Genomic DNA, 439,976 nt, shown 5'->3' with positions numbered 1-439,976 from the left:
GCGGCGCGCAGGAGGAGGTCCTCGAAGCGCTCCGTGACGGGCGCGAGGGTGGGGTCGGTCCGGTCGGCCTCGGGCACGCCGAGGGCGTCGAACGACCGCGCGAAGTAGTCGCTCTCGTCGGTCGTGACCGCCCGGAGGAACGAGGCGAACTCGGCCTTCGCCTCGAGCGCGGGGGCCTGGGCCGCCGCGTAGCCGATCACGCTCGCCAGCGTGTTCACGAACGCGAAGTCCTGCACGAGGTAGCGCCGGAAGACCGCGTCGTCTAGCGTGCCGGCCGCGAGTTCGCGCGTGAAGCGGTGCTCCGTGGCGGCCTCCCAGTCGTCCGCGACGCCCGCGCGCAGGCGGTCGGTGAACCGCTCTCCGTCGGTCGGTCGCCCTCCGTCGCTCATACGGGCCACCCCTCCCGCCGGTAGGCGGCGTCCCAGAACATGTACTCGTAGCGCGAGGAGGTGAGGAACAGCTCCCGGTAGCGCTCGCGGTCCGGCTCGGGCGCGTCGGCCGCCACGTCGTCCATCAGCTCCCGGCACCACGCGGTCAGCTCGGTGAATTCCTCCCCCGAGTACGTCTCGATCCACTCCGCGTACCGCTCGTGGTCGGGCACGCCCGCCTCCGCGAGCCGGAGTCCGGTCTCGTTGAACCCCCACATGCACGGGAGGAGTGCGGCGACGGTCTCCTCGAAGCCCTCGTGACCCGCGCGCACGAGGAAGTCGGTGTACGCCCGCGTGGTGGGGTTGGGTTCGGTCGCCTCCAGTTCCGCCTCGGAGACGCCGAACTCCGCGGCGTACGCGCGGTGGAGGTCCATCTCGGTGTCGAGCGTCTCGTGCAGCAGGGTGGCGAAGCGCCCCATCCGATCGAGGTCCGGCGCGTGCGCCGCGCCGAGCGCGAACACCCGACCGTACTCGATCAGGTAGACGTAGTCCTGGCGGACCCACTCGCGGAACGGCTCCTCGTCGAGCGTCCCGTCGCCGATGCCCCGCACCATCGGGTGCTCCATCGTCGCGTCCCAGATCGGCGCGGCGACCTCCCGCAACTCGTCGGTGAAGGTCATGGCGGAGGGACGGGCGGCGGGGCGTAAAACCTTACCACCTGATTGTACCATGCGGTTCGAACGGGTCGGTACTGCGCACCGACGGGAGACGCCGCGTCCCGAATCACCACCGCTAAACGCCTCCCCGACCACGATCCGTCGATGACCGACGCGGACGCCGAGGCGGGGCCGGACGCCGATGCCGCCCTCCCCGAGGACGTCGACGCGGTGCGCGCGGCGCTCGTCGAGTGGTACGAGGCCGACCACCGCTCGTTCCCGTGGCGCGAGACGACCGACCCCTACCGCATCCTCGTCTGCGAGGTGATGAGCCAGCAGACGCAACTGGAGCGGGTCGAGGCGGCGTACCGCGCGTTCCTGGAGGCGTGGCCGACGGTCGAGGACCTCGCCGCGGCCGACCGCGCCGACGTGGTCGGCTTCTGGACCGACCACCGACTGGGGTACAACAACCGCGCGACGTACCTCCACACGGCGGCCGGACAGGTCGTCGAGGACTACGACGGCGCGTTCCCCGAGACGCCAGACGAGTTACAGGAGCTGCACGGCGTGGGACCCTACACCGCCAACGCGGTGGCGAGCTTCGCGTTCAACGGCGGCAACGCCGTCGTGGACACGAACGTGAAGCGCGTGCTCCACCGGGCGTTCGACGTCGAGGATTCGGATTCGGCGTTCGAGGAGGCGGCGCAGAGACTCATGCCCGACGGCGAGTCCCGGACCTGGAACAACGCGATCATGGAACTCGGCGGGGTGGCCTGCGGGAAGGTGCCGCGGTGCGACGAGGCGGGCTGTCCGTGGCGGGGGTCGTGTCGCGCCTACGAGACGGGGGACTTCACCGCGCCGGACGTACCGACCCAGCCCAGTTTCGAGGGGAGTCGACGACAGATGCGGGGCCGGGTGGTCCGAACGCTCCGCGAGTACGACGACCTCGCGCTGGACGCACTCGGGCCGCGCGTTCGCGTGGATTACGCCCCCGGCGGGACGTTCGGCCGGGCGTGGCTCCGCGACCTCCTCTCGGACCTGGCGGACGACGGGCTCGTGGAACTGGACGAGCGCGACGGCGACACGGTCGCCCGGCTGCGGCGGTGAGGCGCGCCGCGCGCCGACCGTCCATTCGACGGAACCATTTACCACTCGTGGATACCTAGAGACGGACATCGGAGCATGAGCGCCACAGTCGAGATTTCCGAGGAGAACGGCGAGTACACGGCCGTCGACTCCGAGACGGGGGCGACCGGCATCGGAAAGACTAGAGCGATGGCGTTGGCTGCACTCGCCGTCCGCCTCGGGGCCGAAGAGAACCGGGGGAGCACCGACGAGCGGGCGGAACTCCGGGCGCTCGCAGAGCGGACGCGCCGACGGTTCGAGAGGGAGGAGGTCAGCGAGGACGACGTCGAGGATGCGATTTCATGGGCACGCTCGGAGTAGTGCTCGATACGAACGTCCTCGTGTCCGCACTCGGGTTCGGTGGACCGCCACTCGACGCACTTCTCCGGACGTTCGACGACGACGTTCGACTGCTCGTGTCCGACGAGACGATGGCCGAACTGGAACGGGTCATGAGGTACGACCGCCTCCCGTTCACCGACGCCGATCGGATACAGTATCCGGCGATCCTCCGACGGGTAGCCGACGTCATCGAACCGGACGAAGGTGCCGAACTCGTACGTGATCCCGACGACGACAAGTTCTTGGAGGTCGCTCTCGCGGGGGACGCGGACTACGTCGTCTCCGGGGACCGAGATTTGCTCGATCTCGAATCGTACAGAGGTATCGAGATCGTCACCCCTGACGAGTTCGTCGAACTCGCCGACTGATGCTCGTTACGCTCCGACGGTGGCTTCACCGAGGAGCGCGGCTCCGTTGACGAACGCAGGCCAGTTCACCGCGGTCTACTCTCACAACTCGTCGACGGCAGACTGTTCAGCCGACAGAACGAGACGGCACCACGACTAATCAGCTGCGGCGGTGAGGCGCGCCGTGCGCCGACCATCCGATCAGCGCACGCTAGCTCCGATCCCACCGCCGCCTCCGCCGGACGAGACATACACGAAAGAGCGTTATAATTTATCTCGGATGCCGTCGTCTATTCGCGTGATCATGACTGCAAACATCGAATCGCCGACTGACGAGAACGTACCGTGCGCCGACGACTGGGTCGACGTTCGAATGACCGATCCGGAGGCGGGCGAGTGGGACGTCGACGTCGTCGTACTCGACGGTGCGGTCACGTACGTCGACCTTCGCATCCGGCCGTCGCTCCTCGGATCGTTCGTCAGGTGCCTGCTGGAGGACGCGGACGCGGCGACCGCGCGGGAGGTGGTCGAGGGGCTGTTCGAGGAGTTCGCCCGCGAGGAGACGGAGGAGTAGCCCCCCGGCCCGAAGTACCGTGACGCGACGGGGATCCGCAGTTGTTTTGCGCGGCAGGCCGTTCGGTTCGGTATGAACGACACCCACGTCGTCGCCGTCTGCGGGAGTCTCCGCGACGCCAGCTTCACCCGCATCGCGCTGGACCGCGCGCTGTCGGCCGCCGAGGAGTTCGGCGCGAGCACCGACCACGTCGACCTGCGCGGACTCGACCTCCCCGTCTTCGATCCGGACGAGAGGGACGCGGGCGACGCGGACGAACTCCGCCGCCGCGTCGACGCCGCCGACAGCCTCATCCTCGGCTCGCCGGTCTACCACGGCTCCTACAGCTCCGCGCTGAAGAACGCGCTCGACTACTGCGGCTTCGACGAGTTCGAACACACGACCGTCGGCCTGCTCGCCGTGAGCGGCGGCGCGTTCCCGGTGACGACGCTCGATCACCTCCGGTCGGTCTGCCGCGCGCTGAACGCGTGGGTCGTTCCCCACCAGGCGGCCATCCCCGGTTCCCGGTCGCAGTTCGACGGGACGGAGTTCCTCGACGCCAGCATCGAGAAGCGCGTCGAGACGCTCGGCCGCCGGGTCGTCGAGTACGCGCACATCGAACCCGACCCGCGGACCGTCGAGAGCATCGAGAACGTCGGCGGGGACGACTGACGGCCGGCTCCCGGAACCCTCATACCCCGCCCGCGCGACCGTGGGAGCGTGACGAAGTGGGTCGAATCCACCGAGGGTGGACGCGAGCGCGGGCCGGTCGGGCTCGTCCGCGCGTGGGTCGCGGTGCTGATCGCCCCTCGGCGCTTCTTCGAGCGGGGGGTCGTCCCCGGCGATCAAGCGCCGGGGCTCGTCTTCGCCGTCGCCGTGGCGCTCTGTCACCTCGCCGTCCGCTTCGCCCTCGACCCGGCGGCGGTACCGACCATCGCCGGGCGGCCGACCGCCTCGCTCGTCTTCTTCCTCCTCGTCGCGGCGCTGATCGGCGCGCCGCTGGCCCTGCACCTCACCGCGGCCGTCCAGACGCTCCTGCTCGCCGCGTTCGTCCCGGCGCGCGCGGGGATCAGCCAGACCGTGCAGGTGATCGCGTACGCGACCGCTCCGTGCGCGCTCTCGGGCGCGCCGATCCCCGCGCTCCGCCTCGCGGCCGCCGCCTACGGCGTCGTCCTGCTCGTTCGCGGGATGGCTGTCGTCCACGACATCTCCGTTCCGCGCTCGGCGCTCGTGACTGCGCTCCCGGCGCTGCTCGTCTTCGGGTTCGGCTACCAGGGCGTCGCGGCGATCGAGGCGCTCGCGGGGGTCGACCTCGTCGGACCCGCCGAGCCCGTCACGAACGCGACGAACGCGACGAACGTGACTGATGGGACGAACGTCGCGAACGGTATCGAGGGGTGACCCGGGCGGCGAGCGCGTGGGGCGTGTTCACAGTCCGACGAGCGGTCGATTCCGACAACCGTTTCAACCCCGACAGATAGCTTCGACTAATGGGTACCTGTATCATCTGCGGCACCTCCACCGACGGCCGCATCTGTGAGAGCCACGAGGAGGACGTCGTCTTCGAGTTTCGCGGGAACCACCCCAACCAGCTGACGCCCGGGCGCTTCTACCGCGGCGAAGTCGACGGCTACGCCGACTTCGGCGTGTTCGTGAACCTGAGCGACAACGTGACCGGCCTGCTCCACCGGAGCGAGCTGAACCGCCGCCTGGAGAGCCTCACGTGGGAGGTCGGCGATCCGGTCTACGTGCAGGTCAAGAACGTCCGCGACAACGGAAACGTCGACCTCGGCTGGTCCATCCGACAGGCGGACCGCGAGTTCCGCGGCGCGCTCGTCGACGACCCGAGCGCGAGTCCCTCGACGTACCTCCCCGACGAGGCGGGCGAGGAGGACGAGGAACCGTCGACGCCCCGAGTCCGGACGCCCGAGGCGGACTCGGCGTCGCGATCAGAACCGGAACCCGCGTCCGACGCGGGTGCGGACGTAGACGCCGCATCGGCGTCCGACGCCGGGTCGCAGCCCGACGCCGCGACGGGCACCGACGAGACAGAGACTGACGTGTCGTCGGCCGACGCGGAGCCGGCCGTCGCGTCGGCCGACGCGGCGGTCGTGGCCGAACGGCCGCGCGCCGCCGTCGCCGAGCTCGACGAGCGCGTCGGCGACACCGTTCGCCTCGAGGGACGCGTTGCCGGCATCCGACAGACGAGCGGCCCGACGGTCTTCGAACTCCAGGACGAGTCCGGTACGGTCGACTGCGCCGCGTTCGAGGAGGCGGGCGTCCGCGCCTACCCCGCCGTCGACCTCGGCGACCTCGTGCGCCTCGACGGCGAGGTGCGCCGCCGCCGCGGTGAACTGCAGATCGAGACGGAGGCGCTCGCCGTCCTCGACGAGGAGGACGCTGACGCGGTCACCGACCGCATGGCGGCCGCCCTCGACGAGCGCGCCAGACCGGCGGACGTCGAGCCGCTCGCGTCCGATCCGGCCGTCGAGGCCGCCCTCGACGACGTGCGCGAGGCCGCCACCGCCATTCGGCGCGCGATCATCGCGGGGCGTCCCGTCGTCGTTCGTCACGACGCGAACGTCGACGGCTACCTCGCCGGAGCGGCCCTCGAGCGCGCCATTCTCCCGCTCGTCCGCGACGAGTACACGAACGCCGACGCCGCCTACCACTACTTCGACCGTCGGCCCCTCGAGGACGGCGTCTACGACATGGACGACGCGACGAAGGACACGACGATGATGCTCTCGAACCGGGATCGCCACGACGAGAAGATCCCCCTGGTCGTCTTCGCCGCCGCCGGGTCGACGCGCGACTCGCTCGACGGGTTCGAGCTCCTCTCGATCTACGACGCCGAGCGGGTCGTCGTGGACGGCGCGCCCGCCGACGAGGAGGTGGCCGACGCCGTCGACGTCCTCGTCAACCCGGCGCGCGCGAGCGCCGACGCGAGCACGACGGCGACCGCGCTCGCCGTCGCCGTGGCCCAGCACGTGAACGAGGCCGTCGCCGACGACCTCCGGCACCTCCCCGCGGCGAGCTTCTGGGAGGACACCCCCGATGCGTACCTCGACCTGGCGGGTGACGCCGGTTACGGCGCGGCCGACGTAGAGCGCCTCCGCGAGGCCATCGCGCTCGAGGCGTACTACCAGTCCTACGAGGACAAGCGCGAACTCGTGATCGACCTGCTCTTCGCCGACGAGTCGGGGTCGACCGGCCCGAGCAAGCGGCTGGTCGAGCAGGTGAGCGAGCAGTTCCGCGAGAAGCTGGACGCGGAGGTCGCCACCGCGGAGGCGAACCTCGAGCGCCGCGCCGAGGGCGGCGTGGCGTTCGCCGTCCTCGACGTGGACGCCTACACCCACCGCTTCGACTTCCCGTCGACCGACGTCCTGCTCGACGCCGTCCACCGGCGCAACCGCGACGGGTCGTTCGTCACGATCGGCGTGAACACGGACGAACTGCACGTCCGGAGCACCTTCGACCTCGACGTGCGCGCCGTCGCCGAGACGGCCGCCGAGACCGTCGGGAACGCGGGCGTCGCCGCCCGCGGCGGTCGCAATCGGATCGAGTTCGTCGCCGGCGAGCGCGAGCGCGTCGTCGACGCCGTGATCGACGCCATCGCCGAGCAGGCGTAACGACGAGATCTGTCGCGGGGGTGAGCGCGGGGCGACGGCGACCGCGGAACCGCACACTCTTATCGCTCGCCTCCCTCTCACCGGTCGACGAATGAGCACCCAGCCGACCGAGACGGACGCGTTCGAGCGCACCTGCGAGGCGCTGATCGAGCGCATCCTCGACGGCGAGGTCGACCGGGACGGGCTGGAGCGGGCGAAGCTGGAGGCGTGCGCCGAGTTCTCCGCGCCCAAGGTGCCGAAGAACTCGGAGCTGCTCGACTTCGCGGGCGAGGAGCGCCGGAGCGAACTCGAGCCCGTCCTGCGGCGCAAGCCGGTCCGCACCGCCTCGGGCGTCTCGCCGATCGCCGTCATGACCAGCCCGCACACCTGCCCCCACGGGAAGTGCCTCTACTGCCCCGGTGGGCCGGCGAGCGAGTTCTCCTCCGCCCAGAGCTACACCGGCCACGAGCCGGCCGCCGCCCGCGGCGTGCAGAACGACTACGACCCCTACGGGCAGGTGACGCTGCGGCTCGAACAGCTCCGGGAGATCGGCCACCCCGTGGACAAGGCCGAACTCATCCTGATGGGCGGGACGCTCACGGCGAGGAGCCACGACTACCAGGAGTGGTTCGTGAAGCGCGCGCTCCAGGCCATGAACGACTACGACGTGACGAAGGAGCCGGAACCCGCCGAGGGCGAGAGCTTCGCGCAGGACCCCGAGGACGCGGCGTTCCGCTACCTGGAGGACGTGATCGCCGAGAACGAGACGGCCGACGTGCGCAACGTCGGCACCACCTTCGAGACGAAGCCGGACTGGTGCGATCCCGAGCAGATCGACCGCATGCTGGCGCTCGGCGGGACGAAGGTCGAACTCGGCGTGCAGACGACCTACGAGCGGATCAACCGGGAGATGCACCGCGGTCACGGCATCCAGGAATCGATCGACGCCAACCGTCGCCTGCGCGACTCGGGGTTCAAGGTCGGCTTCCACATGATGCCCGGTCAACCGGGGATGTCCCGCGACATGTGCCTGGAGGACTTCCGCGAGTTGTTCGAGAACCCCGAGTGGCGGCCCGACTACCTGAAGATCTACCCGACGCTCGTCGTCCGCGGGACGCGCACCTACGACATGTGGCGTCGGGGCGACTACGACCCCCTCACGAACGAGGCGGCCGCCGAGCTCGTCGCGGAGATCAAGTCGATCATCCCGAAGTACACGCGCCTCCAGCGCGTCCAGCGGGACATCCCCGCCGACTTCATCGACGCCGGGGTGTGGAAGTCGAACCTCCGGCAGCTAGCGAGAGAGCGCATGGAGGAGCACGGCTGGACCTGCGACTGCATCCGGTGTCGCGAGGTCGGCATGAACGACGAGACCCCGGAGTCGGTCGAACTCGACGCCCTCACCTACGAGGTCTGCGGCGGCACGGAGCACTTCGTCTCCTTCGAGGATCCCGACAACGACCTGCTCGTCGGGTTCTGTCGGCTCCGCTTCCCGAACGACCCCGTCCGACGGGAGCTGACCGACGCCGCGATCGTGCGCGAACTCCACGTCTACGGCAACGAGGTCGGCGTCGGTCTGGAGGACGAGACGGGCTCGGGCTTCCAGCACCAGGGCTACGGCCGGCGACTCCTCGCGGAGGCCGAGCGGCTGGCCGCCGACGCGGGCTACGGGAAGCTCTCGGTCATCTCGGGCATCGGCGTCCGCGAGTACTACCGCGAGAAGCTCGGCTACTTCCAGGACGGCCCGTACGTGAGCAAGCGACTGTGATCGCGAGCGATAGCGAGCGGGCGCGAACGCGCGTCCTAAATCCTCGGATGCCCTATCGAGGGCCGTGCAACGACTCTCCGCCGACACCGCCCTCCTCCACCTCGGGTGGCCCGCGCCGCTCGACGCGAACGGCTACGTCCACGACGACGGCGAGGTGACGCTGGTCGACACCGGACTTCGCTACCCCCGGCGGTCGCTCCGCGAGGAGCTCGCGGACGCCGGCTATTCCCCCGCCGAGGTGGACCGCGTCCTGCTCACCCACTACGACCTCGACCACACCGGCGGGCTCGACTACGCCGACCTCGACGCGCCGGTCTACCTCGGCCGCCTCGACGCCGACCTCGTCGCCGGGCGCTGGGACCCGCCGCTCGCGCACCCGAAGGGCTGGGTCCACCGCGTCGCCCGCGAGCTGTTCCCGCTCCCCGAGGACGCCGACCTCCGGATCGTCGACGACGGCGACCGGATCGGCGGGTTCACCGCCCACCACACGCCGGGACACAACCCCGGACACACGACCTACGTCCACGAGGACGGCGTCGCCTTCGTCGGGGACTTGCTCTGGGAGACCGACGGCGAACTCGAACTCCCCTTCTGGGGGGACTCCTACGACCGGCGACGGATGCGCGAGAGCGTCCGCGATCTCGTCGCGCGCGCGGAGCCGTTCGACGCGATCTACATGGGCCACGGGATCCCCTTCACCAGCGGCGGCGCGGCCCGCCTCCGGGACTTCGCGGCCCGGCTCACCTGAACCGCGAGGGACGATCCACGCGCTCCCGGCGGACCCACGCTTTTGCCCGACCCGTCCGTACTCCCCGCATGGAGGTAGCCATCGTCGGCGCGGGGGCGGCCGGGGCGGGCGCGGCCTACGCCCTGCGCGGGGCGGACGCCGACGTGACCGTCTTCGAGCGATCGAGCGACGTCTCCGGCCGGGCCGCGACTCGGCGGAGGAACGGCTGTCGCTACGACTACGGCGCGAACTACGTCAAGGGGGACGACCCGCGGGTCTCACGGCTCGTCACGGAGACCCTCGCCGCACCGGCCCTCGTCGACGTCGAGACGCCCGTCTGGACGTTCGACGCGGCGGGGGCTATCGAGGAGGGGCGCGACGACGACGACCACAAGTGGACCTACGAGGCGGGAATCGCGGGGCTGGGGAGGCGGCTGCTCGACCGGACCGACGCGACCGTCGAACTGGAGACGCGTGTCGGCGGGATCGAGCGCGACGGGGGCGGCTGGACGCTCGCCGACGCCGACGGCGGGAACCTCGGGACGTACGACGCCCTCCTGCTCACCCCGCCCGCGCCGCTGACGGCGGCCCTGCTCGACGGGACGGCGTGGGACGACGGCCTCCGTGAGGAGGTGCGCGACGCCGTCGCCGCCGTGGACTACCGGAGCGTCTACTCGGCCGTCCTGCACTACGGCTTCGAACTCGACCGGCCGTGGTACGCGCTCGTCAACACCGACCGCGAGCACCCGGTCGGGTGGGTCTCCCGCGAGGAGGAGAAGCGCGGGCACGTCCCGGACGGCGAGAGCCTGCTGATCGCGCAGATGGCCCCCGACTGGTCGGCCGAGCGCCTCGGGGACGACCCCGACGCGGTGACGGCCGACGCGGCCCGCCTCGTCGCCGACCTGCTCGACGACGGGCGGATCGCCGACCCGGACTGGACCGACGGCCGGGGCTGGCGCTACGCGCTACCGAATGCGGGTATCGAGGGCGACGCCCACCGCCGCTGCGAGGGCCACGGGCTCTACGTCGCGGGCGACTGGGTCGTCGGCGAGGGGCGCGTCCACCGGGCGCTGCGGTGCGGGCTCGACGCGGGCGCGCGGATCGCGGCGCGCTGACCCGCAGTTCCCCGTCAGGCGAGGTGCTCGGCGAACCAGCCCGCGGCCGCGGCCGCGACCTCCTCGAGTTCGCCCGGCCCCTCGAAGAGGTGGCCCGCCCCCTCGACGACGTGGAGTTCGCGCTCGCAGGCGAGGTGGTCGTACGCCTCCCGGTTGAGGTCGAGCACCTGCGCGTCCGCGCCGCCCACGACGAACAGCGTCGGCGCGGTGATCCGGTCGAGGACGGCGGCGGCGAGGTCCACCCGCCCGCCGCGCGAGACGACCGCCCCGACGTCCTCCCGGCGCGCCGCGGCGCGCAGCGCCGACGCCGCGCCCGTGCTCGACCCGAAATAGCCGTACCGGAGGTCCGCCGTCCCCCTCCGGCCGTCGAGCCACTCGGTCACGGCGACGAGGCGGTCGGTCAGCAGCGGGACGTCGAACCGGTTCTCGTAGACCCGATCCTCCTCCTCGGTGAGCAGGTCGAAGAGGAGCGTCCCGAGGCCGCGCTCGCGGAGCGTCTCCGCGACGAAGTTGTTGCGCGGGCTCTTGCGGCTGCTCCCGCTGCCGTGGGAGAAGACGACGAGTCCAGTGGCCTCCTGCGGGACGGCGAGTTCCCCCTCCAGCTCCGCGCCGTCGACGGGAATATCGACGAGCGAATCGTTCCCGGTCATGGCGCGTGATCCTTGTCCCCAGACGTCGGTAAGCGTTCGCCCGGCGGTTCGAGACGGCTGGGGGAGGGTGGGGGTCGACGGCGGCGCGTCAGGGCCGTCCGGCGAACTCGACGAACGCGCGCAGCCGCTCGCTCGCGTCCTCGGTGACCGACGCGCCGTGGTAGAGCAGGGCCGCGTCGAAGTCGTAATCGAGGAGGCGCTCCAGGGACGCCTCCGCCCGGTGGAGGTCGTCGGTGTAGACCGCGGGCGGGAGGAGGAAGTAGCCCGCCGGGAGGCCGCGCTGGTCCGACCCGCTCGCCGCGTCGCCCAGCACGGCCAGCGATCGTCCCTCGTCGACGAGCGCGTGGTGGTCGTCGCGGTGGCCGGGCGTGTAGACGGCGACGAAGTCGCCGACGCGGTCGCCGTCGGCGTAGCGGTGATCCGGATCGTACGCCGCGCCCGTGTCGCTCTGCTCGGGGAGGTAGGTCTCGACGCCGTAGCGCTCGACCACCGCGTCGAAGCCGCCGACGTGGTCGCCGTCGGCGTGAGTGACGACGAGCCGCTCGGGCGTCACGCCGGTCGCCTCGATCTCCGCGAACAGGGCGTCCGTCGTGTCGGGGAAGCCGCAGTCGAAGAGGGTGGGCGTCTCGCCGTCGACGAGGAACGCGCGGTAGCGCGCGCCGTTTCGCTCGTCGACCGTGAGGTCGTACACGGCCGGGAGGAGTTCCGTGGGCATGGCCCGTCGTTCGCGCGGGGGGCGCTAAACTCTATGCGCCGCTCGTCGGTCGGCGTCGAAAGAATAGGGTGATCGTAGTTGCTCTCGCCGAGTTACAGCCGCTGGAGGTTCTTCGCGCGCGGGCCCTTGTCGGCCTGCACGATGTCGAACTCCACTTCCTGTCCCTCTTCGAGGTCCGGACCGCCAACATCTTCCATGTGGAAGAAAACGTCGTCGTCCGCGTCGTCGCTCTCGATGAAACCGTAGCCGCCCGTGTCGTTGAAGAAGGCGACCTTACCTTTAGCCATTACCTGTGGTCGTCGTTCGCGCACACGCATAACAGTTGCGAACCGCTCTCGAGGGTGGTGAACCGATCGCGAGCGGCGACGAATCGCCCCCACGGGCCGTATCGCCTCCCGAGAGCGGGGTGATCGCCACCGCGGAGAACGACACGCCTTTTCGCCTTCCCCGTTCACGACACCGTATGGATCGAAAGCGGGAACTCACGAGCGTCGACTGCGCGGCCCTCGTCACGGAGCTCGGGGCGTACGAGGGCGCGAAGGTCGACAAGGCCTACCTCTACGGCGAGGACCTCCTGCGGCTCAAGCTCCGGGACTACGACGAGGGACGGCTGGAGCTGCTCGTCGAGGTGGGCGACGTGAAGCGCGCCCACCTCGTCGCCCCCGAGCGCGTCCCCGACGCGCCGGGCCGGCCCCCGAACTTCGCGATGATGCTGCGCAATCGTATCTCCGGCGCGGACTTCGCGGGCGTCGAGCAGTTCGGCTTCGACCGCATCCTCACGTTCCACTTCGAGCGCCCCGACGGCGACAGCTACGTCGTCGCGGAGCTGTTCGGGGAGGGTAACATCGCCGTCCTCGACGAGAACCGCGAGGTGATGGGCTGTCTGGAGACGATCCGCCTGAAGTCCCGCACCGTCGCCCCCGGCGCGCTCTACGAGTACCCATCCGCCCGACTCGATCCCTTCGCCCTCGACGAGGAGGGGTTCGCCGCGCGGATGGAGGAGTCGGACACCGACGTGGTGCGGACGCTCGCCACCCTGCTCAACTTCGGCGGGCTCTGGGCCGAGGAGCTCTGCACCCGTGCGGGCGTCGAGAAGACGAAGGACATCGCGGACGCCGCCGAGGAGGACTACGCGCGCCTGTTCGACGCCGTCGAGCGCCTGGAGACGACCCTCCGGACGGGCGCGTTCGATCCGCGTGTCTACTACGCCGACCCGGAGAGTGGCGGTGACGGGAGCGAGGGCGGCGCGGAGGGTGCCGGTGACGCGGGCGACGCGGGCGAGGAGGAGCGGGAGCCGATCCGCGTGGACGCGACGCCGCTCCCCCTGGAGGAGCGGGAGGGCCAGCGCGCCGAGACCTTCCCGAACTTCAACGCCGCCCTGGACGACTACTTCTATCACTACGAGGAGGAGGACGGCGCGGGCGGCGGGGGGGCGAGCGGGCGGCCCGACTTCGAGGAGGAGATCGCGAAGTACGAGCGCATCGTCGCCCAGCAGGAAGGGGCCATCGAGGGGTTCGACGAGCAGGCACAGGAGGAGCGCGAGAGGGCGGAGCTGCTCTACGCGCGCTACGACCTCGTCGACGAGGTGCTCTCCGCGATCCGGTCGGCCCGCGAGGAGGACGTGCCGTGGGACGACATCGCCGCCCGCTTCGAGGAGGGCAGGGAGCGCGGCATCGCCGCCGCCGAGGCCGTCGAGGACGTCGACGGGTCGAACGCTCGCGTCACGCTCGACCTCGACGGGACGCGGGTCACGCTCGACGCGACGACGGGCGTCGAGAAGAACGCCGACCGGCTGTACCGCGAGGCGAAGCGCGTCGAGGAGAAGAAGGAGGGCGCGCTCGAGGCCATCGAGGACACCCGGGAGCAACTCGCGGCCGTGAGGGAGCGACGCGACGAGTGGGAGGCCGGCGACGCGGGCGACGGGGACGGAGACGGCGAGGCAGACGAGGGCGGGGACGAGCCGGTCGACTGGCTCTCGCGGGCGTCGATCCCCGTCCGTCGCGACGAGCAGTGGTACGAGCGCTTCCGCTGGTTCCGGACGAGCGACGGCTTCCTCGTGCTCGGCGGGCGCAACGCCGATCAGAACGAGGAGCTCGTGAAGAAGTACACCGAGCGCGGCGACCTGTTCTTCCACACCCAGGCCCCCGGCGCGCCGGTGACGATCCTCAAGGCGACCGAGCCGAGCGAGGCGGCCCGCGACGTGGACGTCCCCGAGCGGAGCCGCGAGGAGGCCGCCCAGTTCGCCGTCTCCTACTCCTCGGTCTGGAAGGACGGCCACTTCGCCGGGGACGTCTACATGGTCCACCCGGATCAGGTGTCGAAGACCCCCGAGAGCGGCGAGTACGTCGAGAAGGGGTCGTTCGTGGTCCGCGGCGACCGCACCTACTACGAGGACACGCCGGTCGGGGTGAGCGTCGGTATCGCGTGCGAGCCACAGACCCGGGTGATCGGCGGACCGCCGAGCGCGATCGAGCCGCGCGCGGCGACGAGCGTCCGGGTCGAACCCGGACGCTACGCCCAGAACGACGCCGCGAAGCTCCTCTACCGCGAGTTCCGCGAGCGCTTCGCCGACACCTCGTTCGTGCGGAAGGTGGCGAGCCCCGACCTGATCCAGGAGTTCCTCCCGCCGGGCGGTAGTCGGATCGTCGAGAGGTGAGCGGGAACCGGGCGTTCGCCCGACGGAACCGTACAGCGGGGGAGAACCTCCCGCTAGCTATCAACACAGTTTATATTCTCGTACGACAATCAGTACTCGTTGATTATGACCCCGGAGTGACGGGTCTACCTCCCCGCGAGGGGAGCCCCACTGCTCGGGTCGTACAACGGTGAATCCAATGATAACCGAAGCACTCACCTACCTGCGCCGGAGCGACAGCGCGGTCCGGACCGTTCTGATCGGGACCGTCCTGTCGTTCCTCAGTTTCCTCGTCATTCCGGCGTTCCTCGTCGCGGGGTACACCGTTCGGGTCGTCCGAGCGGCGCTCACTGACGACGAACCGCCCGTGTTCGACGAGTGGCGGAACCTCTTCACCGACGGCCTGAAGGCGTTCCTCATCGGCGTCGGCTACTTCGCCATCCCCGTCGTGTTCGTCGTCGTCGCGGTGGGTGCCGATCTCGTCGTCGCCAACGTCAGCGGCCTCGCGGGTGGGATCCTCGGTGCGATCCTCGCGGTCGTCGGCATCGTCCTGGTGCTCGCGCTCTGGTACGTGTTCCCCGTCGGCCTGGCGCGCTTCGCGCGGACGGGCAGGATGGGCAGCGCGTTCCAGTTCAGCGAGATCCGGCCCGTCGCCCTGACGAGCACCTACGCGGTCGCGTGGCTGCTCGCGCTCGTCGTGGGCGTCGCCGCCGGGAGCGTCTCGAACCTCCTGTTCGACCTCTCGCTGCTCGGCGTGCAGGTGCTCCTCGGGCTCGCCATCACGTTCTACGCCGGCGTCGTGACGGCGTACCTCTACGGACGCGGCGTGGGCGAGGCGACCCCCATCGAACCCGCCCCCGAGGAACCGACCGGCCGACCCGCGGCCTGAAGCAGGGTTTATCACCCCCCTGACTCACTTTTCAGTCGTGTTTCGCGACGCCCTGCTGTATCCGCTCTCCGGCACCGCAGCCGCAGGGTCGTATCTGCTCGGTTGCGTCCTCCGACTGGTACTGACGGTCTCCGACCTCGTCGTCCTCTTCGCCGCGATCACCCTCGCCGCCGAAACGGTCGACGCCGTGCCCGCGGACGCGACCTCCCCCTCCGTGCTGACGCTCGCCGCCGCGCTCGCGCTCTCGGTCGTCCTCTCGCTGGTCGTGCGGACGATGTTTCGCGGACACGCGGTCGGCGTCGCCCGCGAGGTGGCGGGCGAACCGCGCCCGGTCGCCCCCTCCGTTCGCGCGTTCGTCCGCGCCGACGCCGTCCGGTCGCTCGGCGTCGTCGTCGCCTACCTGCTCCCCGCGCTCGCCCTCGTGGGGCTCGCCGCGCTCACGGTGGCGATCGACGCGGGCGAGGGACTCGGCGCGGTCGTCGACACCGTGGGGGCGCTCTCGCTGCTCTTCGGTCTGCTCGCCGGCCTCCTCGCGACGTACCTCGTCCCGGTGGCGACGGTCAGGTTCGCCCAGGAGGGTGACGTTCGCGCGGCGTTCGACCTCTCGGCCGTCCGCGCGGCCGCGTTCACCGAGGACTACGTCGTCGGCTGGGCGATGGCCGCGGGCGTCGTCGTCGTGCTCGTCCCGATCGCGCTGTTGCTCTACGCGCTGCTGCTCGTCGGCGTCGTCGTCCACTTCCACCTGAACGTGGTCACCCGCTACCTCCTGGCGCGGGCGGCGAGCGCCGCGCTCGCCGACGACCCGGACGAGGCGGGCGAGGGGGACGACGCGGACGGCGACCGCGAGTCGGCCACGGAGGTGTCGCTCGACCACACGGCCTCCGCCCGCGCCGCGGCCGAGGCCGACTGGCGCGGGAGTCGCCCCGAGCCGACGGAGCTCGATCCGACGGTCGCCGACGACGACCCGGCCGCCGACGAGTTCCGCAGGCGACGGTGACGCACCCACGTCGCTCGTATCCGCTCCCGACCGGTGATCGGCGCGACGAAAAACGGAACCGGCGAGGCGCGGACGACCGACCGTCAGAACCGCTCGATGACGGGGATGCCGACGGTCTCGAAGTCGGTCATCGCCGCGAGCTTGTCGGAGACGTCCTCCAGGCCGACCGTCTCACTGACGACGGCGCTCGGGTCGAGCTTGCCCGTGGCGACCATGCGGAAGATCTCGTCGTAGCGCGTGGGCGGCATGCCCAGCGAGCCGATGAACTCGATCTCCTGCATGACCATCGCGTCGGTCGGGAGGGAGACCATCCCCTGCTCGTCCTCGGTCGTGAGGCCGATCTGGAGGTGCTGCCCCCGGCGGCCGAGGCTCAGCACGGAGTTCTGGCAGGTGGTGGCGATGCCCAGCGCGTCGACGGAGACGTTCGCGCCGCGGTCGGTGATGGCCTGCACCTCGCCGGGGACGTCCTCGACGTCGCCCGCGTTGACGGTCTCGGTCGCGCCGAGCGTCTTCGCCCTCTCGAGCTTCTCGTCGATGAGGTCGACGGCGACGACGTTCGCGCCCAGCGCGTCCGCGATGTGGACCGCGGAGAGGCCGACGCCGCCGCAGCCGTGGACCGCCACCCAGTCGCCCGCGCCCACGTCGGCGCGGTGGGCCAGCCCGTGGAACGCGGTCATGAACCGGCAACCGAGGCCGGCCATGTCGACCGACGAGACGCCGTCGGGGAGTGCGACGAGGTTCTGGTCCGCAGCCGGGACGTGTACCTCCTCGGCGAACGCTCCCTGCACCTCCTTTACGAAGCCGAGCGGCATGAGGTTCTCACAGGTGTTGCCGTGGCCCGTGCGACACTCGATGCAGGTGCCGTCGCCGAGGTTGAACGGGATGGCGACGTGATCGCCCTCCGCGAAGCGCGTGACGTTCTCCCCGACCGCTATCACGTGACCGGCCGGTTCGTGGCCGAGGATCTGCCCCTCCTCGGACTGGATGCCGAGCCAGTCCCAGTCGCCCTGCCACCCGTGCCAGTCGGAGCGACAGATGCCACAGGCCTCCATCTCGACTATCGCCCCGTCCGGGGTGACCTGCGGGTCGTCTACCTCCTCGATCTCGAGCGGTTCGCCGTGCTCCTTGAGGACTGCTGCTCGCATAGCACACGGTAATCGGTAACGAGCGTGATAAGCGTATCCTCGAACGCCGTGACGATCCCCACGTCGTGGGATAGAGACGGCCGTAGCGGTCGCTCGAACCGACGGTTCGAACGCCGGATAGCAGGGCACTTACCGGGGGACCGCCCAGTACCCGCCATGCGAATCGCCGACCGTCAGCGCGTCGAGGGGGGACGAGAGCGGATAACGGTCGTCCCGGAGACGCTCGACGACCTCTGGCACCTCAGCTACGTGCTCGAACCGGGCGACCTCGTCGGTGGCGACACGACCCGCCGGGTGCGCCGCGACGACGAGAACCTCCGCGACACGGGCGGCGAGCGCGAGTACATGTACGTCACCGTCGCAGTCGAGGAGACGGAGTTCGCGCGCTTCGCGAACCGCCTGCGCGTCTCCGGCGTCATCGAGGACTGCTCGCGCGAGGACCAGCTCGGCTTCCACCACACCCTCAACGTCGAGCAGAACGAGGAGCTCGAGATCACGAAGCGCTGGAAGCCCGATCAGCTGGAACGGCTCCGGGAGGCCGAGGAGGCGACCGACAACCCCGACGTCGCCATCGCCACCGTCGAGGAGGGCGCGGCGCACGTCCACACCGTCGCGCAGTACGGCGCGGAGGAGCGCACCTCGCTCTCGGGCGCGACGGGCAAGGGCGAGTACGCCCAGTCGCGCACGCAGCTGTTCGCCGAACTGACCGAGGTGCTCCGGCGGATGGACGCCGACGCGATCATCCTCGCCGGGCCGGGCTTCACGAAGCAGGACGCCTACAAGTACGTGGAGGAGAACGCCCCCGAGGTCGCGGAGCGGGTGACGATGGTGGACACGAGCGCCGTCGGCGACCGCGGCGTCCACGAGGTGCTCAAGCGCGGCGCGGTCGAGGACGTGCAGGCCGAGACGCGCATCGCCCGCGAGGCGGAGCTCATCGACCGGCTGATGGCGGAGATCGCGGGCGGGGCGAAGGCCGCCTACGGCGTCGAGAGCGTCGCCGAGGCCGCCGAATACGGCGCGGTCGAGACGCTGCTCGTGGTGGACGAGCGCCTCCGCGAGGAGCGCGGCGGCGAGGGCGAGTGGGACGTCGACGCGAACGACCTGCTGGAGACGGTCGACCGGAAGGGCGGCGACGTGGTCGTCTTCTCCTCCGAATTCGCGCCGGGGGAACAGCTGTCGAACCTCGGCGGGATCGCCGCGATCCTGCGGTACCGACTCGAGTAATCCGAGTCACCCGTTCGTCGTCCGTCCCGGTCCCCGTCGGCCGGCCCCTCCACGGCACCGTCACCGGCCCGTCGAACCTCCCCGCGACGGTCTCGATCGACGGCGGCTCGACCGTTACGGGGCCGTCACTCCACCGTCACGGTGAGGCCGTCGCGCGCGAAGCGCACGTCGCCGTCGTAGTGTTCGCGGAGGGATTCGAGCATGGCCTCGTGGCGGCCCTCCGTGTGCGGGTAGAGGTGGGTCAGGAAGACCCGTCCGTAGCGGTGGCCCGCGAGCGCCGCGCCGAGCTGCGAGGGCGTGGGGTGATTGTCGACGTCCACCTCGTCGGGGAACGAGCAGTCGTGGGCGAGCACGTCCGAGCCGTCGGCGAAGGCGGCCAGGTCCTCGGTCGCCTCCGAGTCGCCGCTGAAGGTGAACGTCGCCCCGTCGGCCTCGAAGCGGTAGGCCAGACACGGCATCGAGTGGACCGTCTCGGCGGCCGCGACCTGGTACCCCGCGGCCTCGAACTCCCCCGGTTCGACTTCCCGGATGACGAGGTCCAGGCGACCCTGCATGTACTCATGGACGTCGAACAGCCCTCTCACGAGGTCGGCGGTGCCGGGCGGCCCGATCAGTTCGACGTCCGTCGCGCCCGCGAGCCACCGCGCCTTGAACAGCGGCATGAGATCGCTGACGTGGTCGAGGTGGTGGTGCGTGAGGAGGACCGTCCGGACGCCCTCGTAGCCTGCGTCGGTCCCCGCGAGGGCGGAGAGGACGCCGCTCCCGCAGTCGACGAGCAGCGGGTCCGCCGCCTCCGATTCGAGCAGGAGGCCCGTCTGCGCGCGGTCGCCGGCGGGCATGGCGCTGCCGGTGCCGAGGAACGTGACGTGCATGTCGCGGCAATCGACGCGGAGGCCTAAATGTCCGCGGGCGTCGCTCGCAGGGAGACGGCCGCCCCGCACCGCGACCACCGTTCCGCGTCCCGACCGCCGTCGTCCCGTCGGATTCACTTTCACTCCGGTTACCCAACCCACTTCCGTCCTCGAAGCCTACCGGCTCGCGACGATGGAACGGGGGACGTCCGGAGGGGGGAGAGCGCTCCTCGCGTCGTACGACTTCGACTTCGCGTCGGAGGCGGTGTCGATCGACGACGCGGACGTGCTCGACCTGCTCGAACCCGCCGTCGCGCGGTGGTGGGTCCGGGAGTTCGGGGCGTACGTCCCCGAGAACGGGGGCTTCTTCACGCCCCCGCAGAAGGAGGCCATCCCCCTGATCCACGACCGGACGAACGCGCTCATCTGCGCGCCGACCGGCTCCGGCAAGACGCTCGCGAGCTTCTGCGCCATCATCAACGAGCTCTACCGCCGGGACCGCCAGTCGGGGCTCGGAAACTCCGTCTACTGCCTCTACGTCTCGCCGCTCAAGTCGCTCGCCAACGACATCCACCGCAACCTGGAGGTCCCCCTGTCGGGGATCGCGGACCTCGCGGACGACGAGATCGAGATCCGCCACGCGATCCGCCACGGCGACACCGACGACGCGGTGCGCCGGCGGATGCTGACGGAGACGCCCCACGTCCTGAACACGACGCCGGAGACGCTCGCCATCCTGCTCAACTCGCCGAAGTTCTCGGAGAAGCTGCGGACGGTCGAGTACGTCGTCGTCGACGAGATCCACAGCGTGGCGGAGAACAAGCGCGGGACCCACCTCGCGGTGTCGCTCGAACGCCTCGAGGCGCTCTGTGACCGCTCGCCGACCCGCATCGGCTGTTCGGCCACCGTCGAACCGCTCTCGACGATGGCCGAGTTCCTCGTCGGGCGCGACGACGACGGCGACGTGCGCGAGTACGAGATCGTCGACACGCGCTTCGTCCGTGAGTTCGACCTCCGGCTCACCTGCCCGACCGACGACCTCGTCAACACGCCGCCCGAGGTCGTGACCGACCGCTTCTACGAACAGCTCCACGAACTGATCGGGGCGCACACGAACACGCTCGTGTTCACCAACACGCGCTCGGGGGCCGAGCGCGTCCTGCACAACCTTCGTGAGCGGTACGACGACTACACGGAGGAGAACTCCGGCTGCCACCACGGCTCGCTCTCGGCGGACCGCAGGCGGCGCGCCGAGCGGCGGCTGAAGGCGGGCGAACTCGACGTCGTCACCACGTCCACGAGCCTCGAACTCGGCATCGACATGCCCCACGTCGATCTCGTGGTGCAGGTCGGCTCGCCGAAGTCCGTCGCGGCGCTCCTCCAGCGCGTCGGCCGGGCGGGCCATCGCCTCGGCGAGACGGTGACCGGGCGGGTGGTCGCGCTCGACCGCGACGAACTCGTCGAGTGCGCGGTGATGCTGAAGCGGGCGGAGGAGGGGTTCGTCGACCGGGTGTTCGTCCCCGAGAACGCCCACGACGTGGCCGCCCAGCACGTCTACGGGATGGCGATCGACGCCGTCCGTCCGGAGGCGGAGGCGAAGCGGATTCTCAAACGTGCCTACCCCTACCGGAACTACTCGGACGCCGACTGGGAGACGCTGCTTCGCTACCTGACGGCCGACTACGAGGGGCTCGCGGATCGCAACGTCTACCCGAAGGTGTGGCGTGACGAGAACGACCCGCCCGACGGCGAGTACCACTACCCCGACTTCCCCGCGGGCGAACCGCTGCTCGGCAAGCGCGGCCGTCTCGCCCGCGTCATCTACCTGACGAACGTCGGCACCATCCCCGACTCGTTCTCCTGCGACGTGTTCACCCGGGGGGAGCGCGAGTGGGTGGGGCAACTGGACGAGGCGTACCTCGACACGCTCGAGGCGGGCGACGTGTTCGTCCTCGGCGGCTCGCACTTCGAGTACCGCTACCGGCGCGGATCGAAGGTGTACGTCGATCCGACGAGCGCCCGACCGACGGTCCCCTCGTGGTTCTCCGAGCGGCTCCCCCTCTCGTACGACCTCGGGCGTGAGGTGCTCACCTTCCAGCGCGAGTTGCTAGATCGGCTCGAATCGGGCGGCCCGCCGGCCGTCCGGTCGTGGCTCCGCGGGTTCCCGATCGACGAGAACGCCGTCCGCGCGACGACGCGCACGTACGACCAGCAGGTGCGCTACGCCGGGGCTGGGAGCGTGAGCACGCACGACCGCCTGGCGATCGAGGTGGAACTCGACCGCACCGAGTACCGCCGGCGCTACTACGTCCACTCGAACTACGGCCGGCGGTTCAACGACGGCCTCTCGCGGCTGCTCGCCCACCGCTGCGCGCGGGCCGCCGACGCGAACGTCACCGTCGCCGTCGCCGACCACGGGTTCACCCTCTCCATGCCGCTCAACCGGAAGGTCGACCTCGTCGGAGTCCTCGAGGACGTCGCCCCGGCGGAGGTCCGGACGGACCTCCGCGACGCGCTCTCCGGGACGGACCTCCTCAAGCGCTACTTCCGGATCAACGCGACGCGCTCGCTGATGATCCTCAAGCGGTACAAGGGCTACGAGAAGTCCGCGAGTCAACAGCAGGTCTCGAGCGAGATGCTGCTCGGCTTCGCCGACGACCTGGAGGACTTCGCCGTCGTCGAGGAGACCTACCGCGAGATTCTGGAGGACAAGTTGCACGTCGAGGCCATCGAGGACGTGCTCTCGGCCGTCCGGCGCGGCGACCTCGTCGTCGAGAGCCGACAGGTGACCTCGCCCTCGCCGCGCGCGTTCGGCCTCGCGACGCTCGCCGCGAGCGACGTGGTCCTCGCCGAGGACGAGAGCGCCGTCCTCCGCGAGTTCCACCGGCGCGTCCTGCGGGAGATCGGCGACGGGACGGCCGCCGGGGCGCTCGGGGAGACCGACTGACGACCGGCGGGGGGCGGCCGGTCGTCCTACCGTCGCTCGCGTCAGTAGGGTGATTTATGTCGGACCCACCGCCCGTTTCGATCGATGGGTTCCCCGCAGCCGATCGACGTCGGTACTCTCTCGCCGCTGGCCTGGCGCCTCCTCCGCGTCGCGGCGGGGTACGACCAGCGCGCCGTCGAGCGGGAGGTCGACGGCGTCCTCCAGGCGCACGTCTCGATGCTGGAACGGGGGACGCGGGCGCTCTCCCTGTCGCGTCGACGCACCCTCTTCGAACTCTACGCGGCCGACCTCACCCCCGAACAGATCGAAGCCATCGCGAAGAACTTTTGACCGCCGTCGACGGTTCGTTGCGGTAAGTCACTCCGTCTCGTTCGAAAGTATTAATCGCGCGGTAGCCGACGGATCGCAGTGTATCAATGATACACGGGAAGACAGGGGGGTACGGACGGTTGCTCGTCTTCGCCGTCGCGCTGCTCGGGGTGGCGGGCATCGCCGCCGCGCCGACGCCGGACGGACTCCCTCTCAGGGGACAGTACGCGCTCGCGACCATGTTCTTCGCCGGAGTGCTCTGGGTGACCGGGGCGCTCCCGCTCGCCGTCACCGCGCTATCGATCCCGGTCCTGCTGACCGGGTTCGGCGTCTACGCCGGCATGGACGACGCGCTCAGGGGGTTCGCGGACCACATCATCTTCCTGTTTATCGCGGGGTTCATGCTCGCGAACGCGCTCCAGAAGTACGAGATCGATCGCCGCATCGCGCTCTACATGATGGCGTGGATGGGGACGTCGCCGCGCCGGCTCGTCCTCGCCGTGATGCTGGCCACGGCGTTCCTCTCGATGTGGGTGTCGAACACCGCGACCGCCGCGATGATGACGCCCATCGCCCTCGGCGTGCTCGCGCAGGTCGTCGGCCGGGAGGGGATCGAGGCGGCGGCGAGCGATCCGAGCGCGAACGTCGATTCGGACGTCGCGGCCGACGGCGGCCTCGCGTCGGCGGACCTCGACGTCGACGGGTTCACGAACATCCAGGTGTCGATGCTCCTCGGGACGGCCTACGCCGCCAGCGTCGGCGGCGTCGGCACGCTCATCGGGACGCCGCCGAACGCGATCCTCGCCGGACAGCTCAACTCCATTCTCGGCTACGAGATCGGGTTCGCGCAGTGGCTCCTCATCGGCGTCCCCGTCGTCGTCGTCACGCTGCCGCTGGTCTGGTACGTCCTCACCTATCGCCTCTACCCGCCGCAGGTCGAGAGCGTCGACGAGGCACAGGAGCAGGCCCGCGAGTACCTCCGCGAGGAGGGCGAACTGAGCGTGAGAGGGCGGCGCGTCGCCTACATCTTCACCGCCACGGCGGCGCTGTGGGTCCTCGGCGGCCTCGGCGAGTTCATCGGCCCGTGGCTGCCGGCGGCGTGGGCGACGACGATCTTCGGCGGCGAGGGCATGACCGTCTTCGGCGTCGAGGGCCACCAGGGCCTGCTCTACTACGTCATGGTCGGGATGTTCGCCATCCCCGCGCTCGTGCTCTCCGACACGATGGACTGGGACGACCTCGTGGACATCGACTGGGGGACCATCCTGCTGTTCGGCGGTGGCATCGCGCTGGCCGACGCGCTCGCGGACACCGGCGCGACGGAGTGGATCGCGGACACCGTGTTCTCCTCGCTCACGGGCGCGCCGATCGTGCTCGTCGTCGCCGTCGTCGTCCTGCTCGTCATCTTTCTCACCGAGATGACCTCGAACACCGCGACGGCGACCATCATCGTCCCCATCCTCATCGGCATCGGCGGCGTCTTCGCCACGACCCTCGGCCTCTCGGAGGTCGCCGCGGCGGTCTTCCTCGCCGTCTCCGGTGCCATCGCGGCCAGCTTCGCGTTCGCGCTCCCCGTCGCCACGCCGCCGAACGCCATCGTCTTCGGCAGCGGTTACATCGAACAGTCACAGATGATGCGGGCCGGCGTCGTCCTCAACGTCCTGATGACGCTCGTGCTGACGGGACTCATCTGGCTGCTGTTCCAGTTCGTCTGGCCGGTCGTGCTGTGGTGAGGGACCCTCGACCGCCGTTCCGAGACCGCTCTCGCGTCCGCCGCGAACAGATCGCCGACGACGCGACCGCCCGCCGATCCGTCACGCGCCGATCCGGGACGCCGGTCCTCGGACCGTCCGCCCTTCGCCCTCGACGCGCGTGCGGTGCTCCCCGCTCTCCTCCACCGACTCCTCTCACTTCGGCCGGTCCCGGAATTCCCTCGCGCTCCGCAACCGGGGCGTCCTGTAGATCGACCGTCATCCCAAGCGGAACATTTACAACTAAAGTTTCAGTACCTAAAGCCGAGTTGTATGACGTCCACGAACGAAACCGTGCACGACCGCTTCGAAACCGTACAGATCGAACTCACGGCGGGCGAGATCGCGGCCGGACTCGCGCTGCTAGCCGCACTGACCTTCGCCCTGATGTTCCTGCAGGATCCGCTCGCCCACGACTCGCTGCACACCTTCCGACACGCCGCCGGCATCACCTGCCACTGATGCTCGTCGCGTATCTCAAGCGCGGCGTCGCGGCGGGAGCCCTCGCGGGGATCGCCTACGGGGTCTTCGTGGCTGTCGTCGCGGGCCCGCTCGTCGGATACGTAGAGGAGGTGAGTCGGCACGGCCACGGAGGGGGTCACGATCACGCCCACGCGGTCTCGGAACTGACGACCGCCGCAGCCGGCGTCGGCGGCGGCGTCCTCTGGGGCGTGCTGCTGGGTGCCGCGTTCGGCGTCGCGTTCTACTTCCTCGAGCCGGCGCTTCCCGGACGCGGACGTGCGAAGGCGTACGTGCTCGCGGGGGCCGGGTTCCTGACCGTCTCCGCGACCCCGTGGCTCGTCCTCCCCCCCGTCGTTCCCGGGGCGGAGCAGTCCCTCTCGACCGACCTCCGAGTGCCGATCTACGCCGGGCTGATGCTCCTCGGCGCGCTCACCGCGGGCGCGTCGCTGCTGCTCTACCGCCGGGCGGCGGCGCGAACGACGACCCGACGCGCGATCGCGCTCGGCCTCTCGCCGCTCGCGCTGCCCGTCGCGATCCTACCGCTCGTCAGCCCGTCGGCCGTCGCGCACGGCGGGGTCCCCCCGGCGCTGGCGACGGCGTTTCGGGGACTGGTCGTCCTGAGCCAGGCGGGACTGTGGCTCCTCCTGGCCTCCTGTTACGGCTGGCTCCATCGCCGCGCGGGAGACGGCTCCCCCCTGGAACGGTCGGGGGACGGCGAACCCCTCGGGGCCTGACCGCTCCCGACCGCGTTACTCCCGGACGGGGTCACCGACCTCCGTCCCCACCGTCCCTTCGAGCAGCGCGGGGACGTCCGCGGCGCGCACGTCGGAGTACCACTCGTCGTGGGGCTGGACCGTGAGCGCCGCGCCGTCCTCGCTGCAGAGTCCGAGACACGACGTGGTGCTCACCGACACGTCGGACCAGAAGGCGTCGCGGTACCGGAGCCAGTCCGTCACCGCCTCGAGGACCGCGTCGCCGCCCACCGCCCCGCAGCACGCGTGTTCCGAATCACGACGGGTGGTGCAGACGAACACGTGAGCGACCTGTCCGTGAGCCTCCCGGTCGGGCGTGCGACGCTTCACCGGGATCGCCCCTCCCCGGCGGCGTCGAGGGCCGCCTCGACGACCTCGGGCGTCAGCGCCGACAGCGGTACCGTCTCGCCGTCGGTCTCTTCGGCGACGACGCCGGAGAGTCCCGCGCCCCGATCCGACGCGGCGTCAACCACGACGACGTGCGCGCCGGCGGCGGCGAGCCTCCGCGCCGCGCGCCGCGTCGCCGCCGTCGGACTCCCGTCGGAGACGTTCGCCCGTCCGTCGGTCACGAGCACGACCACGCTCGCGTCCGAGTCCGCGCGGTCGATCACCCGGCGGGCGGTATCGAGACCCGCCGGCAGGGGCGTCCGGTCGCCCGTCGGTAGCTCCTTGAGGTGCCGGGCCGCGAGAGAGACGCTCCGGGTCGGCGGGAGCAGGACGTCGGCGTCCTCGCCCGCGAAGGCGACGAAGGCGACCTCGTCGCGCCGCCGGTACGCGCCCCGGAGGAAGTCGAGGACGACGCCCTTGGCGGCCCGCATCGCCGGACGCATTGACGCGCTGGCGTCGACCGCGAAGACGACGACCGACGACGCCTCGCTTGTCCGCACCGTGCGCCTTAGGTCGCGGGACTCGACGCGAGCGCTTCCCCGCGAGACCGCCGCCCGCACGGAAGCGGCGGCGTCGACCGGATCGTCGCCCGTCGCGGGTTCGGTTCGGACCCGGAGGCCCCGATCGCCGACCGTCGGCGGCGCGCCGACCCGCGTTCCGCGTCCGCCGTCCGCGCCCTCGGCGTCGGGTGCCGCGACCTCCGGCGATCGCCCCTCGCCGATCTCGGCTCGCCGCTGCCCGGGAACGACGGGCGCGGCCTCCTCGGCACCGTCGCTGGAATCGCCGGCGTCCCCGTCGGCGTCGCGGTCGCCGGCGCTCCCGCCCGACGATCCGTCGCCGGGTGCTTCGGTCTCGGCCTCGGGCGGGGGGTCGGAGGCCGACTCCGGTCGATCGGTCGGGCCGTCCCCGTCGCCGTCGGACTGGTCCGGTGCGCCGTCGGCGTCACCGTCCGCGTCCGCATCGCCATCACCGTCCGCGTCGGCGTTCCCGTTCTCCCCGTCGCCGTCGTCTGCCGGATCGGCGTCGCCGTCGCTCGCGTCCCCCCGCTCGTCGAAGTGCTCGTCCAGCAACTCGTCGGGATCCGGCGGCTCCTCGAACGGCGTGCTCCGCAGACGGTGGGGGAGCGCGTAGGACGCCGCCTCGCGCACGTCCGACTCGATCACCGTCGTCCGGCCGTCGAGGGCCGCGAGCGCGATCGCCGCGCGGGCGGTCGCGATGTCGGCGCGGTGGCCGTCCACGCCCGCGTCCAGACACAGCTCCGCGATCGTCCGCTTCAGCTCCGCGGGCAACGTGACGGACGGGAGCGCCCCGCGAGCGGCGCTCACCGTCTCGCCGAGCGCCGCCACGCTCTCGTCGTACTCCGCGGCGAAGGCGCGCCCGTCGTCGGTCCGGGTCAGCGCCCGCTCGATGATCTCGACGCGGTCGGCCACGTCGCGACACCCCTCGACGGTCGCCCGGAGGTCGAACCGATCGCGCAGTTGGGGGCGGAGGTCCCCCTCCTCGGGGTTCATCGTGCCGATCAGCGCGAAGCGGGACGGGTGGCTGACGCTGACCCCGTCGCGTTCGACGACGTTGACGCCGCTCGCGGCCGCGTCGAGCAACACGTCGACCAGGTGGTCGTCGAGCAGGTTGATCTCGTCGACGTAGAGGAACCCCCGGTTGGCGCGCGCCAGCAGTCCGGGATCGAAGTCGGCCTCGCCCGCGAGCGCGTCCTCGATCGACAGCGTCCCGACCACGCGATCCCGCGTCGCGCCGAGCGGCAGCGTCACGAGCGGCACCGATCGCGTCTCGACCGGCGGATCGTCCCGATCCCGACAGTCCGCACACTGCGCCGCGGGGTCGTCCGGCGAGCAGCCGTAGGCGCAGTCGGCCACCGCGCGCTGGCGCGGGAGGAGATCGACGAACGACCGCACCGCGGTCGACTTCGCCGTTCCCTTCTCCCCCGAGAGCAGGACGCCGCCGAGGTCGTCGTTCGCGCCGGCGATCAACAGCACCCGCTTGAGCGACTCCTGCCCGACGATCGCCGGGAAGGGGACGGTCGATATCTTTTTGCGCGGGGGGTCAGCAACCATACTTGCGTTAATACAACACCAGTTTAAATAACTATGACACGACTCGGCATCTACACCGCGACGGAGAACGAACTCGGCTCCGTTCAGCGAGCGGCGGACCGACTCGACGGGATCGAACTGGTCGTCCGCTCGGAGAGCGACCTGGAGGAGGACTCGGACGTGGAGGCGTTCGTCGACGAACTGTCGGCCGCCTCGGCCGCGATCCTCTGGCTCCACGGGGCCGAGGACAGCATGCCGGGGTACGAGTACGCCGTCGGCCGGTTGGACGAGGCGGGCGTCCCGCTTGTCGTCAAGTCCACCGGCGACGCCTTCGCGGTCGAGGACACGACCGTCTCCGAGGAAGGGCGCGAGCGCGTCTACGAGTACCTGGAGCGCGGCGGGACGATCAACCTCGAGAACCTCTGTCGCTACCTCGCCGTCGAGTACGGCGGTCGTGACGACGAGTACGACGACCCCGCGGCGCTCCCCACCGAGGGCGTCTACCACCCCGATCACCCCGGGATCGAGTACGAGGAACTGCTCTCGGAGCTGGACCCCGCCGCGCCGACGGTCGGGATCTGGTTCTACGAGTCCCACTGGACCCACGAGAACACCAGGTACGTGGACGCCCAGGTTCGCGCGGTGGAGGCGCTCGGGGCGAACGCGCTCCCAGTGTTCTGCAACCCGGCGACCGACGCCGACGGGCAGCGCGACGCCGAGTGGATCGCGGACAACTGGCTGCTCCGCGACGGCGAACCGATCGTCGACGCGGTCCTGTCCTCGTTCATGTTCTCGCTGTCCATGGACGAGCGCGGGCGCTCGGCGAGCGACGAGGGGAAGAACGCCGAACGCGTCTTCCTCGACCGGCTCGGCGTCCCGGTGATCCAGACGATCACGACGATGCGCTCCCGGGCCCGCTACGAGGCGAGCGACGCGGGCGTCATGGGCTTCGAACTCGCGCTGTCGGTGGCGCTCCCGGAGTTCGACGGCAACGTCATCACTCACCCCATCAGCGGGAAGGAGCGGATGGACGACGAGGCGGGGATCGGCAGCGCGCCGAAGCAGCACTTCCCGATCGACGACCGGGTGGCACACGCCGCGCGGCTCGCGGTCAACTGGGCGACGCTTCGGCACACGCCGAACGACGAGAAGCGCGTCGCGGTCGTGCTGCACAACTACCCGCCGAGCGACGACGGCATCGGCACCGCGTTCGGGCTCGACTCCCCCGAGAGCACGGTCAACCTGCTCGAGGAACTCGCGGCTCGCGGCTACGACCTGGGCGGGGAGCGCCCGGAGAGCGGGCGGGCGCTCGTCGACCGCCTGACGTCGCAGCTCACCCTCGACGACCGCTGGGTCGCCCCCGAGGACGTCCGCGAGCGGTCCGTGGACGTGGTGTCCCCGGAGCGGTACGCGGCGTGGTTCGAGGCCCGCGACGAGCGGTTCAGAGAGCACGTGGTGGCGGAGTGGGGCGACCCTCCCGACCGACCGTTCGCCGTCCCGGGCGTCGAGTTCGGGAACGTCCTCGTGACGGTCCAGCCCCCGCGCGGGTTCGGGATGGACCCCTCGAAGGTGTACCACGACTCGGACCTGCAGCCGCCCCACGACTACGTCGCGTTCTACGCCTGGCTCCGGAACGCGTTCGAGGCCGACGCGGTCGTCCACCTCGGTACCCACGGATCGCTTGAGTGGCTGCCCGGGAAGACCGTGGGACTGAACGGCGAGAGCGCCCCCGACGCGCTGATCGCCGACCTCCCGAACGTCTACCCGTACATCGTGAACAACCCCGGGGAGGGAACGCAGGCGAAGCGCCGGTCGTACGCCGCCGTCGTCGACTACCTGACGCCGGTGATGCGAAACGCCGGCACGTACGACGAGCTGGCGGCGCTCGAAGAGCTGGCCGACCAGTACCGCGAGGCCGGGATGACGGCCGCCCGAGCCGACGAGGGCGAGCACCTCGCGGCGCACATCCGCGAGGCCGTCGACGACCTCGACCTCGCGGTCGAGCTCGGCGTCGCGGGGACCGTGGACGAGACGGTCGACGTCCGCGGCCCCGAGGAGGCCGGCTCGACGCTCGCCGAGGGCGCGATCGAGGGCGACGAGGTCGAGATCGACGAGCTCGTCGAGCGGATCCACGAGTACCTGACGGACGTCAAGACGACGCAGATCCGGCTGGGGCTGCACACCATGTCCGAACCGCCCGCGGGCGATCGGCTGGTGGAGTACCTCGTGGCGCTGACACGGCTGGAGAACGCGGGCGCGCCCTCGCTGCGCGAGAGCGTCGCCGGCGCGCTCGGCGTCGACTACGAGGCGATGCTCGACTCGCCGGGGGCCTACGACGACGCCCTCGGCATGACCTACGCACGGGCGGCCGACGCGGTCTACGACACCTGCGTGGACCTCGTCTCGACGCTCGCCGAGCACGACTTCGACCTGCCGGCCTCCGAGCGGGTGGCCGGACCGGACGACGAGGTGAACGTCAACCTGCTCGTCGTCGACGTCGACACGATCGGCGACGCGAGGGCGACCCCCGGCGCGCACGACGACCTCCGGGAGGTGCTCGCGTTCATCTGTGAGGAGGCCGCCCCCCGCGTTCGCGGCGCGGCGGACGAAGTCCCCCGTACCGCGGACGCGCTCTCCGGCGAGTACGTCCCGCCGGGCGGGTCGGGCGCGCCCACCCGCGGCGGCGTCGACCTGCTGCCCACGGCCCGGAACTTCTACACGCTCGACCCCCGGAAGGTACCCGCCAGGCACGCCTGGGAGGTCGGGCGGGACGTCGCCGAGGGCGTCCTCGAACGGCACCGCGAGGAGCGCGGCGAGTATCCCGAGGAGATCGGGGTCGTCGCGTGGGGGACGCCCACCGTCCGCACCCGCGGCGAGACGATCGCGCAGGTGCTCGCGCTCATGGGCGTCGAGCCGCGGTGGACCGACGCGGGTCGAATCGACGACGTGGTGCCGATCCCGCTCGACGAACTGGGTCGGCCGCGGATCGACGTGACCACGCGCGTCTCGGGGCTGTTCCGCGACGCCTTCCCGGCGGCGGCCGACGTGATCCACGACGCCGTCGAGGCGGTGGTCGCGCTCGACGAACCCCACGAGCGGAACTACGTCAAGAAGCACGTCGAGGAGGAGGCCGAGGAGCTGGCGGCGGAGGGGCTCGACGCGGACGAGGCCGAGCGCGCCGCGACCCACCGCGTCTTCACGACCACGCCCGGCGGCTACGGGGCCGGCACGAACAAGGCCGTGGACGAGGGCAACTGGGAGGACCGCGCGGACCTCGCGTCGGTGTACGTCCGGTGGGGCGGCTACGCGATGGGCAAGCGCGGACGGGTCACGGCGGCGCACGACGCCTTCGAGCGCCGCCTCTCGAACGTCGACGCGACCGTGAAGATCGAGGACACGATGGAGCAGGACGAGTTCGACTCCTCGGACTGGTACGCCTTCCACGGCGGGTTCATCTCCGCGGTCGCGGAGGTCGCCGGCGCGGAGCCCGCCTCGTACGTCGGCGACTCCTCGGATCCGGACAACGTCTCGGTGTACACGAACGAGGAGAAGGTCCGAAAGGCGATGCGCGCCCGCGTGCTGAACCCCGACTGGCTCGACTCGATGGAGGAACACGGCTACAAGGGCGCGGGCGACCTCTCGACGACGGTCGACGTGGTGCTCGGCTGGGACGCGACGACGGGCGTCGTCTCCGACCGCCTGTGGGAGGGCGTCGCAGAGCGGTTCGCCCTCGACGAGGAGCGGCGGGCGTGGATGCGCGAGGTCAACCCCTGGGCGCTCGAGTCGATCACCGGGACGCTGCTGGAGGCGATCGACCGCGACCTCTGGGACGCCGACCGGGAGACGTCGGATCGCCTGCGGGACCTCAACCTGGCCGTCGAGGGCGACCTCGAGGCGCGGACCGCGGACGACCGCGCGGAGGTGACGACCGATGACTGATCGCCCCGAAACCGGAGCGAGGGCCGAGCCGGATTTCGACGAGGAGTACGCCGACCTCGGGGCGACTACCCGGAACGCGATGGAGATCGCCGAGACGAGCATGGACATCGTCCGGGAGTTCGTCCCCGACGAGACGCTCGCCGATCGGCTCCGCCAGAAGTCGGTCCACTCGATGGGCGACATCGAGTTCCAGCACCTGCTTCGCTTCACCGGGACCGGTCCCGACGGCGATCCCGACGAGGACGCCCCCGTCCGAGCGGGCGCGCGGGCGGTCCTCGACGCGGCGACCGTCGTGACCGACATCACGATGGTGAAAGCCGGGATCACCGGCCGGGGTCACGACTGCGAGGTGATCAAGGCGATCGGCCGGGGGACGGAGCTCGCGGAGCGAACCGGGATGACCCGCACCGCGGCGTCGATGCTCGAACTCGACGGCGAGGGCGCGCTCGACGGCTCGGTCGTGACCGTCGGCAACGCGCCGACGGCGGCGCTCGCCCTCGCCGACTGCATCGAACAGGGGACGCGCCCCGCGGTGGTCCTCGCGCACCCCGTCGGCTTCGTCAAGGCCGAGGAGAGCCGGGCGAGGATCCGCGAGGCGTGTGAAGCCCGCGGCGTGCCGGCGATCACGCACGTCGGTCGGCGCGGCGGCAGCGGGCTGGCGGCGGCGCTGACGAACGAGCTGATCCACGTGGCGACGGACGTTCGGACCGGGGAACTCGAGCTACCCCCCGGCTCCGGGGACGACGGGGGGGCCGCGTGAGCGGAACGTCCGACCCGGAGGCCGGCTCCGCACCGGCCGATCCCGCGGACGTGGCCGCTGCCGAGCCCGAGCCGATCGAGGACCCCGCCGGTTCCGGCGCGGACGGGGTCGGCCCCGTCCGCGCCGTCGGGATCGGTCCGGGGAACCCCGAGTACCTCACGCCCCGCGGCGAGCGGGCGATCCGGGAGGCCGACGTCGTGGTCGGCTTCTCGACCGTGGTCGAGTTCGTCGCCGGGGTGACCGATGCCGACCTGCTCGCCTGCGGCTATCGCGACGAGGCCGAGACGCTCGCCGCGTTCGCGGAGCGCGTGGCCGGCGGCGAGCGCGGGGTGGCGGTCCTCATGGGCGATCCGAACCACTCGGGCTACCAGTTCGTCGGGAAGGTTCAGCGGGCCGTGGACGCGCCGGTGCGCGTGATACCGGGCATCTCGTCGCTACAGGTGGCGGCCAGCCGCGCGCGCACCCCGATGGAGGGGACGACGTTCGTCACGCTGCACAAGAGCGGGCCGATCGAGGCCGACCTGGAGCGGCTGGCGGCCGCCGTCGGCGACCGTCACCTGCTCGTCCTGCCGCGGCCGTTCGACTGGATGCCGGGCGACGTCGCGGCCTTCCTGCTCGACCGCGGCGCAGACGCCGATCTCGACGCGCTGGTCTGCGAGCGACTGACCCACGAGGACGAGGCGATCCGCCGATACACCCTCGAGGGGCTCGCCGAGCACGCCGGCGGCGACGGCCGCGACGACACGCCGTTCTCGGACCTCTCGGTGCTCGCGGTCCGGAGGACGGCCAGATGACGCCGGCTCCCGGCGCGACGACGGCCGCGGGCGGGTCGGCGGTGAACGGAGCACGACCCCCGACGGGGGGATTCAGGTGAGGGGGTTCGTCCTCGGCGGCGTCAGCTCCGGCGTGGGGAAGACGGTCGCCACGCTCGCGACGCTGCGCGCGCTCTCGGCCGCCGGGTACGAGGTTCAGCCCGCGAAGGCCGGCCCGGACTTCATCGATCCGAGCCACCACGCCGCGGTCGCCGGCCGCCCCTCGCGGACGCTCGATCCGTGGCTCGAGGGCGAGGAGGGGACGCGTCGCAACTACCACCGCGGGGAGGGCGACGTGTGCGTCGTCGAGGGCGTGATGGGGCTGTACGACGGCTCCGGGTCGAGCACCGCGATGGTGGCCGAGGCGCTCGACCTGCCGGTCGTGCTCGTCGCGGACGCGAAGGCGGGCATGGAGAGCGTGGCCGCGACGGCGCTCGGCTTCCGCGAGTACGCCGAGGTCATCGGGCGGGACGTGGACGTGGTGGGGTTGATCGCCCAGCGCGCGCACGGCGGCCGCCACGAGCGGGGGATCCGCGAGGCGCTGCCCGCCGACATCGCGTACCTCGGGCGGCTCCCGCCGCGCGAGGACCTCGAGATCCCCGACCGCCACCTCGGCCTCCACATGGGCGACGAGGCGCCGCTCCCGTCGGCCGCGCTCGACGCGGCGGCCGAGCATCTCGACGTCGAGGGGCTGGCGGAGATCGCGCGCGAGCCCCCCGGGCCGAAGGCCGAAACCGCTCGATCAGCCGCGCCGGTCGCCGCGCGCGTCGCCGTCGCCGCGGACGCCGCCTTCGCCTTTCGATACCCGGCGACGGTCGAGCGCCTGCGCGAGCGAGCGGTCGTCGAGACGTTCTCGCCGGTGGCGGGCGACCCGATCCCGGAGTGCGACGGGGTGTACCTCCCCGGCGGCTACCCCGAACTCCACGGCCGCGAACTGGCGGCCGGCGGAACGCTCGCCGAACTCGGACGGCGCGCGAGCGACGGGCTCCCGGTCCTCGGGGAGTGCGGCGGCCTGATGGCGATGGCGGAGTCGCTCACCACGGCCGACGGCGAGACCCACGAGATGGCCGGCGTCCTCCCGGCGGACGTGCGGATGCGCGACCGCTATCAGGCGCTCGACCACGTCGAACTCGAGGCGACGACGGACGCGCTCACGGCCCGTCGCGGCGACCGTCTCCGCGGTCACGAGTTCCACTACTCGACGGCGGACGTGGGTTCGGATGCGCGGTTCGCGTTCGACGTGGCGCGCGGCCGGGGGGTCGACGGCGAGCGCGACGGCCTCCTCGAGTACCGGACGCTCGGCACGTACGCGCACGTCCACGCCGAGAGCGGCGCGTTCGACCGCTTCGTCGAGTCGCTGTCGACGTAGCCCGATACCCCCGGACCGACTCCCCTGTGGAGTCGACCAACTCAGCTTTCGTTATTACAACCCAAGGTTGCCAAGTTCGCTTTTCTTACAACAACCAAAATTGTTTTACGGGTGGCGTAAGTCACCACGCTCGATGCCCGACACCGCGCTCCCGTACGACGCGAGGGCCGGCCCCACCAAACCGGAGGTGCGGGCGGTCCTCCTGAGCAAGCTCTCTCTGTCCCCCGGGGACCACTTCGCGGAGGTGGGTTCCTGCACCGGGGCCGTCACCATCGAGGCGGCCCGGCGCGCGGGGCGGGTCACCGCCCTCGAGCGGAAGGCGGACCGCCTCTCGGTGACCGAGCGGAACCTCGCCGCGAACGACACCACGGCCGCGGTCGACCTCCGACACGCCGAGGCGCCGGACGGACTCCCGGACGACGCGGACGCGCTGTTCCTCGGTGGCAGCCGAAACTTCGATGCCGTCCTCGACCACGCCGCGGCGACCGGCGTGGGTCGGATCGTGATGAACGTCTCGCGCCTCGAGGTCGCCGCCGAGGCCGTCGAGGCCTTCCGCGAGCGCGACCTCCTCTCGGAGGTCGTCCAGTTCCAGGTGAGCCACGGGTACGAACTCGCGGGGGCGACGAGCTTCGAGTCGGACAACCCGGTCTACATGCTCGTCGGTGGCGCGAACGCGGACGACGAAGCGGTCGCCGCCGACGGGGGCGTGGAGCCGGACGCCGACCGCGTGGGTGGGGTCGACAGCCCCGCGGAGGACCCGCGATGACGCTCTACGGCGTCGGACTGGGTCCCGGCGAGGCCGACCTGGTGACGGTCCGCGGCAAGCGGATCCTCGAATCCGCGGACGTGGTCTACTCGCCGGGGCGGCTCTCGCGGTCGGTCGCGCTGGAGCACGTAGAGGAGGACGCGATCGGCGACCTCGACTTCCCGATGACGCGCGACGAGGACGAACTCCGGCGGGCTTGGCGGGCGGCCGCCGAGGAGGTCGCCCCGCGGGCGGTCGCGGACGACGTCGCGTTCGTCACGCTCGGCGATCCGAACGTCTACTCGACGTTCGGCCACCTGCGACGCACCGTCGAGGCGTTCCACCCCGAGGTGGACCTGGAGATCGTTCCGGGCGTGAGCGCCGTGACGGCGTTCGCGACCGCCCTGGGCGTGGAGATCGAGGCCGGCGCGGGGCTCTCGCTGCGGGAGGCCGCTGGTGGGGCCAGCCCGACGGGACCCGACCGGATGATCCTGTTCAAGGTCACCGACGCGCCGGCCACCCACCAGGGGCTGATTGCGGCCGGTTACGACGTGCTGTACGGACGGCGGCTCTTCATGGAGCAGGGCGAGACGGTCGTGACGGACGACCCGGGGGAGATCGCCGACCGCGACTACTACACGCTCGCGTACGCCGAGCGGCGCGACCTCGAGGTCGAGTCCGCCACCGCGGCGTTTCTGGACGAGATCGACGACGGGAGCGAGCGGGCGACCGACGTGGGGAGTGGTCACGAAGCCGACGCGGAGCGGGGACGAGGATCCCCCGGAGCAGCTCCGGACGCCGGCGACGCGGCCGAGCGGCGGCGGGCCAACGGCGGCGCCGACCCCGAGACGATCGAACTCGAACGAGCCGAGGGTTGCGAGGCCGGCGACTGCGGGGGACACGAGTGACCGACCCGAACCCGAACGAGGGCGGCGGCGCGGAGACCGGGAGCGACCCGCAGGCCGCCATCGACGCGCGGGGCGAGCGCCGCAGGGAGGCGCTCGACGATCGGATCACCGAGCTGAGCGCTGGCGACGAGCAGGAGGGGATCCCCTTCGTCGGGGCCGGTCCCGGCGATCCGGGCCTCCTGACCGTGACGGGCCGGCGGCTGCTCGAGGGTGCCGACCTCGTCGTCCACGCCGGGTCGCTGGTCAACAGCGAGGTGCTCGACGCCTACTGCGCGGACGCGGACCTCGTGAACTCGATCGGCAAGGACCTGGAGGAGCTCGTCCCGCTGATGTGCGACGCCTACGAGGGCGGCGAGGCCGTCGTCCGCCTGCACAGCGGCGACCCCGCCGTCTACGGCGCGGCGCTCGAGCAGATGGACGCGCTCGAACACGAGGGCGTCCCCGCCTACTTCGTGCCGGGCGTGACGTCCGCGTTCGCCGCGAGCGCCACCCTCCGGACGCAGTTGACGCTCAACGAGGTGGCGAACCACGTGGCGTTCACCCGGCCGCGGGGGAAGACCCTGAGCGAGGAGGCGGACCACGTGAGCGACTTCGTCGGGATGGGCGACGTGACGACGTGCATCTACCTCGGCACCCACGCGGTGCGCGAGACGATGGAGCGACTGCTCGAGGACGGCCACGACCCGGAGATCCCGGTGGCGGTCGTCTACCACGCCTCCTGGCCCGACGAGGACGTCCTCGTCGGGACGATCGGCACGATCGCCGACCGCGTCGAGGAGGCGGGCTACCGCGCCTCGGCGCTCGTGATCGTCGGCGAGGCCGTCACCGGCGCGGGGTACGAGCGCTCGTACCTCTACGGCGACTGGGCGAATCGCGGTTCGGACGCGGACGGGAGAGCGGGGAGCGACTGATACATGAGTACTGACGACACGAAATCTGACGGACACTGCGCGACGCCCGACAGCGACGGCGAGGTAGCCGAGGAGATCGCGATCGTCTCCTTCGAGCGGAAACTGGAGACGGCCGAGGAGATCCGGTCGGGGCTCGCAGGTCGCTACGAACGCATCGACGTCATCGAGTACCACACGGACGTGTTCGCGGAGCACTGGGGGGCGTACGACTGCTTCGTCGGCCTCATGGCGAGCGGGATCGCCATGCGAAAGACGGCACCCCTGCTCGACGACAAGTGGGACGACCCCGCCGTCGTCGTGATCGACGAGGAGCTGACGTGGGCGATCCCGATCACCGGCGGCCACCACGGCGCGAACCAGGTGGCGAAGGACCTGGCGTCGCTGGGGGCCATCCCGGCGATGACGACCGCCTCGGAGGCGGCCGGCAAACGGGGCGTCGAGGCCCGCGCGAGGGCGATGGACGCCCACGTCGTCAACGGCGACTCGACCGTGGCGACGAACCTCGCGGTCCTCGACGACGAACTCGGCCCGGTGGCCCGCCTGGACGGCCCCCGGGCGGTCCTCGTCGGCGACGACGTGACCGTCCTCAAGCGGAACGAGGCAGAGGGCGTCGTCGTCGGCACCGGGAGCGTCTCCGGCGCGTCGAGGGAGTCGTTCCTCGCCGCGTGGGAGCGCGCTCTCGCGGCGGCCGGCTACGGGTTCGACGACGTGGAGTTCGTCGCCACGGCCACGCGGAAGGCCGACGAGGAGGGGCTGCTCGCCGCGGCGGACGAACTCGGCCTCGGCGTGGTCACCTTCGACAGGGAGACGCTGCTCGAGTACGAGGGACCGACGCCCTCGAAGTCGAAGCGGCTCATCGGGTGGCCCGGCGTCTCGGAGGCGTCGGCGATCGCCGGCGGCCGCGAACACGAACTGGTGGTGGAGAAGATCGGGTACGAGAACGAGGTCACGGTGGCGATCGGCCGATGACGGGGAGAGACGCCGCGGACGACGGGCGCGCGGTCGAACCCCCCGACGGGGTCGGCACGCTCTACGTCGTCGGCATCGGCCCCGGCCTGCCCGCACACACGACCCGGCGGGCCCGTGAGGTCATCGAGTCGGCCGACTGCGTGATCGCCTCGAACCTCTACCAGGCGTTCCTGCGCGAGGACGGCGTCCTACCGCCCGCGGACGCGGTGACCGACGGCGGCGTGGCGGTCCGCGAGGACGGCCGCGAGCAGGAGATCGTCCGGTCGACGATGGGACGGCAGGTCGAGCTCGCCCGCGAGGCGTTCGAGCGCGTCCGCGACGGTCAGGACGTGGCGCACGTCTCCGGCGGCGATCCGAGCGTCTACGGGAAGTCGGACCTCGTGTTCACGATGGCCGAACGTGAGGGCGCGACGGACGTGCCGATCGAGGTCGTCCCCGGCCTGACCGCGGCGCTGGGCGTCGCGGCGAACGTCGGCGCGCCGCTGTGTAACGACTTCTGCACCGTCTCGCTGTCGGACAAGTGGCGCGGCTGGGACGAGATCGAGGAGAAGCTGCGGGCGGCGGCGATCAGCGGCTTCGTCGTCGTCCTGTACAATTGCTGGCGCAACTACGAGCGGGCGATCGAGATCGTCCGCGAGGAGCGGACCGACGACGCGCTCGTGGCCATCGTCAACGACGCGGGACGCGCCGACGCCGGCCGAAACGGCGAGCGTTACACCGTCACGACGCTCGGCGAGGCGACCGCCCACGACGACGAGGTGTCGGGGATGGGGACCTCGCTCGTGATCGGCAACCACGAGACGACGACCTGGCGCAACGACTTCCGAGAGTACCTGGTCACCCCGCGCGGCGGGCGTGACGTGGAGGACTTCTGAACATGAGTACGGATCCGAACACCGAGACGACAGAACCGACGTCCGAGTGCGGCGCGAAGGGTAGCACCGAGGACGAATCGAGCGCCGGGACGTGCGGCGGGGCCGCGAGCGGATCGACGGGTGAATCGAAGTGCGGCGCGTCGAGAAAGCGGGCCGAGACGAGAGAGCGAGTCGCCTCGACGGTCGAGGACTTCGACGCCGACCCGGGGACGCTCACGGCGGTCGGCCTCGGCCCCGGCCACCCGGAGGGGATGACCCAGCGCGCCAGGGCGGCGCTCCTCGAGGCCGATCACGTCGTCGGCTACACGACCTACATCGAGCTGTTGCCGGACGAGATCACCGAGGCCGCGGACGAACTCTACGACACCCCGATGTGCGGGGAGGTCTCCCGCACGGAGGAGGCCGTAGACCGGACGCTCGCGGGCAACGACGTCGCCATCGTCGGCAGCGGCGACCCGAACGTCTACGCGCTCGCCGGGCTGGCGCTCGAGATCCTCGAGTCGAAGGGCGCGACCGCCTCGATGGTCGATTTCGAGGTCGTCCCCGGCGTTCCGGCGGCCCAGTCGTGCGCGGCGCGACTGGGCGCGCCGCTGGTGAACGACACCGTCTCGATCTCGCTGTCGGACCACCTCGTGCCGATGCCGGAGATCGAGTCGCGGCTGCACGCCGCGGCGAAGGAGCGCTTCACGATCGTCATCTACAACCCGTGGAGCCGAAAGCGCCGGTCGAACTTCGAGAAGTGCTGCGAGATCCTGCTCGCGCATCGCGGTCCGGACACGCCGGTCGGGATCGTCCACGGGGCCGGCCGGGACGACGAGGAGGTCCTCGTCACCGAACTCGGCGAGCTCGAAGACCTCGGCGAGACCGATCTCGTCGACATGACGACGACCGTCCTCGTCGGGAACGACGAGACCTACGTCTGGGACGACCGCATGGTCACGCCACGCGGATACGAGACGAAGTACGACTACTGACTACGATCCGGAGACACAACTCATGACGCGCTACGAAGTCATCCTGGAGAAAGCCCCCTGCGACGGCATCTTCGCCTGTCTCACCCGCGACCCGCGGTTCGTGGAGGCGGCGGACGGACTGGCGACGATCGATCCCGACGCGGACCCGGTCTACGACTGCGAGGGCGAGGTCGTCGAATCGCGGGGGCGCATCGTCGCCGCGTTCGACGACGATCGCATCGGCGAGGCCGAGCAGGCCGCCCGCGCCTGCCCGACGAACGCGATCACCGTTCGGGAGGTGTCCGAGTGAGCCGACCGACCGCCCGCGGGGACCTCCTCGCCGGCCGCCCGGCGACCGCATACTTCTGGGGTCGCGTCGCCGGCGACGGCGAGGTGACCGACGACCGACTCGAGGTGAGGGCGAACGACGAGCACGCCGCCGAGCGGCTCGCGACGATCGCCGGAGGCGCGCTCGCGCGCGGGACGGCCAGTCGCGAGTACGCCCACGACGCCTCGATCACGCGCACCGAGGACGAGTACACCGTCACCGTCTCGCGGGACGACCTCTTCGGTCGGAGCGGCTCCCTGGGCCTGCCGGTCGACGGACGGGGTCGGTACCGCTTCACCGCGTTCGGGGCGTACGACCGGGAACTCCTCCGCGGGCTCCTCGAGGGGTGTGGCACGGTCTGTTTCAAGTCCTCGAGCGGGACGGTCGGGATCTCGTTCGTCCACGACGACCGGAACCTGCTCGACCTCGTGCGCGAACTCGTCGCCGACTGTCCGGCGGACGCGCCGACGGGTGATCTGTCGGAGACGTCCTCCGGCGGATACTGGTTCGGCGTCGACGACGGGGCCGCACCCGAGTTCGGTTCCTGGATCTACGGGGACTGCGAGGGGACCGATCTGTACGCGCCGAGCCGACGGCGGAAGCTCGAGCGTAGCATCGAACGGGCCGAGGCGTACCGCTGAGTGAGATGAGCAGACCCGACGAGGCCCCGGCGTTCGACGACGAGGCGATCCTGCTCGTCGGTCACGGTTCCCGCCGCGAGAAGTCGAACGAACAGGTCCGCGATCTCGCGGCGGGCCTGGAATCCCGTCTCGGGATCCCGACCGACGCCGCCTTCCTCGAACTCGCGGAGCCGACGATCGGGGAGGCGGTCGCCGGGCTCGCGCCGGCCGTCTCCGCACTGACCGTCGTCCACTGTTCGCTGTTCGCGGCGAGTCACGTCAAGAACGACGTTCCGCTGGCCGTCGAGCGGGCCCGAGCGAGACACGACGTCGCGATCGACAACGGCGCGCACCTGGGCATCCACCCCGCGATCCTCGACCTGCTCGACGCTCGAGCCGCGGCTGTAGAGCGCGATCTCGACGTCGACCGCGGGACCGACGACGTCGCACTCGTGCTCTGCGCCCGCGGGTCGAGCGACCCCGACGCCAACGGCGACGTCCACAAACTCGCGCGGCTCTGCTACGAGGGGCGGTCCTTCTCCCGCGTCGAGTCGTCGTTCGTCGGCGTCACCGACCCCCGACTCGAGGAGACCCTGCACGGCCTCGCCAAACACCGGCCGGACGCGATCGTCGTACTGCCGTACATGCTCGGCGACGGCGTTCTCACGGAGCGGGTGCGCGACCGGACCGCCGAGTTCGACGGGGAGTATCCGTACGTCGCCGCGGCGGCGGGCGATCCCCTCGGGACGGACTCGCGGCTGCTCGACGTGTTCGCCGATCGCTGGCAGGAGGCGCGGACGGACAGCGTCGAGATGTCCTGTGACACCTGCAAGTACAAGGTCGACCTGACGGGCTACGAGGAGGACGTCGGGGGGGCCCGGGCGATGCTCCGCGCCCTCGCCCACCGGGAGGCCCACGCCGACCGGGACGACGTCGACGACGAGCCGCACGCTCACGACGCGCCGGAGCGGCACGTCGCGGTCTGCACGAATCGGACGTGCGCGGCGGACGGCGCGCCGGCGGTTCTGGAGCGACTGCGGCAGGCCGCCCGCGACTCCGAGCACTGCGAGGCGCGAATCACGCGCACCTCGTGTCTCGGACGCTGCGGCGACGGTCCGATGGTCGCCGTCTACCCGGACGGCGTCTGGTACGGCGGCGTCGGACCCCCCGACGCCGAGCGCATCGCCTCGTCGCACCTCGACCGCGACCGAATCGTCAGCGACCTCGTCGATCAGGTACTGTGAGACGCGAGCGGTACCGACCCTCGAACGAACGCACAACACTCACCCAACGACCATGAGCTGTTACGAACTCGAAGCACTCCGACTCGGACTGATGAACGTCCTCGGCACCGGGGATCGATCCGCCCGCGAACACGCGGAGCGGGAACTCGATGGACACCTCGACGGGCCGATCGAAGCGCTGGCGAACGCGGAGGACCTATCCGCGATCGAACGCCACCTCGACGCGGCGCTCGTCGACCTCGAAGGCGAGGTCGCGACGACCGACGAGGACGACCCCGAATACGACTACCTCCGCGGACGGCTGCTCGCCATGCGGGACGCCGAACGCTCCGTGCGCCGATTGGCCTCCCAGGGGGAGAGCGTCTGCGCCGGCCTGGCGGACGCCCACGATCTGCTCCACGAGACATTCCCGGTGGACTGACTATGGCGCACGCGGTGCCCTCGTTCGAGACCGTCCGTCTCGGCGAGATAGACAGCGCGCGGAGCCGTCACCTGTGGACCCGGTCGGGCGTCCTCGTCGGCGACGATCTCGTCGTCGTCGGGCGATGGAACGGTGGAGTCACCGCCCTCGATCGGGAATCGATCGACATCGAGTGGGAGTTCGATCACGTCGACAGCGCGGTGACGCTGGCCGCCACCGACGGATCGATAGTCGTCGGCGGACGCGGCCCGTCGGGACGGATCGCGTCCTACGACCCCGATACCGGCGACGAGCGGTGGTCCTACGCGACTGCGACCGACGTCGGCGAACCGTCCGCCGAGAGCGTCTTCTGTCGTCCGTACGTCGTCGACGTCGTCGCGGACGGCGACCGGTCGTTCGCCGCCGCCAGACGATACGAGCGCGATCGCGACGCACGTCGCTGGGACAGCGCTGTCTACGCGTTCGATCGCGACGGGACCGTCCGGTGGCGCTATTCGACGGACGCCTCGCCGATCAGCGTCGACCTCGACGACCGAGGGGACAGACTCGCGGTCGGTTACAACCGGTGCGCGGGCGACCACGACGACGGACTGGTGATCCTCGACGCCGAGTCCGGTCGCGTCGAGTGGACGTGGGACCCCGGGACGGCGGGTGATCGACGCGTCGGCGACGTTTCGTTCGGCGAGGAGTGTCTGGCGGTTTCGAGTCACGGCGACAAGCGAGGATACCTGCTCGGAGCCGACGGTTCCGAGCTGTGGCGCGCGGATCTCGCGACCGAAACCGAAGTCGGCGCGGAGACGCTGTACGCGTATCCGAACCACGCGCACGCCACCGAGGGACGCGTGACGTTCGTGACGGGCAATACGTACGCCGAGGAGGGTCGAGAGACCGACGGCCGCCACCCGAACGAACACCGGATCGTCACGTTCGATACCGAGGGGAGGACGCTGTGGAGCGCGATCCTCGGTGGGTTCGCCCACGAACTGGCGGCCGACGGCGACCGTCTCGTCGTGCCCGTCGCGCAGAACTTCCGGACCCGCGATCCGGCGACCCACGCGCTGCGGTGGTTCGACCTCGCGAGCGGCGACGGCGGCGTCGAGCACCTCGACGGGATCGCCACCGCGGCCGACGTCGACGGTGACCTCGTCGCGGCGATCCAGGAACCGGTCGAGTACCACGACGAGGGGACGGTCCGGGGCGAGTACGCCCTCCTCGCGGGGGCGCTCCAGGGCTAGCCGCGGCGATCGCCGTTGCGCCGGGGGCGAGCCGAGGCGTCGACCCCCGTCTGACGGCCTGCCGTCCGGGGCGCTCTCACGGCGCGTGCCGGCGGTCGACCGTCGACGATCAACCGTCGACGATCAACGGGCGGGATCGGACAGCCTCAGACCGGCGAGCGCCATCACCGCCCCCGCGACGGCGAGGCCGGCCACGCCGGGGCCGAACCCGCCGGTCAGATCGCGGGCCACGCCGACCGACAGGGGACCGAGGAACCCGCCCACCTCCCCGACGGCGAACACCAGGCCGACGGCGGTGGCGGTCAGGCGCGGCCCGATCCCCTCCATCTCCGTCGGGAGCGCGCGTATCAGCGGCGCGACGCCGCCGATACCCAGGCCACACGCCGCCACGGCGAGCGACGCGGCCGGCACGCCCGCGTCAGCCGCCAGGAGTCCCGCCGCGCCGACGGCGGCGAGCACCCCACAGCCGACGACAGGGGCGCGTCGTCGACCGAGCGCGTCGGAGAGCGGCGGCACGGTCAGCGTGCCGGCCACGCGGGCGAGGACGAACCCCGACGCGACCGCCGCCGCGACGGCCGGCGCGATCCCCCGGGACTCGAGGACCGCCGGGAGCCACCCCTGGAGACCGTGCGTGACGAACAGGTACGCCGAGCCGACGACGACCAGCAGGCGGAGTTCGCGGTGGGCGAACACCCGCCGCAGGTCCCGGCGAACGGACGACGGCGGCTCGTCGTCCCCGTACCGGGGCGCGGAGAACGCCCGCGAGACGGCCACCCAGCAGAGCGCGAACGCGAGGACGGCGACGCCGCTCGCGACGAACAGCGGTCGCCACCCCCCGAGCGCCGGTCCCAGCACGGGCCGGCCGATCCCGTACGCGGCGGCGGTTCCGGCGTACGAACCGAGCAGGTACACGGTCGAGAGCGTCCCCACGCGCTCTGCCGGAAACAGCTCCGAGACGAGCTTCGGCAGGCCGAAGGTGATCGCGGTCGCGCCCACGCCCAGCAGTACGGTGAGCGCGAGCATCGACGGGAATCCCTGCGCGATCCCCCGGAGGATCTGTGCGATGCCGAACAGGACCGTCCCCGCGCCGATGGCGCGAAACGGCCCGATCCGATCGACGACGAGCCCGCTCGCGAGCGACAGGGGGACGTACGTGAGCGGTATCGCACCGACGAGCACCCCCGCCTCGGTGCCGGACAACCCCAGCGCGTCGCTCACGGGCGCGAGGAAGGCCGGCAACGAGAACCAGACGAACGTGAGACAGCAGTAGGCGAACCCGCCCAGTGCGACCAGCAGGTACGATCGGAGCGGGACGTCCTCGCGCATACCGGACGGGTCGTTCGAGTCGCCTCGGGTCTTTCGGTTCGTCCACGCGGGGAACTGGTCTCGGAACCACGGCCCACCCGCACACGGGCGGACGGGTCGTCGCACTCCTCGACGCGCGGGGTCGCTCCGCCGGCCGCGATCAGCCCTCCTCCGGCGACCAATCGTCTCCGACGCGATCCACTCCCATCATCTCCTCGCCGGCGTGCTCGGTGAAGACCACCTTCACGTTCGCCTCCGGGATCGAGAGGCGCTCGGCGGCCAGTTCCATGACCGACAGCGCGAACTCGCGGCGCTGCTCGGGGGAGCGCCCCTCGCGCACGTCCGCGCTCAGGAAGAGGAGGGGGCCGCCCTCGCTCCGCCCCAGCGAGAGGTTCGCCGGGGGGTGCTCGCGGATCACGACGGCGACGTGGCCCGTCGTCGTCTCCATCCGATCGGCGTAGCGGTCAGTCACCGCCGCGGCGAACGCCGACCGCTCGTCGTCGGTCGCCGCGACGGTCGTATCAAACTGTAACAGCGGCATGGATCCGCGTACGGACCGCGCGCCCGTCAATACGGGTGGTCGGGGTGTCGAGCGGGCGCCAGCTCACGCCCGTGCCGGCGCGTCGACGAACCGCGACGCGTCAACCGAGACGCGGACGCGGCCGGTCCCCAGGGGGAGATCGAAGTCCGTCACACGAGGGTGTCGGGGCGGGTGCTGAAGTAGGTGAACACCAGGCCGAGGCCGAAGCCGTACGCCCAGTGGGCGACGAGCGTGAGCCCCGCGTAGAGGTAGAGCGCGTCCCCGGTCTGGCCCGTGTAGAACGCGAGGACGAACCCGGTCCACAGCACCGTGCCGAACGAGACGCCGCGGCGCGCCATCGTCTTCCCGGGGAGGTACCGCTCGACCGAGGCGTACAGCAGCGGCCACGCCGTCATCCCCCCGGCGAGGAAGATGAGGTAGCCCACGGCCACCAGCAGCCCTGGGTCGAGGACCGCCTGCAGGTTGATCAGGCGGGCAATGTCGGCGAAGGACGCCGTGTCGAAGGCACCCACTCCCTGGGCGACGAGCAGGACGACGGTCATGAGCGCCGTACCGACGAACCCCCCCGCGGCCCCGATGATCCCGTCGACGATAGCGCCCACCAGTTCGTCCGTCGGCTCGCTCGTATCGGCGAGCGTCGTCTCCTCGGTGTCGTCGAGCGCCATGGTAGCACGTACGGCGCGGCGCGACAAAAGTCCGCGCCACGCGTTAACACGACCGGCCGCGCGCCCAGTCGAGCATGTCGGCGTAGAAGGGATCGCTCTCGAGCGCTGCGGCGTCGCCGACGAGGCAGAGCGCGCGCTTCGCCCGCGTGAGCGCGACGTTCACCCGCCGGTGATCCTCGAAGATGGGCCCGTCGAGGCTCCCCGTGGCGACGAACGAGACGACGACGACCTCCTTCGCCGACCCCTGGAACCGGTCTACGGTGTCCACCGCGACGCCCGCCGGCACGCGCCTCCCGATCTCGGCCACCTGCGCCCGGAAGGGGGCGATGACGCCCACGTCCCCCGGCGCGACGCCCGCCGCCAGGTAGGCCTCGACCACCTCCCGCACGCGCGCTGCCTCCGCGGCGTTCGTGTTCCCGGCCGCGCGCCCGTCCGGATCGACGAACGTCACGGCGTCGCGCAGTTCGGTCGGGAGGGCGTCCGCGTCCACGCCGTCGAGGTCGTCGAGGCGTCGGCCCGCCACCTCGGGCGTCGCCGGCCTGAGCCTCCCGTCGTAGAACGCGGTCGAGGAGAAGTACTGGATGCGCTGGCTCATGCGGTACTGCCGGTCGAGCAGCACCGACGCCTCGGGGTAGCGCTCGACGAGGCGCTCGAACAGCGATCGGCGCAGCGCGTTCTCGCTGCGCACCACCGGCGGTAGCTGCTGGTGGTCCCCGACGAGGACGAACCGGTCGGCGAGGTTCACGGCCGCGAGCGTCGCGGGCTCGGTGAGCTGTCCCGCCTCGTCGATCACGGCCGCGTCGAACGAACACTCCCGGAGGATCCGGGAGCCACAGGAGGCGGTGGTGGCGGCGACGACCGGCGCGGAGCGAAGTTCGCGCACCCGCTCGCCGGGGTCGCCGCGCGGGTCGAGCCGGTGGTCGAGCACGTCCTCGCGGATCCCCGTCTCGGTGCCGATCCGGACGAAGTCGTCGAAGCCCTGTTCTCGTAACGCCTCGAGCGCGTTGTCCACCGCGCGGTTCGTGAACGCCGACAGCAGGACGCGCTCGCCCCGCTCGACCAGCGCCCGGACCGTCCGTGCGAGCGTGTAGGTCTTCCCCGTCCCCGGCGGCCCCTGGATCAGCGCGCAGTCCTCGGCGGTGACCGCGAGTCGAACCGCCCGGTCCTGGGCGTCGTTGTTGTCGATGAACGTCCCGTCCGTCTCCGAGAACCGGGGTGCGCGCCGTCCGAACAGTACGTCCTTGCGCTCGGTCGACCCCTTCAGGACGGCGTCGTGCAGCGCGGTGAGCATCCGGTCGACGGAGAGCTCGGAGGGGTAGACGTCGAGGCGGCGAAGCTCCACGGGCTCGTCGGTCGTGACGACCACCTCCGGCGAGAGCCGCTCGACGCGGGCGAGTTCGGCCGTCCCCCGGGTGGGGTGGCCGTCGCTCGCGAGCACCACGTCGCCCTCGCGGATCTTGGAGACGGCGTCGGTCCCCGCCGCGCGCAGCTCCCACCGGCCGTCGTCTCGCTGCCGATTTCCGACGGGTTCGAGGTCCACGAGCGCCCGGTCGTCGTCGGCGCGCTCCGCCGCCGTCTGCTCCCACAGCTTCGCGTACTCGCGGTGGACCTCCCGTCGCTCCTCCTCGATGGCCCGGTAGAGGCGATCGAAGTACTCGCGCTCCTCCTCGGGGACGGCGCGGCCGACGCTCCCCGCCTTCGACTCCTGGTCGAGCCGTCCGGAGACGACCATGCAGGTGTCCCGCTCGAAGCAGTACTCGCACTTCGCGTCGGCCTCGTAGCCCGTCGGCACGTCCCCCCGCGCCTCCGTCGCGGCGATGGCGTTGCGCTGGCGGAGGACGTAGTTCACGAGGCCGGAGCCGATGGAGAAGTCCTTCGCCGGCGTCAGGTCGCCGGTCTCCTCGTTGCGGTCGAGTGCGCTGTTCTTCGTGTAGAGGAGGGTGCCGGTGTCGGGCAGCGCGCGCCCGCCGTCGGACGCGGTCGCGGTTCCCGCCGCGCGGTCCCGCTCGGCCAGCAGGAGGGCGTAGCAGGCCGCCTGCACCTTGTCCTGGAAGCGCGGCTCCTTCCGGAGGTTCTTTCCGGTCTTCAGCTCGACGGGGACGCCGCGGCGGACCGCGTCGGCGCGGCCCTTGATGCCCACCCGCTCGCCGACGAGCGTCTGCTCGGAGCGCCACTCGCTCCGCTCGGGACCGAAGTCCCGATTCGAGTCGTCGCCGGATGGGTCGTCGATCGAGGCCCCGTCGTCTCCGCCGTCGCCGCCGAGCCGCCCCTGGCTGAGCCACCCCTCGATGGCGCGGGCGTTGCGGCGCACGTCGTCGGTCACCTCCTCGCGGTCGCGTCCGAGCAGGCCGAGTTCGAGCCCCGCGTCGGCCACGTGGTCGTCGATGGCCGCCTCGAGGTCCCGCCCGCGGAGCAGGTCGCCGAACACCTCGTGGACGAGCGTCCCCATCACCACGGGGTAGTTCAGCGGGACCCCCGAGAGCTTGTTCAGGTAGTACATCCGCGGGCACTGCACCCACGAGCGGACGTCGGTCACGTCCACTAGGAAGTCCGGCTCGACGACGACGAGCGACCCCTTCGACGTGCCGTACGTCGTCTCGCCGTTCCACTCGCGTTCCTCGGGATCGGTCACGAGCAGCTCCATCCCCGGGTCGAGCACCTCGGCGGTCTCGGCCCACTTGCCCCACAGCGTCACCGTCGCGGGGGCGGCGGCTCCCCCGTCGGGGCGGAGGCGCACCTCGGCCAGTTCGCGCTCGCCGTAGCGCGTCTCGACGGTTCGCGGGTCGTTCACCTCGACGACGGGGCCACGCAGCGTCACGACCGGAACCGATACCTCCGGGAGAAAGAGGTTGTCGGTCGGCTACGTTCCCGGCGCGCAGAACCCGTCGCTACCGAGTCACGTCACCGACTCGTCAATTATTTCGCGAAAGTTAATCACGAATGGAATAGGCAATCGTTGTCGGGAGGCGTCCGTTTACGAGTACGTCATGGCATGGTGGGGGTATCCATGGCTCAGGGAGAACAGCGGCAGTCAGGGGAAGCCGTCGAGACGGCGGGATCGGGGTTCGGACTCGATCTCTTCGCGGCGCGGACCTCGGGACGGGAGCGGACGCGGTACCTGCTCCACGCGCTGGTGTACGTCGTCGGCCTCTCGCTCGTCGTCTGGCCGGGCGTCGTCCCGTTCAACACCGTCGAGCCGTACGTCCTCGGGATGCCGTTCGTCCTCTTCTGGACGGCCTTCTCGCTGCTCGTCGTCTTCGCGAACACCGTGCTGCTGTACCGCTTCGAGTACGGCAGCTTCCTGAACTGAGATGGCGACGACCGGGCAACTGATCGTCCTCGGCGTGCCGATCGCGTACCTGGTCGTCGCGCTCGTCGTCGGTCTCGCCGGCCGCGGATCGGCCGAGCAGACGACCACCGAGGGGTTCATCGCGGGCAACCGCGGCATCGGTCTCGTGGTGCTCTACTTCATCATGGGCGCGTCGATCATGAGCGCGTTCGCGTTCCTCGGCGGACCGGGTGAGGCCTACAGCCAAGGGGCCGCCGCCTACTACGTGCTCGCCTACACCGGCTTCGGGATGGTCCTCTGGTACCTGTTCGGCCCGAAGGCCGCCAGGCTGGGCCGGAAGTTCGGGTACGTCACGCAGGCGGAGCTCGTCGCCGACCGGTACCGGAGTCCGACCCTCTCGGCGCTGATGGCCGTCGCCAGCATCGGGGCGTTCATCCCCTACACCGTCCTCCAGATGAAGGGCGTGGGGTACATCCTGAGCGAGGCCAGCGGCGGGATGCTTCCCTTCTGGGCGGCGGCGCTCATCCCGTTTCTCGTCATCGTCGCCTACGTCCTCGCGAGCGGGATGATGGGCGTCGGCTGGTCGAACGTCCTCCAGGGCGTGATGATGCTCGTGCTCGCGTGGGGGCTCGGCCTCTATCTCCCCTTCGAGCTCTACGGCGGCATCGGCCCGATGTTCGAGTCGATCGCGGCCCGGAAGTCCGAGTTCCTCGTCATCGGCGGCGAGGCGACCGGCATGCCGATGCTCACCTACTCGAGTACGGTCGTCGTGTCGGTGCTCGGGTTCGTCATGTGGCCCCACCTGTTCATGCGGGCGTACACCGCCGACTCCGAGCGCACGCTGAAGAAGACCATCGCGTTCTACCCGACGTTCGGGCTCATCATGGTGCCCATCCTGCTCATCGGGTTCGCGGGCGTCCTCTACGCACCGGGCGTCGAGCCGGCGGACAACATCCTCCCCTACATGGTGACGAACCTCGGGCTGAACCCGTGGATCGTCGGCTTCCTGTTCGCGGGCGGCCTCGCCGCCGCGATGAGCAGCGCCGACTCGATCGTCCACGCCGCCGCGAGCGTCTTCACGCGCGACTTCTATCGCCGCGTCGTCGACCCCGACGTGAGCGACCGTCGGCAGACGCAACTCACGCAGGTGGCGGTCGTCGGCGTCGTCGCCGTCTCCTACTACTTCGCGGTCGTCAGCACGATGGACATCGTGGACCTGCTCGCCGGCGCGTACGGCGCTGTCATCCAGTTCCTCCCGCTGATCTTCGGCGTGTTCTTCTGGCCGCGCGCCACGAGGGAGGGAGCGATCGCGGGGCTCGTCGCCGGGAGCGCCGTCACCGTCCTCTACACGTTCGTCCTCCCGTCGCCGTACGGCGTCCACGCGGGGCTGTGGGGGCTGTTCGTCACGACCGCGCTGTTCGTCGCCGTCAGCCTCGTCACGACCGTCGACGACCCGGAGCACGCCCGGAAGTTCGTCGTCGAGTCCCGTCCCGACCACGCGCGGCGGGACGCGCCGACCCCCTCGTCGGGCGACGCGGTTCCGGGCGACGACTGAGTCGGCGGGCGACGCGCGGGCGATGCCCCGACCGCCGAAGACACGGGCGGAACGGACGGGAGCCGCCGGGGGTGCATTTTTACGTGGGGACGGTGGAGGGTCGGACATGAGCGACACGGACGTCTCCCCGGGCGACACCTACACCTACTCCCGGACGTTCACGCGCGACGACGTCGAGCAGTTCACCGAGATCTCGAAGGACGAGGGGGAACACCACCTCGAGACGGACGAGCAGGGGCGGGTCGTCGTCCACGGCCTGCTGACGGCGACGCTCCCGACGAAGCTCGGCGGCGACCTGGATTACCTCGCTCGCGACATGGTCTTCGAGTTTCGCAAGCCGGTCTACACCGACGAGGAGATCAGCTGCGAACTGACCGTCCTCGACGTGGCGGATCGGAACGGCGGCGTCGACCTCTCGGCCGAGGCCATCTGCACCAACGAGGACGACGAGGTGGTGCTGACCGGCGAGTTCGAGGGCGTCATCTTCGAGTGAGATGAGCGCGCCCGTCGCACCGACCGGCTCCGGAGATCGGCTCGGCGCGGCTCGGCGCGCTTCGACGCGAGACGACGAAGGGAGAGCGGTCAGGGATCGGTCAGTCCTGTTGCTGCTCCTGCTCCCGGTCGAACTGCTCGCTGATCCGTGAGAGCCTGTCGAGCGCCTCCTGCTCCTCGCGCATGTTCCGTTCGAGTCTGTCGGCGGCGTCGTCCATCCCGAGGTCGGCGGCCAGGGGAGTGAGGTTGCCGTAGGTGGCGATCTCGTAGTGCTCGGTCTTCTGTCCGGCGGCGATGTCGAACCGTTCGAGGACCCTCTCGTCGGAGTTCTGCTCCACGAACTCCTGGTGCTCCTGAATCATCGCGTCGACGACCCGGTCCTGTTTCGTCTCGGGCGACGCGTCCATGCTCTCGAAGACCTCCTCCAGACGGTCGACGTGTCCCCGGGTCTCCTCACGGTGTTCCGAGAACGCCTGCTTCACCCTCTCGTCGGACACCTCCTCCTCCTCCATCTGCTGGAGCGCGTCGACGAGTTGTTGTTCGGTGTAGTACACCTTCTGTAGCCCCTCTTCGAACAGCTGCTCGAGCGCGTCGGAATCAGCGGACATGATGCGGTCGGACGTTAGTCCACGACCTCAATGAGCGGCCTCGTTGCGCCTGAGAGGAGTATAAACCCCGGTCGGGTAACCGCCCTCGTCGGGCCACAGTCCGGCGTCTCGGACGGTGTGACGCGGGGGCTATCGCGGCGGGCAGTCCGGGCGGCGGATCACTCGAAGTCCGGGTCCCGCTTCTCGACGAACGCCTCCATCCCCTCACGCTGGTCGTGCGTGCCGAACAGCCCGCTCCAGAGGCGGCGCTCGTAGGTGAGCCCGGCCGAGAGGTCGGACTCGTGGACGTAGTTGAGCGCCTCCTTCGCCGCCTGCAGGGCGAAGGCGGGCTTCGCGGCGAGGTCGGCGGCCATGTCCGCGACGTAGTCGTCGAGTTCGCCCTGCGCGACCACCTCGTCGACGAGTCCCATCTGCTGGGCGTCCTGGCCGTCGACGCGCTCGGCGAAGAAGACGAGGCGACGGGCCATCGAGTCGCCGACCAGCCGCGAGAGGCGCTGGGTGCCGCCCCAGCCGGGGACGATGCCGAGGTCGATCTCGGTCTGCCCGATGACGGCGTTCTCGCTCGCCACGCGGAGGTCGGAGGCGAGCGCGAGTTCGCAGCCGCCGCCGAAGGCGTAGCCGTTCACGGCGGCGATGACGGGCGCGGGGAACCCCTCGATGGCGTCGGTGGCCCGGTGGCCCAGCTCGGCGTAGCGCTGGGCCTCGTCCACCGACAGCTGCGACATGTACTCGATGTCCGCGCCGGCGACGAACGCCTTCTCGCCCGCCCCGGTGAGGACGAGCGCGCGCACGTCCTCCTCGCGCAGTCCCTCGAGCGCGTCGAGCAACGCCCGGAGCACCTCCGTGTCGAGGGCGTTCAGTCGGTCGGGGCGGTTGACGGTGAGCGTCGCGACGGCACCGTCGCGGTCGAGCAGGACGGGTTCTGTCTCGGACATGTGCGAGGGAATGGCCAGCGGCGGTATAGTTCTGCCCCCGCGCCGGGCCTGCGCGTTCGCGCGGAGCCGACACGTTCATTGGAGGCGGCGACGAACCGACGCCGTATGCGTGTGCGGGACTGGCAGGACATCCTGCGCGAGGTGGTCGACGCGAGGGCCGATCCGGCCGAGTGGCGGGCCGTCGCGGGCGACCGGAGCCGGGGGATCGGCGAGGACATGTTCCTCGCCCACCCGCGGGTGGGCGTCTTCCAGCTCAAGACGTACGCGAAGAACCCGTTCGAGGTGCGCGGCGTCGGCGCGGAGGTCGCCCGACGGATCGACGACGACATCGACCCGTTCCTCCCGACCGACGGAACGGGACGGTTCGGCGTCCGTTCGCCCCCGACCGACGAGGACGAGGCCGAGACCGCCGCGAAGCGCCTGGCGACCGTCGTCGAGACGCACGCCGACGCGCCGACGACCCCCGACGCCTTCTTCGAGGACGTGATGGACGCCGTCGACAGTCCCGCCTACGGACCGATGACCTACGAGGGATTCGGGCGGGGACGGCCCGACGACCTCGACGCGCTCGCCGACGAGTTCGAGGAGGCCGAGCGCCTCCTCGAGGCCGAGTTCGGCGACCTCGTCGAGGAGGCCGACCGGGGATTCCAGTAGGGTTAGGTCCCGTCGGGCGCACGATCACGTATGGACGCCGAGACGACAGTCCGCGAGTACTACGCGGCGCTCCGGAACGGAGATCCGCTCGCCCCCTTCTTTCTCGACGCCCCCTCGGTGGTGAAGTTCGGCCTCTCGGAGCGACTGGCCGGGTACGACGAGATCGCGGCGGGGTTGCGCGAGCAGACCCGGACGACGACCGACTGGGTCGTCGGGAGTTCGAACCTGGCGGTCGAGCGGCGCGACGACGCGGGGTGGTTCTCGGACGACGTGTTCCTGGCGTGGACGGACGTCGACCGGGGGGTCAGGTTCGAGTTCGACACGCGCTGGAGCGGCACGCTCGTCCGCGACGGCGGGTGGCGCTTCGCGGGGATGCACGTCAGCACCGCCCGGGAGGGGCTCTGATGGTCGGTCCGATGCCCGACGAGGACCGGGAGTCGCTCACGCGACGACTGAAGGCCTTCTTCGCGCTCCTCATCGGCGCCTCCGCCGGTCTCATCACCTCGCAGGGGAACGCGACGCCCCTCGAGGTCGCCCTGATCGCGCTCCTCGGCACCGTCTTCGGCGCGCTCGTCGTCTGGCTCGTCTTTCCCGGTTCCGGCGGCGACGAACCCGCGGGTCGCTGACGAGCGCGTCGTCTGCCCGCGCGGCGTGTCACACGAACTGCGTCGCATCGCACCGCGTCGTCGCCGCGTAAAATGGGTGACCCCTCCACCGCATCGCCTGGTCCGTGCCTCTGACAGCACCTTCTCCGCCGAGAAGGCGACCGGTTTCGCGCGCCATCCGCGGTTCGGCCCGCGCCGGTTCGCTCCTGCTTCCGTCGGGACGGTCGATACGTGCTGGGGTGCGTGGGGATGTTGCACCGTGGGGAAGTTCGCGTGCCGCCGACCGATCCGCCCTCGACGTTCACGCCCTCGTGGGCGCTCCTCGGGAGAGGTCACTCGACACCATGCGGATCGTTCTGTTCACCGTTTCCCCTGATAGTGGAGGGTCTTTTTGTGGGGCCGTCGTACTCGGCCGCCTGCGCCATATCGCGGTACACCTTAGTGCGCGTACGTCCCACACAGGCACGATGACACGAGCAAGCGTCGTCGGCGCCGGAATGACCACGTTCGGCGTCCACGATTCGACCCTTGCGGAGCTGTTCGCCGCCGCGGCGCTCGACGCATACGACGACGCGGGCGTCTCCCCCGACGAGGTGGACGCGTTCTACTTCGGGAACGCGATGGGCGGGCTGACCGAGAACGACACACACCTCGCGCCGAAGCTCGCCTCGGAGGTGGGCATCGCGGGCGTCCCCGCCCAGCGCTTCGAGGACGCCTGCGCCACGTCGTCTAACGCGTTCAAGAACGCCGTCCAGGCCGTCGAGGCGGGGATCCACGACACCGTCCTCGTCGGCGGCGTCGAGCGGTGCACCCCCGAGACGGGGCTCGGGACGGGCGAGATGACGCGGATCTTCGCCAGCGCCTCCCACCGGCAGTACGAGCAGCCGACGGGCCTCACCTTCCCCGGCGTCTTCGCCCTGCTGACGAAGCGCCACATGCACGAGTACGGCACCACCGAGGAGCAGCTCGCGCACGTCGCCGTCAAGAACCACGCCAACGGGACGCGAAACCCGCGCGCGCACTTCGGCAAGGAGATCACCGTCGAGGACGTGCTCGAGTCGCCGCTGGTCGCCGATCCGTTTCGCCTGATGGACTGCTGTCCGTTCTCCGACGGCGCGAGCGCGGTGATCGTCACCGGCGACGACCGCGCCGACTCCTACGACGCCCCGGTCGACGTGGCCGGCGTCGGGCACGCGACCGACGTCGTCCCGCTCTCGGCGAAGCCCGTCCCGCACGCCACGCGGGCCGCGCGCGACGCCGCCGCGCAGGCGTACGAGCAGGCGGAAGCGAGCGCCGACGGGATGGCCTTCGCCGAGGTCCACGACTGCTTCACCGGCGCGGAGGTGATGGCGAGCGAGGCCATCGGCTTCTTCGAGGACGGCGAGGGCGGCCCCGCCGCCGAGGAGGGACGGACCGCCCTCGACGGCGACCGGCCGATCAACCCCTCCGGCGGCCTGAAGGCGAAGGGCCACCCGATCGGTGCGACCGGGACCGGCCAGATCGTCGAACTGACCGAACAGCTCCGGGGCGACGCCGGGAAACGGCAGATCGACGGGGCGGAGCGCGCCGTGGCACACAACCTGGGCGGCGACGCCGGTACGACCGTCGTGACGGTCATGGAGGTGCGCCGATGAGCCTCGCGCACGGGGAGTGGGCGGCCGCGCTGCGCGAGGGCGACCTCCTCGGCGTCGAGTGCGCCGACTGCGGGACGACCTACGGCACGCCCTTCTCCGTCTGTAACGCCTGCGGCGGGCGCGACCTGGAGGCCGTCGACCTCCCCGAGGAGGGGGAGGTCTACACGGAGACGACGGTCACCGTCCCGCCCGTCGGCTTCGAGGGGCCCTACCGCGTCGGCATCGTTCAGGTCGGTCCGGCGCGCGTGACGGCGCGCATCGAGGGCGAGGCGGCCATCGGCGACCGCGTCGTCTTCGACGGCGCGATGGAGGCCGACGACGGCCATCCCGCGCCGATCTTCCGCGCCGAGGACTGAGCGGCGCTCGGAATAGAAGGGACGCTTCAAAACGCCCCGGCGAACACCTTCGGCGCGGTCTTCCGGAGGATGTTCACCCCGATGACGAACAGCATCCCCACGACCGCGCGGTTGAACCAGGTCTCGTCGACGCCGAGGCGGCGCAGGTAGGTGCCGAGAAAGAGGCCGACGAGCGTGACGACCGAGATCGCACAGCCGAGCCACAGCAGCGGCGGCGTCAGCAGGCCGACGGCGATCGACTGGGCGATCTTCACGGTGAACACGAACGCGAACACCATCGACAGCCCGCCGACGTAGCGCTCGCGGTCCCGCTCGAAGGTGTGGAGGTAGGCGGGCAAGAGCGGCCCGAGGTTCGCCGCGCCGAGGAGAAAGCCCTCCAGCAGGCCGACGCCGCCGAGCGCGACCGGGTGGTGGGCCTCCTCGACCACGACGAAGTTCCGGAGCACCTGGTAGGCCACGTAGGCGAGGATCAGGAGCGCGATGAGCAGGGGGACGAGCGGGCCGGTCCGGAACTCGGCGAGGAACGTGACGCCGGCGACGGTGCCGACGACCGCGAGCGCGATCAGCGGCCACTCGCGGCGCACGTAGTCGAGGCCGGTGTTCGTCTCGCCCACCTGAAAGACGTTGATCATCCACGGTGGGACGGCGAGGACGACGACCGCCACGACGGGGTCCACGTCGATGACGGAGGCGAGCACCGGCGTCGCGATGAGCGCGTAGCCGAAGCCGATAGCGCCCTTTACCACTCCTGCGACGACGGCGACGAGGAAGACGAGGGCGAGCGTTCCGGTCGTCACCTCCGCCGAGAGCGTCGACGTGACGCGGTCCGCGCCGGGGTAGAGGACGACCGTCCCCGCGAGGACGGCCGCGGTCGCGAGCGACATCAGGACCTCGCGGTAGCGCAACGAGCGGAGGTTCTCGACGAACGATCCCGGGTCGACGATAGCGGAGTGGTTAGCCATTGGTCTCGAAGATAGCCGAGTACCGCCGCTAGAAGGCTCTCGTAGATATACCCGTCAACAGCGGTAACGATGGCCGAGAGCTGTGACGCGGCGTCAGGCGACGCGGGTGAGCCAGCGGGTCGGGTTGCGCAGTTCGTCGTCGGTCGGGAGGTTCTCGGGGCGCTCCCAGACGAGGTTCGCGGTTCGGAGATCGCGGGCGTTGACGACGGCCTCGAAGAAGTCCTTGCCGCGCTCGTACTGGCGGCGCTTGCGTCCTAGACCGAGCAGTCGGCGGATCAGCTGTGCGATCGGTCCGCCGCCCCGGCGGCGCGCGTCGAGCTTTCGCCTGAGGTCCTCGTACTCCTCGTCGAACGTCTGGTCCATCAGGAGTTCGGCGTAGCCCTCGACGGCGGTCATCGTGGTGTCGATGGCGAGGAAGTCGTCGCGGTTGAAGCGCGCGGCGGAGAGGTCCCGGAGCGTCGTCTCGATGAGGTCCTCGAGGTGGTCGGTGAGCCACGGCGCGGCCCCGAACTCGGCGGCGTGGGAGACCTCGTGGAAGGCGATCCACCGTCGGAAGCGGTCCTCGTCGGCGTCGAGCTGGCGGGAGACGCGCCGGATGTTCGGGTGGACGAAGTAGAGCGAGTGGTCGTCCCCCGCACCCGGGGAGAGCAGCCGCGGGTCGTACTGGCCCAGGACGTTGTTCGCGAGGAAGCCGACGGCGAAGGCCATCGACCCGGTGTTGAGCGACCGCGCGATCCCCGGCATGAGCCCCGCCTCGGGTTCGAGCAGGTCGAGGATGCGCTCGAAGGTGACGACGTTCGCGTCGATCCAGTGGTGGCGGTTCTGGATCTCGACCGTCTCGGGGAGGTCGAAGTCGACGCCCGCGACCGACCTGATTTGATCGCGCGCCGCTCGGACGTCGGCGGCGTACGCCCGCTCGTCGGCCGGCGCGAGGTCGAGCGTCCCTGGCGCGGTGACCGCCTTCGCCGCGTCGCCGACCGCGACCCAGTCGACGGGCCCCTCGCCGGACGCGTCCGTGACGGCCCGCACCGCGCGATAGAAGTTCATAACGGAGGGAGGCGGGTGCGGGGCAAAGGCCTTCCGACTACTCGGGTTCCCCGACGAGGTTCTCGGACGGCCCCTCAACGTCGACCCGGTAGTCCTCGTACTCCTCGCCCTCCTCGTCGCCGCCGCGGAGCTTCACGACCGCCGCCGTCCCGACGAGGAAGGCGAGGCCGACGACGGCCGCGACGGCGCGCTTACGGTTCGACCGGTCCTCCTCCGTCTCGAACGTGTCGGGGTCGAACTCGGCCGGTTCGCCGCCGGCCTCCTCGTCCTCCTCTCCGCCCCGCCCGCGGAACCTCCTGACGGCGAGGAACCCGCCGACGGCCGTCAGGAGCGCGACGACGAGACCGACGACCGCGAGGAGCTTTCCGCGTCCGCCGCCGCTCTCGCCCTCGCTCTCCTCCCGCTCGCCGCCCTCGTACTGCCGCGAGAAGGGCGCGTTGAACCTCGAACCGCTCAGGTCGACCTTGAAGACGGTGATGTCGGGCATGGGTTCACAATCGGGACGCGGGGATTTAGCGTTTGGCAGGCAGCGAGAATCGGGCGTCGCCACCCCCGACCATCGAGACGTTGATACGTCCGGCAGTAGACAGTAACGCGCATGGACGGACCGCAGCGCGAGTTCCTCGACGACCTCCTCTCGACGCACAGCCCCTCGGGGTTCGAGTCACCCGCGCTCCGCGCGTGGGTGGACTACGTCTCCGAGTTCGCCGACGACGTGAGCGTCGACGCCTACGGGAACGCCGTCGCCACCCGCGAGGGCGGCGGTAGCGAGAGCGACCGCTCCATCGCCTTCGGCGGCCACGCCGACGAGATCGGCCTGATGATACGGGATATCGACGACGACGGCTTCCTCGCGCTGACGCGCGTCGGCGGGGCCGACCGGACCGTCGTGCGCGGCCAGCACGTCGTCGTCCACGCCGACGAGCCGGTGTCGGGCGTCGTGGGGCAGACGGCGGTCCACCTGCGCGACCGCGACGACGACGCAGTCCCCGAGATCCGCGAGATCTACGTCGACATCGGCGTCGGCTCGCGGGAGGAAGCGGAGGAACTCGTCGAGGTGGGCGATCCCGTCACCATCGTCGGGCGCGTCGAGGCGTTACGGGGGACGCGCCTCGCGGCGCGCGGGATGGACAACCGCGTCGGGATCTGGGCGGCGGCCGAGGGGTTGCGCCGGGCCGCAGCGCGCGACGCCGAGGTCACCGTCCACGCCGTCGCCACGGTGCAGGAGGAACTCGGCGCGAACGGTGCGCGCATGGTCGGCTTCGACCTCGCGCCGGACGCGTTCGTCGCCGTGGACGTCACCCACGCGACGGACGCGCCGAAGACGCCCTCGGAGCGGGCGACGACGGTGAAACTCGGCGGCGGGCCGGTCGTCGCCCGCGGGAGCGCGAACCACCGCGGCCTGGTCGCGGGCATTCGCTCGGTCGCCGAGTCCGAAGGAATCGACGTGCAACTGGAGGCGACGGGGAGTTCCACCGGCACGGACGCCGACGCCGTCTTCGCCTCCCGCGGGGCCATCCCCTCGGCGAACGTCGGGCTACCCAACCGCTACATGCACACGCCGGTCGAGGTGATCGACACCGAGGACCTCGACGCGCTCGCGACGCTGCTCGGCGCGGTCGGCGCGAGCGCGTCGGCGTTCGACCTGACGGCCGGGCTCTGAGCTACGCGCCCAGTTCCGCGAGCACCTCGTCGGTCGTCACCACGTCGCCGTACTTCGCGGCGATGTCGAAGAGGTTCGCGCGGTGGGGTTCCGCCGCCCGGTCGCCGACCGCGTCGCGGGGGACGATCGTCCGGTAGCCGTGCTGGAGGCTGTCGACGGCCGTCGCCCGGACGCAGCCGCTGGTCGTGACGCCCGCGACGACCAGCGTGTCCGCGCCCGCGGTCGTCAGCTCCGTCGAGAGGTCGGTGCCGAAGAAGGCGCTCGCGTACTTCTTCAGGATCACGCGCTCGCCCTCCCGCGGCGCGATGCGCTCGTCCACGCGGACGGCGTCGGTGCCGAGCCGGAGCTCGCGCAGCGCGGGGACCTTCTCGACGAACACCCCCGCGTCGCCGTAGGACTCCTCGTAGGCGACCGTCGTGAAGTACCGCGGCAGGTCGCGCTCGCGGAACGCCGCGAGGAGGCGACCGGTCGACTCGACCACCGAATCGACGTTCGATCCGAGGTTCGTCTCGGGGTCCGTGAACGCCTCGATGAGGTCGACGACGACGAGCGCGGGGCGCTCGCCGAAGCCCACGTCGCGGCCGAACGCCCGGCGGTCGTAGACGTCCCGGGTCTCGGCGTCCGGTGCGTCCTCCATCGTCTCACTCGCGGCGGGCGTCGAACGCCCGTCGCTCCTCCGCGATCTGTTCGGCCAGCGTCTCCTCGTCGGGGAGCGGTCCGAAGTCGAACCCCGGGAGCTCCTCGCGCTCGCCGCGCAGTCGGGCGCGGAGCGATTCGGTCTCGTCGGCGACGGCCGCGCCGTCGCCCACCGCGACGCCGTACTCCTCGCGGGCGGCGTCCGCGCTGATCAGCCCGCGCTCGACCTCCCGGGCGACGAGGTCGGGGTCGCGCTCCAAGGGGTCTCTGAGACCGCCGCCGCCCGCCGTCTCGAAGACGAGCCTGTCGCCCGCTCGCACGGGGACGTTCTCGACCTTGGAGGGGAGTTCCTCCTCGGTCCCGTCGGTGCGAAGCAGCCGCTTTCGCGACGGCTGGGCGTGGCTCCCCCCGTCGACGCCGTAGGGATAGGTGACCGCGCGGTCGTCCTGGAACGTGATCGCGCCGTCCTCCTCGAAGGTGTACACCTTCCTGACGCCGTGGCCCCCGCGGAACTGACCCGCCCCGCCGGTGTCCGCGCGGGCGCTGTACTCCTCGACGGTGAGGGGGTAGTACGCCTCCTGGTACTCGACGGGGACGGTCTTGAACAGCGGCCACCAGGAGTGGCCGTCGAGGCCGTCGCCGCCGGGACGGGCCGGGATGCCGCCGTAGAGGATCTCGAGCAGCTGGAAGTCGTTGCCCTCGGAGTCGGTCCCCGCGTAGACGAGGTTCGGGCTGGTGCCGTAGCTCCCCGCGACGGAGAACTGCTCGCCGAGCGCGTCGGAGAACACCGCCTGGAGGATGTCGAAGTGCCGCGCCATGAGCGTGAGGCGGTTGCCGAGCGCCGCCGGGAACTCCGGCTTCAGCACCGTGCCCTCGGGGATCTCCACGTTGATCCGGTCGTAGAACCCGTCGTTGAACGTCAACTGCGGGTCGAACGCCATGATGAGGAACACCCCGACGAACATCTTGAACATGTTCTCGTTCAGGAGGAAGTTCACCGTCCCCGGCACCTGCTCGTCCGTGCCGGTCCAGTCGATGAACAGCTCGTCGCCCTCCCGGTACAGCTCCATGTGGAGCTTGATCGGGCCGTTACCCCGCCCGTCGTCGTCCGCGAAGTCCTCGAAGACGAACGTCTCGCCCTCCGGGAGCAGGTCGCGGATGAGCCGGGTGACGCCCTCGCGCGTGCGATTCAGGATGGCGTCGCAGGCCTCGAGGTAGGTGTCCTTCCCGAAGCGCGCACAGAGCTCCTGGATGCGCGCCTCGGCGGTCGCGGTGCCCGCGGCGAGCGCCTTGATGTCCGCCTCGGCGTGGGCGGGCAGGCGGGTGTTGTGCTTGAACGTCTCCAACAGCCCCTCGTCGAAGACGCCCCCCCTGTAGAGCTTCGTCGGCGGGAGGCGGACGCCCTCCTCGAAGATCGTCGAGGCGTCGATGGGGATGCTCCCCGGCGTCTTCCCGCCGACGTCCATCAGGTTCCCCCACTGGCTCGAGAACCCGACGAGGTCCCCCTCGTAGAAGATCGGCCGCAGGAGCAGCACGTCCGGCGTGTGTGAGATCGCCCCCTCGCACATGTAGGGGTCGTTCGTGGCGATCACGTCGCCGTCGTTCAGGTCGTCCCAGTCGAACGGCGCGTTGGCGATGATGTCCTCGATGGCGCTGCCGAACTGCCCCATGATCATGCGTCCCTTCCGGTCGGCCATCATGGGGAACTGGTCCGACTGCTCGCGGATCACCGGCGAGATGGCCGTCGTCTCGACGACGCGGTCCATCTCGTAGCGGGTGTTCGCGAGCGTGCTCTCGACGATGTCGAGCGTGGTCTGGTCGATGTCGTGCTCCCCGACGAAGTCCGGTTCGGTACTCATTGTCCCTCACCTCGGGTGATCTCCAGCGATTCGAAGCGATCCACCGTCGCCGCGTGGTCCGGCTGTAGCACCACCGTCGCGTCGTCCTCGACGACGATCGCCGGGCCGTCGATCACGTTCCCCGGCGCGAGCGCCCCCCGCTCGTAGACCGGCGTGTCGTGGTACTCGTCATTGAAGTACACCTCGTGGGTGGCGACCCGCGCCCGGGAGGGATCCTCGCCGCCGATCTCGCGGGCCTCGAGGTCCACTCCCTCGATCGTACCGCGGCCGATGACCCGGAGGGTGGCGATCTCGAGCGGCGCGTCGAGCGAGAAGTCGAACTGCCGCTCGTGGCGAGCCTCGAACGCCGCCTTCAACCCCTCGATCCCCGGGCCGTTCACGAGGTCGTCGGTGTCGACGGGGATGGACATCTGGATGTCCTGGCGGAAGTACCGGCAGTCGGCGAAGTAGTCGAAGCGGTGATCCGCCTCCTCGACGCCCTCCGAGCGGAGCCAGTCCGCGGCCTCAGTCTCGAGGGTGTCGAGCGCGTCCCGCAGGTCTCGCCCGCCCACGTCGCGTTCGGTCCTGAGGTACGTCTCCGAGAACTCGTTCTGGATGTCGCTGGTGAGGAAGCCGAACGCGGACATGACCCCCGGGGCGGGCGGGACGATCAGCGGGTAGGAGCCGATGAGGTCCGCGAGCGCGTTGGCGTGCATCGGTCCCGCGCCGCCGAAGGCGACGAGGCCGAACTCGCGGGGGTCGTACCCGCGCTCGACGCTCACCACGCGCAGCGCGCCGTACATGTTCTCGTTGACGAGGTCGAGGACGGCCTGCGCTGCCTCCTCGACGGTCGAGCCGCGCTCCTCGGCGACGCTCTCGATGGCAGTCCGGGCCGCCTCGCGGTCGAGTTCGAGGTCGCCGCCGAGCTTCACCGACGGCGGGATGCGCCCGAGGACGACGTTCGCGTCCGTGACGGTCGGATCGGTGCCGCCGCGTCCGTAGCAGGCGGGGCCGGGATCCGCCCCGGCGCTGTCGGGGCCGACGACGAGCGAGCCGTTGATCTGGACGCGCGCGATGGAGCCGCCTCCCGCGCCGACCGTGTTGACGTCGACGGCCCGCGACTTGAACTCGCGGTAGCCGACCCTGGTCTGTCTCGTCGTCGAGGGCTGACCGTCCTCGACGAGGCTCACGTCGGTCGAGGTGCCGCCCATGTCGAGCGTGAGGACGTTCGGGACGCCCTTGCGCTCCGCGATCGTCGCGGCCCCGACGACGCCCCCGCTCGGCCCGGAGAGCGCGAGTTCCACGGGGCGGCGCTTGGCCGCGTCGGTGGACATGATCCCGCCGTCCGAGCGGACCACGTTCAGCGCGGCCGAGGACCCGGACTCCCGGAGTTCCGCGTCGAGGTCGTCGAGGTAGCGGATCACCTGCGGGCGGGCGTAGTCGTTGATGACGGTCGTGAGGGTGCGCTCGTACTCGCCGTACTCCGTGACAATCTCGGAGGAGACCGAGACGGGGAGGTCGGGGTACTCCGCCTCGACGACCTCCCGTACCCGGCGCTCCTGCTCGGGGTTGAGATATGAGTTGAGCAGGGCGACGGTGAGCGCCTCGACGCCCGAGTCGACGAGGTCGGCCGCGGCCGCCCGCACCTGGTCCGGGTCGACCGGGGTCGCGACCTCGCCGTCGGGCGCACTCACCCGGGCGTCGAGGCCGCGCGTGTCGACGAGGTCGGCGAGCGGTTCCGGCTTCTCCATCGCCATCCAGCCGTAGAGCGGGCCGGGCGTCCAGGCGCGCGCGAGGTGGAGGATCTGTTCGTGCCCCCTCGTCGTGAGCAGGCCGACGCGCGCGCCGGTCTCCTCCAGGAGCATGTTCGTGACGACGGTCGTCCCGTGGAAGACGAGGCCGAGTTCGTCCATGCGGGCGTCCGCCTTCCCCATCGCCGCCTCGACGCCACTGAGAACCCCTCGCGAGGGATTCTCGGGCGTCGAGAGTACCTTGTCGATGGTGAGCGCGTTCGTGACCTCGTCGAAGACGAGCACGTCAGTGAAGGTGCCGCCCACGTCGACACCGAGATTGTAAGTCATTGTCTCACTCTCGGGTGGACCTCCGTCCGACCGGGGCTAAGGGTTCACCCTTCGCAGGTTGGCTGTTTATGTCACTACCACCGCGTGCGGCCGTCCGTCTCGTCGAGAAGCTGGGTGAGGAGCGTCCCCTCGGCCTTCCGCAGGTGTTCGAGGAACGTCGGGCGGCTGATGCCGAGGTCGGCGGCGAGTTCCTCGCTCGTGACCTCCCGGGGCCACTGGAAGTAGCCCGCCTCGAGCGCCGTCTCGATCACCTCGCGCTGGCGCGTCGTGAGCGCCGAGGTCGCGCCGCCGAACTCCGTCAGCTGTCCCAGCGTGACGAGCCCGATGGAGCGGAACTCCTCGATGATCGCCTTCAGGTCCTCCCGCTGGAAGACGAGGACGTGGTAGACGCGCTGTCGCGGACCGATGCGGTTCACGCGACGGAGGACGCCGTGGTTCTTCGAGACGGCGGCGTACGCGCCGCAGGAGTGCTTGGTGACCAGCAGCGCCTCGCCGTCGAGGCGCTGGACGTGGTGGACGGCGTCGGCGTCGGAGAGGCGGTCGTACCACGATCCGGCGCGCTCCCCGGCGTGCAGGACGAACGTGACGTTGTGGTCGTGTAGCTCCTCGATCTCGATGTCGAGCGGCGCGTCCACCTCGCGCGCGAGGTCGGTGAGCACGCACTCCTTCTCCTGCTGTAAGTGTAGTTCGGCTTGATACACGGCCGGCCCCCTCGTTGGAGGGCATAGGGGAGTCCGTCAGTATAAGTATACTGTCGGCCGTGCCCGCTTCCGAAGCTCGGCGCACGGCGTATCGAGGTTCGGCAGGGACGTACAGCCGGCAGTATACACTGTCGTCCGAGGGGCCGGCCGTCAGGCGAACTCGCGGCGCGCCAGTTCGACCGCCTCCTCCGTGTCGAGCGGTCCCTCGGCGGCGAGGCGGTCGAGGTAGACGGCGACCGTCTCGTCGTCCGTCGGCGCGCCGGCCCGACCGAGTAGCTGGCGCGCGCCCGACCGCCCCGTCCCGGCTCCGAAGACGAGCCGGCGCTCGCCGCCGAAGTCGCCGGGGTCGAACGGTTCGAACGCGCGCGGCTCGCGCAGCATCGCGGCGGTGTGGATGCCGGACTCGTGCTCCGTCACCTCGGAGCCGAGGATCGCCTTCCGCGGCGGGATCGACTCGCCAAGCGCGTCGAGCACCTCGCGGCAGGCGGGGACGAGTTCCGAGGCGGTGACGCCGAACGACTCCCCGTGCTCGACGACGCCCGCGACGACGACCTCCTCCAGCGCGGGGTTGCCCGCGCGCTCGCCCAGCGAGGCGACCGACACGTCGGCCTTGCCGACGCCGGCCTCGTGGGCCGCGAGCGCGTTCGCCGTCGCGCAGCCGAGGTCGTCGTGGAGGTGGACGCCCGCACGCGAGAGGTCGACGTCGGCCGCGAGCGCGTCGAGGTCGCCGCGGAGCGAGGCGGGCGTCCGCGCGCCGACCGTGTCCGCGAGGGTGATCATCGGCACGTCGGCGTAGCGGTCGAACGCCTCGAGCAGGTGCTCGCGCTCCGTGCGGAAGGCGTCGACGAGCGTGAGGTGGGGCGTCGCGCCGCCGTCACGCACCCGGTCTATGGCGGCGTCGAACTGCTCGAACATCGACCCGCGGGAGGTCCCGAGGGCGTACTCCAGTTGGAGGTCGGAGACGGGACCGAACACCTCGATCACGTCGGCCTCGGCGTCGAGCGCGGCGTCCACGTCGCCCGACACGGCCCGCGCCAGGGCGACGACGTCCGCCTCGCACTCGGCGGCGAGTTCCCCGATCACCTGCACGTCCTTCTCGCCGGTGACCGGGAAGCCGGCCTGGATCGCGTCCACGCCGAGGCGGTCGAGCGCGCGTCCGGCCCGCACCTTCGCCTCGGCGGCGTACTCGCGGCCGGGCATCTGGTCGCCCTCGCGCAGCGTGACGTCGGCGAGGTACATCAGACGATCCCCCGGTCGCGGAGGTCCGCGTACGTCGCCTCGTCGAGTCCAAGCTCCCCCAGGAACACCTCCTCGTTGTGTTCGCCGTGGCCCGCCCCGGCGTGTTCGACCGCGCCCGGCGTGCGCGAGAACTTCGGGACCGTCGCGGCGGTCTTCAGGGGGCCGACGTCCGGGTCGTCCACCTCCACGATGTCCCCGCGGGCGGCGTACTGCTCGTCCTCGAAGATGTCGGCGATGTCGTAGACGGGGCCGACGATGGCGTCCGCGGCCTCCATGCGCTCTATGGCCGCCGCCGTGGTGCGCTCGCGCGTCCACGACTCGATGATCGCGTCGAGCGCTTCGGCGTTCTCGACGCGCCGGTCGTTGGTGGCGAAGCGCTCGTCCTCGACGATGTCCGGGCGGTCGATGGCCTCGGCGACGCGCTCGAAGGTCCGCTGGTTCGAGGCCGAGAGCGTCATGTAGCCGTCCTCCGTCTCGTAGACGTTCCGCGGGGCGGCGTTCGGGTGGCGGTTGCCGGTGCGCTCGGCGACGAGCCCCTGCCTGTCGTACGCCTCGACGTCGCCGACGAACAGCCGGAAGAGCGGTTCGTAGAGGCTCACGTCCACCACCTGCCCCTCGCCGCTGCCGCCCCGGCCGATCTCGCGCTCGAACAGCGCGAACATCGTCGCCTGCACGGCGAAGGTGGCCGCCGTGAGGTCGGCGAGCGAGATCGGCGGGAGTAGCGGCTCGCGGTCGGGAAAGCCGTTGGCGTGGGCGAACCCGGAGATGCCCTCCGCGACCGTCCCGAACCCCGGTTTCTCCGAGCGCGGGCCGGTCTGACCGTACCCCGACAGCCGGACGATCACCAGCTCGGGGTTGTGCTCGTGAAGCGTCTCGGGGCCGAGATCCCACCGCTCGATGGTGCCCGGCCTGAAGTTCTCGAAGAACACGTCGGCGTCGGCGATCATGTCGAGCAGGAGCTCGCGGCCCTCCCCGGTGTTCAGGTCGAGCGTGACGCAGCGCTTGTTGCGGCCGATCGACTTCCACCAGAGGGAGGTCTCGCCCTCGAACGGCGGCCACTCGCGCAGCGGGTCGCGATACTCGGGGTGTTCGACGAACACCACGTCCGCACCGAAGTCCGCCAGCTGCGTCGTCGCGAACCCGCCGCTTATCATCCCGGAACAGTCGACGATTCGGAGCCCGTCGAGCGGACCCGCTCGTGTGCGCGCCTCGACCATTGTGAATCACCCCGCCCGACCCGGACGGGATACGGTAACAGGACGGAGGGGTTGAAAGTAGCTTGCTCCGTCGCTGGTAGGCCGTTTAAGTCGCCCGCGCGACGCCGACGGCGTGCCGGTGGTATTAATACCTCGGCGTGTGCGGTTCACGTCATGACCGGACGACCCCTCGACGTGCTCGAAGAGTCCCTGGGGAACGACGTCACCGTCCACCTGAAGGGCGGTGAGGTCTTCAGCGGCGAGCTCACGGGCTATGACCAGCACATGAACCTCGTCATCGAGGAGGAGGAAGACATAACGATTATACGCGGCGATAACGTCGTCTCGATCACTCCATGACTGGCGCAGGAACCCCCTCGCAAGGGAAGAAGAACAAGACGACGCACGTGAAGTGCCGGCGCTGCGGGAAGAAGTCCTACCACGTGAAGAAGAAGGTCTGCTCGTCGTGCGGCTTCGGCAAGTCCGCCAAGCGCCGCGAGTACGCATGGCAGTCGAAGGCCGGCGAGTGACTTCTCCCACGACTGAAGTCGTAGGCTTTCTCCTCGATTTCGTGTAATCGATCCGTTCTGCGACTCGAGGTCCCTCGCGTAGCGGTCGCACCGGCACGCGTTCGCCGAGTCCGCTCCGTCCGCCCCGACGCCGATGGACACGTCACGCCCCGCGAGCGTCGACTCGGGGGAGACGGGACCGTCGCCCCGGACGACGCGCGATCGTCACCCCAATTGATGCACATTTGTGTATATTTTCCGCGCGAGGGACCCGTCCGAACACCAAGACGGTGGAGTTTTTATCCTCCGCCGTCCGAGCAACGACCATGACCGCAGGGTGGACGGAGGGGCCGACGGAGAAGTGCGGGGTCGTCGGCGTCTCCCTCGCCGACCGCGACGCCGCCCGACCGCTCTACTACGCGCTCTACGCGCTCCAGCACCGCGGCCAGGAGTCGGCGGGGATCGTCACCCACGACGGCTTCCAGCAGTACGACCACGTCGGCATGGGGCTCGTCGGCGACGCCTTCGCGGAGGCCGACCTCGACGGCCTCCGCGGTCGGGTGGGCATCGGCCACGTGCGCTACCCGACGGCGGGGAGCGTCGACAGCTCCTGCGCCCAGCCGTTCTCCGTCTCGTTCAAGAGCGGATCGCTCGGCCTCTCGCACAACGGCAACCTCGTCAACGCCGAGGAGGTCCGCGACGACCTCGAGGGGCTGGGCCACGCGTTCACCTCCGACGGCGACACCGAGGTGATCGCCCACGACCTCGCGCGGAACCTGCTCGACGGCGACCTCATCCGCGCCGTCAGGCGCACCATGGACCGCGTCCACGGCTCGTACGCGCTGACCATCATGCACGACGACACCGTCGTCGGCCTGCGCGACCCGGAGGGGAACCGCCCGCTCTGTCTCGGGAGGCTGGACGACGGCTACGTGCTGGCCTCCGAGTCGGCCGCCATCGACGTGCTCGACGGCGAACTGATCCGCGACGTGCGCCCCGGCGAGCTCGTCGTCCTCGAACCCGACGGCTCGGGCTATGAGACCTACCGGCTCGTCGAGCGCGAGCGCACGGCCCACTGCTTCTTCGAGCACGTCTACTTCGCCAGGCCGGACTCGGTCATCGACGGCGAGCTCGTCTACGAGGTGCGCCGCGAACTCGGCCGCCTGCTCTGGGAGGAGTCCGGCATCGAGACGGACGTGGTGATGCCCGTCCCCGACTCCGGGCGGGCGTTCGCCTCGGGATACGCGGAGGCCGCGAGCGAGGCGCGAGGCGACGCGGACGACGCCGACGGGGACGGAGCGGACATCGAGTTCGCGGAAGGGCTGATGAAGAACCGCTACGTCGGCCGGACGTTCATCATGCCGACGCAGGACGCCCGGGAGCGCGCCGTCAAGCTCAAGCTGAACCCCATCCGCTCGACCGTCGAGGGGCGGACGGTGACGCTCGTCGACGACAGCATCGTCCGCGGGACCACCTCCGATCAGCTGGTCGAACTCCTCTACGAGGCGGGCGCGGAGGAGGTCCACATGCGTATCGGCGCGCCGCCCATCGTCGCGCCCTGCTACATGGGCATCAACATGGCCACGCGGGAGGAACTCATCGCCTCGGAACGGACCGTCGAGGAGATCCGCGAGCGCATCGACGCCGACAGCCTCGCCTACCTCTCGATCGACGCCGTCGCGGAGGCGCTCTCCCGCTCGCGCGCCGACCTCTGTCTCGGCTGCGTCACCGGCGAGTACCCCTACGACATCGACGGCGAGGCGACCGACCGCGACGTGAACCGTCCGGTCGTCGGGGACGAGGCCGCCGGCGCGGACGACTGATCACCGGTCGGCGCGCTCGACCGGGAGGAACCGCACCGACCACCCCCTATCGGCGTCGTCGTACTCCACCGCGTACTCGCCCTCCGGGATCGCCTCGCCGTCGAAGACGGCCAGCGTCCGGCCGCCGAGTCGGGCCACGACGGCGCGGTCGCCCTCCTCGCCCTCCTCAGATCCCTCTCCGACCTCCAGCGATCCGGAGCGGACCGCCTCCAGCGCGCCCCGGTAGTCCGCGAGCCCCGCGCCGTCTCGCGGCTGATCCGGGATGTCGCGCGCGCTCGCCTCGAAGGCGCGCATCACGGTGACGGGCGGCGTCTCGCCGCACAGCGAGAGGAGCTTCGCCACCATCCCGGCCACCTCCGGCGACGCGAACGACGTGCCGGAGGCCTTCACCCACCGTCCGGGGAGGTCGGTCCCGAGGGCCGTGCCCGTCGCCTGCGCGAGGCGGTTGTCCTTCCCGATGGCCGTGACGTCCGGATTGTCGCCCTCCGGGTTGTACGAGGAGAACTCGGCCATGCGGCCGTCGACGGTGCAGGCCCCCACGCTGAACGCGCGATCGGCGGTCGCCGGGCTCCCGGACCGCTCGCCCGTGTTCCCCGCGGCGACGACGTCGCGCACGCCCTTCTCGACGAGCGCGTCGTGGACGCGGTCGAGGTTCGGCGAGCGCCTCCGGCCCCCCCACGACATGTTCACCACGTCGTAGCGCCCCACGTTCGCGTGGAGCCACTCGTAGGCCCGGAGGACGACGTTCGTCGCCGTCTGCCCCTCCCCGCCGAAGATTCGGAGCGAGACGATGTCGGCCTCGGGCGCGAGGAGGGCGACCTGCCCCGCGACGGCCGTCCCGTGTCCCACGGCGTCGCCCGACCCGTCGCCCGTCACGTCCACCTCGCGGATCGTGACGTCGTCGAAGACCGGGTGGCTCGCGTCGATCCCGGAGTCCATCACGACGACGGTGACGCCCGCGCCGGTCCCCTCGCCCGCCGGGACGCGGTGCAACCGGCGCACGTCCTCGATCGTCGCCACGTCGTCGGGCTCCTCGCTCACGAACGCCGGCTCGTAGAGCGGTTCGACGGTCATCGGCTCCTCGACGCCGACGACCCGCGCGTCGTCGAGCAGGTCGGCGTCGTCGGGGACGTCGACGTACGCCGCCGCCTCCACCCCGTCGCCGAAGCAGTACGTTTCGAGCACGGTGCAGTCCTGCCGGTAGAGGAACTCCGGCCGGTTCGAGAGGTATACGAGCACTTTCGCCATGGGTCTCTCCGCGCGACCGCCGAATCGGGTGACCGGCGGTGACGCCGTTAATAATTACTTGGACGCCTAGATGTAAAATACGAACGGTCGCTATCGCCGGTCCGAGAACCGTCGGCTCGCCCCCGTTCGGTCTACCGCTTCACACCGTCCCTAGCGATCGCGGCCGTTCGGCGGCGACTCCCGCGCCTCGCGTTCCCCGTCGGAGGCTATCCCCCGATCGTCCGTCCGATCCGGGTCGTCCGCCGCCTCCGGGAGACGCCGCTCGACCGACAGCAGCGTCAGCCGGTAGAGGAGGTAGGCCGCGCCGACGAACAGCGCCAGATCGAGGAGGTAGAGTTCGAGTATCTCGAGCAGCGAGAGTTCGCTGAGCACGAGTCCCTCGGCGACCAGCAGGAAGCCGAGCGTGATCGAGAGGATGACGACCGGGGCGAAGATCACCAGGAGCAGGATCGCGATGGTCTTGCCCCGACGGACGGCCTCGGGTTGTCGCATGTCCGACCCTTCGGCACCCGACCTAAAGGGTTGTTCCCATTCGCGTTCGCGCCCCCCGATTCGCGGCGATCTCGCGCGATCCCGCAGCCCGGACGATCCGAACAGCGGGTATTCTCCTGTTCACGGTGGAGACGGGATTCGAACTCCTCTCGCCCGCTGCGCTCGCTCGAACGTTCGAATCCGATCGTTCCACGAAAACCTCGCGATACGATCCCGGTTCGGACGAGCCGAACCGCGGGTGTCGACCCTATCACCGTGGGGATGGGGTTCGAACCGCGCCGAGACGTGCTCTCTTCGGTGCGCGCGCCTCGTCCGATTCGAACCCATCGTGTACAGTCTACCGCCGTTCGCCCAGCGCCACGCACGAAGCCTCGTGCGTGCCATGGCCGACGTTCCGTAGGACGGTGGGGATGGGATTCGAACCCATGAGGCCGTAGGCCACCTGTTTTCAAGACAGGCGCGTTAGTCCACTCCGCCACCCCACCTCGATGGGAAGTTCGATCGCTCCGTCCTAAGACCTATCGATCATCTCTCCAGTCGGGGTTCGTCGTCCGCGACCACGGTCAGCCCGGTCTCGTCCAGGGCGGCGGTCGTCCGCTCGGGGACGATCCGGCCGGCGCGCTGGCGGGCGCGGAGCAGCGTCAGGGCGTCCGCGAGGTCCTCGCCGGTCTCGATCACGGGCAGCATCGGGAGGTAGTCCACCTCGTGGCCGACGTCGAGCGCGCGGTCGGTGAGCGTCTCTATCGCCGGGCTGGCGTACGCGTCGGCGTAGTCGATGGTCCCGGCGAACCCGGCGTAGTACACCCGGCCGCGCGTCGTAGGGCCGAGGACGACCTCGCTCCGCCGGAGTTTCATCGCCGCGTTGTCGACGTGCGATCGCGCGAGGAAGGCGGCGCTCGGTTCGACCACGGCGACGGTGGTGACGCCCTCCCGGTCGAGCAGGTGCGTCGCCGTGTTCCCCGCTCGCCCCGCGAACGTCTGCCCGACCTGCACTTCGAAGCGCGCCTCGTCGGGGCGCTTCAACGCGCCGCGGACGACGGCCCGCACCTCCGCCTCGGCGCTCGCCTCACCGTCGGCGAACGACCCGGGCAGCGACTCGTCGGGACGGTAGTTGACGAGCAACTCCCCGCCGCTCGACTCGACCGCCCGGACGACGTCGCCCAGCATCGCGGCGTAGAGGTCGCTGACCTCCTCGGCGGTCAGCGGCGACGTCTCGACGAGCGACGACAGCACGAGACCGGGGCGCGGCGGGTCACAGAGGACGGCGACGGTGGTCATACCTAGGGGTGCGGAATCGGATGGCTTTATGCCCGCGGATCCGAACCGACCGGTATGAACTGGTCACGTCCGGTCGGTGCGCTCGCCGTCGTCGTCGTCATCGGCGCGGCCGTCGGCTCGCTCCTGTCGCTCGGAGCGCTCTTCGCCGGCGAGTACGTCACTTCGGCGGTCGCCGTCCTCGTCCTCGTCGCGGTCGCCGTCGTCCTGATGAGCGCGCTCGGCGCGCGGTCCTCGCGCCTGCTCCGGAACCCCTACTGGTAACCCGGTCACCGAAGGACCCGACAGCCCGGTAGTCACCGGCGTCATCGCCATCGTGGGTCGCACCGTTCCCGAAATCCGATAACCGGGTCTCGGTATTATGCCGCTACCAGTCCATCTCACGGTCGGTGATACCAGTGTACGACACGATACTCGTCCCGACCGACGGGAGCAATGGGGCGCGGGTCGCCGTCGAGGAGGCGTTCGACCTCGCCGAGATCCACGACGCGACGGTCCACGTCCTCTACGTGGTCGAACTCGTCTACACCTACGACTTCGACCCCGGCCGCCTGCTCGAGCAACTCCGGGCCCAGGGGGAACGCTCGACGCGGGAGATCGCCGACGCGGGCGAGGAGCGCGGCCTCGACGTCGTCACGGCCGTCGAGCGGGGGACGCCCCACGAGGTCATCGTGAACTACGCCGACGAGCACGGCGTCGACCTCGTCGTGATGGGCACCCACGGCCGCCGGGGCGTCCGGCGGGCGCTGCTCGGAAGCGTCACGGAGCGCGTGCTCCGGACGGCGGACGTCTCCGTGCTCGTGACGCGGCGGGCGGACGACGAGGCGGCGGTGGACGCCGCCTAGGTCGCGTCGGTCCCCTCCCCGCGTTCCCCTCGTTCGCGCTCGCGGAGCTTCCGTCGCTGGATCTTCCCGGTCGTCGTCTGTGGGAGTTCGCTCACGAACTCGATCTCGCGGGGGTACTCGTACTTCGCCAGGCGGTCGCGCACAAGGGCCTGCAGCTCCGCCCGGAGGTCGTCGTCGGGCGTCGCGCCGGCCGCCGGCTGGACGAACGCCTTGATCACCTCGCCGCGCGTCTCGTCGGGGACGCCGACGACGCCGACCTGTCCGACCGCCTCGTGGTCGAGCAACGCGCTCTCGACCTCCCCCGGGCCGACGCGGTACCCGGCGGTGATGATGACGTCGTCGTCGCGCGCCTTGAACCAGACGTAGCCGTCCTCGTCGCGGGAGCCGAGGTCGCCCGTCAGGTGCCACTCGCCCGCCCGCGCGGCGGCGGTCCGTTCCGGCAGGTTCCAGTACTCCCGGAACACCACCGGGTCGCCCTCCCGCCGCACGGCGATCTCGCCGACCTCCCCGGTCGGGACCTCCTCGCCCGTCTCGGGATCGACGATCGCCACGTCGTGGCCGGGGACGGGCTTCCCCATGCTCCCCGGACGGGCCTCGAACCAGCCGCGGCAGTTGCAGACGAGCAGGTTCGCCTCGGTCTGCCCGTAGAGTTCGTTCACCACCACGCCGTCCGACTCGCCCGACGAGGGGGGCGAACCGCCCGCTCCCCCGCCCCCGCCGAGTGCCGCGTCGGCCCAGTCGAGGATCTCCGGGGTGAGCGGCTCGCCGCCGGAGCAGATCGCGCGCAGCGAGAGGTCATAGCGGTCGGCCGGGTCGTCCACGTCCATCATCATCCGGATGGCGGTCGGCGGGACGAACGCCCCGGTCACGTCGAACTCCTCCAGGATCGAGAACGCCTCCTCGGGGTCGAACTTCCCCATCGGAGAGCCGACGACGGCCTGGCCGTAGTGCCAGGCCGGAAAGACGAGGTCCCCGAGCGCGCCGATCCACGCCCAGTCGGCGGGCGTCCAGTACGTCCCCGCGAGGTCGCGCTCGAAGTACATCGCGAACGCGGGGCAGTGGCCGACCCAGACGCCGTGGCCGTGGAGGACGCCCTTCGGCGGGCCGGTCGATCCGCTCGTGTACATCACGATGGCCGGCGTGTCGATGTCGGTCTCCGCCAGGGCGAAGTCGTCCGGCTGGCCGTCGCGGACGGCGTCGAACGCGAGCGCTCCCTCCGTCGCGTCCGTCCCGCCCCCGCCCTTCCCGCCGTCGACGGCCTCGACGACGTGTTCGAGCGCGTCGCAGTCGGCCGCCGCGGCGAGCACCGTCCCGGTCCGGTCGGGATCGGCCACGACCGCCTTCGCGCCGCTGTCGTCGAGGCGGTAGCGCAGGGCGTCCTCGCCGAACAGGACGGAGAGCGGCAGCGACACCGCCCCGATCTTCCAGCAGGCGAGGTGCGTGAGGACGTTCTCCGGGCGCTGGGAGAGGACGACCGCGACGCGGTCGTCCCGCTCGACGCCGAGGTCGGAGAGCCCGTGGGCCAACCGGTTCGACAGCCGATCGAGGTCGTCGAAGGTGTACGTCTCGCGGCGGCCGTCGGGGTACCCCTGGTAGAGCGCCGGCGCGTCCGCGTCGTCGTGCTTTCTGAGCAGGTCGTGCGCGAGGTTGTAGTCGTCCGGGAGGTCCCAGGCGAACGCCTCCCGCGCCGCTTCGTACGTGTCGTAGTCGAGTGATACGTGCCAGGCCATGTGTGGATTCGCGGTCAGTGTCGGTTCGCGGTCGAGTCGAGGCCCGCCTCAGATGAAGGCGAACCGTGGCGTTTCGACCTCGCACTCGACGTGTGATAACCCTTCGCACGCGTCGAGGCGTTCGAGGAGGTCGGTCTGTCCGTCGCCGTCCGCGGTGTTCGAGAGCGTCCACGACTCCCGCCCGCCCTCTCCTTCCCACTCCAGGGTGAGCCGGGCGCGACGGGTCGGCGTGCCGGCCCGGAGGCGGATCGTTCGGAGGTCGGCGAGCGGGACGGCGACGTTCCGGTCCGCGAGTTCGAGCGCCTCCGCGGGCGTGCAGTCGTCGAGGAGGCGGCGGGTTCGCTCGCCCACGTCCGCGCGGAGGAGCATCGACCGGAACGACTCGCCGGCGAAGCACAGGACGAGTCGTTCGTCGGTCACCAGCACCTCCCAGAACTCGAGGGAGTTCGGCCGCTGGCGGAGCCAGCGGGTGAAGCGACCGAGGCGTCGTTCTCCGGTAGAACCGGTCGTCATCGTCACCGCTCCATGAGCGCGGCGATGTCCGCCGGCACGCGGCTCCCGCTCTGCGTCGCGAGCGATCCGACGACGAACAGGACGATCGCGACGAGCAGCGCCACCACCCCGACCGGGAGGCCGACGAACAGCGAGCCGTAGAGGCCGCGGATCGCCTCCGACAGCCAGCTCAGACCGATCTCGTCGGCGATCCGCGGGACGGCGCTGAACAGCAGGTTCACGGCCATGCCGCCGACGGCGGCGAGGATCGCGCCCCACTTCGTCGCGCCCTTCCAGTTCATGCCGAGCGCCGCGACGGGGAAGATGGCGGCGGCGAAGAAGCCCCAGCCGATCGTCCCGAGGATGCCGACGAGTTCGCTCGAGTAGAACACCACCAGCGTGGAGGTGACGGTGAGGAAGACGAGCGCCGCCTGCGTGACGCGCAGTTCGACGCGGTCGTCCTCGATGGCCGATCCGAACGCGCGCGGGAGGTCCCGCGAGATGGCCGCCGCGCCGATGTTGAGAAACGAGTCACTCGTCGACATGATGGCCGCGAGCAGCGCCGCGAGGATGAGCCCCGCGACGACGCCGGGGGTGTACTCCAGCACGAACAGCGGGCCGACTATCGACGCGCTCGCGGGTTCGGCGACGGTTCCCGCCTCGACCATCGAGCGCATCGACAGGCCCGTCGAGAACGCGAGCAGGCTCGAGACGGCGTAGGAGACGGCCGCGATCGGCGCGCCCCACCGGAGGATCTTCAGGTTGCGGCTCATGTAGAACTTCGTGATGAGGTGGGGCTGGCCGGCCGACCCGACCGAGAAGAGGATCCACCAGCCGAGTGCGGTGAAGATGACGGCCGCGCTCGACGCCTCGGGCGCGCCGAGCGCCCCGAACGGGGAGATGAGCGCCGGGTCGGCGCTGGCGAGGTTGCGGGAGATGTTCTCCATCCCGCCGCCGAAGGAGACGGCGAAGAAGAACACGAGCACCGCGCCGACGATCATCGTGATCGCCTGCACGAAGTCCGTCCAGACGCCGGCGATCATCCCGCCGAGCATGCTGTAGAGCAGGAGGATGAGCGCGCCGACGAACAGCCCGACGGTCACGTCGATGCCGAAGATGGCGCGCATGACGTACTGGAGCGCCGCGAGGTTGGTCGCGAGGTAGGCGATGACGCCCACGATCACCGCGAGCCCGGTCAGCCCGCGAACCGCGTCGCTCTCGTAGCGGACGTACATCCCGTCCGCGAGCGTCAGCACGTTACGGAGGTCGGCGAGGATGCGCATGCGCTTCGCGAGGACGACCCACGTCAGCAGGAACCCGATGGGGGCGGTGAAGAAGATCCACAGCGCGGTCGAGCCGCCCGCGTAGATCAGCTCCGGTCCGCCGACGAACCCGAACCCCGACTGGATGACGGAGAAGGCGGTGAGCGCGAGCACCCACGTCCCGATGGACTTGCCGGTGATGAGGAAGTCGCTCGTGCTGTCGGTCTGCAGGTACCCCCAGACGCCGATGGCGAGCACGATCAGCATGTACGCCGTCCCGAAGATGAGGACGTAGGGGCTGTCCGCGATCGGGATCTCCTGCAGTGGCAGCGAGGACGCGCCGGGCGTCGGCGTCACTCCTCCTCACCCCCGCTCTCGCCCCCGTCGGTGTGACGCGCGCCGCTCCCCACCGCGGGCTGTTCGGGGGAGAGCGGGAACGCCTCGCGCGACTGAGCCGTCCGCGCCTCGGCCATGATCTCGTCGACCACGTCGTCGCCCCCGATCCGCGGGAACAGCACGGAGTAGTACACCGCGCCGACGAGCGGGAGGAGCCAGATGAAGACGACGTACGCGAGCGTCGACTGCGGCAGGCCGAGCGCGTACGCGTACTCCGTCTGTCCGGGCGTCCAGAGCAACCAGATGGCGCTTAACCCGACGACGAACGTCCCGAGCACCCAGCCGAGCAGGAGCGTGTAGGGACCGAGGTCGAACTCCCGACCCGCGCGCTCTATCGACGACGCGCCGACGACGCCGACGATGAGCAGCGCGGCGAGATACGAGAAGAGCCGGTACTCCCCGATCACGGCCGTGCCGAGCAGGCCGAGCGCGACGAGGCACAGGCCGATCATGTACGCGTTCCGTGGCATACCCTAACAGCCTGTACGGAGCGCAATAATGGGCGAGGTTAACATGTGAACCGACCCCGGCCGCGTACCCGGTTACCGCCCGCGCCGCCCCTTCGTCTGTCGGTAGTCGCGTCCCAGTAGTTCGCCGAGGTGTGCGACGAACTCGTCGCGCCGGTCGTCGTCCGGGTCGGGGTGGAGGGGGACGAGTTCGAACCCCCGCCCTCGAACCGTAGTCGCGTGCTCGGCCTCGACGTCGAAGTCGCCGGGATCGCGCGTCGTGTACTCCGTCGCCAGCGCCTCGCAGACGCGCTGGCCGACGGGGACGATGATCTCCGGGTTGATCATCCGGATCTCGGCGGTGAGGTAGCCGTCGCAGGCGAGCACCTCGGCGTCGGTCGGGCCGCGCTCGGGGTGACGACAACGAGTGAGGTAGGTGAGATAGGCGTTCTCGACGCGCACGTCGCCGTCGGATCGCTCCACGAACCCGACCCGTTCGAGCACGTCGAGGACGGGCGTGCCGTCGAACGGGACCCCCGACGCGTCCGCCTCGGGACCGGGCATCTCGCCGACGACCAGGAACTCCGCGTCCACCGGGCCGTAGCCGTGGACCACTCGCTCGCGCGTCCCGCACAGTTCCGGACAGTTCGTGCACGTCTCGTCCATCCCGAAGGGGTTCACGAGGGTGTCCTGCTCCGCGTCCATTGGCGGGTGGTGGGCGCGGAGACAGGTAAAAGCATCAAACGACGATTTGACCGCAGACAAAGCACTTATCCGACAAGTATGACGTGGCGGTATGAAGCGGAGACGGGTCCTCGCGCTCCTCGGCGGTAGCGTCGCGGCGTTGTCCGGGTGTTCGGGGGACGAATCGGAGACGCCGCCGGTGACCCCGGCCGACGTGCCGGGCGGGAACGGGACGAACGACGGCGACGGCCCGAACGGCGAGGTGACGCCTCCCCCCGGCGACTGGACCGTCGTCGACCTCCGGACGGTTCGACGGACGCTCGCGCTCCCGACGCCGTGGTACGCGGCCGACGACGCCGAGGTTCGCGTCTGGTTCGCAGGGACGGCGACCGCGGACCACCCCGCGACGATCCGCGCGACGCTGACGAACCGGATGCAGGGACCGAACACGATCGCCCTGCGCGACCTCCCGCCCTTCGGCGACCCCTACAGCGCGCCGCCCGACGCCGGCATCGATCGTCCATACCGGGACGCGCTGGCGTTCGCCCCGACCGAGCGTACCGACCTCGCCGAGGCGATCCCGGGGGTTGAACGTACCGCCGAGGGCTACTGGCGGCTCCCGGAGACGGGCACGTGGCTCCCGGAGACGCTCGAACTGGGTTCCGGGGAGACCGTCGCCGGCGAGTTCGTCCTCGTCCGTCACCCGGAGGCGAGGGGGTACCCGACGGGCTGCTACGAGTGGCGGTCCGGCGAGACGCGCTTCACCGTCGCCGCGTGGGACACCGGCGCGCCCGGTCCGGACGAGACCTCGCGGTTCGCGGGCGAGTCCGTCCCATCCCTCCCCGACGCGTCGTCCGTCGCGTGGTTCCACGAGGCCGGCGGGACGACGCCGGCGTTCCTCGAACCGAGCGCCGAGCGCGTCGAAGCGCCCGCTCGCGTCGGCTTCACGCTGTACAATCACAGCGGCGACGAGATGGGCGGTAACCGCCACGACTGGCGGTTATTCAAACTCGTGGACGGGGAGTGGTTCCACGTGGTCCCCTGGGCGATCCCGGTACCGTACACGACGCTTCCCCCTGGCGGCACCGAGGAGTGGACGATCCGCGCGTTCTCGGGGCGCGCCGCACCCTGTGACGACGGTATCGACGTCGGCTACCTCGGCGGCGGTCGCTACGCCTTCCGGGTCGCCCTCTCTCGGGAGAGCGACGGCGAGAGCGATGACGATGGCGAGGGCGTCCACGCCGCGCTGTTCGACCTCGACGCGCCCGCGATCGAGGTGACGCCGACCGACGACGTGCGCGCGGCGCGCGACGGCGAGCGCGTCGTCGTCACGTCACCGCGGCATCGCGCGGAGGGCGAGCACCGGCGCCCCGCGACGCTGACACTGACGCGAACGGACGCCGACGCCGACGAGCGCCTCGTCCCCGAGCAGGTGATGCGCCGTCGGCTGCGCGGTCTGCGGAACGCGCTGGCGGGCGTCGAGGCGGGCGTCGAGACGGTCGTCCTGCGGACCGACGAGCGGACGGCGGAGCGAGCCGTCGACTACGACGCGGATTCGCGGACCGTCGAGTTCGAGGGGGACACGTACCGGGTGACCGTCTCGCGGGGGCAGTGAACGAGTGGACGGCGCGGGGAGCGTCGCCCGAACGACCGGCGGTCGACGACCGATCGATCGTCCCGGAGCGGACGGTTCGACGACCCGACTACTCCTCGCGCTCCTCGTTCAGGGGGCTGCTCGGGTGGTAGTCGGTGTCGTACTCTCCGGGGCGGTCGTCGAGTCGGTCGGGGTTGATCCGCCCGCCGAGCAGCATGAAGTCGAGGATCGTGAGGTTGAGCATCGCCTCCACGACCGGGACCCCGCGCGGCGGGAGGACGGGGTCGTGGCGGCCGATGACCTGCACCCGCTTCTCCTCGCCGGTCTCCCAGTCGACCGTGGTCTGCTCCTTCGGGATGGAGGTGGGCGCGTGGAGCGTCACCTCGCCGTAGATCGGCTCGCCGGTGGTGATGCCGCCCTGGATGCCGCCGTGGTCGTTGCCGACGGGGACGGGGTCGCCGTCGGTATCCAGTGTCCAGTCCTCGTTGCGCTCGTGACCGGAGACCGAGCGCGCCCCGCGCCCGAGGCCGAACTCGAAGGCCGTGGCGGCCGGGACGGCCATCATCGCCGCCCCGAGGCGGGCGGGGACGGAGTCGAACCGCGGCGCGCCCAGCCCCCGGGGGACGCCGCGGGCCTCGAAGTAGATCGACCCGCCGATGGAGTCGCCCTCCCCCTGGTAGCGCTCGATGACCTCGAGCATCTCCTCGGCCGTCTCGGGGTCGGCACAGCGCACGGGGTTCTCCTCGGTGTGTTCGAGCATCCCCTCGAAGGATACCTCGGGGGCGCGCACGTCGCCGATCTGGTTGACGTGGGCCTTCACCCGCACGCCGAAGCGATCGAGCACCTTCCCCGCGATCGCGCCGGCGGCGACCCAGTTGACGGTCTCCCGCGCGCTGGAGCGACCGCCGCCGCCCCAGTTGCGCGTGCCGAACTTCGCCGAGTAGGTGAAGTCGCCGTGGCTGGGTCGCGGCGCGGTGACGAAGGGCTCGTACTTGCCCGAGCGGGCGTCCTTGTTCTGGATGACCATCCCGATCGGCGTGCCGGTGGTGTACCCGTCCTGGATACCCGACTGGATCTCGACGGCGTCGGGTTCGTCCCGCGAGGTGGTGATCATCGACTGGCCGGGCTTGCGTCGGTCGAGTTCGCGCTGGACGTCCTCCGCCGAGAGCTCGAGGCCCGCCGGACAGCCGGAGACGGTGACGCCCATGGCGGGGCCGTGGCTCTCCCCGTAGGTCGTGACCCGGAAGAGCCGCCCGAACTGGTTCCCGTTCATGTCCCCGGGTTGGGACGCTCGCATTTAGCTTTTGATAGCGACCCCGCGAACGGAGCCTACGCGTCCGAAGATGGGACGAGTTCGGGGGGCTGCTCCGCGACGTCGGCCGCCCTCCGTGCGGCTACCGCTCCCCGAACTCACTCCTCCGGACAGCTCTCGACGAACTGCCCGGCGACGGCGAGGATCTCCTCGGCGGACTTCGCGTCGTCGAACGCCGCCGGGAAGGGGACGTCGCCGTTGAGGAAGTTGAGGAACGACGCGTGGCGCGCCTCGACGGTCGCGATGGTCGCGCTGGCCGTCGTGAGGTCGGGGCTCTCGATCAGCGCGAGCGCCCCGTCGTACGCCGCGACGCCGGTGTTCTCGAGCGCCTGGGCGACCGTCAGGTACTCGCCGACGCTCTCGACGCCGAAGTCGTAGGTGCACTCGGGCACCGGCTCGCCGCCAAGCGCCCGGATTATCTTCGTCAGCGCCTCGACGTGCGTCGACTCGTGCTCTCCGACCTTCCTCACGAAGTCGTATGACGCGCGCTTCTCCCAGGCGTTGAAGTTCTGCAGCGCCTCGGAGTTGACGAACTCCTCCTTGCTGACGTCGTTCAGGAACTCCCGGTAGAACACGTCCTCCAGGTGCTCCAGCGTGAGGGCGTAGTTGAGCACGTCCACGTCCGTTCCCATCTCGTGGACGGTCGGCGTTCCGTTCCGCTTCCCGGCGGTTCCGGTACCGTTTGCCGTCCCGTTCCCGCTCGCGTTACCGTCGCCGCTCGCCTGCGTGAGCGGGCTGAGTCCCAGCGCGCCGGCACCGACCACCGCCGTGCCGGCGAGGAAGGTCCGGCGCGACGGACCCCGCCCCCGGACCTCGTCGATCACTCGCCTGACGTCCGCACTCGAACGCTCGCTGTCTGAACCGTTGGTTTTTTCGTTCATTTCGAACACGTTCCGGCAGCACACGCCGTGGTGTGGTACCGTTCTAACCGAGGTACGACCCTCGTCATGAACGTTTTTCGAGATTACACCGAATTCCGGCCTAAGTAGCTCGAAACGTCGCGACGGTGCCGTCTGACTGTCGTCCCGATCTCGATGCGGGTACGCGGGGCCGAACAGTCCCGCCGGCAATCCTCCGGAGGGAGACCGTACCGCTGTCTCCACTGAACGTATAAAAAACAATACCCAGAATCATGACATTCAATAAACACTTTTGTCGCGTCACGTTGGCGATTGAATGTATCATGTCGAACGACATTACCGACGGAAGCGATGGAAGCACAGATCGGCGAGGGTTCCTCTCGACGGCGGCGAAGATCGGCGGCGGGGCGACGCTGCTCTCGCTCGGCGGGACCGGCCTGGCCGCCGCGACAGACGGCGACGGCGACGCGAACGGCGGGCCGAGCGACGTGGAGATCCTGAACTTCGCGCTGACGCTCGAGAAACTCGAGTTCACGTTCTACCGCGACGGCCTCCAGACGTTCACCGAGGAGGACTTCGAGGGGCCGGGGAGTCCGGGGGACATGGTGTTCAACAGCCCGCGGCCCCGGTACGGGACCTACCAGCGCTTCGAGAGGATCCGTGACCACGAGAAGGCGCACGTCGACGCCATCACGGCGACGATCGAGGACCTCGGCGGTACGCCGGTCAGCGGGCTGAAATTCCGCTTCCCCTACGAGACCCTCGACGAGTTCATCGGGCTCGCGGCGACCTTCGAGAACCTCGGGGTGGCGGCGTACGCCGGTGCCGCCCCCCTGATCGACGACGAAGACATCCTCTCGGCGGCGCTCAGCATCCACAGCGTCGAGGCGCGCCACGCCGGCTACCTCAACCTCCACGAGTTCCGCCTGCCCTATCCGAACGCCTTCGATCCGGCGAAGACGATGGACGAGGTCCTCGCCGCCGCCGGCCAGTTCATCGTCAGCGACGAGTAACGGCAGGGACGTCACCGGCCGCGTTCCGAGGGCGTCCCGCTATGCGCCCTCGTGTTCTAACAGTTGCGAGCGGGCGGTACGTGGCGGAGACTCTGGACGAATTTCGGTCCGAGTTCGATCGCAATTCTGGAAACGGCCTTATACGAACCGATCGACGGTCTATCCGTGCGATAGCTCGCACAGGTCGGCTCGCGACGGACGACCGCTCCGGACCCCCGGCGCGGACGCACGCCGCCGGTGGATGTCACGAAGGGGCGCATCCACTCTCGGCAGGCGCCTCCGCGAGGACGGAAGCCGTTCTCGGGGTCCGCGTCGCGATTCGCGTCCGACGGCCGGCCGAAGCGCGCCGGCGAACCGACGACGACGACCGTCCGTCCCCGGCTGACAGCTTGCCCTCCACCCCACCTGAACCCATGTTTCGCACGAACCGTCGATCGGTGTGGACGTCCACCTCGACTAGCTCTCGTCGGCACGCCGTTTCGTCGACCGATCTTTCGTCGACCGATCTTTCGTCGACCGATCGAGCGACGCGACGGGGGTCGGTGGATTCACGAAGACATGTTAGATAGACGTATACGATGGAGCCCGTTCGGAGGTACGTGCTCACGCGAACGCACGGCGGCGAGAACCGCGCGCGCATCCTCCGGGCGCTCGTCGAGCGGCCGCGGAACGCCGATCGACTCGCCGAGGAACTCGACCGCCACTACGAGACGGTTCGACACCACCTCGACGTCCTCGTCGACGACAGCATCTTCGAGAACAGCGGCGAGGAACGCGGGGCGACCTACCTCCCGACCGGCGAGGCGCGACACTGCTGGGAACTCATAGAGGGGATCATCGAGAGCGTCGAATGACGATGGAAGGACCGACAACTACCGACGAACGCGCCGCTCGCGAGGGGGAACGGAGATGACGCTGTGGGTCGACGTCGCCCGGATCGCGATCCTCGCGAACGTCCTGCTCACGCTCGTACTGGGGTACGTCTGGGGTCGGAATTACCTCCAGTTCCGGTCGAAACAGACCCTCGGACTCGTCCTCTTCACGGGCTTCCTGCTCCTGGAGAACCTTCTGGCGCTCTACTTCTACATGTTCGAACCCACGCTGCGGGTGTGGGTGACCTCCGTCCCTCCTATCGCGCAGGGTGCCATGACGGCACTCCGCCTCTGTGAGTTCGGCGGGCTGTTCTTCCTCACCTGGGTCACGTGGGACTGACCCGCGAGGGGCGCGGACGGGCGATCACCCCGTCCAGCAGACGAGCCGACGTGGCAGACCGGCTACTCCTCGCTCCTCGCCGGCCGGCCGAGGTGCTCCTCCACGGCCTCGACCTTCTCGCGGGCGGATTCGTCGCTCGCGCGCTTGTCGTCGATCTTCAGGAACGTGCTCACGCGGTCGGCCTCGACGGCGGTGTGGGCCGCGCGCACCGCGTCGAGCAGGTCGTCGATCGAGTCGGCCTCGATCACGGTCCCCATCGGGTTCGTCTCGTAGCTCACGTCGAAGTCGTCGAGGGCGGCGACGGCCTTCGCGACCTCCTCGCTCATGCTCCCCTCGCGGACGGGCGCGACGCTGAGTAGTGCGATGACGGTCATGGTCCCCTCCTACTACACCCGTGAGCGGGTAAAGCGTGCCGGTGACTGATAGCGAGCATCGTACCCGCAGCCGGATCCGCGGCCGATCGTCGGCTGGAATTCGTCGCGACGAACGATACTCGCTATGATATGCCCGGGCGACGTCCACGGGATCATGGACGTAGATCGCGGACGAACCACCGCCAACGGCGTCGCGTTCGAGTACCTCCGCGCGGGCGATCGCTCCGGCCCGCTCGCGCTCTGTCTCCACGGCTTTCCCGACGACGCCGGATCGATGACGCCGCTTCTGGAGCAGTTCGCCGCGACGGGGTACCACGCCGTCGCGCCGTACATGCGCGGCTACGCCCCCACCGGGCTCGCGCCGGACGGGGACTACTCGGCGGGCGCGCTCGGCCGCGACGCGCTCGCGCTCGTCGACGCACTCGACGGCGACCCGGCGGTGCTCGTCGGCCACGACTGGGGGGCGGCGGCGAGTTACGTCGCCGCGCGCATCGACCCCGCCGCGTTCGAGACCGTCGTCGGGATGGCCCTCCCACCCCGGTTCGTGGCGGCGGCCCGCGAGCGGCCGCGACAGTGGCTCAGGAGCTGGTACATGGCGGCGTTTCAGCTCCCCGGCGCGGAGCGCCTCCTCCGGGCGGGTGACTTCGCGCTCGTGGAGTTCCTCTGGTCGACCTGGAGTCCGGGATGGGACTACTCCGAGGCGCGCATCGAGTCGGTGAAGAACACGCTCAACGCCCCGGGGACGACGGCGGCGGCGCTCGAGTACTACCGCCAGTTCGCCCGCGACGTGCTCGAGCGGGGGGCGCTTCGGCGCGACACGCGCTCCGGGCCGCCGCTCGACGTCGACGCGCTCGTGCTCGCCGGGACGGACGACGGCTGCGTCGGGGTCGAACTGTTCGACGACGCGGCCGCGGCGTTCGCGGGCGACTGTCGCGTCCTCCGGGTCCGCGACGCGGGGCACTTCATCCACCGGGAACGGCCGGACGTGGTCGCGAGCGCGGTGCTCGACTGGTGCGAGGCGCGGGTATAATCCGGTGGGGGCGAGACGGTCACGCTCGAACACCCATGAACGATGCCGAGCGAGCGGGACGAGTAGTAACCGACGGGGGAACGCCTCACTCGTCGAGGTAGCCGAGCGAGCGCAGGCGGCTCTGTACCTCCGCCTCGTCGACCTCGGCGCTCCCCAACTCCGCGCCGTCCCGTTCGACGCGGCTGAGTACCTCCTCCAGAACGTACTTGACGTACGCGTCCGGCGTCGAGAAGTCGGTCCGTCGCGTCCGATCGTCGACCCGCGAGTAGAGGTCCGGCGGGAGCGAGACGGTGACGGCTTCGTCCGACTTCACGGTCGTCCGTTCTGTGGTATCGTGCGAGGGGCTCATCGTTCACCCGACGGTTCCGACGTGACGGGCATTGTTATGTGTCAGTTATCGTTAGGGATTCCGTGAGTGTCACGTCGTAGAGGGCGGTTATCGGACCGAACGCACGCGCGGCGCGCGCTCGGTCCGCCGCGGTTCGCTCGGCACCCGTCGGGGGGCGTCTCGGTTTACGACGCGCATAACGATACGGACGAGCGGCGACGACCCGGTATGAGCGATCCGCGTAACGTGATCCTGGTGACCGTCGACAGCCTCCGCGCCGACCGGTGCGGGCTCGACGGGGACGACGGTCGACGAACGCCGGCGCTCGCCGCCCTCGCCGAGGAGGGACTGACGTTCGAGAACGCCATCGCCCCCGCGGCGGCGACGAACGGTTCCGCGTACTCCTTTCTGACCGGCGAGTACCCCATCGAGCGGCCGGCGACCGACTCGACGAAGGCGGCCCTGCGCGAGCACATGCTCTCCCGGGACACGCTCGCGGACCGCCTCTCCCGCCGTGGGTACACCACGGCGGCGTTCACGGCGAACCCCTGGACGTCGCGTTACTTCGACTTCGACGTGGGGTTCGACTACTTCGAGGACTTCATGGACGAGGACGCGACGGAGTCGTTCATCAGCGAGGGGACGCCCGACAGCAAGGCGACGTTCCTGCTCGTCCAGGCGCTCAACTGGTGGCAGGGACAGGACATGTTCATGTCCTGGGAGGCGTTCTACGACGACATCCTCGACTGGCTGACGGACGCACCTGAACCGTACTTCCTGTGGGTGTTCCTCGTCGATTCCCACATGCCGTACCTGCCGCCGAAGGGCTACCGCAGCCAGTCGCTCGCGCGCACCTACGCCGCCAACGCCTGGCTCTACTCCGGGCGCGACATCACGCCCGGCTCGTGGGTCCACGACGCCCTCGTCACCGCCTACGACGACACGGTCCGCTACACGGACGCCTTCCTCGACCGCCTCACGCGCGACGTCGGCGACGATCCGCTCGTGATGGTCCACGCCGACCACGGGGAGGCCTTCGGCGAGCGCGGGCGCTACGGCCACGGCTACGAACTCGAGGAGCCGATCGCCCACGTACCGCTCGTCGTCGCCAACGGCCCTACCGGTCGCGTCGAGACGCCGTTCTCGCTGTTCGATCTCCCGGAGCTCGTCCTCGGCCTCGCCACCGACCCCGAGTTCGACCCGGAACGCGCCTTCGACGCCCCGTTCGCCCGCGGCCGGACGGGCCACCCCCAGCGCATCCTCCGGGCGCGCGACTGGAAGTACGCCACCAGTCCGGTCGAGGAGCGCCTCGTCCGCCTCGACGAGGACCGCACCCCCATCGAGAACGAGGAACTCCTGGCGCTCTGTCGCGCCGTCACGGACCAGTGGGCCGCCGGCGACGAGGAGCGGGGGCGCATCACCGCCGCCGCGACCGAGGTGGCCGAGGAACTGCCGGTCTGACCCCCGCGTTCAATCGACGAACACGCCCCACGAGACGTGGTCCCACGCCCGCTCGTAGCAGTAGTACGTCACCGTCTTCACGAGGTTCGTCGCGACGCCAATGCTGAGCGCGTCGCTCACGTCGCCCACGACCAGCCACGCGACGGCGATCGAGACCACGACCATCACGACGCGGTAGAGCGCCGTCTTCACCAGCGCGCTCCCGGGCCAGGAGCGCGCCGCGAGAGCGGACCGCCGACTCGAACCATGCGATCACTTCGCTCGGGGAGCGGCATAAGAGATCAGTAACGGTTACTATTTCGACGCTACGTAACCGGTATTTATCCCGTGCCGCCGCAGAGACGGAGCGTTCGAAACGTGGATCGATACCGCCGTCAGCGGCGGTCGTGTCGATTCGTCCGAGGGGTTCCGCGCTCTCTCAGCCGTTCGGGTGGTGCGTCTCCGTTCTGGTAGGACGGTCAGTCACCCCGTTCGCCTGCGCGGGTTGGTGCTCCCTGATTCAAATCCCATCGTTTCGCTCACAGTGATTCCCAAGCGTAGCGCGGAGATGGAACTCCGCGCTGGTGGAAATCACGGAAGTGCGCTGACTGGGATTTGAACCCAGGTTGTGACCATGGCAAGGTCACGTGATACCACTACACTATCAGCGCGTGGTGCACCGGTTTGCGTGCGTATTCTGTTCCGCCGTGCGACCATAAAAACGTACCGGAGTCGGTCGGTCCGTGGGACTCACGTCCGCGGGACACTCAACCATCGAAAACCGTCATGCGAAGCCGTCTCAGTGCCGTGGGGGAAACGCTACCCTTTTAGGACTCGACCGGGTACGACCGTCACAGTCTAGTGCACAGCGGGGAAGCGTACCGGCATGACACGTACCGTACTCGTGCCGTCGTCCCTCGCGCGCGAGTCCCGCGACAAGCGGGAAGCGACACGCAAGCTGGGATACGTCGCCCGCGCGGCGACGATATTCCGCGCCGATCGCCTCGTCGTCTACCCCGACCGATCGGGGGAACGGCGATGGGGCGGCGGGTTCGTTCGCACCGTGCTGGCCTACGCGGCCACGCCCCCCTACCTCCGAAAGGAGGCCTGGGAACGGCGCGACGAACTGGAGTACGTCGGCGTCCTGCCGCCGCTCCGCGCTGTGGCACAGACCGGCTCCGGATCGGACGATTCGGGGTCGTTAAGACAGGGAATCGTGACCGAGGTCGGATCTGACGGGCGCGTTCGGGTCAATTGCGGCCTGCAACACCCGGTCTCCCTCCCCGTTCCGCCGGAGATGGCGGTCGAGGAGGGGGAGCGCGTTACCATCAGGGTCTCTTCGCGACGGCCACTCCGCGCTCGAATCGTCGACGTCCCACCACCGGGACTAGCGGTCGAGGAGTCGGAGCTCGATACGACGCTCTCGCGTCCCGACGCCGGCGTCCGCATCGCCGCGTCGCGCCACGGCGAGGAACTCACAGTCGCGCGCCTGGGCGAACTCGCCCCGCGCGTGCGCGATGGGTTCACCGTGGCGTTCGGGGCACCGGAACGTGGCCTCCCGGAGATACTGGGGGTCGACCCCCCGAGGATCGACCCCCGCGACGACACCGACGCCGTCACCGACGGCGACTCGCGGTCTCACACCGAACCGGACGCCCAAACCCGGTTCGACCTCTGGCTGAATACGGTTCCGAACCAGGGCAGCGACGTCGTCAGAACGGAGGAAGCGATGTTCGCGACGCTCGCCTGCCTCAACCTCGAATAACAATGCCACAACCAAGCAGACCACGAAAAGGCTCGATGGGCTTCAGCCCGCGCGTCCGCGCGTCGAGCGAGGTGCCCCGTATCAGCACCTGGCCCGACGACGACGGCCAGCCGCGGCTCCAGGGCTTCGCCGGCTACAAGGCCGGCATGTCGCACGTCGTGATGGTCAACGACGAGCCCAACTCGCCGCGCGAGGGGATGGAGGAGACCGTCCCCGTCACGGTCGTCGAGACGCCGTCCATGCGGGCGGTCGCCCTGCGAGCCTACGAGGACACCGCGTACGGCCTCCGTCCGCTCACCGAGGTCTGGACCGACGAGTTCCACGAGGACCTCGAACGGGCCATCGACCTCCCCGAGGGGAGCGGCGGCCAGGAACAGCTGATCCGGGACGCGCTTGAGTCCGGCGACCTCGGCGACGTGCGCCTCATCACGCACACGCTGCCGAGCGCCCTCCCCGGCGTCCCGAAGAAGAAACCCGACGTGATGGAGACGCGCGTCGGCGGCGGCAGCCTGGAGGACCGCGTCGAGTACGCGCTCGACCTCGTCGACGAGGGCGGCGAACACGCCGCCTCGGACGTGTTCCGGGCGGGCGAGTTCGTCGACGTCGCCGGCATCACCCAGGGCAAGGGGACGCAGGGTCCCGTAAAGCGCTGGGGCGTCCAGAAGCGCAAGGGCAAGCACGCCCGGCAGGGATGGCGGCGCCGCATCGGCAACCTCGGCCCGTGGAACCCCTCGCGCGTGCGCTCTACGGTCCCCCAGCAGGGACAGACCGGCTACCACCAGCGCACCGAACTGAACAAGCGCGTCCTCGCCATCGGCGACGAGGCGGTGACCCCCGACGGCGGCTTCGTCAACTACGGCGAGGTCGACGGCGACTACATGCTCGTGAAGGGGTCGCTCCCCGGTCCGAAGAAGCGTCTGCTGCGCTTCCGACCCGCCGTTCGGCCGAGCGAAACGCCCCGCCTCGACCCCGAGGTGCGGTACGTCTCTACGGAGTCTAACCAAGGATGAATGCGACAGTACGCGACCTGGACGGCGGGGAAGGGGAGGAACTCGACCTTCCGGAGGTCTTCGAGACCCCCTACCGCCCCGACCTCATCGGTCGGGCCGTTCGCGCCGCCCAGGCCAACCGCAAACAGGACTACGGTGCCGACGAGTACGCCGGGATGCGAACCCCGGCCGAGTCGTTCGGCTCCGGTCGCGGCATGGCGCACGTGCCGCGACAGAACGGCGTCGGTCGCCGCGTCCCCCAGACGGTCGGTGGGCGACGCGCGCACCCGCCGAAGACCGAGAAGGATCGAGGCGAGAAGATCAACAAAAAGGAGCGCCGGCTCGCCGTCCGCTCGGCCATCGCGGCCACGGCGGACGCGGAGCTGGTGCGCGAGCGCGGTCACCGCTTCGACGACGACGTCGAACTCCCCCTCGTAGTCTCGGACGACTTCGAGGACCTCGTGAAGACGAGGGAGGTCGTCGAGGCGCTCGACGCGCTCGGCGTCGCGGCCGACATCGAGCGCGCCGACGCGGGCAAGAGGGTCCGCGCGGGCCGCGGGACGACCCGCGGGCGCAAGTACAAGCGCCCGAAGTCGATCCTCTTCGTGACCGCCGGCGAGCCCTCGAAGGCCGCCCGGAACCTCGCGGGAGCCGACGTGGCGACCGCCCGGGAGGTCAACGCCGAGGACCTCGCGCCCGGCGCGCACGCCGGTCGGCTGACGCTCTTCACGGAGAGCGCCATCCAGGAGGTGGCAGACAGATGAGCGTGATCAGGTACCCCAACGTCACGGAGAAGGCGATGAACGAGATGGACTTCGAGAACAAACTCGAGTTCGTCGTCGACGCGAACGCCTCGAAGCCCGAGATCAAGGAGGCCCTCGAGGAGCAGTTCGACATCGCCATCGTGAGCGTCAACACGCAGGTAACGCCCGAGGGAACGAAGAAGGCCACCGTGCGCCTGTCGGAGGACGACGACGCACAGGAGGTCGCCTCCCGAATCGGGGTGTTCTGACCGTGGGACGACGAATCCAGGGTCAGCGACGCGGGCGCGGCACGCCGACGTTCCGCGCGCCGTCGCACCGCTACAAGGCGCAGCTCGATCACCGAAAGGTGGAGGACGGCGACGTCGTCCGCGGCACGGTCGTGGACATCGAACACGACCCGGCCCGCTCGGCCCCCGTCGCGGCCGTCGAGTTCGAGGACGGCGACCAGCGCCTCGTGCTCGCGCCCGAGGGGATCGCCGTCGGCGACGAGATCCAGGTCGGCGTCAGCGCCGAGATCGCCCCCGGCAACACCCTCCCGCTGCGGGAGATCCCGGAGGGAGTCCCGGTGTGCAACGTCGAGCGCCAGCCCGGCGACGGTGGCAAGTTCGCCCGCTCGTCGGGCGTGAGCGCGACGCTGCTCACCCACGACCGGAAGGCGGCCGTCGTACAGCTCCCGAGCGGCGAGATCCGCCGGCTCTCGCCGGACTGCCGCGCCACCATCGGCGTGGTCGCCGGCGGCGGCCGGACGGAGAAGCCGTTCGTGAAGGCCGGGAAGAAGTACCACAAGATGCGCGCGCGCGGCACGAAGTGGCCGCGCGTGCGCGGCGTGGCGATGAACGCCGTCGACCACCCGTTCGGGGGCGGCGGCCGACAGCACCCCGGCCGACCGAAGAGCGTCTCCCGCCACGCGCCCCCGGGGCGCAAGGTGGGCGACATCGCCAGCCGGAAGACCGGCCGCGGCGGTAACCGAGGGAACAAATGAGCACGGACTACCAGATCGGCCGCGACAAGGACGAGGAGTTCACGTACCGCGGCTACACGGTCGACGAACTCCGCGAGATGGACCTCGAGGAGTTCGCGGAACTGCTCCCCGCGCGAATGCGGCGAAGTATCGAACGCGGCCTGACCGCGGAGCAGGAGAAGCTGCTCGCGAAGGCCGACAAGCGCTCCGCCGAGGAGTCGGCGAACAACCCGCTTCGGACGCACCTGCGCGACATGCCGATCGTGCCCGCGTTCGTCGGCAAGACGTTCGCCGTCTACAGCGGCCAGGAGTTCGAGCGCGTCGAGGTCAAGCCCGAGATGCTCGGGCACTACCTCGGCGAGTTCGTCCTCACGCGCACGTCGGTCGAACACGGCCAGGCCGGCATCGGGGCGACGCGCTCGTCGAAGTTCGTCCCCCTGAAGTGATCGAACTATGGGAATCAGCTACAGTGTCGACGCGGACCCGGAAACCACCGCGAAAGCGATGCTTCGGGAGCGTCACATGAGCCACAAGCACAGCAAGGAGATCGCCCGCGCGATCAAGGGTATGACCGCCGGCGACGCGCAGGCGTACCTGCAGGACGTGCTCGACGGCGAGCGATCGGTCCCGTTCAAGTCCCACAACACCGGCGTCGGCCACCGAAAGGACGTCTCCGGCTGGGACGCGGGGCGGTACCCCGAGAAGGCAACGAAGGCGTTCCTCGACCTCCTCGAGAACGCCGTCGGCAACGCCGACCACCAGGGCTTCGACGGCGAGCGCATGACGATCATGCACGTCGCGGCCCACAAGGTCGGCGAGTCGCCCGGGCGCAAGCCGCGGGCGTTCGGCCGCGCGACCTCGTGGAACACGCCGCAGGTCGACGTCGAACTCGTCCTCGAGGAGGATAGCGAGGCGCAGAGCGCCTCGGGGAACACGAGCGGTGGTAACCGCGAGGTAGACGAATAATGGCAGACGAACACGAGTTCATCGAGAACGGCCTTCAGCGCACGCAGATCGACGAGTTCTTCGGTTCCGAACTCGCCCGCGCCGGCTACGGCGGCATGGAGGTCGCGAAGACGCCGATGGGCACGCAGATCATCCTGCGCGCCGAGAAGCCCGGAATGGTCATCGGCAAGGGCGGGAAGAACATCCGGAAGATCACCGCGGAACTCGAGCGTCGCTTCGACCTCGACGACCCGCAGATCGACGTCCAGGAGGTGGACGAACCGGACCTGAACGCCCAGATCGTCGCCGATCGCCTGGCCAACGCGCTCGAACGCGGGTGGTACTTCCGCAAGGCGGGCCACACCACGATCGACCGCATCATGGACGCGGGCGCGCTCGGCGCGGAGATCGTCCTCTCCGGGAAGGTTACCGGCGCGCGCTCGCGCGTGGAGAAGTTCAACCGGGGCTACATCAAGCACAACGGCGAGCCCGCCGAGTCCATCGTGGACCGCGGCGACGGCGTCGCCGTCATGAAGCTCGGCACGATCGGCGTGACGGTGAAGATCATCCCGCCGAACGCCGAGCTCCCCGACGACTTCCGGATCCGCGAGGACGTGGACGTCTCCGAGTACGTCATCGAGCCCGAGGAGGTCGAGGGCGACGTCGAGGAACTGCTCGAGGCCGACCCCGCGGAGACCAACGAACCCGAGTTCGAGGAGGGCGAGGACGAGGTCGACAGCGAGGCCCCGCCGACCGCCGAGGAGGAGGTCCTCGAGGAGGAGGTCCTCGACGAGGACCAGGAGATCGCGCCGCCCGAGGAGGGTGACGTCGAGGACGAACTCGACGAACTCGACGAGGACGTCGAGGCGGAGGCCGAGGACCTCCTCCAGGAGATGGAGGAGCAGGAGACCGCCGAGGCCGACGTCGAGGAGACCGTCGAGGGTGCAGACGAGTCCGCGGGCGGCGCGGACGAGTCCGCGGACGCCCCGACGACGGAAGACGACGTCGAGCTCGACGAGGACGGCGAGGCGCAGAGCGGCGACGAGCCGCGAGACGAGGAGGTGGAGGAGTAGATGGCGATCCTCTACACCGACGAGATCCGCGACATGACGCCGGCCGAGCGCCGGGTCGAACTCGAGGAACTCGAGACGGAACTGCTCAACGCCCGCGCCGTCGAGGCGGCGGGCGGCGCGCCGGACGATCCGGGGCGCATCAGGGAGCTTCGCCGCACCATCGCCCGGATCAAGACGATCCAGCGCGAGGAAGGCGACGACGGGGCGCAGAGCGCCTCGGAACGATCGAGCGGCGACGAGCCGCGAGACGAGGACGAATAGATGTTGACCGCCGAGACCCTGCCGCGACACGAACTCATCGGCCTGCGAGTGCGGGTCGTCGAGTCGACGGATCCCACGCTCGTGGGCGTCGAGGGCGAGGTCGTCATGGAGACGACCAACACGCTCACCGTGGCCGGGGCTCGGACCGTGCAGGTGCCGAAGGCGGTCGCGACGTTCGAGTTCGAACTCGATAGCGCGGAGCGACGCTCCGCGGACCAGTCGAGCGACGGGACGTCACGAGACGACACCGAGTACGTCGTCGTCGAGGGCGAGCGACTCGTCGCGCGACCCGCCCGGCGCACCGAGCGCACACGAGGATCACAATGGCAATAGGACTGAACGTTCCGGAACCGGAGGAGACCTGCTCCGACGCGAACTGTCCGTTTCACGGCACCCTTTCGGTGCACGGACAGACCGTCGAGGGGCGCGTCGCCTCCACGGACATGGACAAGACCGTCGTCGTCGAGCGGGAGTACGACGTGTTCGTACCGAAGTACGACCGCTACATGAAGCGACGCTCGCGCATCCCGGCCCACGCGCCGGCGTGCCTCGGGCTGTCGGAGGGCGACACGGTCCGCATCGCAGAGACGCGACCGCTCTCGAAGACGAAATCCCACGTCGTCGTGGAGATCGTAGAGCGGTTCGAGACCGCCGCGGACACCATCAGCGCCCCGGCCGGAGAGTCGGGGGAGGGTGAGTGACCATGCAGGCGCTGACCGCCGACGTGACGCCCGGCCTGGAGAAGGGCTCGCTCATCACGTGCGCCGACAACACCGGCGCGCGCGAGCTGCGGGTCATCTCCGTCTCGGGCTACCACGGCACGAAGAACCGCCACCCGAAGGCGGGCCTCGGTGACAAGGTCACCGTCTCGGTCACGAAGGGGACCCCGGAGATGCGCCGGCAGGTCCTCGAGGCCGTCGTCATCCGCCAGCGCAAGCCGATCCGCCGACCGGACGGCACGCGGGTGAAGTTCGAGGACAACGCGGGCGTCATCGTCGACGAGAACGAGGACCCCCGCGGGACCGAGATCAAGGGCCCCATCGCGCAGGAAGTGGCCGAACGATTCGGCAGCATCGCCAGCACGGCGACGATGATCGTATGACCCGACAACCACGCAAACAACGCAACCGACGCGCCAACGCACCGCTCCACGAGCGGCACAAGCAGGTCAGGGCGACGCTCTCGCCCGACCTCCGCGACGAGTACGGCCGGCGCAGCGTCCGCGTCAACGCCGGGGACACCGTCGAGGTGCTCCGCGGCGACTTCGCGGGCGAGGAGGGCGAGGTCACGAAGGTGGACCTCCGGCGCGCGGAGATCCACGTCGAGGGCGTCACCCTCGAGAAGGCCGACGGCGAGGACGTGCCGCGGCCGCTCGACGCGAGCAACGTTCGCGTGACCGACCTCGACCTCGACGACGAGGTGCGCGAGGGGCGTCTGACGGAGGACGAATAACATGAGCAAACACCAGAAACGACTCTCGGTACCGAAGTCGTGGCCGGTCGAGCGCAAGACGGCGACGTTCACCGTGAAGGCGGGCGCGGGCCCGCACGGTGAGGCGGGGGTTCCCCTGCTCGTGCTGCTGCGCGACGTACTCGGCTACGTCGATTCGAAGAAGGAAGCGCGCTACGCGCTCGAACAGGGCAGCGTGCTCGTCAACGGGCAGCGGCCGGGCGACGAACGCCGGCCCATCGGGATGTTCGACATCCTGGCGTTCCCCGAGCGCGACGAGTACTACCGCGTCTTCCCCGGCGAGGGCGGTCGGCTCGCGCTGACGGCCATCGCGGCGGACGCGGCCGACTCCAAGCTCGGCAAGGTCATCGGCAAGCAGCACGTCGGCGGCGGCGACGTCCAACTGTCGCTGCACGACGGATCGACGCTGCTGACCGACGACGAGTCCGTCGCGTGCAAGGACTCGGTCGTCGTCGACAACGAGTCGACGGAGATCGTCGCGCACTTCCCCTACGAGGAGGGCGCGCTCGTCACCGCGGTCGACGGGACGCACGCCGGCGAGATCGGCGAAATCGACGAGATCACCGTCACGGCCGGCAGCGGCGCGAATACCGTCACCGTCACCCAGGAGGACGGCGAGGGCTTCGAGACCGTCGAGGAGTACGTCGTCGTAATCGACGAGAAGTTCACCGGTGGGGTGAGTGACGAATGAGCGAGACCGACGCCGGGTTCCACGAGATGCGCCACCCGACGGTCGAGAAGGTCGTCGTCCACATGGGCGTGGGCGAGGGCGGGCAGACGCTCGCGAACGCGCAGGACATCCTCGAGGAGATCACCGGACAGGAGTCCGTTCGGACGCTCGCGAAGCGCACCGTTCAGGAGTTCAACGTCCGCGAGGGCGACCCCATCGGTGCGAAGGTCACGCTCCGCGGCGAACCCGCGCGGGAGTTCCTCGAGACGGCGCTGCCGCTGGTCGAGATCCGACGCCGGCAGTTCGACGAGACCGGGAACTTCAGCTTCGGCGTGGACGACCACACCGACTTCCCCGGCCAGGAGTACAACCCGAACATCGGGATCTACGGGCTCGACGTGACGGTCAACCTCGTCCGCCCGGGCTACCGCGTCCGCAAGCGCGACGCGGCCACCCGACAGATCCCGTCGAGACACCGGCTGACCGTCGGGGACGCCATCGAGTTCCTCGAAGCCGAGTTCGACGTGGAGGTCAACTGAGATGAGCGAGAGCGAAACCGAACAGGAGACGGGCGAGCACGCCGCGAAGCGCACCGGCCAGCTCGAGGCGTGCCAGCGCTGCGGGCGCAAGCAGGGCCTCGTCGGCAAGTACGACATCTGGCTGTGCCGACAGTGCTTCCGCGAGATCGCCCGCGGTATGGGATTCAAGAAGTACAGCTAACCATGGCGGACAACGATCCACTGTCCAGCGCGCTCTCCGGCCTCGACAACGCCGAGAGCGTCGGGCATCTGAAACAGACGATACAGCCCGCCTCGAACATCATCGGCTCCGTCCTCGAGGTCTTCTACGACCGCGGGTACATCGACGGCTTCCAGTTCGTCGACGACGGCAAGGCCGGTCGCTTCGAGGTCGAACTGAAGGGTGCCATCAACGAGTGTGGCCCCGTCAAACCGCGCTACTCCGCGAAGGCGGACGAGTTCGAGCGGTGGGAGAAGCGATACCTCCCCGCGCGCGACTACGGGGCCCTCATCGTGAGCACGAGCAAGGGCATCATGAGCCACTACGAGGCCCGCGAGCAGGGCGTCGGTGGCCAAGTCATCGCGTACGTGTACTAATGAGCCGAACAGAGATCGAACTACCGGACGAAGTCAGCGCGTCGATGGACCACCTCGACCTCACCGTCGAGGGGCCCAACGGCTCGGTCACCCGGAGGCTGTGGTACCCCGACGTGGCGGTCACGGTCGACGACGGCTCGGTGGTCATCGAGACCGAGACGGAGAACCGAAAGACGAACGCGACCGTCGGCACCTTCGAGAGCCACGTTCGCAACATGGTCCACGGCGTGACCGAGGGCTGGGAGTACGAGATGAAAGTGCTCTACTCTCACTTCCCGATGCAGGTCAGCGTCGAGGGGAACGACGTCGTGATCAACAACTTCCTCGGGGAGAAGGCCCCGCGGCGGACGACGATCCACGGCGACACCGAGGTTCGGGTCGACGGCGAGGAGATCACCCTCACCGGCTCGGACAAGGAGTCCGTGGGACAGACCGCGGCCGACATCGAACAGCTGACGCGCATCAACGACAAGGACACCCGCGTCTTTCAGGACGGGGTCTACATCACGTCGAAACCCACCCGAGGTGACGCCTGATGGCAGACGACGATAACAACGGAAACGGCGAGGAGATCACGGAACTCACCGACATCTCCGGCGTCGGCGAGGCGAAGGCCGAGGCGCTCCGCGAGGCGGGGTTCGAGACCGTCGACGACGTTCGACGGGCGAGCCAGGAGGACCTCGCGCGGGCCGATGGCGTCGGTAACGCGCTCGCCGCGCGCATCAAGGCCGACGTCGGCGGGCTCGAGATCCGCGAGGAGGAGGAGACCGAGGCGGAGGTCGAGGACGAGACGCCCGAGGAGGAGGCGGCGGTCGAGGCCGAGGAGGTCGAGACCGAACTCCGCCCCCGCGGGCTCGACGACAAGACGCCCGAGCTCGACGACGAGACCGACCGCCTGCTAGCTCAGCGCAAGCGCGAGGGCAAGCCCGCCTTCCGCCGGCAGGACTACCACAAGAAGAAGCGCACGCCCGAGTCGTGGCGTCGCCCCCGCGGCGGTCTGTCCAAGCAGCGCCGCGGATTCAAGGGCAAGGGCCCGAAGGTCCACTCCGGCTACCGCACGCCGACGGACGTTCGAGGCCTGCACCCGAGCGGCTTCGAGGAGGTCCGCGTCCACAACGTCGCGGACCTCGAGGGCGTCGACGGCGACACGCAGGCCGTCCGCATCGCCTCCTCGGTCGGCGCGCGCAAGCGCGAACGCATCGAGGAAGAGGCCGAGGACGCGGGGGTTCGCGTCCTCAACCCGACCTACGTGGAAGTCGAGGTGAACGAGTAATGAGCGACCTCAGCGCACAGAAGCGGCTGGCCGCTGACGTGCTCGACGTCGGCAAGAACCGCGTCTGGTTCGACCCCGACGCGCAGAGCGAGATCGCGGACGCGATCACCCGCGAGGACATTCGCGGGCTCGTCGACGACGGCACGATCGCCGTGAAGGACGAGCGGCGTTCGAACTCGCGCGGTCGCGCCCGCGAGCGCAACCGCAAGCGCGCCTACGGCCACCGCAAGGGCCCCGGTTCCCGCAAGGGGAAGGCCGGAGCCCGACAGAAGGAGAAGGACAGTTGGATGAGTCGCATCCGCGCCCAGCGCGCGACGCTGCGCGACCTCCGCGATTCGGGCGAACTGACTCGCTCGGAGTACCGCGACCTGTACGGTAAGGCCAGCGGCGGGGAGTTCGACAGCGTGAGCGACCTGGAACGATACATCGAGAACAACTACTAACAATGGCAACCGGACCACGATACAAGGTACCGATGCGGCGTCGCCGCGAGGTACGAACGGATTACCATCAGCGGTTGCGCCTGTTGAAATCCGGCAAGTCACGCCTGGTTGCTCGCACGAGCAACAAACACGCCAGGACGCAGCTGGTGACGACTGGTGATCAGGGGGACCGCACGCTGGCTAGCGCTCACTCGAGCGAACTCGCCGACTTCGGCTGGGAGGCTCCGACGGGGAACCTCCCGGCGGCGTACCTGACCGGCTATCTCGCCGGCCTGCGCGCCGTCGACGCGGGGATCGAGGAGGCGGTGCTCGACATCGGCCTCAACACCGCGACGCCCGGCAGCAAGGTGTTCGCGGTGCAGGAGGGGGCCATCGACGCCGGCCTCGACATCCCGCACAACGATTCGGTGTTCGCGGAGTGGGAGCGCACCCGCGGCGAGCACATCGCCGACTACGCGGAACAGCGCGACGAGCCGCTCTACAGCGGCGACTTCGACGCGACCGCGCTACCCGAGCACTTCGATGACGTACGCGAACGACTTCAGGAGGAACGATGAGTAACGGAAACGGCTGGGAACCCAAGACCCGACTGGGTCGGAAGGTCCTCGACGGCGACATCACGGAGATGGGGCAGGCGCTCGAATCCGGCCTCCCGCTCAAGGAGCCGGAGGTCGTAGACCGCCTCCTCCCGGACCTGGAGGACAACGTGCTCGACATCAACATGGTCCAGCGCATGACCGACTCCGGCCGCCGCGTGAAGTTCCGCTGCGCGGTCGTCGTCGGTAACCGGAACGGCTTCGTCGGCTACGCCGAGGCGCGCGACGACCAGGTCGGCGGCGCGATCCAGAAGGCCATCGGCGTCGCGAAGCTGAACATCATCAAGGTGTCCCGCGGCTGCGGGTCCTGGGAGTGCGGCTGCGGCCAGCCCCACACGGTCGCGCTGCGCACGACGGGGAAGGCCGGCAGCGTCGAGGTCGAACTCCAGCCCGCGCCCCGCGGCCTGGGGCTCGCGGGCGGGGAGACCGTCCGCTCGGTGCTCGAACTCGCGGGCATCGAGGACATCTGGACGCGCTCGTCGGGCAACACCCGCACGACGGTCAACTTCGCGAAGGCGACGTTCAACGCGCTCCGCAACACGACCGAGGCCCGCGTGCCCCAGCACGCGGCCGAGGCGCGCGAGGTGATCGAGTGATGCGGGCACTCGTCCAGCTCCGCGGCGCGGTCGACACGAGCGCGGGCGTCCGTGACACCATGTCGATGCTCAACCTCGGGCGCGTCAACCACTGCACGTTCGTACCCGACACCGACGCCTACCGCGGCATGGTCACGAAGGTGAACGACTGGGTCGCCCACGGCGAGCCCTCCGAGGGGACCGTCGCGACGCTCATCCGCCGTCGCGGCGAGCCCGCCGAGGGCGAGGGCCCCGTCGACGACGAGTGGGTCGCGGAGCACACCGACTACGACGGTATCGACGCGCTGGCCGCTGCCATCGTGAACGAGGAGACCACCCTGCGCGAGCAGGGGCTCTCGCCGACGCTGCGGCTTCACCCGCCGCGCGGCGGTCACGACGGCATCAAGCACCCCACGAAGGAGGGCGGCCAGCTGGGCAAGCACACGACCGAGGGGATCGACGAACTCCTCACCTCGATGCGATAATGACCAGCAAGAAACGCAGACAGCGGGGCTCGCGCACGCACGGCGGCGGGACGCACAAGAACCGCCGCGGGGCCGGTAACCGCGGCGGTCGCGGCCGCGCCGGGCGCGACAAGCACGAGTTCCACAACTACGAACCGCTCGGTAAACACGGCTTCACCCGACCGCAGAAGGCCCAGGAGACGGTCGCCACCGTCGACGTCCAGAAGCTCGACGAGGACATCGCGCTGTACGTCGCGGAGGGGCTCGTCGAGGAGACCGACGACGGCTACGCGATCGACGCGCGCGACGTCGTCGACGCCGGTCACGACGTCGACGTCGTGAAGGTGCTCGGCGGCGGCCAGGTGTTCAACGCGCTCACCGTGACCGCCGACGACTTCTCCGAGAGCGCCGTCGACCTCCTCGAGAGCGAGGGGGGAAGCGCCGCGCTCACCGAGCGCGGCGAGGAGCGGTCGTCCGAAAAAGATTCACCTGAAGACGGCGGAAACGAGTAGTAATGAGTTGGAAGGAGACCGCCGCGCCAGTACTCACGCGAATGCCCACGGTGTCCCGACCCGAGGGACACGTGCCGTTCCGCCGGAAGCTCGGCTGGACGGCGGGCGTTCTCGTGTTGTACTTCTTCCTGACTAACGTGCTCATCTGGGGCCTGCAGGGCACCGGAGAGGACGCGTTCGGTCAGTTCAGAACCATCCTCGCCGGAGGACAGGGGAGTATCTTGCAGTTGGGCATCGGGCCCATCGTGACAGCGAGCATCGTGCTGCAACTCCTCGGCGGCGCGGACCTGCTCGGTCTCGACACCAACGATCCCCGCGACCAGGCGATCTATCAGGGCCTGCAGAAGGTGCTCGTCGTGGTGATGGTCTTCCTGACGGGCATCCCGCTCGTGTTCCTCGGCAATTTCCTGCCGGCGAACTCGCAGCTCGCCGCGTCGCTCGGCATCCCCGTCTGGGGGATGTCGTGGATCATCTTCGCGCAGATCGCCGTCGGCGGGATCCTCATCCTGTTCATGGACGAGGTCATCAGCAAGTGGGGCGTCGGGAGCGGCATCGGACTGTTCATCGTCGCCGGCGTGAGCCAGGCGCTCATCGGCGGGTTCCTGGCGTGGGAGGGGCTCGCGGGCTCGAACCCCGGTTTCTTCGCCACCTGGTTCGGCATCATCACCGGACAGGTCAACACCGGGCCGCTCACGCAGGCGAGCGGCCTCGAGTTCCTGGTGTTCGGGCAGGGACAGCTGCTGGCGCTGCTCACGACGCTGCTCATCTTCGGCATCGTCGTGTACGCCGAGTCCGTCCGCGTCGAGATTCCCCTCAGCCACTCGCAGGTGCGCGGGGCCCGCGGGCGCTTCCCGGTGAAGCTCATCTACGCGAGCGTCCTGCCGATGATCCTCGTCCGCGCGCTGCAGGCGAACATCCAGTTCCTCGGGCGCATCCTCGCCTCGCAACTCGGCGACGGTATGCCCGCCTGGCTGGGCGTCTACCAGACGACGGAGACGGGGCTACAGCCCACCGCCGGGCTGTTCTACTACTTCGCGCCGATCTACTCGCCCCAGCAGTGGATCCCGGCGCTCAGTACCCAGCCGCTGGACATCCTCGCCCGCATCGCCGTGGACCTCACGTTCATGGTGGTCGGCGGGGCCATCTTCGCGATCTTCTGGGTCGAAACCACCGGCATGGGGCCGGAGGCGACCGCCCAGCAGATACAGCGCTCGGGGATGCAGATCCCGGGCTTCCGCAAGAGCCCCGGCGTCATGGAGAAGGTGCTCGAACGCTACATCCCGCAGGTCACCGTCATCGGCGGTGCCCTCGTCGGACTGCTCGCCGTCGCGGCGAACATGCTCGGCACCATCGGGACCGTCTCCGGGACGGGCCTGCTGCTCACGGTCTCCATCACGTACAAGCTGTACGAGGAGATCGCCGAGGAGCAGCTCATGGAGATGCACCCAATGATGCGCCAGATGTTCTCCTCGGGCGACTGAACAGGTTGACCAGTGCAGTCTTCCCATCGGCGTCGTGAATCCGGCCAGAACTGGCCCACACTCACCCCAGGAGGAAAATTCTCCTGTGGTACAATAGTGTTATGATTATCCTCAAACAATCCTCACCGGGGGTCGCTATGGCCAAAGTGCTTGCTCAATGTGATGAGTGTGAGAAAGTGCTCGTCGCGACAGTTGACGGTGGAGGGGAGATCCGACCGATAGGGGTCACCGAATGCCCGGTGTGTGGTGGAGCCGCATTCATCGAATTGAGGTTCAACTCGGATGGGTACACGGAACGAGACGAGTCGAATCCGTAGCCGCTCGGGGCGCGCTGAGATGTCCTCTCGTTTTCAAGGCGTGTAGTCGCTATAGAATGTCCGTGTTCCCCCTCAAATTCGCTACGTCACCACCACGAAACTAACCTATCCGTCCCTGGCCTACGTTTACGCTCTTGGTCGCTGTAGTGATACGGGGACCGTACGCGAGGAAGGCGACGAGTGCTCGGTCACGCTGCGTGTTTCGTCCACGACCCGCGGCTTCTTTCAACGCCTCAATCTCGCCCTTCGTGAGCAGGTCGTCGGGGGCCCTCGGCCTGACTTTCCGACGCGGTGTTTCAATGTCTTCCCAGAACGGATACTCGTCGTAGTCGTCGCGGTCGTCCAGCCACCACTATTTCGAAGAACAGCCCCAGGACGCGCTTGTAGTTGTACACCCCACCTCCGTCAGCAGTGAGTCCGTACCCACCGTCACTCCTCGCGGTGGTAAGCAGCGTGAAGAGATCGAACACGTCGCTCTTTCGCATCTCCAACAGCGGAACGGAAGCACGCTCGCTTGTGCATCGGAGCGTGCTCAAATCCGTGGTGAGAGTCGTCGTCTCTTTTCCTTCCGACCGTCGGGAGTCGTGGAATTCGACGATAGCCTCGCGGTCGCCTTCGGTACTCTCGGCTTCGAGAACCTGCTTAAGCCGCCACGCGTGTTTTTCGGAGAGGTCTCCGGTATCGGCCACGTCTCCCACGTAAGTGATTCGCACCCACAGATGTTCAGTCAGTCGAGCGACTGACGGTTACGGCCGAGCATTCCACGGTCCGTTCCCCCCTCGACGCGCGGTCGCGGACGCTCGAAGAGCCGTAGAAGGAGGGCGGCGAGCCGCGTAGACGCGTATCCAACCCCACCTGCGATCGCCGCGGTCCGAACCGAAGCAGGAGCGCTCGTGAGTTCGAGCCGCGATCGGGCCGCACGCTCGACCGCCGCCCTCGAGGAATCCTACGCCCGAAGCATCGAATACTTTCCGGTTTTCGCACATATCTTCGAGGCTTAATAAAGACCGGTTGCGAGAGGAGCGATGCGACCGGCGTCTCGGGCGGGATGGGCGGGGGCGACCGTTCACTCGTAGTCCGGATGCCTCGGGTAGTTCTCCAGGGTGTAGAACTCGCGGTTGCCGCAGACCGCGCACTCCTCCGGCGGTCTGAACGTGTGCTCCTCGGTGTGGATCCCGGCGTGGACGACATGACACTCGCCACAGACGTACAACTGCGGCCGCTGGGGTACGTGAGCCATGCCACATCAAATGACAGTCGAGAGCAAATAGCTTCGTTCCGTCGGGGATCGAGTCAGTCAGGGGGCGAGGGGTCGGGGCGTCCCCGGCCTTCGGTGGGAACGCGTGACGTTTTCGACACCCTCAATGACCCCGCGAGCGAACCCCCGGCGATGGACGCAGCCGGACGGACGCGCGCTCGGCTCCTCGGGCGATTTCTGCTCGCCTCACTCGCCGGGACGCTCCTCCTCGCGGTGATCGACACCGCCGCGGCGAGCAACGCCGCGGTGAGCCTCTCGAACGCCGCCTCGGGGAACGACCTCGACGTCCCGCGGTGGCTCTACGTCATGACCGGCGGGGCGACCATCGGCGCGTCGGCGGTCCTCGCGAGCTTCGTCACCGACAGGAGGTTCATCGAGCGCGCCCACGAGAGCCGCGTGGTCCTCCCGTCACGGGGGGTGGTCCGTCGGTGGGCGGTACGGGCGGCGCGCGGATTCGGGCTAGTCGCCCTCGCCTACGTCGTCTGGCAGGGGTTCGCCGGGCCGCAGGTGCCGACGGTCAACGCCGCGGTCATCCTGGTGTTCGCCGGAGTGCGGGCGGGGCTGACGATGTTCGCCTACCTCGTCGCCGACCCCTGGCCCGCGCTCAACCCGTGGCGGACCCTCGCGCAGCGCCTCCCGTCGCTCGACCGGCCGTACCCCGAGCGCCTCGGACGGTGGCCCGCCGTCGTCGGGTTCCTGGCACTCATCTGGATCGAGACGACGACGGCCGTCAACGCCGTCCCCGCGATGCTCTCGTGGGCGCTCGTGGGCTACACGGCCGTGACGCTCGCCGGGACGGTCGTCTTCTCGCCGGCGACGTGGTTCCGGTATGGGGACCCCGTCGCCGTCGCCTTCCGGTTCTACGGCGCGGTCGCACCGCTCCGGTGGACCGACGGTGGGCTGTCGCTGCGGCCGCCGGGCTTTCGGCTCCCGGACTCCGATCTCGTCGACGGACGGGACGACGTGGCGTTCGTCGTCGCGCTGGTCTGGGAGCTGACGTTCACCGGATTCGTCACGACGTCCGCCGGCGCGGTCGTCGTCCGGTCGATCGTCGGCGGCGGCGTCCCGCCGCTCGCGGTGTACGCGCTGCTGTTCGTCGGGGGGTACGCCGCCTTCCTCGCGGCGTACCGGTACGCCGCGAGGCGCTCGCGGCGCGTCTCGGAGACGTACCTCCCGACGCGGACGCTGCTCGTGCGCTTCGCGCCGCCGCTGCTCGCCATCGCCGCGGGCTACCACCTCGCGCACTACTTCACCTTCTTCGTCACGCTGACCCCGCGGCTGGCGGACGTACTCGCGAGTCCGCTCTCCCCCGCGGCGAACCCCGTCGTCCTCACGGTGCCGTGGTGGTTCGGCGCGCTCCCGATGACGTTCGTCCTCATCGGCCACCTCCTTTCGATCTGGCTCGCCCACACCACCGCCTACGGGACGTTTCCGGCCCGCATGCAGGCCATCCGCAGCCAGTTCCCGTTCGTGGCGGTCATGATCGGGTACACGGTCGTGAGCCTCTGGCTGCTGTCGCTGCCGACGACGGCCCCGCCGTTCCTCGGCGGGGGATGACGCGTCGTAGCGCGACACCCTCTGATCCCACCGTCCCTCTGGGTCGGAGAGCGTCCGAACGGCGGGCAACCGAACGGACGGTTCGCTAGCGTCGACGCCCGTGAACCACCGGATAAGGGCGAGGGTCCTACCGCTCGACGGTGATCGTCCGGTCGGGCATCTCGAAGAAGGCGGTCTCGTAGCCGTCGTGTCGGGCGACCTGCGGGGGGACGTCGACGCTGACGCGGAGTTCGTCGCCCGGTTCGAGCGACTCGACGCCCGCGCCGTAGTGCGCCCCGAGTTCGGGGTCGAGCGTCTCGGTCAGCGCACCCTCGTAGATCGTCTCCCCGCCGCGCGCGAGCGTCGCCGAGAGGGCCATCATCGGGATCACGATGCGGTTGTACGGCGTCCGGGCCACGACGGCGAGGTAGGCCCCCCCGTCCGCGTCGAAGCGCGCGGGGTCGTCGACCGCGAGCACCTCGAGGACCGCGTCGCCGGTCCTCGTCCGGCCGACGGGCGTTCCCGGGAGCGAGTCGACGGGCGGGACGATCCCCATCGGCACGTCCATGTCCATCGTCGGGACGGCCCCGCGCTCGCCCGAGCGCTCGCCGAGGCGTCGCAGTTCGAGGCCGTACACGTCGTCCGTGTCGAACGTGAAGGCGAACGTCGCGGAGCGAGCGTCCTCGAACCGTCCCGCGAACGCCCCGGTGGCCCTGACGGTGGGCCGGCCGACGGTCACGGTCGCCTCGTAGTCGCCCTCGCCGTCGAGCGGGTAGTTCGCGCCGTAGTGAAAGCCCATCTGCTGGGAGAGCATGGGGTAGGCGACCTCCTGGGTGACGACGTCGCCGTCGCGTTCGATCCGAAGCGAGACGTCCGACCCCGCGGGTACCACCTGGCGCGTCTCGCGATCCCAGAGGGCGACCATCAGGTGGACGGCGTCGTCGTCGGTCACGACGACCTTCTCCCGCTCGCGGTTGGTCACGTTCCAGAAGCGGTGGGGGTAGGAGTAGAGGAGTGCGAGACCGTACGGTCCCGTCGTCTCGCGCCCGTACACCCCCATCGCCTCGGTGACGGCGGGGACGTAGACTGCCTTCGGGCGGTCCTCGACGAGCGGCGGGTCGCGCCACGCCGACTGCGTTCCGAACCCGTCGAGACAGCCAGCGAGCGCGACGGCGATCCCGCCGGAGAGCGCGCGTAGAACCTCACGACGACGCATTGAGGGAGCGTAGTCGGCGGCGACCAATACCCCTGTTGGTCCGGTTCTCGAACGCGCGACGGTGACCTACTCGTCCGGCCGGGGCCCCTCACCCCGCGTCGAGCGCCGGACGCGCGCCTGCCGACGCGTGTACGCCCGCCAGAGAACCAGCCCGACGGCCGCGTAGACGGCGACGAGACCCCCCATCAGCCCGCCGATGCCGACCGTCGAGGTGACGAGCCCCGGCGCGGCGAGCAGGGCACCGCCGGCGGCACAGAGGAGGACGGCGGGCAGACCGACAGTCATGTAGACGACCGCCGTCCCAAACGTGAGCTGTCGCTGGCCGCACTCCGGACAGTTGTCCCGCTGCGGGGGGATGGGAGCACCGCAGGCGACGCAGGGGATCCGAGCCACGCTCTCACGATCGGTTATCGACATTATTGAACGTTCGGATTGGTTAGGGAAGGCGGAGACTCGTCCCGCCGTGACTTCCACGGACGGGGAAGTGTCGCGGACGGGGGAGACCGCCGGACTCGGGAGGGGCGGCCGATTACGGTCCTTCGGCGTCGGCGACGGTCGGGTCAGCTACGGCTGACTCGCTTCCCCAGTTTCCGGACCAGTCGTCCGACGAGTCGAAGCGTCGTGACGACGCTCGTGACGTTGTACACGAGTTTGAGCGCGCGCTTCAGGTTCGATGCCATACTCGATCTACCGGGAGCGCGAGTCAAGAATGATCTGCCTGCTACTGCGCTCCGAGAGCGGTCCGGTGGGGACGACCGCCGTCGCCGACCGTCAGCCCGCGGTCGTCAGCCGCGCCGGCGCGCGACCACGGCCCCCGCGATGACGAGGAGTACCACGAACACGGGGACGTGCCACTCGTCCGTGACGAGCGGCGGAGCGACGAACGACCCCCCGAGCGCGACGAGGATACCGACGACCGCGGCACCCGAGACGGGCCTCAGATCCCGATCGCCGTCGTGCAGAACCGCCGCCACGAGCGCGACGAGGCCGATCGCGAACGCGATCCGCTCGTCCGGCGAGGAGAGGATGCCGTGGGGGATGCCGAAGATCCCTCGTGGAGCTAGCATCCCCGGTCGTAGACGGTCGGCGTACTTAACGGCTCACCACGGACGCGCCCGCCGTTCAGAGTTTCCGGGACGTCGATCAGTCCGGTTTCGTACTTGATCGCCAACACTTATACGAGCGAACGTTGACACGATTCCGCATGGCTCCTGACGTTCGAACGAACGCGGTCATCGGCGCGGCGCTCACGCTCCTCACGGCGTTCGTTCCCCTCTCCCCGCTGCTCGGCGGCGGGGTGGCGGGGTACTTACACCGGGAGACGCGCGAGGTCGGCGCGCGCGTCGGCGCGCTCTCGGGGGTGCTCGCGGCGGTTCCGCTGTTCCTCGTCGCCTCCCGGCTCTGGCCGATCACCGCGGCGGGGTTCAGCGCCGCGTTCGTCGGCGCGTTCGCCGTCGGCCTCGTCGCGCTCGTGGCGGCGTACGCCGTCGGACTGGGGGCGCTCGGGGGATACGTCGGTAGTCACGTCGCCGAGCGTCGCCGGGGCGTCTCGGCGTCCGAGCGGGGGGATCCGCGGTGATACCGCCGGTCGCACGTCGATAACGGACACCCGGCACTCCGGGGTACCGCGTAGCGTAACACGGGTACAGCCGACGGTACGAGGCGACCGCGAACGGGCGCGGTGGGGCGGCGGCGATCGACTCGACTAGCCGAACAGGCGCTCGCGGAGGCTCCGTTCGCGCCTGCGCTCCGCGAGTATCACCGAGCACTCCACGTCGTCGACCACGTCCATCACGAGCGACCCGCCCACGAGTCGGCGCAGGAGGCCGCGCTCGGTCGCGCCGACGACGAGCAGTGTCGCGTCCCGGGCGGCCCGTTCGATGGACGCCTCCACGTCGCCCGTCTCGACGCGGAGGGCGGCGTCCGCCAGGTCGTGCTCGGCGCCCCACGATTCGAGGAACGCCCGCCCCTTCGCCTCGTCGTCGGCGACGTTGAGCAGGGTCACCTCGCTCCCGTACTCCCGAGCGAGGAGCGCTGCGACGGTGGCCGAGAGGTCGGAGTCCGGCCCGCCCGCCGTCGGGACGAGGATGCGCGAGGGATCGAACCCGCGGTCCTTCAGGACGAGGAAGTCACAGGGGACGGTCTCGACGAGTTCGTCCACGGCGCTCTCCGCGCGCCCGGGAGACCCGTGAGCGTCGGGGCCCCACCCCATCACGACCAGGTCGGCGGCGTGCGTCCGCGCCGCGTCGAACACCTCCTCGAACGTCCGGTGAGAGAGGATGGTGTGCGTCTCGACGGGGACGCCGAACGTCTCCGCGTCGCGCCGGGCGTTGCCGAGGAGCGTCCCCGACTCGGCGTCGAGTTCCTCGACGTGCTCCGCCCCGGCGGCGAGCGCCGTCTGATCGGGGACCGTGACGATGTGCGTCGCGAGCACCGTTCCGCCGCGCTGCCTGGCGATGGCGCTCGCGAGCGTGATGAGGTCGGTCTCGGACTCGGGGTTCGCGAGGGGGACCATCACGCGGTAGGAACCGCCGTCGGGCTTGACGCTGGCGGCGGCCGAGACCGCCGGATCGGGGAACGCGCCGGGGCGCGAGAGGACGTACCGCGAGAGGACGCCCTGCTTGCTCGTCCGGCCGCGGGCGTAGAGGACGTACCAACCGGCCGCGAACAGCACGAACGCGAGACAGAGCGCGACGATGACAGTCGAGAAGAACGCGATGAGCGCGAACGAGATGACCGCACCCAGGACCGGGACGACCGGGTACAGCGGCACCCGGTAGTCGGGCGCGTAGTCCTCGGGGGCGACCTGCCGCATGACGACCAGCGCGACGTTCAGCAGCCCGTAGATGACGAGGTGGAGGACGCTCCCCGCGGTCGAGAGGGTCGTCAGGTCGCCGAACGCGATGAACGCGAGGATGAAGCCGCCGGTCACCGCGATCGAGCGGTACGGCGTCCCGTACCGCGGGTGGACGTCGTTCAGCTCCGGGCTGATGATGCCGTCGCGACCCATGGCGAAGTTGATGCGCGAGGAGGCGAGGATCGACGCGTTCGCGCTGGAGGCGGTCGCGAGCAACCCGCCGAACAGCATCGCCGCCGCGCCCAGGGGACCGATGAGCAACCGCGCGACGTCGACGACCGCCGTGTCGTTACCCGCGACGAGGCTGTTGTCCACGGCCGCGAGGACCGTCACCAGCACGAGCGCGTAGACGATCGTGACGATGACCACGCTCCCGATCACCGCGCGGGGGAGGTTCCGGCCAGGGTCCTTGATCTCCTCTCCCACCGAGGTGATCTGGACGAACCCGAGATAGGAGACGAAGATGAGACCCGTCACGGGTAGCAGGGGACCGTACCCGTCGGGTGCGATCGGCGTCAGCTTCGCCACGTCGGCCTGCATCGCGCCGAAGACGGTGAACACGGCGAGGATGCCCACCAGCGTGACGACGATCACGTTCTGCAGGCGACCGGTCTCCTTCGCGCCGACGTAGTTCACGAGGATGAACACGCCCGCGCCGGCGAGCGCGACTAGCTTCGGGCCGGACAGCGACAGCACGACGAGGTCGAGCGTCGGGAGCGCGACGCCGAGATAGGCGTCGAACATGGTCGCGATGTACTGGCCGAACCCGTACATGTAGAAGGCGCTCGCGAACGCCAGCCCCATCCAGTTGCCCCACCCGGCGATCGAGCCGAACAGCGGACCGAGCGCGTGGTTGATGTAGTAGTACGCCCCGCCGGACCGGGGCATGGCCGTCCCGAGTTCGCTCGCCGAGAAGGCAGTCAGTATGGCGATGCCGCCGCCGAGCAGGAAGGCGACCGCCGCGAGCGGTCCGGCCCGCTGGACGGCCGTGCCCGGAAGGATGAAGATGCCCGCGCCGATCATCGTCCCCACGCCGATCGTCAGCGCGGCGAGCGGACCGAGGTCCTTCGCGAGTTCCTGCTCGCCGTCGGTCATCCCGCGTCACCGCCGGCGAACCGCGGCTCACCCACCCCCGTCACCCCCCGGCAGAACGACGACCGGCAGATCACCCGCCGTGACCAGTTTGAGCGTACGGTTGCCGGTGATCAGGCGCGTCAGGAAGCCGCCCTCGCGTGGCTGGAACGCGACGGCGCTGGCGTCGAGGTCGGCCGCCGCCTCGAACACCGCGGCGACGACGTCGCGGGCGTAGCGCGTCTCGGTCGCCGCGTCGGGGAACTCCTCCTCGAAGGCCGCGTAGGCCGCTTCGGCGAGTTCCTCGCTCTGTTCCACGGGTATCTTGTCCGGAACGCCCTCCCCCTTCTCGACGACGTGGAGCACGGTCACGGCCGTCGGCGCGTAGGGCGCGAGCGCCCGCGCGGTCGCCCGGGCGTCGTCCTCGTTCGCGACGGGGACCAGCACGTGCGAGAGGAGGTCGGTCATCGTCGATCCCCCACCGTCGAGTCGTCGGTTCCGGTTCGTGCGTCCATGGACGAACGCACGGCCAGGCGGTGAATAATCCTTCGCCCTCGATGAAAACCGATTTGAGCGGCCGGGCGTTGGTTCGACCATGCGAGAGGGGTCCGAATGCGCGTAGTCGTCGTCGGCGCGGGCGAGGTCGGTTCGAGCATCGCCGAGAGCCTCAGCGTCACCCACGAGGTCGTCGTCGTCGACATCGATTCGGAGCGGGCGGACGCCCTCGCCTACGACATGGACGTGCTCTCGCTCGCGGGCGACGGAACCGACCTCGACGTCCTGGAGGAGGCGGGCATCGAGGAGGCGGACATCATCATCGCCAGCACGGACGACGACGAGACGAACATCGTCACCTGCGGGACGGCGAAGGCCGTCGGCGAGGCGTTCACCATCGCCCGGGTGAAGCGCCCGCAGTACCTCCGGACGTGGCAGCGCTCCGAGTACGCCTTCGGCATCGACTTCATGATCTGTACGGACCTGCTGACCGCGAACGCCATCGTCGGCATCATCGGCCTCCCGACGGCACAGGACGTGGACATGTTCTCGGGCGGGACCGTCCAGATGACCGAGTTCAAGGTGCCACCGAACAGCCCGGTCGCGGGGCGGACCGTCGCGGAGGCCGACGAGTTCGAACAGCTCACCTTCGCCGCCATCATCCGCGACGACGACATCCTCATCCCGAACGGTCAGACCCGCATCGAGAGCGAGGACGAGATCGTCGTGATCGGCCACCCGGAGAGCGCCCGCGCGTTCGGCGCGGCGATCGCCCCGAGTCAGAACGGACCGAACGACGTCGTCATCGTCGGCGGGAGCGAGATCGGCTACCAGGTCGCACAGCTCCTCGAGGAGCGCGAGTTCAACCCCCGCCTGATCGAGCGCGACGAGGAGCGCGCGCGCTGGCTCGCCGAACGGCTCCCGAAGACGCTCGTCCTCGGGAGCGACGCGACCGACCAGGACTTCCTCGAACGCGAGCGGATCGGCGACGCCGACGTGCTCGTGGCGACCCTGGAGAACGACCAGCAGAACCTCCTCGCGACGCTCCTCGCGAAGCGACTCGGCACCGAGCGCGCCGTCGCCGTGGTCGACACCGGCGACTTCGCCGACCTGTTCGAGGCCGTCGGGGTGGACGTCGCGGTCAGCCCGCGCGAGGTCACCGCCGAGGAGATCATCCGGTTCACCCGCTCGCGCCGCATGGAGAACATCTCCATGATCGAGGGCGACCGGGCGGAGGTCATCGAGGTCGAGGTCGCTCCCGACAGCGAACTCGCCGGGCGACCGATCCGCGAGGTCGTCACCCGCCTCCCGAACGTCGTCTTCGGGGCGATCACCCGCGACGGGGTGTTCATCACTCCGCGCGGCGACACGGTCATCGAGGTCGGTGACCACGTCGTCATGTTCGCCGAGACCGACTCGGTCGACGAGGTAACGAACGTGATATGATGCGGGTCCGCTGGCGCACGAGCGCCAGCTACCTCGGGACCGTCCTGACGGCGCTGACCGCCCCGCTCGCCCTCACCGCCGGCGTCTCGCTCGCCTACGGCGAGTCTCCGGTGCCGCTCCTCGCGCCGGCGGGCCTCTCGCTCGCGCTCGGCCTCGCGCTCGGGCGGTTCGAGCGCGGGTCGCTCGGCCCGCGGGAGACGTATCTGATGGTGTCGGCCGCGTGGTTCGCCGTGGCCGCCGTCGGCGCGCTCCCCTTCCTCCTCGCCGGGACGGGCGTCTTCGCCGATCCGGTGAACGCGCTGTTCGAGTCGATGAGCGGCATCACGACGACCGGCGCGACGGTCCTCGAGTCCTTCGACGTTCACGACCGCGGCGTCATGATGTGGCGGCAGGTCCTCCAGTGGCTCGGCGGCCTCGGCATCCTCATCCTCGTCGTCGCGCTCTTCTCCCAGCTCTCGGTCGGCGGCGCGAAGCTGATGGAGACGGAGACGCAGACGACGGACGTGGCGAAGCTCGCCCCGCGCATGACCCAGACCGCGCGGCTCATCGGCGGGCTGTACGCCGTACTGACCGTCGCGTTGACGCTCCTGTTGTTCGCCATGAACGTCGTCGGCATCGCCCCCGCGATGACGCCGTACAACGCCGTCGCTCACGCCCTGACGACCGTCTCGACCGCCGGGTTCTCTCCCGAACCCGACAGCGTGGGGGCGTTCACGCCCGCGGTGCAGTGGGTCATCGCCGCGTTCATGCTCATCGGCGCGACGAACTTCGTGCTCCTGTATCACCTGCTGCGGGGCGACGTCGACCGGCTCCTCCGGAGCGAGGAGCTCCGGGCCTACCTCGGCGTCCTCGCCGTCGGTACCGTCCTCGTCGCCGCCTTCCTCGCGCTCGACGGGACGTACGACGGGGACTGGGAGACGGTGCGACACGCCGCGTTCCAGGTCGTCTCCATCGTGACGACGACCGGCTACGCCTCCAGCGACTTCGACGCGTGGTCGGTCGGCGCGCGCCACCTGCTCTTTCTCGGCATGTTCATCGGCGGGATGGCCGGGAGCACCACCTGCTCGATCAAGACGTTCCGGTGGCTCGTCGCGGCGAAGGCGTTCCGGCGGAACCTGCTGCTCGCCGTCCACCCCGACGCGGTTCGTCCCGTCCGCCTCGGATCGGCGATCGTCGACGAGCGGGCGATCCGCGACGTCATCGCGTACGTCCTGCTCAGTCTCGTGATCTTCGGCCTGCTGACGGTGTTCATGGTCGTCGACGTCTCGCGGGCGTCGGTCGCCCTCGGGGAGTTCGAGGTCATGGGGGCGGCCGCGTCGACGTTCCTCAACATCGGTCCGGCGTTCGGCCCGGCCGGACCCTACGGGACCTACAACGTCTTCCCGAGAACGACGAAGGTGGCGATGATCCTCATGATGTGGATCGGACGCATCGAGATCATCCCCGTGTTACTGCTGCTCACGCCATCGTTCTGGCGTTCGTAGAGCGGTGGATTGATACTCGCGCCCCGGACAGGCTTTCGTGTGAATTTCACGCGACGCGTCTCGACCGGGAGCCGGATCCGCGTCGAGTGGCGTGCGAGCGTCAGCCTCGTCGGGACGGTCCTCCGCTATCTCTCTGCGGCGCTCCTCTTCCCGCTGGCCGTCGCCGTCTACTACGGGGAGGACGTCTGGGTGTTCGTCGCCACCCTCATCATCACCGTCGTCGCGGGTACGCTCCTCGAACGGCTCGACCCCGCCCCGGACCTCGGTCCCCGCGAGGGGTTCCTGATGGTGGCGCTGACGTGGCTCGCGGTGGCGGGCGTCGGCACGCTCCCGTACCTGCTCGCGGGCGCGGGAAGCGAGTCGACGCTTCGCTTCCCGACGAACGCGCTCTTCGAGTCGATGAGCGGCTTCACGACCACCGGCGCGACGGTGATGGGGGACATCTCCTTCGACACCCACTCGCGGGCGCTCATGATGTGGCGACAGCTCACCCAGTGGCTCGGCGGGATGGGCATCGTCGTCCTCGCGGTCGCCATCCTGCCGGAACTCTCCGTCGGCGGCGCGCAGTTGATCGACGCCGAGGCACCCGGCCCCGGCATCGAGAAGCTCACCCCGCGGATCGCGGAGACGGCGCGCGTGCTCTGGCTCGCGTACCTCGGACTGACGGCGCTCGAGGTCCTCCTGCTCTACGCGCTCCACCTCGGCGGGTTCGCGCCGAACATGACGTTCTACAACGCGGTCGCCCACGGACTGACGACGATGCCGACCGGCGGGTTCTCGCCCGAGGCGCGCTCCATCGAGGCGTTCTCGGCGGCCGTCCAGTGGGTGATAATCCCGTTCATGATCGCCGCGGGGGTGAACTTCGCGCTCGTCTGGCAGGTCGTCGACGGCAAGCCGCGACGGCTGTTCCGCGACAGCGAGTTCCGCTTCTACCTCGGGCTCCTCGGCGCACTGAGCGCCCTCGGTGCCGTCCTGCTGTTCGCCGGCACCGGGCTCGCGACCGGCGGCGTCACCGTCGGGGCGGAGTACCTCGCGGTCGCGCGCGATACCATACCCGGGGACGTCGAGCGGTCGCTCCGGGAGTCGACCTTCCAGTTCGTCTCGATCATGACGACGACCGGCTACGCGAGCATGGACTTCAACGCGTGGAGCGACTCGACGAAGTACCTCCTGCTCGTGGCGATGCTCATCGGCGGCTCGGCGGGATCGACCGGCGGCGCGATCAAGGTCGTCCGCTGGCTGGTGATCCTGAAGACCGTCCGACGCGAACTGTTCACGACGGTCCACCCCGAGGCCGTCCGGCCCGTCCGCCTCGGCGGGAACGTCCTCGACGAGCGCACCATCCGGGGCATCTTCGCCTTCACGCTGCTCTACGTCACGCTCTTCTTCGTGAGCGTCGTCGTCCTGCTCGTTGACGCACAGCGGATCGGCTACGCGCTGTCGGCGTTCGAGGCGATGAGCGCCGTCGGCGCGACGCTCGGCAACGTCGGGCCGGGATTCGGTAGCCTCGGTCCCATGCAGAGCTACCTCGAGTTCTCCGGCTTCTCGAAGCTCTACATGGTCTTTCTGATGTGGGTCGGTCGCCTCGAGATCATCCCCGTGCTGGTGCTGCTGACCCGCGCGTACTGGCGGTCCTGAGATCCGCCGCCGACGCACCGCCCGCCGGAACGGTGGGCAACGAGATTATGCCGGCCGCCGTCCCTGAGACACGGCGGGGAGGACGGCGAGATGAGCGACGACGAGCGGTCGACGGGGGGGAGGCCGGACCGGAGAGGTGCCGGGATCGCCCTCGAGGAGCACCGACGGCAGATCGAGTACCAGGTGGACCGCTCCGATAGTCTCGTCCGGACCGCGCTCACCCTCGCACAGCTGACCGGGGTGTTGCTCGGCGGCGTCGTCGCGTTCTCCCGCGTCCCCGGTATCGTCGTGACCTCGCGGTTGTACGCCGGACTGGGCCTCTCGCTTCTGTTCTCCTCGTTCTTCATCTTCATCTTCACGAGCAACAGCGGCGGGTTCCTGGCGCTGCGAACGCTCAAGACGGTGCGGGCGGTGCCGAACGAGACGCCCGGTCGGCCGAGAAGCGCCCGGGTGGAGCGGACGCTCCTGTCGTCGTACCGCGAGGCGGTCGACCGCAACGAGATCACCATCCGACAGATGTACGGGCTCGTGATGATCGCCCAGACGTTCCTGTTCTCCGGACTGGTGTTTCTCTACCTCAGCGTCATCCTCGACGGGACGGACGGCTTCGTCGAGGCGCTCGTCCTCACGGGCGCGCTGTCCGTGGCGTTCTTCGCCGCGGGGTCGCGGATGTGGCGGTGAGCGGGCGTCATACGGACTGCTGTAACTGTTTACCGCTTCGGCCGCCCGAAAGCGGGCGGTCGCTGCGTACATGACTTACAGCGGTCCGTATCAGGGGTTGAGCCCCTTGATCGCCGACCGCAGGAACACGAGCACCGGGATGATCTCCAGCCGGCCGATCCACATGTTGAGGACGAACATCGCCTCGGCGAACGGGTTCATCGACGGGCCGGTGATGCCCGTCGAGAGGCCGACGTTGCCCTGCGCGCTCGCCACCTCGAACAGCGCGTCGGCGTAGCCGAACCCCGGGCCGACGGCGTTGACGAGCACGAGGCTCGAGGCGATGAGCAGGATGACCCACAGCAGGCTGACGATGGCCGCCTCGGAGAACTCCCGCTCCATCTCGGTGCGGGAGAGCGTCCGGTCGCCGATCCGCGCCGTCACGACGGCGTTGGCGGGGAGGAACACCCGCGAGAACTGCCACACGATGCCCCGCGAGACGGTGTACCCGCGGATGATCTTGATGCCGCCGACGGTCGACCCCGCCGCGCCGCCGAGGACCATCGCCGTCGAGAGGATGAGCTTCCCGCCCGCGTTCCAGTCCCCGATGGGCGAGGACTGAAACCCCGTGCAGCTGAGCGCCGAGACGAACTGGAAGGCGGCGTCGCGGACGGCGTCGAGTTGCGCGGTCGAGAGACCGCCCGCCTGCAGCGGGAGGACGCCGAGCGCGGGGGCGACCGCGCCGTACCCCCCGCCGGGGAGACCGACCAGCAGCAACTGCGCGGAGAGGCCGACGACGCCGAGGGCGTAGAGGATGAACAGCCAGCGCGTCTGGAGGTCCGCGAACAGCTCCCCGGGGTCGCGGTCGCGCAGCACGAGGTAGTGGATCGGAAACGCGATCGCACCCAGCGTCATGATCGGCAGGAGGACGAACTCGATCAGCGGCGAGTTGTACGTCTCGATGGAGTTGTCCGTCACGGAGAACCCCCCGGTCGAGAGCCCCGTCATGGCGTGGTTGAGCGCCTGCCAGAACGCCTCGAACGTCGAGAGTTCCCGGGCGTACGGGCTCGTGCTCGTCAGGATGGCGACGAACAGCAGCGCGACCGCGATCACCGTGTAGAGCAGGAAGATCTTCCAGACGGTCCGCACGGTCGAGATGACGCTCGGGTGGATCTTCTCCTCTCGCGCCTCGCTCCGGTAGAGCGTGTAGCTCCCGCTCCCGGGGCGGGCGAGGATCGAGACGGTGAGGACGATGACCCCCACGCCGCCGACCCACTGCATGAGCGAGCGCCACCACTGGACGGCGCGTGGAAGCGACGGCTCGTGGACGGCCATCGTCAGCCCGCTCCCGGTCCACCCGCTCATCGACTCGAAGAGCGCGTGCAGCGGGTTCCGGAAGACGAACAGGCTCGACCGGCCGTAGTCCGCCCCCGCGGGAACGTACCGCGCGGCGAGATCGGGGGGGACGAGGTGCGCGCTGAACAGGAGCGGGAGCGCGCCGAAGACGGCGACGGAGAACCAGCCGGCGGCGGCGATGACCATCCCGTGTTTCGTCCGCGGGGCGGGGGCGTCGGCGAACCGGGTGCGGGCGGCGTAGCCGACGCCGGCGGTCAGGCCACCCGCCGCGAGGAACGCGAGCGCGACGTACCACTCGCGGAAGGCGAGCGCGACGAGCGTGGTGACGGTCATGAGCGCCGCCTCCATGAGCAACAGCGCGCCGACGTCGCGGAGGATGACGGCGAGGTCCGCGGGCGTGCCGCGAACGGACTGGCGACTCGGCATCGGTCACTCCGTGTCCGGCGTCGTCGCGTCCGCGTGATCCTCGTAGTGGCCGAAGATGTCGGTCACCTCCGGGGTCGCCCCCTCGCCGGAGTAGACCGTCAGCAGGTCGCCGGGTTCGATGACGGTGTTCCCGCGGGGGGTGATGGGGTTTTCCTCCCCGTTGCGCTCGACGGCGACGACGAGCATGTCCTCGTGGAGGAGACCGCCCTCGTCGGCCTCCAGGAGCGTCTTTCCGGCGATGTCCGCGTTCTCGCCGACGCGGATCTCGAACACCTCGGCCGTCTCCCCGACGTGCATGTAGTCGACGATGGTGGGGCGTTTCACCGCCCGGTAGAGGTACTCCGCGATGAGGCGCTGGGGGTTCTCCATCGTGTTGACGCCGATCTGCTCGAAGATCCCCATGTGATTCGGGTTGTGGACCACGGAGACGATGTCCGGCACGTCGAGTTCCTGGGCGAGCAGGCAGACCATGATGTTGGTGGCGTCCTGGTCGGTCGTGGAGATGAGCGCGTCCGCGCGGTCGGTGCCCGCGTCGAGGAGCGTCTCCTTCACCGTCGCGTCGTCGTTGATGACGAGGCAGTCGAAGTCGGCGGCCGTGCGCTCTGCCTTGCGCGAGTCGATCTCGATGACGACCACCTCGTTACCGCCGCTGGTGGCGATCTCGATGAGCGGGGTGCCGATGTCTCCCGCCCCGACGATGACGATGTACATCTGCCCCGGACTTCACCCGACGGTCTTGAAACGTTGTCGTTACGACGTCAGACGCGGACGACGCGCAGTTCGTACCCCTCGCCGTGGCCGTAGACCCGCCGGAAGAGCCCCTCGACGAAGTCCGCGGCGTGTTTCGGGTCGGCGATCGCCGAGAGGTAGACGACGCCCTCCGGGGCCTTCCGCGTCTCGGGCTGGGCGACCTTGAAGACGTGGAAGTCCGCGAGCAGCGCGTTCAGGCGCTCGCGCTCGTCGGGATCGCACTCGATGCGGAGGGTTCGGTCGGCGTACCGGACGGTCGCGCGGTCGGTCTCGAGGACCGCCCCCTCGCTGTCGCGGGTTCGGTGGGCGGCGATGGCGTCGACGACGAGCCCGAGGCGCTCCCGGGGTTCGTCCGCCTCGAATCGGGTCATGACGGAGGTACGGACGAGGGGGACTTAAGCGGCCCCCGAGGACGCCGCCGGCGCGGAGGACGCGCCGGCACCCGGCGAGCATCCCGTCTGCGTCCGCGGGACGTGGAGGAACGACGCGAGCGCGAACGCGCCGTCGTAGGTGGCGACCGTCCGGGGATCGGTCATCGGCGGAAACGCGGCCGGTTCCTACAAACCTTTTATGCCGGGCCGTGAGGGGCCGGTATGAGCAACCCGCGCATCCTGTTGCTCGGTCCGCCGGGCGCAGGCAAGGGAACGCAGAGCAAGAACGTCGTCGAGGAGTACGGCGTCGAACACATCACGACGGGCGACGCCCTCCGCGCGAACAAGGACATGGAGACCGACTACGGAAAGCCCCGTGAGTACATGGACAGGGGCGACCTCGTGCCGGACCCCGTCGTCAACGAGATCGTCGTCACCGCCCTGGAGGACGCGGACGAGGGGTTCGTCCTCGACGGCTACCCGCGCAACCTGTCGCAGGCGGAGTTCCTCGACGAGCACGCGACGATCGACGTCGTCCCGCTGCTCGACGTGGGCCGCGAGGAGCTGATCAGGCGGCTCACCGGCCGCCGCGTCTGCCCGGAGTGCGGCGCGACCTACCACGTCGAGTTCAACCCGCCGGAGACGGAGGGCGTCTGCGACGAGTGCGGGAGCGACTTGGTCCAGCGCGACGACGACACCGAGGAGACGGTGCGCGAGCGACTCACCGTCTACGAGGAGAACACGAAGCCGCTCGTCGAGTTCTACGAGGAGCGCGGCCTGCTGGCGCGCGTCGACGGCGAGGGGACGCCGGACGAGGTCTGGCAGGACCTCCGGCAGACCGTCGAGGAGGCGACGTCGAGCGACGAGTAGCCGGGAAACGGGGGCGAGGCGATCGACCGACGACCGGACGGACCGCGGACGGCCGCCCCCTCCCCGCGACCCGCACCGCGGGTCCACAGGGTTGATATTCCGGCCTCGCTAACCCCCCGATAATGGCACGGGTAGCTACGAAGGTCGAGGACCTCGTCCGCGAGGACCCCGCGATGGACGAGGCCCTCCGGGTCGTGCTCGACCGCGCCGAGGGCGGCACAGTCGAGTGGGCCGACGTGAACGACGAACTCACCAGCGGCCAGTGGGGTCGGCTCATCGAGAAGGGAGTCCTGAAGAGCGCGAGCGGCGACGGCTTCGCCATCCAGGACCGCGACGCGATCGAGGTGGCGCTCGACGACGACGACGTGAAGCAGGCGAAGACCGCGGCCGACGACGAGGAGACCGGCTGGACCGCCTACGACAAGGCCGCCGCCGTGGGCGCGCTCGGCATGTTCCTCGGGTACTCCATCGGGTCGGTCCGCAACGCGATCGGCCAGACGCTCGACCTCGTCCTCGGACCGCTCAACGAGGCGCTCCCGTTCTACGCCGTCGTGCTCGTCCTCGCGATGGTGACGGGGCTGTACTCGACGCTCCTGCAGGCGAACCTGATGAACACCGAGAAGATGGGCGAGTACCAGGCCAAGGCGAAGGACATCCAGAAGCGGCTCAAGGACGCGAAGGCGCGCGACGACGACGCGGCCGTCGAGCGTATCCAGAAGGAGCAGATGGAGGCGATGGGCGACCAGATGGGCATGATGAAGGAGCAGTTCCGCCCGATGGTGTGGATCATGCTGCTCACCATCCCCGTCTTCCTCTGGCTCTACTGGATGATCCTGGAGAACGGGGGGACCCTCGGCACGGTGACCATGCCCCTCTTCGGCGAGGTAGCGTGGAACAGGACCGCGTTCGTCATGCCGGCGTGGATCGTCTGGTACTTCGTCTGCTCGCTCGGGTTCACGCAGGTAATCCGCAAGGCGTTAAACATCAGCACGACGCCGTCGACGTCGTAAGACAACCTCTTTTACCCCGTGCCCCGGAGAGGGGACATGTTGATCACCGTCTCCGGACCGGCCGGCAGCGGCAAGAGCACGGCGGCCGCCGCCCTCGCCGAGGTGCTCGGTTACGAGCACGTGAGCGGCGGCGACATCTTCCGATCGGTGGCTGCAGAGCGCGACCTCACCCCCCTCGAACTGAACCGGCTCGCGGAGGAGGACGACGCCATCGACCGCGACCTCGACCGTCGCCAGCGGGAGATCGCCCGCGAGCGCGACGGCCTCGTGCTCGAATCGCGCCTCGCCGGGTGGATGGCGGGGGACTACGCCGACCTCCGCCTCTGGCTCGACGCGCCGCCCGCCGTGCGCGCCGCCCGAATCGCCGAGCGCGAGGAGAAGTCGATCGACCTCGCTCGGCGGGAGACGGAGGCCCGCGCCGAGAGCGAGGCGCTCCGCTACCGCGAGTACTACGGCATCGACATCCGGGACCGCTCCATCTACGACCTCGCGCTCAACACCGCCCGACTCGACCCCGACGGCGTCGTGGGGGTCATCGCGGCGTTCGTCGAGGTCTACGACCCCGAGCACGACGAGGGGAAGGCCCCGATCGAGGGCGTCCGCTACCAGTTCTGAGGTGACGTGACCGTGCGCGGATCCCCCGACGACCGCTCGCTCGACGACCTCCTGACTTTCGGCGTGGTCAACCTCGACAAGCCCCCCGGCCCGTCCTCCCACCAGGTCGCGGGCTGGCTCCGCGACCTCGTCGGCGTCGACCGCGCCGCCCACGCGGGGACGCTCGACCCCAAGGTGACCGGCTGTCTCCCCGTCATGCTCGGCGACGCGACGCGGATGGCGCAGGTCTTCGACGACAGCGTGAAGGGATACGTCGCGGTGCTCGAACTCCACCGCACCGCGCCGGCCGACTTCGAGGCCGTCGTCGCCGAGTTCGAGGGGGAGATCTACCAGAAGCCGCCGCGGAAGAGCGCCGTCCGCAGGCGGCTGCGCACCCGGACCGTCCACGAGCTTACGGTCCTCGAACGCGAGGACCGCCGCGCGCTCCTGCGCGTCGAGTGCGCGTCCGGGACCTACGTCAGGAAGCTCTGTCACGACATCGGCCTCGCGCTCGGGACGGGCGCGCACATGGGCGACCTGCGTCGCGTCCGGACCGGCCCGTTCGACGACACCGACCTCGCGACGATGCACGACGTGACCGACGCACTCGCGTTCGCCGACGACGGCGACGAGTCGCTCCTGCGCGAGTGCGTCCGACCCGCGGAGCGCGCGCTCGTCCACCTCCCCCGCGTCACCGTCGCCGAGAGCGCCGCGGAGCAGGTCGCCCACGGCGCACCGGTGTACGCGCCGGGCGTTCTCAACGCCGAGGACGCCGACGAGGATGCCCTCGTCGCCTGCTACACGCCCGACGCCGCGGCGGTCTGTCTGGGACGGCTCGTCGGCGACCCCGCGTCGGACGCGGGGACCGTCGTCGAACTGGAGCGCGTGCTGGTCTAGCCGTCCCGCCACGGGACGCGCTCGGACCGCTCCACGACCGCGACCTCCCCGTCGACGTACTGGGGGTACGGGAGTTCCACGTCCTCCTCGTCGCACCGTTCCTTCACCGCCTGCGCGAACGCGGAGCGGATGTCGAGGTACCGCCGGCGCGAGGGGCTTCGGATCCAGACGAACGTCTCCAGTCCGACGTACCGGTCGGCGAGTTCGTCCACGTAGACTGCCGGTTCGGGTACGTCGAGGATCTCGTCCATCCGCTCGGCCTCCTCCAGGACGATCCGCCGCGCGGTGTCGATGTCGTCGTCGTACCCGATGGTGATCGGGAGGTCGATGCGCAGTCGCGGCTTCGTGACGTAGTTGGTGACCTCGGCGTTGATCAGCGTGGAGTTGGGGACCGTGACCACCTGGTTGTCGAACGTCCGGATGCGCGTCATCCGGAAGCTGATGTCCTCGATGACGCCCTCGCGCTCGTTCCACGCGATCCAGTCGCCGATGTTGAACTTCGGATCCGAGATCATGAACAGGCCACCCACGATGTTCGAGATGATGTCGCGAGAGGCAAACCCGACCGCGAGGGTGAGCGCCGCCGCCATCGTGGCCGTCGCGGACACGAGGTTCCCGAAGCCCGCGACCGCGAACGCCACCCCGACGGCGACGACGAGGACGCTACCCCGGACCGCCTTCATCGTCGGCCGGGCGATCGTCGGCTCGGCGTGACGGGCGTCGACCACTCGCTGTGCGAGCGGGACGACCAGCCATCGGCCGACGAGTGCCAGCGCGACGAACACGACCGTGAACACCACGAGCTGCGCGAGAAATTCGAGCAACTGCGCGGCCGACTCCGCGGCGAGGTTCTCCAACCGACCGAGTTCGCCGGAGAGTTGCACGGAGGTCATACGCATGACGACCCCACTCGGCCGCGGGCGATAAGACCGCGGAACGAACCGATCTCGTGACCGTCATCGTCGGCGACGGGCCGCGTTCGGGATCGCTCGCCCCGGTCGCCGCTCGGCCGATCGCGCCGCGAGTGCGACCGTCCCGCGACGGGAGGGAAACGAAGTGCTTAACCCGGGGACTGCCATCTCTCGAAACGCGGACGCGGGACCGTGGGGTAGCCTGGTATCCTCGGCGCATGGGGTGCGTCGGACCTGAGTTCGAATCTCAGCGGTCCCACTGATTCTCTCGGCGCTGCCTGCCAGCGCCGAGTGTAGCGGTTACGAGCGCGCGGATTCGAGCAGACGAGTCGCAGCCCGCGCAGCGAGCGAGCAGGACCGTCTCGACGAGTTCGAATCTCAGCGGTCCCATGAGAAATTATATGCGCCGGCAACATCGGGCGGGAGAGCCCTCTGAAACCGCCGGGGTCGGTAGTCGAGGGTGGGCCTGATGGCGGGTCGTCTGTCGTTCGTCAGAGCCTCGGCGCTCTACGGTCCGGTGATGGGCGTCCGGACGCTCCATCCGGCGTCCGGCGCGACTGACGCGGAGGTCCGACGGGCCGTCGAGGGCGTCGGCGCAGGGCCTCGGGCTGGCCCCCGGTGACGAGCTGGTGATCGGCCACCACGCCGAGACGGGGGGCCCTTCTGCTCATCCCGGGCGAGATGTTCAGCGGGTGGTGACGCTGCTGGCTGGCTCGGTCGCTAGTCCGGCGGCGCTCACGCCTTCTCGTACGTTTCGACGGTCAGACCGGGAATCCGCTCGAAGTGTTTGACGTTGGCCGTGAGCACGGGTTCGCTCCGGACGACGCCCATCGCCCCGATGATCGCGTCCATCGGGCCGATCTCTCCTCCGCCGGCCGCGAGATCGCCGTGGATGCGCCCGGCTTTCCGCATCACCGTCGCGTCCGCCGGGACCGTCGGATAGGACTCGATCACGGCCTCGATGGCGGCCCGTCGTCCATCGGGGTCGTTGACCCGACTGATGCTGTGATAGAGTTCGAACAGCGCTGGAGTCGGGACGAACAGTACCCGCTCGTCGGCCTCGAGCGCGTCGAGTGTCGCGGTCGCCCCCGCGTGATCGAGCATCACGTCGATGATGAAATCCGTGTCGAGGAGCATCCCTCGACGGTCACTCCGTCTCCGTGGCCGACTCTCGCGCCTGCTCGATACGCTCGACGAGGTCGTCGAGATCGCGGTTACCCCGCTGCTCGGCTGCCGCGATTGCCTCGCGCATCGTCTCGCCCTCCGCCTCGGTGAGAATGCCCGACAGCTCTCGAAGCGAGCGCCCCCCGACGAGGCGGTCGAGGGTCTCCCCGACGCTCTCGTGCTCCTGCTGGTGAGCCTTGATACGCTCGTACACCCGGTTCGGGACGCGGATCGTCTTGCTCATACCTCGCCCTTCGCATCACACCTGTAACAGGCTTTCGGCGCGGTGATAGAAGTGGTCAGTCGCGGCCTAGCGGTGTCAGCGTCGTCCGCTCCTCGGCGACCTGGAGACGGCGCGCCCGTTGTTCGGCGACGCGGCGCATCTCCTCGGGATTCCGGTGGTAGTACGCCAGCGCCGCGTACACGTCCGCAAGGTCGAGATTGTGCCGGTCGGCGACCGTCTCCGGGCGGAGGCCGCGCTCCTCGACGCGGCTGTGGACGTACTGCACCGTGATGCGACTCCCCTCGATGTGGGGTTTGTCGTGGATGTCGGACTCCTCGCCCGGCACGATGCCGCCCACCTCGACGGTGCTCATACGTGTGATACGGGCAGTACGGGAGATAACGGTTGGGCCAGTCCGCGCTCGACGGTTCGTCCGGGAGTAACTTCCGGTCGACTCGCGGAAGTACTTGTAGACGAAGTAGAGCAGGTTCGCGAGGCCGGAGTTCCATAGCCACTGATGAGTTCCCGACTTCGACCTGTGCGTCCTGAATCTGCTGCTGTAGGTCAGTCGAACTCACGAGTCTGCCCGTCACGACAGCCGTAGCGTCTAGAGAAACCCCCTAGGTTAGGTGTTTTCTGAACGCAGATCAAGTGGGAGCCACCGCGATACGTGATGACTGTTATCCCGGTGGAGGACTAACCGCGGGCATGTCGCGATACGAGGCTTCCTTCGAGATAGACTCGAAAACGGATTCGTACGCCGCTCGGCGCATCCTGGAGCGAGCCTACGACACGATTCGAGAGGAGTCACGAAGCGTCCGGGAGGGCTCGGACGACGCGAGCGAACTGCTTCAGGGGTTCAGAACGCTTCGAGACGCAGCGAAGCATCCGACGACGGGCAGACTGACGATCATCTACGAGCAACATGACGACGAATTCGACGACTGAGGTCGCGAAACGCCCGTCGGGGATTCCGGCGAACGCGGGGGAGGAGACGCGGGGGAGAGATCCGGTGCCAGTTCGTCACGCGATCGCGTTTCCGTCCCTACAAGTGTCTACACGGGAATGAGCTACCATGGTAGACCTGATCTCCGTCGGCGGACTGCTCCTCGCGTTCTTCCTCGTCTTCATGAACGGGGTGTTCGTGGCTGCGGAGTTCGCGTTCGTCAAGGTCCGGCCGACCCAGGTGAACGCGCTCGTCGAGCGGGGCAAGCCCGGTGCGACCCTGGTGCAGGACGCCCTCCGGAACCTGGACGACTATCTCGCGGTCAGCCAACTGGGGATCACGCTCTCCTCGCTGGGCCTCGGATGGATCGGCGAACCGGCCGTGGCGGCGATCATCGAACCCGTCCTCGGTCAGGTACTTCCCGGCGGGGCGATTCACCTCGTCGCGTTCGCGCTCGGGTTCGGCTTCATCACGTTCCTCCACGTCGTGTTCGGCGAACTCGCGCCGAAGACGTTCGCCATCCAGGAGGCCGAGCGGATCGCGCTCCTCGTGGCCCCGCTCATGAAGTTCTTCTACTACGCGTTCATGCCCGGCATCATCGTCTTCAACGGTACCGCCAACTACTTCACTCGCCTCGTCGGCGTCTCGCCGGCGTCCGAGAGCGAGGAGACCCACACCGAAGAGGAGATCCGGATGATCCTCACCCGCTCGGAGGAGACGGGACACATCGACCTCGACGAGGTCGAGATGATCGAGAGCGTCTTCGAACTCGGGGATACGGTCGCCCGCGAGGTCATGGTCCCGCGCCCGGACGTGGAGACCGTGCCCGCCTCGATGCCGCTCTCGGAGCTGCGGTCCGTCGCCGCCGACGGGACCTACACGCGCTACCTCGTGCTCGAGGAAGACGGGGAGCGACCGGTCGGGTTCGTCCACGCCAAGGACGTCCTGCGAGCGATCGAGACGGCGGCGGATCGCGACGACTCGCTCACCGCTGGCGAACTCGCCCGAGAGGTGCTCGTCGTCCCGGAGACGCGACGGATCGACGAGATCCTCGCCGAGTTTCAGACGTACGGAGGGGGACAGATGGCCGTCGTGATCGACGAGTGGGGAGTCTTCGAGGGGATCGTGACCATCGAGGACATCCTGGAGGAGATCGTCGGCGACATCCAGGACGAGTTCGACACGGCGGCCCAGGAACCCTCCATCGAGGAGCGGAACGACGGGACGTACGTCGTCGACGGTGGCGTTCCGATCCAGAAGGTGAACGATCGACTGGACGCCGGATTCGAGAGCGAGGACGTCGAGACGATCGGAGGGTTCGTGTTCAGTCACCTCGGGAGAGTCCCTGAAGTCGGCGATCAGATCGAACAGAAGGGGTACACCCTCGAAGTCGAGGCCGTCGAAGACGCTCGAATCGAACGCCTCGTGATCCGACAGGCGCAGTCAGTGCGGGAGACGAGCGACGAGTAGGTCGAACAGCGATGCGGCGAACCGCAGCTACTCCGGAGCTTACCTCCTCCGCCTCCCTGGACACGTCGAGTGCTGACGGTCCACCGGTACGGATACGAGCCTTTTTTCCCCCGCTGTAACGTCTGTTCTGTGTGTCCTTCTGTCTGCCCGCTCTACTCGCCCAGAGTGCCGCTCCGTCCACGGTGACGGGGGATATGCTCGTCGTATTCGCGCTCATCCTCCTCGCGCTCGTTCTCTTCGCGACCGAGCGGTTCCCGATCGACGTCACCGCCATCCTGGTGATGGTCCTGTTGATGGTGCTCGAACCGTGGACGCAGATCTCCGCGCGCGAGGGCATCTCCGGCTTCGCCAGCCCTGCGACCATCACCGTGCTGGCGATGCTCATCCTGAGTACCGGCGTCAATCGGACCGGTATCGTCCAACTGCTCGGTCGGAAGATGGCCGCGTTCGCGGGGAACGACCGGCGCAAGCAACTCGCCGCGACGATCGGCGTCACCGGTCCGGTCTCGGGGGTCATCAACAACACGCCGGTCGTGGCGATACTGGTCCCCGTCATCGCCGATCTCGCACACGAGGGGAGGACCTCGCCGTCGAAGCTGCTCATGCCGCTGTCGTTCGCCTCGATGCTCGGCGGGACGCTGACGCTCATCGGCACGTCGACGAACATTCTCGCGAGCGATATCACGGCCCGGCTCGGTGCGGAGTCCCCCGGTCTCGGGCTGCACGCGTTCGGGATGTTCGAGTTCACCAAGCTCGGCGTCGTCGTCTTCGCGGTCGGGTCAGTCTATCTCGTGACGGTCGGCGTTCGGTTGCTCCCCGAGCGGGTTCCCGCCGAGGAGGACCTCGTCGAGGAGTACGCCCTCCAGGAGTACCTCACGGACGTCGTCGTTCCCGCGAACTCGTCGCTGATCGGGCAGACCGTCGGAGAGGCGCTCGGAGGGGACGAACTCGACATCGACGTGTTACAACTGATCCGATACGGGGAGCGGTTCGACGAGCCGCTCGCTCGCAAGGAGATCCACGAGCGCGACACGCTCCGGCTCCGGACGAACCGGGGGACGCTCGAGCGCATCATGGACGCGGAGGGCCTCGCGCTGGCCGGCGGACCTCGGACCGAGGACGACCTGCATCCCGACGATGGCGACCCCGTCCTCGTCGAGGTGGTCGTTCCGTCGGGATCGTTCCTCGTCGGCGAAACCCTGGCGAGTTCGACGTTCCGACAGCGCTACTCCGCGAACGTCCTCGCCTTTCGAACCCGCGGTGACGTGGTCCGCGACCGATTCGAGGACATCCGTATTCGCGTCGGCGACACCCTTCTCGTGCAGGCACCGCCGGACAGCCTCACCCGTCTCGTCCGGAACGAGGACTTCATCGTCGCCCACGAGTTCGACGAGGTGACCTACCGGACCGAGAAGATCCCGTTCGCGGTCGCTATCATCGCCGGCGTCGTCGCACTGCCGGCGCTGAACGTCCTCCCGATCGTCGTCTCGGCGCTAGCGGGGGTGGTAGCGATGGTCTTCACCGGCGTCCTCAGACCGACCGAACTCTACTCGTCCGTCGAGTGGAACGTGATCTTCCTCCTGGCGGGGGTGATTCCGCTCGGGATCGCCCTGCAGCAGACGGGGGCGGCCGCGCTTCTGGGGGACGCCGTCGCGTCGACGGCGACGTTCCTGCCGGCGATCGGCGTCCTGTGGGTGTTCTACCTCGCGACCGGCCTGTTGACGAGCGTCATCAGCAACAACGCGAGCGTCGTCCTCATGATCCCCGTCGCCGCCAGCGCCGCTCAGTCGATCGGAGCGAACGCGTTCGCGTTCGTGTTGGCCGTGACGTTCGCGGCCTCGACGGCGTTCATGACCCCCGTGGGGTACCAGACGAACCTGTTCGTCTACGGCCCCGGCGGCTACCGGTTCTCCGACTTCCTCCGCGTCGGAGCGCCGTTGCAGTTGCTCCTGTCGGTCGTCACCGTCCTCGGGATCGCGTTCTTCTGGGGCGTCCGCGCGTAACTCGCGGCGCTCACGCTCGGCGTGGCCCTCGCTCGGAGGTGAGTCCAAAAAACGAAGCGAACCGCCGTCACCGCGCGGTGACCGGTCGCGTCTCAGGCGCGGACGACGTTCGTCGCGCGCGGGCCCTTGGGGGCCTGTTCGATGTCGAACTCGATGTCCGTTCCCTCTTCGAGGTCAGCGCCGCCAACGTCCTCCATGTGGAAGAACACGTCGTCGTCCGCATCCTCGGTGGAAATGAAACCGTAACCGCCTGTGTGATTGAAGAAATCAACCGTACCGTTTGCCATTACGAACAGACGTAGCCCCCGCCGACGGATAACGGTTCTGCGGCTCGCGGTACCACGACCCACCGCTGTCGATATCTCCCCGCCACGACCGGCAGGGCGTCTCCCGGGCGAAGCCCGCCCGGCGTGGGAAGGTGCGTTTCGTGGCCGACGCGTGGAGTGCACGCCCCCCTTATGACCCCGCTACCGCTAACCCCTACCACGTGGAGGAGTCAGCGTCTGGTGGGCCACCGGGCTTACGTTTCGGTGAGACGGATGTCCGATCGACCGCCGGGGCTCGGCCCTATCGGAGGGCTCCGACGACGGGTGACTGTCGCGTTTCGACGGAACGGGAGACGTGCGTACCACACTCGGTTCACCACGTTCGTACGGTTGTCGCTTCGAGATGGCACTCTACCCTCCCCAAGACGATGTTTAGAGTCCGCCAATCCGGATCGGCCGAACGCACGACCCTCCGATCGGTCGTCATCAGAGTGCCGAACAGTCGTGGATTGCGATAGTCGACGACAGGGTGAAACGTCTGGTCGGGCTATAGTGGGTAAGGGAGAACAGGGCAGGGATCGCTGGCGAAGCCGGTAGGTGCGATCGATCCGCGAACCGAGCCACGTCAGTTATCGCTCGAACTCCGGGGACGGTCCATACACTGTCCCACGTTCGATGCCCGACACCACACAACGGCCAACAATGGATAGAGAAAATTCCAAGCAAACGGTAGAACTTCGAACGATCGACGGAATCGACGTGCTAGTCAACACGGATCCGAGAGAGATCTTCATCGACCTTTCGACGTCGAACCCTCGCTACATTCGTGTTCAGGAAGGTGACCGTATTCAAGAGGGTGACGTCAGCACGCGAACGCCCGCTGAGATGGCCGGACCGCTGCTCACGAACTGGCGTATCGAGTCGGTCGCGACCGAGACGGTAACGGGAGCAGATGTCGACACGGGTGAGACGCGGGAATGGGATCGAGAACAGCTGGTACAACGCCTCGTGGCCGGCGAATTCAGCGCGGAGCTGACGACGTTTGATCGGGTAAGCGTGACCGAGATCGAGGAGTGGCGAGCGGGCCATCCGGTCGACAGCACCGAAGAGGCAAGACCGTACGTGATCGCAGTTGCGTACGGGAACAACGGAGAGAAGTTCACGCAGCTGTACGCCGCGACCGAAGCTGGAGACTGGGACTCGCTAGAGGTGGTACAGCAGGATCCCCGCATCCGAACCTTCAGCGAAGAGCTCCGGGAACGCTTCGACGACGCTGTGGACAAGACGCTCGAGGTCGAACAGCGATTTCACTAGATCAGGCCTCGATTCGCGGCCGGCAGGTGTTTCGACGCTCGCACTACCCGTCTCGTCGAAGTAGATCCGGGATCCCCTAAGAGAGGTCGCCGATGTTACCTCCGAGCCACTATCCGTAGAGTTGCCCCGCTCTTCGGCGGTGGGTGCTTTTCGAGCGGTCGTCTGCACGAGTGATACTCCGCCGGTGGTCGATCGAACGGTCGGTATTATCCGGGAGCCACTCCGGCTTCGGACGCCTCGCTCTGACGCTCCCAGAGGTAGCGACTGGGGACGATCCACGCGAGCCCGTAGAACAGACAGCGGCGGGCCGGTCCACGGATCCGCGCCCCGCACCGTCACGTAGGTGGTGACGCCGAGCGCGAACGGGAGACCGACCGGTAGTGCGGTGACGGGAAGCCAGTCACCGGGTCGCGGGGGCGTCTCGGCGTCGGCGCGGAGCGTCGCGACGCCGAACGCGAGTGCGCCGAGCAACCTGAGGAGGATCATCGCGGCCGCGCCGAGTGGATCGACGACCGCGGCCGCTGCCTCGTTCGGGACGGTAAGGAGGGTGAGCCCCGTGATCGTCAGTAACGCTCCTCCGAGGAGGCCGCTGAGAACACTCATCCGCATCCATAGCCGGGGCGTCGGCTGTTCTGTCCGTTGTCGTTCGTAGTGCGCCGTCGCGACCTCCTGATCCGCTAGCGTCCGGACTCGGGCTCTCGGTACGTGCGTCGCGGCTTAACCGCATATTTACGAAAGGACGGACGCTCGTGGTTTCCGGCCGACGACACCCCGCGAGGTCCCGTCGACCGATCCCCGTTCCGGCACCCGAATCCCGAGCCGAACGCCGAACCTGCGCCCGATCGTGACAGTAACGCAAACGGGGGCCTCACGCCAATCTCCTTTACGATGGCCGTCGTAGGGCCGATCGAGGTGTACCACAATGCCAGTTAGAACCTCAGAAGCGACGTGGCGAGGCGACCTGCGCGACGGTGACGGCGACTTCGTCGTCGGCGACGACGTATTCGAGGGCGAGTTCACGTTCGTCTCGCGTTTCCAGGAGGGAGAGGAGGGAAAGACGAACCCGGAGGAACTCATCGGAGCCGCCCACGCTAGCTGTTTCTCGATGGCCCTCGCGAACGGCCTCGCACAGGACGAGTACGACCCCGAGCGCATCCACACCACGGCGAGCGTCCACCTGGAGGACGGCGCGATCACCCGCATCGAACTCGACGTGGAGGCCGAGATTCCCGAGATCGACGACGAGACGTTCCAGGAGTACGTCTCGGAGGCCAAGTCGGGGTGTCCCGTCTCGCAGGCGCTCTCCGCCGTCGAGATCGAGGCGAACGCGACGCTAGCGTAGATCGGATCCGTCGCGGAACCGGGGACCGAAGACCGCGACTCGAGAACGTGCCCTCTTTATTCGCCGCCTCGATCCCGACCCGAACCGCGTCGATCGGGACGCGGTGGGTCCCTTCGACGAGAGTGCAGTGAGCGACTACCTCCGACGGAGCGCCACCAGCGCAGCGACGGCGACGGCGACGAGCGCGGCGGCGACGCCGAAGCCGGGACCGACCTCGTTGGAACCGTCGGACGCGCTCGCGTTCGTCTCGTCGGTCTCGTTCGTCCCGTCGCTCTCGCCGGTCTCGTTCGTCCGGTTCGTCCCGTCGGCGGTCCGTGTCGGCGTCGCGGTCTGGTTGAGTTCCTCACCGTCGGGCGTACCGTCGTCGTCAGAGTCGACTTCGGTCGGCGAGAGCCCCTCCTCGACCTCGGTGCCGTCGGGGACGCCGTCACCGTCGGTGTCGTTGTTGGTAGCGTTCGTCCCGCGCCTGACCTCCTCGCCGTCGGGGAGGCCGTCGCCGTCCGTGTCGCGCTTCGTGGGGTCGGTCCCGAACTTGTTCACCTCGATGCTGTCGGAGAGGCCGTCGCCGTCCGTGTCGCTGTAGGTCGGATCCGTGCCGTACTCGTTGACCTCCTCGCCGTCGGAGAGGCCGTCGCCGTCCGTGTCGGCGGCGTTCGGATCGGTGTTGTACCGCCCCGTCTCGTTCTCGTCGGTGAGGCCGTCGCCGTCAGAGTCCGGCGGTGCGCTCGCGTTCGTCTCGTTCGTCCCGTTCGCCTGCGCCACGGCCGTCAGATCCGCCCACGCGCTACCCGCGGCGTCGGGATGTGCGCCGTCCGAGGTACGCCCCGCCAGCGCCACCCCTGAGAGCGACGTACACACGACGGCGAGGACGACCGCGACGACGAGCGTTACTCTGAGACGTGTAAACGACATGGATTCACCACAACGTCACGGGGTTAGTATCTTCCCCCGGGCGGACCTGACCGACCGATCGACGTCCCGCCATCGGTCGGTTGCGCCGACCCCCCGACCGGCCTATCCGTCGACAGTCGGGACCCACTGACCGTATGGAACTCGAGCCCGTCTCGGTGAGCCCTACGGTGTGATCCTCGGTACGTTCACCGTTTCGTTACTCTATTAATCGTCGGATAACGCCGCTCCGTACGTCGGTAGTACTCTACCGGTTCGAAGACGGTACCCACGACCTTATATTCTCTATCTCTGGGCATAACTAATATCTCCGGTAAGGAGATGTGAAAATATGGCAACGAGTGAAGGTTCGCCCTGCGGCGGTGGCCGACCGGCGGCGCGGGCGAGGCGACACCGCGAGTCGAGCACGAGGGGGACACCGCGAGGAGATCCGGTCCGCGACGGTCCTTCGCCGTCGCGGAGAGATCGCCCCGCTACCCGTTCGAATAGTGACAGTGTATCTGACATCTACGCACGTAGCCACGAGCCACATTCCACTGGCCGTGAGAGTCAATCGACAGGAGGCAACTGATGGCGACGACACACGAAACCGAGACCCCCACGGGCGGTGAACTGCGCGATCCGACGACGCTCCCCCCGCAGCGCGAGTGCGTGCGCTGCGGCGGCGACCGGTTCCACGTCTTCGGGCGCGACGGCGAACGACCGCAGTTCGTCTGTCCGGCCTGCGGCGTCCGTCTCGACACGAACCAGTCCGAGACGGACGCGACGGAACGGACGACGTCGAACGATCGAACGCTACTCGCGGACGTGCTCCCGGCGTTCGCGCTGCTGCGCAAGTGGCGCGAGTGAAGCGGGCCATCCCGCACAGGACGGCCCGTACGCCGGCCGTCCTCCGAGTGCGGGGAAGAACCCCGGGGGGAGCGTAGCGCTCGGCCGACGCGGTGGATCACCACCGTTAATGCGGCCCCCGCCCCCCGTCGGGTATGGATGCCGCCGTCGTCGTGCCCGCGTACAACGAGCGCACCGCCGTCGTTCGGGCGCTGGACGCGCTCGCCGATCAGGGCGCGGCGGTCGTCGTCGTCGTCGGGGGCGACGACGGCACCGAGGCGGCCGCCCGGGACCACCCGGCGACCGACCGCGTCGTTCGCGACGCGGCCGAGGACGGCCCCGCCGCCGCCCGCAACCGGGGGGCTCGCGCCGCGAGCGCCGAGGTCGTCTGCTTCACCGACGCCGACACCGTCGTCCCGCCCGGCTGGGTCGCCCGGCACCTGAGCCACTACCACGACGACCGCGTCGTGGGCGTCGGCGGTCCGCTGCGGCCGCTCGATGGGAGCCGAACGGACGAGGTGCTGTTCAAACTCCTCTCGGACTACTGGTACCGCGTCTCCTGGCCCGTCGGCTTCGTCCAGGCGAGCGGTAACAACTGTAGCTACCGCCGGGAGGCCTTCCTCGCGGCCGGCGGGTTCGACGAGTCGCTCCCGTTCATGGAGGACACCGACTGCTCGCTCCGGATGCGCGCCCGCGGGAGACTGGTGTACGATCCCCACGCGTGGGTCCACACCTCCGTCCGCCGGCAGCGCGAGGAGGGCTACGGCGGCCTCTTCCTGCGCTACGCGGTCGGGTACGCCCGGTACGCGCTCGGCCGGGACCCCGGCGAGGGTTACTTCAGGGACTGGTGAAGCGCGGACGCGGGAGGAACACGAGAGCGGAAGGCGGAAACGGACTCGGGACAGGTGGTAGGCGTTTCCGGTGACGCAACCGGGATACGACCCCGCCGTGATGGGGCACCATGGTCCGAGTCGAGACGGGCGCGCGCCTCCACTTCGGGTTCCAGAACCTCTCGCTCGCCCACGAGCGCCTCTACGGCGGCGTGGGCGTGGCGCTCGACGAACCGCGCGCGACCGTCGAGGCTACCCCCGCCCCGACGCTCGACGCCGATCCGATCGTCGAGCGCGCCGCCCGCCGCGCCTGCGGGGTGCTCGGCGTCCCCGGGGCGCGCGTCCGCCTCGTCGAGCCCCTCCCCCGGCACGTCGGTCTCGGGAGCGGCACGCAGCACGCCCTCGCGACGCTCGCCGCCGTCGCGAGGGCGCACGATCGACCCGTCCGCGTCCGCGAGCGCGCCCCCGCCCTCGACCGCGGCGGGCGCAGCGGCGTCGGCGTCGCGGCGTTCGAGGCGGGCGGGTTCGTCGTGGACGCGGGCCACCCCGCCGAGCGGTTCACCACCGCCCCGCCGCCGCCGGGCGAGTGGACCGTCCCCGCGGTCGCCGCGCGCCACGACGTGCCCGACGACTGGCGCTTTCTCCTCGTACTCCCGGTGGCCGAGAGCGGAAAGCACGGCCCGGACGAGGACGAGAGCATGCGCTCGGTGATCGAGCGCGCGGACGCGACGATCGCGGACGACCTGGCGGCCGTCCTCACCCGGCGGATCCTCCCCGCGGTCGCGGAGGGCGACCCCGACCGGTTCGGTGCGGCTGTCGCCGCCTTCGGCCGCCTCAACGGCGCGTGGTACGCCGACGAACAGGGCGGCGTGTATCGCCCGCCCGCGGGCGACGTCGTCGCCGCCCTCCGGGGATCGCCCGCCGTCTCGGGCGTCGGCCAGTCCTCGTGGGGACCGACCGTCTACGGCGTGACGACCGCGACGCGCGCCGAGGCGGCCGAGGAGGCCGCCCGCGCGACCCTCGAGGAACTGGGCATCGAGGGCGAGGTGCGCGTCGTCGCCGCGCGCAACGAGGGCGCGCTCGCGAGCGACGACAGCGACGCGTGACTTTTGCACCTCGGGCGACTACGTGAACTCATGCAGTTCTGCGACGACTGCGGTTCGCTGATGCACGCCGACGTTACCGAGCGAAGCTCGGCAGGCAACCGGACGAAGTCCGGTGACGGGGACGAGATGGTCTGCTCGTCCTGCGGCGCGCGCGTCGCCAAGGACGCGGAGCGCGCCGCACAGTTCGTCAGCACCGAGCGACAGACGTTCGACGACGTGATCGAATCGTCCGAGGAGGCGGCCGACGAGGGCCTCCCGAGCACCGAGGCGACCTGCGATGAGTGCGGACACGACCGGGCGTGGTACACGATCAAGCAGACCGCGAGCGCCGACGAACCCCCGACGCGCTTCTTCAAGTGCCAGGAGTGCGGCCACCGCTGGCGCGGCTACAACTAGACTACCCCTCGAACCGGAACGTGCCGTCCCGCTGGACGACCTCGCCGTCCACCTCGATGCGCGAGTCCCGACGCACGTCCACGAGCATGTCGACGTGGGTCGCGCTCGCGTTGAACTCGTCGCCGTCCCAAAGACCTCCGTCAAAGTCGGTGAAAGCGGAGTTGAAGCTAGCGACGGCCGTCGCTCCGCCTTACCCCTTTCGACCGTCGCCGAACTCATCCTCGATGACGACCTTCGCCCGGCGGAGGTCGTCGTCGGTTCCCCGCCTGTGGGCCGCCCACTCGTCGTCCAAGAGGCGGGGCCGGCGGACGGCGAGGTGGACGAGGACGCACGCGCCCTCGCCGACCGGGAACAGCCGCGAGCGGGAGAACTCCGACGCCCCCGTCTCGTCGACCACCTCGACGTCGGCGATCCCGAACTCGCGGTCGAGGTGCGGGTAGACCGTGAACTCGTCGCCGGCCGGTCCGGTCGCGCGGAACGCGCCCCGCCCGGTCCGCTCGATCGCGCTGGCCCGGTTCGGATACAGCGTCGGGAACGCCTCCGGGTCGGTCACGCGCGGCCAGACCGCGTCGAACGGCACGGCGAAGAACACGCTCGACACGTGGGTGTCCGCCGCCGTGAGCGTCGGGTCCATGCGCTCCCGGAGGCGTCGCGGAGATATACGCTGTCGGCCGTGGACCGCGACGTTATCCGGGGCGGGCGTCGAGTACCCGCTCGCCGTCGCGGCGGTACGCTCGACGGGACGCCGCGCGTATCGCCCGCCGAAGGACGTATGCCTCCGTGGGACCCAGTAGAGGGCGTGACCGCGCCCCGCCGCGTCGAGGTCCACCCGGGCCGTGAGGCGATCGTCGAGTTCGATCCCGAGTTGACCTTCGAGTGCGTCCCCGAGTGCACGTGGTGCTGCCACCACGGCGTGTTGCTGTACGAGGAGGACTTCGCGGAGCTCGCGAAGCGCGAGAACCTGAACCGCTCGACGAAGCAGCTCCGGGGGCGCGACTTCGTCAAGCGCGAGGACAAGGACCGCGAGGAGCACGTCGACGTGGACGGCCGCGCGTGCCACTTCCTGCGCGACGACGGCCTCTGCGCGCTTCACGCCGAACACGACTGGAAACCCACCCGCTGTTCGGTCTTCCCGCTCTCGGTGAGCGTCGTGGACGGCGAGATACACGTCGACGTACGCGACTCCGCGCGCACCTACTGCGAGGGGCTCGGCGTGAGCGACCGGCGGATCGTGGACCATCTGGACGCCTTCCTCCCACCCCTGCTGTGGGATCTCGACGACCCGACGAGCGACGTCGTCATCGAGTAGCGCCCGCTCTACGGTAGCGATGCCGCCGATCCCGCGCCGGTCAGCTCAGGGCGATCCACGCGAGGAAGACGGCGAACGCGCCGAGGGACGTGCTCGCGACCGCGTGGGTGCGCAGGCGGTCGAGCAGGCGGTGGTCGCCCGCCGAGATCTGGGCCACCTCCGTCACTTCGCTGCCGACCTCGCAGCGCGGCAGGAAGTCCATCGCCACGTGGAGGAACACCCCGGCGGCGAAGCCGAAGACCGCGGCGTTCGTCGCGGACGCGCTGGGCAGGCCGACCGCCGCCGCCGGGATGGCGGTGAGACCGACCCCGGCCGCCGGGAGCAGGAGGACCGTCGCGGTCCGTCCCTCTCGAACGAGACGACGCGCGGCGGCGTACCCCGCCGGCCCCTTGTGCGAGACGATGGCGAGCCCCAGCAGGAGGCCGAGCTCGGGCATCGCCCCGTAGATCAGCCCGATGATCGCCCCCGCGGAGAGGGCGTGGGCGGCCAGCTGCGCGGCAGTCGCGTCGAACGGGAGGTCGAGGTGGGCGGCGCGGTGGCCGAGCGCGTGCGACCCGAACCCGACGAGCAGGCCGGCGGCGACGCCGAAGCCGCCGATCTTCGGGTCGAGGCCGATCGCCTGCGGGAGCAGGAAGGCCCCGGCGCTCGCCACCATCGCGCCGCTGGCGAGGCCGTAGCCCCACACCAGGCGGCGGGCGTTCACCCCGTCGGCCGCCCGGACGCCGAGCGGTATCGCCCCCGCCATCGCCGCGAACGCCACCCAGCTGATCGCCGTCACCTTCCACAGGTCGACCGTCAGCGCGAACGCCGACAGCGCGACCAGCGCGACGACCGCGGACAGACCGATCGGGGAGTACGCACCCGCCGCCGTCCGGGTGACGGTGTTCGTGATACCCATCTAGTTAACAACTCGTTGCCTCACGTTACTAAAACGCTCGGTTCGTCGTCAGCGCGTCGCCCGCCTCCACGCCGAGAGATCGACGACCCGACCGTCCACCTCCTCGGCGGGGGCGTCGGTCGCCGCCCAGGCGAACATCGGCGCGACGTCGTCGGGGTCGCGTCCCGTCCCCCCGGTGAGGTCCGTCGAGACCGTCCCCGGGTCGATCACCCCCACCGCGGCGTCGAGTTCGGCGGCGAACTGCCGGACGAGCGCCTCCGCGAGCGCCTTCGAGACGGCGTAGGAGCCGTACCCGGGCCTCGCGTCGCGCGCGACGCCCCCGGAGGGGACGAGCACGCGCGCGCCGTCGTTCAGGTGCGGGACCGCCTCGCGGACGGCGGCGTAGACGCCCCGGCCGTTGGTGCGGAGGTGGTCGTCGACGGCGGCGTAGGACTCCTCGGCGAGCGGCGTCTCCCCCGGCGCGCCGTGGTAGACGCCCGCGCAGGGGACCAGGAGGTCGATACCGCCCCCCTCGCGCGCGGCGACCGCCATCAGCCGTTCGAGGTCGAACTCGTCGCGGGCGTCCGCCCGGAGCGCCGTCGCGCTCCCGCCGCCGGCCTCGACGTCCGCGACGACCGGTTGGAGCGCGTCCTCCCCCCGCGCGCACAGCACGACGTGCGCCCCCCGTTCGGCGAACAGTCGGGCGACGCTCGCCCCGATACCCCGGCTCGCGCCAGTCACCACCGCCGTCGACTCTTCCATGCGGGGTCCCACTCGCGCCGGGCGCTTCGTCGTTTCGCAGGCCGTCGGAGGTCGAGCTACGGCGTCCGGCGCTCGAACGACAGCCCCGAGCGCACGCCGTAGGCGTCGTCGAGCCGGCGCAATCCCTCGAAGAGACAGAGCGCGCCGTGGGGGACGATCCCTCGCGGGGCGCTCAGTTCCGCCAGCCGATCGCCGTCGGTCAGCGACACCCACTCCGCGTCCGACCCCTCCCAGTTCATCGACAGCCCGTCGCGGACGTCGCGGTAGTACGCAGGCGACTCGACGAACAGCAGGGCGCAGAGGAGCACGTTCCCGCCGACGGCGTTGCAGGCCGCCGCCGCGAAGTCGAGGTGCGCCTCGCCGCGCTCTGCGAGCCGCTCGAGGCGGGTCACCGACTCGTGGGCGAGCGGGTCTCTAGCCCCACCCTCCGCGTCGAACAGCTCCTCCGCGAACTCGGTGAGGAGGGCGCGGCGGACGCTCGGCGGCTCGCCCGCCGAATCCGGAGCGACGATCCCCGACGCGCCGATTCCGACCCGCCCGGGGTAGTGGGCGACGTCGGCCGAGCGTCGGTAGCAGAGGGTCGCGTGGCCGTCGCCGGTGTCGAACACCGGGAGGAGGCCCGCCCCGAGGACGTTCGGCGGCAGGTCCGCCCGGAAGAACGACGCGGCGTCCGGGAACCGTCGCTCCCGGCGGGGGAGGGAGAGCGCGTCGACGATCCCGCCGAGCGCGTCGTCGGGGGCGTCGGGCGACGCGCCGGCGTCGTAGAGCGCGCGCGTCAGTTCCTCGCCCAGCCCGACCGCCGTCGAGCAGCCCGAGAAGTAGTCCGAGCGCGTGACGGGGAAGGGCGGGCCGTCCGCGTCCATCGCGCTCACGGCGTACGTCTCGCCGTTCCAGAGTTCTGCGTCGCCGCCGCTGCGGTCGGCGTGGCGGGCGCGGAGGGCGGCGACCACCGACTCGTCGATCGCGGTGCGTTTCGCGTCCCGGTACGGGCCGAGGACGCCCGACACGCCCGACCGCCCGGCGAGCCACCCCCGGCGCGCGACGAGCGGGTAGGTCCGCTCCGCGCCGTCGACCGCGACGGCGTAGAGGCGGCCGTCGCCCTCCGGGCGGTAGTACCGGACCGCCGCGCGCTCGGCGAGGTTCGTCGCGGCCGCGGCGCGCCGCCACCGGCGGTAGCCTTCCGTCATCGCTCTCGGCGAACGGTTCGCCCGCCGCCGGTATAGCACTTCGCGCTCGGCAGTGACCGCGGTCGGCGGAAGGGGAGTCGCGTCGGGCCGACCGCACCGTGGGCGTCGCGCGCTACCGCCTGCGGGCGCGGCGGAGGAACGCCACCGCCGCGCCGAGTATCGCCACGTTCTTGACGAAGTGGTTCCGCTCGTTGGCCCGCTGCTCGTCGGGCGCGTTCCAGAAGTCGTGCATCGTCGGCGTTATCGCCGCGAGGAACGTCGCGACGGCCGCCGTCGCCAACCTGGGCAGTCGCCAGAGCGCGACGCCCAGACTACCGAACGCGAGCAACCCCGTCGCCAGCGGGACGAGGCGGTCGGGGGCGGGGACGCCGTTCGCCTCCGCGTACGCGATCTGTCCGTCCATGTTCCGGAAGCCGTCTATCGCCGTGTACGCGAGCACGCCCCCGAACAGGAGGCGGCCGAGCAACGAGGGCGGATCTCGCCCCCCGTCGGCTCCCTCGCGGGCGTCCGTCCCCGTCATCGACCGTCACCCGCCGCAGTGGGCGTCGCTACGTCGTTCATGCACGCTACTGGACGCGCGGGCGGGAGTTAAGCCCCGAGATCGTCCGGAGGCTTGCCGCTATCCGCGTCGGCTCCCGCGGAGGCCGGGGCGCGGCGAGATCGACGAGCGCTCCCCTCCTTCGTCGCGAGCGATAGGTCTGAACGAGCGGGTTTTAGTTCGCTCCGACTAACAGTTGCCCATGGTCCTACGACGGGACGCGGACGGGACGCCCCTCGCCGGACGGTCGGTCGCCGTCGTCGGTGGCGGGTTCGGCGGCCTCTCCGCGGCCTGCTACCTCGCGCGCGACGGCGCGGACGTGACGCTGCTGGAGAAGAACGGGCAGGTCGGCGGGCGCGCTTCGCGGCTGGAGGCGGAGGGGTTTCGCTTCGACATGGGGCCGTCGTGGTACCTCATGCCCGACGTCTTCGAGCGCTTCTTCTCGCACTTCGGCGAGCGCCCCGCCGACTACTACGAGCTGGAGCGCCTCGACCCCCACTACCGTATCTTCTACAAGGACGGCGACCGGATCGACGTGACCGACGACCGCGAGGAGATGGTGGCGCTGTTCGAGTCGATCGAACCCGGCGCGGGCGAGGCGCTCGAGTCCTACCTCGAGACGAGCGAGACGCACTACGAGGTGGCGATGGAGCACTTCGTCTACGAGGACCGCCCCCGCCTGCGCGACTGGGTCGACCTCGACGTGCTGCGCGCCGCGCCGATCGGCCTGCAGCTAATCGGAACGATGGACGACTACGTGGCCGACTACTTCGAGAACCCGAAACTCCGGCAGATCATGCAGTACACGCTCGTGTTCCTCGGTGGGTCGCCGAAGAACACCCCGGCGCTCTACAGCATGATGGCGCACGTGGACTTCAACATGGGCGTGTTCTACCCCGACGGCGGGATCGGCGCGGTCGTGGACGGCCTCGCCGACCTCGCGTCTGGGCTGGGCGTCTCGGTCGAGACGGACGCCGAGGTGGTCGAGATCACGAAGCGCCGCGAGGGATTCCACGTCGAGACTGTAGACGGAGCGGTCCACCGTCCCGACTTCGTCGTCAGCGACGCCGACTACGCCCACACCGAGCAGGACCTCCTCCCGGAACACGAGCGCCAGTACGACGCCGACTACTGGGCGTCGCGCACCTACGCGCCGAGCGCCTTCCTGCTCTACCTGGGCGTGGAGGGGAGCGTCGATCCGCTCGCGCACCACACGCTCGTCCTCCCGACCGACTGGGACGGGCACTTCGCGGACATCTTCGACGACCCCGCCTGGCCCGACGACCCCGCGTACTACGTCTGCGCCCCGAGCGTGACCGACGACTCGGTCGCCCCCGAGGGCCACGGCAACCTGTTCGTCCTCGTCCCGATCGCCCCCGGACTGGAGGACACCCCCGAACTGCGCGAGGCGTACCGCGAGTTCGTCCTCGCCGACCTCGCGGAGAACGCCGGCGTCGACCTCCGCGACCGGATCGTCTTCGAGAAGTCGTTCTGCGTCGAGGACTTCGCCGACCGCTACAACGCGACCCGGGGCACCGCGCTGGGGCTCGCGCACACCCTGCGCCAGACGGCGCTCCTCCGCCCGCCCCACCGCTCGAGAGCCGTCGACGGCCTCTACTTCACCGGCGGGTTCACCACCCCGGGCATCGGCGTCCCGATGTGCCTCATCAGCGGTGAGCATACGGCGTCCGCGCTCGTAGACGACCTGTGATGAACGGAAGCGACGAGCGCCACCTGCGCGTCGGCCTCGACGACCTCCTCCCCCCGGAGTCGACGCGCCTGGGACACCTGCTCCGGCTGTCGCGCCCCCGCTTCTGGTTCTACCTCGCGGGACCCGTGATCGTCGGGGCCGCCTACGCCGCCGGGAGCGTTCCGGAACTCCTCTCGCCGATCGCGCTCGCGCTGTTCGCGTACTTCCTCGTCCCGGCGAACGTCTACCTCTACGGGGTCAACGACGTCTTCGACGCCGAGATCGACGCCCACAACGAGAAGAAGGAGGGGCGCGAGGTGCGCTTCGAGGGGGGCCGTCTCGTCCTCGGAGTCGTCGCCGCCAGCGGCCTGCTCGGGGTCGCGCTCGTCCCGTTCCTCCCGGTCCCGGCGCTCGTCGCGCTCGCCGCCTTCGCGTTCCTCGCCACGGAGTACAGCGCGCCGCCGCTGCGGTTCAAGACGACGCCCCTCCTCGACTCGGCGTCGAACGGGCTGTACGTCCTCCCCGGCGTCGTCGCCTACGCCGCCGTCGCGGGCGAGTACCCCCCGGTCGCCGCCGTGGCGGGCGCGTGGCTCTGGACCATGGGGATGCACACGTTCTCCGCGATCCCGGACGTCGAACCGGACCGCGCCGCCGGCATCCGCACGACCGCGACGGTCCTCGGGGAGCGCCGCGCGTACGCCTACTGCGCGGCCTGCTGGCTCGCCGCGGCGGCCGTCTTCGGCCTCGTCCACCCGTTCTTCGCCGCGGTGCTGCTCGCCTACCCGCTTCTCGTGTTCGCCATCGCGCGCTCCGGAGTGTCGGTCGAGCGGGCGTACTGGTGGTACCCGGCGATCAACACGCTCGTCGGCGCGGTGATCACGCTCGGGGGGCTCTGGGTGCTCGTCCATGGCTGAGGTCGGCGCGACGGCCGCCCGGGCGCGCGTCGAGGCGCGCCTCGACGATCTCGTCCGCGGGAACCGGTTCGTCATCGCGGTCGTCTTCCCGGTCGTCGGGGCGGTGCTGCTGGTCGCGAGCGCGGAGTCGTTGCTCGGCCCGCTCAACTACAACCCGTATCTCATCCTCGCCGGGGTCGTCGTGATGCGCCTCCCGCTGATCGCGGGCGTCGCGCCGCTGCTCGACCGCCGGGCGACGGCGGCGCTCCTCGCTCTGACACTCTACGCCTACGGCGTCGAGTACCTCGGTGTGACGACCGGGTGGCCCTACGGGCAGTTCGAGTACGCGGTCGACCTCGGGCCGATGCTGTTCGGGGCGATCCCGGTCGGCCTGCCCGTGTTCTTCTTCCCCCTCGTGCTGAACAGCTACCTGCTCTGCCTGCTCCTGCTCGGCGGGCGCGCGGACCGGGCGCGGGTGCGCCTGCCGGCCGTCGTCCTCGCGGTCCTCGGGATGGACCTCGTGCTCGATCCCGCCGCGGTCTCCGTCGGCTTCTGGACGTACGCGAACGGCGGGGCCTACTACGGCGTCCCCGTCTCGAACTACCTCGGCTGGGTCCTCTCGGCCGCGGTCGCCGTCCTCGCCCTCGACCTCGGCTTCGAGCGGGCGGGCCTCCTCTCCCGCCTCCGGGAGTGCGAGTTCATGCTCGACGACCTCGTGAGCTTCGTGCTGCTCTGGGGACCGATCAACGCCTACTTCGGCAACTGGGTGCCCGTGGGCGTCGCCGCGCTGTTCGGCCTCGGACTGCTCTACACCGACCGCTTCGACTTCGACGTGCGCGGCTCGGTTCCGGGAGTCGGGGCGCGCTGACGCAGCAATGCTATCCTGGTCAGAGACCGGAACGGATAGACCCGCGCCGGACGTAGCCCCTCCCATGCTCCGCGCCCGAGACGTGATGACGACCGACGTGGAGACCGTCGCGCCCGACGCCGAGGTGAGCGAGGTGCTCTCGCGGCTCGCGAAGGCCGACTTCAACGGCTTTCCCGTCGTCGAGGGGGACCGCCTGGTCGGCATCGTGACGCAGGGGGACCTCGTTCGGCTCTTCCAGACGGAGGACCGCGTCCTCTGGATCCCGATCGGCCTCCCGCCGTTCACCGAGACGCTCACCTACGCGGTGAACGTGTCGTGGGACGACCTCGACCTGGGGATCGACCTCGCGAAGAACGCGAGCAGGCCGATCCGGGAGGTGATGACGGCCGACGTGGTGACGGTCGAACCGGACGACGACATCGACCGACTGCTCGACCTGCTGTCCGGCGAGATCAACCGCCTGCCGGTCGTGGAGCGGCCGGATCGGGACCCCGCCGCGGATCGGACGGACGTCGACGGGACCGGTCGGCTGGTCGGCATCGTCACGCGGGAGGACGTCATCCGGGCGCTCCGGGACGAACGGGCGGGGACGACGGAGGGGAAAGGGAGGAGGCAGGCGGACTGAGGTCGGACGCGGGGCGGGTCAGCGCACGGGGTGGGGTTCGCCCGCGCCGGGTTCGGCGTGCCGGTCTCCCGTCATGGGGATCGCGCTCACCTTCGCGAAGACGGCCTCCGGGTCCTTCGACAGCGCCCAGTAGGCGCGGGTCTTGACGGCGAGCCACGTCTTCCGGGGCGTGCTCAGTTGCGGCGTCGCGGCGAGGACGTCGTAGTCGCGGTCCCGGATGAGGCGGTGGTGTTCGGCGTAGAGGACCGCGGCGAGCAGGACGGCGAACTGGCAGTCCGCGGGGAGCAACTTGATCCCGGCGACCCCCTCGCGGTAGCGTCCCTCCGCGCGGCGCAGCTCCGCGCGCATCGCCTCGCGGAACGACTCGTCGGCCTCGAACCGCTCGATCTGCTCGTCGGTGACGCCGTGCCGGTCGAGCGTCTCCCGGGGGAGGTAGATGCGCCCGTGTTTCGCTATGTCCTCGCGGACGTCCCGGAGGAAGTTCGTGAGCTGGAACGCCTCGCCGAGCGCCCGGGCGTGGGGGCGCGCCTCCTCGGGCCGGTCGGGACCCATCACCGTCGTCATCATCTCGCCGACGGCGGCGGCCGATCCGCGCACGTACGCCGCGAGTTCGTCGTACGTCTCGTACCGGGTCTGCTCGATGTCCGCGAGCATCGCGTCGACGAACAGCTCGATCTCGTCGTCGGCGATGCCGACCTCCTCGCGGAGTTCGCTGAACGCGGCCAGCACCGGGTCGTTCGCGGGCGCCCGACCCAGCGCCTGTTCGCGGACGGAGAGTAAGCGTTCGTGCTGTTCGGCGGACGACAGGTGGGTGTCCTCCTCGTCGACCACCTCGTCCGCGATGCGGAAGAAGGCATAGAGGACGTACGTCGCTCGCCTGACGCGCTCGGGGAGCACGCGCGTCGCGAAGTAGAACGTCGGGCCCGTCCGCCGGTGGATCGACTTACTCCTGGCGAGCTGCGTTTTATCGACCATGAGCTGTGGACCGACCTTATATTCGGACGGATACGGCTTATGCCTTTGTACGTCGGCAGCATAACGCCATAATATGTAATGATTTCACTCTCCGAGTGACAATCCGCCTTTCGAACTGTCACCTTTCAACCACCACCTTTTGCCGCGCTCGCCTGCCAGCGACCGCGAAGCGGGTCGCTGGCGGCTCGCTGGCAAAAGCAGGATCAAAACCCTCCTTCACCCCCTCAGTCGCTACGCTCCTTCGGGGGTTCCGTCGGTCCGCTCGCTCACTACGTTCGCTCGCGGGTGCTGCGCCGATGCAGACGATACCGCTCGGGCTTGTTTCCCCCGTACCTTTATATCCGAGAGCGGGACCAGAGGCTCCCGTGACGTGAGAGTCGTCGTGGGGCGCTCCGCGGTTGCGCGACGCCACGCCCCGCGAGCAGCCCGCGGCGTCGCCTGCACGCCCACGTTTTACTGCGCTCCCTCGCGCTCGCTCGCTGGCGAAACCTGGACTAAAACCGCGCCTCACTCCCACCGCCGGACTCGCGGTGCTCGTCTGGCGTGCTCCCGCTCGCCGCCGGCTCGCGGGAACTGCGGTCGGGGATTCGGCGCGTCCGCTCGCTCGGCCGTCGGCCTCACTCACGGCCGGCGCTGCCGGCCGTTCGCCACTGCGGTCCTCGTGGACGGTACGCACGGCTCAGATAGCGCCGGAAGAGCCGTCCGTAGCGGTCCGGGAGTACTCGCCCACGGAGGGTACGTCTCGGGCGTCCGTCACGCCCGTGTGGGGCGAAGACGTATATCATAGCAGCGGGTGTTCATCGGACATGGCACGATTCGTTGTCGGAACGAACGGCGTGGAGACGAGCGAGCGCCTGCTCTCGTACCTCCGGGATCGGGTCGCGACCACCGACGAGGTGTACGTGGTCAACTCGCAGAAGGGGGGTGACGACACGAGCGGCGACGACGTTCGCGAGGGAACCGAGGCGCTCGGCCCCTTCGAGGAGGGACTCGACTGCTCGGTCGCGACCCACCAGTTCGTCCGCGGGAACAGCCCCGCCGAGGACCTGCTGGCCGCGGCCGAGGAGTACGACGCCGACGAACTGGTCATCGGCGTCAGAAAGCGCAACCCGACGGGGAAGATCATCTTCGGGAGCACCGCCCAGGACCTCCTGTTGAGCACCGAGCGACCGGTCGTCGCCGTCCCGCTGACCGACGGCCGGTAGCGCGTCGCCCGGCCCCCCCTCCGGAACCCGCCGAAACCCGTCGTAACCCGTCGAACACGCCGGACCTGCGGGCTACTCGCGGCCGCCGTAGATGACGTGTTCGGCGAGGATCGGGACGAACGTCCCGATGTCGGTCACCATCCCGACGGCCTGCGCGCTCCCCCTGTCGAGCAGTTGCGTCACCGTCGCCGGGTTGATGTCCACGCAGACCACCCGCGTCGTCGAGGGGAGGCAGTTGCCCACCGCCACCGAGTGGAGCAGCGTCGAGAGCAGCAGCACCATGTCGGCCTCGTGGGCCTGCTCGCGGATGGCGTTCTGCGCCTCGATCGCGTCCGTGATGGTGTCCGGCAGCGGACCGTCGTCGCGGATCGACCCCGCGAGGACGAAGGGGACGTCGTTTCTGACGCACTCGTACATCACGCCCGACTCGACGAGCCCCGACTCCACCGCCTCGCGGATGGATCCCACCCGGATGATCTCGCTGATGGTGTAGATGTGGTGCTTGTGGCCCTTCCGCGGGTGGTCGAGCGTCTCCGTGTCCATCCCCAGCGAGGTGCCGTAGAGGTCGTGTTCGAGATCGTGGACCGCGAAGCCGTTGCCCGCCGAGAGCATGTCGACGTAGCCCTCGCGGACGAGTCGCGCGAGCGCCTCCCGCGCGCCGGAGTGAATGAGCGCGGGACCGCAGACGGCGAGCACCGTCCCGCCCTCCTCCTTGACCTCGCGGATGGACTCGGCGATCTTCGCGATCGTGGACTCGGAGGGGCGCTCGGCGGAGACGCCCCCCTGCATGAACCCGAAGGGGCTGCCGTCGCCCCGTGGGCGCTCGGGCGGCCGGACGCGGACGCCCGCCTCCGCGGTCACCACGAGGTCGCCCGCCTCGACGGCGTTGAGCACCTTCGTGTACGCCCGCGGCCCGCCCTCGGCCTCGGGGTCGACCACGATCGCGCAGTCCATCTCGACGCGCTCGACGGGGAGCCACTCGCCCTCGTAGCGGACGTCGGTCGGGTGGTTCGTCGTCGAGTAGAACCCCTTCGGGACGACCCTGTCGGCCGGGGCGGGCGCGAGCGTGGCGTCCCTGGGATCGGCGGGGTTCGCGCCGATCCCGTGGAGTTCGTGGACGATGGGCTGGAGGTCGTCCTCGGTGTCCGCGAAGACGGTGAGCCGCGCGTAGGACCCCTCGGTCTTCGAGCGACCGATCTCGAACTCGTCCACCTCGAACGACCCGCCCATGTCCATGACGATCCCGAAGGCGGCACCCATCATCCCCGAGTCGATGATGTGCCCCTCCAGTTCGACGACGCGGGAGACTGTCATGCCTCTCGGTCGGCGGGGACGGCTCAAATCGGTTGTGACTCCGTCACGCGTCGACGCGACACTCGACGGCCCACTCGCAGTCGGTCGCGCTCACGAGTCGGTCGTACAGCGCGCGCAACCCGGCCGACTCCGTCTCGGGGAGGACGTGGAGTTCGACCGCCCGTCCCCGGACGACCACCCGGAAGGTGTCGCCCGTCCCGTCGTCGTGGACGAGGTAGAGCGGGAGGGGGAGGTCGAACCAGTCGCCGTAGCGGTACGGCCCGTCGTCGAGCACCCGCGTGACGAGCGCGTCGAGCGCGTCGTCGTCGTGGTCCCCGTCGGGGACGAGCGCGAAGACCACCCCGCCGTCGTGCTCGACGGTCGTCGAGGAGAACCGCCGCTGGGGACGGGCCGGGATGCGAAACGACGGGTCGTCGGACGCGTCTGCCACACGACTCCATTCTCCGTCATCCGATTTATAATCGAGGGCGTGAACGTCCGACGTGCCGTGCGAAGCGAGGAGGAAGTCGCGTCGCGGTCGCCCGCGCGTCCCGAGGTAGACAACTCGCGCTAGAGTTCCACGGGACAGCCGTTCACCTCGCCGCCGCGCATCCCGTCCGCGAGCCAGTACGTCGAGAGCGCGAGCGCGACGAGCGCGAGCAGGGCGAACTCCAGTCCCTCCAGCGGGAGGAACGTGAGCGCCGCCGGGAGGCCGAACAGCGAGAGGACGCCCGCGAGGATCGCCGTCCCGCAGGCCGCACAGCCCGCGCCGAGCGTCCCGAGGATCAGGCCGACGGCGCTCGCGCCGCCCTCCCGCGCCGAGAGGTCGTGCTCCCGCAGGTGGTAGACGAGCGTGGCGACGTTCGCGCCGAACAGGAGCGACACGCCGACGAGCAGGCCGCCGGCCACCGGCCCGAACTCCGTCCCGACGAACGGGTAGAGCGAGAGCAGTATCGCGAGGCGGTCGCCGAGCGGCAGCGCCCCGCCCGCGAGGAACCCGAAGAGCCCCGGGCTGAGCGAGAGGACGAACAGCGTCAACCCGAACGCCGCGACGACCAGTGCCAGCAGGGCGTAGCTAGGGACGGTGAGGACGAGACGGACCGTCCGGGCCGTCAGCCGCCAGTCGCGGGCGCGCGTGGGCAGCCGGACCATCTCACCCACCGAGCGCGCGCTCGAACACCGCGTAGTCCTTCGCGCCCACCGCCCGCGTCAGGAACTCCCCCTCGCGAAAGAGGTAGAACGTCGGCGTCGCGCTCGCGCCCGCCTCCTCGGCGGCGCGCACGTCCTCCCGCACGCGGTCGTCGAAGCGCTCCTCGCGGGCGTCCGCGACGACGCCCGCCGCGTCCACGTCGGTCTCCCGCGCGAGGAACGCCCCGGTCCGGTCGAGGACGGTGTCGGAGCCGAAGGCGTCCTGCTCCGCGTAGTAGTGCGCCTTGAGCGCCCAGAACGCCTCGGCGCTCCGATCGTAGGTGGCCTCGAGCGCCTGCGCGGCCGGCTCCCCCCACGGGAAGACGATCGGGAGGAGCCGATAGACGAACGCGACCTCGCCCGAGCCGACGAGGTCGGACTCGATCCGCGGGAACGTGGTCGTCTCGAAGCGACGGCAGGTCGTGCACGAGGGGTCCTCGAACGCGACGATGACCGCGCGCGCCTCCTCGAGCGGCGGGCCGAGCCGCGGTTCGTCGGTCGCGCCCGCCGCCGCCGGGTGCGCGTCGAGATCGGTCTCCGAGCGCCCGCCTCCCAGTCCGAGACATCCGGCGAGCGCGCCGCTCGCGGCGAGGCCGACGCCCGCGAGGAACGCGCGTCTGTTCTCCATGACTGGAGAGAGGCGACAGTCGCGTATAGCGATGGGTCCGGGTGGGCGGATACGACGCACAACCGACCGCGATCCTCCGCTCCCGCGTTCCTCGATCCGCCGTTCCGCTCGTCCGCAAACCGGTTCGTCTGCTGATCAACTCGCCGGATCAGTACCAGGTCGCCCCCGAGTCCACGTTGATGTCCTGGGCGGTGACGTGCCGGGCGTGCGGTCCGGCGAGGTGGGCGACCAGTTCGGCCACCTCCGCCGGGGGGACGAGTTCCTCGATCGGCTGGTCGTCGAGGATCGTCGATCGCTTGGCCTCCTCGACGCTCACGCCCATTTCGCGGGCCCGATCCTCGAAGACGCGCTCGATGCGGTCGCCCTCGACGGCCCCGGGGCAGACCGCGTTGACGGTGACGTCGTCCGAGCCGAGTTCGAACGCGAGCGCCCGCGTGAGACCGATGACGGCCATCTTCGAGGCGGCGTAGGGCGACCTGAGGGGGTAGGGCTTCTTCCCGGCGATCGAGGAGATCGTGACGAGGCTCCCCCGGTCGCTCGCCCGGAGGTGCGGCGCGGCGTGCTTCGCACTCGGAAAGCACGACCGCCGTTCGGCCAGCGGTGTGTTAGCTGTTCTGTCGCATGCCCCGTCCGTCGGGGCGGCACCCGTACGGTCATCACCCCTCCGTCCCTCCTCCGGGTATGTGCGGTCGCTACAGCATCTTCGCCCCGCCAGAGGAACTGGAGGAGCGCTTCGACGCCGCGTTCGTCGCCGACCCCCGCCCGCGCTACAACGCCGCGCCGGGCCAGTCCCTCCCCGTGATCCGTGATGCCTCGCGCGACGCGATCACCGGGGCGCGCTGGGGGCTGGTCCCGTCGTGGGCCGACGACCCGTCGGGCGGGTTCATCAACGCCCGCGCGGAGACGCTCGGCGAGAAGCCGGCGTTCCGCGACGCCTACGCCGAGCGGCGCTGTCTCGTGCTCGCGGACGGCTTCTACGAGTGGGTCGAGACCGACGCCGGCAAGCGCCCCCACCGCATCACCCGCCGCGACGGGGAACCCTTCGCGCTCGCTGGCCTGTGGGAGACGTGGACGCCGGAGGTGACACAGACGGGACTCGACGCGTTCGCGGGCGGCGCGGACGACGTGAGGACCGGACCGGCCCGGAGCGTCGAACCGCTGGAGACGTTCACGATCGTGACGCGCGAGCCGACGCCCCTCCTCGCGGACTACCACCACCGGATGGCGCTGCTCCTCCGCCGCGACGACGAGGCTGCGTGGCTCGACGGCGAGCGGGTCGAGGCGTTCGACCCGCCCGCGGACGACGAACTGCGCGCCTATCCGGTCTCGACGCTGGTGAACGACCCCACGAACGACTCGCCCGCAGTCGTCGAGGAGGTCAGCCCGTAGCGTTCCGGTCGGCTTCGTTCGTCGGCGCGTTCGCGCCGTCCCCCGTGCGGGCGAGCGCGGCCCGGACGTCGCCGTCGCGTTCGACGACGAAGACGACCTCGAACCCACCGTCGGCGGCCGTCCGGTCCGTCGGGTCGAACTCGACGACCGCCTGCGCGCCGCTGGCGTTCGAGCGTCCGACGATCGTGAACGTCCCGGGGGCGTCGGGGGCGGCAGGCGCGTCGAGCGCCCCGGCCGCGCCGAGCGCATCGGGGACGTCGGGCGCGTCGGGCGCGTCGGGCGCGTCGGGGGGTCGCACCTCGACGAACCGCACGCCGCGCGGCGGTATCCGGTAGGTCTCCCACCCGTGACGCTCGTCGTCGCCGTACCTGAGCATCACGCCGAAGCGCTCCTCCCGGCTCCGTCTGTTCCGCAGGACGATGCGTTCGATCGGGGCGCGGGCGTCGTCCGGCACGGTCGGGCCGGCCGCCCGCGGGTCCGACAGCCCGGCGCAACCGGCCAACGGGAGGCCGACGAGGACGGCGAGGGCGGCGCTGACGACGTCTCGCCGGCGGCGGGGTGGACCCGACGCTCCCGTTCCGCGGGCGCGATCGCCGTGCGCGGAACGGAAGACGGTCGCTCCGCGGAGACCGTCGTCGGCCTCCCGCGCGTCCTCGCGGCGTCTCACTCGAACAGCTCTTCGTGACGGGCGGCGAGGTTCGCGTACTTGCCCGTCGAGTACGCCTCGAACAGCCCCTCCGCGTTCAGCCCCGTCTCCTCGAGCGGCGTCGTCAGCGCCGGGACGCCGTGGACGAAGCTGTGTGGCGGGACGTCGGTGTTCTGGAGGACGACGGCTCCCGCGGCGACGATGCTCCCCGCCCCGATCGCGACCTCGTTGACGGTGGCGTTGAACCCGACGAGTACGTTGTCGCCCACCTCCGCGTCGTTGAGCACCGCCCCGGCGGCGATCATCGACCGCTGACCGACGGTGGAGGCGTGGATCGTCGCGTTCTCCCCGACGTGGGACTCGGGACCGACGCGGACGGGGCCGATGTCACCCCGGAGCACCGCGTTCGGCCAGACGTTGGCGTTCGATTCGATCGCGACGTCGCCGACGAGCGTGGACTCGTTGCTGACGTGCGCGTTTCCGTGAATTTCGGGTTCGGTGCCCTCGAAGGCGTAGTGGCGGCGGTCCATACCCCCACACTCACCGCCACGTGTCAAATGAGTATCCCGACACTCCGGTTCACTCATACGTCTCGGCGTCCGACCCGTCGCGCGTGAAACTCGCACGCATCGAGACCGACGACGGCACCGTCACCGGCGAGTGCGACCCGGAGACCGGGATCGTGGACGCCGACGGGGCGCGCTACGCCCCCGACGAGTACGACCTGCTCGCACCCTGCGAGCCGACGGCGCTCTACTGCGTCGGGCGCAACTACGCCGCGACGCTCGACCAGATGGACTACGACCGCCCGGCGGAGCCGGACTTCTTCATCAAACCGCCCGTCTCCGTGCTCGCGCCGGGGGCGACCATCGAGTACCCCGCCTTCACCGACGAACTCACCTACGCGGGGGAGCTCGCGGCGGTCGTCGACCGCCGGTGTCACGATCTGCGCGAGGAGGAGGTCGACGACGCGGTGCGCGGCTACACGATCATGAACGACCTCGACGCGCTCGACCAGCCCGGGCGGACGGCGCGCAAGGCCTTCGACGGCTCCGCGCCGCTCGGCCCGTACGTCGAGACGGACGTCGATCCGACCGACGTCGAGATGCGGACGCTCGTCGCCGGCGAGGAGCGCCAGTCGGCGACGACCGCGCAGATGCTCTTCTCGCCGCGCGAGGTGATCGCGTTCCTCTCAGAGCGGTTCACCCTCCTGCCCGGCGACGTGATCGCCTTCGGCAGCCCCGCGAACCCCGGGCTCCTCGAACGCGGGGACGACGTCGTCATCACCTACGAGGGCGTGGGAACGCTTCGCAACGTAGTCGGGTGATTCCGGGGCGAGCCGATAACCCTTTTGGGCTGACCTCGGGACTCACTCGCATGACCACGCGACTCCCCGAACGCGAGTACGACGCGCGCCTGGCCGCCGTGCGCGACCGCCTCGCGAGGACCCCCGCGGACGCGGCGGTGTGGTTCGACGCGACCAGCATCGCCTACCTGACGGGGTTCCACCACGTGCAGACCGAGCGCCCGGTGATCCTCGCCGTGACCGAGGAGCGCGCCGAGATCACGGTGCCGCGCCTCGAGGTCGAGCGCGTGGACGGGAACCCCCGCATCGACGCCGTCCACCGCTACTTCGACTACCCCGGCGGGATGCCGATCCCGACGGCCGTCTCGATGCTCCGGGATCTCGACGTCGAGTCCGTGGCTGCGGACGCCGACGGCGCTCCGGGGACGATGGGTTACCGGGGGGCGGATCTCTCCACGTACCTCGACGTGACCCGGCAGGACTGGGTGTGGCGGATGCGCTGGGCGAAGTCGGAGGCGGAGGTGGCGCTCATCCGTGAGTCGGCGCGCTGGGCGAACCTCGGCCACCGCTACCTCGCGGACTACGCAGAACCCGGTGCCCACCCCGCGACGGTGAGCCAGCGCGCCGCGACGGACGCCTCGCGGGCCATGCTCGACGCGCTGGGCGACCGCTACGTCGAGCGCGTCCGGGGGACCGGTCCGGTCCGCGCCGGGTTCGTCAGCGCCCGCGAGACCGCCCTCCCGCACGGCCACACCCCGAACCGCCGGCTGCGCGAGGGCGACGTCATCATCACCGGCGCGTCGGCGAACGTCGACGGCTACCGCTCGGAGCTCGAACGGACGATGTTCGTCGGCGAGCCGACCGACGAGCAGGTCCACTACTTCGAACTGATGCTCGAAGCCCAGACGATCGCCATCGAGGCGCTCGGACCGGGCGTCCCCGTGGCCGACGTCGATCAGGCGGTGTGGGACTACTTCCGGGAGCAGGGGGTGACCGACCTCGCGCGCCACCACGTCGGGCACAACATCGGGATGGACGGCCACGAACCCCCGTACCTCGACAGGGGCTGGGGGGAAGCGCAGGCGGACCCCGGAAACCGCCTGATCGAACCCGGCCACGTCTACACGATCGAACCCGGCCTCTACACCGGCACCGAGGGCTACCGCCACTCCGACACGGTCGCGATCACCGAGGACGGGACCGAGCGGATCACCTACTTCCCCCGCGAACTGGAGGGGAACGTCATCCGATACGGGTAACTCGTCGCGACCGGCACACCGGTAGATGCGCTACGACGCGGCGGGCTTCGACGGCGGCGTCCTCGCGGAGCCGACCCGCGAGATCGAGACGTTGGAGGCGCTGGCGGACCTACTGTGACCGATGACCTCGTCCGAGCACTCGCCCGTCGAACTGCGGGCGCTCGTCCTGCCCGCCCTCTCGTTCGACTGGGGCGACGCGCCGAGCGAACTCCGGCCCTGGCTCGACCGCTACGACTTCGCCCGCGAGATCGCCGTCACCGGCGCTGTCGACGCGGTGCGCTGCACCGACGACGGGATCGGCGTCGCGACGACCGGGATGGGGAAGGCGCAGGCGGCGGCGACGGTGACGGCGCTCCACCGCACCCCCCGCCTCGACCTCTCGCGGGCGTACGTCGTGACCGCGGGCGTCGCCGGCGGCTCGCCGGCGGTCGGCACGCTCGGTTCCGTGTTCCTGGCGGACGCCGTCGTCGACTGGGACCGCAAGTTCCGCTGGGATCCGGACGGCGACGGCGAGGGCCCGACGATCGGCCCGCTGCCGTTCGATCCCGAGCCGGGCGTCTACCGGCTTAACGGGGACCTCGTCGCGGCGGCGCGGCGCGCGACGGCGAACGTCCCCCTGCGCGACCTCCCCGAGGCGCGGGCGTACCGGGAGCGCTACCCCCAGGAGGCCGCCCGCGGCTCCCCGACCGTCGGGGTCGGAACTACGCTCTGCGGCGACGAGTTCTGGCACGGGGAGCGCCTCGCCGCGGCGGCCGAGGAACTGGTCGAGGGGTACGGCGTCGGACCACACGCCACGACCGAGATGGAGGACTACGGGACGGCGCTCGCGCTCGACCGCGCCGGCCGACTCGACCGCTACCTGAACGTCCGCGCGGTCGCCAACTTCGACCGGCCCGCGCCCGGCCGGTCCGCCCGCGAGAGCATAGACGAGGACGTCGAGGCGTTCGTCGGGCTGGCCGTCGAGAACGCGTTCCGGGTGGCCTCGGCGTTCGTCGAGCGCGTCACGGAGCGCTGGGAGTCGTACCGCGACGGCGTCCCGTCGCACCCCGAGTAGCGTCGGGGTCCGCTGGTTTCGCGGCTCCCCTGCTCGACCCCCCGGGACCCGCGGGACCGTGTGATCGAAACGTGCGACCCGTGCGAGCACGACCCGAAGGGCGGTCGAGTCGCAACCGTTTCGGGGGTCGCTCGCGGAGCGGTCCCAATGAGTTACCGGATCGGCCTCGTTGGCAAGCCCTCGGTGGGCAAGTCCTCCCTCTTCAACGCGGCGACGATGAACGACGTGCCCGAGGGCGCGTACCCGTTCACGACCATCGACCCGAGCGTCGGCGAGGCGTACGTCCGCGTCGAGTGCGCCGCCCCCGAGTTCGGCGATACGTGCACGCCCGAGACGGGCTTCTGCCGGCACGGGACGCGCTTCGTCCCGACCAAGCTGGTGGACGTGGCGGGGCTCATCCCCGGCGCGCACGAGGGCAAGGGGCTCGGCAACCAGTTTCTCACCGATCTGAACGAGACCGACGTGCTGATCCACGTCGTCGACTTCTCCGGGACGACCGACGTCGAGGGCGAGGCCACGGAGGGCCACGATCCGCGCGAGGACATCGCCTTCCTGGAGGAGGAACTCGACATGTGGTACCTCGAGATCCTGGAGAAGGGGATCGAACGATACGAGAACGCTTACCGGGGGGCCGAGGCGGAGATCGAGGAGTCGCTCGCCGAGCAGATGAACGCCTTCCGGACGAACGCGGAGGAGATCACGCAGGTCGTCCTGTCGCTCGGCCTCGAACTCGACCCCGAGACGTGGGACGCGGCCGACCGCCTCGAACTCGCACGGGAGATCCGGCGGCGCACGAAGCCGATGGTGATCGCCGCGAACAAGATGGACACCCCGGAGGCGCAGGCGAACTACGAGGGGATCGCGTCGGACCCCGAGTACGACCACCTCTCGTTCGTCCCCGTCAGCGCGCACGCCGAGAAGGCGCTCAAGACCGCCGCGGAGCGGGGCGTCGTCGAGTACACCCCCGGCGACGACGACTTCGAGGTGACGGGCGACCTCTCGATGGAGCAGCGGCGCGGTCTCGAACGGATCCGCGACTTCGCGAGCGAGTACGGCGGGACGGGCGTCCAGCGCGCGCTCGAGGCCGCGCTCTTCGACGAACTCGGCGTCGTCGCGGTCTTCCCCGGGAGCGCCAGGGGCGTGAAGACCTCCGAGGGGAAGGTGCTGCGAGACTGTTTCCTCCTCCCGTCGAACGCCACGACCGAGGACTTCGCGTACTTCCTGCACACGGACATCGGCGACGGCCTGCTGTACGGCGTCGACTGCCGGACGAAGCGCCAGATCGGGTCTGGCCACGAGCTCTCCCATCGCGACGTCGTCGAGATCGTCACGACGAACTGACCCGGGCGACGCTCGGTTCCGATCGCGCCGAGGTCGCGGGTGCGGCCCGGCGATCGCCCGCAGGGCACTTTTGGGGCGCGGGGCCGTACGCCTCGTCATGTCTCCCGACCCCGACCGAGCGGAGGACCGGATGGGCGAGCGCCAGCGCGAACGCACCGAGAGCGTCGAGGCCATCCTCGACGACGTTCGACAGGACCTCGGCGACCGGAAGTACCCGGTCACGAGCGAGGAGCTAGCGATGGAGTACGCCGATCAGCCCCTCGACATGCCGAACGAGACGGAGACGCTGGGGAGCGTCTTCGATCGCCTGGTCGACGAGGAGTACGACTCGCCGGAGGAGGTTCGCGAGGCCGTCTACCGGGAGCTCACGGGTGAAGCGGGCGGTCCCGAGGAGTACAACGAACAGCGCGACCTCGAACAGATCGACGAGGTCGACGGGAAGACCGAGACGAACTGGCAGTAGGGTCGAGCCTCAGTCGTCCCCGTCGGGGCGCGGGTCGAGTGTCACCGCGTCCTCGGTGATCGTCACGCGGTAGCCGTCGACGGGGACCGTCACCCGGAACGAGCCGGCGGCGGTCGTCGCGTCCTCGTCGCGATCGAACACGCCCGCGAACTCCGCGGCGTCCGCGAGTTCGAGGTCGGTCAGGGACTCCAGCGCGTCGAGCGCGTCGCGGACGCTGATTCGCTCGTCGCCGTCCGTTCGTCGGACGCGGTACCGGTTCGTCTTCGGGTCGTACTCCGGCCCCGCCCAGTCTGGTAACTCCGTGTCCTTCATAACGTCCCCCTCCGCTCGACGAGCGAATCCCCCGCTCACGGTCACCTTGTCTGCCATCTCGTATATCTGTTCGGCCCCCGTGCGTCGCGGGCGCCGATCGGCCGCGAGCGGCGTTCCGTCGTCGCTCCGCGGCCGTCGACGATCGCGGTCGACGGCGGCTGACGATCGTCCCTCGCAGGTGCGTGTGCCGCGGACGATCGCGTCTCCGCCCTCACTCGCGTCGGCCCCGGTGCGATGAACGACGCCCCGGGCGCGATACGACCGCTCGCGTCCCGCGACGGCGTCGTCAGCGCGGCGATCGAGGGCCGCCGCTCAGCGGCGGACGCGACGTCCCGCCGGGTCGTCCCCCGATTCCCTCGGTTCGTGTGCCATCCGCGTCAGGTAGTGGGGACACGACGGCGAAGTGGATTGTAGCTAGATTCGTTCCGCCGGCGCTATGGATATAGCCCCCCGACCCCGGTAGCACGGACGCGAACGTCGCGGGCGCTCGATTCCGGGGCTCGGTACCTCGCCGCGGCGCGCTCACCCCGCCCCGGCTCACCCCTCGATCATCAACTCCCTCGCGGTGACCTCGGCGAGCCGTTTCGCCATCCCGAGGACGACCGGTCCGAAGAACAGCCCCATGACGCCGACGAGCGCGAGGCCGCCGAAGATGCCGAGCAAGAACACGCCGGGGTTGAGATCGGCCTCGTGTCCGCCGACGACGGGTCGGATGTAGTTGTCGGAGAGGCTGACGACGAGGGCCCCGTACGCGAACAGGGCGATCGCCGGGACGGGCCGTCCCACCAGGGCGAGGTAGCCCGCGGCGGGTGCCCAGACGACCGACGCGCCGATGAGCGGCAGCAGCGAGAGCGCGATAGTCAGGACGGTCCAGAAGACGACCTGCGAGAAGCCGACGAAGAAGAAGCCGATACCGGTCAGCAGCCCCTGTACCACCGCGACGACCACGTTGCCGACGATGGCCGCCCACATGAGGCGGTCGCACTCCTCGACGAGGTCGCGCTGGACGCGGGGGCGAAGCGGCAGGACCCGCTCGATCCACGCCACGACCCGCGCGCCGTCGACGAGGAGGTAGTAGAACAGAAACAGCGTGACGAAGATCCCGATACTGAGATCGACGACCGTACCGACGAGCGCGAACACCCCGGAGAGCACCTGTTGGGTCCCCTGGGACCCGTTCTGCTGGATCGATTCGGCGATCCTGTCCGGAACTGTGGAGAGGAGCACGTCGACCTCGACCGAGACCCCGACGGTCGTCCTGAGGACCCGCTCGACGACCTCGAACCCCATCGTGCCCGTCCGAAGCATCTCGACGATGCCGATCGCCTGCTGGAGGGCGACCCCCAGCAGCACGGCGACGGGGAGCAGCAGGAGGAGGACGCTGACCGCGACGAGGGCGGCCGCGGCGGGGCGTCGTCCGACCCTCGGCGCCAGGCGGCGCTGCAGCGGATAGAGGAGGTACGCGAGGAGGATCGCGAGGAGAACGTACTGGAGAAAGGGGAGGATCAACGCGACGGCGACGAGGGCGACGACGAGCAGGAGCGCGACCAGCACCGCCCGGTGTCTGTTCATGCGATCGAGACGTGGCGGAGTGCAAAAAGTTGCGTGTCGGCGCGCTAACGGTCACGCGGCGGGAAGTAACGGGTGGCCGTCGCCGAACTCGTACCAGCGGTAGCCGCGCGCGATCGCCCCCCGTCGCCGTCCCGCGCCGTTTCGAGCGGTCGAGGGCGCTGGGTCGAAATCCCGCCGGGCGGAATCGCGTACGGAAGTCCGACAGTACGTTTTCGGATGTTAACAGCAAAAATTATCAGTCGTAAACTCGATCGAATCTGCGTCATGCGTCGACGCACCTACCTGAAGGCGACGGGCACAGCGCTCCTCGGACTGGCGGCGGCCGGGACGGCGGCGGCGGACTCGGACGAGCGCCGCGGCGTCTACCGGCCGGGCGGTCCGTGGCCGGGCAGCGAGCAGGCGTACAACCTCGACGCGTTCCACACGAACGAGGAGCTCGCCGCCGAACTCCGGAGGATCGACCGGCGGAGCGACCGGATCTCGCTCCAGGAGATCGGCGAGTCGGCGGGGCTCGGCGAGCCCATCTGGGAGGTCACCGTCGGCGACGGCGACACGAGCGTCCACCTCATCAACCAGATCCACGGCGACGAGCCGATCGGGACGGAGGTGACGCTCGAGCTGATCCGCGACCTCGCGCTCGGTAACTCCGGGCGGGTCGAGACGCTGCTCGACGGCCTCTCGTTCACTATCGTCCCGCGGGTGAACCCCGACGGCGCGATGTTCGAGTACGACGTCGACGACGACGGGAGCGCGGAGTGGATCGGGCGGCGGACGAACACGCAGGCGTGGCGGCCGGGGGACTCGAAGTACGAGCCGTACTACCACTACGCCGTTCCCGACGACGCGCCGCCGGGCTACGACATGAACCGCGACTTCAACGTCGCGCTCGACGCCGACGCGATCGGCAGCCAGGACGGGACGTGGACCGACGGGCGGTACTACGACGTCGAGTACGAGGGCTACACCCTCCGGAGCAGCGGGCTCATGCTCGCGCCGGAGGTCCGCGCCGTCGCCGCGTCCGCGCTGCGCGCCGCTCCGGACTACGCGATCACCCACCACCACCAGGGTCGGTACCTCTACCCCGACTCCGGCGACGGCAACAGACCCCCGAAGCAGACGATCATGAGCGTGATGCCCGCCTACGGGCCGGTCTACCGCGAGCGGTCGCCGTTCGACGACCCCGAGGCCCCGGTCGAGGACGTCGTCGACCCGTTCATCGACGCGGAGACGAGCGAGCGGTCGCTCCAGCTCAACGTACTCGTCGAGCGGGCGCTCGGCGAACGCGGCGAGAGCGTCTTCGACAGCGTCACCCGCTACGGCTACTACCCCCTCTGGGGGTCGTACCTCGACACCGTCTGTCCGCGGACGGGCGCGGCGGGGCTGCTCTACGAGGTGACCGGACAGACCGACGACCGCGGTCAGCAGGGCTTCGGACAGATGGTCCAGGCCACGAAGGAGGGGTTCGCGGCGACCTTCGAGGCGATGGCCGACGGCTCCATCGCGGACGTGAACGCCGAGGAGTACTGGGACATCCCGCTCACCGGGGACCCGCTCTCGAACCCCCACGGCGTCGACGTGCCGACGCGCTGAGCGCGGAGTCGGCGGCTCGATCGCGCTCGCGTCTCACACGCGTAGCCTGATCGTGTCCTCGTCGACGTTCGCCACGTACCGACCGGGGAGGTGGTGGGCGTCCTGTTCGACCGTGCCGTCCCACCCCAGTTCGTCGAGGAGGTCGGCGTCCACGTCGCCCTCGACGGTCACGTGGAGGTCGCCGCCGCGAACGTCGCGCACGGTGCCGATCTCCTCGCCGGTCTGGGAGACGACGCGCTTTCCGACCTGCTCCTCCGAGAAGTCGTCGGGCATGGGTCGCGGTTCACGGCGGAGCGAGTTGAACGTTTTCCCCGCGCTCGCCGGCCGTCGTCGAGACGGCGGCCCCTTTCAGTCCCGCCCAGCAGTGGTGTTCCGACCGGCCAGAGCGTATCTGAACAGTACCGCGCTCGCCGACCCTTACCCCAGGAAGTCCGTCGCCGCCGCGACGACGACCTCCGCCACCTCGACCACCTCGTCCGTGTAGACGAACTCGCCCGCGGCGTGTACGTTCTCGCCGTCGGGTCCGAGGATGACCGTCGGCAGGTCCGCGCGGTCGCCGAGGTAGTTGAAGTCCCCGACGCTTTCGAAGTAACCGATCGCCGGGTCGACGCCGGCCACCGAGCGGGTCGCGGACCGGAGCGCCGTCACGAGCGGGTGGTCCTCGTCGGTGACGTACGGCCCGTAGCGGACGTCGGGGCTCGGCGCTTCGCGGAAGCCGACCTCGACCTCGCTGTCCAGATCGAGCGCCGCGATCGCCTCCTCCGCGTCGGCGCGCGCGTCGGCTTCGGTCTCCCCGACGACGACGTGGCGGTCCACCATGAGACGGGCACGCTCCGGGACCGAGAGCGTCTGGCTCCCCCCTTCGAGCAGCAGCGGGCAGACCGACCCCTCCCCGAGTTTCGGGTGCGAGCCGACGTCGATCCCGGCGAGCGCGTCGGCCACCCTCCCGGCGTCCACGACCGCGTTGACCCCCCGCTCCGGTTGCGAGCCGTGGGCGGCCTCGCCCCTCACGGTGACGTCGTAGAGGAACCGCCCGCGAGCGCCGAGGACGAGCGCCGGGTTCTCGATCTCCCCCCGCGCGAGGACCGGCCCCGGTTCCGTGACGATCGCCGCGTCGCAGTCGTCCGCGTAGCCGTCGCGGACGAGGCGGTCGGTGCCGAGCCCGTACGGTCCCTCCTCGTCCACGACGGCGGCGAGCAGCACGTCGCCGGCCAGGTCGCGCTCCGCGAGCGCCTCGAAGGCGACCATGACGGCCGCGAGGCCGCCCTTCATGTCGCAGGCCCCCTGTCCGTAGAGCCTCCCGTCCTCGATCCGCCCCGAGCAGGGGTCCTCCTCCCAGTCCTCGACCGGCCGGACCGTGTCCACGTGGGCGTCGAGCAGGAGCGTCGGCGCGTCCGGGTCGCTCCCCTCGAGGCGGGCGAGCACGTTGTCGCCCTCGTAGCCCGTGATCTCCGGCTCGCTCACGTGGTGATACGCCGGGTTCAGACCGCGCTCGTCGAGCCAGTCGTGGACGAACGCGGCGATCTCGCGCTCCTCGAAGTACGGGCTCGGGATCCGGACGAGTTCCTGGAGGAGGTCGACGGTCTCGTCGGGGTCGATAGGAGGACGGTCAGTCATCGCCCGTTCCCCGCGCGAGGTCGCGGTCGTCGGAGGCGACGCCCGGCAGCGTGTCGAGCAGCGCCCCGACGTCGGTGTCGCGCCGACGGCCGCGGTACCAGTAGCCCCCGAAGACGACCAGCCCGACGGCGAGCCAGGGGACGTACACCCGGAGCGATCCCCGGTACGCCTGCGTCAGCAGCGCGAACGAGCCGAGCGCGGCGACGACGCCGGTGAGGACGAGTCCGACGCCGATGTCGAAGTCGGCCCGCGCGGCGAGGTCCGGTCTGGAGAGGTACGCGTAGAGCGTCGTCACCGAGACGGCGAAGTACGCGACGAGGTAGCTGAACGTGGCGATGACGATGACCTGGGTGAGCCCCGAACTCCAGAAGGTGAGCGCCGAGGCGACGAGGTACAGCGTGAGCAGCGACCAGTGGGGCGTTCCGAAGCGGTCGCTCACGCTCGAGAAGGCCCCGGGGAACACCCCGTCCCACGCCCAGGAGTAGGGCATCTTGATCCCCGCGGCCATGACCGCGTGGACGCTGGAGGCGGTCGCGAGCAGCCCCCCGATCGCGACGATCGCGGTCGCGTTCGTCCCGAGGAACGCCTCGGCCGCCGTGGCGAGCGGCCGAGCCGAGTTCGCGAGAGTGGTGTACTCGGCGACCCCGTAGATGACGACGGCCGTCCAGACGTACAGCAGGATGAGGACGAACGTCCCGCCCACCATCGCGAGCGGGAGGTTCCGGCCGGGGTCCTTCACCTCCGCACCCATCTGCCCGGCGACCGCGATCCCGATGTAGGCGTAGAAGAGGGGGACCGCGGCGGCGAGAAAGCCGTCGGGACCGCCGGTGAAGAACGGGCGATAGTTCGCCGCGCTCACGTTGAACGTCCCCGGGATCACGAGCACGAGGATCGAGAGCATCAGGAACGCGAAGATGGCGTTCTGCGAGACGCTGTAGCCCTTCGTGCCGACGAGGTTGACGAGGAAGAGCACCGTGAGCAACCCGAAGCCGGCCAGCGCGGGGTCGATACCGGGGTAGAACACCTGGAGGTAGCTGCCGAAGCCGAGCGCGAGGACGGCGTCGGCCGCCATGTACCCGAGCCACTTCGACCACGTGACGAGAAAGCCCGGCAGGCGGCTCCCGAACGTCCGCGAGACGTAGGCGTACGACCCCGCGGCCGCCGGGAAGATGGTGGCCATCCAGCTGTAGTTGACGGCGATGCTCATCGCGAGGAGCCCCGAGAGGACGACCACGAGGATGACGCTCGGCCCCGTCGTGCTGCTGGCCGTGCCGAGCGTGACGAACAGCCCCGCGCCGAGCGTCCCCGCGACGACCGTGCTGACCGCGCCGAACAGCCCGATGTCGCGGGAGAGACTGTTCCCGTCGTTCGCTCCTGTTTCCGCCATGCGTACACACGGCACGGTACGGGGGTATATGTCCCCTCCCTAGCATGGTCGGGTCGGCCGTCACTCCGACCCGAGGAGCTTCGACTCGGCCTTCCGGAGGTGTTCGAGCAGCGTCGCCCTCGACACGCCCGCGATCTCCGCGAGCTCGCCCGCGCTCACCTCCCGCGGCCACGTGTAGTAGTCGCGTCGACGCGCGAGATCGAACACCTCGCGCTGGCGCTCCGAGAGGTCGTCGGTCTGAAAGATGCCCGTACCGCTCGCCGGGGCGGTGATGAGTTCGACGCGGATCTCGGCGTCCATCTCCTCGCGCACCTCCTCCAGCCTGTCGTGGACCGTCCGGCGCGTCTCGTGGACGAGGACTGTCCAGTACTCGCGACCGCCGACCATCCGCACGGGCTCGTCCGGGATGAACCCGCGCGAGACGAGCGCCCCGTTGATGCTGTTCGCGAGGTCGTACCGGACGACGATCCCCCGCGCGGCGCTGCCCGGGACGGCGTCGTCGTTCCCCGCCGCCGCGGATCCGCCGGTCTCCCAGACGGATTCCGTGAGGTCAGAGGCGTCGATGGCCGCGACGAGGTCGTCGACGGCGGCCGTCGTGTCGCCGTAGGCGGTGAACCGCCCCGTCGCTAACCCGTCGATGCGGTGAACGCCGTGGCCGAGCAGCCCCGCGTCCACCGCCTCGGTGACCTCGAGCGTCCAGCAGTCCGGGTGCCAGATGTCGAGCGAGACGCGGACCCCCGGTTCGTCGGTCGGCATCGCTTCACGCGCTCAACGACGCCGACGACGAAAAGCTACCCCATCCCCGCCGGCCCGTCGACGGGCGCCACTCGCGGCTCGGACCTGGTGAGCCAGAGGACGTAGTCCCGGCCCTCGTCGCTCGGGGTCACGTCGCGGTGGACGACGCCCGCCGGGACGGGGCCGCCCGGCGCGCCGAGGCCTGCGCGCAGGGCGGCCGTCGGTGTCGCTCCCGCGTAAGCGCCGACGTGATCCGACACCCCGCGAACCGGTCGGTACTTCAACGGCGCGGATTCGCAGGGTCGGTGACGATACGTGTGCGCGCGGAAGTGACGGGAGTGGCGTTCGATTCGAGACTCTCGCGGGTCGTAGCGGTCGTGGTCGTCGTACTCCTGCTCGCCGGGACCGCCTACGGCCTCGTCGCCGTCGACCGCCCGCGGGTCGAGGCGGTCGACAACGACTGGGGAACCGTCACGCAGGAGTGGACGGAGGTCGAGACGCGGATCCAGGTCGCCAACCCCGCGCTCCTCCGGGTGGGCGACGCCGTGGCCGACGTCGAGTACACGCTCTCGCTCAACGGCATCGGGATGGCCCACGAGCGAACGCGGTCGGTCGACCTCTCCGGCGAGCGGGACGTCGTCCACCTCTCGACGCGCGTCGACAACGACGACATCCCGGAGTGGTGGGCCTCGCACGTCGAACGGAACGAGACGACGACCGTGCGGGTGGATCCGACCGTCGCCGTCGAGTACGCCGGCGTGCGGGTGCCCGCCGAGTCGTGGACGCGGACGCGGACCGTCGAAACGGACCTGCTCGAACCGCTCCGGACGGGGGAGAACCGACGGATCACCGCGTCGAACCGGACGCTGCTCATCGTCAACGATACCGACGCCCGCTGGGGGAACGCGACCGTCGAGCGGACGCCCATCCACGCGTCGGCGACCGTCACCAACCCCACCCCGGTTGCCGTCCCCGTCACCGACATCGAGTACACGATCCGGATGAACGGGATCGTGGTCGGCAACGGCACGGCGGCCGAGCCGACGGTCGTACCGCCGGGCGAGACGCGGACGCTCGAAACCCGCGCGGTCATCGACAACTCGAGGCTCGATGAGTGGTGGGTCACGCACCTCCGGAACGACGAGACGACGCGCATGACCGTCGACTTCTACGCCACGGTGGAGCTGTTCGGGAACCGCTACCGGCTACCGCTCGAGTCGCTCTCCTACGAGCGGACGTTCCACACGGACATCCTCGGGTCCGACGGGTCCACGACGAACGACGCGGGGGCCGACCGCCGTGTGCAGGCGGCGCAGACGACGGCGAGAGGGCGATAACGGACGATGGTCGACGTGCTCGGTCACCTCGCGCTCGCCCTGCTCCTCGCGCTCCCGGCGTGGATCGTCTGGGACGGGCGCGTGAGCCTCGCGTTCGTCGGAACCGTCCTCGCGACGGCGATGCTCCCCGACGTCGACCTCGTGCTCAGGCACGTCGTCCCGACCGTCGAGCACCACGGCGTCACGCACACCGTCCTCTTCGTGGTGATCGTCTCGGCGGTCGCCGGTGTCCTCGCCGAGACCGTCGACACGTCGGTGCTCGAACGGTGGTGGCGCGAGAGCGAGGGGCACGCGGTCTCCGACGGCGCGATCTTCCCGTTCGTGACTGGCGGGTTCCTCCTCGGCGGGCTCAGCCACCTGTTCGGAGACGTGCTCTCCGCGCCGGACGTCTCCGAGCCGGTCGAGCCGCTGTGGCCCTTCCTCGACAAGCCCATCTCGATCGACGTGCTCTACTACACCTCGCCGTGGTGGAACCTCGGCCTGCTGGTCGTGGCCCTCTCGCTCCACCTCGCGCTCGGCTACCGCGACGGCTTCCTCGCCGATCGGCCCTCGCGTACGGGGGGTCGGTGAACTCGCGCCTGCGAACCGACGCGAATCGACGACCGGAGCGTGCGCCCGGTTCGTCCACACCGTTATGCGCGCGGCGGACGAACCCCGCGTCATGTCGGAGGTCGTCCCCCCCGAGGCGGCGGAGTTGCTCACGAGCGAACCGCTGATGGCCCACCTCGCGACCTGTCGCGACGGCCGGCCGCACGTCGCGCCCGTCTGGTACCGCTACGCCGACGACCGCGTCGAGATCGTCACGACCGGACGGAAGCTGGCGAACGTCCGCGCGAACCCCCGCGTCGCGTTGTCGGTACAGAGGGACGACGGGGGACGGGCGCAGTGGATGGTCTCGCTGCTCGGCACGGCGGCCGTCGTCGAGGACGACGACGAGATCGCGGCCGCGACCGCGCGCATCAACCGGAAGTACGGTGCCGACGAGGACGCGTGGTCCGAGAACGCGCTCGTCCGTATCGACGTCGGAACGGCGAGCTACCGGCTATACTGATACCGCCGGCCGTCCGCGATCGGCCGGCCGAGCTGCGCCGTCGGAGCACGTCGTCGAGCCAGTCGTAGATCACCCCGTGGGCGAGCGAGAGGGTCCCGACCTGGCAGTGCTCGCCCGCTCCCTCCTCGGTCGTGAAGGTCCGGAGCGTCGTCGGCCCGCTCACCGCGTCGACGAACTCGTAGGCGAACGGGAGCGGCGTCAGGCGGTCGTCCTCGCCGGCGAGCGCGAGCGTCGGGCAGGTGACGCGCTCCGGAACGAGGCCCTGCTCCGCTCGTGCGTCGGCCCGCGCCGCGGGTCGTCGCCGTCGAGGAAAACTCCGCCGTCCGGTAGTAGTTGTGCGCTCTGAGGAACGCCCCCCTCGCGGTCTCGTCGCGGCCGCGCTCGCTCGCCGCCTCGGCGACGCCCGCGAGGAACCGGTGAGGCGGGCGACGAGTTAACCCCGTCGCGTCCGAACGGTCGACGATGCTCGTACTCGGAGACGCACACGCGTCCGATTCCGACAAGTGGGAGGCCCTCCTCGCCGCCTACCGGGCGGCGGACGAGGCGGTCGCGCTCCAGGTCGGCGACCTCGAGCGGTACGACCTCCCCCGTCCGACGTGGTTCGTCGCGGGGAACAACGAGGACCTCGACGTGATCGACGCACTCCGGGCGGGCGAGACGCCGCCCGGCGTGCGCAACGCCCGCCTGCTCGCCGGGACGGCCGCCGAGGTCGGCGGCCTCCGCGTCGCCGGTCTCTCGGGCAACTACGCGCCGACGCAGTACGACCTGCCGAGGAGCGAACTGGACGGGGACCGCCGCCGGCACTTCACCCGCGAGGACGTAGAGCGGGTCGTCGACCTCGGGGACGTGGACGTACTCCTGACCCACGAAGCGCCGCGGGGACTCCTCTCCTACGGCTACGACCCCGGTTGCGAACACGTCGACCGTCTGCTCGAGGCGACCGCCCCCGACCTCTGTCTCGTCGGCCACCACCACCGCCACCGGGAGGCGGAGATCCGGGGGGCGCGCGTCGTCAGCCTCGCGCCCGTCTGGGAGCGCTACTACGTCCTCGACCCCGACGACCTGACGCTCGACGCGCGCGAGACGCCCGCGTGAAGCTCGCGTGAGGCTCACGTCGGAGTACGTCCGACGGTCGGCCGAAGGATCGCGCGACGGACGCGACCGACAGTATAACCGGCTCCGCCGGCTATCGTCGTCGATGGTCAACGCGTTCTGGCTCGACCGCGACCTCGACCGGGCGGCCGCGTGGCTCGTCGACGCGCACGTGACCAGCAGCGTCTTCGAGTGCTCCATGGCGCTCACCACCGCGGTTCAGCTGAACGGGTACCCCCGCGACGACGACCTGTACTTCACGCACGCGAGCCACCCGCTCGTGCGCTGGGCGGCCGACGCGCGCGGGAACTGGCGCTACCTCCGCGCGTACGTCGCGGCGGCCCACGAGGAGTGGCGGTACCGCTGGGATCACGAACCCGAGGAGCGCCACGCCTGCTGGGCCACCGTCGAATCGCTCGACTCCGGGGCCGTTCGCGCGCTCGACTGGCCGAGCGCGGACGCGAGCGACCCGCCGCAACTCACCGGGCGGTGGACGGCGGACGACTACGTGGACGCCTACCGGTACTACTACGCGAACGAGAAGCGCCACCTGTTCGGGTGGTCGAAGGGGCGATCGAAGCCGCCGTGGATCGCCGATTACACCGTCGATTCGCCGGACGGCGGGCGTGCCTCGACGGCCGACGGGCCCGGAAATCCCGAACGGGACCCGGACTGAGTCGGCTCCGACCGTCCGCGTTCAGTCGCCCGAGTCGTCCTCGTCGCCCTCCTCGGCGTCGTCCTCGTCGCCCCCGACGCGTTCGGTCTGTTCGACCGCGTCGACGTCCTGCGTTCCGCCGCCGTACTGGTTCTGTTCCTCCTCCTCCTCCTCCTCCCGCTCGGCCTCGTCGTCCCGATCGGTGTCGGTCATGCGTCGTTCCCTTGCGTCGACACCCGCTTAACGGACCGACCTGCAATTGCCGACGCGGTCCGAACGCTCCGCTACTCCCCGTCGGAACCGCTCGCGCTCGTGACGTACACCGCGGTCCGTCGGACGACGAACTCGTCGACGAACGCGGCGACCACCGCGCCGGCCTGCAGGAGGAAGTACGGCCAGAGGAGGAGCGGCGCGACGTACTCCGATCGCTCGTGCCGGCGGCCGTCGCGAGCGTCGACGGCGAGCACGAGGTACGACGCGACGAGCGGACCGGCGACGACGCCCGCGACGAGCGCGGCGAGGCCGAACGGCCGGCCGCCGGGGGTGAGACCCCACGCGATCGCCGCGAGCGGCGAGGCGAGCGTCAGAATCGGGAGCGCGAGGAGCGCGCCGAGCGTCGCGGCGAAGTCGGCGCGAGCGAGGGACGAGGGCGGCCCGGAGAGGAGGTTCGCCCCGAGATACCGCCGGGCGACCTGCATGCCGCCGCGAGCCCACCGCTTGCGCTGGTGCCACCACGCCGCGATCGCGGCGGGGTTGGTCTCGCGGGTGACGATCCCCGGGTCGACGCGGATCTCGCCGCCGGCGCGCTGGAGCCGGTAGGCCATGTCGAGGTCCTCGAGGAGTACCGACTCGTCGAACGCCCCCTCGCGCGTCAGGGCGTCGGCGCGGAAGAACGCCTGGCCGCCGGTGAAGAGGGCGAACCCGCCGAGGAGGTCGCGGGCGTAGAACTCCGCCCGCTCCGCGACGGCGCGCTCGACGGTGGCACAGAGCGCCACCGGCGACGCGTCGGGGTTCGTCCCGAAGCACCGACCCTTGACGCAGGCGACGTCGTCGTCCCGGAACCACCGGACCGCCCGGCGGAGCGCGCCCGGTTCTGGGCGCTGGTCCGCGTCGAGGACGGCCACGATCTCCCCCGACGCGCTCGCGAGCGCGTGGTTGGTCGCGCTCGCCTTCCCGCCCGGCGATCCGTCTCGCTCGGTGGCCACGATCCGCGGGTCGCGGTCGGCCGCCGCCTCGGCGACGGCGGCCGTCCCGTCGGTCGAGGCCGACTCGTAGCCGACGACGATCTCGAGCCTGTCGTCGGGATAGTCGAGGGCGGCGCAGGCGTCGACGGTCGCGGGGAGGACCTCGGCCTCGTTGTACGCGGTCACGACGACGGTCGCCGCGGGCAGCGGCGACTCCGGGGCGGTCGGCGGCGAGCGAGGGGCGAAGGCGACGACCGCCGACGCCGTCGCCCGCACGGCCAGCGCGACGCCGAACGCGACGAGGGCGGCCGACGCGATCCGGGCGTACGCGGGAACGACGAGTCCGGGAGCGACGAGCGCACAGGAGAGCGCCGCCGCGACGAGGGCGGAGCCGACGCTCCGCCGAGAGAGCGACGACTCGTCGGGCAGTCGCACGTCCACCCGTGAGGGGACGGTCGCCGGCGGGAAAAACGGTGCGTCGGCGTACTCGACGGCCGGCCATCGTGCGACGAGACTCACACCCACTCGGGGTCGCCCGCGCCTCGTTTCGCCACGATCCCGCGGCGAAGCCAGACCTTTACGCGTTCGTATCGAAACCGCCCGCGTGCGAGTCGTCGTCGCCGGAACGTTCGGTCCGCTCCACGACGGGCACAGGGCGCTCCTTCGAGCGGCGCTCGAACGGGGCGACGAGGGAGTCGTCGTCGGCATCACGAGCGACGCGTTCGCCGCCTCGTCGCGCCGCGACGACCCGCGTCCGATCCCGCCGTACGAGGAGCGCGAGCGGCGGGTACTGGCGGAGATCGACGCCCTCGACGAGTGGAACCGCGAGGTGGAGGTCAGGACGGTGAGCGACGAGTACGGGTTCGCCGACGACGATCCCTCGCTCGACGCGCTGGTCGTCTCGCCCGAGACCGACGACGAGGTGGCGGAACTCAACCGCCGCCGGGCCGAGCGGGGGATGGACCCGCTCCGCCCGATCGTCGTTCCATACGTGCTCGCGGAGGACGGCGAGCGGATCTCCTCGACCCGCATCGCGCGCGGCGAGATCGACGAGCACGGGAACCTGCTCGGATGACGGGGACGCAGACGGGGGCGCTCGCCGGCGTCGCCCGGGCGTCACTCGGAGTCGACCGTCCCGGTGCCCGTCGGCGCGTCGGGTAACTCGTGCCGGTCGGCGTCGATACCGAGTTCGTCCAGCGCGGCCTCCAGGTGTTCCTCCTCCGCGTACGCCGCGCCGTCCGCCTCGCGGAGTCGCTGGGCGGTCGCGAGCACCTCGCCGCGGCGGTCGTCGGGGATGGCGTACTTGTCGGTCGCCAGTTCGATCACCAGCCCGTTGTGATCGCGCGTGTACAGCGAGTGGAAGACGCCCCGATCGAACTCGTTGAAACCGCGCCCCTCCTCGCGGAGCGCCTCGCGCACGTCGGCGAACCGCTCGGGGGCGACGCCGAACGAGAGGTGGTGGACCGCGCCGACCGGCGGTCGCTGCGGATCGGGGTTCGACGGCCGGTCGTCGCGCACGAAGAACGTGAGTATCCGCCCGTCGCCGGTGTCGAAGAACAGGTGCGTCGACTCCGGATCGTCGAGGTTGGGCTGTCTGAGGACGAGCGGCATACCGAGCAGGTCGCGGTGGAACGCGATCGTGTCTTCGGCGTTGCTCCCGACGAGGATGACGTGGTCGGTCCCCGTCACGCCCACCGGGCCGTCCGGGCGCTCCGCAGTCACCTCGAAGTCGTCCGCGGGTCGGCGGTCGGTTGTCATCGTCGTTATCGTTGGGTCGCCACCGGATACGACCTAACTCACCGGACCGCCCGTCTCCGGCGCGCCTCGAACGATCGCGAGGTGTGAGTGACCGCCGTACCGTCATCCGCCCCCGCGCTTATCGTAATCCGGACGGAAGGAACCGTATGGAACTCCGCAAGCCGACCCCGGACGACGCGGATCGTGTGCGGGAGGTCGTTCGGAGCGCGATGATGACGTCGTACGCGCTCAGCCCGGAACAGATAGCGACGATCGTCGAGGCGCAGTTCGGCGACGCTCGTCCGACGCGGGGCTTCGACGGCTCCGACGCGTCCGTGCTCGTCGCGGAGAGCGAGGTGAACGGCGGCCCGAGCACGATCGCGGGCGTCGTCGTCGGCGAACTCGACGAGGGCGACGGCGAGGTCCGCTGGCTGTTCGTCGACCCGGAACACCGCGGCGCGGGGGTCGGCACGGAGCTGTTCGAGGCGATGGTCGGGGCGCTGCGCGATCAGGGCGTGGAGCGGGTGCGGGCGAGCACGCTCGAGGCGAACATGGAGGGCCACGGGTTCTTCGAGCGGTTCGAGTACGAGCGGATCGGCGTCCGACAGGCGGAGTTCGGCGACGAGTCCCTCGAGGAGTACGTGTACGTCGAACCGTCGGCCGCCGGGGCTGCCGACGAGGAGACGGAGGCGGACGCGGGGATAGACAGGAAGACGAAGGCGGAGACTGACGGTGATACGGAGACGGACGCGGACGGAACCGAGGTCGACCTCCCGGAGACCGAACGCGAAGACGGCGTCCCGACCGCGATGACCGACGACGGGAGACGGGTGTACGTCGACCGCGACGACCAGCTATCGGGCGAGGAGGCCCCGTTCTTCGCGGCGTACCTCGACGAGGAGTTCACGGAGCGGTACGGCTACTACTGCGCGTACTGCGGCTCGCTCGACGTCACGGAGGACACGATGGGACGCGTCGAGTGCGACGAGTGTGGCAACACTCACGCCTCCCGCTCCGACGAGGCGTACGACGATTCGTACCTCTAGGCCGGCGGTTCGCTACTTCGTGGGCGGCGTCGGCAGATCCAGGAGGCCGGCCTCGATCTCCGCCCGCCGGTCCTCCAGCCACTCGGGCAGCACCAGCCGCTCACCCAGTTCGTCGACGTCCTCGTCGACCGTGTACCCCGGCGACTCCGTGGCGAACTCGAAGAGCACGCCGCCGTGCTCGCGGACGTAGACCGACTCGAACCACTTCCGGTCGATCACCTCCGTCGGCCTGAGCCCCCGCTCGAACAGGGCGTCGCGCCACGCCGGCTGGTCGGCCGCCGTCGTTCGGAACGCCACGTGGTGGACGGTGCCCGCGCCGGGCTGCCCGCGGGGGGCCTGCGGGTCCTCGAGGAGGTCAACGACGTACCCCAGGTCGCCCGCGGCCTCGTAGCGCTGGCGATCGCGCTCGACCGCCGTCTCCCGATAGCCCATCGTCCGCAGCAGGTCCGCGGTCGGCCCGGCGCTCTCGAGCGAGAGCGTCACGCCGAAGAAGCCGCGGATGGCGTGCTCGTGGGGGACGGGGCCGTCCGGCGGATCGCCGGCGGGCGCGTCCGGGCGAGCCACCAGTTCCATCGGGACCCCGTCGGGGTCGCGGAAGGCGAGCACGGTGTCGCCGAAGCGCTCGTGGGGGTCGTCAGCGTCGACGCCGCGCTCCGCGAACCTGTCCGCCCAGAAGTCGACCGATCCCGCCGGGATCAGGAACGCAACCGCGCCCACCTGCCCGGTGCCGACGCGGCCGGGGCGCGCGTTCGGGTACGGAAAGAACGTCATGCTCGTGCCGGGGGTCCCGCTCCGGTCGCCGTAGAACAGGTGGTACACCGACACGTCGTCCTGGTTCACGCTTCGCTTGACCAGGCGAAGCCCCAGCGTCCCCGTGTAGAATTCGAGATTTCGTCCGGGATCGCTTCCGACGGCCGTAACGTGGTGGATTCCGGGTACGTCTGCCGGCATGTGCGGCCGTAGGGGGTCGCACGGCATACCGCTGTTGCCTGTCCGTGGACGGTACACCGACGCGATCGACGGCAGCCGCGCTCGGAGGTGTCCCCGGAACGCTCCGTGTTCCGGTGTACGGGCGAGGCGATTCGCGTCTCGTCGACGCGGTCCACGCTCTCGGACTTCCGTCCCGACCGTCCAGCGGATCGACGCCACGCCCGACACGGCGGCCCGGGCCCGCCAGACGGTGAACCGCTCGCGTGGGCGACACCGCCCGGCCCCTGTCACGCCAGGTGGAGCGGGGCTGTCCGCTCGATCCCCGTCACAGATACCCAGCGCCGGGGCCTGGGGCTCACCCACGAGCATCCACTGCTCAGTGAATTAGTCATAAATCCTGACAGTGTCCATTACTTATTAATCAGTCTGGTTTATTAGATGTAACGGGGCGACAACAATGAAGGTAGAACGAAGCACGACAACGCACGTCAGGAACGTCCTGGGTCGGCTACTGTACGCGCTGTACGCGCGGTACGTGGGAGAACCCAGGTCGAGGAAGGACGTCTACGGTTACTGGGTGTTCATTTCGGGATCGATCGTCTCGCTCCTCGGCGTGGTGACCTATCTACTCGGTCCGCTCTGGTGGAGCGGGTACTTCGTCAGGAAAGTATCGATCACGCTCGCGGCGTTCGGATTGCCCGTCCTGTTCCTCGGGATACTCCTCCTCCTGCCGATCAAGCGACGGAGTATCCACGTCGCGGGGGTCGGCGCGACGATGTCGATACTCGCGGACGCGTGGTTCGTCGCCATCTATCCGGGGAACTGGATCTCAGGGACGCCTAACTACAGCACGGAGATCATCGCCCTGTACACCGCGGGCATGGGCATCCTCGTGGGGGTTGCCGCTCTCGTCCCGGTCGTGACCGGGGAGAAGAGCCTGCTCTTCGAGAAGGAGTTCAGCTACGCGGGCGAATACCCGGCCAGCCTGGTCGGCGAACGCCTCCGTGACGGCCTCTTCACCGTGTACAGGGACGGCAAGGAGTGGCGGTGGCGGCTCATCGAGCAGGACGCGATCGCGGGGAGTCCGGACCGCTATCCGTCACACCTCGAGACCGAGGAGATCGTCGAGAGCGTGAAGACGAAGATCGGCGGAGCCGGTCTGCTGGAGATCAAGAACGCCGCGTTCAGGCTGTACGAAAGCCGTCAGGGGCAGTGGCGGTGGCTGTTCATCCGCGAGGACGGCACCGTCCTCGCGGCCAGTGGCAGTGGATTCGAAAACAGAGACGCGGCGGCCGAGTCGGTACACGACCTCAAGGAGTTCGGTCCCGACGCGACCGTACTCGACATCGACGGTGCGGCGTTCGATTGCTACGCCGACGGCGGACAGTGGCGCTGGCGGCTCGTCGACGAACACCGATCCACGGTCGCGCAGACGAGTACCGCGTTCGAAACGCGCGGAGCCGCCGAAGCGGCGACGGAGCACGTCCGGTCGCGGATCGACGACGCGGGTAAACTCGTCCTCGATGCCTTCGGCGTCGAACTCTTCGAGGACGACGCCGAGTGGCGGTGGCGGCTCGTCGACGCGAACGAGACCGAACTCGCGATCAGTACGACCGGGTTCACCTCCCGTCGGAGGGTCGAATCGGCCGTCTACGACCTGCTGAAGCACGTCGGTAACGCACCCATCCTCGAACCGGAGCAGCCCGCGTACCTCGTCTCCCCGTCCGATGAGGGTGCGTGGCGGTGGCACCTCGTCACCGACGACGATCGCGTCATCGCTCGGAACCACGATGCCGCCTCCGACGAGTCGGGGTGCGTCAGGGCTGCCGAATGGATGACCGAGCACGCGGCGGAGGCGGACACCGTCGTCGTCGAGAACGCCGAGTTCGAGTACTACCGGGCGCCCGCGGGCTGGAACTGGCGACTCGTTACCGAGGCCCGCGAGACGATCGCCGAGGGCGTCACGCCCTACGAGGGACGGACGGAGGTCGCTGCGGGGATCGAGCAGGTCAAGACGCAAGCGCTGGAGGCCGAACTCATCGAGTTCGAGACCGCGGCGTTCCAGCTCTATCAGACGGGAGACGAGTGGCGGTGGCGGCTCATCGACGAGGACGGTAACGTGATGGCCGACAGCGGCGAGGAGCACACTTCGCGGGCGGAGGCGGCGGCGTCGATGACGACGCTAAAGGAGAACGCACCGAACGCCGAGCTGCTCGAGATCGAGACCGCCGCGTTCGAACTGTTCAACGACGACGACGGGAACTGGAACTGGCGGCTCGTCAACGAGGGGGGACGAACGACCGCGAGGGGCGTCGATCGACATCCGTCGAAGGAGGCGGCCCGCGCGGCCATGGACCGGCTCGTGGCCCGCGCTGGCGACACGCGGAGTCGAGAGGTGAACGACGCCACCTTCCAGGTCTACGCGACCGAAGACGACGAGTGGCGCTGGCGGTTCGTACGGCCCGACGGAGTGATCCTCGCGGACAGCGCCACCAGCTTCAACACGCGCGACGAGGCCGAGACCGCGATCGAGGAGGAGGTCTACGACACGGCGACGTCGGCGTCCATCCACACCGTCGAGAACGTCGCAGTCAAGCTGGTCGAGCGTACCGGGAACTGGTCATGGCGAATACTCGACCGGAACCGCGTAACGATCGCGGAGAGCGTTCCCGTCTACGCGAACCGCGAGGAGAGCAGTGAGGCCGTCACGGCGATCCAGCGACGTGCGGACGACGTGCCGGTGTTCGAGATAGACCGCCCCGTCTTCCACGTGACGCTCCGCGATGACGCCTGGTACTGGCAGCTCATCGAGGCCGACTGGACGCCGCTGATGCAGGGAGAGGGTGCGTACGACGGCCGGGAGGAGGTCGAGTCGGCGATCGACCGGATCAGAACCCTGCTCCCCGACGCGGGCACCCTCGAGTACGACGACGCCGCGTTCGAACTGTACGAGGAACGCGATCGCTGGTACTGGCGACTCATCGACGGGGACGAGGAAGTCATCGCCGCCGCCGAGGAGGGGTACCCGTCCCGCGAGGACGTCACAGCGGCGCTCGAGGTCATCAGAACGGAGGTCGGTGAGGCCAGCATTCTCGAGATAGAGACGACCGTGTTCGAACTTCACGAGGACCAGGGCGAGTGGCGCTGGCGGTTGATCGGCGAGGACGGAGACGAGATCGCCGAGAGCCTCACCACCTTCCCGACCCGGCGTGAGGCGCGCGAAGCGATGGACGCGGTCAAGGAGTTCGCGCCGACGGCGATGACGCAGGTCGCGGAATGACCCTCGCGTAATCGGGACACCTCGTCCGGTCGTCGCCGTGAACCGTTCGACCGCGACGCCGACCTCCGTCTTCCGAGGCGTGTCCGCTCGTCGAACCGCGTGCGCGTCGTCAGTCCTCTCCGGGCTGAGAGCGGCCCCGACCGTCGGCGGGCGTCTCGGCGGACGGGACGTCGAAGAGCGGGCTCTGCTCGCCGGGGGCGAACGTGTTGAGGAGCAGTGCCGTCAGCGCGGTCACGATGACCGGTTCCCCGAAGAAGGTCCGGGCGGCCCGCGGCAGCTCCTGGAGCGCCTCCGGCCGCATGGTGACGCCGAGGCCGAGACCGAGGGAGACGGCGACGACGACCATGTTCCGGCGGTCGAGGTCGACGTGCAGGAAGAGCAGGCGCGCGCCGCTCGCGGCCACCATACCGGCCATCAGTACGACCGCGCCGCCGAAGACGGCACTCGGGATCGTCGCGACCGCCGCGCCCACCTTCGGGCTGAGCCCGAGCACCGCGAGGACGACGCCGGCGACGCCGACGACGTGACGGCTCATCACGCCCGTGAAGTTGACGATACCCACGTTCTGGGAGAACGACGTGACGGGGAAGGCGGCGAACGCCGCACCGAGCGAACTCAGGAGGCCGTCGGTGAACAGCCCGCCGCGGAACTCCTCGTCGGTCGGGTTTCTCCCCTCGGCGGCCGTGACGCCCGACATGTCGCCGACGGTCTCCATCGCGGACACCAGAAATAGGAACGCGAACGTGACGACGGCGATCGGTTCGAACGCGAAGCCGAACGCGCCCGGCCGCGGGACGGCGAACGGGGCGGCCGACGCCACCGGACCGAAGTCGACGAGGCCGAGCGCGACGGCGACCGCGTAGCCGACCCCGATGCCGACGAGCACGCTCAAGAGCCGCGTGACGCCGGTAGTGAACACGTTGAGGACGACCGCGACGGACAGGACCAGCAGGGCGAGGCCGATGTTGTGTACCGCGCCGTAGTCCGCCGCGCCGACGCCGCCGGCCGCGTAGTCGACGCCGACCGGGACGAGGTAGAGCCCGATCACGATCACGACCAGCCCCGTCACGAGCGGCGGAAAGAACGGCTGAATGCGGTCGAACTGCCAGCCGATCAGCCCCTCGACGGCGAACCCGGTGACGAGTATCGCGCCGAAGACGGCCCCCAGCCCGTAGTCGACGCCGATGCTCGTGGCCGCCCCGACGAACGTGAAGCTGGTCCCCATCACGATCGGGAGCCGCGCCCCGACCGGGCCGACGGTGTACGCCTGGACGATCGTCGCCAGCCCGGAGAACAGGAGCACCATCTGGACGACGTACGCCGTGTCCGCCGCGCCGAGGCCGACCGCGCCCGCGACGATGAACGCCACCGCCGTCGCCGGAACGATCATCACAGCCACGTGCTGCACCCCGAGCAGGATCGACTTCGGCCACGGCGGTCTGTCGTCGAGTTCGTACTCGAGTTCGATCTTCCCGTCAGCGTCAGTCGACATGCGTTGGCGGTACGTGCGACCCCCCGTCAATAACTGTTCCGTGATCGAGCGCATATCGGAGTCGGTACGAGTGAATATATGCACGTGCGTGTAACGGTCGTCGCGAAGAGGAGGGGGACGCTTCGTCGGTATCGACGAGGAGGGGAGGGGGAGGGGATGTCGTGTGCGGGCGTCAGCGACCGTCCGCGGCCGGCGGAGTCGGTCAGTGGATCGTGACCTCGCCGTCCTCGACGGTGATGTCGACCAGGCTCGTCGCCTCGCGGTCGGTGTCGTCGAGGGCCGACTTGCCCACCTTCCGGATCACGACCACGATGTCGACGATCTGCGCGCCGATGCCGTCGAGCGCGTCGCAGATGGCCGCCAGCGTGCCGCCCGTCGACAGCAGGTCGTCGACGATCAGCACGCGGTCGCCCGCCTCGACGTCGTTGATGTACATCTCCGACTCCGAGTAGCCCGTCGTCTGGTGGAGCGCCACCTCGCCGTCGAGGCCGTAGGACCGCTTGCGGATGACCACCAGCGGGATGTCGGTCTGCAGCGAGAGCGCCGTCGCGATGTGGATGCCCATCGCCTCCGGCGCGACGATCTTGTCCACGTCGAGCTCCGCCGCCCGCGTGACGCCGACCACCACCTCCCGCAGCAGTCCGGGATCGAGCATCGGCACGCCGTTGCTTATCGGGTGGACGAGGTACTCGTACCCGTCCTTGTCGACGATCGGCGCGTCGTGCAGCGACTCGCGGAGTCGGTTCATGCCGCCCGTTTTCCGAAACAGGGGAAAAGCGGTTCGTTCTCCGACGGCACCTCCCGCTCCCCGCGCCCGACGCTCGACGCGTCGAGCGTCGAGAGGTGTGCCGGCGAGAGGTGTGTCGGCGGACCGCGGATCACCGTCGTCCGGTTCACCGGTTTCTAGCGACCGCGCGCCGATCGAACGTCCGCACCGCGTCCGCGTACGCTCGCGGCCGGTGGAGGTTGCAGACGTGTCCGACGCCGTCGATCACCTCGACGCGCGCGTCGCGGGCGGCCGCCGCGTGCTTCCGCTCTCCCCGCCGCATGAGGCGGTCTCGCTCCCCGTTGAGCAGGAGCGACGGCCCGGGGTACTCGGCGAGCGCCGCCCGGAAGTCCCGCCCGGCCAGGTACGGCCCCGCCTCCCCGAACGGCCGGGGGTAGAACCCGGCGTCGATGATCTCCGCCTCGACGTCCGGGGGCAGGTTCCGCTCTCTGACCCACCGTTCCGCGAGTCGAACGACGCCTCGCTCGACGAGGTCGCTCCTGGTCGCCAGGCGCGACACGCCGCCGACGGCCCGCGTGACGAGTTCCAGCCCGTCGATCGGGTTGGCGCTGCTCCCCGTGAGCACCAGCCCGTCGACCCGTTCGGGGCGACGGCGTGCGTACTCCGTCGAGACATAGCCCCCGAGCGAGAGGCCGACGACGAGGGCGCTCCCATCCGCGTGCGTCTCGATCACCTCGTTGAGCAACGCCAGGGTCGGCTCGAACCGAAACGGCTCGTCGGCGCGCGCACCGTGTCCCGGGACGTCCGGCGCGAGTATCCGAAACTCCCCCGACAGCGCTCTGCGCTGTGGGGCCCACATGTGCCGCGTGAACACTGACCCGTGAACGAACACGATCGGCGGGGCGTCGGACGGTCCGGCGACGTCGATGCCGTCGAGCCCCCAACCCCCCTCTCCGCCAGTTCGATCCATTGCCCTCGAACGTACGACCGGGACCCGCTTAGTTCCGGGTGCAACGGTGCGATCCGCGACACTCTCGCCCTCGCGGGAACGATCGGCCTCGGCGCTCGACGGGACTCGCGTCCGCTCGCCGCCACCGGCCTATCGGTGGGCCAGGTGGCGCGGCCGAATCCAAGTGTCGCCGTCCCAACCGCGAATCCATCGGGGCACGGACCCGGTTATCGAGAGTTCGTCGCTGTAGCGGACCCGGGGCTCGCCCTCCGGCGTCGGGAGGCCGCCCGCCTCGAACATCGTGTTCTCGCGAACGGTCACGTCGGCGGGCCGGAGCGGCCACGGGTCGTGGGCGATGTCGGCGTACAGGACCCTCTCGCCCACCGGGTCGTACATCCGCCGACGTTCGGCCAACCAGTAGTCGAGCGTCCCCGGTTCGGCGCGGAAGATCCCGCCGTCGGGTCCGTACGTCGCGTCGACGCGTGCGGTGACGCCCCGTCGACCGTCGGACGGTTCGCTCGTACGCCTGCGGACGCTCCGGAAGTCGACACGGTCGCCGCGCGTGCGAACGTCCATGTCCGCGTGGTAGCACGGCAACCGGGTGCCGCGCCCCACGACCGCCGGGACGACCGGGTGCGCGACGTCGACGCTGAAGAAGTACAACCCCGGCGCGCCGTCGAAGCGGACGTACGTGCGGAAGTTGAGTTCGGGGAAGGTCAACCGGGTGAACGAGGGGGAGAACCGGACGCCGGCGCGTGACAGGACGAACGGGAGGAGGCTGACCCACGCGCGGCCGTCGTAGGTGTCGAGTTCGAGGGGGGCGGGGACGTGCGGGCGAAGCTGCTCCGGGTCGAACGGCCAGTGGATGAACAGGCCGTCCGTCCACGTCATCGAGAACGCGTGAGGCGCGACGGGCCGGGGCACGCGCGGCGGTACGACACCGGCGGTTTTGTAACTGGCGCCGGCGAGTTCCCTCGACAGGGCGGGGACGCACCACTACTTTTCTCGGTCAGGCGTGTACGGAACGCATGGCTCGCTCTCGGACGGCCACCGCGGCGGTCGGACTCGTCGGAAGCCTCCTCGTCAGCGCGCTCCTCTGGTGGTACTTCGACAGCTTCGTCTTCTTCCTGTTCGTACCGTTCGTCCCGTTCCTGTTCCGACGACCCCGTCGGGAGGAGGAAGCGCCGCCCCGGCGGTGTCCGTCCTGCGGGTTTCGGACGAGGAACGACGCGTACGAGTACTGTCCCCAGGACGGAACGAGGCTGGAGTAGCCGGCCTTCCGAGCCCGCGACGCGCTCCTTCGAACCCCCCGTTCGGTACATCGCTCGATGAGCGCCCATCAGTCCGCGCTCCCCAACGCCGAGTAAATAGCGTCCGCCCGCTTCGGTCCGATCCCCTCGATGGTCATCAACTCCGCCGGCGACGCCGCGAGTAGCTCCGTCACGGCGGGATACGCCTCGTAGAGCCGATCGGCGGTATCGGGCTCGATCCCGTCGATGCAGCCGTACATCCGCTTCGGCGTCGGCGCGTCGAGCACCGCGACCGAACTGCGGGGAAGCGCGGGCGTCGACGGCTCCTCGACGTGCTTTCGGCCGAGCCGGACGGCCATGTCCACGAGACGTTCGAGGTCGGAACACGGGACGACCGGTCGCGTCGAACCGTAACGGCGTACACGCCACCGCCGACGAGCGCGAGGTCGACGAGGTAAGCGAGCACCCGAGATCGAATCGCCGCGGGTTCCGGTTCGTCGCTCGACGTTGCCGATTCCATGCGCGGACGGAGGGCGCGCTCCGCGTATAGTCGAGTGGTGTCGTGCGAACGTAACGAGTCGTTCGTCACTCACCACGGTCGGAGACCCCTTTCGGGTACACCGGCCCTCGGACCCGCGGCGCGATCGGGTCGCCGTCGAAGTCGGCGGAGAGGCGGGTGCGCGAGGGGACGCGCGAGCCACGCGTCGAGCGTCGACGACCCGTCTCGCATACGTACGGACCGACGCGGCTGGGCGCGCTCGCGCGGGTTCCCGGCCGTCAGGACGACCCGACGACCACGACGGGACAGGCGGTCTCCTGAAGGATGTGTCCCACGCGGTGGCCGAAGAACGCCCGCTGGGTGACGTTTCGGACGCTGCTGCCGAGGAAGACGAGGTCGGCCTCGGTTTCGGTCGCGAGCGAGACGATCTCCGCTTCGGGTTCGGCGTCGGCGATCAGTACGCGCGTCTCCACCCGAGCGCCCATCCGACGGCCGACCGCCGCCTCGTTCTCGACGAGCTGTTCGCCGAGTTCCATCGCCGGGGACATGTCCGGCCGGGCGACGAACAGGTCGTTCTCCCGCGGCGGATCGACGACGTGAACCACCTCGACGACCGCCTCCCGCGCCCGCGCGATGGCGAAGGCCGCCTCGGCCGCGCGGCGGTTGTGCACCGTACCCGTCGTCGGCAACAGGATGCGCTCGATCGGATAGTCGGAGACGCTCCCGGGATCGTCTCCGAACCGGTCGCGGTTCGAACGGACGACGACGAACGGACAGGGGGAGTCGCGGATGATGGTGTCGACGGTGCTCGTGAACAGGGGCTCGTCGGGACGTCTCCCGGGCGTTCCGGTCCCGAGTACGAGGAGGTCGTAACCGCGTTCCGCCTCGTCGAGGACGACTCGCGTCGCGTCGTCGCCGCCGCGGACGACACCTCGGGTCTTCGGCCCGTCCGCGGCGGCGATGCGTTCGCGCATGAGATCCAGACAGCGGGTCGCGGCCCCCCCTCCGTCGGACCCGTCACGGGACTGCGCCTCGTCTCCGACGGCGTCCCCTCGCTCCTCGGACTGGCCGGACATCACGGGCGACCTCGGTCGCCGCTCGATCCGTCCGAGGAGGGAGCCGAGCGTCGAGGTCGACGTCGGTCCCTCATCGACGTCGACCTCCCGGACGTACATCGTCGTTATCTCGACGTCGCGGTCGGCCACGAGGTCGCCGAGCAGGCGGGCAGCGAACTGCGATTCGGGGCTGCAGCGCGTCGGGAGGAGGACGCGAGAGACGCCGCCGACGAAACTGTGTCGGCGCTCGTCTTCCGCTTCGAGGCGCGACCGTTCGGCCTCGTCCATCTCGATCCGGGGAACCGCCCACCGGATGATGGCCGGCGCCATGAGCGAGGTGACGAGCGCGACCATGACGATGATGCTGTACATCTCCGTCGTGAGGATGCCCAGTCCGAGGCCGATGGTCGCGACGATGATCTCCATCGCGCCACGGGCGTTCATGCCGCCGCCGATGCCGATCGCCTCCCACTTCGACAGGCCGACCGCCTTCGCGGCGACGAAGACGCCCCCGAACTTACCGACGCACGCCACCGCGAGGACGAGCAGACCGACCGCGAACACGGTCGGGTCGAGCAGCGCGGCCACGTTCATCCGCAGCCCCGCGATGGCGAAGAACACGGGGGCGAAGAGCCCGAGCGTGACGACCTCGAAGATGTGCCGCAGGTGGTAGTCGAACCGGTTCACCTGACCGACGAGGATGCCGACGACGAACGCGCCGAGGATGGCCTCGAGGCCGAGGTACTGGGTAACCGCGCCGGCCGCGAGCGCCAACACGACGAGCAGCGTTATCATCGCCGTCTCGCCGCCGACCGCGTCGTCGACCCAGCGAACGAGGCCGGCGACCGCACGCCGGCCGAGCGTGAAGGAGACGCCGAGAAAGACGACGACGGAGAGGACGGTCTGCGCCGCGGAACTCGCGTCAACGACGCCGCTCTGGGCGAGGCCGGCGACCGTCGCGAGCAGGATCCAGCCGATGGTGTCGTCGACCATCCCCGCCGCGAGGATGAGTTGTCCGAAGTCCCGACGGATGATGTCGAGGTCGATGAGGATCTTGGCGATGACCGGGATCGCGGAGATGCTCATCGCCGTCGCGATGAAGAGGCTGAACACCAGTCGCTGGTCGGACGACGCGATGAACTCGCCCGGGAGATACCAGCCGAGCGCGAACCCGGTGGCGAACGGCAACAGGATGCCGCCCAGCGAGAGCACGACGGCGATCCGCCCCTTTCGCAGAATCAGGTCGAAGTCCGTCTCCAGGCCGGTCACGATGAGGAGCATGATGAGCCCGAGCCACGATATTATCTCGAGGAGGTGGAACTGGCTCTCCGGCACGGCGAAGACGGCCTCGTACACGCCTGGGAGGACGGTACCGAGGAGTGACGGGCCGAGCAACACGCCGGCCAGTAGCTCCCCGATGACCGCCGGTTGTCCGTAGCGCCTGAACACCTCCCCGAGGCTTCGCGCCACGAACAGGAGGAGCGTCAACTGGACGATGACGACGAACAGTTCGTGGTGACCGATGGGTTCGATGACCGTCTGGAGGACGGTACCGTGGACGCCGGTTCGGGGCGGCCGCGCGGCGATCGTGTCGAGCGGTGAGGGGAACATTTGTGATCGAGGCACCGTGGCGTCACTGGGGGCGAGTCGTCCGTTCCGGACGCGGTCGACCGAGCGTGCGTTCCGCGTCGTGCGTTACGTTCTCCGTCCGCACGGGAACCACGGCCGGAGGCGACTCCCCGACCGGCGTTCGCGTCGTCGAGGATCCGACCCCGCCGCGGCGCCCCGTCGAGCGGTTCGATCGGCTCGCCCGCCTCCACGGTGACTTCTATACGGTTACTAACGACCCGTAACTACCTTAACGCAGTGGAACTGCGCAGAACCTACCGCGGATGCCCGAGGGCGTGATCGCCATCGCTCGTCGAGAGCGCGGCGCGAGCGGTCTCGGGTCTCTAACCGGGCCGTTCACCGCCGCAGTCGAGACCGAAGGTGGGTGGCCGTTCGAAACGAACGGCGTGCCGACGCGAAACCGGTACGCAGAGAGGCCACCCCGGCGCGGACGACCGGTCGTCCGCGCTCGAACTAGAGGACGCGGATCGGATCGCCCACCCGGATCGTTCCCGACGAGACGATCCGCGCGTTCAACCCCCCGCGATGAACGAGCGCGCCGAGTACCCCCTTCTCGGTGAGCGACTCCAGATACGCGCAGGGCTCACAGAGGTCCACGCCCTCACAGACCGCCTCGCCGATCCGAAACCGTTCGTCGACCAGATGGCTGACGGCCACGTCTTCGGTCGTGACGTTCCGCCGGTGATCGGCGGGTTCGAGCGAGATGCCGGCGTCCCGTTCGACGAGCGCGAGCGTCTCGACCTCGAACAGCGTCAGCGCCCGATCCGCGTGGGGGAGGTCCCGACCCCGCTCGCCCGACCACGTACCCCTCCGCTCGAAGTACCGGTCCCCCTCGAGGCCGCGCCCCTCGACCGCCGACGCCTCAGTTCTCGACTCCATTTCCGCGCCGGCCTCCGGCGCGGTGTGGATCGCCGCCACCCGGCCGTCTCGATTCCCGCTCATCGTCGCTACTGTCGGGGGAGGTACTATAAAACGATACCCCGGAGTCGGTCGGTGCGGACTCCCCGGAGGCCACCCCACCGACTTCGAACGACGACTGTCCTCTCTCGGAGGGTAGCAGACGCGATTCTCTGACGTTCGTTCACTTCTTCTCGCAAATGTATGGATAGAGAGTCGGCCTCGGCACTCATAGGGCTCCTCATCACCGGGTGCCTACCCCGGTTCGGCCCGCACGCCTCGTCATCGGCCGGTCGAGAGGAGACGCCGACGCGGTAAATCGGTTACCTCACAGCGTCAGACCGCCTCCACCCACCAGCCGAGCAGGCGTTCGATCTCCTCGCGCTTCTCCGGCGTGTCCTTCCGGGTGTGCGTATTCAGCTCGCGGCCCTTCTCCTCCAGTACGTTCTCCTCGAGCACCTCGCTGGCCTCGCGGAAGGACTGCTCCGCGCCGTAGGCCTCGGCGGAGCCGGCGAACCGGCCCCGGTCGGTGAACAGCCGGACGGTGGTCAGGACCAGCGGGAGGCCGCGGAGGCGCTCCTCGTGCTCGTGGAAGGCCACGTTCGCCTCCTGGACGGTCAAGTCATCGTGTTTCTCGTCGATCGCCTCGATGCGCTCGGCGATCTCCTCGCGCGTGAGCGTCACCAGCAGGTCGACGTTTCGGAGCTGGACGGGGATCCGCTCCTCCTGGGTCCAGGTGAGCGACCGGAGCGCGTCGGTCTCGGTCACGATGCCGGTCGCGTACCCGTCGTCAGTGACCACGACGAGCGAGGAGACGCCGTTGTCGAGCATCCGGCCGACGGCCTCGGCGAGCGATTCGTCGGGCGCGGCGGTCAGGACCTTCGGCGTCATCACGTCCCGCGCGGGCAGGTCGAGCATGCGGGCCGCGAAGCCCGACCGATCGCCGTAGCCGCCGGTGGTGCGACGGTACCCCTCGCGTGAGCCCGCGCCGCCGTGGGCGTCGAACCCCTCCGCGCTCCCGCCCTGCTGGCGATCCATCTGTCTGACGGTGAAGTCGATCAGGTCGTAGACGCTGATCAGCCCCGCCGGCGTTCGGTCGTCGATCACCGGCACCCGCGTGAACCGGTGTTCGCGCAGGGTGTGGATCACCTCCCCCACGGACGTCTCCGGCGTGACGGTGACGGGGTCGCGGGTGTAGACGTCGGAGACCGAGAGTACGTCCAGGTTCTCGCGGACCGCCCGGAGGAGGTCCTCCGCGCTCACGACGCCGTCGAACCGGTCGCCCTCGAAGACGGGCAGCAGCTTCAGCTCGTTTTCGACCATGAGCCGCGCCACCTCGCGGACGTCCTCGGTCCGCGCGACGGTCGGCGGGCTCGTCGCGAGGTTCATCGCGGTCTCGTTCGGCGGGTGGTGGGAGGCGAGCAGTTGTTTGCGCGTCACCAATCCCTCGAACGCCCCGCCGTTGGTGACGACGACGGCGTCCACGTCCGCCTCCTCGAACGCTCCGCGCAGCTTCGAGGCGGTCGTCTTCACGTCCCGTTCGACGAAATCGGTCGTGACCACGTCGGCGATGTCCATTGTGTCTTCCCGGATAGGGGTCGGGGTCTCAGTGCTATGAGGGTTGGCCCGGAACGTGCAGCCTCCCCGGGTGGTGGCGGTGTCGTCGAGACGGACGCGCCGACTCGGGAATCGAATCGAATCGAAGAGGGGGGCAGACGGCGCTCGTCTCACCCCTCGATCCGCTCGATCCGCTCGCGCGCTCCGGCGACGAGCAGCGGGAGGTAGACCGTCGCGTCGCCGAGGACGGTGACGTTGCGGGCGTCCCGCTCCAGTTTGCCCCACGAGCGCGCCTCGTCGAGCGTCGCGCCCGAGAGCCCGCCCGTCGCGGCGGGGTCCATCGTGATCTGGACGGCGTAGTCGTACGCGCCGGGCGTCACGAGCATCGTCTGGAGGGTGAAGTTCTTCGGGACGCCCCCGCCGACGAGGAGGCAGCCCGCCCGCTCGGCCTCGTAGGCGAGGTCGGTCAGGGGCGTCATGTCGCGGAGCGCGTCGAGCGAGAGGGCGGAGGTCTGGGAGTACATCCACGCCTGCAATCCCAGCACGGAGTCCTGGATCGCCGGACAGTAGATCGGCACGTCGGACTCGTAGGCGGCGGCCGCGACGCCCGCGTCCTCCTCGATCGCCTCGCGCCCGTTCACCTCGGCGTTCGCCCGCCCCAGTTCGCGGCAGAACCGCTCGATGCTCACGGTCCCCTCCTCGGCGAGCGGCGGGAAGACCTCCTCGCGGAGGTGCGACTCGAAGAGCGCGAAGTGCTCCTGGGGGAGGTAGACGTTGTAGATGCGGTCGACCTCCTCCTCGCGGAGCCGCTCGTCGAACTCGCGTTCGGTCATCTCGGGATCGCCCGTCCCCTCGTGGGGCCCGGTGCGACCGTGGTGGTGCTTGCCGCCGATCGCCTCGATGGCGTCGTGCGTGAGGTTCGCGCCGGTCGTCACCAGCGCGTCCACGTAGCCGTCGCGGAGCAGATCGGAGACGACTCGGCGCATCCCGGCCGGGACCATCGCGCCCGCGAGCGAGAGGAAGACGGTACACCCCTCGTCCGCGAACATCTCGCCCGTCACGTCCACCGCCTCGTGGACGGTCGCCGCGCCGATGCCCGCCCTGCCGTACTGCTCGATGAGGTCGCCGACGGACATGCCCGCCGCGACCCGCGCGTGACCCAGCGGGTCGTGGCGGAACTCCTCGCGGTCGGAATCGGAGTGATCGCTCATTGCCGCCACTCGGCGGGGCGACGATTTGAATACTGGGAAACGAGGCGACCGCGCTACAGCCCCGTCGGGTGCGGGAGGTAGGTCGTCTCCAGACCCCACTCCGCACACAGCGCCCGCAACGCTCGCACGCCGACCGTCTCGGTCGCGTAGTGGCCCGCGAGGAGGACGGTCACCCCCGCCTCGCGCGCCTCGTGGTACACCTGCTGTTTCCCCTCGCCGGTCACGAACGCGTCCGCGCCCGTCGCGCGCGCCTCCTCGAGCCAGTCCGCGCCGCTCCCGGTGACGATCGCCACCGACTCGATCGCGTCGGGACCGAAGTCGAACACCCGCGTTCCGGCGCTCCCCTCGAGCGCGTCGAGCGAGTCGCGGAGCGACTCGACCGAGCGCGGTTCCTCGAACCGTCCGCGCCGGCCGATCGTGACCGACCCCAGCGCGCCGAACGGTTCCCGGTCGACGAGGCCGAGGTGATCCGCGAGGCCCGCCGCGTTGCCCAGTTCCGGGTGGCCGTCGAGCGGGAGGTGCGAGACGTAGAGCGCCGCGTCCCCCGCGATCAGCGGCGCGATGCGTCGGTACTCGCGTCCCGTCACGCGGTCGATCCCGCCCCAGATCAGCCCGTGGTGGGTGACGAGCAGGTCCGCGTCGGCCGCGACGGCGTCCTCGACGGTCGCCTCGGCGGCGTCTACCGCGAACGCGACGCGCTCGACCTCGGCCTCCTCGGGGCCGACCTGCAGCCCGTTCGGGCTGGCGTCCGCGTCGGCGTACTCGTCGGTCCGCAGGCGGTCGTCGAGGCGCTCGACGAGCGCAGAGAGCTTCATGGCGGGAGGTCGGCCGCCACCCCTAAGAACCCTCCCGCCGACTGTCGACAGTACCTGTCGTCGAGACAGGGTCGAGACGCGAAGGAGGTGATTCCGATGGGTAAGTTCAGGAAGGCGCTCTTCGCGTGGCGACGACTGCCGCGCAGCACGAAACGGCGCATCACGCGCACAGCACGGCGAGTCGTCCGGCGGGTCAAGCCGTAGCGGCTCGACGCCGCCGACTCGGTTTTGAGCGTTCGATCCGCGACGTACGACGCCGACGAGCTACGCGTCCGTCCCGTGGTCGCCCGTCCCCGCCCTCCCGGCCGCGCTCGCGTGCGCGAAGACGAACGCCCGGAGGAGCTTTCCGGCGAGCGTCGCGGCCTGCCCGTCGTCGCGGTCGTTCACCTCGACGATGTCGAACCCGACGCAGTCGGGCGCGAGCGCCCTGACGATCCGGTGCATCTCGCGGGGCGTCAACCCGAACGGCTCCATCGTGCCCGTCCCCGGCGCGTAGGCGGGGTCGGCGGCGTCGACGTCGACGCTCAGGTAGACCGGCCCCTCGACCGCCGGTTCCCACTCGCCGGCCGCCTCCGGCGGGACGACCGTCACGTCGTCCGCCCCGGCCCGCTCCCACTCGGCCTCGCTGCCGGTCCGCGCGCCGACGATCGCGGCGCGGTCCGCGACCTCGAGCGCGTGGCGGACGACCGTCGAGTGGCTGAGCGGGTTGCCGTCGTACTCGCGGCGCAGGTCGAGGTGGGCGTCGAGGACGACGACCGTCGCGGGGTCGCAGGCCCGGACGCCCGCGATCGAGACGGTGTGCTCGCCGCCGAGCAGGAGGGGGACCGCGCCGTCGGCGCACACGTCGGAGAGCGACCCTTCGAGGAAGTCGAGGTACTCCGCGGCGTCGTCCCAGGCGCGGAGGTCGCCCGCGTCGTGAACGCCCAGGTCGGTGAAGTGCGCCGCTGTCAGGTGGTCGAAGTCGTCGAACGTGCGGGAGAAGGTCCGCACGCGGTCGGGACCGAACCGGGTCCCGGGTTGAAACGACGTGGAGACGTCGAGGGGCGCACCGAGGACGACGTAGTCGGCTCCGTCACGATCGGCGCGCGCCCCGGGAAACATCTATACGATCTTTCGCTGGCCCTCGTACTGGAGGTACTCGATCTCGTCGTTCGAGGACGGATCGACGCCGTCGGGGACGCGCATGGTGATCGTCTCGTAGGTCTCCAGGTCCATCACCTGCATGTCGTTCCCGTCGACGTTGATCACCTGCCCCTGCTTGCGATCGATGATGGGGACCCACACCTTGGCGTCGACGGGCTGGGTGAAGTTGCGCTTCTTGCTGTCGAAGACGCCCTTCCCCTCGACGCGAGCCTTGGCGCTCCCGTGCTTGCCGGGCTTGGCCGTGCTGTAGGAGTTGATGACGCAGGGGGTGTCCTCGATCATGACGTAACTGCCCTCCTGCAGGTCGCGCACCTCTGTCTGCTGTTTCGCCATGCGTGCGGCTATCCGGGCTGGCAGTATAAACGGTGCGAAACCACTTTTTTCTTCGTCGGGTGCGCTCCTTTCGGTCGCGCACCCCTCCTCGAAAAACCTGGACTAAAAACGCCGGGCGCTCACTCCGTTCGCGCCCGGTGAACCGCTCGCTTCGCTCGCGGACGCTCGCGTCAGAACTCCGCGCGGGATGTCGGGGAACGCATCTGTCCGGGCGAACCGCTCCGCGACGGGGGCGGTCGTCCGGTCACCCGGTGGACGTGACGGTCCCGATTTCAGCCCTCTTCGGGGGTCGCGTCCTGCACCTCGACGATCTCGGCCTGCGGGATGAACGTCTCGCCGCCGCCCGTGCGGACCTGGAGCGTCCGTCCGGGGAGGTCGGGGTCGTCGTCCTCCGCCGGTTCCCGCGGGACCGAGATGGCGGCGACCTCGTCGAGGGTGACCGTCCGACGCTGTATCGGATCGCCCTCGTACTCGACGGTCTCCCACGTCTCGACGTCGAGATCGGCCATACTCTCGCCGAAGTACTCCTCGGCGTCCTTGTTCACCGAGTCCTCGGTCTGGGACTCGCCGGCCGTCCGGCGTCCCTCCTGGACCTGTTCGTGCTGGTACTGGTGTAGGTGGACGAGCATCGATACGGGTACGACGGCGACCCGCTAAAGGGTTCACCATGATTATTCCTGCAACACCGACCACGAACCCGGGCGTGGACGCGACCATTCCGGGGAGTATCCGACCCGGAGATGTCGGGGCGGCGTGTCGGAGAGGGACCGAGAGGGGAACGTTATGCGTGTCTCTGCATAAAGTCGTCGAGCCTGGCGAGGCCCTCCTCCAGTTCGTCGGTCGGGAGGCCGAAGCCGAGGCGGAAGTAGTCGGGTTGGCCGAAGGCGTCCCCCGGCGCAAGCACGACGGATTCCTCGCGGACGACGCGCTCGCAGAACGACCGGCCCGCGGCGAACCCGTCGGGGACGGTGATGAAGCCGTTGACGCCCACCGGGTCGTACCAGTCGAGGCCGTGGCGCTCGACGAACGCGCGGGTCAGTTCGCGGTGCTCGCGGGCGAGCGCCCGGTTCTCCGCGAGGATTGAATCCCTCGCGTCGAACGCCTGCCGGGCGACGTGCTGGCCGACGGCGGACGGCGAGATGGTCGTGTAGTCCTTCCAGTTCCACGCCGCGCCCACCACCTCGGGCGGGCCGCAGAGCCAGCCGAAGCGCAGCCCCGCCAGCCCGTAGGCCTTCGTGACGCTCGTCGTGCTGACGCCGCGCTCGCCCATGCTCGCGACGGGCGGAAGGGGGTCGTCGGCCAGCAGCCGGTACACCTCGTCGCAGAGGAGGTACGCGCTGGCGTCGGCCGCGAGGTCGTAGAGCGCCCGGACCGTTTCTGCGGAGAGGTAGCGGCCGGTCGGGTTGTTCGGGTTGTTGAGTACGAGGAGCGTCGTCTCCGGGCGGATCGCGTCCGCCACGGCGTCGAGGTCGAGGTCCCAAGCGGGCGGTTCGAGGTCGACCGTCGTCGTCTCGCCAACCGCGTCGGGGAGCGAGCGCAGCGACTGGTAGGTCGGCGTGACGACGACGGCGTGCTCGCCCTCGTTCAGCAGCGAGAGGAAGGCGAGCAGGTTCGCCTCCTGCGCGCCGCAGGTGAAGAGCACGTCGTCCGCCTCGCGGCCGTACTCGGCGGCCACGTCGGCGCGGAACGCGGGCTCGCCGTTCGTCGGGATGACGTACCCCAACTCGCCCGGATCGGTGTCGAAGCGCGAGGCGGGGAGGCTTCGGACGCCGCTCTCCGCGAGCATGACGTCGGCCTCGTGTTCGACGCGCGCGAACCACCGCTCCAGCGCGAACGGTTCGATGTCCATGCGCGGCGTTCGCCGAGGGGCCTAATGGCTGTGGCCCATCTCGCTCGTCTACTCCTCGACCCCGGTCCGATCGGCGACGCGTCCGTCCCGGCCGGCGTCACGAGCGCCGCCGGCGTCGCCCCACCCGGACGCTTCGTCCGATTCGGCCGGCCCGACGGTCGTGCTCCCCTCGCGCGATCCGTCCGTCCGACTGCTCCCTCCGGCCGACGGCTCGCCCGTCCCGTCGAGACCGCTCACCCCGCGCTGGCGGAGGTTCTGCCTGGTGAACTGCGGTTGCGCGCGGATCCCCCTGGGCGTCCGGAACGACCGGTAGAGGAGGAAGGCGGTGAGGAGCGCGAGCGCGCCGCCGACCGCGGCGGCCTCGTCGGCCGCCTGCGTGTACGCGAGCGTCGTCGAGAGCGTGAGCGCGGCGAGGAGGAGACCGAGGACGAGCCGCCTCGCCAGCCGATCGACGACCTGATTCGAGTCCTCGATCCGGGCGCGGACGGCGACGTTGTTCCGCTCCAGTCGGTCGAGCGTCCGCTCCAGTTTCGGGGGCACGCGAACGATCGACTGGGTCGCCTCGTTGACCTCCTCGACCCGGTCCTCGACGAACTGCTGGATCCCCGCTTCCATGTAGCCCCGCTCGCGGAGGTAGCTCGTCGCCACCTCGATGAAGTCGAACCGCGGATCGAGGGTGACGCACACCCCCTCGACCACCGTGGCGACGCGCAGCACGAGCGCGAGGTTCGGCGGGAGTCGCAGGGGGAACTCGTAGATGGTGTCCTCGACCTGGCTCACGATCTGCTGGACGCGGTACTGCTCGATCTGCTCGCCGCGCACGTCCGCGATGGCGAGTTCCATCACGCTCCCCATCGTGTCGCGGTCCGCCTCGGGCGACAGCGTCCCCATCTCGATGAGCGCGTCGAGGATGGCGTCGATGTCCTGGTTCGCGATGCCGACGTAGAACTCGACGATCCTGTCCTGGACGTACGGCGGGACGCGCCCGCTCATCCCGAAGTCGTAGAAGACGAGCGTACCGTCGTCCTGCACCGCGAGGTTACCGGGGTGAGGGTCGGCGTGGAAGACGCCGTCGTCGATGATCATCTGGAGGTAGATGCGCTGGAGGTTCTCGGCGAGGCCCGTCCGATCGACCCCGAGCGCGTCGATGTCGTCGACCTCCGAGATCTTCGTCCCCCCGAGGAACTCCATGGTGAGCACGCGGTCGGTCGACCGCTCCTCGATCACCGCCGGGATGCGGATCGTCGGGTTGTCGGTGAAGTTCGACCGGATCTCCTCGAGCATCCGCGCCTCGCGGTCGTAGTCCATCTCCTCGCGGATGACGGCGGCGAACTCGTCGGCGAGCGTCTCCAGCGAGAACGACTGCGCCTCGCCGACGAACCGCATCAGGAGGGGGAGCGAGAACTTGATGACGCGGAGGTCGGCCTCGACGAGCGCCTCGATGTTCGGCCGCCGGACCTTCACCGCGACCCGCTCGCCCTCGCAGCGCGCCACGTACACCTGCCCGAGGCTCGCGCCGCTGATGGCGTCGGTGTCGAAGTCGTCGAAGACCTCCTCCGGGGGGCCGAGTTCCTCCTCGATCACCCGCCGCGCCTCGAGCCACGGCGCGGGCGGGACCTCGTCCTGGAGCGTGGCGAACTCCTCGACGTACTCCGGCGGGAGGATGTCCGGCCGCGTGGAGAGCAGCTGGCCGAGCTTGATGAACGTCGGTCCGAGCGTGAGCATCGACTCGAGCAGCGCCCGCGCGCGGCGTCGCCGGGTCGCCGGCGAGACCTGCCTGGAGGGACCGAACAGCAGGAAGCGCCGGCGGTCGCGGGCGTACGCGAGGAGGACGGGCAGGAACTGCCACGCGACGACGAAGAAGCGCCGGTAGGCGCGTACCGTCACGTCACCCTACCCATCCGTCACGGGGATCGACTCGTCCGGCGCGGTCGACGTCTTCGGCAGCGTGAGTTCGAGCACCCCGCGTTTGATGGTGGCCTCGGCCCCCTTCCCGGTCGCGTCGGGCGGGAGGCGGAGTTCCGCGTCGAGAAAGAGCGAGCGGTTCTCCCGCAGGTAGCGGAACTCGGCCGGCAGGTCCTTCTCGCGCTGGACTTCGAGTCGCAGCGTTCCGTCGTCGACGCGCGCGTCGACCGTGTCGGCGGTCGCGCCCGGAAGGTCGACGACCACGAGGTAGGCGTCCTCGGACTCCAACAGGTCCGCGAACACCGCGTCCGGGAGGTCCCGCAACGCGTCTCGCAGGGCAGACATACCCGGAGATACTCACGCGAGCGCGAAAAACCCCCCGGTCACGGTCGGCGAGGGGCGGTGGCGCACCGCGCGGCGACCGCGCGATGGCCGACGCTTTTACCGCGGGGGACGAACGTGAGCGTATGACAGACGTAAGCGAGTCCGGGTTCAAGTCGGTGACCCGGGTGGCAGCGGCGCGCGAGCGGCTGCTCGCCGCGGCGACGCCGCACGACCGCACGGATCGGGTTCCCATCGAACGGGCGACCAGCCGGGCGCTCGCCGCGCCGGTCGCCGCCGAGCGCGACGTTCCCCACTACGCCCGCGCCGCGATGGACGGCTACGCCGTGCGCGCCTCGGACACCTTCGGCGCGAGCGATCGCTCGCCCGCCGTCCTCCGGGAGGCGGGAGACGAGGTGGGCCCCGGCGAGGCCGCCCGCGTCCACACGGGCAGCGCCCTCCCGCCGGGCGCTGACGCGGTGGTGATGGTCGAGCACACCGAGCGCGTCCCGGGAAGCGGAACCGAGCGGAAGGACGACGACATAGAGGTCGACGGCGAGGTCGAGGTCTTCGACGCCCTCGCGGAGGGCGAGAACGTCGGTCCGGTCGGCGAGGACGTGGCGTCGGGGCAGCGGCTCTACGAGCCGGGCCACCGGCTCCGGCCCTCGGATCTCGGCCTCCTCAAATCCACCGGCGTCCGGGCGGTCGAGGTGTACGACCGGCCCACGGTCGGCGTGCTTCCGACCGGCGAGGAACTCGTCCAGCGCGACCCCGCCCCCGGCGAGGTGGTCGAGACGAACGGCCTCACCGTCTCGCGATACGTCGAGGCGTGGGGCGGCCGGGCGACCTACCGCGAGGTCGTCACCGACGACCCCGAGGCGCTCCGGGCGGCGATCGAGCGCGACCTCACGAAGGACGTGATCGTGACGACCGGCGGCTCCTCCGTCGGCGCGCGCGACCACCTCCCGGAGGTGGTAGACGGGCTGGGCGAGGTGCTCGTCCACGGCGTCGCGCTGAAGCCCGGCCACCCCTGCGCGCTCGGGGTCGTCCACGACACGCCGATCGTCATGCTGCCGGGCTACCCCGTCGCCTGCATCGTCAACGCCGTGCAGTTCCTCCGCCCGCTCCTGAAGTACGTCGGACACCTCCCCGAGTCGCCCCTCCCGACCCGCGAGGCCCGTCTGACGCGCAAGATCAGGAGCGAGCCCGGCGTCCGGACCTTCGTTCGGGTGCGGACGGAGGAGACCGGCGACGGACTCGAGGCGACCCCGACGCGCGCGAGCGGGTCGGGCGTCCTCTCGTCGGTCGCGCTGGCCGACGGCTGGGTGGTCGTCCCCGAGTCGCGCGAGGGGATCCCCGAGGGGGAAACGGTATCCGTCGAGGACTGGGAGTACCAGCCATGAGAAAGGAGTTCCGCGACCTCGCGCCGCCCGAGGCGGCCCACGAGGCCATCGCGTCGCTCGACCTCGCGGCCGGAACGGAAGAGATTCCGCTCCGCGACGCCCGCGGGCGCGTCCTCGCCGAGCGCGTGGACGCAGCGCTCGACGTGCCCGGGTTCGACCGCGCCACGGTCGACGGCTACGCGGTCCGCGCCCGCGACACCTTCGGCGCCGACGAGGCCGACCCCGCCGTCCTCGACCTCGCCGGCGTCGTCCACGCCGGGACCGAGCCCGACGTGGTCGTCGGCGAGGGCGAGTGCGCCGAGATCTCGACCGGCGCGGTCCTCCCCGAGGGGGCCAACGCGGTCGTGATGGTCGAGCGGACGAGCGAGCGCGACGGGGCGATCGAGATCCGCACCGGCGTCGCGCCGGGCGACCGCGTCATGTTCGCCGGGGCGGACGTGGCGGCGGGCGAGCGTGCGCTCGGCCCCGGGACGCGGCTCACCCCGCGCGAGATCGGCCTCCTGTCGGCGCTCGGCGTCGAGGAGGTGCCCGTCCGCGCGACGCCCACGGTGGGGATCGTCTCGACCGGCGACGAACTCGTGCGCCCGGGGGAACCGCTCTCCAGCGCCGCCGGGGAGATCTACGACGTCAACAGCTACACGATCGCCACGGGCGTCGAGGAGGCCGGCGGCGAGGCCGTCCTCTACCCGCACGCCGGGGACGACTACGACCAGATGGAGCGGCTGCTCGTGCGGGCCGCCGAGGAGTGCGACCTCGTGCTCTCCTCCGGGTCGACGAGCGCGAGCGCCGTGGACGTCATCTACCGGGTGGTAGAAGAGCAGGGCGAACTCCTGCTGCACGGCGTCGCCGTCAAGCCGGGCAAGCCGATGCTCGTCGGCCGCCTCGAACGGTCGGCGTACGTCGGCCTCCCCGGCTACCCCGTCTCGGCGCTCACCATCTTCTCGACGTTCGTCGCGCCCGCGATCCGGCGCGCCGCGGGCGTCCCCGAACCGGCGGCGGCGACCGTCGAGGGGCGGATGGCGACCCGGGAGCGCTACGCCGAGGGACGGCTGCGGCTGATGCCCGTCGGGCTGGTCGAGAGCGGGCCGACGCGGTCGGTCCGAGACGGGGACGACGGGGACGACGGAGCCGACGGCGCGGGCGAGACGCTCGTCTATCCCGTCGACAAGGGGAGCGGCGCGACCACGAGCCTCGTGGAGGCCGACGGCATCGTCGAGATGCACCCCGACACGGGCTACCTCGACGCCGGCGAGCGCGTCGAGGTGCGCCTGTTCTCGCCGGACGTGCGCACCCCCGCGCTCTTCGCCGTCGGCGAGGACGACCCCGCCCTATCGCGCATGCTCGATCGGGTCGACCGCCCCCGGTTCATCGCGTTCGGGAGCCGCGAGGGGCTGCGTCGCCTTCGCAACGGCGTCCCCGACGTGGCGGTGACGACCACCGGCGGTGCGCCCGGGTTCGAGACGGTCGAACTCGGGTCGTGGACCCGCGAGTGGGGGCTCGTCGTCCCGGCCGGGAACCCCGACGGCGTGACCGACCTCGCCGACCTCGTCGACCGGGACCTGCGCTTCGTCAACCGCACGTCGGCGTCCGGGCTGCGGACGAGTCTGACGGCGGCGCTGGCCGACCTGGCCGAGGAGCGCGGCGCGAGCCGCCACGACCTCGTCGACGGTATCGACGGGTTCGAGGCGGGCGTCCGCGCTCACGAGAGCCCGGCGCGGAAGGTGCTGGCGGGGGACGCCGACGTCGGCCTCGGCCTGCGGGCGACGGCGGCGCGCCTCGACGTGGACTTCGTCCCGGTCGGAACCGAGACGGTCCGGGCGTTCTCGACTCCCGACCGCGCCGAGAAGCCGGCGGTGCGGGCGCTCGCCGCCGCCATCGACGACGGCGACGCGTTCGACGACCTCCCCGGTTACGAGGGCTAAGCGGGCGCTCGCCGGGGGTCGGGTTCAGTCGCTCGCGGGCGGCTCGTCGATCAGTTCGTCGAGTCGCGTCACCCGGCGGTCGCCGAGGACGCACAGCCCGCGGCGGTCGTGGCCGTGGCGCTCGACGTGGATCCCGTCGAGCCCCGCGTTCCACGCCGCGCCGACGTCCTGCGGGCCGTCGCCGACGAGGACGCCGCGCTCGCCCGCGGCGGTATCGACGCCGAGGCTCGCCATGGCCGTCCTGACGGGCGCGGGATCGGGTTTCCAGCCGAGTTCGTCCGTACAGCAGACGACGGCGTCGAACCAGTCCTCGATCCCGAGGTGGGAGAGCGCCGCGTCCGTGAGCCACTGCTGGGAGTGGGTGACGAGGCCGGTCGGTCGGGTGAGTTCGCCGACGAAGGCGGCGTCGTCGTAGAGGTAGGAGTGCTCGGCGCGCGCGAGCGGATCCTCGACCTCGTGAAAGACCGTCCAGAAGTGCGTCGGGTCCAGACCGAGCGCGGCGAGGAACTCGTTGCGCGTGCCGCCGAGCCCGTACCAGACCGCCTCGGCTTCGACGTCGGAGAACCCGTACCCGACGCGGTCGCCGACCTCGCGCATCACCTCGTGGAGGTAGCCGCGCTCGACGTCGATGAGCGTCCCGTCGAGGTCGAGCAACCAGAAGTCGTACGATTGAGCCGACATTGAGGACCGTCATCTAAGGCATCGAACACTATGAGCCTTCCGGGCGCACGTGGACGGAGCTCCCGAGGTAATTCCTGATCACCGCCTCGGGCGTGTCGGCGTTGCCGAACGTCCCGCGCGGGAGTTCCTCGGCGATGGCCTCCTTCAACGCCGCGAGGTGCTCCGCGGTGGTCCGCAGTTCGCGGAACTCGACCGACTCGACGGGCACGCCGAGCGCCTCCTCGGCGAGCTCGCGGAGGTACCCCGGGTCGTTCGCCGCGCCGCGCCAGAGGTTGTCCCGGAAGAAGAGCCAGCCCTCCTCGCCGGGGGGATCGGCGGCCCGCTCCATCGTCGTCTCGAACGTCCGCGGGGCGAGCGAGACGTTCTCTGCGTCCGGATCGAGGCGGAACCGCACGCGGAAGACGTACGCGGCGTCGGGCATCGCTAGGCGAGGTCGTCGAACCGGGCGGCGAGGTCGACGTCCTTCTCGGTGATGCCGCCCTCCTCGTGGCTCGTGAGGCGAACCTCGACCTCCCGCCACCCGATGGTGATCTCGGGGTGGTGGAACGCCTCCTCGGCGATGCCCGCGATGCCCGCGGCGAAGCCGACCCCCTCGAGGTAGGCGTCGAACTCGAACGTGCGGACGAGTTCGTCGCCCTCGCGTTCCCAGTCGTCCGGCGCGCGCTCCTGGATCTCCTCGTCGCTCAGCAGGTCTGCCATGTGCGGGGGTACGGTCGCGGGCCCGATAAGCGTGGGTGGCCGGGGGAGTTGCGGACAGGCGGCGCGCTCGGGCGGTCGGCGGACTCGACCGGCCCGACGCCGCGGGCGAGCGCGCCGCGCTCCCGCTGACCGCCCGCGGCCGGGGTCAGGTCACACGGACGCTGGTCCCGCCCTCGGATAAAAAGGTTCGCCGCGAAGCGGGAGCAGTGTTCCTGTACGCGGCCGCCGGACGAGCGTCCACGAGGGGGGACTGAACGGAGCCGACCGCTCGGCGAGCGAGAACCCGGAAGCACGCCGGAGGCGCGCGCAGCGCGGTTCGCAACCGGCGAGCGGGAAGGGGCGTTCGAGACGGTCACGTCGGCAAGTCCGAGTCGGTTACCCGTATCTGAACAGTACGGAAACGAGGCGTCAGTCGGCCCGCAGCCCCTCGAAGTAGACGGCCCGCCGCTCCGTCTCCGCGGGCGTCGTCGCGAGCGAGACGCCGACGGTGAGCAGGAGGCCGAGGCCCATCCCGACGAGCGACCCGCTCCAGCCCGCGTAGCTGGCCGGTACGTGCGCGAGGAAGACGCTCGCGAGGTAGAACGCCTGGCTGCCGACGATCCCGGCGGTGATGCCGGCGCGCGTGGTGCGCGCCCAGTAGAGCGCGAGCCCCACCGGGAGCGCGAGCTGCGCGAACCCGCCGAAGGCGGTGTCGCCGATCTGCAGGAGCGTCGCGTTGGTGTTCAGGCTGAGGACGAACGCGCCGAGCGCGAAGACCGCGACGCCGACGCGGGCGATCAGCGCCTCGCGGTCGGACGCGCCGAACAGCGGCCGGTAGACGTCCCGCGTGAGGTACGACGACCCCGACAGGAGCATCGAGTCCGAGGAGGACATCATCGCGGCGAGCGCCCCCGCGATGACCACGGCGGCGAACCACGGGGCGGTGTACTCCCCGAGGAGGATCGGGAGGACGTTGCTCCCCTCGGGCACCTGCACGCCGAGGCCCCTCGCCCACGCGCCGAGCATGAACGCGGGGACGAACAGCAGGAGGACGAGCACGGGCCACAGGCTGAAGGTGCGCTTCAGCGTCTCCTTCGACCCGGCCGCGAAGAAGCGCTGGTTGATCTGGGGGAACATCGTGACGCCGAAGGCGATGCTCACCGCCGTCGAGATGACGTACTGGGGCGTGTACGCGCCGCCGCCGAGCGCGAGGAACTCGGGGGCCGCCTCGCCCATGCGGGCGGTGGCGACGCCGGGGCCGCCGACCTCGGCGAGCACCCAGACGACGGCGATCCAGACCACGGACAGCATGAACGCCCCCTGAAGCGTGTCGGTCCACGCGACGCCGCGCATCCCCGAAATGGCGACGTAGAGGATCATGAACAGCGTGATGACGAGCGCGCCAGCCCAGTAGGGGACCGCGCCGTTCGTGAGCGCCTCGAGCGCAATGCCTGCGCCGCGCTGCTGGAGCATCACGTAGGGGAGCAACCAGAAGAGACTGATCCCGGCCACGAGTCCCCGGAGGAGTGTCGAGCCGAAGCGGTCGCCGAGCATCTCGCCGAGGGTGACGTAGCCCTGCGCGCGCCCGACGAGCCACTGCTTGTAGCCGATGACGTACCAGAGGACGGCGAAGAGGAGGCCGTCCATCACCCCCATGACGAGGATCCACTCCGGACCGATCGAGTAGGCGATGTTCGGCCCGGCGAAGAAGGTGAACGCGGAGAGGAGCGTCGCGAACGTCGTGAACAGCAGCACGACGGTGCCGAGCGTCCGACTGGCGAGATAGTAGTCCTCGGCGGTGGCCTCGGTGAGGCGGTAGGCGACGACGCCCACGCCGAGGGCGATCAGGAGATACGCCCCGACGATGGCGAGCTGTAGCTGCAGTTCGAGGATCACGCGCGATCACCGCCCGGTCGCTCGGTCTCGATGCCGACGCCCCACGCCCGGCGGGCGAACGTTCGGAAGACGAGCGCCGCGAGCACCATCCAGCCCACGTGCCACCAGAGCCACACCGGCAGGCCGAACGCGACGGTGCTGTCCCCCCAGAGGAACCACGGCACGCCGAGGGCGACGAGCGTCGCGAGTATCACCGCCCAGAGTAGTACGCCTCGTCGGATCATCGGTGACACCGGTTGCGGACAGACCGACGTAAGTATTACTATTCCACTAACGATGGCCACGGTTGAAGAGGAAATCTCTTCGAACCGGCGACGCGATGACGATTCCTTCAGTAGATGCGGGTGCCGTTCGGCACCCGCCGCTCGGATCGGAGGTGGCTGACGCCGTCTTCCCCGTCCACGCCGGTGACGAGACACTGGCTCTCGAAGCCCGCGACGGTCACGGCCCCGAGGTTCACCATGGCGAGACCTAGCGGCCCACGAGGTCCTTCGGTTCGTAGTAGTCGGTGAGCCCCGCGGCCGACTGTCGCCGCTCCCCGCCGAAGTCCACGACGAGCCTGTAGACGTCCTCTCGCGCCTCCGGGAACGGCTCGGCACTCGCGATCTCGCCGACGCGCGCATCTCCACGCCCTCGAGGAATCGTTCCGGCGCGATGTCGGGATCGTCGATACCCAACGGGGGAACGCGACGCGAGGGAGTAAGTCCCACCGATACCGCCCCCGCCTGATTAATAACCTATTCCGCTATAGTTATCAATGATGAGCGTTAAAAGGCCGTTTTATAACAGTTGAGTTAATAATACCGGGCCGACTAGGCTGGTACATGAACGATCGATCGGGCCGAGAGCGCCCGCCGGAGGACGCGAGCGGGGGGGACGGTCAATCCGATACCCGCGTCCTCCGGCTCTCGGTTCCGGGGATGGACTGTCCGTCGTGTGCCGGGAAGGTGCGCGCGAGCGTCGAGCGACTCGACGGGGTCCGCGACCTCGACCCGCGCCCCACGGCGGGCACGCTCACCGTCGGGTACGACCCGGGGCGAACCGACGAGTCGGCCATCAGGGAGCGCGTCGAGCGGGCGGGGTACGAGGTCGCGGGCGGCGACGGCGTCGAGGGCGACGCGGACGCCGACACGACCGGCGTCTGGCGTAGCCCTCGCGCCGTCAAGACGTGGCTCAGCGGCGTCTTCGTCGCGCTCGGCCTCGCGTTCGAGTTCCTCCTCACGGGACAGGACGCCGCGGTCGCGTCCGTCCTCGGGAACCCCGTCCACGTCGCCGACGCGCTGTTCCTGCTGGCGGTCGTCGCCGGGGGCCAGGAGATCGTCCGCAACGGTTACTACTCCGCGCGCAACCGGAGCCTCGACATCGACCTCCTGATGAGCGTCGCCATCCTCGGGGCGCTCGTCGCGAGCGTCGGGTTCGGCGAGGCGCTGTACTTCGAGGCCGCGACGCTCGCGTTCCTGTTCAGCGTCGCCGAACTCCTGGAGCGCTACTCGATGGACCGTGCCCGCCACTCCGTCCGGGAACTCCTCGACCTGTCGCCGGCCGAGGCGACCGTCCGCCGCGACACCGGGTCGTCGGAGACGCCCCGAGCGGACGGCGAAGCCGTCGACGGCGAGGAAGTCACCGTTCCAGTCGAGGCGGTCGCGGTCGGCGAGACGGTGATCGTGCGCCCGGGCGAGAAGATCCCCCTCGACGGGGAGGTGATCGAGGGCGCGAGTGCAGTGAATCAGGCACCGATCACTGGCGAATCGGTGCCCGTCGACAAGGCCGTCGGCGACGCGGTGTACGCCGGCACGATCAACCGCGAGGGCTATCTCGAGGTGCGGACCACGGCGGCGGCCGACGACACCACCCTCGCGCGCATCGTCGAGATGGTCGAGGACGCGCGGGCCGACAAGACCGAGCGCGAGCAGTTCGTCGAGCGGTTCGCGGACTGGTACACCCCGCTGATCGTCTCGTTCGCGATCCTCGTCGCGGTCGTCCCGCCGCTGGCGTTCGGCGCGTCCTGGATGACGTACCTCGTCTACGGCCTCACCCTCCTCGTGCTGGCGTGTCCGTGCGCGTTCGTCATCTCGACGCCCGTCACCGTCGTCTCGGGGATCACGAGCGCGGCGCGCAACGGCGTGCTCGTCAAGGGGGGCAACCACCTGGAGGCGATGGGGGCGGTCGACGTCGTCGCCTTCGACAAGACCGGCACGCTCACCGCCGGCGAACTCGCCGTCACCGACGTCGTCCCCCTCAACGGTAACTCGGAGGAGGACGTCCTCCGGTGCGCGCGCGGTCTGGAGGCGCGCAGCGAGCACCCCATCGGCGAGGCGATCGTCGCGCACGCCGACGGCGCGTCGGGGACGCGAGAGGTCACGGAGTTCGAGAGCCTCACGGGCAAGGGCGTGCGGGCCGAACTCGACGGGACGACCCACTACGCCGGCAAGCCCGACCTCTTCGAGGACCTCGGCTTCGACCTCTCGCACGTCCACGCCACCACCGACGGCGGCGTGGTCACGCGCACCGCCACGCGCCTCTGCGAGCGGAACAACTGCCTCGACCTGCTCGAGGACACCGTCCCGACGCTCCAGTCCGAGGGGAAGACCGTCGTCCTCGTCGGCACCGAGGACGAACTGGAGGGCGTCATCGCGGTGGCGGACGAGGTGCGACCCGAGGCGCGGCGGGCCGTAGAGCGGCTGAACGAACTCGGCGTCTCGCGGACGGTGATGCTGACGGGGGACAACGAACGGACCGCCCGGGCCATCGCCGAGCGCGTCGGCGTCGACGAGGTCCGCGCCGGCCTCCTTCCCGACGGGAAGGTCGAGGCCGTTCGGGAGTTACGGGCCGCGTACGGTACGGTCGCGATGGTGGGCGACGGGATCAACGACGCGCCCGCGCTCGCGACCGCCGACGTCGGCATCGCGATGGGCGCGGCGGGCACCGACACCGCGCTCGAGACCGCCGATATCGCCCTCATGAGCGACGACCTCGCCAAACTCCCCTACCTCTATCGCCTCGCGCACACCGCAAACGGCGTCATCCGGCAGAACGTCTGGACGAGCCTCGGTGCCAAGGCCGCCCTCGCCATCGGCGTTCCGTTCGGACTCGTCCCCATCTGGGCCGCCGTGCTCCTGGGCGACGCGGGGATGACCGTGGGCGTCACCGGCAACGCGATGCGGCTCTCGCGGATCAGACAGGAGCGCGAGGCCCGCTGACCCACGGACCGTATCGGCGGTTCGCGGGTCGGCGGCTCAGCGATCAGAAGTACGCCGGAAGGCGCTCGCTCGGCGGTCGCCCGCGGCTTCCGCCGATCGGCGCGGTACGACGCGGAGAGACGCCTGGATCGGTCCGTCTCCACCGAGAAACCCCTCCACGGGGGTGGGCGGTACACGACGCGAGCCCCATGACAGGTCGTGTGAGACGAGGTGACGGTACGATCCGCCGACCCTCGCGGCTTCGCCGTGCGCTGTCCGGCGAGGCGATACCAGACCTCGCCCTCTCTCGACAGCCTCCCACGACGCCCACATCGTCCTACCGGTAGTTTGGTATACACCGTCTACCGAGCGAATAGGTGAACGTTATCTGACACTCGCCGGCGGGACGACGTGCGGTAGTGCGCCGTCACCAGCGTTCCGCCCTCACCGCGCGGGCGCGGCGGTGTCGCATCCTTTATACAGGTATCGGCGACAATTTATATGTGTACCATGCTCGTGGGCATGGACAACCGTGCGGGACCTCCCGTCCCGCGAGCGCGACCGTCGGGTCGCGCGTCATCACCATCACACCCATCACATGCACGACACCGCGAAATACCTCATTCACACGAACATCACTGCGGACGGGGTGGTCGAGCGCAGTGACGTCGTGGGGGCCATCTTCGGGCAGACCGAAGGGCTCCTCGGCGACGAACTCGACCTCCGCGACCTGCAGGACTCCTCGAAGGTCGGTCGGATAGACGTCCAGATCGACTCCCGAAACGGCCAGTCGTTCGGCACCGTCACCATCGCCAGCGGCCTCGATCAGGTGGAGACGGCCATCCTCGCCGCCTCCCTCGAGACCATCGAGCGCGTCGGCCCCTGTCGCGCCTCCCTGGAGGTCGAGCGCATCGAGGACGTCCGCGCCGCGAAGCGCCGGACCATCGTCGACCGCGCCAAGGAACTACTCGGGGAGGCCTTCGACGGCTCGATGCTCACCAGCGAGGAGCTCGTCGAGGAGGTCCGCCGCTCCATCCGCGTCGAGGACATCACCACCTACGACGGGCTTCCCGCCGGTCCGCGCGTCGCCGACAGCGACGCCATCATCGTCGTCGAGGGGCGCGCTGACGTCCTGACGCTGCTCCGCTACGGCATCAAGAACGCCGTCGCCGTCGAGGGGACCAACGTCCCGGACGCCGTCGCTGAACTGACGACGGGCCGCACCGTCACCGCCTTCCTCGACGGCGACCGCGGGGGCGACCTCATCCTGAAGGAACTCGCGCAGGTCGGGGACGTCGACTACGTCGCCATCGCGCCCGCCGGACGGAGCGTCGAGGACCTGGACCGGAGCGAGGTGATGCGCGCGCTCCGCGAGAAGGTCCCCTACGACGCCGTCAAGGACGCGAGCACGCCGCGCGACGCCGTCGCCGCGACCGACGGGAGCGCCCGGCCGGCACCGCCGGAGGCGACGCCCGCCCCCGCCCCGACCGTCGACGAACTCGCCGACGACGAACCCGCCGACGAGGGCGAGGCGACCGCGGACGCGGAGCCCGTCCCCGCGACGGAACCCGTCGACGGAAGCGACGCTGGGTCCGATGCCGCCGGCGCGCGAGCCGAAGCGGTCGAGGAACCGGTCGAGGAGCCGACACCCGAGGTCGAGCGCGCGTCGGCGGAGCCGGAGACCCTCCGGGGACACGCGAGAGAGGTCATCGGGGGGGAGACGGGCGCGGTCCGCCTGCTCACCGCGGAGTTCGAGACGCTCGACGAGGGGCCCGCCGAGGAGGCGTTCGACCGCGTGAAGGACGCCGAGACGGTCCCTGAGGCCGTCGTCCTCGACGCCGAACTGACCCAGCGCGTGCTCGACGTCTGCGCCCAGCGCGGCGTCGACCAGGTGGTCTGTCGCGGGACCGCGCAGTTCGTGAAACAGCCGACCGGCGTCCGCGTTCGGACCGCAGATCAACTCGAACCGCGCGAGTAGCGGCCGGGCGTCAGTCGGAGGTCCTACCGCTCCCCCGGTCCCCGGAGCGGACGAACCGGAGTCCGTCGCGCGGTCCGTCGGCGTCGGGCGCGTCGTAGTAGTCGGGGAGGCGCTCCTCGACGACGAACCCGGCCGCCTCGTAGAAGGCCCGCGCGCGCTCGTCGTCGACGCGGGCCGTGAGGGTGACCGCCGCGCCAGCCTCGTCCGCGCGGGTACGGACCGCCTCGAGCAGGCGCGCTCCGATCCCCTCGCGGCGATGGGCGGACGCGACCGCGAGCTCCGCGACGTACCACCGCTCGCCCGGGACGACCAGCGCGTAGCCCGCGGGACCGGCCCCGGGCACCTCGGCTACGAGACAGGTGGCGATCCCCTCCAGGCCGAGGTCGAGCAGTTCCGGCTGCGGTTCGGCGAGCGAGGCGCGCTGGATGGCCCGGAGGCGGTCGCGGTCGGCCGGCGTCGCCCCGCGTACGGTGACGTCAGTCATGATTGGTCGTGGTTGGTCGTGGTTGTCGTGGCTTCGGATCAGAGGACGACGGGGCCGACGGCGAGGGCGAGTCCGCCCGAGACGAGCGCGCCGGCGAGCGTCGCGAGGAAGTTGACCCCCTGGTTGTCGATGACGCCCGCGTCGCTCTCGACGGTCGCGCCGAGGATGCTGTCGACGGTCATCCCGGCGAACCCGGCGATCACGATGACGAGCGCGGGGATCGGCCCGAGGCCGAAGAAGGCGGCGGCGATCCCCGCGACGACGCACGCGCCGGCGAGTCCGGCCGCGACGCCCTGCCAGGTGACGCCGCCGTCGGTACCCGGCCGGACGGGTTCGAGGGTCGTGATGAGCCGCGGGTCGTCGTAGAGGCCGCCGATCTCGCTCGACAGCGTGTCGCCCATCGCGGCGGCGACGGCCCCCGAGAAGGCGAAGAAGAAGACGTACTCCGGGAGGCCGACCATCGAACTCATCGCCGCCCCGAGGACCGCCGCGAGCGCCACCGCGGAGTTCGCGAGGACGTTCCCGCTCCCGCGAGCGCCGTCGTCCCCCTCGGCGAGGCCGCGCTCGCGCTTCTCCTCGTAGCGGAACTTCGTCGAGAGCCCGCCGATGCCGAAGAAGGAGACGAGCACCGCGAGCCAGCCGTAACTGCCGAGGATGACCGTGAGGAAGGCGAGGAAGACGCCCGCGAGCATCCCCGTGATGGAGGCGGTCTCCAGCGCGTAGGAGACGTACCCCAGGACGACGGTGATCGCGAGGCCGACGAGGACCTGCGTCGGGTCGAGCGCGAGCGAGAGGTCGGCGAACAGCCACAGCACGAGCCCCACGGTGAGCATCACGAGCGGGTCGTCGCGCTCGAAGAGCATCGACCGCAGCAGCGCCGCGAGCAGCGCGCCCGTCGCGGCGAGGAACAGCGCCGTGGGGGGATCGAACGACGTCGAGGCGTCGAGCATCGCGACGGCGAGCTGGCCGAGGACGCCCGCCCCGAACGCGCCCGCGGCGAACGCGCTGGTGGCGACGAAGGCGTCCGCCGTCACCTCACGTGTGCCCGCCTCGGCGAGCACGCCGACGACCAGCAGGAGGACGGTCGCGACGTACACCGCGACGGGCATGCCGAAGCGGAGCGCGAGCAGCGCGAGGCCGGCCGCGGCGAGCGAGAACCCGGCGAGTCCGTAGAGGCGTCCCTCCTCGTAGTCGCCCGGGCGGGCGAACAGTTCGAACAGCGCGCTGTCCTGGTCGATCGCCCTGAGCGCCAGGAGCGCGACGAGTACGAACGGCAGCGTCGCCGCGACCATCGCGACCCGGGCGTCGATGCGCCCGGCGAGCACGGGCGCGACGAACGAGAGCGTCCCGACGACCGCGAACGCCCCTGCGCGCCGGACGGTAGGAACCACGCCCTCCGATTCCCCCGACTCGCACTTAATCCTCTCGGGTAGCGATGAATATCATCGTCCGGCGAAGGGCCGTGACGTCCCGTGAGGCTTAGGTCCGTCGGCCCTCGACGGGGTGTCGTGGGACTCTACGACCGGTACCTCGCCGCGCGCACCCGTCGGAGCGCCGCCGACCCGCCGCGAACCATCGCCCTCGTCATCACCGAGCGCGACCTGCTCGAGCCGGGGGCCTACGCGACGCTCGAATCGGTTCTCGAGTGGGCGTTCGACTACGGCGCGGAGCGAGTGATGGTGTACGTCTCGGTGCTCGACGAGGCGGCCGTCCCGACGCTCCGCGGGTCGCTCGAGCGCCTCGACGCGCCCCGCCCGCTGGCCGTGCGCGGCCCCGACGACGGCGAGCGCGCCGACGCCCCGATCCAGGTGAGCATCGGCCTCGGCGGGCGCGCGGAGTTCACGAACGCCGTCCGCGACGTCTCCCGGGCGGTCGAGCGCGGCGAGCTGTCGAGCGAGGACGTCGCGGAGGAGCACATCGAGGCCGGCCTCGTCTTCCCGACCGCGCCCGACCTGGTCATCAAGACGGGCGCGGAGCGCCTCTCGGACTTCATGATCTGGCAGTCGGTCTACTCCGAGCTCTACTTCACCGACGTCAATTGGCGGGACTTCCGGAAGCGGGACTTCCTCCGCGCGGTGCGCGATTACCAGGACAGACAGCGGCGGTTTGGCCGGTAAGCCAAACTCCGGCACGAGCGGAGCGAGCGACGGAAGTTCGGTCGATGGGCGCCAGCGAAGCGTCCGAACGTCGGGAAATGTCAACTCGGAAGGGCGAGCAGAAGGATCATGATCATTCGTCGCAGACTGTGAGCCATGGACGCCCACGTCGACGTACCCCTCGGCCGCATCGCCCCGCAGCTACTCGCACTGCTGACGTTTCCGCTCGTCTTCTACATCGCCGTGACCTCCAGCCTCGATCAGTACGCCGCCGTCCCGCTGGCCCTGCTCGCCTCGTGGCTCGTGTACTACGCCGTCTCGAACCGCGAGGAACTCGTCGGGAGGGTGAGCGATCGCGGACGGAGGTGAGAGCCGAGTCGTCACCCCACCGGCCCCGACGTCCGGCGAACGACGGTTCCACCCCCGGATCGGTTCTCGGCTCCTACCCCGGCCCGGTTCTCGGCCCCTAGTGACATGACGAGCGGCGCGGATGGAGTAAGTATGACGCACGAGACGGAGCGCCCCGCGATACGAGTTCCCGGCCAGTTCCTCCGATTCGGAGCGGTGCCGGACGCCGGCGAAGGGAGTGGAGGCCGGAACTGATGAGCGACGACGATCCGACGAAGGTCGCGATCGCGTGTCAGGGCGGCGGGAGCCACACCGCGTTTACCGCGGGCGTCCTCCGGCGACTCCTCCGCGAGCGGCCGTCGGACGTGGAGATCGTCGGGCTGAGCGGGACGTCCGGCGGCGCGATCTGCGCGCTCGCGGCGTGGTACGGCCTGCTGACGGGCGGCGAGGGGCGGGCGGCCGAACTGCTCGAATCGATCTGGGACGACCTCGCCGCCGACGGCGTCCCGGAACGGACGGCGAACGCGCTGCTCGTCTGGACCTCGCGCGCGCTCGAGAGCGGGCTCCCGATCCCGCAGTTCAGCCCCTACCACGCCCCGACCGCGGCGATCGGCCGGGGCCGGCTCCGCGACGTGCTCGAGGCGCACGTTCGGTTCGACCGACTCCCGGCGCTCGTCGACGCGACGTCCCCGACCCTGCTGATCGGGACGGTCGACGTCAACGACGGCGAGTTCAAGACGATCGTCAACGAGGGGATCACGGCCGACGCGGTGCTCGCCTCCGCCGCGGTGCCGAGCCTGTTCGAGGCGGTTCGACTCGAGCGGACGGCCCCGCACCTCGATCCGGACGTGTACGACGGCGACCTCCACTGGGACGGCCTCTTCTCGCAGAACCCGCCGATCAGGGAGTTCCTCGACGTTCCGAACGTCGCCGAGGAGAAGCCCGACGAGATCTGGATCGTCCGGATCAACCCGAAGGAGCGGCGGGGTGAACCGACCTCGCTCGAGGAGATCGCCGACCGCAGGAACGAGCTCGCCGGGAACCTCTCGCTGGAACAGGAGGTAGCCTTCATCGAGCAGGTGAACGAGTGGCTCCGGGCCGATCCGCCGAAGCTCCGCGGGGAGTACAAGCCGATCGAGATCCGGTGGATCGCGCTCGAAGAGCGCCTCCCGACGGCGTCGAAACTCGACCGGAGGCCGTCGTTCCTCCGCGACCTGATGGAGGGAGGGGACGCACAGGCGAGGCGATTCCTGAGTCGACGGTAGGCCGGCTCAGTCCGCCGCGAGTTCGATCTCGACCTCCTCGACGCGCTCGTCGGAGAGGTCGATGTCGGCGTTCTGGCTCCGCAGTCGGCCGAGGAGGCGCTGGCGCTCGTCCGCGCCGACGGCCTTGAGCAGGGCGACGGCGCGCTCCGCGCGCGTGCGCTGCCAGGACTCGCGGCGCGACTGGTAGGTGCGGACCGCCCGGAGGAAGTCGACGCGGGAGAACTCGGGCCAGTAGGGCGCACAGAAGAACACCGCGGCCTCGTTGCCGTTCGCGTGCCAGGGGAGGAAGTTGCTGGTACGCTCGTCGCCGCCGGTGCGAATGATGAGATCGACGGCCCGTGCGGGCCGCTCGGAGAGGCGCTCCTCGACCGTCGCGACGTCGATCGCGTCGCTCGACACGTCGCCGCGCTCCACGTCCGCCGCGATGTCCCGGGCGGCGGCGAGCAGCTCGGCGCGACCGCCGTAGCCGAGCGCCACGTTGAGATACTGGCTGTCGTAGCCCTCCGTCTGCGCCTCGGCGTAGTCGATGGCGGTGCGGACGCGCTCTGGCAGCCGGTGGAGCTGTCCGATGGCGCGGATGCGCACCCGCTCCTCGTGGACCTTCTCGTCGTCGGCGAACTGGTAGAGCTTCTCCTCGATGAGGTCGAACAGTTCGGCTCGTTCGGCGGGCGGGCGGTCGAAGTTCTCCGTCGAGAAGGCGTAGAGCGTGAGCTCCTCGATGCCGAGTTCGGCACACCAGTCGAGCATCGCCTCGGTCGTCTCGGCCCCGGCGCGGTGGCCCGCGGCGGTTCCCTGCCCGCGGCGGTCCGCGTAGCGGCGGTTGCCGTCCTGGATGACGGCGACGTGCGTCGGCACCCCCGAGAGTTCGCGTTCGAGGAGTCGCTCGTAGAGCCCGTGTATCGCTCGCCTGACCCGCCGAATCATGCGTGTGATGATTCTCTGGGGGAGGTATGAGTCTTTTGACGTCGAACGACGGGCCGTAGCCTTTTACTACGGTGGCGATAAGGGGGAAGTGCAATGGCGACCGGTACGGTTGACTTCTTCAACGAAACGGGCGGCTACGGCTTCATCACGACCGACGAATCCGACGAGGACGTGTTCTTCCACATGGAGGACGTCGGCGGACCGGACCTCGAAGAGGGTCAGGAGGTGGAATTCGACATCGTGCAAGCCGACAAGGGCCCGCGCGCGAAGAACCTGAAGCGGCTGTAGACGAAACGACCCACGGTGAAACGACGGGAAGCGACGGCGTTTTACACTCGGGCCGGGGGATAACGGCGTCCCCCGGCCGAAGACCGTTCGGTTCGAGCGGGCGCGACCGTGACGCGTAAGCCCCTCGGCGGCGAGCGTCCCAGCATGGACGCTCTCGACGACGACCTCTACAGGCGGACCAAGGCGCTCCTCGAACCGGGCGACATCGAGCTCAACGGGCTCGTCCTCCACACGGACCTGACGAGCGAGGACGAGTCGCGGCTCCACGAGACCACGCTGGAGGTCGGGGAGGTCATCGCCGGGCACGCCGACAAGGGCGACTGGTACGTCTACTCCGGCAACGACGACTCCCGCTTCGGGCTGAACCAGCACCAGGGGCTCACGATCGCCGAGGACGAGTTCGTCTGGGAGTGCCAGCAGCTCCTCCGCGAGGGAACCTTCGACGTGGTGTTCTACTACGAGGCGAACGCGGACCAGGACGCCATCGTCGGCGACGTCGAGGCCCTCGGATACCGCGTGACGGGCGTCGAAGGCGAGTGATCGCCGGGGTGCGTTCCCCGGACATACACGTGTCGATGAGTTGGCAATAAGACTGATAGTGGTCGGTCTGGATAGGTCAGATACACCGAAGGTGACGACACGTGAACAATATCGGACGCGGACAATGTAACGGTGGACGGCTCGCGGAACAGTACCCGAACCTCGGCCCCGACGGATCGCGCCGCGATCGGTGCCTCTCGCTCCTCGGCGACGCCCAGCGGCGCGCCGTCGTCGCTGCGCTCGGCGAGAGAGAGCACGGAGAGGGAATGACGCTCGACGACCTGGCCGCCGCCGTCGGCGGGAGCGACTCGACAGACCGGCGACGGATCCGACTCCACCACGTCCACCTCCCGAAACTGGCGGACGCGGGCGCGATCGAGTACGATCCGGTGGCGCGGATCGCCCGTCCGACCGAGCGACTGGACGAGTTCGCGGCGCTCCTGGCCGCCACCGCCGACCGCTAGGCGCAGTCGGGACAGCGACCGCTCCACTCCGACTGGTTCGCCGGGCCGACGACGCCGTCGATGCGCAGTTTCACCCACCCCTCGGCCCGCGCCTCGTGTTCGTCGGCGAACGCCTCGCCACGTCCACAGTTCTCACAGACGACGAAGACACTCATGGTGATTGTTACCCCACACCGACGTAAAAAGCTGTCACTTTCGTCGCGCGACGGTCCGAACCGATACCCGGGCTTCGGCGGTGGTATCGAAGGCTCCCGGGGGCGAATACCGTTGTATCGAAGGGGTAACGGGGTTAAGCTGTGCGCACCACTAGCTAGGTGTGTCGGCGGTCGGACGCCATCGACATCCCGGCCGACCGCCAACGGAGGTGAGAGACCGTGACAACGACGTACGACACCGAGAGGATCGCCACGCTCGCACTCCTCGCGCTAGGGGCGCTGATCCTGCTTCCCGCCCTGGTCATGGGATTTGGAATGATGGGCTTCGGCATGCCGATGATCGGGTGGGGAGCCGGACGCGCGCCCGGCTGGATGGTCGCCGTCTCGGCCGTCATGCAGATCGCGTTCGTCCTGCTCCTGGTCGGCCTCGGCTACCTGTTCTACCGCACGGCGACGGGGGGCGGCGACGGTGCCATGGAGGAACTCCGCCGGGCCTACGCGCGCGGCGAACTGACCGACGAGGAGTACGAGCAGCGCCGGGAGCGGCTCTCCGGAGAGGAGTGACCGCGACGACCGCCGGGCCGACGAGCGGGCTTCCGTCCGCCGTCGACGGCCGCGACCGTCGGGCTCATGTCCGCCGGACGCCGAGGAACGGGGAGTGATGTCGCCCGCCGCTCCGAACCTCGCGTGGACCGCCTTCGGCGTGCTCGGAACGCTGGTCGTGACCGCGGCGTCGTGGGAACTGCTGCGTCAGATCGCGCCGACCGTCGCCGACCGGGCGGGGTACGTCGGTCTCTTCGCGGTCTTCGGGCAGGTGCTCGACGGCGTCTCGACGCTCATCGGCGTCGACGCCCTGTCGCTCGCGGAGCGGGTCCCCCTCTCGCGGGCGATCCTGGGGGTCGCGGCGGAGCTACCGACCGCGCCGCTGTTCGGCACCGGCTGGCTGTTCGTGCTGGTGAAACTCGGCCTCGCGCTGGCCGTGGTGGTCGCCGTCGCCGACCTCCGGGGCGCGGACGACGACTACCGTCGGGGCGTACTGCTCGCGGCGGGGCTCGTGGGGCTCATCCCCGGCCTGAGCAACCTCTGGCTCTACGCGACCGTGTAGGGGAGACCGCGGCCGCGCGGAAGCGCCGCGGGCGTCCGAGCGAGGCGCTTATACGACGGTGGCCCGGAGGATCGAGTATGACTACGGCCGAGCGGTTGGGTCGCGTCGACCGGGCGATCCTCAACGCCTTCCAGGGCGGTTTCCCGGTCGTCGAGTGGCCCTTCGAGCCGGCGGCGGCGGCCCTCCGCGATCGCGGCGTCAGCGTCTCGGCGGACGACCTCCTCGCGCGGGTTCGGCGACTCGACGAGGAGGGCGTCCTGACGCGGTTCGGCGCGCTCGTCAACGCCGAGGCGATCGGCGGGACGGCGACGCTCGTGGCGATGCACGCCCCCGAGGAGCGCTTCGACGAGGTGGTGGAACTGGTGAACGCCCACCGCGAGGTGGCGCACAACTACGAGCGCGAACACCCGCACCTCAACGTGTGGTTCGTCGTGAGCGTGGCGGGCGGGGACGGCGACGCGCGGAGCGACGCGGACGGGGGCGGCGAAACCGCCCCCGACCGGGTCGAGGCGGTCCTCGCGGACATCGAGGCCGAGACGGGGCAGCCGACGTACAACATGCCGAAGCGCCGCGAGTTCCGCGTCGAGGCGAAGTTCCTCCTCGACGGCCCGATCCCGGACGGGGACGTGGACCTCTCGCACCTCGGGCCGTCGGTGGAGCCGTCGGGGCGGGCGACCCTCACGCCCGCGGAGCGCGACCTCGTCCTCGAGATCCAGGGCGGACTCCCGCTCACCGCGACGCCGTACGCCGACGTCGCCGACGCCATCGGCCGCGACGCCGAGTGGGTCGTCCGGACGATCAAGCGGTTCGACGCGGAGGGGAAGGTTCGGCGCGTCGGCGTCATCCCCAACCACTACGCGCTCGGCTACACCGAGAACGGCATGACGGTCTGGAACGTCCCCGACGACGTCGTCGAGACTGTCGGTCCCGCCGTCGCCTCGCTCGACTTCGTCACGCACTGCTACCAGCGCCCGCGCCACGAACCCGTCTGGCCGTACAACTTCTTCGCGATGACCCACGGGCGCTCCGAGGCCGAGAGCCGCGAGCGGATCGAGCGCGTGCGCGGGGTGATGAGCGAGCACTGGGACGTGGGCGAGGACGACTGGGACACGCTGTTCTCGACGCGCATCCTGAAGAAGACCGGCATCCGGATGGCCGAACGGGCGGAGGCGAACACGCAGCCGTGATCCCGCTGCTGCACGACTTCACCGGTCGGCGCGTGCTCGTCTTCGGCGGGGGGAGCGTGGGGGCGCGACGGGCGCGCACCTTCGCCCGCGAGGCGGAGGTGATCGTCGTCAGCCCCGTCTTCGTCGGCGACGGGGACGGGGATGGGGATGGAGACGGGCAGGGGGAGAGAGGAGAGGGGGAGGGGGACGCCTACGGCGGCGCGGAACTGATCCGCGCCGCCCCCGCTCCCGAGGACGTCCCGGCCTGGTTCGACCGCGCGTCGCCCGCGCTGGTCGTGGCGGCGACCGACGATCCGAGCCTCAACGGGGCGCTCGCCGCCGAGGCCCGCGACCGGGGCGTGCTCGTCAACCGGGCTGACCACGCCGGGAGACGCGACCCCGGCGACGTGGCGGTCCCCGCGACGGTGCGCGACGGTCCCGTCGTGGTCGCCGTCTCGACCGGCGGGCGGAGTCCCGCGCTGAGCCGCGTCCTCCGCGAGCGGATCGGGCGCGAGATCGACGGCGCGGGCGAACTCGCCCGCATCACGGGGAACCTGCGCGAGCGGCTGCGGGACGACTACCCGCCCGACGAGCGGCGGGCCGCCGTGCGGGCGGTCGTTCGGTCGGACCGCGTTTGGAAGACTTTAGGTGGAGGAGCGGATAAGACCGAAGCGATAGTGGACGAAATCGTCTCCGCGCAACTGGGTGAGTCAGCATGACGATCGGACGCGGCGTGATCTCCGGCGTGAGCGTCTCCCATCAGCGCGCCGACCTCGACACGATCGAAGCGGCGAGCGCGTCCGGACAGGCCGCCGTCGTGCGCTCACTGCTCGCCGCGCCCGGCGTGACGGAGGCGTTCGCCATCCAGACCTGTAACCGCGCCGAGGCGTACGTCGTCACCGACGCCCCCGAGACGGGTCGGGCCGCGCTGGGGGACGTCGCGACCGACATCTCCGCGGACGCGGTGCGCGATCTCACCCACGAGGAGAGCCTGCGACACCTCATGCGCGTCGCCTGCGGCCTCGAATCGCTCGTGGTCGGCGAGGACCAGATCCTCGGCCAGCTGCGCGACGCCTACCTGGAGGCGCGGGAGCTCGGGGCCGTCGGTCCCATGCTGGAGGACGCCCTGATGAAGGCCGTCCACGTCGGCGAACGAGCGCGCGCCGAGACGGCCATCAACGAGGGCGCGGTCTCGCTCGGGAGCGCCGCGGTCCGCGTCGCCCGCGAGAGGCTCGCCCCGGACCTGGCCGACGCGACGGCGCTCGTCGTGGGGGCGGGCGAGATGGGGACGCTCGCCGCCCGCGCGCTCGCCGGGGAGGCGGACCGCCTGCTCATCGCCAACCGGACGGTCGGCCGGGCCGAGTACGTCGCCCGCACGCTCGACGTCGAGGCGGCCGCGCTCGGGCTGAAGGCGCTACCGATCGCCGCAAGCGAGGCCGACGTCGTCGTGACGGCGACGGGGGCCGACCGCCACGTCCTCGACGCGGACGCGCTCTCGAACGCGGGCGAGACGCTCGTCATCGACATCGCACAGCCCCGCGACGTGGACCCGCTGGTCGACGACCTCCCGCACGTGACCGTCTACGACCTCGACGCCCTCCAGTCGGTCACCGACCGGACGACGTCCCGGCGCGAGGACGCCGCCCGCGAGGTCGAGACCATGATCGACCGCGAGTTCGAACACCTCCTCTCCCAGTACAAGCGCAAGCGCGCCGACGAGGTCATCGCCGCCATGTACGAGGGCGCGGAGGCGATAAAGCGCCGCGAGGTCGACCGGGCGCTCTCCCGGCTGGAGGCGACCGACGACGGGGTCACCGGCGAGCAGCGCGAGGTCGTCGAGTCGCTCGCGGACGCGCTCGTCGGGCAGATCCTCGCCTCGCCGACCAAGAGCCTGCGCGACGCCGCCGAGAAGGACGACTGGAGCACGATCAACACGGCCCTCCAGCTGTTCGACCCGCACAACGAGAAGCCGGTCGGCGCGCCGGACGACGGGACCGCAGGGACGGTCCCCGACGCCGTCTCGGCCGACGACATCCCCCAGCACCTCCGCGAGGAGATGCCCACGGCCGTCCTCGAACAGTTGAGCGACGACTGACGGAACTCGCTACCGCCGTTCCGCGGGCACGTCGAACGCGTAGGTGTCGCCGCGGCCCAGGTACGCGACGCGGTCGTCGAGTCCCGCTTCTGCGACCGCTTCACGAAAATCGGAGAGCGGCGAGCGGGAGAAGAACGGTGAAGCCGTTCGGGGGGAGAGAGTCTACCCGGATTCGTACACCTGGATCCAGCCGTCGCTCCGAATCCTGACGAGGTAGTCGCGGTAGCGGAACTCCACGTTGCCGAGTCCGGCGCGGGACGCGCCGGCCACGTCCGGCCCGAAGAAGGCGTCCTCGATCGCCACCACGTCCACGCACTCGTACAGGGACGGGGAGTGCACCTCGACCGGAGGGACGCCCTCGGCCGCCGCGACGGCGTAGACGATCTCGACGGTGAGTTCGGCGTCGCCGTCCGGGTCGTAGGGCCGTTGGTGGACGAGCGTCCGGTCGGCGGGTCCCTCGTCGCCCGCTCCGCCGCCGTCGGTCCGATCGTCACTCGCTTCCGGCATCGAAGTCCCTCCGTGCGTGGGATTCCTGATCGGCGTCGAGACTCGCGCCGACTCCTTCGAGGGCGGCCAGCACCTGCGTGGCGTGTTTCCCTCGATCGATCGTTCCGGTCTCCCCGTCGAACGTGACGATCCCGTCCTCGACCAGCTTCGGGACGTGCGCGTGGTAGAGCGAGATGTACACCCGATCGCGCGCCTCCACCGTAACCGCCTCCTCGGCTATCTCGTTCTCCCAGGCCGCGATCTTGGTCGCGAGGTCGGTGAGCGTCCAGCGCGATCGTTCCTTCAGCGTGTAGAGGAGATACCGCCGACGCGAGTGAGCGAGCGCCCGAAACACGTAGTCCAACTGTAGGACACCCGGGGGAACGTCCCGTTCGCCGGTATCCTCGACGGATCGCTCCGTCCGTGCTCCCTCCCCCTCCGGATCTCTGTCCTCCATATCGTCCGATCTGGAGGAAGGGGGAAATCAGTTCGCACTAGGGGGTCCGAACGATGTATGTACGGATCGTAGTACCGACGGGGGCACCGACCGTTCCCGATCACCGAAACGGACACCGTATCGGACTCGGAGCGGACGGTCGTCCGGACGCCGACCCGTGAGCGTTTTACGCCCCTCGTGGGACGGACAGGTATGCCCGGACCGGTCTTCCTGGAGGGCGAGTCGGTCACCCTCCGGCCGATCGAGGAGGCGGACGTCGAGTTCCTCCAGCGCTGCATGAACGACCCCCGCGTCTGGCGCTACGCGCTCGACGTGAACCCCACGAACCGCGTACAGATCAGGGAGTTCTTCGAGGACGTGCTCTCCGGCGACGACGGCGTCCACTGCCTCGCCTGCGACGGCGAGGAGCCGCTGGGCGTCGTCTCGCTGACCGGCTCTCGCTACGGCCCGGACGAGACGTCCCGGTCGCGCGCCGCGGAACTCGCCTACTGGTTCGCGCCCGAACGCCACGGGCAGGGGTACGGCTCCGACGCCGCCGCGACGATGGTCCGGTACGCCTTCGAGGACCGGAACCTCCGGCGCGTGAGCGCGCGACTCGGGAGCTTCAACGACGCCTCGGCCGGCCTGCTGGAGTCGCTCGGCTTCGAGCACGAGGGCACCCTGCGGCGGGCGGCGTGGTTCCGCGGCGAGTACCACGACGTGCTCTGGTACGGCCTCCTCCGCGAGGAGTGGCAGGCGCGGGAGTAGAGAACCAGCGCTAGAACTGCGGACGCCACACGAAGATCCCCGATACTGGCAGGCGAGCCGGGGAAAACAGATATAGTCGGAGGCCGATTCCGAAGTGAAACGAACAATGAGCGAGTATCCGATGTCGGCGGCCGATCCCCGGGGAAACGAGCCGTTCTACGTCGACCCGGACTGTTCGACCTGCGGGACGCGACTCGTCCTGCTCGACGTGCACCGGCAGAGTGACGTTCCGGTCGAGCCGGGGGAGATCTGGCACGACGAGTGGTGGTGTCCGGCGTGCGAGGACGGGATTCACATGGACTGGCCCGAGTCCGCGTTCGAGCGACTGACGGAGCGCTCGGAGTCGGAGGCGAGACCGTTCGAGGAACTGTGAGTCGCTAGAGCTCCCGGAGAACAGGGGGTGAGTTCAGTTGCTGAGAGCGCTACCTCGCCCGTTCCCCGACTACTATCGGAACGGACCTCCCGCGGACGCGATGGACTGTTGTATCGCCGTGCGGCCCCTCCTCGCATTAGACCGCGGCGATCGGTGGCTACGTTCGATAGCCCAGGTAGCAGGATTCGGCACTGTACAGCCCGACTCGTGTCTCCGGAAGCCCGCGACCGCGGAGCGACGAACGCACACGGCGTTCCGTTCGGCGGCCGCGACCCAGTGGGTATTTGGGCATATGGCGACGCAGTACGGCGTATGCAGACCCACATCGTCCCGGTCGGGTTCGACTACGACCGGCTCATCGCGCCGCTCGTCCGGGATCGGCTCGACGTGGACCGCGTCATCCTGCTGGAGGGCGCGGTCGGCAGCGAGGCCAACGTCGAGTACTCCCGGAACCTCGCGAGAAAGCTGGAGAAGGACTTCTCGAACCTCATGGGTGCCGACACCGAGCGCTTCCTCATCGAGGACGTGTACGACTACGACGCCGCCTTCGAGCAGGCGTACGACCTCATCAACGCCGAACTCGACCGGGGGAGCGAGTCGGGCGACGGCGCGAGCGAGGAGGGGGAGGGCGGCGAGGACGCCGAGGACGAGATCTGGGTGAACATCGCGTCGATGCCCCGCACCGTCTCGTTCGCGTTCGCCACCGCCGCCCACTCCATCGGCGTCGAGCGCGAGGCCGACCGCGACCGGATCCACACCTACTACACCGCCCCCGAGAAGTACCTCGAGACCGAACTCGCGGAGGAACTGCGCGCCTGCGTCGACCTCCTCGCGGATCTCGACGGGCGGGTGGGGGTCGACCGGGACCGGGGTTCGACCGAACGAGCGAGCGGGGAGGAGCGCCGCGACGACCCGCGGACCGACGACCTCGCGGCCCGCGTCGCGGCGCACTTAGAGAGCGGCCGGGACCTCCTCTCGGAGTTCGACGAGCGGGGGACCACCATCGGCGCGAAGCGCATCGGCGCGGGGCACGTCGTCGAGTTGCCGGTCGCCTCCTTCTCGTCGGTGAAGCCGTTCGAGGAGCTCATCCTGTTCACGCTGGGCGAGCACGGCGAGTTCGAGTCGGTGAGCGAACTCGCCGGGACGCTGGCGCGCGAACTGGGCGAGGAGTACACCGACAGCTTCCGCTCGAAGGTCATCTACAACGTCGACCGACTGGGTCCGGGCGGGAAGGGCTACGTCGAGCAAGACGAGCGGGGGAAGTCCTACCGGACCAGGTTGTCGCGGATCGGCGAACTGTGGGTGCGGGCGCACTCCGACTCCGGGAGCGCCCGCGCGGAATGAGGGCGACCGGGGTCAGCGTCCGTCGAGCCGGAGCTGTAGCTTCTCCACCCGCGTCGCCAGCGCGAGGAAGACCGGGAGGATCGTGAACAGCACCGCGCCGAGCGCGGCGACCTGGAGGGCGGTCACGCCGAGCCACGGGGCCGCGTCGGGAAGCGGCAGGAGCGTGTGGTGGGGGTCGCCGACGACCGGGTAGAAGTAGTCGACGACGAGGTCGACCACGTACCAGAGCGTGGCGACGGCGACCGCCCACACCGGGAACGCGGCGTAGCGGTGGACGACGAACGCCTGGACGACCATCGCGAGGTGGCTCCAGAACAGGAAGTTGTACATCGGGTCCCACGGCGCGTAGCCCCACTCGGGGAAGAACGCGACGAGGACGTACGGCGTCCAGAGGCCGAGCTTGATGCACCCGAAGAAGGCGAGCGCGTTCAACACCTCGTTGTTCCGCCCGAGCTTCCAGGCGGCGATCGAGAGGGCGATCAGCAGCGTGGCGAGCGGGCTGTCGGGGACGAACGGCCACATCTCCACCGGCGTCAGGGAGAACTGCGGCGCGTAGTACCAGAACCCGAAGGCGGTCCCGACGAGGTTGATCCCCACGACGAGCCACGCCAGCCGCAGGCCGAGGTCCTCGAGCAGCGCCGGGAGGGGGGCGACGTAGCGGGGCAGCGGCTCGCGCTCGGGGACGTCCCCCTCGCGGACGAACGCGCGCAGGCGCTCCGCGACGCTCTCGGCGCGCGAACCGAGCGCTCCGGGGATCGACATGGAGGGGAGTGCGGAGGCGGGGAGAAAAACGCTACCGATCGGCGGGAGGTACCGTCCGAGACGCGCCGCGAGCGCCGGTCACTCGGGTGCCATCCCCTTCTCGGAGAGTTCGGCGAGGGCCGACTCGGACTTCTCCAGTTCGGAGAGCCCCATCGCGCGGAGGACGTGTTCTGCCTTCGTGAACTGGACCGCCTCGTAGGCGACGACCTGCACGCGATTGCCCCACGGATCCCGGAAATCGAGGTCCCGACCGGAGAGGCGCTCGACGCCGAGCGCCGCGAGTCGGTCCTCGACGGCGCTCGGATCGTCGACGACGAGACCGAAGTGGCGGTGGGCGTCGCGTCCGTCGGCGGGGCCGTTGGCTTCGGTCAGCGCGAGGAACTGATCGCCCGCGTCGAGGAAGGCCGCCGACGCCGTCCGCCCGCGGAGCTCGAACTCGAAGATCGACCCGTAGAAGTCGAGGGCGGCCTCGACGTCCCCGACTTCGAGCGCGACGTGGTTGATACCGACGAGGCGAGCGCGGGACGCGTCGGGTTCGGTCATCCCCGTACGTTCGCGCTCCCGGCTTAACGCGTTTTCGCGCGGCGAGCCGCGGCGGTGGGTACCTCCTCCGGGGCAGGGGCGAACACCCCTCCGTACGCGGGTTCCCGCTCGCCTGAGACGGGAAGCGTCGTCGAACGAGGGCCGGAAGTCGCGGCCGAGCGCCGTCGGGTTCGAACGGTCGAAGGGCACGCGTTAAGTGCACTCCGTCCTCAGGATCGGACATGAGCGACGCGACGAACCTGGAGGACTTGAAGCGCGGGACGGACCTCGTGAAGCGCGGGTTCGCGAAGATGCAGAAGGGGGGCGTCATCATGGACGTCGTCACCCGCGAGCAGGCGCGCATCGCGGAGGACGCGGGCGCGGTGGCCGTGATGAGCCTCGAGGCCGTCCCGGCGGACATCAGGAAGCGCGGCGGCGTCGCCCGGATGGCCGATCCCGCCGCGCTCCGCGAGATCATCGACGAGGTCTCGATCCCCGTGATGGGCAAGTGTCGCATCGGGCACGTCACGGAGGCCCAGATCCTCGAGGCGACGGGCGCGGACATGCTCGACGAGTCGGAGGTCCTGACCCCCGCCGACAACGAGTACCACATCGAGAAGCGGGCGTTCACCGCGCCGTTCGTCTGTGGCGCGCGGAACCTCCCCGAGGCGCTCCGGCGGATCGACGAGGGCGCGGCCATGATCCGCACGAAGGGCGAGGCCGGCACCGGCGACGTCAACCAGGCGGTCACCCACCAGCGCGCGATCAAGAGCGCCGTCCGGGAACTCGAGGGGAAGACCGAGGAGGAGCGCGAGAGGTGGGCCCGCGAGCACGAAGCCCCGGCCGACCTCGTTCACGAGACGGCCGAGATGGGCCGCCTGCCCGTGGTGAACTTCGCCGCCGGGGGCATCGCCACGCCCGCCGACGCCGCGCTCATGATGCACCACGGCTGCGACGGCATCTTCGTCGGGTCGGGCATCTTCGGCGCGGAGGACCCCGAGGCCATGGGCCGCGCCATCGTCGAGGCCGTCAACGAGTGGGACGACCCGGAGCGGCTCGCCGAGATCGCCACGGGCATCGGCCGCGGCATGAAGGGCCAGTCGAACGTCGGCATGCGCGAGGAGGAGAAGCTGCAGGGCCGCGGCGTCTGACCGCGGGCGATCGGGTGGACGGACGGATCCCCCCGACGCCGGGAGCGGAGCGGCGGCGCTCTCCGACGCTGCCGGTCTGCGGTCCCCGCCGCTCACTCCGACCCGGCCGTCCGGACGGTCAACACCGGGACGGGGCAGGTCCGAACCGTCTTCTCGGTGACGCTCCCGAGGAGGTAGCGGTCGAGGCCGCTGCGCCCGCGGGTTCCCATCACCACGAGGTCGATGTCGTTCTCGTCGACCGCGTCGAGGATCGCTCCGTGGGGCGGCCCCCGTTCGACGGCCGTCTCCACCGTGACGCCGTCGTCGCGGAGGGTCGCCGCGAGGTCCGCGACCGCCTCCTCGGCCGACGTCTCGACGGTTTCGAGGAGGAGCTCCGACCGCACGTCGAACCCGACCGCCGACGTGTCCGCGGCCGCGAGGACGTGGACCGTCGCGTCGTAGGCCCGGGCGAGCGCCGACGCCCACTCTGCTGCCGCGGCGGCCCGCTCGCTCCCGTCGGTCGGCACGAGGATGCGATCGTAGGGGACGTGCGGGTCGGCGTCGTCGGACCGGACGGTGAGCACCGGGACGTCGGAGAGGCGGACCGTCTTCTCGGTGACGCTCCCGAGGAGGTATCGCCGAACGCCGGTGTTGCCGTAGGTACCCATCACCACGAGGTCGACGCCGTTGGCCGCCGCGTACTCGCGGATGCGCCGGTCCGGGATCCCCACGTCGACCTCGCCGGCCGCGGTGACGCCCTCGTCGACGGCGCGCTCCACGACCGACGCGACGACGTCCTCGGCCCGGTCGCGCAACTCGCCCTCGCCGAGCCCCAGGTCGAGCGAGCGCGCGTCCACCACCGAGAGGACCACGAGGGTCGAGTCGAACCGATCGGCGACGGCGATCGCGTGGTCCATGGCGACTGCTGCCCCGCTGCTGCCGTCGGTCGGGAAGAGGACGCGTTCGAACATGGGGAAACGTGATGTGGTACTTGGGCGCGCGCGGTAATCAGTGTTCGTCGGGGACGGTGGGTCGGTCGTCGCGGGCGGCGACTCGGGACCGTCGAGACGCGCCGACGGTGGTGATCGGCGCGATCGCGGGACTGGGGCGCGAACGTCCCGATCGAGTCGACGGCGAGTGACGGAGTTCTGAGCGAGAGCAGGCGTCGAAGGGTCGGGCGGTACGCCGCCCGCCTCGCGGTTCGGGTCGGACGGACGCTACTGCTCTGTGGCCGGCGTCTCGGCCGCGTCCTCGCTCGCGTCGCCCCCGTCGGCGTCGGACGCGCTCCCGTTCTCGCCCTCGATGAGCGCTTCGAGCGGGTTGTCCTCGATGTCCAGCGGGAGGTCGACGCGCCCGCGTCGGCGCGAGGACTCCCACGCGGCGAAGGCCAGTTCGGTCCCGGCGAGGGCGTTCCGCCCCGAGATCTCGGGCTCGCGTTCCTCGCGGAGCGCGCTCACGACCTCCTCGATGGCCCGTTCGTAGAAGGTCGTCTCCTTGAACCGTCGGGCGGAGACGCCGGGGAGGCGCTCGGCGAGGGCGATCACCCCGGCGCGGGCCTTGCCGTAGCTGGGCGCGTGGATGCTGTCGTCCGTGCTCACGGCCCTCCACTTGCCGCCGTCCTTCCGGTAGCGGAGCGCGGGGCCGCCGTCGACGCCCATCTCGACGACGCCGTCGGTCCCGACGAGGCGGTGGTAGCAGCCGATCATGTCTTTGCCGTCGCCGGTGGCGGCGACGCCGTAGACGCCGTCCTCGTACTTCCACTGGACGAAGCCGTGGTTCTCGTTGTGCGCGCCGAACCAGACGTTCTCCTCGCGGAAGTCGATGCCCCCGAGCACCCACTCCGCCTCGGCGTCGTCGGTGTAGTACCTGCAGAGGTCGAACTGGTGGACGCCCGCGTCGAAGAGGTTGTCCTCGGCCCACTCGATCCGAACGAGGTCGCCGATCGTCCCGTCTTCCAGAAGGGACTTCGCCTCGCGGAACGGCTCGCCGAAGCGGCGCTGGTTGTCGATGGTGAGCTGGATGCCCTCGTCGTCGCAGGCCTCGAGCATGCGCTTGCAGTCGCCCCAGGTGGTCGCCATGGGCTTCTCGCAGTGGATCGCCCGCGGGATGCCACTCTTCGCGCAGCCGACGACGATCTCGGCGTGGATCGCGGGCGGCACGCAGACGCTCACGACGTCGGGCTCCGTCGCCCGGAGCATCTCCTCGTAGTCCTCGAAGACGTTACCGGGGGGGATGTCGAAGTGATCCGCGAACGCCTCCGCGTTCTCCCGGACGATGTCGGCGCACGCGACGAGTTCGCAGTCGTCGAGGCGCCGGTAGCCGGGCGCGTGGCGGTACGCCATCGCGTAGCCGGTTCGGCCCTTCCTCTCCGGGTTCGCTCCCGTTCCGATGATCGCGACGCGGTATCCCATTGTAGGGCACCGCTAGATTCCCACGGACATGACTATGACGAGACTAACCGGAGTAGGTGACGACTATCGGTCCGCCGCGCCGCGCCGGTACGCGCGGGCCGTCTTCCGCGCGATGGTGCCCCAGTCGAACTGACTCACCTTCTCGTAGTTGTACGCCCCCATCCCGTCGAGGTCGGCGTCCAGGGCGGCCAGGAGCGCGTCGCGCAGCCCGTTCGGTTCGTCGGGGTCGTACGCGAAGCCGCCCTCCTCGTCCAGCAGGGCGGCGACGCACCCGCGCTGGGGGGCGATGACCGGGCGCGCGAACGACATCGCGAGGAGCGCCGTCCCGGAGGTGAGCACCTCCTCGAACGGGAAGACGGCCACGTCCGCGGCGTTCATGTAGAGCTGGATGTCCTCGTCCGGCACGAAGGTGAGGACGGGCCGCACGCGCTCGTCGATCGCGGCGAGGTCGAGGATCTCGTCCCGGAGGGCGTCGTTCCACGGGCTCCCGACGACCAGCAGTCGGGCGTCCTCGTCCTCGACGGCCCGAAACGTCCGGATCAGTTTGCGGACGTTCTTGTACGGTCGGATGAGCCCGAAGTAGAGGAAGACGCGCGCGTCCTCGTCCAGGTCGAGCGCCTCGCGGGCGGTCGCCCGGTCGACCTCGTTCCGGTAGCTCCCGATGTAGTTGCCGTGCGGGACGACCTCGATGCGCTCCACGACGCTATCGGGGAGGCGATACTCCTCGACGACGAGGTCGCGCGCGTTATCGCAGTGGACGATGACGCGGTCGCAGAGCCGCGCCGTGAGGTGACGGACCGCCATCTCGATGCGCGGCGAGCGCCGTTCGTGGTCGGCGAGGTTGTGCACCGTCCAGACGATCTCGATACCCAGCACGCGCAAGACGAGGAGTTCGACCAGCAGTCGGACCCCCAGGATCGCGGTCACCACCGGCCGCTCGGTCACGAAGTACCGGTGGAGCCAGTGGACGTGAAAGACGTCGGGGCGACCCTGCCGGTACACCGCCTCGAGCAGCGGGAAGGGCCGATCGCACTGGCTCAGGTGAACGTCGTAGCCGTTGTCGACCAACTCGTCTCGAAGCTGTCGCTGGTAGGAGTTGCTGCTCGTGTAATCCGGATACATCAGCACCGACTGCTGCTCCGGTGAACTCTCCCCCAACACGCTCGTATAAGCCCTCGATTAGCGCCGATAATAAGTTTTTATTGGTGGGAATCTCACACCCCGTGGGCTGTTACCGCGCCGCCGACGCCGCTGAGGGGAGGCGGCGGCGTCGGGGGCGGACGCGCAGTCGAGTTCGCCCGCCTTACCGGGCCTGTCGGGCGGTCCGTCGTCGGGTTCCAGCCTGCCGTATCCGTGTAATTCATGAGGGATCGATTCGAGTGAAGAATCATGACACTCACCGAACGGTACGAGTTCGCGATCCTCGAACGGGACGAGTACGTCGCGGCGCTCCTGAGCGGCACCCTCGCGGGGTTGATCTTCGCCAGCGTCCTGCTGGCGCTCGCGCCGGCGCGGGTGCGGACGGTCGGCGCGCTGCTCGCCCCCGGTGCACCGACGCTCCTCGGGCTCCTCGCCTGGCTCTTCCTCGGGACGGCGCTCGGGATCGGGTTCGCCCCCGTCGCCGCCCTGACGCTCGACGCGTACCTCGCGCGGACGATGCAACTGACGGCGAAGTCCGCCGCGCTCCGGCGCGTCCTCCAGCCGCTGATGGAGCGCTCCGCGTTCGCCACCGCGGGCGCGGGACTCGGATCGCTCTACGGCGTCGTGGCCATCGCGCTGTACCTCGTCCTCCCGCCGCTGGCGGCCGCCGTGACGGGCCTCGCCGTCCCCCTGATCGACGCGGGCGTCCTCGGCGCGCTCCTCTACGGACCGATGCTCGGCGCGGGGTACGGCCACGTGCGCTCGGCCTACCGGTAGATCGTCGCTCCGTCCCCGACGCCGGTCCGGTAGGCCTGCGCCTCGACGCCCCGCTCCTCGAACGCCTCGATCATCGAGACGGCGACCGCGCGCTGGGTACCCGATCGGCAGACGGCGAGGATCGTCGGCCCCGCGCCGCTGATCGTGGCCCCCGTCGCGCCCGCGTCGCGCGCCGCCGCGCACACCTCGTCGTAGCCGTCGATGAGGTCGGCGCGGGCGGGCGTGACCACCCCGTCCGCCATCCCCCGCCCGACGAGGTCCGGGTCGCTGCGGGCCATCCCGGCGACCAGCGTCGCCGCGTGGCCGACCGTCTCGACGAGGTCGGTCAGCGCCACGCGGTCGGGAACGACGCTGCGGGCGTCGCGCGTCGAGACGACGATGTCCGGGAGGCAGGCCACGAGCGAGAGGTCGGCGTCGACGCGCGTGACGCCCTCCTCGGTGACGACGGTGAACCCGCCGAGGATGGCGGGGGCGACGTTGTCGGCGTGGGCCGCACCGGAGACGACCGCCTCGCCCTCGGCCGCGACGGGGACCAGTTCCTCGCGCGAGCGGCCGCGGTCGTAGAGTTCGTTGAGGGCGACCGCGGCGGCGGCGGCCGAGGCCGCGGACGAACCGAGCCCCGACGCCGGGCGCACGCCCTTGTCGATCCGGATGCGGGCGGGCGCGGAGAGCGCCTCGGCGACGGCCCCGACGGTGTTGCGCTTCGGGTCCTCGGGGATGTACCGGGATCCGACGCCCGTCACCTCGATCGTCGTCCGCTCCGCCTTCTCGACTCGGACGACGTCCGCCGGGCGGTCGAGCGCGACGCCGAAGACGTCGAACCCGCTCCCGAGGTTGGCGCTCGTCGCGGGGGCCCGGACGATCAGCATGACTTCCGCTTCCAACAGCGGAGAGAAAAACCTAGCGGAGTGCGAGGCGGCGGCGACGGCGATTACGACGACGTCACCGACGTTCCGGTCGAACGCTTTCGGGACGGATCGGCCTGATCTGGGAGTATTCATGGTGCTCCGCTACGAGGACGAGCACGCATGACAGATAGACACACGATAGACGACTCGTCGGTCGTCTACGCCTTCTCGCCCGACCTCGAGCCGTCCGTCACCGTCGAGCCGAGGGCCGCGCTCACCGTCGAGACGCGCGACAGCCTCGAGGGGGCCGTCCAGCGCGACGGGGACCTGATGGAGTCGGTGCCCGAGGAGGTCAACGCCGCGACCGGACCGATCGCCGTCGAGGGGGCCGAACCGGGGGACGCCCTCCGGGTCGAGATCGAGGCGATCCGTCCGACCGAGGACCGCGGCCGCGCCGTCACGATCCCCGGCTTCGGACTCCTGCGGGACGACCCCGAGGTGGCCCACCCCCACACCCGCGTCACGCCGGTCGAGGACGGCGCGCTCCGGTTCGGCGACCTCTCGGTGCCGCTCGACCCCTGCATCGGGACGATCGGCGTCGCTACCGCCGACGAGGAGTACACGACGCTCGTGCCCCACGACCACGGCGGGAACCTCGACACGACCGACCTCCGGGCGGGGGCGACGGTCTACTTCCCCGTCTTCCAGCCGGGAGGCCTGCTGGCGATGGGTGACTGCAAGGCCGCGATGGCCGACGGCGAGCACTGCGGCACCGGCGCGGAGATCGCCACCGAGATCGACGTCACCCTCGGCGTCGTCGGCGACGCCCCGCTCTCGCGCCCGCTGATCGAGACGGACGACGCCTGGACGTTCCTCGCCAGCGCGGAGACGCTCCAGACGGCCTGCGAACTGGCCGTCCGCGACGCGAGCGAGGCGCTCGCCCGGGCCCACGGCGGCGAGTTCACCGACGCCTACCTGCTCGCCAGCCTGATTGCCGACCTCGAGATCAGCCAGGTCGTCGACCCGCTGAAGACCGTCCGCTGTGCCGTCCCCAAGGGGTACCTCGCGGACCCGCTGGACTGAAGAGAAAGGCACATACGGCGGACCTCGAAACCCCCCGTCATGATCGGCATCGTCGGCGGCGGCCTCGCCGGGCTGTCGGCCGCCTACCGGTTGCGTCGGGCGGGCTACGACGCGCGCGTCTTCGAGGCGGCCCCCGAGGTCGGCGGCCTCGCCGCGACGTACCCGACCGCCGGCGACCCCGTCGAGCGCTTCTACCACCACCTCTCGAAGTCGGAGACGGCAGTCGTCGACCTCGCCGAGGAGGTGGGCGTCGGCGACCGGATCGAGTGGCGCGTCGGGAAGAACGCCTACTACGCGGGCGGGACCATCCACCCGCTCGATGCGCCCTGGGAGCTCCTCGCCTACCCCGACCTGACCCTCTACGACACGTTCCGATTGGGGTTGCTCGCGCTCGGCGTCGACGTGCGCGGCGGCCGCCCCCGGCGGCACGCCTACGACGACCTCGCGGCCTTCGACGACGTTCCCGTTCGGGAGTTCCTGCTCGAACACGCCACCGAGGGCGTCTACGAGCACTTCTTCGAGCCGCTGCTCGAGGCGAAGTTCGGCTCGCGGAGGGAGGACGTGAGCGCCGCGTGGCTCCTCGGCCGGATCCGGTTCCGCGGCGAGCGCGACCCCCTCCGCGGGGAGATCCTCGGCTACGTCGAGGGGGGATTCGGCGTCCTGCTCGACGCGCTCGTCGAGGCCGTCGGCCGCGAGAACGTCGTCACGGGCGCACGCGTGACGGGACTCGACTACGGCGACCGCGTCGAGTCGCTGACCGTCGAGACCGACGCGGGGACGGAGACCCACGACGCGGAGGCGGTGATCGTGGCGACGATGCCCGACGTGCTGACGGCGCTCGCCGACTACCGCTGCGGGATCGACTTCCAGGGCTCGGTCTGCGCGCTCCTCACGATGGAGGAGGCGCTGACCGACACCTACTGGCTCAACGTCGCCGACGACGCGCCCTTCGGCGCGCTCGTCGAGCACACGAACTTCGTCCCGCCGGAGCGCTACGGCGGCGAGCACCTCCTCTACGTGGCGAGCTACGTGCAGGATCGGACCGAGGAGATCTGGACCCTCGACGACGACGCCCTTCGCGAGCGCTGGCTCGCGGGGATCGAGGACCTCTTCCACCGCTTCGACCGCGGGACGGTGACCGACTTCCGCGTGGCGCGGCACCCGCGCACCGCGCCGATCTACGAGCGGGGCTACCTCGACGCGGTCGTGCCGTGCGACCTCGCGGACGAGGTGGCGGAGGGACTCTACTACGCAGGGATGGCGAGTCGCGCGCAGTACCCCGAGCGGTCGCTCGACGGCGCGGTACGGGCCGGCTACGAGTGCGCGAACAGGATTGCGGGGGGACGCGACGCGACGGTCGAAACGGTTCGACGCGCGGACTGAGATCGGGGCGGTCGTCGGCCCCCTCGCTCGTCAGGGAGCCCTCGCTCAGTCCTGGTCCGCGTCGTCCGCGTCGCCCACCCCCGGCGCGTCTCGAGCGCTCACGCCCGCCGGTTCCTCGCCCCCGCCGACGGTCACTTCGCCCGTCTCGTCCTCGACGTACACGTCGTCGGAGAAGCCCGCGACCGCGTTCTCGTAGGCGGGGTCGTCGAGCTTTCCGGGCGTCGCCGGGGCCTCGGGGACGCCGTCGGCGGGGCGGAACTCGCCGAGCGGATCGTCGATGGTGATCCCGTGGCGCTGGAAGAACGCCTCGTAGCGGCGGTAGTGCTCCTCGAACTCCTCGGCCGGGATCTCCATCATCTCGGTCCAGCCGTGGTTGAAGAAGTCGAAGTTCGCCTGGAGGTGGGTGATCTCACGCGCCTCGGCCTCCGAGTAGTCCGCGGAGAGCGCCGCGACGTAGGCGTCCATCGTGGCGTCGAAGAACCCGTCGAGGTGGTCCCGGCGCTCCTCCCGGTGGGCCTCGTCGGCCTTCCGGAGGAAGATGCCGGTGTGGAGTTTCACCAGGCCGTAGGTGGCGACCGCGCCGACGCCGGGGGTCGTCAGGGCCTTCTTCGCGGCCCAGTGACGGGGGTTCTGTCGGAGTTTCATCGACGTTCGGTACGAACGGGGAGCTAATGAACGTTGGGCGAGCGCCCGGAAGGCGTCGCCGTGTGCCGGTCGTGCGCACGAACTGGACGGATAGCAACCCACATTAAGGGGGCAGACTTAGCGACCGCCATGGGTACGTCGCACGTAATTATCGGTGACGGGATCGCGGGGAGTTCCGCCGCGGAGACCGTCCGCGAGGCGGATCCGGACGCCGACATCACCGTCATCACCGACGAGGGCGAACCCCTCTACAACCGTATTCTCATCAAGGAGTTCGCGAAGGGGAAGATGCCCCCCGGCCCGATCTCGATCCACGACGAGGACTGGTACACCGACCGGGACGTCGACCTCCAGCTCAACACCCACGTAACCCGCATCGACACCGACGCCCACGAGATCCACACGCACCGAGGCGACACGATCGAGTACGACACGCTCCTCATCGCGACCGGCGGCACCCCGACCCAGCTTCCCGTCCCCGGCAGCGACGCGAGGGGGATCCACCACTTCTGGACGTTCGAGGACGCTCGCGCGATCAAGGAGCACGCCGAGCGCGCCGAGACGGGCGCGGTCATCGGCGCGGGGCTGCTGGGCATCGACCTCGCGGCGATCTGTGGCGCGCAGGACGTGCGCGCGCACTACCTCATGCGCGGCAACGCGTGGTGGCGCTACGCGCTCAGCGAGGAGGGCGCGGGGATCATCCACGAGGCGCTCCGCGAGAACGACGTCACCCCGGTCTTCGGCAGCGGCGTCGACCGCTTCGAGGTGGACGACCGCGGCCGCGTTACGGGCGTCGTCGACCCGAACGGCGAGCGCTTCGACGCGGACTTCGTCGGGGTCGCCATCGGCCTGAACTACAACACCGAGTTCCTCCAGGGCAGCGGCATCGAGCGCACCGAGAACGGCTCGGTCGTCACGGATGAACACATGCGCACGAACGTGGCGGACGTCTACGCGGCGGGCGATCTCACCTACTTCTACGACGTACTCATCGAGGAGATGGCCCAGAACGGCGCGTGGGGCAGCGCCAAGGAGCAGGGCTCCATCGCGGGCGCGAACATGGTCCACGATCAGCGCGGCGACGGCGAGGAGGCGACCTTCGAGTGGGTCTCCTCGTACTCCATCACCCACTTCGACTTCCCCTTCCTCTCCTTCGGGCACCCGACCATCGGCGACGACAGCGTCGAGCGGAAGTACTCCGACACCGAGTGGCGCCGCGTCGCCATCAAGGACGGCAGGGTCGTCGGCGGCGTCCTCATCGGCGACCTCGCGCCGCAGTCGAAGCTGAAGCGACTCGCGCGCGACCGCGTCGACGTGAGCGACACGAAGGAGCTACTCCTGGAGGAGACGATCGACCTCGAGAACTTCGAGGCCCCCGAAGCCTCGAGCTGAACCACATCCGGGGACGTCACCTGTCCGACCTCCCACCCTGCCGGACGGTCGAGTACCGTACCGAAGTGGTTTTGCGCGGGGCGAGCAAGGGATATATATGAACGGCGGTGGCTCCGCAGACATGACGCTCGCCTTCGAACTGGAGGCGCTCCAGCGACTCGCCGACCCCGAGGCGGTGTTCACGGACGCGCGAACGTGGACGAAGTACCTCGGGGTCGTGAGCGAGAAACCGACCTACGTGGTGACGAACTTCACCCGGAAGAACCGCATCCGCCAGGACTTCTTCTCGGGGCCGCGCGGCAAGCGCGAGAGCCTGGAGAACGTGAAGCGACAGTTCGACACCGACCGCCACGTCTTCGTCGGAACGACAGACGAGGACGAGGCGCTCGCCGAGGAGGTCGGCTGGGAGTTCCTCCCCCTCGAAACGGCCGCCGAGGCCGCCGGGTGGACCGTCGGGGATCAGGACCCCCCGACGACCGCGAGCGGGGAGCAGCGCGACGACTGGCCGTAGGTCGGCCGGAATATAACTGAATCTTTATAGGTTTTCCCGATCCGAGTTCGGTATGGCCCTGGATATCGGTTCGGCGCTCTCCGACGGAGCGAGCCGGGCGTTCGAGCGCAACGGCCTGCTCCTCCTCGCGCTCTTCGCGGCGCTGGGAATCGTCTCGGGACTCGCGGGCGACGTCGTCGCGAGCGAGGTCTCGCGGCAGGTCAGCGAGATCGCGATCGAGGCGGCTCGCGAGCAGGGCGACCCGGCGGCCGCCCGGGAGATCCGGCAGAGCGTCCCGAGCGTGGATCCGGTCGTTCCGATGCCGATCGGGGCGGCAGTCGCCCTGGCGCTCGCGGGGTTCGTCCTGAGCGAGGCGGCCCGCGTCGTCGCCGATCGGACGTTCGTCAGCGACGCGACCGAGACGCTGTACGAGCCGACGCGGAACCTCCCACTCGCGGTCGTCAACGGCGTCGTCGCGCTCGTCGTCGTCGCGCTCGTCGTCGCCGTCGGGTTCGTCGTCGGGCTCGTCGGCCTCCTCGTGGGGGGCCCCGTCCTCGCGGCGTTCCTCGCCGTGAGCCTCTTCTTCGTCCGCCAGGAGATCGCCGTCGAGGACAAGAACTTCGTCGACGCGCTCGTGGGGAGCTGGTCGCTCGCGCGGGGCGACCGTCTGGCGCTGTTCGTGCTGGCGCTCGCGTTGTTCATCGTCGGCGTCCTCGTCAGTTCGGGCCTCGGGATCGTCCTCGTCTTCCTCCCGCCGGTCCTCGCGTACGTCGCGAACGCGGTCGTCAGCGCCGGGGTCGGGGTGTTCGCCAGCGCCGTCGCGGCCGACGCCTACCGGCAGCTCGTCGCCCAGAAGCGCGGCGACGCCGGGCGGGCGAACGACGACCGCCTCGCCGACGCCGACGAGTGGGACGACCCGGTCCGGTAGGCGGAACGACTTACTTCCGCGGCGACGTATCGGCGGCGCATGGGAGACCGAACGAACGTCGACGTCGAGGTCGAAGTCGAAGTGGACGAGCAGGAACTCGAGATCGAAGTCGGCGAGACCCGAACGGCGGAGGCCGAACTCGAGGTCGACGGCCTCTCGATCGAGGTGGAGGTCGAGATTACGGTCGAGGAGGACGAGGACGAAGACGACGAAGACGACGAAGAGGAGAAGAGCAACGGGGATGAGGAAGACCAGGTGGAAGACGAGGACGAAGACGAAGAGGAGGAAGACGACGAGGGCTGATCCGCGGCGCAAGCGCGGTACTTAACAGCGAGTCCCCGTTACGTTCGGCTATGTCTGAGCCCCGCGTGCCGGGCGGCCGTGGCGCCGAACTGTCGTTGCCCTGCGGCGAGTCCGTCGCCGTGCACGACCTCGACATGGGGATGCGGGAGTTCGCCTGTTCCTGCGGCGCGACGCACGCCGTCGTGATGGACATGCACCCGCTCAGTCGGTGGGTTCCCGAGGACCTCGTCGCGGTGCTGTGCGAGACGGTCGAGACCTCCACCGGCGACGACTTCGACACCATGCACGTCATGGGGATCGTCCTGGAGGAGTTCCCCGAGGCCGTCGTCAGTCGGGACACGAGCGAGGACGGCCACGTCGGCTTCGCGCTGGTGTGGGTGACCGACTTCGACGCCCGTCGCCTGCACGAGATCGTCGTGGAGTTGCTCGTCGAACTGATGGAGCACGCGGTCAGCCACGCCAGCGACGAGAGGGCCGTAACCGAGTTCGAGGAGCAGATGCTCCAGTTCGACGTGAGCGCGTTCGTCGAGGAGTACCGCGCCCAGCGCGACTTCGCGGACGAGTTCGACCGGCCGGCGTGACGCGGGTCGGACGAGACCGCCGAAACCGACCGCGTCCCGCCCGGGCGAACTATTATCACTCCATGGGAAGTGTACCCGTCTATGCACTCGCGCCGAGGCGAGTTCGAACGCATTCGATCCGTCCTCGCGGAGGCCGACCACGAAGAGCCGCTGACCGCGCGCGAGATCCTCGCGCTCCTCGACACTCACGGCGAGTCGTTCGAGAGCGCACACCGCGTCGCGACGGTGCTCGGCCGACGCGAGGGGGACGAAGTCGAGGTCGTCCGGGACCGACCGTACCGCTACCGCGTCGTCGATCGCGACTGACCGGCGACGTCGAAACCGCGCCGCGGAGCGCCCTCGCCCGCGCGCGGCCGACGGCTCCTCTGCACTTCACGATCGAGAGGTTTCGCGCCGAGCGGCGTCGATCCCTCGGCCGTATCCCCGAATCGGTGGACGTACGGCGACGCGCGACGCCGTCTCGTCCGGCTTCCGAAATTCGTAACTCCATTTCGTTATTCGTAGCTTTTCGCCGGGTTTATTACGATGTACCGAGTTCGACGGGATAATGAGCGACGAGGACACCTCGAACGGCTCCCCGGCGGAGTCCGAGAACCGGACGATACTGCTCATCGGTAGCGGCCCGATCCAGATCGGGCAGGCGGCGGAATTCGACTACTCCGGCGCGCAGGCCTGCCGCGCCCTCGAGGAGGAGGGTGCCCGAGTCGTCCTCGTCAACTCGAACCCGGCGACGATCATGACCGACCCGGAGATGGCCGACAAGGTCTACATCGAGCCCATCACGACCGAGGCCATCGCGGAGATCATCCGCGAGGAGCGTCCCGACGGCGTCATCGCGGGGCTGGGCGGTCAGACCGGGCTGAACGTCACCGCCGAACTCGCCGAGGAGGGCATCCTCGAGGAGTACGACGTCGAGATCATGGGGACGCCGCTCGACACCATCTACGCGACCGAGGACCGCGACCTCTTCCGCCAGCGGATGGAGGCCATCGGCCAGCCCGTCCCGCGCTCGACGACGATCACGCTCGACGAGGGCGAGTCGGTGACGAACCTCGACGAGGTGGCGCTCCGCGAGCGCGTCGACGAGGCCGTCGAGTCGGTCGGCGGGCTGCCGGTCATCTCGCGGACCACCTACACGCTCGGGGGGAGCGGGTCGGGCGTCGTCGAGGACATCGACGAGCTGTACGAGCGCGTCCGGAGGGGCCTCCGCCTCTCGCGCAACAACGAGGTCCTCATCACCGAGTCGATCGCGGGCTGGATCGAGCTGGAGTACGAGGTGATGCGCGACGCGGACGACTCCTGCATCATCATCTGTAACATGGAGAACCTCGACCCGATGGGCATCCACACGGGCGAGTCGATGGTCGTGACCCCCTCGCAGGTCATCCCCGACGACGGCCACCAGGAGATGCGCACCGCGGCGCTCGACGTGATCCGCGACCTGGGGATCCAGGGCGGGTGTAACATCCAGTTCGCCTGGCGAGACGACGGCACGCCGGGCGGGGAGTACCGCGTCGTCGAGGTGAACCCGCGGGTGTCCCGCTCCTCCGCGCTCGCCTCGAAGGCGACCGGCTACCCCATCGCCCGCGTGACGGCGAAGGTCGCGCTCGGGAAGCGCCTCCACGAGATCGAAAACGAGATCACCGGCGAGACGACCGCCGCCTTCGAGCCGGCCATCGACTACGTCGTCACGAAGGTCCCCCGCTGGCCCAAGGACAAGTTCGGCGACGTGGACTTCACGCTCGGCACGGCGATGAAGTCCACCGGCGAGGCGATGGCGATCGGACGGACCTTCGAGGAGTCGCTGCTCAAGGCCCTCCGGTCGAGCGAGTACGAGCCGAACGTCGACTTGTCGACGGTGGAGGACGAGGAACTCGAGGCCGACTACCTGGTGACGCCGACGCCAGACCGCCCGTACGCCGTGTTCGAGGCGTTCGAGCGCGGGTACACCGTCGAGGAGGTCGTCGAGATGACGGGCATCCACACGTGGTACGTCGAGCGCTTCGCGCGGGTCGTCGAGGTCGCCGAGGCCGCCTCGCGGGGCGACTTCGCGCCCGCCGCGAGCGCCGGCTTCACCAACCACGAGGTCGCGGCGCTGGCCGGCGGCGAGTTCGTCGATACGCACGCCTCCTGGCTCCCGACGGTCGCCCCGGACGACGCGGAGCCCGAGGCGCGCCCCGACGGCGCGGGGGTGACGGTCGACGAGGTGGAGGCCGACGTTCCCGGGCGCACGTACAAGCAGGTCGACACCTGCGCCGGCGAGTTCGCCGCCTCGACCCCGTACTACTACTCCTCGCGCCAGCCCGAGTGGTTCCGGGGTCCGTACGAGGGCGAGGCGGCCGCCGGCGAACTTCGGGTCGACCGCGACGTGGAGAGCGTCGTCGTGGTCGGCGGCGGCCCGATCCGGATCGGCCAGGGCGTCGAGTTCGACTACTGCGCCGTCCACGCGGTGCGCGCGCTCCGCGAGATGGGCATCGACGCCCACGTCGTGAACAACAACCCCGAGACGGTCTCGACTGACTACGACACCTCCGACGGCCTGTTCTTCGAGCCGATCACCGCCGAGGAGGTCGCCGACGTGGTCGAGGCGACCGGGGCCGACGGCGTGATGGTCCAGTTCGGCGGGCAGACCTCCGTGAACATCGGCGCGCCGCTGGAGACGGAACTCCGGCGTCGGGGCCTCGACTGCGAGGTCCTCGGGACGAGCGTCGACGCGATGGACCTCGCGGAGGACCGCGACCGGTTCAACCGCCTGATGGACGGCCTCGGCGTCAGCCAGCCCCGCGGCGGCACGGCGACCAGCGAGGCCGAGGCGCTCGAACTCGCCCACGAGATCGGCTATCCGGTGCTCGTCAGGCCGTCGTACGTCCTCGGCGGCCGCGCGATGGACGTCGTCTACGACGACGAGGAGCTCTCGACCTACATCGAGGAGGCCGTCCGCGTCAGCCCCGAGAAGCCCATCCTGATCGACGAGTTCCTCGAGGACGCGGTCGAACTCGACGTGGACGCCGTGAGCGACGGGGAGGACGTCCTCGTCGGGGGGATCATGGAGCACGTCGAGAGCGCCGGGGTCCACTCCGGCGACTCCGCGTGCGCCATCCCGCCGCGGTCGCTCGGCCGCGAGGTGAACCGTAGCGTGCGCGAGGTGACCGAGAAGATCGCCCGCGCGCTCGAGACCGTCGGCCTGCTGAACGTCCAGCTCGCCGTGAAGGGCGACGAGGTGTACGTGCTGGAGGCGAACCCCCGCGCCTCGCGGACCGTTCCGTTCGTCTCGAAGGCGACGGGCGTCCCCATCGGAAAGCTCGCGGCGAAGGTGATGGCGGGCGCGTCGCTCGCCGACCTCGACGCCGAGGAGCGGGTGCCCGTCCACACCAGCGTCAAGGAGGTCGTCCTCCCGTTCGACCGCCTGCCCGGCTCCGACCCGCGCCTCGGCCCGGAGATGAAGTCCACCGGCGAGGTGATGGGGACCGCGCGGTCCTTCGGTAAGGCCTACGGCAAGGCGCAGGACGCGACGGACCGGCCGGTCCCGACGGAGGGAACGGCGATCGTCGACCTCGACGTGGAGGGGTTCGAGGAGTTCTTCGACGTCCGCGAGATCGAGGGCGAGGAGGCCCGCCGCGAGGCCGTCCGCGGGGGCGAGATCGACCTCGTCGTCTCGCGCGACCGGCCGACGCTCGAGTCGTGCGTCGAGGAGGCGGTCACGTACTTCTCCACGGCCGCGAGCGCGGCCGCCGCGCTCGACGCGATCCGCGCCCGTGACGACCCGCTCGACGTACAGAGCGTGGACGAGCGGCCGACGCGGGCCGAGCGCTGGGGACAGCCGAAGGAGGAGTAGGCGGGACAGACGGGGCGGAGACGGGGACGACCGCGGCGACGTCCGGAAGCCCTCCGTCGAGCGAACCGTAACGGGTCGATGGGCAGACACGAACGGCAAAAATCGTTATCCGTTACTTCGACCAATCTCAGGACAATGAGTTCCGACAAATCGCGCCGACCGCCGGGGCGCACCTCTCGATCGTCGCGCTCGCCGTCGCGTGGAGGCGGTGGAGGTGGTGGCAGAGGTGGAGGCGGAGGAAGAGGCGGAGACGACGACGAGTCGATCCTAGAGGACATCGGCGGTATCACCGTCATCCTGGTCGCCGTCGTCGTGCTCCTCATCGCGATCGCCGCCATCGGCCTCTGGGTGCTCCCGTCGTTCTTCGGTGGGGCGGGCAACGCCACCAACGCGACCAACGCGACGAACGCCACCAACGCTACCAACGACACCAACGCGACCAACGACACGACGGCGAACGGGACGACTCCGACCGAGGAACCGACCGAAGAACCGACCGAGGAACCGACCGAAGAACCGACCGAGGAGCCGACCGAGGAGCCGACCGAGGAACCCACGCCAGAGCCGACACCGGAGCCGACGCCCGAACCGACCCCCGAACCCACGCCGCCGGAGAACGATACGAACGACACCGACGGGACGAACGGGGATGGCGGATCGAACGGCTCCGACGGGACGAACAATACGACTGCCGGCGGGACGAACAGCACCGACGGGACGAACAATACGACCGACTCGCTGCTGGACTCAGTCGTCGCCCGCGGCTTCGACGGCTGGCGCGCCGTCGAACGACTCGGTGAGATCCGCGTCGCGCCAGGTCCCTCGTAGGAACCAGAGGTACGCGGCGACGCCGCCGGCCACGTTCGAGACGGCGAACGCGACCCAGAGGCCGAACTCGCCGAGCGCGTTCGCCGCGATCCACGCGAGGGGCAGCCGAATGACCCCGAGCATGACGATGGCGACGGCGGCCGCGATGAGCGTCTTCCCGGCCCCGCGGAACCCGCCGCTGTACGAGCGCATGACGCCGATGAAGCCGAACGTCGGCGCGGTGATGCGGAGGAACTCCGTGCTCACGGCGACGACCTCGGGGTTCGTGGTGAACGCGGCCGAGATGGGGGCGGCCGCGAGGAAGATGACGACCCCGAGGGCCGTGAGCGTCACGAGCATCACCTTCGCGCCGTAGTGGTTCGTCCGCTCGGCGCGGTCGAGGTTCCGAGCGCCGATGTTCTGGCCGGTCATCGTCTCGACGCCCTGCGAGAAGGCGATGGCGGGGAGGAAGATGACCGAGAAGACCCGCGTCCCGATGCCGAAGGCGGCGACCGTCGTCGTCGGGAACGCGGCGATGATGAACAGCATGAGGTTCACCGAGAGCGCGCGGCCGGTCCCCTCGACGCTCGCGGGCACCCCGAGGTCGAGGAGCCTCCGGGCGTACCGCCGCTCCGGCAGGAGCTGGCCGGGGCGGATCCGCACGCCGCGCGCTCCCCGGAACATGATCGCGAGGCCGACGGCGAACGCAAGCGCGCGGCTGAGCACCGTCGCGACGGCGGCCCCCTCGATGCCCGCACCGGTGAACCCGGTCCGGGCGAGGAGGGTCGCTTCGAGGCCGCGCGCTCCCAGGTAGCCGAACAGGGGGTTGTCCTCGAAGCCGAAGATGAAGATCGGGTCGAGCGCGATGTTGAGCACGACCGACCCGAACATGACGAGCATGGGGGTGACGGTGTCGCCGTAGCCCCGCATCAGCGAGACGAACACGGCGAAGCCGAAGACGAACAGCAGGCCGAGCGAGTACACCTGCATGTAGCCCGTCGCCAGCGGAACGACCTCGGGTGCCGCCCCGAGGATCCGGAGGAAGTCCTCGACGGCGAGGTAGCCGAGCGCGCCCAGCGCCAGCGAGACGACGACCGTGAACCCGACGGTCTGTGAGGCGGCGTACTCGGCCCGCAGCGGCTGTTCCGCGCCGGTGTGCTGGGCGACGAGGACACTCCCAGCCACCGACAGCCCGAGCGCGAGCGCGATGAGCAGAAAGACCATCGGGAAGGCGAACGTGATCGCCGCGAGCGCGTTCGTGCTGTACTGGCCGAGCCAGAACGTGTCCGCGAGGTTGTACGCCGTCTGCAGGAGGTTCGTGATGACGATGGGGACCGAGAGGTAGAGCAGCGGCTTCGCGATGCTCCCCGACGTGAGGTCGAGTTCCTCGCGGTCCTTGAACAGCGACCCGAGCCGATCGCGGGCGCTCACTCGGCGACGACCTCCCGCCCGCTCCCGTCGGCGAGTAGCGACGACTCGACGTACCGCCGCAGCATGGTGCGCGTGCCGTCCAGGGGGTACTCGACGGCGACGTAGCGGCTCCGCGCACCGTTGAGGATGGTCACCAGGAACTCGGCGGTGCCGTCGGGGTCGACGTCGGCCGCGAAGTGGCCCGACTCGACACCCTCGCGGAGCACGCCCTCGATGCGATCGTGCATCAGGCGGTCGAACCGCGTGAGCTTCTCGCGGAACGTCTCGTCGTACGGTCCCTGCGCCTTGATCTCGAGGATCGCCGTCTGGAACTGCTGGTGGGTGTTCTCGTCTCTCGGCGTGAGCAGGCAGTCGAGCAGCGCCGTCAGCTCCTCGACCGGGTCCTCGCCCGTCGGCTCCGCGATCCGCTCGGCGAAGGAGTCGTAGAGGTACTCGAGGAAGGCACAGAGCAGATCGTGCTTGCTGTCGTAGTAGTAGTGCAGCGTCGCCTTGCTCTTCGTCGACTCGTCCGCGATGTCCTGCATCCGCAGGGACGCGTAGCCGTGCTTGCAGAGCGCGCGGTAGGTCGCGCCCATGATCTCGTCTATCGTCTCGTCGGTCATGGTGGAGGGGGCCGGTCGTCACCCTAACTGACTGGCCGGTCAGTTAAATATGTTCGGATCGTGATAGGCGAGCGGTACGTCAGTCCGACGCACGATCACGGACCGCGGCCGGACCGTGGTCTGGTGGCGTTCGCGATCGGCGGTCGGTCGTCGGTCGTCGGTCGTCGGTCGCGGTCGCGGTCGGCCGGATCGGCCGCGATCACTCGTCCGGCGGTCGGAAACGTTCGACGAGCGCGATGAGGGGTTCGCGCACGCCGGGACAGCCGTCGCGGACCCGGAGGCCGGCGGCGGCGAACAGCCCGAGTTCGAGCAGGAACGCCGGCGTCGGCTCGATCGCCGAGGGGTGGGCCGCGAACGACGGATCCGCGGCGTACCCGACGGGCGGGAGCAGGGACCACGCGAGGAACGCCTGTTCGTCGGACACTTCCACGATCAGCGGGCCGACGGCTTTCGGTCGGTTCACGGTAGTGTCAGTGTCGAGCGAGCGAAGGGAAATGTGGCTGGGCGCTCAATTCCCGGCAGAGACGCAGAGATGGTGGAAGCACTGCTGGTCGTCGGCCTGTTCGTCGCCGCGTTCGTCGGATACAACATCGGCGGGTCCTCGACGGGGGTCGCCTTCGGTCCCGCCGTCGGAAGCCGCCTCGTCGGGAAGGCCGGCGCGGCGGCGCTGTTCACCGCCTTCGCGTTCTGGGGCGGCTGGACCGTGGGACGGAACGTCGTAGAGACGATGAGCGGCGAGATCGTCCCGGCGAGCCAGTTCACCCTGGAGGCGAGCATCGCCGTGCTGTTTTTCACCGGGGTCGCGCTGCTGATCTCGAACCTCTTCGGCGTCCCCTCGTCGACCTCGATGACCGCCGTCGGCGCGATCGCCGGGCTCGGCCTCGCGACCGGCACGCTCAACGAGGCCGAGATGTTCGTCATCGTCTCGGCGTGGATCGTCGCTCCCCTCACCGCGTTCTGGGTCGGCGTGATCGTCGGGCGGTACGTCTACCCGCACCTCGACGCCCGCTTCTCGTTCGGCCGCATCGAGAGCGGCCTGTTCAGGCTCGACCGCTCGGGGCGCGTGCCGCGCCCGGCGCTCGGCGAGGACGTCACGGGTCGCAACGTCGTCGGCGCGTCGCTCGTGCTCGTCATCGCCTGCTACATGGCGTTCTCGGCGGGCGCGTCGAACGTGGCGAACGTCATCGCGCCGCTGGTCGGGAACGGGGCCGTCACGATCGACCAGGGCGTCGTCCTCGCGATCGTCGCCATCGGTCTCGGCGGGTTCACCATCGCCCGTCGGACGCTCGCGACGATCGGCGAGGGGATCACCGACCTGCCGATCCTGGCCGCGCTCGTCGTCTCGGCCATCGGCGCGACCATCATCACGGTGCTCTCGCGGTTCGGCGTCCCGGCGAGCCTCGCGGTCAGCACCACGTCGTGCATCATCGGCCTCGGCTGGGGGCGCGCCAGCCGGGCGGTCACGGTGGCGGAAGCCGCGAGCACCGCGCTCCACGGCGAGGGCGGGCCGGACCTCTCGGCGGGCGCGCTCGTCGCCGACGCCGACGCGGACGTGCCGCCCGGACCGACGGTCGGCGACCTCGCCGCGGGGGAGGCGAACCCCGTCCCGCCCGTCGCGCGCGAAGAGGCCCCGTCGAGCGTCGCCCCGATCGGCGAGGAGAACGTCGAGGACCTCGTCGGCGCGGACCTGTTCGACGCGGCCGCGACGGGCCGCATCGTCCTGCTGTGGATCCTGTCGCCGACCCTCTCGACCGGCGGGTCGTACCTCCTGTTCGCGTTCGTGCTGTGAGCCCGTGCGAGGACCGCCGGCGCTCGGGTTCCGCGGGCCGGAGGCGCGATCGGGGAGGCCACGGGTCCGTGACGAAGCGTTTAGCGCGGCGGGATCGTAGTGCCCCCATGGGCGAGCACATCCTCGTCCCGACCGACGGGTCGGAGCAGGCGGCGGCGGCGTTCGAGTACGCGCTGACCCTCCCCCACGACGAGATCACGCTCATCACCGTCATCAACCCGTTCGACGTCGACCCCGAGAAGCCGGGGTACCAGTCGCCGCTCGGGAAGGCGGGGATGCCCGCGTTCTCCGGGGAGTGGTACGAGAACGTGCGCGAGGAGGCGAGGGAGTCCCACGAGGAACTCCGCGGGCGAGCGGACGACCCGGACGCGGTGTCGAGCGTCGTCGGGTTCGGCCAGCCCTCCCGGGGGATACTGCGGTACGTCGAGGAGGGCGACGTCGACCACGTCGTGATCGCCAGCCGGGGGAAGCGCGACCTCTCGAAGCTGCTGCTCGGCGACGTCGCCGAGACGGTCGTCCGGCGCTCGCCGGTTCCGGTGACGGTCGTCAGGTGACGACCGTCGCGGGCGCTACTCGTCGAGCAGGCCGTCCACGAGGCGGGCGAAGCGGCTGACCATCCGCTCGGGGAGCGACGGCGAGACGAGCGAGAACAGGCGTGCCGTCGCCTCCGGGCGGGTGACGACGAGCGTGACCCGGCCGTCGTCGCGGACCTTCCGGACGATGTCGCGCTCCGCGAGGCGATCGAGGTGCCACTCGAGCGTGCTCCGGGCGATGCCGAGCGCGTCCGCGACCGCGGCGGGGGCCACGGGACCGTGCTCGAGGACGTGGAGGACGACGTCCCTGGCCGTCTCGCGCCGCAGGAGCGCGAGCGCCGCACGCTCCCACGGTTCGTACCCCGGCGGGTAGTAGTGCGTCTGGCCGTAGAGGCGCGCCTCGACGACCGCCCCCTGGCCGAGCAGCCGTCTGAGGTGGTACTGGACCTGCCCCGGCGCGAGGTCGAGGTTTCGGACGACCTCGTTGAAGTGGACGCCGGGGTTGGACCGCACGTGCGTTCTGATCCGCGTTCGCTGGCGTGTCATGGATCGTGATCGAACCGTCGGGCGACCGTCCGCGCGTGGTAGACCGCGCCGACGACGAGGCCGACCATCACCGCGTCGAGCGCGTGTTCGAGCAGGTGATGCTCCGACGCCGAGACGTGGCCGGTGATCGCGAACCCCGCGACGACCGACCGCGAGAGCAGCGCGGCGAGCGCGAGGGCGACGAGCAGGTACGACCGCGACTGCCGCCTGAGAAACGCCGCGACGCCGAGGCCAAACAGCGCCGCCGAACCGAGGGTGGCGAGCGTCAGCACCGCCGCGAACGCGAGATCCGCGTCCGCCGACGGACCGGCGTGCAGCCACGCCTGCGATCTCATCGGTCCACCTCGAGGCTCCGAACGTACATGCGCGTCGATCCGGCCGCGCTCTGTCGCGGTCGGACTGGCCGTCGCCGACCTACCGGCGGCCGACGACGGTCACCTCGTCCGTGCCCGAGTAGCCGTGCTCGCCCTCGGCGTGCTCCGCCCAGCGGAGTTCGGCCACGTCGTCGTCGGGCTCGAACCCGGCCTCGTCCGCGCGGAAGAGCAGGAGGAGGCTGTCGTCGCCGTCGCCGTCGAGGTCGACGGGTCGGCCCGCCCGGACCGGGCGCGCGCCGCCGCCGTCCGCGAGGACGTCGGGCGCGCCGAACCGGTAGTGTTCGGGCCGCGTCGTCGGATCGAAGACGACGCGCTCGCCGTCCCGCTCGAACGTCGTGCGGTGGGCGGCGACGGGGACGACGCCGCGGCCGCGCGCGGGAACGACGTTCCGATCGCTCCGCGGGCGAACGTCGACGTCGAGTCGGTCGGGGAAGTGGGCGGCGGCGACGCCGCTCGTCGCCGGGACCGCGACGGCCGCGGCGAGCGTTCCGGCCCCGACGCCGAGCAGTCGCCGTCGGGTGAACCGTGGGCGCGATTCGCGCGTTTCGGGATCGGGCGGGTCGGACATTCGCTCTCCAGTGCCGACGGTTCGACAATGGGCGTTCTGGTCCGATCGTCGAACGGCGGCGACCCGACCGCGCGACCTCAGAACGGACCGACCGCGGCGACCTGCTCCGCGAGCAGCAGGAGGCCGACGCCGACGCCGAGCGCGCCCGCCGCGAGGCGGAGGGCGGAGGCGAACGCCGTGTCGAGCGTCCGGTTCCAGACGACCGAGACGATCCCCATCGTGACGACCGAGAGCGCGGAGAAGGCGAGGAGGAACGCGAGCGCCGCCCCGACCGTCGGCGCGGTCGACGCGAGGACGACCACGAGCGCCCCGCTCCCCGCGAGGCCGTGGAGGACGCCGACGAGAAAGGAGTCGCCGTGCAGGTGACGGTGGGACAGACCGAGCGACGCGCCCCCGATCCGCAGGTGGGCGTGGACCGCGCGCAGGCCGTGGGAGTGCCGGTAGGCGTCGAGTGCGCCGAGCGCGCCGAGGAGCATCCGCGCGCCGAGGACGACGAGGACGACGCCGACGACGGCCTCGAAGACGCTACCGACGGCGTCGGGCACCCGGAGGCCGAGCCAGGCGAACGCCAGCCCGACGGCGAGGATCGGGAGGGCGTGTCCGACCCCCCACGAGACGCCGATCGCACCCGGGGTTCGCTCCGCCCGCCCGTCGCGAACGAGCGTCGCGACGGCGGCGAGGTGGTCGGTTTCGAGCGCGTGGCGGACGCCGAGGACGCTCCCCGCGACGAGCGCGGCCCCGACCGACGTGACGACGGACATGCGTGTCCACCTCCGCGTGTCGGCGGTTTCAACCTGCCGGAGGCCGGGGGGACCGAGGTCGTCGCACCGCTCGGCGGTCGAACGAGTCAGTTCGGATCGAAATCGCCCCGCCCCGCGGGACTGAGACCGTCTCCGCGCGGACGAGCCGCAGATCAGGGGCGGTTACGCCCAGGGGGTACCGCGCGGCGCGGGGCGATTGCACACGAAGTCGAATCGTCCGGTGTGCGAAACGTCACCCATTGTCTCCTCTCCACCGGACGTGTGTCACCGAGTGATACCATCACATAAACGTTGTGGATGTGGACGGTCGACGCCGCGGCGCTCGTTCCGGCGGGGCGCTCGTCGGATCGCTCGGCGAATCGGACCGACCGCGGAGCGCGAGCGCCGATCACGTCACGGGAAGCGCCCGCGCGCCCGCGCCGCGCCGTCGACGGTTCCCCGCGACCGGAGCTTGTGCTGGACGGTTCGAACCATCGCGTACCCCTGTACGAGGAAGAACGCGAGCCAGAGGAGGTAGCCGCCGGGGGCGCTCCCGATCACGGCGACGTCCGCCTGGAACGCGTCTACGCCGAGCGTCGCCGCGATCGCCCCGTCGAGGAGCAGGACCGAAAAGTAGCCGAAGAAGGCGGCCGCCCACCACATCGCGATCAGGCGGGCCCAGCCGGGCTGGACGGGTTCGGGGAGGCGCGTGACGTTGATCAGTTGCGTCAGGACGATGTACGGCCACATCATCATCCCGGACATCGCCCCGCCGACGACGAGGAGGCTGAACGGGTCCTCGACCGGTATCGGTAGGAGGAGGATCAGGACGCCCCACCCCGCGAAGACGGTCAGCAGGAGCCAGAAGATCCGCGAGAGGCTCCACCCCGCGGTTCGGCCGTAGGTCTCGTAGACGATGTCGGCGCTGTTTCGGACGAACGACTCGACGATGGCGAACTCGGTGGTGAACAGCGCGAGAAAGAGCACCACGTAGACGAGCGCCCCGCCCGCGCCGCCGACGGCGGGGACGATCTCGAGCAGCCACATGTCGACGGCGCTCGCCCGCGTGCCCGCCGCGAACGCCCGCGCGACGGCCATGAGCGCCGTCGCGCCGACGAGGAGGCCGAGCACGAACGTCAGGAGGTGTTCGAGCTGGGCGACGCGCCACCACTCGCGCCACCGGGCGAAGTTCGTCGGCGTCGGTCGGAAGAAGAACCCGTCGCGCTGGACGGGCTCCGGGTCGTCGCCGATGAGCGGGTTCTTCACGCGACCCTGATATCGCCCCATCCCGTAGCCCTTCTCCCGCACCCAGAGGCTCTGTGAGAGGTTGAGGTAGCCGCCCGCCCCGGCGTACGCCAGCCCGCCGAGGAAGACCGCGAGGTCACGGTCGGGCGGCAGCGCCCCGACGCTGACCGCTCCGGCCGGCACCGCGGCGAGTTCGCCGAACGGGGCGACGACGGCGAACAGGAGTAGCGCGAACGCGATCGCGAGCCCGACGAGGACGAGCTGGAACCGCTCGACGACGTTGTAGACGAGCGGCGTGAGCTGGTACGTCGACCAGATGAGGACCATCAGGACGATCCCGAAGGTGCGCCAGCCGACGAGCGTGACGCCGACGCCGGGAAGCTGGTAGCGACCGAGGCCGAGGCCGGCGGCCCCGATCTTCGCTGCGCTCGCGGCCCACCCGGGCCAGCCGAGGCTGACGAACCCCGCGATCAGGAAGAACCACGGCCAGTACCGGTGGACGCGGTCGTACGCGCGGAAGACGCTCTCGCCCGTCGCGAGCGTCCAGCGCTGGATCTCGGTGTTGACGACGAACTGGGTCAGCACCCCGACGAAGAACGCCCAGTAGAGCGCCCACCCATGCTGGGCCACGAGCAGCGGCCAGAACAGCGTTTCGCCGCTGCCGAGCGACGCGCCGAGCATGATCGCGCTCGGCCCGACGACGTGACTCACCTTCGGGACCTTCGGGAGGTCGAGCAGCCGAAACCGACCCCCGGTCCCGTCGTCGGGATACTCGTCAGTGTCGGGGGCCGCCGCCAGGTTGTCGTAGGCGACGGGGATGTACACCGACCCGCGGTACTCGCGGCCGTCGGCGTCCGAGGCGTAGCGGTCGGACTCGGCGTCCCCGTCCGTCGTCCGGTCGGAGCTCATCCGTCGACCCCGCGCTCCGGACGAGTCCGCGGCGGACGCCGGTCGACGCCCCGACCTCGCGCGGACCGCCGGGAGGGACTCGCGTCCATATACATCGCACACGCGTCTCCGCGTTAGGTACTGTCCGGGAGGCGGTACGGTTATACTTACTGAGTCGGCGCTACCCGCCGAGGAAGTGCCAGATGTGGCCCCGCTCCTTCGGCGGGTCGACCCCGGGAAGGTCCTTGAGGGCCGGCTGGATCGCGTTCCACCAGCCCTCCGCCGTCTCGTATCCGGCGGGGTTCTCGGGGAACACGTCCCGGAGGAAGTCCGATTTCTTCGCGCTCGGGTGGGCCCTGAGGTAGTCGTAGGCGGCGCGGAGGGCCTCCCGCCTGTCGGCGAGCGTCTCGCCGGAGCCGGGCAGGTCCACCCGCTCGATGGCGACCTCCCGCTCCGCGGTCGCGGAGCGCGACGGCCGGGCCGCGTCGCCGGGACGTTCCATCGGGACCCACCACACGCGCCCCCGGGCGCTCACCTTGCGCGTCGCGAGGAGGTCGCGCTCGACGAGCTCGTCGAGCTTGTTGTGCGCCGTCCGCCGCGAGCAGTCGAGCGCCTCCATGACGTCGGTGGCCGTCAGGGGGCGAGCACGATCCTCCCGCGCCTCGAAGACTTCGAGCGCGGCCAGCGCGGGGATCCGATCCGCGTACTGACCGAACTCGTTTCTGACCCGCTCGTCCGACGGTCGGTCCGCCATGCGCTACCCCACCACACTCGACTGCATAAGCCTTTACACACGACTGTACTTCCTGTACACACGTGTGTAAAGGCCGTCGCGATCGTGCGACTCGCACCCGCGGCCGGGAGAGTCGCGGACGGATCGGCCGAGAAACCGCCGGACTACGCCGCCACATACGAATGTAACCGCGGTCGATACGCCCGGATCACGGGTGAGAGGTGACGGTACGCGAACCGACGGCGCGGCGGGCGCTCGTCGGTTCGAAGGGACGGCGACGACGGGTCGGCCGGGCGAACGACGGGACCGCCGCTCGACGGACCGGCGTCGCAGTGCCCCGTTTCGCTCCGATTAACGTATCAGACGCCGTTCAATAAACGATAATTATAAATCGGGGTGCTGCTATGCCAGTTCCATGCCAGAAAGAGTCGAGAACGGTCGCGTGACGGTCGGGTCCGAGGTGGCCCTCCGTGGCTAGCGTCGTCGAGATCGCGATGGCGGTCCTCCCGCTCGCCGTCATCGCGTACCTGATGGTCGTCCGGTACTGGCCCGCGACGCGGGCGATGCCCGTCGCCTGGCTCTCCGCGGTCGTCGTCGGCTTCGTGGGCTGGGGGATGACGCCGGCGTGGGTCGCGGCCGCGACGATCAACGGCTTCATCACCGCGGCGAACATCCTCTGGATCGTCTTCGGGGCGATCCTCCTCCTGTACTCGCTGAAGCGGACCGGCGCGTTCGACGCCATCAACGCCGGCTTCGCCTCCATCAGCGAGGACCGCCGCGTGCAGGTCGTGCTGCTCGTGTTCCTGATGGGCTCGTTCATCGAGGCCGCCGCCGGGTTCGGCACGCCCGCGGCGGTCGTCGGTCCGCTACTGGTTGGGCTCGGCTTCCCGCCGCTCGCGGCCGTCGTCGTGGCCCTCACGGGGAACCTGATGGCGATCACGTTCGGCGCGGTGGGCACGCCGCTCATCATCGGACTCATCGACGTGTTCGAGACCGCGAACGTCGCCACGCCCGGCGGCGCGCCCGTCCCCGAGTGGGTGGCGACGATCGGCGTCTGGGCCGCCACGTTCCACGTCGTCGTCGGAGTGTTCCTGCCCTTCATCGGCGTGGCGATGATGACGCGCTTCTTCGGCGAGGAGCGCTCCGTCCGTCCGGCGCTCGAAGTGCTCCCGCTGACGCTGTTCGCGTGGGCGTCGTTCGCCGTCCCCTACTGGCTCACGGCGTACCTCATCGGCCCGGTCTTCCCGGGCCTCATCGGCGCGATGGTCGGCCTCGCCGTCACCGTCGGCGCGCTGAAGGCGGGTTTCTTCCACCCCGACGAGGAGTGGGACTTCGCCCCCCGGAGCGTCTGGCCCGACCACTGGGTCGGCGACATCGAACCCGGCGAGTCGAGCGACAGGGACGGCGCGATCGCCGCCGACGGTGGGTTCGTCGCCGACTCGTCCGGGCAGTCGGCGGCGATGCCCCTCTGGAAGGCGTGGACGCCCTACGCGCTGCTCGCGCTGCTGCTCGTGATCACGCGGGTCGTCGACCCCGTCACGGAGTTCCTGACGAGCAACCTGGTGTTCGTCTGGAGCGACATCCTCGGCACGGGACTCGAGAACGACTTCGCCCTCCTGTACCTCCCCGGCGCGGTGTTCGTGTTCGTCCACTTCGTGACCATCCCGCTCCAGGGGATGAGCGGCGGGGAGATCAGGGACGCGTGGGTCGAGACGGCGGAGAAGGTCGCGCCCGCCGTCGTCGCGCTGCTGTTCGCCGTCGGGACGGTGCAGATCATGATCCAGTCGGGCGAGGCGGCGAGCACCGAGAGCATGCTGCGCGTGCTCTCGAACGCGACCGCGAACGCCGCCGGTGGGATCTACCCGCTGTTCGCCCCCTTCGTGGGCGCGTTCGGCGCGTTCCTCGCCGGGTCGAACACCGTGAGCGACATCCTGTTTGGGACGTTCCAGTACAACGTCGCCGAGAACCTCGGCGTCTCGCGGACCATCGTCGTCGCCTCGCAGGCGGTCGGCGGTGCCATCGGGAACCTCATCGCCGTCCACAACGTGGTCGCCGCGCTCGCGGTGGTCGGGCTGGTCGGCGAGGAGGGTCGCGTCATCCGCTACGAGCTCATCCCGCTCGCCTACTACGGACTGATGACCGGCGCGCTCACGCTACTGTTCGTCTACGTCCTCTTCCCGGGGACGTTCTGACCCGCGTCCGGCTCTCCGCCTTCGGTGCCGGTGCCGGTGCCGTCGCGGGGACGTTCGACGGTGCGGTCGCCGTCAGCGCTTCGCGTCGAGGTCGTACCACTTGTCGGAGATGATCCACGCGTCGTCGTCCGTCGTCAGCTTGATGCGGAAGTCCGACAGCTGCAGGAACTCGATCTCCGGTCCATCGGCGTCGCGTTGTTCGGTGCTCATTGTCTGGGCCTCGTGCCGCCAGCCGCCGCGGCTGTTAGCGATCGCCGATTCACCGCCAACCCCCTTTGTTACGTCTCGGTTATCCGTCCGGTCGGGTATCGGCCGAGCGACTCCCGAGGCCGCGCCCGCCGCGCCGGACGGCTACCGGGCGGTTACCGTCGGTGTAACCGCCCAGTACGTCTCCTCTCGCGAGACGCGACGGATCGACTCGCGCATCCAGCCCGCGGGCGACCGAGGCGGTACGCTCGGTTCGCGCCGCGGACGACGAACCCCCTTGAGGAGCGTGCCGTCCGAGTAGTACGTACCTACGACTATCGTACCTCGGATAAGGTCACGCGAACAACAAACTTATTACAACGCATTTCCGGTTCCTCAATATGCTTGACGTGAGTACCCGTGTCGTCGAAGCGATCTCGGCCGAGTTAGCCGTCGACCCCGTCGATCTACCGCCGCTCTACGAATCGGTCGATCCGGACGCGCTCGACGCGCTGGCGAGGGAGGGAACCGTCATCGAGTTCACCCACGCTGGCTACGACGTCCGGATCGTCGACGGGGCCGTCGTGACGGCCGTTCGAACGCCGACACCCGCCGGGGTCACCCACTCAGCCGTCGATTGGTGACGGCGGAACGAAGGGGAGCGACCGACGGCCGCGGAGCGTCGCGCTCGACCCCGATCTGCCCCACGACGGGTCCAAAACGTCACCGGAGTGACCGAACTGCGACGCCGTCCGCCGAGGAGGCGACGGTATGTCTAGAACGGGAGAGATAGCGCCGTTTAACACTCCTTCACACGCTGTAAATGACGCCATACGGTTTCGTACCCGGTGGGTAACACTGTTGCATCCGTTGCACTGACTATCCACCTCGCTGAATAACCGATTACGTCGTCCGGTTCGCCGGCGTGACGGCGTCAAATCGTTGCACGTGTTATCGTCGGAATATTTGTTCGAACCTGTTCGATGTGATTTATATCGGTGCGCCTAGTGCCGACGCGCGGCGTGTAAGCCCGGTGAAACAGCGAGTGGGCGTCGAGGAGGACCCGACTAACAATGGTACCAGCAGAAGAACGGTCAGTGGACAATGACGCTCTTCGAGCTAACAGGATTCCAGCGCGACCTGCTCTACGTCATCGCCGGCGAAGGTCGACCGTCCGGACAGCAGATCAAGGACCGGATCGAGGCGGACACCGGGGCCGAAGTGACACACGGCCGACTCTATCCGAACCTCGATACGCTCGTGAACAACGACTACGTGGAGAAGGGACAGATCGATCGGCGGACGAACTACTACACGCTCTCCGACAAGGGGCGCGATGCCATCCAGTCCCGACGGCAGTGGGAGGACTCCTACCTCCCCGACGACCTCTGATCGGGCGCTCCGGCGGCGCGTCGCTCGCCCGACCCGAGAGCGATCAGTCGAGCGCCGTCGAGCGACGCGCCCGGACGCGCCCGGCTCCCGCGCCCCCTCGATACCGTCATCCGGGCCGGTGAGATCGCCGCCGGAAAGCGTCCGCGTCGCCCGACCGTCACGGGGATCGCCCCGGCCCGTCGATGCTCACGGGGCTGTACGTGATCTACGCGGCGAAGCGACATGACGCCGAGGGGGAGGGACCGGTCGAGGATCCGCCGTCGGCTGTCCCGCCGCTCGTAGCCCGCGGTCGGCCGGATCGCAATCCCGCGATTCCGGCGAGAGGTGGGGAGAGGGGAAGATCGTCGGGGAGAGGAGACGCACATCCTGCGACGCCCACCCGGAGCGGAGCGCCAGTCGCGTGCCCGATACCTGAACCGGGTTCCGCGGTCAGCCACCGGGCGGAGGCGAGTACGCGCTATCGCGGAATAAACGCCTCGAAGGGTCAAATCGCGGTTTTACCGACGGTTCGCGCCCGCCCCCGGAGGACGGTGCGACGGCGGGTCGGATCGATCTCGGGACCGTTCATCCCACGAGGTCGTTGACGTTCATGGCGATGAAGAACAGGATCACGACCTCGCTCACGAGCCACGAGTTCGCGTTCATCCAGTCGCGAGCCCTCGGGAGGACCTCCTCCCCCCGCTCCCCGAACGCGAGCGCGCGAGCGACGGGAGCCAGGAACAGCAGCGTGAGCGCGACGAACCCGAGAGAGTGGGTTCACGGCTCGCCGTGGGCCGCGAGGTAGGAACCGACGGCGATCGAGGTCAGGAGATCGCTGGGGAACAGTCCGAGCAGCAGGAAGCCGAGCGCGAACGAGAGCCTCGGCGTCGCCGTCTCAAGCCTGCCCATCCACCGCGGCGGCTTCGACTGCGTCCGCCTCAGGTAGACGTACACCGCGGCGACGCGGCGGAGCGCGAGCGCCGGACGACCCCCTCCCGCACCGATCCTCTTTCCTCGACCGTACCTGCTCGAAGATACGACATTCAGCAACTAAATATAGTTTTCGTTGGCCGTTCTTCCGATTTTTCGCCGAGGGACCGATACACTCAACTGGCCGCGTCCGAACGCACCCAGTGGAAGCGTGCGGGGTGCCGGTTCGTCCATGCTACGCGAACGCCCCCGCCTCGCTTCCGCGATCTACGCGCCGCTCGTTTCGCGGGTTCAGTCGTCGTCCCCGAGCGCGGCCGCCGTCCCCCCGGGCAGTCGCGGCAGGTAGACGACCAGCCCCGCGGCGGCGAGACAGACGACGACCGAGACGGCGAAGACGGCCGTCAGTCCCTCCGTCATCGCCGCCGCGAGGCCGTCTGGCGGGCTGTCGGAGGCGAGCAGGGCCCGCTGGAGGTCGCCGATGCTCGACACGCCGGGGAGCGACGCGAACCGCTCGCGGAGGACGACGTTGAGCGCGACCCCGAGGACGGCGACGCCGATCGTCCCGCCGAGGTTGCGAAAGAACTGCTGGGAGGAGGTCGCAAGTCCCATGCGCTCGGTTCCGAGGTGGTTCTGGATGGCCGTCAGCAGCGGCGGCGTGAGCGCCCCCATGCCGACCCCCATCACGAACACGTTCGCGACGATGATCGAGAGCGGCGTCACGACGGTCCACAGCGTCGCCGCGCCGAAGCCGAGCGTCAGGAGCGCCGTCCCGGTCGCGATGAGCGCGCGCTCGCCGAACCGGTTGACGAGGCGACCGGAGACGAAGCTCGTCCCGGACCACCCGATGGAGATCGGGAAGACGGCGAGCGCGGCCGCCCCGGCCCCGCCGCGCAGCGCCTGTACGAACAGCGGCACGTAGGTGATCGCCCCGAAGACGACGAAGCTGGAGAGGAAGCCGACGGCGTTGGTCACCACGAACACGCGGTCGTCGAACAGCGAGAGCGGGAGGATGGGCACGCGCGCCGACCGCTCGACGCGGACGAACGCGACCAGGGCGGCGACGCCGCCGACCGCCAGCGCGCCCGCCGCCGTCCCCGCCGTCTCGAACAACTGGAGCGCGAGGAGGAGCGCGCCGACGCCGACCGAGAGCGCGAGCGCGCCCGCGTAATCGACGTGCGGGTCCGCCGCGCCGGTCGTCTCCTCCAGTGACCGGGCGATGAGCGCCACCGCGCCGATCCCGACCGGAACGCTGAGGTAGAACACCCAGCGCCAGCCGAGCGTCGTCACGATGAGGTAGCCGAGCAGCGGGCCGATCACGCTCGAGATCCCCCAGACCGCGCTCCCGTAGCCGATGGCCCTGCCGCGCTGTTCGGGCGGGTAGATGACCCCGAGGATGGTGTAGGGGATGGCGAACATCGCGCCCGCGCCGACGCCCTGCACCGCGCGGAAGGCGATGAGCTGGGGCATGGTCCGGGAGAGCCCCGCGAGCGCGCTCCCGAGGACGAAGGCGGCGACGCCGACGTAGAACAGCCGCTTCCGGCCGTAAATGTCGGACAGCCGCCCGAACAGCGGCATCGAGATGGCGGCGAACAGCATGTACGCCGCGAAGACCCACGAGTAGAGGCGCAGGCCGCCCAGGTCGGCGACGACGGTGGGCATCACGGTGCTCACGACGGTACCGTCGATGCCCGCGAGGAAGATGCCCAGCATGACGCCGAGCGTCACGAGGCGGCGATCCGACGTCGGAGCGTCCATGTCGGGGCGACGGCCGCCGCGAGTAAAACTCCGACCGACGCTCCCCGCCGACCGTCGCGTCCCGGCGGGTGGTCGTCGGACGGATCACGCGGGCACATAGGGAGTATCGTAGCCGGCCGGAGACACGGCGAGTCTCGACCGGGTACGGTGTTCGAGCCTCTCGGAGAGACTCGATGGACGCCCGCGATACTCCCGATCAGCGCCCGGGGGCGAGGTCAGCCCAGACGAGGCGGTGGTCCGACGCCGCCTCCGCGGCGGCACCGAGTCCGCGACGCGACGACGACCTCGCCGGCCAGACCACGCCCGCCCCTCGGCGGTCGAGGTCGGGCGAGGGGAGAGCGTAGTCGATGGTGACGTTCGAGTCGAACGTCGCGCGCGGGTTCCCCCGGCGCGCGCCGCCGGGGCTCGTCGGCAGGGGTCGCGCGTCGAAGTCGGGGTTGTCGAGGAGGAACTCCGTGGCGGCGTCGAAGTTGTCCGCCTGACCGGGGTAGGCGTTCATGTCGCCCAGGAGCGCGTAGGAGGCGTCCGGATCGAGCCCGCCTCGGACGCCGTCGTCGTCGTAGAGGTAGTCCGCCCCGGCGACGTAGTCCGCGAACAGGCGCACCTCGTCGTGACAGCGCCGGCCGTTGAAGTTCTCCGGGCCGTCGAACCCCGACGGCGTGGGGTGCGCGAGCAGCGCGTGGACGGTGCGGTCGCCCACCTCGACGGGCACGTCGACGTGCGTCTTCGAGGACAGCCGGAACCGCTCCGCCTCCTCCTCGGTCAGGTAGACGTCGTAGTCGTCGTCCCGGACGATCAGGTTCCCGGGCATGTCCGCCCAGACGAACGTCCGGAACGACCGGACGGCCGCCTCGTCGAGCGGGTACCGGCTGAGGAGCGCGAGCGCGTACTGGCCGGGGTACTCGCCGTAGCCGAAGGCGTCGTTGCCGTAGGTCCGGTCGCCGGGCGTGTCGTCGACGACCCCGTCGTCGTCGAGGTCCATGCCGCTGTGGACGCCCGTGTTGCTCCTCGGGACGTAGACGTGCTCGTAGTCGATCCCCCGGAGGAAGTCCCGCTGCGGGACCGAGAGGTAGTTCTCGACGAACGCGCGGGCGTTCGTGCGGTCGGTGCGGACGCCCTCCTGTCGGTTGTTGACGACCTCGTTGAGCGCCAGCACGTCCGGCCGGGCCTCCTGGACGACCCGCGCGGCCGCCTCCGCCTGCGGGTCGCCCGGCGTCTGGACCTGCCCGGTCGTGAGGTCCCTGATGTTGTACGTGGCGAATCGAACGGGATCGGGCGCCGCGCTCGCCGTCCCCGCGAGCGCGAGCGACGCGCCGGTCGCGGCCAGAAATCCCCGTCGCGTGAATCGGATAGACATCCGGTCGAGAGTTTCACTCGATCGTCTTAAGAGTTAGCTCAGAGACAGTAGTGTGGGAAAGTAGGTCGATGGAGGACGGTCGGGTGACGGTTGGAGGACGAGCCGGCGTCGGACCCGGGGCGCTCCACGGGATTCCGAAGCCGCTTCGGTCCGGCGGTGCGAGGCGGTGGTATGAGCGACCCGGACATCGACCGCGCGTTTCCCAAACTCGCCGCCATCCGAGACGACGACCTGCGATCGGGCGTCCGCGAGGCGTGGACGACCGCGATCGCGGACAACGAGATCGACGACCTCGACGCGGTCCCGTGGTTCCCGCCCGCCCAGCGGCGGCTCGACCTCCCCGACGCGACGCTCGTCGAGCACGTCCGCGACGTGACCGCCGCCGCCGTCGCGCTGGCGGAGGCGCTGGTCGAACGCGGATACGATCCCGCGATCGACGCGGTGCTCGCGGGGGCGCTGGTCCACGACGTGTCGAAGCTGTACGAGTTCGACGGCATGGAGGAGACCGCCGTCGGTCGGCTGCTCGGCCACCCCCATTACGGCGCGGCGGTGGTCGACCGCGCCGGTCTGCCGGTCGAGGTGGCGCACGTCGTCCTCTCGCACACGCGACGGACGGCGGTCGAACCGGCGACGCTGGAGGCCGAGATCGTCCGACGGGCCGACGAGGTGGCGGCGAGCGCGCTCCGCCTCCGCGCGGTTGACGACCTCCGCGACGCGTAGCCGCGCGCGAAAGGACGAAGGAGCCGGGACACCTCCGCCGACGTATGACCGAGATGACAGTACTGGTCGCCGGGGCGAGCGGCCGAACCGGCCGCGACGTGCTCGACGCGCTCCTCGACGCGGGGATCCGCGTCCGGGCGCTCACCAGTTCGCCGGAGACGGTCGAGACCCTCGAGTTACAGGGCGCGGACGAGGTCGTCGTCGGCGACCTCCTCGCCATCTCGACCGCCCGCGAGGCGGTCGAGGGCGCGGACGCCGTGATCTGCGCGGTCGGCTCGACGCCGGGGGCGAACCTCCTCCGCGGCCCGCTCGTCGACCGCGAGGGGGTCGTCAACCTCGTCGACGCCGCCGCCGACGAGGGCGTCGATCGGTTCGTGCTCGTCTCCGCTATCGGGGTCGGCGACTCGAAGGAGGGCATGCCCGGACCGTTCCGCGCGCTGCTCGACCTCTTCGGCATCCTCGACGCGAAGGAGGCGAGCGAGGAGCACCTCCGCCGGTCGGGCCTCGACTACACGATCGTCCGCCCCGGCGGCCTGACGAACGACCCCGCCGCCGGCGACGTGCTCGTGGGGGAGGGCGGGGACACCGTCTCGGGGTCGATCCCGCGCGCGGACGTGGCGCGCCTGCTCGTGGCGGCGCTGTTCACCCCCGAGAGCGAGAACCGCACGTTCGAGGTGGTGAGCCGGGAGGGTCGCCGCGGGAGCGTGACAGGCGTCGTGGACGTCGACTGGCGGCACCCCGAACCGGTCGTCAGGCGGTAGCACAGCAGCGCCCGGCGTCGATCGCAGCGCGGGGGTCGGCGAGCGCCGACGAGGCGGTGGCCGGGGAACCGACCGAACTGAATCGGAGAATGTCACTAGATAGATAACGTTTTCCGCTCCTCGGACCGAGGCGCGAGCGTGCACCGAGTTACCAGACGATCCGTGCTCGAGGCGGGGGCAGCGGCGGGGGTGAGCGCGCTCGCCGGCTGTCAGCGCGGCCCCTCGATCGCGGTCGAGCGGGTCGAGGTGAACCCGAGGCGACTCTACGCCGGCGAGTCGGTCCGCGTCGAGGCGGTCGTCGTCAACGACGGGGAGGAGGACGGGACGGCCACCGTCGCGTTCGCCGTCGACGGAGCGGTCGTCTCCTCGACGACCGTGCGCGTTCCGGCCGGCGAGCGCGTCACCGCGTCCGTCTCGCGCACGTTCGAGGCGGCCGGGACGTACGCCCTCTCGGTCGACGGCGTCGACGCCGGAACCATCCGCGTCGAGCCGGCGATCGTCGTCCGCGACGCGCGATCCGACGCTCGAACGTGCCCGGCGGGGAGCGCGGTCGCGCTCGCCGTTACGGTCGAGAACCGGGCGACGGTGCGACGAACGGCGACGCTGACCGCGACGGTCGACGGGCGCGACCGCCGGAGCGTCGCGGTCGACCTGGCCGGGGGCGAGCGGCGGACGGAGACCCTGCGACAGGACCTCGGACGTCCCGGCGAGCGGACCGTCGCGGTCGCGGGCGTGCCGGTCGCCACCGTAACCGTCACCGACGCGTGGCGGCAGTTCGGCTACGACGCCGCCAACACCGGCCGCGACGACCGGACGATGGGGCCGACGGAGGCGGTCGAGCAGGCGTGGACCTACACGGGGCGCGCGTCGCGCGCCTCGCCGGTCGTCGCGGACGGCACCGTCTACGTGGGCTTCGGAAACGTGTACGTCGAGTCCGACCGCGGCGGGATGGTCGCGCTCGACGCCGCGACCGGCGCGCCCCGGTGGCGGGTCGAGACGGACGGACGCGTCGTCGAGGCTGCCGCCGTGGCCGACGGCGCAGTCGTCTTCGGGACCGTGGCGGGAAACATCCGCGACGGCGATACGAGCGGTGAGGTCGTCGCGGTCGAAGCGGACACGGGAGAAGAGCGCTGGCGCGTCGACGCGGGCGGCGCGGTGTTCGGGTCACCCGCCGTCGACGCCGGCGTCGCCTACGTGGGGACGGCCGGGGGCGGCCTCCTCGCGCTCGACGTGCGCGACGGGAGCGAGGTCTGGCGACGGGAGGCCGACGACCCCGTCATCGCGTCTGTCGCCGTCGACGGGAGCGCGGTGTACGTCGGGGGTCGAGGGGCGCGCCTGAGGGCGCTGTCGCGGGAGGACGGCTCCGAGCGATGGGCGTTCGAGACCGCCGGTCCCGTGTTCGGTGCCCCCTCGGTCGCAGACGGAGTGGTCTACGCCACCGGGAGTTCTCAGGACCCCGAGACGTACGCGGTGAGCGGGGCACTCGTCGCGCTCGACGCCGAGACGGGCGAGCGGCGCTGGCGGGCGGCGACGAACGAGTGGACGGGAACGGGCGCGTCGGTCGGCGAGGAGACGCTGATCGCGGGCGTCGGCCTGTCGGTACGCGGGTACGACCGCGAGACGGGCGTGGAGCGGTGGACCGTCGAAGCCAGCGAGTACGGGACCGCCGTCGCCTCCAGGCCCGCCGTCGTCGACGGGACGGCGTACGTCGGCACCAGCGGCGTCAACGGCGGATCGATCTACGCCCTGTCGGTCGCGGACGGGAGCGTGCGCTGGACGCATCCGGGCGACTCGGCGCTCTCCTCTCCGGCGGTCCTCGACGGAGCCGTCTACGTCGGTACCGGGTTCTCGTCGCTTCGGGCGCTACGGGAGCGGTAAGTGATGCGCGAACGCAGGAGAGAGGGGTCAGTCCGCCGCGACCTGCGTCCGTGAACCCGTCATCGCCAGCACGTCGTCGAAGAAGCTGAGGGTGTCGTGCGGGCCGGGGTTGGCCTCGGGGTGGTACTGGCGCGTGATGACGCGCAGATCGTCGCTCTCCAGGCCCTCGGGGGTGTCGTCGTTGACGTTCACCTGCGTCACGTCGAGCGGGCCGGGGTCCGCGACGGTGTAGCCGTGGTTCTGCGTCGTCATCACCACTCGCCCGGTGCGCAGGTCGCGCACGGGCTGGTTGACGCCGCGGTGGCCGAAGGCCATCTTCTCCGTCTCCCCGCCGAGCGCGCCCGCGATGACCTGCTGGCCCAGGCAGATGCCCGCCATCGGGATCTCGCCGGCGAGTTCCCGGACGAGGTCCTGCGTCGCTTCGAAGTTCTCCGGGTCGCCGGGGCCGTTCGAGATGAACAGCACGTCCGGGGCGAACGCCTCGATCTCCGCGGGCGTCGCGTCGTAGGGCAGGCGGTGGACCGTCGCGCCGCGCTCGACGAGCGAGGAGACGATCGAGCCCTTCGCGCCGCAGTCGATCAGGGCGACGTCCGGGCCGGAGCCGTCGGGGTTGTACGTCGCCGGCTCGCGGACCGAGACCTGCTCGCCGATGTCGACGTGCTCGCTCATTCCCTTGCACTGCGCGAGCTGGTCGAGCGCGTCCTCCGGGGTGACGTCCTCGCCCGCGACGATGCCGCACTTCATCGCCCCCTCCTCGCGGATGCGGGTGACGAGGTCGCGCGTGTCGAGGCGGTCCACGGCCGGGACGCCCTCGCGTTCGAGCCACGCCGCGACGTCGTCGGTCAGTTCGTGCGCGACGACGGCGCGGGGGTGGACGCCGTCGGACTCGAATCGCTCGGATCGGACGCCGTAGTTACCGATCAGGGGGTAGGAGAACGTGAGGACCTGCTCCTCGTAGGAGGGATCGGTGAGGCTCTCCTCGTAACCCGTGTAGGCGGTCGTGAACACCAGTTCTCCACGCGTCTGACCGGGAGCGCGAGCGCGCGCTTCGACCACGCGCCCGCCCTCCAGTGCCACGTAGGCGTCCATCGTTACGAAGAACATAGGAATCGACCCCTATAACCGTTGTGTTCGAAGCTGAATTACGAAATTCGTAATCGTCAAGTGCAAGAGGGGTGTATCGACGCCCCTCGATGGACAACCTCGACCGGGACATCCTCGACATCCTCCGACGCGACGCGCGGACGCCCTACACGGAGATCGCCGCCGAGGTGGGGACGAGCGAGGGCACGGTCAGGAACCGCGTCGATCGCCTCGTCACGGACGGCGTCATCGAGCGGTTCACCGTCGCCACGCGCACCGGGAACGTGAAGGCGATGATCGAGATCGGCGTCGACGTGAGCGTCGACACGAGCGAGATATCCGAACGGATGGCCGAGTGGCAGGACGTCGACTTCGTCTGGCAGGTCTCCGGGGAGGAGGACCTCGTGCTCATCGTCGACGCGGCCGACACCCGGGGCATCAACGACCTCATCACCCGCGCGCGAGAACAGGACGAGGTCGTGAGCACGAAGACGCGCCTGATCCTCGACGAGCAACTCGGGTAGCCGCACCCGGCTTCGCCGACCCCGAACCGCCTCACGCCGAGACAGCGTTATGCCCTCGAACGGCCAATGCTCCCGTAGCATGGGTCGGGCGTCGGGGGTGGGCGGGCGTCGGTTCGACGAGGGGGACCGCGTCCTCGTCCTCAATCCGGAGAGCGGCGGCGGGCGCGACACCGACGACGTTCGGGCGCTGGCCGCGGGTCGCGGCTTCGCCGTCCGCGAGGCCGAGGGCGCGGCGGTGGTCGACGCCGCGCGGGCGGCCGCCGAGGACGGAGCGTCCCTGGTGGTCGCCTGCGGGGGCGACGGGACGGCGAGCGGCGTCGTGAACGGCATCGCCGCCGCCGACGCGTTCGACGAGGTCGCCTTCGCCGTCGTCCCCGGCGGGACCGGGAACAACTTCGCGGGGAACGTCGGGATCGAGGGCGTCGAACACGCGTTCGAGGTGATCGAGGCGGGCGAGGAGCGCCGGATCGACCTCGGGCGCGCGACCTTCACCGACGCGGACGGGACGGCCGACGAGCGGTTGTTCCTCAACTCCTGCGTCGCGGGGCTGACCGCCGACGCGAGCGAACGCACCTCGGCGGACCTGAAGCGGCGCTACGGGCCGTTCGCGTACGTCGCCACCACGCTCGGCGCGGTGCCGACCTACGAGTCGCTCCCCCTGAAGGTCGAGGGACCGGGCGACGGCGACCCGTGGCGCGGCGACGCGCTCTGCGTCTTCATCGGGAACGCCCGGGGGTTCCCGCGTGGCGGGAGCGTCCGGCTGACGCAGGCGAACGTCGAGGACGGCCTCCTCGAGGTGGCGCTCGTGAGCGACGCGTCGGCGCTCGAACTCGCCGGCGAGGAGCTGCTCCGACGGCTGTTCCGGGGGGAGACGGCCAACATCGAGCTGCGGTCGCTCCCGTCGGTGACCGTGACGACGGAGGGCGAACCGATCCGCTTCAGCCTCGACGGGGAGATGGTCGGCGCGGAGCGCCTCGACGTCGGGGCGCTCCCCCGGACGCTGCGGGTCCGCGTCGGGGAGCGCTACGTGCCGGACCCGTCGGGGTGAGGCGGCCGGTGCCGACGCGTCCCGCGCGACCGTCGGTCAGTCGTCGTCCTCGCCGGGGGGTCGTCCGACGCCGGGGGTGGGAGCCTCGTCGAGCCACGTCGGCGTCTGGAGGTGGCGCTTCTGCTCGTGGATTCGGTGGTAGAACCGCCGGACGAGGCGGTCCGTTGGGTGGTTGTCGACGCGCGGTTCGACCCGCCCCGCGCGGATGGCCGCGACGACGCTCTCGGGAGTGAGCTCCTCGGCGTCCACGCGCGTGTACGCGCGGCCGACCTCGAAGGGGTAGTGAGCGTCGCTGCCGCCGACCAGCGGGAGGCCGTGATCGTCCGCGAGCTGTCGCACCCAGCTCTCGGTCCGCGGGTGCTTGCCGTTGACCTCGATGGCGTCGAACGGCGCGTCCACCTCCCGGACGGTGCTGTTGCGGTAGGGGTGGGCGATGATCGCCACGCAGCCGTGCTCGTGCGCGAGGGCGACCGTCTCCATCGGCGTGAGGCGCTCCGGGTGGGTGAACCGCGGCGGGTCCGGACCGACGACGAGGACGTGCCCGCGCGTCGTCGTCACCTCGATGCCGGGGACGCGGACGGCCGACCCGGTGGAGAGCGGTTCGTAGTAGTCGTGGTTGGTGAGCGCGACGCCGTTGATCCCGCGCAGCCGAGCGGCGGCTCCGAGCAGCCGCGCTCCGACGGGGTCGAAGGGGGTGGGGCGGGCCGCGAACCCGTGGAAGAACCGGGAGTGCGTGTGGAGATCCAGCGCGAACACGCCCGCCGCTACGAGCGCGTACCTCTTTGTGGTTCCGCCGAGAACGCCGCGACATGTCACGCGCCGGGCGGAACGCGGACGGGACAGACGAGCGCGTGCTCGTCCTCAACCCCGTCAGCGGGGACGGCGAGCACGCGCCGCGGGTTCGAGAGCTGGCCGCGGCCCACGGTTTCGCCGTCCGCGAGACCGAACGGCCGGGCGACGGCATCGAGCTGGCGCGGGAGGCCGCCGAGGACGGGGCGGACCTCGTCGCCGCCTGCGGGGGCGACGGGACGCTGAACGAGGTCGTCCGGGGGCTGTGGAACGCCGACGCGCTCCCCGACACCGCGTTCGCCGTCGTCCCCGGCGGGACCGGGAACAACTTCGCGGGGAACGTCGGGATCGAGGGCGTCGAACACGCGTTCGAGGTGATCGAGGCGGGACGGTGGCGGACCATCGACCTCGGTCTCGTCGCCGTCGACGGCGGGGACCCGATCCCCTTCCTCAACTCCTGCGTCGGGGGCTTCACGGCGGAGGCGAGCGCGAGCACCTCCTCGGACCAGAAGGAGCGCTACGGCGTCCTCGCGTACGTGTTCAACACGCTCCGGGAGGTCGCGTCGTTCGAGGGGATCACGCTCGACGTCACCCCGATCGGGGGCGGCGAGGGGTGGCGCGGCGACGCCGCGTGCGTCCTCATCGGGAACGGACGGCGGTTCCCCGGCGGCGGGAGCGAGCAGGCGAACGTCGAGGACGGCCGGCTGGACGTGACGATCGTCGAGGGGGACCCGACCGTCGATCTCGCGGGCGAGGCGGCCGTCCACCGGTTGCTGGGCCGGGAGACGGGGAACATCACGCGGCTCCAGACGGCCGAACTCGACGTGGCCGTCCGCGAGGACGACCCCGTCACGTTCAGCCTCGACGGCGAACTCGCCTCCGCGCGCCACCTGCACGTCGAGTCCCGGGCGAGGACGCTCCGCCTGCCGGTCGGCGACGCGTACGAGCCCGCCCCCGACTGACCCGGTCGCGCAACCCGAAGGGTCCTTAAGACGCCTCTCCGAGGGGCAGGTATGAGCTCGGACGACGCAAGCGCGGGGGGTTCCCCCGGTTACGACCACGAGAACGCCCGGCAGGACGTGATCGCCGTCGACGCCGACGACAACGAACAGGGGCTCGTGAACCGCCTCGACGCCCACACGGGCGACGGGATCCGCCACCGGGCGTTCACCGCCCTCGTGTTCGACGGCGACGGGCGCATCCTGCTCGCCCAGCGGGCCGCCGACAAGCGCCTCTGGGACACCTACTGGGACGGCACCGTCGCCTCCCACCCCGAGCGGGGCCAGAGCCAGGAGGACGCGACTCGACAGCGACTCGAGGAGGAACTCGGGATCACGCCCGACCAGTACGACGACCTCCGCGTGACGGACAAGTTCGAGTACAAGCGCTACTACCTCAACGAGGGCGTCGAGCACGAGGTCTGTGCGGTGCTGAAGCTCACGCTCGACGAGGTCTCGATCGACCCCGACCCCGGGGAGGTCGGCGGGTTGCTCTGGGCGGACTACCGACACCTCTACGAACACCCCAGGCTCTACCGCCAACTTCGCCTCTGTCCGTGGTTCGAGATCGCGATGCGCCGCGACCTCGAGTGACGCGACGCGGGAACGAGCCCCCCGGCGACACTCTCGATACCGTGAAGTAACGTCTCGAGTGAGGTAACCTCAAACGCGTAGCAGTCATATAGAAAGACATGACGCCGGAGTTGTACGATCGCCTCGACGGACAGGTGGCGCTGGTCACGGGGGCGACGCGCGGTATCGGGAAGGCGGTCGCGGCGGCGCTCGCCGATCTCGGGGCGACCGTCTACGCGGGCGCACGAAGCGCCCGCGACGTGGACGACCCGGACGTGATACCGGTGCGCCTCGACGTGACCAACGAGACCACCGTCGAGAAGGCCGTAGATCGGATCGACCGCACCGAGGGACGCCTCGACGTCCTCGTGAACAACGCGGGGATCGAGGGGCCGAAGCCCCCGCTCCACCGCGTCGGCACCGACAGCGTCGACGCCACGCTCGATACGAATCTCAGGGGACCGATACTCGTGACGAAGGCCGCCCTCCCCCTCCTGCTCGAACGGGAGGGCGGCCGCGTCGTCAACGTCTCCTCGGGGATGGGCGCGCTCGGCGAGGGTATGAGCGGCGGGTACGGTCCGTACCGCATCTCGAAGGCCGGACTGAACGCCCTCACCGTCTACCTCCACGGCGAGTACGGCGGCGACGGCCTCATCGCCAACTCGGTCTGTCCGGGCTGGGTGCGAACCGACCTCGGCGGCCCGAACGCCACTCGCAGCGTCGAGGAGGGGGCGGACACCATCGTCTGGCTCGCACGCTTCGAGCCGGGCGGCGAGTCGGGTCGGTTCTGGCGTGACCGGGAGGTGATCGAGTGGTGAGGGCGTACCGCGAGCGAGTGTAACGAGCGAGCGGCTTTGTCGTGCAGGGGTTTGGCGGGGTTCGACGAGACGCGAGCGAAGCGAGCGGCGAGGAGGACCCCGCGAAAGCGGTGCGCGTGGTGGTTCTGGCGTGACCGGGAGGTGATCGAGTGGTGAGGGCGTACCGCGAGCGAGCCAGCGCCGGGCGGACGTACCGCTACACGAGCGTCCGCTGACCCGCTTCGAGGTGGAGCAGGCGGCGCTTCAACAGCGCGCTCCGCGCCCCGCCCGCCGAGAACCCGCCGAGCGAATCCGCACCGACGACCCGGTGACACGGCACGACGATCGGGACCGGGTTCCGCCCGCAGGCCGCCCCGACCTCGACCGGGGCCGCGCCGAGTTCCTCGGCCAGTTCGCCGTACGTGCGCGTCTCGCCGTACGGGATACGTACCATCGCCGCCATCACGTCGCCCGTGAGGTCGGCTGGGAGGGCGACCGGAACGTCGACCGACCGGCGCTCGCCCCGTTCGTACTCCAGAACCTGTTCGCGGATCGTCGTCGCCGGGGCGTCAAGGATCGTCCCGTCGATCTCGACCACCATCCCGAATATCTCCACGTTCATGCGTACTCGCGCTCGCTACCGTCCGGAGGGGAGGGAGCGCGATATAGTCCCGCCGCGCGCCGAAAGTGATCGTCGGCCCGGCGAACGGTCGATGCCGCGGAACGGTACGCCCGCTCGCCTCGGAATCCGCTCCGGTAGACCTCGCGCGGGAGAGCGACCTCGAACCCCGGAGTTTCCGAACGCCGGAGTCGAGCCGTCACCCCTACACACTCACTCCCGGACCGTCCTCCGGTCGCGGTCGGCCAGCACCGTCCAGCGCTCGAGCGCGCCGGTGTGCACGCCCCGACCGCCGCGACACCGGCCAGATATCTCTGCCGACGATCAGCCACGACCGTCGACCGTCGGCCGAATACGCGCTCTCGGGAGCACCGCCTGTCCCCATCCCCGGTCCGCCCGGACCTACCTCGGGCACGACGGGACGCTCACGTTCCACCCGTGCGAGCGGTGCGAGGCGGTCGTCCTCGTCGACGCCCGCTCCGGGTAGGAGTCGGCGGCCCTGTGAGCGATCAGATCGTGGTCATCTGGGGGCACCACTCACTACGACCTGCTCGTTCCTCCATCTCTCGGCTGGACAGTGCCAACCTCAGGGGAGTTCATCAACGACGGCTCGTAATCCGTCGGCATGTAACGGAACTGATGGATGTCGGCGTCGTCCGAGAGCGTGAATTCGAGCCCGGGGAGCGCCTCCGGGACTACCCCTACACGTTCTACGAACTCACCGCGAGGCGCGTGCCCTGTTCGACCGGATCGGACTGTTCCCGGGGGCGGCGTGGCAACGCCAGTACCAGGCCGTCGAAGAAACGGCGTGCATCCGCGATATCGAGACGATGCCGCGCCCCGACGCGTAGCCGACTCCCGAAAAAGCGGAAGCGACCACTTCTACGCCTCCAGGCAGAGCAAGCCTCGGTAACCATCGAGAAAGTACCGGGATCAGACCTCCCAACCCGAGCGAAGCCGAACAGCAAGGGGAGATCGAGTGGCACCTCCGGAATCTACCGATCGAAGAGTCTAGTCAGGGTTGTGAATGAGGCCGACGATAGTGTGAAAAGCTGTCCTTCGCGGGTCGCTTCTTCGAACAGTTGTGGAACGTAGAGGCGTTCGATATATCGAATAGCGGTGTATCCCGACCGCCGGGGCGCGCCCGCGAGAACCGACCTGTCGATCCGCGGGAGCCAACCACTATCACGTCGGCGCGAGTGGAGTGACCCATGAACCGCGTGAATCCGGCCACCGGGGAGGAACTGGAGCCGATAGAGGAGCACACCGCGGAGGAGGTGGACGAGGCGGTCACACGGTCCGCCGAGGCGTACGCGGAGTGGAGCGGGCGGCCGATGGAAGAGCGCCAGAAGCTCCTGAGCGGGGCCGCGGACGTGCTCCGGGAGAACGTAGACGAGTACGCGGAGATCATGACCCGCGAGATGGGCAAACCCATCGCGGGCGCGCGCTCGGAGGTCGAGAAGTGCGCGTGGGCCTGCGACCACTACGCCGAGCGGGCGGGCGAGTACCTCGCCGACGAGCGCATCGGGACGGAGCCCCACGCGGAGGCGTTCGTCTCCTACGAGCCGCTGGGACCCGTCCTGGCGATCATGCCGTGGAACTTCCCCTTCTGGCAGGTGTTCCGCTTCGCCGCGCCGACGCTCACGGCGGGGAACACGGGGCTGCTCAAACACGCCTCGAACGTCCCCGAGTGCGCGCTGGCGATCGAGGACGTGTTCCGGGAGGCGGGCTACCCGGAGGGCGTGTTCCAGAGCCTCCTCGTCGGGTCGGACCTCGTGAACGACGTCATCGAGGACGACCGCGTCGCGGCGGTGACGCTCACCGGGAGCGAGCGAGCCGGTCGCGCCGTCGGGAAGGCAGCCGGCGAGCAACTGAAGCCCTCGGTGCTCGAACTCGGTGGGAGCGACCCGTTCGTCGTCCTCGATGACGCCGACGTCGAGGTCGCGGCGGCGGTCGGCGCGCGGACGCGGACGCTCAACTCCGGGCAGTCCTGCATCGCCGCGAAGCGCTTCATCGTCGTCGACGAGGTGTACGAGGCGTTCCTCGAGGCCTTCGTCCGCGAGATGGAGGCGCTGACGGTCGGCGACCCGATGGACGAGGACGCCGACGTCGGGCCGCAGGCGCGCGAGGACCTGATGGAGGACCTCCACGAGCAGGTGCAGGCGACGCTCTCCGAGGGGGCGACCCTCCAGACCGGCGGCGAGCCCCTGGACCGGGAGGGCTTCTTCTACCCGCCGACGGTCGTCACCGACGTGCCCCGCGACGCGACGATGAGCTGCGAGGAGGTGTTCGGCCCGGCCGCGGCGGTCTACGGCGTCGGGGGCGAGGCGGAGGCGATCGACCTGGCCAACGACTCGCACTACGGCCTCGGTGGATCCGTCTGGACGGAGGACCTCCACCGCGGGAAGCGCGTCGCGCGCGAGATCGAGTCCGGCTGCGTCTTCGTCAACGAACTCACGAAGTCCGACCCGCGCCTCCCCTTCGGCGGCGTCAAGGACTCCGGATACGGCAGGGAGCTCTCGGAGAAGGGGATCAGGGCGTTCGTCAACGCCAAGACCGTGTGGGTGCAGTCCGCGGCGGACCAGGACGTCTAGTCGAGGGGGTCCGGAGGTCCGCGACCGCCCTCCCGGCGGAGGCCGATCGACGATCGGCGGCTCAGACGAGCGAGTCGGGGCGGTTCGCGAGGTACTCGAACACCGCGCCCAGGCTGAACCCGTAGACGAGGTGCGCGATCAGCGTGAAGCCGAGGTACAGGACGAGCGCCAGTCCCTGGAAACCGGTGTAGAAGCCCATCGCGAACCCGGTCCACAGCGCAGCACCGAAGAACAGCCCGCTGACCGGTGGGCGCTCCCCGGGGAGGTACTCCATCAGCGCCGCGAACAGCAGCGGGAACGGCACCATCCCGTTGGCGAGGAAGATGAGGTACCCCACCGTCACCGGCGAGGCGACGTCGGTGAGACCGATCGGCAGGGTGAGCGAGGCGAACGACTCGAAGGAGAACGCGCCCATCGACGCGGCGATGAACAGGACGCCCGTCATCAGGGCCGTCCCGACCAGCCCCCCGGCGGCACCGATGACGCCGTCTGCGACGATGCCGAACAGTCGGTCGTACTTCTCCACCTGTTCCGCGGGCGTCAGATCGTCGAACTCCGAGGGTGCTCCAACCATACCCTCACGTACCACCGATTTAGTGTTAAATGTTACCACGACACCTGCCACCGCGAACGGGGGCGTGTAGTGGTCGGCGGTAACATACCCCACATACATAAATAGAATGGACGTTAATGAGAGTCACGAGAGAGGAGATCGATGTACGGGGAAGCGATATACGCGATCGCGCAGGTGAGCGACCTCGTTCCGAGGGGGTCTCGGGTAGTGATCTTTCGGGAGATCTACTGGGTGTTCCTCGTTCTGGGGACGCTGGTCGGGGTGGTCGTCGTCGGCTACATGCTGTACAACGCCTACCGCTACCGGGAATACGACGGCCGGGAGGAGGCGGCGGATCGCCCTCGGCTCGGCGAACTGCCCACGGGCGGGGGGAAGGGGCGGAAGCTGTTTCTCTCGTTCGCCATCAGCGCGGTCATCGTCGTCTCCCTCATCGTCTGGACGTACGGTACCCTCCTCTTCATCGAACAGCCCTCGACCGCGGCCGCGTCGGAGGGGGAGGAGACGCTCGAAATCCAGGTCGTCGGTCGGCAGTTCATCTGGCAGTTCGTCTACCCGAACGGCCACACGACGACGGGTGAGCTCCGGGTTCCCGCGGACACCCGCGTGACCCTCACGGTGACCTCCGACGACGTGTTCCACAACTTCGGCATCCCCGAGTTGCGGGCGAAGGCCGACGCCATCCCCGGCCAGACGACGGAGACGTGGTTCGTCGCCGAGCGTCCCGGCGAGTACACGGCCCACTGCTACGAGCTCTGTGGTACCGGCCACTCGGAGATGAAGGCGACGGTGATCGTCATGGAACCGGACGACTACGAGCGGTGGTACGCGAACGCGAGCGGGAACGCCACGAACGGCACCGGCGGGGGGAACGCGACGAGACCGAACGGGAGTAACGCCACCGGAGGGAGCAACGCATGAGCGACGAAACCGGACCGGACGAGCGGCGCGCTGACGGAGACGACCACGAGCGGGAAGCGGCGACCGTCGGAAGCGACGGCGGTCACGCGAGCGAGAGCGGCAGCGAGGGTGAATTCTCCCTTCCAGTGGGGGACAGGGCGGAGGCACCCCACGAGCACGGCCTCCCGTCGAAGTCGTCGGTCAAGCGCTGGCTCGTCACGACGAATCACAAGGACGTGGGCGTCCTCTATATCGTGACGTCGCTGTTCTTCCTCGTCTTCGGCGGCGTCCTCGCGCTGCTCATCCGCCTGCAGTTGCTCGAGTCCGGCGGGACGATCATGACCGGGGACGCGTACAACCAGACCGTCTCGGCCCACGGCCTGCTGATGGTGTTCTGGTTCCTCTCGCCGTTCGCCTTCGGCTTCGCGAACTACGTCGTCCCGCTCCAGATCGGCGCGAAGGACCTCGCGTTCCCGCGCCTCAACGCGCTGTCGTACTGGCTCTACCTCTTCTCGGGGGTCCTGTTCGGCATCTCGTTCTTCCAGGGCGGAACGTTCAGCGGTGGCTGGACGATGTACGCGCCGCTGAACGTCCCCATCTACATGCCGGACGTCGGCGCGACGACGACCATCCTCGCGCTGGTCCTGTTCGTCGCCTCGGTGACGGTGGGGTCGGTGAACTTCATCACGACGATCCACCGCATGCGGGCGGAGGGGCTCACCCTCCGCCGCATGCCGCTCTTCACGTGGACGATCCTGCTCACGGTGTGGATGATGCTGTTCGCGTTCGCCGCGCTGCTCGCGGCGCTGCTCATCCTCTCGTCCGACCGCATCCTCGGGACGACGTACTTCGCCGCCACCGACGCCGCCGGGTCGCTCCTCTGGGCGCACCTGTTCTGGTTCTTCGGCCACCCCGAGGTGTACATCGTCTTCTTCCCGGCGCTGGGGGCGATGGCCGAGATCTTCCAGACGTTCACGGGTCGCCGCATCGTCGGCCGGAAGTGGTTCATCGCGGCGATGGTGCTCGTGGCGCTCCAGTCGTTCGTCGTCTGGATGCACCACATGTTCCTGACCAGCATCAACCTGCAGATCAAGACGCTGTTCATGGCGACCACCATCGGCATCTCGCTGCCGTTCGACCTGATGGTGTTCGCGCTCATCTACACGATGATCAAGGGGCGGATACGGTTCCGGACGCCGTTCCTGTTCGCGTTCGGCGCGCTCGTGCTGTTCATCCTCGGCGGCATCACGGGCGTGTTCCTCGGGGCGGTGGTGCTCGACTACGAGTTCCGCGGCACCTACTGGGTGGTCGCGCACTTCCACTACGTGATGGTCGGCGGCGTGACGGGGCTGATCGGCGGGCTCTACTACTGGTACCCGAAGATCACCGGGAAGATGTACGACGAGTTCCTCGGGAAGGTCCAGTTCGGGATGTACTTCGTCGGCTTCAACCTGCTCTACTTCCCGATGTTCCTCGCGTGGGAGACCCCCCGCCGGGTGTTCGACTACCCCGTCGCGTTCACCCCGTGGCACCAGCTGGCGACCGCTGGAGCGTTCCTCCTCGGCGCGTCCTTTCTCGTCATGTTCTACAACCTCTACGCGAGCCTCGCGAGCGGCGAGGACGCGGACGCCTGCCCGTGGACGTACGGGACCACCGCGGAGTGGGCGGTCCCCTCGCCGCCGCCGCTCGACAACTATCCCGGTCTGCCGAGCTACAGCGGCGGCTCGCTGCACTTCCTCGACGGTGACCGGGGTCGCCTCGCCGCGGCCGCGGCCGACGGGAGCGGCGAGACCGAGACGGACGGGGGGGTTACGACGACCGCCGACGGTCACGCCCACGAGGAGAGTCACGCCAGTATCTGGCCGTTCGCCGTCGCGCTCGGCGCGTTCGTGGCCCTGCTCGGCCTCTCCGGCGTCCGCGGCGGCGACCCGGCGTACGTCGGGCTGACGGTCGTCGGGGGCGTGCTCCTGACCTACGCGTTCGTCGGGCTCGCCCGCGAGCGGTTCCACGGTCCGTCGGGGCCGTTCGGCGAGTCGTGGCCGTTCGCGGGCGTCGAGAACACGAAGCTCGGGATGTGGGTGTTCCTCGCGAGCGACGTGGTGCTGTTCGGCGCGTTCGTCGGCTCCTACGTCTTCATCCGGGTTGCGTTCGGCTGGCAGTCGTGGCACGTCGTGCCCCACGACCCCGTGCCGGGGCTCATCAACACGTACATCCTGCTGACGAGTTCGTTCGCCGTCGTGCTGGCGCTCGTCGCGGCGGAGAAGAACAGCCGGGGCGGGCTGGTCGCGAGCCTCGCCGTGACGTTCCTCCTCGGCGTCGGCTTCCTGATCAACAAGGGCATCGAGTGGTACGCGCTCTACCAGGAGGGCCAGTGGCTCTCGACGAGCGTCGAGACCTCCACGTTCTTCCTGACGACGGGCCTGCACGGCGCGCACGTCGTCGCGGGGCTGCTCATCGTACTGTACATGATCGCGCGGGCGTGGCGGGGGGCGTACCTCGACGACGGGCGTCCGGTGGAGTACTTCGGGCTCTACTGGCACTTCGTCGACATCGTCTGGCTGTTCCTCTTCCCGCTGTTCTACATCCTGTGATAACACGACCACAACCATGAACACGAAACTGTACACGGCGATCTACGTCGTCCTCTTCGTCGCGGCGACGGCACAGGTGTTGATCGAGTTCGCGGGCCTCGCCTACTGGACGGCGTTCTGGGTCATCATGGCGCTGTCGGCGGTGAAGGCCCTGTTCGTCGCGGCGTACTACCAGCACCTCCGGTACGAACCGCGGTCTATCACGTACGTGATGCTGACCGGCCTCCTGGCCGCGCTCGCGCTCACGCTCGCCGCGGCGTACTCCATCACCTGACATGACCGACGCGCTCTACTGGACGGTCGCCGCCGGCGTCGTGGCCGGCCTCGCGGTACTCCTGTACGCCGAAGCCGCCCACCTCGGGGACGCGTTCGTGGTCGGCGGCGGCGTCGTGGTGCTCGTGAGCGTCGGCGTCCTCGCCGCCGCGATCGCGTGGACCGCGGGCGAGAGCGAGAGCCAGAGCGGGAGCGAGCGCCGTCGCGAACCGCCGAGTACCGAGTGACGTCGCGCGCCGGGAGCGGGCGTCCGCTCCCGCGATCCGCGCAAATCTGCGCTTAGACGGTCACGCGAGCACGAACGCGTAGGTGTACGCGAGGCCGAACACGACGAGGACGATGGCCGCGATCACCTTCAGGTGGTAGACGAACAGGTCGTCGGCCTCGTCGTCTGCGGCCGCCGCCGCGGCCGCGCGCTCCTCGTCGGTGCACTCGCGGGCGTGGCGCTCGCCGACGTGGAGCGCTCGCAGGCGCTCGTCGGGGAACGGGCGGTCGCAGTACGGACAGCGGGCGGGCGACGCGCCGTCGGGCACGTCGGTCGGTATCGGGGAGGTAGTCGGGGTCATAGGTACGGCGGTGGCGCGTACGGCTGCATGAGCAGCCACATGCTCGTCGTCGTGTAGACGGCCATGAGGACGACGTAGGGGTACTGGCTCCGGACCGGCTGGAGGCGGCCGGTGAACGTCTCGAACGCGGTCGCGTGGGCGACCCACACCGCAACGAGGTGCCCGACGACGACGGACGCCAGTTGCACCCCGCCGAACCACCCCGGCAGGGTCAGCACGACGAGGTCCGTCGGCGGCGCGAGCGGATCGGTCAACACGGCCGCCAGAGTCGGCGACAGCGCGAGGAAGTAGCCGAGGAAGTGCGCGAGGTGGTACCCCGCGGCGATGGGCAGCAGCGCGAGGACGAACCGCCGCTCGATCTCGCGGGTCGCGACGTAGGTGCCCGCCGACCGACGGGCCAGCCGCGAGGCCGTCCGGTACGCCCCGAGGAAGAGCGCGAACCCGCAGACGAGCGCCGCGAGGTAGGCGGCGAGCGGCGGGACGCCGAGAGCGACGACCGGCCGGGCGAGCGCGGCCCACGCGGCCGTCGAGACGAACCCGTCGAACGTCGTCGCCCAGACGAGCGCGACGACGAACGCGACCTCGTCGAACCCGTCGACGAGCGGCCGGCGAATTCCCCTAATGGCCGCGTCCGCGCCCGCGCCGTCGGCGCGCACCGAGCGATCCCGCCCGGTCGGCTGATCCGCGGGGACGGCGACGCCGGTGCCGTCGCCGGTCAGGGCCGCGCCCGGCGCGCGGAGCGCGACCGCGCCCGGGAGCCGCTGGACCGGCGCGATCGCGCCGTAGTAGCGGAAGACGCGCGCGACGGGATCGACCGTCGCGAACCACGTCTCGCGGCCGAAGACGACCGCCCCCGCGAGCGTGAGGGCGGTGTAGCCGACGACGACCGCCGCGAGCAGGCGGGGGGCGTCGGCCACCGGGCTCACCACCTCCAGCCACACCAGCGCGAGGAGCGCGGCGACGCTCGGCCACGCCCCCAGTCGCTCGGGGTACGGCCGGTCGAGCGACGGGAGGCGCTCGGCGAGCGTCCCCCACGGGTTCAGCGCGGGCCACGTGTTCCCCACGAGGTAGACGCTCATCGCGTACCCGGCCCACCAGCCGACCCACACGAGGAGGACGGCGAGGTTGGCGACGGCCGCGGGCGGGCCGAACAGCCCGACGAGGACGACCGCCGCGAGGCCGACGACCCCGACGACCGCGAGCGCACGACCGCCCGCCGTGAGGAGCGCGCCGGCGGGGAGCGTCGGGCCGCGCTCGTGGGCCGCGCGGATGAGGTCGCGGTCGGTGACGAAGCTGGTGAACAGGAACGACGCGACGACCACGCCGCCGCCGGTGAGCGCGAAGAGCCACGACGGGACCGAGACGGGCTCGGCGCTCCCGAGCGACCCGGCGTGGGCCAGCGCAGTGCCGGCGAGGAGGGAGCCGGCCAGGAGGACCGTCGAGCCGATCGCGGTCGCGCGGCGACCGCGCGGCGGCATCACGATCCACCCCACCCCCGCCGCGGCACCCAGTAGAGCAGGGCGACCGCGAGCACGAACGCGGCCGTCGAGAGGTCGAGCGAGATCGCCGTCGCGGCCGTCGTCAGTCCCGAGGAGGTGCCGAGCGCGGTCGCGGCGATCGACGCGACGATCGGGAAGCTACAGCCGATACAGGAGAGCAGTCCGACGGCGCCCGGGAGCGCCGCGGCGCTCGCGTCGAGCGCCCGCGCGTAGACGAGGTAGGCGAGCACGAGGTAGGCGAGCACCTGGTAGGGCACGAATGCGACGTGGAAGGCGTGGCCCGCGTACGCGATACGCGGCCCCCAGCCCGGCGCGGAGGGGACGAACTGCCAGCCGTGGACGTGGGCGTGCGCGTGGCCGTGACCGCCCGGGTACGCCCCGATCAGTCCGGCGAGCCAGGCGAGGACGAGGAAGTACGCGACGGCGACGAGGGCGGCCGCCCACCGGCGGTGCCGTCCGGCGGGACGCGGCGCGGTCCGAACGGCGGCCCAGAGGCCGACGTCGATCCAGACGAACGGGTAGAGGACGTACCGGAGCGTCGTCGGTCGCGCGTCGGTGACGCCGAAGTAGCCGACGAGCAACAGCGCCTCGGCGAGGACGAGCGGCGCGAGCCAGCGGAGGTCGGCGGGCAGTCGGTCGAACCGCCGGGTCGACGCGAGGCTCACCGTCGACCACCCGACCCCGACGCGGATCGACGAAGGACCGTCACGGCGCTACGCCAGGAGGAGGTTGATCGAGACGGCGAGGACGAACAGCGAGCCGACGACCCAGGCGCTGACGGCGACCGCCTCCGCGCTGGTGCGACCGCGAAACCGGATCGTCCGGTAGACGCCGAGCACGAGGAATCCACAGAGCACGAGGACGCCGAGGAGGGCGGCCGCCACCCCCGCCATCTGCCCCGTCGGCCCGCCCGCGAGAAAGAGCAGGGCCGCCGCGCCGACGCCGAGCGCGAGCAGGAGGAAGCCGAGGGTCCACGTCGTCTCCCTGCTCGCCGCCGCGGCTAGGAGGCCGTACCCGCGATCCAGTCGCCCGCCCGGTTCGTCCGCCGTCCCCGGGGTGTAGCGCCGCCAGTCGCGGAGGCGGAGCAGCGCGACGACGATAGCGACCAGCAGGAGCCCCGTCAGGAGCGCGCTCGCGATGTTGGTAACACCCACCATGGTACAGAAGGACGTAACACGGCGGGTGATTATAAAGTATCGTCCGCGACGGTCGGTCGGCAGTGTTCAGAGACGCGAGTCCGCGTCGCATCGGTCGAGCGGAACGGTTCGAAAGCCCCCCTTGTCTCGACTCGGGCGGCTCGCTGCGCTCGCGTGCTTAGCGGGCGAGACTCGCGCTGCTCGTCTCGCTGCGTTCCACTCGGTCCCCTCGCGGAACCGTCGCCGGCCGTCGTCGAGACGGCGGCCCCTTTCAGTCCCGCCCCGCGGCGGTGTTCCGGCCAGCCGGAGCGCGTCCGAACAGTACCCCTCGGTCCGCACCGGCCTTGATGTGCGCGCGCGACCATAGGGGACCCATGAAGGCATCCGACCTCCTCGTCGCCTGCCTCGAGGCGGAGGGCGTGGAGTGCGTCTTCGGGCTGCCGGGCGAGGAGCTGGGGGACGTGCTGTTCTCGCTGCGCGATTCGTCCGTCGAGTTCGTCCCCGTCCGCCACGAGCAGGGGGCCGCGTTCATGGCCGACGTGTACGGCCGACTGACCGGCCACGCGGGGGTGTGCCTCTCGACGCTCGGGCCGGGCGCGACCAACCTCCTCACCGGCGTGGCCGACGCCCACCTCGACAAGGCCCCCGTGGTCGCCATCACGGGGCAGGGCGGCCGCGAGCGCCTCCACCAGGAGAGCCACCAGCTGCTCGACGTCGTGAACACCTTCGCCCCAATCACGAAGTGGAACGCGCGCATCGACGATCCGGATGTCGTCCACGAGTCGGTGCGCAAGGCGTTCAAGCTGGCCGAACTCGAGAAGCCCGGCGCGACCCACCTCGAGTTTCCGGAGGACGTCGCGGGCGAGGAGAGCCGCGGCGAACCCCTCACCGCCGGCGAGCACGCGGTGCGACGGCCGTCGCCGGACCCCACCGCCGTCGAGCGGGCGGTCGAGGTGCTCGCCGCCGCGGAGCGCCCGCTCGTGCTCGCGGGCAACGGGGCCGTGCGGACGCGCACCGCGGAGCAGTTGCGCGCGTTCGTCGAGGGGATCGACGCGCCGGTCGTGGCCACCTACATGGGTAAGGGCGCGGTCTCCGACGCCGACGAGCACTCGCTGATGACGCTCGACTCGGGCGCGCGCGACGAGGCTGAGCGCGTCATCGACCGCGCCGACGCGGTACTCGCCGTCGGTTACGACATCGCGGAACACGACCCGGAGAGCTGGAACCCCGACCGCGACAAGCGCATCGTCCACCTCGACTTCGAACCGGCGGAGGTGTACGAGCACTACGAGCCGGCGGTAGAGGTGGTCTGCGACGTGGCGGCCGGGCTGGAGGCGCTCTGCGCGGCGGACCTGGATCGGACCGACGCCGACTGGTACGCGGACCTGCGCCGGGCGCTCGTCGAGGAGGTGACGCGCCCGCCGGAGGCGGACGAGCCCTTCAGCGTCCGTCGGGCGCTACCGATCGTCCGGGACGTGCTCGACGACGAGGACGTGCTCGTCTCGGACGTGGGGAGCCACAAGATGGCCATCGCCACGAACTACCCGACCTACGAGCCGAACACCTGCATCGTCTCGAACGGGCTCGCGAGCATGGGCATCGCCGTCCCGGGGGCGGTGGCCGCCGACGGGGTCGTCGAGGGGAACGTCGTCGCCGCGACGGGCGACGGCGGCTTCCTGATGAACGCGGCTGAACTGGAGACGGCGACGCGGCTCGGCCGCTCGTTCACGGTGTTGCTGTTCAACGACGACGACTACGGGCTCATCCGCGAGCACCAGCTGGAGGACCGCGCCGACGCCTTCGGCACCGCCCTCGGCAACCCCGACTTCCCGGCGTTCGCCGAGAGCTTCGGCGTCGAGGGCCGCCGCGTCGAATCGTGGGACGACTTCCGCGGGACGTTCGCCGACGCCGTGGCGAGCGACGACCTCTCGCTGGTGGAGGTGCCACTCTCCAGGGTGGACGAGCGCTGACGCGGGTTACCGCGGCCTACTTGATCGAGATCTCGTCGTCCTCCTCGACCTGGTCGCCGCGCCAGTAGATGCCGAACTCCACGCCCTGTCGCCCCGCGCCGAGCACCGGATCGCTCCCCGACACCTCGACGGCGAAGTCGACGGTCTCCGGCGGGTTGACGGTCGCGCTGTCGTTCCCCACGACGATCGTCACCTTCTCGGAGGCGGCCGAGCGGCCGCCCTCGCCGGTCCGGCCCTCGGAGCGCGAGGCGTCGCCGGCCCGCTCGCTCTCCGGCGAGCGCGTGGCGTCGTCGGTTCCGGTCACGGTCGGCGTGCCGCCGGCGTCGCTCGTCGCTCCCCCGGTGTCGGCGCTCCCCGCGGTCCGGGTGCGATCCGCCTCCGCGCCGCCCATCCCCGCCGAACCGCCGCCGTCGAGCCGGTTCGCGAACTCCCGCAGGTACGCCGCCACCTCCGCGCGGGACATCTCGCGCTCCGCGTCGATCTTGCTCATGCGCCGGAGAGAGGGGCGAGCGATTCACACGAGTTGCGCTTGCCAACGCAAGGGGGCAGGGAGTCAGGCGCGGCGGCTCCCCACGGCCGCCCACACCGCGAGCGCGCCGAGCAGCAGCGCCGGGACGAGCGGTATCGTGAGGTACGCGTCCCGGAACGTGAGGCCGAGCGCGGAGATCAGCGGCCCCGAGTAGGGGATGTAGAGCACCAGCGCGGGCGCGACGACGAAGGCGACGAGGATCATGCCGACGAGGAGCCAGCCGCGCAGGCCGAACTCGGCCTCGTCGGGGGCGGGGAGGTCCCCGTCGTCGACGTACGCGCGGGTGGTGCGGGCGCGTGCCGCCCGGCCCCCGGGATCGTCGAGGCCGTCGGGATCGCTCGGCGACGGACGGCCGTCGGCGTAGCCCTCCCGCCCGTCAGCCATCGTACTCGTCGTCCGGCACGACGACGACCTTTCCGAAACCCTCGCGCTCCTCGAGCATCGAGTGGGCGCGCCGGATCTCGCTCATGGGGAGGACCTCGCGGACGTGCACCTCGAAGGTCCCGTCCCACACGAGCGGGAGCACGTCGTCGATCTCGCCGGGGGTCGCCATCGTCGAGCCGAGGATCTGTTGCTGGTTCCAGAAGACGCGGTTCAGGTTCGTCTCCGCGACGGGGCCGGTGGTCGCCCCGCAGGTGACGATGCGGCCGCCCTTCGCCAGGGACTTCTGGGAGTCCCCCCACGTCGCCGGGCCGACGTGATCGACGACGACGTCCACGCCCCGGCCGCCGGTGAGTTCGCGGATCTCGTCGGCGAACGAGGTCTCCTCGTAGTTGACGACGTGGTCCGCGCCGCACTCGCGGGCGTGGTCGAGTTTCTCTTCGCTGCTCGCGGTGGCGTAGACCTCCGCGCCGGCGTAGTCCGCGATCTGGACGGCGGCGTGGCCGACGCCGCCGCTCGCGCCGAGGACGAGCACCCTCTCGCCGGGCTGGACGTCCGCCCGCGTGATCAGCATCCGCCAGGCCGTCTGGAAGACGAGCGAGGCGGAGGCGGCGGTGTGCCAGTCGACGTCCTCGGGGACGGGGACGAGGTTCTCCTCCGGGACGGCGGCCCGCTCGGCGTGGACGCCGCGGACGTGCTCGCCCATGATGTGGTAACTGACGCACATCGACTCCTCGCCGTCGCGGCAGAACTCGCACTTCCCGCAGTAGCGCCCCGCCGCGACCGCGACGCGATCGCCCTCCTCGAACCGCGTCACGTCCTCGCCGACCGCGTTCACGATCCCCGCCGCGTCGCTGCCGGGGATGTGGGGCATCTCCAGGTCGATGCCGGGGAGGCCGCGGCGCGTCCAGACGTCGAGGTGGTTGAGCGCGCCGGCCTTCACGTCGACGAGGACCTCGTCGGACCCGATCGTCGGGTCGTCGAACTCGTCGTAGTCGAGAACGCTCACGTCGCCGTGTTCCGAGAACTGGACCGCGTGCATACGCGGGAGGTCGGACGGGCGGGGCAAAACCCTGCCGATGTCACTCGGTGGCACGGTCGCGCCCGACGGTTAAGGCGGAGGCCGTCGAACCACTCACTCATGAGCGAGGAACCGCTCGGCGGGCGCGACGAACACGAACTCGACGGCGACCACCGGGGTCACGAGCGCGACGAGGGGCGCGATCACGCCCACGGACACGGCGAGCACCACGACCACGGCGAGGCGGGCACGCACGATCACCACCGCCACGACCTGGAGACGGTCGGGGCGGCGGTGGTCACCGTCTCCTCGACGCGGACGGTCGACGACGATCCGGCGGGCGACGCGGTCGAGGGGCTGCTCGCGGACGCCGGCCACGAGGTCGTCGCGCGCGAGGTGGTCCCCGACGACTTCGAGGCCGTGCGCGAGACGGTCGAGGAGGCGGTCGCGCACGACGCGGTCGACGTCGTCGTCACCACCGGCGGGACGGGGATCACCCCCGACGACGTGACCGTCGAGGCGTGCGCGCTGCTGTTCGACAAGGAGCTCCCCGGGTTCGGCGAGCTGTTCCGGCAGCTCTCGCGCGAAGAGGTCGGCACGCGCGTCGTCGGTACGCGCGCCGTCGCGGGCGTCGTCTCGACCAACCCCACCGAGGGCAACCCCGCGGGCGGCGTCCCGGTGTTCTGCCTCCCGGGGAGCGAGAACGCGGCCCGGCTGGGAACGCGCGAGATCATCGTCCCGGAGGCCCCCCACCTGGCGGGGCTCGCCCGCCGGTCGTGACGAGGGGGGTGCTGGTCGTCGGCGCGTCGGGCTTCCTCGGACGGGCGGTCGTCGACCGCCTCCGCGAGCGGGGCGTCGAGACGCGCGGGACGTACTACTCGAACCGATGCGACGGCGCGACCCGCCGGTTCGACCTGTTCGCGGACGACCCGACCCGGCTCCCGCTCGACGGCTGCGACGCCGTCGTGTTCACCGCGCACGTGGAGCGCACGGACCACGACCGCGACGCGTTCGTCGATCGGGTCGAACGTCTCCTCGCCGCCTGCGGGGATCGGCTGTTCGTCTACGTCTCGAGCGCCGGAGTCTTCGACGGCGACGCGGGTCGCTACGTCGAGTCGGACGAGCCGGCCCCGAAGTCGAAGTACGGTCGACGGCTCCGCGCGTTCGAGCGCCGGGTCGTCGATCGGGTCGATCGGCACTGCGTCCTCAGACCGGACTACCTGTTCGGGTACTCCCGCGGGCGGCTCGACAAGCGCCTCTCGCACACCAGAGAGCGCGTCCTGGCCGGCGAGACGGTGGCGTACTTCGACGACATGTACAAGAGCCCGGCGGCGGTGACCGAGGTCGCGGCCGCGGTGGCCGCGGCGGTCGTCGACGGCGTCCGCGGCCTCCTCCACGTGCCGAGCCCCCGGACGACGGCGTTCGCCTTCCACCGCGCGGGGATGGCCGCGCTCGGCCTCCCGTACCGTCGAGTCCTCCCCGAACCGATGCCCGACGATCCGACCCTCCACCGGGACTCCTCGCTCCGCTCCGAGCGGTTCGTCGAGGACGTGGGCTTCCGGCCGCGGTCCGTGTGGCGGGTGATCCGCTCCCAGGCCGACGTCCCCGCGACGGGGTGAGGCGGTCGTCAGGACGGCAGCGGACAGAGGCTCGCCGTCAGCACCGCCACCTCGTCGGTGTCGTTGCGCGCGCCGTGTGCGACGCCGCGCTCGTTGAGCACGACGCCGGGGGCCTCGACTGACTCCTCGGTGCCGTCCTGGATCACAGTCACCGTCCCCTCCAGGACGTGAAAGACGTTCGTCGCGTCGTCGTGCTCGTGGGGCGTCAGCTCCGCGCCGGGGCCGAGCGCGAAGTACTTCACCAGCACGTCGTCGGTGACAACGAGTTCGCCGGATTCGAGGTCGCCCTCGGCGGGCGTCGGAACGTCGTAGCGGTCGAGCGTCATACCCGTAGTGGGGCGGCCGGGGGCTTAGTTGATGTGCAGCGTGTAGAGGCCCGATCCGAGGGCGACGTAGTCGTACCGCTCGAGGAGGGTCGAGATCCCCCGTGACGATTCGTCGAGCGCGACCGGCCCCTCCCCGGCGGCCCTCCTGACGAGTTCGCGTCCGTCGGCGGTGAGCGGCGGGATCGAGAGCGCGTGAACGCCGCCGTCGTCCGGGGGCGCACGGCGCCGCGCCCTGAGTTCGCACGCCGAACCGCCGTCGCCGGGAGCGCGCCCCGTCTCCAGGGAGTAGCACCGCCCCCCGTACGCGACGGCGGCCGGTCGCGTGACGCTCAGTTCGCTCGAACCCGGATCGCCGAGGTCGAGGTCGACGGGTGTCGATCCCTGGACGACGGCGGTCTCGATCCACGCTTCGAGGCGTTCGGAGACGATCGCGACCGTCGCGTCCCGGTCGAACGCCGGAGTCGACGCGCCCTCGGCGCGGAGCGTTCTCCCTTCTCCTCGCGTCCGCCCGGTCCGTCCTCGCGCGGTCGATGGAACGCCGCCCGCGAGCGCGGTCAACGCGCCGCCGCCGGCGAGCAGCATCGATCGTCGGGTAGGGGTGACCATACTCGGGGGGTGTCTATCCGGTGGTAAGTACTTTCGGTACCGGCAGTCGGTCAGTCGTCCGAGTGTGTCGGTGTCGGAAGCTATTCACCCGGCGAGGTGCAGGCCCCACACATGGAGTACGCCACCGTGCAGGGAGTCGAGGTCCCGAAGGTCGGACTCGGGACGTGGCGACTCACCGGAGACGACTGTCGGCGGGCCGTCGGGACGGCGCTCGAACTCGGCTATCGACACGTCGACACCGCGCAGGCCTACGGGAACGAGCGCGCGGTGGGGGCCGCGCTCCGCGACAGCGACGTCGAGCGCGAGGAGGTCTTCCTCGCGACGAAACTCGCCGGCGGGAACCGCGAGTACGACGACGTGCTGCGCTCGACCGACGAGAGCCTCGCGAAACTCGGAACGACGTACCTCGACCTCCTGCTCGTCCACTGGCCCAACCCGCGTACGCCCCTCGAAGCCACCGTCACGGCGATAAATGACCTCGTCGAGGAGGGGAAGGTCCGACACGTCGGCGTGAGCAACTTCGGCATCGACCGCCTCGACCGGGCGCGTGAACTCTCCGACGCCCCGATCCTCACCGACCAGGTGCAGTACCACCCCTACTGGGACCAGCGCGACCTGCTCGACTACTGTACCGTCCACGACGTGCTCCTGACCGCGTACAGCCCGCTCGGTCACGGCGGCGTCCTCCGCGATCCCGTCCTCCGCGAGGTGGGCGAGCGCCACGGCAAGTCCGCCGCGCAGGTCGCGCTCCGCTGGCTCGTCCAGCAGGAGGGCGTCTGCACCGTTCCGAAGGCGACGAGCCGCGAGCACCTGGAGGCCAACCTCGACGTGTTCGACTTCGAACTCACGGACGAGGAGATGGAGCGCATCCGCCAGCCCTCGAAGCTCCGCACGCTAAAGGGGTTCGTCGCGGCGCGGCTCCTCGGGTAGCCGTCGGGCGCCCCGACCACGCGGGCCGATCACCGACAGCACACAGTGCTATCGACTGGACGTCGGTACCGGCTGTCGGCACCCCGGGTGCCGGCGATCGTCACCCCGGAACGGCCGACAGTATATCCGTCACGCGGGCGACAGTGGGGGTATGCCAGCGCGACTCTCGGATCACTGCTGGGCGATCGAACTCCGCGGCGTGAACGCCTACCTCGCCGCGGACGAACCGGGGGCGAAAGGCGGCGAGCGCGTCCTCACGCTGATCGACACCGGGACGCCCCTCGACGCGCGGACCCTCGCCCGCGAGATCGAGGCGACCGGCCACCGCGTGGGGGACGTAGAGCGCGTGCTCCTCACCCACTACGACCTGGACCACGTCGGGGGCCTCGGGCGCCTCGACCTGGAGGGGGCGACGGTCTACGTCGGGATGCCCGACGTGGACTACCTGACCGGGGCGGCCTCCCCGCCCGTCTCGACGCGCAAGGGGGCGCTCCAGCGCGCGCTCGCGCCGCTGGCGCGCGCGCCGCGGGTAGCGGTCGAACCCGTCGCCGACGGGGACCGGGTGGGCAGCTTCACCGTCTACGAGACGCCCGGGCACACCCCCGGCCACGTGGCCTACGTGAGCGATCCGCTCTCGGCGGCGTTCGTGGGCGACCTCGTCGTGGAGCGGGACGGCGACCTCACTCCGTCGCCGTGGGCGCTCAGCTACGACACGGACGCCGTCAGGGAGAGCATCCACGACCTCGCGGAGCGGATGCCCGCAGTCGAGGTCCTCGGGATGGGTCACGGCGTCCCGTTCGCGCGGGGAGGGAGCGTCCGCCTGGCGGAACTCGGCGAGCGCATCGAGTGACGGCGACCGGCGACCCTGCAATCGCCGCCCCCAGCGTTACGCGGCTGGCGGACGAAACGTCCAGTATGAGCGAGAAATCCCTCCCGGACGGGTGGCGCGAGAGCGACGTGGACCGGAACGTCACCGAGCGGTACAACCCCCGACCGCCGATCCTCTACGAGTCGGAGGAGGGGGACGTGAGCGTCCAGATCGTCCCCTACGGGCAGAACGTCTCCCACGACGATCCCGACCGCTGGCGCGTCGCCCTCCGCCGGGGCACCACGCTCGACCCGGGGCGCGCCGAGGCCGCCGCCGAGGTCCAGGGGCGCGACGCGGCGATGGCGGTCGCGCGCGACCTCATGACCGCCTACAACGAGCACGGCGACGTGCGGGGGGCGCGCGATGCGGTCCGAGAATAGTTCTTAGACGTCTAAGATGTTAGGAGGGCCCGATCGCCGGGTCAGACCAGTTCCTCTGCCACCGTGTCGGGGTCGATCAGATCGGGATCGACGATGAGCGCCGTGCTGGCGCGGACGAACTCGGGGACGGAGTCGCGGGCGTAGACGACGACGCGCACGTCGGGGTTCAGTTCGCGGGCGACCGGGATGGAGGTGGCGAGGCCGACGTCCGTCACGGCCAGCAGGTCCGCGTCCTCGACGCCCGCGTCGAGGAGCGCCTCCCTGTCGGCGGTGCCCGCGGCGTTGGCGACGGTCACGTCGTGCGCTTCGAGCGCGGCGGCCAGGTCCTCGGGGTCCGAACCGACGATGATAGCCTGCATGGTCACTCGTACTCGATGGTCGCCGGGGGCTTGTGCGTGACGTCGTAGACGACGCGCGCCACGGTCGGCACCGTGCCGGTGATGCGACTCTGGATGCGCTGGAGGGTCTCCCAGTCGAGTTCCTGGGCGCGCGCGGTCATCCCGTCGCGCGACTCCACGGAGCGGACGGCGACGATGTGGCCGTGGACGCGGTTGTCGCCCTTGACGCCCGTCCCCTTGCCGACGACGGCGGCGAACGCCTGCCACGGGTCGTACTCCTCGAGTTCCTCCTCGACGATGTGACACGCCTCGCGGGCCACCTCGGCCCGCTCGGGGGTAACCTCGCCGACGACGCGGACGGCGAGCCCCGGCCCCGGGAAGGGCATCCGCTCGGCCACGACCTCCTCGAGGCCGAGCGCGCGGGCCACCTCCCGGACCTCGTCCTTGTAGAGGTCGCGGACGGGTTCGACGATCCCCTCGAAGTCGACGACGTCCGGCAGGCCGCCGACGTTGTGGTGGGACTTGATGCCGCCCTCGCTCTCGATGCGGTCGGGGTAGATCGTCCCCTGGACGAGGAAGTCCGCGCCCGTGTCCCTCGCCTCGCGCTCGAACTCGCGGATGAACTGCTCGCCGATGACGTGGCGCTTCTCCTCGGGGTCCGTGACGCCCGCGAGCTGCTCGAAGAAGCGCTCGTGGGCGTCGACGATCCGCAGGCTCTCCATGTAGTCGAAGGTCTCCCGGACCGCCTCCGTCTCGCCCTTGCGCATCAGCCCGGTGTCCACGTAGACGGGGGTGAGCTGCTCGCCGATGGCCTCGTAGGCGAGCGCGGCGGCGACGGAGGAGTCCACCCCGCCCGAGAGGGCGATGACGGCGTGGGCGTCGCCGACCGTCTCGCGGATCCCGGCCGTCGCCTCGTCGATGAACGACTCGACGTCCACCATCAGGCGCTCACCCCCTCGGTCTCGGCCGGTTCGCGGTCGAGCGCGGCGGCGAGCAGCCCGAGGAACGGCGGGCTCGCCCGGCCGGGGCGGGAGCGAAACTCGGGGTGGAACTGCGTGCCGAAGAAGAACGGGTGGTCGGGCAGTTCGAGTATCTCCATGCGGTTGTTGACGCGGCCGGAGAAGACCAGCCCCGCGTCCTCCAGGTCGTCGATGTACTCGGGGTTCACCTCGTAGCGGTGGCGGTGGCGCTCGACGCAGGAGTCGCCGTAGAGGTCGGCAGCCAGCGTCCCGGGCGAGACGTCCGTCTCGTAGGCCCCGAGGCGCATCGTCCCGCCCATCTCCTCGACCTCGTACTGCTCGGGCAGGAGGTCGATGACCGGGGTGGACGCGTTCTCGTAGAGCTCCGTGGAGTGCGCGCCGTCGAGGTCCGCCACGTTGCGGGCGAACTCGACGACCGCGAGCTGGAAGCCGAGACACAGCCCGAGGAAGGGGACGCCGCGCTCGCGGGCGTAGCGGATGGCGTCGATCTTCCCCTCGGTGCCCCGGACCCCGAAACCGCCGGGGACGATGACCGCGTCCGCGCCCTCGAGGCGGGCGCGGTGGTCCGCGTCCATCTCGTCGGCGTCGACCCAGAGGACGTTCACGTCCACGCCGTGCTCGAGCCCCGCGTGCTTGAGCGCCTCGTGGACGGAGAGGTAGGCGTCATCGAGCGCGTACTTGCCGACGAGCGCGACGTCGAGTTCGCCCGTCCGCTCGCGCGTCACGAGGTCGCGCCATCCGGTCGCCCGGTCCTCGCACGGGAGGGCGCGCTCGGCCAGCCCGAGTTCCTCCATCACGTACTGATCCAGTCCCTCCTCCTCGACGGTCAGGGGGACGTGATAGATGTCCTCCACGTCGGGGTTGGAGAACACGGCGTCGGTCGGCACGTCGCAGAACAGCGCGATCTTCCGCTTCACGTCGTCCGCCAGGGGCTCCTCGCAGCGCCCGATGAGGACGTCCGGCTGGAGACCGATGCTCCGCAGTTCCTTCACGCTGTGCTGGGTGGGCTTGGTCTTCTGCTCGCCGTTCTTCGAGAAGGGGACGAGCGTGACGTGCAGCAGGAGGAAGTCGTCCGGCTCCTGCTCGTGGACGAACTGGCGGAGGGCCTCGAGGAAGGGCATTCCCTCGATGTCGCCGACGGTGCCGCCGACCTCGACGATGCAGACGTCGTGGCCCGCCGCGGCCTCGCGGATGCGGCGCTTGATGTCGTCGGTGACGTGCGGGATGATCTGGACGGTCTTGCCGAGGTAGTCCCCGGCGCGCTCCTTCTCGATGACGTGCTGGTAGACCTTCCCGGTGGTGACGTTGTGGTCAGCCGTCATGTCGATGTCGAGGAAGCGCTCGTAGTTTCCGAGGTCCAGATCGACCTCCGCGCCGTCTCGCAGCACGTACACCTCGCCGTGCTGGAAGGGGTTCATGGTGCCCGCGTCGACGTTCAGGTAGGGGTCGATCTTCACCGCGGTCACGTCGAAGCCCGCGTTGGCCAGGAGGCGGCCGGTGCTCGCCGCGGTGATGCCCTTTCCGAGCCCGGACATCACGCCGCCGGTGACGAAAATGAACTTCTTGCCCAACGTGGGGTCGTACTCCGTGGGCGCTGTCGGCATACTGAGGGTGTGCAGGTCGCGGTGAAAACGGTTTCGGGACCGGTGAGGTTCGACAGTCGGTGTCACTCCGACGTTCGATACCGCGCTCGTCGAGATCAGCGGCTCTCATCCGGGTAGTAGAGAGGCTGACGTTTTCGCGCGCGCGACGCGGTGACTCACGCCCTGAAAACCACCCGGGACAGTATCAGACGCCTCAGTGGTCGTACTGTTCTGCCCACTCCGAGAGGTGCCGGAACACCGGCCTGAGGTCAGTGAGCTTCTCCGTCGCCCGGTATTCGACCCGCGGCGGAATTTCATCGTACGACCGACGTGTGAGGAGATCTGCTTCGAGGAGTTCGCTGAGTCGGGCCGACAGCGTGTTCTGTGAGACCCCTACTACTTCGCGTAGTTCGTTGAATCGCCACGGGCCAGGTTCACGGACGAACACGTGGATGAGTTCCATCGTATGGGCTTTACCGAGGAGGTTGAACAGCTCCCGTTTCTCCCGAACTCCGAGATACTTGTCGTCCATCGAGTCGACGAACGTCCCGGTTTCCGTCGCCTCTGCATCGCGCGTCGCGTCCGTCATGACTCTTAGTGCGATTCTCGCACCGAAAAGCGTAGCGGTGGGTGGGGACGGGAGTGTGACATAGCCGCTCCCGAGCGCCGGGGTTACTCGGTCGCGGCTGAGTGCGAGAGGTGACACCCAGTGCGACCGCTCGTACCGGGTACTATGTCACTAACTTGACTCCTTTTGCCGGCGAGCGTCGTAGACGAACGCGCAGATGACAGATCACATCGACCCCGAAAACGACTGCGTGAACGGCCAGGGACGGCCGCTAATACGGTCGGTCGTAAACGGCTCATCGGAACACCGCCGGGTAACGGGAGGCATCGATGAACGTGCGTAACCGACTCAGTGCGGTGACGACGGTTGCGATTCTCGCCCTGACCGGACTCGCCGTCGTCTCGGAACAGTACGTCTCGATCCCACTGTTTCCGACCATGCGACGGCTCTTCGATCTCTCACAGGCCGAAGCGTCGTGGCTCGGAACCGCCTTCGGTCTCGCCTACGCCGGCGGCTTTCTCGTCTTCGGGCCGCTCTCCGATCGGTACGGCCGGAAGACGATCATGGTTCCCGGCCTGCTCGCGCTCGCGCTCTCGACGCTCGCAGTCGGTTTCAGTCCATCATTCGAAGTCCTCGTCGGACTTCGCGTCGTACAGGGTATCACTGCCGCGACGTTCGCCCCTGCCGCCCTCGCATACCTCAGTGAGATCCTCCCGGCGTCGATCCGCGCCACAGGAATCGCCGTGACGACGACGGGCTTTCTCGTCGCCGGGATCGCTGGACAGGTCTACGCCGACGCTGTGACGCTGGCAGTCGGGTGGGAGTGGGTATTCTGGGGGCTGGCCGCGATATACGGGGTCTTCGTCGTACTCCTCTACGTACTCCCGCGAACCGGGAGCGCGGCGGACCAGTCCGTGACTAGTCTCCTGACGGTGTACGCACGGATGGGACGGTTGTTGCGGAATCGCGTCCTCCTCGCGGCCTACCTCGTAGCGTTCACCCTCTTGTTCACCTTCGTCGGAATGTATAGTGGCCTCGCGCCGTATCTCCAGACGACTTTCGGGATTGGTCCAGAGCAACTCCTGCTCGTGCGTCTCGCCGGTATCCCCGGGATGGTGCTTTCACCACTCGCAGGGCGGCTAGTCGTGCGCTACGGGAGCGCTCGCGTCGTTATCGGTGGCCTCGTTCTCGCCGCTGGTGGACTCGGAATCGAAGCTGTCGCGGGATCGCTGGCCGTGCTCGTCGGTGGCAGCATCGTCTTCGTCACGGGGATCGCAGCGGCGGTACCCTCACTCATCAGCTTCGTCGGGGAGACGGCAGCTTCGGCACGTGGCGCGGCGGTCGCGCTGTACACGTGCATCCTATTCATCGGGGCGAGCCTCGGGCCGCTCGTCGCGACGTATCTGCAACCGATCGGGTTCGTCGGTCTCTGTGGCGCGCTTGCGCTCGTCCTATTGCTCGCTGCGGGCGTGTTGGCGCTCGGTCGGAATGGACCTGCCCCGCAGTTCGACGACGCTGCGCCGGGAACCACGTAGCGACCACGAACACGGAACGGCACCAAACACTCCCGCCGCGCGCCGGCGCTCAGAGCGTCCGCCGCAGGAACGCCGCCACCCGCCCGGCGACCTTCTCGCCCTGCCCGACGAAGTGGTGGTCCGCGCGCATCGCCTCGACCTCGTAGCCCAGTTCGCGGGCGCGCTCGACGACCGGTTCCCACTCCGCCGTCGTGTCCCGCTCGCCGTAGACGATCTGTACGGGACAGTCGATCGCGTCGAGCGCCGCCGCGGCGTCGAGACCCGCCGGGAGCCGCGAGGCGGGCGCGAGGGCGCTCGCGGCATCGACGTCCGACTCCGCGGCCGCGAGCAGCGCCACCGCCCCGCCGAAGCTGTAGCCGAACAGCCCGACGCGGTCGTAGCGCTCGCGCGCCCACCGGACGGCGGTGACGGCGTCCGCGCGCTCGCCGCGCCCCTCGTCCCACGCGCCGTAGTCGAAGCGCAGGCAGGCGACGTCCGGTGCGAGGGCGTCCGAGACGGCGGTCAGTCGGCGGTCGCCGCGGTGGCCGCCCAGCTGGGGGTGGGGCGGGCAGGCGACCGCGCAGGCGTCGGCGTCGGGCGCGTCGAGGGTGCCGCGCGCGTCGCGGACCCCGCCCAGTACGATCGGTTCGCTCATGGGTCGAGTTCGCGGTACGCATTTTAATACGCAGGGGTGACAAAACCTGCCCATGGGCATCCTCTCACGGACCTCGTACGTCATCCGCTCGAAGATAAACGCCCTCCTCAACCGAGCGGAGGACCCCACGGAGACCCTCGACTACTCCTACGAGCAGCTCCGGGACGAGCTGCAGGACGTAAAGCGGGGCATCGCCGATCTGACTACCCAGAAGAAGCGCCTCGAGATCCAGAAGCGTCGGCTCGAGGAGAACATCGACAAGCACAACGAGCAGGCGCGCGAGGCGGTGCGGCAGGACCGCGACGACCTCGCGCGGAAGGCCCTCGAGAAGAAGAAACAGAAGATGAACCAGATCGAGGAGCTCGAGGGACAGATCGCCAGCCTGCAGGGGACGCAGGACTCGCTGGTCGAGAAGAAGGACCAGCTCGAATCGCGCATCGAGGAGTTCCGGACGAAGAAGGAGTCGATGAAGGCGCGCTACGAGGCCGCCGAGGCGAGCGCGCGCGTCTCCGAGGCGATGACGGGCGCGGGCGACGACATGGCCGACCTCGGACGCGCCATCGAGCGCGCCGAGGAGCGCACCGAGGACATGGAGGCGCGCGCGGCGGCGATGGACGAACTCCAGGACACCGGCGCGCTCGACGACGTGCTCTCCGACAGGGACCAGATCGACCGCGAACTGGAACAACTCAGCAGTGACAGCGAGGTCGAGGCCGAACTGGACACCCTCCGGGCCGAGATGGGACGTCCCTCGGCGGGCAGCGACGGGGGCGAGGCGGCCGGGACCGACGTCGAGACGACCGTCGAGGACCTCGAAGCCGAAGTGAACGCCGAGCCGGAGGCGGAGACGGAGACGGAGCGCGAGACCGACCGGAACGACGAGTCGTCGAGCTGAGCCGGCGCGACCGCGGATCGGTCGCGCCGGCGGGCACGTTTTATCCGGGGCGCGAGTAGGCCGTCGCATGACCGACGCCGATCAGTTGGGATCGCGACGCTCGCGTCGCCGGTTGCTTCGGACGCTCGCGGGGACCGTGGCCGTCGCGAGCGCGGGGTGCGTCACGACCGGCCTGTCCGTGCGGGCGGAGGGAGTCTCGGAGTCGAACGTCTTCTCGTCGTTCTCCTCGAAGAGTTCGCTGTCGTGGGGGGGAAACCGGGCGTGGGTGAGCGCCTCGCTGACGGACGCCGCGACGACGCGCGGAAAGGTGCGGACGCTGACGGTGGTCCCGAAGGGCGGGACGGCGTTCTGGACGGGGACGCTCTCGGGCGGCGAGACGAGCGCGACGATGAGCGTCCCCGTCGGGAAGCCGGTCACGGTCAACGCCATCGACGCGACCGACGCGCTCGTCGACTCGGTCCGCCTCCTCGTCCGGGGGACCCCCGTCCCATGACGGGGAGCCGAGTCGCCGCGGTGCGGTCGGTCCGCGGGGGGAGCGCCCGGTGAGCGACGACGACACCTCACAGCCGAGCGATACGATGCGCGGGCGGGTCCAGGAGAGCCGCTGGAAGATCTGGCTGTTGATGGACGCGCCCCGGTGGGCCGTCGCCGGGGTCGTCGTCGCCGGGGTCTTCCTCGCGCTGACGGTGTTCAGCGCGCTGGGGCTCACCCCGTTGCGGATCACCGTCCGGGACCACAACGCCACGTGGTGGCTCTTCTCGCCGATGGTCGGGGCCATCGTCACCGGCGTGACGCTGGTCGTCACGATCAATCAGCTCGTCATCTCCCAGGAGCTCGGGCCGCTCGGCGACCAGCGCGAGCGGATGCAGGGCGCGATCGACTTCCGCGAGGACGTGGGGGCGTTCCTCGACACCGAGATCAGCCCGCCCGAGCCCGCGTCGTTCCTCGGGGCGATCGTCGACGGCATCCAGACGTACGCGAACCGACTGGAGGAGGCGGTCGCGGACTGTACCGACGACGAACTCCGCGAGTACACCGACGAGTACGTCGACGGCCTGACCGATCAGGCGACGGTGGTGGGCAACAAGCTGGAGGGCGCGCAGTTCGGCACGTTCGACGTGCTGTTCGCCGCGCTCGACTTCAACTACTCCTGGAAGATCTACGAGGCCCAGCGCCTCCGGCGGACCCACGAGGACAGCCTCGACGACGAGGCCGACGAGGCGTTCGAGACGCTCATCGAGGTGCTCGAGTTCTTCGGCCCCGCCCGCGAGCACGTGAAGACGCTCTACTTCCAGTGGGAGCTCGTCGACCTTTCGCGGGTCATCCTCTACGCCTCGGTGCCGGCGCTCGTCGTCACGTTCGGCATGCTGCTCTACGTCGACACGGGCACGTTCACGGGCGTCACGCTGGGGATCGACGACCTCGCGTGGGTGGTCAACGCCGCCGCCGCGCTGACGTTGACGCCGTTCGCGGTGCTGTTGTCCTACATCCTCCGCATCGGCACCGTGGCGAAGCGGACGCTCGCCATCGGTCCGTTCATCCTCCGCGAGACCGACCAGTCGAGCGACATCGACTGGGACGAGTAGGGAACTACTCGTCGAGGAAGTCCGGTTCGACGCGCTTCTCGTCGCGCTCGGTCTCGAGGTGCGCGAGGAACGCGTCGAGGGGGACGTCCTGGCGTTCGCGCTCCTCGCGGTCGCGGACGGAGACGGTGTTCGACTCCTCCTCGTCGCCGCCGAGGACGAGCATGTACGGCACCCGCCGCTCGTGGGCGTCCTGGATCTTCCGCCCGATGGTCCACGAGCGGTCCTCGACGCCGACGCGGAAACCCGCACGCTCGAGTTCGCCCGCGACCTCCTCGGCGTAGGGGAGGTTGTCGTCCGTGATGGGGAGGACCCGGACCTGCTCGGGCGCGAGCCACAGCGGGAACTTCCCGTTGAAGTGCTCGATCATGACGCCCATGAACCGCTCGAAGCTGCCGAGCAGCGCGCGGTGGACCATCACCGGGCGGTGCTCCTCGTTGTCCTCGCCGACGTAGGCGAGGTCGAGGCGCTCGGGGATGTTGAAGTCGAGCTGCACCGTGCCGATGGTCCACTCCCGTCCGATGGCGTCGATGGCGTCGAGGGCGATCTTCGGGCCGTAGAAGGCGGCTTCGCCCTCCTCGATCTCGTGTTCGAGGCCCTCGGATTCGAGCGCGTCCTTCAGGGCCTCGGTCGCCTCCCCCCAGATCTCGTCGCTGCCGACGGCGTTGTCGCCCTTCGTCTCCAGCTTGTAGCGCACGTCGAGGTCGAAGTGGCCGTAGATGTCCTCGATGACGCGCAGCGTCCGGGTGATCTCCTCGCGGATCTGGTCCTTGCGGATGAACGCGTGGCCGTCGTCCTGGGTCAGCCCGCGGACGCGGAGCAGGCCGGAGAGCTCGCCGGACTGCTCGTTACGGTAGACGGTGCCGAACTCCGAGAACCGGATCGGCAGGTCGCGGTAGGAGCGCTTCTCGCGGCCGTAGATGTACGCGTGGTTCGCGCAGTTCATCGGCTTCAGGCCGTACTCGGTGTCGTCCTGCTCCCAGTTGAACATCTCCCCCTGGGCGGTGAAGTTGTCGTAGTGGCCCGTCGGCTTCCAGAGGTCCGCCTTGTTGAGTTCGGGCGTCCAGACCTCCTCGTAGCCCAGGCGGTCGTTCTGCCCGCGGATGTACTCCTCGAGTTCGCGGCGGATCCGCATCCCGTTGGGGTGGTAGTGGGCGCACCCGGGGGAGTGATCGGGGATGGAGAAGAGGTCGAGTTCGCGGCCGAGCCTTCGGTGGTCGCGCTCCTTCGCCTGCTCGCGCCGCTCGAGGAACGCCTCCAGGTCGGACTCGTCCTCGAACGCGGTCCCGTAGACGCGGGTGAGCGTCTCCTCGTCCTCGTCGCCGCGCCAGTAGGCCGCGGAGATGTCGAGCAGCGTGAACGCGCCGACGTCGCCCGTGCGCTCGACGTGGGGACCACGGCAGAGGTCCTGCCAGCCGTCCTGTACGTAGAAGGTGACGGGGTCCTCGCCCGCGGCCTCGTGCTCCAGGATGTCGCGCTTGAAGGGGTTGTCCTCGTAGATCTCGAGGGCCTCCTCGCGGGAGCGCTCGACCCGCTCGATGGGGTAGTCGGCCTCGACGATCGCGGCCATCTCGGCTTCGATCTCGCGGAGGTCGTCCTGGTCGAGGTCGACGTTCGCGACGTCGTAGTAGAAGCCCTCGTCCGTCCACGGTCCGATGGTGAGCTTCGCCTCGGGGTGGAGGCGCTGGAGCGCCTGCGCGAAGACGTGCGCGGCCGAGTGACGGAGGACGTCCACGTACTCGTCGGAGCCGTCGGTGACGATCTCGATCCGCGCGCCGTCGTACACCGGCGTCGCCCGGTCGACGAGGTCGCCGTCGACCACGCCCGCGACCGTGTCCCGCCCGAGACCGGGACCGATGGCGTACGCCACGTCCTCGACGGTCGACCCCTCGTCCACCGAGAGGTCGGAACCGTCCGGCAACGTAACCGTGATTTCGCCCATATCCGAGGAAGCCGATGACGCGGGATAAGTGTATTGAGACCGTGCTACGCCGCCGCCACGGGGATACGAAGCGTCCGGTCAACCGTCCGTGAGTCGTGCGTTAGTTGTGCGTTAGTCGTCCGCCTGGATCGACGCTCCCGACCTGCCCCGCGCCCGCTTCGCGTCCTCGCCCGCCAGCGTCGCCAGTCGATCGCCGACCGTGCGGACCGTCCCCCCGTCGACGCAGGGCGCGACGAACGTCAGGTCGTCGTCCGTCCGATCCGCGAGCGCCATGACGGGAAGCGTGAGGTTCTCGTGGCACCGATCGGTCACCATCGACCGCGTCTCGCGGCGCTCGAACCCGGGGAGCTCGACGCCCGACGCCTCCGCCCACTCCGCGAACTCCTCGACCCGCTCGCGGATCTCGGCCGCCGTCTCGGTCTCGGCGGCGGGACCGGAGAGGCAGACGCCGTCGCCCCACACGCGGACGGCGAACCCGTCGATGTGCCCCTCCGATTCGAGGCGCGACAGGCGGTCGATCGCCGCCGAGAGGCCGGCCTGCCGCTCGCTCGAGGTCAGCGACCGCACGAACAGTTCGACGGTTCGGTGGGAGTCGGCATCGGACATGGTAGTCGGTCCCACGGGAGTGTGCCCTAAAAGCATTCCTTGGATTGTCACTTTATCACTCCCCCGCGCTATAGTACCCCTAGACAACCTATTTGCAAGGGATCGGACTACTCGATAAAGTCGACAGTCGTCGGCGCGAGCGCGTCCATCGTGGCCAGGCGCTCCTCGTGGGAGAGCCGACCGAACGAGCCGACGCGGACCGCGTCGAGTCCGTCGACCGCCGCGAAGCGCTCGACGGTCGCGCGCACCTCCTCGGGCGTCCCGGCGGCGACGAGGTCGGCGAGGAGGTCGTCGGGCAGCGCCCGGACGGCCGCCTCGCGGTCACCCTCGCGCCACAGGTCGCGGATCTCGTCGGTCACGTCGGCGTGGCCCTGTCGCGCGACCGACTCGCGGTAGTAGGGGCCGTACGTCGCGATCATGAAGGCGATCTGCCCGCGGGCGACCTCGCGTGCGCGGTCGCCGTCGTCGAGCGCGCAGCAGCGGAGCGTCAGGGCGACCCGGAGGTCGTCGGGGTCGCGCCCGCCGAGTTCGGCCCCGCGCCGGAGGTCCCCCAGGCGCTCGCGCAGGCCGTCCGGCGTGAACAGCTGGGGCACCCAGCCGTCGGCGAACCGCCCGGTCAGCTCGACCGCCTTGGGGCCGAGCGCCGCCACGTCGATCGGCGTCGGGCGCGGCTCGCAGGTGAGCGCCAGGCCGCCGACCGAGAACACCTCGCCGTCGTACTCGACGCGCTCGCCGGACTCCACCTCGCGGATCACCTCGATGGCCTCCCGGAGCGTCCGGAGGGGCCGGTCGAACGACCGCCCGTGCCAGCGCTCGACGACCGGCGGCGAGCTCGTCCCGAGGCCGAGGCGGTAGCGCCCGCCGGAGAGCTCCTGCAGGGTAGTCGCCGTCTGCGCGAGCAGCGCGGGCGAGCGCGAATACGGCGAGAAGACGTCGTTCGAGAGGCCGATGCGGTCGGTGTGCGCGGCGAGGTGCGCGAGCAGCGAGACGCCGTCCCGGCCCGTGACCTCAGGGAGCGAGACGCGGGCGTAGCCGAGTTCCTCGGCGCGCTGTACCTGTTCGACCAGCGGGTCGAGGTCGTCGTAGTCGCCTACCGGGAGGACGAGATCCACGTCGGTTGTCATCGTGTCCCACCGCGGGCCGGGGGGACTTGAAAGGTGCCGTCGCGGACGCGCACCCCGTGCGCGCGGTCAGTGCGCGCGATCACGCAGTTACCGCGCCCGCGCGCCGGTGCCGGGCGCGTCGACGCCCGAGAGGTCGATGCGCCCGTCGGGCAGCGGGACGCCCTCGTAGGGGTCCTCCGCGAGCAGCAGCGAGCCGTCGAGGTCGGCGTAGTCGAGCAGCGGCGCGAGGTGACAGGCGGCGGCGATGGCCGCGTTCGTCTCGATCATGCACCCGAGCATGACCTCGAGGCCGTGGGCGCGCGCGGCGTGGATCATCTCGACCGCCTGCCGCGGCCCGCCGCACTTCATCAGCTTGACGTTCACCACGTCGCAGGCGTCCGCCACCCGCGGCACGTCGGGGAGCGTGACGCAGGACTCGTCGGCGGCGATCGGCACCGCGGACCGCTCGTAGACGTACCGCAGGTCGTCCGGGTTCGCGGGGGAGACGGGCTGTTCGAGGAACTCCACGTCGTAGGCGGCGAGCACCTCGCTCATCTCGACCGCCTCGCGGGGCGTCCACGCGGCGTTGGCGTCCACGCGGACGCGGGCGTCGGGGGCGGCCCCGCGGACGGCCTCGAGGATCTCCTCGTCGCGGTCGGTCCCGACCTTGGTCTTGAGGACGGCGTAGCCCGCATCGACGGCCTCCTCCGCCCTCTCGCGCATCACGTCCGTCTCGTCGATCCCGACGGTGTACGAGGAGGTGATCGTCTCGCCGGGGTCGAGGCCGAACAGCCGGTAGAGCGGTACGTCGAGGCGCTTGGCCGCGAGGTCGCAGCAGGCGATGCGGACGGCCGCCTTGGCGGCGGGGTTGTCCCCGACGACCGCGTCGAGTCGGGCGTCGATCCCGTCCAGGTTGTGCGGGTCGTCGACCGCCTCGCACGCGTCGAGCAGGTCGGGCAGGACGGCCTCGACGGTGGCGGCCGTCTCGCCGTAGTAGGTCGAGGGGGCGGCCGCCCCGACGCCGGTGCGCTCGCCGTCGCTCACTCGCACGACCACGTTCTCGGCGGTCGTCTGCGTGCCCCGGGAGATGCCGAACGGGTGGGCGAGCGGGAGGGAGACGCGCTCGAACGCCGCGGTCAGCGTCACCTGATCGCCTCCACGAGGTCGTCCGCGTCGAAGCGCACCGGATCGGTCGCGGGCGCGTCGATGGCGTCGCCGAAGTCGGCGAGCGCCTCGCGGGCCGCCCCGTCGTCCGCGATGCCGGCGGTGTTGACCGCCCCGCCGACCACCTCGGCGGGGTGGACGGGTTCGGCCAGCGACTCGTAGAGCGCGGCGGCCGCCCCCGGCTCCAGCAGGTCGAACGCCTCGTAGCCGTGGACGACCTCGCGGCCCGCCTCGTGACAGAGCACGAGGTGATCCGGCATCGAGCCGTGGAGGATGCCGCACGTGACGGCGGAGTAGGCCGGGTGGACGATGGAGCCCTGCCCCTCGACGAGGAGGTAGTCGTACTCCGCCGCCCGTTCGACCAGCATCCGCTCGACCGCGCCCGCCGTGAAGTCGCTGATCGTCCGGTCGATGGGGATGCCCCACCCCTCGATCATGATCCCCGTCTGTCCGGTGGGGACGAACCCGGCGTTCAGACCGGCGTCGCGGGCCGCCTCCAGGAGTTCGAGCGTGGCGGTCATCTTCCCGACCGAGCAGTCCGTCCCGACGGTCGTGACGATCGTCGCGTCGAGGTCGCGGGCGACGCCCTCCGCGACGGTGAGGTCGGCCGGGGGCCGGCGCACGTCCCACAGCTCGCAGCCGTGCTCGTCGGCGAGGCGGGCGAACTCCTCGTCCTCGGAGAGGAAGTAGTGCAGCCCCGACCAGACGTCGCAGCCCCGGGAGAGCGCGCCGCGCACGTCGTCGCGCCACGACTCGTCGAAGCCGCCGCCGATGGGCGCGATGCCGATCACCAGCGCGTCGATCTCGGGTACGTCGTCGATGCCGGCGACGACGGGCGCGTCCTGAACGTCCGGCAGGTAGTCGGAGACGCGCGCGCCGGCGGCCGCGTCCGACCGCCCGTCGGCGAGGTCTCTATCCAGGACCGCCGCCACGTCGTGGTCGCCGTAGCGGAGCAGTCCGACCGCCGTCTTCGCGTCGTCGGGGAACTTCCCGTGTGCAAGTACCGCGAGTCGCATACCGACCACTCCGCGCGGGGGGCATTAAGCACCACGTGATCGCCCGAGCGGTGTACTGTCGGCGGGACGTCCCCATCGCACATCCGGTGTCCGTGATACCGGGGATCGCGGAGCGGTACGGCCGACAGTAGGTCAGAGCGCCGCCAGGCGCGTCCGCCAGAACGCGCGGCGGGCGTCGGCGAGCGCGTCCGCCGGGTCGCCCGTCGCGTCCACCGCGCGCGTGACCGCGGCGCGGTCCGCGAACCGATCGAGGACGGTGCGCTCGCCGACGACGTAGAGGGGGATCCCGCCCACCTGGTCGAGCGCCTCCGCACAGCGGTCGAGGTGGTCGCGAATCTGCCCGTCGCGGACGCGCTCGAAGCGCCCCTGCGAGAAGCCGCCCTTCGAGTGCTGCTCCTTCACGTCGCTCTCGAACCCCTCGGAGGAGACGCGCTCGTCGCCGTCGTAGACGCCGAGCGCGAAGGTGTCCGCGCGCACGAGCGCGAGGGCGTGGCGGCCCGACGGGAGGAACCACTCGCGCTCGACGCGGAAGCCGTCGCCCCACTCGCAGAACGGGTCGGGGGCGAGCGGCGGCGAGAGCGCGACGCCCACCAGGTGGGCGTCGTCGGCGTAGACGAGGCACGGGGCCGCCCGGGCGACCAGCGCCCGCCGCTCGCCCAGCAGGTCCGCGAGGGGACCCGGCACCTCGCCCCCGTCCGCGACCATCGCGGAGAGCGCGCCCTCCGGCCCGGTCGCGACGCACTCCAGCCGATCCAGGACCGATTCGGTGCGGCGACGGCCCATCGCCTCGCGGTGGCGGAACGCGAGGTCGGGCGCGTCGCGCTCGTCGAGTTCGCCGCGCAGCCCCGCGATCCGATCCTCCAGTCGGTTGACGCGCTCTTCGGCCTCCTGGCGGGCGGTGACCGCCTCGCTGCGGCGCTCGCGTTCGGCGTCGAGCCGTCGTTCGAGGTGGCGGCGCTCCTCCTCCAGGTCGTCGATGCGGTCGCGGAGCCCCTCGCGACCGAGCAACCGGTCGAGCATGCCCGGACCGAGGGAGGGGCGTGACTAAATACCGACGGGAGCGCCCATGTCGAGCAGTTGCGCGGCGCGGTCTACCTTCGCCAGCAGCACCTCGCGGAGGTCGGGGAGGTCGTCGTCCTCCTCCTCGACGAGGTCCGCGGGGACGGCGAGCGTCCCCTCGGGGATCCCGCCCTCGCCGTGGACCGCGAGGTGTCGGGTACCGAGTTTCATCACGAGGGGCGAGTCCAGTCGCTCTATCCCCTCCCCCGACGCGTAGTAGCGTCGGTTGACCCACTCGTGTTGCGCGCGCTGCATGACCGGCCGGTCGCCGTCGTACGGCTCGACGTACAACCGTCCGAGATAGTATCCACCGGAGAAGCGTTCGAACATCGGTGCATCCGGATGTTAATCAGTCGCACGCATAAGAGTTTCCGGGAACGTTTATGACGGCGCGCTTTCAGTCGACATCGCTTTCACGGCGGGCGACCGGTCTCCGGTATGATCCCCGACCGGTGGGCGAGGTACTACCTCGAGAACGCGCCGAGTCTGGTGTGGTTGCTCGTCGCGAACGTCGCGGCGGTGCTCGTGGGGGTCCGCTACTACGTCGAGACGATGCCGGGGGTGAACACGTTCGTCTGGCCGCTCTACGCCGACTCCCCGGCGGCGACCTTCCTCGCCGCCCTGTCGTTCGCGACGCTCCTGCCGAACCTCGGCCGGCGGCTCCGCGACGCTCCGGTCAACCGACCGCTCGCCTACCTCCACACGCTCTCGTTCGTCTGGCTGGTGAAGTACGGGCTCTGGACGGCGGTGGCGCTCAACCTCCGCGTCTCGCTCTACTTCCCCGAAGCGTGGGCCTACTTCGGGATCATGCTCACCCACCTCGCGTTCATCGGCGAGGCGTACCTCCTGCCGCACTTCGGGCGCACCACGCGGGGCGCGCTCGCGTTCGCGCTGGGGACGGCGCTCCTCAACGACTTCGTCGACTACGGGTTCGCGGCGGTGATCGGTAGCTGCGCGCTCGGGCGCGTGGGCCGACGGTGTCTCCTCTATCCCCCGCTCCGGTACGAGCCCGGTCTCGCCTTGCCGCTGCTCACCGTCCTCACGACGTTCGTCAGCGTGTGGCTCGCCTCGTCGGCGTTTAGCCGCCTCGATAAGGATGAAAGGACCGTTTAATGGGTCATTGTCCGATTTGAACGGTCCGAACGGAGTCACCCCCTTTTAAGCCAGTACCCGTAATCGAGAGGTGATGCTCAGGAAGGGGGCTGCGATCACGTTGGGGACGGTCCTCCTGGTCACGGTCGCCGCGGCGCTCAGCGGAGCGGGGGCGACCGCGGGGTCGGCGACGCAACCGGAGGAGACCAATCGGAGTCTCGGAACCACCATCTCCTCGTTCATGCAGGTCAGCGCCGTCGAGACGCAACACGAGGTCGATCGGGAGATGTGGGAGGCCGCGTTCGAGAACGCAAAGAGCGAGGCGGAGCGGAAGCGACTCCTCGAGCAGCGCGAGCGGGCGCTCGAGCGCCGCATCGATGCGCTGAACGAGAGCCGATCGGAGGCCGGCGTGCGGGCGACCGTCGGCGCGCAGATCCGCAAGGCGGTCATCGAGGCGCAGATCGACGCGCTCAGGACGGACATCGAGGACGCGGTCGACGCGTCGAACCGGACCGCGACCGACGCACCCGGCCTCGTGAAACTGCAGCAGCGGACCGTGACGCTCGACCGAGCGACTCCCGACGCACCCGCCATCGCCGACGGCGACGGGCCGGACCGGACGCCGGGACGGGTGACCACCGACACCCCGTCGGCGGAGAACCCGCCCCGCGAGCCCGCGTCCGATTCGAACGATTCGAACGGGTCGCTCCCGATCGTCGGCGACGGAACGGAAGCCGCCGGGGAGGATTCGAACGGGTCGAACGCGACCAATTCGACCAGTTCGACCGGCTCCGACGGATCGACCGACTCGAACGATAGCGATCCCCTCGGCACCGTCGAGGACACCGTAAACGGGACGCTCAGCGCGCTCCTCCGCTGACCTGTCCGTCGTGACCGGAGCGTCACCGTTTTGTCCGACGGCGACTTACCTGAGGTAATGGATTCCGCCGCGTTGCTCGACCTGCTAGGGAACGAGAACCGTCGGCGCATTCTCCGCCTGCTGGCTCGAAAACCCTGTTACGTCACCGAGATCAGCGAGTACCTGGGGGTCAGCCCGAAGGCGGTCATCGACCACCTCCGAAAGCTCGAGGAGGCCGGACTGGTCGACTCGCGCGTCGACGACCAGCGGCGCAAGTACTTCTCCATCGCGCGGAACCTCCGTCTCGAGGTGAGCGTCTCGCCGTACGGCTTCGGCGCGAAGAGCGCCTACCCCGCCAGTCGCGGCCTGGACATGACGCGCTGTCGGTACCTCTCGATCGACGTGTCGAACCCCGACGACGCGGCCGAACTGGTCGAACTGGCGGCCGAACTCGAACGGCTGGAGAAGCTCTCGAGCGAACTCTCGATGGCCCAGCGGTGGGTGCAGGGGCGTCTGACGGAGGTGATGGACGGCATCTCCGAGCAGGTTCAGAACAGCGCCGGCCTCGGGTCGCCGGGAGGGACCGACGCGCGCTTCTACGCGGAGGTCCTCGCGGCGCTCGCCAACGGCGCGGAGCGGGTCGACGAGATCGCCCGGCGGGCGGACGCCGCCCCGGAGCTCGTCGAGGAGGCGCTGCGCCGCCTGTCCGAACGAGGCGTCGTCGAAGACGAGGGGGACCGCTGGCGGCTGGGAAGCGGCTAGAGGTCCGCGGTCAACCCCGACCGGAGGTCGCGCCCGAAGTAGTGGCCGACCAGCGCGACGAGCGCGCCCGCCCCGGCACCCGCCGCGGCGAGGGTCGCGCCCGCGTCGGCCACGAGCGCGAACACGACGTAGTCGGTGAAGACGCTGAGCGTCGCGGCGAACGCGCCCGCGACGGCGAGTTCGAGGTAGTGACGGCGGCCAGAGAGCAGGCCGAGGCCGAACGCGGCGACGAAGACGCCGACGAGCCCCGCTCCGGGGACGAACGGGAGGAACGCGCTCGCGAGAACCAGCCCGACGGCGGTGAGCACCAGCGCGACGAGGAAGTACCTCGGGGAGAACAGCCCCTTCGCCCGGCCGAGGAGGCGGGCGCGGCGGCTCCGCCCCTCCGAGTCGGCGGCGCGCGACCGTCCGCCCTCGCTCGTCTCGAGCTCCCGGAGGAGGTCGTCGGTTCGCGACATACCGGGTGTTTAGCGCGCCGGGATATGTGCCTTTTCCCGGTTCGGGGCGCTTCCGTGGGGTTAAGTTCCGGCTCGGAGAAGGGTGACCCATGAATCCAGGCGACCGCGTGCGCGTCGAGCGCGGCGACAGCGTCTACGAGGGCGTCCTCATGCCGTCCACGACGGCCGAGGAAGTCGTCGTGAAACTCGACGGCGGGTACAACGTCGGCATCGACCGGGAGGGAAGCGACGTGACGGTGTTCGAATCCGACGTCTACGAGGTCGGCGGGGCCGGCGGCGAGGAGGCGACCTCCGAGGTCGCGTTCGACGAGGACCTCCCGACGATCGCGCTCATCTCGACCGGCGGCACGATCGCCTCCACGGTCGACTACCGCACCGGCGCGGTGACGGCGCAGTTCACCGCGGAGGACGTCCTCCGCGCCGTTCCGGACCTCGCGGGGCGGGCGAACTACCGCGGCCGCGTCGTCGCCAACATCCTCTCGGAGAACATGACGCCCGACGTGTGGCGGGAGCTCGCAGAGGCGGTGTACGAGGAGATCGAGGCGGGCGCGGACGGCGTCGTCGTCATGCACGGCACGGACACGATGCAGTACACCGCGAGCGCGCTGGCGTTCGTGCTCGACACGCCCGTCCCCATCGTCTTCACGGGCAGCCAGCGCTCGGCCGACCGTCCCTCCTCGGACAACGTGATGAACGCGGTCTGTTCGGTCGAGGCGGCGAAGGCCGACTGCGCGGAGGTGCTCGTCTGCATGCACGCCACCGAGAGCGACGACCGCTGCGCGCTCCACCGGGGCACGCGCGTCCGCAAGAACCACACCTCCCGGCGCGACGCCTTCGAGACCGTCGGCAACGAGCCCCTCGGGCACGTCGACTACGGGACGGAGGCGGTCACGTTCGACCGCGAGTACGCCCCGCGCGGCGGGGTCGAACTCGCCATCGCGCCCGACCTGGAGACCGAGGTCGAACTGCTGAAGTTCACCCCCGGGATGGACGAGGCGCTGCTCGACTGCTGCGCGGGGAAGGCGGGCCTCGTGATCGAGGGGACGGGCCTCGGACACGTCCACACGGACCTCATCCCAGAGATCGAGTCGATGATCGACGACGGGACGGTGGTCGTCATGACCAGCGGGTGTCTCGCGGGGCGGGTCTGCGACCGCGTCTACGACACGGGCCGCGACCTGATAGCGGCCGGCGTGGTCGAGGGCGAGGACATGCTCCCCGGCACGGCGAAGGTGAAGCTGATGTGGGCGCTGGCCAACGCCGAGGCGGTCGAGGAGACGATGCGGACGCCGATCGCGGGCGAGCTGACCGAGCGGTCGGTGCCGTGGACGTGACCGACGCCGTCGAGGTGCGCCGCGCGCGTGCGGAGGACAGGGAGGCGGTCGTGGCGTTTACCGCCGACACGTGGCCCGACCGCGGCGCGGGCGACTACATCGAGCACGTCTTCGACGACTGGATCGAGGGCGACGGCGACGACCAGCGGACGCTCGTCCTCGACGCCGGCGGGGAGATCGCCGGCATCTGTCAGAGCGTGCTCCTCTCCCCGACCGAGGCGTGGGCCCAGGGGATGCGCGTCAACCCCGACTTCCGGGGGGAGGGCGTCAGCCTCGACCTGACCCGCGCCGTGTTCGACTGGGCCGCGGCGGCGGGCGCGACGGTCTGTCGAAACATGGTCTTCTCGTGGAACGTCGCGGGGATCGGCCAGTCGCGCGCCGCGGGGTTCGAGCCCGAGACCGAGTTCCGCTGGGCGCACCCCGAACCCGACGCCGACGCGACCCCCGATCACCCGGTCGTCGCCGACCCGGACGCCGCGTGGACCTACTGGACGGACAGCCCCGCGCGCGAGCACCTCCACGGCCTCGGCCTCGACACGGGCGAGTCGTGGGCGCTGTCGGAGGTCACCCGCGAACGCCTCCGCCGCGCGGCGGACGGGGAGGGGCTGTTCGCCGTGCAGGACGGCGGGACGCGCGCGATGACCTACCGGACGCGCACGTACGAGCGCCCGGACGAGGCGGGCGAGACGGAGACGTGGGCGGAGTACGGCGTCGGGGCGTGGGAGGACCACGACCACGCGCGGTCGCTGTTCGCGGCCGTCGCCGCCGACGCCGCGGCCCTGGGTGCGGACCGGACGCGCGTGCTCGTCCCCGAGACCGTCGAGGCCGTCTCCGACGCCGCCTACGCCCGTGCGGGCATCGGCGACGAACCGGACTTCGTGTTCGCGGCCGACCTCACGACCCGCTGACGGTCGCCGTCCCGGACACCCCGACGATCGGCTGACGCGCCCGCCCGTTCGTCACGGGCCCGGAGGACGGGGACGGGACGCTCGCCTCGCGCCGCATCGACGTTACCCGCCGCTGACCGGCGGGAACAGGGCGAGTTCGTCGTCCTCGTCGAGGACCGTGTCGTACCCCTCGTCGCTCACGAACGGGTTCCGAGAGTTCCGCAGGACGCGGATGTGGCCCCGCAGTTCGCCGTCGTCGTCGAGCACCTCCCCGCGGAGTTCCGGGTGGCGCTCGAAGAGGGCGTCGAGGGCGTCGCCGAACGTCGCCCCCGCCTCGAGGTCGAGCGGCACCTCCCGCTCGCCCGCGGTCTCGGCGAGGTTCGCGAAGAGCTTCCAGTGCATACCCGACGTATCGCCGGCGGACAGTTAGGTGTATTCCTAGTCGTCCGCCCCCTCCGCCTCGGCGGCCAGCGGCGGCCGCCCCTCGCCGCGCGCGGCCGATTCGAGTCGCCTGAGAACGTCGGGCCGGGCGAGGGCGTACACGGTCTCGCCCGGGGCGAGCCGCCGGCCGCGCTTCGGGAGCGCGGCGACGCCCTCCTCGCCGCGGATCGCGACGATCGACGCGTCGATCGCGCCGACGGCGAGACCCGCGAGCGGGCTGCCCTCCGCTACCGCGACGACGCCGAGCGTCTCGTCGGCCGCCCGGAGGAGCGCGGCGAACTCGCGATCCGAGCGCGCCTCGGCCGGGAGGGTGACGAGCCGGTACCGGTCACTCGAGTCGAGGCGGTCGGCGTCGGACGCGTCGAGCGCGAGCGTGACCGTCTCGCCCGCGACCGCGCGGATCTCGGCCGACGTGACGAGCGCGAGCGGGTCGTCGTCCCACACCTGCACGAGGTCGCCCGGGCTGGCGCTGAACGCCGGATCGGCGCGCACCGCGACGGCGGCGCTCCCGGGCGCGAGCGTCGGTCCGATGCCCGCGACGCGGCTGCCGACGGCGAGGTACTCGACCTCGCCGTCCTCCGTGATGTCGAGGTCGACGTAGCCGACGCCGTAGTCCGCCTTCAGACGGGTGACGAGCCGCGAGCGCAGTTCGTCGACCGTGAGGCCGCGGGGGAAGGAGAGCGACCGGCACGCGAGTTCCGCCTTCACCTCCGGCGGGACCGGGTCGTGGTCGTCCATGTCCGCGATCTCCTCGGGGAGCGTGACGGTGATGTGTCGCCCGACGCTCCGGACGATGCGACCCACCTCCGGGAGGTCCTCCTCGAAGACGTTCACCGCGAGGGCGTCGCCGACCCGAGCGCCAGCGACGGCCGCGGCCGCCCCCGCGAGGAACGCCGCCACGTTCACGAGCGCCTTCGTCTCGTCGATCGTCCCCACGCCGTCGATGACGCCGCCGAGGACCGCGGTCGTGTTGAGCGCGACCGCGACGACGCTCACGCCCGCGAGGACGGCGAGCCCCTCGGGAATCCCCCCGCGGGCGTACCACCGGTGGGCGACGGCGACGCCCGCGGCGACGGCACCGGCGACGAGGCCGAGGCTGACGACGAGCGCCGCCTCGGCGACCACGCGCGCAGCCACCTGCAGCTGCACGGGGGTCACCTCGCCACCTCCGCGAACCGCGAGAGGGCGTCGCGCTCGCCGACGGCGTACAGCTCGTCCCCGGCGCGCAGGCGGGTCGATCCGCGGGGGGCGAACCGCCACGAACCGTCCTGCCTGACGGCGAGCACGGCGACCCCGTACTCGTCGCGGACGGCCAGCGTCCCGAGGGTCTGATCCGCGAGCAGGCCGTCGCCCACGGCGATCCGAGCGACGCGCTGGCCGGCGCGCCGGAGCACCGCCAGCAGTTCGAACTCGCGTCGGGTCCCGCGCGCCTCGACGACGACCGTCGCCGTCCCGCCGCCGAGCAGGCGGCGCGCGTCGGCCGGCGGGACGGCGACGGTGACCCGCCCCGCCCCGCCCGCGGTCGTCGGCGCGCTGACCACGGGGTCGGGTACGTCGTCCGCGTCGGCCGCGTCGTCCGAGTCGGCCGGTTCCTCGACGGCGGCCGGCGGGACGTCGGCGCGGCGGGGGGCGTCGTCCGCCGGTCCACTTCCGGCAGAGCGAGCGCTCACCACCGTCCCCTCGACCCGGAGATCACCGTCGCGGAGCGTCACCTCGTCGCCGCGCGCGAGGCCGGTCGGCACGAGCGCGTCGAGCGAGACGGCGCGCGAGCCCGGCGGTATCCGCTTCGAGAGCCCCGAGAGGGGCGGCGCGGCGCTGACCGTCGCCCGGCCGCGCTCGTCGATGTGCACGAGCGCGTCGGCGAGGTCGAACTCGGTCCGTAGCCGATCGGCGACGCGCGCCTCCAGTTCCGAGAGCGGGAGGTCGGCGGGGAGGCGCCACTCGGCGGCGCGGATCCGTCCCCGCAGGTCGGCGGGCAGCGGCGGGTACCCCTCCAGGTCACCCACGTCGCCGATGACGCGGACGCGCACCTCATCGCGGCCGCCGACCAGTTCGACGACGTCAGCCGAGAGCGTCCGGTCGCGCAGGGACTTGAGCGAGACGCGTCGGGGGAACGTCGCGGCCATGGCGTCCCCGCGGGCGTGGGCGTACAGCGACATCATCACGATGACGACGATGGCGACGGCGACGCGCTCCCCGGAGGCGAGCACCGCCTGGTCGCTGAGCGCGAGCAGGCCGCTGTTGACGCCCGCGATGGCGAGTCCGAGGACGACCACGGCGAATCCGGGGATCGACACGCCGGTGAAGTAGCGCACGACGAAGCCGAGCATCCAGGAGACCAGCGCGGGGATGACGCCCGTCAGGAGGCCGAGGTAGAGTCCGACGAGCAGTTCGACGGGGACCGAGGCCATGGCCGTTGCTACGCGCGCGGCGGTAAATGGGTACCGAAGGGGACGGCTTTTGACGCCCGGCGTGGTGGCTGGTCGTATGGCGTTGCGACTGCCGCGAGTCCGGGATCTCACCCACCCGCGGGTCGCGGTCCTCCTGACGGCCGCGACGGCCGCGGTAGCGGTCGCGACGGGGATCGGCGCGCTGGCGAACGAGGCCTTCGCGCGGGCCGTGACCCCGGTCCCGGTCGTGGGGGTCGTCAACCCCGACGTTCGACGGACCGCCGCGTTCACGGGGACCCTGGTCGGGTTCCTGCTCCTCCTGAGCGCGAGGGGGCTGCGACGCGGCAGTCGCCTCGGGCGGCTCAGCGCGCTCGCGTTCCTCCCGTTCGCGGCGCTGCTAGGGCTGCTCCAGTCGAACCCGCTCTCGGTGCCGCAGATCGTGCTGGCGCTAGTGACGCTGTTCGCGGTCGTCCGCAACCGGCGGGCGTTCGACCGGCCCAGTAGACTGACCGGCACGCAGCAGGCGACGGCCGTGGCGGTCGTCGGCTCGCAGCTGTACGCCACGCTCGGCGCGTGGGTGCTCAGAGAGCAGTTCAGCGGCGTCGAGACGCCCGTCGAGGCGTTCTACTTCGCGCTCGTGACCGCGAGCACCGTCGGCTACGGCGACGTGACGCCGGCGACGGACGTCGCCCGGCTGTTCGCCACGAGCGCCATCGTCATCGGGACGGCGAGCTTCGCGGCCGCCGCCGGTTCGCTGCTCGTCCCCGCCATCGAGGCGCGGTTCGCGACCTCCCTCGGAACCATGACCGACAGAAACCTCTCGCTGCTCGAAGACCACGTCGTCGTGGCCGGCTACGGCGACATGACCGAACCGATCATCGAAGAACTGGCGGACTCGGAGACGGAGTTCGCCGTCGTCGTCGAGGAACCCGACGACGCGGCCGCGCTCCGCGAGCGGGACTACCTCGTCTACGTCGGCGATCCGAGCGACGAGGACCCGCTTCTGGCCGTCGGCGTCGAGCGCGCCCGCGCGGTCGTCGCGGCGACGGACGACGACGCGGCGGACGCGCTCGCCGTCCTCACCGCGCGCGAACTGAACCCCGGCGTCCGCATCGTCGCCGGCGCGTCCGACCGCGAGAACGTGAAGAAACTCAAGCGCGCCGGGGCCGACACGGTCATCAGCCCGGCGGTGCTCGGCGGCCACCTGCTGGTTCGGAGCGCGCTCGGCACCGGCGGGATGGAGGCGCTCGCCGAGCGCCTCCTCGACGCGACCGACGTCCGCGACCTGTGAACGCGCACCGGCGGCGACGGCCGACCTCGCCGCCTCAGTCGTCGCGGGGCGGATCGGTGGGCGTCGCCCCGAGGGGCGTATCGAGGTACGCGTCGACGTTCAGGACCGCCTCGACGGCGATGGCCATCGCCGTCGAGAGCGACGGGCTCGCCCCGAGGCTCGTCGCGGTCTCGTGGTCGATCCAGCGCTCGCGGTCGGCGTCGTACGTCGTCGACTCGACGACCTCGACAACGTAGCCGACGTCGGCGGCGTCGTAACCGCCGGCGTACGGCACGACGCCTACCTCGACCCGCCCGGTGTGGTGCATCAGACGGAACTCCCGCGTTCCCGGGACACCTCCACGAAGAATCAACACCTCCCAGCGGAACGCCGTCATCTTGCGCCCACTTGGCGCCTGAATCTTTCAACACCTCCGATGCTTGCGTCAGTTCACCGGCGAAACAGTGTGCAACCCTCATCCGCGCGTGACTGTTTCACTCAGTGACGGTGGTTTCGGTCGAGAATCGCCACGTCGCAGCCGAGGTCCCGGACCCGCTCGAACGTCGGACGCGACACGAACCGGGAGGCCGCGCTCCGGTCCTGGCTCGCGCCGATGATCACGAGATCGTAGGCCTCGGCGTTCGCCTCGAGGAACGTCTCGATGGACGACCGCGCGACGCGCGTCTCGACGGCCGCGTCGACCGTCTCGACGGCGTCCGCGAGCATCGCCTCGGCGCGGCGGCGATCGCCCTCGCGGTCGATGCAGTGACAGACCGACACCCGACCGGTTCGGCCGGCGAGCCGCGTGGCGAAGTCGATCATCTCGTGGGCGACGTCGCCCGTCCTCCGAACGGGGACGAGCACCCGCTTCCACGTCGTCCCGCCAAGCGGCCGGTGGACGAGCACGTCGACGTCGCCGCGGAACAGCCGCCGGACGAACGGGGAGAGGCGGCCGCGTTCGGTCTCGTAGGGCGCGGCGATGAGATCGCAGTTGGTCTCGTGGGCGACGTCGAGGACCGTCGAGGCGGGGTTCGGACCCGCCTCCGCGACGGCGACCTGGCACGGGACGCCGACCTTCGTCCGGACGCGCGCCGCCCGCGCTTCGAGGTCCGTGGCGGCCGCCGCCGCGGCCCGACGCTGGACATCGTCCTCCCCCTCGACGTCGGGATCGTGGTCGTCCGCGGCCGTCCCCACCCCGGAGCCCGGCTCGATGGTGCCGTCGGTCGTGGTCACCCCCAGTTCCGGATCGGTCTCCGCGTCCTCGAGGTCGGCGTCGGTGACGAGGTCGAGCAGGACCACCTTCCCGGCCTCGTGGGCGGCGGCGAGGCGCGCGCCCAGCATGGCGGTCGCCTCGCTCCCCCCGTCGTCGGTGCGTATCGGGACGAGCACGTGGTCGTCGCCCCTCGTGGAGCGGTAGAGGTAGCGCGATCGGGCGCTGTAGACGTGTCGCCGCCAGAGGACGAACGCGACGGCGATGAGGCTGCTCGACGCCAGGATGCTGACCACGTACGCGAGCCGCCCGTCGAAGAGGAAGCGTCCGCTCGCCGACTGCGGGACGTCGGCGATGAGGATCAACAGCGCGCTCGAGAACGCCGAGGGCTCCTCCACGTCGAACAGCCACGTGACCGCGCCGGTGAGAAAGACCGCGAGCGCGGCGCTACCCGCGTGGACGTTCGTCGGATCAGCCGGGTACGCGAACGTCCCGGCGACGAACGCCGCCCACCCGCAGACGGCACCCGCGGTCAGTCCCGCGACGAACCGCACCGGCGAGGAGTACTTGCCCCGCGGGTCGGCGAAGAGGGTGTAGGTCCCGGCCGCGAGCGGCGGGAACAGCAGGAACGAGAACGCCGGGAAGGCGTTCGAGATCGTCGTGACGACCGCGATGAGCAGGGGGACGAGCACCAGCACCGAGAGGTGGAGGAGATTGCGCGTCGACTCGAGCCAGACGCGGAACTCGTGGAGTTCGCGCCGCTCGGCGCGTCGGAGCCGCCCGAGGAGTCGGTAGACGCGTTCCCCCTTCACGGTCAGTATCTCGCACGGGGGGCGGTATTGGGCGTTTCGCCTAGAGCTCCGTCGCCGCGGTCAGCGCGATGTGGATGGCGCGCTCGACGTTGTTCCGGGCCCTCTCGGGGAGTTCGTCGTCCTCGGTCTCGCCCTTCTGGGTGCCTTCGACGAGGTTGCCGTCGACGGTGCAGATGGCCCCGGCACGCAGGCCCTTGCGGCGGGCGAGCGTGAACACGGCCGCGGCCTCCATCTCGACCGCCAGCAGCCCCGCGTCCTCCCAGTCGCTGACGTACGCGTCGTCCTCGGCGTAGTACGCGTCGTCGGAGGCGATCGGACCGACGTGGACCCGACTCGCGGCCCCGTCGTCCGCGGACGCGCGCTCGCCCTCGGTCTCGGCGCTCTCGACGAGCGCGGTCAGCACGTCGTAGTCGGGGACCGCGGGGTACTCGACGGACTCGTAGCGCCTCGTGGTCCCCTCGTTCTTCGCCGCGCCGGTGGCGACGACCATGTCGCCGATCTCGATCCCCCGCTGGAGCGCCCCCGTCGTGCCGACGCGGACGAACGTCTCGACGCCGACGTTCGACAGCTCCTCGACGGCGATGGCGGCGGAGGGACAGCCGATGCCCGTAGAGCAGAGCGTGAGCTCTCGCCCCTCGAACTCGGCGTTGACGACCCGGTACTCGCGGTTCTCGGCGACGACCTCGCTCCGCGCGCACTGCGCCGCGATGCGATCGACCCGGCCGGGGTCCCCCGGGATGAGCGCGATGTCGGTCACGTCGCCCGATTCGACCAGGAGGTGGGGCTGCTTGGCCATACCTCCGCCTCCGCCGCCGGGGGTAAAAGTGAGTCGGGATCCGGGTCCGGATCGCCCCCGTCAGGTCAACAGGAGGAGGCCGACCGGGAAGAGGACGACCAGCGCGACGACGTAGACGGCGACCGAGATCGCCCAGTCGCCGCGGACGCGGCCGGCGTCGCCGTCGTCACCTCCATCGAAGCGGGGATGGGCGACGTGGGCGAAGAGCGCGTAGAGGAGGAGGGCGACGGCGAGCGCCGCCGCGACGGCCGGGACGAGCGCCACGCCGAGGACGGAGGGCTCCGTCGGAAGCGCCGCGTCGCCGGCGAGGAAGGCGAGCGCGAACAGCACCCCGGCGAGGATTCCGCCCGTGTAGTGCGCGGAGAGCGCCTCCGTCTCCGTGAGCTCGTCGCGGTCGCGGCCGTAGAGGACCGACGCGGCGGCGAACGCGGGCGTCAGGCCCTCCGGAAGCCGGCGCGTCACCGGGGCCAGCGCCAGCGCCGCGCCGAACCCCGCGAGCATCGCGACGGCGACGACGAGCAGGGGCGACGGCCCGGCCTGTAGTAACGTCATGGCGGAAACCGGGGACGGGGCGGGCATAATCGTGCTGATACTGTCGGACGTACCGTCGCGACGCTACTCGCCACCCCGGGGTGGCGAGATTCTTGAAGAGCGTACGTCCGACAGTATGACTCGTCGCCGTCTCGTCGAGTCCCGTCCGATCAGGCCGGCCCGCAGCGGTCCGCCACGTCCGCCGGATCGAACGGCGGGCGCGTCCCGGGCGCGCCCGCGACGAGCGCGCCGAAGGCGTTCGCGACCGCGAGCGCCCGCTCGTAACCGTCGCCGTCGAGGATCGCCGCGAGGAACCCGGCGGCGAAGGCGTCGCCCGCGCCCGTCGAGTCCACCGCCTCGACGTCGTAACCGGGGTGGTCGATCCGGCCCGCCGGCGTCTCCGCGGTCGCGCCGCCCGCGCCGCGTTTCGTGACGACGACCCGGCCCGGCGGGACCCGCTCCCGGATCGCCTCGGCCTCGCGCTCGTTCAGGAAGACGACGTCGGCGAGCGCGAGCACCTCGTCGTCGGCCCGTCCGGCGAGGCGTCGGCCGGGGTCGAAGCTCACCCCAAGTCCCATCTCGCGGGCGCGCACGGCGAGCGCCGCCGCCGTCGCGGGGTCCTGTCCCGTCAGGTGGAGGTGCTCCGCCCGCTCGAAGTAGTCCGGAGGGACCGTCCCGGTCGAGAACGCCTCGTTCACGCCCTCGGTGCCGAGGACGCAGGTCTCGCCGTCGGGCGTGACGACGAGGTACTTCACGGCGGTCATCCCGCCCTCGACGACCCGGACGCCCCTCGCGTCGACGCCCGCCTCGCGGAGTTCGCGGCGGGCGTTCCGTCCGTCGCGGTCGTCCGCGACCGCGCCGACGAGACCCGAGGTCACGCCGAGGCGGGAGAGCGCGACGGCGACGTTGGCGGCGCTCCCGCCGCCGCCCTCGCGGCGATCGCCGATCCGGGCTTCGGCGTCCGGCGCGGGCAGGGCGTCGACGAAGAGGGTCACGTCCCAGTTCACGTGCCCGGCGCAGACGACGCGCATACCGGGAGGGGAGGAGCGGCGGGGCAAAACCCTGCCGGCCCGGATCAGGGCCCGAGGAGCGCGGCGGAGGCGGGAGAAGCGGCGTATGCGGCGGACGCGACGGGCGTGACGGGATCGGCCATCGCGAAGAGGACGAGGTTGTGCGCGCCGGGGCCGAGGCCGACCGCGGTGACGCCCGCGAGCAGGAGGTACCCCCAGGTCGGGTCCTCCTCGACGTAGTCCGCGAGCACGGCGACGACGAACGCCCCGAGCAGGACCTTCACGAGGACGAACAGCCAGACCGAGCCGACGTACGGTTCGGTCGGCAGGGCCGCGCCGATTCCGATGATGACCTGCGAGAGCGGCGTCTGCTCGCCGAACCCGAGCACGTCGATGCCGACGGCCGTCGAGACGCCGTCGAGCGCGTGCGCGAAGACGCCGAGGAAGCCGGCCGTCGCGGTCGTCCGCACCGCGCCGGGGCGAACCTCGCCGAGCCCGACCCAGGTGAGGCCGGCGACGACGGCCGCGACGACGAGCCCGACGGTCGGCCAGAGGAGTTCCGTGGGCGGGTTCGCGAACGCGACGACGAGCGCGAGCGCGAGGACGGCGCTCATGGCCCCGAGGCCGGCGACGAGGAGCGCCGCGGTGCCGAACCCGGGGTCGGGGTTCGTCAGTGACGCGAGCGCCCAGACGTAGGCCATGACGGCGAACGTCGTCAGGTAGACCGTCGGGGAGCTGAACAGCGGCGCGATCACGTCGGGGAGCACCCCTACCTGGTACAGCGCGTAGAGGCCCGCCCCGGTGACCATCCACGGCGCGAAGGCGACGACCGTGACCTCCGTGACCGTCGGTCGGGCGAGCGCGAGCGAGGCGAGCGCGAGCGCGAGCGCACCCGCGACGAGCAGCAGGTACGGGAGCGCCGGGACGGTGAATCCCTCCGGCAGGAGCATGTCAGGGAGACGAGCGCGAACCCTCGAAAGTCTTTACACCTGATCCGATGGTCGACCCGGTACGGTCTAGATAAGCGACAGCCGTCCGATCAGCCACGCTCCTGGCGGACTGGAAGGGCGAGCACGCTCCGGGACGGCGGCCGACGCAAGCACCGCGCGAGCGCCAAGCGAGCGCGGCGCACAGCGAGGCCCACGACCGGAGCGTGCGAGGGCTTCCTGGAGCAGACCGCCAACCGCTCCTCCCCACCGACACCTCGTAACTAAACAGTGCCGGCGACACGTACGCCCGGAGCCGGGGGCCGAACTCAGCCAGAATCGAAATCATTACTATCTCTGATACGTTCATTTGTGTGATAATAGGGGTGGGTGGGGCCGAACCGACCCAAACGCCTCTGGAGACTGGGACCGCTGTGCCGCCGGGGATACGTCCTGTCGCCGACGGAGGAAGCCCACGACTCACGTCGTGGGAAGACCATCACAATCCGCTTTTGTATCGTCGGTCGCAGGGAGGGGGTATGGACCGCGAGGAGTTCGCCGCACGCATCGACCACACAGTCCTCGGGCCGGAGACGACGCTCGCGGACGCACAGCGCGTCGTCCGCGAGGCGGAGGAGTGGGGGATGAACGCCTGCATCCCGCCGTGCTACGTCGCCGAGGTGAACGCCGACGTCACGGTCGCCACCGTGGTCGGCTTCCCGCACGGCCAGCAAGCCGAGAGCGCGAAGCGGGACGAGGCCGAGACCGCCTGGCGGGACGGCGCGGACGAACTCGACGTCGTGATCAACGTCGGGCGACTGCGGGCAGGCGACGACGGGGCGGTCCGCGACGAGATCGCCGAGGTGGTGGCCGCGACGCCCCTTCCCGTGAAGGCGATCCTCGAGACGGCGCTGCTCACTGACGACGAGAAGCGCCGCGCCTGCGAGGCGGCCCGCGACGCCGACGCCGCGATGGTGAAGACCTCGACGGGCTTCGCCGACGGCGGCGCGACCGTCGGGGACGTCGAACTCATGAGCGAGTACCTCCCGGTCAAGGCGAGCGGCGGGGTCGGGAGCTACGAGGAGGCGGCGGCGATGATCGAGGCGGGCGCGTCGCGCATCGGCGCGTCGAGCGGCGTCGAGATCGTCGAGGGGTATCCCGGAGAGGAGTAGCGAAGCGGAGGGGGATACATAAGAGTGACGGACGGATCGCGAATAGATTAAGCCGCTCGGACGTATATCGGCGATCGTGATCGACCACGCGATCGTCGCGGCCCGTACCGACGGCCGAGCGCGAGCCGGAGTCAGTCAGTAGTTCTCGACACTCTACCCATGCAACGGACAGAATCACCGACACCAGTCTCGCGGTCCGAACCGAACCGGAGCGTCGCCGCCGACCGAGCCACCGACGGTCAGGAGGGAGCGACGTCGTGAGCGAGGAGGAACTGGCGAAGGACCTCGGGCTGCTCTCCGCGCTCACCATCGGCATCGGGACGATGATCGGCGCGGGTATCTTCGTCCTGCCCGGCGAGGCCGCGCGGGAGGCCGGCCCCGTCGTCGTCGTCTCGTTTCTCGTCGGCGGCCTCATCGCGATGGTGAACGCCCTCTCGGTGAGCGAACTCGGCACGGCGATGCCGAAGGCGGGCGGCGGCTACTACTACGTCAACCGCGCGCTCGGCCCCGTCTTCGGCTCCATCGCCGGGATGGGCGACTGGATGGGGCTGGCGTTCGCGAGCGCCTTCTACTGCATCGGCTTCGGGCAGTACCTCACCACGCTCGCGCCGATGCCGACGGTCCTGTTCCTCAACGACATCCAGGTCGGGGCGCTGATCGCGGGGGCCTTCTTCGTCGGTGTCAACTACATCGGCGCGAAGGAGACCGGCGGCATCCAGACGGTCATCGTCCTCGTCCTGCTCACGATCCTCGGGTTGTTCGCCGTCGCGGGGTGGCTCTCGTTCGACTACGGGACGCTCGCCGGCGACGGCGGGCTCGCCCCGTTCGGCACGGGCGAGGTGCTGCCGGCGACGGCGCTGGTCTTCGTCTCCTTCCTCGGCTACGCGAAGATCGCGACCGTCGCCGAGGAACTGAAGGACCCGGGGCGGAACCTCCCCATTGCCATCATCGGCAGCGTCGCCATCGTCACGGTCGTCTACGGCGTGCTGGTGACGGTGATGCTCGGCGTCGTTCCGTGGTCCGAACTCGACCTCGCGGCACCGGTCGCCGACGCCGCGTCGACGGCGTTCCCCGCGTCGGTGACGCTCCCCGCCGTCGGCACCGTCGACGGCGTCGCCGCGAGCGCCGCGGTCCTGATGACCGTCGGCGCGCTGCTCGCGACCGCCTCCAGCGCGAACGCCTCGATCCTCTCGTCGGCGCGCATCAACTTCGCGATGGGCCGCGACAAGATCGTCACCAACTGGCTCAACGAGATCCACCCGCGGTTCACCACGCCCTACCGCTCGATCCTCCTCACCGGAGTGCTCATCGTCGTCTTCATCGCGGCGCTCGGGCGCGACATCGGCGTGCTTGCGAAGGCGGCGAGCGTGCTCCACCTCATCGTCTACGCGCTGATGAACGTCGCGCTCGTCGTCTTCCGGGAGTCCGAGGCGGTCGACTACGACCCCGACTTCCGGGTGCCGCTGTACCCCGCGACGCCGATACTCGGCGCGCTGCTGTCGCTGGGTCTCGTCGCGTTCATGGATCTGATCGAGATCGCGCTCGCGGGCGCGTTCGTGGTCGTCGCCGTCGCGTGGTACTTCCTCTACGCGCGCCGGTACGCCGAACGCCAGGGGCTACTCGGCCGGTACGTCCTCGACCGGGCCGAGTCGATGCCCGACAGCGCGGTGACCGCGGCGACCACCGTCAAGCCGGACGGCGGGGAGTACCGCGTGATGGTACCGCTCTCGAACCCCCGGACCGAGCGGGACCTCATCGAACTCGCGAGCGTGATGGCCGCCGCCCGGGGCGGGACCGTCGACGCCGTCCACGTCGTGACGGTCCCCGACCAGATCCCCCTCTCCGCCGGGGCGGAGCACGTAGAGCAGATCGACGCCGAGTCCGATCGCCTCCTCGAGGCCGCCCGCGACGACGCGGAGACGTTCGACGTCCCCGTCGAGACCCACACCATCGTCTCCCACCGGAGCATCGAGGAGGTGTTCGACGCGGCCGAGGAGCACCGCGCCGACCTCGTCGTGATGGGCTGGGGCGGGTCCCCGTTCTGGTCCGCCGGGCGCGTCAGGGGGACGCTCGACGACCTCACGGGCGATCTGCCCTGCGACTTCCTCGTGCTGAAGGACGAGGGGTTCGACCCGTCCGACGTGCTCGTCCCGACCGCCGGGGGCAGGGACTCCGACCTCAGCGCCGAGGTGGCGCGCGTGCTCCTCGACCGGGGGTCGAACGTCTCGCTGCTCTACGTCGTCGACGGCGAGGACGAGCGCGAGGCGGGCGAGGCGTTCCTCCGCGAGTGGGCGGCGGAGCGCGACCTCGACGACGCGACGGTGCTCGTCGACGACTCCGGCGACGTCGAGGGCGCGATCGGCCGCCACTCCCGCGGCGCGACGATGGTCGTCATCGGCGCGACCGAGCGCGGCCTGCTCTCGCGCCTGCTCACCGGCTCGCTCGTCTACGACATCGTGAACGAGGTGGAGTGCTCGGTGCTGCTCGCGGAGCGCCCGGACGACCGATCGTTCCTGGCGCGGCTGTTCGGGCGCTGAACCCGCCGTTGGAGTTCGATCGCCGCCCCCGACGATCCCGACGGAGCGGCGCGTGTGACGTGCGAAAGTCGGGCGGGCGGCGCGCGAGCGGCACGCCGTCGCACGCGCAGCCCTCGGCCTTTTCCTCGCGACCGGTGTACACGAACGCATGTCACGCCCGTCGCTATCGTTCGACCGCTCCCGCGTCGCGTGGTGGCTCCTGACCGGTTCGCTGGCGGCGCTGTTGCTGTTCGCCGTGTTCAGCCTGATCGGGACGTTCGTCCTCGGGCTGTTCGTTTACTACGGGATGCGCCCCGTCTGCCGCCGGGTTCGGCGGCAGGTGGGATCGCGCGGCGGCGCGGCGGCCCTAACCCTTCTCGCCGTCGCGCTGCCGGTCGCGGTGCTGCTCGCCTACGTGGCGGCCGCCGGCCTGCGGGAACTCGGGCCGATCCTGCGGAACTACGGGACGCTGCTGGAACCGTACCTGAACGTCTCGGCGCTCGAGTCGAACCCGCTGCGGGCGATTCAGAGCTCCGCGACGCCGTCGCCCGACCGGTTGCTCGACGCGCTGGGGGCGTTCGTCGTTCCGACGCTGGCGGGGGTCACGCACCTGTTCGTCGCCGTCACGTTCGCGTTCTTCCTGCTCCGCGACGACGCCCGCATCGCGCGGTGGTTCCGCTCCGAGATCGGTGGGGACGGGACGGCGGCGTACGCCTACGCCACGGCGGTCGACCGGGACCTGGGGACCATCTACTTCAGCAACGTGCTCCTCGTCTTCCTCGTCGCGGGGCTCTCGCTCGTGGTCTACCACGGCTACAACCTCCTCGCGCCGGCGGGCCTCTCGATCCCCTTCCCAACCGTCCTCGCGCTGCTGACCGGCGCGGCCAGCCTCGTGCCCCTCGTCGTCGGGAAGGTGGTGTACGTCCCGCTCGCGGCCTACCTGGGCTGGCGAGCGATCGAAGCTGATCCGTCGTCGCTGCTCTACCCGGCGGGTCTGTTCGCGGTTGCGCTGCTCGCGCTGGACCTCATCCCGCTCACCTTCCTCCTCCCGAAGATAGCGGGGCGCAAGACCCACGTCGGCCTCGTGATGTTCGCCTACGTCGTCGGGACGATGCTGTTCGGCTGGTACGGCCTCTTTCTCGGCCCCCTGCTGGTGGTCCTCGGGATCCAGGTGGTCCGCGTCGTCCTCAGCGAGCTGATCCACGGGGAGCCGGTCACCCCCGCCGTCCGCGCGGCCGACGCGATGGGTTCCGAACCGAAGGGGGCCGCCGGGGAGTCGGACTAGGAGGTGTCGGCGAAGCGTCGGCCTTTTGCTCGCGCGCGCCCCAGCACGGAACGGAGACAAGACATGGCCCGCTACCACATCGAGACCTACGGCTGCACCGCCAACCGGGGCGAGAGCCGCGTCATCGAGCAGGCGCTCAGGGACGGCGGGCACCACCGGGCCGAGGGCGTCGGGGAGGCGGACGTGGCGATCCTCAACACCTGCACCGTAGTCGAGAAGACCGAGCGCAACATGCTCAGGCGGGCCGAGGAACTGGAGCGAGAGACGGCGGACCTCATCGTCACCGGGTGCATGGCGCTCGCGCAGGGCGAGGAGTTCCGCGAGGCGGGCATCGACGCGCGGGTCCTCCACTGGGACGACGTGCCCGGGGCCGTCCTCAACGGCGAGTGCCCGACGCCGACGCCCGACTCGGAGCCCGTACTCGACGGCGTCGTCGGCATCCTGCCCATCGCGCGGGGCTGCATGAGCGACTGCTCGTACTGCATCACAAAGCGGGCGACCGGGCGGATCGACTCGCCGCCGATCGAGGAGAACGTGGCGAAGGCCCGCGCGCTCGTCCACGCCGGGGCGAGGGAGATCCGGGTCACGGGCCAGGACACCGGCGTCTACGGCTGGGACGCGGGCGAGCGGACGCTCCACGAACTCCTCGATCGTATCTGCGACATCGACGGCGACTTCCGCGTGCGCGTCGGGATGGCGAACCCGAAGGGCGTCCACGGCATCCGCGAGGAACTCGCCCGCGTGTTCGCCGAGAACGAGAAGCTCTACAACTTCCTGCACGTCCCCGTCCAGTCCGGGTCGAACGACGTGCTCGGGGACATGCGCCGCCAGCACCAGGTGCGCGAGTTCGTGGAGGTCGTGGAGACGTTCGACGCCCGCCTCGACCACTGGACGCTGTCGACGGACTTCATCGTCGGCTTCCCGACCGAGACCGACGAGGACCACAGAAAGAGCCTCGAACTGTTCGAGCGGGTGCGCCCGGAGAAGGTGAACGTCACGCGCTTCTCGAAGCGCCCCGGCACGGACGCGGCGAAGATGAAGGGCCTCGGCGGGACGCTCAAGAAGGAGCGTTCGAAGGAGATGGTCGACCTGAAGATGCGCCTCGTCGGCGAGGCCTACGAGGAGATGGTCGGGGAGACCCGCGAGGTGCTCGTCGTCGAACCCGGGACGGGCGACTCGGTGAAGTGCTACGACGAGGCCTACCGGCAGGTGATCGTCACGGACGCCGAGGAGCACGGTATCGAGCCCGGGGAGTTCCACGAGGTCGAGATCACGAGCGCGGAGACGGTCTACTGCTTCGGCGAACCGATCTGACGCTCGCGCGGGACGCGGTCCGTCGAGAGCAGCGAGCTCTCACGCGAGCGCGGAGTCGAGTATCGACCCCGGGAGGTGCTCGCGGACGAGCGGGATCGCCGCCCGGGGGTCCGTGAGGTCGGTCGGGGGGAGGGTTCGAACCCCGATACCGACCATCCGCTCGAGGACGGCGGGATTGGTCCGCTCGGCCGCCGTCGCGCCCTCGAACTCGTTGAGGACGACGGCTCGTACTTCGACGTCACGACGTTCGAGCGCCTCGACCGTGAGCGCGGTGTGGTTGAGCGTCCCCAGTCCGGATCGGGCGACCACGACCGCCGGGAGGCGGAGGTCGGCGACGAGGTCGACGACCTCGCGGTCGGCCGTCAACGGCACGCGCAACCCGCCGATCCCCTCGACGACGCCGACCTCGGCGTCCGCGAGCGCGCGCTCGCAGCCGTCCCTGACGGCCGCGTACGACAGCGTCCTCCCCTCGCGCTCGGCCGCGACGGCGGGGGCGAGCGGCGGGCCGAACCGTTCGACGCAGGTCGCCGCCGCGTCGGTGCCGCAGGCGTCGGCGACGAACCCCGCGTCGTCGTCGGGGGGACAGCCCGTCTGGGCCGGCTTGATCGCGCGGGCGTCGACGCCCGTTTCGCGGAGCCAGCCGACCAGGCCGGCCGTGACGACCGTCTTCCCGACGCCGGTGTCGGTCCCGACGACCGCGAGACCGCGGGGACTCACAGCAGCCCCTCGGCGCGTCCCGCCGCCTCGAACGCGGCGAGACAGCGGTCGATCTCCCCGTCGGTGTGCGTCGCCGTCGGCGCGACGCGAACGCGACTGGTCCCGTCGGGGACGGTCGGAGGGCGGATCGCCGGGGCGACGATACCGCGTTCGCGGAGGCGCTCGCCCAGCGACAGCGCCGCCGCGGGCTCGCCGACGACGAGGGGGAGGATCTGCGTCTCCCCGCGAACGTCGTACCCCATCGACGTCAACCCCTCGCGGAGGCGCTCGACGTTCCGCCAGAGCCGGTCGCGGCGGTCCGACGAGCGAGCGACGCGCAGCGCCTCCCGGGCCGCTCCGACGGCTGGCGGGGCCAACCCCGTCGAGAAGACGAACGGACGCGCCGCGTTCAGCAGGTGTTCGACCAGGGGCTCGCTTCCGGCGACGTAGCCGCCCTGACTGGCGAGCGCCTTCGAGAGCGTTCCCATCTGGACCTGCACGCGATCGGCGAGCCCCTCCCGCTGGACGATTCCGCCGCCGTCCCCGTACAGCCCCGTCGCGTGCGCCTCGTCGACCATCACCCACGCGCCGTGGCGTTCCGCGACGTCGCAGACGTCCGGCAGGGGTGCGACGTCTCCGTCCATGCTGAACACGGAGTCGGTGACGATCAGCCACCGCTCGCCGTCGGCTCCCTCCCGCTCCCGACGGGCGAGCGCGTCGGCGAGCGCATCCGCGTCGCAGTGGTCGTAGACGACCGTCTCCGCCCCCGAGAGCCGACAGCCGTCGACGATACTCGCGTGGTTGGCTTCGTCCGAGAAGACGACGTCCGCTCCGAGCGCCGCGATAGTCCCGACGTTCGTCGCGTAACCCGAGGAGAAGACGAGCGCGCGCTCGGCGTCTTTCGCGGCCGCGAGATCCCGTTCCAGCGCGCGGTGGCAGCCCGTGTCTCCCGTGAGAAGTCGGCTCGCGCCCGCGCCGGTGCCGACCGCCTCCGCCGCCGCCGTCGCGGCGCGCCGGACGCGCTCGTCCGCGGCCAACCCGAGGTAGTCGTTCGCGGCAAATATCAGCCGCTTCTCCTCGTACTCCGGTGGGGACCCCCCGGGATCGGGAGCCGTCCGCGAGCGCGGGCCGACCCGGTCGACGGGCGTGAGGTCCCGTCGAAGGTCGCGGGCCTCGCGCTCGGCGAGGCGGGCGGCCGGGTCGAAGCCGTGGGCCGCCCCGTCCGTCGGTCGCTCCTCGTCGGCCGCATCCGGCCGGGGGTCGGTCGCTCGATCCATCGACTTCAGAACCCCGGCATCAGCTCCGCCGGGCCGAAGACGCCGTACTCGCCCGCGCGATTCCGTCCGACCGCCGCCTTCAGGTACCCCAGCGCGGGACCGTTGACGTTCGCCGCCATGCTCGTGGCGTCGTCCAGTCGGAAGACGTTCGTCCCCCGCGCGCCGTCGAACGTCGTGCCCGTCACCCGCACGGTCGTGGTCGTGGGCTTCTCGTCGGAAGTGAGGTCGAGGACGCCGCCGACGGTGACGTCCTCGGCGTCGCAGATCCCCGCCCGCTCCAGCAGGACGTCGTCCGCGTGTGCCATGTCGTGGAACTCGAGGACGCCGTCGTGCTCGTCGACGATCGCTTCGATCTCGTCGTCGCTCATCCCGCGGACCGTCTCGACGTCGTACCCGTCGAGGTGCGCGACGTCCTCGCGGACCGTTCCCCGGTTGTCCCGGTAGCCCGATTCGAGGCCGACGCCCCACCAGATCTCGACCTCCTCGACCTCGACGAACGACTGGGCGGCCAGCGCCGCCGCGCCCGTCAGGAAGCCCGGCGTCGCGCCCGCCCCGCAGACGAACGTGACGCCGCGATCCTCGAACGCGTCGGCGCGGTCGTCGAGCATCCCGATGACCCGCGAGCGCTTGAGCACGTCGACGAGGACGCCCGAGTAGTCGGCCGCCACGAAGCGATCGGCGACCCGCGGGATGAAGTCGTGTTCGAGGTTCGGGAGCGCGATCAGCACCGCGTCGATGGCGTCGCTCTCGGCGACGACGTCGTCGATCGGCGTATCGGTCGGCACGGCCTGCCTCGAGGCCGCGACTCCCGTTCCCTCGCTCGCCTCCCCGACCGCGGACGCGCCGCCGTCGGAGGCGACGTTACCCTCCGTCGCGGCCAGCAGTTCGTCCACGTCGAGTCCGTCGTGATCGATCGCGACGCCGTCGCGGTCGCAGGCCGCGACGGGAACGAGGTCGTCCCTGTGCTTCGAGACGTCGAGCGTTCGTCGGCCGATACCTCCGGTACCGAGTACGGCGAATGTAATGTCGTTCATCGTCGCGTCGAATGTGGTCGGTCGGTGTGTCGTCGGTCGGTGTGTCGTCGGCCCGTACCCGTCGACGACCGTCGACGGGCGTCGGTGGTCGTCGTGGCCGTGGGAGCGGTACTCCGGGTCACTCGTTCGGCCCCGCGCCGCTCGCGATCTCCGCCGTCCCGTCCCCGTCGCAGTCGCCCGCAGTGCGGGCCTTGACCGCCTCCGGATCGAATCCGTTTACGGCCGTGTTCGGCGACAGCCCGGCCCGCTCGACGACGCGGATGTCGTCGCCGGGCGACTGGCCCTCGGTGGTGAGGTAGTCGCCGGTGAGGATGCCGTCCGCACCGGCCTGGAAGGGGAGATGCTGTTCGTCCTCGTCGAGGTTGACCTCGCGCCCGCCCGTGAGCCGCACCCGCGCGTGCGGGTGGAGCAGTCGGTAGACGGCGACGGTCTCGACGATCTCCTCGGTGGAGATGGCCGCCGAGTCGCCGAGCGCATCGCCCAGCGGCGTCCCGGTCACGGGGTTGAGCACGTTCACCGGCAGCGAGGAGACGCCCACCTCCTGGAGCGCGACGGCGGCCTCCACGCGGTCGGTCGGCGTCTCGCCCATCCCGAGGATGACGCCCGCACAGAGGTCCATCCCGGCGGCCTTCGCGCGTTCGAGCGTCGTTACCCGATCCTCGAAGGAGTGGGTCCCGACGACCTCCGGAAAGAAGCGCGGGGAGGTCTCGATGTTGTGGTTGTAGTGACCGACGCCCTCCGCGGCGAGGATCCGCGCCTCCTCCTCGGTGAGGAGGCCGAGGCTCGCGTCGACCGCCACGTCGGTCTCGTCGCGCACCAGGCGAACCGCTTCGAGAACCCGCTCCCACTCGTCGGGACGACGGTCCTTGCTGACGCCCTTCTCGGCGACGACGATCCCGAACCGCTGGGCACCGTCGCGCTCGGCCCGCTCGGCCGCCTCGAGGATCGCCTCGGGGTCGAGGAGGTCGTAGGTGTCGATGCCGGTGTCGAAGTGGACCGACTGCGCGCAGAACCCGCAGTCCTCCGCGCAGTTGCCCGCCTTCGCGTTCACGATACTGCAGGCGTCGACCGTGTCGTCGCCGAACCGGGCGCGGACGGCGTCGGCCGCCGCCGCGAGGTCGTCAGTCGGCTGTGCGAGCAACGCCAGGCCGTCGGTTCGGTCGAGCGACTCGCCGGCCAGCACCCGCGCGACCGCGTCGTCGATCGTCCGATTTCCCGTCTCGTAAACCACGATCGCAATGCCGGTTGACGGCGTGATAAAACCCCGGGGTTGGTGAGATTCCTACCGGACTGACGCTCGAACGAGAGGACGGGATCGCGGGTCGTCGTGAGCGAAGCGGGCTCAGGCGTCCGTCGACCCGTCGAGGTCGACACGCTCTCCGCTCTCCTCGCACTCGTCCTTCCACTCCCCGAGTTCCCTCGGGTCGAGGTGGACGAACACGTCGTCGATCGCGTCGATGTCGCGGATCGCCGTGGCGACGTCCGTCTCGATGTCGTGGGCCTCGGCGACGGTGCGGTCGCCCTCGATCTCGATGTGAAGGCTCACGTCCACCTCCGGGCCGACGTAGTGGGCCACGACGTCGTGCACCCCCTCGACCTCGGGGTGGGAGAGCGCCCGGCCGACGATCTCCGCCTGGAGTTCCTCGGACGGCGCCGCGCCCACGAGGTAGTTCACGTTGTCGCGGACGATCTCGACGCCCGCGTAGAGGACCCCGAGGGCGACGACCGCGCCCGCGAGCGGATCGAGAACCGGGGCTCCGAGGGCCGCGCCGAGAACCCCTGCGAGCGCCGCCCCCGCGGTGAGGATGTCGGCGCGGTTGTCGAGCGCCGTCGCCTCCAGCGCGGGCGAGTTGTACTCCGCCGCCACCCGGATGCAGTAGCGGTAGAGGAGGTACTTCGCGCCCGCGCCGACGGCGAGGACGCCGGCCGCGAGGGGGCCGTCGTGACCGCCCGCCCCGCCCGCGAGCACCGCCTCGATCGCCTGCCAGAGCACGACCCCGCCGGCGGCGAAGACCCCGAGCGCGACGAACAGCGAGACGAACGGCTCGATCCGCTCGTGGCCGTGCGGATGGACCTCGTCGGGCGGTTGCGTGGTGAGGTAGAGGCCGCCGACCACGATGAGGCTGTACGCCGCGTCCGCGAGGCTGTTGACCGCCTCGCTCCCGACGGCGATGCTCCCCGTCGACAGGTAGACGCCGCCCTTGGCGAGCGCGAGCAGCAGGTTGACCCCGAGGATGACGAGGCCGACGCGGCGGAGGGCGGCGACGCGGTCCATACCCCCTCGTTGGGATCCCCCGGTAAAGTCGCTTCCCGTTTATTCGTCGAATTCAGGCATTAGACGCGTCGAAAACGCCGTTCGAGCTCGATCGTCACAGGCGCACCGCGCCGGCGTCCGCGACGGTCGCCCCCTCCCGCGCCGCGAACGCCTCGTGGAGGCGGTCGTAGGTCTCGTCGATGGCCTCGACGATCACCTTCGTGTCGGCGATCACGGGCATGAAGTTGGTGTCGCCGCCCCATCGGGGGACGACGTGGGTGTGGAGGTGGTCGGTGATCGAGCCGCCGGCGGCACCGCCGAGATTCAGCCCCGCGTTGAACGCGTCCGGCCCGAGCGCGGCCTCCAGCGCGTCGAACGTCGCCTGTTTCAGCCGCGCGTGGTCGAGCAGTTCCTCGTCGTCGAGATCCCGGTAGTCGCCCGTGTGTCGATAGGGAATGACCATCGCGTGCCCGGGGTTGTAGGGGAAGTTGTTCAGGAGCACGTAGGCGTGCTCCGACCGGGCGACGATGCGGTTCCGCCGGTCGTTCGTCCCCTCGGGCAGCTCGCAGAACACGCAGCCGTCGACGTCGTCGGACCGGTCCCGCTCGACCCACTCGATACGCCAGGGGGCGACCAGTTGCTCCATACGACGGGGACGTATTCCGTCGCGTAAAGCGTACGGATTCGGCCCGTTCCGGGGACGCCAACCCTTCTTAATAATATTGGCTCAGAAACTGATGAAACGGGTTGAAACAATCCGAGCAACAATTATGAACTGTCTCGTACCCTCTCGACGCTTCGTTCGCAAATAACGTCCCCGTCCGTCGGTTTTCTCGTAAACGACCCCCAACGAAAATCGGTTTTTATACCCCCGTCAGGAGTAGGGCGGGCCGATGGCAGCAACACGCAACCAGTCGAACGACATGCTCGAGGGCTGCGCCGAGTGCGGGCGCGAGACGCCGCATTCCGTCCGCCTCGAGATACGCACCGAGAGCCAGAAGTCGGAGAACGCGCAGTTCTCGCGCGAGCCCTACCGCGTCAGCACGTGCCGGGTCTGCGGGGGGGAGACGGCCATGCGGATGAACAACGCCTGAGCTACCGCATTCTACTGCCGGTACTGTGTTCGGTGAGCCGAACGACTAGCGAGAGCGCGTCGTCACCTCGCACCCCTCCTCGGTGACGATGACCGTGTGTTCCTTCTGACTGACGAGCGTCCCCTCCGCCTCCTGGAGGACGGGATAGCCGTGGACGATCCCCTGCTGTTTCAGCCGTCGGAGCGCCATCTCCGCGCGGTCGACGTCGAGCCAGCGGGTGGCGAACGGCAGCGTTCGGAACTCCTCCGTGATCTGGTCGAGCGCCTGCCTGGCCTGCCGGTTGCGGATCGGCCGCTCGCGTTCGAGCGCGAAGATCTCCTCGGTCGGTCCCTCGCCGACCTTGCCGCTGCCGTCCGTGGCGAACGGTTCGAGGGCGACGACGTCGCCGACCGCCAGTTCCACCCCGGAGTCGACCGCCCGATTGGGGATGTTCGGCGGGACGTGCTGCTGCCAGTGGCCGAGGCCGTGTCCGGTGAGGTTGACGACGGGGTTGTAGCCGTACCCCTCGATGACGGACTCGATCTCCGCGCCGATGTCGCCCGTCCGGACGCCCGGTTCGACGACGTCGAGGGCCGCGTCGAGGGCCTCGGCGCTCGCCTCCACCAGGTCGTCGTGGCCCGAGAGGTCGACCGTGATCGCGGTGTCGGCCAGCCAGCCGTCGACGTGGACCCCGATGTCGAGGTTGACCATCTCCTCGCCGAACGTCGCCTCGTCGTCGATCCCGGGGGTGGCGTGGGCCGCCTCGTGGTCGATCGAGATGTTCACCGGGAAGGCGGGTTCGCCGCCCAGTTCGCGGATGCGGTCCTCGGCGTACTCGGCGATCTCGAGGTGGCTCTCGCCCACGTCGACGCGCGCGGCGGCCTCGTCGCGGGCCTGTGCGAGGATGCGCCCCGCCTCGCGGTGCTTCTCGTACTGTTCGGCCGAGAGGTCGGCGTCGCTCATACTCGAGCACTCGCGGGAGCGGGAGATAGGGCTTGTGTTGCACGAGGACCCCCGTCGCACGCGAGGCCCGCCCTCGTGAGAGCTACGGAACGATATTGAACGGTCATAGCAACGGCTTATTCCGCCGCGCGGAACGTATCGTCAAATGCCGAACACGCCGCGCGGGGAGGTGACGTCCGTTCGGGGCACGGACGGGGGGACGCCGAACGGAGCGGCGGACGTCCCGTCGTTCGCCTCCGACGTCGCCGCGCGCCACGAGCGCGTCGACGCGACCGCCTGGGACCGGATCGTCGTCGTCGGCGACGTCCACGGCTGTTACGACGAACTGCTCGACCTGCTCGACCTGCTCGACCCGGGCGAGGACGACCTGCTCGTCTTCGTCGGCGATCTCATTCGGAAGGGCCCCGACAGTCGCGCCGTCGTCGAACTCGTCCGGGACAGCCCGAACATGCGCGCCGTGCGCGGGAACAACGAACAGAAGTACGTCGACGACCGCGTGGCGTGTCCCGCGCTCGCGCCGGTCACCGAGTACATCGAGTCCCTCCCGATCGTCCTCTCGTGGGACGGCGCGGCGGTCGTCCACGGCGGCGTCGACCCGCGCCGACCGCTCTCCGAGCAGTCCGTGGATGGGTTGCTCAACGCGCGGGCGGTTCCCCCGGAGAACGGCTACGACGGCCCGTTCTGGTTCGAGACCTACCGGGGACCCCCGCGCGTGTTCTTCGGTCACACGGTCCTCGACGCGCCGGTTGTCGGCGAGTGGGCCGTCGGCCTCGACACCGGCTGCGTCTACGGCGGCGAACTCACGGCCTACGACTGCTCTGTCGACGAGACGCGGTCCGTCCGCGCGCGCGAGACGTACAGGAAGCGCGCAGATCGGAAGATACTGGATCCGGACGGGTCGGAGATCGACACTCGAGACTGACCCAGCGATGCCCGAGAACGACGGTACGACGGACGGCGCACCCGATAGCGCGGCCGACGGCGTCGCCGCCGACCGCACCGGGGTCGCGGAGCGCGCCGAACCGAACGACGCGATCGCCCCCGACGTGGACCTCTCGGAGCCGCGGTACTACCTCAACCGCGAGCTGAGCGAACTGGCGTTCCAGCGGCGCGTGCTGTTCGAGGCGCTCGACGGGCGCAACCCTCTCCTGGAGCGGGTGAAGTTCCTCGCCATCTTCACCCGGAACGTCGACGAGTTCTTCATGAAGCGCGTCGGCGGGCTGAAACAGCTGATCGCGGCGGGCGTCACGGAACGCTCCCCGGACGGTCGCACCCCCGAGGAGCAACTCGACGCGGTGCTCGAGGCGGTCCGCCCGTCGTTGAGGCGGCAGGTCGAGTGCTACCGCGAAGAGATCAGGCCGGCGCTCGCCGAGGCGGGCGTCCACGTCCTCGACTCCGACGACCTCGCGCCCGCGGAGCGGGCCGACCTGCGCGAGTACTTCGAGGCGTCGGTGCTGCCGACGCTGACCCCGCTCACGTTCGATCCAGCCCACCCCTTCCCGTTCATCTCGAACCTCTCGCTGTCGCTGGCGGTGCTGACCCGCGGCGAGGACGACGACGAGCCGCGATTCTCGCGGGTGAAGATCCCCGGCAACCGCCCGCGGCTCGTTCGGGTGGGGGAGGGAACGCGGTTCGTCCCCCTGGAGCAGGTCGTCGGGGCGAACCTCGACCTGCTCTTTCCCGACGTCGAGGTGCTCGACTACTCCGCGTTCCGCGTGACGCGCAACGCCGAGGTGCGCCGGAACGAGGAGGTCGCGGAGGGCCTGATCGAGATGATCGAGGGCGTCCTCCGCGAGCGCCGGTTCGCGACGGTGGTGCGACTGGAGGTCGAGGACGACATGCCCGAGTCGGTCCGCGAACTGCTCGTCGACCAGCTCGACCTGGACGAGCGGGAGGTGTTCGAGCGACGGGGCCCCCTCGACTTCCGCGACTTCGCGGCGCTCTGCGACCTCGACCGACCCGATCTGAAGCTCGACCCGTGGACGCCCCGGCCCCACCCCCGGCTCGCGGGCGAGGAGCGCGACGTCTTCGCCGAGATCCGCCGGGCCGACGTGCTCGCGCATCACCCGTATCACTCCTTCGAAGAGACGACCCAGCGGTTCCTGAGCGAGGCGGCCCACGACCCGGACGTCCTCGCCATCAAGGCGGCCATCTACCGCACCGCGCACGACTCGAAGGTGATCGAGAGCCTCATCGAGGCGGCCCACAACGGCAAGCAGGTCGCGGTGATGGTCGAACTGAAGGCGCGCTTCGACGAGGAGAACAACCTCCGGTGGGTCCACCGCCTCGAGGAGGAGGGCATCCACGTCGCCTACGGAACCGTCGGGTACAAGACCCACTCGAAGGTGGCGCTCGTCGTCCGCGAGGAGGCCGACGGCGTCCGCCTCTACTCGCACGTCGGCACCGGGAACTACCACTCCGAGACGGCGAAGACGTACGTCGACCTCGGGGTGCTCACCGCGGACCAGGACGTGGGGCAGGACCTCACCCGGCTGTTCAACTTCTTCACGGGTCACTCGCTGCAGAGGGAGTACCGCGAGCTGCTGGTCGCCCCCGTCAACATGCGCGAGCGGTTCGTCGATCTCGTCCGCCGGGAGGCGGCACACGGCGAGGAGGGCCGGATCGTCGCGAAGATGAACGCGCTCGAGGACCCGCGTATCGTCGAGGAACTGTACCGGGCGTCGATGGCCGGCGTGCGCATCGATCTGATCGTCCGGGGGATCTGTCGCCTCCGGCCGGGCCTCCCCGACGTGAGCGAGACGGTGACCGTCCACAGCGTCGTCGGTCGGTTCCTCGAACACTCTCGGATCTTCTACTTCGAACACGCGGACCCGCAGTACTACGTGGGCAGCGCCGACTGGATGACGCGGAACCTCGACCGACGGGTCGAGGCCGTCGCGCCCGTCGACACACGCCACCTCCAGCGCGAACTCCGGGGTATCCTCGACGTGACGCTCTCGGACAACCGTAAACGCTGGACGATGAACCCGGACGGCACCTACGCCCAGTGTCGCCCCGCCGACGGCGAGGAGGTACGAAACGCCCAGGAGAGACTGATGCGACGCGCGCGCGTGAGCGCGCGAAGGAGCGCAAGCGTACCGCCGAGACCACAGACTACGAGGGGCCGCTCGCGGATCTGCGCGAGGGGGATCGCGAGTGACGGGCGACGAGCGCGACCTCGCCGTCGCGCTGGCGGCGGATCGGCGCTTCGACCCGATTCTCGTCGAGGGGGTCGTTGCGGTCCGCGAGAGGGACGGGCGACGAACCGACGGGACGTCGCCGCGGACGGCGGTCGACCGACGCGAGCGACGCCGCACGCTAGCGGACGCCGGGACCGAGCGGTGACGAACGGGGGAGGAGCGCAGCGACTCCGCACCGCGCGTCGGCACGTCGTCCGCCGGGAGCGCCGCAACGACTTACCCGCCGCGCGACGAACCGTCCTAGCGGTACCGTCATGTTCGATCGGATTCTCATCCCCGTGGACGGAAGCGATCCCGCGAGGCGGGCGGCGGCGGCCGGCCTCGAACTCGCGAGTACGTACGACGCGGCCGTGGACGTACTGTACGCGATCGAGCCGTCCCGGATGCGGGACGGGGAGGCGGCGAGGCGCGCCCGGGAGGAGCGAGGGGCGGAGATCCTGGCGGAGGTGAGCGAGATGGCCGACGCGGCGGACGTCGCGGTCGAGACGCGCCGGAGCGAAGGGCGACCCCCCCGGGTCATCGTCGACCACGTGGACGAGCGCGGGATCGACCTCGTGGTGATGGGGCGACACGGTCGGGCCGGACTGGGCGAACGCCTGCTCGGGAGCGTCACCGAGCGGGTGCTCCGCGGCAGCGACGCGCCGGTACTCACCGTGGACGGCGGCGACGCGGACGACGCCGGTGGGTACAGGAATGTCCTCGTCCCGACGGACGGGAGCGAGATCGCCGAGCGCGCCGCGCCGTACGGTGTCGACGTCGCGCGGCGCTACGGCGCGACGCTCCACCTCCTCAACGTCGTTGACGTACAGCGGGAGGGGGGCCTGTTCAGCGCCGGGGGCGTGGACGCGGAGTTCGTCGAGCGCCTCGAAGGGCGGGGGCGGGAGCGGGTCGACCGCCTCGCGGAGCGCGTTCGGGAGACCGACGCGAGCGCGGAGCCCCGTACGGCGGTCGTTCGGGGCGCGCCCCACGCCGGCATCCGCGAGTACGTCGACGCGAACGGCGTCGACCTCGTCGTCATGAGCTCCGAGGGCGAGTCGAACCTCGCGGGGCAACTCCTCGGGAGCGTCGCCGATCGGGTCCTCCGGACCGTCGACGTGCCGGTGCTGGTCGTGCCGGTGCCCGAGTGATCGCCCAAATGACGGCTACTCGCCGGCGACGCTCGTCTGCATCCCGGCGGAGTTGAATGCGCTCCCGGCGTCGCCGTCGCGGTCCATGACGACGACGCCCGCCTCGCTTCCCGTGATCTCCTCGAACTCCTCGACGGCGAGTTCGGCCGCTGTCTCCGCGTTCCGGCCGAGTTCGAGGTGGTCCACCGCGCGACGGGCGAGCGTCACGCGGACGATGTCCTCGCCCGCGCCCGTCGCGCTCGCGCCGCCGGCGTGCGTGGCGAAGAAGCCGGACCCCACCTGCGGCACGTCGCCGACCCGCCCGGCGAGCGCCGCCCATCGCCCGCCGGTTGAGGTGCACGTCGCGAGCGTCTCGCCGTCGGTGGCGACCGCGCCCACGGTGTCGTAGTCCTCCGGGTGGGCGTCGTCGCCGGTGGCCGCGCTCCCGCCGAACTCGCCCGTGAGCCAGTCGAGTTGCCCCCGTGGGTCGTCGCGGGCGGGCGGCGACGGGTCGAGGTCAGCCCACCGCTCGCGGGTGTCCTCGCTCCGGAGGTCGACGCCCGTCTCGATCCCGAAGGCGGCCGCGAGATCGGCCGCGTGGACGCCCGAGACGCAGACGTGCGGGGTTTCCTCCAGAACGACGCGCGCGACCTCGCAGGCGCGCTCGACGCCGGGCATCGAGCAGGCCGCCCCGATCCGCCGATCGTCGGTCATGATCCCCGCGTCGGTGCGGACGACGCCGTCGGACTGGATCGCGCCGCCGACCCCCGCGTTGAACCGCGGCGAGGATTCGAGCGCGCGGACGGTCGCGACGACCGCGCCCACCGACGTCGCCGCCGCCGCCCCCGCCGCCGTCGCCTCGTCGAGCGTCGCCTGCCGCCGCTCCGGTTCCTCGACGGCCCCGCCGGCCCCACCGTGCGCGATGACGTGCATGGGCGGAGGTGTGGCACGGGCCGGGAATAGTGCTTCCGTACCGTCGGCTGTAACCGTTTCAGGGGTCCCGGTGATCCGGGGCACCGAGTCGTCCGGCCGTACGACCGATGGCGGCCGTCGAGGGAGCCGCGACGGGGTTCGTACGGCGTTCGAGACGGAACTGTACGCGAATCGAACGTTCACTCAGGGAGGACCTCCACTGAAATTGTCGGTAAATTATATCCCGTCGTGCTCGAACCTCTAAAACTGTTGTATGGTAGCAATCGACATCGAAACGGAGGAGGGTCGGCGCGAGGCGCTCCGTCGGATGCTCACGATACGGGCGTTCGACAGCGCGGCCTCCGACCTCTTCGCCGACGGGGAGATACCGGGGTTCGTCCACCTCTACATCGGGGAGGAGGCGGTGGCGACGGGCGCGTGCGCCGCCCTCGAGGAACGGGATTACATCACCAGCACGCACCGCGGGCACGGTCACTGCATCGCGAAGGGCCTCGACCCGACGCTCATGATGGCCGAGCTGTACGGCAGGCGCGACGGCTACTGCAACGGCAAGGGCGGGTCGATGCACATCGCCGACGTGGACGCCGGGATGCTCGGCGCGAACGGCATCGTCGGCGCGGGACCGCCGCTCGCGACGGGCGCGGCGCTCACCGCCCAGCTGAAGGGTGAGGACCGCACCGCGCTCGCGTTCTTCGGCGACGGCGCGGTGGCGCAGGGACAGGTCCACGAGGCGGTCAACCTCGCCGCGACGTGGGACCTCCCCGCCGTCTTCCTCGTCGAGAACAACCAGTTCGGCGAGGGGACGCCGGTCGACGAACAGCACAACGTACAGGCGCTCTCCGAGACCGCGGAGGCGTACGACATACCGGGGTTCAGCGTCGACGGGATGGACGTCACGGCGGTGTACGAGGCCGTCGGCGAGGCGCGCCAGCGGGCGGCGAGCGGGAGCGGGCCGACGTTCATCGAGGCCGAGACGTACCGCTTCCGCGGGCACTTCGAGGGCGACCAGCAGCCCTACCGCGACGAGGAGGACGTGGCCGTCTGGCGCGACCGCGACCCCATCGAGTCGTTCAAGGAGCGCCTCCTCGAGTACGGCGAACTGACCGACGAGGAGTTCGACTCGATGCGCGCGGCGGCGGACGAGGAGATCGAGGAGGCGGTCGCGTACGCGCGCGACGCCGAGAACCCCACGCCCGAGGAGGCCTACGACGACATGTTCGCGACGACGGTCCCGGAGATCGAACAGTTCGCGGCTCGAATGCGCGCCGACGGGGGCGCGGAGCGATAGACCATGAGTACCGAGACAGGCACCAGCTACGACGTAGACCAGACCCGCACGATGACCATGCGCGAGGCGATCCGCGAGGCGCTTCGCGAGGAACTCGCCCGCGACGAGGACGTCTTCCTCATGGGCGAGGACGTGGGACGCTTCGGGGGCGTCCTCGAGGTGACCGCCGGCCTCTTCGACGAGTTCGGCGGGGACCGCGTCCGCGACACGCCGATCAGCGAGGCGGGCTTCATGGGCGCGGGCATCGGGGCGGCGGCGACGGGGACCCGGCCGGTCGTCGAGATCATGTTCAGCGACTTCCTCGGCGTCTGCTCCGAGCAGGTGATGAACCAGATGGCGAAGATGCGCTACATGTTCGGCGGCAAGACGGAGATGCCGATCACCGTCCGCACGACCGAGGGCGGCGGGATGGGGGCCGCGAGCCAGCACTCCGGCACCGTCCACACGTGGTTCGCGCACTTCCCCGGCCTGCTCGCGGTGACGCCCGGTACCCCGGCGGCCGCGAAGGGGCTGCTCAAGAGCGCCATCCGCTCCGACGACCCCGTGTTCTTCTTCGAGAACAAGATGATCTACGAGCAGGAGGGCGAGGTCCCGGTCGACGAGGACTTCACGGTCCCGATCGGGGAGGCCCACGTCGAGCGCGAGGGCGAGGACGTCACCGTCGTCGCCAGCCAGCGCCTCGTCGGCGAGTCGCTCGACGTGGCCGAGGACCTGGCAGGCGACGTGAGCGTCGAGGTCATCGACGTGCGCTCGCTCTACCCGCTCGACACGGACACGCTCGTCGAGAGCCTGGAGAAGACCGGGCGGATGGTGGTCGCCGACGAGAGCCCGCTCTCCTACGGCGTCCACGGGGAGGTGATGGCGCGGATGATGGAGAGCGCGTTCTTCAGCCTCGACGCACCCATCCAGCGCGTCGGCGTTCCGGACACCCACATCCCGTTCAGCCCCGCGCTGGAGGGGGAGGTCCTGCCGAGCGCCGACGACGTCAGAACGGCGGTCGAGCGCATCGCCTAGCGTGGCGACCGTCGGCCTGGTCGTGAACCCGTCGGCGGGCCGCGACATACGGCGGCTCACCGGCGGGGCCAGCGTCAGCGACCGCTACGCGAAGCTCCAGACCGCCAGGTGCGTCCTCGCGGGCGCGACGACGGTCGACCCCCCGCCGGACGTACTCGTGATGCCCGACAAGGCGAACATCGGCCAGCAGCTGGTCGAAGACGCAGAGGACGTCGACGCCGCGCTCCTCGACCAGTCGGTCACCGGATCGGGCGAGGACACCCGAAGAGCGGCCGCCGCGCTCGCAGAGCGCGCCGAGTGCGTCGTCGTCCTCGGCGGCGACGGGACCAACCGCGACGTGGCGACCGGGATCGGCGACGTCCCGGTGGCGAGCATCTCGACGGGGACGAACAACGTCGTCCCGACGGCCATCGACGGCACCCCCGCGGGGGCGGCCGCCGCCCTCGTCGCCGCGGGGCTCGTACCCGCCCGCGACGCGACGGTGCGCCACGGCACGGTCGTCGCCGCGGTCGACGACAACGGCGGACACCGCCGGTTCGAGGGGCTCGCCGCGCTGTCGGTGCTCGACCGTCCGTTCGTCGGCACGCGGGCCGTCCTCGATCCGGGCGACTTCCTCGGAGGCGTCGTCTCCCGCGCCTCGCCCGGCGACGTGGGACTCTCCGGGATCGCCGGGACGCTCGGCGCGGTCGCGCCCGACGACCCCGGCGGCGTCGGCCTCAGGTTCGGCCGCCCCGAGGGCGCTCCCCGGACCGTCCGGGCGATGACGACGCCGGGCGTGGTCGGCCGCATCGGCGTGCGCGAGCACCGCCGCCTCGACGACCGCGAGGCGATGACCTTCGACGTGCCCGAGGGCGTACTGAGCGCCGACGGCGAGCGCGAACTGGAGATCCGCGAGGCCCGCGTCGAGGTCCGGACGCGGGCGGACGGCCCGCGGTTCGTCGACTTCGACGCCGTCTTCGAGCGCGCCGCGAGCGAGCGGCTGTTCGTCGAGTGAGCGCCGGGATCGCGCGGAACGCGACGGTTCCCGGTGCGACCGGTCGCGCTCCGTGAGAAGCAGTGATGTGTGTCACCATTGAACAGCAGCCCGTCATGCCGACCGACATACCGCAGCTGGACGTGGAGATACCCGAGATCAGTCAGGTCGCGTTCGTGGTCGAGGACATCGAGGACGGGATGGATCGGTTCGGTGCCGTCCTCGGCGTCGGCCCGTGGCAGCTCTACCGGTTCGAACCGCCGGCGCTCCACGACACGACCTACCGGGGCGAGGAGCACGACTACTCGATGATCCTCGCGCTGGCGACGGTCGGCGACACGATGCTCGAACTCATCGAGCCGCTCTCGGGACCGAGCATCTACACCGAGCACTTAGAGGAGCACGGCGAGGGGTTGCACCACGTCGCATGCTTCGCGTTCGAGGACGCCCCCTCGGTGGTCGCTCGGTTCGAGGAGGCGGGTATGCCCGTCCTCCAGAGCGGCGTCTACGAGGAGACGCCCTACTGGTACTTCGACACCGCGGAGCGGTTGAACGGGGTGATCTTCGAGACGGCCGACAACGTGGACGCGCTGCCCGAGCCGGACGACACGTACCCCTGAGCGGCGGGACTCACGCCCGTCGCCAGGAGACGCCGAGATCGACGTCGTCGGCCAGCACGTCGAGGACGTAGCAGTTGCGCCCGCCGAGGTCGACGAGGTGCTCGAGCGTCTCGTCGTCCGCGTCCGAATCGAGCACCACGGTGACGTCCACCCGTTCGAGCCAGCCGCGCTCGGGCGAGCCGCGGACCCGTACGTCGGCGTCGTCGAGCGGAACGTCGCGCTGATCGGCCTGCATCCGGACGGAGAGCGAGACGCAGGACGCGAGCGACCCGAGGAAGGCGTCCACGGGGGTCGGAGCGGTGCCGCCGCCGCCGAGGTCGGTCGGCAGGTCGAAGTCCCACTCGACCGGGCCGACGGAGACCGTCCCGGCGGTTCCGTCGCGCATTCGCGCGGAGACCTCGCGCTCGGGGAGGTCGAGCGCCGCGGACCGCTCCGGCCGCTCGACCGCCTCGGGCAGGAGCGGCCACGGGTCCTCCAGGTGGCCGAGGAGCGTCCCCAGGAAGCGCGCGGCGTCCGCGCCGTCGACGACGCGGTGGTCGAACGAGAGGTCGAGCGGGAGCACCCGCCGAACGGTGACGCCCGTCTCCCCCTCGGCCGTCGGGCGGCGTTCGAGGGCGTTCACGCCGAGGATGGCGACCTGGGGCGGGTTGATCACGGGGTCGAACGACTCGACGCCGAGCACGCCGAGGTTCGTGACGGTGAACGTCCCACCGGTCAGGTCGTCCATCGAGTAGTCGCCGGCGAGCACCCGTTCGGTGAGTTCGCGCCGCCGGTCGGCGAGGTCCGCGAGCGACGCGCTCCCCACGTCGCGCAGCACGGGCGCGATCAGGCCGGCCTCCACGTCCACCGCCAGACAGAGGTTGTGCTCCGCGTAGAGGCGGTGGGTGTCGTCCTCGAAGTGCGCGTTGAACGCGGGGTGCTCGTCGAGTGCCGCCGAGAGTGCGACCAGCAGGAGGTCGGTGAGCGAGACGTCGACGCCGAGCGCCTCGCTCGACGCCTCGCGAGCCGCGACGAGTTCCTCCGCGTCCACGGTCCGGTGCTCGGTGACGTGGACCGCCTCGCGGTAGCTCTCCCCGAGGCGGCGGGCGATGGTCCGGCGCATCCCGTCGAACGGACGCTCCTCCAGGAGCGTGAGCCCCTCCGGACCGGTCGTCGTCGGGGCCGATCCGGCCGCCGCCTCGACGTCGTCCTCCGTGATCGACCCCTGTGGTCCGGTCCCCTCGACCGTCCCGAGATCCACGCCCAGCTCGTCGGCGCGGCGCTTCGCCCGCGGTGAGGCCCTGACGTCGGCGCTCGCTCCCGCGTCGCCGGCGCTCGACCCGGCCGCGGCCTCGACGTCCCCCTCGGTGATCGACCCCTGCGGTCCCGTCCCGTCGACCCCCGCGAGGTCCACGTCCAGTTCGTCGGCACGCTTGCGCGCCCGCGGCGAGGCTCGGATCGATTCGGCGCGAGCGACGCCCGCGGCGTCGCTCGCGCGCTCGGTCGCCGACGGCGGGCCGGACGCGCTCGCGGATCCCTCGGCGGCTCCCCCGGCGGGTTCCGGTTCGGGGGGCGCCGCCTCGCCGTCGGCGTCCGCTCCCGCCTCCGCCTCCAGGTCCGATATGTCCTCGTCCGCTCCCGCGACGATGCCCATCGGCGTACCGGGCGGCACCTCGTCGCCCGGCGCGAGGAACGTCCTCCGGAGGACGCCCGACTCGCGCGCGTCGACCTCGGCGGTCGTCTTCTCCGACTCGATCTCGGCGAGCGCGTCCCCCTCCGCTACCGACTCGCCCTCCTCGACGCGCCACTCCAGGAGCGCGCCGCCTTCCATCTCCAGCCCGAGCTTGGGCATCCTGACGATGTACGCCATGTCGTGATACCGGTTGGCAAGGGGCATAAATCCGGGCGGCGGCCGAGGGCCACGGCGGCCGACCGATCGTTGCCCCGTGACGTCCTCGGGGTCGGAATCGGTCGCGAACCGCCGAATCGGTCGTATCAGCGGGGCGATACCACGCTCGGATAACGGCAGACATTTTAGCCAGACGCTGGGAGAGAGACGTATGAGCTACGAGAAGGTCGAGGTGCCGGAGGGCGGCGAGGCCATCACGGTAGCGGACGCCGAACGCGACGAGCTCAACGTCCCGGAGGACCCGATCATCCCCATCATCTACGGCGACGGGATCGGACGGGACGTCGGACCGGCCGCGCAGACGGTCCTCGACGCCGCCGCCGAGGCGACGGGCCGCGAGATCCACTGGATGCGCCTCTACGCCGGCGAGTCCGCCCGCGAGAAGTACGACGAGAACCTCCCCGAGGACACGATCGAGGCGATAAAGGAGTTCCGCGTGGCGATCAAGGGGCCGCTCACGACCCCCGTCGGCGCGGGCTTTCGCTCGCTGAACGTCGCGCTTCGCAAGAAGCTCGACCTCTACACGAACATGCGCCCGACCTACCACCTCGACGGCGTCCCCTCCCCGGTGAACCACCCGGAGAAGATGGACATGGTCAACTTCCGCGAGAACACGGAGGACGTCTACGCCGGCATCGAGTGGGAGGCCGGCACCGACGAGGTCGAGGAGGTCCGCGCGTTCATCGAGGAGGAGATGGGCTACGACAGCACCATCCACGACGGGCCGGTCGGCATCGGCATCAAGCCCATCACCGAGTTCGGCACGAAGCGCCTCGTCCGCAAGGCCATCGACTACGCGCTCGCCCACGACCGCGACTCCGTCACCCTCGTCCACAAGGGTAACATCATGAAGTTCACCGAGGGTGCCTTCCGCGACTGGGGCTACGAGGTCGCGGAGGAGGAGTACGGCGAGGAGGTCATCACCGAGGACACCCTCTGGAACGAGCGCGACGGCGAGCCGCCGGAGGGCGCGGTCGTCGTCAACGACCGCATCGCCGACAACATGCTCCAGCAGTTGCTCACCCGCACGGAGCAGTACGACGTGCTCGCCATGCCGAACCTGAACGGCGACTACCTCTCGGACGCCGCGGGCGCGCAGATCGGCGGCCTCGGCATCGCCCCCGGCGCGAACATCGGCGACGGCCGCCTCCTCGCGGAACCCGTCCACGGCTCCGCGCCGAAGTACGCCGGCCAGGACAAGGTGAACCCCTCCGCGATGATCCTCTCCGGTCGCATCATGCTCGAGTACATGGGCTGGGACGACGCCGCGGACCTCGTGCGCGACGCCCTGGAGGAGACCGTCTCCTCGAAGCAGGTCACCTACGACATCGAGCGCCAGATCGAGGGGGGCACGAAGCTCGCAACCAGCGAGTTCGCCGAGAAGGTGGCGGAGAACGTCCGCGACCGCGCCTGAACCGACACACCTATCATTCCCGTTTCGGTCTGGCGACGGGCGCGCCGCGCCCTCACTCGGACCAGTCCACGTCGAGCCGCGGCGGGGAGAAGATATCTACGCCCTCGACCAGTTCGTCGCCCTCGTTTCTGGCCGCGTGAGGTTCGTCCGCCGGGATGGCGTACCCGTCGTCGACCCCGACGCGGCGCTCCTCGCCGTCGACGACGAACGTGAGCACGCCGGCCGTGACGTAGCCCGTCTGCTCGTGTGGGTGGCTGTGCTCCGGCACCTCCGCGCCCGGCTCGATGCGGAAGTACTGGACGCTCATGTTCTCGCCGACGACGAGCTGCGCGAGGTGGACGCCGTCGACCGCTTCGGTCGTCTTCCGTTCGGTCCGTGGAGCGATCTCCATGCCCCCCGCTCGCACGGAGAGGGCCTAATACTGTCGGACGTACGCCCGTCGAGCATCCCGCCACCCCGAGGTGGCGAGTCGCGTCACGACGGTACGTCCGATCGTCTTCTCATCTCTCGTCTCTTCTTCTCCCGTCATCTTACCTCCCGTCTTCTCTCCTCCCCGTTCCGTCGTCGCCTCGGTCCCGCGTTAACCTCCACCCCGACCCGGTGGTTTTTCCCCGAGAACGGCGATACTCCGGGTATGTACACGGTGGTAGGGTGTCCCGACTGCTCGGCGCTGAAGATCGTCGAGGGGCGACCGGAGACGACGCGGTGCCCGCGCTGTCGTCGGACGACGACGTTCTCGAAGCTGCGCGCGCTCTACCGGAGCGACGACCTCGACGCCGCCCGGGAGATCCGCGCGCGCCTGCTCGCCGAGCGGAGCGGACACGCCGACTCGTACGCGGAGGTCGGGACGTTCGCGGCCACCGACGCGGACGCGGAGGGTACCGTCGTCACCGACGAGGAGTACCTCGCGTCGGGGGGCGTCGACCCCGACGCCGTCCGCGAGGCGGGCGAGCGCGCGGCGGGCGGAACGACCTCGCGGAGCCGGAGGGAGGTCGTCACCGACGCGCTCTCGGAACTCGACCGACCCACCGAGGCGGAGGTCGTCGAGTACGCCGCCGAGCGCGACGTCCCCGCCGACTACGTCCGGCGGGCGCTCTCGAAGCTCCACCGCCGCGGCGAGGTCAGCGAGACGAACGGGCGGTACCGCCTGCTCTGAACCGTCGTCCGGTACCGGGTTAGTTTGATGTAGTGACACGTTGTAGCACGTAGGATGCGCTCGCGGGTGGGGACGACTGCGGGGGTAGCACAGGCACTGGCCGTCGCGGGTGGGATCGCGTTCCTGCTCGCCGGGGGGATCGGGATCCGGACGCTCGCCGGCGTGAGCGTGACCGTCCTCGCGCTGGCGTCGCTCGCGGCGGGGGTCCTCCTCGGGTCCGTCAGGTCGTGGACCGGGGGACGGCGGCGGCAGGCGGTCGCGGAGGGGGTCGGAACGCTCGGGTTCGTTCTCGTCCTGCTCGGCGCGACGGCCCCCGACGAGGCGCTGTCGCTCGTCGGCGGGGGGCTGGTCGCCGTCGCGGGCGTCAGGTTCCTCGCCGCGGGGAGGTCGCCGCCGGGCTAGCCGGGGCGACCGGACGAGTAGCGGCGGACGCAACTGGACGAGCGGCGGGTGCGACCGGGCTAGCGCCCCAGCTGCTCGTGCGCGCTGGCGAGGTGGCTGGAGGCGAGCGCGCCGAGCAGCGAGAGTTCGCCGGCGAGCGTCCCGACGGCGATGACCTCGGCGAGCGCGTCGGCGTTCGAGCCGGGGGGGTCGCCGCCGCCGCGGACGCCGAGCACGGAGAGCGCCTCCGACTGGGTGGGGAGCCTCGTCCCGCCGCCGACGGTGCCGACCTCGAGCGACGCGAGCGTGACGCTGGCGTAGAGGTCCCCGTCCCGAACGTCGACGGTGGTGATGGCGTTCGACCCCTCGACGACCTGCGCGGGGTCCTGCCCGAGTGCGAGGAAGGCGGCGACGACGACGTTCGCGGCGTGGGCGTTGAACCCGAGCGCGCCCGCCTTCGCGCTGCCGACGAGGTTCTTGCGCGTGTTCGCCTCGGCGATCGCCTCGGGGGTGGTCTTCAGCACGTCGGCGACGAGGTCCCGCGACAGGACCACGTCGGCGGCGACGGTGCGCCCGCGCCCCTCGACGGCGTTGATCGCGGCGGGCTTCTTGTCGGCGCAGAGGTTGCCCGAGAGGGCGACGAGGGAGGCGGGCGTCTCCGCCTCGACGACCTCGCAGGCGGCCTGCGTGGCGATGGTGGCCATGTTCATGCCCATCGCGTCCTTCGTGTCGTAGGCGAACCGCAGGAAGACGCTGTCCCCGACGACGTAGGGCGTCACCCCGCGCAGTTCGCCGTGGCTGGTGGTTGCCTCGGCGGCCTCGCGGAGTGTCCCCTCGTTCGCGCGCACCCAGGAGACGACCTCGCTCGCCTCCCCCACGTCCGCGACGCGGAAGACGGGCGCGCGGGTCATCGCCGACTTGAGGACGCGCGCGGTCGCGCCGCCCCCCCTCCGAATGGCCGCACACCCGCGGTTCACGCTGGCGAGCAGCGCCCCCTCCGTCGTGGCGAGCGGGAGGTAGTACTCGCCAGACGACGCCCCGCCCTCGACGCGGACGGGGCCGACGACGCCCATCGGCACCTGCGCCGCGCCGATCATGTTCTCGACGTTCGAGTCGGCGTCCGCCGCGTCGAAGGCGTACGCGCCGACCGTCGAGAGGTCGGCCTCCGTCTCGGCTTCGAGCAGGACGCGCCGGGCCTCGGCCGCGACGTCGGCGTCCGCGTGCTGTTCGAGTTCGTGCAGCCCCAGGTCGCCCTCGCGCACGCGCTCGGCGAGGTCCTCGGCGGTGGTCATGCGGGATGCGTAGCGGGCCGCCCGCCTAACGCTTGCCATTGGCCGGAGCCCGGAGGCCGACCGCGGGCGACGAGGTGGAGGAGGGTTCCGCCGCGGGGCTCTCGGGGACTCCGTTCTCGAATGCGTTCGGGACGAGCGGCCCTCGGGCGCGCGACGACCGCGCGAGGTGACCCTGGGGCGCGAGCCGACGGACGTCGTCCCACGTACGAAGAGCCCTCCGAGGGATCGTTTCGGCGGGGAGTAACGGCGTTATGCGGGGAGTTTATGTGTGCAAGTTCCATCGGTAGGAGTATCACGCGCAGCCCGCGCGACCCCGGCACGCCGGGGGCCGACGTCAACGAGTACGTCAGCGGAGCGGGACAGCGGAAGACCGAGACCGACGAGGAGGGCCTGCGGACCGACGACTGCGTCGCCGGCGGCCCCGGAGAGTGAGACACGACATGCGAATCACGGACTACGAACTGTTCGAGGTACCGCCGCGCTGGCTGTTCCTGCGGGTCGAGACGAGCGACGGGCGGGTCGGCTGGGGCGAACCGGTCGTCGAGGGGCGCGCCCGGACCGTCCGCGCCGCCGTCGAGGAACTGATGGACACCTACCTGCTCGGGTCGGATCCCGACCCGATCGAGGACCACTGGCAGACGATGTACCGCGGGGGGTTCTACCGCGGCGGGCCGGTGCTGATGAGCGCCATCGCCGGCATCGACCAGGCGCTCTGGGACCTCAAGGGCCAGGCGTTCGACGCGCCGATCTACGAGTTGCTCGGCGGGCGGGCGCGCGACCGAGTCAGGGTGTACCAGTGGATCGGCGGCGATCGACCCGCGGACGTGGGTCGGGCCGCGAGCGCCAAGGTGGAGGAGGGGTTCACGGCGCTGAAGATGAACGCGACCTCCGAACTCCGCCGCGTCGACACCCCGGCCGCGGTGGCGGCGGCGGCCGAGCGTCTCCGGGCCGTCCGCGAGGCGGTCGGCCCGGAGGTGGACGTCGGGGTGGACTTCCACGGTCGGGTGTCCAAACCGATGGCGAAACGCCTCGCCAGCGCGCTCGAACCCCACGAACCCTTCTTCATCGAAGAGCCCGTCCTCCCCGAGCACACCGACGCGCTGCCCGCCATCGCCGCCCACACGTCGATCCCCATCGCAACCGGCGAGCGCATGTACTCGCGATGGGACTTCAAGGAGGTGTTCGAGCAGGGCGTCGTGGACGTGATCCAGCCGGATCTCTCACACGCGGGCGGGATCACGGAGGTCAAGAAGATCGCGGCGATGGCCGAGGCCTACGACGTGGCGATGGCCCCCCACTGCCCGCTGGGGCCCATCGCGCTGGCCGCCTGCGTGCAGGTCGACGCCTGCTCGCCGAACGTGCTCATCCAGGAGCAGAGCCTCGACATCCACTACAACGAGGGCGGCGACGTCCTCGACTACCTCGCCGACCCGTCGGTGTTCGCGTACGAAGGGGGGTACGTCCGCCTGCCCGACGGCCCGGGGCTGGGCATCGAGATCGACGAGGCGTACGTCCGCGACCGGGCGGGGACCGTCGACTGGCACAACCCCGTCTGGCGACACGACGACGGCAGCGTCGCGGAGTGGTGACCTCGGAGGGTTCGCACGCCGGACGGCGCTCGTCACCCGCGCGAACCGCCTCGTCGACGGCGGGCGCACCGCCGTCATGCAGGACGACGCGCTCCCGGACTACCGGGCGCGGCGTGCGGAGGAGCGATGAACGCGCGCGTCAGCGCCGACGGGATCGTCCCGCCGGACGGCGGGGGCGTCGTTCGCGCGGCCCCCTCGACCCTGTCCGTGACGCGGGAGTGAGCGACCGCCGGACCGCCGCCTGCTGGACCGGGGGCGGCACGGGAGGCGCGGGGCTCGATGCGTGCGCCGGGGGGACCTTGATACGTCGGCCGCGAGTACGACCTCGAACGCCGCGATGAATCAGACGCAGACCGAGACGACGTCCGCCGACGCGCGCAAGTTCAGGAACGTCCTCGAGCGGCAGATAGAGAGCGCGATCAGGGAGATGCGCCGATCGACGGGCGCGCTCGCCTTCTCCGGGTTCGCGGCCGGGCTCAACGTGAGCTTCGGGGCGCTGTTCATGGCCGTCGCGCTCACCTTCTCGCCGGGGTTCGAGTCGGACCTCGTGAAGCAGTTCGTCCTCGCGAACGCCTCCGCGGTCGGTTTCCTGCTCGTGATGCTCGGACAGACGGAGCTGTTCACCGCCCACACGACGATGGCGTGGCTCCCGGTGTTCAGCGGCCACGCCGACCTGCGGGAACTCGGCCGCCTCTGGCTGATTATCTACGTCACGAACCTGGTCGGCTGTGCGCTCTTCGCGGGGCTCGTCGCGCTGGTGGGGCCGTCGCTGTCGATCGTCGATCCGTCGGCGTTCGGAACGCTCGCGAACGCCCTCCTCCCCTATTCGGGACCGACGATACTGCTGAGCGGCGTCGTCGCCGGCTGGCTCATGGGTCTCGCGACGTGGCTCGCGGCCGCCAGCCGCGACACCGTCGGCGAGATCGTCGCGGTGTGGATCGTCACCGCGGGCATCGGCTTCGCCCCGTTCCACCACGCCCTCCTCGGGACGACCGAGGTGCTCGGCGCGATGTTCCTCGGCCAGGGCGTCACGCTCGCCGAGTTCGGCCACTTCCTGCTGTGGACGACGGTCGGGAACGTCGTCGGCGGGACGGTCTTCGTCGCGCTGCTCAACTACGGACAGATCGCCTACGGCGACACCCCCGACGAGGTGGACGTGGAGTCGATCGACTGACGCCGACGGCAGTCGGAGGGAACGCGGGGATCGTTTCAAGTCCGCCGAGCCGGTAGCCCGCGCATGGTCGAGATCGAGGACGACGCCGTCGTCCCGTTCGTCGAGGCGCTGGACGGATCCCGCTGTCCCGAGTGCGGCGCGACCGTCGAGTGGACGGTCAACCTGGACGCCGACGGGACGACGTACCGGGCGCAGCACTGCGGCAACGACTACTACCTGGTCCCCCACCACTACCGATTCGTGGTGGACGAGGGCGGCGTCTACGAGGAGTGAGCGGACGCGGCGATCGTGATAAAATTTATGACAGTGCGGTCCACCGGGGTACTCGATGCCCTCCACCCGCCGCGGCTTCCTCGCAGCGTGCGCCGCAACGACGTTCGCGGGCTGTAGCGCGCTCGCCGACGGCGAGCGCGACCCGCCGATCACCTGCGGACCCTCGGACTACGACTGGCCGACGTTCGGTCACGACCCGTCTCGGACGAGCGCGCTCGGCGGGCGCGACCTCCCGCCCGCCGACGCGCCGGTTCGACGCCTCTCGCACACCGGGACGACCCCGAACGGGGGCGGGAGCGTCGACGGCGGTCCGGTCGTCGACGGCGGCGTCGCGTTCGTCGCGGGTGACGTACGCGTCGAGGCGCGCGACGCGGAATCCGGCGACCGCCTCTGGTCGTTCGAGGACGTGAACGACGGCGTCGGGACGAGCCCCGCACTCGCCTGCGGCGCGCTCTACGTGAGCGCGCTCAACCGGACGGTCGCGCTCGACGCCGCCACCGGCGAACGGCTGTGGAGCGCGGACGTCGGCGTCGCCGCCTTCGACGACACCGCGTCGCCGACCGTTCGCGACGGAACCCTGTTCGTCCCGGCCTCCGGCGTCGTCGCCGCGCTCGACGCGGAGACCGGGGAGAGGCGCTGGACCGCCGCCGTCGACGGCGGCGTCGCCGGGGTGGCCGTCGGGGACCGGGCGTACGCCGCGGCCCACACGAACGACGGCGGGCACCTCGTCGCGATCACGCCGGCCGGCGAGCGGTGGTGGCGGACCGACGACCTGGGGGAGCTGTACACCGCCCCCGTCGTCGCCGGGGGGACCGTCTACGCCACCTCGAAGCGCGGTCGCCTCTCCGCGGTCGCGACGGCCGACGGGAGCGTCCGCTGGACGCAACGCATCGCCGACGGGGTGTACGCGCCGCCGGCCGTCGCGGACGGCCGGGTGTTCGTGCCGGCGGGGAACGGTCGGTTCGCGCGCGCACTCGACGTCGAGACGGGCGAGGCCCTCTGGCGGGCGGAGACGGGGCCGAGCACGGCCGCGCCGGTCGTCCTCGGCGACGAGGTCCTCGTCGGGAGCGCGAATCGAGGGATATTCCTGCTCGACGCGGCGACCGGTGAGGCCCGACGGCGGATCGCGGGCGACCGGCTCGGGGTCGTCGGTTCGCAGCCCGTCGTCGCCGGAGGACGGCTCTACTACCGGCTGGCGACGAACTCGGACGTGTACGTGATGGGCTAGCCTTTTGTCCGCCCGACGCGCCCTACCGCCATGACAGCGCCAGCGGATCTCGTGCTGACGAACGCGGCGGTCCACACGCTCGCCGAACCCGACGAGGTCCACGGGGCGGTCGCGGTGCGCGACGGTCGCGTCGTCCGCGTGGACTCGGCCTACGAGGTGCGGTTCCTCGAAGGGGCGGACACGACGGTGATCGACCTCGACGGCGGGGTCGTCCTCCCGGGGTTCGTCGACGCGCACACGCACCTGCCGATGGTCGGTCGGTCGCTGGTCCACGCCGACCTCTCCGCCGCCGGCTCCCCGGCAGAGGCCGTCTCGCTCCTCCGCGAGTCAGCCGACGACGAGGGGGTGATCCTCGGGTACGGGTACGACGAGAGCGCGTGGGAGGAGGCGCGCTACCTCACCCGCGAGGACCTCGACGCGGTGAGCGACGAGCGCCCGGTCGTCGCCTTCCGCGAGGACATGCACACGGCGAGCCTGAACGCCGTCGCGCTCTCCCGGTTCGTCGGGGAGATGCCCGACGGCGGCGTGCGCCGCGAGGGGGGCGAACCGACAGGCGTCGTCGTCGAGGAGGCGGTGGACGTGCTCTACGCCGCCGTGGAACCCGACGCCGAGGGGGCGCGCCGCCTGATCGAGGCGGCGCGCGACCGGGCGCACGAACTCGGCGTCACCGGGGTCCACGACATGGTGCGGAAGTCGGCCGCGCCCGCCGTCTACCGCGACCTCGACGCCGAGGGAGCGCTCGACCTCCGGGTGCGGATCAACTACTGGAGTGACCACCTCGACTCGCTGGTCGACCTCGGCGCGCGGACGAACTTCGGGAGCGACCTCGTGCGCACGGGCGCGGTCAAGAGCTTCACCGACGGGAGCTTCGGCGCGCGGACGGCGAAGCTCTCCGAACCGTATCGGGAGGGCGATGAGACCGGCCAGTGGGTCGTCCCGCCCGAGGAACTGGACGAACTCGTCACGCGCGCTGACGAGGCGGGACTGCAGTTCGCCGCCCACGCCATCGGCGACGCGGCGATCGAGGCCGTGCTCGACGCCTACGCGGAGCGCCCGCGCCGTCCCGCGCGCTCCGATAGGCGCGGCCAGGCGGACGCGCGCCACCGCGTCGAGCACGCCGAACTCCTGCGCGACGACCTGATCGAGCGCCTCGCGGACCTCGGCGTCGTCGCCTCCGTCCAGCCGAACTTCCTCAAGTGGGCGCGCGAGGGGGGCCTCTACGAGGACCGCCTCGGCCGCGAGCGGGCGCGGGAGACGAACCGCTACCGCGACCTGCTCGACGCGGGCGTCCCGCTCGCCTTCGGGAGCGACTGCATGCCGATGGACCCCCTGTTCGGCGTCCAGCAGGCGGTCACCGCGCCCGACGAGCGCCAGCGCCTCACCGTCACCGAGGCGCTGCGGGCGTACACGAGCGGCGCGGCCTACGCCGGCTTCGACGAGCATCGGCTGGGGACCGTCGAGGTCGGCGCGCTTGCCGACCTCACCGCGCTCGCGCGGTCGCCGTGGGAGGTCGATCCGGCGGCCATCGCCGACATCGAGGTGACCCACACCGTCGTCGACGGGCGCGTCGTGTACGAACGCGGCGACTGACGCCCGGTACGGGCCGCGGAACGCGGCGGAGCGTGCGGGGGTTTCAAAGAATCGTCTTCTATCCCGCGTATAGATTCCGTCCGTTCTCGCTCCGGCCATATCGTCCTAGTATATACTCCAACTGTCTAGTTGAATCAGTATTCTTCATCCTATTCTAGCTATGTAGAGGAAAATTATTCATAATGGCCGATTGTACGCCGCGAGTACGAGGAGATACCCGTGCCGAAGATGGAGACGACCGGGTTCGAGACCGATCTCAGCCTGTTCAAGTACGGCGACCTGGAACAGCTCCCCGACGCGTACCGCGCGCTCGACGAGGACGACCGGGAGGACCGCATCGCCGCCGCGCGCGAGGCGCTGGGCGACGACGTGATCGTGTTGGGGCACAACTACCAGCGGCGGGAGATCGTCGAGCGCGCCGACTTCGTCGGCGACTCCTACGAGCTCTCGAAGCGGGCAGCCGAGTCGGACGCGCGCTACGTCGTGTTCTGCGGGGTGACGTTCATGGCCGAGTCGGCGGACGTCATCACCGACGACGACCAGACCGTCGTCCTCCCGTCGATGGAGGCCTCCTGTCCGATGGCCGGGATGGCCGAGGCCCTGCAGGTGGACGCGGCGTGGGCGGACCTGACCGCGGCGCTACCCGACCGCGAGATCGTTCCGGTGACCTACATGAACAGCTACGCCGACCTGAAGGCGTTCTGCGCCGAGCAGGGCGGTCTGGTCTGCACCTCCTCGAACGCCCACCGCGCGTTCGAGTGGGCGCTGGAGCGCGGCGACGCCGTCCTCTTCCTCCCCGACAAGCACCTCGGGGAGAACACGGCCCACCGCCTCGGCATCGCGGGCCGGGCCGTCGAGTGGGACCCGTGGGCACCCGAGACGCAGAACCCGGACGCCGTCGCGGACGCGGACGTCGTCCTCTGGGAGGGCTACTGTCAGGTCCACGAGCGGTTCAGCGTCGAGCACGTGGAGCGCGTGCGAGCGGAACATCCTGACGCGAAGGTCGTCGTCCACCCGGAGTGCCGGCGGGAGGTGGTCGAGGCCGCGGACCGCGCGGGGAGCACGTCCGCCATCCGCGCCGCCGTCGCGGACGCGGACCCAGGCGAGACGTGGGCCGTCGGGACCGAGATTCACCTCGTCCGCCACCTCCGGCGGTGGCACCCCGAGGTGACGGTCCTCCCGCTCTGCGGGGACGCCTGCGTGGACTGCAACGCCATGCGCCAGGTGGACCCGAACTACCTGACGTGGATGCTCGAGGAACTGGCCGCGGGCCGCGAGCGCAACGTCATCGAGGTCACGCCAGAGGAGAAACGACTCGCGGGAATAGCCCTCGACCGGATGCTCCGGCTATGACGACCGACGTACTGGTGATCGGGAGCGGCATCGCCGGGTGTTCGGCCGCGCTGGCCGCCGCCCGGGCCGGGGCGCGGGTGACGCTCGCCACGAAGGCGACCGCGCCGGACGAGTGCGCGACCTGGCGGGCGCAGGGAGGGATCGCCGTGCCGCGCGGTGGTCCGGACGCCCTCGCGCGGGACGTCCGCGCGGCGAGCGACGGGTGCGCCGACCCCGACGCCGTCCGCGCACTGGTCGACGGCGCGCCGGAGGCGGTGGCGGACGTGTTGCTCGACACGCTCTCCGTGCCGTTCGACCGCGACGGCGACGGGTTCGACTACGGCCGCGAGGCGGCCCACTCGGCGCGGCGGGTCCTCCACGTCGACGCCAGCACGGGACGGCACGTCCTCGGGCCGTTCCTCTCGCACCTCCGCGGGCGCGAGCGGGTGACGATCCTGGAGGACACGGCCGCGCTCGACCTGCTCGCCCGGGATGGGCGCGTCCACGGCGCGTGGCTCGAGCGCGACGGGGACGTCGAGGCGTGCTTCGCGGGCGCGACGGTGCTCGCCACGGGCGGGATCGGCGCGCTCTTCCCCCGCTCTACGAACCCCGACGGCGCGACCGGCGACGGCATCGCCATGGCCGCGCGCGCCGGAGCGTCCGCCGAAGACATGGAGTACGTCCAGTTCCACCCGACGGTCGCGGGCGGTGACGAGCCGTTCCTCGTCAGCGAGGCCGTCCGGGGCGAGGGGGCCCTCCTGCGCGACGGGAACGGCGAGCGGTTCGCGGCGCGGTACCACCCGGACGCCGAACTCGCGCCGCGGGACGTGGTCGCGCGGGCCGTCGCCCGTGAGCGCGAGCGGACCGGCGAGGTGACCCTCGACGTGTCGCCGCTCGACTTCCGGGCCGCGTTCCCCGATCTCGCCGCCCGCTGTGCGGCCCGCGGCGTCGAGTGGCGCTCGGGGATCCCGGTCGCGCCCGCCGAGCACTTCCTCTGCGGCGGGATCGCGGTCGACCGCGAGGGGCGGACGGGCCTCGATCGGCTGTTCGCCGTCGGGGAGTGCGCCCGGACGGGCGTCCACGGCGCGAACCGACTCGCGAGCACGTCGCTGCTCGAGGGGCTCGTGTGGGGCCTGCGCGCCGGCGAGGCCGCCGCCGGGTACGAGTCGACACGGATCGACGCCCCGCCACCGCTCGACGACGATCCGCCGCTCCCGCCGGCGTTCGCCGCGGACAAGTTCGCGCGGCTCCGCCGGATCGTCGGCGAGCACCTCGGCCTCGAACGCGACCCCGACGGCCTGCGACGGGCGCGCGCGGCGCTCCGCCGCCTGAAGGGCGAGGCGGACGCCTACTGCCGGACGCGGACCTCGCGCGATCTCTACGAACTGCGGGCCGCCTGCGTGACCGCGCTGCTCGTCGCCAGGGCGGCCGGCAGAAACCCCGAATCGCGAGGGTGTCACCACCTGACCGCAGAGGCGAGCGGGCGTGCTGACTGACACCCAGGTCGAGTCGTGGCTGGTCGAGGACGTCGGCCACCACGACGCGACGGACGACGTGCCCGGCGAGGCGAGGGGGCTACTCGTCGCGCGCGAGGCGGGCGTCGCGGCCGGACTCGACGCCGCGCGCGCCGTCTTCGACTACCTCGGGGTGGACGCGGAGCCTCAGGTCGAGGAGGGCGACCGCGTCGGGGCCGGTGACGCGGTCCTCGCCGTCGAGGGACCGGCGCGCGACGTGCTCCGCGGGGAACGGGCGGCGGTCAACGTCGCGGCCCACGCCTCGGGAATCGCAACCCGCACCCGCGAGGCGGTCGACGCGGCCCGCGCGGCGAGCGCCGCGGTGCGCATCGCCTGCACGCGCAAGACGACGCCGGGGCTCCGCGGGGTGGAGAAGCGCGCCGTCGCGGCGGGCGGCGGCGACACCCACCGCCTCGACCTCTCGCACGCCGCGATGGTGAAGGACAACCACGTCGCCGCGCTCGGCCTGGAGCGGGCGGTCGAACGCGTCCGCGATCGCGTCTCGTTCGCCACGACGGTGATCGCGGAGGTCGAGCGGCCGGCGGACGGTCCGCGCGCGGCGGCCGCCGGCGCGGATGCGGTCCTCTTCGACAACCTGCCGCCCGCGGCGGTCGAGCGGGGCGTCGAGCGGCTCCCCGCCGGCGTGCTGGCCGAGGCGAGCGGCGGCATCGCGCTCGCCGACGTGCCCGCCTACGCCGCGACGGGCGTCGACGTGATCTCGATGGGGTCGCTCACCCACAGCGCGCCCGCGCTCGACTACTCCTTCCGGGTGGAGTGTACCGCCGAGCGCGACGGGTGACGGGCCTCACTCCACCAGCGACTCGCCCGTCATCGCCTCGGGTCGCTCGATCGCCATCAGTTCGAGGAGCGTGGGTGAGATCGAGGCGAGTCCGGCCCCCTCGCGGAGCGTCCGCCCCCCGTCGGTCCCGTCGGGCCCGAGCAGGACGACGGGCACCGGGTTGAGCGTGTGGGCCGTGTGGGGGTCGTCCTCGGTCCCCATGTCGTCGGCGTTGCCGTGGTCGGCGGTGACGATCACGTCCGCCCCGGCGTCGAGGAGGGCGTCGACCAGTCGTCCGAGCTGCTCGTCCACCGCCTCGACGGCCGCCACGGCGGCGTCGAAGTCGCCCGTGTGGCCCACCATGTCGGGGTTGGCGTAGTTGAGGATCAGGAGGTCGGGGTCCTCCCCCGCGACGATCGAGACCGCCGTGTCGGTCAACTCCTCGGCGCTCATCTCGGGTCGCTCGTCGTAGGTAGACACGCCGGGGCTCTTCACGATCCGGCGGATCTCGCCGTCGAACGCCACCTCGCGCCCCCCGTTGATGAAGTAGGTGACGTGGGCGTACTTCTCCGACTCGGCGAGGCGCGCCTGGGTCAGGCCGCGCTCCGCGACGACCTCGCCGAGCGTGTCCTCGGGCTGGTGCGGCGCGAACGCGACCGGGAGGTCGAACGTCGCGTCGTACTCGGTCATCGTTACCGGGTGAATCTCCGGGGGGTCGGTCTCTGCGTCCCACTCGGGGCGGATGTCGGCGAGCATGCGGACGAGCTGGCGCGCGCGGTCGGCCCGGAAGTTGACGAAGACGACCGAATCGCCGTCGGTCAGGTCGGGCCCGCCCTCGATCAGCGTCGGCTCGACGTACTCGTCGGTCACGCCGCGCTCGTAAGATGCCTCGCACGCCTCGACCGCGCTCGCCGCCTCGAAGGGCGCGTCGCGGTTCACGATCGCCTCGTAGGCGCGCCCCGTCCGCTCCCAGTTCCGGTCTCGGTCCATCGCGTAGTAGCGGCCGCAGACGGTCGCCACGCGGCCCGTTCCGGCGGCCTCGATCGCGGCCTCGAGTTCGCCGAGGTAGCCCGCGCCGCTCTTCGGGGGCGTGTCCCGCCCGTCGGTGAAGGCGTGCGTGACCGCCTCGACGTCCCGCTCTGCGGCGAGGTCGATGAGCGCGCGGAGGTGCTGCTGCATCGAGTGGACGCCGCCGTCGCTGACGAGGCCCATGAGGTGCACGCGGCCGCCGTTCTCCCGGGCGTACTCGAACGCCCCGTCGATGGCCGCGTTCTCGGCGATCGACGGGTCGGCCGCGGCGGCCCCGGTCGGCTCCTGGTCCGCCGCCGGGTCCCACGCGGCGATCGAGTCGGAGATGCGCGTCGACGCCTGCTTCACCACCCGCCCCGCGCCGATGGTGAGGTGGCCGACCTCGCTGTTCCCCATCTGCCCTTCCGGGAGGCCGACCCACCGCCCGTGGGTCTCGAGCGTCGAGAACGCGCCGGCCTCGCGGAGACGGTCGAAGGTGGGCGTCTCGGCCGCCGAGACCGCGTCCCGGCCGCCCTCGGAGACGAAGCCGCTTCCCGAGCCGAGACCCCAGCCGTCGAGGATGACGAGCGCCGCTTTCATCGGCTAGTGGATCGCCATCCGGGCGTAACTAGGCTTCGACTCACAGGGGGAGAGCGGTGGGGGCGAGCGTTTAGATCGCGGCGAGCGTGCCTCGGACGCGCTCGACACGTCAGAAACGCGGGGAGCGGAACTACCTCGAAAGCCCTCGGGGGCTCCGCCCCCGGGGGACACGCTGCGCTCCTCGGTTCGCTCGTTTTCACTCGCTCACCTGCGGTGCTTGCGGCCTCCGGGGTCGCGCACCCCCCTCGCCCTTTCAGTCCACCAGGAGACTCGTCGTACTCGTCTCCTGAGCCCCCGTTCGCTCGCCTGACGGCTCGCTCACGGGAACAGCAGGGACACACCGCACCGCACAGCACTGCAGGCCTGCCATTCCCCGGGTCGGGCGACGGGACGCCCTCCCGGCCACGCGGCTGGGCGCGCTTCCTGCGCGCCCGACGGAGACGGGTAGGGGCCCTGGTGTTCCCGCGAGCGAACGGGGATACATGAGACCCGCCTCGCCCGTTTCCCGGTGGACTGAAAGGGCGAGGACGGAGGGCTTTCGAGGTAGTTCCGACAGCGTCTACAGCACGCCGAGAGCGTTCGACGTGTCCGCTCCTCCCTGCTCGATCTATAGAGTCGTTCGATACACCACCGACCCTCGCACACTCACCGAACAGAGATCGTCACCGTGACCGCGATGCCTTTTTCCCGGCCCCGCGCGACCACCACGCGCATGACTCTCGACCCGGTGCACTTCGACGGCATCACGCGGCTCGCCCGACGCATCCGGCAGAACGTGGACGCGAGCGACCACCGGGACATGGCCGAGCGGGTCTGGGGCGACTGGCTCGACCCGCTGCGCGAGGACGGGGACGTCATCGTCGAGCCGATCGGCGAGCGGCGACGCCGGATGGTCGACGTGACGGAGGTCGCCCTCCAGGACGACCCGTTTCCGACCCAGCACGGGCTCGACTCGGGGACGATCAACCCGACGACGTTCAAGAACGGGCTCGTGCTCGACGTGGCCCACGCGGCGATGAGCGCCGTCCCCTCCGACCTCGATCTCCACCGGGGGCGGACGGTGGTGATGACCGTCCACTCGAACGACGCGACGACGTCGCTGGCCGACGACTGGGTCATGGAGGACGGCGGCTACGTGCGCCAGCGGGTCCTCCACGCCCCCCGGGTGAGTCGCTACGAGGCGGCCGTGGTCCACGAACTCGCGCTCTACCTCGCCGAGAGCGAGCACGCCTGCACCAACGCCGACGTGGTCGACGACCTGCTGCTGCTCGACGGTCCGATCTACCCGAAGGGGCTGCTCAACTGGGCGAACCGCGAGCCCGAACTGGCGACCCTGCTCGCCGAGGACGAGCGGCCGCGCGACGTCATCGAGAACTACCTCCGGCTCGTCGAGACGTTCGTCGAGCGCGAGGTGCCGCTCGCCGGGTTCGTGAAGACGCCCATCTCGCGGGCCATCACGCGCACCGTGCGCAAGGGGTCCGGGAACGCGCCGTGGGTGAACGACGCGGCGTTCTTCTCGCAGGTGCTCGAACGCCGCGAGGAGGTGGACGGCGAGTGGGAGCGACGGACGGACGCGCTCACGTTCACCAACTGGTTCGTCTCGCGGGGCGGTGCCGACCGCGAGCTCTCGACGCTCGGCGACACGTTCGGCCTCGACCGGGAGTTCGACCCCGCCGCCTACGAGGTGACGTTCTGCGTCGTCTACGACCCGCGGACGGACGTGGTCTATCGCGTCGAGGCGCCGGCGGCGTTCACGCGCGACGAGGCGCTCCGCGAGCGCCTGCTGCTACAGGTGCTCAAGGGCGTGGCCGTCGAGCGCGGCCCGCCGAAGGCCGTCGCGAAGGCCGACAGCCTCGCGCGCATCGGGCGCGCGGAGACCGTCGCGCTCCAGGAGGCGCTCGAGGAGGCGTTCGACACAGAGCGCGACACGGACTACGACGACGACCGCTGGGGGGCGGGAACGTTCGGGTACGGGAACGCGGACTAGACGCGATCGCCTATCGACGCCGGTACCCGATCGGTGCGGGCGTCGATGGGGAGATCGCTACTCGTCGGCCTTGATGACCTCGATCTCCACGTCCCGCTCGGGGACGCCGATCCGGGCGAACTGCGTTCGGATGTGGTCCTTCGCGGCCGCGACGGCCTGGTCCTTCGTCTCGAACCCCCGCGGCATCGGCGACTCGAAGGCGACGCGGACCTCCTCGCCGTCGACCATCTGCACGGACCCGCCGGTCTCGACCGCGTAGAACTCGTCGCAGATCCAGACGTACGGCGCGTCCTCGTCGGGCGCGCCCTTGAACTCGGGGGCCTTCTCGCCGCGTTCGAACAGCGTTCCGGTGAGATCCGTCCCGCCGCCGTGTCCACGGATGAGGAGCATATACCCTCTCTACATCCGCCCAGCGGAAAAAGCGTGCGTCGTCCGGGTCGCCGCGGGGCGAGGTACCGAATCACTCGCCGGCGACGGCGTCCGTCGCGCTTCCGGCCAGCGTGAAGAGCGCGTCGCGCTTGACCAGCGCGAACCCGAGGAAGATGACCCCGAAGCCGACGAACGCCGTGCTGTCGATCAGGTGCCCGAGGAGCAGCCAGCTCATCGCCGCCGCGACGACGGGTTCGACGTAGCCGACGAGGTTGATCTCCGTCGGCCCGATCCGATCGAGCAGGTCGAAGTAGAGGAGGAACGCGACGACCCCGGAGACGAGCGTGAGGTAGGCGAGCGCGGGGAGCGCCGGGCCGGACCAGTCGATCGCGGCCATCGACTCGCCGCGGACGCCGCCGGCCGCGAACAGCAGGCCCGACCCGACGAGCATCCCCCACCCCTGCATCGAGCTGATCGGGAGCGCCGACTCGATCGGGCGGGTGAGCACCGCCCCGAGCGCGAAGCAGGCCCCGCCGAGGAAGACGAGGGCGACGCCCAGGAGGCTGGAGCCCGCGAGCGCGGCCGGGTCGGGCGCGGCGACGACGACCACGCCGAGCAGCCCGAACGCGAGGCCCGCCACCTCGACCGCCCCCAGCCGCTCGTCCGCGAGGAGGGCGCTCGCGAACACCGCCGTCAGCACCGGCGAGAGGCTCACGACCACCGCCGCGACCGCGCCGGGGACGTAGAGCTCCCCGAGGTAGAGCAGGCCGTGGTAGCCCGCGATGATAAACGCACCGACCACGCCCACGGCGGCCCAGTCGTCGCGCGTGACGGGCCGCCAGCGGTCGGTCGTCAGCGTCGCGTACCCGAGGATGATCGCGCCCGCGACCGAGTAGCGGAGCGCCGCGAACAGGAGCGGCGGGAAGTGCTCCAGGCCGACCTCGATGGCGACGAACGACGTCCCCCAGAACGCGGCCAGGATAACGAACAGCACCCCGTTTCGTGGTAGATAACTCCAACTTCGTGTCGTGATCATGTAATCTTGTGCAAGCCTGGACGGCGAACGGACTTAAACTCTTCTACAACTTAGACGATATTGATAGAAGAATCATGCATAATATTGACCTCTATTCGAATTGGTCGTGGGGGTCGTGCTCGGTCCGCGGCTCGCGTCGAGTGGGGTAGATTCAACCCCTCGCCTCCCGACGTGACGGGCGATGGACGAGCGCGACATTCGGCTACTCAAGGCCATCGCCGACCTCGGCACCGGGAGTCCCGAGCGGCTCCACGAGGAGACGGGCATCCCGGTCTCGACGATCCACTACCGGCTGAACAACCTGAAGGACGACGGCGTCATCGAGAACGACCTCTACGACGTGAACCTGGAGGAGTTCGGCCTCGGCGTCACCGTCCTCGTCGAGGTGCTCGCCGACTACGACGGCCCCTACCGGGAGGTGGGCGAGAAGCTGCTCGCCGTCGAGGGCGTCACGCAGGCGCACTTCACCATGGGCGAGACGGACTTCGTCGTCGTCGCGCGGCTCACCGGATCGGAAATGGTCGAGCGGCTCATCAGCGACTTCGAGGCCATCGAGGAGGTCGAACGGACGAACTCGACGTACGTCATCTCGACGCTCCGGGACACGCACAACGCCCTCCAGAGCTACAGCCTGGAGACGCTGATCGAGGAGCTGGCGGAGGAGTAGCGCCACACTGACCGGAGGCGGGAGCCGCGGGCCGCGGCGGTGACGAACGTCCACCGCGAGCGGCGGAACCGCCACGATTCGGGTTCTTCGGCTAAGTAGTTCACCGACGGGGATAGCGGTGCGGGTCGGAGCGAGAGGGACGCGTTCGGGTCGGGCCCGGCCGGCGCGGCGTGCCGTCACTCCGAACGCTCTGCCACCGCGAACCTTCCGACGGGGAAACGGGTTTTACCGAGCGCCCCGACGGCTCTGCCATGACCGACCTCGAGGACTTCTCCGACTACCAGGCGGACGGCCGGGACGAATCGGCGACGAGCGAGTCGGGCGCGGACGGTGCGGAGGAGACGGAGGAGACGGAGGCAACGGAGGAGGCGGACGCGAACGCGAAGGACTTCGAGCGCGTGGAGGTGCCCGACGTCGGCCCCGATCGCGGCATCGGGACGCTCTCGGCGTCGGAGGGGCTGGTCGTCAGCGAGGACGAGCGCGACACGCGCCTGCGGGCGTACGTCACCGTGGAGAACCGCCGTTCGGTCCGCATCGGGACGTACCTGCTCGCGCGGTATCCGGATGGCGAGCGCCTGTTCGCGCGGGTCACCGCCCTCGAGTACGCCCAGGAGTTCCGCGCGGACGACGCGACGGAGATCCACGCCCGCCGCGCGATGCGCTCGCGGGGGATCGACGAGCAGGACTACAAGTTCATGGCGACGCTCGAACCGGTCGCCGTCCTCTATGAACAGGGGGGCGAGTTGAAGCGCCGGATGACCGACCGGGTGCCGAAACCGGAGACGGTCGTTCGCCCGGCCACCGACGCAGAGGAGATCAAGACGGGGCTGAAGATGCCGAGCGAGGGCGTCTTCCTCGGACACCTCTCGGTCGGCGGCGAGAAGGTCAGGACGGCGGCCGAACCGCCCACCATCGACTACCGCCTGAAGGACGACTACGAGGCGGGCGACCCGCTCGTCTTCCGCCACACGCTCGTCGCCGGCGGGACGGGGTCGGGGAAGACCCACGGCGCGAAGAACGTCCTCCGGCAGTATCTCGCCGAGGAGCGCGCCTACCCCATCGAGTCCGGCGGCCGCACCGTCCGCCCCGCGGTCGTGCAGTTCGACCCGCAGGACGAGTACGCCCAGATGCACGACGACAACGACGACCTCGACCGCGAGACGGCCCGGCGCTACGAGCGCGAGGGGATCGCCCACGGCGGCCACGGCGACACGATCGCGTTCGTCCCGAAGGTGGGCGACGCCTCGTACTCGGCGAGCCACCACCGCGCGGAGCAGGTCGAGTTCACGCTGCCGTTCTCGATGGTCCGGGACAACAAGTGGCTCGTCGCCGGGTCCGGCCTCAACGACAACCAGTACGGCGCGCTGTCGTACCTCCTCGATCGCTTCTTCGGGGACTACGGCGACGGCGGGACCTACCGGGAGTTCACGTCGTTCCTCGACGATCCCACGCTCCGCGAGGAACTGCACGAGTCCGGGCGCGTCCACGAGGCGACCTACGATGCGGTCAAGCGCCGCGTCTACGGCTTCGGCGACGTGTTCGACCAGGAGGCCCCGGCCGTCACGGACCTGATCCACCGCTTCGTCCGCCCCGGCGGGCTGACGGTCGTCCCGACGTACCACATCGGCTCCTCGCGGGCGAAGGAGACGATCGTCCTCGCGCTCTCCAGCCTGCTCATCGATCAGAAGCTCTCGAACGATCCGCGGTACGACCGCATCAAGGAGACGCCGCTCGTGCTCGGAATGGACGAGGCGCACAACTTCCTCACCGACGCCGAGAGCGTCCAGGCGCGCAGGGTCATCGGGAAGTTCACCGAGGCGGCGAAGCAGGGGCGCAAGGAGCGACTCGGGCTCTTTCTCATCACGCAGGACCCGCAGGACATCGCGGACCCGGTGTTCAAGCAGGTGAACACGACGATCGTGCTCAATCTCGGGGACGAGGACGCCATCAGGTCGGTGAACATCCCCGCCTCGCTGGAGTCGAAGGTCCCCTACATGGAGAAGGGACAGATGGTCGTCTACTCGCCCGACAACTCCGAACCCGTCGAGATCATCGGCCTCCCCGACTGTCTGACGCGACACGGGCGCGACTGATCGCTCGCGGGCGGCCGCCGACAGGTGGCCGTCCCGCGTCAAGTCGTGCTACCACGGCACAAAGGTCATTACCGTCCGTCGTGAGAGGTCACGTATGCGCCACGTGCTCATCCCGCTCGACGGCTCCGAACCCGCCGAGGAGGCGCTCGAACACGCCATGGAGGTGTTCCCGGACGCCCGGCTCACCCTCCTGACGGTCATCGACCCGAGTTCGGGGTTCGCCACCGGGGCGAGCGCGCCCGGCACCGCCGAGGTGTGGTACGAGACGGTCCGCGAGCGGGCGGAGGAGCGGCTGGCGGAGGCGAGAGAGCGGGCCGAATCGCGCGGGGCGACCGTCGAGACGGTCATCGAGACGGGCCGACCCGCCGCGACCATCGTCGACTACGCCGAGAAGAACGGCGTCGACGGGATCGTCATGGGGAGCCACGGGCGGCGGGGCGTCTCGCGGCTCCTGCTCGGGAGCGTCGCCGAGGCCGTCGTCCGGCACTCGTCGGTCCCGGTGACGGTGGTCCGCTGATCGCGGACGTCCTCAAGCCGCCCGTCGTCACCGAACGTGTTCGGGGCGTCTGCCTTGCTCGCGCGTCGCCTCCCCCCGGCATGAGCGCGACCGACCGGCGCGAGCACGCGGAGGGACCGGAGACGACGGTGAACGTCCGGTGTACCGGGCACGTCCGGACCGCCCTCGGGACGCCCCGCTTCGAGTTCACCTTCGAGGGGACGACGCTGCGGGCGTTCCTGACCGCGCTGTTCGACGAGCACGGCGACGACCTGCGCGAACTGCTCATCGCCGAGACGGAGGCGGAATCGACGGCCCGCGGCTGGGCGCGCCCGCCCGCGGAGCTCCCCGGAACGTGGCGGAAGAACCCCGAGGGCGAACAGACCCGGGCGTACGCCCGCATCCTCGTCAACGGTCGGTTCAACGAACACCTCGGCGGGTTCGACGCGGAACTCGAGGACGGCGACAGGGTGGCGCTCGTCTACCCGTTCATGTTCTGCTGTTAGGCCGGCGACGTTCCGCCGGACGGTGAGCGGGCTCGAGACGCCGGACGACGCCACGCGCCGTCGGGGACGACAGACGACAGGCCTATGCCCGCGACGCGACCGACCACGGGTATGGCACACGCGCGACTCCGCGTCTCGCTCCCCGAGGGGACGTGGATCCGGGACGTCTCGACCGCACACCCCGACGCGCACGTCCGCGTCCTCGCGATCCTCTCGCGGACGACTAGCGGCGTCGGCCTCGTCAGCATCGACGCCCCCGACCTCTCCGCCGTCCTCGACGCGATGCGCGACCACGAGGGCGTGACCGCCCTCGACGTCGTCGAACGGACCGACGACCGTGCAGTCGTCCGGTTCGAGACGCCGGAACCGCTGCTGGCGTTCGCCAGCGGGGCGGCAGGCGTCCCCATCGAACCGCCCGTCGACATCCGGGACGGCGAGGCGACGCTGACGGTGACGCTCCCCCACGAGCGCCTCTCGACGCTCGGGGAGGCGCTCGACAGCTTCGGTCTCGACCACGCCGTCGAGGCCGTCTACCGGGCCGCTGAGGACGAGCGCCTGCTGACCGAGCGCCAGCACCGCCTGCTGGCGCTCGCGGCCGAGCGCGGCTACTACGACACACCCCGGGAGTGCACGCTCACCGACCTCGCCGAGGAGGTAGGGCAGGCGAAGTCGACCGTCAGCGAGGTACTCCACCGCGCCGAGGGGCACCTCGTCGACGACTACCTCGGCGACGGAGACGACGTCGGACGGGCGGCGAGGTAGCACACCGGAATCGGCGGCGCTCGCCGCGTTTCGGGGGTTCAAACGGTCCGCGTTCCACGGTTCGGTCGATGGCAACTACGGATCAGACCGAGGGACGCGCGACGTTCGACGCGGTCGTCCGGGATCGACGCTCCGTCCACGACTACAGCGACGAACCGGTCGACGACGAGACGCTGGAGGAACTGTTCGACCTCGTCCGGTACGCCCCGTCGTCGTACAACCTCCAGCCGTGGGAGTTCCTGGTGGTGCGCGAGGAGGGGAACCGCGAGGCGCTGCGGGAGGTCGCGTACGGACAGGAGCACGTGACCGACGCGCCCGTCGGCGTCGTCGTGCTCGGGAACACCGATCCCGCCGCTCACGCAGATCGGGTCGTCGACGACCTCCTGGAGAAGGGGTACCGCCCGGATCGGGCGGCGCGCGACGGCCTCCTCGAACGGATCGAGGGGCTGCGGGATCGCGACGAGGCGACGAACCGCCGCTGGGCGGTCCGGAGCACCGCGCTCGCCGCGATGACGCTCATGCACGCGGCGCGGAGCCGCGGCCTCTCGACCTGCCCCATGGGAGGGTTCGACCCCGAGGCGCTGCGCGAGACGTTCGACGTCGGCGACGAGTACGAACCGGTCGTACTCCTGACGCTCGGCTACCCGGCCGACGGGGCCGCGGACCGCGAGAACGAGCGGAAGTACCGCCGTCCGGTGAGCGAGATCGTCCACCACGAGACCTTCGACGCGTAGCCGGATCCACGAACGCGTCGCCCGCTAGTCGTCCGCTCCGACCCCCGATCCTCGCCGTACCGTCGTGAGTTCCGCGCGGATGGCCTCGCGCTTGATGAGGACGAAGCCGACGACGATGATCAGGAACCCGACCGCCGTCCGGAGCGTGATGAGTTCGCCGAGGAAGAGGAGCCCCGAGAGGGCGGCGAAGACGGGCGCGACGTAGGAGACGAGGTTGATCTCGATGGGGCCGAGGCGACCCAGGAGGTCGAAGTAGACCAGGAAGCCGAGCGCGCTCGCGGCCAGCGAGAGGTAGCCGAGCGCCGCGAGCGCACCGAGGGCGTCGGGTCCCGAGAGGGCGTCGAGCATCGGCGCGACGCGCTCGCCGCGGGCGGCGCTCACGACGTGCATCAGCAGCGCGCCGCCGAGCATCGACCACGCCTCCATCGACTCGATGGGGAGCCCCGAGTCGAGCCGTTGGCTGGCGACGCTCCCGAACGCGAACGACAGCGCCGCCGCGAACACGAGCGCCTTGCCGACGACGCCCGCGGTGAGGAGGTTCGACGGGTCGCGAACCGAGAGGACGGCGACGCCGAGCAGGCCGAGCAGCAGGCCGGCGATGCCGGAGACGCTGAGGCGCTCTCCCGGGAGCGCCGCGCGGGCGATGGCGGTCGTGAGCACGGGCGAGAGGGAGACGATCACGGCGGCCGCCGCGCTCGTCGTGTTCTGCTCGCCGACGAACAGGAAGGCGTGATAGCCTGCGATCAGGAAGACGGCACCGACGAGCACGTCGGCGACCTGTCTCCGCGTCCGCGGGAACGGGTCGTCGAGGACGTAGAGGGCGTACGCGAGCATCACCAGCCCGGCCACGTCGTAGCGGACGGCGGCGAACAGCACCGGCGGGAACCCGTACAGGTCGAGCCCCGCCTTGATGGCCATGAACGCGGACCCCCAGACGGCGGCGAGAACCAGGAACAGAGAGAGGTTACGGTAGCGCACACCGACCGTCGGGCGGCGGGACCGGTGAACGTTTCGACGGGGGCAGGGCACACGTTTATATCCGATCCGTGTCGTACGTTTGATATGGCCGCATACGGACGGCCGACCCTTAGAGACCTGTTCGACGAGTCCCCGACCCCCCACATCGCGCACCCGCCGCGCACGCACCACCGCGACTATTACCTCGCGTGCGACGGGTCGTTCCGCGACTCCGGCGGCGGACTCGGCGTCGTCATCGAAACGCGCGACGGGCAGTGCGTCGCCCGCCGATCGCTTCCCGACCGCGTCCCGGACAACAACGTCGCCGAGTACCGGGCGCTGCATCTCGGGCTCGACCTGCTCGCCGCGCGAGCGCCCCGGGACGCCCGCGTCGGCGTGCTCATCGACCACGACGACCTCGCCGCGAACGTCAACCGGGCCGCTATCGCCGCGCGGCAACCGACGCTCGGACCGCCCCACCCCTACCGGGTGCCGTCGGCCACGCGCCACCACTGGCGCGGTATCAGGGCGCGGATCGCGGGCTTCCAGGAGCTTCGCGCCGCGCGCATCGACAGCGCGGAGAACCCCGCCCACTGCCTCGCGAACGCGCCGGAGCAGTACGCGCACGTCAACCGCGAACCGGCCCGGTGTCTCCTCCCCGGCGAGCGCGTCGAGGAGACGACGCAGATCCCCCCGCCGTCGCGCGCGAACCGCCACGGTAACGCCAACGCGAGCGACTGAGGGAACCGGCGGTACGCCCCGACCCACCAGTTAAACCCACGCGTCGCCTACCTGTTGACATGAGTGAACGTACTCGAGTGGACGTCACGGTCGACGTGGCGCTCGACGAGGGGACCCTCCAGATCGCCGCGGGGGCCGTCGAGGAGGCGGTCGCCGACCTGGTCGCGGACGGTATCGCGGGGGAGGTGCGCGTCGCGGTGGCTCGCGACGAGGCGGCGCGCGACGGAGCGGACGAACCGGCGACGGTGAGTGACGAGGCGGGGACGCCGGAACCAGCGGTCGACTCCCTCGACGGGGAGGGGGCACCGGCTGACGGAACTGAACGCGAGGACGGCGAATCGACCGGGGTGTTCGCCGATCTCGCCGAGCGCGACGCGTTCGAACTACCGCTCGTCGACGCGCAGGCGTCGTTCGAGGTGTACCGCGACCGCGCCGGGCGCTGGCGCTGGCGGCTCGTCCACGACAACGGCAACATCATCGCGGACTCCGGCGGGAGCTACGCGTCGCGCTACGGAGCCGTCCAGGGAGTCAGGAGCGTCAAGCGGAACGTCCCCGGCGCGACCGTCGAATCGCGCTAGGCCTGCACGAGGGCGACCCCGACGAGCACCAGCGCGCCGCCGACGAGCGTGACGAGCGTGACCGGTTCGTCGAGCAGTACCGCGCCGAGCGCCACCGCTACCGCCGGCTCCACCGTGCTGACGATCCCCGCGCGGCTGGGCCCGACGCGGCGCAGCCCCAGGAAGAACGTCGAGACGGGGATCACCGTCGCTAGCACGGCGATGCCGAGGACGGCTGCCCACCCGAGCTGGGACGTGGGGAGCGACAGCTGCCCGCTCGCGCTTCCGACCGCGAGGAACGACACCGCGGCGGCGGGCATGACGTAGGCGCTCAGCACCGCCCCGTCGGTCGAGTCGAGCGCCACCCGGCCGACGACGATGTACAGCGAGTAGACGACCGCGCCGCCGAGGACGATCAGCACGCCCGTCGGATCGACGCCGGCGGGATCCGCACCCGTGATAAGCACCACGCCGCCCAGCGCGAGGGGGAGGGCGAGCAGGTCCCGCCGCGTGAGCGGCTCGCCGAGCACCGTCGTCGAGAGGAGGAGCACGAACACCGGGTAGGTGTAGAGCACGATGGTCGTCATTCCGGCGGTGAGATACCGGAGACCGAGGAAGAACAGCGCGCTCTGGCCGGTGTAGCCGACCAGCCCGAGCAGCACCGCTATCGCGAGCGTCCGTCCCCGCAGGCGGAGCGACGCGAGGTCGCCAGCGCGGCGGCGGACGAACGCGAGGGGCGGCCAGATCAGCGCCGCCGCGAGCGAGAAGCGCAGCGCGAGGACGGACACGACGTTCAGCCCCGCGGCGAAGGCGTACTCGCCGAGGACGGCGAGCGTGCCGAACCCGACGGCGGAACTGACCACCAGCGCCGTGCCGACCGTCTCGTCGTCCAGCACTCCGTCGCGCGGGGACATCGATGGGGGGTGACAGTCGCTCCGGCTATATCGCTCCGACGGTTCGGGGCGGCGGGACGGCTACGGGAGTGGCGAAGAGAGGATGGCGAACGGGCGACGCGCCGACCGGTGATCGCCGACGGGCGCGTCGCGCTCCCGCGGTCCGTCGGCGGCGGTTCTCAGGTCACGGGGGTCGGTGGTCCCGGTATCGTATATAAAATCGAGGGCGAGGACCCCGAACTCACCCGGGGCCGATCACGTACTCCTCGACCTCGTCCCGGGTGGGCATGTCGCCGTGCGCGTCGCGCACGTGTTCCTGTGCGCCCTCGATGACCACCGCCTCCTCGTTGTCCCGGTTCGAATACTCGCAGTCGTCGACCGGACACTGGAACTCCCAGACCATGCGTCGATCCCGTCCTCGGTTACGATCCTCGGACCGTTAACCGCCCGGCCGGCGACGGCATGCCGTCGAACCCCGGCGGACGGAACCCGCGCGAGGAGGGAGAGGGGGGGAGCCCTCACGCGAGGAACACGTGTCGCGGCCGATCCGCGAGCACCTCCCGACCCCACTGTACGGTGTCGCGGAACGCCTCCGAGCGGAAGAACGCCATCGCGTCCTCGCGCCCGCGCCACTGGCTGGCGATGAACATGTCGTTCTCGTCGTCGACGTTCACCATCAGGTCCGTCCCGACGTGGCCCTCCATCCCCTCAAGGAGGTCGCCGACCGCGGCGAACCGCTCGACGAAGTCCTCGCGGTACTCGGGCTTGGTCGTGTAGAACATGCCCATCGTGCCGAATCCGGATTCCTCGCCCGCCCGCGCGACGATCCCGGGGAGGTCGGCGAGGTAGCCGCCCGCGGTGTCCGCGGCGCTCGCCGTCTCCCAGATGCTCACGACGGCGCGGCGGTCGCGTCCGCGGGCCTCGTAGACGGACGTGCCGACGTGCGTGTCGTAGCGGTCGAAGCCCTCGCGCAGCGACTCGACCTCGGGGACGAGGTCGTCGCGGTCGGCCTCCGAGTAGAGCACCAGCGCGTGGACGTCCTCGCCGTGGGGCGTGCCGGCGTAGACGTCGAGGTCCGCGAGTTCCCCGCGGATGTCGTCCGCGTCGGCCCCGGACGCCTCGGGCGCGGTCGCACCGGCCGCGTCGCCGCCGGAGCCGCCACCGACCGCGCCGGTCGTCCGCTCGGTGACCCCGGGGAGGTCTGCGAGGAAGCCGGCGGCGGTGTCGGCGGCGCGCTCGGTCTCCCACGCGCTCACGACCGCCGCGCCGTCGTCGGTCCCGTGGACGGTCGTACCGCGGTGGCTGTCGTAGTGGTCGAAGTTCCCCCGGAGGCCGGAGACCGCCTCTTCGACCTCGTCGGCGTCGGCCTCGGAGTGGACGAGCACGACGTGAGACCCCTCCTCGACGGTCGCGCCGAGCGCGTCGAGTTCCGCACGGAGGGCGTCGTCCCTCGCCCCGTCCTCGCTCGCGCCCTCGCCCGTCGGGATCGGCTCACCCGCGAGGAGCGCGCCGAGGTCGGCGGGCGGGAAGCGTCGCCCGAAGTAGAACGGACCGAACTCGGCGTAGCGCGACGAGGAGGGGTCGAAGCGCATCTCGTAGAGGAGGTGCTTGATCTCCGTCGGGTCGTCGGCGAAGAGGGTGACGCCCCACTCGTAGTCGTCGAGGCCGACGCTCCCGGTGATGATCTGCGTGACCTTCCCGGCGTACCCACGGCCGATGTCGCCGTGCGCGGACATCAACTCGGCGCGCTCGTCGAACGGGAGGTCGTACCAGTTGTGGGGCTCCTCGCGGCGCTTGTCCATCGGGTAGAAGCAGACGTGCTCGGCGTCGGGGATGGACGGCTCGATGCGCGACCGGATGTAGCGCCGGAGGCCGGGATCGACCGCCTCCGGTCCCTCCTCGAAGTAGGCGCGCGCGGACTCCGAGTAGCCCGAGGCCTCCGTGACCGAGACGTACGAGGAGGTCCGCTCGGTGAAGCGCGCGAGGGCGGTCCGCTCGAAGCGCCGCTCCGCGGTGTCGAGGTGGGCCGTCGTGGGCCGGAGGTGGACGATCAGCAGGTCGGCCTTGTGCCCGAGGATCGAGAAGACGGCCGAGCCGCCCTCGTCCGCGTCGGCCAGGTCCTCGTGCGCGCGGAGGTACTCGACGCCCTCCTCGACGGCGCGCTCGCGCGCCTCGTCGCTCGCCGCCTCCCACGCGTCCCAGTCGACGGTGCGGAAGTCGTGGAGGGCGTACCAGCCCTCGTCCGTCCGCGGTGGTTTCGGCATACCGGGGGTTGGAACGGCCCCGATAAGGACGTTTGGAGTTTCGGCCGGCGGCGGCGCGTCCGGGGCGGGGACGCGATCCGTCGCGCGGACGACACGCTCGTCGGCGCTTGACAATTCTTAAGCGGCCCACCCGGTTACGCCACGGCAATGAGAGCAGTCGTCTCTATCGGGGGGAGCGTCCTCGTGCCGGAACTCGACGGCGAGCGGGTCGCGGCCTACGCGGACGTCGTCCGGTCGCTCCTGGGTGCGGGTCACGAACTCGGGCTCGTCGTCGGCGGGGGGCGCGTCGCCCGCGACTACATCCGGGCGGGGCGCGTCCTGGACGCCAACGAGATGGCCCTCGACCAGCTCGGGATCGGCGTCACGCGCCTGAACGCCCGTCTCCTCATCGCCGCGCTTCACGGGCGGGCCGCGCCCACGCCGCCGGAGACGTACGAGAACGCGGCCGAGGCGATCTCCCGGGGCGACGTCCCGGTGATGGGCGGGATGGTCCCCGGACAGACGACCGACGCCGTGGCCGCCGCGCTCGCCGAGACGGTCGGCGCGGACCTGCTCGTCTACGCCACGAGCGTCCCCGGCGTCTACAGCGACGATCCGGACGAGCACCCCGATGCGACCCGCTACGACGAGGTGTCGACCGACGACCTCGTGGACATCATCGCGGAGATCGACATGAGCGCGGGGAGCAACGCGCCGGTGGACCTGCTGGCCGCGAAGATCATCCAGCGCTCGGGCACGCGGACGCTCGTCCTCGACGGCACGGACCCCCAGGCGGTCCGCTTGGCCATCGCCGACGGCGAGCACGAGGGGACGGAGGTCGTCCCGTGAGGCGACGTTCCGACCCCCGCCGGACCGGTGGCGGGGGGTGGCGACCGTGAGCGTCGAGGACGACGCGCTCGCGGCAGACGACGGCGAGCGCGGAGATCCCGGCGAGATCCACCGCGCGTTCTGGGCGGACGCGGTCGCAGACGAGATCGAGGCGCGCGACCCCGAGGAGCCGATCGTGATAAAGGGCGGCGTCTCCCCCTCCGGCGTCCCCCACATCGGCCACCTGAACGAGGTCATGCGCGGCTATTTCGTCGCGGAGGCGCTCCGCGACCGGGGCCGCGAGGTCAGGCAGGTGTTCACGAGCGACGACCGCGATCCCCTCCGGGGGGTCCCCCGCACCCTCGCGACCCTCGACTGGGCGGTCGTCTCGCTCGGCGAGACGGAGAACCCGGGCGCGCTCGGGCGCAACCTCGGCAAGCCGCTGACGAACGTCCCCGACCCCTTCGGCTGCTGTGACTCCTTCGGCGACCACCAGACGCGGCTGCTCGGGAAGATGGCGGAGGCGATGGACGTGCCCATCGAGGTCGTCTCGAACACCGACCTCTACGAGCGCGGCGAGTTCGAGGGAGTCACCCGCGAACTGCTCGAGAAGCGCGACCTCGCCCGAGAGGTGCTCTCGGCGTACCAGGAGAAGGTCGACGAGGAGTACGTCCCGTTCAACCCGATCTGCGCGGACTGCGGGAAGATCACCGAGGCCGTGACGGGGATCGACCTCGACGCGGGCACGGTCGACTACGTCTGCGCGGACATCGAGGCGGGCAACCGGACCATCGAGGGGTGCGGCCACGAGGGGACCGCCACGCTGCGGGAGGGAAAGCTCCCGTGGCGCTTCGAGTGGCCCGCCCAGTGGAAGGTCCTCGGCGTCGACTTCGAGCCGTTCGGGAAGGACCACGCCGAGGGCTCCTGGCCCAGCGGCGAGCACATCGCCCGGGCGGTCCTCGACTTCGAGCCGCCGGTCCCGATGGTCTACGAGTGGTTCACCTACAACGGCGACGCGCTCTCCTCCTCGAAGGGGAACGTCATCACCGTCGACGAGGTGCTCTCGATGCTCGAGGTCGAGGTGTTTCGCTACTTCTTCACGAAGCCGCCGAAGCGCGCCCGCGACTTCGACGTGCGCACGCTGGATCAGCTGGTCGACGAGTTCGACCGCTTCGAGGCGATCTACTTCGGCGAGGTCGAGGGGACGGACCAGGAGCGGGCGATCGCGGAACGCGCCTACCCCATGACCGTGGACGCGGTCCGTCCCGAGCGCGTGCGCCTGCCGTACACCTTCGCCGCCGTGCTGGGGATGACCGACGACGAGGGGCTACGCGAGGCGATGGCCCGCCGCGCGGGGCACATCCCGGAGGACGCGTCCGAGCGGGCCGTCGAGAACGCGCTCGCCAGGGTAGAGCGGGCGCGGACGTGGGCGGAACGCACCGACAACGAGTACAACTACCGCCTCGCGGAGGACCTCCCCGACGTCGAGGTGGACGGGGCGACGGCCGCGGCGCTCGACGCGCTCGCAGACGAGGTCGAGGCCGGTCTCGAGGAGGGCGAGGACGTGCAGACCGCCATCTACGAGGCGGCCCGCGACGAGGGCGTCGAGGTCGGCGACCTCTTTGCGACCGGCTACCGGTTGTTCCTCGACGAGGAGCAGGGGCCGCGCCTGGGGCCGTTCCTCGCGTCGCTCGAGCGCGAGTTCGTCGTCGAGCGACTGCGACGCGAGTCGTAGGTAGCGGAACCAAACCCTCTTAGGGCGAACGATCCTCTCTGACACCAATGGTCAGTACGCTGGCGCTGGTGGCCGCCGGGGTCGTCCTCTACATGCTGGTCGCGATGGCCCTCCGGGCGCGGGGGCTGTTGCCCGACTCCGTCCGCATCTCCGGCCCCATCACGACGATCCACACCCGGCGAGGCAAGGAGTTCCTCGACCGTCTCGCCCGCCCGAAGCGCCTCTGGCGGGCGTGGGGGAACTTCGGCATCGGCGTCGCGCTGGTCGTGATGTTCGGCTCCTTCTTCGCCGTCCTCTTCGCGGGCTACAGCGCGCTCACGAACCCGCAGCCGAGCGCCGTCACCGAACCGCAGAACGTCCTCGTCATCCCCGGCGTCAACGAGTTCCTCCCGTTGTCGGTCGCCCCGGAGATCGTCCTCGGGCTGCTCGTCGGCCTCGTGGTCCACGAGGGAGGCCACGGGCTCTTCTGTCGCGTCGGCGACATCCGCATCGAGTCGATGGGTCTCGCCCTGCTGACGATCGTCCCGATCGGCGCGTTCGTCGAGCCGGACGAGGAGTCGCGGAACCGGGCGGACCGCGGGGCGCAGACGCGCATGTTCGCCGCGGGCGTGACGAACAACTTCGCCGTCGCCGTCCTCGCGTTCGCGCTCCTGTTCGGGCCCATCATCGGCTCGATCGCCGTCGCGCCCGGCGCGGCCGTGGGTGACGTCGTCGGCACCGACAACGCCGGGTTCGCGTCGCCCGCCGAGCGAGCCGGCATCGAGCGCGGCGATCGCATCACCGCGGTGGACGGCCAGCCCGTGAACGACGCGGCCGAGTTCGACGCCGCGATGCTCGACGCCGGGCGGACCGTGCAGGTGACGATAGACGGGGAGCGGCAGGTGACGCTGGAGCGCGACCTCCTCCTCACGCGCACGACGCCGAGCGTCGTCGGCGACCTCGACACGAGCGGCGGGCCGCCCCGGATCGAGGCGGTGAACGGACGGTCGGTCAACACCGAGGGCGAGTTCTACGACGCGCTCCGCGGGAACCCCGTCTCGACGGTGCGGACGACCGGCGGCGAGTTCGAGATGGTCGGCGGCGCGTACGTCGAGTCGGTGAGCCCCGACGGCGCGCTCGCGGAACACGTCCCGACGGGCGGAGACCACTCGATCGTCATCACGCGGTTCGCCGGCGAGCGGGTCGTGACCTACGAGCAGTTGAACGAGCTCCGCCAGCGGACGAGCCCGGGTGACACCGTGTCGGTCCAGCTCTACGTCGACGGCGAGGCGCGCACCGTCGACGTGACCCTCGGCGAGACCCGGGGCGTCGAGGGCGGCACGCTCGGGGTCGCGCTCCGGCAGGGGACGGGCGGGATCGCGGTCGACGACACGGGGATCACCCCCTATCCGGCCGCCGAGTACCTCGGCGCGCTCTCGCAGGACGGCTGGAGCGTCCAGTCCTTCCTCCAGCGCGTCGCCTTCTCGCTGTTCCTCCCGTTCATCGGCGCGGTCGGGGCGAGCGGCCTCACGTACAACTTCGCCGGGTTCGTCGCGCCGATCACCGACTTCTACGTCGTGCAGGGACCGCTCGCGTTCCTCGGCGGCGGCGTCTTCCTGCTCGCGAATGCGCTGTTCTGGACGGCGTGGATCAACCTCAACCTCGGCTTCTTCAACTGCATTCCGACGTTCCCGCTCGACGGGGGCCACATCCTGCGGGCGAGCACGGAGTCCGTCGTCTCGCGGCTCCCCCTGCCCAACGGCGGGCGACGGCGGCTCACCAGCGCCATCACCACGGTCATCAGCATGACGATGCTCGCGGGGGTCTTCCTGATGGTGTTCGGCCCGCAGTTGCTCCCCTGACGGCGCGACGGGGCAACGGTAAAGACGCCGCGCCGGCGTTGTTCGGGTATGTACGCCGTCGCCGTCGTCGGCGAGGAGTCGACGACGCTCACCGAACGACTCGTCTCCAGACTCTCGCGCTCGGGGCCCGTCGCCGCCGTCTCCGCGCTCCCCGAGAACCCCGCACCCGGGTTCGAGGAGGTCGTCGGGTTCCGCGCGGAGGGCGCGGGCTCGGTCGTCGGCCTCGGTCCCGGCGAATCGACGGTCCACGGCCGCGCGCGCAGCCTCGACGAGGCGCTCGACGACCTGACGCCGGAGCACGAGTACTGTCTGATCGACGGCGTCGCCGACCCGCGGCTCCCGACGATCGTCGCGGGGGAGGCGGCGGACCCCGCGGGCGACGTGGTCGCGACCGTCGGGCGCGCCGACCGCGCGGACCTCGACGACCTCGCGGCGGCGATCGAGGGGACGGAGCCGCGCGAGACGCTCGAGTCCCTCGTCGCCCGGGTGAAGCGCTCGCCTGACGCCGAGCGGTCGGGTGCCATCGCGACGTTCACCGGCCGCGTGCGCGCCAAGGACGGCGCGGACGACGCCCGGACGGAACTGCTCGAGTTCGAGAAGTACGAAGGGGTCGCCGAGGAGCGGATGGACGCTATCAGCCGGGAGCTGACGGAGCGCGAGGGCGTCTTCGCCGTGCGGATGCACCACCGCACCGGCGTCATCCACGACGGCGAGGACATCGTCTTCGTCGTCGTGCTCGCGGGCCACCGCGAGGAGGCGTTCCGCACCGTCGAGGACGGCATCAACCGGCTCAAGGACGAGGTCCCCATCTTCAAGAAGGAAGTCACGGTCGAGGAGGAGTTCTGGGTCCACGACCGACAGTGACGCGCGACCGCGGCGGCGGCGGAGGGACGCCGAGACCACCACCTATTCCGGCAATAAACACCGGTTGATTCCCGTAAGTAATAGTAACATATTTCTTTTAATAAAGTATAGAAATAAAAATTCGGAGCGCTTCGTAAAACGTCTCGCCGGAATTTATCCACCGATGAAAGCTGTGCTTTACGCGAGTTTCGTGGTGAAGCGCCCCGAAGCGATGCTAAAATTCCTTCCGCTATATCACCCCCTGATCGAAAGCGACTGGTGAGGTCAGCACATGAGCGCAACCGCACACTCCGTCGAGCAGCCGACCACCGAGAGCAAGGAAGACCGCCTCCGCGCGTACCTCCGTCGCCGCGCGGCCGACGGCGAGATCTACTTCAAGAGCAAGTTCATCTCCGACGACGTCGGGCTCACGCCCAAGGAGATCGGCGCGCTGATGGTCAAACTCCGCGACGCCCCGGGCGATCTGACCATCGAGAAGTGGTCGTATACGAGCGCCACGACGTGGCGAGTCAGTCTCGCGTAGGCGATCGCCGACGGCGTACGGTCCCCGCCCCGACCGCAGCACGAACGGCACGTACCCCTCCCGTTTCCCGTCCTATTCAGGGGCTTTATACTCGCGCCGCCCCTGTTTTAGGTCGATGGACGACGTCGACGAGCCAGCGGACGGACCGCCGATCGAGCGGTTCCGATCCGTGTTCCGGGTCGTCGAGGTGCGACGCGACGACGGCACGCTGCTCTACTTCGGCGAGCCGACCGTCGCCCCGGACGTGCTCGAACGACACGTCTGGCCCCTGTTTCGCGAAGCGGGCTACGAGGTCCACCTCACGACCGTCACCGACAGCGAGGCCGATCCCATCACCGGCGTCGAGGTGAAGGACCGCCGCACGGCCCTGGTCGCCGAACCGCACTCCTCGGGGATCGACGGGGTCCCGTGGGTCAACATCGCCTTCGCGCTGCTGACCGTCGCGACGACCCTCTTCGCCGGACTCGAGTGGTACGGCCACGACGTGAGCCTGCGCGATCCGGGGGCGATGCTGCGCGCGTGGCCGTTCGCGATCGCCGTCCTCGGCGTCCTCGGCGTCCACGAACTCGGTCACTACGTGATGAGTCGCTACTACGACGTGAACGCCAGCCTCCCCTACTTCATCCCGATCCCCACCATCTTCGGGACGATGGGCGCGGTCATCAAGATGAACGGCCGCATCCCCGACCGCAAGGCGCTGTTCGACATCGGCGTCGCGGGACCGCTCGCCGGGCTGGGGGCGGCCGTCGTCGTCACCGCCGTCGGCCTCCACCTCGACCCCGTGCCCGCCGGCCCCATCTTCCAGATCGACTCGCTGAACTACCCGCCGCTCATCCAGTTCATCGCGGCCCTGACGGGCCGACCGCTGAGCTACGCGGGCGAGCTGCGCGTCAACCCGGTCGTCGTCGGCGGGTGGGTCGGCATGTTCGTCACCTTCCTCAACCTCCTCCCCGTCGGTCAGCTCGACGGCGGCCACCTCGTGCGGGCGATGCTCGGCGAGCGCCAGGAGACCGTCGCCGCGCTCGTCCCCGCCGCGCTGTTCGGCCTCGGCGCGTACCTGCTACTCGTCCGTCACGAGGCGCTACAGGCCATCTCGCTGTGGTTCCTCTGGGGGTTCATCGCCATCGGCCTCGCCTACGCCGGGCCCGCCCACCCCGTGCGCGAGGACGGACTCGACCGGAAGCGCATGATCGTCGGCGTCCTCACGTTCGTCCTCGGCCTGCTCTGCTTCACGCCGGTCCCGTTCCGCTTCGTCTGATCCCCCCGATCGGCCGATCAGTTGTGCGTGAAACCCCGATCCGGGAGCGCCTCGCCGTCGAGGCGCACCCCCTCGCCCCCCTCGGTGACCGTCCCGATCTCGGAGACCGGCGTCGGCGACGCCTCCCGGGCCGCCTCGGGGTCGTCCGTCGTGAACACGAGTTCGAAGTCCTCGCCGAAGTAGAGCGCGAGGTCCCGCTCGTCGTCAGGGTCGTCCGCGAGGTCGCGGACGCTCCCGTCGACGGGGAGGGCGTCGTACTCGACCCGAAACCCGCAGTCGCTCGCCTCCGCGAGCTGGTGGAGCGACCGCGCCAGGCCGTCGCTCGAGTCCATCATCGCGCCCGCCCGGGGAGCGACGGCGAGCCCGGCGGCGACGCGCGGGGAGAACCGGAAGAGGTCGTTCGCGCGCTCGGGGGCGTTGGGGAAGAGGCGGACCGCCGCGCCGCTGCGCCCGAGCGTCCCCGTGACGCAGACGGTCTCGCCGGGCGTCGCCCCCGAGCGGAGGACGGGGGCCTCCGTCTCGCCGAGGGCGGTGGTGGCGACGGTGAACTCGTCGTGACCGTCGAGGTCGCCGCCGACGTACTCCGCGCCCGCGTCGGCGCAGACGTCGCGCGCGCCCCGGAGGAACGCGGAGAGCTCCTCGGGGTCGAACGCGGGCGCGCCGTAGACGGCGACGGCGGCGGTCGCCCGCGCGCCCATGGCGGCCACGTCCGAGAGGGACGCGCCGACGGCCCGCCAGCCGGCGGTGTAGCGGGTCGTCCCGGCCGGGAAGTCCGTCGACTCGTGCAGCATGTCGGTCGTGACGACGAGCGAGCCGACGACCGCGGCGTCGTCACCCGCGGCGGGGAGCGTCTCGTCGATGAGCGCGAGGGCGGCGCGTTCGTCCATGCCCCCGTTACTCGCCGGGGGGCGAAAACGCGTTCCGGTTCGGTGGCTTGAATAAGCGGTCCCGCGGGATGTAGGTATGAACGTCAACCTGCGGGCCACTATCCTCGGGTTTCTCGCCGCGTTGGCGGTTCTCTTCCTCACGTTCGGGTTCGTCGGCCTCGGACCCATCGTCGACGCGGTCGCGATGGCCGACCCGCTCGTACTGGCCGCGCTCCCCGTCGTCGCCGCCGCCTGGCTGGTGGCGTGGGGGCTCTCACTGCGGGTCGTCCTGACCGTCATCGGCACGCCAGTCCGCGCGACGACGGCGGTGCTCGTCTACCTCGCCGCGACGTTCGCCAACAACGTCACGCCGTTCGGGCAGGCCGGCGGCGAGCCCATCACCGCGTACCTCATCGCGGACGTCACGCGAAACGAGTACGAGACGGGGCTCGCGGCCATCGCGAGCGTCGACGCGCTCAACTTCGTCCCGTCGCTCTCGTTCGCGGCGATCGGCATCGCCTACTTCGCGGCGACGGCCGCGCTCGGCCGCCACCTCCGCGCGGCCGCGGTCTCGCTCGTCGTCATCGCGGCGGCCCTGTCCGCCGGACTCGTCCTCGGGTGGCGCTACCGGAGCGAGGTGAAGGACGGCCTGACGGACGTGCTCACGCCGGCGTCCCGGGCGTTCGCGCGGTTGATCCCGGGACGGGTCCCGCCGAGTCGGTTCTCGGTGTACGCCCGCGTCGACGGGTTCTTCGCCGCCGTCGAGCGCATCGCCGCCGACCGCGAGAGCCTCCTGCTCGCGCTCTCCCTCGCCACGCTCGGCTGGCTCGCGCTCTCTACCTCGCTGTGGCTCTCGATCTACGCGCTCTCGCCCGTCGATCCGGTCGCGTTCGCGGCGACGCTCATCGTCATCCCGATCGGGAGCATCGCCAGCATCACGCCCCTGCCGGGCGGGCTCGGCGGCGTCGAGACGGTGCTCATCACCCTGCTCGTCGCCCTCGGCGTCAACCCCGTCACGGCCGGCGCGGCGGTGCTGCTCCACCGCACCACCACCTACTGGCTCCCCACCCTCCTCGGCGGCCTCGTCACGGCGACGTGGGGCGCGGACGCGCTGTGATCCGTTATCGGCGACGGGATTATATCGCCGGAGGGCCGCGTTAGGGACGACCGAAGCATGCCCGACGCCGCGCTCGACGCGCTCGCCCTCTTTCTCCCCGCGGCGGTCGCGCTGGTCCTCACGCCCGGTCCCGACACGATCTACGTCCTCTCGCAGGGGGTCGGTCGCGGCCGGGGCGTGGGCGTTCGCTCGGCGCTCGGGGTGAGCACCGGCGTGCTCGTCCACGCGACGCTGGCCGCGTTCGGCCTGTCGGTGCTCGTCGGGGAGTCGCCGCTCGCGTACGCGACCGTGAAGCTCGTCGGGGCCGCGTACCTGGTCTACCTCGGAGTGCGGACGCTCCGCACCCGTGCGAGCGTCGACCTCGAATCGACCGATGGCAGCCCGTACGTCCGGGGCGTGCTGGTGAACGTCCTCAACCCGAAGGTGGCGCTGTTCTTCCTCGCGTTCCTCCCGCAGTTCGTCGTCCCGGGGGTCGCGACGCGGGGCTCGTTGCTCGCCCTCGGCGCGACCTACGCCCTCCTCACGCTGTGCTACCTGGGCGCGGTCGCCCTCCTCGCGGGGCGCGCGAGCGAGGCCCTCGACGCGAACGCGGCGCGCCTCCGGGCGGCGAGCGGGGGCGTGCTGCTCGCGCTCGGGGCGTGGGTGGCCGCCGAGGGGTGGCTCCTGTGAGCGCCGCCCACGGCGTTCGCGGCAGGTCATCGATGTGTTTAAACGGCGCGCGGCGGACGTAGGGGTAATGACGACGCTCTACGACGTCCCGGCCGACGACCTCATCGAGGCCGTCGCCGAGGAACTCGACCTGGAAGCGCCGGAGTGGGCCACGTTCACCAAGACCGGCGTCTCCCGCGAACTGCCCCCCGAGCAGGAGGACTTCTGGAACGTCCGCGCCGCGAGCCTCCTGCGCCGGGTGGCCATCGACGGCCCCGTCGGAATCGACCGCCTGCGGTCGTTCTACGGCGACGCCAAGCAGGGCTCGACGCGCTACCGCGTTCGCCCGGACCGGAAGGTGAAGGCCAGCGGGAAGATCATCCGCACCATCCTCCAGCAGCTCGAGGAGGAGGGGTACATCGAGACCGCCGAGGGCGAGGGCCGCCGCGTGACCGGCGAGGGGCGCGCGCTGCTCGACGCGACCGCGACCGAGGTGCTCGAGGAGCTCGACCGCCCCGAACTCGAGCGCTACGCCTGATCGGACGGCGTCACGGTTTTGTGGGATACTCTCTAAGGACCAGCTATGCCCGACGAGGACGAACTCGAGGAACTCCGACGGAAGAAGATGGAACAGCTACGCGACCAGCAGGGCCAGGGTCAGGGCCAGGAGATGGACGAGGAGGCCATGCGGGCCCAGCAGGAGCAGGCCGAGGCCCAGAAGAAGGCCCTCCTGCGGCAGTACCTCACCGACGGCGCGCGAAAGCGCCTCAACACGGTGAAGATGTCGAAGCCCGAACAGGGCGAGCAGATCGAGCAGCAACTCGTCGCGCTCGCCCAGAGCGGCCGCGTCCAGGGACAGATCGACGAGGAGCAGATGAAACAGCTCCTCCAGGAGCTGACGCCGGACTCCAAGAGCTTCAACATCCGGCGGCGGTAGGCCGTCCTCCCGCCGCCCCCGGGCCGCCCCGCCGATCTCTGTCACGGCGTGGCGGGCGACCGCGTCGTTGAAGTGTCCGCTTTGCGATTTCCGCGTATGTACGAGCGCATCAAGGGGTTCCGTGACTTCTACCCCGGCGCGATGGCAGCCCACCGGCAGGTCGTCGACACGGTCGAGTCGGCCGTCGCCGGCTACGGCTTCCGCGAGATCGCCACGCCCGCCCTCGAACGCACGCAGCTGTACGTCGACAAGAGCGGCGAGGAGATCGTCGAGGAGCTCTACTCCTTCACCGACCACGGCGGCCGCGAGGTGTCGCTGACGCCCGAGCTGACGCCGACGGTGGCGCGGATGGTCGTCGAGCGCCACCAGGAGCTGTCGAAGCCCATCAAGTGGTACTCGACGCGCCCGTTCTGGCGCTACGAGGAGCCCCAGCAGGGCCGGTTCCGCGAGTTCTACCAGACGAACGTCGACATCTTCGGCTCCGACGCGCCCGAGTCCGACGCGGAGATCCTCGCGGTCGCCGCGGACGCGCTCACCGACTGCGGGCTCGACGCGGACGACTTCGAGTTCCGCGTCTCCCACCGCGACATCCTCGGAGGCGTCCTGCGATCGATGGACGCCGACGTGGACGTTCCCGCGGCCATCCGCGCCGTGGACAAGAGCGAGAAGATCGAACGGGCGGCGTACCACGACCTGCTGGTGGACGCGGGGCTCGACCTCGCGCAGGCGCAGTCGTTCGCGGACCTGCTGGACGCGGGCGACCTCGACGCGGTGGTCGAGTTCGCGGGCACCGACGAGGTGGCGGCGGCCGTCGAGAACCTGCGCGAGGTGCTCGCCGCCGCCGAGGACTTCGGCGCGCGGCGGTACTGCACGCTCTCGCTCGACACGGCGCGCGGGCTGGACTACTACACGGGCGTCGTCTTCGAGTGCTTCGACTCCACCGGCGAGGTCGGACGGGCGGTCTTCGGCGGCGGGCGCTACGACGACCTCATCGAGAGCTTCGGCGGCCAGCCCACGCCCGCGGTCGGCTTCGCCGTCGGCGTGATGAACTCGACGCTCCCGCTCCTGCTCCAGCGCGCGGGCGTCTGGCCCGAGGAGGCCGTCTCGACGGACTACTACGTGCTCTCGGTGGGCGACACGCGACCGGTCGCCGCCGAGGTCGCCCGCGACCTCCGCGCGCGCGGCAACGTCGTCGAGGCGGACGTCGCCGGGCGGAGCTTCGGCGCGCAGATGGGATACGCCGACTCCATCAACGCCGAGACCGTCGTCATCGTCGGCGAGCGCGACCTTGAGAACGGCGAGGTGACGGTGAAGGACATGGAGAGCGGCGACCAGACGGCGGTCCCGCTCGCGGAGTTCCCGGGCGAGCGCGACCGCCCGACGTACGACGACTACGCCTGACGCTTCGACACCGTTCGGAGTACGGTGGCGATGCCGCTGAAACGGCTCGGACCACCGACTCGCAGTACTGACAGTATCACCGGAACACTACCGACCGCTCCACCCGTCAGAACTACCTCCGCCGCGGCCCGTGACTAGACGATGCCCGACCGGAGGCCGAACGTCCTGTTGTTGTTGACCGATCAGGAGCGGGCCGACCTCGTCTCGCCAGAGGGTCTGTCAGTCGAGACGCCGACCGTCGACCGCCTGCGCGGGGAGGGGTTGTGGTTCGACCGGGCGTACACCCCGATCAGCATCTGCACGAGCGCGCGGGCGTCGCTGCTGACGGGGCTGTACCCCCACGCCCACGGCATGCTGAACAACAGCCACGAGGCCGACGCGATCCGGCGGGACCTGCCGACGGCCCTCCCCACGTTCGGCGAACTGCTCGCCGACGCGGGCTATGAGAACAGCTACGTCGGGAAGTGGCACGTCGGCCAGGACAGGGGACCGGAGTCGTTCGGCTTCGACTACTTCGGCGGCAGCGACAGGCACCACGACGACCTCGACGACCGGTTCCGCCGGTACCGCGAGTCCCTCGGCGTCGAGGTCGGGGCGTCCGACCTGGAGGAGCCGATCTACACGGCGGGGGAGCACCCGACGCTCGTCGCGGCGACGACCCCCGCGCCCCCCGAGGCGACGCGGGCCTACTTCCTCGCCGAGCGGACCATCGACGCCCTGGAGCGGTGGGCGGCGGCCGACGGCGACGGGCCGTTCTTCCACCGCACGGACTTCCTCGGGCCACACCACCCCTACGTCGTCCCCGAACCCTACGCCTCGATGTACGATCCCGAGGACGTCGAGCCGTGGCCGACGTACGCGGAGACGTTCGACGGGAAGCCGCGAGCGCACGCGAACTACCCCGACTACCGCGGCGTCGCGGACTTCGACTGGGACACGTGGGCGGCGGCCGCGGCGAAGTACTTCGGCTTCATGACGTTCATCGACGAGCAGATGGGCCGCGTGCTCGACGCGCTCTCCGACCTCGGCCTCGACGACGGGACGGCGGTCGTCCACGCTTCCGACCACGGCGACTTCACGGGGAGCCACCGCCAGTTCAACAAGGGGCCGCTGATGTACGAGGAGACCTACCGGATCCCGCTCGTCGTCCGGCGATCGGGGGTCGTCGAGCCGGGGACGCGGTCGGACGCGTTCGTCCGCCTCCAGGACCTGATGCCGACGTTCCTCGACTGGGCCGACGTCCCGCCGCCCGAGGGCCTCCACGCGCGGAGCCTGACGCCGCTACTCGACGGCGAGGTCCCGGACGACTGGCCCGACTCGACGTACGCGCAGTACCACGGCGACGAGTTCGGCCTCTACTCCCAGCGGATGGTCCGGACGGAGCGCTACAAGTTCGTCTACAACGCCCCGGACCGGAACGAGCTCTACGATCTCGAGGCGGACCCCCACGAGCTTCGGAACCTGATCGACCACCCCCACTACGAGGAGGTGCGCCGCGAGATGGCCGCGCTGCTAGTCGAGTGGATGGAGGCGGTGGACGACACGCTGCGCCGCTGGGCCCCGAAGACGCTGTCGTGATCGGGGAGTCGGCTCCGCCGCCGGGCGCGCCGGGCGCTACAGGTAGCCGAGGTCGGCGAGCCGCTCGCGGGTCCCGGCGGACATCGACACCTCGCCCGCGACCTCGGCGTGCTCGAACGAGCCGAGCCAGTCGTCGAGTCGGCGGGCGAGCGACCGCGTCCGCCCGGGGGCCTCGGCCGCGAGGTTCGCGGTCTCCTCCGGGTCCTCGTCGACCCGGTAGAACCACTCGGTGCCGTCTCCCCCCCGGATGTACTTCTCCTCCGCCGTGCGGACGGCCCGGAGCGTCCGGTCGAACGCGCGGACGCGGTCGGGGATCGAGCCGAAGCGCGCCTCGAGCGCTTCGGGCGACGGCTGCGGACCGAGGTACTCCGCGAAGACAGCGGACCGCGGCGGATCGGACGCCGTCGGGTGGAGCGACCGGCCCTGCGCCTGGTCGCGCAGTTCCGGCGCGGCGAGCCCGGCCGCGTCGAGCAGCGTCGGCACGAGGTCGAGCGTCTGTACCAGTTCGTCGCGGCGGCCGCCGCGGAACCCCCCGCCGTGGATCACGAACGGGACGTGCAGCAGGGTGTCGTGGAGGTCGTACTGGTGGCCGAGAAAGCCGTGATCGCCGACGTTCTCCCCGTGATCACCGAGCACCACGAACACCGTCTCCTCCCACTCGCCGGCCGCCACGAGCGCCGCGCGCAACCGGGCGAGGTGGGCGTCGAGCGCCGCGAGCTCCCCGCGGTAGAGCGCCGCGAGGAGTTCGAACTCCCGCTCGTCGAGCGAGTACGCCCCGACGTCGTAGGCCCGCGGGTCCTGCCTGATCCGCATCGCCTCCTCGTAGCTCGCGTCCGGCGGCAGGTAGCGTTCGGCGAACTCCCTCGGCGGTCGGTACTCGATGTGCGGCTCGATGTAGTTGAGAAAGAGGAGGAACGGGGCGTCCTCGTCGCGGCCGCGTAGCCAGCGCTCGACCCAGGCGGTCGTCCGCTCCGCGCCCTCGTCGTCGGCGAGTTCGTTGTAGAGGACGTTCACGGCGTTCACGAGGGGGTTCCCCTCGAACAGCCTGTCGCGGGCCGCTCGGATCTTCGCCATCGGGTGTTCCGCCCGGACCACCTCCCCGAGGTCGACGTCCGACTGGACGTACTGCCACCCCCGTCGGAGGGTCCCGAAGCCACGGTCGAAGCCGAACTCCTCGGTGATCCAGGTGTTGTTCGAGAGGCCGACCGTCTCGTACCCGCCGTCGCGGAACGCCTCGGCCAGCGTGCGCAGCGACCCGTCGAGGACGGTGTGCCCGCCGTGAGCGCCGTGTCGGGAGGGATACGTCCCGGTGAACAGCGACGCGTGCGACGGCAGGGTCCACGGCGCGGTCGAGAACGCGCGGGTGAACTCGGTGCCGTCGTCGGCGATGGACGAGAGCGTCGGCATCGGGGACGCGGCGGCCGGGACGGTGTCCCGGCCGCGCGCAGTATCGAGTACGGTCACGACGACGTTCGGTCGGCTCATCCTCGCACTCCCGCCCCGTCCCGGCGACGTTCGATCTCGATACCGGCCGGTTCGCGCCCGTCCTTCGCTACCATGTCAACGGGGAAAGTGGTCCTCCGCTCGTTTTGCCTTTGCGGCGGCATACGCAAGGAATTAGCGTATCCGACCGGTCCGCTCATTACCGCGGCGCGGCGATTCGGACCATGCGAGCGTTCCGGGTAGCGTACGACGGCACCGCCTACTCCGGCTTCCAGCGCCAGCCGGACGCCCCCACCGTCGAGGGCGAACTGTTCGCCGCGCTCGTCCGCCTCGGCGTCCACGATCCGGACGACCGTCGCCCCCCGGGGTACGCCGCCGCCGGGCGCACCGACGCCGGCGTCTCCGCGGTCGCCCAGACCGTCGCGTTCGAGACGCCGGACTGGCTCGCGCCGCGCGCGCTGAACGGCGAACTCCCCGGCGACGTGCGCGCGTGGGCGAGCGCCGACGCCCCGGCGGGGTTTCACGCCCGCCACGACGCGGCGCTCCGCGGGTACACCTACCACCTCCACGCTCCGGACGCGGATCCCGACCGGGCGCGCGCGGCCCTCGGCGCGCTCTCGGGTACCCGCGACTTCCACAACCTCACCCCCGACGCGGAGGGGACGCGCCGAACCCTCGACGCCGCGCTCGCCGCGGAGGGGCCGTACCTCGTCGTCAGCGTCGAGTCGCCCGGGTTCGCCCGACAGCTCGTCCGGCGGGTCGTGGGGATGGTCGCCGCGGTGGCGCGGGGCGAGCGCGACCTCGCCTTCGTCGATCGTGTGCTCTCCGCGGAGGCGCTCTCGGGGCCGGACGGCGTGGCCCCCGCGCCGCCGGAACCGCTCGTGCTGACCCGCGTGGACTACCCCGACCTCGACTTCGCCGCCGACGAGCGGGCAGCGGCGAGCGCCCGCGAGGTGTTCGAGGCGCGTCGCGTCGAGCGGCTGACCGGCGCGCGCGTCGCGGAGACGGTGCTCGACGGGATGGCGTGACGGTCGAACCGACGGACGGCACGATCACGTTACGGGGATCGGGACCGTCTGACGCAAGATTATTACTGCACCAACGTAACAGTAAAATATGTCTACGATCAGTACGGGTCGCGGCCGCGTTCCCCAGACCGTCGGGGCGCTCTCGCTCGGGAGCGTGCTCGTCGCCATGGGCCTCACCGGGATCGTCGAGGTCGCGTCCGCCCTCTTCCAGTTGCACGCGTACCTGGGGCTGACGGGGGTGCTGCTCGACTCGGTCGTCCCCGTGGCGGTCGTGTCCGTCCTCGCCCTCGTGGCCGGGTGGATCGTCCTGGGCTACGGGCTCGTCGAACTGCTCCGCATGGGAACGGGGTGACGTCCGCCCGACGGCGGACCGGTTCGAATGGCGAGGTTCTTAATGCGAGACGGACTAACGCACGGCCATGAGTACCGTCCCCGATCGAGGCGAGGTCGCCGAGGAGCACAAGTGGAATCTCGACGATATCTTCGCGAGCGACGAGGAGTGGGAGGCGGCCTTCGAGGAGGCCGAGGAGCTCATCGAGGACCTGGAGGCCTACGAGGGTCGGACCACGGAGGACGCCGCCACGCTCCGCGAGGTGCTCTCCGTCTACGAGCGGACGATGCGCACCGTCTCGAACGTGGCGGCCTACGCCCGGATGCGCTCGGACGAGGACACGCGCGACCAGGAGTACCAGGCGCTGTTCGCCCGGGCGCAGTCGCTCGTTTCGAACGCCCAGAGCGCCGCGAGCTACATCGAACCGGAGCTCCAGGCCGAGAGCCGCGAAACCATCGAGGCGTACGCGGAGGAGGAGCCGGCGCTCGCCGAGTACGACCACTACTTCGACGACGTGCTCCGGATGAAGCCCCACACCCGCTCGACGGAGGTCGAGAACCTCCTCGCGGAGCTCGGCGAGGTGACGGGCGCGGCGGGCGAGGTCTACACGATGCTGACGAACGCCGACATGGAGTTCCCCACCGTCGAGGACCCCGGCGGGGAGCCCGTCGAGATCACCCAGAGCAACTTTACGAAGCTGCTCAAGCACCCGGACCGCGAGTTCCGCCGGACGGTCCACGAGTCCTTCTACGGGGAGTGGGAGACGGTCCGTAACGCGGTCGGCGCGGCCTACAAGAACAGCGTCAAGGCGGACGTGAAGCTCGCCCGGGCGCGGAACTACGACACCGCGCGCGAGGCCGCCCTCGACGGGCCGAACGTCCCCGTCGAGGTGTACGACACGCTCGTCGAGGCCGTCCGCGAGAACATCGGGACGCTGCACGGACACGCCGAGCTGAAGCGCGAGGTACTCGGCGTGGAGGAACTCGAGATGTGGGACCTCTACGCCCCGCTCGCCGCGGGCGAGAGCCCCGAGGTACCATACGAGGAGGCCAAGGAGCACGTGATCGAGGCCGTCGCGCCGCTGGGCGAGGACTACCGGGAGCGGCTCGCGGAGGGCCTCGAGTCGCGCTGGGTCGACGTCTACGAGAACCGCGGCAAGCGCTCGGGGGCGTACAGCGGCGGGACCTACGACTCCCAGCCGTACATCCTGCTCAACTACCAGGACGACATCGCCTCGATGTTCACGCTGGCGCACGAACTCGGCCACTCGCTGCACTCCGATCTCACCAGCGACGAGCAGCCGTACGTCTACAGCGGCTACGAGATCTTCGTCGCCGAGGTGGCGAGCACGGTCAACGAGGCGCTGCTGACCCACCACCTGCTCGAGACCGTCGACGACGAGCACTTCCGCCGGCACGTCCTCGACGAGTACCTCGAACGGTTCCGCTCGACGCTGCTCCGCCAGACGATGTTCGCGGAGTTCGAGCACGCCGCTCACGAGCTCGCCGAGGAGGGCGAGGCGCTCACGCCCGACCGCCTCGACGGACTCTACGGCGACCTGAAGCGCGCCTACTACGAGCCGGCGCGCGTCGACGAGCACATCACCCGCGAGTGGATGCGCATCCCCCACTTCTACCAGTCGTTCTACGTCTACCAGTACGCGACGGGCATCAGCGCCGCCGTGGCGCTGGTGGATCGCATCCTCGAGGAGGGCGAACCGGCCGCGGAGGACTACCTGCGCTTCCTGCGCTCCGGTTCTCGGGAGTATCCGCTCTCGCTCCTTCGGGGGGCGGGCGTCGACATGTCCAGTCGTGCCCCCATCGAGACAGCCCTGGAGACGTACAACGAGTACCTGGGGGAGTTCGCTCGAATAACGTAAGGCTGACGGGACCCAAAGTCACTTTTAGCTCAGATGCGTACGTTCGATACCCCTATGTCACGCAGCCCCTCGTTGCCGGATCGCCCCCAACTCGAACTCAGCCCCGAGATGTCGCAGACCGAGCGGCTGGACGCGCTGCAGGATCACTTCAGCCGTCTCGTGGCGGTGAACGAGCAGCTCGAAGCGCAACTGGACGACGCCCGATCGCGACGGGACGCGCTCCGCGACGACGTCGACGAGCTCCAGCGGGAGAACGAGGCGCTCAAGTCGGCGGCGCGGTACATCGCCACCGTCGAGGAGATCGCGGACGACGAGGTGGTGCTCAAGCAGCACGGGAACAACCAGGAGGTGTTGACGGACGTCCCCCCGGGACTGCGCGACGACCTCGAGATCGACGACCGCGTCGCGATCAACGACTCGTTCACGATCCAGCGGATCCTCGAACAGGAGACCGACGCCCGCGCGCAGGCGATGGAGGTCACGGGGCGACCCGACGTCACCTACGCGGACATCGGCGGACTCGACGAGCAGATCCTCGAGGTGCGCGAGGCCGTCGAGGAGCCCCTGCTCAACCCGGAACAGTTCGACTCCGTGGGGATCGAGCCGCCGGCGGGCGTGCTCCTGCACGGTCCCCCCGGCACGGGCAAGACGATGCTCGCGAAGGCCGTCGCCAACGAGACCGACGCGACGTTCATCAAGATGGCCGGCTCCGAACTCGTCCAGAAGTTCATCGGCGAGGGGTCCCGGCTCGTCCGCGACCTCTTCCAGTTGGCGAGCGAGCGCGAACCGGCGGTGATCTTCATCGACGAGATCGACGCGATCGCGTCGAAGCGGACCGACTCGAAGACCAGCGGCGACGCCGAGGTCCAGCGCACCATGATGCAACTGCTCTCGGAGATGGACGGCTTCGACGAACGCGGCGAGATCCGCATCATCGCGGCGACCAACCGCTTCGACATGCTCGACCGCGCCATCCTCCGCCCCGGCCGCTTCGACCGACTCATCGAGGTGCCGGAACCCGCGCACGAGGGACGGAGGCGGATCCTCGAGATCCACGCCGAGGGGATGGACGTAGACGACGTGGACTTCGACGCGCTCGCGGAGCGCACCGAGGGGCTCAGCGGTGCCGACCTCGCCAGCCTCGTCACCGAGGCGGGCATGTTCGCCATCCGCGACGACCGCACCACCGTCACCATGCGGGACTTCGAGGACGCCCGCGCGAAGATCACCGACGAGGACGACTCACCCGGGACGCCGGTCGCCTTCTACTGAACCACCTTTTCCTGCGGTCGCTGACGGCCGACCCGCTTCGCGGTCGGCCGCGGCTCCCTGGGAAAAGCTGGATCAAAACCCTCGTCGCTCCCTCTGGTCGCTCCTCGGTCCGCTCGCTCACTGCGTTCGCTCGCGGTACAGCGCGCTGGCGTCGGCGGTAGTGATGAGGTCAGTCGTCCGTACCTTTATATCCGAGAGCGGGACCAGCGTCCGTGTGACCTGAGAGTCGCCGCGGGGCGTCTGCGGTTGTGCGACCCCACGCCCCGCGAACCGGATCTCGCCCGCGGCGTCGCCCGTTCGCCAAAGCCGGGTACCACGCTCCCCGCGCCTCTCGCGGTCGGTGAGCGCCCCCGTCGAACGTCCCCGCGAAGCGCAACCGCTTTTCGCGCGCTCCCCCTCGTACCGGTAATGGGACTGATTCGAGTGGTGCGCGGCGCGGCGAGCGGCCCCACGCGGATGGCGTCGTACGACGCCGCGCTGGCGGAGGCGGGGATCCACAACTACAACCTCGTGAGCGTGTCGTCGGTCATCCCCGCCGGCGCGCACGTAGAGCGCGTCGGCACCGCCCCCGATCTGGGACCGGCGGGCGAGCGCCTGACCGTGGTCGAGGCGCGCGCGACGGTCGCCGAGGGGACGGCCGTCGCGGGCCTCGCGTGGACGACCGAGGCGAGCGGCCGCGGGATCTTCTACGAGGCCGCCGGAAGCGACGCGGCGACCGTACGAGCGCGACTGGAGGAGGGGCTTGCCGCCGGGCGGGCACTCCGGGACTGGGCGTTCGTCGACGAGGGGCGCGAACTCGTCACCGCCGACGCCGACGCGGAGGGGTACACGACCGCCGTGGCGCTCGCGGTGTACGGCGAGAGCGTCCCGCTGCTCTGAGCCCGCACCCTTTTTATCCTCTCGCACCCAGGGTCGGGCGAATGCACGGTAACTCACCCTACGCGGGCAATCCGACGGAGGCCGACTTCACGCCGGAGCAGGTCGAAACGCTGCGCGCGGACCTCACCGCGATGACGGAGAGCGTGCGCGCCCTCCTGCCCGACGAGTTCGCGGTCGGCTCGGAGCTCCGGGAGGGGCTCTCCGGCCCCGAGGCGACCGTCGCGGTCCAGCCGCCCGTGGGGCGCGTCGTCTCGACCGGCGTTCCCACGGACGCGACCGAAGAGGAGCGCGTCGCCCTGATCCACGAGCTCGCCGCCGGGGCGGCCATCCAGGTGAAGCACGCGGTGGACGACGTCGCGCCGACGGCCGGATAGGGCAGCGAACGCGACGCGTTCGATCACGTTCCTCACACGATCACTCCCGATTGCAGGAGCGCGATGAGTGCCGTCAGCGTCACCGTGCTGAGGAGCGTCGAGGTGAGCACGGCCGCGCTGACGAACTCCGCACCCGACAGTCCCTCCGCCTCCGGGCCGAACTCGATGAGCAGGATGAGCGGCGTGACCGCCACCGGCGTCGCGCACTCGAGGACGAACACCCTCGCCGCGGTCGCGTTCGCCGGGGCGAGCGCGAGGACGATGACGACGGCGACGACCGGAGCGACGAGCAGTTTCAGCCCGTTGACGGCGCTCACGCTCCCGAGCGCCGCCCGCACGTCGGTCCCGGTGAGTTCGACGCCGAGCATGAGGAGCATGAGCGGGATCGCGCTGTCGCCGACGAGCTTCAGCGTCTGCATCGCGCTGCTGTCCGCGGGCGGGAGGACGCCCAGCCAGCGCAGCCCGATGGCGGCGAACACGGCGTAGACGAGCGGGATACCGAACACCTGCCGAACCCCGCGTAGCGGGTTGCCGCCGCCGCTACGCGCGGCGATGTAGACGCCGAGGGTGTACACGATGACGCTCTGGACCGCGGTGAAGAGCACGGCGGTACTCCGCCCGACGGCACCGAACGCGAACGTCGACAGCGGAATGCCGAAGTTGCCGCAGTTAGCGAAGGCGCTCGTCAGTACGAAGGCGCTGAACAGCGGTTCGCCGTCGGCGGCGAACCGACCGACCGCCGCGGCGATCGCGATCATGACGAGGATGAACGCGGTCACCCCGACCGTGAGTTTCGCGATCGTCGCGCCGTCGAGCGTCGTCGTGGCGAGGCTGTGGAAGACGAGCGCGGGGGCGAAGACGTAGACGACGACGGTGTTGAGCGGACCGACGTCGAGACGTTGCGTGCGACCGAGGAGATAGCCGACCGCGCCGATGGCGATGACGGGGGCGATGGCCGACGCGAAAATCGAGACGAGCGCCACAGCGCGTCCGTCGGAGGCGGGGAGTACAAGCGTTGTGTTCGACGCTCACTCGCGAGGGGGGTCGACGAACAGGGCGTATCCGACGAGACCGGTCGCCGGGACGCTCCCGATCGCGAGGCCGACCGCGACCGGAATCGCGAACGCGAACCCGACGAGGCCGCCGACTGCGAGCGCGACCGCGACCGCTGCGAGCAGTGCGTCGTACCGACAGTGAACCGCGGCGCTCTCGGTCATGGCACTAGGACGGACGAGCGCCGGCTAATTAATAGTTATTACCGGCGCACTTTAATTTCGTCTCTCGTCTCCTGTCTGAAAGGACGGTGGAGGATCGTCGGGCTGGGGTGGGTCGGTCGCCGACGGACGGGGGTCACTTCCCCCAGAAGGGATCGACCTTGCGACGTCGCTCCAGGTACTGGCTGAGCGCCTCGCGCTCGTCGGCCGGGATGTCCGAAATCAGTTCCTGCTCGAGGATCTTCGCGTGTTTCTCGGGGAGTTCCGTCCAGAGTTCGTCGCCCTCGTCGATCTGTCGGCCGACCGTGGGGCCGTCGATGGCGGCGGCGACCTGTTCGCCGCTGCGCGCCTCGTCGACGTCCTCGCCCTGGGCCTGCAGGCTCTTGAGGACGCCCACGCGACGCGGGGTGTTCCCCTGAAAGGCGACGACCGGCGAGTTGCGCCGGAGCGTCCCGGAGGCGACCTCGACGCCGACGACGGCCGGGTTGCTCTGTCGGAAGACGTGATCCTCGAGGACGCGGAACCGGCAGGGGCGAGAGATCTTGTCCATCACCGCGGTCTGCTGGGCGCGCTCGATCTCCGCGACGAACTCCTCGTACTCGTCGACCAGCTGGTAGATGACGTCGTCCTCGAACACCCTGATGTCCCGCTCCCGCGCCTGTTGTTCGGCGTCCGGTAGCACGTCGACGTTGAACGCGAGGATGACCTCGTGTTTCGGGTCGTCGGCGGTGCTCGCGACGGCCACGTCTCGGGGGGCCACGTCGCCGACCTCGGCGCGGACGATGGGCACCTCCGCCTCCTCGAGCGCGTTCGCGATCGCCTCGAGCGAGCCGAGCGTGTCCGCCTTGACGACGATGCCGTTCTCGGCGGTGTCCACCTCGATCTCGGCGAGTTCGGCCTCGACCGCCGCGACGACCTCCTCGACCGGCCGACCGCGAGCGACCCTGACGGGCGCGCCCGCGATGGCGTCGTCGAGGTCGGGCGCGGCGATCTTCACGCCCGCCGCCGCCGTCACCTCCTCCACCTGCTCGAAGCGCTTCTCGGTGCGGATCTCCGCGAGCGGGCGCGGTTGCAGCAGCGCGCGCACCTCGGTGACGATGGGTTCGTTCTTCCCCCCGACGACGATGGTGTCGTCGGTGCGGACGACCCCGTCGTAGAGCACGACGTCGAGGGTCGTCCCGAACCCGCGCTCCTCCTTGACCTCGAGGACCGTCCCGGCCCCGGGCCCGGAGAGGTTCACCTCCATGTCCTCCTTCATGTAGCGCTGGGACAGACCCATCAGGACGGTGAGCAGGTCCGGGACGCCCTCGCCCGTCAGCGCGCTGACGGGGACGACGCCGATGTTCCCGCGGAAGTCCTGCACGCGCCAGTACATGTCGGCGGAGAAACCGTTCTCGCTCAGTTCGCCGATGATCTCGTAGAGCCGCTGGTTGAGCGTGTTCTCCGCTCGGTCGCTCTGGGCGTCGATCGTCCGGAGCGTCGGCGCGTCCTCCTGGGGGTTCCACCCGGGCGTCGTGTCGATCTTGTTGGCGGCGACGACGAACGGCGTCTGGGTGCGCTTCAGGATGTCGAGCGCCTCGAGCGTCTGGGGCTGGAAGCCGTCGTTCACGTCCACGACGAGCACGGCGATGTCGGCGAGCGCCCCGCCGCGGGCGCGCAGCGTCGAGAACGAGTGGTGCCCGGGCGTGTCGATGAACAGCAGGCCGGGCAGGTCGAAGTCGGAGGGGTCGATGAGGCTGCCCGCGAGCTCGGAGATGACGTCGAGGGGGACCGCCGTCGCGCCGATGTGCTGGGTGATCGCGCCCGCCTCGCCCTCGATGACGGCCGACCCGCGTATCTTGTCCAGGAGGCTGGTCTTGCCGTGATCGACGTGGCCCAGTACCGCCACTATCGGCGTCCTGAGACCGCTACCCTCGCCGTCGGCGTTCGGGCCGGTGGTGGTGTCCGTGTCAGACATAAAGAGAGACCCCTTGTATAGCTACACCTCGTCGCTCCGGTTAAGTCTTTCAGAAGCGGTCCGGCTCAGCGCACCGTCAGTGACCCGCGCATCCCCGCGGACTGGTGCGGGATGCAGACGTACTCGTACTCGCCCGCGACGTCGAACGTGTGGGTGTACTCGAACCCCGTGTCGTAGAGCTTCGAGTCGTCGCCCGGCGTCCCGGTCCACTCCGCGCCGTCGGGCTGTGCGGTCGGCTTCACGTTGTGACCGTCGTCCTCCCAGCGCCAGCGGACGGCGTCGCCGGCCTCGATCTCGACCGACTCGGGGTCGAACCGCAGTTCGTCGCCCGGCCCGACGGTCACCACCACGGCGGGGGAGTCGGCTCCGGACCCCGTCTCGTTCCCGGTCGACTCGTTTCCGGTTCCGTTCTCGGTCCCGTTATCGGCCGATCCGTTCCCCGTCTCGTTCTCCGCCCCCGTGCCGTCGGTCGCGTTTCCGTCGCCAGTCGCGTTCCCGTCGTCGGTCGCGTTCGTTCCGTTCGTCCCGTTTCCGCCGGACTGCGAGCCGTTCCCGTCCTCGCCCTCGTCGCCGAGGCACCCGGCGACGCCGACGGACGCGACCACCAGTCCGCGCCTGAGTAGTGTTCGTCGATCCATACCGTCAGAGACGGCTATAGGTACTTAATTAATGTCACGATACGGTCCGCAAGGACAGGTTAGTGCAGGTGCGACGGGAGACGACGCGCGTCCGACACCTCCACCGAGTTTATATCGTATCGACGGGAACGGTGCGGTGATGGCAGAGATACTGGCGGAGAACCTCTCGGGCAAGGACGTCATCGGCTCCGATGGCGCGAAGCTGGGACAGCTGTACAACATCACGATGGATCTGAAGACGGGCGCGCTGAACGAACTCGTCGTGCAGCCCCAGGGCCACGTCCACGAGATCGGCTTCGAGGAGGACGAGCAGGGCAACCTGCTCGTGCCGGTCAACGCCGTGCAGGCCGTCAAGGACCACATCGTCATCCGGCGATAGATGCGCGTTCTCGACGCGTCCGCGTTCATCCGCGAACACGCCGTCGACGGGCCGACGGCGACGGTTCCGGGCGTCAGAGAGGAGCTCTCGGGGCGGAGCGTCTACCGCTTCGACGCCTTCGAGGGATCCGGGATGCGCGTCCACGTCCCGAGCGACGCGTCCGTCGAGCGCGTCCGACGCGCCGCGACCGGGTCGGGCGACCGCGGCGTGCTCTCCGCGACGGACGTGGCGCTGCTCGCGGCCGCCCTCGAACTCGACGCGACGCTCGTCACCGACGATTACGCGATGCAGAACGTCGCGAGCCGACTCGACCTCTCGGTCGAGACCATCGAGCGAGAGGGCATCTCCGAGGAGCGCGCGTGGACGTTCCAGTGTACCGGCTGCGGTCGCACGTTCGACGACCGTGAGGACCGCTGTCCGATCTGCGGAAGCGAACTGACCCGAAAGCGCTAGTCGCCGTCCGTCTTCAGCTCCACCCCGCCGCCGGCCTCGAGGCTCTCGAGCCCCGCCACGATGAGCTGACGGAGGACGTCCTCCTGCCTGATTCCGTACTCGTGGGCGAGAGACTCGACTTCGCGCGCCAGGTGCTCCTCGCAGAGCAGGGTGTACCGCCGCATACGACGGGAGTACCGTCGCGCGGGCCATAAACACCGGTCAGACGCCCGTCTGTCGCGGGTCAGACCCCGCCGCCGACCCCCAGATAGGCGATGAGGAACTGCGAGGCGTTGTAGAGACCGTGGATCAGCGCGGGAACGACGAGCGTCCCCGTGAGCTCGTAGAGCGTCCCGAGCACCAGCGAGAGGACGAAGATGGCCCCGAGCGTGGCGGCGACGGCCAGCGGCGACCCCGAGAGCCCGAAGACGTGAACCGGCGCGAAGATGGCGCTCGTCAGCGCGACCGCGCCGACGGGGCCGACGGTCTCCCGCAGGCGACCCTGGATCAGGCCGCGGTAGAGGAGTTCCTCGGCGGGGCCGACGAGGACGACCGAGAGGACCGCGAGCACCAGCAGGAGCGACGGGCTGCCGAGGCCCGTGGCGACGATGTTCGACTCGGCCAGTCGGATTCCGAGCGCGTCGAAGAGGACGTCGAGTCCGAACAGGACCCCGAGCAACCCGAGGAAACCGACGACGACCACCGCGAGGTCGCGCGCCGTCGGCGCGCGGACGCGGAGGAGGTCGCGCCGACCGGAGCGGTCGACGTAGACGGCGACCGCGCCGCAGTAGCCGACCCCCTGGATCGCGAACGTCCCGAGGAGCACGAGCAGCGCGCGGTCGTCGAACAGGGCGACCCCGGCCGACTGCAGGAAGACGGCGACGACCGCGAGCGTGACGTTGCCGACGGCGTAAGCGACGAGCGCGATGCCGACCGCGAACGAGAGCGCCCGCAGCCGCTCGTCGAGGCCGGCGCTCGGCGTCGCGTCGGTCGCCCCGCTCATCGCGTCCCCCCGACGGCCGACCCGACGCCGCGCTCGCTCATTGGCCGGCGTACGGCCACCCCGCGAATAGGTCTTTTGCGATCCGCTCAGGGGAGGGTTCGACTAAATCATGGGGGGAATAGATGTCTCGGGACGGAACGCCCCGAACGCCCCTCCCGCTCGACGGTTGGGTCAACAACGTCCGGAAAGCTCTCGCGCTCGAAGGCAGGGGACAGAGATCACCTCTAGAGCCCTCACCCACGTAACTAACCGCAAACGGAACACCTCGAAAGCCCTCGGGCTCTCGTGACTCCGGGCCTCGCTGTCGCCGAAAGGCGCTTCGCGCCTTTCGAGATGACGAGAGAGCTACGCTCTCTCGAACCACGCTCCTCGCTTCGCTACGGTGCTTACGTCGGCCGGGAGCCGACGGGAGCCCTCGCCCTTTCAGTCCGCCAGGAGACTCGTCGTACTCGTCTCCTGAGTCCCCGTTCGCTCGTTGCACTCGCTCACGGAGACGCCAGGGGACAGCACCGCACAGTACGCCTGCCTTTCCCCGGATCGGGCGACGAGACGCCCTCTCGGCCACACTGCCGGGCGCGCTCTGGTGCGTGCGCGACGGAGTTGGGTAGGGAACCCTGGTGTTCCCGTGAGCGAGCACCGCGAGCGAACGGGGGCACAGGAGACGAGCTACGTGAGTCTCCTGGCGGACTGAAAGGGCGAAGGTCCTGGACGAAGTACGACACCGCAAGCACCGCAGGCGAACGACCGGCGTTCCCGCGAACGGAGTGAGCGGGAACGCGCTGGACGAGCGTAGCGAGTCCAGCGGTGGGAGTGAGCCGAGGAGCACAGCGTGTGGCGCACGAGTCCAGAGCGCGAGGGCTTTCGAGGCGGTTTCTCCCTACTCGGATTAGAGGAAGTTCGATCGAGATCGCCGCGCGGCGAACGCGTTCGAGGTATCGAACGCCGCCACCGATTGAACGCCACTGCGCTCGTCGTTCACTCGATCACGAGTCGTTCCTTCCCGGCGACGGCCTCGGCCTCCTCGAAGTCGCCCCCGCCGAGCAGGCCGCGGGCGGCGCGCTTGCCCCACTCGACGGCGGGCTGGGTGAACGTCGAGACGCCCATCAGCTCCCCGGCGAGGACGCAGGCGGCCTCCGCGTCGTAGAGCAGCCGGCCGAGCGATTCGGCGTCGAGGGCGTCGATCTCGATCCGGACGTTGGGGAGGCCCGCCGCCGCGAGGCTGGCCTCGGTCGCCTCGAACTCGGCGTCGAGCAGCGTCCCGAGGTCGGAGCCGCCGAGGTACGACAGCCCCTCGATGCCCGTCTCGGGGATGGCGCGCTCCGGGCGCTCCCGCGGGCGCACGAGCGTGACGTGCTTGTCGCGGCGACCGGCGCGGTAGAGCTGGAGCTGGGAGTGCTGGTCGGTCGCGCCGAGCGCGCGGACGGGCGTCTGTCCCAGCCCGTCCTTGCCCAGGCTCTCGGCCCACAGCTGGGCGAACCACTCCGCGAAGTACTCGAGGCGCTCGGCGTAGGGCATCAACACGTTCGTCGTCGCGCCGCGCACCTCGAGGGCGTGGCAGGCCGCGCCGTAGCCGTAGGCCGGGCACTCGTAGAGGCTCGGCGCGAGGGCGTCCATCCCGGCGCGCCCCCCGGCGAGCAGCCCGTCGAGGTCGTGACCCTGGATCGCCGCCGGGACGAGGCCGACCGACGAGAGGACCGAGAAGCGGCCGGGGACGCCCTCGGGCACGTCGAGGGCGGGCAGGCCGTGCTCGTCCGCGAGCGCGCGCAGGGGGCCGTCCTCGCCGGTCGTGACGACGGTGCGCTCGGTCCAGTCCACCCCGGCGTCGGCCATGGCCTCGCGGACGACGAGGAAGTTCGCCAGCGTCTCAGCGGTGGTGCCGGAGCGCGAGACGACGTGGACGGCCGTCTCGGAGAGCGGGAGGGCCGCGAGGAGCTCGTTCGCGCGGCGCGGATCGACGTTGTCGAGGACGTACGCGTCGGCGTCGCCGCGGCCGAGGGCGGCCGAGACCGTCGCGGCGCCGAGGGCGCTCCCGCCGATGCCGACGGTGAGGACGGCCTCGCTGTCGGCGAGCGGGGCGACCGCGCGCTCGATCTCGGCGGCGGCGGTCGTCTCGGGGAGCGCGAGCGCGGCGTACCCGAACTCGCGCTCCTCGACGCCGCGCTCGATGCGCTCGTGGGCGCGTGCGACGCAGTCGTCGAGGCGGTCGAGCGAGTCGCGGGAGACGCCCGGGCGGGCGATCCCGGCGAGCGCGTTGCCGATGTCGAGGTGCATGTGCGTGGACTCGCCGCGGGGGGTGATAGGTATACTGTCGGCCGGTCCGGCGTGACGGTCGTGGACACGCCCCGGGGCGTCCGCTTCGTTCAGTGACGCCCTGCCGACGATACGAACCGACGCCGGACCGGGCCGCTTAATCGGCGGGGCCGCCAACGGGCGCGCATGAGCACGGCGACCGAGGAGCGGACCTATCGCGGACTGTTCGGGGCGTTCCCCTACGCCTTCCGGTCCAGCGACTCCCTCCTGTTCAAGCTGTACGTGGTCGTCGGCGGGTTCCTCGCGTTCGCCGTCGGCTCGCTGTTCGGCCTCGCGCTCGTCGTCCTCCTCGGGAGCACCGCCGCGGCCGGCGCGGGATCGTTCACGTTCGTCCGCCCGCTGTTCATCGTCGTCGGCCTGTTCGCCGTCGCGCCGCTGCTCGCGCCCGTTCTCTTCGTCGCGCGACACCACCGCCGCGGGACGCACGACGCGCGCTACGACCGCCTGTTCGCCGCGACGGGGTTCCTGTTCATCCTCTCGCTCTACCTCGCGGCGGTCATCACGACGCCGGCGGACCAGCAGGCGCGGAGCGCGGGGGCGGTCGCCGTACTCCTCTACTCGCTTCCCCGCCCCGTCGGACTCCTCCCCCCGATCGCCGTCGCCGTCGGGATGTACCTCCTCCACCGCCACCTGCGCTGACTCGGCGACTCCCGACACCGACAAGGCCCGCGCTCGCCTATCCCGGGACATGACGGAGACGCAGGACGAGAAGGAGGGAACGTTTCTCGTCACGCACGCCGAGGCGGACAGCGCCGTCCTGAAGGACGTCCACGACGGCCAGGTGCACGCGCTCGCGGAGAACCCCGGCGTCGAGGAGCGCGACGTGCTCGACGCGACGCTCGCGCCCGAACCGCCCCTCCGGGTCGCCTGGCGCGTGGTCGACGTCGAGTCGCGCCGCTCGCTCTCGATCGAACGGAGCGACGAACCGCCCACCGCCCAGGAGCGCGAGATCGCCGCCCACCAGGAGGTGGGCGAACTCACCCGTCGGGACCGCGCGGGCGTCGGAGAGATCCACGTGCTGTCGGTCGAACCCGAACGCGTCAGGGAGGCGGTCGACGACGTCATCGACGACGAGGGGACGCCCAGTCGCGCGGCCCGACTGGGCGTCGCCCGGGTCGAGGTGCGCGCGGCCGACGGCGTCGTCAGCGTTCGGTACCTCCCCTAACCGACTGTAAGCCCTCTCTAACCGTCGAACCGTCCGGGGAAGGCCCGCTCGCCGCGCGCGTCGTGCGACCACAAAACATACGTTACCGTGACTCACCCGGAGGTATAGAGGTCAGTCCTCGAGAATGAGTGGTGTAATATTCGGCATAGCCCCGTCACATTTCGAAGAGTGTCACCAGTTACAGACATATATATACATGAAATCGGGTCGTTTTACGCCCGATTGTATTCATATATCCACTTTCAAGCCGAATGCTTTATCCGGGTAGAACAGAGCGATTTAAGCGATGATTTCGGGCCGGGTTACGAACGACACTGCGGTTACCGCACTCCGCGTCCTGTCGGTGGGAACCTCACATACCGGTGTAGCGGACCGGGTGGAGGGACTTACCGTCGGGCGTGTCGCAACGGCGGCCGAGGGGTTAGATCGGATAAGCGGAGGTGGTCGCATCGACTGCGTCGTCTGCGGTTCCGAACTGCCGGACATGACCGGCGCGGAGTTCGTCGATCGAGTGAGGACGCTCGACATCGAACTCCCGGTCGTGATCGTCTCGGAGGACGACGTGACGATCGCGGACGCGCTCGCGGCGGGCGCGACCGACGTCGTGCGCTCGAACGGCGTCGTCGACGACGCCGTCCTCCGAACGCGGGTTCGCAACGCCATCCGCGCGCACGGTCGGTCCGAGACGTTCGAGTACGCCGAGTCGCTCTCCTCGCTGCGCCAGGACGCGCTCGAAGGTGCCCCGCTCTCGACGCTGTTCGATGACGCGCTCTCGCTCGTCGTGAGCGCGCTCGGCGCGACCCGCTGCGGACTGTTCGAGCGCCGCGACCGCGAGGACAGCCTGGTGCTCCGGGCGGGCGTCGGGTGGGACGACGACGCCATCGACTCGACGCGCGCGCGCCCGAACTCGCTCGCCGTCGCCGCGCTCGGCGGGAACGAGGTGTACACCCACGAGGCCGACGGCGAGGTGCAGACCCTCGCGGTCGGCCTCTCGGTCGGCGACGAACCGTGGGGGGCGCTCGCCGCCGTCGCGCCGGACGACGCGGTGTTCACCGAGCCCGACACGACCGTCCTCGAGGACGTCGCCAGGGTGCTCGAACCCGCCATCGAGCGCCGCAGGCGGCAGCGCGAACTGAAGCGCTACGAGACGATCGTCGAGACGATCGACGACGGGATCTACGCGCTCGACCTCGACTACCGCATCACCGAGGCGAGCGACGCGCTCTGTTCGATGCTCGGATACGATCGGGAGGACCTCGTCGGGCTGGACGCCCGCGAGCTCATCGAGCTCGACATCGACGACATCGACTGCTTCGCGGACGCCGACGATCGGAACGGACAGCTGGTCGGGTCGTGCGAGGTGGAGTTCACGACGGAGAACGGAACGGTACCGGTCGAGACCCACTACTCGGTCCTGTCGGAACCCGGTGAGGGGGAGATCCTCGGCGTCGTCCGAGACCTCTCGCGCCACCGCCAGTACGAAGGGACGCTGACGGCGCTGAACAACTCGATGCACGGCCTGCTCCGGACGGAGTCACGGGAAGAGGTGAGCGAGCGCATCGTCGACACGGCGAGCGACGTGCTCGACCTGCCCGGCGTCGCGGTCTACCTCTTCGACGGGACCACCGGGCGTCTCGAGCCCACGAGCGTCTCGGAGACGATGACGTCGATGGTCGGCGACCTCCCGGCGCTGGATCCGAGCGACGGTTCGCTCGCCTGGCGGGCGTTCGTCACCGGGGAGGAGCTACACAGCGACGACGTCCGCGAGACCGACGCGGTGTACAACGCCGATACCCCCTTCCGTAGCGGGCTGTACGTCCCGCTCGGCGAACACGGCGTCCTCGTGGCCGAGTCGACCCGCACCGCCGCGTTCAGCGAGACGACCGTCGAACTGACCGACCTGCTCGCGGCGAGCGCGGAGGCGGCGCTCAACCGCGTCGAGCGCGAGACGCAGTTGCGCGAGCGCGACCGCGAACTCAGCGACCAGAACACGCGCCTGACGGGGCTCAAGCAGACGAACGACATCATCCGGGCGATCGACCGCGCGCTCGTACAGGCCGACACGCGAGAGGAGATCGAGCGGGCCGTCTGCGACCGGCTCGCGACCGCGGACAACTTCGCGTTCGCCTGGATCGGTACGCCCGGTGCCGAGGGAACGGCGCTCGAGCCGCGCGTGTGGGCCGGACACGAGCGGGGGTACCTCGACACCGTCTCGCTCTCGCTCGACGAGCCGACGGAGCCCGCCGCGCGGGCGACGGTGACGCGAGAACCGGCCGTCGTCTCCCAGGTGACGAGCGGCTTCCGTGCCGAGCCGTGGCGGCGGGCCGCGCTCACGAACGACTACCTCTCGATGCTCGCGGTGCCGCTCGTCCACGGCGACGTCCTCTACGGGACGCTCGCCGTCTACGCCGACGAACAGGGGGCGTTCGACGAGATGACCCGGACGGTGTTGAGCGAGGCGGGCGAGACGATCGCCAACGCCATCAACACCGTCGAGACCCAGCGGACGTTGCTGGCCGATCGCGTCACCGAGCTCGAACTCTCGATCGACGAACCGGACCTCTTCCTGCGGACGCTCGCCACCCATCTCGGGACGCGGCTCGTCGTCGACGACATCGTCAACGAGTCCGGCGGCGCGTCGCTCGTCTTCCTCACGGCCGAGGACGCGGACGCCGAGGCGCTGTCGTCGCTCGCCGACGAGTTCGTCACCGTCGAGCGCGCCGACGTCATCGCCGAGCGCGACGAGGGGATCCGGTGCGAACTGCGTCTCACCGGGACCACCATCGCCTCGACGCTCACCGACTACGGTGCGATCACGCGGGAGCTCGCCGCGGACGCGAACGGGATCCGGGCGGTCATCGAACTGCCGTACGACGCCGACGTGCGTGAGTTCGTGGAGTCCATACAGGCCACGCACCCGAACACCGACCTCGTCGCCCGACGCAACCAGACCTCCTCGGTCCAGTCCGAGCGCGACGTTCGCGCGGGCGTGACCGAGCGCCTCACCGATCGCCAGTACGAGGTGGTCCGGACCGCCTACGCGAGCGGCTTCTTCGAGTGGCCCCGCGACCGGACGGGCCAGGAGGTCGCGGCGTCGCTCGACATCTCACAGCCGACGTTCAACAAGCACCTCCGCTCCGCGGAGCGTAAGCTGTTCTCGATGCTCCTCGACGATTAGCACCGATGACGACGCACCGCTCACGACGATACCGGTCGGACCGCACCTCGACGCCCCCGACGGGCCGTGCCGTCCGCCAGTCGCTCCCGGGAGACGCATGAGCGCGGGAGAGGACGCGGCGGCCGTCGTTCGCCGGCCGCTCGACGAGCGGATCGTGCGGACGGTCGCCGCCGTGCGGGGGATCGACGCGACGGCGCTCGAACAGCGCCTCTACGAGGCCGTCGATCCGGACGCGCTGGAGCAACTGTTCGCCAGGCGACCCGACGGCTCACGCCGGGAGTGGGGGCGGACCTCCTTCGACCTCGCCGGCTGTCGCGTCGTCGTGGACACCCGCGAGGGCGTCACGGCCTACCGGCTCGCGGATTGACGGCGGGCCGCCGTCGCGCCCGGTGGCTCGTTGATGAATGAGAACCCTTATTCGAGACCCCCGCAGACCGTCGATATGGTTCGTTTCGAGGTACCGGAGGTCGATTACACCCGGTACACGAACCGCCAGCTCGCGGCCGTCCCCGTGGCCCTGCTGGCGGTCGCGCTTCTGATCATCGCCGGGTGGTACGCGACCACCGGGACACCCGTGGCGCTCGGCGTCGACTTCACCGGCGGCACGGAAGTGCAGATCCAGACGAACGACTCCCCACAGGAGGTCCGCGCGACGTTCGAGGAGCGCGTGCCCTACCCCGTCGAGTCCGTGCAGGCGGTCGGACTCGGCGACAGCGACCAGTACATCGTCACCTTCCAGGCGACCAAGGACAGCCAGGTGCGCGAGATAACGGGCGCGGCGAACGGCGCCGGGTACGACGTGCTCGCCTCGCAGTCGCGCTCGCCGACGTTCGGCGCGGACGCGCAGCGACAGGCGCTGCTCGGCGTCGGCGCGGCGTTCCTCGGGATGAGCGTCCTCGTGTTCGTCCTCTTTCGGACGATCGTCCCCTCCATCGCGGTCGTCGCGAGCGCGTTCTCCGACATCGTCGTCCCCATCGCCCTGATGAACCTCTTCGGCATCGAACTCTCGCTCGGGACGGTCGCCGCCCTCCTCATGCTCATCGGGTACAGCGTCGACTCCGACATCCTGCTGAACAACCACGTCCTCCGGCGCAGCGGCGGCTTCTACGAGTCGACCTACCGCGCCATGCGGACGGGGGTGACGATGACGCTCACCTCGATCGCCGCGATGGTGGTGATGACCGTCGTCGCCTCGCCGCTCGTGCTCGGGATACCGCTCCTGCCGGAGATCGGGCTGATCCTCGTCTTCGGTCTCACCGTCGATCTCGTGAACACCTACCTGCTCAACGTGAGCCTGCTCCGCTACTACAAGTACGAGGGGATCGCCAGATGAGCCGGGTACGGGACAACTGGCGCATCCTCCTGCTGGTCGTCATACTCGTCGCCAGCAGCGTCGCGCTGTTCGTTCCCCAGGGGGACGGCGGGGCCGCGGCCGCGTCGAACGGGACGAACGAGACGGCAGCGACCGGCGGGGGACCGACCAACCTCGACTACGGGCTCGAACTCGCCGGCGGAACGCGCCTGCGCGCGCCGCTGGTGGGACTGACCGCCGAGGGAGTGGACGTCGACCCGCAGGAGCAGCGCGACGCCCAGCGACGGATCGCCGCCGAACTCGACGTCTCGCCGATCGACGTGCAGGTGCGCGCGAACGCGAACGGGACCGACGGCGGCACCGTCGAGGTGTTCACGGAGAACGTCACGAGGGCCGAGTTCGCGCAGGCGCTCCAGCGAGCCGGCTACCAAGTCGAGGAGAGCGACATCCGCCAGGGCGTCACCCGGGAGACGATGCAGACGGCCGCCGAGGTCATCGAGCGGAAGATACAGGGGTCGGCCGGGTTCGCCGGCGGGGGCGCGAGCGTCGTCACCTCCGCCGACGGCGAGTCGTTCGTCCTCGTCGAGGCGCCGGGCGTGAACCGCTCTCAACTCATCGACCTCATCGGCGACCGCGGGCGCGTCGAGATCGTCGCCGTCTTCCCCGCACAGGGTGACGGCGGCGGGAACGCGACGAACGGGACCAACGCCACGAACGGGAGCGCCGGGGGCGACTACCGCCGCGTCTCGCTGCTCACGCAGGACGACCTCGCGGGCGTGCAGCCGGTCACGCGCGACGATCAGGGGCGACCGGTCGTCCCGGTCTCGCTCGAGGAGGACGCCGCCCGGAACTTCGCGGACGCGATGCAGCGGTTCGGGTTCACCGGCCCGGGCGTCGCCCGCTGCAGCTACGATCAGAACCCGAACGATCCGGGGTACTGCCTCCTGACGGTCGTCGACGGCGAGGTCGTCTACTCCGCCTCGATGGGACCGAGCCTCGCCCGGAGCATCGAGGACGGCGACTTCGTGAAGGACCCCGCCTTCCAGACGAGCGCCCGGAACGTCTCGGAGGCCCAGGAACTGCGCCTGAACCTCGAGGCGGGGGCGCTGCCGGCGCGCCTCGACATCGACTCGGGGACGACGTACTTCCTCCAGCCGAGCCTCGCCGAGGAGTTCAAGGCGTTCTCGCTGGTGACCGGCCTCATCGCCTGGGTCACCGTCGCTGGCGTCGTCGCCTACCGCTACCGGAAGCCGAGCGTGGCCGTCCCGCTCATCCTGACGGCCGCGGCCGAGGTGTACATCCTCCTCGGGTTCGCCGCGGCGGTCGGCCTGGCGCTCGACCTCTCGCACATCGCCGGGTTCATCGCCGTGATCGGGACCGGCGTGGACGACCTGGTCATCATCGCCGACGAGATCCTCCAGCGGGGCGACGTCCGGACGACCAAGGTGTTCCGCTCGCGGTTCCGCCGGGCCTTCTGGGTCATCGGCGCGGCCGCGGCGACCACCATCGTCGCCATGTCGCCGCTCGCGGTGCTCTCGCTCGGCGACCTGCAGGGGTTCGCCGTCATCACCATCGTCGGCGTCCTCATCGGCGTGCTGATCACCCGCCCGGCGTACGGCGACGTGCTCCGGAACCTGGTGCTGGGGGAGTGATACGAGGTCGTCTCTGGCTGTGCTCACCTGAGCTCCCCTCTCATCCGTCACCGTATCGAGGAGGTACCGAGCAGTGCCCAGATACAGCGTTACGGCAGGTTCTCCACGGCGTCAACGAGGTCCTCATCGGTTACCGATTCAGGAACCTTCTGTTTACCCCAGGGTGAATTACCTCAGGGTGAGTTACTTGTCGCGGCACCTCGCACAGGCGGTATGGGTGTCGACGGAGGAACGCCCGAAGGCACGGACGCCCGCGAACTCGTTCACTTCGTGACCCAGCGGACGCGGTTCGCGCTGGTCAACGACATCCTCCAGCACCCCGAACAGCTCCCGTCGATGTACGAACTCGAGCAGCTGAATCCGAGCGTGAGCGACGCGACGGTCTACAAGCACATTCAGAGGCTGATCGACGCCGGTATCGTCAGGGAGGTCGCCCTCCCGGACGACGAGCGCCGTCAGGGGTATCCGTGGAAGTTCTACGGGTTAACCGACGAGGGTCGGACGTTCCTCGAGGATCACAACCTCCTGGGGGCCGAGGAGACGCTCCAGCGCATCTACGAGACGATCGCCGACAAGCCCGAGAAGATGATCAAGTACGAGAACGCTCCCCGACCTGCTGTCGAATAGTCGGGTCAAAACGCGTCGAGCGACGACTGCTCGGCCGCCGCCAGCACGTCGTCGCAGGTCTTCCACGACGAGCGGGCGCACGCCGGGAGCGCCCCGTGCTCGCGGACGTACTCGCGCAGAAACGCCCGCGTCGTCGGGTCGCTCGGGTAGCCGCTGCCCACCTCGCCGTACTCCTCGGCGATCCGGGCGACGCGGGCGTCCCGCTCGACCTTGGCGACGACGCTCGCCGCCGCGACGTGGGGGTAGGTCTCGTCGGCGCGGTGTTCGGGGCGGACCTCGACCGGCGCGTCGAGGGCCGCGGCGACACGGCGGCCGAACCGCGCGGCGTCGACGTCGCCCGCGTCGACGAACCCCGAGAGCCCCCGCCCCGGGACGCCCGCGTCGGCGATGGCCTCGGCGTGGGCGGCGACCGTGAGCGAGTTCATGTCCGTCCCGGGGGCGTCGATGCGCGCGACCGGGATCCGTGCGACGCCGAGTGTCACGTCGGGGTGGGCGCGGAGGGAGGCGGCGAGCGCCTCCCGGCGGACGGGCGCGAGGCGCTTCGAGTCGTCGATCCCGTCCGGGAGCGCCGCCTCGGGGGCGACGACGCAGGCGGCCACCATGGGACCGAGCACCGGCCCCTTGCCCGCCTCGTCCGCGCCGAAGTACATATCCGCCCGAGCGTCACCCAGCCACAAAGGCGTGTCGCCCCGGCGATCCCCCGCTCCGGGGCGTTATCCTCGACTTACCGGCGAACGGACGGGTTCACAAAGCCGTCGGTTCGCCTCACGGAGACGGGTTAATGACCGTCACGCCGACCGGAACTCGCGATACTCCTGAGCTAACTTTTTGATAGACACTCGATTACGATTATATATCGCGTTCTCGTATAATACATGACCTCGGAGAGACGGTTTACGACTCGGCGGGCGTTCCTCGCGACGGGGGCGCTCGCGCTGGGAGCCGGCTGCACCAGCCCGTTCGATCCCGGATCGAACCGATCCGGACCCGCGAACGCGCCGAACGGGACGGCCACCGAATCGGAAGCGAACGGTACGAAGGAGACGGAGACGCCGACGCCCGAGCCGGGAACGGTCACCCCGGAGTACCAGGGCCGGTACTTCCCCGGCGGCCGCCTCGTCGACGACATGGGCGACCTGTCGCGCTGGTCCGGGGCGGGGACGGTCACCGGCGACGGGGACGTCTACTTCGAGGACCCGCAGTCGCTCCGCTACGAGGGGCGTCACCAGGTGACGCTCGCGGGGGACTTCAGCGACGACCCGATCGACCTCTCCGACGCGGCCCTCTCGTTTGCGGCCTACTTCGATACGCCGCAGACCCAGCCGACGTTCGCGCTCGCCGCGCACGCGCCTGACGCCGACAACCGGGTCGAGTTCACGCACCCGTACGCCGCGAACTACGACCTCCGGTGGCAGCGCTACGACGTCGCGCCGACGCGGACGAAGGGCTCGCCGGACCTCTCTGCCGTCACGAAACTGACGGTCAATATGTACGCGGGCGACGACCGGCCGATCCGCTTCTGGCTCGACGACATCCGGGCGCACCCCAAACCCGACCGTGGGAAGGTGATCTTCCGGTTCGACGACTGCCACCGCCACCACTACACGGACTACTTCAAAGCCCTCGACGAGTACGGCTATCCGGGCATCGAGGCCGTGGTCAAGCGGGAGATCGGCCGTCCGGGGCGGCTCACCGTCCCGCACCTCCACAGGATGCAGGACGCGGGGTGGGACCTGTGCAACCACACGACCGCCCACCAGAACCTCGCGGAGCTCTCGAACGGGGACATACGGGCCAACGTCGAGGAGATGACCGCGTTCTTCGACGAGATCGACATCACCAAGGGGACGAACTTCCTCGTCACCCCGTTCGGCGCGCACGACGGTCGGACGCTCGACGTCACCGCCGAACACTTCGACCTCGCGTGCGGCGGTAGTTCGCCGCTCAACTACACGCTGACCAACCCGATGCGCGTCGGCGGGAGCGACGTGGACGGCGACCTCGAGGGGGCGAAGGAACTGGTCGACCTGGCGGCCGAGCACCGCTCGCTGTCGATCCCCATCTTTCACCACTTAGACGCCGGGAAGTTCCAGCGGCTGGTGGAGTACGTCCACCGGAAGGAGCAGGCCGGCGAGATCGACGTCGTCACGCTCTCCGACCTCTGGGACCACCTCCGGACGGTCGATCGGTGGTGAGCCCGTCGGCGCGGCTGATCGGACGGCTGCGCGGCCGGCGAAAAATCGCGCTCAGTCGTCCGCTTCGACCGGAACCCGCTCGACCTCGGGGTCCGCCTCGTCGATCTCCCGGGTTCGGTCCAGCTCGCGCCGCGCCTCGCGTTCGTAGTGGTACGCGAACTCCTCGGTGAAGTGGTGACACATGATGCTACACCCTACCACGGTATTGTCACTCGATGTCTATAATGATTGTGGCCGGGGGTGTCGGTAGCACTGTCGAAACGAGCGTGACCCGGTCGAGTGACCCGATGAGACCGTCTCGAAGGCGTCCGGCCCCCTTCACCCCCTCGACGGCCGATCCGCCGGCAACCGTTCGTCCGAACGCCACTGGGCGGGGCGGGGATCACTCGGCGGGCGGGTCGCGGAAGAATTCGGGGCGTTCGAACGGTTCGTCCTCGCCCTCGACGCGGAGCACGTCGAGGGCGGTCACCGCCACCTCGACGCCGAGGAGCCCGGCGAGGCTCGGCTCCGTGCGGCCATCGTCGCCGGAGACGAGTTCCTTCACGTAGAGCCCCCCCTCGCCGCGGATGTCGACGGTCGCGCGGCGCTCGTCCGTCAGTTCGCCGTCGATCTCGTAGACCGTCCGGGTACGCACGACGTCGGCGCGACGGTGGCTCACCCGGTGGGGCGTGCGCTGGTCGACCGTGGTCCCCTCGAGTTCGTCGAACGCCGCGCGCAGGTCCGCCGCGGTCACGGGTTCGGAGAACTCGACGGTCGCGCGGTAGGTCTTCGCCGCGTCGAGGCCCTTCACGCGCTCTACCATGTCGTGGGTCGCGAGGCGGAGTCCCTCGACCTCGGCGCGGCCGTCGGCGAACTCGTTGATCTCGCGCTCGAGGCACTCGACGTCGACGGCGCGCCGCCGCGGCTCCTTCACCTCGATAACGAACGGGCGGCCCCCGCCCAGCATGAGCGCGTCCACGTCCTCGCGGCCCGCGCCGTGGAAGACCGCCTCGCTCCCGTCCATCGCCTCGAGGACGACCGGCGCGGTGAGCTGCTCGACGCTCGTCCCGTAGCGGTAGCCCGTCCCGTCGCACGTCTCGCAGGGTGCCCCGCGGCGCAGCCCCGACGCCCCGCAGTCGGAACACGGCCAGCGCGTCTGGGGGATGTCGCGTTCGAGCTTCCGGTAGCGGCCGTAGACGAACGCGGAGTTTACCTGCACCTCGATCTCGTCGGTGGCGAGGTCGATCAGCACGAGCACGTCCGGCCGTCCGAGGTCGACCTCGGCGCCGGTGGCCGCGCCGACGCGCTTTCCCACCTCGCGGTTGAACTCGCCGTTCATCCCCTCGCCCGCGTTCTCGGGGAGCCCCGCGTCCTCCCGGAGGAAGCGATCGTTCTCCTCTAACAGGGGTGGGACGCGCGTTCCCACCTGATAGGTGCGGAAGTCCCAGCCGTCGAGCGCGGCCGCCGCGCGCTCCGCGTACTCGTCGTACCGGGAGCACTCGCCCTCGCACACCCAGCAGTCCTCGGCGTCCGGGGGATCGTAGGGTTCGTCCGCGGCGAGTGCGCGGGCGACGCGCAGGGCGTCGCCCCGCTCCTCGTTGGTCAGTCCGAAGCTCCGGTCGGCGACGAGTCGACCGAGACAGGGATCGCAGACGGTACCGGTCGCGAGCGCCCCCTCGGCGACCTCGATGACGTTCATTGCACGGACGAACGCCGCCCCCGACCTTTGGGCCTTCGGATCCGTCGCGGAGCGGCGACGACGGTTTTCACGGTCCGTCGAGAGCTGGTGACGAATGCGACGGCTGGAGGTGCTGGTGCCGGCTGACCGGCGAGCTCGACCTCGACCTCCGCAGCGCGGCGTACGTCGTCGCCGTGGTGTCGTTCGTCGTCGGGGCCGTCACCGCCGGGATGACCTCCCAGCCCATCGCGTACGAGTACGCCGTGGCGAGCGAGGTCGCTGGCACCGTCGACGGCCAGCGGTACGCCGAGCTTCAACCCCTCGGCGTCAGCACCCAGTACAACGACGTCGGCCTGTTCAGCCGTCCGGAGACGGTGGCGGTCACCCTCGGACGGACGGGCGAGCGCGAGTATCGGGACCTCGCCCCGACGCTCGCCGAGCGGACCGGACAACCGATCGAGGTTCGCGTACGGTTCCTCGACTACGAGGTCGTCCCGCCCGTCAAGCCGGCCGAGGCGGGGCGGGGCGGAGCGTCCGTTTCCCGGCCGCGCCGTCGGTCACAGTATCAGCGCGATGATCGCCAGCACGAGGAACACCAGCACGAGGATGCGGGCGATCTCCATCGAGAGCCCCGCGACCCCCCTGAACCCCGCCAACCCGGCGACGATGGCCAGTACGAAGAAGACGAGCGCCCAGTACAGGAACTCACCGCTGAACTGAAGCGGCAGGACGGTCGCCGACGCGACCGCGGGGAGTGCGCCGATCACGCCGACCACCCCGCACGCGGCCGCCGCGGCCGTCGACCGAACGCCGGATTACTACGACATTTCATTGCACGCAACAATACCACGCGGGTGGGATATAACAGTTGTTGCCGATACGGCGGGATCTGGGGGCGAAATCCTTCCCCCTGCGTGGTGAGGCGCGGTTTCGCGCCCCGTCAGCGCCCCGATCCGAGTTCGGGAAAGAACTGTCCGTGGAAGTCGAACGGCACGGCGTGCGGGAGCGCCGCCCGCGCCCGCTCCTCGAACGCCTCGCCGTCGAGGACGACCAGCCACGAGTGGCCCGCGTCGACGTCGAGCGCGACGGTGAGCGCGACGCCCTCGTCCTCCGCCGCCGGGCGGGGGGCCGGCACGAACACGGGTTCGCCGAAGTACCAGCCGTCGCGGGAGAAGCGGCGCGTCTCGCCCGTCGTCGCGTCCACCTTCACCACCTCGTGGGCGAAGTCCGTCACGCGTTCGTGGGTCCCCTGTCCGTAGACGTAGCGGTGTTCGCGCCCGCGGACGCGGGGGGAGAGCCGCGGCAGGGTGATCCCGCCGTCGTAGCGCGTCTCCATGGAGATCGGCGGCGTCCCCCGGGCGCGGAGTTCGATCCGCAGGCGCGTCAGCGCGCCGCCGGGGGCCTCGTACGCCTCGCCGCGGAGGACGTCGAGGTACATCCCCTCGACGGGCGAGGGGTCGGGGAACGTGACGAGGTCGCAGACGAGTTCGTCGCCGCGCTCGAACGCGTTGACGTGGTGGAACCCGAACAGGGGGTCGGCGACGGGGCGAGCGACGACCCCGCCCGTGCGCCGGTCGAGGACGGTGACGCGGGTCCCGCGCTCCGGTTCCCACCGGTAGGCGTCGATGAACGCGTCCCGTCGGTCGGGGCGGAGGAGGTCGAGCGGGTCGACGACGAGCGGGAACTCGGTCAGGACGACGTAGTTCGGCGTGAGCGCGAAGCTGTGCATGTACGACGGGTCGCGCACGGCGAGGGAGGCGAGGAGCCTGCGCTCCCCGCTCGCGGCCGTCGCGTGGACGAGGTACCTGGAGGGGTGACCGAAGCGGGTATCGTACCCGACGACCTCGCCCGTCTCGCGGTCGTGGTGGAGGTGGGCGCAGGTGAGGTGCCCCCGCGGGAGGTTCGGCCGGACCGTGCCGAGCGTCGCGAGCGTCTCCGGGTCGACCGCCACGCGGTAAGGGGCCTCGGTTAGCGCGACGTACTCGCCGCCGATCCGCTCGACGATGACGTTCGCGTTGTCGGCGGGACGCCGCGCGGGGCACCGCGAGACCCGCGGGAGCGGGACGTCCACGCTGTCGGTCACGGCGGTGACGAGCAGCGTAGCGAAGCGGGCGAGCGCCGAGTCCCCGGAGCCGACGTCGGCGAACCCGGGCACGAGGTGCCCGTCGCGGGCGGTACGGTACGCTCCGGAGCGGAGGAAGCGGTTTCGATAGTCGACGCGGCCGCCGTCGAAGGCGAAGCGGCGGAGCATCGCGAGGCCGTCGAACCAGTGGGCGACCGGACGGCCGCCCACCTCGAACAGCGCCGGACCGTTCCGGACGAGGCTCCCGGAGAGCCACGCCGGGAGGGATCCCTCGACCGGCAGGGACGTCTCCACCTCCGCGTCGAGCGATCGGAAGCCGAGTCCGTAGCCGGGCGTCATAGGACCCTCAGGGGCGAACGAGGCTTACCCTTGTTGGAGAAGGAAGTTTCCGAAACCGTCAGACGACGGCGCCGTGTTCCTTACGAGCGTGTTCTCTGAGCTCCTCTGCGGTGTCGAACGTAGCCCCACAGCTACACTTGTGAACGGGTTCAACCTCGTCGAACGACATACCCCCCGGTTCGGGTGACGCGACGTTATATGTTGTGTGTCATCAGTACGCAGACAGTGCGGGTCGCGGGAGAGTCGCGGGGGCGGTCGATCCCCCGGTCACCCCATGGCCCGCGAGAGGGGGTCGCGCCATGCGCGGTGCTGATCGTACGTGGCGAGCGTCTCGCGGACCCGCTCGCCGAGGAGCAGTTCCGCGAACTCGTCGCGGTCGGCCGACTCGTCGAGCCGACCGAGCGCCTCGGTGAGCGCCCGCCCGTCGTCGATGGCGTCGCGCGCCCCCCGCACGGTCGGCGCTGGGACGTAGGGGACCGACGCGGCGAGGGTGACGGCGTCGTCGCCGACGTACCGCTCTGCGATGACGTCGAAGACGGAGTCGTCCGTCGCGGCGACCGAGGTAGAGACGAACCACTCGACGGCCGAGTCGGGATAGCCGAGCGCCTCGCCGTACTCGCGCTCGGTTCGGTCGCTCGGCTGCACGCCCGCATCGTCGAGAAAGCGCGACAGCGTCCGGCGGTCGCCGCTCACCAGCAGTTCGTACCAGGTGACCTCCCCGTCCCTGGGGAGGCGCTCGATCGGCGTGAGGTGCCAGTCGAGGCCCACGGCGTCCAGTCGGTCGCCCAGCGCGCCGTACGTGAGCCGGGCGTCCGGGGCGACGTCGTCCCACGCGGGCGTCCCGGCGGCCGTGAAACAGGTCGCGACGCCCGCCATCGGCTTCGCGCCGACGCCGACGGTGAGCACGTCGACGATGTCGCTCACGGGTGCGGCCGGTCCGAGGTCCCGTCCCAGGTCGAGGAGTTCCCGAGCGCGTCGTGCGTCGACCCGGGTCATCTGGGGGGCCGTCCGTCGGGTCGGATACGGGACGAGGACGTGTGGAGGCAGTGAGGGCGGGTTCGGTACTCGCGACTCGCGTATCCATGGGGGCACGGAGGACTCTCCACGCATGTACCTATCGCCTGCTCACACAGGGAACAACACTCACGGGGACGAGAACAGTCGGAACGCGGACATCGAATCTGTTTTGTCCGTCACCGCACCCGGGAGGGTATGGACGACTCGCTGGCGCTCGCGCTGATCGTCGGCCTCCTGCAGGGGATCTTCGAGTGGCTCCCGATCTCCAGCGAGGGACAGATAACGCTCTACCTGACCGTCGTCGAGGGACTTCCTGTCGGAGCCGCCACCCGGTTCTCCCTCTTTCTCCACGCCGGGACGGCGCTGTCCGCGACGGCGTACTACCGCCGCGAGGTGGCCGAAGTCGTCCGGTCGCTCCCGGCGTGGCGGCCGGCGAACGCCTTCGAACGCACGCCCGAGGTGACCTTCCTGGCGGTGGCGACGCTCGCCTCCGGCGCGGTCGGCGTCGCCGTCTACGCGACCGTCGGGGAGGCCGTCTCGGCGCTGACCGGCGGCGCGTTCGTCGCGCTCGTCGGCGTCCTCCTCGTCGCGACCGGACTCCTCCAGCGCGCTGCGGCGGGCGCGTTCGGGACGCGGGAGACGCTCACGCTCGCCGACGCGCTCCTCGTCGGCGCGATGCAGGGACTCGCGATCCTCCCCGGCGTCTCCCGATCGGGGGGCACGACGGGGGCGCTCCTGCTGCGCGGTCACGACGGCCCCGCGTCGTTTCGCCTCTCGTTTCTGCTGTCGATCCCGGCGGCGCTCGGCGCGGGCGCGCTCGTCGTCCTCGACGAGGGCGTCCCCGCGCTCGATCCGGCGACGGCGCTGATCGCGCTGTCGGCGAGCGCCGTCGTCGGCTACCTCACCATCGACGCGCTGATGCGGATCGTCGAACGCGTAGCGTTCTGGGGCGTCTGCGTCGGCCTCGGAACGCTCGCGGTGATCGGCGGGGCGGTGATGCTCGTCTAGTCCTCACCGGTAGAGCGAGACGTAGAGCATGCTGAAACCGACGATGAAGGGGATCGTCTCGACGATCCCGAAGGCGCGCTCCCACGAGCCGACCTGCGAACCCAGGCTCGTGAGCGCCGCGCCCATGCTGATGAACGCGAACCCGATGAACGCGTACTGGAGGGCGGTGCTCTTGCGCTGGGAGTAGGCCTGAAAACTGATGAGCGTGAGCCCGAGCGAGAGGGCGAACAGGACCAGCCGCATCCCCATCAGGGCGAGCGTGAGCAGCGAGTCGATCACGGGGCCCCTCCGGGTCGGCGTCTCGGTCGCATCGTCACGCTCGCTGGAGGTCGTCCCACAGCTCGGAGAACCGATCCGGCAGGTTCTCCTCGCGGTAGATCTTGACGTCGTACTCGCTGTCCTCGAGCGAGATGAGCGTGCTGTTGAAGTTACACTGGTAGCGCTCGTAGTGGTTGCCGCCCTCGACGATCGTGGTTAACCCGACGATCAGGTCGTGTTCCTTCAACATGTCGAGGCGTCGGTAGATCGTCGGCAGCGAGAGGCCGCAGAGTTCACTCAGCTCCTTGGCCGAGCGCGGCTGCCGACTGATCTCCGCGAGCACGAGTCGCGCCTTGCGATCGCCGATCGTATCCAGGATCTCTTCGACAGGCTGTTCGTCCGTCACCGTACCAACCACTTACTCCCACATCATCTTATACGTTTTTATCATCAATAAATAAAGTACTATCAATAATCTATGAATCTACCGATAATTTATAATTGATGGCCCGTGACGTACGAGCGGTTGCATGCAGGGAGGCGGTAACGAGAGAGACCGGTCACGTTCCGTGACTATCGACGAACTGTACGACGAACTCCTGACCCAGGCGGCCGACGACCGGACGGTCACGGTCGCGGCCGAGGCGTCGACGCGCGGTCCCGAGGCGCGCACTCGGCGGTTGATCCGGAGCGTCCTCGACGACCTGTTCCAGGACGCCTCGTTCGCCTTCGACGAGACGCTCGTGAAGGACAACCTCGACGAGTTACTCCTGGTACTCATCGGCGTCAGGGGATCGAAGACCCACGGAAAGGCGCTGATGGGCGATCTCGCCCACCTGTTCGACACGCAGTTGAGCCCAGGGACCGTCTACCCCCGGCTCCACGAACTCGCCGAGTCGGGCGTGCTCGCCCCGCGGGAGATGGTCCGCACGAAGGAGTATCGAGTGAGCGAGCGCGCCGACGCCGTCCGTCGGCTCGAGCGTTCGATGCGCCAGCACCTCGCGCTCGCGGCGGTGTTCTACGCCGCCCTGGAGGAACTCTAGGCGCGTCTCGCGTCCCGCGGCGTCGAGCAGCGGGTGACGAGTGGCGTCGCGGGGGGCAGAGAACAGAACTTTGACGGCGGCGTAGGACGCTGGTTGACCATGGACATCGACACCGGCGTCGTACTGGCGGCTGGTGAGGGGAGTCGGCTCCACCCGCTCACCCACAACCGCCCCAAACCGATGCTCCCCGCTGCGAACCGTCCCATCCTCGAATACGTACTCGACGCGCTCATCGACGCGGGTATCGAGCGGATCGTCCTCGTCGTCGGTTTCAAGCGCGACCGCGTCCAGGATCACTTCGGGCCGAGCTACCGCGACGTCCCCATCGAGTACGTCATTCAGTCGAAGCAGCTCGGAAGCGGCCACGCCCTCCAGCAGACCGCGCGCGTCGTCGAGGGGTCGTTCCTCGTCGTCAACGGCGACCGGGTTATCGACGCCGGGCTGGCCCGGTCTGTCGTCGAGGCGGCCGATCCCGAGGACGCGGCGACGCTCGGCGTGCTCGAACACCCCCACGCCCGACGGTACGGTGCGGTCACGCTGGACTCGGAGACGGACCGCATCACGGCGCTCGTCGAAAAGCCGAGCGACGACGACTACCGCCTCATCAACGCCGGGGTGTACGTCTTCGACCGCTCGGTGTTCGACGCGCTCGCCGACGCCGAGTACGAGAACGGCGCGCTCCCCTCACTAACGGCGTCGAGCGGCTCATCGAGGAGGCGGACGTGCGCGCCGTCCGCACCGACGGCCTGTGGGTCGACGCGACCTACCCGTGGGACCTGCTCACCGTCGCGAGCGAGGTGCTGCGCCACGGCATCGTCGACGGCCACCAGCACACCCCCGAGGTCTGGGTGGCCGACACCGCCCGCGTCAACGAGGACGCCAACCTCCAGCCGCCGGTCGTCGTCGGCCCCGACTGCGAGGTGGCCGCCGGCGCGGTCATCGGCCCGAACGTCGCGCTCGGGCGCAACACCACCGTCGGCGCGAACGCGACGCTCGCGCGCTCGGTCCTCGACACGGACACGCGCGTCGGTCCCGGAACGACGCTGCTCGACTGCGTGACGGGACAGGACGTCCACCTGGGGGCGGGGACGACCGTCCCCGGCGGCCCGGCAGACGTGCACGTCGGCGACTCGGTGTTCCACGAGCGCCTCGGGGCGGTCTTCGCCGACCGCGTCCGCGCCGGCGGCGGCGTCACGTGCGTCCCCGGCGCGCTGGTCGGGCCGCACGCTCGGCTCGGCACCGGCGTCGTCGCTGAGGGCCGGATCGAGGCGAACGCGCGGGTGATCCGATAATGTGTGGCATCATCGGGTGCGCCGGGCGCGGCGGCGCGACGCTCGACACGCTCGTCCACGGCCTCTCGAAGCTGGAGTACCGCGGGTACGACTCCGCGGGCGTCGCCCTCTCCGGAAGCGAGGTGCGGGTGGAGAAGCGCGCGGGCGAACTCGACGCGCTGCGCGCCGCCCTCGACGACGCGGACGAGGACCTCACCGGGAGCGTCGGCGTCGGACACACGCGCTGGTCGACCCACGGCCCGCCGACCGACGAGAACGCCCACCCCCACCGCGACTGCACGGGCGAGGTGGCCGTCGTCCACAACGGCATCATCGAGAACTACCAGGAACTGCGCGACCGTCTGACGGACGCGGGCCACGAGTTCGAGAGCGACACCGACACCGAGGTCGTCCCCCACCTCATCGAGGAGCGCCTCATGGCGGGCGACGACCCCGAGACGGCGATCCGGGCGGCCGTCGATCAGCTCGACGGGAGCTACGCCATCGCCGTCGTCGTCGCGGGCGTCGACCGCGTGTTCGCCGCGCGCAACGACTCGCCGCTCGTCCTCGGCATCGCCGACGACGCGCACTTCCTCGCGAGCGACGTCCCCGCCTTCCGTGAGTTCACCGACCGCGTCGTCTACCTCGAGGACGGCGAGTTCGCCGTCATCGACGCCGACGGGTGGCGCGTCACCGACGGCGCGGGCGCGCTCGTGGACAAGCGGGTCCACGCCGTCGACTGGGACCCCGAGGAGACGGGCAAGAGCGGCTACGAGCACTACATGCTGAAAGAGATCCACGAGCAGCCCCGCGCGCTCAGGCAGTGCCTCCGCGGGCGGGTCAACGAGATGGAGGGACGCGTCTCCCTGGACGTCGACTTCGACCCCGAGCGCGTCCAGTTCGTCGCCTGTGGCACCTCCTACCACGCCGCGCTGTGCGGCGCGCACCTCCTCCAGCGCTCGGGCATCCCCGCGCAGGCGTTCCTCGCGAGCGAGTACGCCACCTCGCCGCCGCCCATCGGCGAGGACCTCGTCGTCGGCGTCACCCAGAGCGGCGAGACGGCCGACACCCTGAGCGCGCTCCGGGAGGCCCGCCGCCGCGGCGCGCGGACGCTCGCGGTCACGAACGTCGTCGGCTCGACCGTCTCCCGGGAGTGCGACCAGACGCTCTACGTCCGCGCCGGTCCCGAGATCGGCGTCGCCGCCACCAAGACGTTCGCCGCGCAGGTCGTCGCGCTCACCATGCTCGCGCTGACGACCGACGGCGAGCAGCGCGACGCCATCGCCGCGCTGCGCGACCTCCCCGGGAACGTCCAGGCCGTCCTCGACAGCTCGACGGCCAGGGAGGTCGCCGAGGAGTACGTCGATTCGGAGGCGTTCTTCTTCATCGGCCGGGGGCTGTGCTACCCGGTCGCGCTGGAGGGGGCGCTCAAGTTCAAGGAGATCACCTACGAGCACGCCGAGGGCTTCGCCGCGGGCGAACTAAAGCACGGCCCGCTCGCGCTCGTCACCGAGGACACGCCCGTCTTCGCGGTCGTCACCGGCGACGGCGAACTCGCGCGCAAGACCATCGGGAACGTAAAGGAGGTCGAGGCGCGGGACGCGCCGGTCATCGCCGTCACCGACGGCCAGTCCGACGTCGAGCGCTACGCCGACCACGTCCTCCGGATCCCCACCAGCGAACCCCGGACGGCCGCCGTGCTGGCGAACGTCCAGCTCCAGCTCGTCGCCTACCACACTGCCGCGATGCTCGGCCGATCCATCGACAAACCCCGCAACCTGGCGAAGAGCGTCACCGTGGAGTAGCCCCCACAGCGTCGATCGCGGGCTTTCCCCGGAGTTTTGGACGCGCGTCGTCCGTTCGCGCCCGTACGTCCCACCTTTTTCTCCCTACCTCCACAGTTTATGTTTCACCGTTTCGTATCGCATTCAAATGCGAGGAAGAGGCACGTGAGCTACCGCCGGGAACTCCTCGTCCGATGGTCGCGGCGGGATCGGCTCGCCGTCGTCGTCATCGCCGTGACGGTGGCGTTCCTCGTGGCGACGGTGGTAGTGTTGACGGGCGTGAGTTCCCAGACCGTCGCGCTCGCCGACCAGCACGAGTCGAGCCTCGTCGCCGAGTTCGACGGTTCGCCCGGGGACGGGACGGCCCTCCCGCTCGCGGCGGCGCGGCTCGACTCGGGCGAGCGGGTGACGGTCGTCGGCGTCCCCGCGAACGCGAGCGTCGAGGGGCTGCCCGACCCGCCCGCGGACGGCGCGCTCGGCCCGACCGAGAACCTGACCCGGCAGCGCCTGGTCGGCGAGCGCGGGGCGGCGACGCTGACCGTTCGCCCGCGCGCCGGGCGGTCGATCGTCTCCCCGCAGTGGTACGTGACCGACGTCGAGACCGTCGAGCGACTGGGGGTGACCCGGACCGTCGCGCTGCGCACCGCCGACGGGGGCGTTCCGACCTCGGGCGTCCCGCTCCGGGGGGCGCTCGCGTTCTTCGTCGTCGGGGCCCGACAGCTCCTCGTCCCGCTCTCCGTCGCCGCCGCGGGGGGGACGGTCGTCGTGGGCATCCTGATCAGCAGCATCACGCGGATGTCGGTCCGGGACCGCCGCGACGACCTCCGCGCGCTCTACGCGACCGGCGCGTCGCCCGGTCGCCTCGCCCGCCTGTTCGCCGCGCGCGCCGGCCTGCTCGCGGCCGTCGGGGGGACGATCGGGTACGCGCTCGGCGTCGTCGTGCCCAACGCGCTCGTCAACCTCACGCTCACCCTCGGCTACCCGGTCGCGCTCGACCTCGCGCTCGGGCCGACGGCCGGCCTGCTCGTCGCCGGACTGGTCGTCGGCGTCGCGGTCGTCGGGGCGGTCGCCGGCTACCTGGCGGCGCGGTCCACCCTGCGCGGCTCCGTGCTCCCGGACGGCGCGTCGGGAGGGGCGGCGCGCTCTGGCGGCGCGCTCTCGCTCCGGCTCCTCTCCCCGCGGGCGTTCCTCCCGACCGCGGGCTCGCTCGCCGTCTTCGTCGCGTTCGTCGTCCTCGTCGGGACGGTCGGCGCGACGTTCACCGCGATCGGCGCGACGGGCGGGACGATCACCGAGCCGGACGCGATCCACCCGGTCGCGAGCCACGTCGACCAGCGCCACGCGACGGTGCTCCGATCCGAGGGCGTCGAGGCGAGCCCCGAGATCCTCCTGTTCACGATGGTGGACGGGGAGCCGGTGTTCGGCAGGGGGGTGAACTACACCGCGTACGCCGCGGTGTCGGACGGACGGCTAGTCGAGGGGCGGCCGCCGAACGGACCGGGGGAGGCGATCGTCGGCGAGTCGCTGGCCGACCGGCTCGACGTGCGCGTCGGCGAGTCGATCCTCCTCGGCGGCAGCACGGCGACCGGCCTGACGACCGTCACGGTGACCGGCGTCTACTCCGGCGAGGGGCTGGGAGACGACCAGTTGCTCGTCCCGCTCGACACCGCGCGATACCTGCGCGACCTCCCGAGCGGGACGGTCAACCTGATCCGCGTGGGTTCCGACCCGTCGGCCGCGTTCGCGAACGCGAGCGGGATCGTCGCGCTCGACGTGACGGCCCCCGACCGGGTCCGGGCGGGCGAGCCCGTCCCGGTCAACGTCTCGCTGCAGAACGTCGGCGACGACACGGCGACCCGGACCGTCGAGGTCGCCGCCGGATCGGCCGAGCGATCGAGGACCGTGACGCTCGACCCTGGCGAGCGGACGACCGTGACCGTCGCGCTCCCCTCGCCGCCGCCGGGGACGTGGAACCTCACCGCCGCCGACCGGCGGACCCGACTCGCCGTCGTCGACGAGGAGTCGCCGCGCATCGAAGGGGTCCCCGAGCGGCTTCCTCCCGGCGCGACGTTCACCGTCGGCGTCCGGACGGCGGCGGGAGAGCCGGCCTCGAACGCCACCGTCGCCCTCGACGGCGACCGAGCGCCGACCGACGGAAACGGGAGCGCGACCCTCGCGGCCCCCGACGCGCCGGGGACGTACCGCCTCGCCGCCGACGTGGACGGGGCGACCGCCAGCCGCCGCGTCACCGTCTCCGAGAACGCGACGCGGGAGCCGGTCGCGACGCTGCGGGTCTCCCCATCGACCGAGGCGTTCGGGTCGGCGACGGCACGGGTCCGACTCGTCAACCCGTGGGACCGGCCGGTGACCCGGAGCGTCCGGGTGGAGGGTCCGGAGCGGACGCGGGCGCGCGAGGTCCGACTCGCGCCGGGCGAGCGAACGACGTTCGAGGCTCCGCTGTCGCGTCAGCCGCCGGGGACCTACGCGGTGTCGCTGCGGGTCGGCGACGCCGTCGTCGCCGAGCAGCGGTACGAGGTGACCGGCGACCGGCGGCTCGCGGGAGCCCTGGCGAGTAGCGGGTACAGCGCCGGGAGCGACGCCGGGAGCATCGTCGAGCGGAGCTTCGGCAACCTCTGGGTCGTCCTCGGGACGATCGTCGCGCAGGGCGCGTTCATGTCCATCGGGAGCACGACCGCGGCGTTCGCCGGGGCGGTCCACGCCAGACGGCGGTCGGTCGGCGTCCGGCGGGCGACCGGCATGTCCCCGCGTCGCCTCCTCCGGCTGGTGCTTCGCGACGCGCTCGTGCTCGCGATCCCGGCGAGCCTGTTCGCGGTCGCCGCGGGCGTGTCGCTGGTGGCGCTGGTGGGCGCGCTCGGCGCGCTCACCGTCTTCGGCGTCGGGTTCACGGTCGTCACCGACCCGGTCGTCCTCGGCGGGACGGCGCTGGTCGCGCTCGCGCTGGCCGTCGCGAGCGCCGCCGTCGTCGCCCGCCGGTTCGCGCGCGCGACGCCCGCCGAACTGCTCGGGGGGGACGGATGAACCGCGAGGACGGGCTGCTGCTGGTCGCGGTGTGTTGCCTCGCCGTCGGGGTCCGACTCGTGCCGCTCGCGTTCAGCCCGCTGCCGTTCAACCCCGACGGGTTCGTGTTCGCGGGGAAGGCCCGCGCCGCGCTCGCGGCCGGCCACCTAGCCGCGACCGGCGACTTCGTCCCCGCGCCGGACGAGTACGTCTTCACGTCGCTGCTTGCGGCGCTCTCGGCGGTCACCGGCGTGCCGCCCCGTTACGTCGTCCAGGTCCAGGTCGCGGTCCTCGGCGCGGTACCGCCGCTGGTCGCCGCCGCGCTCGCGCGCGACCTCGCCCGATCGGTCGGGGTGCCCCGCCCGCACCGGCGCGTCGCGGCGGCCGCCGCCGGCTGCGGGCTCGCCGTCGAGGGGCTCTACCTCTGGCGGACCACGACCGTGAACGCCGAGGTGCAGGGGCTGGCCTTCGTCGCCCTGCTGGCGCTCGCGCTCGCTCGCGCCCTCTCGACGGGTCGTCGCGCGTGGTGGGGCGTCGCGCTCGCGCTCGCGGCGCTCCTCCCGTTCACCCACAACCTGAGCGCGGTGATCGGCGGGCTGGTGCTCGCGACGTTCCTCGCGCTCGCGGTGCTGCGAACGCCGCGGCTCTCGGGGGCCGCCGCCGCCCTCCTCGTCGGGTTCTGGGCCTACGCGATCGGCTACTACGAGGTCGCGGGGCTCGCCGAGATCGGCCGGTTCACGGACTCCCCGGGACTCTCGCTCGCCTGGGGGATCCTCGTCGTCGCGCTCGCCCTCTGGCTGACGACGGGGAGCGACCGGCTCCGGCGCGCCGCCCCGTCGGTCGTCGCGGTCGGCGGCGTCGGCGTGTTCGTCCTCAACGCGCTGCGGCCGGTCTACCCGGGGTCGGTCCCGACGCCCCCGCTGCTGCTCGCGTTCATGGCCCCGCTGGTCGTCGTCGTCGCGCTGGCGGCCCGCGGGCTCCCGCGGGCCGCCCGGACGCCCGAGAACCCGACGCTCGCGCTCCTCCTCGCCCCGCTCGCCGTCTTGGGCATCGGACTCACCGCCGGGATGACCGTCGACTACCAGGGGATGGTCACGCGCTCGCAGACGTTCATGCACCTCGCGGCGCTCGTCCTCGCAGGCGTGACGGTCGCCCGGGCGACGGCCAACCGGCGGCGTGCGGTCGGCGTCGCCGTCGCGGCGCTGTTCGTCGTCTCGCTCCTCGCCACGGCCCCGTTTCCCTACACCGAACACCGGACGAAGCCCTACCAGGCGATCACCTACCCGGCGGAGTTCGAGGCCGCGACGTTCGCCGCGGAGCGCGTCCCACACCGCTGGGCCGGCGACAACCACGTGGTGTACGTCGCGCTGAAGTACACCGGAACGTCCGCGACCGACCGCGCGGTCGCCGAGTGGCTCCGCGGTGACGCCCCCCCGCCGAACTGCACGGTGATCGCCCAGCGCTCGTGGACGACCGTCGGCGCGCAGGCGTTCCCGCGGATGTTGCCGATGGACGAATCGGCCTACGATCGCTGGCTCGCCCGGGGCGACGTGGTGTACGCCGTCAGCGGACCCGACCCGCTCCACGCCGTCGCCGGTCGGGAGGGCTGCGAGCCGAACCCTTTAGCACCGTGACGGGGGAGTGAGTACCCGTGGGCGAACCCATCATCACCGCGGCCGACCTCGTCGTCCGGCGCGGCGGGACGGCGGTGCTCGACGGCCTCTCGCTCTCGGTCCCCCGGGACGCGTCGCTGCTCGTCCGGGGGAAGAGCGGGTCGGGGAAGACGACCCTGTTCAACGTCCTCGGACTCCTCGCGACGCCGGATTCGGGGTCGGTCGTCGTCGACGGGCGGGACGTCTCGGCCGCGAGCGAGGCCGAGCGCGCCCGACTGCGGCGCGACGTCATCGGGTTCGTCTTCCAGGACTTCCAGCTACTCGACGACCTCACCGCCCGGGAGAACGCGCGCGTCCCCCAGGAGCACGCCGGGAACGTCGACGACGCCTGGCTCGACGAGCTGTTCGCCGACCTCGGCATCGAGGACGTCTCGGAGCAGTACCCGCCGTCGCTCAGCGGCGGGGAGCGACAGCGCGTCGCGCTCGCCCGCGCGCTGGCCAACCGGCCGTCGGTCGTCCTCGCCGACGAACCGACCGGCCAGCTCGACCCCGAGACGACCGAGGCGGTCATCGAACTGCTGTTCAGAACGCACGAGCGCCTGGACACCGCGCTCGTCGTCATCAGCCACGACCCCCAGTTCACGCGTCGGTTCGACCGGGCGCTCGTGCTCGAGGGGGGTCGGCTCGTCCCCGCTATCGACTCGACGCCGAGGCGGTACGACGAAGGACGGTGAGGAGGGCACCCCAGCCGGGTTTGCCGTCGCGGAGCCACGCGACCGCGGCGAGTCCCACCAGCGCGAACTCGACGACGAGCATCGGGGACGGCCCGATCGTGGCCACGTGCGCGCCGAAACTCGGTTCGGTGGACGGTTCGGGGAGGGCGAGCAGCGGCCAGGCGAGGAACGCGAGTTCGTGGAACGCCCCCTCGATGATCGGTGCCACGCTGTCGCCCAGGAGGTGCGAGGCGTACCCGACGAGCAGCGGCGCGGCGAGGTCGCGGCGGTCGAACCGGCGGGCGAGGGCGACGGCGGCCAGCGCGAGGCCGACCCCGAAGAGGAGCGAATGGGCGAGCGACCGGCCCCCGGGCAGGACCCCGAGCGACCACGCGAGGGGTTTGTCGACGAGGTCGGGCAGTTGCGTCCCGAGCGCCAGCGCGGCGACGGCGCTCGCGTCCACCGCCTCGCCCGACCGACGGGCGTAGACGTGATAGCAGAGGTATCCGAGCGCGAGGTGTCCCCAGGGCCACATGGTCGGCCCTGCGCGCGGGAGTCGTAAAGTCGGTCCGACTCGCCGTCCCGCCGGTCGCCCCCGATAGATTCGTATTGGATGCGCCTGATGAAAAGGTATGGCTACGGCTCGACGGATGAGATTCGTCTCGGGGCACCTCGCGTGGACGCTCTGCGTCATCGTAGTCCTCGCGGCGCTCGGCGCGCTGGCGCTCGATCTGGTGTTCGTCCTCTCGTATCTCGGCTTTCTCGTGCTCATCGAGGTGACCGCGCCGGTGAACGCGACGACGGCGTGGCGACGCCGCCTGCGCTGGTTCGTCGTCCTCGGCCTCGTCGCGTTCGCGTACCTGGTCGTGCGGCGGGTGCTCGCGCTCCTCCCGCAGGGGGTGGTCTGACGGTGGACCTCGACATAGATCCGCCGCGCGCGGCGCTGCTCGCGTTCGCCCTCGTCGTCCTGCTCGGCGTGGGGACCGCCGCGGGTACCTCGGGCGCGTCGTTCGGACTCTACAACTTCGGGTGGAACGGCGCGAGCGAGCTGAGGACGCTCTCGGAGGAGGCCGACGCGCAGCCGACGGTCGTCCGCTCGACGACCGAGTACGACCGACTCCGGGCCAACGGGACCGTCGCGATCGTGCTCTCGCCCGACGAGCCCTACGAGACGAACGAGAGCGCGCGGCTCCGCACGTTCGTCGAGCGCGGCGGGACGCTCGTGGTCGCCGAGGACTTCGGCCCGCACGGGAACGACCTGCTCGCCTCGCTGAACGCGAGCACGCGGGTCGACGGCCGGACGCTTCGCGACGAGCAACACCACTACCGCTCGCCCGCGCTCCCCGTCGCGACGAACGTCTCGAACGAATCCGCGGTCGGGACGGAGAACCTCACCCTCAACTACGGAACCGTGCTGCGGCCGAACGGCGCGACGGTGCTCGTCTCCAGTTCCGGGTACGGCTACCTCGACGCGAACGGGAACGAGAGACCGGACGAGGGCGAGCCGATGGAGAGTCACCCCGTCGCGACGAGCGAGCGCATCGGCGACGGGCGCGTGATCGTCGTGAGCGACGCGAGCGCGCTCATCAACGCGATGCTCGACCGCCCCGGAAACCGGGCCTTCGTCGCGGCGCTCCTCGCGGAGCATGACCGCGTCGCGCTCGACTTCTCGCACGCGGAGCGGTTCCCGCCGCTCGCGGTCGCGGTCCTCGCGCTGCGCGAGTCGGCGGCGCTCCAGGTCGCCCTCGGAACGCTGCTCGTCGGCCTCGTCGGCGCGTGGGCGCGGTGGCCGACGCTGCGAGGACGGGGCGTCGTCGCCGACCTCGCGGCCGAACTGGGGCTGGCGCGCTCGCGGCCGGACCCCGCCTCGATACGACTCGACCGCGGCGAGGTTGTCGCGTACCTCGCGGACGCTCACCCCGAGTGGGACGAACGGCGCGTCGAACGGGTCGCGGACGCCGTCGTCGAACGACGCGACGGATAACTCTCCTACTCGAGAAGGTTTCCGTTCAGTTTATATAAGGTTTAAGTCCTCTCGAAATTAACCCCGAAGGGATGAACACGCGCGATCCCGCGGAGTTCTACTCGGAGCTCCAGTCGGAAGTCGGGAGGGTCCTCGTCGGGAACACTGACGTCGTCGAGGGGCTGGCGATCGCACTCCTCACCCGCAGTCACGTCCTGCTGGAGGGGGTGCCCGGCGTCGCGAAGACGACCGTCGCGAACCTCTTCGCCCGGGCGAGCGGCCTCGACGTCAACCGCATCCAGATGACCCCCGACATCCTCCCGGCCGACATCACCGGAACGCACATCTACCGGGAGGCGACCGGGGAGTTCGAACTCCACCGGGGACCGGTGTTCGCGAACGTCCTCATCGCCGACGAGATCAACCGCGCGACGCCGAAGTCCCAGAGCGCGCTCCTCGAGGCGATGCAGGAGCGGAGCGTGACGATCGAGGGGGACACGCTCGAGCTTCCGGATCCGTTCCTCGTGGTGGCGACGCAGAACCCCATCGAGATGGTCGGCACGTTCGAACTCCCGGAGGCCCAGCGCGACCGCTTCCAGCAACGACTCGTCATGGACCTCCCCGAGCGCGACGAGGAGCGACAGATCCTGGACGAGTTCGACGAGCAGCCGACGCTCGGCCCCGAGGTCGTGGAGGCGATCACGTCGCCCGACGAGCTGCGGTCGTACCGCGAACGCCTCGACGACGTCTACGTCGCGCCCCCCGTCAAGGAGTACGTCCTCGACCTGATCGCCGCCAGCCGCGACCACCCCGACGTCCGGCACGGGACCTCCCCCCGCGCGTCGCTCGCACTGCTCAACGCGTCGAAGGCGCGCGCGTTGCTCCGGGATCGGTCGTACGTCATCCCGGACGACGTGAAGGGCCTCGCCCACCAGGTGATCGCCCACCGGCTCATCCTCCACACCGACGCCGAGCTGAGCGAGGCGACGGAGAGCGACGTCGTCGCCGACCTCCTCGAACGGGTCGATCCCCCCGGGAGCGTCTCGCTCGACCGCCACAACGGGCTCGACGCCGGGGAGCGGGTCGTCGAACCGATGGAGTGAGCGACGGCCGCCCGACGGTCAGCGCGCGCCGTCCGTCTCCGCGTCCGCGTTCGTCCCCGCCTCCGCGTTCGACGGCGAACCGTCGCCCGCCGCCTCGTCCTCCGCCGCCTCCCACGAACAGACGACGAGCGCGTCGTACCGCTCGTCGTCCGGTTCGACGACGGAGAGGAGATCGGCCGCTGGAGCGTCCGCGCGACGGCGACGGCGACGAGCGAGGCGATCGGGTTGTCGAAGCTGTCGACCGGGTCGTACGCCGGGCCGGCGACCCCGACGCTGACGCGACCCCGGCGCGCGTCGACGTCCGCCTCGGCGCGCTCGACCAGTTCGAACTGATCGACGAGCGCCGAGGCGAGCCGGGGCGCGAGCGAGGCCGCGTCGCCGGGCGAGCGGTCGAGCGTGTCCTCGAAGAACTCCGCCAGCGGGAGTCCCGTGGGCGTCAGCGCGAGGCCGCGCTCCTCCCCCCGCCCGGCGAGCACGAACGCGGTGTCGAGGTCCTCGTCGGCGGGGACGTCGTAGCTCGCGAACTGCGGGACGAACAACCGGGCGTCGCCGGAGCGGGGAACGTACACCCGCTCGTTCGAGAGTTCGAGTTCGCCGACGATCGTCGCCACGTCGTCGGCCAGCGTCCGATAGACCGCCTCGCCGATCCGCGCGGGGATGAACCGCTCGGGCGTGAGGAAGTAGGTGAGCACGCCGGCGAAGACGCCGGTTCCGCCGAGCGCGTAGAGGACCGTCCGCGACCCGGGGAAGAACGCCCCGCCGAGGAGGGCGAGCGCTCCGATCGCGCCGAACGCGATCGCGGTCTGTCGGTACCGCGTCCGCATCGCGTCGCGGTAGGCCTCGCGGAGCCGCCGGTTCTCGGCGGCGAGGAGTTCGACCCGCACGGCGAGTTCCTCCGCGTCCGCCGCGTCGGTCGGATCGCCGCCCCGCGCGTCGGTCGCCCCGTCCGCCTCGACGCTCACGCGTCCACCTCGACGAGTCGGAGGCGCACCAGTTCGTAGCGGTAGAGCGCGTAGGCGACGATCGCGACGACGACGGCGGTCCCTGAGGCGGTCTGCCAGAGCGGGAACTGCGCGGCGAGCGTCGGAACGCCCGCGGCGACGAGCGCGAGCGCCCCGAAGGCGACGAGTGCCTCGGCCGGCGCGGCCGCGTCGCGGAGCTCGCCCGCCAGCGCGCCGGCGAGGCCGAGGATCACGAGCACCCCGGACGGCCCCGGCGGGACCGTCCCGGGGACGAGCGCGCCGGCGAGGACGGCCCCGAACGCCACCGCGCCGAACCGGGTCAGGAACCAGGTCGCGCACAGCGCCGCGCCGGCGAACAGTCCGACGGGGGCGGCGACCGAGAGCCCGACCGCCGTCGTCGCGATCCCCGCGAGGCCGAGCGCGGACCACCGATCGCGCGGGGAAACCGGTCACGCACGGGCTCCACCTCGCCGGCTCGGGGCGGCCGACAGGACGGTTCGCAGTCGATCGCCCGGCGCGACCTCGAACGCGGTGACGTCGTGTAGCCGATCGAGCTCGCGGCGGAACCGCTCGAACTCGACGTACTCGCGGTAGGTCGCGTCGATCCGGTCCATCGTCCGCCGACCGAAGAGGACGGTCGGCGCGAGGACGACCACCACCTCGATGCCCCCGCCGACGAGCGATCGGACGGTGTCGAGGACGGCCGACCGATCGGCGTCGTCGGTCAGGACGAAGACGCGACCGCCGCCGAGTCGCGATCGGAGGGTTCCCGCGGCGGCGACCAGCGGCCGGTCGGCCGTCTCCACGACCCCCGAGGACAGGTACGCCTCGATCGTCCGTCCGAACGCGCCGTCGAGGACGGGGACGCGCCGGGCGGAGAGCGGACGGACGGCCGTCGCGGTCGACGAGCCATCACCCGCGGCGGTGAGTTCGTCGAGCCGCCGCTCTATCGTCTCGACGTACTCCCGTCTCGTCCCCGGCGACAGGCGGGAGGTGATCCCCCGATCGTCGACCGTGTAACAGCCGACCGGGTCGTCCGCCCGCACCGCGTAGTCCACGATGCTGTGGGCGACCGCCCGCAGGTAGTCGAGTTTCGTCTCGCCGGCGAGCCCCTCGCCGGTCGAGGAGCCGTGGTCGAACAGCAACACGGTCGACAGCGTCGTCTCGCTCTCGAACTCCCGGACCTGTAGCTGGTGGAGGCGCGCCGTCGCCTTCCAGTCGATCCGGCGGGCCGCGTCGCCCGGAACGTAACCCCGGACGCCCGCCGGTTCGGTCCCGGCGCTGAAACGGAGTCCCGGGTGCTCGCCGTAGGCGACGCCGACGTCCGCGCTCCCGCGTCCGACGTGGATCTCCTCCGGGGTGCGCGACCCGACCTCGACGGTCACGGGCTCGCCGTGGGCGAACGAGGTCCGGAACAGCCCGGCGGAACCGGTCGCAGTGACCGTCGGCGCGTCGAACGTCGCGCGGCCTGCGACCGGAAACGCGACGTCGAACGCCGTCTCAGCCTCGGTCGTTCCCGACGGGAGGCGTACGTCCCGGTCGGGGTCGGCGTCGGCCGTCACCGGGGGATCGGCCTCGACGCGAACGTCGAGGCGAGTCTCGCGGTCGGTACGGGCGGCGAGCGAGACGGTCACGGGGGCGTCGGTCACGACGTCCGCGTCGATCGACTGTTCGACGGTCAGCGCGTCGTCGAGGCGACCGACCGCGAGGACGAACGCGACCTGCTGGGCGATCGCCCAGGCACAGATCAGGACGCCGACGACGAGCGGCCAGACGCGGCCTGAGACGACGGCGAACGCCGCGAGGACGGCCGCGAGCGCGACGGCCGCCCAGTACCGTCGAGTGAATTCCATGTAATTACAACTAACTACCAATGTTTGAATCTACTGGTGAACTCGGGAATAAAATACATTTGCCGTGGGCGCGGAGTGAACCGTAGTGACCCGACTGACGCTCGCGTTGTGTGCAGTGCTCGTCCTCGCCACGGCGGCCGGAGCCGCCGGCCCGGGCGCGGCGACCGCCCCGCTACAGCAGGACGAGGCCGACAACTCGACGCAGACGACGCGACACGAGAACCCGAACGAAGCGAGTGGGGACGGCGACATGAGCGAGGTCGAGCGATACCTCGTGAACTCGCTCTCCGATCGCCTCGCCGAGAGCTCCGTCCGACTCAGCGAGGGGAGTACGAGAGCGCGGAGCGGCTCCTCGGCGACCAGTACGACAGCGAACTCAGTCGACTCATCGAGGTCTCGGGCGAGACGAACACGACCCGGACGTACGAGCGCACGAGGGAGAACCAGCGCGAGGTCACCCAGGGCGCCTCGCAGTACAACCGGACGCTGGAGCAGTACCGCGAGGCGCGAGAGGAGGGTAACGAGACGCGCGCGCGGCAGCTGGCGCGGAAACTCCAGCGGATCAGTGAGAACGTGAACGAGAACGCCGGGCAGGCGACCGAGGGCTACGACCGGCTCGGATCGCAGACCGGTCAGAACTTCTCGACGACGTCGCGCGCGACGACGAACGTCGCCGAGAACATCACGGAGCGCCAGGAGGAGGTCCGCGAGACGTCGTTCGTCGGGACGACCCTCGACGTGGAAGGCGACGGCGACGAGGCGTCGTTCACCGACCCCCTCGCGATCAGCGGCGACCTCTCGGCCGAGAACGGGACCGCGGTCGCGGACGAGGAGATCCGACTGCGCGTCGGCAACCGGACCTACGACACGACGACCGACGGTGACGGGGCCTTCGAGATAGAGTACCGACCCACGCAGATCCCGTCGAACGCGAGCGACGTGCGCATCGAGTACCTGCCGAAGCGAGGGTCGCCGTACTTCAACTCCACGGACTCGATCCCGATCTCGGTCGAGCAGGTCGAGCCGAACGTCACCGTCCAGCGGCGGCCCGATACCGCCTCGCTCGGCACGAACGTCACCGTCGCCGGGCGCGTCAGCGTCGAGGACCGCGGCGTCCGCGTCCCCGTTGCGATCAGGATCGGGGACGAGGTCGTCGCTCAGGGGATGCCGGCGGACGACGGGTCGTTCGCGACGACGGTTCGCCTGCCGGCCGACGTCCCGGCGGGCGACCAGCCGGTCGTCGCGACGGCCTCACGCCCCGGACGCGCGATCGCGCCGGGGAACGCGACGACGACGCTCGCCGTCGAGCCGACGAACACCTCGCTCGTCATCAACGCCTCGCGGGTGAACGAGAGCGCGGTCGCCGTCGACGGCCGACTGACGTCCGGTGACGGCCGCTCAGTCGCGAACGAGACGGTCCTGCTCGGCATCAACGGCACCGCGACGACCGAGGTTCGGACCGACGAGAACGGCACGTTCTCCGGGACGGTCCCGATCTCCGAGTCCCAGCGCGACGACGCGACGCTCGTCCTCGGCGCGCTCTTTGACGGGAGCGGGAAGAACCTCGAGACCGCCGAGGCGAGGGCGCGGATCGAACGGGGCACCGCCGAGGACTGGCTCGCCGACCTCGCGCCGGTCGCGGCCGGCCTGATCGCCGCGCTCGGCCTCGGAGCCTGGTACGCCGTGCGGCGGCGGCGCGAGGAGTCCGATCGGGAGCGGCCGAGCGTGAACGAGGCGATCGAGGAGCGCGACGAGGAGCCCGGCGAGCCGATCGGGGAGGTGGAGGGGACGGATCACTCGCTCGAACGCGCCCGCGAACTGATCGACCGCGGCGAGACCAACGAGGGAGTCGTCGCCGCGTACCTCGCGGTCCGCGAACGCCTTGCACGGCGCGCCGACGTCGACGAGGGACGCACGCACTGGGAGTTCTACGCCGAGAGCGCGGACCACGTCTCCGACGACGAGGCGGACTCGCTTCGATCCCTCACCCGGGCGTACGAGCGGGCCGCGTTCGCCCCCGGCCGCCTCTCTACGGCCATCGCCGAGCGCGTCCTCGACGACGCCGGTCGCTTCGACGCGACGAACGAGGAACCGACCGCGGACTGACAGGGGCGTTTTTATCCAAGCACGATAGACATAATACAATGTCCCTCAGGTTGCTCGTCCCGCGTCCGATCCGCGAACTCCCGGCGGATCTGGTCGCGGTCGTCGGACTGACGCTCCTCGCCGACGTCTTCGCCGTCGCCCCGGTGCTCAGCGAGACCCCGATACGCGTCGTTCTCGCGCTCGCGTTCGTGCTGTTCGTTCCCGGCTACGCCCTCGTGGCCGCGCTCTTTCCCGAGCGCGCCCCGGAGTCGGCGGAGGACGGCGACGGCATCACCGGCGTCGCGCGCGTCGCGCTCTCGATCGGGACGAGCGTGGCGGTCGTCCCGATGCTCGCGCTCGTGCTCAACTTCACCCCCCTCGGGGTGCGACTCGTCCCGATCCTCCTCGTCGTCAGCGCCGTCACGATCGCCGCGACGGCGGTCGCCGCGAGGCGGCGCGCTCGACTGCCCCCCGAGGAACGGTTCGCCGTCCCGTACCGGGAGTGGTACGGATCGCTCCGGGCAGGCCCGCTGCGGGCGGACACGCGAACCGATCGAGCGTTGAACGTCCTGCTCGCGCTGAGCGTGCTCATCGCCATGTCGGGGGTCACGTACGCGCTCGTGTCGCCGAAACAGAGCGATCAGTACTCCGAGCTCTACCTCCTGACGGAGGGCGAGGACGGCGAACTCGTCGCCGACGGTTACGACACCAACCTCACTCGCGGGGAGCGCGGATCGGTGATCGTCGGCGTCGAGAACCACGAACACGAGCGCACGAGGTACACGCTCGTCGTCCAACTGCAGCGCGTTCGGAGCGACGGGAACGAGACGACCGTCACGGCGACCCGCGAGGTCGATCGGTTCGACGTCTCGCTGGCGCACGACGAGGCGACGCGCGGAACGGTCACGTACGCGCCCTCGACGACGGGACGACTGCGACTGGTCTTCCTGCTCTACCGCGGGCCCCCGCCGCAGGATCCGTCGGTCGAGAACGCCTACCTGGAGACGCACCTCTGGCTGTCAGTCGAATGATAACGCACCCGTACATAAACAGTTTTCTTACTATATTTCAGCTCTAGATAAGCATTATATTAGATGAGTTGAAATGGAATGATAATGGGTCTGAATATCGGGAGTAGAGTAGCGATGGGTGAATCGAAATGGTGACGGTATCGACTCAGTCCCTGTTCCTGTTGGCGGTGGCCAGCCTCGTGTTACTGTGGGGCGTTCTGCGGTATCGGCGGCGCTTCGTGAAGATCGACCTGTACATCGCCGGTACGATCGCGCTCGGCATCTTCCTCGTCGGGTTCTTCCCGACGGTGTACGACGTCGTCGGGGCCGCCCTGGACATCGAGAATCGGGTCGTCACCATGCTGCTCGTCGGAAACCTCGGCTTCATCGCGTTCTGTCTCTACCTTCTCGGAACGCTCAGGGAGACGCGCGGAAAGCTCGGCGAGCTAACCCGGCAGCTCTCGATCGACAAGATGGCCGCCGAGCGAACGACGTACACGGACGGCGGTAACCAACCCACTATCCACGTCGTCATCCCGGCGTACAACGAGGAGAAGAGCATCAGAACGGTCGTCCAGTCGCTCCCGGAGGTAGTGCTCGACCACTACGTCGTTCCGGTCGTCGTCTCCGATGGGTCCGCCGACGCGACGGCCTCGCGCGCCCGCATCGAGGGCGCGATGGTCGTCGAACACCCCGTCAATCAGGGACAGGGCGGCGCGCTGAAGACCGGCTTCGAGATCGCGGCGCAGGCGGACACGGACATCGTCGTCACGATGGACGGCGACGGACAGCATCCCGTCGAGGAACTGGAGCGGCTGGTTCGTCCCATCGTCGACGGCGAGGCCGACTACGTGATGGGTTCACGGCACAAGGGCGTCGACAAGTCGGGGAACGGCACGGTTCGACGCGCGGGGGTCCGGGCGTTCACCGTCCTCGTCAACACGCTGACCGACGCGGACATCACCGACTGCACAAACGGGTTCCGCGCGATCCGCGGTTCGGACTTGGAGCGGCTCACGCTGACCGAGGAGCGGTTCAGCGCGCCGGAACTCATCATCGAGGCCCGGAAGAACGGCCTCCGCATCCGGGAGGTCCCCATCACCGTCGAGGAGCGCCAGGCGGGCACGACCAAGAAGCCGAGGCTCGGGTACGCGCTCGGGCTGACGCGGACGATCCTGACGACGTGGCTGCGCTGAGAGGAACGCAGATCGGGCCGTCGGGCGAGCACCCGAGACGCACAACACTTGTACCTCCGTCGCCCGTGTCCGGACATGGAATCGGTCACCGGGCCGCCCGCGAAGATGGCGGCGAACCGCGACGAGTTGACGCCGATGATGTCGCAGTACTTCGCGCTCACCGAGGAGTACGCCGACGCGCTCGTCCTGTTTCAGGTCGGTGATTTCTACGAGCTGTTCTGCGACGCCGCGGAGGAGGCCGCTCGCGTCTGCGAGATAACGCTCACCAAGCGCGAGGACTCGACGGGCACCTACCCGATGGCGGGCGTCCCCATCGACAACGTCGCCCCCTACGTCGAGGCGCTGCTCGACGCGGGCTACCGGGTGGCGATCGCGGACCAGATCGAGGACCCCTCGGAGGCGTCGGGCGTCGTCGAGCGGGCGGTGACGCGCATCGTCACGCCGGGCACCGTGCTGGAGGACGAACTCCTCGCAGCGGGCGGGAACACCTACGTCGCCGCGCTGGCGGGTTCGACCGAGAGCGACCGCGCGAGCGTCGCGTTCATCGACGTCTCGACCGGCGAGTTCCGCGTTACGAGCGCGTCGCCGACCGTCGTGCAGGACGAACTCGACCGCTTCGCTCCCGCGGAGGTCATCGCCGCGCCCGACCTCGGGCACGACTTCGAGGTGGACGGGATGCGAACGCCCTTCCGCGAGTCGGCGTTCGAGGTCGAGGCCGCCCGCGAACGCGTCGAGGCGTACGGCGCGAGCGAGGCCCTCCGCGACGCGGCGGAGGTGCGCGCGGCGGGGGCACTGCTCGCCTACGCGGAGTACACCCAGGGCGTCGAAGCGGGGGGACTGGCGTACCTCACGCGGATCGCGCGCTACGATCCGCGCGAGGGGATGCGACTCGACACGACCGCGCTCCGCTCGCTCGAGGTGTTCGAGAACCGCGAGGGGGGCGACGATCACACCCTGCTGGGCGTCGTCGACGAGACCTCCTGCGCGCTGGGGCGGCGGGAGCTCACCCACTGGCTCAGGCGGCCGCTCGTCGACCGCGAGCGGATCGAGGCGCGCCACGACGCCGTCGAGGAACTCGCGGGGCTGTCGCTCGTCCGCGAGGAGGTCCGCGAGTTGCTCAGGGACGTCTACGACGTCGAGCGGCTCATCACGCGCGTCTCCCGGGGGCGGGCGAACGCCCGGGACCTGCGCGCGCTGAAGGACACCCTCGACGCGGTGCCCGAGGTGAAGGCCGCCCTCGCCGACGCGGAGAGCGACCCGCTCGTCGAGCGCCGCGCGGCGCTCGACGAGCTCGAGGACGTGCGGGGACTGATCGGCCGCGCGATCCACCCCGAGCCGCCCATCGAGATCACCGAGGGAGGCGTCATCCGCGAGGGGTTCGACGAGGACTTAGACGAGTTGCGGGCGACGGAGCGCGACGGCCGCGAGTGGGTCGCCGACCTGGAGGCCGACGAGCGCGAGCGCACCGGCATCGACTCGCTGAAGGTCGGCTACAACGAGGTCCACGGCTACTACATCGAGGTGACGAACCCCAACCTCGACCGCGTCCCCGACGACTACACGCGCCGGCAGACGCTGAAGAACGCGGAGCGGTTCTACACGCCGGAGCTGAAGCGCCGCGAGGACGAGATCCTGGGCGCGGCCGAGCGCGCCGACGCCCGCGAGTACCGCCTGTTCGCCGAGGTGCGCGCGGAGGTGGCCGAGGAGGCAGCGCGCGTCCAGCGCGTCGCCGGCGTGCTCGCGGAGCTCGACGTGCTCGCAGCCCTCGCGCACGTGGCCGTCGCGCGGAACTACGTCCGCCCCGAGTTCGGCGCGGAGGGGATCCACGTCGAGGGGGGCCGCCATCCCGTCGTCGAGACGACCGAGGAGGCGTTCGTCCCGAACGACGCCGACCTGCGCGACCGGCGGGTCGCGGTCATCACCGGCCCGAACATGAGCGGGAAGTCCACCTACATGCGGCAGGTGGCGCTGATCGTCGTGCTCTCGCAGGTGGGGAGCTTCGTCCCCGCCCGGCGGGCGCGCCTCCCCGTGACGGACGCCGTGTTCACCCGCGTCGGCGCGAGCGACGACATCGCGGGCGGCCACTCGACGTTCATGCGCGAGATGGCCGAGCTCAGGGAGATCCTCCACCACGCCACCGAGGACTCGCTCGTCCTGCTCGACGAGGTCGGTCGGGGGACGAGCACGGCCGACGGGCGCGCCATCGCGTGGGCGGTGACGGAGTTCGTCCACGACGCGGTCGGCGCGACGACGCTGTTCGCCACCCACTACCACGAGCTGACCCGGATCGCCGCCGACCGCGAGGGCGTAGCGAACCTCCACTTCACCGTCGAGCGCGACGGCGAGGAGGTGACGTTCCTCCACTCGGTCGTCGAGGGGGCGGCGGAGGCCTCCTACGGCGTCGAGGTCGCCCGGCTGGCGGGCGTCCCACCGACGGTCATCGAGCGCTCGCGCGCGCTCCTCGCGGACGGCCTCCCGGGCGACGAGGAGCCGGGAGACGGCGGCGACGGGGCGATCACGCTCGCGGCGTTCGCCGGCGAAGAGGACCGCGAAGGGGCGGGCCCGAATCGCGACTCGGCGGCGCGCGACGGACGCGCGCGCGCCAACGGCTCCGGCGTCGGGAGCGACGCCGGCAGTGCGAGCGACGAGGCACCCGACGATCCGGCCGACGGCGCGACCGGAGACGCGGCCGGCGAGGGGCCGAACCGCCACAGCCGCAAGGCACATCCGCGCTCGAAGCCGAGATAGGCGGACTACACATCGCAGACATGACCCCGCTCGAAGCGCTGACCTACCTGCACGACCTGCAACGGAGGCTCGATGGCGACGATTGAACGACTCGACGAGGCGACCGTCGCGCGCATCGCCGCCGGCGAGGTGGTGACCCGGCCCGCATCGGTCGTGAAGGAACTCGTCGAGAACAGCCTCGACGCGGGCGCGGGAAGCGTCGAGGTGGCAGTCGAGAACGCCGGACTCGACCTGATCCGCGTCACCGACGACGGCCACGGGATGAGCCGCGAGGACGCCGTGCTCGCCGTCGAGCGCCACACCACGAGCAAGATCTCGGGCGTCGACGACGTGGAGCGCGTACGGACGCTCGGCTTCCGCGGCGAGGCCCTGCCGAGCATCGCGTCCGTCGCCGACCTCGCAGTGACGACGCGGGCCGCGGGCGAGGGGGCGAGCGGCACGCGCGTCACCGTCGGCGAGGGCGGGACGGGCGTCGAGGCAGCGGGCCACGCCGTCGGGACCACGGTCGAGGTGCGCGACCTCTTCGATCGCGTGCCGGCGCGCCGCGAGTCGCTGGGGACGCCCAAGCGCGAGTTCGCCCGCATCAGCGACGCCGTCTCGCGCTACGCGCTCGCCCACCCGGACGTCCGCTTCCGGCTCACGCACGACGAGCGGACCGTCCTCTCCGCGCCGGGAACGGGCGAGCGCGTCGACGCGCTGCTCGCCGTCTACGACCGCACCGTGGCGGGACAGAGCACGGAACTCGCCGCCGTCGAGGGCGGAGGTGACGAGGCGAGCGACGACGGCGACGACGGCGGTGGGGGCGGGAGGGACGATAGGGCCGACGGGGGTGATGGCGAGGGAAGGAGCGACGCCCCGGCCGTCCGCGTCGAGGGCGTGGCGTGTTACCCCTCCGTGACGCGCGCCTCCCCCGAGCACGTCTAC

At 70.4% G+C, this 439,976-nt stretch carries 457 protein-coding genes, 3 tRNA genes and 8 pseudogenes (1 of these 468 running past the window's edge); 263 read left to right on the top strand and 205 right to left on the bottom strand.

The genetic code is table 11. The features are described from left to right. A protein-coding gene (locus P1K31_RS02330) for a TenA family protein (RefSeq protein WP_276304668.1) crosses the window boundary here: on the bottom strand, positions 1-389 show its 5' portion. Its footprint begins 292 nt before the window's first position; only the first 389 of its 681 coding nucleotides appear in the window; its start codon is at positions 387-389; its stop codon lies beyond the left edge, outside the window. Then, positions 386-1,048: a thiaminase II gene (gene tenA / locus P1K31_RS02325; RefSeq protein ID WP_276304667.1), complete on the bottom strand. Its 663-nt coding sequence runs from the start codon at positions 1,046-1,048 to the stop codon at positions 386-388. The genes P1K31_RS02330 and tenA overlap by 4 nt, the downstream gene beginning before the upstream one ends. Positions 1,049-1,189: 141 nt before the next feature. On the opposite strand from tenA, the gene P1K31_RS02320 reads away from it, so the two are divergent. The 10 genes from P1K31_RS02320 (at position 1,190) to P1K31_RS02275 (ending at position 10,612) form a co-directional block, all read left to right on the top strand. Then, positions 1,190-2,131 carry an HhH-GPD family protein gene (locus tag P1K31_RS02320; RefSeq protein ID WP_276304666.1) on the top strand — a complete coding sequence of 314 codons (942 nt, stop codon included), beginning with the start codon at positions 1,190-1,192 and terminating at the stop codon, positions 2,129-2,131. Between the two features lie 75 nt (positions 2,132-2,206). Beyond that, positions 2,207-2,470 carry a type II toxin-antitoxin system HicB family antitoxin gene (locus P1K31_RS02315; protein WP_276304665.1) on the top strand — a complete coding sequence of 88 codons (264 nt, stop codon included), beginning with the start codon at positions 2,207-2,209 and terminating at the stop codon, positions 2,468-2,470. Further along, on the top strand, positions 2,452-2,859 hold the full coding sequence (locus tag P1K31_RS02310; RefSeq protein ID WP_276304664.1) for a putative toxin-antitoxin system toxin component, PIN family: 408 nt from the start codon (positions 2,452-2,454) through the stop codon (positions 2,857-2,859). The genes P1K31_RS02315 and P1K31_RS02310 overlap by 19 nt, the downstream gene beginning before the upstream one ends. A 283-nt stretch (positions 2,860-3,142) precedes the next feature. After that, positions 3,143-3,412: a hypothetical protein gene (locus P1K31_RS02305; protein ID WP_276304663.1), complete on the top strand. Its 270-nt coding sequence runs from the start codon at positions 3,143-3,145 to the stop codon at positions 3,410-3,412. Positions 3,413-3,484: 72 nt separating this feature from the next. Next, positions 3,485-4,063, top strand: coding sequence for an NADPH-dependent FMN reductase (locus tag P1K31_RS02300; protein ID WP_276304662.1), 579 nt, complete (start codon positions 3,485-3,487; stop codon positions 4,061-4,063). A 48-nt stretch (positions 4,064-4,111) separates the two neighbouring features. Next, positions 4,112-4,792: a YIP1 family protein gene (locus P1K31_RS02295; protein WP_276304661.1), complete on the top strand. Its 681-nt coding sequence runs from the start codon at positions 4,112-4,114 to the stop codon at positions 4,790-4,792. Positions 4,793-4,881: 89 nt separating this feature from the next. Beyond that, positions 4,882-7,023: a DHH family phosphoesterase gene (locus P1K31_RS02290; protein WP_276304660.1), complete on the top strand. Its 2,142-nt coding sequence runs from the start codon at positions 4,882-4,884 to the stop codon at positions 7,021-7,023. A gap of 91 nt (positions 7,024-7,114) precedes the next feature. Next, positions 7,115-8,770 (top strand): tRNA uridine(34) 5-carboxymethylaminomethyl modification radical SAM/GNAT enzyme Elp3, encoded by a 1,656-nt coding sequence (locus P1K31_RS02285; protein WP_276304659.1) that lies wholly within the window; start codon positions 7,115-7,117, stop codon positions 8,768-8,770. Positions 8,771-8,834: 64 nt separating this feature from the next. Beyond that, complete coding sequence (locus tag P1K31_RS02280; protein ID WP_276304658.1) at positions 8,835-9,518, top strand: MBL fold metallo-hydrolase; 684 nt, start codon at positions 8,835-8,837, stop codon at positions 9,516-9,518. Between the two features lie 68 nt (positions 9,519-9,586). Then, entirely contained in the window at positions 9,587-10,612 is a 1,026-nt protein-coding gene (locus P1K31_RS02275; protein WP_276304657.1) for an NAD(P)/FAD-dependent oxidoreductase, read from the top strand. A gap of 14 nt (positions 10,613-10,626) precedes the next feature. Here the strand turns inward: P1K31_RS02275 and P1K31_RS02270 are convergent, their stop codons facing one another. The 3 genes from P1K31_RS02270 to P1K31_RS02260 form a co-directional block, all read right to left on the bottom strand. Continuing rightward, complete coding sequence (locus P1K31_RS02270; RefSeq protein ID WP_276304656.1) at positions 10,627-11,262, bottom strand: dienelactone hydrolase family protein; 636 nt, start codon at positions 11,260-11,262, stop codon at positions 10,627-10,629. A gap of 88 nt (positions 11,263-11,350) precedes the next feature. Then, complete coding sequence (locus P1K31_RS02265) at positions 11,351-11,977, bottom strand: MBL fold metallo-hydrolase (RefSeq protein WP_276304655.1); 627 nt, start codon at positions 11,975-11,977, stop codon at positions 11,351-11,353. Positions 11,978-12,069: 92 nt separating this feature from the next. Then, a complete protein-coding gene (locus P1K31_RS02260) occupies positions 12,070-12,264 on the bottom strand; it encodes a cold-shock protein (protein ID WP_254545200.1) in 195 nt (64 codons plus the stop codon). A gap of 176 nt (positions 12,265-12,440) precedes the next feature. On the opposite strand from P1K31_RS02260, the gene rqcH reads away from it, so the two are divergent. The 3 genes from rqcH to P1K31_RS02245 all read left to right on the top strand — a co-directional run bounded on the left by rqcH (position 12,441) and on the right by P1K31_RS02245 (position 16,498). After that, positions 12,441-14,633, top strand: coding sequence for a ribosome rescue protein RqcH (gene rqcH / locus P1K31_RS02255; RefSeq protein WP_276304654.1), 2,193 nt, complete (start codon positions 12,441-12,443; stop codon positions 14,631-14,633). A gap of 178 nt (positions 14,634-14,811) precedes the next feature. After that, positions 14,812-15,501 (top strand): DUF4013 domain-containing protein, encoded by a 690-nt coding sequence (locus tag P1K31_RS02250; RefSeq protein WP_276304653.1) that lies wholly within the window; start codon positions 14,812-14,814, stop codon positions 15,499-15,501. Between the two features lie 37 nt (positions 15,502-15,538). Next, positions 15,539-16,498: a DUF4013 domain-containing protein gene (locus P1K31_RS02245; protein WP_276304652.1), complete on the top strand. Its 960-nt coding sequence runs from the start codon at positions 15,539-15,541 to the stop codon at positions 16,496-16,498. A gap of 83 nt (positions 16,499-16,581) precedes the next feature. Here the strand turns inward: P1K31_RS02245 and P1K31_RS02240 are convergent, their stop codons facing one another. Continuing rightward, the gene (locus tag P1K31_RS02240; protein ID WP_276304651.1) at positions 16,582-17,643 is read right to left on the bottom strand and encodes a zinc-dependent alcohol dehydrogenase family protein; all 1,062 of its coding nucleotides are present in this window, start codon (positions 17,641-17,643) and stop codon (positions 16,582-16,584) included. A gap of 156 nt (positions 17,644-17,799) precedes the next feature. On the opposite strand from P1K31_RS02240, the gene P1K31_RS02235 reads away from it, so the two are divergent. Further along, positions 17,800-18,867, top strand: coding sequence for an mRNA surveillance protein pelota (locus P1K31_RS02235; RefSeq protein ID WP_276304650.1), 1,068 nt, complete (start codon positions 17,800-17,802; stop codon positions 18,865-18,867). A 125-nt stretch (positions 18,868-18,992) separates the two neighbouring features. Here the strand turns inward: P1K31_RS02235 and P1K31_RS02230 are convergent, their stop codons facing one another. Then, entirely contained in the window at positions 18,993-19,739 is a 747-nt protein-coding gene (locus P1K31_RS02230; protein WP_276304649.1) for an MBL fold metallo-hydrolase, read from the bottom strand. A gap of 172 nt (positions 19,740-19,911) precedes the next feature. Between P1K31_RS02230 and P1K31_RS02225 the strand changes: the two genes are divergently transcribed. From P1K31_RS02225 to P1K31_RS02205, 5 genes are all read left to right on the top strand, one after another. Then, entirely contained in the window at positions 19,912-22,665 is a 2,754-nt protein-coding gene (locus P1K31_RS02225) for an ATP-dependent helicase (protein ID WP_276304648.1), read from the top strand. Between the two features lie 84 nt (positions 22,666-22,749). Next, positions 22,750-22,995: a DUF8599 family protein gene (locus P1K31_RS02220; protein ID WP_276304647.1), complete on the top strand. Its 246-nt coding sequence runs from the start codon at positions 22,750-22,752 to the stop codon at positions 22,993-22,995. A gap of 86 nt (positions 22,996-23,081) precedes the next feature. Next, positions 23,082-24,707, top strand: a complete 1,626-nt coding sequence (locus P1K31_RS02215; protein WP_276304646.1) for an SLC13 family permease — start codon at positions 23,082-23,084, stop codon at positions 24,705-24,707. A gap of 291 nt (positions 24,708-24,998) precedes the next feature. Further along, on the top strand, positions 24,999-25,187 hold the full coding sequence (locus P1K31_RS02210; RefSeq protein ID WP_276304645.1) for a CbtB domain-containing protein: 189 nt from the start codon (positions 24,999-25,001) through the stop codon (positions 25,185-25,187). After that, complete coding sequence (locus P1K31_RS02205) at positions 25,187-25,921, top strand: CbtA family protein (protein WP_276304644.1); 735 nt, start codon at positions 25,187-25,189, stop codon at positions 25,919-25,921. Before P1K31_RS02210 ends, P1K31_RS02205 begins: the two co-directional genes overlap by 1 nt. Positions 25,922-25,936: 15 nt before the next feature. Here the strand turns inward: P1K31_RS02205 and P1K31_RS02200 are convergent, their stop codons facing one another. Both P1K31_RS02200 and P1K31_RS02195 read right to left on the bottom strand, forming a co-directional pair. Next, on the bottom strand, positions 25,937-26,269 hold the full coding sequence (locus tag P1K31_RS02200) for a (2Fe-2S) ferredoxin domain-containing protein (protein WP_276304643.1): 333 nt from the start codon (positions 26,267-26,269) through the stop codon (positions 25,937-25,939). After that, positions 26,266-28,398 (bottom strand): VWA domain-containing protein, encoded by a 2,133-nt coding sequence (locus P1K31_RS02195; protein WP_276304642.1) that lies wholly within the window; start codon positions 28,396-28,398, stop codon positions 26,266-26,268. Before P1K31_RS02195 ends, P1K31_RS02200 begins: the two co-directional genes overlap by 4 nt. Positions 28,399-28,431: 33 nt before the next feature. Here P1K31_RS02195 and cobN point away from each other — a divergent pair, with 33 nt between their 5' ends. The 15 genes from cobN (at position 28,432) to P1K31_RS02120 (ending at position 44,466) form a co-directional block, all read left to right on the top strand. Beyond that, on the top strand, positions 28,432-32,316 hold the full coding sequence (cobN, locus tag P1K31_RS02190) for a cobaltochelatase subunit CobN (protein ID WP_276304641.1): 3,885 nt from the start codon (positions 28,432-28,434) through the stop codon (positions 32,314-32,316). Further along, positions 32,309-33,076 (top strand): precorrin-8X methylmutase, encoded by a 768-nt coding sequence (locus tag P1K31_RS02185; protein WP_276304640.1) that lies wholly within the window; start codon positions 32,309-32,311, stop codon positions 33,074-33,076. Before cobN ends, P1K31_RS02185 begins: the two co-directional genes overlap by 8 nt. Continuing rightward, complete coding sequence (locus P1K31_RS02180) at positions 33,073-33,870, top strand: cobalt-precorrin-7 (C(5))-methyltransferase (protein ID WP_276304639.1); 798 nt, start codon at positions 33,073-33,075, stop codon at positions 33,868-33,870. The genes P1K31_RS02185 and P1K31_RS02180 overlap by 4 nt, the downstream gene beginning before the upstream one ends. A gap of 76 nt (positions 33,871-33,946) precedes the next feature. Next, positions 33,947-35,257 (top strand): cobyrinic acid a,c-diamide synthase, encoded by a 1,311-nt coding sequence (locus tag P1K31_RS02175; protein ID WP_276304638.1) that lies wholly within the window; start codon positions 33,947-33,949, stop codon positions 35,255-35,257. A 133-nt stretch (positions 35,258-35,390) separates the two neighbouring features. Then, positions 35,391-36,023 (top strand): precorrin-6Y C5,15-methyltransferase (decarboxylating) subunit CbiT, encoded by a 633-nt coding sequence (cbiT, locus tag P1K31_RS02170; RefSeq protein ID WP_276304637.1) that lies wholly within the window; start codon positions 35,391-35,393, stop codon positions 36,021-36,023. Next, positions 36,020-36,910, top strand: coding sequence for a cobalt-factor II C(20)-methyltransferase (locus P1K31_RS02165; protein WP_276304636.1), 891 nt, complete (start codon positions 36,020-36,022; stop codon positions 36,908-36,910). Before cbiT ends, P1K31_RS02165 begins: the two co-directional genes overlap by 4 nt. Further along, entirely contained in the window at positions 36,907-37,821 is a 915-nt protein-coding gene (locus P1K31_RS02160; protein ID WP_276304635.1) for a cobalt-precorrin-4/precorrin-4 C(11)-methyltransferase, read from the top strand. Before P1K31_RS02165 ends, P1K31_RS02160 begins: the two co-directional genes overlap by 4 nt. A 3-nt stretch (positions 37,822-37,824) precedes the next feature. After that, entirely contained in the window at positions 37,825-38,790 is a 966-nt protein-coding gene (cbiG, locus tag P1K31_RS02155; protein WP_276304634.1) for a cobalt-precorrin 5A hydrolase, read from the top strand. After that, on the top strand, positions 38,787-39,665 hold the full coding sequence (locus tag P1K31_RS02150; protein ID WP_276304633.1) for a precorrin-3B C(17)-methyltransferase: 879 nt from the start codon (positions 38,787-38,789) through the stop codon (positions 39,663-39,665). The genes cbiG and P1K31_RS02150 overlap by 4 nt, the downstream gene beginning before the upstream one ends. 2 nt (positions 39,666-39,667) lie before the next feature. After that, complete coding sequence (gene cobJ, locus P1K31_RS02145) at positions 39,668-40,639, top strand: precorrin-3B C(17)-methyltransferase (RefSeq protein WP_276304632.1); 972 nt, start codon at positions 39,668-39,670, stop codon at positions 40,637-40,639. Between the two features lie 22 nt (positions 40,640-40,661). Beyond that, the gene (locus P1K31_RS02140; RefSeq protein ID WP_276304631.1) at positions 40,662-40,928 is read left to right on the top strand and encodes a ferredoxin; all 267 of its coding nucleotides are present in this window, start codon (positions 40,662-40,664) and stop codon (positions 40,926-40,928) included. Beyond that, the gene (locus P1K31_RS02135) at positions 40,925-41,587 is read left to right on the top strand and encodes a cobalamin biosynthesis protein (RefSeq protein WP_276304630.1); all 663 of its coding nucleotides are present in this window, start codon (positions 40,925-40,927) and stop codon (positions 41,585-41,587) included. Before P1K31_RS02140 ends, P1K31_RS02135 begins: the two co-directional genes overlap by 4 nt. 5 nt (positions 41,588-41,592) lie before the next feature. Further along, positions 41,593-42,810, top strand: coding sequence for a CbiX/SirB N-terminal domain-containing protein (locus P1K31_RS02130; protein ID WP_276304629.1), 1,218 nt, complete (start codon positions 41,593-41,595; stop codon positions 42,808-42,810). A 52-nt stretch (positions 42,811-42,862) separates the two neighbouring features. Continuing rightward, on the top strand, positions 42,863-43,231 hold the full coding sequence (locus P1K31_RS02125) for a DUF3209 family protein (protein WP_276304628.1): 369 nt from the start codon (positions 42,863-42,865) through the stop codon (positions 43,229-43,231). A gap of 2 nt (positions 43,232-43,233) precedes the next feature. Beyond that, entirely contained in the window at positions 43,234-44,466 is a 1,233-nt protein-coding gene (locus tag P1K31_RS02120; protein WP_276304627.1) for an outer membrane protein assembly factor BamB family protein, read from the top strand. Positions 44,467-44,589: 123 nt separating this feature from the next. On the opposite strand, the gene P1K31_RS02115 is transcribed toward P1K31_RS02120, so the two are convergent. The 4 genes from P1K31_RS02115 to P1K31_RS02100 form a co-directional block, all read right to left on the bottom strand. Further along, on the bottom strand, positions 44,590-45,792 hold the full coding sequence (locus P1K31_RS02115) for an MFS transporter (protein ID WP_276304626.1): 1,203 nt from the start codon (positions 45,790-45,792) through the stop codon (positions 44,590-44,592). Between the two features lie 139 nt (positions 45,793-45,931). Next, positions 45,932-46,312 (bottom strand): tautomerase family protein, encoded by a 381-nt coding sequence (locus P1K31_RS02110; RefSeq protein ID WP_276304625.1) that lies wholly within the window; start codon positions 46,310-46,312, stop codon positions 45,932-45,934. A gap of 149 nt (positions 46,313-46,461) precedes the next feature. Next, complete coding sequence (locus P1K31_RS02105; RefSeq protein ID WP_276304624.1) at positions 46,462-46,977, bottom strand: DUF6789 family protein; 516 nt, start codon at positions 46,975-46,977, stop codon at positions 46,462-46,464. Between the two features lie 43 nt (positions 46,978-47,020). Next, the gene (locus P1K31_RS02100) at positions 47,021-49,795 is read right to left on the bottom strand and encodes an AAA domain-containing protein (protein ID WP_276304623.1); all 2,775 of its coding nucleotides are present in this window, start codon (positions 49,793-49,795) and stop codon (positions 47,021-47,023) included. Positions 49,796-49,984: 189 nt separating this feature from the next. On the opposite strand from P1K31_RS02100, the gene P1K31_RS02095 reads away from it, so the two are divergent. From P1K31_RS02095 to P1K31_RS02085, 3 genes are all read left to right on the top strand, one after another. Next, positions 49,985-50,287, top strand: coding sequence for a hypothetical protein (locus P1K31_RS02095; RefSeq protein ID WP_276304622.1), 303 nt, complete (start codon positions 49,985-49,987; stop codon positions 50,285-50,287). Between the two features lies 1 nt (position 50,288). Continuing rightward, positions 50,289-51,821: a sodium:solute symporter family protein gene (locus P1K31_RS02090; RefSeq protein ID WP_276304621.1), complete on the top strand. Its 1,533-nt coding sequence runs from the start codon at positions 50,289-50,291 to the stop codon at positions 51,819-51,821. 106 nt (positions 51,822-51,927) lie between these two features. Continuing rightward, the gene (locus P1K31_RS02085) at positions 51,928-52,314 is read left to right on the top strand and encodes a hotdog family protein (protein ID WP_276304620.1); all 387 of its coding nucleotides are present in this window, start codon (positions 51,928-51,930) and stop codon (positions 52,312-52,314) included. Positions 52,315-52,414: 100 nt separating this feature from the next. Here P1K31_RS02085 and P1K31_RS02080 read toward each other — a convergent pair whose 3' ends face one another. Further along, the gene (locus P1K31_RS02080; protein ID WP_276304619.1) at positions 52,415-52,921 is read right to left on the bottom strand and encodes a YciE/YciF ferroxidase family protein; all 507 of its coding nucleotides are present in this window, start codon (positions 52,919-52,921) and stop codon (positions 52,415-52,417) included. Positions 52,922-53,079: 158 nt separating this feature from the next. Further along, a complete protein-coding gene (locus P1K31_RS02075) occupies positions 53,080-53,856 on the bottom strand; it encodes an enoyl-CoA hydratase/isomerase family protein (protein WP_276304618.1) in 777 nt (258 codons plus the stop codon). Positions 53,857-53,961: 105 nt separating this feature from the next. Here P1K31_RS02075 and P1K31_RS02070 point away from each other — a divergent pair, with 105 nt between their 5' ends. The 5 genes from P1K31_RS02070 (at position 53,962) to P1K31_RS02050 (ending at position 57,105) form a co-directional block, all read left to right on the top strand. Further along, positions 53,962-54,510, top strand: coding sequence for a hypothetical protein (locus P1K31_RS02070; RefSeq protein WP_276304617.1), 549 nt, complete (start codon positions 53,962-53,964; stop codon positions 54,508-54,510). A gap of 30 nt (positions 54,511-54,540) precedes the next feature. Beyond that, positions 54,541-54,915, top strand: coding sequence for a nuclear transport factor 2 family protein (locus tag P1K31_RS02065; RefSeq protein ID WP_276304616.1), 375 nt, complete (start codon positions 54,541-54,543; stop codon positions 54,913-54,915). Then, positions 54,915-55,136, top strand: a complete 222-nt coding sequence (locus P1K31_RS02060) for a DUF8527 family protein (protein ID WP_276304615.1) — start codon at positions 54,915-54,917, stop codon at positions 55,134-55,136. The genes P1K31_RS02065 and P1K31_RS02060 overlap by 1 nt, the downstream gene beginning before the upstream one ends. A gap of 446 nt (positions 55,137-55,582) precedes the next feature. Further along, positions 55,583-56,749, top strand: a complete 1,167-nt coding sequence (locus tag P1K31_RS02055) for a thiolase C-terminal domain-containing protein (protein ID WP_276304614.1) — start codon at positions 55,583-55,585, stop codon at positions 56,747-56,749. Continuing rightward, on the top strand, positions 56,746-57,105 hold the full coding sequence (locus tag P1K31_RS02050; RefSeq protein ID WP_276304613.1) for a Zn-ribbon domain-containing OB-fold protein: 360 nt from the start codon (positions 56,746-56,748) through the stop codon (positions 57,103-57,105). Before P1K31_RS02055 ends, P1K31_RS02050 begins: the two co-directional genes overlap by 4 nt. Positions 57,106-57,131: 26 nt before the next feature. On the opposite strand, the gene P1K31_RS02045 is transcribed toward P1K31_RS02050, so the two are convergent. From P1K31_RS02045 to P1K31_RS02035, 3 genes are all read right to left on the bottom strand, one after another. Next, entirely contained in the window at positions 57,132-58,067 is a 936-nt protein-coding gene (locus P1K31_RS02045; protein WP_276304612.1) for a TSUP family transporter, read from the bottom strand. A 93-nt stretch (positions 58,068-58,160) separates the two neighbouring features. Then, a complete protein-coding gene (locus tag P1K31_RS02040; protein WP_276304611.1) occupies positions 58,161-59,114 on the bottom strand; it encodes a zinc-dependent metalloprotease in 954 nt (317 codons plus the stop codon). 37 nt (positions 59,115-59,151) lie between these two features. After that, complete coding sequence (locus tag P1K31_RS02035; protein WP_276304610.1) at positions 59,152-59,601, bottom strand: hypothetical protein; 450 nt, start codon at positions 59,599-59,601, stop codon at positions 59,152-59,154. Positions 59,602-59,712: 111 nt separating this feature from the next. Between P1K31_RS02035 and P1K31_RS02030 the strand changes: the two genes are divergently transcribed. Further along, positions 59,713-60,777: a M20/M25/M40 family metallo-hydrolase gene (locus P1K31_RS02030; protein ID WP_276304609.1), complete on the top strand. Its 1,065-nt coding sequence runs from the start codon at positions 59,713-59,715 to the stop codon at positions 60,775-60,777. 1 nt (position 60,778) lies between these two features. Here the strand turns inward: P1K31_RS02030 and P1K31_RS02025 are convergent, their stop codons facing one another. From P1K31_RS02025 to P1K31_RS02000, 6 genes are all read right to left on the bottom strand, one after another. Next, a complete protein-coding gene (locus P1K31_RS02025; protein ID WP_276304607.1) occupies positions 60,779-61,414 on the bottom strand; it encodes an isochorismatase family protein in 636 nt (211 codons plus the stop codon). 4 nt (positions 61,415-61,418) lie between these two features. Continuing rightward, the gene (locus P1K31_RS02020; protein ID WP_276304606.1) at positions 61,419-63,272 is read right to left on the bottom strand and encodes a hydantoinase B/oxoprolinase family protein; all 1,854 of its coding nucleotides are present in this window, start codon (positions 63,270-63,272) and stop codon (positions 61,419-61,421) included. Then, positions 63,269-65,332: a hydantoinase/oxoprolinase family protein gene (locus tag P1K31_RS02015; RefSeq protein WP_276304605.1), complete on the bottom strand. Its 2,064-nt coding sequence runs from the start codon at positions 65,330-65,332 to the stop codon at positions 63,269-63,271. The genes P1K31_RS02020 and P1K31_RS02015 overlap by 4 nt, the downstream gene beginning before the upstream one ends. 74 nt (positions 65,333-65,406) lie before the next feature. Next, entirely contained in the window at positions 65,407-66,033 is a 627-nt protein-coding gene (locus P1K31_RS02010) for a helix-turn-helix domain-containing protein (RefSeq protein ID WP_276304604.1), read from the bottom strand. A gap of 150 nt (positions 66,034-66,183) precedes the next feature. Next, entirely contained in the window at positions 66,184-67,272 is a 1,089-nt protein-coding gene (locus P1K31_RS02005) for a LeuA family protein (protein WP_276304603.1), read from the bottom strand. After that, positions 67,272-68,489 carry a CaiB/BaiF CoA transferase family protein gene (locus P1K31_RS02000; RefSeq protein ID WP_276304602.1) on the bottom strand — a complete coding sequence of 406 codons (1,218 nt, stop codon included), beginning with the start codon at positions 68,487-68,489 and terminating at the stop codon, positions 67,272-67,274. The genes P1K31_RS02005 and P1K31_RS02000 overlap by 1 nt, the downstream gene beginning before the upstream one ends. Positions 68,490-68,642: 153 nt before the next feature. Between P1K31_RS02000 and P1K31_RS01995 the strand changes: the two genes are divergently transcribed. The 3 genes from P1K31_RS01995 to purF all read left to right on the top strand — a co-directional run bounded on the left by P1K31_RS01995 (position 68,643) and on the right by purF (position 70,800). Further along, positions 68,643-68,828 carry an LSM domain-containing protein gene (locus P1K31_RS01995; RefSeq protein WP_276304601.1) on the top strand — a complete coding sequence of 62 codons (186 nt, stop codon included), beginning with the start codon at positions 68,643-68,645 and terminating at the stop codon, positions 68,826-68,828. After that, positions 68,825-68,998, top strand: coding sequence for a 50S ribosomal protein L37e (locus P1K31_RS01990; RefSeq protein ID WP_254545241.1), 174 nt, complete (start codon positions 68,825-68,827; stop codon positions 68,996-68,998). Before P1K31_RS01995 ends, P1K31_RS01990 begins: the two co-directional genes overlap by 4 nt. 305 nt (positions 68,999-69,303) lie before the next feature. Then, on the top strand, positions 69,304-70,800 hold the full coding sequence (purF, locus tag P1K31_RS01985; protein WP_276304600.1) for an amidophosphoribosyltransferase: 1,497 nt from the start codon (positions 69,304-69,306) through the stop codon (positions 70,798-70,800). Here the strand turns inward: purF and P1K31_RS01980 are convergent, their stop codons facing one another. The 4 genes from P1K31_RS01980 to P1K31_RS01965 all read right to left on the bottom strand — a co-directional run bounded on the left by P1K31_RS01980 (position 70,801) and on the right by P1K31_RS01965 (position 73,818). After that, positions 70,801-72,048: a S8 family peptidase gene (locus P1K31_RS01980; RefSeq protein ID WP_276304599.1), complete on the bottom strand. Its 1,248-nt coding sequence runs from the start codon at positions 72,046-72,048 to the stop codon at positions 70,801-70,803. Positions 72,049-72,198: 150 nt separating this feature from the next. Beyond that, entirely contained in the window at positions 72,199-72,540 is a 342-nt protein-coding gene (locus P1K31_RS01975) for a hypothetical protein (RefSeq protein WP_276304598.1), read from the bottom strand. A 402-nt stretch (positions 72,541-72,942) separates the two neighbouring features. Further along, a tRNA-Ser gene (locus P1K31_RS01970) sits at positions 72,943-73,025 on the bottom strand. Between the two features lie 40 nt (positions 73,026-73,065). Beyond that, positions 73,066-73,818 carry a hypothetical protein gene (locus P1K31_RS01965; RefSeq protein ID WP_276304597.1) on the bottom strand — a complete coding sequence of 251 codons (753 nt, stop codon included), beginning with the start codon at positions 73,816-73,818 and terminating at the stop codon, positions 73,066-73,068. A 54-nt stretch (positions 73,819-73,872) separates the two neighbouring features. Between P1K31_RS01965 and P1K31_RS01960 the strand changes: the two genes are divergently transcribed. Further along, positions 73,873-74,079 (top strand): hypothetical protein, encoded by a 207-nt coding sequence (locus tag P1K31_RS01960; protein WP_276304596.1) that lies wholly within the window; start codon positions 73,873-73,875, stop codon positions 74,077-74,079. A gap of 134 nt (positions 74,080-74,213) precedes the next feature. Then, the gene (locus P1K31_RS01955; protein WP_276304595.1) at positions 74,214-74,660 is read left to right on the top strand and encodes a universal stress protein; all 447 of its coding nucleotides are present in this window, start codon (positions 74,214-74,216) and stop codon (positions 74,658-74,660) included. On the opposite strand, the gene P1K31_RS01950 is transcribed toward P1K31_RS01955, so the two are convergent. The 5 genes from P1K31_RS01950 to P1K31_RS01930 form a co-directional block, all read right to left on the bottom strand. Continuing rightward, entirely contained in the window at positions 74,657-76,390 is a 1,734-nt protein-coding gene (locus tag P1K31_RS01950) for an AMP-binding protein (protein ID WP_276304594.1), read from the bottom strand. The genes P1K31_RS01955 and P1K31_RS01950 overlap by 4 nt on opposite strands. Positions 76,391-76,438: 48 nt before the next feature. Beyond that, on the bottom strand, positions 76,439-76,903 hold the full coding sequence (locus P1K31_RS01945; protein WP_276304593.1) for a hypothetical protein: 465 nt from the start codon (positions 76,901-76,903) through the stop codon (positions 76,439-76,441). Between the two features lie 2 nt (positions 76,904-76,905). Further along, positions 76,906-78,501: a sodium:solute symporter family transporter gene (locus P1K31_RS01940; RefSeq protein WP_276304592.1), complete on the bottom strand. Its 1,596-nt coding sequence runs from the start codon at positions 78,499-78,501 to the stop codon at positions 76,906-76,908. Continuing rightward, the gene (locus P1K31_RS01935; RefSeq protein WP_276304591.1) at positions 78,498-79,010 is read right to left on the bottom strand and encodes a hypothetical protein; all 513 of its coding nucleotides are present in this window, start codon (positions 79,008-79,010) and stop codon (positions 78,498-78,500) included. Before P1K31_RS01935 ends, P1K31_RS01940 begins: the two co-directional genes overlap by 4 nt. A 72-nt stretch (positions 79,011-79,082) precedes the next feature. Then, positions 79,083-79,691 (bottom strand): uracil-DNA glycosylase, encoded by a 609-nt coding sequence (locus P1K31_RS01930; RefSeq protein ID WP_276304590.1) that lies wholly within the window; start codon positions 79,689-79,691, stop codon positions 79,083-79,085. Between the two features lie 91 nt (positions 79,692-79,782). On the opposite strand from P1K31_RS01930, the gene P1K31_RS01925 reads away from it, so the two are divergent. Next, positions 79,783-81,285 carry a hypothetical protein gene (locus P1K31_RS01925; RefSeq protein WP_276304589.1) on the top strand — a complete coding sequence of 501 codons (1,503 nt, stop codon included), beginning with the start codon at positions 79,783-79,785 and terminating at the stop codon, positions 81,283-81,285. 88 nt (positions 81,286-81,373) lie between these two features. Here P1K31_RS01925 and aroC read toward each other — a convergent pair whose 3' ends face one another. Both aroC and P1K31_RS01915 read right to left on the bottom strand, forming a co-directional pair. Next, positions 81,374-82,537, bottom strand: a complete 1,164-nt coding sequence (gene aroC / locus P1K31_RS01920; RefSeq protein WP_276304588.1) for a chorismate synthase — start codon at positions 82,535-82,537, stop codon at positions 81,374-81,376. 137 nt (positions 82,538-82,674) lie between these two features. After that, positions 82,675-83,400 carry a ferritin-like domain-containing protein gene (locus tag P1K31_RS01915; protein WP_276304587.1) on the bottom strand — a complete coding sequence of 242 codons (726 nt, stop codon included), beginning with the start codon at positions 83,398-83,400 and terminating at the stop codon, positions 82,675-82,677. Between the two features lie 359 nt (positions 83,401-83,759). Between P1K31_RS01915 and P1K31_RS01910 the strand changes: the two genes are divergently transcribed. The 3 genes from P1K31_RS01910 to P1K31_RS01900 all read left to right on the top strand — a co-directional run bounded on the left by P1K31_RS01910 (position 83,760) and on the right by P1K31_RS01900 (position 85,661). Continuing rightward, positions 83,760-84,449 carry a ferritin-like domain-containing protein gene (locus P1K31_RS01910; RefSeq protein WP_276304586.1) on the top strand — a complete coding sequence of 230 codons (690 nt, stop codon included), beginning with the start codon at positions 83,760-83,762 and terminating at the stop codon, positions 84,447-84,449. Positions 84,450-85,027: 578 nt separating this feature from the next. Continuing rightward, positions 85,028-85,303, top strand: a complete 276-nt coding sequence (locus P1K31_RS01905) for a winged helix-turn-helix domain-containing protein (protein WP_276304585.1) — start codon at positions 85,028-85,030, stop codon at positions 85,301-85,303. Positions 85,304-85,358: 55 nt separating this feature from the next. After that, a complete protein-coding gene (locus P1K31_RS01900) occupies positions 85,359-85,661 on the top strand; it encodes a DUF8036 family membrane protein (protein ID WP_276304584.1) in 303 nt (100 codons plus the stop codon). A gap of 62 nt (positions 85,662-85,723) precedes the next feature. On the opposite strand, the gene P1K31_RS01895 is transcribed toward P1K31_RS01900, so the two are convergent. Beyond that, the gene (locus tag P1K31_RS01895) at positions 85,724-86,035 is read right to left on the bottom strand and encodes an MTH1187 family thiamine-binding protein (RefSeq protein WP_276304583.1); all 312 of its coding nucleotides are present in this window, start codon (positions 86,033-86,035) and stop codon (positions 85,724-85,726) included. A gap of 154 nt (positions 86,036-86,189) precedes the next feature. On the opposite strand from P1K31_RS01895, the gene P1K31_RS01890 reads away from it, so the two are divergent. Further along, positions 86,190-87,065: an alpha/beta fold hydrolase gene (locus tag P1K31_RS01890; RefSeq protein ID WP_276304582.1), complete on the top strand. Its 876-nt coding sequence runs from the start codon at positions 86,190-86,192 to the stop codon at positions 87,063-87,065. Positions 87,066-87,150: 85 nt separating this feature from the next. On the opposite strand, the gene P1K31_RS01885 is transcribed toward P1K31_RS01890, so the two are convergent. Next, positions 87,151-87,378, bottom strand: coding sequence for a hypothetical protein (locus P1K31_RS01885; RefSeq protein WP_276304581.1), 228 nt, complete (start codon positions 87,376-87,378; stop codon positions 87,151-87,153). Positions 87,379-87,621: 243 nt separating this feature from the next. Between P1K31_RS01885 and P1K31_RS01880 the strand changes: the two genes are divergently transcribed. Beyond that, a complete protein-coding gene (locus tag P1K31_RS01880) occupies positions 87,622-88,854 on the top strand; it encodes a sulfatase (protein ID WP_276304580.1) in 1,233 nt (410 codons plus the stop codon). A gap of 9 nt (positions 88,855-88,863) precedes the next feature. On the opposite strand, the gene P1K31_RS01875 is transcribed toward P1K31_RS01880, so the two are convergent. Both P1K31_RS01875 and P1K31_RS01870 read right to left on the bottom strand, forming a co-directional pair. After that, positions 88,864-89,046, bottom strand: coding sequence for a DUF2061 domain-containing protein (locus tag P1K31_RS01875; RefSeq protein WP_276304579.1), 183 nt, complete (start codon positions 89,044-89,046; stop codon positions 88,864-88,866). Between the two features lie 387 nt (positions 89,047-89,433). Continuing rightward, positions 89,434-89,504, bottom strand: a tRNA-Gly gene (locus P1K31_RS01870). A 215-nt stretch (positions 89,505-89,719) separates the two neighbouring features. On the opposite strand from P1K31_RS01870, the gene P1K31_RS01865 reads away from it, so the two are divergent. From P1K31_RS01865 to secY, 25 genes are read left to right on the top strand one after another with little or no spacing between them, the layout of a single operon-like run. Then, positions 89,720-90,598 (top strand): putative RNA uridine N3 methyltransferase, encoded by an 879-nt coding sequence (locus P1K31_RS01865; protein WP_276304578.1) that lies wholly within the window; start codon positions 89,720-89,722, stop codon positions 90,596-90,598. Between the two features lie 2 nt (positions 90,599-90,600). After that, positions 90,601-91,608 (top strand): 50S ribosomal protein L3, encoded by a 1,008-nt coding sequence (locus P1K31_RS01860; protein ID WP_276304577.1) that lies wholly within the window; start codon positions 90,601-90,603, stop codon positions 91,606-91,608. Further along, positions 91,605-92,351, top strand: coding sequence for a 50S ribosomal protein L4 (gene rpl4p, locus P1K31_RS01855; protein ID WP_276304576.1), 747 nt, complete (start codon positions 91,605-91,607; stop codon positions 92,349-92,351). The genes P1K31_RS01860 and rpl4p overlap by 4 nt, the downstream gene beginning before the upstream one ends. After that, positions 92,348-92,599, top strand: a complete 252-nt coding sequence (locus P1K31_RS01850; protein ID WP_276304575.1) for a 50S ribosomal protein L23 — start codon at positions 92,348-92,350, stop codon at positions 92,597-92,599. The genes rpl4p and P1K31_RS01850 overlap by 4 nt, the downstream gene beginning before the upstream one ends. Before the next feature lie 2 nt (positions 92,600-92,601). Beyond that, positions 92,602-93,333 (top strand): 50S ribosomal protein L2, encoded by a 732-nt coding sequence (locus tag P1K31_RS01845; RefSeq protein WP_276304574.1) that lies wholly within the window; start codon positions 92,602-92,604, stop codon positions 93,331-93,333. Next, positions 93,330-93,758 (top strand): 30S ribosomal protein S19, encoded by a 429-nt coding sequence (locus tag P1K31_RS01840; RefSeq protein WP_276304573.1) that lies wholly within the window; start codon positions 93,330-93,332, stop codon positions 93,756-93,758. Before P1K31_RS01845 ends, P1K31_RS01840 begins: the two co-directional genes overlap by 4 nt. 7 nt (positions 93,759-93,765) lie before the next feature. After that, positions 93,766-94,278, top strand: coding sequence for a 50S ribosomal protein L22 (locus P1K31_RS01835; protein WP_276304572.1), 513 nt, complete (start codon positions 93,766-93,768; stop codon positions 94,276-94,278). Next, positions 94,278-95,330 carry a 30S ribosomal protein S3 gene (locus P1K31_RS01830; RefSeq protein ID WP_276304571.1) on the top strand — a complete coding sequence of 351 codons (1,053 nt, stop codon included), beginning with the start codon at positions 94,278-94,280 and terminating at the stop codon, positions 95,328-95,330. The genes P1K31_RS01835 and P1K31_RS01830 overlap by 1 nt, the downstream gene beginning before the upstream one ends. Next, positions 95,331-95,591 (top strand): 50S ribosomal protein L29, encoded by a 261-nt coding sequence (gene rpmC, locus P1K31_RS01825; protein ID WP_276304570.1) that lies wholly within the window; start codon positions 95,331-95,333, stop codon positions 95,589-95,591. Then, positions 95,592-95,924: a ribonuclease P protein component 1 gene (locus P1K31_RS01820; protein ID WP_276304569.1), complete on the top strand. Its 333-nt coding sequence runs from the start codon at positions 95,592-95,594 to the stop codon at positions 95,922-95,924. Then, positions 95,915-96,292, top strand: coding sequence for a 30S ribosomal protein S17 (locus tag P1K31_RS01815; RefSeq protein WP_276304568.1), 378 nt, complete (start codon positions 95,915-95,917; stop codon positions 96,290-96,292). The genes P1K31_RS01820 and P1K31_RS01815 overlap by 10 nt, the downstream gene beginning before the upstream one ends. A gap of 2 nt (positions 96,293-96,294) precedes the next feature. Continuing rightward, on the top strand, positions 96,295-96,693 hold the full coding sequence (locus P1K31_RS01810) for a 50S ribosomal protein L14 (protein WP_254546480.1): 399 nt from the start codon (positions 96,295-96,297) through the stop codon (positions 96,691-96,693). Further along, positions 96,690-97,043, top strand: a complete 354-nt coding sequence (gene rplX / locus P1K31_RS01805) for a 50S ribosomal protein L24 (protein ID WP_276304567.1) — start codon at positions 96,690-96,692, stop codon at positions 97,041-97,043. Before P1K31_RS01810 ends, rplX begins: the two co-directional genes overlap by 4 nt. A 1-nt stretch (position 97,044) precedes the next feature. Further along, entirely contained in the window at positions 97,045-97,752 is a 708-nt protein-coding gene (locus P1K31_RS01800; RefSeq protein ID WP_276304566.1) for a 30S ribosomal protein S4e, read from the top strand. Continuing rightward, the gene (locus tag P1K31_RS01795) at positions 97,749-98,270 is read left to right on the top strand and encodes a 50S ribosomal protein L5 (RefSeq protein WP_276304565.1); all 522 of its coding nucleotides are present in this window, start codon (positions 97,749-97,751) and stop codon (positions 98,268-98,270) included. The genes P1K31_RS01800 and P1K31_RS01795 overlap by 4 nt, the downstream gene beginning before the upstream one ends. Position 98,271: 1 nt before the next feature. Then, positions 98,272-98,451 (top strand): 30S ribosomal protein S14, encoded by a 180-nt coding sequence (locus tag P1K31_RS01790; RefSeq protein WP_254545277.1) that lies wholly within the window; start codon positions 98,272-98,274, stop codon positions 98,449-98,451. 2 nt (positions 98,452-98,453) lie between these two features. Further along, complete coding sequence (locus P1K31_RS01785; RefSeq protein WP_276304564.1) at positions 98,454-98,846, top strand: 30S ribosomal protein S8; 393 nt, start codon at positions 98,454-98,456, stop codon at positions 98,844-98,846. Further along, positions 98,846-99,382: a 50S ribosomal protein L6 gene (locus P1K31_RS01780; protein ID WP_276304563.1), complete on the top strand. Its 537-nt coding sequence runs from the start codon at positions 98,846-98,848 to the stop codon at positions 99,380-99,382. Before P1K31_RS01785 ends, P1K31_RS01780 begins: the two co-directional genes overlap by 1 nt. Continuing rightward, entirely contained in the window at positions 99,382-100,119 is a 738-nt protein-coding gene (locus P1K31_RS01775; RefSeq protein WP_276304562.1) for a 50S ribosomal protein L32e, read from the top strand. Before P1K31_RS01780 ends, P1K31_RS01775 begins: the two co-directional genes overlap by 1 nt. Further along, positions 100,119-100,562 (top strand): 50S ribosomal protein L19e, encoded by a 444-nt coding sequence (locus tag P1K31_RS01770; RefSeq protein WP_276304561.1) that lies wholly within the window; start codon positions 100,119-100,121, stop codon positions 100,560-100,562. The genes P1K31_RS01775 and P1K31_RS01770 overlap by 1 nt, the downstream gene beginning before the upstream one ends. Positions 100,563-100,564: 2 nt before the next feature. Further along, positions 100,565-101,119, top strand: coding sequence for a 50S ribosomal protein L18 (locus tag P1K31_RS01765; protein ID WP_276304560.1), 555 nt, complete (start codon positions 100,565-100,567; stop codon positions 101,117-101,119). Beyond that, entirely contained in the window at positions 101,116-101,754 is a 639-nt protein-coding gene (locus tag P1K31_RS01760; protein ID WP_276304559.1) for a 30S ribosomal protein S5, read from the top strand. Before P1K31_RS01765 ends, P1K31_RS01760 begins: the two co-directional genes overlap by 4 nt. Then, on the top strand, positions 101,754-102,218 hold the full coding sequence (rpmD, locus tag P1K31_RS01755) for a 50S ribosomal protein L30 (RefSeq protein ID WP_276304558.1): 465 nt from the start codon (positions 101,754-101,756) through the stop codon (positions 102,216-102,218). The genes P1K31_RS01760 and rpmD overlap by 1 nt, the downstream gene beginning before the upstream one ends. Then, positions 102,218-102,709: an uL15m family ribosomal protein gene (locus P1K31_RS01750; RefSeq protein WP_276304557.1), complete on the top strand. Its 492-nt coding sequence runs from the start codon at positions 102,218-102,220 to the stop codon at positions 102,707-102,709. Before rpmD ends, P1K31_RS01750 begins: the two co-directional genes overlap by 1 nt. Positions 102,710-102,711: 2 nt before the next feature. Beyond that, the gene (gene secY, locus P1K31_RS01745) at positions 102,712-104,190 is read left to right on the top strand and encodes a preprotein translocase subunit SecY (protein ID WP_276304556.1); all 1,479 of its coding nucleotides are present in this window, start codon (positions 102,712-102,714) and stop codon (positions 104,188-104,190) included. A 613-nt stretch (positions 104,191-104,803) separates the two neighbouring features. Here the strand turns inward: secY and P1K31_RS01740 are convergent. Continuing rightward, the gene (locus tag P1K31_RS01740; RefSeq protein ID WP_276304555.1) at positions 104,804-105,196 is read right to left on the bottom strand and encodes a hypothetical protein; all 393 of its coding nucleotides are present in this window, start codon (positions 105,194-105,196) and stop codon (positions 104,804-104,806) included. Positions 105,197-105,573: 377 nt separating this feature from the next. After that, positions 105,574-105,747 (bottom strand): hypothetical protein, encoded by a 174-nt coding sequence (locus P1K31_RS01735; RefSeq protein WP_276304554.1) that lies wholly within the window; start codon positions 105,745-105,747, stop codon positions 105,574-105,576. Positions 105,748-105,897: 150 nt separating this feature from the next. On the opposite strand from P1K31_RS01735, the gene P1K31_RS01730 reads away from it, so the two are divergent. Beyond that, positions 105,898-107,322, top strand: a complete 1,425-nt coding sequence (locus P1K31_RS01730; RefSeq protein WP_276304553.1) for a hypothetical protein — start codon at positions 105,898-105,900, stop codon at positions 107,320-107,322. A 127-nt stretch (positions 107,323-107,449) separates the two neighbouring features. On the opposite strand, the gene P1K31_RS01725 is transcribed toward P1K31_RS01730, so the two are convergent. The 3 genes from P1K31_RS01725 to P1K31_RS01715 form a co-directional block, all read right to left on the bottom strand. After that, positions 107,450-108,517 carry a DUF7350 domain-containing protein gene (locus tag P1K31_RS01725; protein ID WP_276304552.1) on the bottom strand — a complete coding sequence of 356 codons (1,068 nt, stop codon included), beginning with the start codon at positions 108,515-108,517 and terminating at the stop codon, positions 107,450-107,452. 66 nt (positions 108,518-108,583) lie between these two features. Continuing rightward, on the bottom strand, positions 108,584-108,910 hold the full coding sequence (locus P1K31_RS01720; RefSeq protein ID WP_276304551.1) for a hypothetical protein: 327 nt from the start codon (positions 108,908-108,910) through the stop codon (positions 108,584-108,586). Between the two features lie 392 nt (positions 108,911-109,302). Then, positions 109,303-109,584 (bottom strand): hypothetical protein, encoded by a 282-nt coding sequence (locus P1K31_RS01715; RefSeq protein ID WP_276304550.1) that lies wholly within the window; start codon positions 109,582-109,584, stop codon positions 109,303-109,305. A 137-nt stretch (positions 109,585-109,721) separates the two neighbouring features. On the opposite strand from P1K31_RS01715, the gene P1K31_RS01710 reads away from it, so the two are divergent. After that, positions 109,722-110,096: a DUF5518 domain-containing protein gene (locus tag P1K31_RS01710; RefSeq protein ID WP_276304549.1), complete on the top strand. Its 375-nt coding sequence runs from the start codon at positions 109,722-109,724 to the stop codon at positions 110,094-110,096. A 126-nt stretch (positions 110,097-110,222) separates the two neighbouring features. Here the strand turns inward: P1K31_RS01710 and P1K31_RS01705 are convergent, their stop codons facing one another. Continuing rightward, positions 110,223-112,469, bottom strand: a complete 2,247-nt coding sequence (locus P1K31_RS01705; RefSeq protein WP_276304548.1) for an amino acid permease — start codon at positions 112,467-112,469, stop codon at positions 110,223-110,225. Between the two features lie 27 nt (positions 112,470-112,496). Next, positions 112,497-112,913 carry a universal stress protein gene (locus P1K31_RS01700; RefSeq protein ID WP_276304547.1) on the bottom strand — a complete coding sequence of 139 codons (417 nt, stop codon included), beginning with the start codon at positions 112,911-112,913 and terminating at the stop codon, positions 112,497-112,499. Positions 112,914-113,057: 144 nt separating this feature from the next. Between P1K31_RS01700 and trkA the strand changes: the two genes are divergently transcribed. The 4 genes from trkA to P1K31_RS01680 all read left to right on the top strand — a co-directional run bounded on the left by trkA (position 113,058) and on the right by P1K31_RS01680 (position 118,189). Further along, positions 113,058-114,386, top strand: a complete 1,329-nt coding sequence (trkA, locus tag P1K31_RS01695) for a Trk system potassium transporter TrkA (RefSeq protein WP_276304546.1) — start codon at positions 113,058-113,060, stop codon at positions 114,384-114,386. After that, positions 114,383-115,870, top strand: a complete 1,488-nt coding sequence (locus tag P1K31_RS01690) for a TrkH family potassium uptake protein (protein WP_379793981.1) — start codon at positions 114,383-114,385, stop codon at positions 115,868-115,870. Before trkA ends, P1K31_RS01690 begins: the two co-directional genes overlap by 4 nt. A gap of 75 nt (positions 115,871-115,945) precedes the next feature. Beyond that, positions 115,946-117,508 carry a TrkH family potassium uptake protein gene (locus P1K31_RS01685; protein WP_368410875.1) on the top strand — a complete coding sequence of 521 codons (1,563 nt, stop codon included), beginning with the start codon at positions 115,946-115,948 and terminating at the stop codon, positions 117,506-117,508. A gap of 90 nt (positions 117,509-117,598) precedes the next feature. Then, the gene (locus P1K31_RS01680; RefSeq protein ID WP_276304544.1) at positions 117,599-118,189 is read left to right on the top strand and encodes a hypothetical protein; all 591 of its coding nucleotides are present in this window, start codon (positions 117,599-117,601) and stop codon (positions 118,187-118,189) included. Positions 118,190-118,279: 90 nt separating this feature from the next. Here P1K31_RS01680 and P1K31_RS01675 read toward each other — a convergent pair whose 3' ends face one another. The 4 genes from P1K31_RS01675 to P1K31_RS01660 are packed head-to-tail and all read right to left on the bottom strand — an operon-like array spanning position 118,280 to position 121,236. Further along, entirely contained in the window at positions 118,280-119,950 is a 1,671-nt protein-coding gene (locus P1K31_RS01675) for a TrkH family potassium uptake protein (RefSeq protein WP_276304543.1), read from the bottom strand. Between the two features lie 3 nt (positions 119,951-119,953). After that, the gene (locus P1K31_RS01670) at positions 119,954-120,661 is read right to left on the bottom strand and encodes a potassium channel family protein (RefSeq protein WP_276304542.1); all 708 of its coding nucleotides are present in this window, start codon (positions 120,659-120,661) and stop codon (positions 119,954-119,956) included. A 47-nt stretch (positions 120,662-120,708) separates the two neighbouring features. Beyond that, positions 120,709-121,071, bottom strand: coding sequence for a DUF7975 family protein (locus P1K31_RS01665; protein ID WP_276304541.1), 363 nt, complete (start codon positions 121,069-121,071; stop codon positions 120,709-120,711). Between the two features lie 24 nt (positions 121,072-121,095). Beyond that, the gene (locus tag P1K31_RS01660) at positions 121,096-121,236 is read right to left on the bottom strand and encodes a hypothetical protein (RefSeq protein ID WP_276304540.1); all 141 of its coding nucleotides are present in this window, start codon (positions 121,234-121,236) and stop codon (positions 121,096-121,098) included. A gap of 57 nt (positions 121,237-121,293) precedes the next feature. On the opposite strand from P1K31_RS01660, the gene P1K31_RS01655 reads away from it, so the two are divergent. The 4 genes from P1K31_RS01655 (at position 121,294) to P1K31_RS01640 (ending at position 124,442) form a co-directional block, all read left to right on the top strand. After that, positions 121,294-121,941: an adenylate kinase gene (locus P1K31_RS01655; protein WP_276304539.1), complete on the top strand. Its 648-nt coding sequence runs from the start codon at positions 121,294-121,296 to the stop codon at positions 121,939-121,941. 122 nt (positions 121,942-122,063) lie between these two features. Next, positions 122,064-122,951: a DUF106 domain-containing protein gene (locus tag P1K31_RS01650; RefSeq protein ID WP_276304538.1), complete on the top strand. Its 888-nt coding sequence runs from the start codon at positions 122,064-122,066 to the stop codon at positions 122,949-122,951. A 36-nt stretch (positions 122,952-122,987) separates the two neighbouring features. Beyond that, the gene (gene cmk / locus P1K31_RS01645) at positions 122,988-123,566 is read left to right on the top strand and encodes a (d)CMP kinase (protein WP_276304537.1); all 579 of its coding nucleotides are present in this window, start codon (positions 122,988-122,990) and stop codon (positions 123,564-123,566) included. Between the two features lie 6 nt (positions 123,567-123,572). Continuing rightward, on the top strand, positions 123,573-124,442 hold the full coding sequence (locus P1K31_RS01640; protein WP_276304536.1) for an RNA-guided pseudouridylation complex pseudouridine synthase subunit Cbf5: 870 nt from the start codon (positions 123,573-123,575) through the stop codon (positions 124,440-124,442). Here the strand turns inward: P1K31_RS01640 and P1K31_RS01635 are convergent. Further along, complete coding sequence (locus tag P1K31_RS01635) at positions 124,439-125,335, bottom strand: mechanosensitive ion channel family protein (RefSeq protein WP_276304535.1); 897 nt, start codon at positions 125,333-125,335, stop codon at positions 124,439-124,441. The genes P1K31_RS01640 and P1K31_RS01635 overlap by 4 nt on opposite strands. A gap of 204 nt (positions 125,336-125,539) precedes the next feature. On the opposite strand from P1K31_RS01635, the gene P1K31_RS01630 reads away from it, so the two are divergent. Both P1K31_RS01630 and P1K31_RS01625 read left to right on the top strand, forming a co-directional pair. Further along, a tRNA-Pro gene (locus tag P1K31_RS01630) sits at positions 125,540-125,612 on the top strand. Between the two features lie 210 nt (positions 125,613-125,822). Further along, positions 125,823-125,975, top strand: coding sequence for a hypothetical protein (locus P1K31_RS01625; RefSeq protein ID WP_276304534.1), 153 nt, complete (start codon positions 125,823-125,825; stop codon positions 125,973-125,975). Between the two features lie 113 nt (positions 125,976-126,088). Here P1K31_RS01625 and P1K31_RS01620 read toward each other — a convergent pair whose 3' ends face one another. The 3 genes from P1K31_RS01620 to P1K31_RS01610 are packed head-to-tail and all read right to left on the bottom strand — an operon-like array spanning position 126,089 to position 127,113. Then, the gene (locus P1K31_RS01620) at positions 126,089-126,490 is read right to left on the bottom strand and encodes a PIN domain-containing protein (RefSeq protein WP_276304533.1); all 402 of its coding nucleotides are present in this window, start codon (positions 126,488-126,490) and stop codon (positions 126,089-126,091) included. Between the two features lie 10 nt (positions 126,491-126,500). After that, positions 126,501-126,761: an antitoxin VapB family protein gene (locus P1K31_RS01615; RefSeq protein WP_276304532.1), complete on the bottom strand. Its 261-nt coding sequence runs from the start codon at positions 126,759-126,761 to the stop codon at positions 126,501-126,503. 55 nt (positions 126,762-126,816) lie between these two features. Continuing rightward, positions 126,817-127,113, bottom strand: coding sequence for a DUF433 domain-containing protein (locus tag P1K31_RS01610; RefSeq protein WP_276304531.1), 297 nt, complete (start codon positions 127,111-127,113; stop codon positions 126,817-126,819). Positions 127,114-127,448: 335 nt separating this feature from the next. Between P1K31_RS01610 and P1K31_RS01605 the strand changes: the two genes are divergently transcribed. From P1K31_RS01605 to P1K31_RS01595, 3 genes are all read left to right on the top strand, one after another. Further along, positions 127,449-127,688 carry a hypothetical protein gene (locus tag P1K31_RS01605; protein ID WP_276304530.1) on the top strand — a complete coding sequence of 80 codons (240 nt, stop codon included), beginning with the start codon at positions 127,449-127,451 and terminating at the stop codon, positions 127,686-127,688. A 127-nt stretch (positions 127,689-127,815) separates the two neighbouring features. After that, the gene (locus tag P1K31_RS01600; protein ID WP_276304529.1) at positions 127,816-129,156 is read left to right on the top strand and encodes a hemolysin family protein; all 1,341 of its coding nucleotides are present in this window, start codon (positions 127,816-127,818) and stop codon (positions 129,154-129,156) included. A 194-nt stretch (positions 129,157-129,350) separates the two neighbouring features. After that, positions 129,351-131,159 (top strand): SLC13 family permease, encoded by a 1,809-nt coding sequence (locus tag P1K31_RS01595; RefSeq protein ID WP_368410822.1) that lies wholly within the window; start codon positions 129,351-129,353, stop codon positions 131,157-131,159. A 92-nt stretch (positions 131,160-131,251) separates the two neighbouring features. Here the strand turns inward: P1K31_RS01595 and P1K31_RS01590 are convergent, their stop codons facing one another. Then, complete coding sequence (locus P1K31_RS01590) at positions 131,252-131,446, bottom strand: cold-shock protein (protein WP_254544118.1); 195 nt, start codon at positions 131,444-131,446, stop codon at positions 131,252-131,254. Positions 131,447-132,127: 681 nt separating this feature from the next. Here P1K31_RS01590 and P1K31_RS01585 point away from each other — a divergent pair. Further along, positions 132,128-132,739, top strand: a complete 612-nt coding sequence (locus tag P1K31_RS01585; RefSeq protein ID WP_276304528.1) for a hypothetical protein — start codon at positions 132,128-132,130, stop codon at positions 132,737-132,739. On the opposite strand, the gene P1K31_RS01580 is transcribed toward P1K31_RS01585, so the two are convergent. Further along, positions 132,629-133,342 carry a hypothetical protein gene (locus P1K31_RS01580; protein WP_276304527.1) on the bottom strand — a complete coding sequence of 238 codons (714 nt, stop codon included), beginning with the start codon at positions 133,340-133,342 and terminating at the stop codon, positions 132,629-132,631. The genes P1K31_RS01585 and P1K31_RS01580 overlap by 111 nt on opposite strands. A gap of 319 nt (positions 133,343-133,661) precedes the next feature. Between P1K31_RS01580 and P1K31_RS01575 the strand changes: the two genes are divergently transcribed. Then, the gene (locus tag P1K31_RS01575; protein WP_276304526.1) at positions 133,662-134,081 is read left to right on the top strand and encodes an OsmC family peroxiredoxin; all 420 of its coding nucleotides are present in this window, start codon (positions 133,662-133,664) and stop codon (positions 134,079-134,081) included. A 135-nt stretch (positions 134,082-134,216) separates the two neighbouring features. On the opposite strand, the gene P1K31_RS01570 is transcribed toward P1K31_RS01575, so the two are convergent. Then, the gene (locus P1K31_RS01570; RefSeq protein ID WP_276304525.1) at positions 134,217-134,993 is read right to left on the bottom strand and encodes a PGF-CTERM sorting domain-containing protein; all 777 of its coding nucleotides are present in this window, start codon (positions 134,991-134,993) and stop codon (positions 134,217-134,219) included. Between the two features lie 567 nt (positions 134,994-135,560). Here P1K31_RS01570 and P1K31_RS01565 point away from each other — a divergent pair. From P1K31_RS01565 to P1K31_RS01550, 4 genes are all read left to right on the top strand, one after another. Then, the gene (locus P1K31_RS01565; protein ID WP_276304524.1) at positions 135,561-135,839 is read left to right on the top strand and encodes a hypothetical protein; all 279 of its coding nucleotides are present in this window, start codon (positions 135,561-135,563) and stop codon (positions 135,837-135,839) included. 134 nt (positions 135,840-135,973) lie between these two features. Continuing rightward, on the top strand, positions 135,974-136,669 hold the full coding sequence (locus P1K31_RS01560) for a glycosyltransferase family 2 protein (RefSeq protein WP_276304523.1): 696 nt from the start codon (positions 135,974-135,976) through the stop codon (positions 136,667-136,669). 110 nt (positions 136,670-136,779) lie between these two features. Beyond that, a complete protein-coding gene (locus P1K31_RS01555) occupies positions 136,780-137,754 on the top strand; it encodes a beta-ribofuranosylaminobenzene 5'-phosphate synthase family protein (protein WP_276304522.1) in 975 nt (324 codons plus the stop codon). 30 nt (positions 137,755-137,784) lie between these two features. Beyond that, positions 137,785-138,150 carry an RPA12/RPB9/RPC11 RNA polymerase family protein gene (locus P1K31_RS01550; RefSeq protein ID WP_276304521.1) on the top strand — a complete coding sequence of 122 codons (366 nt, stop codon included), beginning with the start codon at positions 137,785-137,787 and terminating at the stop codon, positions 138,148-138,150. Between the two features lies 1 nt (position 138,151). Here P1K31_RS01550 and P1K31_RS01545 read toward each other — a convergent pair. Both P1K31_RS01545 and P1K31_RS01540 read right to left on the bottom strand, forming a co-directional pair. After that, a pseudogene (locus P1K31_RS01545) lies at positions 138,152-138,268 on the bottom strand (aminopeptidase); the annotation flags it as partial. Positions 138,269-138,340: 72 nt separating this feature from the next. Beyond that, the gene (locus tag P1K31_RS01540; protein WP_276304520.1) at positions 138,341-138,784 is read right to left on the bottom strand and encodes a hypothetical protein; all 444 of its coding nucleotides are present in this window, start codon (positions 138,782-138,784) and stop codon (positions 138,341-138,343) included. A 138-nt stretch (positions 138,785-138,922) separates the two neighbouring features. Here P1K31_RS01540 and P1K31_RS01535 point away from each other — a divergent pair, with 138 nt between their 5' ends. Further along, positions 138,923-139,459 carry a YkgJ family cysteine cluster protein gene (locus tag P1K31_RS01535; protein WP_276304519.1) on the top strand — a complete coding sequence of 179 codons (537 nt, stop codon included), beginning with the start codon at positions 138,923-138,925 and terminating at the stop codon, positions 139,457-139,459. Positions 139,460-139,499: 40 nt separating this feature from the next. Here the strand turns inward: P1K31_RS01535 and P1K31_RS01530 are convergent, their stop codons facing one another. The 4 genes from P1K31_RS01530 to P1K31_RS01515 all read right to left on the bottom strand — a co-directional run bounded on the left by P1K31_RS01530 (position 139,500) and on the right by P1K31_RS01515 (position 142,805). Then, on the bottom strand, positions 139,500-140,357 hold the full coding sequence (locus tag P1K31_RS01530) for a ZIP family metal transporter (protein ID WP_276304518.1): 858 nt from the start codon (positions 140,355-140,357) through the stop codon (positions 139,500-139,502). Between the two features lie 48 nt (positions 140,358-140,405). Further along, positions 140,406-141,098, bottom strand: a complete 693-nt coding sequence (locus P1K31_RS01525; RefSeq protein WP_276304517.1) for an SDR family NAD(P)-dependent oxidoreductase — start codon at positions 141,096-141,098, stop codon at positions 140,406-140,408. A 56-nt stretch (positions 141,099-141,154) separates the two neighbouring features. After that, positions 141,155-142,285: a hypothetical protein gene (locus tag P1K31_RS01520; RefSeq protein WP_276304516.1), complete on the bottom strand. Its 1,131-nt coding sequence runs from the start codon at positions 142,283-142,285 to the stop codon at positions 141,155-141,157. Between the two features lie 112 nt (positions 142,286-142,397). Next, complete coding sequence (locus tag P1K31_RS01515; RefSeq protein ID WP_276304515.1) at positions 142,398-142,805, bottom strand: DoxX family protein; 408 nt, start codon at positions 142,803-142,805, stop codon at positions 142,398-142,400. 220 nt (positions 142,806-143,025) lie between these two features. On the opposite strand from P1K31_RS01515, the gene crtID reads away from it, so the two are divergent. The 4 genes from crtID (at position 143,026) to P1K31_RS01495 (ending at position 146,899) form a co-directional block, all read left to right on the top strand. Then, the gene (crtID, locus tag P1K31_RS01510; RefSeq protein ID WP_276304514.1) at positions 143,026-144,534 is read left to right on the top strand and encodes a bifunctional phytoene desaturase/3,4-desaturase; all 1,509 of its coding nucleotides are present in this window, start codon (positions 143,026-143,028) and stop codon (positions 144,532-144,534) included. Next, positions 144,534-145,427, top strand: a complete 894-nt coding sequence (locus P1K31_RS01505; protein WP_276304513.1) for a prenyltransferase — start codon at positions 144,534-144,536, stop codon at positions 145,425-145,427. Before crtID ends, P1K31_RS01505 begins: the two co-directional genes overlap by 1 nt. Beyond that, positions 145,420-146,274, top strand: a complete 855-nt coding sequence (cruF, locus tag P1K31_RS01500) for a bisanhydrobacterioruberin hydratase (protein ID WP_276304512.1) — start codon at positions 145,420-145,422, stop codon at positions 146,272-146,274. Before P1K31_RS01505 ends, cruF begins: the two co-directional genes overlap by 8 nt. A 64-nt stretch (positions 146,275-146,338) precedes the next feature. Continuing rightward, positions 146,339-146,899: a CBS domain-containing protein gene (locus tag P1K31_RS01495; protein ID WP_276304511.1), complete on the top strand. Its 561-nt coding sequence runs from the start codon at positions 146,339-146,341 to the stop codon at positions 146,897-146,899. A gap of 18 nt (positions 146,900-146,917) precedes the next feature. Here P1K31_RS01495 and P1K31_RS01490 read toward each other — a convergent pair whose 3' ends face one another. Continuing rightward, a complete protein-coding gene (locus P1K31_RS01490) occupies positions 146,918-147,874 on the bottom strand; it encodes a phytoene/squalene synthase family protein (RefSeq protein ID WP_276304510.1) in 957 nt (318 codons plus the stop codon). Positions 147,875-148,680: 806 nt separating this feature from the next. On the opposite strand from P1K31_RS01490, the gene P1K31_RS01485 reads away from it, so the two are divergent. Then, positions 148,681-149,079, top strand: a complete 399-nt coding sequence (locus P1K31_RS01485; protein WP_276304509.1) for a universal stress protein — start codon at positions 148,681-148,683, stop codon at positions 149,077-149,079. A 72-nt stretch (positions 149,080-149,151) separates the two neighbouring features. Here the strand turns inward: P1K31_RS01485 and P1K31_RS01480 are convergent, their stop codons facing one another. From P1K31_RS01480 to P1K31_RS01460, 5 genes and pseudogenes are all read right to left on the bottom strand, one after another. Beyond that, positions 149,152-150,393, bottom strand: coding sequence for an ornithine cyclodeaminase, nickel-pincer nucleotide-dependent (locus P1K31_RS01480; protein ID WP_276304508.1), 1,242 nt, complete (start codon positions 150,391-150,393; stop codon positions 149,152-149,154). A 43-nt stretch (positions 150,394-150,436) separates the two neighbouring features. Further along, on the bottom strand, positions 150,437-150,823 hold the full coding sequence (locus P1K31_RS01475) for a hypothetical protein (RefSeq protein ID WP_276304507.1): 387 nt from the start codon (positions 150,821-150,823) through the stop codon (positions 150,437-150,439). Between the two features lie 119 nt (positions 150,824-150,942). Further along, on the bottom strand, positions 150,943-151,524 hold the full coding sequence (locus P1K31_RS01470) for a hypothetical protein (protein ID WP_276304506.1): 582 nt from the start codon (positions 151,522-151,524) through the stop codon (positions 150,943-150,945). Between the two features lies 1 nt (position 151,525). Further along, positions 151,526-152,188 (bottom strand): DsbA family protein, encoded by a 663-nt coding sequence (locus tag P1K31_RS01465; RefSeq protein WP_276304505.1) that lies wholly within the window; start codon positions 152,186-152,188, stop codon positions 151,526-151,528. A 148-nt stretch (positions 152,189-152,336) separates the two neighbouring features. Beyond that, positions 152,337-152,747: pseudogene (locus P1K31_RS01460) on the bottom strand (SDR family NAD(P)-dependent oxidoreductase); the annotation flags it as partial. 122 nt (positions 152,748-152,869) lie between these two features. On the opposite strand from P1K31_RS01460, the gene P1K31_RS01455 reads away from it, so the two are divergent. Continuing rightward, positions 152,870-153,577 carry an SOS response-associated peptidase gene (locus tag P1K31_RS01455; RefSeq protein ID WP_276304504.1) on the top strand — a complete coding sequence of 236 codons (708 nt, stop codon included), beginning with the start codon at positions 152,870-152,872 and terminating at the stop codon, positions 153,575-153,577. On the opposite strand, the gene P1K31_RS01450 is transcribed toward P1K31_RS01455, so the two are convergent. Next, positions 153,567-154,244 carry a hypothetical protein gene (locus tag P1K31_RS01450; RefSeq protein ID WP_276304503.1) on the bottom strand — a complete coding sequence of 226 codons (678 nt, stop codon included), beginning with the start codon at positions 154,242-154,244 and terminating at the stop codon, positions 153,567-153,569. The two genes, P1K31_RS01455 and P1K31_RS01450, sit on opposite strands and share 11 nt — an antisense overlap. Continuing rightward, positions 154,241-154,753: a gamma carbonic anhydrase family protein gene (locus P1K31_RS01445; RefSeq protein ID WP_276304502.1), complete on the bottom strand. Its 513-nt coding sequence runs from the start codon at positions 154,751-154,753 to the stop codon at positions 154,241-154,243. Before P1K31_RS01445 ends, P1K31_RS01450 begins: the two co-directional genes overlap by 4 nt. Positions 154,754-154,836: 83 nt before the next feature. On the opposite strand from P1K31_RS01445, the gene P1K31_RS01440 reads away from it, so the two are divergent. From P1K31_RS01440 to P1K31_RS01420, 5 genes are all read left to right on the top strand, one after another. Further along, on the top strand, positions 154,837-155,550 hold the full coding sequence (locus tag P1K31_RS01440) for a fumarylacetoacetate hydrolase family protein (RefSeq protein ID WP_276304501.1): 714 nt from the start codon (positions 154,837-154,839) through the stop codon (positions 155,548-155,550). 50 nt (positions 155,551-155,600) lie between these two features. Beyond that, the gene (locus P1K31_RS01435) at positions 155,601-156,788 is read left to right on the top strand and encodes a M24 family metallopeptidase (RefSeq protein WP_276304500.1); all 1,188 of its coding nucleotides are present in this window, start codon (positions 155,601-155,603) and stop codon (positions 156,786-156,788) included. A 121-nt stretch (positions 156,789-156,909) separates the two neighbouring features. Next, complete coding sequence (locus tag P1K31_RS01430; protein ID WP_276304499.1) at positions 156,910-157,842, top strand: phosphorylase family protein; 933 nt, start codon at positions 156,910-156,912, stop codon at positions 157,840-157,842. Positions 157,843-157,989: 147 nt separating this feature from the next. Next, on the top strand, positions 157,990-159,183 hold the full coding sequence (locus tag P1K31_RS01425) for a redox-regulated ATPase YchF (protein WP_276304498.1): 1,194 nt from the start codon (positions 157,990-157,992) through the stop codon (positions 159,181-159,183). Between the two features lie 97 nt (positions 159,184-159,280). After that, complete coding sequence (locus P1K31_RS01420) at positions 159,281-159,646, top strand: DUF5789 family protein (protein WP_276304497.1); 366 nt, start codon at positions 159,281-159,283, stop codon at positions 159,644-159,646. 9 nt (positions 159,647-159,655) lie between these two features. On the opposite strand, the gene P1K31_RS01415 is transcribed toward P1K31_RS01420, so the two are convergent. Both P1K31_RS01415 and P1K31_RS01410 read right to left on the bottom strand, forming a co-directional pair. Further along, a complete protein-coding gene (locus tag P1K31_RS01415; protein WP_276304496.1) occupies positions 159,656-160,015 on the bottom strand; it encodes a hypothetical protein in 360 nt (119 codons plus the stop codon). Positions 160,016-160,495: 480 nt separating this feature from the next. Beyond that, positions 160,496-161,530: an AI-2E family transporter gene (locus P1K31_RS01410; RefSeq protein WP_276304495.1), complete on the bottom strand. Its 1,035-nt coding sequence runs from the start codon at positions 161,528-161,530 to the stop codon at positions 160,496-160,498. A gap of 264 nt (positions 161,531-161,794) precedes the next feature. On the opposite strand from P1K31_RS01410, the gene P1K31_RS01405 reads away from it, so the two are divergent. Further along, complete coding sequence (locus tag P1K31_RS01405) at positions 161,795-163,120, top strand: M14 family zinc carboxypeptidase (protein ID WP_276304494.1); 1,326 nt, start codon at positions 161,795-161,797, stop codon at positions 163,118-163,120. A gap of 33 nt (positions 163,121-163,153) precedes the next feature. On the opposite strand, the gene P1K31_RS01400 is transcribed toward P1K31_RS01405, so the two are convergent. The 5 genes from P1K31_RS01400 to P1K31_RS01380 all read right to left on the bottom strand — a co-directional run bounded on the left by P1K31_RS01400 (position 163,154) and on the right by P1K31_RS01380 (position 167,119). Further along, positions 163,154-163,393: a DUF8593 domain-containing protein gene (locus P1K31_RS01400; protein ID WP_276304493.1), complete on the bottom strand. Its 240-nt coding sequence runs from the start codon at positions 163,391-163,393 to the stop codon at positions 163,154-163,156. A gap of 144 nt (positions 163,394-163,537) precedes the next feature. Further along, positions 163,538-164,737, bottom strand: coding sequence for a M20 family metallopeptidase (locus P1K31_RS01395; protein WP_276304492.1), 1,200 nt, complete (start codon positions 164,735-164,737; stop codon positions 163,538-163,540). After that, positions 164,730-166,124 (bottom strand): APC family permease, encoded by a 1,395-nt coding sequence (locus P1K31_RS01390; RefSeq protein WP_276304491.1) that lies wholly within the window; start codon positions 166,122-166,124, stop codon positions 164,730-164,732. The genes P1K31_RS01395 and P1K31_RS01390 overlap by 8 nt, the downstream gene beginning before the upstream one ends. A 60-nt stretch (positions 166,125-166,184) precedes the next feature. Then, positions 166,185-166,880 (bottom strand): helix-turn-helix domain-containing protein, encoded by a 696-nt coding sequence (locus P1K31_RS01385; protein ID WP_276304490.1) that lies wholly within the window; start codon positions 166,878-166,880, stop codon positions 166,185-166,187. A 35-nt stretch (positions 166,881-166,915) separates the two neighbouring features. Further along, the gene (locus P1K31_RS01380; RefSeq protein ID WP_276304489.1) at positions 166,916-167,119 is read right to left on the bottom strand and encodes a hypothetical protein; all 204 of its coding nucleotides are present in this window, start codon (positions 167,117-167,119) and stop codon (positions 166,916-166,918) included. 117 nt (positions 167,120-167,236) lie between these two features. Between P1K31_RS01380 and P1K31_RS01375 the strand changes: the two genes are divergently transcribed. From P1K31_RS01375 to P1K31_RS01355, 5 genes are all read left to right on the top strand, one after another. Next, positions 167,237-168,196: an LEA/WHy family protein gene (locus P1K31_RS01375; RefSeq protein WP_276304488.1), complete on the top strand. Its 960-nt coding sequence runs from the start codon at positions 167,237-167,239 to the stop codon at positions 168,194-168,196. Between the two features lie 6 nt (positions 168,197-168,202). Beyond that, positions 168,203-168,766 (top strand): metal-dependent hydrolase, encoded by a 564-nt coding sequence (locus P1K31_RS01370; RefSeq protein ID WP_276304487.1) that lies wholly within the window; start codon positions 168,203-168,205, stop codon positions 168,764-168,766. Between the two features lie 91 nt (positions 168,767-168,857). Further along, positions 168,858-169,247: a pyridoxamine 5'-phosphate oxidase family protein gene (locus tag P1K31_RS01365; RefSeq protein WP_276304486.1), complete on the top strand. Its 390-nt coding sequence runs from the start codon at positions 168,858-168,860 to the stop codon at positions 169,245-169,247. 462 nt (positions 169,248-169,709) lie between these two features. Then, positions 169,710-170,342 carry a metallophosphoesterase family protein gene (locus tag P1K31_RS01360; protein WP_276304485.1) on the top strand — a complete coding sequence of 211 codons (633 nt, stop codon included), beginning with the start codon at positions 169,710-169,712 and terminating at the stop codon, positions 170,340-170,342. 103 nt (positions 170,343-170,445) lie between these two features. Beyond that, positions 170,446-171,015 (top strand): hypothetical protein, encoded by a 570-nt coding sequence (locus P1K31_RS01355; RefSeq protein ID WP_276304484.1) that lies wholly within the window; start codon positions 170,446-170,448, stop codon positions 171,013-171,015. Positions 171,016-171,036: 21 nt separating this feature from the next. Here P1K31_RS01355 and P1K31_RS01350 read toward each other — a convergent pair whose 3' ends face one another. Then, a complete protein-coding gene (locus tag P1K31_RS01350) occupies positions 171,037-171,207 on the bottom strand; it encodes a hypothetical protein (RefSeq protein WP_276304483.1) in 171 nt (56 codons plus the stop codon). Between the two features lie 71 nt (positions 171,208-171,278). Further along, positions 171,279-172,619, bottom strand: a complete 1,341-nt coding sequence (locus tag P1K31_RS01345; RefSeq protein ID WP_276304482.1) for a glycosyltransferase family 2 protein — start codon at positions 172,617-172,619, stop codon at positions 171,279-171,281. A gap of 163 nt (positions 172,620-172,782) precedes the next feature. On the opposite strand from P1K31_RS01345, the gene P1K31_RS01340 reads away from it, so the two are divergent. Next, entirely contained in the window at positions 172,783-173,253 is a 471-nt protein-coding gene (locus tag P1K31_RS01340) for a phosphopantetheine adenylyltransferase (protein ID WP_276304481.1), read from the top strand. 41 nt (positions 173,254-173,294) lie between these two features. Here P1K31_RS01340 and P1K31_RS01335 read toward each other — a convergent pair whose 3' ends face one another. Further along, the gene (locus P1K31_RS01335; RefSeq protein ID WP_276304480.1) at positions 173,295-173,936 is read right to left on the bottom strand and encodes a VOC family protein; all 642 of its coding nucleotides are present in this window, start codon (positions 173,934-173,936) and stop codon (positions 173,295-173,297) included. Between the two features lie 146 nt (positions 173,937-174,082). Here P1K31_RS01335 and P1K31_RS01330 point away from each other — a divergent pair, with 146 nt between their 5' ends. Further along, positions 174,083-174,961 carry a GNAT family N-acetyltransferase gene (locus P1K31_RS01330; RefSeq protein WP_276304479.1) on the top strand — a complete coding sequence of 293 codons (879 nt, stop codon included), beginning with the start codon at positions 174,083-174,085 and terminating at the stop codon, positions 174,959-174,961. A 12-nt stretch (positions 174,962-174,973) separates the two neighbouring features. Here P1K31_RS01330 and P1K31_RS01325 read toward each other — a convergent pair whose 3' ends face one another. Further along, the gene (locus P1K31_RS01325; RefSeq protein ID WP_276304478.1) at positions 174,974-175,912 is read right to left on the bottom strand and encodes a ring-cleaving dioxygenase; all 939 of its coding nucleotides are present in this window, start codon (positions 175,910-175,912) and stop codon (positions 174,974-174,976) included. 436 nt (positions 175,913-176,348) lie between these two features. Here P1K31_RS01325 and P1K31_RS01320 point away from each other — a divergent pair, with 436 nt between their 5' ends. Then, positions 176,349-179,171 (top strand): DUF1508 domain-containing protein, encoded by a 2,823-nt coding sequence (locus P1K31_RS01320; RefSeq protein ID WP_276304477.1) that lies wholly within the window; start codon positions 176,349-176,351, stop codon positions 179,169-179,171. Between the two features lie 109 nt (positions 179,172-179,280). On the opposite strand, the gene P1K31_RS01315 is transcribed toward P1K31_RS01320, so the two are convergent. From P1K31_RS01315 to P1K31_RS01300, 4 genes are all read right to left on the bottom strand, one after another. Continuing rightward, entirely contained in the window at positions 179,281-180,663 is a 1,383-nt protein-coding gene (locus tag P1K31_RS01315; protein WP_276304476.1) for a uracil-xanthine permease family protein, read from the bottom strand. Between the two features lie 202 nt (positions 180,664-180,865). Then, the gene (hpt, locus tag P1K31_RS01310) at positions 180,866-181,411 is read right to left on the bottom strand and encodes a hypoxanthine/guanine phosphoribosyltransferase (RefSeq protein ID WP_276304475.1); all 546 of its coding nucleotides are present in this window, start codon (positions 181,409-181,411) and stop codon (positions 180,866-180,868) included. A 145-nt stretch (positions 181,412-181,556) separates the two neighbouring features. Beyond that, the gene (locus P1K31_RS01305) at positions 181,557-182,360 is read right to left on the bottom strand and encodes an alpha/beta fold hydrolase (protein WP_276304474.1); all 804 of its coding nucleotides are present in this window, start codon (positions 182,358-182,360) and stop codon (positions 181,557-181,559) included. A 129-nt stretch (positions 182,361-182,489) separates the two neighbouring features. Continuing rightward, complete coding sequence (locus P1K31_RS01300) at positions 182,490-183,230, bottom strand: YqjF family protein (protein WP_276304473.1); 741 nt, start codon at positions 183,228-183,230, stop codon at positions 182,490-182,492. Positions 183,231-183,367: 137 nt separating this feature from the next. Here P1K31_RS01300 and P1K31_RS01295 point away from each other — a divergent pair, with 137 nt between their 5' ends. Further along, positions 183,368-183,610 (top strand): hypothetical protein, encoded by a 243-nt coding sequence (locus P1K31_RS01295; protein WP_276304472.1) that lies wholly within the window; start codon positions 183,368-183,370, stop codon positions 183,608-183,610. A 68-nt stretch (positions 183,611-183,678) separates the two neighbouring features. Here the strand turns inward: P1K31_RS01295 and P1K31_RS01290 are convergent, their stop codons facing one another. The 12 genes from P1K31_RS01290 to P1K31_RS01235 form a co-directional block, all read right to left on the bottom strand. Beyond that, the gene (locus P1K31_RS01290; RefSeq protein ID WP_276304471.1) at positions 183,679-183,948 is read right to left on the bottom strand and encodes a helix-hairpin-helix domain-containing protein; all 270 of its coding nucleotides are present in this window, start codon (positions 183,946-183,948) and stop codon (positions 183,679-183,681) included. 418 nt (positions 183,949-184,366) lie between these two features. Beyond that, on the bottom strand, positions 184,367-186,754 hold the full coding sequence (locus P1K31_RS01285; protein WP_276304470.1) for a cation:proton antiporter domain-containing protein: 2,388 nt from the start codon (positions 186,752-186,754) through the stop codon (positions 184,367-184,369). 471 nt (positions 186,755-187,225) lie between these two features. Then, positions 187,226-187,714, bottom strand: coding sequence for an MOSC domain-containing protein (locus P1K31_RS01280; RefSeq protein WP_276304469.1), 489 nt, complete (start codon positions 187,712-187,714; stop codon positions 187,226-187,228). 291 nt (positions 187,715-188,005) lie between these two features. Next, a complete protein-coding gene (locus P1K31_RS01275; protein WP_276304468.1) occupies positions 188,006-189,247 on the bottom strand; it encodes a CBS domain-containing protein in 1,242 nt (413 codons plus the stop codon). Positions 189,248-189,396: 149 nt separating this feature from the next. Continuing rightward, positions 189,397-190,437, bottom strand: coding sequence for a deoxyhypusine synthase (locus P1K31_RS01270; protein ID WP_276304467.1), 1,041 nt, complete (start codon positions 190,435-190,437; stop codon positions 189,397-189,399). 53 nt (positions 190,438-190,490) lie between these two features. Then, entirely contained in the window at positions 190,491-191,252 is a 762-nt protein-coding gene (locus P1K31_RS01265) for a Nif3-like dinuclear metal center hexameric protein (protein WP_276304466.1), read from the bottom strand. A gap of 264 nt (positions 191,253-191,516) precedes the next feature. After that, positions 191,517-192,353: an agmatinase gene (gene speB, locus P1K31_RS01260; RefSeq protein ID WP_276304465.1), complete on the bottom strand. Its 837-nt coding sequence runs from the start codon at positions 192,351-192,353 to the stop codon at positions 191,517-191,519. Further along, on the bottom strand, positions 192,354-192,728 hold the full coding sequence (locus P1K31_RS01255; protein ID WP_276304464.1) for a translation initiation factor IF-5A: 375 nt from the start codon (positions 192,726-192,728) through the stop codon (positions 192,354-192,356). Positions 192,729-193,000: 272 nt separating this feature from the next. Continuing rightward, on the bottom strand, positions 193,001-193,357 hold the full coding sequence (locus P1K31_RS01250; protein WP_276304463.1) for a hypothetical protein: 357 nt from the start codon (positions 193,355-193,357) through the stop codon (positions 193,001-193,003). A gap of 152 nt (positions 193,358-193,509) precedes the next feature. Then, the gene (locus tag P1K31_RS01245) at positions 193,510-194,577 is read right to left on the bottom strand and encodes an aminotransferase class I/II-fold pyridoxal phosphate-dependent enzyme (protein WP_276304462.1); all 1,068 of its coding nucleotides are present in this window, start codon (positions 194,575-194,577) and stop codon (positions 193,510-193,512) included. Between the two features lie 48 nt (positions 194,578-194,625). Beyond that, the gene (locus tag P1K31_RS01240; RefSeq protein WP_276304461.1) at positions 194,626-196,464 is read right to left on the bottom strand and encodes an ABC1 kinase family protein; all 1,839 of its coding nucleotides are present in this window, start codon (positions 196,462-196,464) and stop codon (positions 194,626-194,628) included. A gap of 6 nt (positions 196,465-196,470) precedes the next feature. Beyond that, positions 196,471-196,827: an Hsp20/alpha crystallin family protein gene (locus tag P1K31_RS01235; protein ID WP_276304460.1), complete on the bottom strand. Its 357-nt coding sequence runs from the start codon at positions 196,825-196,827 to the stop codon at positions 196,471-196,473. 122 nt (positions 196,828-196,949) lie between these two features. Between P1K31_RS01235 and P1K31_RS01230 the strand changes: the two genes are divergently transcribed. Continuing rightward, positions 196,950-198,206 carry a molybdopterin molybdotransferase MoeA gene (locus P1K31_RS01230; protein WP_276304459.1) on the top strand — a complete coding sequence of 419 codons (1,257 nt, stop codon included), beginning with the start codon at positions 196,950-196,952 and terminating at the stop codon, positions 198,204-198,206. Beyond that, positions 198,203-200,128: a molybdopterin biosynthesis protein gene (locus P1K31_RS01225; protein ID WP_276304458.1), complete on the top strand. Its 1,926-nt coding sequence runs from the start codon at positions 198,203-198,205 to the stop codon at positions 200,126-200,128. The genes P1K31_RS01230 and P1K31_RS01225 overlap by 4 nt, the downstream gene beginning before the upstream one ends. A 24-nt stretch (positions 200,129-200,152) precedes the next feature. Here P1K31_RS01225 and P1K31_RS01220 read toward each other — a convergent pair whose 3' ends face one another. The 7 genes from P1K31_RS01220 to P1K31_RS01190 all read right to left on the bottom strand — a co-directional run bounded on the left by P1K31_RS01220 (position 200,153) and on the right by P1K31_RS01190 (position 203,989). Continuing rightward, positions 200,153-200,809, bottom strand: coding sequence for an HAD family hydrolase (locus P1K31_RS01220; protein ID WP_276304457.1), 657 nt, complete (start codon positions 200,807-200,809; stop codon positions 200,153-200,155). 28 nt (positions 200,810-200,837) lie between these two features. Beyond that, positions 200,838-201,230 carry an LWR-salt protein gene (gene lwrS, locus P1K31_RS01215; RefSeq protein WP_276304456.1) on the bottom strand — a complete coding sequence of 131 codons (393 nt, stop codon included), beginning with the start codon at positions 201,228-201,230 and terminating at the stop codon, positions 200,838-200,840. Between the two features lie 2 nt (positions 201,231-201,232). Next, complete coding sequence (locus tag P1K31_RS01210) at positions 201,233-201,508, bottom strand: 4a-hydroxytetrahydrobiopterin dehydratase (protein WP_276304455.1); 276 nt, start codon at positions 201,506-201,508, stop codon at positions 201,233-201,235. A 408-nt stretch (positions 201,509-201,916) separates the two neighbouring features. Beyond that, the gene (locus tag P1K31_RS01205; RefSeq protein WP_276305760.1) at positions 201,917-203,380 is read right to left on the bottom strand and encodes a sodium:solute symporter family protein; all 1,464 of its coding nucleotides are present in this window, start codon (positions 203,378-203,380) and stop codon (positions 201,917-201,919) included. Next, positions 203,380-203,607, bottom strand: coding sequence for a DUF3311 domain-containing protein (locus P1K31_RS01200; protein WP_276304454.1), 228 nt, complete (start codon positions 203,605-203,607; stop codon positions 203,380-203,382). The genes P1K31_RS01205 and P1K31_RS01200 overlap by 1 nt, the downstream gene beginning before the upstream one ends. A 107-nt stretch (positions 203,608-203,714) precedes the next feature. Continuing rightward, positions 203,715-203,846 (bottom strand): hypothetical protein, encoded by a 132-nt coding sequence (locus tag P1K31_RS01195; RefSeq protein ID WP_276304453.1) that lies wholly within the window; start codon positions 203,844-203,846, stop codon positions 203,715-203,717. A gap of 8 nt (positions 203,847-203,854) precedes the next feature. Further along, entirely contained in the window at positions 203,855-203,989 is a 135-nt protein-coding gene (locus P1K31_RS01190) for a hypothetical protein (RefSeq protein WP_276305759.1), read from the bottom strand. 218 nt (positions 203,990-204,207) lie between these two features. On the opposite strand from P1K31_RS01190, the gene P1K31_RS01185 reads away from it, so the two are divergent. Together P1K31_RS01185 and dnaG are read left to right on the top strand one after the other, a co-directional pair. Continuing rightward, on the top strand, positions 204,208-206,583 hold the full coding sequence (locus tag P1K31_RS01185; protein ID WP_276304452.1) for a heavy metal translocating P-type ATPase: 2,376 nt from the start codon (positions 204,208-204,210) through the stop codon (positions 206,581-206,583). A gap of 577 nt (positions 206,584-207,160) precedes the next feature. Continuing rightward, positions 207,161-208,540, top strand: coding sequence for a DNA primase DnaG (gene dnaG, locus P1K31_RS01180; RefSeq protein ID WP_276304451.1), 1,380 nt, complete (start codon positions 207,161-207,163; stop codon positions 208,538-208,540). Positions 208,541-208,550: 10 nt separating this feature from the next. Here dnaG and P1K31_RS01175 read toward each other — a convergent pair whose 3' ends face one another. Together P1K31_RS01175 and P1K31_RS01170 are read right to left on the bottom strand one after the other, a co-directional pair. Continuing rightward, complete coding sequence (locus P1K31_RS01175) at positions 208,551-209,024, bottom strand: GNAT family N-acetyltransferase (protein WP_276304450.1); 474 nt, start codon at positions 209,022-209,024, stop codon at positions 208,551-208,553. Positions 209,025-209,062: 38 nt separating this feature from the next. Further along, the gene (locus P1K31_RS01170) at positions 209,063-210,415 is read right to left on the bottom strand and encodes a DUF92 domain-containing protein (RefSeq protein ID WP_276304449.1); all 1,353 of its coding nucleotides are present in this window, start codon (positions 210,413-210,415) and stop codon (positions 209,063-209,065) included. 117 nt (positions 210,416-210,532) lie between these two features. Here P1K31_RS01170 and P1K31_RS01165 point away from each other — a divergent pair, with 117 nt between their 5' ends. The 3 genes from P1K31_RS01165 to P1K31_RS01155 all read left to right on the top strand — a co-directional run bounded on the left by P1K31_RS01165 (position 210,533) and on the right by P1K31_RS01155 (position 212,733). After that, entirely contained in the window at positions 210,533-211,141 is a 609-nt protein-coding gene (locus P1K31_RS01165) for an undecaprenyl diphosphate synthase family protein (RefSeq protein ID WP_276304448.1), read from the top strand. Positions 211,142-211,276: 135 nt separating this feature from the next. Continuing rightward, a complete protein-coding gene (locus P1K31_RS01160) occupies positions 211,277-211,489 on the top strand; it encodes a hypothetical protein (protein WP_276304447.1) in 213 nt (70 codons plus the stop codon). Between the two features lie 233 nt (positions 211,490-211,722). Beyond that, positions 211,723-212,733 (top strand): patatin-like phospholipase family protein, encoded by a 1,011-nt coding sequence (locus P1K31_RS01155; RefSeq protein ID WP_276304446.1) that lies wholly within the window; start codon positions 211,723-211,725, stop codon positions 212,731-212,733. 6 nt (positions 212,734-212,739) lie between these two features. Here P1K31_RS01155 and uppS read toward each other — a convergent pair whose 3' ends face one another. Then, positions 212,740-213,657 carry a polyprenyl diphosphate synthase gene (gene uppS, locus P1K31_RS01150; protein WP_276304445.1) on the bottom strand — a complete coding sequence of 306 codons (918 nt, stop codon included), beginning with the start codon at positions 213,655-213,657 and terminating at the stop codon, positions 212,740-212,742. A gap of 93 nt (positions 213,658-213,750) precedes the next feature. On the opposite strand from uppS, the gene P1K31_RS01145 reads away from it, so the two are divergent. From P1K31_RS01145 to P1K31_RS01135, 3 genes are all read left to right on the top strand, one after another. Beyond that, positions 213,751-213,945 (top strand): cold-shock protein, encoded by a 195-nt coding sequence (locus tag P1K31_RS01145; RefSeq protein ID WP_276304444.1) that lies wholly within the window; start codon positions 213,751-213,753, stop codon positions 213,943-213,945. Between the two features lie 144 nt (positions 213,946-214,089). After that, on the top strand, positions 214,090-214,485 hold the full coding sequence (locus P1K31_RS01140; protein WP_276304443.1) for a DUF5778 family protein: 396 nt from the start codon (positions 214,090-214,092) through the stop codon (positions 214,483-214,485). A gap of 101 nt (positions 214,486-214,586) precedes the next feature. Continuing rightward, positions 214,587-214,949 (top strand): DUF7344 domain-containing protein, encoded by a 363-nt coding sequence (locus P1K31_RS01135; RefSeq protein WP_276304442.1) that lies wholly within the window; start codon positions 214,587-214,589, stop codon positions 214,947-214,949. Here the strand turns inward: P1K31_RS01135 and P1K31_RS01130 are convergent. Continuing rightward, the gene (locus P1K31_RS01130; RefSeq protein WP_276304441.1) at positions 214,946-215,104 is read right to left on the bottom strand and encodes a hypothetical protein; all 159 of its coding nucleotides are present in this window, start codon (positions 215,102-215,104) and stop codon (positions 214,946-214,948) included. The genes P1K31_RS01135 and P1K31_RS01130 overlap by 4 nt on opposite strands. A 219-nt stretch (positions 215,105-215,323) precedes the next feature. On the opposite strand from P1K31_RS01130, the gene P1K31_RS01125 reads away from it, so the two are divergent. The 5 genes from P1K31_RS01125 (at position 215,324) to hemA (ending at position 219,470) form a co-directional block, all read left to right on the top strand. Further along, positions 215,324-215,668: an SHOCT domain-containing protein gene (locus P1K31_RS01125; RefSeq protein WP_276304440.1), complete on the top strand. Its 345-nt coding sequence runs from the start codon at positions 215,324-215,326 to the stop codon at positions 215,666-215,668. Between the two features lie 97 nt (positions 215,669-215,765). Beyond that, positions 215,766-216,209: a DUF63 family protein gene (locus tag P1K31_RS01120; protein ID WP_276304439.1), complete on the top strand. Its 444-nt coding sequence runs from the start codon at positions 215,766-215,768 to the stop codon at positions 216,207-216,209. Positions 216,210-216,286: 77 nt separating this feature from the next. Next, positions 216,287-217,396 (top strand): siroheme decarboxylase subunit beta, encoded by a 1,110-nt coding sequence (ahbB, locus tag P1K31_RS01115; protein ID WP_276304438.1) that lies wholly within the window; start codon positions 216,287-216,289, stop codon positions 217,394-217,396. Further along, on the top strand, positions 217,393-218,094 hold the full coding sequence (locus P1K31_RS01110) for a precorrin-2 dehydrogenase/sirohydrochlorin ferrochelatase family protein (protein WP_276304437.1): 702 nt from the start codon (positions 217,393-217,395) through the stop codon (positions 218,092-218,094). Before ahbB ends, P1K31_RS01110 begins: the two co-directional genes overlap by 4 nt. Then, entirely contained in the window at positions 218,091-219,470 is a 1,380-nt protein-coding gene (hemA, locus tag P1K31_RS01105; RefSeq protein ID WP_276304436.1) for a glutamyl-tRNA reductase, read from the top strand. Before P1K31_RS01110 ends, hemA begins: the two co-directional genes overlap by 4 nt. Before the next feature lie 162 nt (positions 219,471-219,632). On the opposite strand, the gene P1K31_RS01100 is transcribed toward hemA, so the two are convergent. After that, the gene (locus tag P1K31_RS01100) at positions 219,633-219,977 is read right to left on the bottom strand and encodes a HalOD1 output domain-containing protein (protein ID WP_276304435.1); all 345 of its coding nucleotides are present in this window, start codon (positions 219,975-219,977) and stop codon (positions 219,633-219,635) included. Beyond that, positions 219,961-220,413: a DUF7344 domain-containing protein gene (locus P1K31_RS01095; RefSeq protein WP_276304434.1), complete on the bottom strand. Its 453-nt coding sequence runs from the start codon at positions 220,411-220,413 to the stop codon at positions 219,961-219,963. The genes P1K31_RS01100 and P1K31_RS01095 overlap by 17 nt, the downstream gene beginning before the upstream one ends. A 192-nt stretch (positions 220,414-220,605) precedes the next feature. Here P1K31_RS01095 and P1K31_RS01090 point away from each other — a divergent pair, with 192 nt between their 5' ends. The 3 genes from P1K31_RS01090 (at position 220,606) to P1K31_RS01080 (ending at position 222,877) form a co-directional block, all read left to right on the top strand. Next, the gene (locus P1K31_RS01090; protein ID WP_276304433.1) at positions 220,606-221,160 is read left to right on the top strand and encodes a GNAT family N-acetyltransferase; all 555 of its coding nucleotides are present in this window, start codon (positions 220,606-220,608) and stop codon (positions 221,158-221,160) included. A gap of 106 nt (positions 221,161-221,266) precedes the next feature. Continuing rightward, complete coding sequence (locus P1K31_RS01085) at positions 221,267-221,533, top strand: hypothetical protein (protein ID WP_276304432.1); 267 nt, start codon at positions 221,267-221,269, stop codon at positions 221,531-221,533. A 312-nt stretch (positions 221,534-221,845) separates the two neighbouring features. Then, the gene (locus P1K31_RS01080; RefSeq protein WP_276304431.1) at positions 221,846-222,877 is read left to right on the top strand and encodes an HFX_2341 family transcriptional regulator; all 1,032 of its coding nucleotides are present in this window, start codon (positions 221,846-221,848) and stop codon (positions 222,875-222,877) included. 12 nt (positions 222,878-222,889) lie between these two features. Here the strand turns inward: P1K31_RS01080 and P1K31_RS01075 are convergent, their stop codons facing one another. Next, a complete protein-coding gene (locus P1K31_RS01075; RefSeq protein ID WP_276304430.1) occupies positions 222,890-223,639 on the bottom strand; it encodes a DUF1405 domain-containing protein in 750 nt (249 codons plus the stop codon). A 78-nt stretch (positions 223,640-223,717) separates the two neighbouring features. Next, positions 223,718-224,182: a VOC family protein gene (locus tag P1K31_RS01070; protein ID WP_276304429.1), complete on the bottom strand. Its 465-nt coding sequence runs from the start codon at positions 224,180-224,182 to the stop codon at positions 223,718-223,720. Positions 224,183-224,403: 221 nt separating this feature from the next. Here P1K31_RS01070 and pdxS point away from each other — a divergent pair, with 221 nt between their 5' ends. Further along, positions 224,404-225,312, top strand: a complete 909-nt coding sequence (pdxS, locus tag P1K31_RS01065) for a pyridoxal 5'-phosphate synthase lyase subunit PdxS (protein ID WP_276304428.1) — start codon at positions 224,404-224,406, stop codon at positions 225,310-225,312. A 92-nt stretch (positions 225,313-225,404) separates the two neighbouring features. Here the strand turns inward: pdxS and P1K31_RS01060 are convergent, their stop codons facing one another. The 3 genes from P1K31_RS01060 to P1K31_RS01050 all read right to left on the bottom strand — a co-directional run bounded on the left by P1K31_RS01060 (position 225,405) and on the right by P1K31_RS01050 (position 228,863). Beyond that, positions 225,405-226,262 (bottom strand): universal stress protein, encoded by an 858-nt coding sequence (locus P1K31_RS01060; RefSeq protein ID WP_276304427.1) that lies wholly within the window; start codon positions 226,260-226,262, stop codon positions 225,405-225,407. A 246-nt stretch (positions 226,263-226,508) separates the two neighbouring features. Beyond that, complete coding sequence (locus P1K31_RS01055) at positions 226,509-227,702, bottom strand: Gfo/Idh/MocA family protein (RefSeq protein ID WP_276304426.1); 1,194 nt, start codon at positions 227,700-227,702, stop codon at positions 226,509-226,511. Between the two features lie 63 nt (positions 227,703-227,765). After that, positions 227,766-228,863 carry a glycosyltransferase gene (locus P1K31_RS01050; RefSeq protein ID WP_276304425.1) on the bottom strand — a complete coding sequence of 366 codons (1,098 nt, stop codon included), beginning with the start codon at positions 228,861-228,863 and terminating at the stop codon, positions 227,766-227,768. A gap of 228 nt (positions 228,864-229,091) precedes the next feature. Between P1K31_RS01050 and P1K31_RS01045 the strand changes: the two genes are divergently transcribed. Then, positions 229,092-229,619: a hypothetical protein gene (locus P1K31_RS01045; RefSeq protein ID WP_276304424.1), complete on the top strand. Its 528-nt coding sequence runs from the start codon at positions 229,092-229,094 to the stop codon at positions 229,617-229,619. Here P1K31_RS01045 and P1K31_RS01040 read toward each other — a convergent pair. Then, positions 229,610-230,488, bottom strand: a complete 879-nt coding sequence (locus P1K31_RS01040; RefSeq protein ID WP_276304423.1) for a homoserine kinase — start codon at positions 230,486-230,488, stop codon at positions 229,610-229,612. The genes P1K31_RS01045 and P1K31_RS01040 overlap by 10 nt on opposite strands. 159 nt (positions 230,489-230,647) lie before the next feature. Here P1K31_RS01040 and P1K31_RS01035 point away from each other — a divergent pair, with 159 nt between their 5' ends. Further along, a complete protein-coding gene (locus P1K31_RS01035; protein ID WP_276304422.1) occupies positions 230,648-231,550 on the top strand; it encodes an acetamidase/formamidase family protein in 903 nt (300 codons plus the stop codon). Positions 231,551-231,589: 39 nt separating this feature from the next. Continuing rightward, the gene (locus P1K31_RS01030; protein ID WP_276304421.1) at positions 231,590-232,933 is read left to right on the top strand and encodes an NAD(P)/FAD-dependent oxidoreductase; all 1,344 of its coding nucleotides are present in this window, start codon (positions 231,590-231,592) and stop codon (positions 232,931-232,933) included. 45 nt (positions 232,934-232,978) lie between these two features. Here the strand turns inward: P1K31_RS01030 and P1K31_RS01025 are convergent, their stop codons facing one another. Then, on the bottom strand, positions 232,979-233,578 hold the full coding sequence (locus tag P1K31_RS01025) for a DUF6149 family protein (RefSeq protein WP_276304420.1): 600 nt from the start codon (positions 233,576-233,578) through the stop codon (positions 232,979-232,981). Positions 233,579-233,707: 129 nt separating this feature from the next. Here P1K31_RS01025 and P1K31_RS01020 point away from each other — a divergent pair, with 129 nt between their 5' ends. The 8 genes from P1K31_RS01020 (at position 233,708) to P1K31_RS00985 (ending at position 241,935) form a co-directional block, all read left to right on the top strand. Beyond that, the gene (locus tag P1K31_RS01020) at positions 233,708-234,970 is read left to right on the top strand and encodes an NAD(P)/FAD-dependent oxidoreductase (RefSeq protein WP_276304419.1); all 1,263 of its coding nucleotides are present in this window, start codon (positions 233,708-233,710) and stop codon (positions 234,968-234,970) included. Between the two features lie 97 nt (positions 234,971-235,067). Beyond that, positions 235,068-235,481 (top strand): DUF7124 domain-containing protein, encoded by a 414-nt coding sequence (locus P1K31_RS01015; protein WP_276304418.1) that lies wholly within the window; start codon positions 235,068-235,070, stop codon positions 235,479-235,481. Positions 235,482-235,533: 52 nt separating this feature from the next. Next, positions 235,534-236,388: a DUF7847 domain-containing protein gene (locus tag P1K31_RS01010; protein WP_276304417.1), complete on the top strand. Its 855-nt coding sequence runs from the start codon at positions 235,534-235,536 to the stop codon at positions 236,386-236,388. Between the two features lie 81 nt (positions 236,389-236,469). Further along, positions 236,470-236,691 carry a hypothetical protein gene (locus P1K31_RS01005; protein WP_276304416.1) on the top strand — a complete coding sequence of 74 codons (222 nt, stop codon included), beginning with the start codon at positions 236,470-236,472 and terminating at the stop codon, positions 236,689-236,691. A gap of 50 nt (positions 236,692-236,741) precedes the next feature. Further along, positions 236,742-237,272, top strand: a complete 531-nt coding sequence (locus P1K31_RS01000; protein WP_276304415.1) for a DUF5815 family protein — start codon at positions 236,742-236,744, stop codon at positions 237,270-237,272. 81 nt (positions 237,273-237,353) lie between these two features. After that, positions 237,354-237,578 carry a hypothetical protein gene (locus P1K31_RS00995; protein ID WP_276304414.1) on the top strand — a complete coding sequence of 75 codons (225 nt, stop codon included), beginning with the start codon at positions 237,354-237,356 and terminating at the stop codon, positions 237,576-237,578. A 241-nt stretch (positions 237,579-237,819) separates the two neighbouring features. After that, the gene (gene carB / locus P1K31_RS00990; protein WP_276304413.1) at positions 237,820-241,107 is read left to right on the top strand and encodes a carbamoyl-phosphate synthase large subunit; all 3,288 of its coding nucleotides are present in this window, start codon (positions 237,820-237,822) and stop codon (positions 241,105-241,107) included. A 135-nt stretch (positions 241,108-241,242) separates the two neighbouring features. Next, positions 241,243-241,935: a PT domain-containing protein gene (locus P1K31_RS00985; RefSeq protein WP_276304412.1), complete on the top strand. Its 693-nt coding sequence runs from the start codon at positions 241,243-241,245 to the stop codon at positions 241,933-241,935. Here the strand turns inward: P1K31_RS00985 and P1K31_RS00980 are convergent. The 3 genes from P1K31_RS00980 to P1K31_RS00970 form a co-directional block, all read right to left on the bottom strand. Next, a complete protein-coding gene (locus tag P1K31_RS00980) occupies positions 241,855-243,345 on the bottom strand; it encodes an MATE family efflux transporter (protein ID WP_276304411.1) in 1,491 nt (496 codons plus the stop codon). The genes P1K31_RS00985 and P1K31_RS00980 overlap by 81 nt on opposite strands. Further along, entirely contained in the window at positions 243,342-243,947 is a 606-nt protein-coding gene (locus tag P1K31_RS00975) for a TetR/AcrR family transcriptional regulator (RefSeq protein ID WP_276304410.1), read from the bottom strand. Before P1K31_RS00975 ends, P1K31_RS00980 begins: the two co-directional genes overlap by 4 nt. A gap of 199 nt (positions 243,948-244,146) precedes the next feature. After that, positions 244,147-244,410: a hypothetical protein gene (locus tag P1K31_RS00970; protein WP_276304409.1), complete on the bottom strand. Its 264-nt coding sequence runs from the start codon at positions 244,408-244,410 to the stop codon at positions 244,147-244,149. 69 nt (positions 244,411-244,479) lie between these two features. Here P1K31_RS00970 and P1K31_RS00965 point away from each other — a divergent pair, with 69 nt between their 5' ends. Beyond that, positions 244,480-245,736 (top strand): inorganic phosphate transporter, encoded by a 1,257-nt coding sequence (locus P1K31_RS00965; RefSeq protein WP_276304408.1) that lies wholly within the window; start codon positions 244,480-244,482, stop codon positions 245,734-245,736. A gap of 107 nt (positions 245,737-245,843) precedes the next feature. Beyond that, positions 245,844-246,290, top strand: a complete 447-nt coding sequence (locus P1K31_RS00960; protein ID WP_276304407.1) for a universal stress protein — start codon at positions 245,844-245,846, stop codon at positions 246,288-246,290. 15 nt (positions 246,291-246,305) lie between these two features. Here the strand turns inward: P1K31_RS00960 and P1K31_RS00955 are convergent, their stop codons facing one another. The 6 genes from P1K31_RS00955 to P1K31_RS00930 all read right to left on the bottom strand — a co-directional run bounded on the left by P1K31_RS00955 (position 246,306) and on the right by P1K31_RS00930 (position 251,384). Beyond that, a complete protein-coding gene (locus P1K31_RS00955; protein WP_276304406.1) occupies positions 246,306-246,815 on the bottom strand; it encodes a winged helix-turn-helix transcriptional regulator in 510 nt (169 codons plus the stop codon). Next, positions 246,812-247,150: a DUF7471 family protein gene (locus tag P1K31_RS00950; RefSeq protein ID WP_276304405.1), complete on the bottom strand. Its 339-nt coding sequence runs from the start codon at positions 247,148-247,150 to the stop codon at positions 246,812-246,814. The genes P1K31_RS00955 and P1K31_RS00950 overlap by 4 nt, the downstream gene beginning before the upstream one ends. 79 nt (positions 247,151-247,229) lie before the next feature. Then, positions 247,230-247,757, bottom strand: coding sequence for a hypothetical protein (locus tag P1K31_RS00945; protein WP_276304404.1), 528 nt, complete (start codon positions 247,755-247,757; stop codon positions 247,230-247,232). 77 nt (positions 247,758-247,834) lie between these two features. Further along, positions 247,835-248,518 (bottom strand): hypothetical protein, encoded by a 684-nt coding sequence (locus tag P1K31_RS00940; RefSeq protein WP_276304403.1) that lies wholly within the window; start codon positions 248,516-248,518, stop codon positions 247,835-247,837. Between the two features lie 393 nt (positions 248,519-248,911). Further along, positions 248,912-250,651 carry an Nramp family divalent metal transporter gene (locus P1K31_RS00935; RefSeq protein ID WP_276304402.1) on the bottom strand — a complete coding sequence of 580 codons (1,740 nt, stop codon included), beginning with the start codon at positions 250,649-250,651 and terminating at the stop codon, positions 248,912-248,914. Positions 250,652-250,811: 160 nt separating this feature from the next. Next, positions 250,812-251,384: an ArsR family transcriptional regulator gene (locus tag P1K31_RS00930; protein ID WP_276304401.1), complete on the bottom strand. Its 573-nt coding sequence runs from the start codon at positions 251,382-251,384 to the stop codon at positions 250,812-250,814. 473 nt (positions 251,385-251,857) lie between these two features. Here P1K31_RS00930 and P1K31_RS00925 point away from each other — a divergent pair, with 473 nt between their 5' ends. Further along, a complete protein-coding gene (locus P1K31_RS00925) occupies positions 251,858-253,555 on the top strand; it encodes an L-lactate permease (RefSeq protein ID WP_276305758.1) in 1,698 nt (565 codons plus the stop codon). Positions 253,556-253,627: 72 nt separating this feature from the next. Here the strand turns inward: P1K31_RS00925 and P1K31_RS00920 are convergent, their stop codons facing one another. Then, positions 253,628-253,765, bottom strand: coding sequence for a hypothetical protein (locus tag P1K31_RS00920; protein WP_276304400.1), 138 nt, complete (start codon positions 253,763-253,765; stop codon positions 253,628-253,630). A gap of 377 nt (positions 253,766-254,142) precedes the next feature. Between P1K31_RS00920 and P1K31_RS00915 the strand changes: the two genes are divergently transcribed. Further along, positions 254,143-254,385: a HalOD1 output domain-containing protein gene (locus tag P1K31_RS00915; RefSeq protein ID WP_276304399.1), complete on the top strand. Its 243-nt coding sequence runs from the start codon at positions 254,143-254,145 to the stop codon at positions 254,383-254,385. A 460-nt stretch (positions 254,386-254,845) separates the two neighbouring features. Next, the gene (locus tag P1K31_RS00910) at positions 254,846-255,133 is read left to right on the top strand and encodes a PadR family transcriptional regulator (RefSeq protein WP_276304398.1); all 288 of its coding nucleotides are present in this window, start codon (positions 254,846-254,848) and stop codon (positions 255,131-255,133) included. Between the two features lie 756 nt (positions 255,134-255,889). Here the strand turns inward: P1K31_RS00910 and P1K31_RS00905 are convergent. The 3 genes from P1K31_RS00905 to P1K31_RS00895 all read right to left on the bottom strand — a co-directional run bounded on the left by P1K31_RS00905 (position 255,890) and on the right by P1K31_RS00895 (position 259,154). Further along, a complete protein-coding gene (locus P1K31_RS00905; RefSeq protein ID WP_276304397.1) occupies positions 255,890-256,066 on the bottom strand; it encodes a sulfite exporter TauE/SafE family protein in 177 nt (58 codons plus the stop codon). Between the two features lie 267 nt (positions 256,067-256,333). Further along, positions 256,334-257,797 (bottom strand): MDR family MFS transporter, encoded by a 1,464-nt coding sequence (locus P1K31_RS00900; protein ID WP_276304396.1) that lies wholly within the window; start codon positions 257,795-257,797, stop codon positions 256,334-256,336. Between the two features lie 196 nt (positions 257,798-257,993). Continuing rightward, on the bottom strand, positions 257,994-259,154 hold the full coding sequence (locus P1K31_RS00895; RefSeq protein ID WP_276304395.1) for an endonuclease/exonuclease/phosphatase family protein: 1,161 nt from the start codon (positions 259,152-259,154) through the stop codon (positions 257,994-257,996). A 171-nt stretch (positions 259,155-259,325) separates the two neighbouring features. On the opposite strand from P1K31_RS00895, the gene P1K31_RS00890 reads away from it, so the two are divergent. The 3 genes from P1K31_RS00890 to P1K31_RS00880 all read left to right on the top strand — a co-directional run bounded on the left by P1K31_RS00890 (position 259,326) and on the right by P1K31_RS00880 (position 262,513). Next, positions 259,326-259,874, top strand: coding sequence for an HD domain-containing protein (locus P1K31_RS00890; RefSeq protein ID WP_276304394.1), 549 nt, complete (start codon positions 259,326-259,328; stop codon positions 259,872-259,874). A 53-nt stretch (positions 259,875-259,927) separates the two neighbouring features. Continuing rightward, positions 259,928-260,635, top strand: a complete 708-nt coding sequence (locus tag P1K31_RS00885; protein WP_276304393.1) for an SDR family oxidoreductase — start codon at positions 259,928-259,930, stop codon at positions 260,633-260,635. A 138-nt stretch (positions 260,636-260,773) separates the two neighbouring features. Continuing rightward, the gene (locus P1K31_RS00880) at positions 260,774-262,513 is read left to right on the top strand and encodes an outer membrane protein assembly factor BamB family protein (RefSeq protein ID WP_276304392.1); all 1,740 of its coding nucleotides are present in this window, start codon (positions 260,774-260,776) and stop codon (positions 262,511-262,513) included. Positions 262,514-262,540: 27 nt separating this feature from the next. Here the strand turns inward: P1K31_RS00880 and carA are convergent, their stop codons facing one another. Further along, on the bottom strand, positions 262,541-263,602 hold the full coding sequence (gene carA / locus P1K31_RS00875) for a glutamine-hydrolyzing carbamoyl-phosphate synthase small subunit (protein ID WP_276304391.1): 1,062 nt from the start codon (positions 263,600-263,602) through the stop codon (positions 262,541-262,543). 104 nt (positions 263,603-263,706) lie between these two features. Here carA and P1K31_RS00870 point away from each other — a divergent pair, with 104 nt between their 5' ends. Both P1K31_RS00870 and P1K31_RS00865 read left to right on the top strand, forming a co-directional pair. Further along, positions 263,707-264,120: an Lrp/AsnC family transcriptional regulator gene (locus tag P1K31_RS00870; protein ID WP_276304390.1), complete on the top strand. Its 414-nt coding sequence runs from the start codon at positions 263,707-263,709 to the stop codon at positions 264,118-264,120. A gap of 79 nt (positions 264,121-264,199) precedes the next feature. After that, on the top strand, positions 264,200-265,168 hold the full coding sequence (locus P1K31_RS00865; RefSeq protein WP_276304389.1) for a diacylglycerol/lipid kinase family protein: 969 nt from the start codon (positions 264,200-264,202) through the stop codon (positions 265,166-265,168). Between the two features lie 36 nt (positions 265,169-265,204). Here P1K31_RS00865 and P1K31_RS00860 read toward each other — a convergent pair whose 3' ends face one another. Then, positions 265,205-265,924, bottom strand: coding sequence for a CehA/McbA family metallohydrolase (locus P1K31_RS00860; RefSeq protein ID WP_276304388.1), 720 nt, complete (start codon positions 265,922-265,924; stop codon positions 265,205-265,207). A gap of 53 nt (positions 265,925-265,977) precedes the next feature. Between P1K31_RS00860 and P1K31_RS00855 the strand changes: the two genes are divergently transcribed. The 3 genes from P1K31_RS00855 (at position 265,978) to P1K31_RS00845 (ending at position 268,346) form a co-directional block, all read left to right on the top strand. Continuing rightward, the gene (locus P1K31_RS00855) at positions 265,978-266,919 is read left to right on the top strand and encodes a diacylglycerol/lipid kinase family protein (RefSeq protein ID WP_276304387.1); all 942 of its coding nucleotides are present in this window, start codon (positions 265,978-265,980) and stop codon (positions 266,917-266,919) included. A 51-nt stretch (positions 266,920-266,970) separates the two neighbouring features. Then, positions 266,971-267,549, top strand: coding sequence for an NUDIX hydrolase (locus P1K31_RS00850; RefSeq protein ID WP_276304386.1), 579 nt, complete (start codon positions 266,971-266,973; stop codon positions 267,547-267,549). Between the two features lie 98 nt (positions 267,550-267,647). Continuing rightward, a complete protein-coding gene (locus P1K31_RS00845) occupies positions 267,648-268,346 on the top strand; it encodes an SDR family NAD(P)-dependent oxidoreductase (protein WP_276304385.1) in 699 nt (232 codons plus the stop codon). A 196-nt stretch (positions 268,347-268,542) separates the two neighbouring features. On the opposite strand, the gene P1K31_RS00840 is transcribed toward P1K31_RS00845, so the two are convergent. Beyond that, on the bottom strand, positions 268,543-268,947 hold the full coding sequence (locus tag P1K31_RS00840) for a methylated-DNA--[protein]-cysteine S-methyltransferase (RefSeq protein WP_276304384.1): 405 nt from the start codon (positions 268,945-268,947) through the stop codon (positions 268,543-268,545). Between the two features lie 612 nt (positions 268,948-269,559). Between P1K31_RS00840 and P1K31_RS21835 the strand changes: the two are divergent. Further along, positions 269,560-269,795: pseudogene (locus P1K31_RS21835) on the top strand (ArsR family transcriptional regulator); the annotation flags it as partial. A 360-nt stretch (positions 269,796-270,155) separates the two neighbouring features. Then, positions 270,156-271,538: an NAD-dependent succinate-semialdehyde dehydrogenase gene (locus P1K31_RS00835; RefSeq protein ID WP_276304383.1), complete on the top strand. Its 1,383-nt coding sequence runs from the start codon at positions 270,156-270,158 to the stop codon at positions 271,536-271,538. Positions 271,539-271,599: 61 nt separating this feature from the next. Here P1K31_RS00835 and P1K31_RS00830 read toward each other — a convergent pair whose 3' ends face one another. After that, a complete protein-coding gene (locus tag P1K31_RS00830) occupies positions 271,600-272,112 on the bottom strand; it encodes a DUF6789 family protein (protein ID WP_276304382.1) in 513 nt (170 codons plus the stop codon). Between the two features lie 141 nt (positions 272,113-272,253). Between P1K31_RS00830 and coxB the strand changes: the two genes are divergently transcribed. From coxB to P1K31_RS00810, 4 genes are read left to right on the top strand one after another with little or no spacing between them, the layout of a single operon-like run. Continuing rightward, complete coding sequence (gene coxB / locus P1K31_RS00825) at positions 272,254-273,030, top strand: cytochrome c oxidase subunit II (RefSeq protein ID WP_368410817.1); 777 nt, start codon at positions 272,254-272,256, stop codon at positions 273,028-273,030. Further along, positions 273,027-275,600, top strand: a complete 2,574-nt coding sequence (locus P1K31_RS00820; RefSeq protein WP_276304380.1) for a cbb3-type cytochrome c oxidase subunit I — start codon at positions 273,027-273,029, stop codon at positions 275,598-275,600. Before coxB ends, P1K31_RS00820 begins: the two co-directional genes overlap by 4 nt. A 16-nt stretch (positions 275,601-275,616) precedes the next feature. Next, complete coding sequence (locus P1K31_RS00815) at positions 275,617-275,874, top strand: cytochrome C oxidase subunit IV family protein (protein WP_276304379.1); 258 nt, start codon at positions 275,617-275,619, stop codon at positions 275,872-275,874. A gap of 1 nt (position 275,875) precedes the next feature. Continuing rightward, positions 275,876-276,100: a hypothetical protein gene (locus tag P1K31_RS00810; RefSeq protein ID WP_276304378.1), complete on the top strand. Its 225-nt coding sequence runs from the start codon at positions 275,876-275,878 to the stop codon at positions 276,098-276,100. Positions 276,101-276,160: 60 nt separating this feature from the next. Here the strand turns inward: P1K31_RS00810 and P1K31_RS00805 are convergent, their stop codons facing one another. Genes P1K31_RS00805 through P1K31_RS00790 form a run of 4 tightly spaced genes read right to left on the bottom strand, consistent with a single transcriptional unit; the run spans position 276,161 to position 279,095 of the window. Beyond that, the gene (locus P1K31_RS00805) at positions 276,161-276,439 is read right to left on the bottom strand and encodes a DUF7410 domain-containing protein (RefSeq protein ID WP_276304377.1); all 279 of its coding nucleotides are present in this window, start codon (positions 276,437-276,439) and stop codon (positions 276,161-276,163) included. Continuing rightward, a complete protein-coding gene (locus P1K31_RS00800) occupies positions 276,436-277,917 on the bottom strand; it encodes a hypothetical protein (RefSeq protein WP_276304376.1) in 1,482 nt (493 codons plus the stop codon). Before P1K31_RS00800 ends, P1K31_RS00805 begins: the two co-directional genes overlap by 4 nt. Next, positions 277,917-278,603: a DUF7546 family protein gene (locus tag P1K31_RS00795; protein WP_276304375.1), complete on the bottom strand. Its 687-nt coding sequence runs from the start codon at positions 278,601-278,603 to the stop codon at positions 277,917-277,919. The genes P1K31_RS00800 and P1K31_RS00795 overlap by 1 nt, the downstream gene beginning before the upstream one ends. A 48-nt stretch (positions 278,604-278,651) precedes the next feature. Next, the gene (locus P1K31_RS00790) at positions 278,652-279,095 is read right to left on the bottom strand and encodes a hypothetical protein (RefSeq protein ID WP_276304374.1); all 444 of its coding nucleotides are present in this window, start codon (positions 279,093-279,095) and stop codon (positions 278,652-278,654) included. Between the two features lie 353 nt (positions 279,096-279,448). On the opposite strand from P1K31_RS00790, the gene P1K31_RS00785 reads away from it, so the two are divergent. Further along, a complete protein-coding gene (locus P1K31_RS00785; protein WP_276304373.1) occupies positions 279,449-281,044 on the top strand; it encodes an acetolactate synthase large subunit in 1,596 nt (531 codons plus the stop codon). A gap of 16 nt (positions 281,045-281,060) precedes the next feature. Here the strand turns inward: P1K31_RS00785 and P1K31_RS00780 are convergent, their stop codons facing one another. The 3 genes from P1K31_RS00780 to P1K31_RS00770 all read right to left on the bottom strand — a co-directional run bounded on the left by P1K31_RS00780 (position 281,061) and on the right by P1K31_RS00770 (position 282,996). Then, on the bottom strand, positions 281,061-281,534 hold the full coding sequence (locus P1K31_RS00780) for an amphi-Trp domain-containing protein (RefSeq protein ID WP_276304372.1): 474 nt from the start codon (positions 281,532-281,534) through the stop codon (positions 281,061-281,063). 63 nt (positions 281,535-281,597) lie between these two features. Then, on the bottom strand, positions 281,598-281,957 hold the full coding sequence (locus tag P1K31_RS00775; protein ID WP_276304371.1) for a DUF7977 family protein: 360 nt from the start codon (positions 281,955-281,957) through the stop codon (positions 281,598-281,600). Next, positions 281,950-282,996 (bottom strand): zinc-binding dehydrogenase, encoded by a 1,047-nt coding sequence (locus tag P1K31_RS00770; protein ID WP_276304370.1) that lies wholly within the window; start codon positions 282,994-282,996, stop codon positions 281,950-281,952. The genes P1K31_RS00775 and P1K31_RS00770 overlap by 8 nt, the downstream gene beginning before the upstream one ends. A 99-nt stretch (positions 282,997-283,095) precedes the next feature. On the opposite strand from P1K31_RS00770, the gene P1K31_RS00765 reads away from it, so the two are divergent. Together P1K31_RS00765 and P1K31_RS00760 are read left to right on the top strand one after the other, a co-directional pair. Then, the gene (locus P1K31_RS00765; RefSeq protein WP_276304369.1) at positions 283,096-283,755 is read left to right on the top strand and encodes a MogA/MoaB family molybdenum cofactor biosynthesis protein; all 660 of its coding nucleotides are present in this window, start codon (positions 283,096-283,098) and stop codon (positions 283,753-283,755) included. Beyond that, entirely contained in the window at positions 283,752-284,594 is an 843-nt protein-coding gene (locus tag P1K31_RS00760; RefSeq protein WP_276304368.1) for a sugar nucleotide-binding protein, read from the top strand. Before P1K31_RS00765 ends, P1K31_RS00760 begins: the two co-directional genes overlap by 4 nt. Positions 284,595-284,602: 8 nt before the next feature. On the opposite strand, the gene P1K31_RS00755 is transcribed toward P1K31_RS00760, so the two are convergent. After that, on the bottom strand, positions 284,603-284,920 hold the full coding sequence (locus P1K31_RS00755; RefSeq protein ID WP_276304367.1) for a cupin domain-containing protein: 318 nt from the start codon (positions 284,918-284,920) through the stop codon (positions 284,603-284,605). A gap of 24 nt (positions 284,921-284,944) precedes the next feature. Further along, positions 284,945-285,526: a hypothetical protein gene (locus P1K31_RS00750; protein ID WP_276304366.1), complete on the bottom strand. Its 582-nt coding sequence runs from the start codon at positions 285,524-285,526 to the stop codon at positions 284,945-284,947. 111 nt (positions 285,527-285,637) lie between these two features. Here P1K31_RS00750 and P1K31_RS00745 point away from each other — a divergent pair, with 111 nt between their 5' ends. The 3 genes from P1K31_RS00745 to P1K31_RS00735 all read left to right on the top strand — a co-directional run bounded on the left by P1K31_RS00745 (position 285,638) and on the right by P1K31_RS00735 (position 287,704). Then, positions 285,638-286,456 (top strand): aldo/keto reductase, encoded by an 819-nt coding sequence (locus P1K31_RS00745; protein WP_276304365.1) that lies wholly within the window; start codon positions 285,638-285,640, stop codon positions 286,454-286,456. A gap of 151 nt (positions 286,457-286,607) precedes the next feature. After that, positions 286,608-287,306, top strand: a complete 699-nt coding sequence (locus tag P1K31_RS00740) for an MBL fold metallo-hydrolase (protein WP_276304364.1) — start codon at positions 286,608-286,610, stop codon at positions 287,304-287,306. Between the two features lie 65 nt (positions 287,307-287,371). Further along, entirely contained in the window at positions 287,372-287,704 is a 333-nt protein-coding gene (locus P1K31_RS00735) for a hypothetical protein (RefSeq protein WP_276304363.1), read from the top strand. Between the two features lie 41 nt (positions 287,705-287,745). On the opposite strand, the gene P1K31_RS00730 is transcribed toward P1K31_RS00735, so the two are convergent. The 4 genes from P1K31_RS00730 to P1K31_RS00715 form a co-directional block, all read right to left on the bottom strand. Next, positions 287,746-288,063: a DUF7126 family protein gene (locus P1K31_RS00730; RefSeq protein ID WP_276304362.1), complete on the bottom strand. Its 318-nt coding sequence runs from the start codon at positions 288,061-288,063 to the stop codon at positions 287,746-287,748. Positions 288,064-288,065: 2 nt separating this feature from the next. Beyond that, the gene (gene guaA / locus P1K31_RS00725) at positions 288,066-288,983 is read right to left on the bottom strand and encodes a glutamine-hydrolyzing GMP synthase (RefSeq protein WP_276304361.1); all 918 of its coding nucleotides are present in this window, start codon (positions 288,981-288,983) and stop codon (positions 288,066-288,068) included. Then, positions 288,983-290,626 (bottom strand): CTP synthase, encoded by a 1,644-nt coding sequence (gene pyrG, locus P1K31_RS00720; RefSeq protein WP_276304360.1) that lies wholly within the window; start codon positions 290,624-290,626, stop codon positions 288,983-288,985. Before pyrG ends, guaA begins: the two co-directional genes overlap by 1 nt. Before the next feature lie 193 nt (positions 290,627-290,819). Then, positions 290,820-291,194, bottom strand: a complete 375-nt coding sequence (locus tag P1K31_RS00715; RefSeq protein WP_276304359.1) for a winged helix-turn-helix transcriptional regulator — start codon at positions 291,192-291,194, stop codon at positions 290,820-290,822. A gap of 308 nt (positions 291,195-291,502) precedes the next feature. Between P1K31_RS00715 and P1K31_RS00710 the strand changes: the two genes are divergently transcribed. Continuing rightward, positions 291,503-292,708 (top strand): MFS transporter, encoded by a 1,206-nt coding sequence (locus P1K31_RS00710; RefSeq protein ID WP_276304358.1) that lies wholly within the window; start codon positions 291,503-291,505, stop codon positions 292,706-292,708. A gap of 49 nt (positions 292,709-292,757) precedes the next feature. On the opposite strand, the gene P1K31_RS00705 is transcribed toward P1K31_RS00710, so the two are convergent. After that, positions 292,758-293,342 (bottom strand): dienelactone hydrolase family protein, encoded by a 585-nt coding sequence (locus P1K31_RS00705; RefSeq protein ID WP_276304357.1) that lies wholly within the window; start codon positions 293,340-293,342, stop codon positions 292,758-292,760. Between the two features lie 52 nt (positions 293,343-293,394). Here P1K31_RS00705 and P1K31_RS00700 point away from each other — a divergent pair, with 52 nt between their 5' ends. The 3 genes from P1K31_RS00700 (at position 293,395) to P1K31_RS00690 (ending at position 295,823) form a co-directional block, all read left to right on the top strand. Continuing rightward, positions 293,395-294,237 (top strand): PspA/IM30 family protein, encoded by an 843-nt coding sequence (locus P1K31_RS00700; RefSeq protein WP_276304356.1) that lies wholly within the window; start codon positions 293,395-293,397, stop codon positions 294,235-294,237. Positions 294,238-294,304: 67 nt separating this feature from the next. Next, positions 294,305-294,730, top strand: a complete 426-nt coding sequence (locus tag P1K31_RS00695; protein ID WP_276304355.1) for a hypothetical protein — start codon at positions 294,305-294,307, stop codon at positions 294,728-294,730. Between the two features lie 49 nt (positions 294,731-294,779). Next, entirely contained in the window at positions 294,780-295,823 is a 1,044-nt protein-coding gene (locus P1K31_RS00690) for a DUF7972 family membrane protein (protein WP_276304354.1), read from the top strand. A 4-nt stretch (positions 295,824-295,827) separates the two neighbouring features. Here the strand turns inward: P1K31_RS00690 and thrS are convergent, their stop codons facing one another. The 7 genes from thrS to P1K31_RS00655 all read right to left on the bottom strand — a co-directional run bounded on the left by thrS (position 295,828) and on the right by P1K31_RS00655 (position 303,040). Continuing rightward, positions 295,828-297,762 (bottom strand): threonine--tRNA ligase, encoded by a 1,935-nt coding sequence (gene thrS, locus P1K31_RS00685; protein WP_276304353.1) that lies wholly within the window; start codon positions 297,760-297,762, stop codon positions 295,828-295,830. Between the two features lie 111 nt (positions 297,763-297,873). Further along, positions 297,874-298,368: an HTH domain-containing protein gene (locus tag P1K31_RS00680; protein ID WP_276304352.1), complete on the bottom strand. Its 495-nt coding sequence runs from the start codon at positions 298,366-298,368 to the stop codon at positions 297,874-297,876. A gap of 107 nt (positions 298,369-298,475) precedes the next feature. After that, positions 298,476-299,492, bottom strand: a complete 1,017-nt coding sequence (locus P1K31_RS00675; protein WP_276304351.1) for a TIGR04024 family LLM class F420-dependent oxidoreductase — start codon at positions 299,490-299,492, stop codon at positions 298,476-298,478. An 87-nt stretch (positions 299,493-299,579) separates the two neighbouring features. After that, positions 299,580-300,617 (bottom strand): dipeptide epimerase, encoded by a 1,038-nt coding sequence (locus P1K31_RS00670; RefSeq protein ID WP_276304350.1) that lies wholly within the window; start codon positions 300,615-300,617, stop codon positions 299,580-299,582. After that, the gene (locus P1K31_RS00665; RefSeq protein WP_276304349.1) at positions 300,614-301,651 is read right to left on the bottom strand and encodes an N-acetyltransferase DgcN family protein; all 1,038 of its coding nucleotides are present in this window, start codon (positions 301,649-301,651) and stop codon (positions 300,614-300,616) included. Before P1K31_RS00665 ends, P1K31_RS00670 begins: the two co-directional genes overlap by 4 nt. Before the next feature lie 132 nt (positions 301,652-301,783). Then, a complete protein-coding gene (locus tag P1K31_RS00660) occupies positions 301,784-302,671 on the bottom strand; it encodes a Vms1/Ankzf1 family peptidyl-tRNA hydrolase (protein ID WP_276304348.1) in 888 nt (295 codons plus the stop codon). Between the two features lie 24 nt (positions 302,672-302,695). After that, positions 302,696-303,040 (bottom strand): DUF5802 family protein, encoded by a 345-nt coding sequence (locus tag P1K31_RS00655; protein ID WP_276304347.1) that lies wholly within the window; start codon positions 303,038-303,040, stop codon positions 302,696-302,698. 108 nt (positions 303,041-303,148) lie between these two features. On the opposite strand from P1K31_RS00655, the gene P1K31_RS00650 reads away from it, so the two are divergent. The 3 genes from P1K31_RS00650 to P1K31_RS00640 all read left to right on the top strand — a co-directional run bounded on the left by P1K31_RS00650 (position 303,149) and on the right by P1K31_RS00640 (position 305,423). Then, entirely contained in the window at positions 303,149-303,823 is a 675-nt protein-coding gene (locus P1K31_RS00650) for a DUF1405 domain-containing protein (RefSeq protein ID WP_276304346.1), read from the top strand. 73 nt (positions 303,824-303,896) lie between these two features. Next, complete coding sequence (locus tag P1K31_RS00645) at positions 303,897-304,682, top strand: hypothetical protein (RefSeq protein ID WP_276304345.1); 786 nt, start codon at positions 303,897-303,899, stop codon at positions 304,680-304,682. 57 nt (positions 304,683-304,739) lie between these two features. Beyond that, positions 304,740-305,423, top strand: a complete 684-nt coding sequence (locus tag P1K31_RS00640) for an ArsR/SmtB family transcription factor (protein ID WP_276304344.1) — start codon at positions 304,740-304,742, stop codon at positions 305,421-305,423. Here the strand turns inward: P1K31_RS00640 and P1K31_RS00635 are convergent. Further along, entirely contained in the window at positions 305,420-305,881 is a 462-nt protein-coding gene (locus tag P1K31_RS00635) for a DUF8526 domain-containing protein (protein WP_276304343.1), read from the bottom strand. The two genes, P1K31_RS00640 and P1K31_RS00635, sit on opposite strands and share 4 nt — an antisense overlap. Before the next feature lie 89 nt (positions 305,882-305,970). On the opposite strand from P1K31_RS00635, the gene gatD reads away from it, so the two are divergent. Together gatD and P1K31_RS00625 are read left to right on the top strand one after the other, a co-directional pair. Continuing rightward, entirely contained in the window at positions 305,971-307,215 is a 1,245-nt protein-coding gene (gene gatD, locus P1K31_RS00630; protein WP_276304342.1) for a Glu-tRNA(Gln) amidotransferase subunit GatD, read from the top strand. Continuing rightward, positions 307,212-308,123: a GNAT family N-acetyltransferase gene (locus P1K31_RS00625; protein ID WP_276305757.1), complete on the top strand. Its 912-nt coding sequence runs from the start codon at positions 307,212-307,214 to the stop codon at positions 308,121-308,123. Before gatD ends, P1K31_RS00625 begins: the two co-directional genes overlap by 4 nt. A gap of 102 nt (positions 308,124-308,225) precedes the next feature. On the opposite strand, the gene P1K31_RS00620 is transcribed toward P1K31_RS00625, so the two are convergent. Genes P1K31_RS00620 through P1K31_RS00610 form a run of 3 tightly spaced genes read right to left on the bottom strand, consistent with a single transcriptional unit; the run spans position 308,226 to position 310,954 of the window. Further along, the gene (locus tag P1K31_RS00620; RefSeq protein ID WP_276304341.1) at positions 308,226-308,504 is read right to left on the bottom strand and encodes a ubiquitin-like small modifier protein 1; all 279 of its coding nucleotides are present in this window, start codon (positions 308,502-308,504) and stop codon (positions 308,226-308,228) included. A gap of 36 nt (positions 308,505-308,540) precedes the next feature. Continuing rightward, positions 308,541-309,701: a DUF8167 domain-containing protein gene (locus P1K31_RS00615; protein WP_276304340.1), complete on the bottom strand. Its 1,161-nt coding sequence runs from the start codon at positions 309,699-309,701 to the stop codon at positions 308,541-308,543. Further along, positions 309,698-310,954: a potassium channel family protein gene (locus tag P1K31_RS00610; protein ID WP_276304339.1), complete on the bottom strand. Its 1,257-nt coding sequence runs from the start codon at positions 310,952-310,954 to the stop codon at positions 309,698-309,700. Before P1K31_RS00610 ends, P1K31_RS00615 begins: the two co-directional genes overlap by 4 nt. Before the next feature lie 76 nt (positions 310,955-311,030). Between P1K31_RS00610 and P1K31_RS00605 the strand changes: the two genes are divergently transcribed. Beyond that, positions 311,031-312,224: an NAD-binding protein gene (locus P1K31_RS00605; RefSeq protein ID WP_276304338.1), complete on the top strand. Its 1,194-nt coding sequence runs from the start codon at positions 311,031-311,033 to the stop codon at positions 312,222-312,224. A 34-nt stretch (positions 312,225-312,258) separates the two neighbouring features. On the opposite strand, the gene P1K31_RS00600 is transcribed toward P1K31_RS00605, so the two are convergent. The 6 genes from P1K31_RS00600 to P1K31_RS00575 all read right to left on the bottom strand — a co-directional run bounded on the left by P1K31_RS00600 (position 312,259) and on the right by P1K31_RS00575 (position 317,512). Next, complete coding sequence (locus tag P1K31_RS00600) at positions 312,259-312,531, bottom strand: hypothetical protein (RefSeq protein WP_276304337.1); 273 nt, start codon at positions 312,529-312,531, stop codon at positions 312,259-312,261. A 170-nt stretch (positions 312,532-312,701) separates the two neighbouring features. Then, complete coding sequence (locus P1K31_RS00595; RefSeq protein ID WP_379794415.1) at positions 312,702-314,234, bottom strand: HPP family protein; 1,533 nt, start codon at positions 314,232-314,234, stop codon at positions 312,702-312,704. Between the two features lie 31 nt (positions 314,235-314,265). Next, positions 314,266-315,021: a guanosine phosphorylase gene (locus P1K31_RS00590; RefSeq protein ID WP_276304334.1), complete on the bottom strand. Its 756-nt coding sequence runs from the start codon at positions 315,019-315,021 to the stop codon at positions 314,266-314,268. A gap of 60 nt (positions 315,022-315,081) precedes the next feature. After that, complete coding sequence (locus P1K31_RS00585) at positions 315,082-315,573, bottom strand: hypothetical protein (RefSeq protein ID WP_276304333.1); 492 nt, start codon at positions 315,571-315,573, stop codon at positions 315,082-315,084. Between the two features lie 149 nt (positions 315,574-315,722). Beyond that, positions 315,723-316,583 (bottom strand): ATP-dependent ribose-1-phosphate kinase, encoded by an 861-nt coding sequence (locus P1K31_RS00580; protein WP_276304332.1) that lies wholly within the window; start codon positions 316,581-316,583, stop codon positions 315,723-315,725. A 44-nt stretch (positions 316,584-316,627) separates the two neighbouring features. Beyond that, positions 316,628-317,512 carry a DUF63 family protein gene (locus P1K31_RS00575; protein WP_276304331.1) on the bottom strand — a complete coding sequence of 295 codons (885 nt, stop codon included), beginning with the start codon at positions 317,510-317,512 and terminating at the stop codon, positions 316,628-316,630. Positions 317,513-318,027: 515 nt separating this feature from the next. On the opposite strand from P1K31_RS00575, the gene deoC reads away from it, so the two are divergent. From deoC to P1K31_RS00555, 4 genes are all read left to right on the top strand, one after another. Continuing rightward, on the top strand, positions 318,028-318,660 hold the full coding sequence (gene deoC, locus P1K31_RS00570) for a deoxyribose-phosphate aldolase (protein WP_276304330.1): 633 nt from the start codon (positions 318,028-318,030) through the stop codon (positions 318,658-318,660). A 257-nt stretch (positions 318,661-318,917) separates the two neighbouring features. Beyond that, positions 318,918-321,197 (top strand): amino acid permease, encoded by a 2,280-nt coding sequence (locus P1K31_RS00565; RefSeq protein WP_276304329.1) that lies wholly within the window; start codon positions 318,918-318,920, stop codon positions 321,195-321,197. Between the two features lie 148 nt (positions 321,198-321,345). Beyond that, complete coding sequence (locus P1K31_RS00560) at positions 321,346-322,461, top strand: AI-2E family transporter (protein WP_276304328.1); 1,116 nt, start codon at positions 321,346-321,348, stop codon at positions 322,459-322,461. A gap of 63 nt (positions 322,462-322,524) precedes the next feature. After that, on the top strand, positions 322,525-323,775 hold the full coding sequence (locus P1K31_RS00555; protein WP_276304327.1) for a tRNA (N(6)-L-threonylcarbamoyladenosine(37)-C(2))-methylthiotransferase: 1,251 nt from the start codon (positions 322,525-322,527) through the stop codon (positions 323,773-323,775). A 39-nt stretch (positions 323,776-323,814) separates the two neighbouring features. Here the strand turns inward: P1K31_RS00555 and bioD are convergent, their stop codons facing one another. The 6 genes from bioD to P1K31_RS00525 all read right to left on the bottom strand — a co-directional run bounded on the left by bioD (position 323,815) and on the right by P1K31_RS00525 (position 329,682). Next, positions 323,815-324,492 (bottom strand): dethiobiotin synthase, encoded by a 678-nt coding sequence (gene bioD / locus P1K31_RS00550; protein WP_276304326.1) that lies wholly within the window; start codon positions 324,490-324,492, stop codon positions 323,815-323,817. Continuing rightward, positions 324,489-325,748 carry an aminotransferase class I/II-fold pyridoxal phosphate-dependent enzyme gene (locus P1K31_RS00545; protein WP_276304325.1) on the bottom strand — a complete coding sequence of 420 codons (1,260 nt, stop codon included), beginning with the start codon at positions 325,746-325,748 and terminating at the stop codon, positions 324,489-324,491. Before P1K31_RS00545 ends, bioD begins: the two co-directional genes overlap by 4 nt. A gap of 5 nt (positions 325,749-325,753) precedes the next feature. Beyond that, complete coding sequence (gene bioU / locus P1K31_RS00540; RefSeq protein WP_276304324.1) at positions 325,754-326,782, bottom strand: (S)-8-amino-7-oxononanoate synthase BioU; 1,029 nt, start codon at positions 326,780-326,782, stop codon at positions 325,754-325,756. Between the two features lie 118 nt (positions 326,783-326,900). Next, positions 326,901-328,013 (bottom strand): biotin synthase BioB, encoded by a 1,113-nt coding sequence (gene bioB / locus P1K31_RS00535; RefSeq protein ID WP_276304323.1) that lies wholly within the window; start codon positions 328,011-328,013, stop codon positions 326,901-326,903. Between the two features lie 111 nt (positions 328,014-328,124). Further along, positions 328,125-329,057 (bottom strand): cation diffusion facilitator family transporter, encoded by a 933-nt coding sequence (locus P1K31_RS00530; protein ID WP_276304322.1) that lies wholly within the window; start codon positions 329,055-329,057, stop codon positions 328,125-328,127. A 94-nt stretch (positions 329,058-329,151) separates the two neighbouring features. Continuing rightward, entirely contained in the window at positions 329,152-329,682 is a 531-nt protein-coding gene (locus tag P1K31_RS00525; protein ID WP_276304321.1) for an HIT family protein, read from the bottom strand. Between the two features lie 247 nt (positions 329,683-329,929). On the opposite strand from P1K31_RS00525, the gene P1K31_RS00520 reads away from it, so the two are divergent. Next, positions 329,930-330,130 carry a DUF7835 family putative zinc beta-ribbon protein gene (locus P1K31_RS00520; protein ID WP_276304320.1) on the top strand — a complete coding sequence of 67 codons (201 nt, stop codon included), beginning with the start codon at positions 329,930-329,932 and terminating at the stop codon, positions 330,128-330,130. Positions 330,131-330,175: 45 nt separating this feature from the next. Here P1K31_RS00520 and map read toward each other — a convergent pair whose 3' ends face one another. Continuing rightward, the gene (gene map, locus P1K31_RS00515; RefSeq protein WP_276304319.1) at positions 330,176-331,072 is read right to left on the bottom strand and encodes a type II methionyl aminopeptidase; all 897 of its coding nucleotides are present in this window, start codon (positions 331,070-331,072) and stop codon (positions 330,176-330,178) included. A gap of 145 nt (positions 331,073-331,217) precedes the next feature. Here map and P1K31_RS00510 point away from each other — a divergent pair, with 145 nt between their 5' ends. The 3 genes and pseudogenes from P1K31_RS00510 to P1K31_RS00500 all read left to right on the top strand — a co-directional run bounded on the left by P1K31_RS00510 (position 331,218) and on the right by P1K31_RS00500 (position 335,399). Then, positions 331,218-331,994, top strand: coding sequence for a metallophosphoesterase (locus tag P1K31_RS00510; RefSeq protein WP_276304318.1), 777 nt, complete (start codon positions 331,218-331,220; stop codon positions 331,992-331,994). Positions 331,995-332,001: 7 nt separating this feature from the next. Next, positions 332,002-334,398: pseudogene (gene ppk1 / locus P1K31_RS00505) on the top strand (polyphosphate kinase 1); the annotation flags it as partial. Between the two features lie 128 nt (positions 334,399-334,526). Continuing rightward, positions 334,527-335,399, top strand: a complete 873-nt coding sequence (locus tag P1K31_RS00500; RefSeq protein ID WP_276304317.1) for a universal stress protein — start codon at positions 334,527-334,529, stop codon at positions 335,397-335,399. Positions 335,400-335,414: 15 nt separating this feature from the next. Here the strand turns inward: P1K31_RS00500 and P1K31_RS00495 are convergent, their stop codons facing one another. Beyond that, positions 335,415-336,311: an isoaspartyl peptidase/L-asparaginase gene (locus tag P1K31_RS00495; RefSeq protein ID WP_276304316.1), complete on the bottom strand. Its 897-nt coding sequence runs from the start codon at positions 336,309-336,311 to the stop codon at positions 335,415-335,417. A 253-nt stretch (positions 336,312-336,564) separates the two neighbouring features. Between P1K31_RS00495 and P1K31_RS00490 the strand changes: the two genes are divergently transcribed. The 4 genes from P1K31_RS00490 to P1K31_RS00475 all read left to right on the top strand — a co-directional run bounded on the left by P1K31_RS00490 (position 336,565) and on the right by P1K31_RS00475 (position 340,206). Beyond that, complete coding sequence (locus tag P1K31_RS00490) at positions 336,565-337,599, top strand: thiamine pyrophosphate-dependent dehydrogenase E1 component subunit alpha (RefSeq protein WP_276304315.1); 1,035 nt, start codon at positions 336,565-336,567, stop codon at positions 337,597-337,599. A 3-nt stretch (positions 337,600-337,602) separates the two neighbouring features. Further along, positions 337,603-338,613 carry an alpha-ketoacid dehydrogenase subunit beta gene (locus tag P1K31_RS00485; protein WP_276304314.1) on the top strand — a complete coding sequence of 337 codons (1,011 nt, stop codon included), beginning with the start codon at positions 337,603-337,605 and terminating at the stop codon, positions 338,611-338,613. Position 338,614: 1 nt separating this feature from the next. Next, positions 338,615-339,607: an NAD(+)/NADH kinase gene (locus P1K31_RS00480; protein ID WP_276304313.1), complete on the top strand. Its 993-nt coding sequence runs from the start codon at positions 338,615-338,617 to the stop codon at positions 339,605-339,607. A gap of 95 nt (positions 339,608-339,702) precedes the next feature. Further along, positions 339,703-340,206, top strand: coding sequence for a VOC family protein (locus P1K31_RS00475; protein ID WP_276304312.1), 504 nt, complete (start codon positions 339,703-339,705; stop codon positions 340,204-340,206). Positions 340,207-340,216: 10 nt separating this feature from the next. Here the strand turns inward: P1K31_RS00475 and P1K31_RS00470 are convergent, their stop codons facing one another. Continuing rightward, positions 340,217-342,055: a 2-oxo acid dehydrogenase subunit E2 gene (locus tag P1K31_RS00470; RefSeq protein ID WP_276304311.1), complete on the bottom strand. Its 1,839-nt coding sequence runs from the start codon at positions 342,053-342,055 to the stop codon at positions 340,217-340,219. Between the two features lie 190 nt (positions 342,056-342,245). On the opposite strand from P1K31_RS00470, the gene icd reads away from it, so the two are divergent. Then, positions 342,246-343,508: an isocitrate dehydrogenase (NADP(+)) gene (gene icd / locus P1K31_RS00465; protein ID WP_276304310.1), complete on the top strand. Its 1,263-nt coding sequence runs from the start codon at positions 342,246-342,248 to the stop codon at positions 343,506-343,508. Between the two features lie 52 nt (positions 343,509-343,560). Here icd and P1K31_RS00460 read toward each other — a convergent pair whose 3' ends face one another. Next, positions 343,561-343,899 carry a cupin domain-containing protein gene (locus tag P1K31_RS00460; protein WP_276304309.1) on the bottom strand — a complete coding sequence of 113 codons (339 nt, stop codon included), beginning with the start codon at positions 343,897-343,899 and terminating at the stop codon, positions 343,561-343,563. A 243-nt stretch (positions 343,900-344,142) separates the two neighbouring features. Between P1K31_RS00460 and P1K31_RS00455 the strand changes: the two genes are divergently transcribed. Next, on the top strand, positions 344,143-344,664 hold the full coding sequence (locus P1K31_RS00455) for a DUF5817 family protein (RefSeq protein ID WP_276304308.1): 522 nt from the start codon (positions 344,143-344,145) through the stop codon (positions 344,662-344,664). A gap of 54 nt (positions 344,665-344,718) precedes the next feature. Next, a complete protein-coding gene (locus P1K31_RS00450; protein WP_276304307.1) occupies positions 344,719-345,066 on the top strand; it encodes a hypothetical protein in 348 nt (115 codons plus the stop codon). Between the two features lie 59 nt (positions 345,067-345,125). Here P1K31_RS00450 and hmgA read toward each other — a convergent pair whose 3' ends face one another. Further along, complete coding sequence (gene hmgA, locus P1K31_RS00445) at positions 345,126-346,337, bottom strand: hydroxymethylglutaryl-CoA reductase (NADPH) (protein ID WP_276304305.1); 1,212 nt, start codon at positions 346,335-346,337, stop codon at positions 345,126-345,128. A 264-nt stretch (positions 346,338-346,601) separates the two neighbouring features. Here hmgA and P1K31_RS00440 point away from each other — a divergent pair, with 264 nt between their 5' ends. The 9 genes from P1K31_RS00440 (at position 346,602) to nadC (ending at position 355,836) form a co-directional block, all read left to right on the top strand. After that, positions 346,602-346,769 carry a hypothetical protein gene (locus P1K31_RS00440; RefSeq protein WP_276304304.1) on the top strand — a complete coding sequence of 56 codons (168 nt, stop codon included), beginning with the start codon at positions 346,602-346,604 and terminating at the stop codon, positions 346,767-346,769. Between the two features lie 8 nt (positions 346,770-346,777). Then, positions 346,778-347,926 (top strand): galactonate dehydratase, encoded by a 1,149-nt coding sequence (dgoD, locus tag P1K31_RS00435; RefSeq protein ID WP_276304303.1) that lies wholly within the window; start codon positions 346,778-346,780, stop codon positions 347,924-347,926. 337 nt (positions 347,927-348,263) lie between these two features. Next, the gene (locus tag P1K31_RS00430; RefSeq protein ID WP_276304302.1) at positions 348,264-349,100 is read left to right on the top strand and encodes a formate/nitrite transporter family protein; all 837 of its coding nucleotides are present in this window, start codon (positions 348,264-348,266) and stop codon (positions 349,098-349,100) included. Between the two features lie 63 nt (positions 349,101-349,163). Further along, positions 349,164-349,373 (top strand): hypothetical protein, encoded by a 210-nt coding sequence (locus tag P1K31_RS00425; protein WP_276304301.1) that lies wholly within the window; start codon positions 349,164-349,166, stop codon positions 349,371-349,373. 55 nt (positions 349,374-349,428) lie between these two features. Next, on the top strand, positions 349,429-350,601 hold the full coding sequence (locus tag P1K31_RS00420; RefSeq protein WP_276304300.1) for an outer membrane protein assembly factor BamB family protein: 1,173 nt from the start codon (positions 349,429-349,431) through the stop codon (positions 350,599-350,601). Between the two features lie 30 nt (positions 350,602-350,631). Then, a complete protein-coding gene (locus P1K31_RS00415) occupies positions 350,632-352,191 on the top strand; it encodes an amidohydrolase (RefSeq protein ID WP_276304299.1) in 1,560 nt (519 codons plus the stop codon). Positions 352,192-352,419: 228 nt separating this feature from the next. Continuing rightward, positions 352,420-353,544: a quinolinate synthase NadA gene (nadA, locus tag P1K31_RS00410; protein WP_276305756.1), complete on the top strand. Its 1,125-nt coding sequence runs from the start codon at positions 352,420-352,422 to the stop codon at positions 353,542-353,544. Next, complete coding sequence (locus tag P1K31_RS00405) at positions 353,541-355,019, top strand: L-aspartate oxidase (protein ID WP_276304298.1); 1,479 nt, start codon at positions 353,541-353,543, stop codon at positions 355,017-355,019. Before nadA ends, P1K31_RS00405 begins: the two co-directional genes overlap by 4 nt. Beyond that, positions 355,009-355,836: a carboxylating nicotinate-nucleotide diphosphorylase gene (gene nadC, locus P1K31_RS00400; protein ID WP_276304297.1), complete on the top strand. Its 828-nt coding sequence runs from the start codon at positions 355,009-355,011 to the stop codon at positions 355,834-355,836. Before P1K31_RS00405 ends, nadC begins: the two co-directional genes overlap by 11 nt. Before the next feature lie 6 nt (positions 355,837-355,842). Here nadC and gpmI read toward each other — a convergent pair whose 3' ends face one another. Further along, a complete protein-coding gene (gpmI, locus tag P1K31_RS00395) occupies positions 355,843-357,423 on the bottom strand; it encodes a 2,3-bisphosphoglycerate-independent phosphoglycerate mutase (RefSeq protein WP_276304296.1) in 1,581 nt (526 codons plus the stop codon). Positions 357,424-358,135: 712 nt separating this feature from the next. On the opposite strand from gpmI, the gene P1K31_RS00390 reads away from it, so the two are divergent. Beyond that, positions 358,136-359,410 (top strand): DNA double-strand break repair nuclease NurA, encoded by a 1,275-nt coding sequence (locus P1K31_RS00390; RefSeq protein ID WP_276304295.1) that lies wholly within the window; start codon positions 358,136-358,138, stop codon positions 359,408-359,410. Between the two features lie 57 nt (positions 359,411-359,467). Here P1K31_RS00390 and P1K31_RS00385 read toward each other — a convergent pair whose 3' ends face one another. Further along, complete coding sequence (locus P1K31_RS00385) at positions 359,468-359,800, bottom strand: DUF7113 family protein (protein ID WP_276304294.1); 333 nt, start codon at positions 359,798-359,800, stop codon at positions 359,468-359,470. Positions 359,801-359,870: 70 nt separating this feature from the next. Next, on the bottom strand, positions 359,871-360,812 hold the full coding sequence (locus P1K31_RS00380) for a DMT family transporter (protein ID WP_379794417.1): 942 nt from the start codon (positions 360,810-360,812) through the stop codon (positions 359,871-359,873). Between the two features lie 184 nt (positions 360,813-360,996). Here P1K31_RS00380 and P1K31_RS00375 point away from each other — a divergent pair, with 184 nt between their 5' ends. The 6 genes from P1K31_RS00375 to P1K31_RS00350 all read left to right on the top strand — a co-directional run bounded on the left by P1K31_RS00375 (position 360,997) and on the right by P1K31_RS00350 (position 366,073). Further along, positions 360,997-361,482: an Lrp/AsnC family transcriptional regulator gene (locus P1K31_RS00375; protein WP_276304292.1), complete on the top strand. Its 486-nt coding sequence runs from the start codon at positions 360,997-360,999 to the stop codon at positions 361,480-361,482. A gap of 251 nt (positions 361,483-361,733) precedes the next feature. Next, positions 361,734-363,575 (top strand): ATP-binding protein, encoded by a 1,842-nt coding sequence (locus P1K31_RS00370; protein ID WP_276304291.1) that lies wholly within the window; start codon positions 361,734-361,736, stop codon positions 363,573-363,575. 94 nt (positions 363,576-363,669) lie between these two features. Continuing rightward, a complete protein-coding gene (locus tag P1K31_RS00365; RefSeq protein WP_276304290.1) occupies positions 363,670-364,092 on the top strand; it encodes a universal stress protein in 423 nt (140 codons plus the stop codon). Positions 364,093-364,172: 80 nt separating this feature from the next. Further along, complete coding sequence (locus P1K31_RS00360) at positions 364,173-364,577, top strand: MoaD/ThiS family protein (RefSeq protein ID WP_276304289.1); 405 nt, start codon at positions 364,173-364,175, stop codon at positions 364,575-364,577. A gap of 111 nt (positions 364,578-364,688) precedes the next feature. Continuing rightward, on the top strand, positions 364,689-365,339 hold the full coding sequence (locus P1K31_RS00355; RefSeq protein ID WP_276304288.1) for a helix-turn-helix domain-containing protein: 651 nt from the start codon (positions 364,689-364,691) through the stop codon (positions 365,337-365,339). 68 nt (positions 365,340-365,407) lie between these two features. Continuing rightward, positions 365,408-366,073: a nitroreductase family protein gene (locus P1K31_RS00350; RefSeq protein ID WP_276304287.1), complete on the top strand. Its 666-nt coding sequence runs from the start codon at positions 365,408-365,410 to the stop codon at positions 366,071-366,073. Positions 366,074-366,097: 24 nt separating this feature from the next. On the opposite strand, the gene P1K31_RS00345 is transcribed toward P1K31_RS00350, so the two are convergent. Then, on the bottom strand, positions 366,098-367,051 hold the full coding sequence (locus P1K31_RS00345; RefSeq protein ID WP_276304286.1) for a DMT family transporter: 954 nt from the start codon (positions 367,049-367,051) through the stop codon (positions 366,098-366,100). 84 nt (positions 367,052-367,135) lie between these two features. Between P1K31_RS00345 and P1K31_RS00340 the strand changes: the two genes are divergently transcribed. Both P1K31_RS00340 and P1K31_RS00335 read left to right on the top strand, forming a co-directional pair. Next, the gene (locus P1K31_RS00340; protein ID WP_276304285.1) at positions 367,136-367,771 is read left to right on the top strand and encodes a ribonuclease H family protein; all 636 of its coding nucleotides are present in this window, start codon (positions 367,136-367,138) and stop codon (positions 367,769-367,771) included. Between the two features lie 59 nt (positions 367,772-367,830). Continuing rightward, positions 367,831-368,349 carry a YegP family protein gene (locus tag P1K31_RS00335; RefSeq protein WP_276304284.1) on the top strand — a complete coding sequence of 173 codons (519 nt, stop codon included), beginning with the start codon at positions 367,831-367,833 and terminating at the stop codon, positions 368,347-368,349. On the opposite strand, the gene P1K31_RS00330 is transcribed toward P1K31_RS00335, so the two are convergent. The 3 genes from P1K31_RS00330 to P1K31_RS00320 all read right to left on the bottom strand — a co-directional run bounded on the left by P1K31_RS00330 (position 368,346) and on the right by P1K31_RS00320 (position 371,485). Next, positions 368,346-369,242, bottom strand: coding sequence for a DMT family transporter (locus tag P1K31_RS00330; protein WP_276304283.1), 897 nt, complete (start codon positions 369,240-369,242; stop codon positions 368,346-368,348). The two genes, P1K31_RS00335 and P1K31_RS00330, sit on opposite strands and share 4 nt — an antisense overlap. Before the next feature lie 220 nt (positions 369,243-369,462). Beyond that, on the bottom strand, positions 369,463-369,624 hold the full coding sequence (locus tag P1K31_RS00325) for a hypothetical protein (protein WP_276304282.1): 162 nt from the start codon (positions 369,622-369,624) through the stop codon (positions 369,463-369,465). A gap of 115 nt (positions 369,625-369,739) precedes the next feature. After that, a complete protein-coding gene (locus tag P1K31_RS00320) occupies positions 369,740-371,485 on the bottom strand; it encodes a heme-binding protein (protein WP_276304281.1) in 1,746 nt (581 codons plus the stop codon). 147 nt (positions 371,486-371,632) lie between these two features. On the opposite strand from P1K31_RS00320, the gene pyrH reads away from it, so the two are divergent. The 6 genes from pyrH (at position 371,633) to P1K31_RS00290 (ending at position 378,513) form a co-directional block, all read left to right on the top strand. Continuing rightward, complete coding sequence (gene pyrH, locus P1K31_RS00315; RefSeq protein WP_276304280.1) at positions 371,633-372,313, top strand: UMP kinase; 681 nt, start codon at positions 371,633-371,635, stop codon at positions 372,311-372,313. 106 nt (positions 372,314-372,419) lie between these two features. Further along, positions 372,420-374,027 (top strand): lysine--tRNA ligase, encoded by a 1,608-nt coding sequence (lysS, locus tag P1K31_RS00310; protein ID WP_276305755.1) that lies wholly within the window; start codon positions 372,420-372,422, stop codon positions 374,025-374,027. 47 nt (positions 374,028-374,074) lie between these two features. Continuing rightward, entirely contained in the window at positions 374,075-375,868 is a 1,794-nt protein-coding gene (locus tag P1K31_RS00305; protein ID WP_276304279.1) for a site-2 protease family protein, read from the top strand. Between the two features lie 48 nt (positions 375,869-375,916). Then, on the top strand, positions 375,917-376,732 hold the full coding sequence (locus tag P1K31_RS00300) for a molybdopterin synthase (RefSeq protein ID WP_276304278.1): 816 nt from the start codon (positions 375,917-375,919) through the stop codon (positions 376,730-376,732). Positions 376,733-377,003: 271 nt separating this feature from the next. Next, entirely contained in the window at positions 377,004-377,255 is a 252-nt protein-coding gene (locus P1K31_RS00295) for a DUF7123 family protein (protein ID WP_276304277.1), read from the top strand. A gap of 115 nt (positions 377,256-377,370) precedes the next feature. Then, positions 377,371-378,513 (top strand): site-2 protease family protein, encoded by a 1,143-nt coding sequence (locus P1K31_RS00290; protein WP_276304276.1) that lies wholly within the window; start codon positions 377,371-377,373, stop codon positions 378,511-378,513. Between the two features lie 17 nt (positions 378,514-378,530). Here P1K31_RS00290 and thiL read toward each other — a convergent pair whose 3' ends face one another. Continuing rightward, positions 378,531-379,400, bottom strand: coding sequence for a thiamine-phosphate kinase (gene thiL, locus P1K31_RS00285; protein WP_276304275.1), 870 nt, complete (start codon positions 379,398-379,400; stop codon positions 378,531-378,533). Positions 379,401-379,476: 76 nt separating this feature from the next. On the opposite strand from thiL, the gene P1K31_RS00280 reads away from it, so the two are divergent. The 6 genes from P1K31_RS00280 to P1K31_RS00255 all read left to right on the top strand — a co-directional run bounded on the left by P1K31_RS00280 (position 379,477) and on the right by P1K31_RS00255 (position 385,060). Beyond that, a complete protein-coding gene (locus tag P1K31_RS00280; protein WP_276304274.1) occupies positions 379,477-380,496 on the top strand; it encodes a lysylphosphatidylglycerol synthase transmembrane domain-containing protein in 1,020 nt (339 codons plus the stop codon). Positions 380,497-380,553: 57 nt separating this feature from the next. Next, positions 380,554-381,165, top strand: coding sequence for a LysE family translocator (locus P1K31_RS00275; protein WP_276304273.1), 612 nt, complete (start codon positions 380,554-380,556; stop codon positions 381,163-381,165). A 67-nt stretch (positions 381,166-381,232) separates the two neighbouring features. After that, a complete protein-coding gene (locus P1K31_RS00270; protein ID WP_276304272.1) occupies positions 381,233-381,682 on the top strand; it encodes a 30S ribosomal protein S19e in 450 nt (149 codons plus the stop codon). 45 nt (positions 381,683-381,727) lie between these two features. Next, positions 381,728-382,081: a DNA-binding protein gene (locus P1K31_RS00265; protein WP_276304271.1), complete on the top strand. Its 354-nt coding sequence runs from the start codon at positions 381,728-381,730 to the stop codon at positions 382,079-382,081. A 96-nt stretch (positions 382,082-382,177) separates the two neighbouring features. After that, a complete protein-coding gene (gene hisS, locus P1K31_RS00260) occupies positions 382,178-383,482 on the top strand; it encodes a histidine--tRNA ligase (RefSeq protein ID WP_276304270.1) in 1,305 nt (434 codons plus the stop codon). Positions 383,483-383,623: 141 nt separating this feature from the next. Beyond that, entirely contained in the window at positions 383,624-385,060 is a 1,437-nt protein-coding gene (locus P1K31_RS00255; protein WP_276304269.1) for a sulfatase family protein, read from the top strand. 36 nt (positions 385,061-385,096) lie between these two features. On the opposite strand, the gene P1K31_RS00250 is transcribed toward P1K31_RS00255, so the two are convergent. Further along, positions 385,097-386,545 carry a sulfatase gene (locus tag P1K31_RS00250; RefSeq protein WP_276304268.1) on the bottom strand — a complete coding sequence of 483 codons (1,449 nt, stop codon included), beginning with the start codon at positions 386,543-386,545 and terminating at the stop codon, positions 385,097-385,099. A 182-nt stretch (positions 386,546-386,727) separates the two neighbouring features. On the opposite strand from P1K31_RS00250, the gene truA reads away from it, so the two are divergent. From truA to P1K31_RS00220, 6 genes are all read left to right on the top strand, one after another. Next, positions 386,728-387,531 (top strand): tRNA pseudouridine(38-40) synthase TruA, encoded by an 804-nt coding sequence (truA, locus tag P1K31_RS00245; RefSeq protein ID WP_276304267.1) that lies wholly within the window; start codon positions 386,728-386,730, stop codon positions 387,529-387,531. 88 nt (positions 387,532-387,619) lie between these two features. Further along, positions 387,620-387,883 (top strand): hypothetical protein, encoded by a 264-nt coding sequence (locus tag P1K31_RS00240; RefSeq protein ID WP_276304266.1) that lies wholly within the window; start codon positions 387,620-387,622, stop codon positions 387,881-387,883. A 67-nt stretch (positions 387,884-387,950) separates the two neighbouring features. Beyond that, on the top strand, positions 387,951-389,741 hold the full coding sequence (gene pepF, locus P1K31_RS00235; protein ID WP_276304265.1) for an oligoendopeptidase F: 1,791 nt from the start codon (positions 387,951-387,953) through the stop codon (positions 389,739-389,741). 54 nt (positions 389,742-389,795) lie between these two features. After that, positions 389,796-391,013, top strand: coding sequence for a proteasome-activating nucleotidase Pan2 (pan2, locus tag P1K31_RS00230; RefSeq protein ID WP_276304264.1), 1,218 nt, complete (start codon positions 389,796-389,798; stop codon positions 391,011-391,013). A 408-nt stretch (positions 391,014-391,421) separates the two neighbouring features. After that, a complete protein-coding gene (locus P1K31_RS00225; RefSeq protein WP_276304263.1) occupies positions 391,422-391,892 on the top strand; it encodes a pyruvoyl-dependent arginine decarboxylase in 471 nt (156 codons plus the stop codon). Between the two features lie 41 nt (positions 391,893-391,933). After that, complete coding sequence (locus P1K31_RS00220; protein WP_276304262.1) at positions 391,934-392,266, top strand: DUF5811 family protein; 333 nt, start codon at positions 391,934-391,936, stop codon at positions 392,264-392,266. A 32-nt stretch (positions 392,267-392,298) separates the two neighbouring features. Here the strand turns inward: P1K31_RS00220 and P1K31_RS00215 are convergent, their stop codons facing one another. From P1K31_RS00215 to P1K31_RS00200, 4 genes are all read right to left on the bottom strand, one after another. Continuing rightward, on the bottom strand, positions 392,299-393,249 hold the full coding sequence (locus P1K31_RS00215; protein ID WP_276304261.1) for an AEC family transporter: 951 nt from the start codon (positions 393,247-393,249) through the stop codon (positions 392,299-392,301). A 45-nt stretch (positions 393,250-393,294) separates the two neighbouring features. Continuing rightward, positions 393,295-393,483 carry a DUF8015 family protein gene (locus P1K31_RS00210; protein WP_276304260.1) on the bottom strand — a complete coding sequence of 63 codons (189 nt, stop codon included), beginning with the start codon at positions 393,481-393,483 and terminating at the stop codon, positions 393,295-393,297. A gap of 133 nt (positions 393,484-393,616) precedes the next feature. Further along, positions 393,617-395,437 carry a translation initiation factor IF-2 gene (gene infB, locus P1K31_RS00205; RefSeq protein ID WP_276304259.1) on the bottom strand — a complete coding sequence of 607 codons (1,821 nt, stop codon included), beginning with the start codon at positions 395,435-395,437 and terminating at the stop codon, positions 393,617-393,619. A gap of 65 nt (positions 395,438-395,502) precedes the next feature. Continuing rightward, positions 395,503-396,075: a plastocyanin/azurin family copper-binding protein gene (locus P1K31_RS00200; RefSeq protein WP_276304258.1), complete on the bottom strand. Its 573-nt coding sequence runs from the start codon at positions 396,073-396,075 to the stop codon at positions 395,503-395,505. Positions 396,076-396,214: 139 nt separating this feature from the next. Here P1K31_RS00200 and P1K31_RS00195 point away from each other — a divergent pair, with 139 nt between their 5' ends. Both P1K31_RS00195 and P1K31_RS00190 read left to right on the top strand, forming a co-directional pair. Then, positions 396,215-396,454 (top strand): PRC-barrel domain-containing protein, encoded by a 240-nt coding sequence (locus P1K31_RS00195; protein ID WP_276304257.1) that lies wholly within the window; start codon positions 396,215-396,217, stop codon positions 396,452-396,454. Then, on the top strand, positions 396,455-396,907 hold the full coding sequence (locus tag P1K31_RS00190) for an NOB1 family endonuclease (protein WP_276304256.1): 453 nt from the start codon (positions 396,455-396,457) through the stop codon (positions 396,905-396,907). On the opposite strand, the gene P1K31_RS00185 is transcribed toward P1K31_RS00190, so the two are convergent. From P1K31_RS00185 to P1K31_RS00175, 3 genes are all read right to left on the bottom strand, one after another. Then, positions 396,904-397,071 carry a CopG family transcriptional regulator gene (locus P1K31_RS00185; RefSeq protein ID WP_276304255.1) on the bottom strand — a complete coding sequence of 56 codons (168 nt, stop codon included), beginning with the start codon at positions 397,069-397,071 and terminating at the stop codon, positions 396,904-396,906. The two genes, P1K31_RS00190 and P1K31_RS00185, sit on opposite strands and share 4 nt — an antisense overlap. 59 nt (positions 397,072-397,130) lie before the next feature. Next, positions 397,131-397,889: a CPBP family intramembrane glutamic endopeptidase gene (locus P1K31_RS00180; RefSeq protein ID WP_276304254.1), complete on the bottom strand. Its 759-nt coding sequence runs from the start codon at positions 397,887-397,889 to the stop codon at positions 397,131-397,133. Between the two features lie 975 nt (positions 397,890-398,864). After that, positions 398,865-400,160, bottom strand: coding sequence for a phosphoglucose isomerase-related protein (locus tag P1K31_RS00175; RefSeq protein ID WP_276304253.1), 1,296 nt, complete (start codon positions 400,158-400,160; stop codon positions 398,865-398,867). Positions 400,161-400,325: 165 nt separating this feature from the next. Here P1K31_RS00175 and P1K31_RS00170 point away from each other — a divergent pair, with 165 nt between their 5' ends. The 7 genes from P1K31_RS00170 to P1K31_RS00140 all read left to right on the top strand — a co-directional run bounded on the left by P1K31_RS00170 (position 400,326) and on the right by P1K31_RS00140 (position 408,133). After that, positions 400,326-400,838: a DUF8056 family protein gene (locus tag P1K31_RS00170; RefSeq protein ID WP_276304252.1), complete on the top strand. Its 513-nt coding sequence runs from the start codon at positions 400,326-400,328 to the stop codon at positions 400,836-400,838. 49 nt (positions 400,839-400,887) lie between these two features. Then, positions 400,888-401,364, top strand: a complete 477-nt coding sequence (locus tag P1K31_RS00165) for a DUF5812 family protein (RefSeq protein WP_276304251.1) — start codon at positions 400,888-400,890, stop codon at positions 401,362-401,364. A 376-nt stretch (positions 401,365-401,740) separates the two neighbouring features. Next, complete coding sequence (locus P1K31_RS00160) at positions 401,741-404,542, top strand: bacterio-opsin activator domain-containing protein (protein ID WP_276304250.1); 2,802 nt, start codon at positions 401,741-401,743, stop codon at positions 404,540-404,542. A gap of 97 nt (positions 404,543-404,639) precedes the next feature. Beyond that, positions 404,640-404,909 carry a HalOD1 output domain-containing protein gene (locus P1K31_RS00155; protein ID WP_276304249.1) on the top strand — a complete coding sequence of 90 codons (270 nt, stop codon included), beginning with the start codon at positions 404,640-404,642 and terminating at the stop codon, positions 404,907-404,909. Positions 404,910-404,984: 75 nt separating this feature from the next. Next, complete coding sequence (gene secF / locus P1K31_RS00150) at positions 404,985-405,875, top strand: protein translocase subunit SecF (protein WP_276304240.1); 891 nt, start codon at positions 404,985-404,987, stop codon at positions 405,873-405,875. Beyond that, on the top strand, positions 405,872-407,506 hold the full coding sequence (locus tag P1K31_RS00145) for a preprotein translocase subunit SecD (protein WP_276304239.1): 1,635 nt from the start codon (positions 405,872-405,874) through the stop codon (positions 407,504-407,506). The genes secF and P1K31_RS00145 overlap by 4 nt, the downstream gene beginning before the upstream one ends. A gap of 213 nt (positions 407,507-407,719) precedes the next feature. Then, complete coding sequence (locus P1K31_RS00140; protein WP_276304238.1) at positions 407,720-408,133, top strand: helix-turn-helix transcriptional regulator; 414 nt, start codon at positions 407,720-407,722, stop codon at positions 408,131-408,133. A gap of 5 nt (positions 408,134-408,138) precedes the next feature. Here P1K31_RS00140 and rnhB read toward each other — a convergent pair whose 3' ends face one another. Continuing rightward, positions 408,139-408,783: a ribonuclease HII gene (gene rnhB / locus P1K31_RS00135; protein WP_276304237.1), complete on the bottom strand. Its 645-nt coding sequence runs from the start codon at positions 408,781-408,783 to the stop codon at positions 408,139-408,141. A gap of 225 nt (positions 408,784-409,008) precedes the next feature. Between rnhB and P1K31_RS00130 the strand changes: the two genes are divergently transcribed. Further along, the gene (locus P1K31_RS00130; protein WP_276304248.1) at positions 409,009-410,328 is read left to right on the top strand and encodes a polysaccharide deacetylase family protein; all 1,320 of its coding nucleotides are present in this window, start codon (positions 409,009-409,011) and stop codon (positions 410,326-410,328) included. A 51-nt stretch (positions 410,329-410,379) separates the two neighbouring features. On the opposite strand, the gene P1K31_RS00125 is transcribed toward P1K31_RS00130, so the two are convergent. From P1K31_RS00125 to P1K31_RS00105, 5 genes are all read right to left on the bottom strand, one after another. Further along, positions 410,380-410,529 carry a hypothetical protein gene (locus tag P1K31_RS00125; protein WP_276304235.1) on the bottom strand — a complete coding sequence of 50 codons (150 nt, stop codon included), beginning with the start codon at positions 410,527-410,529 and terminating at the stop codon, positions 410,380-410,382. A 181-nt stretch (positions 410,530-410,710) separates the two neighbouring features. Further along, positions 410,711-412,006, bottom strand: a complete 1,296-nt coding sequence (locus P1K31_RS00120; protein ID WP_276304234.1) for a tRNA pseudouridine(54/55) synthase Pus10 — start codon at positions 412,004-412,006, stop codon at positions 410,711-410,713. A 536-nt stretch (positions 412,007-412,542) separates the two neighbouring features. Beyond that, positions 412,543-412,749: a DUF1328 domain-containing protein gene (locus tag P1K31_RS00115; RefSeq protein WP_276305754.1), complete on the bottom strand. Its 207-nt coding sequence runs from the start codon at positions 412,747-412,749 to the stop codon at positions 412,543-412,545. 176 nt (positions 412,750-412,925) lie between these two features. Further along, positions 412,926-414,407: a carotenoid oxygenase family protein gene (locus tag P1K31_RS00110; protein WP_276304233.1), complete on the bottom strand. Its 1,482-nt coding sequence runs from the start codon at positions 414,405-414,407 to the stop codon at positions 412,926-412,928. Positions 414,408-414,674: 267 nt separating this feature from the next. After that, on the bottom strand, positions 414,675-415,403 hold the full coding sequence (locus tag P1K31_RS00105) for a hypothetical protein (RefSeq protein ID WP_276304232.1): 729 nt from the start codon (positions 415,401-415,403) through the stop codon (positions 414,675-414,677). 216 nt (positions 415,404-415,619) lie between these two features. Between P1K31_RS00105 and P1K31_RS00100 the strand changes: the two genes are divergently transcribed. Then, on the top strand, positions 415,620-416,432 hold the full coding sequence (locus P1K31_RS00100; protein WP_276304231.1) for an undecaprenyl-diphosphate phosphatase: 813 nt from the start codon (positions 415,620-415,622) through the stop codon (positions 416,430-416,432). A gap of 3 nt (positions 416,433-416,435) precedes the next feature. Here P1K31_RS00100 and P1K31_RS00095 read toward each other — a convergent pair whose 3' ends face one another. Together P1K31_RS00095 and P1K31_RS00090 are read right to left on the bottom strand one after the other, a co-directional pair. Continuing rightward, positions 416,436-416,681: a DUF7521 family protein gene (locus tag P1K31_RS00095; RefSeq protein WP_276305753.1), complete on the bottom strand. Its 246-nt coding sequence runs from the start codon at positions 416,679-416,681 to the stop codon at positions 416,436-416,438. Positions 416,682-416,745: 64 nt separating this feature from the next. Further along, complete coding sequence (locus tag P1K31_RS00090; RefSeq protein WP_276304230.1) at positions 416,746-417,096, bottom strand: winged helix-turn-helix domain-containing protein; 351 nt, start codon at positions 417,094-417,096, stop codon at positions 416,746-416,748. A 163-nt stretch (positions 417,097-417,259) separates the two neighbouring features. Here P1K31_RS00090 and P1K31_RS00085 point away from each other — a divergent pair, with 163 nt between their 5' ends. The 6 genes and pseudogenes from P1K31_RS00085 to P1K31_RS00060 all read left to right on the top strand — a co-directional run bounded on the left by P1K31_RS00085 (position 417,260) and on the right by P1K31_RS00060 (position 426,153). Continuing rightward, a complete protein-coding gene (locus P1K31_RS00085; RefSeq protein WP_276304229.1) occupies positions 417,260-417,733 on the top strand; it encodes a helix-turn-helix transcriptional regulator in 474 nt (157 codons plus the stop codon). 99 nt (positions 417,734-417,832) lie between these two features. After that, positions 417,833-419,025 (top strand): annotated as a pseudogene (locus P1K31_RS00080) (sugar phosphate nucleotidyltransferase). Beyond that, a complete protein-coding gene (gene glmS / locus P1K31_RS00075; protein WP_276304227.1) occupies positions 419,025-420,809 on the top strand; it encodes a glutamine--fructose-6-phosphate transaminase (isomerizing) in 1,785 nt (594 codons plus the stop codon). Before P1K31_RS00080 ends, glmS begins: the two are co-directional and overlap by 1 nt. A 144-nt stretch (positions 420,810-420,953) precedes the next feature. Next, positions 420,954-423,827: an ABC transporter permease gene (locus tag P1K31_RS00070; RefSeq protein WP_276304247.1), complete on the top strand. Its 2,874-nt coding sequence runs from the start codon at positions 420,954-420,956 to the stop codon at positions 423,825-423,827. Next, positions 423,824-425,440, top strand: coding sequence for a sodium/phosphate symporter (locus P1K31_RS00065; RefSeq protein ID WP_276304246.1), 1,617 nt, complete (start codon positions 423,824-423,826; stop codon positions 425,438-425,440). The genes P1K31_RS00070 and P1K31_RS00065 overlap by 4 nt, the downstream gene beginning before the upstream one ends. 17 nt (positions 425,441-425,457) lie before the next feature. Further along, positions 425,458-426,153: an ABC transporter ATP-binding protein gene (locus tag P1K31_RS00060; RefSeq protein ID WP_276304222.1), complete on the top strand. Its 696-nt coding sequence runs from the start codon at positions 425,458-425,460 to the stop codon at positions 426,151-426,153. Here the strand turns inward: P1K31_RS00060 and P1K31_RS00055 are convergent. Then, positions 426,113-426,667, bottom strand: a complete 555-nt coding sequence (locus P1K31_RS00055) for a metal-dependent hydrolase (RefSeq protein WP_276304221.1) — start codon at positions 426,665-426,667, stop codon at positions 426,113-426,115. The genes P1K31_RS00060 and P1K31_RS00055 overlap by 41 nt on opposite strands. A gap of 97 nt (positions 426,668-426,764) precedes the next feature. On the opposite strand from P1K31_RS00055, the gene P1K31_RS00050 reads away from it, so the two are divergent. The 3 genes from P1K31_RS00050 to P1K31_RS00040 all read left to right on the top strand — a co-directional run bounded on the left by P1K31_RS00050 (position 426,765) and on the right by P1K31_RS00040 (position 429,198). After that, positions 426,765-427,040: a DUF8044 family membrane protein gene (locus P1K31_RS00050; protein WP_276304220.1), complete on the top strand. Its 276-nt coding sequence runs from the start codon at positions 426,765-426,767 to the stop codon at positions 427,038-427,040. 2 nt (positions 427,041-427,042) lie between these two features. Beyond that, a complete protein-coding gene (locus P1K31_RS00045) occupies positions 427,043-428,116 on the top strand; it encodes a DUF4350 domain-containing protein (protein WP_276304219.1) in 1,074 nt (357 codons plus the stop codon). 71 nt (positions 428,117-428,187) lie between these two features. Next, a complete protein-coding gene (locus tag P1K31_RS00040; RefSeq protein ID WP_276304218.1) occupies positions 428,188-429,198 on the top strand; it encodes an AAA family ATPase in 1,011 nt (336 codons plus the stop codon). Positions 429,199-429,401: 203 nt separating this feature from the next. Here P1K31_RS00040 and P1K31_RS22200 read toward each other — a convergent pair. From P1K31_RS22200 to P1K31_RS00030, 3 genes and pseudogenes are all read right to left on the bottom strand, one after another. Further along, positions 429,402-430,082: pseudogene (locus P1K31_RS22200) on the bottom strand (DUF7982 domain-containing protein); the annotation flags it as partial. A 74-nt stretch (positions 430,083-430,156) separates the two neighbouring features. Beyond that, a pseudogene (locus P1K31_RS00035) lies at positions 430,157-430,585 on the bottom strand (DUF8163 family membrane protein); the annotation flags it as partial. 24 nt (positions 430,586-430,609) lie between these two features. After that, positions 430,610-432,013: a DUF58 domain-containing protein gene (locus P1K31_RS00030; RefSeq protein ID WP_276304215.1), complete on the bottom strand. Its 1,404-nt coding sequence runs from the start codon at positions 432,011-432,013 to the stop codon at positions 430,610-430,612. A 573-nt stretch (positions 432,014-432,586) separates the two neighbouring features. Here P1K31_RS00030 and P1K31_RS00025 point away from each other — a divergent pair. From P1K31_RS00025 to mutL, 5 genes and pseudogenes are all read left to right on the top strand, one after another. Beyond that, a complete protein-coding gene (locus tag P1K31_RS00025) occupies positions 432,587-434,119 on the top strand; it encodes a DUF4129 domain-containing protein (RefSeq protein WP_276304244.1) in 1,533 nt (510 codons plus the stop codon). 38 nt (positions 434,120-434,157) lie between these two features. Continuing rightward, positions 434,158-435,129: a DUF1616 domain-containing protein gene (locus tag P1K31_RS00020; protein WP_276304213.1), complete on the top strand. Its 972-nt coding sequence runs from the start codon at positions 434,158-434,160 to the stop codon at positions 435,127-435,129. A gap of 131 nt (positions 435,130-435,260) precedes the next feature. Next, positions 435,261-436,304 (top strand): glycosyltransferase family 2 protein, encoded by a 1,044-nt coding sequence (locus P1K31_RS00015; RefSeq protein ID WP_276304212.1) that lies wholly within the window; start codon positions 435,261-435,263, stop codon positions 436,302-436,304. A 75-nt stretch (positions 436,305-436,379) separates the two neighbouring features. Further along, positions 436,380-439,052 carry a DNA mismatch repair protein MutS gene (gene mutS, locus P1K31_RS00010; protein WP_276304243.1) on the top strand — a complete coding sequence of 891 codons (2,673 nt, stop codon included), beginning with the start codon at positions 436,380-436,382 and terminating at the stop codon, positions 439,050-439,052. A 72-nt stretch (positions 439,053-439,124) separates the two neighbouring features. Further along, positions 439,125-439,745: pseudogene (mutL, locus tag P1K31_RS21825) on the top strand (DNA mismatch repair endonuclease MutL); the annotation flags it as partial. Positions 439,746-439,976: the final 231 nt, after the last annotated feature.

The organism is Halomarina halobia, assembly GCF_029338575.1.
In the GTDB taxonomy this organism is placed as follows: domain Archaea; phylum Halobacteriota; class Halobacteria; order Halobacteriales; family Haloarculaceae; genus Halomarina; species Halomarina halobia.
The sequence above is the reverse complement of the archived record's forward strand: the minus strand, read 5'-3'. Positions and strand labels throughout refer to the sequence as shown.

Excerpts from the sequence above, each read along its gene's own strand:
- tenA (WP_276304667.1), bottom strand. The coding sequence starts at position 1,048 with ATGACCTTCACCGACGAGTTGCGGGAGGTCGCCGCGCCGATCTGGGAC.
- P1K31_RS02320 (WP_276304666.1), top strand. The coding sequence starts at position 1,190 with ATGACCGACGCGGACGCCGAGGCGGGGCCGGACGCCGATGCCGCCCTC.
- P1K31_RS02315 (WP_276304665.1), top strand. The coding sequence starts at position 2,207 with ATGAGCGCCACAGTCGAGATTTCCGAGGAGAACGGCGAGTACACGGCC.
- P1K31_RS02310 (WP_276304664.1), top strand. The coding sequence starts at position 2,452 with ATGGGCACGCTCGGAGTAGTGCTCGATACGAACGTCCTCGTGTCCGCA.
- P1K31_RS02305 (WP_276304663.1), top strand. The coding sequence starts at position 3,143 with ATGACTGCAAACATCGAATCGCCGACTGACGAGAACGTACCGTGCGCC.
- P1K31_RS02300 (WP_276304662.1), top strand. The coding sequence starts at position 3,485 with ATGAACGACACCCACGTCGTCGCCGTCTGCGGGAGTCTCCGCGACGCC.
- P1K31_RS02290 (WP_276304660.1), top strand. The coding sequence starts at position 4,882 with ATGGGTACCTGTATCATCTGCGGCACCTCCACCGACGGCCGCATCTGT.
- P1K31_RS02285 (WP_276304659.1), top strand. The coding sequence starts at position 7,115 with ATGAGCACCCAGCCGACCGAGACGGACGCGTTCGAGCGCACCTGCGAG.
- P1K31_RS02275 (WP_276304657.1), top strand. The coding sequence starts at position 9,587 with ATGGAGGTAGCCATCGTCGGCGCGGGGGCGGCCGGGGCGGGCGCGGCC.
- P1K31_RS02270 (WP_276304656.1), bottom strand. The coding sequence starts at position 11,262 with ATGACCGGGAACGATTCGCTCGTCGATATTCCCGTCGACGGCGCGGAG.
- P1K31_RS02265 (WP_276304655.1), bottom strand. The coding sequence starts at position 11,977 with ATGCCCACGGAACTCCTCCCGGCCGTGTACGACCTCACGGTCGACGAG.
- P1K31_RS02260 (WP_254545200.1), bottom strand. The coding sequence starts at position 12,264 with ATGGCTAAAGGTAAGGTCGCCTTCTTCAACGACACGGGCGGCTACGGT.
- rqcH (WP_276304654.1), top strand. The coding sequence starts at position 12,441 with ATGGATCGAAAGCGGGAACTCACGAGCGTCGACTGCGCGGCCCTCGTC.
- P1K31_RS02250 (WP_276304653.1), top strand. The coding sequence starts at position 14,812 with ATGATAACCGAAGCACTCACCTACCTGCGCCGGAGCGACAGCGCGGTC.
- P1K31_RS02240 (WP_276304651.1), bottom strand. The coding sequence starts at position 17,643 with ATGCGAGCAGCAGTCCTCAAGGAGCACGGCGAACCGCTCGAGATCGAG.
- P1K31_RS02235 (WP_276304650.1), top strand. The coding sequence starts at position 17,800 with ATGCGAATCGCCGACCGTCAGCGCGTCGAGGGGGGACGAGAGCGGATA.
- P1K31_RS02230 (WP_276304649.1), bottom strand. The coding sequence starts at position 19,739 with ATGCACGTCACGTTCCTCGGCACCGGCAGCGCCATGCCCGCCGGCGAC.
- P1K31_RS02225 (WP_276304648.1), top strand. The coding sequence starts at position 19,912 with ATGGAACGGGGGACGTCCGGAGGGGGGAGAGCGCTCCTCGCGTCGTAC.
- P1K31_RS02220 (WP_276304647.1), top strand. The coding sequence starts at position 22,750 with ATGGGTTCCCCGCAGCCGATCGACGTCGGTACTCTCTCGCCGCTGGCC.
- P1K31_RS02215 (WP_276304646.1), top strand. The coding sequence starts at position 23,082 with ATGATACACGGGAAGACAGGGGGGTACGGACGGTTGCTCGTCTTCGCC.
- P1K31_RS02210 (WP_276304645.1), top strand. The coding sequence starts at position 24,999 with ATGACGTCCACGAACGAAACCGTGCACGACCGCTTCGAAACCGTACAG.
- P1K31_RS02205 (WP_276304644.1), top strand. The coding sequence starts at position 25,187 with ATGCTCGTCGCGTATCTCAAGCGCGGCGTCGCGGCGGGAGCCCTCGCG.
- P1K31_RS02195 (WP_276304642.1), bottom strand. The coding sequence starts at position 28,398 with ATGGTTGCTGACCCCCCGCGCAAAAAGATATCGACCGTCCCCTTCCCG.
- cobN (WP_276304641.1), top strand. The coding sequence starts at position 28,432 with ATGACACGACTCGGCATCTACACCGCGACGGAGAACGAACTCGGCTCC.
- P1K31_RS02185 (WP_276304640.1), top strand. The coding sequence starts at position 32,309 with ATGACTGATCGCCCCGAAACCGGAGCGAGGGCCGAGCCGGATTTCGAC.
- cbiT (WP_276304637.1), top strand. The coding sequence starts at position 35,391 with ATGCCCGACACCGCGCTCCCGTACGACGCGAGGGCCGGCCCCACCAAA.
- P1K31_RS02165 (WP_276304636.1), top strand. The coding sequence starts at position 36,020 with ATGACGCTCTACGGCGTCGGACTGGGTCCCGGCGAGGCCGACCTGGTG.
- cbiG (WP_276304634.1), top strand. The coding sequence starts at position 37,825 with ATGAGTACTGACGACACGAAATCTGACGGACACTGCGCGACGCCCGAC.
- P1K31_RS02150 (WP_276304633.1), top strand. The coding sequence starts at position 38,787 with ATGACGGGGAGAGACGCCGCGGACGACGGGCGCGCGGTCGAACCCCCC.
- cobJ (WP_276304632.1), top strand. The coding sequence starts at position 39,668 with ATGAGTACGGATCCGAACACCGAGACGACAGAACCGACGTCCGAGTGC.
- P1K31_RS02140 (WP_276304631.1), top strand. The coding sequence starts at position 40,662 with ATGACGCGCTACGAAGTCATCCTGGAGAAAGCCCCCTGCGACGGCATC.
- P1K31_RS02130 (WP_276304629.1), top strand. The coding sequence starts at position 41,593 with ATGAGCAGACCCGACGAGGCCCCGGCGTTCGACGACGAGGCGATCCTG.
- P1K31_RS02125 (WP_276304628.1), top strand. The coding sequence starts at position 42,863 with ATGAGCTGTTACGAACTCGAAGCACTCCGACTCGGACTGATGAACGTC.
- P1K31_RS02120 (WP_276304627.1), top strand. The coding sequence starts at position 43,234 with ATGGCGCACGCGGTGCCCTCGTTCGAGACCGTCCGTCTCGGCGAGATA.
- P1K31_RS02115 (WP_276304626.1), bottom strand. The coding sequence starts at position 45,792 with ATGCGCGAGGACGTCCCGCTCCGATCGTACCTGCTGGTCGCACTGGGC.
- P1K31_RS02110 (WP_276304625.1), bottom strand. The coding sequence starts at position 46,312 with ATGCCGCTGTTACAGTTTGATACGACCGTCGCGGCGACCGACGACGAG.
- P1K31_RS02105 (WP_276304624.1), bottom strand. The coding sequence starts at position 46,977 with ATGGCGCTCGACGACACCGAGGAGACGACGCTCGCCGATACGAGCGAG.
- P1K31_RS02095 (WP_276304622.1), top strand. The coding sequence starts at position 49,985 with ATGGCTCAGGGAGAACAGCGGCAGTCAGGGGAAGCCGTCGAGACGGCG.
- P1K31_RS02090 (WP_276304621.1), top strand. The coding sequence starts at position 50,289 with ATGGCGACGACCGGGCAACTGATCGTCCTCGGCGTGCCGATCGCGTAC.
- P1K31_RS02085 (WP_276304620.1), top strand. The coding sequence starts at position 51,928 with ATGAGCGACACGGACGTCTCCCCGGGCGACACCTACACCTACTCCCGG.
- P1K31_RS02080 (WP_276304619.1), bottom strand. The coding sequence starts at position 52,921 with ATGTCCGCTGATTCCGACGCGCTCGAGCAGCTGTTCGAAGAGGGGCTA.
- P1K31_RS02075 (WP_276304618.1), bottom strand. The coding sequence starts at position 53,856 with ATGTCCGAGACAGAACCCGTCCTGCTCGACCGCGACGGTGCCGTCGCG.
- P1K31_RS02070 (WP_276304617.1), top strand. The coding sequence starts at position 53,962 with ATGCGTGTGCGGGACTGGCAGGACATCCTGCGCGAGGTGGTCGACGCG.
- P1K31_RS02065 (WP_276304616.1), top strand. The coding sequence starts at position 54,541 with ATGGACGCCGAGACGACAGTCCGCGAGTACTACGCGGCGCTCCGGAAC.
- P1K31_RS02060 (WP_276304615.1), top strand. The coding sequence starts at position 54,915 with ATGGTCGGTCCGATGCCCGACGAGGACCGGGAGTCGCTCACGCGACGA.
- P1K31_RS02055 (WP_276304614.1), top strand. The coding sequence starts at position 55,583 with ATGACACGAGCAAGCGTCGTCGGCGCCGGAATGACCACGTTCGGCGTC.
- P1K31_RS02050 (WP_276304613.1), top strand. The coding sequence starts at position 56,746 with ATGAGCCTCGCGCACGGGGAGTGGGCGGCCGCGCTGCGCGAGGGCGAC.
- P1K31_RS02045 (WP_276304612.1), bottom strand. The coding sequence starts at position 58,067 with ATGGCTAACCACTCCGCTATCGTCGACCCGGGATCGTTCGTCGAGAAC.
- P1K31_RS02040 (WP_276304611.1), bottom strand. The coding sequence starts at position 59,114 with ATGAACTTCTATCGCGCGGTGCGGGCCGTCACGGACGCGTCCGGCGAG.
- P1K31_RS02035 (WP_276304610.1), bottom strand. The coding sequence starts at position 59,601 with ATGCCCGACATCACCGTCTTCAAGGTCGACCTGAGCGGTTCGAGGTTC.
- P1K31_RS02030 (WP_276304609.1), top strand. The coding sequence starts at position 59,713 with ATGGACGGACCGCAGCGCGAGTTCCTCGACGACCTCCTCTCGACGCAC.
- P1K31_RS02025 (WP_276304607.1), bottom strand. The coding sequence starts at position 61,414 with ATGGAGGACGCACCGGACGCCGAGACCCGGGACGTCTACGACCGCCGG.
- P1K31_RS02020 (WP_276304606.1), bottom strand. The coding sequence starts at position 63,272 with ATGAGTACCGAACCGGACTTCGTCGGGGAGCACGACATCGACCAGACC.
- P1K31_RS02015 (WP_276304605.1), bottom strand. The coding sequence starts at position 65,332 with ATGACTTACAATCTCGGTGTCGACGTGGGCGGCACCTTCACTGACGTG.
- P1K31_RS02005 (WP_276304603.1), bottom strand. The coding sequence starts at position 67,272 with ATGTACCTCGCCGACGTCACGCTGCGCGAGGGCGACCAGATGCCCGGC.
- P1K31_RS02000 (WP_276304602.1), bottom strand. The coding sequence starts at position 68,489 with ATGGTCGAGGCGCGCACACGAGCGGGTCCGCTCGACGGGCTCCGAATC.
- P1K31_RS01995 (WP_276304601.1), top strand. The coding sequence starts at position 68,643 with ATGACCGGACGACCCCTCGACGTGCTCGAAGAGTCCCTGGGGAACGAC.
- P1K31_RS01990 (WP_254545241.1), top strand. The coding sequence starts at position 68,825 with ATGACTGGCGCAGGAACCCCCTCGCAAGGGAAGAAGAACAAGACGACG.
- purF (WP_276304600.1), top strand. The coding sequence starts at position 69,304 with ATGACCGCAGGGTGGACGGAGGGGCCGACGGAGAAGTGCGGGGTCGTC.
- P1K31_RS01980 (WP_276304599.1), bottom strand. The coding sequence starts at position 72,048 with ATGGCGAAAGTGCTCGTATACCTCTCGAACCGGCCGGAGTTCCTCTAC.
- P1K31_RS01975 (WP_276304598.1), bottom strand. The coding sequence starts at position 72,540 with ATGCGACAACCCGAGGCCGTCCGTCGGGGCAAGACCATCGCGATCCTG.
- P1K31_RS01965 (WP_276304597.1), bottom strand. The coding sequence starts at position 73,818 with ATGACCACCGTCGCCGTCCTCTGTGACCCGCCGCGCCCCGGTCTCGTG.
- P1K31_RS01960 (WP_276304596.1), top strand. The coding sequence starts at position 73,873 with ATGAACTGGTCACGTCCGGTCGGTGCGCTCGCCGTCGTCGTCGTCATC.
- P1K31_RS01950 (WP_276304594.1), bottom strand. The coding sequence starts at position 76,390 with ATGGCCTGGCACGTATCACTCGACTACGACACGTACGAAGCGGCGCGG.
- P1K31_RS01945 (WP_276304593.1), bottom strand. The coding sequence starts at position 76,903 with ATGACGACCGGTTCTACCGGAGAACGACGCCTCGGTCGCTTCACCCGC.
- P1K31_RS01935 (WP_276304591.1), bottom strand. The coding sequence starts at position 79,010 with ATGCCACGGAACGCGTACATGATCGGCCTGTGCCTCGTCGCGCTCGGC.
- P1K31_RS01930 (WP_276304590.1), bottom strand. The coding sequence starts at position 79,691 with ATGGACGCGGAGCAGGACACCCTCGTGAACCCCTTCGGGATGGACGAG.
- P1K31_RS01925 (WP_276304589.1), top strand. The coding sequence starts at position 79,783 with ATGAAGCGGAGACGGGTCCTCGCGCTCCTCGGCGGTAGCGTCGCGGCG.
- aroC (WP_276304588.1), bottom strand. The coding sequence starts at position 82,537 with ATGAACGGGAACCAGTTCGGGCGGCTCTTCCGGGTCACGACCTACGGG.
- P1K31_RS01910 (WP_276304586.1), top strand. The coding sequence starts at position 83,760 with ATGTCGAACGACATTACCGACGGAAGCGATGGAAGCACAGATCGGCGA.
- P1K31_RS01905 (WP_276304585.1), top strand. The coding sequence starts at position 85,028 with ATGGAGCCCGTTCGGAGGTACGTGCTCACGCGAACGCACGGCGGCGAG.
- P1K31_RS01900 (WP_276304584.1), top strand. The coding sequence starts at position 85,359 with ATGACGCTGTGGGTCGACGTCGCCCGGATCGCGATCCTCGCGAACGTC.
- P1K31_RS01895 (WP_276304583.1), bottom strand. The coding sequence starts at position 86,035 with ATGACCGTCATCGCACTACTCAGCGTCGCGCCCGTCCGCGAGGGGAGC.
- P1K31_RS01890 (WP_276304582.1), top strand. The coding sequence starts at position 86,190 with ATGGACGTAGATCGCGGACGAACCACCGCCAACGGCGTCGCGTTCGAG.
- P1K31_RS01880 (WP_276304580.1), top strand. The coding sequence starts at position 87,622 with ATGAGCGATCCGCGTAACGTGATCCTGGTGACCGTCGACAGCCTCCGC.
- P1K31_RS01865 (WP_276304578.1), top strand. The coding sequence starts at position 89,720 with ATGACACGTACCGTACTCGTGCCGTCGTCCCTCGCGCGCGAGTCCCGC.
- P1K31_RS01860 (WP_276304577.1), top strand. The coding sequence starts at position 90,601 with ATGCCACAACCAAGCAGACCACGAAAAGGCTCGATGGGCTTCAGCCCG.
- rpl4p (WP_276304576.1), top strand. The coding sequence starts at position 91,605 with ATGAATGCGACAGTACGCGACCTGGACGGCGGGGAAGGGGAGGAACTC.
- P1K31_RS01850 (WP_276304575.1), top strand. The coding sequence starts at position 92,348 with ATGAGCGTGATCAGGTACCCCAACGTCACGGAGAAGGCGATGAACGAG.
- P1K31_RS01840 (WP_276304573.1), top strand. The coding sequence starts at position 93,330 with ATGAGCACGGACTACCAGATCGGCCGCGACAAGGACGAGGAGTTCACG.
- P1K31_RS01835 (WP_276304572.1), top strand. The coding sequence starts at position 93,766 with ATGGGAATCAGCTACAGTGTCGACGCGGACCCGGAAACCACCGCGAAA.
- P1K31_RS01830 (WP_276304571.1), top strand. The coding sequence starts at position 94,278 with ATGGCAGACGAACACGAGTTCATCGAGAACGGCCTTCAGCGCACGCAG.
- rpmC (WP_276304570.1), top strand. The coding sequence starts at position 95,331 with ATGGCGATCCTCTACACCGACGAGATCCGCGACATGACGCCGGCCGAG.
- P1K31_RS01820 (WP_276304569.1), top strand. The coding sequence starts at position 95,592 with ATGTTGACCGCCGAGACCCTGCCGCGACACGAACTCATCGGCCTGCGA.
- P1K31_RS01815 (WP_276304568.1), top strand. The coding sequence starts at position 95,915 with ATGGCAATAGGACTGAACGTTCCGGAACCGGAGGAGACCTGCTCCGAC.
- P1K31_RS01810 (WP_254546480.1), top strand. The coding sequence starts at position 96,295 with ATGCAGGCGCTGACCGCCGACGTGACGCCCGGCCTGGAGAAGGGCTCG.
- rplX (WP_276304567.1), top strand. The coding sequence starts at position 96,690 with ATGACCCGACAACCACGCAAACAACGCAACCGACGCGCCAACGCACCG.
- P1K31_RS01800 (WP_276304566.1), top strand. The coding sequence starts at position 97,045 with ATGAGCAAACACCAGAAACGACTCTCGGTACCGAAGTCGTGGCCGGTC.
- P1K31_RS01795 (WP_276304565.1), top strand. The coding sequence starts at position 97,749 with ATGAGCGAGACCGACGCCGGGTTCCACGAGATGCGCCACCCGACGGTC.
- P1K31_RS01790 (WP_254545277.1), top strand. The coding sequence starts at position 98,272 with ATGAGCGAGAGCGAAACCGAACAGGAGACGGGCGAGCACGCCGCGAAG.
- P1K31_RS01785 (WP_276304564.1), top strand. The coding sequence starts at position 98,454 with ATGGCGGACAACGATCCACTGTCCAGCGCGCTCTCCGGCCTCGACAAC.
- P1K31_RS01780 (WP_276304563.1), top strand. The coding sequence starts at position 98,846 with ATGAGCCGAACAGAGATCGAACTACCGGACGAAGTCAGCGCGTCGATG.
- P1K31_RS01775 (WP_276304562.1), top strand. The coding sequence starts at position 99,382 with ATGGCAGACGACGATAACAACGGAAACGGCGAGGAGATCACGGAACTC.
- P1K31_RS01770 (WP_276304561.1), top strand. The coding sequence starts at position 100,119 with ATGAGCGACCTCAGCGCACAGAAGCGGCTGGCCGCTGACGTGCTCGAC.
- P1K31_RS01765 (WP_276304560.1), top strand. The coding sequence starts at position 100,565 with ATGGCAACCGGACCACGATACAAGGTACCGATGCGGCGTCGCCGCGAG.
- P1K31_RS01760 (WP_276304559.1), top strand. The coding sequence starts at position 101,116 with ATGAGTAACGGAAACGGCTGGGAACCCAAGACCCGACTGGGTCGGAAG.
- rpmD (WP_276304558.1), top strand. The coding sequence starts at position 101,754 with ATGCGGGCACTCGTCCAGCTCCGCGGCGCGGTCGACACGAGCGCGGGC.
- P1K31_RS01750 (WP_276304557.1), top strand. The coding sequence starts at position 102,218 with ATGACCAGCAAGAAACGCAGACAGCGGGGCTCGCGCACGCACGGCGGC.
- secY (WP_276304556.1), top strand. The coding sequence starts at position 102,712 with ATGAGTTGGAAGGAGACCGCCGCGCCAGTACTCACGCGAATGCCCACG.
- P1K31_RS01735 (WP_276304554.1), bottom strand. The coding sequence starts at position 105,747 with ATGGCTCACGTACCCCAGCGGCCGCAGTTGTACGTCTGTGGCGAGTGT.
- P1K31_RS01730 (WP_276304553.1), top strand. The coding sequence starts at position 105,898 with ATGGACGCAGCCGGACGGACGCGCGCTCGGCTCCTCGGGCGATTTCTG.
- P1K31_RS01725 (WP_276304552.1), bottom strand. The coding sequence starts at position 108,517 with ATGCGTCGTCGTGAGGTTCTACGCGCGCTCTCCGGCGGGATCGCCGTC.
- P1K31_RS01715 (WP_276304550.1), bottom strand. The coding sequence starts at position 109,584 with ATGCTAGCTCCACGAGGGATCTTCGGCATCCCCCACGGCATCCTCTCC.
- P1K31_RS01710 (WP_276304549.1), top strand. The coding sequence starts at position 109,722 with ATGGCTCCTGACGTTCGAACGAACGCGGTCATCGGCGCGGCGCTCACG.
- P1K31_RS01705 (WP_276304548.1), bottom strand. The coding sequence starts at position 112,469 with ATGACCGACGGCGAGCAGGAACTCGCGAAGGACCTCGGTCCGCTCGCC.
- P1K31_RS01700 (WP_276304547.1), bottom strand. The coding sequence starts at position 112,913 with ATGACCGACCTCCTCTCGCACGTGCTGGTCCCCGTCGCGAACGAGGAC.
- trkA (WP_276304546.1), top strand. The coding sequence starts at position 113,058 with ATGCGCGTAGTCGTCGTCGGCGCGGGCGAGGTCGGTTCGAGCATCGCC.
- P1K31_RS01690 (WP_379793981.1), top strand. The coding sequence starts at position 114,383 with ATGATGCGGGTCCGCTGGCGCACGAGCGCCAGCTACCTCGGGACCGTC.
- P1K31_RS01680 (WP_276304544.1), top strand. The coding sequence starts at position 117,599 with ATGAGCGACGACGAGCGGTCGACGGGGGGGAGGCCGGACCGGAGAGGT.
- P1K31_RS01675 (WP_276304543.1), bottom strand. The coding sequence starts at position 119,950 with ATGCCGAGTCGCCAGTCCGTTCGCGGCACGCCCGCGGACCTCGCCGTC.
- P1K31_RS01670 (WP_276304542.1), bottom strand. The coding sequence starts at position 120,661 with ATGTACATCGTCATCGTCGGGGCGGGAGACATCGGCACCCCGCTCATC.
- P1K31_RS01665 (WP_276304541.1), bottom strand. The coding sequence starts at position 121,071 with ATGACCCGATTCGAGGCGGACGAACCCCGGGAGCGCCTCGGGCTCGTC.
- P1K31_RS01660 (WP_276304540.1), bottom strand. The coding sequence starts at position 121,236 with ATGACCGATCCCCGGACGGTCGCCACCTACGACGGCGCGTTCGCGCTC.
- P1K31_RS01655 (WP_276304539.1), top strand. The coding sequence starts at position 121,294 with ATGAGCAACCCGCGCATCCTGTTGCTCGGTCCGCCGGGCGCAGGCAAG.
- P1K31_RS01650 (WP_276304538.1), top strand. The coding sequence starts at position 122,064 with ATGGCACGGGTAGCTACGAAGGTCGAGGACCTCGTCCGCGAGGACCCC.
- cmk (WP_276304537.1), top strand. The coding sequence starts at position 122,988 with ATGTTGATCACCGTCTCCGGACCGGCCGGCAGCGGCAAGAGCACGGCG.
- P1K31_RS01635 (WP_276304535.1), bottom strand. The coding sequence starts at position 125,335 with ATGACCTCCGTGCAACTCTCCGGCGAACTCGGTCGGTTGGAGAACCTC.
- P1K31_RS01625 (WP_276304534.1), top strand. The coding sequence starts at position 125,823 with ATGGCGGGTCGTCTGTCGTTCGTCAGAGCCTCGGCGCTCTACGGTCCG.
- P1K31_RS01620 (WP_276304533.1), bottom strand. The coding sequence starts at position 126,490 with ATGCTCCTCGACACGGATTTCATCATCGACGTGATGCTCGATCACGCG.
- P1K31_RS01615 (WP_276304532.1), bottom strand. The coding sequence starts at position 126,761 with ATGAGCAAGACGATCCGCGTCCCGAACCGGGTGTACGAGCGTATCAAG.
- P1K31_RS01610 (WP_276304531.1), bottom strand. The coding sequence starts at position 127,113 with ATGAGCACCGTCGAGGTGGGCGGCATCGTGCCGGGCGAGGAGTCCGAC.
- P1K31_RS01605 (WP_276304530.1), top strand. The coding sequence starts at position 127,449 with ATGTCGCGATACGAGGCTTCCTTCGAGATAGACTCGAAAACGGATTCG.
- P1K31_RS01600 (WP_276304529.1), top strand. The coding sequence starts at position 127,816 with ATGGTAGACCTGATCTCCGTCGGCGGACTGCTCCTCGCGTTCTTCCTC.
- P1K31_RS01595 (WP_368410822.1), top strand. The coding sequence starts at position 129,351 with ATGCTCGTCGTATTCGCGCTCATCCTCCTCGCGCTCGTTCTCTTCGCG.
- P1K31_RS01590 (WP_254544118.1), bottom strand. The coding sequence starts at position 131,446 with ATGGCAAACGGTACGGTTGATTTCTTCAATCACACAGGCGGTTACGGT.
- P1K31_RS01585 (WP_276304528.1), top strand. The coding sequence starts at position 132,128 with ATGGATAGAGAAAATTCCAAGCAAACGGTAGAACTTCGAACGATCGAC.
- P1K31_RS01580 (WP_276304527.1), bottom strand. The coding sequence starts at position 133,342 with ATGAGTGTTCTCAGCGGCCTCCTCGGAGGAGCGTTACTGACGATCACG.
- P1K31_RS01575 (WP_276304526.1), top strand. The coding sequence starts at position 133,662 with ATGCCAGTTAGAACCTCAGAAGCGACGTGGCGAGGCGACCTGCGCGAC.
- P1K31_RS01570 (WP_276304525.1), bottom strand. The coding sequence starts at position 134,993 with ATGTCGTTTACACGTCTCAGAGTAACGCTCGTCGTCGCGGTCGTCCTC.
- P1K31_RS01565 (WP_276304524.1), top strand. The coding sequence starts at position 135,561 with ATGGCGACGACACACGAAACCGAGACCCCCACGGGCGGTGAACTGCGC.
- P1K31_RS01560 (WP_276304523.1), top strand. The coding sequence starts at position 135,974 with ATGGATGCCGCCGTCGTCGTGCCCGCGTACAACGAGCGCACCGCCGTC.
- P1K31_RS01555 (WP_276304522.1), top strand. The coding sequence starts at position 136,780 with ATGGTCCGAGTCGAGACGGGCGCGCGCCTCCACTTCGGGTTCCAGAAC.
- P1K31_RS01550 (WP_276304521.1), top strand. The coding sequence starts at position 137,785 with ATGCAGTTCTGCGACGACTGCGGTTCGCTGATGCACGCCGACGTTACC.
- P1K31_RS01540 (WP_276304520.1), bottom strand. The coding sequence starts at position 138,784 with ATGGACCCGACGCTCACGGCGGCGGACACCCACGTGTCGAGCGTGTTC.
- P1K31_RS01535 (WP_276304519.1), top strand. The coding sequence starts at position 138,923 with ATGCCTCCGTGGGACCCAGTAGAGGGCGTGACCGCGCCCCGCCGCGTC.
- P1K31_RS01530 (WP_276304518.1), bottom strand. The coding sequence starts at position 140,357 with ATGGGTATCACGAACACCGTCACCCGGACGGCGGCGGGTGCGTACTCC.
- P1K31_RS01525 (WP_276304517.1), bottom strand. The coding sequence starts at position 141,098 with ATGGAAGAGTCGACGGCGGTGGTGACTGGCGCGAGCCGGGGTATCGGG.
- P1K31_RS01520 (WP_276304516.1), bottom strand. The coding sequence starts at position 142,285 with ATGACGGAAGGCTACCGCCGGTGGCGGCGCGCCGCGGCCGCGACGAAC.
- P1K31_RS01515 (WP_276304515.1), bottom strand. The coding sequence starts at position 142,805 with ATGACGGGGACGGACGCCCGCGAGGGAGCCGACGGGGGGCGAGATCCG.
- crtID (WP_276304514.1), top strand. The coding sequence starts at position 143,026 with ATGGTCCTACGACGGGACGCGGACGGGACGCCCCTCGCCGGACGGTCG.
- P1K31_RS01505 (WP_276304513.1), top strand. The coding sequence starts at position 144,534 with ATGAACGGAAGCGACGAGCGCCACCTGCGCGTCGGCCTCGACGACCTC.
- cruF (WP_276304512.1), top strand. The coding sequence starts at position 145,420 with ATGGCTGAGGTCGGCGCGACGGCCGCCCGGGCGCGCGTCGAGGCGCGC.
- P1K31_RS01495 (WP_276304511.1), top strand. The coding sequence starts at position 146,339 with ATGCTCCGCGCCCGAGACGTGATGACGACCGACGTGGAGACCGTCGCG.
- P1K31_RS01490 (WP_276304510.1), bottom strand. The coding sequence starts at position 147,874 with ATGGTCGATAAAACGCAGCTCGCCAGGAGTAAGTCGATCCACCGGCGG.
- P1K31_RS01485 (WP_276304509.1), top strand. The coding sequence starts at position 148,681 with ATGGCACGATTCGTTGTCGGAACGAACGGCGTGGAGACGAGCGAGCGC.
- P1K31_RS01480 (WP_276304508.1), bottom strand. The coding sequence starts at position 150,393 with ATGACAGTCTCCCGCGTCGTCGAACTGGAGGGGCACATCATCGACTCG.
- P1K31_RS01470 (WP_276304506.1), bottom strand. The coding sequence starts at position 151,524 with ATGGTCCGGCTGCCCACGCGCGCCCGCGACTGGCGGCTGACGGCCCGG.
- P1K31_RS01465 (WP_276304505.1), bottom strand. The coding sequence starts at position 152,188 with ATGGAGAACAGACGCGCGTTCCTCGCGGGCGTCGGCCTCGCCGCGAGC.
- P1K31_RS01455 (WP_276304504.1), top strand. The coding sequence starts at position 152,870 with ATGTGCGGTCGCTACAGCATCTTCGCCCCGCCAGAGGAACTGGAGGAG.
- P1K31_RS01445 (WP_276304502.1), bottom strand. The coding sequence starts at position 154,753 with ATGGACCGCCGCCACTACGCCTTCGAGGGCACCGAACCCGAAATTCAC.
- P1K31_RS01435 (WP_276304500.1), top strand. The coding sequence starts at position 155,601 with ATGACCACGCGACTCCCCGAACGCGAGTACGACGCGCGCCTGGCCGCC.
- P1K31_RS01430 (WP_276304499.1), top strand. The coding sequence starts at position 156,910 with ATGACCTCGTCCGAGCACTCGCCCGTCGAACTGCGGGCGCTCGTCCTG.
- P1K31_RS01425 (WP_276304498.1), top strand. The coding sequence starts at position 157,990 with ATGAGTTACCGGATCGGCCTCGTTGGCAAGCCCTCGGTGGGCAAGTCC.
- P1K31_RS01420 (WP_276304497.1), top strand. The coding sequence starts at position 159,281 with ATGTCTCCCGACCCCGACCGAGCGGAGGACCGGATGGGCGAGCGCCAG.
- P1K31_RS01415 (WP_276304496.1), bottom strand. The coding sequence starts at position 160,015 with ATGGCAGACAAGGTGACCGTGAGCGGGGGATTCGCTCGTCGAGCGGAG.
- P1K31_RS01410 (WP_276304495.1), bottom strand. The coding sequence starts at position 161,530 with ATGAACAGACACCGGGCGGTGCTGGTCGCGCTCCTGCTCGTCGTCGCC.
- P1K31_RS01405 (WP_276304494.1), top strand. The coding sequence starts at position 161,795 with ATGCGTCGACGCACCTACCTGAAGGCGACGGGCACAGCGCTCCTCGGA.
- P1K31_RS01400 (WP_276304493.1), bottom strand. The coding sequence starts at position 163,393 with ATGCCCGACGACTTCTCGGAGGAGCAGGTCGGAAAGCGCGTCGTCTCC.
- P1K31_RS01395 (WP_276304492.1), bottom strand. The coding sequence starts at position 164,737 with ATGACTGACCGTCCTCCTATCGACCCCGACGAGACCGTCGACCTCCTC.
- P1K31_RS01390 (WP_276304491.1), bottom strand. The coding sequence starts at position 166,124 with ATGGCGGAAACAGGAGCGAACGACGGGAACAGTCTCTCCCGCGACATC.
- P1K31_RS01385 (WP_276304490.1), bottom strand. The coding sequence starts at position 166,880 with ATGCCGACCGACGAACCGGGGGTCCGCGTCTCGCTCGACATCTGGCAC.
- P1K31_RS01370 (WP_276304487.1), top strand. The coding sequence starts at position 168,203 with ATGGTCGACGTGCTCGGTCACCTCGCGCTCGCCCTGCTCCTCGCGCTC.
- P1K31_RS01365 (WP_276304486.1), top strand. The coding sequence starts at position 168,858 with ATGTCGGAGGTCGTCCCCCCCGAGGCGGCGGAGTTGCTCACGAGCGAA.
- P1K31_RS01360 (WP_276304485.1), top strand. The coding sequence starts at position 169,710 with ATGCTCGTACTCGGAGACGCACACGCGTCCGATTCCGACAAGTGGGAG.
- P1K31_RS01355 (WP_276304484.1), top strand. The coding sequence starts at position 170,446 with ATGGTCAACGCGTTCTGGCTCGACCGCGACCTCGACCGGGCGGCCGCG.
- P1K31_RS01350 (WP_276304483.1), bottom strand. The coding sequence starts at position 171,207 with ATGACCGACACCGATCGGGACGACGAGGCCGAGCGGGAGGAGGAGGAG.
- P1K31_RS01335 (WP_276304480.1), bottom strand. The coding sequence starts at position 173,936 with ATGACAACCGACCGCCGACCCGCGGACGACTTCGAGGTGACTGCGGAG.
- P1K31_RS01330 (WP_276304479.1), top strand. The coding sequence starts at position 174,083 with ATGGAACTCCGCAAGCCGACCCCGGACGACGCGGATCGTGTGCGGGAG.
- P1K31_RS01325 (WP_276304478.1), bottom strand. The coding sequence starts at position 175,912 with ATGCCGGCAGACGTACCCGGAATCCACCACGTTACGGCCGTCGGAAGC.
- P1K31_RS01320 (WP_276304477.1), top strand. The coding sequence starts at position 176,349 with ATGAAGGTAGAACGAAGCACGACAACGCACGTCAGGAACGTCCTGGGT.
- P1K31_RS01315 (WP_276304476.1), bottom strand. The coding sequence starts at position 180,663 with ATGTCGACTGACGCTGACGGGAAGATCGAACTCGAGTACGAACTCGAC.
- hpt (WP_276304475.1), bottom strand. The coding sequence starts at position 181,411 with ATGAACCGACTCCGCGAGTCGCTGCACGACGCGCCGATCGTCGACAAG.
- P1K31_RS01305 (WP_276304474.1), bottom strand. The coding sequence starts at position 182,360 with ATGGATCGAACTGGCGGAGAGGGGGGTTGGGGGCTCGACGGCATCGAC.
- P1K31_RS01300 (WP_276304473.1), bottom strand. The coding sequence starts at position 183,230 with ATGACGTGGACGGACGGCCTGTTCATCCACTGGCCGTTCGACCCGGAG.
- P1K31_RS01295 (WP_276304472.1), top strand. The coding sequence starts at position 183,368 with ATGGCTCGCTCTCGGACGGCCACCGCGGCGGTCGGACTCGTCGGAAGC.
- P1K31_RS01290 (WP_276304471.1), bottom strand. The coding sequence starts at position 183,948 with ATGGCCGTCCGGCTCGGCCGAAAGCACGTCGAGGAGCCGTCGACGCCC.
- P1K31_RS01285 (WP_276304470.1), bottom strand. The coding sequence starts at position 186,754 with ATGTTCCCCTCACCGCTCGACACGATCGCCGCGCGGCCGCCCCGAACC.
- P1K31_RS01280 (WP_276304469.1), bottom strand. The coding sequence starts at position 187,714 with ATGAGCGGGAATCGAGACGGCCGGGTGGCGGCGATCCACACCGCGCCG.
- P1K31_RS01275 (WP_276304468.1), bottom strand. The coding sequence starts at position 189,247 with ATGGACATCGCCGACGTGGTCACGACCGATTTCGTCGAACGGGACGTG.
- P1K31_RS01270 (WP_276304467.1), bottom strand. The coding sequence starts at position 190,437 with ATGAGCGATCACTCCGATTCCGACCGCGAGGAGTTCCGCCACGACCCG.
- P1K31_RS01265 (WP_276304466.1), bottom strand. The coding sequence starts at position 191,252 with ATGAAGCTCTCTGCGCTCGTCGAGCGCCTCGACGACCGCCTGCGGACC.
- speB (WP_276304465.1), bottom strand. The coding sequence starts at position 192,353 with ATGTTTCCCGGGGCGCGCGCCGATCGTGACGGAGCCGACTACGTCGTC.
- P1K31_RS01255 (WP_276304464.1), bottom strand. The coding sequence starts at position 192,728 with ATGGCGAAACAGCAGACAGAGGTGCGCGACCTGCAGGAGGGCAGTTAC.
- P1K31_RS01250 (WP_276304463.1), bottom strand. The coding sequence starts at position 193,357 with ATGCTCGTCCACCTACACCAGTACCAGCACGAACAGGTCCAGGAGGGA.
- P1K31_RS01245 (WP_276304462.1), bottom strand. The coding sequence starts at position 194,577 with ATGGACATCGAACCGTTCGCGCTGGAGCGGTGGTTCGCGCGCGTCGAA.
- P1K31_RS01235 (WP_276304460.1), bottom strand. The coding sequence starts at position 196,827 with ATGTCTGCCCTGCGAGACGCGTTGCGGGACCTCCCGGACGCGGTGTTC.
- P1K31_RS01230 (WP_276304459.1), top strand. The coding sequence starts at position 196,950 with ATGACAGACGTAAGCGAGTCCGGGTTCAAGTCGGTGACCCGGGTGGCA.
- P1K31_RS01225 (WP_276304458.1), top strand. The coding sequence starts at position 198,203 with ATGAGAAAGGAGTTCCGCGACCTCGCGCCGCCCGAGGCGGCCCACGAG.
- P1K31_RS01220 (WP_276304457.1), bottom strand. The coding sequence starts at position 200,809 with ATGTCGGCTCAATCGTACGACTTCTGGTTGCTCGACCTCGACGGGACG.
- lwrS (WP_276304456.1), bottom strand. The coding sequence starts at position 201,230 with ATGCCCGACGCCGCGTACGTCTTCCGCGTGCGGTTCCGCCTCGATCCG.
- P1K31_RS01210 (WP_276304455.1), bottom strand. The coding sequence starts at position 201,508 with ATGGCAGACCTGCTGAGCGACGAGGAGATCCAGGAGCGCGCGCCGGAC.
- P1K31_RS01200 (WP_276304454.1), bottom strand. The coding sequence starts at position 203,607 with ATGATCCGACGAGGCGTACTACTCTGGGCGGTGATACTCGCGACGCTC.
- P1K31_RS01195 (WP_276304453.1), bottom strand. The coding sequence starts at position 203,846 with ATGGTGAACCTCGGGGCCGTGACCGTCGCGGGCTTCGAGAGCCAGTGT.
- P1K31_RS01185 (WP_276304452.1), top strand. The coding sequence starts at position 204,208 with ATGAACGATCGATCGGGCCGAGAGCGCCCGCCGGAGGACGCGAGCGGG.
- dnaG (WP_276304451.1), top strand. The coding sequence starts at position 207,161 with ATGCACGACACCGCGAAATACCTCATTCACACGAACATCACTGCGGAC.
- P1K31_RS01175 (WP_276304450.1), bottom strand. The coding sequence starts at position 209,024 with ATGACTGACGTCACCGTACGCGGGGCGACGCCGGCCGACCGCGACCGC.
- P1K31_RS01160 (WP_276304447.1), top strand. The coding sequence starts at position 211,277 with ATGGACGCCCACGTCGACGTACCCCTCGGCCGCATCGCCCCGCAGCTA.
- P1K31_RS01155 (WP_276304446.1), top strand. The coding sequence starts at position 211,723 with ATGAGCGACGACGATCCGACGAAGGTCGCGATCGCGTGTCAGGGCGGC.
- uppS (WP_276304445.1), bottom strand. The coding sequence starts at position 213,657 with ATGATTCGGCGGGTCAGGCGAGCGATACACGGGCTCTACGAGCGACTC.
- P1K31_RS01145 (WP_276304444.1), top strand. The coding sequence starts at position 213,751 with ATGGCGACCGGTACGGTTGACTTCTTCAACGAAACGGGCGGCTACGGC.
- P1K31_RS01140 (WP_276304443.1), top strand. The coding sequence starts at position 214,090 with ATGGACGCTCTCGACGACGACCTCTACAGGCGGACCAAGGCGCTCCTC.
- P1K31_RS01130 (WP_276304441.1), bottom strand. The coding sequence starts at position 215,104 with ATGAGTGTCTTCGTCGTCTGTGAGAACTGTGGACGTGGCGAGGCGTTC.
- P1K31_RS01120 (WP_276304439.1), top strand. The coding sequence starts at position 215,766 with ATGTCGCCCGCCGCTCCGAACCTCGCGTGGACCGCCTTCGGCGTGCTC.
- ahbB (WP_276304438.1), top strand. The coding sequence starts at position 216,287 with ATGACTACGGCCGAGCGGTTGGGTCGCGTCGACCGGGCGATCCTCAAC.
- hemA (WP_276304436.1), top strand. The coding sequence starts at position 218,091 with ATGACGATCGGACGCGGCGTGATCTCCGGCGTGAGCGTCTCCCATCAG.
- P1K31_RS01100 (WP_276304435.1), bottom strand. The coding sequence starts at position 219,977 with ATGCCGGAAGCGAGTGACGATCGGACCGACGGCGGCGGAGCGGGCGAC.
- P1K31_RS01095 (WP_276304434.1), bottom strand. The coding sequence starts at position 220,413 with ATGGAGGACAGAGATCCGGAGGGGGAGGGAGCACGGACGGAGCGATCC.
- P1K31_RS01090 (WP_276304433.1), top strand. The coding sequence starts at position 220,606 with ATGCCCGGACCGGTCTTCCTGGAGGGCGAGTCGGTCACCCTCCGGCCG.
- P1K31_RS01085 (WP_276304432.1), top strand. The coding sequence starts at position 221,267 with ATGAGCGAGTATCCGATGTCGGCGGCCGATCCCCGGGGAAACGAGCCG.
- P1K31_RS01080 (WP_276304431.1), top strand. The coding sequence starts at position 221,846 with ATGCAGACCCACATCGTCCCGGTCGGGTTCGACTACGACCGGCTCATC.
- P1K31_RS01075 (WP_276304430.1), bottom strand. The coding sequence starts at position 223,639 with ATGTCGATCCCCGGAGCGCTCGGTTCGCGCGCCGAGAGCGTCGCGGAG.
- P1K31_RS01070 (WP_276304429.1), bottom strand. The coding sequence starts at position 224,182 with ATGACCGAACCCGACGCGTCCCGCGCTCGCCTCGTCGGTATCAACCAC.
- pdxS (WP_276304428.1), top strand. The coding sequence starts at position 224,404 with ATGAGCGACGCGACGAACCTGGAGGACTTGAAGCGCGGGACGGACCTC.
- P1K31_RS01060 (WP_276304427.1), bottom strand. The coding sequence starts at position 226,262 with ATGTTCGAACGCGTCCTCTTCCCGACCGACGGCAGCAGCGGGGCAGCA.
- P1K31_RS01055 (WP_276304426.1), bottom strand. The coding sequence starts at position 227,702 with ATGGGATACCGCGTCGCGATCATCGGAACGGGAGCGAACCCGGAGAGG.
- P1K31_RS01045 (WP_276304424.1), top strand. The coding sequence starts at position 229,092 with ATGACACTCACCGAACGGTACGAGTTCGCGATCCTCGAACGGGACGAG.
- P1K31_RS01040 (WP_276304423.1), bottom strand. The coding sequence starts at position 230,488 with ATGCTGATCGTCCGGGCCCCCGCGACGAGCGCCAACCTCGGGAGCGGG.
- P1K31_RS01035 (WP_276304422.1), top strand. The coding sequence starts at position 230,648 with ATGACAGATAGACACACGATAGACGACTCGTCGGTCGTCTACGCCTTC.
- P1K31_RS01030 (WP_276304421.1), top strand. The coding sequence starts at position 231,590 with ATGATCGGCATCGTCGGCGGCGGCCTCGCCGGGCTGTCGGCCGCCTAC.
- P1K31_RS01025 (WP_276304420.1), bottom strand. The coding sequence starts at position 233,578 with ATGAAACTCCGACAGAACCCCCGTCACTGGGCCGCGAAGAAGGCCCTG.
- P1K31_RS01020 (WP_276304419.1), top strand. The coding sequence starts at position 233,708 with ATGGGTACGTCGCACGTAATTATCGGTGACGGGATCGCGGGGAGTTCC.
- P1K31_RS01015 (WP_276304418.1), top strand. The coding sequence starts at position 235,068 with ATGAACGGCGGTGGCTCCGCAGACATGACGCTCGCCTTCGAACTGGAG.
- P1K31_RS01010 (WP_276304417.1), top strand. The coding sequence starts at position 235,534 with ATGGCCCTGGATATCGGTTCGGCGCTCTCCGACGGAGCGAGCCGGGCG.
- P1K31_RS01000 (WP_276304415.1), top strand. The coding sequence starts at position 236,742 with ATGTCTGAGCCCCGCGTGCCGGGCGGCCGTGGCGCCGAACTGTCGTTG.
- P1K31_RS00995 (WP_276304414.1), top strand. The coding sequence starts at position 237,354 with ATGCACTCGCGCCGAGGCGAGTTCGAACGCATTCGATCCGTCCTCGCG.
- carB (WP_276304413.1), top strand. The coding sequence starts at position 237,820 with ATGAGCGACGAGGACACCTCGAACGGCTCCCCGGCGGAGTCCGAGAAC.
- P1K31_RS00985 (WP_276304412.1), top strand. The coding sequence starts at position 241,243 with ATGAGTTCCGACAAATCGCGCCGACCGCCGGGGCGCACCTCTCGATCG.
- P1K31_RS00975 (WP_276304410.1), bottom strand. The coding sequence starts at position 243,947 with ATGACCGACGAGACGATAGACGAGATCATGGGCGCGACCTACCGCGCG.
- P1K31_RS00965 (WP_276304408.1), top strand. The coding sequence starts at position 244,480 with ATGGTGGAAGCACTGCTGGTCGTCGGCCTGTTCGTCGCCGCGTTCGTC.
- P1K31_RS00960 (WP_276304407.1), top strand. The coding sequence starts at position 245,844 with ATGGGCGAGCACATCCTCGTCCCGACCGACGGGTCGGAGCAGGCGGCG.
- P1K31_RS00955 (WP_276304406.1), bottom strand. The coding sequence starts at position 246,815 with ATGACACGCCAGCGAACGCGGATCAGAACGCACGTGCGGTCCAACCCC.
- P1K31_RS00950 (WP_276304405.1), bottom strand. The coding sequence starts at position 247,150 with ATGAGATCGCAGGCGTGGCTGCACGCCGGTCCGTCGGCGGACGCGGAT.
- P1K31_RS00945 (WP_276304404.1), bottom strand. The coding sequence starts at position 247,757 with ATGTCCGACCCGCCCGATCCCGAAACGCGCGAATCGCGCCCACGGTTC.
- P1K31_RS00940 (WP_276304403.1), bottom strand. The coding sequence starts at position 248,518 with ATGTCCGTCGTCACGTCGGTCGGGGCCGCGCTCGTCGCGGGGAGCGTC.
- P1K31_RS00935 (WP_276304402.1), bottom strand. The coding sequence starts at position 250,651 with ATGAGCTCCGACCGGACGACGGACGGGGACGCCGAGTCCGACCGCTAC.
- P1K31_RS00930 (WP_276304401.1), bottom strand. The coding sequence starts at position 251,384 with ATGGCGGACCGACCGTCGGACGAGCGGGTCAGAAACGAGTTCGGTCAG.
- P1K31_RS00925 (WP_276305758.1), top strand. The coding sequence starts at position 251,858 with ATGGCGGTCCTCCCGCTCGCCGTCATCGCGTACCTGATGGTCGTCCGG.
- P1K31_RS00920 (WP_276304400.1), bottom strand. The coding sequence starts at position 253,765 with ATGAGCACCGAACAACGCGACGCCGATGGACCGGAGATCGAGTTCCTG.
- P1K31_RS00915 (WP_276304399.1), top strand. The coding sequence starts at position 254,143 with ATGCTTGACGTGAGTACCCGTGTCGTCGAAGCGATCTCGGCCGAGTTA.
- P1K31_RS00910 (WP_276304398.1), top strand. The coding sequence starts at position 254,846 with ATGACGCTCTTCGAGCTAACAGGATTCCAGCGCGACCTGCTCTACGTC.
- P1K31_RS00900 (WP_276304396.1), bottom strand. The coding sequence starts at position 257,797 with ATGGACGCTCCGACGTCGGATCGCCGCCTCGTGACGCTCGGCGTCATG.
- P1K31_RS00895 (WP_276304395.1), bottom strand. The coding sequence starts at position 259,154 with ATGTCTATCCGATTCACGCGACGGGGATTTCTGGCCGCGACCGGCGCG.
- P1K31_RS00890 (WP_276304394.1), top strand. The coding sequence starts at position 259,326 with ATGAGCGACCCGGACATCGACCGCGCGTTTCCCAAACTCGCCGCCATC.
- P1K31_RS00885 (WP_276304393.1), top strand. The coding sequence starts at position 259,928 with ATGACAGTACTGGTCGCCGGGGCGAGCGGCCGAACCGGCCGCGACGTG.
- carA (WP_276304391.1), bottom strand. The coding sequence starts at position 263,602 with ATGGACGCCTACGTGGCACTGGAGGGCGGGCGCGTGGTCGAAGCGCGC.
- P1K31_RS00870 (WP_276304390.1), top strand. The coding sequence starts at position 263,707 with ATGGACAACCTCGACCGGGACATCCTCGACATCCTCCGACGCGACGCG.
- P1K31_RS00865 (WP_276304389.1), top strand. The coding sequence starts at position 264,200 with ATGGGTCGGGCGTCGGGGGTGGGCGGGCGTCGGTTCGACGAGGGGGAC.
- P1K31_RS00855 (WP_276304387.1), top strand. The coding sequence starts at position 265,978 with ATGTCACGCGCCGGGCGGAACGCGGACGGGACAGACGAGCGCGTGCTC.
- P1K31_RS00850 (WP_276304386.1), top strand. The coding sequence starts at position 266,971 with ATGAGCTCGGACGACGCAAGCGCGGGGGGTTCCCCCGGTTACGACCAC.
- P1K31_RS00845 (WP_276304385.1), top strand. The coding sequence starts at position 267,648 with ATGACGCCGGAGTTGTACGATCGCCTCGACGGACAGGTGGCGCTGGTC.
- P1K31_RS00840 (WP_276304384.1), bottom strand. The coding sequence starts at position 268,947 with ATGAACGTGGAGATATTCGGGATGGTGGTCGAGATCGACGGGACGATC.
- P1K31_RS00835 (WP_276304383.1), top strand. The coding sequence starts at position 270,156 with ATGAACCGCGTGAATCCGGCCACCGGGGAGGAACTGGAGCCGATAGAG.
- P1K31_RS00830 (WP_276304382.1), bottom strand. The coding sequence starts at position 272,112 with ATGGTTGGAGCACCCTCGGAGTTCGACGATCTGACGCCCGCGGAACAG.
- coxB (WP_368410817.1), top strand. The coding sequence starts at position 272,254 with ATGTACGGGGAAGCGATATACGCGATCGCGCAGGTGAGCGACCTCGTT.
- P1K31_RS00820 (WP_276304380.1), top strand. The coding sequence starts at position 273,027 with ATGAGCGACGAAACCGGACCGGACGAGCGGCGCGCTGACGGAGACGAC.
- P1K31_RS00815 (WP_276304379.1), top strand. The coding sequence starts at position 275,617 with ATGAACACGAAACTGTACACGGCGATCTACGTCGTCCTCTTCGTCGCG.
- P1K31_RS00810 (WP_276304378.1), top strand. The coding sequence starts at position 275,876 with ATGACCGACGCGCTCTACTGGACGGTCGCCGCCGGCGTCGTGGCCGGC.
- P1K31_RS00805 (WP_276304377.1), bottom strand. The coding sequence starts at position 276,439 with ATGACCCCGACTACCTCCCCGATACCGACCGACGTGCCCGACGGCGCG.
- P1K31_RS00800 (WP_276304376.1), bottom strand. The coding sequence starts at position 277,917 with ATGCCGCCGCGCGGTCGCCGCGCGACCGCGATCGGCTCGACGGTCCTC.
- P1K31_RS00790 (WP_276304374.1), bottom strand. The coding sequence starts at position 279,095 with ATGGTGGGTGTTACCAACATCGCGAGCGCGCTCCTGACGGGGCTCCTG.
- P1K31_RS00785 (WP_276304373.1), top strand. The coding sequence starts at position 279,449 with ATGAAGGCATCCGACCTCCTCGTCGCCTGCCTCGAGGCGGAGGGCGTG.
- P1K31_RS00780 (WP_276304372.1), bottom strand. The coding sequence starts at position 281,534 with ATGAGCAAGATCGACGCGGAGCGCGAGATGTCCCGCGCGGAGGTGGCG.
- P1K31_RS00775 (WP_276304371.1), bottom strand. The coding sequence starts at position 281,957 with ATGGCTGACGGGCGGGAGGGCTACGCCGACGGCCGTCCGTCGCCGAGC.
- P1K31_RS00770 (WP_276304370.1), bottom strand. The coding sequence starts at position 282,996 with ATGCACGCGGTCCAGTTCTCGGAACACGGCGACGTGAGCGTTCTCGAC.
- P1K31_RS00765 (WP_276304369.1), top strand. The coding sequence starts at position 283,096 with ATGAGCGAGGAACCGCTCGGCGGGCGCGACGAACACGAACTCGACGGC.
- P1K31_RS00755 (WP_276304367.1), bottom strand. The coding sequence starts at position 284,920 with ATGACGCTCGACCGCTACGACGTTCCGACGCCCGCCGAGGGCGACCTC.
- P1K31_RS00750 (WP_276304366.1), bottom strand. The coding sequence starts at position 285,526 with ATGGTCACCCCTACCCGACGATCGATGCTGCTCGCCGGCGGCGGCGCG.
- P1K31_RS00745 (WP_276304365.1), top strand. The coding sequence starts at position 285,638 with ATGGAGTACGCCACCGTGCAGGGAGTCGAGGTCCCGAAGGTCGGACTC.
- P1K31_RS00740 (WP_276304364.1), top strand. The coding sequence starts at position 286,608 with ATGCCAGCGCGACTCTCGGATCACTGCTGGGCGATCGAACTCCGCGGC.
- P1K31_RS00735 (WP_276304363.1), top strand. The coding sequence starts at position 287,372 with ATGAGCGAGAAATCCCTCCCGGACGGGTGGCGCGAGAGCGACGTGGAC.
- P1K31_RS00730 (WP_276304362.1), bottom strand. The coding sequence starts at position 288,063 with ATGCAGGCTATCATCGTCGGTTCGGACCCCGAGGACCTGGCCGCCGCG.
- guaA (WP_276304361.1), bottom strand. The coding sequence starts at position 288,983 with ATGGTGGACGTCGAGTCGTTCATCGACGAGGCGACGGCCGGGATCCGC.
- pyrG (WP_276304360.1), bottom strand. The coding sequence starts at position 290,626 with ATGCCGACAGCGCCCACGGAGTACGACCCCACGTTGGGCAAGAAGTTC.
- P1K31_RS00715 (WP_276304359.1), bottom strand. The coding sequence starts at position 291,194 with ATGACGGACGCGACGCGCGATGCAGAGGCGACGGAAACCGGGACGTTC.
- P1K31_RS00710 (WP_276304358.1), top strand. The coding sequence starts at position 291,503 with ATGAACGTGCGTAACCGACTCAGTGCGGTGACGACGGTTGCGATTCTC.
- P1K31_RS00705 (WP_276304357.1), bottom strand. The coding sequence starts at position 293,342 with ATGAGCGAACCGATCGTACTGGGCGGGGTCCGCGACGCGCGCGGCACC.
- P1K31_RS00700 (WP_276304356.1), top strand. The coding sequence starts at position 293,395 with ATGGGCATCCTCTCACGGACCTCGTACGTCATCCGCTCGAAGATAAAC.
- P1K31_RS00695 (WP_276304355.1), top strand. The coding sequence starts at position 294,305 with ATGACCGACGCCGATCAGTTGGGATCGCGACGCTCGCGTCGCCGGTTG.
- thrS (WP_276304353.1), bottom strand. The coding sequence starts at position 297,762 with ATGGGCGAAATCACGGTTACGTTGCCGGACGGTTCCGACCTCTCGGTG.
- P1K31_RS00680 (WP_276304352.1), bottom strand. The coding sequence starts at position 298,368 with ATGTCCGATGCCGACTCCCACCGAACCGTCGAACTGTTCGTGCGGTCG.
- P1K31_RS00675 (WP_276304351.1), bottom strand. The coding sequence starts at position 299,492 with ATGACAACCGACGTGGATCTCGTCCTCCCGGTAGGCGACTACGACGAC.
- P1K31_RS00665 (WP_276304349.1), bottom strand. The coding sequence starts at position 301,651 with ATGCGACTCGCGGTACTTGCACACGGGAAGTTCCCCGACGACGCGAAG.
- P1K31_RS00660 (WP_276304348.1), bottom strand. The coding sequence starts at position 302,671 with ATGCTCGACCGGTTGCTCGGTCGCGAGGGGCTCCGCGACCGCATCGAC.
- P1K31_RS00655 (WP_276304347.1), bottom strand. The coding sequence starts at position 303,040 with ATGTTCGAACGCTTCTCCGGTGGATACTATCTCGGACGGTTGTACGTC.
- P1K31_RS00650 (WP_276304346.1), top strand. The coding sequence starts at position 303,149 with ATGATCCCCGACCGGTGGGCGAGGTACTACCTCGAGAACGCGCCGAGT.
- P1K31_RS00645 (WP_276304345.1), top strand. The coding sequence starts at position 303,897 with ATGCTCAGGAAGGGGGCTGCGATCACGTTGGGGACGGTCCTCCTGGTC.
- P1K31_RS00640 (WP_276304344.1), top strand. The coding sequence starts at position 304,740 with ATGGATTCCGCCGCGTTGCTCGACCTGCTAGGGAACGAGAACCGTCGG.
- P1K31_RS00635 (WP_276304343.1), bottom strand. The coding sequence starts at position 305,881 with ATGTCGCGAACCGACGACCTCCTCCGGGAGCTCGAGACGAGCGAGGGC.
- gatD (WP_276304342.1), top strand. The coding sequence starts at position 305,971 with ATGAATCCAGGCGACCGCGTGCGCGTCGAGCGCGGCGACAGCGTCTAC.
- P1K31_RS00620 (WP_276304341.1), bottom strand. The coding sequence starts at position 308,504 with ATGCACTGGAAGCTCTTCGCGAACCTCGCCGAGACCGCGGGCGAGCGG.
- P1K31_RS00610 (WP_276304339.1), bottom strand. The coding sequence starts at position 310,954 with ATGGCCTCGGTCCCCGTCGAACTGCTCGTCGGACTCTACCTCGGCCTC.
- P1K31_RS00605 (WP_276304338.1), top strand. The coding sequence starts at position 311,031 with ATGGCGTTGCGACTGCCGCGAGTCCGGGATCTCACCCACCCGCGGGTC.
- P1K31_RS00600 (WP_276304337.1), bottom strand. The coding sequence starts at position 312,531 with ATGCACCACACCGGGCGGGTCGAGGTAGGCGTCGTGCCGTACGCCGGC.
- P1K31_RS00590 (WP_276304334.1), bottom strand. The coding sequence starts at position 315,021 with ATGGCCAAGCAGCCCCACCTCCTGGTCGAATCGGGCGACGTGACCGAC.
- P1K31_RS00585 (WP_276304333.1), bottom strand. The coding sequence starts at position 315,573 with ATGACGTTACTACAGGCCGGGCCGTCGCCCCTGCTCGTCGTCGCCGTC.
- P1K31_RS00580 (WP_276304332.1), bottom strand. The coding sequence starts at position 316,583 with ATGCGCGTCGTCTGCGCCGGGCACGTGAACTGGGACGTGACCCTCTTC.
- P1K31_RS00575 (WP_276304331.1), bottom strand. The coding sequence starts at position 317,512 with ATGCTCCTGCCGGAGGGATTCACCGTCCCGGCGCTCCCGTACCTGCTG.
- deoC (WP_276304330.1), top strand. The coding sequence starts at position 318,028 with ATGGACCGCGAGGAGTTCGCCGCACGCATCGACCACACAGTCCTCGGG.
- P1K31_RS00560 (WP_276304328.1), top strand. The coding sequence starts at position 321,346 with ATGTCACGCCCGTCGCTATCGTTCGACCGCTCCCGCGTCGCGTGGTGG.
- P1K31_RS00555 (WP_276304327.1), top strand. The coding sequence starts at position 322,525 with ATGGCCCGCTACCACATCGAGACCTACGGCTGCACCGCCAACCGGGGC.
- P1K31_RS00545 (WP_276304325.1), bottom strand. The coding sequence starts at position 325,748 with ATGGATCGAGCGACCGACCCCCGGCCGGATGCGGCCGACGAGGAGCGA.
- bioU (WP_276304324.1), bottom strand. The coding sequence starts at position 326,782 with ATGAACGACATTACATTCGCCGTACTCGGTACCGGAGGTATCGGCCGA.
- P1K31_RS00530 (WP_276304322.1), bottom strand. The coding sequence starts at position 329,057 with ATGGACCGCGTCGCCGCCCTCCGCCGCGTCGGCCTCGTCATCCTCGGG.
- P1K31_RS00525 (WP_276304321.1), bottom strand. The coding sequence starts at position 329,682 with ATGGAGCAACTGGTCGCCCCCTGGCGTATCGAGTGGGTCGAGCGGGAC.
- P1K31_RS00520 (WP_276304320.1), top strand. The coding sequence starts at position 329,930 with ATGGCAGCAACACGCAACCAGTCGAACGACATGCTCGAGGGCTGCGCC.
- map (WP_276304319.1), bottom strand. The coding sequence starts at position 331,072 with ATGAGCGACGCCGACCTCTCGGCCGAACAGTACGAGAAGCACCGCGAG.
- P1K31_RS00510 (WP_276304318.1), top strand. The coding sequence starts at position 331,218 with ATGCCGAACACGCCGCGCGGGGAGGTGACGTCCGTTCGGGGCACGGAC.
- P1K31_RS00500 (WP_276304317.1), top strand. The coding sequence starts at position 334,527 with ATGTTCGATCGGATTCTCATCCCCGTGGACGGAAGCGATCCCGCGAGG.
- P1K31_RS00495 (WP_276304316.1), bottom strand. The coding sequence starts at position 336,311 with ATGCACGTCATCGCGCACGGTGGGGCCGGCGGGGCCGTCGAGGAACCG.
- P1K31_RS00490 (WP_276304315.1), top strand. The coding sequence starts at position 336,565 with ATGGTAGCAATCGACATCGAAACGGAGGAGGGTCGGCGCGAGGCGCTC.
- P1K31_RS00485 (WP_276304314.1), top strand. The coding sequence starts at position 337,603 with ATGAGTACCGAGACAGGCACCAGCTACGACGTAGACCAGACCCGCACG.
- P1K31_RS00475 (WP_276304312.1), top strand. The coding sequence starts at position 339,703 with ATGCCGACCGACATACCGCAGCTGGACGTGGAGATACCCGAGATCAGT.
- P1K31_RS00470 (WP_276304311.1), bottom strand. The coding sequence starts at position 342,055 with ATGGCGTACATCGTCAGGATGCCCAAGCTCGGGCTGGAGATGGAAGGC.
- icd (WP_276304310.1), top strand. The coding sequence starts at position 342,246 with ATGAGCTACGAGAAGGTCGAGGTGCCGGAGGGCGGCGAGGCCATCACG.
- P1K31_RS00460 (WP_276304309.1), bottom strand. The coding sequence starts at position 343,899 with ATGGAGATCGCTCCACGGACCGAACGGAAGACGACCGAAGCGGTCGAC.
- P1K31_RS00455 (WP_276304308.1), top strand. The coding sequence starts at position 344,143 with ATGTACACGGTGGTAGGGTGTCCCGACTGCTCGGCGCTGAAGATCGTC.
- P1K31_RS00450 (WP_276304307.1), top strand. The coding sequence starts at position 344,719 with ATGCGCTCGCGGGTGGGGACGACTGCGGGGGTAGCACAGGCACTGGCC.
- hmgA (WP_276304305.1), bottom strand. The coding sequence starts at position 346,337 with ATGACCACCGCCGAGGACCTCGCCGAGCGCGTGCGCGAGGGCGACCTG.
- P1K31_RS00440 (WP_276304304.1), top strand. The coding sequence starts at position 346,602 with ATGTGTGCAAGTTCCATCGGTAGGAGTATCACGCGCAGCCCGCGCGAC.
- dgoD (WP_276304303.1), top strand. The coding sequence starts at position 346,778 with ATGCGAATCACGGACTACGAACTGTTCGAGGTACCGCCGCGCTGGCTG.
- P1K31_RS00430 (WP_276304302.1), top strand. The coding sequence starts at position 348,264 with ATGAATCAGACGCAGACCGAGACGACGTCCGCCGACGCGCGCAAGTTC.
- P1K31_RS00425 (WP_276304301.1), top strand. The coding sequence starts at position 349,164 with ATGGTCGAGATCGAGGACGACGCCGTCGTCCCGTTCGTCGAGGCGCTG.
- P1K31_RS00420 (WP_276304300.1), top strand. The coding sequence starts at position 349,429 with ATGCCCTCCACCCGCCGCGGCTTCCTCGCAGCGTGCGCCGCAACGACG.
- P1K31_RS00415 (WP_276304299.1), top strand. The coding sequence starts at position 350,632 with ATGACAGCGCCAGCGGATCTCGTGCTGACGAACGCGGCGGTCCACACG.
- nadA (WP_276305756.1), top strand. The coding sequence starts at position 352,420 with ATGGAGACGACCGGGTTCGAGACCGATCTCAGCCTGTTCAAGTACGGC.
- P1K31_RS00405 (WP_276304298.1), top strand. The coding sequence starts at position 353,541 with ATGACGACCGACGTACTGGTGATCGGGAGCGGCATCGCCGGGTGTTCG.
- gpmI (WP_276304296.1), bottom strand. The coding sequence starts at position 357,423 with ATGAAAGCGGCGCTCGTCATCCTCGACGGCTGGGGTCTCGGCTCGGGA.
- P1K31_RS00390 (WP_276304295.1), top strand. The coding sequence starts at position 358,136 with ATGACTCTCGACCCGGTGCACTTCGACGGCATCACGCGGCTCGCCCGA.
- P1K31_RS00385 (WP_276304294.1), bottom strand. The coding sequence starts at position 359,800 with ATGCTCCTCATCCGTGGACACGGCGGCGGGACGGATCTCACCGGAACG.
- P1K31_RS00375 (WP_276304292.1), top strand. The coding sequence starts at position 360,997 with ATGGACGAGCGCGACATTCGGCTACTCAAGGCCATCGCCGACCTCGGC.
- P1K31_RS00370 (WP_276304291.1), top strand. The coding sequence starts at position 361,734 with ATGACCGACCTCGAGGACTTCTCCGACTACCAGGCGGACGGCCGGGAC.
- P1K31_RS00365 (WP_276304290.1), top strand. The coding sequence starts at position 363,670 with ATGCGCCACGTGCTCATCCCGCTCGACGGCTCCGAACCCGCCGAGGAG.
- P1K31_RS00360 (WP_276304289.1), top strand. The coding sequence starts at position 364,173 with ATGAGCGCGACCGACCGGCGCGAGCACGCGGAGGGACCGGAGACGACG.
- P1K31_RS00355 (WP_276304288.1), top strand. The coding sequence starts at position 364,689 with ATGGCACACGCGCGACTCCGCGTCTCGCTCCCCGAGGGGACGTGGATC.
- P1K31_RS00350 (WP_276304287.1), top strand. The coding sequence starts at position 365,408 with ATGGCAACTACGGATCAGACCGAGGGACGCGCGACGTTCGACGCGGTC.
- P1K31_RS00340 (WP_276304285.1), top strand. The coding sequence starts at position 367,136 with ATGGCCGCATACGGACGGCCGACCCTTAGAGACCTGTTCGACGAGTCC.
- P1K31_RS00335 (WP_276304284.1), top strand. The coding sequence starts at position 367,831 with ATGAGTGAACGTACTCGAGTGGACGTCACGGTCGACGTGGCGCTCGAC.
- P1K31_RS00330 (WP_276304283.1), bottom strand. The coding sequence starts at position 369,242 with ATGTCCCCGCGCGACGGAGTGCTGGACGACGAGACGGTCGGCACGGCG.
- P1K31_RS00325 (WP_276304282.1), bottom strand. The coding sequence starts at position 369,624 with ATGGTCTGGGAGTTCCAGTGTCCGGTCGACGACTGCGAGTATTCGAAC.
- P1K31_RS00320 (WP_276304281.1), bottom strand. The coding sequence starts at position 371,485 with ATGCCGAAACCACCGCGGACGGACGAGGGCTGGTACGCCCTCCACGAC.
- pyrH (WP_276304280.1), top strand. The coding sequence starts at position 371,633 with ATGAGAGCAGTCGTCTCTATCGGGGGGAGCGTCCTCGTGCCGGAACTC.
- P1K31_RS00305 (WP_276304279.1), top strand. The coding sequence starts at position 374,075 with ATGGTCAGTACGCTGGCGCTGGTGGCCGCCGGGGTCGTCCTCTACATG.
- P1K31_RS00300 (WP_276304278.1), top strand. The coding sequence starts at position 375,917 with ATGTACGCCGTCGCCGTCGTCGGCGAGGAGTCGACGACGCTCACCGAA.
- P1K31_RS00295 (WP_276304277.1), top strand. The coding sequence starts at position 377,004 with ATGAGCGCAACCGCACACTCCGTCGAGCAGCCGACCACCGAGAGCAAG.
- P1K31_RS00290 (WP_276304276.1), top strand. The coding sequence starts at position 377,371 with ATGGACGACGTCGACGAGCCAGCGGACGGACCGCCGATCGAGCGGTTC.
- thiL (WP_276304275.1), bottom strand. The coding sequence starts at position 379,400 with ATGGACGAACGCGCCGCCCTCGCGCTCATCGACGAGACGCTCCCCGCC.
- P1K31_RS00280 (WP_276304274.1), top strand. The coding sequence starts at position 379,477 with ATGAACGTCAACCTGCGGGCCACTATCCTCGGGTTTCTCGCCGCGTTG.
- P1K31_RS00275 (WP_276304273.1), top strand. The coding sequence starts at position 380,554 with ATGCCCGACGCCGCGCTCGACGCGCTCGCCCTCTTTCTCCCCGCGGCG.
- P1K31_RS00270 (WP_276304272.1), top strand. The coding sequence starts at position 381,233 with ATGACGACGCTCTACGACGTCCCGGCCGACGACCTCATCGAGGCCGTC.
- P1K31_RS00265 (WP_276304271.1), top strand. The coding sequence starts at position 381,728 with ATGCCCGACGAGGACGAACTCGAGGAACTCCGACGGAAGAAGATGGAA.
- hisS (WP_276304270.1), top strand. The coding sequence starts at position 382,178 with ATGTACGAGCGCATCAAGGGGTTCCGTGACTTCTACCCCGGCGCGATG.
- P1K31_RS00255 (WP_276304269.1), top strand. The coding sequence starts at position 383,624 with ATGCCCGACCGGAGGCCGAACGTCCTGTTGTTGTTGACCGATCAGGAG.
- P1K31_RS00250 (WP_276304268.1), bottom strand. The coding sequence starts at position 386,545 with ATGAGCCGACCGAACGTCGTCGTGACCGTACTCGATACTGCGCGCGGC.
- truA (WP_276304267.1), top strand. The coding sequence starts at position 386,728 with ATGCGAGCGTTCCGGGTAGCGTACGACGGCACCGCCTACTCCGGCTTC.
- P1K31_RS00240 (WP_276304266.1), top strand. The coding sequence starts at position 387,620 with ATGTCTACGATCAGTACGGGTCGCGGCCGCGTTCCCCAGACCGTCGGG.
- pepF (WP_276304265.1), top strand. The coding sequence starts at position 387,951 with ATGAGTACCGTCCCCGATCGAGGCGAGGTCGCCGAGGAGCACAAGTGG.
- pan2 (WP_276304264.1), top strand. The coding sequence starts at position 389,796 with ATGTCACGCAGCCCCTCGTTGCCGGATCGCCCCCAACTCGAACTCAGC.
- P1K31_RS00225 (WP_276304263.1), top strand. The coding sequence starts at position 391,422 with ATGGGACTGATTCGAGTGGTGCGCGGCGCGGCGAGCGGCCCCACGCGG.
- P1K31_RS00220 (WP_276304262.1), top strand. The coding sequence starts at position 391,934 with ATGCACGGTAACTCACCCTACGCGGGCAATCCGACGGAGGCCGACTTC.
- P1K31_RS00210 (WP_276304260.1), bottom strand. The coding sequence starts at position 393,483 with ATGACCGAGAGCGCCGCGGTTCACTGTCGGTACGACGCACTGCTCGCA.
- infB (WP_276304259.1), bottom strand. The coding sequence starts at position 395,437 with ATGTCTGACACGGACACCACCACCGGCCCGAACGCCGACGGCGAGGGT.
- P1K31_RS00200 (WP_276304258.1), bottom strand. The coding sequence starts at position 396,075 with ATGGATCGACGAACACTACTCAGGCGCGGACTGGTGGTCGCGTCCGTC.
- P1K31_RS00195 (WP_276304257.1), top strand. The coding sequence starts at position 396,215 with ATGGCAGAGATACTGGCGGAGAACCTCTCGGGCAAGGACGTCATCGGC.
- P1K31_RS00190 (WP_276304256.1), top strand. The coding sequence starts at position 396,455 with ATGCGCGTTCTCGACGCGTCCGCGTTCATCCGCGAACACGCCGTCGAC.
- P1K31_RS00185 (WP_276304255.1), bottom strand. The coding sequence starts at position 397,071 with ATGCGGCGGTACACCCTGCTCTGCGAGGAGCACCTGGCGCGCGAAGTC.
- P1K31_RS00180 (WP_276304254.1), bottom strand. The coding sequence starts at position 397,889 with ATGAGCGGGGCGACCGACGCGACGCCGAGCGCCGGCCTCGACGAGCGG.
- P1K31_RS00175 (WP_276304253.1), bottom strand. The coding sequence starts at position 400,160 with ATGCACCTCGACATCGGCAACGCGCTCGCCGGGATCGCCCGCCCGGGC.
- P1K31_RS00170 (WP_276304252.1), top strand. The coding sequence starts at position 400,326 with ATGAGCACGGCGACCGAGGAGCGGACCTATCGCGGACTGTTCGGGGCG.
- P1K31_RS00165 (WP_276304251.1), top strand. The coding sequence starts at position 400,888 with ATGACGGAGACGCAGGACGAGAAGGAGGGAACGTTTCTCGTCACGCAC.
- P1K31_RS00155 (WP_276304249.1), top strand. The coding sequence starts at position 404,640 with ATGAGCGCGGGAGAGGACGCGGCGGCCGTCGTTCGCCGGCCGCTCGAC.
- secF (WP_276304240.1), top strand. The coding sequence starts at position 404,985 with ATGGTTCGTTTCGAGGTACCGGAGGTCGATTACACCCGGTACACGAAC.
- P1K31_RS00145 (WP_276304239.1), top strand. The coding sequence starts at position 405,872 with ATGAGCCGGGTACGGGACAACTGGCGCATCCTCCTGCTGGTCGTCATA.
- P1K31_RS00140 (WP_276304238.1), top strand. The coding sequence starts at position 407,720 with ATGGGTGTCGACGGAGGAACGCCCGAAGGCACGGACGCCCGCGAACTC.
- rnhB (WP_276304237.1), bottom strand. The coding sequence starts at position 408,783 with ATGTACTTCGGCGCGGACGAGGCGGGCAAGGGGCCGGTGCTCGGTCCC.
- P1K31_RS00130 (WP_276304248.1), top strand. The coding sequence starts at position 409,009 with ATGACCTCGGAGAGACGGTTTACGACTCGGCGGGCGTTCCTCGCGACG.
- P1K31_RS00120 (WP_276304234.1), bottom strand. The coding sequence starts at position 412,006 with ATGAACGTCATCGAGGTCGCCGAGGGGGCGCTCGCGACCGGTACCGTC.
- P1K31_RS00110 (WP_276304233.1), bottom strand. The coding sequence starts at position 414,407 with ATGACGCCCGGCTACGGACTCGGCTTCCGATCGCTCGACGCGGAGGTG.
- P1K31_RS00105 (WP_276304232.1), bottom strand. The coding sequence starts at position 415,403 with ATGACCCGGGTCGACGCACGACGCGCTCGGGAACTCCTCGACCTGGGA.
- P1K31_RS00100 (WP_276304231.1), top strand. The coding sequence starts at position 415,620 with ATGGACGACTCGCTGGCGCTCGCGCTGATCGTCGGCCTCCTGCAGGGG.
- P1K31_RS00095 (WP_276305753.1), bottom strand. The coding sequence starts at position 416,681 with ATGGGGATGCGGCTGGTCCTGTTCGCCCTCTCGCTCGGGCTCACGCTC.
- glmS (WP_276304227.1), top strand. The coding sequence starts at position 419,025 with ATGTGTGGCATCATCGGGTGCGCCGGGCGCGGCGGCGCGACGCTCGAC.
- P1K31_RS00065 (WP_276304246.1), top strand. The coding sequence starts at position 423,824 with ATGAACCGCGAGGACGGGCTGCTGCTGGTCGCGGTGTGTTGCCTCGCC.
- P1K31_RS00055 (WP_276304221.1), bottom strand. The coding sequence starts at position 426,667 with ATGTGGCCCTGGGGACACCTCGCGCTCGGATACCTCTGCTATCACGTC.
- P1K31_RS00050 (WP_276304220.1), top strand. The coding sequence starts at position 426,765 with ATGGCTACGGCTCGACGGATGAGATTCGTCTCGGGGCACCTCGCGTGG.
- P1K31_RS00040 (WP_276304218.1), top strand. The coding sequence starts at position 428,188 with ATGAACACGCGCGATCCCGCGGAGTTCTACTCGGAGCTCCAGTCGGAA.
- P1K31_RS00030 (WP_276304215.1), bottom strand. The coding sequence starts at position 432,013 with ATGGAATTCACTCGACGGTACTGGGCGGCCGTCGCGCTCGCGGCCGTC.
- P1K31_RS00020 (WP_276304213.1), top strand. The coding sequence starts at position 434,158 with ATGTCCCTCAGGTTGCTCGTCCCGCGTCCGATCCGCGAACTCCCGGCG.
- mutS (WP_276304243.1), top strand. The coding sequence starts at position 436,380 with ATGGAATCGGTCACCGGGCCGCCCGCGAAGATGGCGGCGAACCGCGAC.